The 455,276-nt window shown below is 61.1% G+C and carries 418 protein-coding genes, 1 other RNA gene and 4 pseudogenes (2 of these 423 cut by a window edge); 195 read left to right on the forward strand and 228 right to left on the reverse strand.

Annotation, left to right across the window (positions count from 1 at the left end):
* The 5 genes from ACI512_RS01130 to pilG all read right to left on the reverse strand — a co-directional run.
* Positions 1-1,912, reverse strand: partial view of an Hpt domain-containing protein gene (locus ACI512_RS01130; RefSeq protein ID WP_236379809.1) — the start only. The gene continues 3,908 nt to the left of window position 1, outside the view; only the first 1,912 of its 5,820 coding nucleotides appear in the window; its start codon is at positions 1,910-1,912; its stop codon lies beyond the left edge, outside the window.
* A 106-nt stretch (positions 1,913-2,018) separates the two neighbouring features.
* A complete protein-coding gene (locus ACI512_RS01135; protein ID WP_015886334.1) occupies positions 2,019-4,070 on the reverse strand; it encodes a methyl-accepting chemotaxis protein in 2,052 nt (683 codons plus the stop codon).
* Complete coding sequence (locus tag ACI512_RS01140; protein ID WP_236379807.1) at positions 4,067-4,591, reverse strand: chemotaxis protein CheW; 525 nt, start codon at positions 4,589-4,591, stop codon at positions 4,067-4,069. Before ACI512_RS01140 ends, ACI512_RS01135 begins: the two co-directional genes overlap by 4 nt.
* A 12-nt stretch (positions 4,592-4,603) precedes the next feature.
* The gene (pilH, locus tag ACI512_RS01145) at positions 4,604-4,969 is read right to left on the reverse strand and encodes a twitching motility response regulator PilH (protein WP_014720320.1); all 366 of its coding nucleotides are present in this window, start codon (positions 4,967-4,969) and stop codon (positions 4,604-4,606) included.
* 46 nt (positions 4,970-5,015) lie between these two features.
* The gene (pilG, locus tag ACI512_RS01150) at positions 5,016-5,423 is read right to left on the reverse strand and encodes a twitching motility response regulator PilG (RefSeq protein ID WP_003176671.1); all 408 of its coding nucleotides are present in this window, start codon (positions 5,421-5,423) and stop codon (positions 5,016-5,018) included.
* A gap of 239 nt (positions 5,424-5,662) precedes the next feature.
* Here pilG and gshB point away from each other — a divergent pair, with 239 nt between their 5' ends.
* The 7 genes from gshB to ACI512_RS01185 all read left to right on the forward strand — a co-directional run bounded on the left by gshB (position 5,663) and on the right by ACI512_RS01185 (position 11,717).
* Complete coding sequence (gene gshB / locus ACI512_RS01155) at positions 5,663-6,616, forward strand: glutathione synthase (RefSeq protein ID WP_236379805.1); 954 nt, start codon at positions 5,663-5,665, stop codon at positions 6,614-6,616.
* A 77-nt stretch (positions 6,617-6,693) separates the two neighbouring features.
* Complete coding sequence (locus tag ACI512_RS01160) at positions 6,694-7,599, forward strand: energy transducer TonB (RefSeq protein ID WP_064054317.1); 906 nt, start codon at positions 6,694-6,696, stop codon at positions 7,597-7,599.
* A 234-nt stretch (positions 7,600-7,833) separates the two neighbouring features.
* Positions 7,834-8,403 carry a YqgE/AlgH family protein gene (locus ACI512_RS01165; protein WP_236379803.1) on the forward strand — a complete coding sequence of 190 codons (570 nt, stop codon included), beginning with the start codon at positions 7,834-7,836 and terminating at the stop codon, positions 8,401-8,403.
* Positions 8,403-8,840, forward strand: a complete 438-nt coding sequence (ruvX, locus tag ACI512_RS01170) for a Holliday junction resolvase RuvX (protein WP_003176676.1) — start codon at positions 8,403-8,405, stop codon at positions 8,838-8,840. The genes ACI512_RS01165 and ruvX overlap by 1 nt, the downstream gene beginning before the upstream one ends.
* 73 nt (positions 8,841-8,913) lie before the next feature.
* Positions 8,914-9,420 (forward strand): bifunctional pyr operon transcriptional regulator/uracil phosphoribosyltransferase PyrR, encoded by a 507-nt coding sequence (gene pyrR / locus ACI512_RS01175; RefSeq protein WP_015886338.1) that lies wholly within the window; start codon positions 8,914-8,916, stop codon positions 9,418-9,420.
* 24 nt (positions 9,421-9,444) lie between these two features.
* A complete protein-coding gene (locus tag ACI512_RS01180; RefSeq protein WP_015886339.1) occupies positions 9,445-10,449 on the forward strand; it encodes an aspartate carbamoyltransferase catalytic subunit in 1,005 nt (334 codons plus the stop codon).
* Positions 10,446-11,717: a dihydroorotase gene (locus ACI512_RS01185; RefSeq protein ID WP_236379800.1), complete on the forward strand. Its 1,272-nt coding sequence runs from the start codon at positions 10,446-10,448 to the stop codon at positions 11,715-11,717. The genes ACI512_RS01180 and ACI512_RS01185 overlap by 4 nt, the downstream gene beginning before the upstream one ends.
* A 146-nt stretch (positions 11,718-11,863) precedes the next feature.
* Here ACI512_RS01185 and ACI512_RS01190 read toward each other — a convergent pair whose 3' ends face one another.
* Complete coding sequence (locus ACI512_RS01190) at positions 11,864-12,274, reverse strand: TM2 domain-containing protein (protein ID WP_163825880.1); 411 nt, start codon at positions 12,272-12,274, stop codon at positions 11,864-11,866.
* A 268-nt stretch (positions 12,275-12,542) separates the two neighbouring features.
* Here ACI512_RS01190 and ACI512_RS01195 point away from each other — a divergent pair, with 268 nt between their 5' ends.
* On the forward strand, positions 12,543-13,178 hold the full coding sequence (locus tag ACI512_RS01195; protein WP_236379798.1) for a C40 family peptidase: 636 nt from the start codon (positions 12,543-12,545) through the stop codon (positions 13,176-13,178).
* Between the two features lie 123 nt (positions 13,179-13,301).
* Here the strand turns inward: ACI512_RS01195 and ACI512_RS01200 are convergent, their stop codons facing one another.
* Positions 13,302-14,336, reverse strand: coding sequence for a type IV pilus twitching motility protein PilT (locus tag ACI512_RS01200; RefSeq protein WP_236379796.1), 1,035 nt, complete (start codon positions 14,334-14,336; stop codon positions 13,302-13,304).
* Between the two features lie 57 nt (positions 14,337-14,393).
* Between ACI512_RS01200 and ACI512_RS01205 the strand changes: the two genes are divergently transcribed.
* The 9 genes from ACI512_RS01205 to ACI512_RS01245 all read left to right on the forward strand — a co-directional run bounded on the left by ACI512_RS01205 (position 14,394) and on the right by ACI512_RS01245 (position 21,024).
* Positions 14,394-15,080, forward strand: coding sequence for a YggS family pyridoxal phosphate-dependent enzyme (locus tag ACI512_RS01205; RefSeq protein ID WP_236379794.1), 687 nt, complete (start codon positions 14,394-14,396; stop codon positions 15,078-15,080).
* 33 nt (positions 15,081-15,113) lie between these two features.
* Entirely contained in the window at positions 15,114-15,932 is an 819-nt protein-coding gene (proC, locus tag ACI512_RS01210; RefSeq protein WP_015886345.1) for a pyrroline-5-carboxylate reductase, read from the forward strand.
* Positions 15,933-15,941: 9 nt separating this feature from the next.
* A complete protein-coding gene (locus tag ACI512_RS01215) occupies positions 15,942-16,532 on the forward strand; it encodes a YggT family protein (RefSeq protein WP_015886346.1) in 591 nt (196 codons plus the stop codon).
* A gap of 135 nt (positions 16,533-16,667) precedes the next feature.
* Positions 16,668-17,807, forward strand: a complete 1,140-nt coding sequence (locus ACI512_RS01220) for a homoserine O-acetyltransferase (protein WP_046034941.1) — start codon at positions 16,668-16,670, stop codon at positions 17,805-17,807.
* A 7-nt stretch (positions 17,808-17,814) separates the two neighbouring features.
* Positions 17,815-18,435 carry a methionine biosynthesis protein MetW gene (gene metW, locus ACI512_RS01225; protein ID WP_236379793.1) on the forward strand — a complete coding sequence of 207 codons (621 nt, stop codon included), beginning with the start codon at positions 17,815-17,817 and terminating at the stop codon, positions 18,433-18,435.
* Between the two features lie 21 nt (positions 18,436-18,456).
* The gene (locus ACI512_RS01230) at positions 18,457-18,891 is read left to right on the forward strand and encodes a DUF4426 domain-containing protein (RefSeq protein WP_015886348.1); all 435 of its coding nucleotides are present in this window, start codon (positions 18,457-18,459) and stop codon (positions 18,889-18,891) included.
* Positions 18,888-19,484 carry an RdgB/HAM1 family non-canonical purine NTP pyrophosphatase gene (gene rdgB, locus ACI512_RS01235; RefSeq protein ID WP_043206037.1) on the forward strand — a complete coding sequence of 199 codons (597 nt, stop codon included), beginning with the start codon at positions 18,888-18,890 and terminating at the stop codon, positions 19,482-19,484. The genes ACI512_RS01230 and rdgB overlap by 4 nt, the downstream gene beginning before the upstream one ends.
* On the forward strand, positions 19,481-20,683 hold the full coding sequence (gene hemW, locus ACI512_RS01240; protein WP_043206038.1) for a radical SAM family heme chaperone HemW: 1,203 nt from the start codon (positions 19,481-19,483) through the stop codon (positions 20,681-20,683). The genes rdgB and hemW overlap by 4 nt, the downstream gene beginning before the upstream one ends.
* 17 nt (positions 20,684-20,700) lie before the next feature.
* Complete coding sequence (locus ACI512_RS01245) at positions 20,701-21,024, forward strand: DUF3392 domain-containing protein (protein ID WP_016972961.1); 324 nt, start codon at positions 20,701-20,703, stop codon at positions 21,022-21,024.
* A 142-nt stretch (positions 21,025-21,166) separates the two neighbouring features.
* Here ACI512_RS01245 and trmB read toward each other — a convergent pair whose 3' ends face one another.
* The 4 genes from trmB to ACI512_RS01265 all read right to left on the reverse strand — a co-directional run bounded on the left by trmB (position 21,167) and on the right by ACI512_RS01265 (position 23,398).
* Complete coding sequence (gene trmB / locus ACI512_RS01250; RefSeq protein ID WP_015886352.1) at positions 21,167-21,892, reverse strand: tRNA (guanosine(46)-N7)-methyltransferase TrmB; 726 nt, start codon at positions 21,890-21,892, stop codon at positions 21,167-21,169.
* 9 nt (positions 21,893-21,901) lie between these two features.
* The gene (locus ACI512_RS01255; protein WP_015886353.1) at positions 21,902-22,696 is read right to left on the reverse strand and encodes a thiazole synthase; all 795 of its coding nucleotides are present in this window, start codon (positions 22,694-22,696) and stop codon (positions 21,902-21,904) included.
* Between the two features lie 52 nt (positions 22,697-22,748).
* The gene (thiS, locus tag ACI512_RS01260) at positions 22,749-22,949 is read right to left on the reverse strand and encodes a sulfur carrier protein ThiS (protein WP_015886354.1); all 201 of its coding nucleotides are present in this window, start codon (positions 22,947-22,949) and stop codon (positions 22,749-22,751) included.
* A 71-nt stretch (positions 22,950-23,020) separates the two neighbouring features.
* A complete protein-coding gene (locus ACI512_RS01265) occupies positions 23,021-23,398 on the reverse strand; it encodes a DUF423 domain-containing protein (RefSeq protein WP_015886355.1) in 378 nt (125 codons plus the stop codon).
* 74 nt (positions 23,399-23,472) lie between these two features.
* Between ACI512_RS01265 and mtgA the strand changes: the two genes are divergently transcribed.
* Positions 23,473-24,195, forward strand: a complete 723-nt coding sequence (mtgA, locus tag ACI512_RS01270) for a monofunctional biosynthetic peptidoglycan transglycosylase (protein WP_064054324.1) — start codon at positions 23,473-23,475, stop codon at positions 24,193-24,195.
* A gap of 122 nt (positions 24,196-24,317) precedes the next feature.
* Here the strand turns inward: mtgA and rpoH are convergent, their stop codons facing one another.
* The 4 genes from rpoH to ftsY all read right to left on the reverse strand — a co-directional run bounded on the left by rpoH (position 24,318) and on the right by ftsY (position 28,383).
* Positions 24,318-25,172, reverse strand: coding sequence for an RNA polymerase sigma factor RpoH (gene rpoH, locus ACI512_RS01275; protein ID WP_003176698.1), 855 nt, complete (start codon positions 25,170-25,172; stop codon positions 24,318-24,320).
* A gap of 129 nt (positions 25,173-25,301) precedes the next feature.
* Positions 25,302-26,327: a permease-like cell division protein FtsX gene (gene ftsX, locus ACI512_RS01280; RefSeq protein ID WP_231808090.1), complete on the reverse strand. Its 1,026-nt coding sequence runs from the start codon at positions 26,325-26,327 to the stop codon at positions 25,302-25,304.
* Positions 26,324-26,995 (reverse strand): cell division ATP-binding protein FtsE, encoded by a 672-nt coding sequence (ftsE, locus tag ACI512_RS01285; RefSeq protein ID WP_003234627.1) that lies wholly within the window; start codon positions 26,993-26,995, stop codon positions 26,324-26,326. The genes ftsX and ftsE overlap by 4 nt, the downstream gene beginning before the upstream one ends.
* On the reverse strand, positions 26,992-28,383 hold the full coding sequence (ftsY, locus tag ACI512_RS01290) for a signal recognition particle-docking protein FtsY (protein ID WP_236379791.1): 1,392 nt from the start codon (positions 28,381-28,383) through the stop codon (positions 26,992-26,994). The genes ftsE and ftsY overlap by 4 nt, the downstream gene beginning before the upstream one ends.
* Positions 28,384-28,720: 337 nt before the next feature.
* Here ftsY and ACI512_RS01295 point away from each other — a divergent pair, with 337 nt between their 5' ends.
* The 4 genes from ACI512_RS01295 (at position 28,721) to ACI512_RS01310 (ending at position 33,306) form a co-directional block, all read left to right on the forward strand.
* Entirely contained in the window at positions 28,721-30,076 is a 1,356-nt protein-coding gene (locus ACI512_RS01295) for a pitrilysin family protein (RefSeq protein WP_015886359.1), read from the forward strand.
* Positions 30,069-31,559 carry a pitrilysin family protein gene (locus tag ACI512_RS01300; RefSeq protein WP_064054327.1) on the forward strand — a complete coding sequence of 497 codons (1,491 nt, stop codon included), beginning with the start codon at positions 30,069-30,071 and terminating at the stop codon, positions 31,557-31,559. The genes ACI512_RS01295 and ACI512_RS01300 overlap by 8 nt, the downstream gene beginning before the upstream one ends.
* Positions 31,559-32,167 (forward strand): 16S rRNA (guanine(966)-N(2))-methyltransferase RsmD, encoded by a 609-nt coding sequence (gene rsmD / locus ACI512_RS01305; protein WP_236379788.1) that lies wholly within the window; start codon positions 31,559-31,561, stop codon positions 32,165-32,167. Before ACI512_RS01300 ends, rsmD begins: the two co-directional genes overlap by 1 nt.
* A gap of 146 nt (positions 32,168-32,313) precedes the next feature.
* Positions 32,314-33,306, forward strand: coding sequence for a hydrolase (locus ACI512_RS01310; RefSeq protein ID WP_231809716.1), 993 nt, complete (start codon positions 32,314-32,316; stop codon positions 33,304-33,306).
* Here ACI512_RS01310 and ACI512_RS01315 read toward each other — a convergent pair.
* Positions 33,293-34,147 (reverse strand): sulfurtransferase, encoded by an 855-nt coding sequence (locus tag ACI512_RS01315; protein WP_236378297.1) that lies wholly within the window; start codon positions 34,145-34,147, stop codon positions 33,293-33,295. The genes ACI512_RS01310 and ACI512_RS01315 overlap by 14 nt on opposite strands.
* Positions 34,148-34,180: 33 nt before the next feature.
* Positions 34,181-34,852 carry a TetR/AcrR family transcriptional regulator gene (locus ACI512_RS01320; RefSeq protein WP_015886364.1) on the reverse strand — a complete coding sequence of 224 codons (672 nt, stop codon included), beginning with the start codon at positions 34,850-34,852 and terminating at the stop codon, positions 34,181-34,183.
* Between the two features lie 146 nt (positions 34,853-34,998).
* Here ACI512_RS01320 and ACI512_RS01325 point away from each other — a divergent pair, with 146 nt between their 5' ends.
* The 5 genes from ACI512_RS01325 to ACI512_RS01345 all read left to right on the forward strand — a co-directional run bounded on the left by ACI512_RS01325 (position 34,999) and on the right by ACI512_RS01345 (position 39,785).
* On the forward strand, positions 34,999-36,426 hold the full coding sequence (locus tag ACI512_RS01325) for a coniferyl aldehyde dehydrogenase (protein ID WP_236378295.1): 1,428 nt from the start codon (positions 34,999-35,001) through the stop codon (positions 36,424-36,426).
* A gap of 28 nt (positions 36,427-36,454) precedes the next feature.
* On the forward strand, positions 36,455-37,000 hold the full coding sequence (locus tag ACI512_RS01330) for a hypothetical protein (protein WP_064054332.1): 546 nt from the start codon (positions 36,455-36,457) through the stop codon (positions 36,998-37,000).
* 83 nt (positions 37,001-37,083) lie between these two features.
* Positions 37,084-38,679 carry a GMC family oxidoreductase gene (locus tag ACI512_RS01335; RefSeq protein ID WP_015886367.1) on the forward strand — a complete coding sequence of 532 codons (1,596 nt, stop codon included), beginning with the start codon at positions 37,084-37,086 and terminating at the stop codon, positions 38,677-38,679.
* 103 nt (positions 38,680-38,782) lie between these two features.
* Positions 38,783-39,262, forward strand: coding sequence for a pantetheine-phosphate adenylyltransferase (gene coaD, locus ACI512_RS01340; RefSeq protein ID WP_003176711.1), 480 nt, complete (start codon positions 38,783-38,785; stop codon positions 39,260-39,262).
* A 271-nt stretch (positions 39,263-39,533) separates the two neighbouring features.
* Positions 39,534-39,785, forward strand: a complete 252-nt coding sequence (locus ACI512_RS01345; RefSeq protein ID WP_003195146.1) for a YfhL family 4Fe-4S dicluster ferredoxin — start codon at positions 39,534-39,536, stop codon at positions 39,783-39,785.
* A 120-nt stretch (positions 39,786-39,905) separates the two neighbouring features.
* Here the strand turns inward: ACI512_RS01345 and mutM are convergent, their stop codons facing one another.
* Positions 39,906-40,718: a bifunctional DNA-formamidopyrimidine glycosylase/DNA-(apurinic or apyrimidinic site) lyase gene (mutM, locus tag ACI512_RS01350; protein ID WP_405121584.1), complete on the reverse strand. Its 813-nt coding sequence runs from the start codon at positions 40,716-40,718 to the stop codon at positions 39,906-39,908.
* A 21-nt stretch (positions 40,719-40,739) separates the two neighbouring features.
* The gene (locus ACI512_RS01355; RefSeq protein ID WP_173390415.1) at positions 40,740-41,552 is read right to left on the reverse strand and encodes an HDOD domain-containing protein; all 813 of its coding nucleotides are present in this window, start codon (positions 41,550-41,552) and stop codon (positions 40,740-40,742) included.
* A gap of 294 nt (positions 41,553-41,846) precedes the next feature.
* Between ACI512_RS01355 and ACI512_RS01360 the strand changes: the two genes are divergently transcribed.
* From ACI512_RS01360 to ACI512_RS01375, 4 genes and pseudogenes are all read left to right on the forward strand, one after another.
* Positions 41,847-43,043: a class I SAM-dependent rRNA methyltransferase gene (locus ACI512_RS01360; RefSeq protein WP_015886370.1), complete on the forward strand. Its 1,197-nt coding sequence runs from the start codon at positions 41,847-41,849 to the stop codon at positions 43,041-43,043.
* Positions 43,044-43,421: 378 nt separating this feature from the next.
* Positions 43,422-43,994: a hypothetical protein gene (locus ACI512_RS01365; RefSeq protein WP_329614651.1), complete on the forward strand. Its 573-nt coding sequence runs from the start codon at positions 43,422-43,424 to the stop codon at positions 43,992-43,994.
* A gap of 33 nt (positions 43,995-44,027) precedes the next feature.
* Positions 44,028-44,501: pseudogene (locus ACI512_RS01370) on the forward strand (SagB/ThcOx family dehydrogenase); the annotation flags it as partial.
* 120 nt (positions 44,502-44,621) lie between these two features.
* Positions 44,622-45,836 carry an MFS transporter gene (locus tag ACI512_RS01375; RefSeq protein ID WP_231807801.1) on the forward strand — a complete coding sequence of 405 codons (1,215 nt, stop codon included), beginning with the start codon at positions 44,622-44,624 and terminating at the stop codon, positions 45,834-45,836.
* Here ACI512_RS01375 and ACI512_RS01380 read toward each other — a convergent pair.
* A complete protein-coding gene (locus ACI512_RS01380) occupies positions 45,811-47,544 on the reverse strand; it encodes a DUF4153 domain-containing protein (protein WP_231807802.1) in 1,734 nt (577 codons plus the stop codon). The two genes, ACI512_RS01375 and ACI512_RS01380, sit on opposite strands and share 26 nt — an antisense overlap.
* 292 nt (positions 47,545-47,836) lie before the next feature.
* On the opposite strand from ACI512_RS01380, the gene ilvD reads away from it, so the two are divergent.
* Positions 47,837-49,678 carry a dihydroxy-acid dehydratase gene (gene ilvD / locus ACI512_RS01385; RefSeq protein WP_003195159.1) on the forward strand — a complete coding sequence of 614 codons (1,842 nt, stop codon included), beginning with the start codon at positions 47,837-47,839 and terminating at the stop codon, positions 49,676-49,678.
* Positions 49,679-49,776: 98 nt separating this feature from the next.
* Here ilvD and ACI512_RS01390 read toward each other — a convergent pair whose 3' ends face one another.
* From ACI512_RS01390 to ACI512_RS01405, 4 genes are all read right to left on the reverse strand, one after another.
* Positions 49,777-52,224 carry a TonB-dependent siderophore receptor gene (locus tag ACI512_RS01390; RefSeq protein WP_236378274.1) on the reverse strand — a complete coding sequence of 816 codons (2,448 nt, stop codon included), beginning with the start codon at positions 52,222-52,224 and terminating at the stop codon, positions 49,777-49,779.
* Between the two features lie 131 nt (positions 52,225-52,355).
* Positions 52,356-53,303: a FecR family protein gene (locus ACI512_RS01395; protein WP_236378272.1), complete on the reverse strand. Its 948-nt coding sequence runs from the start codon at positions 53,301-53,303 to the stop codon at positions 52,356-52,358.
* A complete protein-coding gene (locus ACI512_RS01400; protein ID WP_015886374.1) occupies positions 53,300-53,833 on the reverse strand; it encodes an RNA polymerase sigma factor in 534 nt (177 codons plus the stop codon). The genes ACI512_RS01395 and ACI512_RS01400 overlap by 4 nt, the downstream gene beginning before the upstream one ends.
* 211 nt (positions 53,834-54,044) lie before the next feature.
* Positions 54,045-55,103 carry a hypothetical protein gene (locus ACI512_RS01405; protein WP_064054339.1) on the reverse strand — a complete coding sequence of 353 codons (1,059 nt, stop codon included), beginning with the start codon at positions 55,101-55,103 and terminating at the stop codon, positions 54,045-54,047.
* 242 nt (positions 55,104-55,345) lie between these two features.
* On the opposite strand from ACI512_RS01405, the gene ACI512_RS01410 reads away from it, so the two are divergent.
* Entirely contained in the window at positions 55,346-56,737 is a 1,392-nt protein-coding gene (locus ACI512_RS01410; protein WP_015886376.1) for an L-cystine transporter, read from the forward strand.
* 31 nt (positions 56,738-56,768) lie between these two features.
* On the opposite strand, the gene ACI512_RS01415 is transcribed toward ACI512_RS01410, so the two are convergent.
* From ACI512_RS01415 to ACI512_RS01425, 3 genes are all read right to left on the reverse strand, one after another.
* Positions 56,769-57,056, reverse strand: coding sequence for a type II toxin-antitoxin system RelE/ParE family toxin (locus ACI512_RS01415; RefSeq protein WP_046034926.1), 288 nt, complete (start codon positions 57,054-57,056; stop codon positions 56,769-56,771).
* Positions 57,046-57,285 carry a type II toxin-antitoxin system RelB/DinJ family antitoxin gene (locus ACI512_RS01420; protein ID WP_236378270.1) on the reverse strand — a complete coding sequence of 80 codons (240 nt, stop codon included), beginning with the start codon at positions 57,283-57,285 and terminating at the stop codon, positions 57,046-57,048. Before ACI512_RS01420 ends, ACI512_RS01415 begins: the two co-directional genes overlap by 11 nt.
* 83 nt (positions 57,286-57,368) lie before the next feature.
* Complete coding sequence (locus ACI512_RS01425; RefSeq protein ID WP_236378268.1) at positions 57,369-57,881, reverse strand: dihydrofolate reductase; 513 nt, start codon at positions 57,879-57,881, stop codon at positions 57,369-57,371.
* Between the two features lie 69 nt (positions 57,882-57,950).
* Between ACI512_RS01425 and ACI512_RS01430 the strand changes: the two genes are divergently transcribed.
* Together ACI512_RS01430 and ACI512_RS01435 are read left to right on the forward strand one after the other, a co-directional pair.
* Positions 57,951-59,330 carry a DUF2868 domain-containing protein gene (locus tag ACI512_RS01430; protein ID WP_236378266.1) on the forward strand — a complete coding sequence of 460 codons (1,380 nt, stop codon included), beginning with the start codon at positions 57,951-57,953 and terminating at the stop codon, positions 59,328-59,330.
* Positions 59,323-60,681 carry a DUF3482 domain-containing protein gene (locus tag ACI512_RS01435; RefSeq protein ID WP_064054341.1) on the forward strand — a complete coding sequence of 453 codons (1,359 nt, stop codon included), beginning with the start codon at positions 59,323-59,325 and terminating at the stop codon, positions 60,679-60,681. The genes ACI512_RS01430 and ACI512_RS01435 overlap by 8 nt, the downstream gene beginning before the upstream one ends.
* A 36-nt stretch (positions 60,682-60,717) precedes the next feature.
* Here the strand turns inward: ACI512_RS01435 and ACI512_RS01440 are convergent, their stop codons facing one another.
* From ACI512_RS01440 to ACI512_RS01480, 9 genes are all read right to left on the reverse strand, one after another.
* Positions 60,718-60,975 (reverse strand): hypothetical protein, encoded by a 258-nt coding sequence (locus ACI512_RS01440; protein WP_236378264.1) that lies wholly within the window; start codon positions 60,973-60,975, stop codon positions 60,718-60,720.
* A gap of 9 nt (positions 60,976-60,984) precedes the next feature.
* The gene (locus ACI512_RS01445; RefSeq protein WP_236378262.1) at positions 60,985-61,254 is read right to left on the reverse strand and encodes a hypothetical protein; all 270 of its coding nucleotides are present in this window, start codon (positions 61,252-61,254) and stop codon (positions 60,985-60,987) included.
* A gap of 141 nt (positions 61,255-61,395) precedes the next feature.
* Positions 61,396-61,950, reverse strand: coding sequence for a phosphonate degradation HD-domain oxygenase (locus ACI512_RS01450; protein WP_236378261.1), 555 nt, complete (start codon positions 61,948-61,950; stop codon positions 61,396-61,398).
* Complete coding sequence (locus ACI512_RS01455) at positions 61,947-63,080, reverse strand: TIGR03364 family FAD-dependent oxidoreductase (RefSeq protein WP_236378259.1); 1,134 nt, start codon at positions 63,078-63,080, stop codon at positions 61,947-61,949. The genes ACI512_RS01450 and ACI512_RS01455 overlap by 4 nt, the downstream gene beginning before the upstream one ends.
* A gap of 125 nt (positions 63,081-63,205) precedes the next feature.
* A complete protein-coding gene (locus tag ACI512_RS01460; protein ID WP_015886383.1) occupies positions 63,206-64,228 on the reverse strand; it encodes a putative 2-aminoethylphosphonate ABC transporter substrate-binding protein in 1,023 nt (340 codons plus the stop codon).
* An 18-nt stretch (positions 64,229-64,246) separates the two neighbouring features.
* The gene (locus ACI512_RS01465; RefSeq protein ID WP_236378255.1) at positions 64,247-65,953 is read right to left on the reverse strand and encodes a putative 2-aminoethylphosphonate ABC transporter permease subunit; all 1,707 of its coding nucleotides are present in this window, start codon (positions 65,951-65,953) and stop codon (positions 64,247-64,249) included.
* A gap of 1 nt (position 65,954) precedes the next feature.
* Positions 65,955-67,019: a putative 2-aminoethylphosphonate ABC transporter ATP-binding protein gene (locus ACI512_RS01470; RefSeq protein WP_015886385.1), complete on the reverse strand. Its 1,065-nt coding sequence runs from the start codon at positions 67,017-67,019 to the stop codon at positions 65,955-65,957.
* A gap of 222 nt (positions 67,020-67,241) precedes the next feature.
* On the reverse strand, positions 67,242-68,105 hold the full coding sequence (locus tag ACI512_RS01475) for a LysR family transcriptional regulator (RefSeq protein ID WP_046034919.1): 864 nt from the start codon (positions 68,103-68,105) through the stop codon (positions 67,242-67,244).
* A 16-nt stretch (positions 68,106-68,121) separates the two neighbouring features.
* A complete protein-coding gene (locus tag ACI512_RS01480; protein ID WP_231807814.1) occupies positions 68,122-70,374 on the reverse strand; it encodes a heavy metal translocating P-type ATPase in 2,253 nt (750 codons plus the stop codon).
* 85 nt (positions 70,375-70,459) lie between these two features.
* Here ACI512_RS01480 and cadR point away from each other — a divergent pair, with 85 nt between their 5' ends.
* On the forward strand, positions 70,460-70,900 hold the full coding sequence (cadR, locus tag ACI512_RS01485; protein ID WP_015886388.1) for a Cd(II)/Pb(II)-responsive transcriptional regulator: 441 nt from the start codon (positions 70,460-70,462) through the stop codon (positions 70,898-70,900).
* Between the two features lie 127 nt (positions 70,901-71,027).
* Here the strand turns inward: cadR and ACI512_RS01490 are convergent, their stop codons facing one another.
* The 3 genes from ACI512_RS01490 to ACI512_RS01500 form a co-directional block, all read right to left on the reverse strand.
* Entirely contained in the window at positions 71,028-71,861 is an 834-nt protein-coding gene (locus ACI512_RS01490; RefSeq protein ID WP_015886389.1) for a thymidylate synthase, read from the reverse strand.
* Positions 71,862-71,912: 51 nt separating this feature from the next.
* Positions 71,913-72,725 carry a prolipoprotein diacylglyceryl transferase gene (lgt, locus tag ACI512_RS01495; protein WP_064054347.1) on the reverse strand — a complete coding sequence of 271 codons (813 nt, stop codon included), beginning with the start codon at positions 72,723-72,725 and terminating at the stop codon, positions 71,913-71,915.
* 77 nt (positions 72,726-72,802) lie between these two features.
* Complete coding sequence (locus ACI512_RS01500) at positions 72,803-73,585, reverse strand: sulfite exporter TauE/SafE family protein (RefSeq protein ID WP_236378243.1); 783 nt, start codon at positions 73,583-73,585, stop codon at positions 72,803-72,805.
* Between the two features lie 121 nt (positions 73,586-73,706).
* On the opposite strand from ACI512_RS01500, the gene ACI512_RS01505 reads away from it, so the two are divergent.
* Complete coding sequence (locus ACI512_RS01505) at positions 73,707-74,453, forward strand: NRDE family protein (RefSeq protein WP_015886392.1); 747 nt, start codon at positions 73,707-73,709, stop codon at positions 74,451-74,453.
* Positions 74,454-74,698: 245 nt separating this feature from the next.
* Here ACI512_RS01505 and ptsP read toward each other — a convergent pair whose 3' ends face one another.
* Both ptsP and ACI512_RS01515 read right to left on the reverse strand, forming a co-directional pair.
* Positions 74,699-76,978 (reverse strand): phosphoenolpyruvate--protein phosphotransferase, encoded by a 2,280-nt coding sequence (ptsP, locus tag ACI512_RS01510; protein ID WP_015886393.1) that lies wholly within the window; start codon positions 76,976-76,978, stop codon positions 74,699-74,701.
* A gap of 22 nt (positions 76,979-77,000) precedes the next feature.
* Positions 77,001-77,480: an RNA pyrophosphohydrolase gene (locus ACI512_RS01515; RefSeq protein ID WP_003176750.1), complete on the reverse strand. Its 480-nt coding sequence runs from the start codon at positions 77,478-77,480 to the stop codon at positions 77,001-77,003.
* A 143-nt stretch (positions 77,481-77,623) separates the two neighbouring features.
* Here ACI512_RS01515 and ACI512_RS01520 point away from each other — a divergent pair, with 143 nt between their 5' ends.
* Positions 77,624-78,280 carry an HAD family phosphatase gene (locus tag ACI512_RS01520; RefSeq protein WP_064054349.1) on the forward strand — a complete coding sequence of 219 codons (657 nt, stop codon included), beginning with the start codon at positions 77,624-77,626 and terminating at the stop codon, positions 78,278-78,280.
* A gap of 102 nt (positions 78,281-78,382) precedes the next feature.
* Here the strand turns inward: ACI512_RS01520 and ACI512_RS01525 are convergent, their stop codons facing one another.
* Both ACI512_RS01525 and ilvA read right to left on the reverse strand, forming a co-directional pair.
* On the reverse strand, positions 78,383-78,796 hold the full coding sequence (locus ACI512_RS01525; RefSeq protein ID WP_405121585.1) for a DUF2269 family protein: 414 nt from the start codon (positions 78,794-78,796) through the stop codon (positions 78,383-78,385).
* A gap of 40 nt (positions 78,797-78,836) precedes the next feature.
* Positions 78,837-80,351 (reverse strand): threonine ammonia-lyase, biosynthetic, encoded by a 1,515-nt coding sequence (gene ilvA / locus ACI512_RS01530; protein WP_015886396.1) that lies wholly within the window; start codon positions 80,349-80,351, stop codon positions 78,837-78,839.
* Between the two features lie 136 nt (positions 80,352-80,487).
* Here ilvA and rpiA point away from each other — a divergent pair, with 136 nt between their 5' ends.
* Positions 80,488-81,159 (forward strand): ribose-5-phosphate isomerase RpiA, encoded by a 672-nt coding sequence (gene rpiA, locus ACI512_RS01535; RefSeq protein WP_405121586.1) that lies wholly within the window; start codon positions 80,488-80,490, stop codon positions 81,157-81,159.
* 27 nt (positions 81,160-81,186) lie between these two features.
* Here the strand turns inward: rpiA and ACI512_RS01540 are convergent, their stop codons facing one another.
* The 4 genes from ACI512_RS01540 to ACI512_RS01555 form a co-directional block, all read right to left on the reverse strand.
* Positions 81,187-82,101: an SdiA-regulated domain-containing protein gene (locus ACI512_RS01540; protein WP_064054351.1), complete on the reverse strand. Its 915-nt coding sequence runs from the start codon at positions 82,099-82,101 to the stop codon at positions 81,187-81,189.
* Between the two features lie 120 nt (positions 82,102-82,221).
* Positions 82,222-83,148 carry an SdiA-regulated domain-containing protein gene (locus ACI512_RS01545; RefSeq protein ID WP_064054352.1) on the reverse strand — a complete coding sequence of 309 codons (927 nt, stop codon included), beginning with the start codon at positions 83,146-83,148 and terminating at the stop codon, positions 82,222-82,224.
* 179 nt (positions 83,149-83,327) lie between these two features.
* Positions 83,328-83,993, reverse strand: a complete 666-nt coding sequence (locus ACI512_RS01550) for a fumarylacetoacetate hydrolase family protein (RefSeq protein ID WP_064054353.1) — start codon at positions 83,991-83,993, stop codon at positions 83,328-83,330.
* A gap of 21 nt (positions 83,994-84,014) precedes the next feature.
* Positions 84,015-85,409 (reverse strand): FAD-binding oxidoreductase, encoded by a 1,395-nt coding sequence (locus ACI512_RS01555; RefSeq protein ID WP_015886401.1) that lies wholly within the window; start codon positions 85,407-85,409, stop codon positions 84,015-84,017.
* A gap of 204 nt (positions 85,410-85,613) precedes the next feature.
* On the opposite strand from ACI512_RS01555, the gene serA reads away from it, so the two are divergent.
* Entirely contained in the window at positions 85,614-86,843 is a 1,230-nt protein-coding gene (gene serA / locus ACI512_RS01560) for a phosphoglycerate dehydrogenase (protein WP_003176761.1), read from the forward strand.
* 63 nt (positions 86,844-86,906) lie between these two features.
* On the opposite strand, the gene ACI512_RS01565 is transcribed toward serA, so the two are convergent.
* Positions 86,907-87,347, reverse strand: coding sequence for a DUF4399 domain-containing protein (locus ACI512_RS01565; RefSeq protein WP_231810534.1), 441 nt, complete (start codon positions 87,345-87,347; stop codon positions 86,907-86,909).
* A gap of 134 nt (positions 87,348-87,481) precedes the next feature.
* On the opposite strand from ACI512_RS01565, the gene ACI512_RS01570 reads away from it, so the two are divergent.
* The gene (locus ACI512_RS01570) at positions 87,482-87,976 is read left to right on the forward strand and encodes a transporter substrate-binding domain-containing protein (RefSeq protein ID WP_064054355.1); all 495 of its coding nucleotides are present in this window, start codon (positions 87,482-87,484) and stop codon (positions 87,974-87,976) included.
* A 104-nt stretch (positions 87,977-88,080) separates the two neighbouring features.
* Here ACI512_RS01570 and ACI512_RS01575 read toward each other — a convergent pair whose 3' ends face one another.
* Positions 88,081-88,575, reverse strand: a complete 495-nt coding sequence (locus ACI512_RS01575) for a DUF523 domain-containing protein (protein WP_236378234.1) — start codon at positions 88,573-88,575, stop codon at positions 88,081-88,083.
* Between the two features lie 2 nt (positions 88,576-88,577).
* Positions 88,578-89,210, reverse strand: a complete 633-nt coding sequence (locus ACI512_RS01580; RefSeq protein ID WP_043206041.1) for a 2OG-Fe(II) oxygenase — start codon at positions 89,208-89,210, stop codon at positions 88,578-88,580.
* 131 nt (positions 89,211-89,341) lie between these two features.
* Between ACI512_RS01580 and ACI512_RS01585 the strand changes: the two genes are divergently transcribed.
* Positions 89,342-90,094 carry a DUF2059 domain-containing protein gene (locus ACI512_RS01585; protein WP_015886406.1) on the forward strand — a complete coding sequence of 251 codons (753 nt, stop codon included), beginning with the start codon at positions 89,342-89,344 and terminating at the stop codon, positions 90,092-90,094.
* Positions 90,095-90,140: 46 nt separating this feature from the next.
* On the opposite strand, the gene ACI512_RS01590 is transcribed toward ACI512_RS01585, so the two are convergent.
* Positions 90,141-91,082 (reverse strand): alpha/beta hydrolase, encoded by a 942-nt coding sequence (locus ACI512_RS01590; RefSeq protein ID WP_405121588.1) that lies wholly within the window; start codon positions 91,080-91,082, stop codon positions 90,141-90,143.
* A 99-nt stretch (positions 91,083-91,181) separates the two neighbouring features.
* Here ACI512_RS01590 and ACI512_RS01595 point away from each other — a divergent pair, with 99 nt between their 5' ends.
* The gene (locus ACI512_RS01595; protein WP_015886408.1) at positions 91,182-91,757 is read left to right on the forward strand and encodes a DUF6436 domain-containing protein; all 576 of its coding nucleotides are present in this window, start codon (positions 91,182-91,184) and stop codon (positions 91,755-91,757) included.
* A 30-nt stretch (positions 91,758-91,787) separates the two neighbouring features.
* Positions 91,788-94,142, forward strand: a complete 2,355-nt coding sequence (locus ACI512_RS01600; protein WP_405121589.1) for a penicillin acylase family protein — start codon at positions 91,788-91,790, stop codon at positions 94,140-94,142.
* 49 nt (positions 94,143-94,191) lie between these two features.
* On the opposite strand, the gene ACI512_RS01605 is transcribed toward ACI512_RS01600, so the two are convergent.
* A complete protein-coding gene (locus ACI512_RS01605) occupies positions 94,192-95,157 on the reverse strand; it encodes a GlxA family transcriptional regulator (RefSeq protein WP_236378227.1) in 966 nt (321 codons plus the stop codon).
* Positions 95,158-95,365: 208 nt separating this feature from the next.
* Between ACI512_RS01605 and ACI512_RS01610 the strand changes: the two genes are divergently transcribed.
* Positions 95,366-96,007, forward strand: a complete 642-nt coding sequence (locus ACI512_RS01610) for an HD domain-containing protein (protein WP_064054359.1) — start codon at positions 95,366-95,368, stop codon at positions 96,005-96,007.
* A gap of 247 nt (positions 96,008-96,254) precedes the next feature.
* Here ACI512_RS01610 and ACI512_RS01615 read toward each other — a convergent pair whose 3' ends face one another.
* The 8 genes from ACI512_RS01615 to ACI512_RS01650 all read right to left on the reverse strand — a co-directional run bounded on the left by ACI512_RS01615 (position 96,255) and on the right by ACI512_RS01650 (position 104,989).
* Entirely contained in the window at positions 96,255-97,139 is an 885-nt protein-coding gene (locus ACI512_RS01615; protein ID WP_046034911.1) for an ABC transporter permease subunit, read from the reverse strand.
* A complete protein-coding gene (locus ACI512_RS01620) occupies positions 97,136-98,017 on the reverse strand; it encodes an ABC transporter permease subunit (RefSeq protein WP_231810212.1) in 882 nt (293 codons plus the stop codon). The genes ACI512_RS01615 and ACI512_RS01620 overlap by 4 nt, the downstream gene beginning before the upstream one ends.
* A 35-nt stretch (positions 98,018-98,052) precedes the next feature.
* Positions 98,053-99,195, reverse strand: a complete 1,143-nt coding sequence (locus ACI512_RS01625; RefSeq protein ID WP_003195240.1) for an ABC transporter ATP-binding protein — start codon at positions 99,193-99,195, stop codon at positions 98,053-98,055.
* A 66-nt stretch (positions 99,196-99,261) separates the two neighbouring features.
* Complete coding sequence (locus ACI512_RS01630) at positions 99,262-100,356, reverse strand: polyamine ABC transporter substrate-binding protein (protein ID WP_064054361.1); 1,095 nt, start codon at positions 100,354-100,356, stop codon at positions 99,262-99,264.
* 241 nt (positions 100,357-100,597) lie between these two features.
* The gene (locus ACI512_RS01635) at positions 100,598-101,692 is read right to left on the reverse strand and encodes a polyamine ABC transporter substrate-binding protein (RefSeq protein WP_064054398.1); all 1,095 of its coding nucleotides are present in this window, start codon (positions 101,690-101,692) and stop codon (positions 100,598-100,600) included.
* Between the two features lie 195 nt (positions 101,693-101,887).
* Complete coding sequence (locus tag ACI512_RS01640) at positions 101,888-103,252, reverse strand: aspartate aminotransferase family protein (RefSeq protein WP_015886416.1); 1,365 nt, start codon at positions 103,250-103,252, stop codon at positions 101,888-101,890.
* A 59-nt stretch (positions 103,253-103,311) separates the two neighbouring features.
* The gene (locus ACI512_RS01645) at positions 103,312-104,670 is read right to left on the reverse strand and encodes a glutamine synthetase family protein (protein WP_015886417.1); all 1,359 of its coding nucleotides are present in this window, start codon (positions 104,668-104,670) and stop codon (positions 103,312-103,314) included.
* A gap of 79 nt (positions 104,671-104,749) precedes the next feature.
* Positions 104,750-104,989 (reverse strand): hypothetical protein, encoded by a 240-nt coding sequence (locus ACI512_RS01650; protein ID WP_015886418.1) that lies wholly within the window; start codon positions 104,987-104,989, stop codon positions 104,750-104,752.
* A 278-nt stretch (positions 104,990-105,267) separates the two neighbouring features.
* Between ACI512_RS01650 and ACI512_RS01655 the strand changes: the two genes are divergently transcribed.
* Positions 105,268-106,644 carry a glutamine synthetase family protein gene (locus tag ACI512_RS01655; protein ID WP_003213894.1) on the forward strand — a complete coding sequence of 459 codons (1,377 nt, stop codon included), beginning with the start codon at positions 105,268-105,270 and terminating at the stop codon, positions 106,642-106,644.
* Between the two features lie 231 nt (positions 106,645-106,875).
* Positions 106,876-107,505, forward strand: a complete 630-nt coding sequence (locus tag ACI512_RS01660) for a TetR/AcrR family transcriptional regulator (RefSeq protein WP_236378226.1) — start codon at positions 106,876-106,878, stop codon at positions 107,503-107,505.
* A 116-nt stretch (positions 107,506-107,621) separates the two neighbouring features.
* On the opposite strand, the gene ACI512_RS01665 is transcribed toward ACI512_RS01660, so the two are convergent.
* From ACI512_RS01665 to ACI512_RS01700, 8 genes are all read right to left on the reverse strand, one after another.
* Positions 107,622-107,837, reverse strand: coding sequence for a molybdopterin-binding protein (locus ACI512_RS01665; protein WP_003213899.1), 216 nt, complete (start codon positions 107,835-107,837; stop codon positions 107,622-107,624).
* 28 nt (positions 107,838-107,865) lie between these two features.
* Positions 107,866-108,672 (reverse strand): aliphatic sulfonates ABC transporter ATP-binding protein, encoded by an 807-nt coding sequence (ssuB, locus tag ACI512_RS01670; RefSeq protein WP_015886420.1) that lies wholly within the window; start codon positions 108,670-108,672, stop codon positions 107,866-107,868.
* A complete protein-coding gene (gene ssuC / locus ACI512_RS01675) occupies positions 108,669-109,457 on the reverse strand; it encodes an aliphatic sulfonate ABC transporter permease SsuC (protein ID WP_064054362.1) in 789 nt (262 codons plus the stop codon). The genes ssuB and ssuC overlap by 4 nt, the downstream gene beginning before the upstream one ends.
* 9 nt (positions 109,458-109,466) lie before the next feature.
* Positions 109,467-110,615 carry an FMNH2-dependent alkanesulfonate monooxygenase gene (ssuD, locus tag ACI512_RS01680; RefSeq protein ID WP_015886422.1) on the reverse strand — a complete coding sequence of 383 codons (1,149 nt, stop codon included), beginning with the start codon at positions 110,613-110,615 and terminating at the stop codon, positions 109,467-109,469.
* Positions 110,616-110,640: 25 nt separating this feature from the next.
* A complete protein-coding gene (locus tag ACI512_RS01685) occupies positions 110,641-111,609 on the reverse strand; it encodes a sulfonate ABC transporter substrate-binding protein (RefSeq protein ID WP_236378225.1) in 969 nt (322 codons plus the stop codon).
* 94 nt (positions 111,610-111,703) lie between these two features.
* Positions 111,704-112,297, reverse strand: a complete 594-nt coding sequence (ssuE, locus tag ACI512_RS01690) for an NADPH-dependent FMN reductase (RefSeq protein ID WP_015886424.1) — start codon at positions 112,295-112,297, stop codon at positions 111,704-111,706.
* A 314-nt stretch (positions 112,298-112,611) separates the two neighbouring features.
* Positions 112,612-113,250, reverse strand: coding sequence for a peroxiredoxin (locus tag ACI512_RS01695; protein WP_015886425.1), 639 nt, complete (start codon positions 113,248-113,250; stop codon positions 112,612-112,614).
* A gap of 292 nt (positions 113,251-113,542) precedes the next feature.
* Entirely contained in the window at positions 113,543-114,913 is a 1,371-nt protein-coding gene (locus ACI512_RS01700) for an OprD family porin (RefSeq protein WP_102061179.1), read from the reverse strand.
* Between the two features lie 370 nt (positions 114,914-115,283).
* On the opposite strand from ACI512_RS01700, the pseudogene ACI512_RS01705 reads away from it, so the two are divergent.
* Positions 115,284-115,655 (forward strand): annotated as a pseudogene (locus ACI512_RS01705) (ABC transporter substrate-binding protein); the annotation flags it as partial.
* 167 nt (positions 115,656-115,822) lie between these two features.
* On the opposite strand, the gene argA reads toward ACI512_RS01705, so the two are convergent.
* Together argA and argE are read right to left on the reverse strand one after the other, a co-directional pair.
* Entirely contained in the window at positions 115,823-117,124 is a 1,302-nt protein-coding gene (argA, locus tag ACI512_RS01710) for an amino-acid N-acetyltransferase (RefSeq protein ID WP_015886427.1), read from the reverse strand.
* A gap of 135 nt (positions 117,125-117,259) precedes the next feature.
* Positions 117,260-118,408, reverse strand: a complete 1,149-nt coding sequence (gene argE / locus ACI512_RS01715) for an acetylornithine deacetylase (RefSeq protein WP_046034906.1) — start codon at positions 118,406-118,408, stop codon at positions 117,260-117,262.
* Between the two features lie 158 nt (positions 118,409-118,566).
* Between argE and ACI512_RS01720 the strand changes: the two genes are divergently transcribed.
* Entirely contained in the window at positions 118,567-119,934 is a 1,368-nt protein-coding gene (locus ACI512_RS01720) for an inorganic triphosphatase (protein ID WP_236378222.1), read from the forward strand.
* A gap of 85 nt (positions 119,935-120,019) precedes the next feature.
* Here ACI512_RS01720 and ACI512_RS01725 read toward each other — a convergent pair whose 3' ends face one another.
* Positions 120,020-120,490, reverse strand: coding sequence for an Lrp/AsnC family transcriptional regulator (locus tag ACI512_RS01725; protein ID WP_231809229.1), 471 nt, complete (start codon positions 120,488-120,490; stop codon positions 120,020-120,022).
* 127 nt (positions 120,491-120,617) lie between these two features.
* Here ACI512_RS01725 and ACI512_RS01730 point away from each other — a divergent pair, with 127 nt between their 5' ends.
* The 7 genes from ACI512_RS01730 (at position 120,618) to ACI512_RS01760 (ending at position 126,709) form a co-directional block, all read left to right on the forward strand.
* Complete coding sequence (locus tag ACI512_RS01730; protein WP_231809228.1) at positions 120,618-120,956, forward strand: hypothetical protein; 339 nt, start codon at positions 120,618-120,620, stop codon at positions 120,954-120,956.
* Positions 120,957-121,038: 82 nt separating this feature from the next.
* Positions 121,039-122,718 carry a GspE/PulE family protein gene (locus ACI512_RS01735; RefSeq protein ID WP_405121590.1) on the forward strand — a complete coding sequence of 560 codons (1,680 nt, stop codon included), beginning with the start codon at positions 121,039-121,041 and terminating at the stop codon, positions 122,716-122,718.
* A 77-nt stretch (positions 122,719-122,795) separates the two neighbouring features.
* A complete protein-coding gene (locus tag ACI512_RS01740; RefSeq protein ID WP_010207363.1) occupies positions 122,796-123,716 on the forward strand; it encodes an SPFH domain-containing protein in 921 nt (306 codons plus the stop codon).
* Between the two features lie 10 nt (positions 123,717-123,726).
* Entirely contained in the window at positions 123,727-124,173 is a 447-nt protein-coding gene (locus ACI512_RS01745) for an NfeD family protein (protein WP_015886433.1), read from the forward strand.
* 69 nt (positions 124,174-124,242) lie between these two features.
* Positions 124,243-124,557 carry a DUF2388 domain-containing protein gene (locus ACI512_RS01750; protein ID WP_003176799.1) on the forward strand — a complete coding sequence of 105 codons (315 nt, stop codon included), beginning with the start codon at positions 124,243-124,245 and terminating at the stop codon, positions 124,555-124,557.
* 188 nt (positions 124,558-124,745) lie between these two features.
* Complete coding sequence (locus ACI512_RS01755) at positions 124,746-125,411, forward strand: outer membrane protein (RefSeq protein ID WP_236378214.1); 666 nt, start codon at positions 124,746-124,748, stop codon at positions 125,409-125,411.
* Between the two features lie 158 nt (positions 125,412-125,569).
* On the forward strand, positions 125,570-126,709 hold the full coding sequence (locus ACI512_RS01760) for a DegT/DnrJ/EryC1/StrS aminotransferase family protein (protein WP_102061181.1): 1,140 nt from the start codon (positions 125,570-125,572) through the stop codon (positions 126,707-126,709).
* A 41-nt stretch (positions 126,710-126,750) separates the two neighbouring features.
* Here the strand turns inward: ACI512_RS01760 and gcvH are convergent, their stop codons facing one another.
* The 9 genes from gcvH to ACI512_RS01805 all read right to left on the reverse strand — a co-directional run bounded on the left by gcvH (position 126,751) and on the right by ACI512_RS01805 (position 136,201).
* On the reverse strand, positions 126,751-127,134 hold the full coding sequence (gene gcvH / locus ACI512_RS01765) for a glycine cleavage system protein GcvH (RefSeq protein ID WP_015886436.1): 384 nt from the start codon (positions 127,132-127,134) through the stop codon (positions 126,751-126,753).
* A gap of 53 nt (positions 127,135-127,187) precedes the next feature.
* On the reverse strand, positions 127,188-128,270 hold the full coding sequence (gene gcvT / locus ACI512_RS01770; protein ID WP_236378205.1) for a glycine cleavage system aminomethyltransferase GcvT: 1,083 nt from the start codon (positions 128,268-128,270) through the stop codon (positions 127,188-127,190).
* Between the two features lie 156 nt (positions 128,271-128,426).
* The gene (locus ACI512_RS01775; protein WP_064054372.1) at positions 128,427-130,043 is read right to left on the reverse strand and encodes an iron ABC transporter permease; all 1,617 of its coding nucleotides are present in this window, start codon (positions 130,041-130,043) and stop codon (positions 128,427-128,429) included.
* Between the two features lie 201 nt (positions 130,044-130,244).
* Entirely contained in the window at positions 130,245-131,249 is a 1,005-nt protein-coding gene (locus tag ACI512_RS01780) for an extracellular solute-binding protein (RefSeq protein WP_094948806.1), read from the reverse strand.
* A 162-nt stretch (positions 131,250-131,411) separates the two neighbouring features.
* Positions 131,412-132,629, reverse strand: coding sequence for a 2-octaprenyl-3-methyl-6-methoxy-1,4-benzoquinol hydroxylase (locus ACI512_RS01785; protein WP_163825876.1), 1,218 nt, complete (start codon positions 132,627-132,629; stop codon positions 131,412-131,414).
* 9 nt (positions 132,630-132,638) lie between these two features.
* A complete protein-coding gene (locus ACI512_RS01790) occupies positions 132,639-133,124 on the reverse strand; it encodes a DUF4442 domain-containing protein (protein WP_405121591.1) in 486 nt (161 codons plus the stop codon).
* Entirely contained in the window at positions 133,117-134,304 is a 1,188-nt protein-coding gene (gene ubiH, locus ACI512_RS01795; protein WP_015886442.1) for a 2-octaprenyl-6-methoxyphenyl hydroxylase, read from the reverse strand. The genes ACI512_RS01790 and ubiH overlap by 8 nt, the downstream gene beginning before the upstream one ends.
* Positions 134,301-135,623 (reverse strand): Xaa-Pro aminopeptidase, encoded by a 1,323-nt coding sequence (gene pepP / locus ACI512_RS01800; RefSeq protein WP_236378195.1) that lies wholly within the window; start codon positions 135,621-135,623, stop codon positions 134,301-134,303. The genes ubiH and pepP overlap by 4 nt, the downstream gene beginning before the upstream one ends.
* Before the next feature lie 20 nt (positions 135,624-135,643).
* Positions 135,644-136,201 carry a YecA family protein gene (locus ACI512_RS01805; RefSeq protein ID WP_015886444.1) on the reverse strand — a complete coding sequence of 186 codons (558 nt, stop codon included), beginning with the start codon at positions 136,199-136,201 and terminating at the stop codon, positions 135,644-135,646.
* A gap of 138 nt (positions 136,202-136,339) precedes the next feature.
* Here ACI512_RS01805 and ACI512_RS01810 point away from each other — a divergent pair, with 138 nt between their 5' ends.
* From ACI512_RS01810 to ACI512_RS01825, 4 genes are all read left to right on the forward strand, one after another.
* Positions 136,340-136,549, forward strand: coding sequence for a TIGR02449 family protein (locus ACI512_RS01810; RefSeq protein WP_007982902.1), 210 nt, complete (start codon positions 136,340-136,342; stop codon positions 136,547-136,549).
* Positions 136,546-136,863 carry a cell division protein ZapA gene (locus ACI512_RS01815; RefSeq protein WP_010207385.1) on the forward strand — a complete coding sequence of 106 codons (318 nt, stop codon included), beginning with the start codon at positions 136,546-136,548 and terminating at the stop codon, positions 136,861-136,863. Before ACI512_RS01810 ends, ACI512_RS01815 begins: the two co-directional genes overlap by 4 nt.
* Positions 136,864-136,893: 30 nt before the next feature.
* A non-coding RNA gene (gene ssrS / locus ACI512_RS01820) (6S RNA) lies at positions 136,894-137,072 on the forward strand.
* 56 nt (positions 137,073-137,128) lie between these two features.
* The gene (locus tag ACI512_RS01825; protein WP_236378193.1) at positions 137,129-137,758 is read left to right on the forward strand and encodes a 5-formyltetrahydrofolate cyclo-ligase; all 630 of its coding nucleotides are present in this window, start codon (positions 137,129-137,131) and stop codon (positions 137,756-137,758) included.
* A gap of 7 nt (positions 137,759-137,765) precedes the next feature.
* Here ACI512_RS01825 and ACI512_RS01830 read toward each other — a convergent pair whose 3' ends face one another.
* Positions 137,766-137,912: a hypothetical protein gene (locus ACI512_RS01830; RefSeq protein ID WP_015886446.1), complete on the reverse strand. Its 147-nt coding sequence runs from the start codon at positions 137,910-137,912 to the stop codon at positions 137,766-137,768.
* Between the two features lie 194 nt (positions 137,913-138,106).
* Between ACI512_RS01830 and ACI512_RS01835 the strand changes: the two genes are divergently transcribed.
* The 4 genes from ACI512_RS01835 to ACI512_RS01850 all read left to right on the forward strand — a co-directional run bounded on the left by ACI512_RS01835 (position 138,107) and on the right by ACI512_RS01850 (position 143,423).
* Positions 138,107-138,556: an EVE domain-containing protein gene (locus ACI512_RS01835; RefSeq protein ID WP_015886447.1), complete on the forward strand. Its 450-nt coding sequence runs from the start codon at positions 138,107-138,109 to the stop codon at positions 138,554-138,556.
* A gap of 69 nt (positions 138,557-138,625) precedes the next feature.
* Complete coding sequence (locus ACI512_RS01840; protein ID WP_236378191.1) at positions 138,626-139,591, forward strand: HlyD family secretion protein; 966 nt, start codon at positions 138,626-138,628, stop codon at positions 139,589-139,591.
* Complete coding sequence (rbbA, locus tag ACI512_RS01845; RefSeq protein WP_236378189.1) at positions 139,588-142,305, forward strand: ribosome-associated ATPase/putative transporter RbbA; 2,718 nt, start codon at positions 139,588-139,590, stop codon at positions 142,303-142,305. Before ACI512_RS01840 ends, rbbA begins: the two co-directional genes overlap by 4 nt.
* Entirely contained in the window at positions 142,305-143,423 is a 1,119-nt protein-coding gene (locus ACI512_RS01850) for an ABC transporter permease (RefSeq protein WP_236378186.1), read from the forward strand. Before rbbA ends, ACI512_RS01850 begins: the two co-directional genes overlap by 1 nt.
* Positions 143,424-143,520: 97 nt before the next feature.
* On the opposite strand, the gene ACI512_RS01855 is transcribed toward ACI512_RS01850, so the two are convergent.
* Entirely contained in the window at positions 143,521-143,928 is a 408-nt protein-coding gene (locus ACI512_RS01855; RefSeq protein WP_015886451.1) for a flagellar basal body-associated protein FliL, read from the reverse strand.
* Positions 143,929-144,078: 150 nt separating this feature from the next.
* Here ACI512_RS01855 and ACI512_RS01860 point away from each other — a divergent pair, with 150 nt between their 5' ends.
* Both ACI512_RS01860 and glpT read left to right on the forward strand, forming a co-directional pair.
* A complete protein-coding gene (locus tag ACI512_RS01860; protein WP_064054381.1) occupies positions 144,079-145,056 on the forward strand; it encodes an NADPH:quinone oxidoreductase family protein in 978 nt (325 codons plus the stop codon).
* 295 nt (positions 145,057-145,351) lie between these two features.
* Positions 145,352-146,689, forward strand: coding sequence for a glycerol-3-phosphate transporter (gene glpT / locus ACI512_RS01865; protein WP_015886453.1), 1,338 nt, complete (start codon positions 145,352-145,354; stop codon positions 146,687-146,689).
* Here glpT and ACI512_RS01870 read toward each other — a convergent pair.
* Together ACI512_RS01870 and ACI512_RS01875 are read right to left on the reverse strand one after the other, a co-directional pair.
* The gene (locus ACI512_RS01870) at positions 146,686-147,339 is read right to left on the reverse strand and encodes a gamma-glutamylcyclotransferase (protein ID WP_015886454.1); all 654 of its coding nucleotides are present in this window, start codon (positions 147,337-147,339) and stop codon (positions 146,686-146,688) included. The two genes, glpT and ACI512_RS01870, sit on opposite strands and share 4 nt — an antisense overlap.
* 27 nt (positions 147,340-147,366) lie before the next feature.
* A complete protein-coding gene (locus tag ACI512_RS01875; RefSeq protein WP_236378184.1) occupies positions 147,367-149,754 on the reverse strand; it encodes a TonB-dependent siderophore receptor in 2,388 nt (795 codons plus the stop codon).
* 325 nt (positions 149,755-150,079) lie between these two features.
* On the opposite strand from ACI512_RS01875, the gene ACI512_RS01880 reads away from it, so the two are divergent.
* Positions 150,080-150,562: a hypothetical protein gene (locus ACI512_RS01880; RefSeq protein ID WP_064054383.1), complete on the forward strand. Its 483-nt coding sequence runs from the start codon at positions 150,080-150,082 to the stop codon at positions 150,560-150,562.
* Between the two features lie 157 nt (positions 150,563-150,719).
* Here ACI512_RS01880 and ACI512_RS01885 read toward each other — a convergent pair whose 3' ends face one another.
* From ACI512_RS01885 to ACI512_RS01910, 6 genes are all read right to left on the reverse strand, one after another.
* Positions 150,720-151,685, reverse strand: coding sequence for a CDP-6-deoxy-delta-3,4-glucoseen reductase (locus tag ACI512_RS01885; protein ID WP_405121592.1), 966 nt, complete (start codon positions 151,683-151,685; stop codon positions 150,720-150,722).
* Complete coding sequence (gene ubiD, locus ACI512_RS01890; RefSeq protein ID WP_003176824.1) at positions 151,685-153,151, reverse strand: 4-hydroxy-3-polyprenylbenzoate decarboxylase; 1,467 nt, start codon at positions 153,149-153,151, stop codon at positions 151,685-151,687. The genes ACI512_RS01885 and ubiD overlap by 1 nt, the downstream gene beginning before the upstream one ends.
* Before the next feature lie 59 nt (positions 153,152-153,210).
* A complete protein-coding gene (locus ACI512_RS01895) occupies positions 153,211-155,193 on the reverse strand; it encodes an acyltransferase family protein (RefSeq protein WP_043206044.1) in 1,983 nt (660 codons plus the stop codon).
* Positions 155,194-155,349: 156 nt separating this feature from the next.
* Entirely contained in the window at positions 155,350-156,609 is a 1,260-nt protein-coding gene (rho, locus tag ACI512_RS01900) for a transcription termination factor Rho (RefSeq protein ID WP_003176825.1), read from the reverse strand.
* 234 nt (positions 156,610-156,843) lie between these two features.
* Entirely contained in the window at positions 156,844-157,173 is a 330-nt protein-coding gene (gene trxA, locus ACI512_RS01905) for a thioredoxin TrxA (RefSeq protein ID WP_015886460.1), read from the reverse strand.
* A 121-nt stretch (positions 157,174-157,294) separates the two neighbouring features.
* On the reverse strand, positions 157,295-157,990 hold the full coding sequence (locus tag ACI512_RS01910; RefSeq protein WP_015886461.1) for a FadR/GntR family transcriptional regulator: 696 nt from the start codon (positions 157,988-157,990) through the stop codon (positions 157,295-157,297).
* A 255-nt stretch (positions 157,991-158,245) separates the two neighbouring features.
* On the opposite strand from ACI512_RS01910, the gene ACI512_RS01915 reads away from it, so the two are divergent.
* Genes ACI512_RS01915 through ACI512_RS01930 form a run of 4 tightly spaced genes read left to right on the forward strand, consistent with a single transcriptional unit; the run spans position 158,246 to position 161,079 of the window.
* Entirely contained in the window at positions 158,246-159,031 is a 786-nt protein-coding gene (locus ACI512_RS01915; protein ID WP_015886462.1) for a transporter substrate-binding domain-containing protein, read from the forward strand.
* 14 nt (positions 159,032-159,045) lie between these two features.
* The gene (locus ACI512_RS01920; protein WP_010207407.1) at positions 159,046-159,714 is read left to right on the forward strand and encodes an amino acid ABC transporter permease; all 669 of its coding nucleotides are present in this window, start codon (positions 159,046-159,048) and stop codon (positions 159,712-159,714) included.
* Positions 159,711-160,361: an amino acid ABC transporter permease gene (locus ACI512_RS01925; protein WP_046034889.1), complete on the forward strand. Its 651-nt coding sequence runs from the start codon at positions 159,711-159,713 to the stop codon at positions 160,359-160,361. The genes ACI512_RS01920 and ACI512_RS01925 overlap by 4 nt, the downstream gene beginning before the upstream one ends.
* Positions 160,348-161,079, forward strand: a complete 732-nt coding sequence (locus ACI512_RS01930) for an amino acid ABC transporter ATP-binding protein (RefSeq protein WP_015886464.1) — start codon at positions 160,348-160,350, stop codon at positions 161,077-161,079. Before ACI512_RS01925 ends, ACI512_RS01930 begins: the two co-directional genes overlap by 14 nt.
* Here ACI512_RS01930 and ACI512_RS01935 read toward each other — a convergent pair.
* The 4 genes from ACI512_RS01935 to ACI512_RS01950 form a co-directional block, all read right to left on the reverse strand.
* Positions 161,066-161,599 (reverse strand): hypothetical protein, encoded by a 534-nt coding sequence (locus ACI512_RS01935; RefSeq protein ID WP_236380328.1) that lies wholly within the window; start codon positions 161,597-161,599, stop codon positions 161,066-161,068. The two genes, ACI512_RS01930 and ACI512_RS01935, sit on opposite strands and share 14 nt — an antisense overlap.
* 4 nt (positions 161,600-161,603) lie before the next feature.
* On the reverse strand, positions 161,604-164,120 hold the full coding sequence (locus ACI512_RS01940; protein WP_231809216.1) for a fimbria/pilus outer membrane usher protein: 2,517 nt from the start codon (positions 164,118-164,120) through the stop codon (positions 161,604-161,606).
* A 7-nt stretch (positions 164,121-164,127) separates the two neighbouring features.
* Positions 164,128-164,820 (reverse strand): fimbria/pilus chaperone family protein, encoded by a 693-nt coding sequence (locus ACI512_RS01945; RefSeq protein ID WP_405121593.1) that lies wholly within the window; start codon positions 164,818-164,820, stop codon positions 164,128-164,130.
* Between the two features lie 139 nt (positions 164,821-164,959).
* Positions 164,960-165,610 carry a DUF1120 domain-containing protein gene (locus ACI512_RS01950; RefSeq protein ID WP_236380319.1) on the reverse strand — a complete coding sequence of 217 codons (651 nt, stop codon included), beginning with the start codon at positions 165,608-165,610 and terminating at the stop codon, positions 164,960-164,962.
* Between the two features lie 443 nt (positions 165,611-166,053).
* Between ACI512_RS01950 and ppx the strand changes: the two genes are divergently transcribed.
* Positions 166,054-167,556 (forward strand): exopolyphosphatase, encoded by a 1,503-nt coding sequence (gene ppx / locus ACI512_RS01955; protein WP_236380320.1) that lies wholly within the window; start codon positions 166,054-166,056, stop codon positions 167,554-167,556.
* Between the two features lie 221 nt (positions 167,557-167,777).
* Here the strand turns inward: ppx and ppk1 are convergent, their stop codons facing one another.
* On the reverse strand, positions 167,778-170,000 hold the full coding sequence (gene ppk1, locus ACI512_RS01960; RefSeq protein ID WP_231810331.1) for a polyphosphate kinase 1: 2,223 nt from the start codon (positions 169,998-170,000) through the stop codon (positions 167,778-167,780).
* Between the two features lie 18 nt (positions 170,001-170,018).
* Positions 170,019-171,032, reverse strand: coding sequence for a porphobilinogen synthase (gene hemB, locus ACI512_RS01965; protein WP_064054388.1), 1,014 nt, complete (start codon positions 171,030-171,032; stop codon positions 170,019-170,021).
* A 207-nt stretch (positions 171,033-171,239) separates the two neighbouring features.
* On the opposite strand from hemB, the gene ACI512_RS01970 reads away from it, so the two are divergent.
* A complete protein-coding gene (locus ACI512_RS01970) occupies positions 171,240-171,875 on the forward strand; it encodes a DedA family protein (protein WP_015886472.1) in 636 nt (211 codons plus the stop codon).
* Here the strand turns inward: ACI512_RS01970 and ACI512_RS01975 are convergent.
* A complete protein-coding gene (locus tag ACI512_RS01975) occupies positions 171,856-173,091 on the reverse strand; it encodes a sterol desaturase family protein (protein ID WP_236380321.1) in 1,236 nt (411 codons plus the stop codon). The two genes, ACI512_RS01970 and ACI512_RS01975, sit on opposite strands and share 20 nt — an antisense overlap.
* Before the next feature lie 116 nt (positions 173,092-173,207).
* Here ACI512_RS01975 and elbB point away from each other — a divergent pair, with 116 nt between their 5' ends.
* Positions 173,208-173,873, forward strand: a complete 666-nt coding sequence (elbB, locus tag ACI512_RS01980; RefSeq protein ID WP_231810335.1) for an isoprenoid biosynthesis glyoxalase ElbB — start codon at positions 173,208-173,210, stop codon at positions 173,871-173,873.
* Positions 173,874-174,131: 258 nt separating this feature from the next.
* Here the strand turns inward: elbB and ACI512_RS01985 are convergent, their stop codons facing one another.
* The gene (locus tag ACI512_RS01985) at positions 174,132-174,587 is read right to left on the reverse strand and encodes a YaiI/YqxD family protein (RefSeq protein WP_015886475.1); all 456 of its coding nucleotides are present in this window, start codon (positions 174,585-174,587) and stop codon (positions 174,132-174,134) included.
* A gap of 2 nt (positions 174,588-174,589) precedes the next feature.
* A complete protein-coding gene (locus tag ACI512_RS01990; RefSeq protein ID WP_236380322.1) occupies positions 174,590-176,485 on the reverse strand; it encodes an FTR1 family protein in 1,896 nt (631 codons plus the stop codon).
* Positions 176,486-176,753: 268 nt separating this feature from the next.
* On the opposite strand from ACI512_RS01990, the gene ACI512_RS01995 reads away from it, so the two are divergent.
* The 4 genes from ACI512_RS01995 to ACI512_RS02010 are packed head-to-tail and all read left to right on the forward strand — an operon-like array spanning position 176,754 to position 179,897.
* Positions 176,754-178,148, forward strand: a complete 1,395-nt coding sequence (locus tag ACI512_RS01995) for a COG3014 family protein (RefSeq protein WP_236380323.1) — start codon at positions 176,754-176,756, stop codon at positions 178,146-178,148.
* 10 nt (positions 178,149-178,158) lie between these two features.
* Positions 178,159-178,530: a YcfL family protein gene (locus ACI512_RS02000; RefSeq protein WP_015886478.1), complete on the forward strand. Its 372-nt coding sequence runs from the start codon at positions 178,159-178,161 to the stop codon at positions 178,528-178,530.
* A 35-nt stretch (positions 178,531-178,565) separates the two neighbouring features.
* Positions 178,566-179,153: a penicillin-binding protein activator LpoB gene (gene lpoB, locus ACI512_RS02005; protein ID WP_015886479.1), complete on the forward strand. Its 588-nt coding sequence runs from the start codon at positions 178,566-178,568 to the stop codon at positions 179,151-179,153.
* Positions 179,154-179,156: 3 nt separating this feature from the next.
* Positions 179,157-179,897: a hypothetical protein gene (locus ACI512_RS02010; RefSeq protein WP_046034882.1), complete on the forward strand. Its 741-nt coding sequence runs from the start codon at positions 179,157-179,159 to the stop codon at positions 179,895-179,897.
* Between the two features lie 141 nt (positions 179,898-180,038).
* On the opposite strand, the gene ACI512_RS02015 is transcribed toward ACI512_RS02010, so the two are convergent.
* From ACI512_RS02015 to ACI512_RS02025, 3 genes are all read right to left on the reverse strand, one after another.
* Positions 180,039-180,671, reverse strand: coding sequence for a LysE family transporter (locus ACI512_RS02015; protein WP_015886481.1), 633 nt, complete (start codon positions 180,669-180,671; stop codon positions 180,039-180,041).
* Positions 180,672-180,757: 86 nt separating this feature from the next.
* Positions 180,758-181,330: a mechanosensitive ion channel family protein gene (locus ACI512_RS02020; protein ID WP_015886482.1), complete on the reverse strand. Its 573-nt coding sequence runs from the start codon at positions 181,328-181,330 to the stop codon at positions 180,758-180,760.
* Entirely contained in the window at positions 181,330-183,240 is a 1,911-nt protein-coding gene (locus ACI512_RS02025; protein WP_015886483.1) for an ATP-binding cassette domain-containing protein, read from the reverse strand. The genes ACI512_RS02020 and ACI512_RS02025 overlap by 1 nt, the downstream gene beginning before the upstream one ends.
* Positions 183,241-183,290: 50 nt before the next feature.
* Here ACI512_RS02025 and ACI512_RS02030 point away from each other — a divergent pair, with 50 nt between their 5' ends.
* Entirely contained in the window at positions 183,291-183,758 is a 468-nt protein-coding gene (locus tag ACI512_RS02030; RefSeq protein ID WP_236380325.1) for a TIGR02444 family protein, read from the forward strand.
* On the opposite strand, the gene ACI512_RS02035 is transcribed toward ACI512_RS02030, so the two are convergent.
* The gene (locus ACI512_RS02035) at positions 183,755-184,918 is read right to left on the reverse strand and encodes an AlgP family protein (protein WP_405121595.1); all 1,164 of its coding nucleotides are present in this window, start codon (positions 184,916-184,918) and stop codon (positions 183,755-183,757) included. The genes ACI512_RS02030 and ACI512_RS02035 overlap by 4 nt on opposite strands.
* 192 nt (positions 184,919-185,110) lie before the next feature.
* Here ACI512_RS02035 and ACI512_RS02040 point away from each other — a divergent pair, with 192 nt between their 5' ends.
* A complete protein-coding gene (locus tag ACI512_RS02040; RefSeq protein WP_231809531.1) occupies positions 185,111-185,788 on the forward strand; it encodes an FKBP-type peptidyl-prolyl cis-trans isomerase in 678 nt (225 codons plus the stop codon).
* Positions 185,789-185,842: 54 nt separating this feature from the next.
* Here ACI512_RS02040 and ACI512_RS02045 read toward each other — a convergent pair whose 3' ends face one another.
* The 7 genes from ACI512_RS02045 to ACI512_RS02075 form a co-directional block, all read right to left on the reverse strand.
* The gene (locus ACI512_RS02045) at positions 185,843-186,301 is read right to left on the reverse strand and encodes an Rsd/AlgQ family anti-sigma factor (protein WP_064053275.1); all 459 of its coding nucleotides are present in this window, start codon (positions 186,299-186,301) and stop codon (positions 185,843-185,845) included.
* Positions 186,302-186,510: 209 nt separating this feature from the next.
* On the reverse strand, positions 186,511-187,032 hold the full coding sequence (locus ACI512_RS02050; RefSeq protein ID WP_236379996.1) for a disulfide bond formation protein B: 522 nt from the start codon (positions 187,030-187,032) through the stop codon (positions 186,511-186,513).
* A 245-nt stretch (positions 187,033-187,277) separates the two neighbouring features.
* Complete coding sequence (locus ACI512_RS02055) at positions 187,278-188,519, reverse strand: heme biosynthesis protein HemY (RefSeq protein WP_064053273.1); 1,242 nt, start codon at positions 188,517-188,519, stop codon at positions 187,278-187,280.
* A 5-nt stretch (positions 188,520-188,524) separates the two neighbouring features.
* Positions 188,525-189,637, reverse strand: a complete 1,113-nt coding sequence (locus tag ACI512_RS02060; RefSeq protein ID WP_015886490.1) for a uroporphyrinogen-III C-methyltransferase — start codon at positions 189,635-189,637, stop codon at positions 188,525-188,527.
* A gap of 18 nt (positions 189,638-189,655) precedes the next feature.
* A complete protein-coding gene (locus ACI512_RS02065; protein WP_015886491.1) occupies positions 189,656-190,414 on the reverse strand; it encodes a uroporphyrinogen-III synthase in 759 nt (252 codons plus the stop codon).
* On the reverse strand, positions 190,411-191,352 hold the full coding sequence (gene hemC / locus ACI512_RS02070) for a hydroxymethylbilane synthase (protein ID WP_236379994.1): 942 nt from the start codon (positions 191,350-191,352) through the stop codon (positions 190,411-190,413). Before hemC ends, ACI512_RS02065 begins: the two co-directional genes overlap by 4 nt.
* A 136-nt stretch (positions 191,353-191,488) precedes the next feature.
* Complete coding sequence (locus ACI512_RS02075; RefSeq protein ID WP_236379992.1) at positions 191,489-192,235, reverse strand: LytTR family DNA-binding domain-containing protein; 747 nt, start codon at positions 192,233-192,235, stop codon at positions 191,489-191,491.
* A gap of 501 nt (positions 192,236-192,736) precedes the next feature.
* Between ACI512_RS02075 and argH the strand changes: the two genes are divergently transcribed.
* Positions 192,737-194,131: an argininosuccinate lyase gene (gene argH / locus ACI512_RS02080; protein ID WP_064053270.1), complete on the forward strand. Its 1,395-nt coding sequence runs from the start codon at positions 192,737-192,739 to the stop codon at positions 194,129-194,131.
* Positions 194,132-194,168: 37 nt separating this feature from the next.
* Here the strand turns inward: argH and ACI512_RS02085 are convergent, their stop codons facing one another.
* On the reverse strand, positions 194,169-194,828 hold the full coding sequence (locus tag ACI512_RS02085) for a glutathione S-transferase family protein (protein ID WP_236379990.1): 660 nt from the start codon (positions 194,826-194,828) through the stop codon (positions 194,169-194,171).
* A 125-nt stretch (positions 194,829-194,953) separates the two neighbouring features.
* Between ACI512_RS02085 and ACI512_RS02090 the strand changes: the two genes are divergently transcribed.
* From ACI512_RS02090 to ACI512_RS02100, 3 genes are all read left to right on the forward strand, one after another.
* Positions 194,954-195,238, forward strand: coding sequence for a hypothetical protein (locus ACI512_RS02090; protein ID WP_010207441.1), 285 nt, complete (start codon positions 194,954-194,956; stop codon positions 195,236-195,238).
* Between the two features lie 85 nt (positions 195,239-195,323).
* A complete protein-coding gene (locus tag ACI512_RS02095) occupies positions 195,324-195,578 on the forward strand; it encodes a TIGR02647 family protein (protein ID WP_010207442.1) in 255 nt (84 codons plus the stop codon).
* A 167-nt stretch (positions 195,579-195,745) separates the two neighbouring features.
* Positions 195,746-198,586: a class I adenylate cyclase gene (locus ACI512_RS02100; protein ID WP_236379988.1), complete on the forward strand. Its 2,841-nt coding sequence runs from the start codon at positions 195,746-195,748 to the stop codon at positions 198,584-198,586.
* 27 nt (positions 198,587-198,613) lie between these two features.
* Here ACI512_RS02100 and rnk read toward each other — a convergent pair whose 3' ends face one another.
* From rnk to cyaY, 3 genes are all read right to left on the reverse strand, one after another.
* Entirely contained in the window at positions 198,614-199,024 is a 411-nt protein-coding gene (gene rnk, locus ACI512_RS02105) for a nucleoside diphosphate kinase regulator (RefSeq protein ID WP_015886497.1), read from the reverse strand.
* Positions 199,025-199,155: 131 nt separating this feature from the next.
* Positions 199,156-199,374: a DUF1289 domain-containing protein gene (locus tag ACI512_RS02110; RefSeq protein WP_015886498.1), complete on the reverse strand. Its 219-nt coding sequence runs from the start codon at positions 199,372-199,374 to the stop codon at positions 199,156-199,158.
* A 2-nt stretch (positions 199,375-199,376) separates the two neighbouring features.
* Positions 199,377-199,709 (reverse strand): iron donor protein CyaY, encoded by a 333-nt coding sequence (gene cyaY / locus ACI512_RS02115; protein ID WP_015886499.1) that lies wholly within the window; start codon positions 199,707-199,709, stop codon positions 199,377-199,379.
* Between the two features lie 238 nt (positions 199,710-199,947).
* Here cyaY and ACI512_RS02120 point away from each other — a divergent pair, with 238 nt between their 5' ends.
* Genes ACI512_RS02120 through ACI512_RS02145 form a run of 6 tightly spaced genes read left to right on the forward strand, consistent with a single transcriptional unit; the run spans position 199,948 to position 204,533 of the window.
* On the forward strand, positions 199,948-200,118 hold the full coding sequence (locus tag ACI512_RS02120; protein WP_010207449.1) for a lipoprotein: 171 nt from the start codon (positions 199,948-199,950) through the stop codon (positions 200,116-200,118).
* A 9-nt stretch (positions 200,119-200,127) separates the two neighbouring features.
* Positions 200,128-201,375, forward strand: a complete 1,248-nt coding sequence (gene lysA / locus ACI512_RS02125) for a diaminopimelate decarboxylase (protein WP_236379986.1) — start codon at positions 200,128-200,130, stop codon at positions 201,373-201,375.
* Positions 201,376-201,378: 3 nt separating this feature from the next.
* On the forward strand, positions 201,379-202,209 hold the full coding sequence (dapF, locus tag ACI512_RS02130; protein WP_015886501.1) for a diaminopimelate epimerase: 831 nt from the start codon (positions 201,379-201,381) through the stop codon (positions 202,207-202,209).
* A gap of 13 nt (positions 202,210-202,222) precedes the next feature.
* Positions 202,223-202,939, forward strand: coding sequence for a DUF484 family protein (locus ACI512_RS02135; RefSeq protein ID WP_015886502.1), 717 nt, complete (start codon positions 202,223-202,225; stop codon positions 202,937-202,939).
* Between the two features lie 2 nt (positions 202,940-202,941).
* Positions 202,942-203,841: a tyrosine recombinase XerC gene (gene xerC, locus ACI512_RS02140; protein ID WP_010207453.1), complete on the forward strand. Its 900-nt coding sequence runs from the start codon at positions 202,942-202,944 to the stop codon at positions 203,839-203,841.
* Positions 203,838-204,533 carry an HAD family hydrolase gene (locus tag ACI512_RS02145; RefSeq protein ID WP_046034876.1) on the forward strand — a complete coding sequence of 232 codons (696 nt, stop codon included), beginning with the start codon at positions 203,838-203,840 and terminating at the stop codon, positions 204,531-204,533. Before xerC ends, ACI512_RS02145 begins: the two co-directional genes overlap by 4 nt.
* 184 nt (positions 204,534-204,717) lie before the next feature.
* Here ACI512_RS02145 and sutA read toward each other — a convergent pair whose 3' ends face one another.
* The 4 genes from sutA to glnK form a co-directional block, all read right to left on the reverse strand.
* Positions 204,718-205,044, reverse strand: a complete 327-nt coding sequence (gene sutA, locus ACI512_RS02150; RefSeq protein ID WP_015886504.1) for a transcriptional regulator SutA — start codon at positions 205,042-205,044, stop codon at positions 204,718-204,720.
* Between the two features lie 103 nt (positions 205,045-205,147).
* Positions 205,148-205,573: a secondary thiamine-phosphate synthase enzyme YjbQ gene (locus tag ACI512_RS02155; RefSeq protein WP_046034875.1), complete on the reverse strand. Its 426-nt coding sequence runs from the start codon at positions 205,571-205,573 to the stop codon at positions 205,148-205,150.
* 211 nt (positions 205,574-205,784) lie between these two features.
* Entirely contained in the window at positions 205,785-207,125 is a 1,341-nt protein-coding gene (locus ACI512_RS02160) for an ammonium transporter (RefSeq protein ID WP_015886506.1), read from the reverse strand.
* A 34-nt stretch (positions 207,126-207,159) separates the two neighbouring features.
* Positions 207,160-207,498 (reverse strand): P-II family nitrogen regulator, encoded by a 339-nt coding sequence (gene glnK / locus ACI512_RS02165; RefSeq protein ID WP_002555808.1) that lies wholly within the window; start codon positions 207,496-207,498, stop codon positions 207,160-207,162.
* A 421-nt stretch (positions 207,499-207,919) separates the two neighbouring features.
* Between glnK and ACI512_RS02170 the strand changes: the two genes are divergently transcribed.
* From ACI512_RS02170 to ACI512_RS02180, 3 genes are all read left to right on the forward strand, one after another.
* Positions 207,920-208,180: an accessory factor UbiK family protein gene (locus tag ACI512_RS02170; protein ID WP_010207460.1), complete on the forward strand. Its 261-nt coding sequence runs from the start codon at positions 207,920-207,922 to the stop codon at positions 208,178-208,180.
* A 9-nt stretch (positions 208,181-208,189) separates the two neighbouring features.
* Positions 208,190-208,624, forward strand: coding sequence for a hypothetical protein (locus tag ACI512_RS02175; RefSeq protein WP_236379981.1), 435 nt, complete (start codon positions 208,190-208,192; stop codon positions 208,622-208,624).
* A 93-nt stretch (positions 208,625-208,717) separates the two neighbouring features.
* Positions 208,718-210,214 (forward strand): YifB family Mg chelatase-like AAA ATPase, encoded by a 1,497-nt coding sequence (locus ACI512_RS02180; protein ID WP_236379979.1) that lies wholly within the window; start codon positions 208,718-208,720, stop codon positions 210,212-210,214.
* 71 nt (positions 210,215-210,285) lie between these two features.
* On the opposite strand, the gene ACI512_RS02185 is transcribed toward ACI512_RS02180, so the two are convergent.
* Both ACI512_RS02185 and ACI512_RS02190 read right to left on the reverse strand, forming a co-directional pair.
* Complete coding sequence (locus tag ACI512_RS02185; protein WP_015886510.1) at positions 210,286-212,262, reverse strand: methyl-accepting chemotaxis protein; 1,977 nt, start codon at positions 212,260-212,262, stop codon at positions 210,286-210,288.
* Positions 212,263-212,439: 177 nt separating this feature from the next.
* Complete coding sequence (locus tag ACI512_RS02190; protein ID WP_015886511.1) at positions 212,440-213,360, reverse strand: LysR substrate-binding domain-containing protein; 921 nt, start codon at positions 213,358-213,360, stop codon at positions 212,440-212,442.
* A gap of 152 nt (positions 213,361-213,512) precedes the next feature.
* Between ACI512_RS02190 and ACI512_RS02195 the strand changes: the two genes are divergently transcribed.
* Entirely contained in the window at positions 213,513-214,916 is a 1,404-nt protein-coding gene (locus ACI512_RS02195) for a NorM family multidrug efflux MATE transporter (RefSeq protein ID WP_093542646.1), read from the forward strand.
* Between the two features lie 65 nt (positions 214,917-214,981).
* Here the strand turns inward: ACI512_RS02195 and ACI512_RS02200 are convergent, their stop codons facing one another.
* Positions 214,982-216,646, reverse strand: coding sequence for a bifunctional diguanylate cyclase/phosphodiesterase (locus ACI512_RS02200; RefSeq protein WP_015886513.1), 1,665 nt, complete (start codon positions 216,644-216,646; stop codon positions 214,982-214,984).
* A gap of 256 nt (positions 216,647-216,902) precedes the next feature.
* Here ACI512_RS02200 and rep point away from each other — a divergent pair, with 256 nt between their 5' ends.
* Together rep and ACI512_RS02210 are read left to right on the forward strand one after the other, a co-directional pair.
* Positions 216,903-218,912 carry a DNA helicase Rep gene (rep, locus tag ACI512_RS02205; protein ID WP_015886514.1) on the forward strand — a complete coding sequence of 670 codons (2,010 nt, stop codon included), beginning with the start codon at positions 216,903-216,905 and terminating at the stop codon, positions 218,910-218,912.
* Positions 218,913-218,970: 58 nt separating this feature from the next.
* Positions 218,971-219,543, forward strand: coding sequence for a xanthine phosphoribosyltransferase (locus ACI512_RS02210; RefSeq protein ID WP_003195447.1), 573 nt, complete (start codon positions 218,971-218,973; stop codon positions 219,541-219,543).
* A 149-nt stretch (positions 219,544-219,692) separates the two neighbouring features.
* Here the strand turns inward: ACI512_RS02210 and ACI512_RS02215 are convergent, their stop codons facing one another.
* From ACI512_RS02215 to dadA, 6 genes are all read right to left on the reverse strand, one after another.
* Positions 219,693-221,615 (reverse strand): acetyl-CoA hydrolase/transferase C-terminal domain-containing protein, encoded by a 1,923-nt coding sequence (locus ACI512_RS02215; protein ID WP_236379605.1) that lies wholly within the window; start codon positions 221,613-221,615, stop codon positions 219,693-219,695.
* A 133-nt stretch (positions 221,616-221,748) separates the two neighbouring features.
* Entirely contained in the window at positions 221,749-222,162 is a 414-nt protein-coding gene (locus ACI512_RS02220; protein WP_016975909.1) for a cytochrome c5 family protein, read from the reverse strand.
* 182 nt (positions 222,163-222,344) lie between these two features.
* Complete coding sequence (locus tag ACI512_RS02225) at positions 222,345-222,893, reverse strand: cupin domain-containing protein (RefSeq protein ID WP_003176893.1); 549 nt, start codon at positions 222,891-222,893, stop codon at positions 222,345-222,347.
* Between the two features lie 116 nt (positions 222,894-223,009).
* Positions 223,010-224,083: an alanine racemase gene (alr, locus tag ACI512_RS02230; RefSeq protein WP_015886517.1), complete on the reverse strand. Its 1,074-nt coding sequence runs from the start codon at positions 224,081-224,083 to the stop codon at positions 223,010-223,012.
* Positions 224,084-224,163: 80 nt separating this feature from the next.
* Positions 224,164-224,517, reverse strand: coding sequence for a RidA family protein (locus ACI512_RS02235; RefSeq protein ID WP_046034864.1), 354 nt, complete (start codon positions 224,515-224,517; stop codon positions 224,164-224,166).
* Positions 224,489-225,790: a D-amino acid dehydrogenase gene (gene dadA / locus ACI512_RS02240; RefSeq protein ID WP_231808558.1), complete on the reverse strand. Its 1,302-nt coding sequence runs from the start codon at positions 225,788-225,790 to the stop codon at positions 224,489-224,491. Before dadA ends, ACI512_RS02235 begins: the two co-directional genes overlap by 29 nt.
* A 156-nt stretch (positions 225,791-225,946) precedes the next feature.
* Between dadA and ACI512_RS02245 the strand changes: the two genes are divergently transcribed.
* The gene (locus ACI512_RS02245; protein WP_003176896.1) at positions 225,947-226,435 is read left to right on the forward strand and encodes an Lrp/AsnC ligand binding domain-containing protein; all 489 of its coding nucleotides are present in this window, start codon (positions 225,947-225,949) and stop codon (positions 226,433-226,435) included.
* A 14-nt stretch (positions 226,436-226,449) separates the two neighbouring features.
* Here ACI512_RS02245 and ACI512_RS02250 read toward each other — a convergent pair whose 3' ends face one another.
* Positions 226,450-226,803, reverse strand: a complete 354-nt coding sequence (locus ACI512_RS02250) for a YkgJ family cysteine cluster protein (RefSeq protein WP_015886520.1) — start codon at positions 226,801-226,803, stop codon at positions 226,450-226,452.
* Positions 226,804-226,918: 115 nt separating this feature from the next.
* On the opposite strand from ACI512_RS02250, the gene ACI512_RS02255 reads away from it, so the two are divergent.
* Positions 226,919-228,211: an FAD-binding oxidoreductase gene (locus tag ACI512_RS02255; protein WP_236379606.1), complete on the forward strand. Its 1,293-nt coding sequence runs from the start codon at positions 226,919-226,921 to the stop codon at positions 228,209-228,211.
* A gap of 1 nt (position 228,212) precedes the next feature.
* On the opposite strand, the gene ACI512_RS02260 is transcribed toward ACI512_RS02255, so the two are convergent.
* Complete coding sequence (locus tag ACI512_RS02260; protein ID WP_043206058.1) at positions 228,213-228,437, reverse strand: DUF1127 domain-containing protein; 225 nt, start codon at positions 228,435-228,437, stop codon at positions 228,213-228,215.
* Positions 228,438-228,603: 166 nt separating this feature from the next.
* Here ACI512_RS02260 and ACI512_RS02265 point away from each other — a divergent pair, with 166 nt between their 5' ends.
* Together ACI512_RS02265 and ACI512_RS02270 are read left to right on the forward strand one after the other, a co-directional pair.
* Positions 228,604-230,028, forward strand: coding sequence for a PLP-dependent aminotransferase family protein (locus tag ACI512_RS02265; protein ID WP_236379607.1), 1,425 nt, complete (start codon positions 228,604-228,606; stop codon positions 230,026-230,028).
* 62 nt (positions 230,029-230,090) lie between these two features.
* Positions 230,091-231,656, forward strand: coding sequence for a phospholipase D family protein (locus ACI512_RS02270; RefSeq protein WP_231808561.1), 1,566 nt, complete (start codon positions 230,091-230,093; stop codon positions 231,654-231,656).
* A 35-nt stretch (positions 231,657-231,691) separates the two neighbouring features.
* On the opposite strand, the gene ACI512_RS02275 is transcribed toward ACI512_RS02270, so the two are convergent.
* A complete protein-coding gene (locus ACI512_RS02275; RefSeq protein WP_015886525.1) occupies positions 231,692-232,834 on the reverse strand; it encodes an MFS transporter in 1,143 nt (380 codons plus the stop codon).
* 180 nt (positions 232,835-233,014) lie between these two features.
* Positions 233,015-234,508, reverse strand: a complete 1,494-nt coding sequence (locus ACI512_RS02280) for an aldehyde dehydrogenase (protein WP_236379608.1) — start codon at positions 234,506-234,508, stop codon at positions 233,015-233,017.
* Between the two features lie 230 nt (positions 234,509-234,738).
* Between ACI512_RS02280 and ACI512_RS02285 the strand changes: the two genes are divergently transcribed.
* Entirely contained in the window at positions 234,739-235,101 is a 363-nt protein-coding gene (locus ACI512_RS02285; RefSeq protein ID WP_064053251.1) for a cupin domain-containing protein, read from the forward strand.
* Positions 235,102-235,172: 71 nt separating this feature from the next.
* Here ACI512_RS02285 and rpmG read toward each other — a convergent pair whose 3' ends face one another.
* Both rpmG and rpmB read right to left on the reverse strand, forming a co-directional pair.
* Complete coding sequence (rpmG, locus tag ACI512_RS02290; RefSeq protein ID WP_003176906.1) at positions 235,173-235,328, reverse strand: 50S ribosomal protein L33; 156 nt, start codon at positions 235,326-235,328, stop codon at positions 235,173-235,175.
* Positions 235,329-235,339: 11 nt separating this feature from the next.
* Complete coding sequence (gene rpmB / locus ACI512_RS02295; RefSeq protein ID WP_003176907.1) at positions 235,340-235,573, reverse strand: 50S ribosomal protein L28; 234 nt, start codon at positions 235,571-235,573, stop codon at positions 235,340-235,342.
* A gap of 458 nt (positions 235,574-236,031) precedes the next feature.
* Between rpmB and ACI512_RS02300 the strand changes: the two genes are divergently transcribed.
* Entirely contained in the window at positions 236,032-237,624 is a 1,593-nt protein-coding gene (locus ACI512_RS02300; protein ID WP_236379609.1) for an ABC transporter substrate-binding protein, read from the forward strand.
* Between the two features lie 56 nt (positions 237,625-237,680).
* Here the strand turns inward: ACI512_RS02300 and radC are convergent, their stop codons facing one another.
* Positions 237,681-238,355, reverse strand: a complete 675-nt coding sequence (radC, locus tag ACI512_RS02305) for a DNA repair protein RadC (protein ID WP_015886529.1) — start codon at positions 238,353-238,355, stop codon at positions 237,681-237,683.
* Between the two features lie 152 nt (positions 238,356-238,507).
* Between radC and coaBC the strand changes: the two genes are divergently transcribed.
* From coaBC to argB, 4 genes and pseudogenes are all read left to right on the forward strand, one after another.
* Positions 238,508-239,716 carry a bifunctional phosphopantothenoylcysteine decarboxylase/phosphopantothenate--cysteine ligase CoaBC gene (gene coaBC, locus ACI512_RS02310; protein WP_236379610.1) on the forward strand — a complete coding sequence of 403 codons (1,209 nt, stop codon included), beginning with the start codon at positions 238,508-238,510 and terminating at the stop codon, positions 239,714-239,716.
* Positions 239,717-239,721: 5 nt separating this feature from the next.
* The gene (gene dut, locus ACI512_RS02315) at positions 239,722-240,177 is read left to right on the forward strand and encodes a dUTP diphosphatase (protein WP_010207501.1); all 456 of its coding nucleotides are present in this window, start codon (positions 239,722-239,724) and stop codon (positions 240,175-240,177) included.
* Positions 240,178-240,417: 240 nt separating this feature from the next.
* Positions 240,418-241,839 (forward strand): annotated as a pseudogene (locus ACI512_RS02320) (phosphomannomutase/phosphoglucomutase); the annotation flags it as partial.
* A gap of 19 nt (positions 241,840-241,858) precedes the next feature.
* Positions 241,859-242,764 (forward strand): acetylglutamate kinase, encoded by a 906-nt coding sequence (gene argB / locus ACI512_RS02325; protein WP_015886532.1) that lies wholly within the window; start codon positions 241,859-241,861, stop codon positions 242,762-242,764.
* Positions 242,765-242,904: 140 nt separating this feature from the next.
* Here argB and pyrE read toward each other — a convergent pair whose 3' ends face one another.
* Positions 242,905-243,549 (reverse strand): orotate phosphoribosyltransferase, encoded by a 645-nt coding sequence (pyrE, locus tag ACI512_RS02330; protein ID WP_003195489.1) that lies wholly within the window; start codon positions 243,547-243,549, stop codon positions 242,905-242,907.
* Positions 243,550-243,631: 82 nt separating this feature from the next.
* On the opposite strand from pyrE, the gene ACI512_RS02335 reads away from it, so the two are divergent.
* Positions 243,632-244,411, forward strand: coding sequence for an exodeoxyribonuclease III (locus ACI512_RS02335; RefSeq protein ID WP_003195493.1), 780 nt, complete (start codon positions 243,632-243,634; stop codon positions 244,409-244,411).
* A 58-nt stretch (positions 244,412-244,469) separates the two neighbouring features.
* On the opposite strand, the gene ACI512_RS02340 is transcribed toward ACI512_RS02335, so the two are convergent.
* Together ACI512_RS02340 and rph are read right to left on the reverse strand one after the other, a co-directional pair.
* Complete coding sequence (locus ACI512_RS02340; protein ID WP_064053247.1) at positions 244,470-244,838, reverse strand: DUF4870 domain-containing protein; 369 nt, start codon at positions 244,836-244,838, stop codon at positions 244,470-244,472.
* 22 nt (positions 244,839-244,860) lie between these two features.
* Positions 244,861-245,583 carry a ribonuclease PH gene (gene rph, locus ACI512_RS02345; RefSeq protein ID WP_010207511.1) on the reverse strand — a complete coding sequence of 241 codons (723 nt, stop codon included), beginning with the start codon at positions 245,581-245,583 and terminating at the stop codon, positions 244,861-244,863.
* A 185-nt stretch (positions 245,584-245,768) separates the two neighbouring features.
* Here rph and ACI512_RS02350 point away from each other — a divergent pair, with 185 nt between their 5' ends.
* From ACI512_RS02350 to ACI512_RS02375, 6 genes are all read left to right on the forward strand, one after another.
* Positions 245,769-246,632, forward strand: a complete 864-nt coding sequence (locus ACI512_RS02350) for a YicC/YloC family endoribonuclease (protein WP_064053246.1) — start codon at positions 245,769-245,771, stop codon at positions 246,630-246,632.
* 10 nt (positions 246,633-246,642) lie between these two features.
* Positions 246,643-247,263: a guanylate kinase gene (gmk, locus tag ACI512_RS02355; RefSeq protein ID WP_010168203.1), complete on the forward strand. Its 621-nt coding sequence runs from the start codon at positions 246,643-246,645 to the stop codon at positions 247,261-247,263.
* Positions 247,264-247,430: 167 nt separating this feature from the next.
* Entirely contained in the window at positions 247,431-247,694 is a 264-nt protein-coding gene (rpoZ, locus tag ACI512_RS02360) for a DNA-directed RNA polymerase subunit omega (protein ID WP_003176920.1), read from the forward strand.
* A gap of 60 nt (positions 247,695-247,754) precedes the next feature.
* A complete protein-coding gene (gene spoT / locus ACI512_RS02365) occupies positions 247,755-249,860 on the forward strand; it encodes a bifunctional GTP diphosphokinase/guanosine-3',5'-bis pyrophosphate 3'-pyrophosphohydrolase (RefSeq protein WP_015886535.1) in 2,106 nt (701 codons plus the stop codon).
* Between the two features lie 36 nt (positions 249,861-249,896).
* Positions 249,897-250,277 (forward strand): RidA family protein, encoded by a 381-nt coding sequence (locus ACI512_RS02370; protein WP_236379611.1) that lies wholly within the window; start codon positions 249,897-249,899, stop codon positions 250,275-250,277.
* A gap of 56 nt (positions 250,278-250,333) precedes the next feature.
* Positions 250,334-251,077 carry a hypothetical protein gene (locus ACI512_RS02375; RefSeq protein ID WP_236379612.1) on the forward strand — a complete coding sequence of 248 codons (744 nt, stop codon included), beginning with the start codon at positions 250,334-250,336 and terminating at the stop codon, positions 251,075-251,077.
* Between the two features lie 125 nt (positions 251,078-251,202).
* Here the strand turns inward: ACI512_RS02375 and ACI512_RS02380 are convergent, their stop codons facing one another.
* Positions 251,203-252,054 (reverse strand): SDR family oxidoreductase, encoded by an 852-nt coding sequence (locus tag ACI512_RS02380; protein ID WP_236379613.1) that lies wholly within the window; start codon positions 252,052-252,054, stop codon positions 251,203-251,205.
* Positions 252,055-252,240: 186 nt separating this feature from the next.
* On the opposite strand from ACI512_RS02380, the gene exbB reads away from it, so the two are divergent.
* The 6 genes from exbB (at position 252,241) to ACI512_RS02410 (ending at position 259,047) form a co-directional block, all read left to right on the forward strand.
* Positions 252,241-253,218, forward strand: a complete 978-nt coding sequence (exbB, locus tag ACI512_RS02385) for a tonB-system energizer ExbB (protein ID WP_236379614.1) — start codon at positions 252,241-252,243, stop codon at positions 253,216-253,218.
* Positions 253,219-253,224: 6 nt separating this feature from the next.
* The gene (exbD, locus tag ACI512_RS02390; RefSeq protein ID WP_003195519.1) at positions 253,225-253,650 is read left to right on the forward strand and encodes a TonB system transport protein ExbD; all 426 of its coding nucleotides are present in this window, start codon (positions 253,225-253,227) and stop codon (positions 253,648-253,650) included.
* Entirely contained in the window at positions 253,647-254,396 is a 750-nt protein-coding gene (locus ACI512_RS02395) for an energy transducer TonB (RefSeq protein WP_015886539.1), read from the forward strand. Before exbD ends, ACI512_RS02395 begins: the two co-directional genes overlap by 4 nt.
* A 168-nt stretch (positions 254,397-254,564) precedes the next feature.
* Complete coding sequence (locus ACI512_RS02400) at positions 254,565-255,485, forward strand: hydrogen peroxide-inducible genes activator (RefSeq protein WP_015886540.1); 921 nt, start codon at positions 254,565-254,567, stop codon at positions 255,483-255,485.
* An 8-nt stretch (positions 255,486-255,493) separates the two neighbouring features.
* Positions 255,494-257,569, forward strand: a complete 2,076-nt coding sequence (gene recG, locus ACI512_RS02405; protein ID WP_236379615.1) for an ATP-dependent DNA helicase RecG — start codon at positions 255,494-255,496, stop codon at positions 257,567-257,569.
* A 77-nt stretch (positions 257,570-257,646) separates the two neighbouring features.
* Positions 257,647-259,047, forward strand: a complete 1,401-nt coding sequence (locus ACI512_RS02410) for an aminoacyl-tRNA deacylase and HDOD domain-containing protein (RefSeq protein WP_231808549.1) — start codon at positions 257,647-257,649, stop codon at positions 259,045-259,047.
* A gap of 108 nt (positions 259,048-259,155) precedes the next feature.
* Here the strand turns inward: ACI512_RS02410 and ACI512_RS02415 are convergent, their stop codons facing one another.
* The 13 genes from ACI512_RS02415 to tagH all read right to left on the reverse strand — a co-directional run bounded on the left by ACI512_RS02415 (position 259,156) and on the right by tagH (position 276,660).
* Entirely contained in the window at positions 259,156-259,530 is a 375-nt protein-coding gene (locus tag ACI512_RS02415) for a hypothetical protein (RefSeq protein WP_003195530.1), read from the reverse strand.
* 124 nt (positions 259,531-259,654) lie between these two features.
* Positions 259,655-260,581 (reverse strand): type VI secretion system-associated lipoprotein TagQ, encoded by a 927-nt coding sequence (gene tagQ / locus ACI512_RS02420; protein WP_043206064.1) that lies wholly within the window; start codon positions 260,579-260,581, stop codon positions 259,655-259,657.
* Between the two features lie 84 nt (positions 260,582-260,665).
* On the reverse strand, positions 260,666-262,390 hold the full coding sequence (locus ACI512_RS02425; protein WP_015886545.1) for an SUMF1/EgtB/PvdO family nonheme iron enzyme: 1,725 nt from the start codon (positions 262,388-262,390) through the stop codon (positions 260,666-260,668).
* Complete coding sequence (locus ACI512_RS02430) at positions 262,383-263,567, reverse strand: ABC transporter permease (protein ID WP_231809881.1); 1,185 nt, start codon at positions 263,565-263,567, stop codon at positions 262,383-262,385. Before ACI512_RS02430 ends, ACI512_RS02425 begins: the two co-directional genes overlap by 8 nt.
* A complete protein-coding gene (locus tag ACI512_RS02435; RefSeq protein WP_231809883.1) occupies positions 263,567-264,271 on the reverse strand; it encodes an ABC transporter ATP-binding protein in 705 nt (234 codons plus the stop codon). Before ACI512_RS02435 ends, ACI512_RS02430 begins: the two co-directional genes overlap by 1 nt.
* Complete coding sequence (locus ACI512_RS02440; RefSeq protein WP_236383747.1) at positions 264,271-267,246, reverse strand: serine/threonine-protein kinase; 2,976 nt, start codon at positions 267,244-267,246, stop codon at positions 264,271-264,273. Before ACI512_RS02440 ends, ACI512_RS02435 begins: the two co-directional genes overlap by 1 nt.
* On the reverse strand, positions 267,243-267,962 hold the full coding sequence (locus ACI512_RS02445) for a PP2C family serine/threonine-protein phosphatase (protein WP_046034844.1): 720 nt from the start codon (positions 267,960-267,962) through the stop codon (positions 267,243-267,245). Before ACI512_RS02445 ends, ACI512_RS02440 begins: the two co-directional genes overlap by 4 nt.
* The gene (gene tagF, locus ACI512_RS02450; RefSeq protein ID WP_236383748.1) at positions 267,963-268,616 is read right to left on the reverse strand and encodes a type VI secretion system-associated protein TagF; all 654 of its coding nucleotides are present in this window, start codon (positions 268,614-268,616) and stop codon (positions 267,963-267,965) included.
* The gene (gene tssM, locus ACI512_RS02455) at positions 268,613-272,113 is read right to left on the reverse strand and encodes a type VI secretion system membrane subunit TssM (RefSeq protein WP_405121598.1); all 3,501 of its coding nucleotides are present in this window, start codon (positions 272,111-272,113) and stop codon (positions 268,613-268,615) included. Before tssM ends, tagF begins: the two co-directional genes overlap by 4 nt.
* A complete protein-coding gene (locus ACI512_RS02460) occupies positions 272,110-273,399 on the reverse strand; it encodes a DotU family type VI secretion system protein (protein WP_236381742.1) in 1,290 nt (429 codons plus the stop codon). The genes tssM and ACI512_RS02460 overlap by 4 nt, the downstream gene beginning before the upstream one ends.
* 6 nt (positions 273,400-273,405) lie before the next feature.
* Positions 273,406-274,740, reverse strand: coding sequence for a type VI secretion system baseplate subunit TssK (tssK, locus tag ACI512_RS02465; protein ID WP_405121599.1), 1,335 nt, complete (start codon positions 274,738-274,740; stop codon positions 273,406-273,408).
* Positions 274,741-274,758: 18 nt separating this feature from the next.
* Positions 274,759-275,268, reverse strand: a complete 510-nt coding sequence (gene tssJ / locus ACI512_RS02470) for a type VI secretion system lipoprotein TssJ (RefSeq protein WP_015886554.1) — start codon at positions 275,266-275,268, stop codon at positions 274,759-274,761.
* 57 nt (positions 275,269-275,325) lie between these two features.
* Entirely contained in the window at positions 275,326-276,660 is a 1,335-nt protein-coding gene (gene tagH / locus ACI512_RS02475) for a type VI secretion system-associated FHA domain protein TagH (protein ID WP_064053235.1), read from the reverse strand.
* 393 nt (positions 276,661-277,053) lie between these two features.
* Here tagH and tssA point away from each other — a divergent pair, with 393 nt between their 5' ends.
* The 17 genes and pseudogenes from tssA (at position 277,054) to ACI512_RS02560 (ending at position 301,422) form a co-directional block, all read left to right on the forward strand.
* Positions 277,054-278,073 carry a type VI secretion system protein TssA gene (gene tssA, locus ACI512_RS02480; protein ID WP_064053234.1) on the forward strand — a complete coding sequence of 340 codons (1,020 nt, stop codon included), beginning with the start codon at positions 277,054-277,056 and terminating at the stop codon, positions 278,071-278,073.
* A 54-nt stretch (positions 278,074-278,127) separates the two neighbouring features.
* Positions 278,128-278,634, forward strand: a complete 507-nt coding sequence (tssB, locus tag ACI512_RS02485; protein WP_010207547.1) for a type VI secretion system contractile sheath small subunit — start codon at positions 278,128-278,130, stop codon at positions 278,632-278,634.
* Between the two features lie 2 nt (positions 278,635-278,636).
* A complete protein-coding gene (gene tssC / locus ACI512_RS02490; RefSeq protein ID WP_015886557.1) occupies positions 278,637-280,136 on the forward strand; it encodes a type VI secretion system contractile sheath large subunit in 1,500 nt (499 codons plus the stop codon).
* Positions 280,137-280,299: 163 nt separating this feature from the next.
* On the forward strand, positions 280,300-280,788 hold the full coding sequence (locus tag ACI512_RS02495; protein ID WP_015886558.1) for a type VI secretion system tube protein Hcp: 489 nt from the start codon (positions 280,300-280,302) through the stop codon (positions 280,786-280,788).
* A gap of 93 nt (positions 280,789-280,881) precedes the next feature.
* A complete protein-coding gene (gene tssE / locus ACI512_RS02500) occupies positions 280,882-281,397 on the forward strand; it encodes a type VI secretion system baseplate subunit TssE (protein ID WP_005792513.1) in 516 nt (171 codons plus the stop codon).
* Entirely contained in the window at positions 281,394-283,253 is a 1,860-nt protein-coding gene (gene tssF, locus ACI512_RS02505) for a type VI secretion system baseplate subunit TssF (RefSeq protein WP_046034840.1), read from the forward strand. Before tssE ends, tssF begins: the two co-directional genes overlap by 4 nt.
* The gene (tssG, locus tag ACI512_RS02510; protein WP_046034838.1) at positions 283,217-284,260 is read left to right on the forward strand and encodes a type VI secretion system baseplate subunit TssG; all 1,044 of its coding nucleotides are present in this window, start codon (positions 283,217-283,219) and stop codon (positions 284,258-284,260) included. The genes tssF and tssG overlap by 37 nt, the downstream gene beginning before the upstream one ends.
* Positions 284,253-286,916: a type VI secretion system ATPase TssH gene (gene tssH, locus ACI512_RS02515; RefSeq protein ID WP_405121600.1), complete on the forward strand. Its 2,664-nt coding sequence runs from the start codon at positions 284,253-284,255 to the stop codon at positions 286,914-286,916. Before tssG ends, tssH begins: the two co-directional genes overlap by 8 nt.
* 156 nt (positions 286,917-287,072) lie before the next feature.
* Positions 287,073-289,013 (forward strand): type VI secretion system Vgr family protein, encoded by a 1,941-nt coding sequence (locus ACI512_RS02520; RefSeq protein ID WP_236383506.1) that lies wholly within the window; start codon positions 287,073-287,075, stop codon positions 289,011-289,013.
* A 15-nt stretch (positions 289,014-289,028) separates the two neighbouring features.
* A complete protein-coding gene (locus tag ACI512_RS02525) occupies positions 289,029-289,463 on the forward strand; it encodes a DcrB-related protein (protein ID WP_065875501.1) in 435 nt (144 codons plus the stop codon).
* 12 nt (positions 289,464-289,475) lie between these two features.
* Positions 289,476-293,906: an RHS repeat-associated core domain-containing protein gene (locus ACI512_RS02530; RefSeq protein ID WP_236383509.1), complete on the forward strand. Its 4,431-nt coding sequence runs from the start codon at positions 289,476-289,478 to the stop codon at positions 293,904-293,906.
* Between the two features lie 2 nt (positions 293,907-293,908).
* A complete protein-coding gene (locus ACI512_RS02535; protein ID WP_236383510.1) occupies positions 293,909-294,190 on the forward strand; it encodes a hypothetical protein in 282 nt (93 codons plus the stop codon).
* 66 nt (positions 294,191-294,256) lie between these two features.
* Entirely contained in the window at positions 294,257-298,627 is a 4,371-nt protein-coding gene (locus ACI512_RS02540; protein ID WP_405121601.1) for an RHS repeat-associated core domain-containing protein, read from the forward strand.
* A gap of 22 nt (positions 298,628-298,649) precedes the next feature.
* A complete protein-coding gene (locus ACI512_RS02545; RefSeq protein WP_236383768.1) occupies positions 298,650-299,096 on the forward strand; it encodes a hypothetical protein in 447 nt (148 codons plus the stop codon).
* A 24-nt stretch (positions 299,097-299,120) separates the two neighbouring features.
* A pseudogene (locus tag ACI512_RS02550) lies at positions 299,121-300,145 on the forward strand (RHS repeat-associated core domain-containing protein); the annotation flags it as partial.
* 1 nt (position 300,146) lies between these two features.
* Positions 300,147-300,716, forward strand: a complete 570-nt coding sequence (locus tag ACI512_RS02555; protein WP_236383275.1) for an imm11 family protein — start codon at positions 300,147-300,149, stop codon at positions 300,714-300,716.
* 106 nt (positions 300,717-300,822) lie between these two features.
* The gene (locus tag ACI512_RS02560; RefSeq protein ID WP_236383273.1) at positions 300,823-301,422 is read left to right on the forward strand and encodes a hypothetical protein; all 600 of its coding nucleotides are present in this window, start codon (positions 300,823-300,825) and stop codon (positions 301,420-301,422) included.
* 99 nt (positions 301,423-301,521) lie between these two features.
* Here ACI512_RS02560 and ACI512_RS02565 read toward each other — a convergent pair whose 3' ends face one another.
* From ACI512_RS02565 to ACI512_RS02575, 3 genes are all read right to left on the reverse strand, one after another.
* Positions 301,522-301,797 (reverse strand): HU family DNA-binding protein, encoded by a 276-nt coding sequence (locus tag ACI512_RS02565; protein ID WP_003176958.1) that lies wholly within the window; start codon positions 301,795-301,797, stop codon positions 301,522-301,524.
* A gap of 191 nt (positions 301,798-301,988) precedes the next feature.
* Complete coding sequence (locus ACI512_RS02570) at positions 301,989-303,137, reverse strand: NAD(P)/FAD-dependent oxidoreductase (protein ID WP_015886568.1); 1,149 nt, start codon at positions 303,135-303,137, stop codon at positions 301,989-301,991.
* Between the two features lie 36 nt (positions 303,138-303,173).
* Positions 303,174-303,341 carry a rubredoxin gene (locus tag ACI512_RS02575; RefSeq protein WP_015886569.1) on the reverse strand — a complete coding sequence of 56 codons (168 nt, stop codon included), beginning with the start codon at positions 303,339-303,341 and terminating at the stop codon, positions 303,174-303,176.
* A gap of 195 nt (positions 303,342-303,536) precedes the next feature.
* On the opposite strand from ACI512_RS02575, the gene ACI512_RS02580 reads away from it, so the two are divergent.
* Together ACI512_RS02580 and ubiA are read left to right on the forward strand one after the other, a co-directional pair.
* Complete coding sequence (locus ACI512_RS02580; RefSeq protein WP_064053226.1) at positions 303,537-304,100, forward strand: chorismate lyase; 564 nt, start codon at positions 303,537-303,539, stop codon at positions 304,098-304,100.
* A complete protein-coding gene (gene ubiA, locus ACI512_RS02585; RefSeq protein ID WP_015886571.1) occupies positions 304,100-304,990 on the forward strand; it encodes a 4-hydroxybenzoate octaprenyltransferase in 891 nt (296 codons plus the stop codon). The genes ACI512_RS02580 and ubiA overlap by 1 nt, the downstream gene beginning before the upstream one ends.
* A gap of 118 nt (positions 304,991-305,108) precedes the next feature.
* Here ubiA and ACI512_RS02590 read toward each other — a convergent pair whose 3' ends face one another.
* The gene (locus ACI512_RS02590) at positions 305,109-305,486 is read right to left on the reverse strand and encodes a hypothetical protein (RefSeq protein WP_236383270.1); all 378 of its coding nucleotides are present in this window, start codon (positions 305,484-305,486) and stop codon (positions 305,109-305,111) included.
* Between the two features lie 155 nt (positions 305,487-305,641).
* Here ACI512_RS02590 and phoB point away from each other — a divergent pair, with 155 nt between their 5' ends.
* The 3 genes from phoB to ACI512_RS02605 all read left to right on the forward strand — a co-directional run bounded on the left by phoB (position 305,642) and on the right by ACI512_RS02605 (position 309,302).
* Positions 305,642-306,331, forward strand: coding sequence for a phosphate regulon transcriptional regulator PhoB (gene phoB, locus ACI512_RS02595; RefSeq protein WP_003176964.1), 690 nt, complete (start codon positions 305,642-305,644; stop codon positions 306,329-306,331).
* Between the two features lie 73 nt (positions 306,332-306,404).
* On the forward strand, positions 306,405-307,691 hold the full coding sequence (phoR, locus tag ACI512_RS02600; protein WP_236383280.1) for a phosphate regulon sensor histidine kinase PhoR: 1,287 nt from the start codon (positions 306,405-306,407) through the stop codon (positions 307,689-307,691).
* Between the two features lie 270 nt (positions 307,692-307,961).
* A complete protein-coding gene (locus tag ACI512_RS02605) occupies positions 307,962-309,302 on the forward strand; it encodes a hemolysin family protein (protein WP_015886574.1) in 1,341 nt (446 codons plus the stop codon).
* 3 nt (positions 309,303-309,305) lie between these two features.
* Here the strand turns inward: ACI512_RS02605 and ACI512_RS02610 are convergent, their stop codons facing one another.
* From ACI512_RS02610 to ACI512_RS02640, 7 genes are all read right to left on the reverse strand, one after another.
* A complete protein-coding gene (locus tag ACI512_RS02610; protein WP_236383268.1) occupies positions 309,306-309,968 on the reverse strand; it encodes a M23 family metallopeptidase in 663 nt (220 codons plus the stop codon).
* A gap of 191 nt (positions 309,969-310,159) precedes the next feature.
* Positions 310,160-311,071 carry a response regulator gene (locus tag ACI512_RS02615; RefSeq protein ID WP_064053223.1) on the reverse strand — a complete coding sequence of 304 codons (912 nt, stop codon included), beginning with the start codon at positions 311,069-311,071 and terminating at the stop codon, positions 310,160-310,162.
* Between the two features lie 166 nt (positions 311,072-311,237).
* A complete protein-coding gene (gene phoU / locus ACI512_RS02620) occupies positions 311,238-311,999 on the reverse strand; it encodes a phosphate signaling complex protein PhoU (RefSeq protein WP_015886577.1) in 762 nt (253 codons plus the stop codon).
* Between the two features lie 70 nt (positions 312,000-312,069).
* Entirely contained in the window at positions 312,070-312,903 is an 834-nt protein-coding gene (pstB, locus tag ACI512_RS02625; RefSeq protein ID WP_015886578.1) for a phosphate ABC transporter ATP-binding protein PstB, read from the reverse strand.
* 67 nt (positions 312,904-312,970) lie between these two features.
* Positions 312,971-314,641 carry a phosphate ABC transporter permease PstA gene (gene pstA / locus ACI512_RS02630; RefSeq protein ID WP_015886579.1) on the reverse strand — a complete coding sequence of 557 codons (1,671 nt, stop codon included), beginning with the start codon at positions 314,639-314,641 and terminating at the stop codon, positions 312,971-312,973.
* A gap of 15 nt (positions 314,642-314,656) precedes the next feature.
* Entirely contained in the window at positions 314,657-316,690 is a 2,034-nt protein-coding gene (locus tag ACI512_RS02635; RefSeq protein WP_173390418.1) for an ABC transporter permease subunit, read from the reverse strand.
* Between the two features lie 384 nt (positions 316,691-317,074).
* Positions 317,075-318,061: a phosphate ABC transporter substrate-binding protein PstS gene (locus tag ACI512_RS02640; protein ID WP_015886581.1), complete on the reverse strand. Its 987-nt coding sequence runs from the start codon at positions 318,059-318,061 to the stop codon at positions 317,075-317,077.
* Positions 318,062-318,368: 307 nt separating this feature from the next.
* On the opposite strand from ACI512_RS02640, the gene ACI512_RS02645 reads away from it, so the two are divergent.
* On the forward strand, positions 318,369-319,403 hold the full coding sequence (locus tag ACI512_RS02645) for a helix-turn-helix domain-containing protein (protein ID WP_236379671.1): 1,035 nt from the start codon (positions 318,369-318,371) through the stop codon (positions 319,401-319,403).
* Positions 319,400-319,900 (forward strand): type II toxin-antitoxin system VapC family toxin, encoded by a 501-nt coding sequence (locus ACI512_RS02650; protein ID WP_231809734.1) that lies wholly within the window; start codon positions 319,400-319,402, stop codon positions 319,898-319,900. The genes ACI512_RS02645 and ACI512_RS02650 overlap by 4 nt, the downstream gene beginning before the upstream one ends.
* Here the strand turns inward: ACI512_RS02650 and ACI512_RS02655 are convergent.
* The gene (locus tag ACI512_RS02655) at positions 319,897-321,186 is read right to left on the reverse strand and encodes an MFS transporter (protein ID WP_064053217.1); all 1,290 of its coding nucleotides are present in this window, start codon (positions 321,184-321,186) and stop codon (positions 319,897-319,899) included. The genes ACI512_RS02650 and ACI512_RS02655 overlap by 4 nt on opposite strands.
* Positions 321,187-321,592: 406 nt before the next feature.
* Here ACI512_RS02655 and ACI512_RS02660 point away from each other — a divergent pair, with 406 nt between their 5' ends.
* Positions 321,593-321,997, forward strand: coding sequence for an acyl-CoA thioesterase (locus ACI512_RS02660; RefSeq protein WP_003176975.1), 405 nt, complete (start codon positions 321,593-321,595; stop codon positions 321,995-321,997).
* A gap of 57 nt (positions 321,998-322,054) precedes the next feature.
* On the forward strand, positions 322,055-322,954 hold the full coding sequence (locus ACI512_RS02665; RefSeq protein ID WP_236379670.1) for a D-hexose-6-phosphate mutarotase: 900 nt from the start codon (positions 322,055-322,057) through the stop codon (positions 322,952-322,954).
* Between the two features lie 120 nt (positions 322,955-323,074).
* Here ACI512_RS02665 and ACI512_RS02670 read toward each other — a convergent pair whose 3' ends face one another.
* The 5 genes from ACI512_RS02670 to ACI512_RS02690 all read right to left on the reverse strand — a co-directional run bounded on the left by ACI512_RS02670 (position 323,075) and on the right by ACI512_RS02690 (position 326,869).
* Positions 323,075-323,611: a DUF3299 domain-containing protein gene (locus ACI512_RS02670; RefSeq protein WP_050784921.1), complete on the reverse strand. Its 537-nt coding sequence runs from the start codon at positions 323,609-323,611 to the stop codon at positions 323,075-323,077.
* 78 nt (positions 323,612-323,689) lie between these two features.
* Positions 323,690-323,935 carry a GlsB/YeaQ/YmgE family stress response membrane protein gene (locus ACI512_RS02675; protein ID WP_015886585.1) on the reverse strand — a complete coding sequence of 82 codons (246 nt, stop codon included), beginning with the start codon at positions 323,933-323,935 and terminating at the stop codon, positions 323,690-323,692.
* A gap of 105 nt (positions 323,936-324,040) precedes the next feature.
* Positions 324,041-325,126, reverse strand: a complete 1,086-nt coding sequence (locus ACI512_RS02680) for a 5-(carboxyamino)imidazole ribonucleotide synthase (protein WP_015886586.1) — start codon at positions 325,124-325,126, stop codon at positions 324,041-324,043.
* Positions 325,127-325,137: 11 nt separating this feature from the next.
* Positions 325,138-325,629, reverse strand: coding sequence for a 5-(carboxyamino)imidazole ribonucleotide mutase (gene purE / locus ACI512_RS02685; RefSeq protein WP_003176980.1), 492 nt, complete (start codon positions 325,627-325,629; stop codon positions 325,138-325,140).
* A 331-nt stretch (positions 325,630-325,960) separates the two neighbouring features.
* Complete coding sequence (locus tag ACI512_RS02690; protein ID WP_015886587.1) at positions 325,961-326,869, reverse strand: LysR substrate-binding domain-containing protein; 909 nt, start codon at positions 326,867-326,869, stop codon at positions 325,961-325,963.
* Between the two features lie 182 nt (positions 326,870-327,051).
* Between ACI512_RS02690 and aspA the strand changes: the two genes are divergently transcribed.
* From aspA to ACI512_RS02725, 7 genes are all read left to right on the forward strand, one after another.
* Positions 327,052-328,476 (forward strand): aspartate ammonia-lyase, encoded by a 1,425-nt coding sequence (aspA, locus tag ACI512_RS02695; protein ID WP_025854459.1) that lies wholly within the window; start codon positions 327,052-327,054, stop codon positions 328,474-328,476.
* A gap of 392 nt (positions 328,477-328,868) precedes the next feature.
* Positions 328,869-330,314: a sodium:alanine symporter family protein gene (locus tag ACI512_RS02700; RefSeq protein ID WP_015886589.1), complete on the forward strand. Its 1,446-nt coding sequence runs from the start codon at positions 328,869-328,871 to the stop codon at positions 330,312-330,314.
* Between the two features lie 78 nt (positions 330,315-330,392).
* Positions 330,393-331,373 (forward strand): asparaginase, encoded by a 981-nt coding sequence (locus ACI512_RS02705; protein ID WP_236379669.1) that lies wholly within the window; start codon positions 330,393-330,395, stop codon positions 331,371-331,373.
* 51 nt (positions 331,374-331,424) lie between these two features.
* Positions 331,425-332,417: an AraC family transcriptional regulator gene (locus ACI512_RS02710; protein ID WP_093544702.1), complete on the forward strand. Its 993-nt coding sequence runs from the start codon at positions 331,425-331,427 to the stop codon at positions 332,415-332,417.
* A gap of 133 nt (positions 332,418-332,550) precedes the next feature.
* Positions 332,551-333,585 carry a histone deacetylase family protein gene (locus ACI512_RS02715; RefSeq protein ID WP_236379668.1) on the forward strand — a complete coding sequence of 345 codons (1,035 nt, stop codon included), beginning with the start codon at positions 332,551-332,553 and terminating at the stop codon, positions 333,583-333,585.
* Complete coding sequence (locus ACI512_RS02720; protein ID WP_064053211.1) at positions 333,582-334,673, forward strand: polyamine ABC transporter substrate-binding protein; 1,092 nt, start codon at positions 333,582-333,584, stop codon at positions 334,671-334,673. Before ACI512_RS02715 ends, ACI512_RS02720 begins: the two co-directional genes overlap by 4 nt.
* A gap of 134 nt (positions 334,674-334,807) precedes the next feature.
* Positions 334,808-339,478 (forward strand): dermonecrotic toxin domain-containing protein, encoded by a 4,671-nt coding sequence (locus ACI512_RS02725; RefSeq protein ID WP_236379667.1) that lies wholly within the window; start codon positions 334,808-334,810, stop codon positions 339,476-339,478.
* Here the strand turns inward: ACI512_RS02725 and ACI512_RS02730 are convergent.
* The gene (locus ACI512_RS02730) at positions 339,448-340,998 is read right to left on the reverse strand and encodes a PLP-dependent aminotransferase family protein (RefSeq protein WP_236379666.1); all 1,551 of its coding nucleotides are present in this window, start codon (positions 340,996-340,998) and stop codon (positions 339,448-339,450) included. The genes ACI512_RS02725 and ACI512_RS02730 overlap by 31 nt on opposite strands.
* An 87-nt stretch (positions 340,999-341,085) precedes the next feature.
* Here ACI512_RS02730 and ACI512_RS02735 point away from each other — a divergent pair, with 87 nt between their 5' ends.
* The 4 genes from ACI512_RS02735 (at position 341,086) to ACI512_RS02750 (ending at position 344,312) form a co-directional block, all read left to right on the forward strand.
* Positions 341,086-341,724, forward strand: a complete 639-nt coding sequence (locus ACI512_RS02735) for an FMN-binding negative transcriptional regulator (RefSeq protein ID WP_236379665.1) — start codon at positions 341,086-341,088, stop codon at positions 341,722-341,724.
* Positions 341,721-342,167: a GNAT family N-acetyltransferase gene (locus ACI512_RS02740; RefSeq protein WP_236379664.1), complete on the forward strand. Its 447-nt coding sequence runs from the start codon at positions 341,721-341,723 to the stop codon at positions 342,165-342,167. The genes ACI512_RS02735 and ACI512_RS02740 overlap by 4 nt, the downstream gene beginning before the upstream one ends.
* A gap of 10 nt (positions 342,168-342,177) precedes the next feature.
* Positions 342,178-342,858, forward strand: a complete 681-nt coding sequence (locus ACI512_RS02745; RefSeq protein ID WP_236379663.1) for a GNAT family N-acetyltransferase — start codon at positions 342,178-342,180, stop codon at positions 342,856-342,858.
* A gap of 158 nt (positions 342,859-343,016) precedes the next feature.
* Positions 343,017-344,312, forward strand: coding sequence for an autotransporter domain-containing protein (locus ACI512_RS02750; RefSeq protein WP_236379662.1), 1,296 nt, complete (start codon positions 343,017-343,019; stop codon positions 344,310-344,312).
* A gap of 76 nt (positions 344,313-344,388) precedes the next feature.
* On the opposite strand, the gene oadA is transcribed toward ACI512_RS02750, so the two are convergent.
* Together oadA and ACI512_RS02760 are read right to left on the reverse strand one after the other, a co-directional pair.
* Positions 344,389-346,197: a sodium-extruding oxaloacetate decarboxylase subunit alpha gene (gene oadA / locus ACI512_RS02755; protein WP_236379661.1), complete on the reverse strand. Its 1,809-nt coding sequence runs from the start codon at positions 346,195-346,197 to the stop codon at positions 344,389-344,391.
* A gap of 11 nt (positions 346,198-346,208) precedes the next feature.
* Complete coding sequence (locus tag ACI512_RS02760; protein ID WP_003213442.1) at positions 346,209-347,624, reverse strand: acetyl-CoA carboxylase biotin carboxylase subunit; 1,416 nt, start codon at positions 347,622-347,624, stop codon at positions 346,209-346,211.
* Between the two features lie 195 nt (positions 347,625-347,819).
* On the opposite strand from ACI512_RS02760, the gene ACI512_RS02765 reads away from it, so the two are divergent.
* Positions 347,820-348,794 carry a LysR family transcriptional regulator gene (locus ACI512_RS02765; protein ID WP_015886600.1) on the forward strand — a complete coding sequence of 325 codons (975 nt, stop codon included), beginning with the start codon at positions 347,820-347,822 and terminating at the stop codon, positions 348,792-348,794.
* On the opposite strand, the gene ACI512_RS02770 is transcribed toward ACI512_RS02765, so the two are convergent.
* The 3 genes from ACI512_RS02770 to ACI512_RS02780 all read right to left on the reverse strand — a co-directional run bounded on the left by ACI512_RS02770 (position 348,724) and on the right by ACI512_RS02780 (position 353,043).
* A complete protein-coding gene (locus tag ACI512_RS02770) occupies positions 348,724-348,921 on the reverse strand; it encodes a PA3496 family putative envelope integrity protein (RefSeq protein WP_079444958.1) in 198 nt (65 codons plus the stop codon). The two genes, ACI512_RS02765 and ACI512_RS02770, sit on opposite strands and share 71 nt — an antisense overlap.
* Before the next feature lie 220 nt (positions 348,922-349,141).
* On the reverse strand, positions 349,142-350,008 hold the full coding sequence (gene hexR / locus ACI512_RS02775; RefSeq protein WP_003177007.1) for a transcriptional regulator HexR: 867 nt from the start codon (positions 350,006-350,008) through the stop codon (positions 349,142-349,144).
* Positions 350,009-350,166: 158 nt separating this feature from the next.
* Entirely contained in the window at positions 350,167-353,043 is a 2,877-nt protein-coding gene (locus ACI512_RS02780; RefSeq protein WP_250947391.1) for an EAL domain-containing protein, read from the reverse strand.
* Between the two features lie 247 nt (positions 353,044-353,290).
* On the opposite strand from ACI512_RS02780, the gene uvrD reads away from it, so the two are divergent.
* From uvrD to ACI512_RS02795, 3 genes are all read left to right on the forward strand, one after another.
* Positions 353,291-355,474 carry a DNA helicase II gene (gene uvrD / locus ACI512_RS02785; RefSeq protein ID WP_015886602.1) on the forward strand — a complete coding sequence of 728 codons (2,184 nt, stop codon included), beginning with the start codon at positions 353,291-353,293 and terminating at the stop codon, positions 355,472-355,474.
* A gap of 237 nt (positions 355,475-355,711) precedes the next feature.
* A complete protein-coding gene (locus ACI512_RS02790; RefSeq protein ID WP_046035798.1) occupies positions 355,712-356,581 on the forward strand; it encodes a Tim44 domain-containing protein in 870 nt (289 codons plus the stop codon).
* Between the two features lie 135 nt (positions 356,582-356,716).
* Positions 356,717-357,124 carry an SMI1/KNR4 family protein gene (locus ACI512_RS02795; RefSeq protein WP_231808479.1) on the forward strand — a complete coding sequence of 136 codons (408 nt, stop codon included), beginning with the start codon at positions 356,717-356,719 and terminating at the stop codon, positions 357,122-357,124.
* 85 nt (positions 357,125-357,209) lie between these two features.
* On the opposite strand, the gene ACI512_RS02800 is transcribed toward ACI512_RS02795, so the two are convergent.
* Positions 357,210-358,973, reverse strand: coding sequence for a cation:proton antiporter (locus ACI512_RS02800; protein ID WP_046035799.1), 1,764 nt, complete (start codon positions 358,971-358,973; stop codon positions 357,210-357,212).
* A 292-nt stretch (positions 358,974-359,265) separates the two neighbouring features.
* Between ACI512_RS02800 and ACI512_RS02805 the strand changes: the two genes are divergently transcribed.
* Positions 359,266-359,751, forward strand: a complete 486-nt coding sequence (locus ACI512_RS02805; RefSeq protein WP_003177014.1) for an acyl-CoA thioesterase — start codon at positions 359,266-359,268, stop codon at positions 359,749-359,751.
* A gap of 36 nt (positions 359,752-359,787) precedes the next feature.
* Here ACI512_RS02805 and ACI512_RS02810 read toward each other — a convergent pair whose 3' ends face one another.
* The gene (locus ACI512_RS02810) at positions 359,788-360,816 is read right to left on the reverse strand and encodes a hypothetical protein (protein WP_015886606.1); all 1,029 of its coding nucleotides are present in this window, start codon (positions 360,814-360,816) and stop codon (positions 359,788-359,790) included.
* A gap of 81 nt (positions 360,817-360,897) precedes the next feature.
* Positions 360,898-361,770 (reverse strand): pyridoxal kinase PdxY, encoded by an 873-nt coding sequence (gene pdxY / locus ACI512_RS02815; RefSeq protein ID WP_236380261.1) that lies wholly within the window; start codon positions 361,768-361,770, stop codon positions 360,898-360,900.
* 117 nt (positions 361,771-361,887) lie between these two features.
* Here pdxY and ACI512_RS02820 point away from each other — a divergent pair, with 117 nt between their 5' ends.
* Complete coding sequence (locus tag ACI512_RS02820; RefSeq protein WP_236380259.1) at positions 361,888-362,283, forward strand: DUF3301 domain-containing protein; 396 nt, start codon at positions 361,888-361,890, stop codon at positions 362,281-362,283.
* Here the strand turns inward: ACI512_RS02820 and ACI512_RS02825 are convergent.
* Genes ACI512_RS02825 through dksA form a run of 4 tightly spaced genes read right to left on the reverse strand, consistent with a single transcriptional unit; the run spans position 362,277 to position 365,568 of the window.
* The gene (locus ACI512_RS02825; protein WP_236380257.1) at positions 362,277-363,239 is read right to left on the reverse strand and encodes a GTP-binding protein; all 963 of its coding nucleotides are present in this window, start codon (positions 363,237-363,239) and stop codon (positions 362,277-362,279) included. The genes ACI512_RS02820 and ACI512_RS02825 overlap by 7 nt on opposite strands.
* A gap of 44 nt (positions 363,240-363,283) precedes the next feature.
* The gene (locus ACI512_RS02830; protein ID WP_236380255.1) at positions 363,284-363,928 is read right to left on the reverse strand and encodes a DUF1826 domain-containing protein; all 645 of its coding nucleotides are present in this window, start codon (positions 363,926-363,928) and stop codon (positions 363,284-363,286) included.
* Positions 363,928-365,136, reverse strand: coding sequence for a zinc metallochaperone GTPase ZigA (gene zigA / locus ACI512_RS02835; RefSeq protein WP_015886611.1), 1,209 nt, complete (start codon positions 365,134-365,136; stop codon positions 363,928-363,930). Before zigA ends, ACI512_RS02830 begins: the two co-directional genes overlap by 1 nt.
* A 27-nt stretch (positions 365,137-365,163) precedes the next feature.
* A complete protein-coding gene (gene dksA, locus ACI512_RS02840) occupies positions 365,164-365,568 on the reverse strand; it encodes an RNA polymerase-binding protein DksA (RefSeq protein ID WP_064053198.1) in 405 nt (134 codons plus the stop codon).
* A gap of 127 nt (positions 365,569-365,695) precedes the next feature.
* On the opposite strand from dksA, the gene ACI512_RS02845 reads away from it, so the two are divergent.
* The gene (locus ACI512_RS02845; protein ID WP_015886613.1) at positions 365,696-366,064 is read left to right on the forward strand and encodes a hypothetical protein; all 369 of its coding nucleotides are present in this window, start codon (positions 365,696-365,698) and stop codon (positions 366,062-366,064) included.
* Here the strand turns inward: ACI512_RS02845 and ACI512_RS02850 are convergent.
* A complete protein-coding gene (locus ACI512_RS02850; protein ID WP_231808484.1) occupies positions 366,061-367,263 on the reverse strand; it encodes an N-acetylmuramoyl-L-alanine amidase in 1,203 nt (400 codons plus the stop codon). The two genes, ACI512_RS02845 and ACI512_RS02850, sit on opposite strands and share 4 nt — an antisense overlap.
* A 127-nt stretch (positions 367,264-367,390) precedes the next feature.
* On the opposite strand from ACI512_RS02850, the gene folE2 reads away from it, so the two are divergent.
* Genes folE2 through ACI512_RS02885 form a run of 7 tightly spaced genes read left to right on the forward strand, consistent with a single transcriptional unit; the run spans position 367,391 to position 373,016 of the window.
* Positions 367,391-368,287, forward strand: coding sequence for a GTP cyclohydrolase FolE2 (folE2, locus tag ACI512_RS02855; protein WP_093544737.1), 897 nt, complete (start codon positions 367,391-367,393; stop codon positions 368,285-368,287).
* On the forward strand, positions 368,284-368,952 hold the full coding sequence (locus ACI512_RS02860) for a metal ABC transporter ATP-binding protein (protein WP_236380253.1): 669 nt from the start codon (positions 368,284-368,286) through the stop codon (positions 368,950-368,952). The genes folE2 and ACI512_RS02860 overlap by 4 nt, the downstream gene beginning before the upstream one ends.
* Positions 368,952-369,818 carry a metal ABC transporter permease gene (locus ACI512_RS02865; protein ID WP_236380252.1) on the forward strand — a complete coding sequence of 289 codons (867 nt, stop codon included), beginning with the start codon at positions 368,952-368,954 and terminating at the stop codon, positions 369,816-369,818. The genes ACI512_RS02860 and ACI512_RS02865 overlap by 1 nt, the downstream gene beginning before the upstream one ends.
* 11 nt (positions 369,819-369,829) lie before the next feature.
* Positions 369,830-370,708, forward strand: a complete 879-nt coding sequence (locus ACI512_RS02870; protein ID WP_015886618.1) for a metal ABC transporter substrate-binding protein — start codon at positions 369,830-369,832, stop codon at positions 370,706-370,708.
* Positions 370,705-371,118: a phosphoribosyl-AMP cyclohydrolase gene (gene hisI / locus ACI512_RS02875; protein ID WP_015886619.1), complete on the forward strand. Its 414-nt coding sequence runs from the start codon at positions 370,705-370,707 to the stop codon at positions 371,116-371,118. Before ACI512_RS02870 ends, hisI begins: the two co-directional genes overlap by 4 nt.
* Positions 371,115-371,675, forward strand: a complete 561-nt coding sequence (locus ACI512_RS02880; protein ID WP_034110438.1) for a DapH/DapD/GlmU-related protein — start codon at positions 371,115-371,117, stop codon at positions 371,673-371,675. Before hisI ends, ACI512_RS02880 begins: the two co-directional genes overlap by 4 nt.
* A gap of 3 nt (positions 371,676-371,678) precedes the next feature.
* Positions 371,679-373,016 (forward strand): dihydroorotase, encoded by a 1,338-nt coding sequence (locus ACI512_RS02885; protein ID WP_236380250.1) that lies wholly within the window; start codon positions 371,679-371,681, stop codon positions 373,014-373,016.
* Between the two features lie 10 nt (positions 373,017-373,026).
* Here the strand turns inward: ACI512_RS02885 and ACI512_RS02890 are convergent, their stop codons facing one another.
* On the reverse strand, positions 373,027-373,548 hold the full coding sequence (locus ACI512_RS02890; RefSeq protein WP_015886622.1) for a DUF3617 domain-containing protein: 522 nt from the start codon (positions 373,546-373,548) through the stop codon (positions 373,027-373,029).
* 130 nt (positions 373,549-373,678) lie between these two features.
* Between ACI512_RS02890 and cls the strand changes: the two genes are divergently transcribed.
* Positions 373,679-375,118, forward strand: a complete 1,440-nt coding sequence (gene cls / locus ACI512_RS02895) for a cardiolipin synthase (protein WP_064053192.1) — start codon at positions 373,679-373,681, stop codon at positions 375,116-375,118.
* Between the two features lie 133 nt (positions 375,119-375,251).
* Here cls and cfaB read toward each other — a convergent pair whose 3' ends face one another.
* The 8 genes from cfaB to hflK (ACI512_RS02935) all read right to left on the reverse strand — a co-directional run bounded on the left by cfaB (position 375,252) and on the right by hflK (ACI512_RS02935) (position 384,397).
* Complete coding sequence (cfaB, locus tag ACI512_RS02900) at positions 375,252-376,436, reverse strand: C17 cyclopropane fatty acid synthase CfaB (protein WP_064053191.1); 1,185 nt, start codon at positions 376,434-376,436, stop codon at positions 375,252-375,254.
* An 87-nt stretch (positions 376,437-376,523) separates the two neighbouring features.
* A complete protein-coding gene (locus ACI512_RS02905; protein WP_046035809.1) occupies positions 376,524-377,312 on the reverse strand; it encodes a DNA-binding domain-containing protein in 789 nt (262 codons plus the stop codon).
* Positions 377,303-378,148 carry a DUF692 domain-containing protein gene (locus ACI512_RS02910; protein WP_236380249.1) on the reverse strand — a complete coding sequence of 282 codons (846 nt, stop codon included), beginning with the start codon at positions 378,146-378,148 and terminating at the stop codon, positions 377,303-377,305. Before ACI512_RS02910 ends, ACI512_RS02905 begins: the two co-directional genes overlap by 10 nt.
* A gap of 65 nt (positions 378,149-378,213) precedes the next feature.
* Positions 378,214-378,465, reverse strand: coding sequence for a membrane protein (locus ACI512_RS02915; protein WP_015886627.1), 252 nt, complete (start codon positions 378,463-378,465; stop codon positions 378,214-378,216).
* Positions 378,466-378,582: 117 nt separating this feature from the next.
* Positions 378,583-380,469 (reverse strand): cation-translocating P-type ATPase, encoded by a 1,887-nt coding sequence (locus tag ACI512_RS02920; protein ID WP_236380248.1) that lies wholly within the window; start codon positions 380,467-380,469, stop codon positions 378,583-378,585.
* The gene (gene hflK / locus ACI512_RS02925; protein ID WP_015886629.1) at positions 380,466-381,500 is read right to left on the reverse strand and encodes a protease modulator HflK; all 1,035 of its coding nucleotides are present in this window, start codon (positions 381,498-381,500) and stop codon (positions 380,466-380,468) included. Before hflK (ACI512_RS02925) ends, ACI512_RS02920 begins: the two co-directional genes overlap by 4 nt.
* A complete protein-coding gene (gene hflC / locus ACI512_RS02930; protein WP_046035812.1) occupies positions 381,497-382,480 on the reverse strand; it encodes a protease modulator HflC in 984 nt (327 codons plus the stop codon). Before hflC ends, hflK (ACI512_RS02925) begins: the two co-directional genes overlap by 4 nt.
* A gap of 12 nt (positions 382,481-382,492) precedes the next feature.
* Positions 382,493-384,397, reverse strand: coding sequence for a protease modulator HflK (gene hflK, locus ACI512_RS02935; protein ID WP_405121603.1), 1,905 nt, complete (start codon positions 384,395-384,397; stop codon positions 382,493-382,495).
* A 320-nt stretch (positions 384,398-384,717) separates the two neighbouring features.
* On the opposite strand from hflK (ACI512_RS02935), the gene ACI512_RS02940 reads away from it, so the two are divergent.
* The 8 genes from ACI512_RS02940 (at position 384,718) to pbpC (ending at position 398,681) form a co-directional block, all read left to right on the forward strand.
* Complete coding sequence (locus ACI512_RS02940) at positions 384,718-385,341, forward strand: CDP-alcohol phosphatidyltransferase family protein (RefSeq protein WP_231809982.1); 624 nt, start codon at positions 384,718-384,720, stop codon at positions 385,339-385,341.
* Between the two features lie 10 nt (positions 385,342-385,351).
* Positions 385,352-387,106, forward strand: a complete 1,755-nt coding sequence (locus tag ACI512_RS02945; protein ID WP_102061235.1) for a bifunctional alpha/beta hydrolase/class I SAM-dependent methyltransferase — start codon at positions 385,352-385,354, stop codon at positions 387,104-387,106.
* Between the two features lie 2 nt (positions 387,107-387,108).
* The gene (locus ACI512_RS02950; protein ID WP_236380242.1) at positions 387,109-388,407 is read left to right on the forward strand and encodes a phosphatase PAP2/dual specificity phosphatase family protein; all 1,299 of its coding nucleotides are present in this window, start codon (positions 387,109-387,111) and stop codon (positions 388,405-388,407) included.
* A complete protein-coding gene (locus ACI512_RS02955; protein ID WP_064053183.1) occupies positions 388,397-388,840 on the forward strand; it encodes a hypothetical protein in 444 nt (147 codons plus the stop codon). The genes ACI512_RS02950 and ACI512_RS02955 overlap by 11 nt, the downstream gene beginning before the upstream one ends.
* A 9-nt stretch (positions 388,841-388,849) precedes the next feature.
* Entirely contained in the window at positions 388,850-389,470 is a 621-nt protein-coding gene (locus ACI512_RS02960; protein WP_046035818.1) for a 1-acyl-sn-glycerol-3-phosphate acyltransferase, read from the forward strand.
* A gap of 1 nt (position 389,471) precedes the next feature.
* On the forward strand, positions 389,472-390,404 hold the full coding sequence (locus tag ACI512_RS02965; RefSeq protein WP_015886637.1) for a phosphatidate cytidylyltransferase: 933 nt from the start codon (positions 389,472-389,474) through the stop codon (positions 390,402-390,404).
* Positions 390,405-390,595: 191 nt separating this feature from the next.
* On the forward strand, positions 390,596-396,400 hold the full coding sequence (locus ACI512_RS02970) for an MG2 domain-containing protein (protein ID WP_236380244.1): 5,805 nt from the start codon (positions 390,596-390,598) through the stop codon (positions 396,398-396,400).
* Complete coding sequence (pbpC, locus tag ACI512_RS02975; RefSeq protein ID WP_236380245.1) at positions 396,381-398,681, forward strand: penicillin-binding protein 1C; 2,301 nt, start codon at positions 396,381-396,383, stop codon at positions 398,679-398,681. The genes ACI512_RS02970 and pbpC overlap by 20 nt, the downstream gene beginning before the upstream one ends.
* Here the strand turns inward: pbpC and ACI512_RS02980 are convergent.
* The 18 genes from ACI512_RS02980 to mnmG form a co-directional block, all read right to left on the reverse strand.
* Positions 398,623-398,982, reverse strand: a complete 360-nt coding sequence (locus tag ACI512_RS02980; RefSeq protein WP_236380246.1) for a hypothetical protein — start codon at positions 398,980-398,982, stop codon at positions 398,623-398,625. The two genes, pbpC and ACI512_RS02980, sit on opposite strands and share 59 nt — an antisense overlap.
* A gap of 134 nt (positions 398,983-399,116) precedes the next feature.
* Positions 399,117-399,479 (reverse strand): hypothetical protein, encoded by a 363-nt coding sequence (locus tag ACI512_RS02985; protein ID WP_236380247.1) that lies wholly within the window; start codon positions 399,477-399,479, stop codon positions 399,117-399,119.
* A gap of 60 nt (positions 399,480-399,539) precedes the next feature.
* Entirely contained in the window at positions 399,540-401,372 is a 1,833-nt protein-coding gene (gene glmS, locus ACI512_RS02990; RefSeq protein ID WP_015886641.1) for a glutamine--fructose-6-phosphate transaminase (isomerizing), read from the reverse strand.
* 10 nt (positions 401,373-401,382) lie between these two features.
* The gene (locus ACI512_RS02995; protein ID WP_015886642.1) at positions 401,383-402,150 is read right to left on the reverse strand and encodes a DeoR/GlpR family DNA-binding transcription regulator; all 768 of its coding nucleotides are present in this window, start codon (positions 402,148-402,150) and stop codon (positions 401,383-401,385) included.
* A gap of 228 nt (positions 402,151-402,378) precedes the next feature.
* Positions 402,379-403,746, reverse strand: coding sequence for a bifunctional UDP-N-acetylglucosamine diphosphorylase/glucosamine-1-phosphate N-acetyltransferase GlmU (glmU, locus tag ACI512_RS03000; protein WP_064053178.1), 1,368 nt, complete (start codon positions 403,744-403,746; stop codon positions 402,379-402,381).
* A gap of 123 nt (positions 403,747-403,869) precedes the next feature.
* On the reverse strand, positions 403,870-404,286 hold the full coding sequence (locus ACI512_RS03005; RefSeq protein ID WP_015886644.1) for a F0F1 ATP synthase subunit epsilon: 417 nt from the start codon (positions 404,284-404,286) through the stop codon (positions 403,870-403,872).
* Positions 404,287-404,330: 44 nt separating this feature from the next.
* Positions 404,331-405,707 carry a F0F1 ATP synthase subunit beta gene (gene atpD, locus ACI512_RS03010; protein ID WP_015886645.1) on the reverse strand — a complete coding sequence of 459 codons (1,377 nt, stop codon included), beginning with the start codon at positions 405,705-405,707 and terminating at the stop codon, positions 404,331-404,333.
* A 27-nt stretch (positions 405,708-405,734) separates the two neighbouring features.
* Positions 405,735-406,595, reverse strand: a complete 861-nt coding sequence (gene atpG, locus ACI512_RS03015; RefSeq protein ID WP_003195829.1) for a F0F1 ATP synthase subunit gamma — start codon at positions 406,593-406,595, stop codon at positions 405,735-405,737.
* A gap of 50 nt (positions 406,596-406,645) precedes the next feature.
* The gene (gene atpA / locus ACI512_RS03020) at positions 406,646-408,190 is read right to left on the reverse strand and encodes a F0F1 ATP synthase subunit alpha (RefSeq protein ID WP_003177064.1); all 1,545 of its coding nucleotides are present in this window, start codon (positions 408,188-408,190) and stop codon (positions 406,646-406,648) included.
* A gap of 21 nt (positions 408,191-408,211) precedes the next feature.
* Positions 408,212-408,748 (reverse strand): F0F1 ATP synthase subunit delta, encoded by a 537-nt coding sequence (locus tag ACI512_RS03025; protein WP_015886646.1) that lies wholly within the window; start codon positions 408,746-408,748, stop codon positions 408,212-408,214.
* A 12-nt stretch (positions 408,749-408,760) separates the two neighbouring features.
* Positions 408,761-409,231: a F0F1 ATP synthase subunit B gene (locus tag ACI512_RS03030; protein WP_015886647.1), complete on the reverse strand. Its 471-nt coding sequence runs from the start codon at positions 409,229-409,231 to the stop codon at positions 408,761-408,763.
* A gap of 57 nt (positions 409,232-409,288) precedes the next feature.
* Complete coding sequence (gene atpE, locus ACI512_RS03035) at positions 409,289-409,546, reverse strand: F0F1 ATP synthase subunit C (protein ID WP_002555987.1); 258 nt, start codon at positions 409,544-409,546, stop codon at positions 409,289-409,291.
* 133 nt (positions 409,547-409,679) lie between these two features.
* The gene (gene atpB, locus ACI512_RS03040) at positions 409,680-410,549 is read right to left on the reverse strand and encodes a F0F1 ATP synthase subunit A (protein WP_015886648.1); all 870 of its coding nucleotides are present in this window, start codon (positions 410,547-410,549) and stop codon (positions 409,680-409,682) included.
* A gap of 16 nt (positions 410,550-410,565) precedes the next feature.
* A complete protein-coding gene (locus ACI512_RS03045; protein ID WP_015886649.1) occupies positions 410,566-410,973 on the reverse strand; it encodes a F0F1 ATP synthase subunit I in 408 nt (135 codons plus the stop codon).
* Between the two features lie 148 nt (positions 410,974-411,121).
* Positions 411,122-411,994 carry a ParB/RepB/Spo0J family partition protein gene (locus ACI512_RS03050; RefSeq protein WP_015886650.1) on the reverse strand — a complete coding sequence of 291 codons (873 nt, stop codon included), beginning with the start codon at positions 411,992-411,994 and terminating at the stop codon, positions 411,122-411,124.
* 9 nt (positions 411,995-412,003) lie between these two features.
* The gene (locus tag ACI512_RS03055; protein WP_015886651.1) at positions 412,004-412,801 is read right to left on the reverse strand and encodes a ParA family protein; all 798 of its coding nucleotides are present in this window, start codon (positions 412,799-412,801) and stop codon (positions 412,004-412,006) included.
* 18 nt (positions 412,802-412,819) lie between these two features.
* A complete protein-coding gene (rsmG, locus tag ACI512_RS03060) occupies positions 412,820-413,464 on the reverse strand; it encodes a 16S rRNA (guanine(527)-N(7))-methyltransferase RsmG (RefSeq protein WP_236379079.1) in 645 nt (214 codons plus the stop codon).
* On the reverse strand, positions 413,461-415,353 hold the full coding sequence (mnmG, locus tag ACI512_RS03065) for a tRNA uridine-5-carboxymethylaminomethyl(34) synthesis enzyme MnmG (RefSeq protein ID WP_405121604.1): 1,893 nt from the start codon (positions 415,351-415,353) through the stop codon (positions 413,461-413,463). Before mnmG ends, rsmG begins: the two co-directional genes overlap by 4 nt.
* A 565-nt stretch (positions 415,354-415,918) precedes the next feature.
* Between mnmG and ACI512_RS03070 the strand changes: the two genes are divergently transcribed.
* The 3 genes from ACI512_RS03070 (at position 415,919) to ACI512_RS03080 (ending at position 419,900) form a co-directional block, all read left to right on the forward strand.
* Positions 415,919-416,425: a sigma-70 family RNA polymerase sigma factor gene (locus ACI512_RS03070; RefSeq protein WP_236379071.1), complete on the forward strand. Its 507-nt coding sequence runs from the start codon at positions 415,919-415,921 to the stop codon at positions 416,423-416,425.
* Positions 416,425-417,369 (forward strand): FecR domain-containing protein, encoded by a 945-nt coding sequence (locus tag ACI512_RS03075; RefSeq protein ID WP_236379069.1) that lies wholly within the window; start codon positions 416,425-416,427, stop codon positions 417,367-417,369. Before ACI512_RS03070 ends, ACI512_RS03075 begins: the two co-directional genes overlap by 1 nt.
* 92 nt (positions 417,370-417,461) lie before the next feature.
* Positions 417,462-419,900, forward strand: coding sequence for a TonB-dependent siderophore receptor (locus ACI512_RS03080; RefSeq protein ID WP_236379067.1), 2,439 nt, complete (start codon positions 417,462-417,464; stop codon positions 419,898-419,900).
* An 84-nt stretch (positions 419,901-419,984) separates the two neighbouring features.
* Here the strand turns inward: ACI512_RS03080 and mnmE are convergent, their stop codons facing one another.
* The 5 genes from mnmE to rpmH all read right to left on the reverse strand — a co-directional run bounded on the left by mnmE (position 419,985) and on the right by rpmH (position 423,913).
* Positions 419,985-421,355 carry a tRNA uridine-5-carboxymethylaminomethyl(34) synthesis GTPase MnmE gene (gene mnmE / locus ACI512_RS03085; protein ID WP_236379065.1) on the reverse strand — a complete coding sequence of 457 codons (1,371 nt, stop codon included), beginning with the start codon at positions 421,353-421,355 and terminating at the stop codon, positions 419,985-419,987.
* Between the two features lie 79 nt (positions 421,356-421,434).
* The gene (yidC, locus tag ACI512_RS03090) at positions 421,435-423,117 is read right to left on the reverse strand and encodes a membrane protein insertase YidC (RefSeq protein WP_015886658.1); all 1,683 of its coding nucleotides are present in this window, start codon (positions 423,115-423,117) and stop codon (positions 421,435-421,437) included.
* A gap of 2 nt (positions 423,118-423,119) precedes the next feature.
* Positions 423,120-423,365, reverse strand: a complete 246-nt coding sequence (yidD, locus tag ACI512_RS03095; RefSeq protein ID WP_003213574.1) for a membrane protein insertion efficiency factor YidD — start codon at positions 423,363-423,365, stop codon at positions 423,120-423,122.
* Positions 423,358-423,762: a ribonuclease P protein component gene (gene rnpA / locus ACI512_RS03100; protein ID WP_010565857.1), complete on the reverse strand. Its 405-nt coding sequence runs from the start codon at positions 423,760-423,762 to the stop codon at positions 423,358-423,360. The genes yidD and rnpA overlap by 8 nt, the downstream gene beginning before the upstream one ends.
* 16 nt (positions 423,763-423,778) lie before the next feature.
* Entirely contained in the window at positions 423,779-423,913 is a 135-nt protein-coding gene (rpmH, locus tag ACI512_RS03105) for a 50S ribosomal protein L34 (RefSeq protein WP_003213577.1), read from the reverse strand.
* Positions 423,914-424,498: 585 nt separating this feature from the next.
* Between rpmH and dnaA the strand changes: the two genes are divergently transcribed.
* From dnaA to gyrB, 4 genes are read left to right on the forward strand one after another with little or no spacing between them, the layout of a single operon-like run.
* Entirely contained in the window at positions 424,499-426,004 is a 1,506-nt protein-coding gene (gene dnaA, locus ACI512_RS03110; protein WP_012721451.1) for a chromosomal replication initiator protein DnaA, read from the forward strand.
* Positions 426,005-426,042: 38 nt separating this feature from the next.
* Positions 426,043-427,146: a DNA polymerase III subunit beta gene (gene dnaN, locus ACI512_RS03115; RefSeq protein WP_010207719.1), complete on the forward strand. Its 1,104-nt coding sequence runs from the start codon at positions 426,043-426,045 to the stop codon at positions 427,144-427,146.
* A gap of 20 nt (positions 427,147-427,166) precedes the next feature.
* Positions 427,167-428,270, forward strand: a complete 1,104-nt coding sequence (recF, locus tag ACI512_RS03120) for a DNA replication/repair protein RecF (protein ID WP_012721452.1) — start codon at positions 427,167-427,169, stop codon at positions 428,268-428,270.
* Positions 428,271-428,274: 4 nt separating this feature from the next.
* Positions 428,275-430,692, forward strand: coding sequence for a DNA topoisomerase (ATP-hydrolyzing) subunit B (gyrB, locus tag ACI512_RS03125; RefSeq protein WP_405121607.1), 2,418 nt, complete (start codon positions 428,275-428,277; stop codon positions 430,690-430,692).
* Between the two features lie 103 nt (positions 430,693-430,795).
* Here the strand turns inward: gyrB and ACI512_RS03130 are convergent, their stop codons facing one another.
* The gene (locus ACI512_RS03130) at positions 430,796-431,518 is read right to left on the reverse strand and encodes a response regulator transcription factor (protein ID WP_236379064.1); all 723 of its coding nucleotides are present in this window, start codon (positions 431,516-431,518) and stop codon (positions 430,796-430,798) included.
* A 295-nt stretch (positions 431,519-431,813) separates the two neighbouring features.
* On the opposite strand from ACI512_RS03130, the gene ACI512_RS03135 reads away from it, so the two are divergent.
* Entirely contained in the window at positions 431,814-432,737 is a 924-nt protein-coding gene (locus ACI512_RS03135; RefSeq protein ID WP_046035912.1) for a FecR domain-containing protein, read from the forward strand.
* A gap of 3 nt (positions 432,738-432,740) precedes the next feature.
* Complete coding sequence (locus ACI512_RS03140) at positions 432,741-435,020, forward strand: CHASE2 and HATPase_c domain-containing protein (protein WP_236379062.1); 2,280 nt, start codon at positions 432,741-432,743, stop codon at positions 435,018-435,020.
* Between the two features lie 182 nt (positions 435,021-435,202).
* Here ACI512_RS03140 and ACI512_RS03145 read toward each other — a convergent pair whose 3' ends face one another.
* The 4 genes from ACI512_RS03145 to glyQ all read right to left on the reverse strand — a co-directional run bounded on the left by ACI512_RS03145 (position 435,203) and on the right by glyQ (position 439,599).
* Complete coding sequence (locus tag ACI512_RS03145) at positions 435,203-435,973, reverse strand: 1-acyl-sn-glycerol-3-phosphate acyltransferase (protein WP_231808403.1); 771 nt, start codon at positions 435,971-435,973, stop codon at positions 435,203-435,205.
* 82 nt (positions 435,974-436,055) lie between these two features.
* The gene (gmhB, locus tag ACI512_RS03150) at positions 436,056-436,592 is read right to left on the reverse strand and encodes a D-glycero-beta-D-manno-heptose 1,7-bisphosphate 7-phosphatase (protein ID WP_012721458.1); all 537 of its coding nucleotides are present in this window, start codon (positions 436,590-436,592) and stop codon (positions 436,056-436,058) included.
* Between the two features lie 2 nt (positions 436,593-436,594).
* Positions 436,595-438,649 (reverse strand): glycine--tRNA ligase subunit beta, encoded by a 2,055-nt coding sequence (gene glyS / locus ACI512_RS03155; RefSeq protein ID WP_064053171.1) that lies wholly within the window; start codon positions 438,647-438,649, stop codon positions 436,595-436,597.
* Positions 438,646-439,599, reverse strand: a complete 954-nt coding sequence (gene glyQ, locus ACI512_RS03160) for a glycine--tRNA ligase subunit alpha (protein ID WP_003187265.1) — start codon at positions 439,597-439,599, stop codon at positions 438,646-438,648. The genes glyS and glyQ overlap by 4 nt, the downstream gene beginning before the upstream one ends.
* Positions 439,600-439,680: 81 nt before the next feature.
* Here glyQ and ACI512_RS03165 point away from each other — a divergent pair, with 81 nt between their 5' ends.
* Together ACI512_RS03165 and ACI512_RS03170 are read left to right on the forward strand one after the other, a co-directional pair.
* On the forward strand, positions 439,681-440,238 hold the full coding sequence (locus tag ACI512_RS03165) for a DNA-3-methyladenine glycosylase I (RefSeq protein ID WP_236379060.1): 558 nt from the start codon (positions 439,681-439,683) through the stop codon (positions 440,236-440,238).
* 42 nt (positions 440,239-440,280) lie between these two features.
* Entirely contained in the window at positions 440,281-441,168 is an 888-nt protein-coding gene (locus ACI512_RS03170) for a lysophospholipid acyltransferase (protein ID WP_012721461.1), read from the forward strand.
* 134 nt (positions 441,169-441,302) lie between these two features.
* Here ACI512_RS03170 and ACI512_RS03175 read toward each other — a convergent pair whose 3' ends face one another.
* From ACI512_RS03175 to def, 5 genes are all read right to left on the reverse strand, one after another.
* Complete coding sequence (locus ACI512_RS03175; protein WP_236379058.1) at positions 441,303-441,614, reverse strand: tetratricopeptide repeat protein; 312 nt, start codon at positions 441,612-441,614, stop codon at positions 441,303-441,305.
* Positions 441,615-441,754: 140 nt separating this feature from the next.
* Complete coding sequence (gene trkA / locus ACI512_RS03180) at positions 441,755-443,128, reverse strand: Trk system potassium transporter TrkA (RefSeq protein ID WP_012721463.1); 1,374 nt, start codon at positions 443,126-443,128, stop codon at positions 441,755-441,757.
* Positions 443,129-443,150: 22 nt separating this feature from the next.
* Entirely contained in the window at positions 443,151-444,461 is a 1,311-nt protein-coding gene (rsmB, locus tag ACI512_RS03185; RefSeq protein ID WP_236379056.1) for a 16S rRNA (cytosine(967)-C(5))-methyltransferase RsmB, read from the reverse strand.
* Positions 444,458-445,411: a methionyl-tRNA formyltransferase gene (gene fmt, locus ACI512_RS03190; protein WP_236379054.1), complete on the reverse strand. Its 954-nt coding sequence runs from the start codon at positions 445,409-445,411 to the stop codon at positions 444,458-444,460. Before fmt ends, rsmB begins: the two co-directional genes overlap by 4 nt.
* 68 nt (positions 445,412-445,479) lie before the next feature.
* Positions 445,480-445,986 (reverse strand): peptide deformylase, encoded by a 507-nt coding sequence (gene def, locus ACI512_RS03195; protein ID WP_005783383.1) that lies wholly within the window; start codon positions 445,984-445,986, stop codon positions 445,480-445,482.
* Between the two features lie 135 nt (positions 445,987-446,121).
* Here def and ACI512_RS03200 point away from each other — a divergent pair, with 135 nt between their 5' ends.
* From ACI512_RS03200 to ACI512_RS03210, 3 genes are all read left to right on the forward strand, one after another.
* On the forward strand, positions 446,122-446,913 hold the full coding sequence (locus tag ACI512_RS03200) for a peptidoglycan-binding protein (RefSeq protein ID WP_236379052.1): 792 nt from the start codon (positions 446,122-446,124) through the stop codon (positions 446,911-446,913).
* Positions 446,914-446,976: 63 nt separating this feature from the next.
* Positions 446,977-448,071 (forward strand): DNA-processing protein DprA, encoded by a 1,095-nt coding sequence (dprA, locus tag ACI512_RS03205; protein WP_236379050.1) that lies wholly within the window; start codon positions 446,977-446,979, stop codon positions 448,069-448,071.
* Between the two features lie 54 nt (positions 448,072-448,125).
* Positions 448,126-448,683 carry an L-threonylcarbamoyladenylate synthase gene (locus tag ACI512_RS03210; RefSeq protein ID WP_012721468.1) on the forward strand — a complete coding sequence of 186 codons (558 nt, stop codon included), beginning with the start codon at positions 448,126-448,128 and terminating at the stop codon, positions 448,681-448,683.
* A gap of 147 nt (positions 448,684-448,830) precedes the next feature.
* Here the strand turns inward: ACI512_RS03210 and ACI512_RS03215 are convergent, their stop codons facing one another.
* The gene (locus ACI512_RS03215; RefSeq protein WP_236379043.1) at positions 448,831-449,808 is read right to left on the reverse strand and encodes a quinone oxidoreductase; all 978 of its coding nucleotides are present in this window, start codon (positions 449,806-449,808) and stop codon (positions 448,831-448,833) included.
* Between the two features lie 159 nt (positions 449,809-449,967).
* Between ACI512_RS03215 and hemF the strand changes: the two genes are divergently transcribed.
* Positions 449,968-450,900, forward strand: a complete 933-nt coding sequence (gene hemF, locus ACI512_RS03220) for an oxygen-dependent coproporphyrinogen oxidase (protein WP_236379041.1) — start codon at positions 449,968-449,970, stop codon at positions 450,898-450,900.
* Positions 450,900-451,718 carry a shikimate dehydrogenase gene (gene aroE, locus ACI512_RS03225; RefSeq protein ID WP_236379039.1) on the forward strand — a complete coding sequence of 273 codons (819 nt, stop codon included), beginning with the start codon at positions 450,900-450,902 and terminating at the stop codon, positions 451,716-451,718. Before hemF ends, aroE begins: the two co-directional genes overlap by 1 nt.
* Before the next feature lie 51 nt (positions 451,719-451,769).
* Here aroE and ACI512_RS03230 read toward each other — a convergent pair whose 3' ends face one another.
* From ACI512_RS03230 to betC, 3 genes are all read right to left on the reverse strand, one after another.
* On the reverse strand, positions 451,770-453,338 hold the full coding sequence (locus ACI512_RS03230; RefSeq protein ID WP_405121608.1) for a SulP family inorganic anion transporter: 1,569 nt from the start codon (positions 453,336-453,338) through the stop codon (positions 451,770-451,772).
* A gap of 96 nt (positions 453,339-453,434) precedes the next feature.
* Complete coding sequence (gene choX / locus ACI512_RS03235; RefSeq protein ID WP_236379037.1) at positions 453,435-454,349, reverse strand: choline ABC transporter substrate-binding protein; 915 nt, start codon at positions 454,347-454,349, stop codon at positions 453,435-453,437.
* Between the two features lie 18 nt (positions 454,350-454,367).
* Positions 454,368-455,276: the 3' portion of a choline-sulfatase gene (betC, locus tag ACI512_RS03240; RefSeq protein WP_236379034.1), read on the reverse strand. Its footprint extends 606 nt past the window's final position; the window shows 909 of its 1,515 coding nt (coding positions 607-1,515); the start codon falls outside the window, past its right edge — the gene reads right to left on this strand; it ends in the stop codon at positions 454,368-454,370.

Consider the following 455,276-nt stretch of genomic DNA (forward strand, 5'->3'; position numbering starts at 1 on the left):
AACGGTGCAGAACGTCGAGGACTTCGTCGGTTTCCTCGAGGAAGACCTCGCGCAGTTCATCGTCGATGAGCTCTTCGTCGGCCGGTGGCGGCAGCAGGCTACCGGGGCGTTGCAGGGCCGGCGGGTTCAGGCGCGACGTGGGGCTGGCCAGCGCGTCGAACTGCGACTGGCTCGGCGCGGCCTCCACCGCCAGTGCTCCATCCGGTGCAACCAGGGCTTGGCGCCAGGGTTTCTCGGCAGGCAGGTAACCCAGCGCCGCCAGGCCTTGGGTGGCCAGCTCCAGCACCCGTTCGCCTGCGGCATCGGGGTCTTGGAGCATCCGTTCGAGGTAGTACTCCAGGCTGCTGATCACGTCGGCAAAATGCGCCAGTTGCCGCTCGGTCGGCGGCGCGTCGTTGCCCATCAACTGTTCATCGACGTAGTCCGTGCAACCGCGCATCAGGCTCGCCGCGCGGGGTAAAGGGATCATGGCCAGGGCGCCGCGCACCTGGCTCAGCAGTTCCGGCAGGGACTCAAGGCGCTGGCGGTCCCAGTCGGCTTCGATGCAATCGATCACCAGCTCCTTGGCTTGCTTGAGGCACTGGCAAGATTCACGGATCACCAGTTGGTGAATCTGGGTCAGGTCGGTGGTGGGCAGGCGGCTTTCTTCGCGGCTTTCCGGCTCCACGGTGCCGGCCATGCCGGCCAGTGTGGCTTCGACATAGAGCAAGGCGCCGGCGACGTCCATCAGCACAGCATCGTTGGGCTCGCGTTGGCCCTGGGCCAGGCTCAGCACCACGGCAAGCTGGTCGATGATGACTTTACGCGGCTGGCCGAAGCCCAGCACCGCCAAGGTGTCGGCGATCTGCCGCAGTGGCGCGAGCAGCGCGTCGAGGTCGCTGGTGTGCTGACGGTCGCTGCGTACGAACAGGTCGAGGCGTTCTTTTACCCGCACCAACTCTTCACACAATGCACCCAGCACCGAGCCCATGGCGTTGCGATCCGGCCCGGCCAGGCGTGCGCGTTCGGCATCGACCACCGTGCTGTCCGGCAAGGCTTCATCCAGGCCGTAGCGTTCCTTGAGGCTTTGCATGCGCGGTGTCGGCCGGGTGACCTTGGCCACATAAAACAGCAAGCTCTTGAGCAACTCATCCGGCGCCGGCTGGTTGATGCCGCCGATGCCTTGGGCGAGCAGGCGCTTGAGCTGTTTGTCACTGGCCTTGAGCAAGCTGCGCAGCGCTGGGCTGTTGGCGATCACGCCGATGAGCATGCCTTCGACCAGCGCCGAGGTGACTTGCCACAGCGGCAACAACGGCGCGCCCTGGCACAAGGCTTCGAGACGCGCGAACACCCGCGCCATGTCCTCCAGGTTGCTGGGGCCGTGGTCTTCGCGCAGCAGCCCGGCCAGGGCCTGTTGCAGCAGCTGATGCCACTGGCGCAGTTGCTCTTTCAGGTCGGGCACCGCGCGTTGCGCCAGGGCTTCATCGGGCAACGGCGCGATGGTCAGCAGTTGCGGGCTGAACAGGCTGGTCTCCGACAGCAGGCTTTCGCCGCGGGCGCTGCGCAGGTCGTTGAGCAGCGGCAATACCACCAGCGGCAGGTCGCGACGGGCGCTGTGCACGCGGTCCAGGTAGAGCGGCAATTGGTTGAGGGCCTGTTGCAGCAGGCGGATGCTTTCGTCGCGCTGGCTCACATGGCCGGCTTGCAGAGCCAGGGCCAGTGCTTCGATTTCCTCGGCCAGCAGGGCCGCACCGTAGAACTCGACCATTTGCAGCGCGCCATGCACCTGATGGATGCCGGCCAGGCATTCGCTGATCGCGTCGCCGTCAGTGGTTTCGACGTACGCATCCAGCGCCGAACGGGCCTGTTGCAGGGTTTCGGCAATGTCGCCCTTGACCCATTCGAGGGCCACGTAGTCGTGCCGATCAACCATAACTGCTCCGCTTAGAATTCGTGGGTTGCTGGTGGTGCGAGATCTCAAGACAGATAGAGATCAAATGTGGGAGGGGACAAGCTCCCTCCCACATTGGTACTGCATTTCAATCGTCGACCTGCTTTGGCGGCGGCAAGGTAAACCCCGACACCGACCGGCGCAGCTGGCTGGCCATTTTCGCCAGGTTGCCGATGCTTTCGGCGGTGGCCGTGGAGCCCGACGAGGTCTGGGTAGTGATCTGCTGAATCACGTTCATGGTCAGGGAGATCTGCCCCGCCGACGAGGTCTGTTGCTGCGCCGCGTTGGAAATACTCTGGATCAGCGCCGCCAGGGTTTTCGACACGCCTTCGATCTCTTCCAACGCCACCCCGGCGTCCTGGGCCAGCCGCGCGCCGCGCACCACTTCGGTGGTGGTCTGCTCCATGGAGATCACCGCTTCGTTGGTGTCAGCCTGGATCGCCCGTACCAGGGTTTCGATTTGCCGGGTGGCCGCCGACGAGCGCTCGGCCAGCCGTTGCACTTCATCGGCCACCACCGCAAAGCCGCGCCCGGCGTCACCGGCCATGCTCGCCTGGATCGCGGCGTTGAGGGCGAGGATGTTGGTCTGGTCAGCAATGTCGTCGATCAGGCTGACGATGTCGCCAATCTCCTGGGACGACTCACCCAGGCGCTTGATGCGCTTGGCGGTGTCCTGGATCTGTTCGCGAATGTTGTCCATGCCGTGGATGGTGTTGTGCACCACCTCGTTACCCTTGTTGGCGATCTCCACCGAGCGCTCCGCCACCGCCGAGGACTCGGCGGCGTTGGCCGACACCTGGTCGATGGACTGGGCCATCTGGTTGATCGCCGTGGACGCTTCGGCGATCTGCTGGGCCTGGTGCTCCGACGCCTGGGCCAAGTGCATCGCGGTGGCCTGGGTGTCCTGCACCGCACCGGCGACTTGCCCGGCGGTGAGGTTGATGGTGGCGACCAGGTCGCGCAGTTGATCGACGGAGTAGTTGATGGAGTCGGCGATGGTGCCGGTGAAGTCTTCGGTCACCGAGGCCGTCACGGTGAGGTCGCCGTCGGCCAGGTCTTCGATTTCATCCAGCAGGCGCATGATCGCGTTCTGGTTGCGTTCGTTCTTCTCGGCGGTTTCATGCAACTGGCGGTTGGTCTCGCGCACCATCACCAGGCCGATCAGGATGATCGAGGTCAGCGCCAACAGCCCCAGCACATAACCGCCGATGGTGTCGAAACTGCGCCCGCTGGCCAGGTTTTCAAAACCGGTGGCCAGGTGCGAGGCTTCATCGAGCAGGGTTTGCGACAGGTTGAAAATATTGCTCGCCGAGGCGCGGACCTGGAACAGTTGCGGCGAGGTCTCGAGGATTTCATCCACGGAGCCGGAGACAAATTCGAACAGCTCGGCGATTTCCGCCAGCCGCGCACGGGCGTCGCGGTCTTCGACCTGGGTGATGCGCAGGCCGGGGTTGCCCTGGAGCATGCCGTTGAGCACCTGGCCGAAGCGGTTGGCGTCACGGCCAAAGGCGTCGGCGGCCTGCACGGCGGTTTCGTCGCCGGCCAGTACGGTGTTCACCGCGCCAAGGATCCGTTCGGCCAACAGTGACTGGCGCTGGGCCAAGGCTACCTGGCTGGCCGGGGCGCCACGCTGCAGGAGGATATCGACGACCTTTTCCGACTCCATCTGCAACTGCGGCACGGTTTCGGCCAACGTCGCGGCGACCTGATGCAAGGACAACACGGTCTGTTCGCTGGCAAGGATGGCGTCGGTGTTTTTCAGCAGCGCTTCCCAGTCGGTCTGCACCGCGCGCATTTCGGCGCGCACGGCGTTGGGCGCGGCAGGCAGGCCGGTTTCCGGGTCACCTTTTTTCAGGTAGCCCCAGCGCTGGGCGAAGTCGTTGCGCGCATCGCCCAGCAGCTTGAACGCGGCGGCCTTGCCGGCGGCGGCTTCGGTGGCGTTCTTGGCGATGCGCTGGGACAGCACGCGCAGCTCACCGGCGTGGCCGATGTACTGTTTGTCATAGGTGGACTGGGTGTTGAGGTACGCAAAGTTGGCGAACAGCAACATGATGAACACGATCAGTGCGATGAACAGCACGATGATCTGCGAGCGGCTGCGCGAGCCGGCCTGGGGTTTTGGCGTGGTGGCGGTGGTCATGCGGCAACATCCATGAAGCCTGGAGCCTGGGCCAGGGCGAATGGGCTGAAGACCTGCCACTGCTGGTCGCCCTCGAACTGGCCCTGGATAAACGGAACACCGGGCGCGGCGCTCGCCAGCAGTGCGTCTTGTGCGAAATGCTGCATCCCCACCACCTCGTCCACCAGCAGCCCGACAAACAAGTCGTTGAATTCCACCACCAATACGCGCCGCTGTTTGCGCGCCTTGGACAGTTCAAGCCCGAGAAACCCACCCAGGTCCATCACCGGCAACAGGCGCCCACGCAGGTTAGCCACGCCCTTGACCCAGGCCTTGACCCCGGGCATCAGCGTGCAGCGCGGTTCATGCAGGACTTCGGCAACTTCGCCCATGGGTGCCACATACCAGTGCAGCCCCAAGCGAAAACCGATCCCGCTCCAACGTTGCAGGCGGGCTTCCTGGGACGGCAGGTCGGCGGCCAGCAGGCGGCAACGCCGGTCGATGTCCAACAGCAGCTCGAAGGCGGTTTGCGACTCGGTCATGATGGCGAACCGTCAGCCGGCCAACACCTTGTTCAGGGTGGCGATCAGGGTTTCTTCATCCACCGGCTTGGTCAGGTAATCCTTGGCGCCCTGGCGCGCCCCCCAGATCTTGTCGGTTTCCTGGTCTTTGGTGGTGATGATGATGATCGGGATGCCGTTGGTTTCCGGCTCCTTGGACAGTTGGCGGGTGGCCTGGAAGCCATTGAGGCCCGGCATCACGATGTCCATCAGCACGGCGTCGGGTTTTTCCTGGCGGGCCAGGGCCACGCCGTCCGCACCGTTTTCGGCCTTGAGAACCTGATGGCCATGCTTTTCCAGCATGCCGGTCAGTTTGTACATTTCGGTCGGCGAATCGTCGACGATCAGAACACGTGCCATGGTTTTCCCCGCTACATAAGTTCGCGCCGACCCTCGTGAGGCGACGTCAGTGTGCTTGTTCTACTGCGGCGAAGCCGGGCACGTAGGCCTTGATCGCACTCAGCAGTTCTTCCTTGCTGAAAGGCTTGGTCAAAAACTGATCGACGCCGACGATACGCCCTTTGGCCTTGTCGAACAGGCCGTCCTTGGAGGACAGCATGATCACCGGGATCGACTTGAACGCCGGGTTGTTCTTCACCAGGGCGCAGGTCTGATAGCCATCCAGGCGCGGCATCATGATGTCGACAAAGATGATGTGCGGGTGATGATCGACAATCCGGGCCAGGGCATCGAAACCGTCGATGGCCGTGATGACATCGCACCCCACGTTCTTCAACAAGGTTTCAGCGGTACGGCGGATCGTCTTTGAGTCGTCGATCACCATCACTCTCAAGGCGTTGGAATGCTGTTCCATATCTGCTCTGCCATCGCCACAGCGAATCGGTTTTCGGTGTGTACTGCCTGATGTTGCACAGGATGAGCGCCGCAAGCCTTGGAATTCAAGGGCTGCTGCGCCGTGGCAGTCTTTTTAGCACAGTCTCCGGGCGCAATCTATCGAGCAACCGGCCAGGTGGTTTTTCCTTGACCCACAACAGCCACAGCGCCACTCTGACGCCACTTTTATGCGCCCTAATTTGCTAGAGGAAATCCCCCATGAGCGTTCGCGTCGGCATTGTCATGGACCCTATCGCCAGCATCTCCTATAAAAAGGACAGCTCGCTGGCCATGCTCCTGGCCGCCCAGGCCCGCGGCTGGACGTTGTTCTATATGGAGCAGCGCGATCTTTACCAGGGTGACGGCGAGGCCCGCGCACGCATGCGTCCGCTGCAGGTGTTTGCCAACCCTGAGAAGTGGTTCGAGCTGTCGGACGAAATCGATAGCCCGCTGAGCGATCTGGATGTGATCCTGATGCGCAAGGACCCGCCGTTCGACATGGAATTCGTCTATTCCACCTACCTGCTGGAGCAGGCCGAGCGCGCCGGCGTGCTGATCGTGAACAAGCCGCAGAGCCTGCGCGACTGCAATGAAAAGCTGTTCGCCACCCTCTTCCCGCAGTGCACCCCGCCCACCGTGGTCAGCCGCCGCGCCGACGTGCTGCGTGAATTCGCTGCCAAGCACAGCGATGTGATCCTCAAGCCGCTGGACGGCATGGGTGGTACCTCGATCTTCCGTCACCGCGCGGGCGACCCGAACCTGTCGGTGATCCTGGAGACCCTGACCGCCCTGGGCACCCAGCAAATCATGGGCCAGGCCTACCTGCCGGCGATCAAGGACGGCGACAAGCGCATCCTGATGATCGACGGCGAGCCGGTGGATTACTGCCTGGCGCGCATCCCGGCGGCTGGCGAGACCCGCGGTAACCTGGCGGCCGGCGGTCGTGGTGAAGCACGCCCTCTGTCGGACAAGGACCGTTGGATTGCAGCCCAGGTTGGCCCGACCCTGCGTGAAAAGGGCTTGCTGTTTGTCGGCCTGGACGTGATCGGCGAGAACCTGACTGAAATCAACGTCACCAGCCCCACGTGCATTCGCGAGATCGACAACGCATTTGGCACGAACATCGGCGAAATGTTGATGGCTGCCATTGAGCGCAAGCTACAAGCCAAGTGACATAGAACAGCCGGACACACACCAACATTGCGTTATCATGCGCCACCTGTGAAACGCGCGATGTTGGTTTTTTTGTCATGACGCTCCCGTCCGAACTGCCCCCCGAACTCTCCCATAGCGGCGTGCGCCCGGCTGATCGGCTCGGATTTACCCTGTTCCTCGCTGCGCTTATTCACCTGGCCTTGATCCTCGGCGTTGGGTTCACAATGGTCGAACCCAAGCAGATCAGCAAAACCCTGGAAATCACCCTCGCCACGTTCAAGAGCGAAAAGAAGCCCGAGAAGGCTGACTTTCTCGCCCAGGACAACCAGCAGGGCAGCGGTACCCTCGACAAGAAGGCCGTGCCCAAGACCACTGAAGTGGCGCCGTTCCAGGACAACAAGGTGAATAAAGTCACCCCGCCGCCGGCGCCCAAGCCCGAGGTGAAGCAGGCCGCGCCCAAGGCTGCGGTGACCACCGTCGCGCCCAAACCGCAAAAAGCCCCGACCCAGCGCGAAAAAACCAAGACCGAACCGACGCCCGAGCCCGTGAAGCCCGCGCCGACGTTCGACAGTTCGACACTCTCCGACGAGATTTCCAGCCTGGAAGCCGAGCTGGCCAACGAACAGCAGCTGTACGCCAAGCGCCCGCGCATCTACCGGCTGAACGCCGCCTCGACCATGCGCGACAAAGGCGCCTGGTATAAGGACGAGTGGCGCAAGAAGGTCGAGCGTATCGGTAACCTCAACTACCCGGATGAAGCGCGGCGCCAGCAGATTTATGGCAATTTGCGCTTACTGGTGTCGATCAACCGCGACGGCACGTTATATGAAGTCCAGGTGCTGGAATCGTCAGGCCAGCCGCTGCTGGACCAGGCCGCCCAGCGCATCGTGCGCCTGGCCGCGCCCTTTGCCCCGTTCAGCGGCGACTTGAACGACGTCGACCGCCTTGAAATCATCCGCACCTGGAAGTTCGCCAAGGGCGACCGCCTGTCCAGCAACTGAATACGCCCTTTGTGGTAAGCAGGATTGTTGTGGTGAGCGGGCTTGCCCCGCGCTGGGGGGCGAAGCCCCCCCAATCCAGGCACTGAAGTTCTCCAGCTAAAATGAAACATCCGGTTTTGGGGCGGCTTCGCAGTCCAGCGCGGGGCAAGCCCGCTCACCCCAACAACCCTGTTTGCCACAATTATGGTCCACCCCAGCTTGTCAGTTCGCCCCTCCACCGCCACACTAGCGGACATGAAAAATGTCAGCCCGACCTACCTCAAGCACCAATTCCTGATCGCCATGCCCCATATGGCCGACCCGAACTTTGCGCAGACCTTGACCTACATCGTCGAGCACACCGCCAAAGGTGCCATGGGGTTGGTCATCAACCGCCCGCAAGAGCTGAACCTGGCGGATATCCTTGAGCAACTGCGCCCCGAGGTCGACCCTCCAGCCCGCTGCCAGGGCGTGCCGATCTACATCGGCGGACCGGTGCAGACCGATCGCGGCTTTGTGCTACACCCCACCGGGCCGAAGTTCCAGGCCACGGTCGACTTGGAAGGCGTGTCGCTGTCCACTTCACAGGACGTGCTATTCGCCATCGCGGACGGCGTGGGCCCTGAGCAAAGCGTGATCACCCTCGGCTACGCGGGTTGGGAAGCCGGCCAACTGGAAGCCGAGCTGGTCAGCAACGCGTGGCTGACCTGCCCCTTCGACGCCGAAATCCTGTTCAACACCCCCAGCGAACTGCGCCTGGAGGCAGCCGCGGCCAAACTGCGCGTCAACCTCAACCTGCTGACCAGCCAGGCGGGGCACGCCTGATGGCTTTGCGCTTAATCCTCGGTTTTGACTACGGCACCAAGCAGATCGGCGTAGCCGTCGGCCAGGTCATCACCGGCCAGGCTCGCGAACTGTGCACCTTGAAAGCCCAGAACGGCATACCGGACTGGAACCAGGTCGAGGCCCTCATTAAAGAGTGGAAGCCCGACGCCGTGGTGGTTGGCCTGCCCTTGAACATGGATGGCACGCCCAGCGACATGTGCCTGCGCGCGGAAAAATTCGCCCGACGCCTCAATGGCCGCTACAACATCCCCTTCTATACCCACGACGAACGCCTGACCACCTTCGAAGCCAAGGGTGAGCGCCGTGACCGTGGCGGCCAGAAGGGCAGCTACCGCGACAACCCCGTGGACGCCATCGCCGCCGCGCTGCTGTTGCAGGGTTGGCTGGACGAAAACACCGCTTTATTTGAATCCTGACTGACGCGGCTTGCCGCGTCTTTTTACGTTTGAGCCCGGACCTTGCCTGCGCCAAGGTCCTGAAGGAGCCTGCATGAGCTTGCCGAACCCCGCCGAACTGATCAGCCAAATGGCCAAAAACCTCACGGCCCATCTGCAACACCGTGCCATCAGCGAGCCACGTTTCATTGGCATTCGCACCGGTGGTGTGTGGGTGGCCCAGGCGTTGCTGGAAGCGCTGGGCAGTGACTCGCCCCTCGGCACCCTGGATGTGTCCTTCTACCGCGACGACTTCAGCCAGAACGGCCTGCACCCGCAAGTGCGTCCGTCGGCGCTGCCTTTCGAAATCGAAGGCCAGCACTTGGTGCTGATCGACGACGTGCTGATGAGCGGTCGCACCATCCGCGCCGCCATGAACGAATTGTTCGACTATGGTCGCCCGGCGAGCGTGACGCTGGTGTGCCTGCTGGACCTGGACGCCGGTGAGTTGCCGATCAGCCCGGATGTGGTCGGCGCCACCCTGTCGCTGCAAGCCCACCAACGGGTAAAATTGTCCGGTCCCACGCCGCTCGAACTCGAACTGCAAGACCTCGCCCTTTAAACCGCCTTGTAAAGAGTCCCCGCGATGACGCCTCTAGATGCCAAGCGCCCGCTGCAGCTCAATGCTCAGGGTCAGTTGCAACACTTCTTGTCCCTCGACGGTTTGCCCCGCGAACTGCTGACTGAAATCCTCGACACCGCCGACTCATTCCTCGAAGTCGGTGGCCGCGCGGTGAAGAAGGTCCCGCTGTTGCGCGGCAAGACCATCTGCAACGTGTTCTTCGAGAACTCCACCCGCACCCGCACCACCTTTGAGCTGGCGGCCCAGCGACTGTCGGCCGACGTGATCACGCTGAACGTGTCCACCTCGTCGGCGAGCAAGGGCGAAACCCTGCTCGACACCCTGCGCAACCTGGAAGCCATGGCCGCCGACATGTTCGTGGTACGCCACGGTGACTCCGGCGCCGCGCACTTCATCGCCGAGCACGTGTGCCCGCAGGTAGCGATCATCAACGGCGGCGACGGCCGTCACGCCCACCCGACCCAGGGCATGCTCGACATGCTCACTATCCGTCGGCACAAGGGCAGCTTTGAAAACCTCTCGGTAGCCATCGTCGGCGACATCCTGCACTCGCGGGTGGCGCGCTCGAACATGCTGGCCCTGAAAACCCTGGGTTGCCCGGACATCCGCGTGATCGCGCCGAAAACCCTGCTGCCGATCGGTATCGAGCAGTACGGCGTGAAGGTCTACACCGACATGGCCGAAGGCCTCAAGGATGTGGATGTGGTGATCATGCTGCGCCTGCAACGCGAACGGATGTCCGGAGGCCTGCTGCCGAGCGAAGGCGAGTTCTACCGCCTGTTCGGCCTGACTACTGCACGCCTGGCCGGCGCCAAGCCGGATGCCATCGTGATGCACCCTGGCCCGATCAACCGTGGCGTGGAGATTGAGTCGGCGGTGGCCGACGGTAACCAGTCGGTGATCCTCAACCAGGTGACCTACGGCATCGCCGTGCGCATGGCGGTGTTGTCCATGGCCATGAGCGGGCAAACCGCGCAACGTCAATTCGAGCAGGAGAACGCCCAGTGAAGCTCAGCATCCTCGGCGCCCGCGTCATCGATCCGGCCAGTGGCCTGGATCACGTCACCGACCTTCATCTGGAAGCCGGCAAGATCATCGCCATCGGCGCCGCGCCCGCAGGCTTCAGCGCCAGCGAGACCCTCGACGCCAAAGGCCTGGTGGCCGCGCCTGGCCTGGTCGACCTGAACGTCGCCCTGCGCGAGCCAGGCTACAGCCGCAAGGGCAACATCATCAGCGAAACCCGCGCCGCTGCAGCCGGTGGCGTGACCAGCCTGTGCTGCCCGCCGCACACCAAGCCGGTGCTGGACACCTCGGCGGTTACCGAACTGATCCTCGACCGCGCCCGTGAGGCCGGCAATTGCAAAGTGTTCCCTATCGGCGCCCTGAGCAAAGGCCTGGAAGGCGAACAACTCGCCGAGCTGATCGCCCTGCGTGACGCCGGTTGCGTGGCCTTCGGCAACGGCCTGGAAAGCTTTCGCAGCACCCGGACGCTGTTACGCGCCCTGGAATACGCAGCCACCTTCGACCTGACGGTGATCTTCCACTCCCAGGACCGCGACTTGGCTGAAGGCGGCCTGGCCCATGAAGGCGCCGTGGCCAGCTTCCTCGGCCTGCCGGGCATTCCGGAAACCGCCGAAACCGTGGCCCTGGCCCGTGACCTGCTGCTGGTGGAACAAAGCGGTGTGCGTGCGCACTTCAGCCAGTTGACCAGCGCCCGAGGCGTCGCCCTTATCGCCCAGGCACAGGCTCGTGGACTGCCGGTCACGGCGGATGTGGCGCTGTATCAGTTGATCCTGACGGATGAGGCGCTGATCGACTTCTCCAGCCTTTACCACGTGCAACCGCCGCTGCGCACCCTGGCCGACCGCGAAGGTTTGCGTGCGGCGGTCAAGTCCGGTGTGGTCTCGGCGATTTCCAGCCATCACCAGCCCCATGAGCGGGATGCCAAGCTGGCACCGTTTGGCGCGACAGAGCCGGGCATCAGCAGTGTCGAACTGTTGCTGCCGCTGGCGATGACACTGGTGGAGGACGGATTGCTGGACTTGCCGACACTGCTGGCACGCCTCAGCGCCGGCCCGGCTGAGGCATTGCGCCTGCCGGCGGGCAAGTTGGCGGTGGGTTCGGCGGCGGACCTGGTGCTGTTTGACCCGGCCCGCTCCACGGTTGCCGGGGAGCGCTGGCTGTCCAAAGGTGAAAACTGCCCGTTCATCGGCCATAGCCTGCCGGCGACGGTGCGCTACACCCTGGTTGACGGACGTATCACCTACCAAGCCTGAAAAATCGCAGATCTAATGTGGGCATGATCAATGTGGGAGGGGGCTTGCCCCCGATTGCAGTGGGTCAGCTACAGATAAGCTGACTGATCCACCGCTATCGGGGGCAAGCCCCCTCCCACAGGTTGATCTCCACCAGAAGTAAAAGATCAGCGGCCGCTGTTGCGCTCGGCATTGCGGATCGATATCTGTGTATTCAACGTCCAGAAGTCATACAACACCCCTACCAGGAACAAACCGCCGGTCAGCAGGTAGATCAGGCCGGTGATCCATTTGCCTTGGTACATGCGGTGCACGCCAAACACCCCGAGAAACGCCAACAGCACCCAGGCCACGTTGTATTCGATCGGCCCGGCGGTAAAACGCAGGTCCGCTTCACGGTCCATGGCCGGGATCAGGAACAGGTCGATCAGCCAGCCGATACCCAGCAAGCCAAAGGTGAAAAACCAGATCGTGCCGGTCACCGGCTTGCCGTAATAGAAGCGGTGCGCCCCAGTAAAACCAAAAATCCACAGCAGGTAACCGATCACCTTGCTGTGGGTGTCTTGCTGCGAACCAATCTGCTGATAGGTGTTCATCGCGTACCTCTTTTGCCTCGATAGATAAATTTTTTCACTTTCTTTGTGACTTTTTTACAGGCGCCCGACGTACGGCAAATGGTATCTTCCCTGCCCTGAAAGCCTTATGCCACCTGACTTGTGTAGGACAATTGCGGCGAATCGTCGCGTTTTTCCTGATTTTGACGTCAAGGCTCAGTCGACAAACGGCCTGAGAACGACACAAAAAGCTGTTATAAAGTTGCGCGCAAACCCATAAGAGCCACGCCTAATGCGACCATTTTTCAAGACATGGCTAACCATTTGCCTATTAATGCCACTGGCCGCCCACGCCACCAATCGTGAGCAACGACTTCCTAACGTTAACGGTTTCACCCCTAAAGTTCACAGCACACCAAGCACGGCCAAATCGGTAAAGCCGACCGTCAACCGCCCGACTCAACTGAGCAAGGCCCACGGTAAAGCAAACCCGGCCCTGATGGCAGTCAACACCAAACAGAGCAGCACCGTCCTCAGCCGCGCCGTGAACGTGCTCGGTACTCCTTATCGTTGGGGCGGCAGCAGCCCAAGTAAAGGGTTCGACTGCAGTGGTTTGGTGAAATATGCGTTTAACGACGTAGCGGCGGTGGATTTGCCGCGCACCTCCAACGCCATGGCCGCCGGCCACGGGCAGAAGGTTGACCGCAAGGACCTGAAACCGGGTGACCTGCTGTTCTTCAAACTGAAGAGCCGCCAGGTGAACCACGTTGCCATCTATCTGGGCAACGACCGTTTCATCCACGCACCGCGCCGTGGCAAGGCGGTCAGCATCGACACGCTGAAGAAGCCGTTCTGGGACAAGAACTACGTGATTGCCAAGCGGGTGCTGCCGAAAGAGCAGAACAATCTGCGGGTGGTCCAGCGGTGATTCCAGGCTGAAATGCGGTAAACAATGTGGGAGGGGGCTTGCCCCCGATAGCGGTGGATCAGTCAGCTTATTTGTAGCTGACCCACTGTAATCGGGAGCAAGCCCCCTCCCACATTTGGATCTTCATATCTCCCCAGGCACCCTCGCCTTCTCCCGTGCGTCTTCACGACTGATCACCCCCTCCCCGACCAGCGCCTTCAAGCTCATATCCAACGTCTTCATCCCCAACGCCCCACCGGTCTGGATCGCTGAGACCATCTGCGCCACCTTGTCCTCGCGGATCAGATTGCGAATGGCCGGCGTGCCCAGCATGATTTCATGGGCCGCCACGCGCCCGCCGCCGACCTTCTTCACCAGGACCTGGGACACCACCGCCTGCAACGACTCCGACAGCATCGAGCGGACCATGGCCTTTTCCCCCGCCGGGAACACATCCACCAGCCGGTCTACGGTCTTTGCCGCAGACGTGGTGTGCAGGGTGCCAAATACCAGGTGCCCGGTCTCAGCCGCTGTCAGCGCCAGGCGAATGGTTTCCAAGTCGCGCAATTCGCCTACCAGGATCACGTCCGGGTCTTCACGCAGCGCCGAGCGCAGGGCGGTGGAAAAACTATGAGTGTCACGGTGCACCTGACGCTGGTTGATCAGGGCGGTCTTGGGCGTGTGGATAAACTCGATAGGGTCTTCGAGAGTGAGGATGTGCTGGCGCCGATGCTGATTGAGAAAATCGATCATCGCCGCCAGGGTGGTGGACTTGCCCGAGCCGGTCGGGCCGGTCACCAGCACCAAGCCGCGTGGCAACTGGGCGATACGCCGGAACACTTCGCCAAGGCCAAGGCTTTCCAGGCTTTGCACCTCGCTGGGAATCGTGCGAAACACCGCCCCCATGCCACGGTCCTGCGTGAACACATTGGCCCTGAAGCGCGCCACGCCAGGCAGTTCGAACGCAAAATCCGTTTCAAGAGATGTTTCGAAATCCTTTTGCTGGTGCTGATTGAGCAACGGGCTCAATAAGTCCGCCACTTGCCGGGGTGAGAGCACCGGCCAATCCAACGGCCACACCTCGCCATCCACCCGCAACATCGGCGCCAGGCCGGCCGACAGATGCAGGTCGGAGGCGCCACGGCTTACGCTGGCCGCCAGCAATTCAGTGATATCCATAGGGCTTTCCATTTCCAGTAGAATGCCGCGGACTCCATATCCACGGGCGCATCTTGAATGTCGACGATAGCAGACAACATCGGCCAGGTTAGCCAGCGCATCCGCGCCGCAGCCGACGCCGTGCAACGTGACGCAAGCAGCATCCACCTGCTGGCCGTGAGCAAGACCAAACCCGCGCCAGCCGTGCGCGAAGCCTATGCCGCCGGAATGCGCGACTTTGGCGAAAACTATCTGCAGGAAGCCTTGGGCAAACAGGCCGAATTAACCGACCTGCCCTTGAGTTGGCACTTCATCGGCCCCATTCAATCGAACAAGACGCGCGCTATCGCCGAGAACTTCGCTTGGGTGCATTCCGTGGACCGCCTCAAAATTGCACAACGCCTGTCCGAACAACGCCCGGCCGACCTGCCACCGCTGAACATCTGCATCCAGGTCAACGTCAGTGGCGAAGCCAGCAAGTCCGGCTGTACGCCCGCCGACCTACCGGCCCTGGCCAATGCGATCAGCGCCCTGCCGCGCCTGAAGTTGCGTGGCCTGATGGCGATTCCTGAGCCGACTGAAGATCGCGCCGCGCAAGATGCAGCGTTTGCCGCTGTACGCGACCTGCAAAACAGCCTGAACCTGCCGCTCGACACACTTTCCATGGGCATGAGCCACGACCTTGAGTCGGCCATCGCCCAAGGCGCCACCTGGGTGCGGATCGGTACCGCCCTGTTTGGCGCCCGCGACTACGGCCAGCCATGAAATGGCTGACTTCCATCTGAGTAAGGACCTGTCATGAGCAACACGCGTATTGCCTTTATCGGCGCCGGTAACATGGCGGCCAGCCTGATCGGTGGCCTGCGGGCCAAGGGCCTGGGCGCCGCGCAGATCCGCGCCAGCGACCCCGGCGCCGACACCCGTGCCCGCGTCAGCGCCGAGCACGGTATTGAAACCTTTGCCGACAACGCCGAGGCCATCCGTGGCGTCGATGTGATCGTGCTGGCGGTGAAGCCGCAGGCCATGAAGGCCGTGTGCGAAAGCCTGCGCCCGAGCCTGCAACCGCAGCAACTGGTGGTGTCCATCGCCGCCGGCATTACCTGCGCCAGCATGAATAACTGGCTGGGCGCCCAGCCGATCGTACGCTGCATGCCCAACACCCCAGCGCTGGTCAGCCAAGGCGTGAGCGGCTTGTACGCCACCGCCGAAGTGAGCGCCGAACAACGCAACCAGGCGCAAGCGCTGCTGTCCGCCGTGGGCACCGCCCTGTGGTTGGAACACGAGCAGCAGCTGGACGCGGTCACCGCCGTGTCCGGCAGCGGCCCGGCGTATTTTTTCCTGTTGATCGAAGCCATGACCGCCGCCGGGGTGAAGCTGGGACTGTCCAAGGACGTTGCCGAGCAACTGGCCGAGCAGACCGCCTTGGGTGCCGCGCATATGGCGGTTGCCAGCGATGTGGACGCGGCCGAGTTGCGCCGTCGCGTGACCTCCCCCGGCGGCACCACACAGGCGGCCATCGAGTCGTTCCAGGCCGGGGGCTTTGAAGCCCTGGTGGAAAAAGCATTGAGTGCCGCTGCGCACCGCTCGGCGGAACTCGCCGAACAACTGGGCAAATAAGGAGCCAACATGATTGGTTTGAACACCGCAGCCGTCTACGTGCTGCAAACCCTCGGCAGCTTGTACCTGCTGATTGTACTGATGCGCTTCGTGCTGCAACTGGTACGCGCGAACTTCTACAACCCGCTCTGCCAGTTCATCGTCAAGGCCACCCAGCCGCTGCTCAAGCCGTTGCGTCGGATCATCCCGAGCCTGTTCGGCCTGGACATGTCGTCGCTGGTGCTGGCGATCCTGGTGCAGTTGGCCTTGATGGCGCTGACCCTGCTGCTGACCTACGGCACCACCGGCAATTTCGTACAGTTGCTGATCTGGGCGATCATCGGCGTGACCGCGCTGTTCCTGAAGATCTTTTTCTTCGCCTTGATCATCAGCGTGATCCTGTCCTGGGTCGCGCCGGGTAGCCACAACCCTGGCGCCGAACTGGTGAACCAGATCTGCGAACCGGCCCTGGCGCCGTTCCGCAAGCTGCTGCCGAACCTGGGCGGCCTGGATATCTCGCCGATCCTGGCATTCATGGTGCTCAAGTTGCTGGATATGCTGGTGATCAACAACCTGGCAGCGATGACCATGATGCCGGACATTCTGCGTTTGCTGATCTAACGCGGATCAAATGTGGGAGCAAGCCTGCTCCCACATTTTCGAACTGCACACTGAATTCAATCCGCGCAGGCCTTTGCTTGCCGCTGGGGTTCGCGCTCTTTAGACTTACGCCTCATTTAAACGAGAGCAGGGTCGATGCCAACTGCCTTTCCCCCCGATTCTGTTGGACTGGTCGTGCCCCAAATGGCGCACTTCAGCGAACCGCTGGCCCTGGCCTGCGGCCGTTCGCTGCCTGCCTACGACCTGATCTATGAAACCTACGGCCAACTGAATGCCACGGCGAGCAACGCCGTGCTGATCTGCCACGCCTTGTCCGGCCATCACCACGCTGCCGGCTTCCACTCGGTCGACGAGCGCAAACCCGGCTGGTGGGACAGTTGCATCGGCCCCGGCAAACCCATCGACACGAACAAGTTCTTTGTGGTCAGCCTGAACAACCTCGGCGGCTGCAACGGTTCCACCGGCCCGAGCAGCGTCAACCCTGAGAACGGCAAGCCGTTCGGCGCGGACTTCCCGGTGCTCACCGTGGAAGACTGGGTGCACAGCCAGGCGCGCCTGGCCGACCTGCTGGGCATCGACCAATGGGCCGCCGTGATCGGCGGCAGCCTGGGCGGCATGCAAGCGCTGCAATGGACCATCACTTACCCGGATCGCGTGCGCCATTGCCTGGCCATCGCCTCGGCCCCTAAATTGTCGGCGCAGAACATCGCCTTCAACGAAGTGGCGCGCCAGGCGATCCTGACCGACCCTGAGTTCCACGGTGGTTCGTTCCAGGAAGCCGGTGTGATCCCCAAGCGCGGCCTGATGCTGGCGCGGATGGTCGGGCACATCACTTACCTGTCCGATGACTCCATGGGCGAGAAATTCGGCCGTGGCCTCAAGAGCGAGAAGCTCAACTACGACTTCCACAGCGTCGAGTTCCAGGTGGAAAGCTACCTGCGTTATCAGGGGGAGGAGTTCTCGGGGCGTTTCGACGCCAACACCTATTTGCTGATGACCAAGGCGTTGGACTACTTCGACCCAGCCGCCAACTTTGATGACGACCTGGCGAAAACCTTCGAAGGCGCCACGGCCAAGTTCTGCGTGATGTCATTCACCACCGACTGGCGCTTCTCGCCGGCGCGCTCCCGCGAGCTGGTGGATGCTCTGATGGCTGCGCGCAAGGACGTCTGCTACCTGGAGATCGATGCACCACAAGGCCACGACGCCTTCCTGATCCCGATCCCACGCTACTTGCAGGCCTTCAGCAATTACATGAACCGCATAACTTTGTGAGAACGCCATGAGAGCCGACCTGGACATCATCCAAGACTGGATCCCCGCCGGCAGTCGCGTGCTCGACCTTGGGTGCGGCGATGGCGAACTGCTGAGCTGGCTGCGCGACCACAAGCAAGTCACCGGCTACGGCCTGGAAAACGACCCGGACAACATCGCCCAGTGCGTGGCCAAGGGCATCAACGTGATCGAGCAGGACCTGGACAAGGGCCTGGGCAACTTTGCCAGCAACAGCTTCGATATCGTGGTGATGACCCAGGCCCTGCAGGCGGTGCACTACCCGGACCGCATCCTCGACGAGATGCTGCGCGTAGGTCGCCAGTGCATCATCACCTTCCCCAACTTCGGGCATTGGCGCTGCCGCTGGTACCTGGCCACCAAGGGCCGCATGCCGGTGTCGGACTTCCTGCCGTACACCTGGTACAACACGCCGAACATCCACTTTTGCACCTTCGAAGATTTCGAAGCCCTGTGTGGCGAGCGTGAAGCCAAGGTGATCAACCGCCTTGCCGTCGATCAACAGCATCGCCACGGCTGGGCGAGTAAGCGATGGCCCAATCTGTTGGGCGAAATCGGTATTTATCGGGTCAGCAGTCCTGGCCTGACGGACCACAAGATTGCCGTCTAATCATTTTCAAGAGGGACGATCATGAGTCGTTTGGCTGTTTTTCTATTGACCGCATGCCTGGGTGCCAGCGCCATGGCCGCGGACGCTATCGACGCTAATCGCAAGAAAGACTTCGGCGATATCACCGTTCACTACAACACGTTCACCTCCAGCTTCCTGCAACCGGAAACCGCCCAGAAAGTCGGCGTGGTGCGCAGCAAGGAGAAGGGCTTGATCAACGTGACCGTGATCAAGGGCGTGACCCCGGTGGCCGCGCAAGTGACGGGCACCATCAAGGATTTGGGTGGCAAAAGCGAGATCCTCACCTTCAAGCAAATCAACGAAAAAGGTGGCATCAATTATCTCGCGCCCTACGCCGTGACCCAGCGCGAATACAAGACCTTTACCATCAACGTTGAAACCGGCGGCAAAGCCCATAGCTTCCAATTCAACCAGGAACTGTTTCCGGCGGAATGATGAACCTTACCCAACTCGTACTGGCCAGCCATAACGCCGGCAAGCTTAAAGAACTGCAAGCCATGCTCGGCGACTCCGTGCAGTTGCGCTCGATCGGCGAGTTCAGCCAGGTGGAGCCGGAAGAGACCGGCCTGTCGTTCGTCGAGAACGCCATCCTCAAGGCGCGTAATGCTGCGCGTATCTCCGGCCTGCCTGCGCTGGCGGACGACTCGGGCCTGGCGGTGGACTTCCTCGGCGGTGCGCCGGGCATCTACTCGGCACGCTACGCCGATGGCAAGGGCGACGCCGCCAACAACGCCAAGCTGCTGGATGCGCTCAAGGGCGTGCCCGACGCCGAGCGCGGCGCACAGTTCGTCTGCGTGCTGGCCTTGGTGCGGCATGCCGATGACCCGCTGCCGATCTTGTGCGAAGGCCTGTGGCACGGGCGCATCCTGCACGCGGCCAGTGGTGAGCACGGTTTTGGCTATGACCCGCTGTTCTGGGTGCCGGAACGTAACGTTTCCAGCGCCGAACTGAGCCCGGCCGATAAGAATCAGATCAGCCACCGTGCTCGCGCAATGGATTTGCTGCGCCAACGCCTGAGCCTGAAATGACCCAGAACACCTCTGCGCAGCCACTGATCCACGGTGGCGCGCAAACACTTCGGGCGGCCTTGCCTGTGCTGCCGCCTCTGGCGCTGTATATCCATATCCCGTGGTGCGTGCGCAAATGCCCCTATTGCGACTTCAACTCCCACACCGCCAGTAAAGTGCTGCCGGAAGAAGAGTACGTGGACGCCCTGTTGGCCGACCTCGATCAGGACCTGCACGCGGTTTACGGTCGCGAACTGAGCTCGATCTTTTTTGGTGGCGGTACGCCGAGCCTGTTCAGCGCCGCAGCGCTGGGCCGTTTGCTCAAGGGTGTGGAAGCGCGCATCCCGTTCGCCAGTGATATCGAGATCACCCTGGAAGCCAACCCCGGGACGTTCGAGCAGGAAAAGTTCGTGGCGTACCGCAAGCTGGGGATCAATCGCCTGTCCATCGGTATCCAGAGCTTCCAGCAGCAAAAGCTTGAGGCTCTGGGCCGTATTCACAACGGCGATGAAGCCGTGCGCGCTGCCGGTATGGCGCGCCAGGCCGGGTTCGATAACTTCAACCTGGACTTGATGCACGGTTTGCCCGATCAGTCCCTGGAAGACGCTTTGAGCGACCTGCGCCAGGCCATCGCGCTGAAGCCGACGCACTTGTCCTGGTACCAGCTGACCCTGGAACCCAACACCGTGTTCTGGAACCAGCCGCCCGCGCTGCCGGAGGACGACACCTTGTGGGATATCCAGGAAGCCGGCCAGGCACTGCTCGCCGAACACGGTTATGCGCAATATGAAGTGTCGGCTTATGCCCAACCGGGCCGCCCGGCGCGGCATAACCTCAACTACTGGAGCTTCGGTGACTTCATTGGCATCGGCGCCGGTGCCCACGGCAAACTCAGCCACCCCGACGGACGCATTGTACGTACCTGGAAGACCCGAGCACCGAAGGACTACCTCAACCCGGCCAAAAGCTTCCAGGCCGGCGCGAAAGAACTGACTAACGAAGAACTGCCGTTCGAATTTTTGATGAACGCCTTGCGCCTGACCGAAGGCGTCGAAGCGAAGCTCTACGCTGAGCGCACCGGGCTGGCGTTGTCGAGCCTGGATGAAGGCCGCCGCGAGGCAGAACAAAGTGGCTTAATGCAGGTCGAACCGTCACGCCTGGCGGCGACCGACCGCGGGCAACTCTTTCTCAATGACCTGTTGCAGAAGTTTTTGAGCTGACGCTCTAAGGAAATCGAATGGATTTGGTACTCGACCTGCTCGCCACCGTATCCCGTTGGAGCCGTAGCAACCTGTCGGAAATCTCCCTGGCCCTCGTCGGCTGCCTGCTGGTGCTGTTTGGCGCCGATATCAAAGGCTGGGTGGAAGCGCGCTTGGGCAGCATCGCAGGCGCATTGCGCGTCCCGTTGATGGCGTTGGTGTGCATGATCGGCAGCGGCGCGGCGTTGATCTATGCCACGCCGTGGATTGTACGGGGGTTGAGCCAGTTCAATAACTACAGCCTGGCGCCGGTGTTGGTGGTGGTGCTGGTACTGATCGGTGTAGTCGCCGACCGCCGCTGATCCTGAGCAAAACGTCGATACAAATGTGGGAGGGGGCTTGCCCCCGATGGCGGTGGACCAGTCACTGTTTGTGGTGACTGACACTCCGCTATCGGGGGCAAGCCCCCTCCCACAGTTGATTGCATTTCAAGCTAATGGTGAGTTACGCCAACTTCTCGAACTTCAGATCCCACACCCCATGCCCCAACCGCTCGCCACGGCGTTCGAACTTGGTGATCGGGCGTTCAGCCGGGCGTGGCACGCATTTGCCGTCTTCCGCCAGGTTGCGATAACCGGGGGCGACGTTCATCACTTCCAGCATGTATTCCGCGTAGGGTTCCCAGTCGGTGGCCATGTGCAGGATGCCGCCAACCTTGAGCTTGCTGCGTACCAGCTCCGCGAAGGAGGCCTGGACGATGCGGCGCTTGTGGTGACGGGCTTTGTGCCATGGGTCAGGGAAGAACAGCATCAGGCGGTCGAGGCTATTGTCGGCGATGCAGCGGTTGAGCACTTCGATCGCGTCGCAGTCGTAGACCCGCAGGTTGGTCAACCCTTGGGTCAACACACCATTGAGCAGCGCGCCGACACCGGGGCGGTGGACCTCCACGCCGATGAAGTCCTGGTCCGGCGCGGCGGCCGCCATTTCCAGCAGGGAGTGGCCCATGCCGAAGCCGATTTCCAGGGAACGCGGGGCCGAACGGCCGAACACCTGGTCGTAGTCCACCGGCGCGTCGGCCAAGGGCAACACGAACAGGGGCGTACCTTGCTCCAGGCCCTTTTGCTGGCCTTCAGTCATGCGACCGGCGCGCATCACAAAACTCTTGATGCGGCGGTGCTTGGACTCGTCGCCTGCTTCCGGGGTGTTCGGCGTTTCGTTTGATTCAGTCATCAATGGCTCTTACTTGATCAGACCATCCAGCGGCGAAGAGGCGCTGGCGTAGAGTTTTTTCGGCATGCGACCGGCGAGGTAGGCCAGGCGGCCCGCGACGATGGCGTGGTTCATGGCTTCGGCCATCATGATCGGTTGCTGGGCATGGGCGATGGCCGAGTTCATCAGCACTGCGTCGCAGCCCAGCTCCATGGCGATGGTCGCGTCGGAGGCCGTGCCCACGCCCGCATCCACCAGCACCGGGATCTTGGCTTCTTCAAGGATGATCTGCAGGTTGTACGGATTGCAGATACCCAGGCCGGAACCGATCAGGCCGGCCAGCGGCATCACGGCAATACAGCCGATTTCCGCCAGTTGCCGCGCGATGATCGGGTCATCGCTGGTGTAGACCATCACGTCGAAGCCTTCCTTGACCAGGGTTTCAGCGGCCTTGAGGGTTTCGATCACGTTGGGAAACAGGGTTTTCTGGTCGGCCAGCACTTCCAGCTTCACCAGGTTGTGGCCGTCGAGCAGTTCACGGGCCAGGCGGCAGGTGCGCACGGCTTCGATGGCGTCGTAGCAACCGGCGGTGTTCGGCAGGAAGGTGTAGCGATCCGGCGACAGCACTTCGAGCAGGTTCGGCTCGCCTTCGATCTGGCCGAGGTTGGTGCGGCGCACGGCGAAGGTGACGATCTCGGCGCCCGAGGCTTCGATGGCCAGGCGGGTTTCTTCCATGTCGCGGTACTTGCCGGTGCCGACCAGCAGACGGGACTGGTAGGTACGACCGGCCAGGACGAAGGGCTTGTCGCTACGAACGATGCTCATGGGAAATCCTCGAAATGGGGTGAGGTTCTGCAGAATTCAGGAAGCTGCGCGATCAGCCGCCGCCGATGGCGTGGACCACTTCGACCTGGTCACCTTCGGTGAGCGCGGTCTCGGCGTGCAGGCTACGCGGGACGATATCCAGGTTGAGTTCCACTGCGACGCGACGCCCGGTGAGGTCCAGGCGGGTCAGCAGGGCCGCAACGGTTTCACCGTCGGGCAGTTCAAAGGATTCGCCGTTCAACTGAATGCGCATGCCACGGGCCGCCATCGTTTTTAGGGGCCCGCATTCTAGCCCGATCAAGGTTGATGACCCAAGTCCCTCGGTCAGATCGCCTGCAAGCGCCAGGCAGCCAGCCCCAGGAAAAACCAGCCCAGCAAGAACGCCAACCCGCCAAATGGCGTGATGATGCCCAGCTTGCTGATGCCCGTCATCGTCAGCACATACAAGCTGCCGGAGAACAACAGGATGCCGACAGTAAAGGAGATGCCCGCCCAGCTGACCAACCGACCAGGAATATGCGCGGCCAGCAACGCTACGCCGAACAGCGCCAAGGTATGTACCAGTTGGTAGGTCACCCCGGTATGGAAGATCGCCAGGTACTCTGCGCTCAAGCGGTTTTTCAGGCCATGGGCGGCGAACGCGCCAAGGGCCACACCGGTGAAGCCAAAAAAGGCAGCCAGCATCAGAAAGCTACGCAGCATCAGGAACTCCAGTCAGACTCATCGGGCAGGGTCTGTATAATGGCCCGCTCAACGGGTTCGGCCAAGCCATCTCTATGCTGCGTCTCCTCTTCAAACGCTTTCTCAATGTCGTTAAATGGTTTGCCATCGCCAGTGTGCTGTTGGTGCTGCTGTTTCGCGTCGTCCCGCCGCCCTTCACCGCGCTGATGGTGGAGCGCAAGGTCGAATCCTGGTTCGACGGCGAACCCATTGACCTGCAGCGCAGTTGGGTGCCGTGGGACGAGATCTCCGATGACCTCAAAGTGGCGGTGATGGCCGGTGAAGACCAGCGTTTCCCGCAGCACTGGGGCTTTGATTTCGGCGCGATCCAGGCGGCTATCCAGCACAACGAGCGCGGTGGTTCGATACGCGGCGCCAGCACGTTGAGCCAGCAGGTGTCGAAAAACCTGTTCCTGTGGGCCGGCCGCAGTTATTTGCGCAAAGGCCTGGAGGCTTGGTTTACCGGGCTGATCGAGGTGTTGTGGCCCAAGCAGCGGATTCTTGAGGTGTACCTCAACAGCGTGGAGTGGGATGAAGGCGTCTTCGGCGCGGAAGCAGCCGCGCGGCATCACTTTGGGGTGAGTGCCAAGGGGTTATCGCGGCAGCAGGCCAGCTATTTGGCCGCGGTGTTGCCGAACCCTCGGGTGTGGAGTGCCAGTCATCCGACGGCGTATGTGGCAAGGCGCGCTGCTTGGATTCGGCAGCAGATGGGTCAGTTGGGTGGCGATGGTTACTTGGTTGAGCTGAACAACTCCCGCAAGGCCCCCTGGTCCGACTGACACAACACAAACAACTGTGGGAGGGGGCTTGCCCCCGATAGCGGTGGACCAGTCACTTTGATGTTAACTGACACTCTGCTATCGGGGGCAAGCCCCCTCCCACATTTTTACCGCGTAGCGTTTTAGGCGGCGATCGACAACTTCAGCTTATTCATCGCGCTTTTCTCAAGCTGACGAATCCGCTCGGCCGACACGTTGTACTTCTGTGCCAGGTCGTGCAGCGTGGCTTTTTCTTCCGCCAACCAGCGCTGGTAGAGGATGTCACGGCTGCGGTCGTCCAGCACTTCCAGCGCTTCGTGCAGGTTGTGATTGGAGTTGTCACTCCAGTCCGCATCCTCCAGTTGACGCGCCGGGTCGTACCGGTGGTCTTCCAGGTAGTTGGCCGGCGATTGGAAGGCGCTGTCGTCGTCCGCTTCGGCGGCCGGGTCGAAGGCCATGTCATGGCCGGTCAGGCGGCTTTCCATCTCGCGCACTTCACGCGGTTCCACGCCCAGGCTTTCGGCCACGCGGTGGACTTCCTCGTTGTTCAGCCACGCCAAGCGTTTTTTCTGGCTGCGCAGGTTGAAGAACAGCTTGCGCTGGGCCTTGGTGGTCGCGACTTTCACAATGCGCCAGTTGCGCAGGATGAACTCGTGGATTTCCGCCTTGATCCAGTGCACAGCGAACGACACCAGGCGCACACCCATCTCAGGGTTGAAGCGCTTTACCGCCTTCATCAGGCCAACGTTGCCTTCCTGGATCAGGTCAGCCTGGGCCAAGCCGTAGCCGCTATAGCTACGGGCGATATGTACAACAAAACGCAGGTGGGCGAGCACCATCTGCCGAGCCGCCCCCAAATCCTGCTCATAGTAGAGACTCTCGGCCAGTTCACGCTCCTGCTCGGGCGTCAGCAATGGAATGCTGTTGACCGTGTGCACATATGCTTCCAGGTTCGCACCCGGGACCAAGGCATAAGCAGGTTGCAAAGAAGTGGTCATACGAAAAAACCTCCGACTCACATAACTCGTGCAGTTCAGCACTGCGAAAATTGACCGGGAACCGTAGGACAAGTTCCCTAAACCACTGATACGGTCAATACAAACGAAACCACATTAATCTGACATTAACTACTTCGGTGCCAGCTCACGTAAATGCCGAGCGACCGCAATCCAAGCACCGATATACCCCAACAATACCGCGCCAAGCAAGAGACTCAGACCATCGGCTACCGGCACACCGGCCAGCGCGAAATCGCTGCCGTAGAGTCCGGCCAGCCCGACCACCGCGTCGTTCAGCCAGTCCAGGCCAAATGCCAGCACCCCCCAGGACAAAATCCCCGCACCGAGGCCATAAAGCGCGCCCATGTACAGAAATGGACGACGCACATAGCTGTCCGTGCCGCCGACCAGTTTAATCACTTCTATCTCTGTGCGACGGTTTTCAATATGAAGACGAATGGTATTACCTATCACCAAAAGTAATGCAGACACCAACAGCACCGTCAGGCCGAACACAAACCGGTCGCCGAGCTTGAGGATCGCCGCCAGGCGCTCTACCCAGACTAGATCAAGTTGTGCCTGCTGCACCTTCGGCATCTCTGCGAGCTTTTGTCGCAGGGCCTCCAGCGCCGGCTTGTCGACTTCATTCGGCGTCACCAGCACCACGCCCGGCAGCGGGTTCTGCGGCAACTCCTTGAGCGCCTCGCCCAGGCCGGATTGTTGCTGGAACTCTTCCAGCGCCTGATCGCGGCTGATGTACTCGGCATCCGCCACGCCGGGCAGGTTCTTGATGTCATCGCGCAAGGACTCGCCGTCTTTAGCGCTGGCGTCGATGTTCAAGTACAGCGAGATCTGCGCCGCGCGCTGCCAGGAGCCGCCCAGGCGCTCCACATTATTAAGCAGCAGCGACAGGCCCATCGGCAGGCTCAGGGCCACCGCCATCACCAGGCAGGTGAAAAAGCTGCCGATCGGCTGTTTGCCCAGGCGGCGCAGGCTGTCGAGCAGGCTGGCGCGATGGCTTTCGATCCAGGCGCGCAGCAAGGTGCCGAAGTCCGGACCGTCGTCATCGTGATCGTGTTTTTTCTTCTGCGGTTGCGGGTCGGCCGGTTTCGGCGCCACGCGCTCGGAGACTTTTGGGCTGCGTGTTGCACTCATACGCCGGCCTCCCCATCACCGATCAGGCGGCCGCGTTGCAGGGTCAGCATGCGATGGCGCATGCGTGCGATCAGCGCCAGGTCGTGGCTGGCGATCAGCACGCTGGTGCCCAAGCGGTTGATGTCTTCGAACACCCCCATGATCTCGGCCGCCAGGCGCGGGTCGAGGTTACCGGTGGGTTCGTCCGCCAGCAGCAGGGCCGGGCGATGGACGATGGCGCGGGCGATGCCGACGCGCTGTTGCTGACCGGTGGAGAGGTCGCCAGGGTAGAGATCGGTCTTGTCCGACAGCGCCACGCGCTCCAGGGCCGAATCCACGCGCTTGACGATCTCGGCCTTGGACAGCCCGAGGATCTGCAACGGCAGCGCCACGTTGTTGAACACGGTGCGATCGAACAGCAACTGGTGATTCTGGAACACCACGCCGATCTGGCGGCGCAGGAACGGGATTTGCGCATTGCTGATGGTTGCCAGGTCCTGGCCGGCCAGCAGCAGTTTGCCGGTGGTCGGGCGCTCCATGGCCAGCAGCAGGCGCAGCAACGTACTTTTACCGGCGCCGGAGTGGCCGGTGACAAACAGAAATTCGCCGCGACGCACTCGAAAGCTCAGCTCATGCAAGCCGACATGCCCGTTGGCATAGCGTTTACCGACCTGTTCGAATCGAATCATGAACGCTCCCGCTCGGCAAAGAGTGCCTGTACAAAGGGTTCGGCTTCAAAGGTGCGCAGGTCATCAATGCCTTCACCGACACCGATATAACGAATCGGCAACCCGAACTGTTTGGCCAGGGCGAAGATCACGCCGCCCTTGGCCGTGCCGTCGAGCTTAGTCAATGCCAGGCCGGTCAGTTGGACCGTCTGGTTGAATTGTTTGGCCTGGCTGATGGCGTTCTGGCCGGTACCGGCATCCAGCACCAACAGAACCTCGTGCGGCGCGTCTGCGTCGAGCTTGCCGATCACGCGACGGACTTTTTTCAGCTCTTCCATCAAATTGTCTTTGGTGTGCAGGCGACCAGCGGTATCGGCGATCAGCACATCGATGTTCCGCGCTTTGGCGGCCTGCACCGCATCGAAGATCACCGAGGCGGAATCGGCGCCGGTGTGCTGGGCGATGACCGGGATCTTGTTGCGCTCGCCCCAGACCTGCAGCTGTTCAACCGCTGCGGCACGGAACGTATCGCCCGCCGCCAGCATCACCTTCTTGCCTTCGGACTGCAGCTTTTTGGCCAGCTTGCCGATGGTGGTGGTCTTGCCGGCGCCGTTGACGCCCACCACCAGGATCACAAACGGCTTTTTCGGGGTGATCACCAGCGGCGCTTCCACCGGCTTGAGCATGGCGGCCAGCTCGGCCTGCAGGGATTTGTACAGCGCGTCGGCGTCGGTCAGTTGCTTGCGCGCGACCTTCTGGGTGAGGCTCTGGATGATCACGGCGGTGGCTTCGACACCCACGTCGGCGGTGAGCAGGCGGGTTTCGATGTCTTCCAGCAATTCGTCATCGATGACCTTTTTACCCAGGAACAGGCTGGCCATGCCTTCGCCGATACTGGCGCTGGTCTTGCTCAGGCCTTGCTTGAGGCGGGAGAAAAAGCCGGCTTTGCTGGTTTCAACAGGGGCAACGGGTTGCTCGATGACCGCAGGAGCGGCAACCAATGGCTCGACCGCCACGGGTGCTGGTGCTGGTGCTTCAACGATAACCGGCTGCGGCTCAACGATCACCGGAATCGGTGGAACCACATGCTCGGCCTGCACATCTTCAACCAGTGCCACGGGCTCTTCAGCCACCGGCAGTTCCAGCCATGGCTTGTGCTCGGGTTCCGGCTCAGGTTCCGGCTCGGCCTCGGCGACCGGCTGCAATACCGGCTCAGCCATCGGCAATACCACCGGCGCCGGGGTTTCGGCGACCGGCTCGGTTTCTACTATAGGCTCGGGGATCGGTTCGGCTTGAACCTGCGGCTGTTCGTCAACGGTTTCCTGCGGCTTTTTGCGCAGCCATCCGAACAGGCCTTTTTTCTCGCCAGCCGGGGCTGGGGTCTTCTTGTCGTCGTTGGAACCAAACATGGAGACGGCTATCTCAAGGTAGCGATGCGCCAGGGCGCCTCGGTAAATAAATTCGATGCAGAACAGACTGCTTTAACGCCCGCTTGTTCATGCGCAACATTTTGTAAGGCGTAAATAAAGGCCTCAACAAATCGACTCAATATAGGACTGAAGCGACAAAATCGGCGAAAAGTGGAAGATCATCGGGGAAACCCTCCATCTATTCCAACATTCCTACGACCGGATTCGGGACAAGATGACTACCGCAGTGGCCGTCCCTAAATCGGATCAGTATCCTAGCACCTCCTCGCCCGCCGACGCTAAGACCAAGCGGGCAGCCCAACAGGTTTAAAAACGAATGAATGCTCTAGCCCGCCGCGCCGCAGGCCTGCTGTTCAGCACAGTTTGTCTGCCTCTTTCAGCCTTGGCTGCCGACCCACAACCCACCCACGAATTCACCCTGGACAACGGCCTCAAGGTCGTCGTGCGCGAAGATCATCGCGCCCCGGTGGTGGTTTCCCAGGTCTGGTACAAGGTCGGTTCGAGCTATGAAACCCCGGGCCAGACCGGTTTGTCCCACGCCCTGGAACACATGATGTTCAAGGGCAGCGCCAAGGTCGGCCCCGGCGAAGCCTCGCTGATCCTGCGCGACCTGGGCGCCGAAGAGAACGCCTTTACCAGCGATGACTACACCGCTTACTACCAGGTGCTGGCCCGCGACCGCCTGGGCGTTGCCTTCGAGCTGGAAGCCGACCGCATGGCCAGCCTGCGCCTGCCGGCCGACGAGTTCAGCCGCGAGATCGAGGTCATCAAAGAAGAGCGTCGCCTGCGCACCGACGACAACCCGATGTCCAAGGCCTACGAGCGTTTCAAGGCCATGGCATTCCCCGCCAGCGGCTACCACACGCCGACCATCGGCTGGATGGCTGACCTGGACCGCATGAAAGTCGAAGAGCTGCGGCACTGGTATCAATCCTGGTACGTACCGAACAACGCCACCCTGGTCGTGGTCGGCGACGTCACCCCGGACGAGGTGAAGAACCTCGCCCAGCGCTACTTTGGCCCGATTCCCAAGCGCGACGTACCACCGGCCAAGATCCCGATGGAACTGGCCGAACCCGGCGAGCGCCAGCTGACCCTGCATGTGCAGACCCAACTGCCGAGTGTGATGCTGGGCTTCAACGTACCCGGCCTGGCCACCGCCGACGACAAACGCTCGGTACAGGCTCTGCGCCTGATCTCCGCCTTGCTGGACGGCGGCTACAGCGCACGTATCTCCGAGCAGTTGGAACGCGGTGAAGAGCTGGTCTCTGCTGCGTCCACCAACTACGACGCCTATACCCGCGGTGACACCCTGTTCATGTTGAGCGCCACACCCAACCAGCAGAAAAAGAAAACCGTCGCCCAAGCGGAAGCCGGCCTGTGGCGCCTGCTGGACGAGCTGAAGGCCAAGCCGCCGACCGCCGAAGAACTGGAACGCATCCGCGCCCAGGTCATTGCCGGCCTGGTCTACCAGCGTGACTCCATCACCAGCCAGGCCACGGCCATTGGCTCCCTGGAGACCGTCGGCCTGTCGTGGAAATTGATGGACACCGAACTTGCCGACCTGCAAAGCGTGACGCCGGAAGATATCCAGAAAGCCGCACGCACCTATTTCACCCGCGAACGTCTCAGCGTCGCCCATGTCCTGCCTCAGGAGACCGCTCATGAGTGATCGCAAAAGCAGCCGCCTGATCCTGCCTGGCCTGATCGTCGTTACCCTGATCGCCGCCGGTGCCGTGTACTTCCTGCGCCCGAGCGAATCCGTCGCCAGCCAGGCCTTGGAAAAAGCCCAATCGAGCAACCAGCTGCAATCCCTGGCGGAACTGGACGGCAAAGCCCCGACCAACCGCAAGCTCGATGTGCAAACCTGGACCACCGCCGAAGGCGCCAAGGTGTTGTTCGTCGAAGCCCATGAACTGCCGATGTTCGACGTGCGCATCCTGTTCGCCGCCGGCAGCAGCCAGGACGGCAACGTACCGGGCCTGGCGCTGATGACCAACGCCATGCTCAACGAAGGCGTGCCGGGCAAGGATGTGAGCCAGATCGCCCGCGACTTCGAAGGCCTGGGCGCGGACTTTGGCAATGGCGCGTACCGCGACATGGCGCTGGTGTCCCTGCGCAGCCTCAGCGACAGCGACAAACGCGACGCGGCGCTCGCGCTGTTTGACGACGTGATCGGCAAACCGACCTTCCCGGCCGACTCCCTCGCGCGAATCAAAAACCAGATCCTGGCTGGCTTTGAATACCAGAAGCAAAACCCCGCCAAGTTGGCCAGCCTTGAACTGTTCAAGCGCCTGTACGGCGATCACCCTTATGCACACCCCACCGAAGGCACGCCAGAGAGCGTCCCGAAGATTACCCTGGCACAGTTGCAGGCCTTCCACGCCAAGGCATACGCAGCGGGCAACGCGGTGATTGCGGTGGTCGGCGACCTGACCCGCGCCGAAGCCGAAGCCATGACGGCCAAGGTTTCCGCATCGCTGCCCAAGGGCCCGGCCCTGGCAAAAATCGCCCAGCCGACCGAACCCAAACCGGGTTTGAGCCGTATCGAGTTCCCGTCCAAGCAAACGCACCTGCTGTTCGCGCAACTGGGCATCGACCGCGCCGACCCGGACTACGCCGCCTTGTCGCTGGGTAACCAGATCCTCGGCGGTGGTGGTTTCGGCACCCGTTTGATGAGCGAAGTGCGCGAGAAACGTGGCCTGACCTACGGCGTGTACTCCGGCTTCTCGCCGATGCAGGTGCGCGGACCGTTCATGATCAATCTGCAAACCCGCGCAGAAATGAGCGGCGGCACCTTGCGCCTGGTCGAGGACGTGGTGGCCGACTACCTCAAGACCGGCCCGACGCAAAAGGAGCTGGATGACGCCAAGCGCGAGCTGGCCGGCAGCTTCCCGTTGTCTACCGCGAGCAACGCCGATATCGTCGGGCAGTTGGGCGCCATGGGTTTCTATAACCTGCCGCTGAGCTATCTGGAAGATTTCATGAAACAATCCCAGGCCCTGACCGTCGATCAGGTCAAGGCTGCAATGAACAAACACTTGAGTGCCGACAAGATGGTCATCGTGACCGCCGGCCCGACCATTGCGCAAAAGCCACTACCGCCCCCCACTGATAAACCCGCCGAGCAGCCGCTCGGGGTTCCGGAGCATTAATGGCCAGTTCATCTCGCCCGAAAAAACCTGTCCACAACGTGCATAACGGTGTGGGCCAACTGCGCATCATTGGCGGTGAATGGGGCAGCCGCAAGCTGAGCTTCCCTGACGTCGTAGGCCTGCGCCCGACGCCGGACCGCGTGCGTGAAACCCTGTTCAACTGGCTTGCGCCGTACATCGCCGGCGCCAAGGTGCTGGACCCGTTCGCCGGCAGCGGCGCACTGTTCCTGGAGGCGCTGTCCCGCGGTGCCGCACAGGCTCAGGCGCTGGATGCGAGCAATGTCGCAGTCTCCAGCCTCAAGGAACACCTGGGCACCCTGCGCTGCACCAACGGTCAGGTGCAAACCGCCGACGCGCTGCGCTACCTCGAAACCCAGGCCGCCAGCGAATACGACGTGGTGTTCCTCGACCCGCCGTTCAACCAGAACCTGCTGCCGACCGTGTGCGCACTGCTGGAAGAACGTCAATGGCTGGCACCGGACGCGTGGATCTACACTGAAAGCGAGACCGCGCCTTCCACCCTGGGCTTACCGGGCGCATGGCGCCTGCACCGGGAGCAGAAGTCCGGGCGAGTGCATTACGCGCTGTGGCACCGCAGCGCCGCCTGACCCGTAGTGAGCGGGCTTGCCCCGCGCTGGGTGGCGAAGCCGCCCTAAAACCAGGCACCTGCAGTCTGCCTGGAAGAATGCATTGGCCGGATTAGGGCGGCTTCGCCACCCAGCGCGGGGCAAGCCCGCTCACCACAGAGATTTGCATGAACCCTTGCGCTGAAAAATTCACCCCCGCCTTCGGCCTTGGCAACCCCCACCTGCAAACGCTGTGGGGCCCGCTGTGGCGACCCACCACCCACATCGAACGCCAACGCGAACGTCTGTGGCTGGAAGACGGCGACTTCCTCGACCTCGACTGGCACGGCCCCCACGACGCGCAAGCGCCGTTGGTGCTGGTGTTGCACGGGCTGACGGGCTCCTCCAACTCGCCCTACGTGGCCGGCCTGCAAAAAGTCCTTGCCGCGCAAGGCTGGGCCAGCGCGGCGCTGAACTGGCGCGGGTGCTCGGGCGAACCAAATCTGTTGGCGCGCAGCTATCACTCGGGCGCGAGCGAAGACCTGGCAGCGACGATTGCCCATCTGCGGGCCAAGCGGCCGTTGGCACCGTTGTACGCCGTGGGTTATTCACTGGGTGGCAATGTGCTGCTCAAACATTTGGGCGAAACCGGCGAGGCGTCAGGGCTGCAAGGCGCGGCGGCGGTGTCGGTGCCGTTTCGCCTGGACCAGTGTGCGGACCGTATCGGCCTGGGCTTTTCGCGGGTTTACCAGAAGCATTTCATGCGTGAAATGCTGGCGTATATCCGCGTCAAACAAAGCCGCTTTCTACAGGATGGGCGGGCGGATGGGCTGAAAACCCTGGAAGCCCTGGGCTCATTGGAGAAGATGCGCACGTTCTGGGATTTCGATGGCCGGGTTACCGCGCCACTGCACGGCTTCTTGAGTGCAGAGGACTATTACCGCCGTGCATCGAGCCGCTATTACCTGGGCGATATCCGCACACCCACCCTGATCATCCAGGCAGCGGATGACCCGTTTGTGTTCGCCCACAGCCTGCCCGAGGCACATGAACTGTCGGCGTGCACGGAGTTTGAACTGCTGGCCAAAGGGGGGCATGTCGGCTTTGTCGATGGAACCCTGAAGCGCCCCGGTTATTACCTGGAGCGCCGCATTCCTGACTGGCTGCTCAGTCGCCGGTAGCGATTCCCCGCGCCGGATCGTTAATCCACTCACTCCACGACCCCGCATACAACTTGCCCAACGGATACCCCGCCAGGCTCAAGGCGAACAGGTTGTGGCACGCCGTCACCCCCGAACCGCAATACGCCACCAGCTCATCTGGCGAGCGCCCCTGCAATTGGGTGGCGAAGCGCTGCTTGAGCTGCTCAGCCGGCAGGAAGCGGCCGTCGCTGCCGAGGTTTTCGTTGAACGCCGCGCACTGCGCGCCAGGGATGTGCCCGGCAATCGGGTCGATGGGCTCCACTTCACCGCGAAAGCGCGGTTGGGCGCGGGCATCGATCAGGGTCAGGCCGGGTTGGCCCAGGCGTTCTTGCAGGTGTTCGGCGTCCAGCACCATTCGATTATCCGGCGTACCGACGAAAGTGCCCGGCTCAACCACCGGTGCGTCGAGGCTCAACGGGAACCCCGCCGCATGCCAGGCCTTGAGGCCGCCATCCAGAATAAACACGCCATCACGCTTGCCCAGCCAGGCCAGCAACCACCAGGCCCGTGCGGCATAGGCGCCAGGGCCGTCGTCGTAGAGCACCACGTCGGTGTCGGCATTGACGCCCCAGGCCCGCAATTGCTCGGCGAAGACATTCGCTGCCGGCAATGGATGACGGCCGGTCACGCCCTTGGTCACCGGCCCGCTGAGGTGGCGCTCCAGATCGGCATACTGCGCGCCTTCGATATGCCCTTCGGCATAGCTGCAGCGCCCGTAATCCGGGTCTTCCAAGGCAAAGCGGCAATCGAGGATCACCAAACCGCCGGCCTTCTGGCGTTCGGCCAATTGCTGGGGGCTGATCAGTTGGGCAAGCGGCATGACGGACTCCTATGAACAGATTCGGGAAAGGTCCTACTTCACTTCTTCCAATGCCTGATTCAACGGCACATAAAATTCTTTGAACAATGCATCCACTGCCTCTTTGGCCTGGGGCGTGACAAACCCAGCCTCCAGCACCAACACCTGATACACGCCACGCTTGATCGCCTCGGCGCTCAAGTGGGCGGAGTTTTCGTTGGTGGTGCACAAAAAACGCACCCAGGAGGTGAGGATAATCCAGGCATTGAGGGTCAGGGCTTCGGTTTGCACCGGGTCCATATTGAGAATACCGGCGTCGACAAACCCCTGGTAAATGGCGCCGCCCTGGACCAGGCAGCGTTGGGAAAAGCGCCGATAGCCAGTGGCCAATTCCGGGTCGCTTTCCAGCAGGTGTTCGAGGTCGCGGTGCAGGAAACGGTAGCGCCACATGCCGGCCAATACGGCTTGCAGGTAGAAACGTTTGTCTTCGACAGTGACGGCGCGGCCTTGGGGCGGGCGCAGGAAACTGTCCACCAGGGCTTCGTATTCGCGAAACAGCAAGGCGATGATCGCCTGCTTGTTGGGGAAGTGGTAGTACAGGTTGCCCGGCGAAATTTCCATATGGGCGGCAATGTGGTTGGTGCTCACACTGCGCTCACCCTGCTGGTTAAAAAGCTCAAGGCTGGTTTGCACAATGCGCTCGCTGGTCTTTACTCGTGGTGCCATAGGGGATCAGCTTCTGTACACGTGATGGGGCATCTTACGACCTATTCTCGTAGGGATAAATCCGCATGTAGGCGTAATGACATTTGACAATTTAGAGTAATGACTCTAAAAATCCAGGCAGACCTATAACAATCGGGAACGCCGCCATGTCCGCCAACGTTGCCTACCTGCAAGATACCCAGGCGCTGGATCAACTCCAGCACCTGTTCGACACCCAGCGCCGTGCCTACGCAGCCAACCCGATGCCGCCAGCGGCCCAGCGCCAGCAATGGCTCAAGGCCCTGCGCGATCTGCTCAGCGACGAGCGCCAGGCGCTGATCAACGCGATCAGCCAGGACTTCAGCCACCGCAGCGCCGACGAAACCCTGTTCGCTGAACTGATGCCCAGCCTGCATGGCATTCACTACGCCAGCAAACACCTCAAGGGCTGGATGAAACCTTCCCGCCGCGCTGTAGGCATTGCCTTCCAACCCGCGTCAGCCAAAGTCATCTACCAACCGCTGGGCGTGGTCGGGGTGATCGTGCCCTGGAACTACCCGCTGTACCTGGCCATCGGCCCCTTGGTTGGCGCGTTGGCGGCGGGTAACCGGGTGATGCTCAAGCTCAGCGAATCCACTCCCGCCACCGGCGAACTGCTCAAGGCGCTGCTGGCAAGAATCTTCCCCGAGGACCTGGTGTGCGTGGTGTTGGGTGAAGCGGAAGTCGGCATGGCCTTCTCCAAACTGCCCTTCGATCACCTGCTGTTCACCGGCGCCACCAGCATCGGCAAGCATGTGATGCGTGCAGCGGCCGAACACCTCACGCCGGTCACTCTGGAATTGGGTGGCAAGTCGCCCGCCATCGTGTCTGCCGACGTACCACTCAAGGACGCCGCCGAACGTATTGCCTTCGGTAAAGCGTTGAACGCCGGCCAGACCTGTGTCGCGCCAGACTACGTGCTGGTACCGGAAGACCGGGTCGACGCGTTCGTCGCGGCCTACACCCAGGCCGTTCGCGGATTTTATCCGACCCTGGTCGACAACCCGGACTACACGGCCATCATCAATGAGCGGCAACTGGCCCGGCTGAATGCCTACGTCAAGGACGCCACCGACAAAGGCGCCACCTTGATCCCGCTGTACGACCAGGGCCAGGCACGGCGCATGGCCCACAGCCTGTTGCTGAATGTCAGCGATGACATGACGGTGATGCAGGACGAAATCTTCGGCCCGGTGCTGCCGATCGTGCCGTATCGCGGCCTTGACCAGGCCTTTGCCTACATCAACCAGCGCCCTCGCCCACTGGCCCTGTACTACTTCGGCTACAACAAGGCCGAGCAGAACCGCGTACTCCACGAAACCCATTCCGGCGGCGTGTGCCTGAACGACACCCTGCTGCACGTGGCCCAGGACGATATGCCGTTTGGCGGCATCGGCCCGTCGGGCATGGGCCACTACCACGGTCATGAAGGTTTTCTCACCTTCAGCAAGGCCAAGGGCGTGCTGGTGAAACAGCGCCTGAACGCGGCGAAGTTGATCTACCCGCCCTACGGCAAATCCATTCAGAAGTTAATCCAGAAGCTGTTCGTTCGCTGAAACCGCCACCCACGGGACAACAATAACAATGAACCCTAGCCTGACTGATTCACCTGCGCTGTCGCGGCGCGGCGTCTTGAAAATCGGCCTGTGCGCCAGCGCGTTCCTGGCCACCGCCGGGTTGGGCGCCAGCCTCAGCGGTTGCTCCAGCAGCACCCCGGCCAGCGGCTTTGCCCTGTTGCGCAGCAGTGACTTGCCGTTCTTGCGCGCGGTCATCCCGGTACTGCTCGAGGGCGTGGCCAGCGCCCAGGAAGTCGCCAGCGGGGTGGAAGACACGCTTAAAAAGCTCGACTTCAGCCTGCAGCGCCTGTCGCCGGAAATGTTCAAGCTCACCCAGCAATTGTTCGACGTATTGAGCATGGGTATCACCCGCGGGCCGTTGACCGGGATTTGGGGCAGTTGGGAAAACGCCAGCGGCGAGCAGATCCGCAATTTCCTGCACCGCTGGGAGAACAGCTACCTGAACCTGCTGCGCATGGGCCAGGGCTCGCTGCTCAAGCTGGTGATCATGGCCTGGTACTTCCAACCGGCGTCCTGGGCCCACTGCGGCTACCCCGGCCCGCCGAAGATCTAGCCTTGATAACCGCCCCCCCTGTGGGAGGGGATGTGCAGTGTTTTCCCGAACTCAACTTCGTACAAAAATAAGAGTGCATTCCTATGCCCGTACCTGATCTGTTCCGCGACGGCATGGCCCGTGGCTGGAAAACCCACAATGGCGCCGCCCTCGACAACGACCTGACCCTGGAAGCCGACGTGGTGATCATCGGCAGCGGTGCGGGGGGCGGCACCACCGCTGAAACCCTCAGCGCAGCGGGCTACAAAGTGCTGCTGATCGAAGAAGGCCCGCTCAAGACCAGCAGCGATTTCAAGCTGCTCGAAGACGAGGCCTACACCAGCCTGTACCAGGAAGGCATCGGCCGCATGAGCAAGGACGGCGCGATCACCATCCTGCAGGGCCGGGCCGTGGGCGGCACCACGCTGATCAATTGGACGTCGAGCTTTCGTACCCCGGACGCCACCCTCGCCCACTGGGCCAGCGAGTACGCCGTGAAAGGCCACAGCAGTGCCGAAATGGCGCCCTGGTTTGAAAAAATGGAACAGCGCCTGGGCATCGCGCCCTGGGCTCTGCCGCCCAACCCCAACAACGATGTGATCCGCAAAGGCTGCGAAAAGCTCGGTTACAGCTGGCATGTGATCCCACGCAACGTGCGCGGCTGCTTCAACCTGGGGTATTGCGGTATGGGCTGCCCGGTCAACGCCAAGCAGTCGATGCTGGTGACCACGATTCCGTCGACCCTGGAGAAGGGTGGAGAACTGCTCTACCTGGCCCGTGCCGAACGCCTCATCTACAGCGGCGACACCATCAGCAGCCTGGAATGCGTGGCCATGGACGCCCTGTGCGTGGCGCCGACCGGACGCAGGATCACGGTGAAAGCCAAGCATTACGTGCTATCGGGCGGCGGCATCAACAGCCCTGCGCTGCTGATGCGCTCGGACGCGCCCGACCCGCACTCACGGCTGGGCAAACGCACCTTCCTGCACTTGGTGAATTTCTCCGCCGGGCTGTTCGATGAGGTGATCAACCCGTTCTACGGGGCGCCGCAGTCGATCTATTCCGACCATTTCCAGTGGCAGGACGGCACCACCGGCAAAATGTCCTACAAGCTGGAAGCACCGCCTTTACATCCAGCGTTGGCCAGCACCTTGCTCGGCGGCTACGGCACCCAGAACGCCCTGGACATGAGCCAATTGCCTAACACTCACGCGATGCTGGCGCTGCTGCGCGACGGCTTCCACCCTGACAGCCCGGGCGGCAGCGTGGAGCTGCGCGGCGATGGCACGCCGGTGCTTGACTATCAGGTGTCGGACTACGCCTGGGATGGCTTGCGCCGTGCGTTCCACAGCATGGCCGAGATCCAGTTCGCCGCAGGCGCCACGTCGGTCAAGCCGCTGCATCACGATGCGCGCTACGTGAAAACCTTGGGAGAAGCGCGCGCAATGATTGAAGGCCTCAACCTGGAATTGCACCGCACCTGCCTGGGCAGCGCCCATGTGATGGGCGGATGTGCCATGGGTGAGGACCCCAAAAATGCGGTGGCCGACAGCCTCGGGCGCCATCACCAGTTGCGCAACCTGTCGATCCACGATGGGTCGCTATTCCCCACCAGCATTGGGGCCAATCCACAATTATCGGTGTACGGCTTGACCGCGCAACTGGCGACGGCATTGGCCGAACGTCTGAAAACGGCATGAAAAAACCGTCGATTAACGGCATGTATCTCCATAAGTCGACTTGGCCGACCGGGATGGCTGCGATACCATCCGATTCCCCAACGGACTCCGCCAGGACGACGCGATGAACCGAGTGTTGTACCCAGGTACCTTCGACCCGATTACCAAAGGCCATGGCGATCTGGTCGAACGTGCCTCACGCTTGTTCGACCATGTGATCATCGCGGTCGCGGCCAGCCCCAAGAAAAACCCGCTGTTTCCCCTGGAGCAGCGCGTGGAGCTGGCGCGTGAGGTCACCAAACACCTGCCCAACGTGGAAGTGGTGGGTTTTTCCACGCTGCTGGCGCATTTCGCCAAAGAGCAGAACGCCAACGTATTCCTGCGCGGCCTGCGCGCGGTGTCGGACTTCGAATACGAATTCCAGCTGGCCAACATGAACCGCCAACTGGCGCCGGACGTTGAAAGCCTGTTCCTCACCCCGTCGGAGCGTTACTCGTTCATTTCCTCGACGTTAGTCCGTGAAATCGCCGCTTTGGGCGGAGATATCACCAAGTTCGTACATCCGGCCGTGGCCGATGCGCTGACGCTGCGCTTCAAGAAATAATTCTGATGAGCGGTCCAGTTGTAGCCATCGGGCTTGCTGTGGTGAGCAGGCTTGCTGTGGTGAGCGGGCTTGCCCCGCGCCGGGCTGCGCAGCAGCCCCTCTGAACACACCTTGCCGTCAGGGTTTAGGGCCGCTTCGCGCCCCAGCGCGGGGCAAGCCCGCTCACTACAGACAAGCACCTACCTCAGGCTCGCACTGCGGGCGCCAATGCGGCACAATTGCGCGCATTAGTTTTCAGATGCCTTGGCTGACAGCCCTGGCAGGAGTTTCCATGTCCTTGATCATCACCGACGATTGCATCAACTGCGACGTCTGCGAACCCGAGTGCCCGAACGCCGCGATTTCCCAAGGCGAAGAGATCTACGTGATCGACCCCAACCTGTGCACCCAGTGTGTCGGTCACTATGACGAGCCGCAGTGCCAGCAGGTTTGCCCGGTGGATTGCATTCCGCTGGATGAAGCTCATCCGGAAACGGAAGAGCAGCTGATGGAGAAGTACCGGAAGATTACCGGTAAGGCCTGACGCTGTTTAGCGCCTGTCATGGCCTCGTCGGGGGCAAGCCCCCTCCCACAGTGAAAGTGTTCGCAATTCAAATGTGGGAGGGGGCTTGCTCCCGATGGCAATATCAGCCATCACATAGAATCAGCGCTGGCACCTAGGGCAAAACACACTCGCCCGCTGCCCCAGCAACACGTTGCGCAACTCGGTGCCGCAGACCTTGCACGCCTCCCCTCCCCGGCCGTAGACGAACAGTTCCTGCTGGAAATACCCCGGTTGCCCGTCGCCGCCGATAAAGTCTCGCAACGTGGTGCCACCGCGCTCGATGGCAGCCGCCAGCACACGCTTGATCTCGATCGCCAGCTTCAAATAGCGCCCACGTGAAATACCGCCTGCGGCCCGACGCGGGTCAATCCCCGCCGCGAACAGCGCTTCAGTCGCATAGATATTACCCACGCCCACCACCACCGCGTTGTCCATGATGAACGGCTTCACCGCCATCGACTTGCCACGCGACAGCTGGAACAAACGCTCACCGTCAAACAGCTCGGTCAGCGGCTCCGGCCCCAGGCGAAGCAGCAGTTCGTGATTGTGCGGGTCCTGGCTCCAGAGCATCGCGCCAAAGCGACGCGGGTCGGTATAGCGCAGGGCCATGCCCGATTCGAGTTCGATATCCACATGTTCATGCTTGGCCGCCGGCAGGCCGACTTCCACCAGGCGCAGATTGCCCGACATGCCCAAATGGCTGATCAAGGTGCCCACTTCGGCATTGATCAGCAGGTACTTGGCGCGCCGCTCCACCAACACGATGCGCTGGCCGGACAGGCGCACATCGAGGTCTTCCGGGATCGGCCAACGCAAGCGCCGCTCACGCACCACCACGCGGCTGACCCGCTGGCCTTCCAAGTGCGGGGCAATCCCGCGCCGGGTGGTTTCGACTTCTGGTAACTCGGGCATGTGTACCTCTTGCAAGAAGGATCAGTGGGCGCCGAGCTCGCGAATCGACAATTTCAAGCTCTCGAAGTCGTAGTCCGACAGGCCCACGTAGTCCAGCACCAGGTGGCTAATGGCATTCCACTCATGGTCGACCGCCTGGTTGCCTAGTACGCGGTAGGACGAGCAAATGTGCTCGGCCATTTTCAGGATCGCCAGCAGGTTTTTAAGCTGCGGATTGCGCGAAGACTCGTCGCTGAAAATCGCCAGGGCGTTGTGGTGGTTGGCGATCGCGTCGGTCACATGCTCCGGCAGGCGCCAGGACTTGGCGGTGTAGTAACCCACCACGGCATGGTTGGTGTTGAACGCGTTGTTCTCGGTGTCGACCACGCGGCAGTCGGGGCCGGCATTCGCATACGCCTGTTCCAGCACCGACATATAGCTGGGAAAGCGCTTGAGCATCAGCGGCACGCCACAGTCGTGGAACAACCCCAGCGCGTAGGCCTCATCCACCGCCTGGGCGCCGGTGCGCTTGGCCAAGGTGAGGCAAGTCATGGCCACATCCTGGGCGGTGTCCCAGAAACGGTTGAGCGTGACGATGGTGTCGTCGCTCATCTCGCCTTTGATCGACAGGGCGTTGATCAGGTTGATGATCGACCGGCTGCCCAGCAAATTCACCGCTCGCTGGATCGAGGCAATCTTGTTGCTCAGTCCGTAGTACGACGAGTTGACGATCTTCAGCAGCGCGCCGGACAGGCCGGGGTCCTGGGAGATCAACCGCGCGATCACTTCCAGGTCCGGATCGGGCATGTATTGCTCCATTTGCAAATCCACCATGATTTGCGGCTGGGGCGGCACGCTGATGCCTTGCAGGGCCTGTTGGATCTGTTCGGCGGAAAGCTCTTGGGACATAAGTACACACTCTGGGCTAGGCAGGGATTCTAACCCCTAAGCAAAGCTGACTGACACCTCAAAACCCGAATTGAAACCGGATCAAATGTGGGAGCTGGCTTGCCTGCGATGCAGGCGCCTCGGTGTAACAGTCAAACCGAGGTGAGGCTATCGCAGGCAAGCCAGCTCCCACATGTCCGGCGGCGCCACCGAGCCCTATACAAAAAGGTATACTCCCGCTCTTTTTTCCGGAGCGACGTCATGTCCCTGCCAAGCCTGCGTCTCAAAGCCAACGCCGATCGTCGTTTGCGCAACGGCCACCTGTGGGTCTACAGCAACGAAATCGACGTGGCCGCCACCCCACTTCACGGCTTCCAGGCGGGCGACCAGGCCATCCTCGAAGCGGCCGGCGGCAAGACGCTGGGCATCGTGGCCATGAGCCCGAACAACCTGATCTGCGCCCGCCTGCTGTCGCGCGACATCAAGTTGCCGCTGGACAAGTCGCTGCTCGTGCACCGCCTCAACGTTGCGCTGTCCCTGCGTGACCGCCTGTTCGACAAGCCGTTCTACCGCCTGGTCTACGGCGATTCCGACCTGCTGCCAGGCCTGGTAGTCGACCGTTTCGGCGACATCCTCGTGGTACAGATCGCCTCGGCGACCATGGAAGCCCATAAAGAAGACGTGATCGCCGCCCTGACCCAAGTGCTCAAGCCGAGCGGCATCCTGTTCAAGAACGACTCCGCCGCGCGCGACGCCGAAGGCCTCAACCGCTACGTCGAAACCGTGTTCGGCCTGGTGCCGGAGTGGGTGGCGCTGGAAGAAAACGGCGTGAAATTCGAAGCCCCGGTGATCCAGGGCCAGAAAACCGGCTGGTTCTACGACCACCGCATGAACCGCGCCCGCCTGGCCCCGTATGCCAAAGGCAAGCGCGTGCTGGACCTCTACAGCTACATCGGCGGCTGGGGCGTGCAAGCTGCGGCCTTCGGCGCCAGTGAAGTGTTCTGCGTCGACGCGTCGGCCTTCGCCCTAGACGGCGTGGAGCGCAATGCCGCACTGAACGGCGTTGCCGAGAAAATGACCTGCATCGAAGGCGACGTGTTTGAAGCCCTCAAGGAACTGAAAGCCAGCGAAGAGCGCTTCGACGTAATCGTCGCCGACCCGCCGGCCTTCATCAAACGCAAGAAAGACATGAAGAATGGCGAAGGCGCCTACCGCCGCCTGAACGAGCAAGCCATGCGCCTGCTCAGCAAAGACGGCATCCTGGTCAGCGCCTCGTGCTCCATGCACCTGCCGGAAGACGACCTGCAGAACATCCTGCTGACCAGCGCCCGACACCTGGACCGCAATATCCAGATGCTGGAACGCGGCGGCCAGGGCCCGGACCATCCGGTGCACCCGGCGATTGTCGAGACGCGGTATATCAAGAGCATTACGTGCCGGTTGTTGCCTAATAGCTAAGTCTTTTCTCGCATGGCACTGCCCAACCAAATTCGGGCAGTGTCAGGTCCTACTTCAAACGACAATGACCAGTTACTTTTTTGTACAAAGCCATAAACCATATATAGCTTCATCGTTACAGCAAAAACATACTACAGCATCACCGGAATACTCCCACACCCTCTGACTAGATAAATCAAAAATCAACGCCTAACCTAGTTTTGGTCACGCACCCTGCGTGACAGCAACTTAACGTAATGGAATGGAGAGTTGATATGAACCCAATTACACTTGAGTCAAAAACACTGCACGCATTCGCATTAATCGGAATACCTAAATAAGTCGTTGATTACAAGCTGGGTTGCATGCCAACCCAGCCCCAAGCAGAGGGTGTAAACAATGCAAATAAACCCCGATGTATTTTTTCTAGCCCAACCGCCGTCCTTAATAATCTGGAATTACAAGACCCATGAGCAATTTGAATTGGACAGCGCGCACTCGCAGCGTTTGATGGAGCTCATTCACGACATTTCACTTTATGATCCCGATTGTGGAATCGATTCAACTTTTACTAAGAACTCGATTCTTCTAGATGTGCCGACGTTAGGTAGCCAGTGGGGATGGGATATCCTGTCGAGGATATTCCACATAGGCACAAAAGATTTGTCGGACGCCGATCAGCCCGGCGACAGCAGCAGTTGGGCCGCCCAATACTTGGCCCATTGCCAGAGCGTGATGAGCACAAACCTTCCTGATTCAAATAGGTTTGCCCATCTTCAACCAGAAGACTATATAAACCTACCGCAACCCTTACCGAACGAATCGCTCAAAGAATATCACTCACTACACTACGCGCTAATCAAGCGAAAAACCTGCCGGTCCTATTTAAACAAAAGCGTTTCCCTAGAAGATTTAAGTACGCTGCTCTATCTGTCACTAGGACACTTAAAAGAGCGAACCCATGAAACTTAAAAGTTAACACCCGCCTCGTTTCGTGCTAGACGAAGCAGCCCATCCGGTGGCGGATTAAGTTCCAGCGAAGGCTATTTATATGCCTATAACGTAAGAGGCATAAACCCTGGACTCTACTATTACCATCCAACGCTGCACGCGCTTAGATTGATTCGCCGAGCCCAAGAACCTCTTGGGAGCTTCCTGAACGGTCAACACTTCATCGACAATCTACCGTTCGGCATTTTCATCACATCACGTTTCGACAAACTGTGGTGGAAATATCCACACTCCAGAGCCTATCGAGTTGCCCTGATAGAAGCTGGCCACATCGCACAAACGGCCCAACTCATTTCAACCGCCATGGGGCTTAACACATGGCTGTCCTCCGCAATCAACGACACGAAAGTCGAGAAAGCCCTCGGCATACAGGACCTTAGAGAGCAGTTAGTTCTTTTTGTAGGAGGAGGCTACAGTGATGGACGGGCTTTCAGCGATGAACTCGAACAGCTTTTGAGGACTGATTGAGATAAAGACAATGCAGCCGCTTACTGCATACCTTGGGAAAAAATCACTCATTTTTCTGATTGAGTTCTTGCCACCCAAGGCTGGCATCGGCTTCTGATTCTACTCCGGAAAACAAAAAAAATGCCTGAGCCCTCCTGCTACCCGCCCCAAAGTGGCGATATAACGCGCCAACAACTTTCCCGTTTTACCCTCATTACCTGCATCTCCCTGATCAGCTTCTTCCCGATCAACATTCTGCTGCCATCGTTTCCCGCACTGTCTGCGAAGTTCAATACACCCACAGCGCAAGTCGCGCTCTCGATCAGCCTGTTCACCCTGGTCTTTTCGATCGCCCAACTGGTCACCGGCCCGCTATCGGATAAATGGGGACGCAAGGAAGTCCTGCTCGGCTGCATTGCGCTGTCGATCCTGGGTGCGATCGGTTGCGTACTGGCGACGGACTACCTGACCTTTCTGCTGTTTCGAAGCGTCCAGGCCATGGGGTGCGGTTTCTTCGTATTGGGCCACGCGCTGGTGGAAGACCTGTTCGCAGAACAGGACCGCCCCCGTGTGCGCCTGTATTACATGACCCTCAGCGGTTCCTTTGTCGCGCTGTCACCGTTGATCGGCTCCTGGCTGCAAACAACCTTCGACTGGCAAGGCAGCTTCTATGGCTTTGCGCTGATGGCAGCGGGCATGTCGATCCATGCGTTCTGTACCCTGCCGTCTAAGTCCGCGAGCCCGCACCGCGAGCCAGTCTCGGTCATCCGCACACTCAAGGCCGTGGCACGCAATCGAGACTTTCTGCGTTACTGGTGGGTCGCCGCGCTGGTGTTCGCCTGTTACTTCGCCTTGATCAGCGTGACGCCTCTGATCTTCATGGATGCGCTGAAGCTCTCCGAATACCAATATGCGATGGTGCTGATGGTGTACGGTGTGGCCTACCTGCTTGGCGGCGTTGCAGCCTCGTACTTGCAAAAACGCATCACGCCGTCCCGACAGATCAACATCGGCCTCGGGTTGCTGACCGTCGCCGGGGGACTGCTGACCGTGATTGTCAGCGTTGACGCCATCACTACCGTGACCCTGCTGATCCCGATGCTTATCAGCGCCCTCGCCGTCACCTTGGTGCGGCCCGCCGCGATTTCTGCGGCGATGCTGTTGTTTTCAAGCAGCGCCGGCACGGCGGCGTCGGCGGGCAACAGCATCATGTTTCTCACCGCCGCCTTCAGCAGTGCTGCGCTGGCTCAGGCGGGCGATCAACTACTGATGACCATCGCCCTCAGTTTCATCGGGCTCAGCCTGTGGGGGCTTGTGACCAATCGCCAGACTAAGGCTCACGAATCACCGGCGTGAGCAGCATGTCACTGGACTGCAACTGCCGATAACGCGGTTTGACCAGCGAGATCTTGCCCTCGCGAATATCGTGAATCAGCGTCTCAGTGTCCACATAACCGTCGGGCAGTTGGGTCCATAACAGAGGGCCCCGGTCGTCCCACTCGCCCTTCTCGTTCAGGACAAAAATGCGCGGTGGCTTGGCGTCGGCGCGGTAGTCGGTACGCGGTATCGCGAGCACTTCGGGCTGGCCGTCCTGATCGAAATCCACCGCCCACAACACACAGCCGGGCTCGCAGGGCGAGTCAGTGTTCAGGCTCAGTTCGGCAAACTGCTCGCTGCCCTTGGGCTTGGGCCCGATCCACTCCAATTCCGGTTTGGGCCGGCGGGCACGCTCCTTTTCATACTGTTCGCTGAAACTCAGCGAGGTGTCGTCCATCCGCTCGCGCAAGGCACGGCGTGAATCCGGGTCCAGAATGCGCGCCTGGTCCAGGTCGACCTGCAATTGGGCGTAAGCCTCTTCGCCCGCCTTTTCCAGACCAAAACGCAGGTAGTGCGCATCAAACGCCTCTGCCTTGGTGCGCCCGTCCAGCAGGCGTCGCACCTGATCATTCACGCTGAGTCGCATCGGATTAAGCAACGGCGTGTTGATCAACACCACCCACCCGCAAAACAGCAGCGCCAGCGCCGGGTTGGTCACGCGCAAGTTGCCCAGCCAGGTCGGCGAACGCAACGCCACCGCCCACACGGCCGCCAGACCGTACAACACGCACAGCAGCGCCAGCGCCAGCGCGAGAAAGCGCTGCGGCGACAAGGCATATTGCTCAACCCGCAGCCAGCTCGAATAGAACGCCAGGGCGGCCAGTATCGGCAGGCACAGCAGGCTCAACTCGATAAAGTGCGTCAACCACTTGGGGTACGGGCGAGATTGCGCGCCATCTTGGAATACCCCATTGAGCAAGAACAACTGGGCGCCCGCCAGCACCAGCAGAATCGGCGTGGAGTAGCCCGTGGCCCAGATCCGTTCAAGCCCGGTAAAAGGCAAGACCAGGGTAAACAACACACTGATCAGCGCGACCAACGGCAGCAACATCACGCAGGCACTCAACAGCATGCCGCGCATCTGGCCAATGACTTTTTCGCTGTGCACGGCCAGGTACATGCCCAACGCGAACACCAGCGGCAAGCTGATGCACAGGAAGGCCTGGCTCCAGAAATGGTGCTCGAAAAACTCGATGCCAAGCATCAGGAACAGTCGGCCCCAGAGCTTGAGCAACAACATGAACAAACCCACCAGAATCAGCGCGTACAGCACAATGAACACGCTGTTCCAGGCTTGCTGGAACAGGTCTTCATAACGCCAGCGCTGCCCTTTGACTGAGGGCCAGGCGCACAGGAAACTCGCGCAAACGTAGCTCAGCACCGCCACGCTGATAAACCAGGAGTTGATCTCCCAACGGCTATTGCCGATATGTTCCGGTCCGTAGCAGACCCACAGCGTCATACCGCCCATCAGTAAAGTGAACGTCAGCGTAGGCAGCAATGAGCGCCACTGCCGGGCCTTTTCTCCCAGCAGTTGCAACGTGGTACCACCCACCAGGACCAGCGTGTAGGCGACAAAGAACAGCGCTTCGTTCGCGCGGTGGAGTTGGTCGGAGTAATAGAACACGACGCCCTGGATCAGGCCGATCAGCAGGTAGAACCCAAGAAAACGATTGATACCGGGCATTCCAGTTCCTTTGGAGTAGGGGCGAGTGCAAGAAGGCCGCCAGTCTAAACAACGCCGTCGCCCCTGTATTGCCCCGTTCCCTCCAGCCTCCAGCGGTGTAGAATCGGCCTATTCATCGCCAGTCATCCCCCGGCGGGTTTATGAGCTCGAGGCCCAAGCAAGCGGCGATCCCGCGACGCGAGTGGCAACTTCCGGACACACGGCTATTTTCGGGTGTTCCAGTCGTCAATTAGAAGCTCACTCCCCAGTAGTACCTGATAGTAGTTACTTGATTAGCCGCCCGGAGTGCTCCATGCCAGATTACCGCTCGAAAACATCCACCCATGGCCGCAACATGGCCGGCGCGCGCGCACTGTGGCGTGCCACGGGGATGAAAGATGACGACTTCAAGAAGCCGATCATCGCGATTGCCAACTCGTTCACCCAATTCGTACCGGGCCACGTCCACCTCAAGGACCTGGGCCAACTGGTCGCCCGTGAGATCGAACGTGCTGGCGGCGTAGCAAAAGAATTCAACACCATTGCCGTGGACGACGGCATCGCCATGGGCCATGACGGCATGCTGTATTCCCTGCCGAGCCGCGAGATCATCGCCGACTCCGTGGAGTACATGGTCAACGCCCACTGCGCCGACGCCATCGTATGCATCTCCAACTGCGACAAAATCACCCCTGGCATGTTGATGGCCGCCCTGCGCCTGAACATCCCGGTGATCTTCGTCTCCGGCGGCCCGATGGAAGCCGGCAAGACCAAGCTCGCCTCCCACGGCCTCGACCTGGTCGACGCCATGGTCATCGCCGCCGATTCCAGCGCTTCTGACGAGAAGGTCGCGGAATACGAGCGCAGCGCCTGCCCGACCTGCGGCTCGTGCTCCGGCATGTTCACCGCCAACTCGATGAACTGCCTGGTGGAAGCCCTGGGCCTGGCGTTGCCGGGCAACGGTTCCACCCTGGCCACCCACAGTGACCGCGAGCAGCTGTTCCTGCAGGCCGGCCGTACCATCGTCGAGCTGTGCAAGCGTTACTACGGCGAGAACGATGAGTCGGTGTTGCCGCGCAATATCGCCAACTTCAAGGCGTTCGAAAACGCCATGACCCTGGACATCGCCATGGGCGGTTCCACCAACACCATCCTGCACTTGCTGGCCGCCGCCCAGGAAGCCGAGATCGATTTCGACCTGCGCGACATCGACCGTCTGTCCCGTCACGTGCCACAACTGTGCAAAGTCGCGCCGAACATTCAGAAGTACCACATGGAAGACGTGCACCGCGCCGGCGGGATCTTCTCGATCCTCGGCTCGCTGGCCCGTGGCGGCCTGCTGCACACCGACCTGCCGACCGTGCACAGCAAGTCCATCGCCGAAGGCATCGCCAAGTGGGACATCACCCAGACTGACGATGAAGCCGTGCACACCTTCTTCAAGGCTGGCCCGGCGGGCATCCCGACGCAAACCGCGTTCAGCCAGTCGACCCGTTGGGACACCCTGGACGACGACCGTGAAAACGGCTGCATCCGCAGTGTCGAGCACGCCTACTCGCAAGAAGGCGGCCTGGCCGTGCTGTACGGCAACATCGCCCTGGATGGCTGCGTGGTGAAAACCGCCGGCGTGGATGAATCCATCCACGTCTTCGAAGGCCGCGCCAAGATCTATGAAAGCCAGGACAGCTCGGTACGCGGCATCCTCGCTGACGAAGTGAAAGAAGGCGACATCGTGATCATCCGCTACGAAGGCCCGAAAGGCGGCCCGGGTATGCAGGAGATGCTCTATCCGACGTCGTACCTGAAGTCCAAGGGCCTGGGCAAAGCCTGCGCCTTGCTGACCGACGGCCGTTTCTCCGGCGGCACCTCGGGCCTGTCCATCGGCCACGCTTCGCCGGAAGCCGCTGCCGGTGGCGCGATTGGCCTGGTGCAGGATGGCGACAAGGTGCTGATCGACATTCCGAACCGCTCGATCAACTTGTTGATCAGCGACGAAGAACTGGCTGCACGCCGGGTCGAGCAGGACAAGAAAGGCTGGAAACCGGTGGAGAAGCGTCCACGTAAAGTGACCACCGCGCTGAAGGCCTATGCCTTGCTGGCTACCAGTGCCGACAAGGGTGCGGTGCGTAACAAAGCGATGCTCGACGGTCTGTAAGCTTCGCCCATAAAAATGCCCCGCCAAGTGCGGGGCATTTTTTTGCCTGAAACAACGCTCCAAAACAATGGAGATCAAATGTGTGGAGCGGGCGCTCTTTAAAACTGTGGGGTGTAGGTCATGGTAAACATCACATTGCGCGGGTCGCCATAGTAGTTACTGCCCCAATTCGCGTTGTACGCCGGGATGTAATACTTCTTGTCGAACATATTGTTCAGGTTCGCCGCGACAGTGAACTCCTGGTTGATCTTGTAGGCCACCCGCGAATCCCACAGCGCATTGCCGGGCACGCTGAACGTGCGGTCATAGGCGACGGTGCTGCTTTGTGCGGTCACGCCGGCGCCGACGCTGACGTTGCTCCAGTCGCCCGGCAACTGGTAATCCCCCCAGACCTTGAGCAGGTGCTTGGGTGTCCAGGTGCTGAAGATCTTGCCTTCGTAGGTGTCGTCCTTGAGGAATTTGGTGGTGTTGTAGGTGTAGCTGGAGACCAGTTGCAGGCCCGGCAGCACTTCACCGCTCAAGGTGGCCTCGAAGCCTTGGCTACGGACCTTGCCGGAGGCGAGCGAGCAGTACCAGCCGCCGCAGACTTTACCGCCTTGCAGGTCTTGAGCCGCGCGGTTTTCCTGGTCATAGCGGAAGAGAGCGAACGAGGTATTGAGCCGACCGTCCGCCAGTTCGCCCTTCAGGCCCAGCTCGTAATTCTGGCCTTCAATGGGCTTGAGCACGGTCAATGAGGTGGTCAGGTTGGTTTGTGGCTCAAAGGCATCGGTATAGCTGGCGTAGGCCGACCATTGCTCGTTGAGTGCATAGACCAGGCCGGCGTAGGGCGTGACGTGGCCATTGCTGTGCGTGGTGCTCCGGGTTGGGTCGCCGTACACACCCTGGAACCCGCTCTCGTCCCTGTAGGAATAGTCATACCAACTGGTGCGCGCACCGAGGATCAACGTCAGCGGGTCCGCGACCTTGACACGCCAGGTGCCATAAATGCCCTTCTGGCGAATGTCATACCAGCTCTTCGTCGCATTCCCCGCCTGGAACAACTGATTCCTGTCGCGCTGCGGCCGGTTGTGGTCGATGTTGAAAATATCTGCACCCGGCGTCGCCGCGCGCGCCCAGAAATCATCCGTGGTGAGTTTGGAATAGTTGGCGCCCAGAATCATTTCCTGCTGGAAACCCAGGCCTTCGAACTTGCCGTCGACATACACATCGACACCACGGCTCTTGGTGTTGAAGTCAGTGACCCAATCGACATAACGCACGGTGCCGGTGTCGCCGGGGTTGGGGATGGTGTCCCACGTCGCCTGGTAGGTCGCGTCATTGTGTTCGTCCATCGCCACCAGGGCGGCCTTCACTTTCCAGTCATCGTTGAAGCGATGCTCGATATCGGCAAACACCTGGGTCTGGTTATTGACGTTGCGGTTCCAACTGGCGCCGACGAAGGTCGATCGCGACAAGCCGATGTCACTGCCGTTGGCGTGACGCGGCAGCGACATGAAGTTGGGGCGCGAATGCCCCTTCTGGTTGCTGATGCCCACGCCGACGGTGGTGTCTGGCGTGAAGTCGTAGTCCACCGCTGCATAGACCGTCTGATTCCAGCCGCCCGCGTAATCCACGAAAGAATCGGTGGTGTCGTAATCCGCCACAAACCGTCCGCGCAACGTGCCTTCGGTATTGAGCGGGCCGCCGGCATCGACTTGGGTGCCGTAATGGTCCCACGAGCCGGCCTTGGCGGTGATGGTCACGGTCGGTGCCTGTTGCCCGCGCTTGCGCACCAGGTTCATGGTGCCGCCGGGGCTGTTCGCGCCTTGCAGCAAGGCGGCTGGGCCGCGCAGGGTTTCCACACGGTCGTAGATCGCCATGTTTTCGGTGAGGTAGCTGCCCAACGCGTAGGTGTTACGCGGAATGCCGACGCCGTCGTATTGCAGGGTGCCGACTTCGAAACCCCGGGAGAAGATGAACATCCCAGGGCCGGGGGATTTGGTCGCCGTCAGGCCGGGCGTGCGCTTGACCACCTCGGAAAGCTTGGTGGTGTTCTGGTCATCCATCTGCTTGCGGGTCATGACGCTGACCGATTGCGGGATGTCCTTGAGCTTCTGCTCACCCTTGCCCAAGGTCACGGCGCCCGTGGTGTAGGAGCCGGTGCCTTCGGTGGTGGCCCCCAGGCGTTCGGCGCTGATGGTGGTGGCGCCGACTTCGAGGGCGCCGCCTGTGTCGACACGTTTTTCCAGGGTAACGGTATCGGCATTGATAAAAGTGGCGCTCAACCCTGTGCCGCCCAACAGCTGGCCCAACGCCTCGCGCTGACCCAGAGTGCCACTCACACCGGGCGACACCACACCCTGTGTCAACTCACCGGACACCAACACCTGAACCCGCGTGACCGCCGAAAACGCCGCCAGCGCACCGTCCAGGCTCTGCCCTGGAATATCGAAGCGGTAGGCCTGGGCCTGGGTGCTTTCAGCAGCTTGCAAATACAGCGGCGCAGTGCCGCAGGCCAAGGAAATGGCCAGTGCCAGCAAGGGCCGTGCGGCGAATCGGTGTGCCATGGATGGTGCTCCCCGGTGCAAAAAGTCTGTGATCGGCGCCGCACTACTTGAGAGTGCTTACTATTTACGCCTCAGTGATCAAGGACGATGGCTTGCGGGGAAACCCTGAAAATATTTTGAAAAAATTGCTGTCAGGACGCTTTGCCTTCGCGCAACACCAGTAAATACGGGGTGTAGTGCTCGGCGCGCAGGTTGAGGGTGTATTCCAGCGCCTTGATCACGGCCTCGGGCTTGTCGATCTCGAACACGCCGGACACCACGCGATTACGCAGCGCCTCGCCCAGCACCAGGGTCTTGCCCGGCCAATAGCGGTTCAACTCGCTGACCACTTCGGACAGCGGTTGTTGACGGAACACCAACTGCCGCTGACGCCAGGCAAAGCCGCTGGCTGGATCGAAACCGTGGACGTCGGCGAGGCGCTGGCCCTGATACTCCACCGCCCGTCCCGGTTCCAAATAAACCGCCGTATCACCGCCGGAACTGACCTGCACCTTGCCCTGCGCCACCTGCACTCGCGTCTGCGCATCGCGCCGTGCCACGCTGAACTGAGTGCCGACCACCTTCACCCAGCCATCGCCGGACTGCACTACGAAGGGCCGCGCCGGGTCTTTGGTGACGTCGAAAAAGCCTTCGCCACGCAGCAAACGAATCTGCCGCTCACCGGCACTCATGCGGACCTGAACGGCGCTGTCGGTGTTGAGCTGCAAGTGGGAACCGTCAGCCAGTTCGACCGTGCGCGATTCGCCGGTGCCAGTGGCGTAGTCCGCGCGCAGGCGGTCGAGCCAGGGCGTGTTCTGCACGGTCAGCCCCACCGCCAGCAACACGGCGGCGGCGCAGGCCCAACGCCGGGCGGGTTTGCGCCAGGCAGCCTGTTCGGCGCGGCGGATCAGGCGTGCCGGTTCACGCAAGCCGCCGAGCATCGCCTGCACTTCCTGCCAGGCGTTATCCTGGGCCTGGCCCTGCCCGAGCCACGCGGCAAAGGCGTCCATTTCGGCCGGGGTTACATCCTCAGCCTGCAGGCGGAAATACCAGCCGGATGCTTCTTCGAATAGGTCGTCGGCAGTGTGTGTGGCAGTCATGACCGACGTCCTTGTGTCTCGCAGGCAAGCCGCGTCTTGATGTAAGCGCGGCATTCAATCAAGGCGCGACGCAATTGGTATTCCACACTGCGCGGGGTGATCGACAGGCGCTCACCAATTTCGCGGTAGGACAGTTCGTCGACATGATAGAGCAGGAAGATCTGCCGAGTCGCTTCGGGCAACGCCAGGATCGCGTCCTGCATGAGTTGCTCCTGTTGGTAGGCGGCCAATTGTTCGTCGGCACCTGGGTTGCCGCACGGCAACTCTTCGCTGGGCTCACCGGCATCCAGGCGTTCACGGCGGATGGCCTGGCGCTGGTGATCGCGCACCAGGTTACTGGCAATGGTGAAGAGGAAGGCCGGGAGGTTGTCGATCTTCTCGCCGGAGTCCAGGCGCGCCAGGCGCAGGAACGACTCCTGAGTCAGGTCGGCGGCCACCTGGGCGCTGCCGGTGCGGCGGGTGACGAAGGCTTCGAGGGCTTTCTTCTGCTCCGCGAACAGGCGCGCGATCTGCGAATTCCAGGAGGGCACAGCACTACCTTGAGAAGAACGGAGGGTTCAGGAAGTGCGCACGCTAGCAGAGGATGAGATTGGTTCGCAATTGATATCTATTTTAGACGAGGCTTTGCGGTGTCAATCAAATAGCTATCGGAGGCAAGCCTCTCCCACACTGACTGCATCCTCATGTTGGAACTCGGTCAAATGTGGGAGGGGCTTGCCCCCGATTAAAGCCACCTCAGGCTTACTGAATTTCGTCAGGTTTGACGATCACCCAGTTTTTGTCCGCCGTCACCGGCAACCCTTCCTTGGCCTGCGCCGCCGCGTGCTTGGCGATCATGCCGTTCAGTTGGGTCATGTATTTGTCTTTACGGTTGATCCACAGGTGGATGCCGCCCTTGGCCACGTCCACATCGTGGAACAGCATGTAGCCGTCGCTGGTCGGTGTGTCACCGCCAACGATCACCGGCTTCTTCCATTCGTCGATGTAGGTGAGGATCGCCGCGTGCTTGCCTGCCATCCAAGTGGCCGGAGTCCACAGGTACGGGGTCAGTTCCAGGCCGAGGTTGGCCTTCTCGTCATATTTGCCGGCGGTGATCTGTTTGCGCGCGGTGGTCAGCTCACCGGTCTTGCGGTCCTTGAGCAAGGTGCTCACGCCGATGACGTTCTCGGGTTTGACGTTGTAGCCATACTTCGGATCGGCGGCGACCATGCGCACCAGCTCCTCGGAAGCGGCGGTCATCACATACACCTCGATGCCGTTTTCCATCAGCTTGTTGTACAGCTCGGCCTGGCCGGTGAAGACTTTCGGCGGTTGCACTTCGGACTGCTTCACCACGTCGCCGTCAAAATAACTGACCGGCACGGGCTTGCCGGAGGCCATCAGCTCATCGACCTGCACTTTGAGCTCCTTGAGGGTGAAGCCCGAGAACACCTGGGCGACCCACGGGTAGCAAACCATGTCGTCCACTTCGCAGAGGCGATAGTAGTAACTGAACAGACTTTCCTTATGGTCGGCGGTGTCTTTGAACGGCATAAGCTTGAGCGACGGATCAAGGCTGTCGCGGGTGATCAGGCCCTTGTTTTCCATGTAGGGCAGCAGGGACTCTTCGAGGTCGTAGCGGTAGCTGGTGTTGTCCATGTCGAACACCGCGAAGTTACCCTTGTTGGCATTGGCGGCGATCATTTCATTGAGCTGCTTGGCGGCAGGCGCCGGCCAGTGTTTCAACTCGGTGGCGGCGAACGCCTGGCTGACGAGTCCGAGGCAGAATGCGGCGGCTAGTAATTTCGGCGCGAACTTCATAGGCGGTGTCTCCCTGAGTGAAAGATACCGACGCTAACAAATCCCTGTGACAGTTCCCACGTTGAGCACGACCGTACGCGTCCTGATCCCGTCACCCTCATGCGCCTGAGCGTCAGGTGCTTATTCCAAAAACGACAGCCACCATTCCATATCGATATTAAATCAATATATTTCAAGCTGTTAGGCTTGCCGGTTCGCAGTCGCAGGCTCGCGCGATTGGCTGCCCTCTCAACGGAGTTTCAATGAATCTTCCCCTGATTCTCAATTTACTGGTGTTCGCGGCCCTCTTGCTGGGCCTGGCACAAACCCGCCGCACAAACTGGAGCCTCGCCAAGAAGGTCCTGTTTGCGCTGGTTCTCGGCGTGGTGTTCGGTGCCGTTCTGCACACGATCTACGGCGACGGCAATCCTGTGCTCAAAGCCTCCATCGGCTGGTTCGACCTCGTCGGTAACGGCTACGTACAACTGTTGCAAATGATCGTGATCCCGCTGGTATTCGCCTCGATCCTCAGCGCCGTGGCACGTCTGCACAACGCCTCATCACTCGGCAAGATCAGCTTTTTGACCATCGGCACGCTGCTGTTCACCACCGCGATTGCGGCGCTGATCGGTATCGCGCTGACCAACCTGTTCGGCCTCACCGCCGAAGGCCTGGTGGCCGGCACCCAGGAAATGGCGCGCCTGCAAGTGATCCAGAGTGACTACGCCGGTAAGGTCGCCGACCTGAATATCCCGCAATTGCTGCTGTCGTTCGTGCCCGCCAACCCGTTCGCCGACCTGGCGCGGGCCAAGCCGACGTCGATCATCAGCGTGGTGATCTTCGCCGCCTTCCTGGGGGTTGCCGCACTGCAACTGCTCAAGGATGACGTGGAAAAAGGCCAGAAAGTGCTCAACGCCATCGACACCCTGCAAGCCTGGGTGATGCGCTTGGTGCGCCTGGTCATGAAGCTCACGCCCTATGGCGTGCTGGCACTCATGACCAAAGTCGTCGCTGGCTCCAACCTGCAAGACATCATCAAGCTCGGCAGTTTTGTGGTCGTGTCATACCTGGCCCTGGGCCTGATGTTTGTGGTGCATGGCCTGCTGCTGTCGCTGGCGGGGATCAACCCGCTGCGCTTCTTCCGCAAGGTGTGGCCGGTGCTGACCTTTGCCTTCACCAGCCGCTCCAGCGCGGCGGCGATCCCGCTGAGCATTGAAGCGCAGACCCGTCGCCTGGGCATCCCGCAATCCATCGCCGGTTTCGCCGCGTCGTTTGGCGCGACCATCGGCCAGAACGGCTGCGCGGGTCTCTACCCTGCGATGTTGGCGGTGATGGTTGCACCGACTGTCGGCATCAACCCGCTGGATCCGCTGTGGATCGCGACCTTGGTGGCGATTGTGACCCTGAGTTCGGCCGGTGTGGCGGGCGTGGGCGGCGGGGCGACCTTCGCCGCATTGATCGTACTGCCGGCGATGGGCCTACCGGTGTCGCTGGTGGCGCTGCTGATTTCCGTGGAGCCGCTGATCGACATGGGCCGTACGGCGCTGAACGTGAATGGTTCGATGACGGCGGGCGCGATTACCAGCCAGATCATGGGGCAGACGGATAAAGAACGGTTGAATGCGGATGAGCATGCTGAGTTAGCGCAGGCTTAACGAAATCAGCTAGCAGGGATCTTGCTCCCTGCTAGCTCAATCGATCGGCAGCCTTTCGGTAAACCTCTTCACGCTCACGCTTGTCGACGGCAACGACAAATACCGTGATCTCCTGCTCAATCACTTGATACACCAACCGATAGCCACTGCTGCGAAGCTTGATCTTGTAGCAATCGGGCAAACCATGCAGGCGGCTGGCTTCTATACGTGGATTGATCAAGATCTCGGCAAGCTTCTTTTTAAACTGTTGGCGAATGGTATCGCCGAGTTTGTGCCATTCCTTTAAAGCTCGCGCATCGAAATCGAGTTCATAGGTCATCCAATGAGACCTTCACTCGCTGAGGCGCAGCCAACCGCTCCCGAACGGTTGCCAACAAAGCTTCGTCATCTTCAGTCAAGAGAACAGGCTTGAAGGGTAGCTGGCCGCGCTCTGCCACGTATTGCAAAGCTTGGCGCATTAATTCCGATGGGGTGACGCCGAGTTTTTCCAGCTCGTGATAAGCACGCGCCTTAAGATCGTCATCGATACGTACGTTAATAGAGGCCATGGGAGAGCCCTCACTGTAAAGACATTGGTCATTACAGTGGCGCATAACGGTTTCTTTTGCAAGTCAGGCTTATCCCGTGCCGATCAGACCTTTTCCCAAACCTCAAAGCTGTACGCTGGCTTATCACCCTCAGCCGCATTCTCGACATTCGACACCAGCGTCCACTGGCCCGCATCAAACTGCGGAAACCACGCATCCCCTTCCGGGCTCAGCGCCACCCGCGTCAAATACAGGCGATCCGCCTGCTCTAACCCCTGCGCATACAACTGCGCACCGCCGATCAGCATCAGCTCATCCACGCCCTGCTCCAACGCCCACGCCTCGGCGCGTTCAACCGCAGCATCCAGTGACGGAAAAACTTCCGCACCTTCGAGCGCCAGATCGGTCTGACGGCTAACCACCAGGTTCAGGCGCCCCGGCAGCGGTCGGCCCAGGGAGTCCCAGGTCTTGCGCCCCATGATGATCGGCTTGCCGAGCGTGGTGGCCTTGAAATATTTGAAATCCCCCGGCAAATGCCAGGGCATGCTGTTGTCGACGCCGATCACACGGTTTTCACCGAGGGCTGCGATCAGGCTTAAAGGGAGAGTTTTTTTCATGCCGACGAGAATACCAGAGCCGCAGGTCTGCGGTTATGCTCCAACCTCACTTGCTCAACAGGACGGCGCGTGACTGCACTGAACCCCCTGCAAAAACTCTGGCTGACAGAAACCGTACGCCTGCGCGAAGAACACGCCGGCAACCTGGAAGACCTGGAAGCCAACCGCCTGGCCCGCTCGGCCGGCGGTGACCTGCCGACGCGCATCCAGCAGCGCGCCCTGCACCTGGCCGAGCGCGATGGACTCACCGCCGCCCTCACCCGCTGGCTGCAAGGCGCGCGTTTGGCGCTGGTGCTGCTGGCCATCGTCGCCGTGATCAGCGGCGCCGGACTGGCCTTTGCTGCGCTGGGTAACGGCCTGACCCCGGTGAATGTGTTCTGGGCCCTGGGCAGCCTGCTCGGTTTGAACCTGATCCTGCTGATCAGTTGGGCGCTGGGCCTGCTGTTTGCCGGCGAACACAGTGCCAGCCTGGGGCGACTGTGGTTGTGGCTCAGCGAAAAACTCGCCCGTGACGCTAAAGCGGCCCAACTGGCACCCGCGCTGTTACTGCTGCTGCAACGGCAGAAACTCAATCGCTGGGCGGTGGGTGTGCTGGTCAACAGCCTGTGGTTGTTGGCGTTGCTCAGTGCGCTGGTGATTCTTCTTACGCTGCTCGCCACCCGCCGCTACGGCTTTGTGTGGGAAACCACCATTCTTGGTGCCGACACTTTTGTCGCCGTCACCCAGGCCCTTGGCACCCTGCCCGCGTTGCTCGGCTTCAACGTGCCGAGCGTCGAGATGATCCGCGCCAGCGGCGACTCCGCGCTGAATATCGAAAGCGCCCGCCAAGCCTGGGCCGCCTGGCTGGTGGGCGTGCTGCTGGTCTACGGCCTGCTGCCCCGCCTGGTCCTCGCGCTGCTGTGCCTGTGGCGCTGGAAACGCGGGCGCGCGGCATTGCGCCTGGACCTGAACCTGCCGGGCTACAGCCAACTGCGTGAGCGTTTGATGCCGAGCAGCGAGCGCCTCGGCGTCAACGACGCCGCACCCGAACAGCTGCATCACGTCAGCGGCGGCGTCAGTGAACTGGAAAGCGACGGCGCGCTGGTGGTCGCCATCGAATTGGACGATCAACACGCTTGGCCACCCAAACTGCCGGCCAGCGTGAAGAACGCAGGCATCCTCGACAGCCGCGAATCGCGTCACAAACTGCTCGAACAACTGACGCGCTTTCCGCCCGCACGCCTGGCCATTGCCTGCGACCCGCGCCGTTCGCCCGACCGTGGCAGCCTGGCGCTGATCGCCGAGCTGGCGCGCAGCGCCACCGCCACCCGCGTGTGGTTGCTGCAAGCCCCGTCCGGCCAGGCCTTGGACGCCGAACGCTTGGGCGACTGGCACGCCGCACTGCAACAGCTTGAACTGTCGTTCGCCGATTGTGCGCCATTGAACTGGCTGGAGAGCGGTCATGACTAAGCCCCTGAAACTCGCCGTGGTCGGCCACACCAATGTCGGCAAGACCTCGCTGCTGCGCACCCTCACGCGTGACGTGGGCTTTGGCGAAGTTTCCCACCGCCCCAGCACCACGCGGCATGTCGAAGGCGCGCGTTTGTCGGTGGACGGCGAAGCCTTGCTGGAGCTGTACGACACGCCCGGACTGGAAGACGCCATCGCCCTGCTCGATTACCTGGAGCGCCTGGATCGCCCCGGCGAACGCCTCGACGGCCCGGCACGCTTGGCGCGCTTTTTGGAGGGCAGCGAAGCCCGCCAGCGCTTCGAGCAGGAAGCCAAAGTGCTGCGCCAACTGCAGGCCTCCGACGCCGGGTTGTACGTGATCGACGCCCGCGAGCCGGTACTGGCCAAGTACCGCGATGAGCTGCAAGTGCTGGCCAGCTGCGGTAAGCCGTTGCTGCCGGTGCTCAACTTTGTCAGCAGCAGCGACCACCGCGAGCCGGACTGGCGCGAAGCCCTCGCCCGCCTTGGCCTGCATGCGCTGGTGCGCTTCGACAGCGTGGCGCCGCCGGAAGACGGCGAGCGACGCTTGTATGAAAGCCTTGCCTTGCTGCTGGAGAACGCGCGGCCACAGCTGGAGCGGTTGATTCTCGACCAGCAAGCCCAACGCCAGGCCCGTCAGCAAAGCGCCGTGCGCTTGATCGCCGAGCTGCTGATCGACTGCGCCGCCTGCCGCCGCAGCGTGCTCACCGAAGATGAACAGCAAGCCATCGGTGACCTGCGCAAAGCCGTACGCCAACGTGAACAAAAATGCGTGGAAGCCTTGCTCAAATTATTCGGCTTCCGCCCGCAGGACGCCGCCGCCAGCGACCTTCCCTTGCTGGACGGGCGCTGGGGCGATGACCTGTTCAACCCGGAAACCCTCAAGCAACTGGGCGTGCGCGTCGGCGGGGGGATCGCGGCAGGCGCGGCCGCAGGGGCCGGTGTGGATTTATTGGTCGGTGGCTTGACGCTTGGCGCCGCCGCCCTGGCTGGCGCGATTGCCGGTGGCGCACTGCAAACCGCACGCAGTTATGGCAGCCGCCTGTTGGGCAAAATCAAAGGCCAGCGCGAGCTGACCGTCGACGACAGCGTGTTGCGCCTGCTCGCCCTGCGCCAACGCCAGTTGCTCAAGGCCCTCAACCTGCGCGGCCATGCGGCGATGCACAGCATCAAGGTCGACACGCCCCAGGACAAAAGCTGGCGCGAAGGCAAGTTGCCGGACGCGTTGCACAAAGCCCGCGCGCATCCGCAGTGGTCATCGCTGAACCCGAATGCCAAGCTGAGCCAGGCAGAGCGCAACGAACAGATCGAAAGCCTGGCCAACGCACTCTGAGACCAGCGCTCAACGCCCGTTACAACGTGGCGCCCCCTAGGGCTCATGCCATTTGAATCTCAAGTAGGTCTCGGCAAGCTGTTGAACCAGCGTCCTGTCGATGTCGTCAATAACGCCATCATGGTTAACATCAAAGTGAATGTTCCATTCGAGCGCCCCGTCGTTATCGAAGTCATACGCCGCGTTCCACATGACCCGTGTTTTTTTAGTGATAGGGCCGAAGCCCTTATACAGATGTAAACGGACAGTATCTGGGGTGCCGTCCTTATAAAAATCCTCGGTAAAAATATGCATATACCGCATTTAAGCAAGCCCGCTGCTGAACCAGTTAAATTTCAGATAGGCGCCGGCAAACTTGCTCAGCAACTGGTGATCACGGGTACTTTCCAGCTTATTATTTGTGACATCCCCCAAGCAGACATCAATGTCTCCGTCTTCATTGATGTCAAGCGCGTAGGCGTTATTAATCACCGCTTCTTTGCTGCCCGCCACCGTTGCGCAAAACTGCAGCACGACGGTATCTGGCCTGCCACTGTAAGAGCGGTCTTGAGCAATCACCTTTAAATAACGCATGGACCTTCTCCCTTTAGAACACGCTCACACGCTAGCGCAAGGGAGGTTTATCAACTAGGTCAGCGCGGCCATGCCGAAGGCAGGAAAGTACAACTTAACAACACCCTGCCTGTACCTTTCCCTGTCGGCAAAAGTCCCCTGTCAGCGCAACATCCCACGGGCCTTGACCTTCAACACCTCAACGTCCAACACGGGTACGTTCACGCCTTTGGCCTGTTCGTCCCAGTGACGCATGCGCAAACTCACAGCGCACAGCGGGTCCTGCTCAAAGGCTCGGGCTTCTTCGGCGCTCATCACCCCGCCCTGGTAAACCAGGGTGCGACGGCTGGCTTCACTCAAGCGCGCGTAGTAATCCGGTTGAACAAAGGTCAGGTAGCGTTTGGCCTGTACGTGATACTCGACCAACTTGGCCATGCGCTCGCTGAACCCTGCGCGGCGTAGATAATCCGCACCCAGCCGCTCATGGCTGACGACGCCATAACCGTCCATGTTCTCACCACCCTGGCCGCAGAGGTGGCCGATATCGTGGAAAAACGCCGCCAGCACCACTTCATCATCAACGCCCTCGGCCATGGCCAACTGCGCAGCCTGGGACATGTGCTCGAGCTGCGACACCGGCTCGCCGATGTAGTCCGCCGTGCCGTATTGCTCATACAAGCCGAAGACGTCGGCGATTGCCTGTTCCGGGTTCGTCACGCCGGTCCCCACAGTGTGGTGATATTGCGCTCTGCCATCGCCGGCCCCACGCTCATGCCCACGCCGGTGTGCATCAACGCCGCACTGATGCCTGGAGCAGCCCGCAGGAAGGAAAACGGCGCCGGCCCGCGCGAGCCGTACACGCCCTGCCAGCGTTCCACCACCTGGATCTTGCAGCCCAGCGTCTGCTCGGCCAGTTCGATCATCCAGTCGTCGATCTGCTCGGCATTGAAGGGCGACGCATCGCTGCCGTAGTCATGGGAGTCGCCGATGATCAGCTCGCCATGGGGTGTCGGGCTGATCAGCAGATGGATGCCGTGTTCGTGCAGGTGCGGCGCTTCACGCAGGATCTGCGCCTGCACCGGCGCGGCTTCCGGCAGATCGGCGAAAGCGCCGTAGTGCACGCAACTCAAGCCGGTGAGCAACGCGTGTTGCAGGTTCAGGTTCACCGCAGGCCGCGCACGCAGCATTTGCAGGCGGCAGATGCTCGGGTTGAGTTCGGCGATCACCTCGGCCAGTAGGGTCTGGTAGTCGTGGCCGGAGCACACGATGATCTGCTCGCCGCGAAAGCTGCCCGCCGTGCTGTGCAACTGGCCCGGTTCCACATCGCGCACCAGCGTTGAGAAGTAGAACTCCACGTTCAGCGCTTGCGCCAGGTAGTTGATCAGCGCCGGGATCGCTTCGCGCGAATACAGCTGCTGATCGTCCTTGCCATGCAGCGCGGCGCGATGATGACGGAACTGGCCGCCGTATAGATCTTTCATCGCTGCGCCTTGCAGCAGGTCAACGTTGTAGCCGTGCTCCTGTGCACGGCCGGCACAGAAGGCTTCCAGCAGATGCTCTTCCGCTTCGGTGCGGGCGAACAGGTAGGCGCCGTTGCGCTTGAGCTGCAGACCCGCCCGCTCAGCCCATTGCCCCCAGATAGCGCGACTTTCCCGTGCCAGGTCGAGCATCGGCCCCGGCGGTTGGCCGGTGACCAGCGCCTGGCCAAAGTTGCGCACCGAGGCGCCCAGCGGGGTGGCACTGCGCTCGAACACCTTGACCTTGAGGCCGCGCTTGGCGGCGGCGTAGGCATGGGACAGGCCGAGGATGCCGGCGCCGATGATCAGCAGGTCGCTGTGGTGTGTCATATCGTGATGTCCTGTTTTCCAGACCGCCATCGGGGGCAAGCCCCCTCCCACAGTTCGATTTGTGAATGCCATCCGTGTGGGAGGGGGCTTGCCCCCGATGAGGCCAGTAGCCCTAACGAAAAACCTTACTGCCCTGCCACTTTCTCCGACTTGCCGTCATAGCGCTTACGCCACTCGGTCAAAATGCTGTCGCGGTTCTTCGAGGCCCAGGCAAAGTCGTTCTTGATCAGGCGCTGTTCATAATCGGCCGGCAATTCGGTCTGCGGCTTGGCAATGCCGGGCTGGGCGAGGACGGCGAAGTTGTCCTTGTACAGGTCCATGGCAGCTGGGCTTGCGGAGAAGTCGGCGAGTTTTTTCGCGGCGTCGGCGTGGGCCGTGCCTTTGATCACCGCCGTGGCTTCGATGTCCCAGCCCAGGCCTTCCTTCGGCAGGATGATGTCCAGCGGCGCGCCCTGGCGCTTCAACTGCACGGCCGGGTATTCGAACGAAATCCCGATCGGGAATTCACCCGACGCTGCCAGCTTGCACGGCTTGGAGCCGGAGTGAACGTACTGCCCGATGTTCTGGTGCAGGTCGTCCATGTACTGCCAGCCTTGCTTCTCGCCAAAGGTCTGCAGCCAGGCGCTCACATCCAGGAAGCCAGTGCCGGAAGACGCCGGGTTGGGCATGACGATCTTGCCCTTGTACTCAGGCTTGGTCAGGTCCTGCCAACTCACCGGCTTGGTCAGGCCCTGTTTCTCGGCCTCCACAGTGTTGAAGCAGATCGTCGCGGCCCACACATCCATGCCGACCCAGGCCGGTGGGTTGGCGGCGTCGCGGTAGTTCTTGCCGATCTTGTCCAGGTCCTTGGGTGCGTAGTTGTCCAGCATGCCCTGCTGGTCGAGGATCGCCAGGCTGGAGGCGGCCAGGCCCCACACCACATCGGCCTGCGGGCGGGCTTTCTCGGCCAGCAGCTTGGCGGTGATGATGCCAGTGGAGTCGCGTACCCATTTGATTTCGATATCGGGGTTGGCCTTTTCGAAGGCCTGCTTATAGGTCTTCAACTGCTCGGCTTCGAGGGCCGTGTACACGGTCAACTCGGTCTTGGCGAAGGCATTCAGGCTGAATGCAGTGAGTACGGCAGCGACCAGCGCCAGGGGCTTGAACATGAAACACCTCCTTCAGGATTATTGGCCCGGCGCGGTCTGGCGCCAGGCTTGGGAGCGGCGCAGCGCGCCATGTGAAGCCCACGCCAGCAGCAGCGAGACGCCGGCCGAGGTGAACAGAATCAAAGTGGACATGGCCGCCGCACCGCCGACGTTGCCGGCGTCGTCCATATTCAGCACGGCGACGGCGGCGAGGATGGTGTCCGGGCTGTAGAGAAAGATCGCGGCGGACACGGTGGTCATCGCCGACACAAACAGGTAGCGCACGATGTCCAGCAGCGCCGGCAGGCAGATCGGCACCGTCACTTTCAAGTAATGGCGGTACAGCGGCGCTTTGAGTGACAGCGCGGCGGCTTCGAACTCCGCGTCGAGCTGACGCAGTGCAGTGGTGGCGGTCATCTGTGCGGTGGTCAGGTAGTGCGCGATGGTGCACACCACCAGCAGGGTCATGGTCCCGTAGAACACATGCAGGGGGTTGCCGTTGAGGTTGAAAAAGAACACGTAGCCCAGGCCCAGTACCAACCCAGGCACCGCCATCGGCACAAAACTGAGCATGCGCAGCGCCAGGTTCAAGCCCTTTTGGCCCTTGGTCTTTTCCATCAGATAGGCCCCGGTGAAGATCAGCACGCTGCCGATCAACGCCGTGCACAGCGCCATGGTCAGGCTGTTGCGGTAGGCCAGCCAGCCGCCGCCGGCGGTGTCTTCGAACTGATAGTGGTTAAGGGACAGCGACAGGTTGTACGGCCAGAATTTCACCAGCGACGAATACACCGCCATGCCGAACACCAGCAGCAACACGGCACAGATCAACAGCACGATACTCAGATAGCAGCCGTCCCTCAGGCGCGAGGGTGCCGGCTGGAACACTTGGGCGCGGCCACTCATGGAATCGCCGTGGCGACGACGCAGCCAGGCATCCACGCCAAAGCTGAACAGCGCCGGCAGCAGCAGCACCATGCCGATCAATGCGCCACGCCCGAACTGCTGCTGGCCAACCACGGCTTTGTAGGCCTCAAGCGCCAGCACCTGATAATCGCCGCCCACCACCACGGGCACACCGAAGTCGGTGATGGTCAGGGTAAACACCAGGCAAAACGCGGCGAACACCGCCTGGCGTGTGGCCGGCCAGGTGATACTGCGAAACGCCCGAGCCGGGCTCGCGCCCATGCTGGAAGCCGCATCAAACAGCCGCGCATCCGCCAGGGATAACGCCGACAGCAGAATCATCAAGGCATGTGGAAAGGTGTAGATCACCTCACCCAGCACAATGCCCCAGAAGCCGTAGATATTGTCCGAGAGCAGCCCGCGCAGCATGCCTTGGTTGCCGAACAGGTACACCAGCGCAATGCCCGGCAACATCGACGGCGCCATCAACGGCAGCAGCGACAGGCCGCGCCAGATCGCCTTGCCGGGAATCAGCGTACGTTGCAGCGCGTAGGCAAACAGGTAGGCCAGCGGTACGACGATGGCCGCCACGCTGAGGGAGACTTTGAGGCTATTGCCCAGCAGCCAGTGGAAGTTGTCGCTCGTGACCAGTTCCCGCGCGGCGACCAGACCACCGCCCTGCCCGGCTTCGCTGCTGAAACCGCGCCAGAAGATCGCCAGCAATGGCAGCAGCACGGCGATGCCCAGCAGCAACAGCCACAACAGCTTGCCGCCGAGCACGAAAATACGGTCGCCCGTTTCGGCGCGGGAAGCCTGGCGCGGCAGCGTCATCACCGTAGCCATCTCAGGCAAACACCTGCAGGCTGCGCGGCGGCAAGGCCACCCAGATATCCTGGGCGCCCAGGCGCGGCATGGCTTCCGGCGCCAATTCGGCCAGTAACGGGTGGCCGGGCAATTGCTCCAGTTCAAAGCTCATGCGGCAGCGGTTGCCGAGGAAGGTGATCTCACGGACCTTGGCCGGGAACAGGTTCTCTTCGTGCACCGGCGGGTTGATGCTGATCGCCTCCGGGCGGCAGAACAGGCGCCCGGACTTGGCCGCACCGGCATCGTCGGCCAAGCGCATGTTCATGCCGCCGACCTGGGCGTGGCTGGCACTGTTGCGGCTGAACGGCAGCCAATTGCCCTGGCCGACGAACTCCGCCACGAACGGCGTGGCCGGGCGGTCGTAGATCTCCTGGGGCGTGGCGTATTGCTCGACCTTGCCGTTGTTCATCACGGCAATGCGGTCGGCCATCAGCATGGCTTCGTCCTGGTTGTGGGTGACCATCAACGTGGTGATACCCAGGCGTCGTTGCAGTTGGCGCAACTCGGTGCACAGATGCTCGCGCACGCGGGCGTCGAGGGCTGACATCGGTTCATCCAGCAGCAATAACGACGGCGCCGGGGCCAAGGCACGCGCCAGGGCGACCCGCTGCTGTTGGCCACCCGAGAGTTGCCCGGGGTATTTCTTTTCGCTGCCCAGCAGGCCAACCAATTCCAGCATCTGGCCAACGCGCTGGCGTACTTCATCACGACCGCTGCCGGTGAGGCCGTAGCCGATGTTCGCTTCGACGGTGAGGTTGGGAAACAGCGCGTAGGACTGGAACAGAATGCCGTAGTCCCGTGCCTGGGGCGGCAGCAGGGAAACATCGCGGTTGCCCAGGTAAAGTTCGCCGCTGTCCTGGCGCTCCAGCCCGGCGATGCAGCGCAGCAAGGTGGTCTTGCCGCAGCCGGACGGGCCCAGCAGGCACACCAGCTCGCCGGCGGCGACGTCCAGGGAGACGTTATCCAGCGCGGTAAAGGCGCCGAAGCGTTTCTGGATACCGCGCACCTTCATCGGCGCGCCGGGTTGGGTCAGGGCTGTGTTCATGGTGGCACCTCATCAAACTGATGAAGGCCATGCTAGGCAGGCAATGCGTCCCTGATGTGGCAGAAAGGCAAAACGCGGTGATAGTGGTATTGGTGGATTTGGGTAGGGCTCTCAGCGGTGATTTGCCTGGTCTATCGCTATCGGGGCAAGCCCCCTCCCACACTTGACCGAGTTCCAAGATGAGGCTTGCCCCCGATTGGCCCTCAAGGCAGCCACACACCTCTAAATTGGCGACATTTCCTGCGCCAACCCCAGAAACGCCGCCGGCAACCGCGCGCCCTTTCGTTCCTTCAGGCAGTACAGGTATTCCGGAATCTGCGGCGCATTCTCGATCGTCAGCACCCGCAGCTGCGGGTCATGAGGCACTTCCTGACGGGCAATGATACTGATGCCGATATTGCGCAGCACCGCTTCACGAATGGATTCGCGGCTGCCGATTTCCAGCAGCGGGCCGTAACTCACGCCGGCGCCCTGCAGCATGTCTTCGGTCAACCTGCGGGTGGTGGAGCCGGCCTCACGCATCAACAGCGTGTGCCCTGCCAACGCGTTCAACGACACATGATCAAGCTGGGCCAGTGGATGATTGCGATGCACCGCCAACACCAGCGGATCAGTGCCCAATACGCGGCGAATCAGGCGTGGGTCTTCCAGCAATTGCGAGGAGGCGGCGACGTCGACGCGATAATCGTCCAGCGCTTCCAGCACTTGCTGGGAGTTGCCGATTTCTACCGACACCTCCACCTGCGGCAGGCGTTCGCGGAAGGCTTTGACCAAATCGAGGATGTAATACGGCGCGGTCGCGGCAATTCTCAATGCACCCTGGACCTGGCCATTGTTGCGCAGGAAGAACTCGATATCCGCTTCCTGCTGCAACAGCGCCTTGACCATCGGCAGCAGGCGCGCGCCGTCATCGCTGACGGTGAGGCGGCGGCCGCCTCGGTAGAACAGCTCGACGCCGTATTGGCTTTCCAGGTTACGGACCTGGGTGGTGACCGTGGGTTGGCTCAGGCCGAGCTTTTTCGCCGCCTGGGTGATGCTGCCCAGGCGGGCGACCATGTAAAACGCCTTCAACTCGGCACTCAGCACACCACCCTCTCATCGACTATTTGCGCAACAGGCGCAGGCCATTGAACACCACCAACAGGCTCACGCCCATGTCGGCGAACACCGCCATCCACATGGTGGCCATGCCCAGGAAGGTCACGGCGAGAAAAATCGCCTTGATCACCAGCGCCAGGGCGATGTTCTGTTTGAGGATACTCGACGTTTGCCGCGACAGACGAATGAATGCCGGAATCTTGCGCAGGTCATCATCCATCAGCGCTACGTCAGCGGTCTCGATGGCGGTGTCGGTACCGGCGGCGGCCATGGCAAAACCGATCTCGGCACGGGCCAGCGCCGGTGCGTCGTTGATGCCGTCGCCGACCATGCCCACGCGATGGCCTTGGCCGTAGAGGGTTTCGATGGCTTGCAGTTTATCGGTAGGCAACAGGTCGCCCTGGGCCTGGTCGATGCCGACCTGGGCAGCAATCGCCTGGGCGGTGTGGGTGTTGTCGCCGGTGAGCATCAGGGTCTTGATGCCCAGTTCGTGCAGTTGCTGGATGGCCTCACGGCTGCTGTCCTTGACCGTGTCGGCCACGGCGAACAGTGCCAGCGGGCCGGATGTGTCGAGCAGCAGCACCACGGACTTGCCCTGTTTCTCGAGGGCGAAGAGTTTCTCTTCCAGCGCCGGCGAGCAGAGGCCCAGGTCTTCCACCAGGCGGTGGTTGCCCAAGTGGTAGGTTTCGCCATTGATATCCCCGCGCACGCCGCGACCGGCCAGGGCCTCGAAGTTATCCACAACGTGGGTGGGCAGGTTTTTATCCACAGCCGCGTTGGCAATCGCCAGCGACACCGGGTGGTCGGAACGCCCGGCCAGACTGGCGGCCAGGGCCGGCGCGCTGTCTTCGACGTTAGGGAACAGCGCCAGGTAATCGGTTTGCACCGGCTTGCCGTGGGTGATGGTGCCGGTCTTGTCGAGGGCCAGGTAGTCGAGCTTGTAACCGCCCTCCAGGTACACGCCGCCCTTGATCAGGATGCCTTTGCGCGCCGCCGCAGCGAGACCGCTGACGATGGTCACTGGGGTGGAAATCACCAGCGCACACGGGCATGCCACCACCAGCAGCACCAGGGCACGGTAGATCCAGTCGAACCAGACGCCAGCCATGAACAGCGGCGGAATAATGGCCACGCCCAGGGCAAACAGGAACACGGCCGGGGTGTAGATTTTCGAAAACCTGTCGACGAACCGCTGGGTCGGCGCCCGTGCGCCTTGGGCCTGTTCCACCGCGTGAATGATGCGCGCCAGGGTGGAGTTGTTGGCCGCCGCGGTCACTTTATATTCCAGGGAACCGGCCTGGTTGATGGTGCCGGCGAAGACTTTATCGCCCACGGTCTTTTCAATCGGCAGGCTTTCACCGGTGATCGGCGCCTGGTCGATGGTGGATTGGCCGGCAGTGACTTCACCGTCCAGGCCGATGCGTTCGCCGGGTTTAACCCGCACGATGGCACCCATTTCTATGCTTTTGACCTCTTTTTCAACCCACGTGCCGTCAGCCTGCTGCACGGTGGCCTGCTCGGGTGTCATCTGCATCAAGCCGCTGATGGCATTACGCGCGCGATCCAGGGATTTGGCTTCGATCAACTCGGCGACAGTAAACAGAAACATCACCATCGCGGCTTCCGGCCACTGGCCAATCAGGATCGCGCCGGTCACCGCGATACTCATCAAGGCATTGATGTTCAGGTTGAGGTTTTTCAGGGCAATCCAGCCCTTTTTGTACGTGGTGAGGCCGCCGCTGAGGATTGACACCAACGCCACCACCGCGATCACCCAGGTGGGCGCGGCGTCAGTGAAGTGCAGCACTTCGGCAGCCAACGCGCCGACGCCGGACAACGCCAGCGGCCACCAGTGTTTCTTGGCGGGCGGCTCAGCGGCAGGCGTACCTTCTTCGATGGGATCGGCCTGCATGCCGAGGGATTTGATCGCGTCGATGATCGGCGCGGTGCTCGGCAGGTCATGGGTGACGCCGAGGATGCGGTTGATCAGGTTGAATTCCAGCTGCTGCACGCCCGCAAGCTTGCCCAGTTTGTTCTGGATCAGCGTCTGCTCGGTGGGGCAGTCCATGGCTTCGATGCGAAAGGTGCTCAGCCGCGAACCGGCGGTGGGCGCTTCGCTCAGTTGCACCAACGCAGGGGCCGGCGTGCCGGAACAGCAGGAGCCGCCATGGCCGTGGTCATGCACGGGGGTCAATTTCTTCGGGCCATGATCGTGATCATGGTCATGCTTGTGCGGGGTGTGGATGGAATCGCTCATTCTGTCGCGTCCGTAGAGGTGCCTGTTGCCAAGTAAAGACCCTGTAGCCACTATAGGGTCAAGCACCCATTTGGAGATTGCTGCGATGAAGATCGGCGAATTGGCCAAACTGACCGACTGCCCGGTGGAAACCATCCGTTATTACGAGAAGGAAGGCCTGCTGCCGCCCCCGGCGCGCACTGACGCCAACTACCGCGTGTACACCCAGGCGCACACCGAGCGGCTGGTCTTTATCCGCAACTGCCGCAGCCTGGACATGACCCTGGAAGAAATCCGCAGCCTGCTCGGGCTACGGGACAGCCCGCAGGACCAATGCGAAAACGTAAATGCGTTGATCGATGAGCATATCCACCATGTGAAAGCGCGGATCGACGGGCTGCTGGCGCTGCAGGAGCAATTGCTGGACCTGCGCCAGCGCTGTGGCGGCGGGGATCATTGCGGGATTTTGCAGCAACTGGAGGTGAGCGGAGGTGTTGCCGCCAGCGAGGCAGAGCCCTCGCATGTGGGCAGAAGCCACGGCCATTAATTCAAGCGACACGGTTCAAATGTGGGAGGGGGCTTGCCCCCGATGGCGGCGTGTCAGTCACCGATGACTTAACTGACCCACCGCTATCGGGAGCAAGCCCCCTCCCACATTTAGACCGAGACCGTCTTTAAATAGCGACGTCGGCCTTGATGCTTGGGTCAGCGTCGTAGCCTACGATTTCAAAATCTTCGAATTTATAATCGTAGATCGACGCAGGCTTACGCTTGATCACCAGTTCCGGCAACTTTTTCGGTGTGCGCGCCAACTGGGTGCGAATCTGCTCCATATGATTGCTGTAGGCGTGGGTGTCGCCGGTGGTGACGATGATCTCGTGAGGAATCAGATCACATTGCTGGGCCAGCATATGGGTGAGCAACGCCAGCGCGGCGGTGTTGTACGGCAGGCCGAGAAACACGTCGGAGCTGCGGATATACAACTGCATCGACAAGTGACCGTCGTGTACGAACGCCTGGTACAACAGGTGGCACGGCGGCAGGGCTTGTTTACCGTTGCGCGCGTTTTCCTGCGGGCTCTTGGTTTCGTCGGGCAGGTACTCGACGTTCCAGCCGTGGAACAGGATGCGACGGCTGTTAGGGTTGGTCTTGAGCGTATGGACCATGTAGTCGATCTGGTTGATCGTGCCGCCGTCCTTGGTCGGCCAGGCGGTCCACTGCTCGCCGTATACCGGACCGAGGTCACCGTCTTCGGTGGCCCACTCGTCCCAGATTTTCACGCCGTTTTCGTTGAGCCACTTGATGTTGGTGTTGCCGCTCAACATCCAGATCAGCTCGTTGGCGATACTTTTGAAGTGAAGCTTCTTGGTGGTCAGCAACGGGAAGCCGTCGGCCAAGTTATGCCGATACTGACGGGCGAACACCGCTTTGGTGCCGGTGCCGGTGCGATCGCCCTTGGTCAATCCATTGGTCACGACGTCGTTCAGTAGTTCGAGATATTGCTTCATTTGGGTACCCGTATCGTTGAAGCCGAGGCCTGGAAGCCTCGGCATTCGAATTTATAGCGCGGTGTTCTTCAAAGGCTGCGGGCGGTTGTAGGCCCACCACAGCAGGCCCAGGCCGCCCAGGATCATCGGCAGGCTGAGGATCTGGCCCATGGTCACCCAACCGAACGCCAGGTAGCCCAGTTGCGCATCCGGCACGCGCACGAACTCGACGACAAAGCGGAAGATCCCGTAGAACAACGCGAACATGCCCGACACCGCCATGGTGGGGCGCGGCTTGCGCGAGAAGATGTACAGGATAAGGAACAGTGCCACACCTTCCAACGCGAACTGGTAGAGCTGCGACGGGTGGCGCGGCAATTGCGCCGGGTCGCTGAACGGCGGGAAGATCATCGCCCACGGCACGTCGGTCGGCTTGCCCCACAACTCGGCGTTGATGAAGTTACCGATACGCCCGGCGCCCAGGCCGATCGGCACCATCGGCGCAACGAAGTCCATCAGTTGGAAAAACGACTTGCCATTGCGGCGACCGAACCACCAGGCCGCGATCATCACGCCGATAAAGCCGCCGTGGAACGCCATGCCGCCTTTCCACACTTCGAAGATCAGCGTCGGGTTGGCGATGTACGCGGAGAGGTCGTAAAACAGCACATACCCCAGGCGCCCACCGACGATCACCCCCATCGACAGCCAGAAAATCAGGTCGGAGAGCTTCTCCTTGGTCCAGGTCGGATCGAAACGGTTCAGGCGTCGGGAAGCCAGAAACCAGGCACCGCCGATGCCAATCAGGTACATCAACCCGTACCAGTGGATTTTCAGCGGACCGATGGCCAGGGCCACCGGGTCGATCTGCGGGTAAGGCAGCATTGCGACTCCTCGTTAAATCATTCGTGATGGCGCCGGACCATGCCGGGGCGCGATTAAGCCTGCATTACTCAAGTTGTTTAAAGCAAAAAGTTTATGCCGACGCAGAACAGCAACCCGGCGAACAACCGCTTGAGCAAACGCGGCGACAACCGATGTGCCAGGCGTGCGCCGAAGCGGGCAAACACCATGCTGGTCAGGGCAATGCCCAACAGTGCCGGCAAATACACGAACCCTAGACTATGAGCGGGCAACAGTGGGTCATGCCAGCCCAGAATCATGAAACTTAAAGCGCTGGCCAGCGCAATCGGCAGGCCACAGGCCGATGAGGTGGCCACCGCTTGCTGCATCGGCACGCTGCGCCAGGTCAGGAACGGCACGGTCAGCGAGCCGCCGCCAATCCCGAAAATCGCCGAGGCCCAGCCAATCACCGTGCCCGCCAGGGTCAGGCCGACCTTGCCCGGCACCGTCCGGCTGGCTTTGGGCTTGACCTCCAGGGCCAACTGCACGGCCACCAGCAGGGCGAACACGCCAATGATCTTCTGCAGGTGCGGGCCGGAAATCGCTTCGGCAGTCAGCGCACCGAAGCCGGCGCCGATCAGGATGCCCACGGTCATCCACACGAAGATCGGCCAACGCACCGCGCCACGCCGGTGGTGCTCACGCACCGCGTTCACCGAGGTAAAGATGATTGTTGCCAAGGACGTGCCCACGGCCAGGTGGGTCAGCACCTGCGGGTCGAAGCCCTGCAAGGTGAAGCTGAACACCAGCACCGGCACGATGATAATCCCGCCGCCCACGCCGAATAGCCCGGCGAGCACGCCCGCACAGGCGCCAAGCAGCAAATACAGCAGAAATTCCATGGGAGCCCCCCAACCAAGTCCGGCATGTTAACGGATGGAAGGCATGCGACCCAACTGGATACGATGGAACGCTGCAGCCGGTGTGGGTAGAGTGGCAAAAAAACACAAAAGGGATCGCCTGATGTGCCTGATTGTTTTCGCCTGGCGGCCGGACCATGCCCAGCCGCTGATCGTTGCGGCCAACCGCGATGAGTTCTACGCCCGCCCCAGCCTGCCGCTGGCCCAGTGGCCGGATGCGCCCGATGTCTATGCCGGTCGCGACCAGGAAGCGGGGGGCACTTGGCTGGGTGTGAATGCCGATGGGCGTTTTGCCGCCCTGACCAATATCCGCGATCCCCACCAGCCGCCGGCACGCAAGTCCCGAGGGGAACTGGTGGCGCGTTTTCTCAACGGTTCACTGCCGATTGAGGACTATTTGGCCGACGTTAACGGCCGTTCGATTGAATATGCCGGGTTTAACCTGCTGGTGGGCACGCGGGATGAGTTATGGCATTACAACGCCAACCATACCGAGCCAACGCGGTTGAAGGCTGGGGTGTACGGGTTATCCAATGCGGGGTTGGATACGCCGTGGCCTAAGTTGCTCAAGGCCAAGGCGGCGTTGAGCGAACTACTTGGGGACCCGCAGCCGGAGGCGTTACTGGGGATTTTGAGTGATCCACAGACGGCGCCGTTTGCGGACCTGCCAGATACAGGGGTGGGATTGGCGACGGAAAGCCTTTTATCCAGCGTGTTTATTGCCAGCCCGAGTTACGGGACGCGGGCGAGTACGGCGCTGATTGTGAATGCCGACGGGACGCGGCGGATGGTGGAGCGTAGTTTTGGACCGCATGGCGGCAGACTGGGCGAGGTAGAACTCCTCCTGTAGTGAGCGGGCTTGCCACGCGCTGGGTGGCGAAGCCGCCCCACACCCCGCTAAGCGGTTCTATCTGAAAGCATGCGGCGCTTGTATTGGGGCGGCTTCGCAGCCCAGCGCGGGGCAAGCCCGCTCACTACAAAAGCCGACCGCCTGAAATCAGAGGGTTTTTACGGAGCATGCGGCGCTTGTATTAGGGCCGCTTCGCAGCCCAGCGCGGGGCAAGCCCGCTCACTACAAAAGCCGACCGGCTGAAATTAGAGGGTTTTTGCGGAGGCGGGGTTGATCATCCGCGTCAGCCCCAAATTCTTCAGCGCCAACTGCAGCGAGCTGTGGATAACTTGCGGGTTGTCGATAGTCATCAGTTCCGCCAGCAGATCCTTGGCCATGCTCAGTTCAACCTGGCGCAGCATCCACTTCACCTTCGGCAAGTTGGTGGCGTTCATCGACAGGCTGTCAAAGCCCATCGCCATCAACAGCACCGCCGCCGCCGGGTCGCCGGCCATTTCACCGCAGATGCTCACCGGCTTGCCTTCGGCATGGGCGTCGCGCACCACGTGTTGCAGGGCTTGCAGCACCGCCGGGTGCAGGTAGTCGTAGAGGTCGGCCACCCGTGGGTTGTTACGGTCCACGGCCAGCAGGTATTGGGTCAGGTCGTTGGAGCCCACCGACAGGAAGTCCACCTGCCGCGCCAGCTCCTTGGCCTGGTACACCGCCGCCGGGATTTCGATCATCACGCCAATCGGCGGCATCGGCACGTCGGCGCCTTCGTCGCGTACTTCGCCCCAGGCACGGTGGATCAGGTGCAGCGCCTCTTCCAGTTCATGGGTACCGGAGATCATCGGCAGCAAAATGCGCAGGTTGTTCAGGCCTTCGCTGGCCTTGAGCATGGCGCGGGTCTGTACGAGGAAAATTTCAGGGTGGTCGAGGGTGACGCGGATACCGCGCCAGCCGAGGAACGGGTTGTCCTCTTTAATCGGGAAATACGACAGTGACTTGTCGCCGCCGATGTCCAGGCTGCGCATGGTCACCGGCAACGGGTGGAAGGCTTGCAGTTGCTCGCGATAAATCGCCAGCTGCTCCTTCTCACTCGGAAAACGCTGGTTGATCATGAACGGCACTTCGGTGCGGTACAGCCCCACCCCTTCGGCGCCGCGCTGTTGCGCACGGGCCACGTCGGCCAGCAGGCCGGTATTCACCAGCAGTGGCACACGGTGGCCATCGGTGGTCACGCACGGCAGCTCGCGCAATGAATCGAGGCCCAGCGCCAGTTGCTTCTCTTCTTCAACCACTTCGGCGTACTGCTTGCGCATCACTTCGCTGGGGTTGGTAAACACTTCGCCGCGGTGGCCATCGACGATCATGTCGATGCCGTCGACTTTGGAATACGGCAGGTCCACCAGGCCCATCACCGTCGGGATACCCATGGCACGGGCCAGGATCGCGACGTGGGAGTTACCCGAACCCAATACCGACACCAGGCCGACCAGCTTGCCTTCCGGCACTTCGCCAAGCATGGTGGCGGTCAGTTCTTCACTGATCAGGATGGTGTTGTCGGGGTAGACCAGGTTGGTGGTGCGGTCTTCCTGCAGGTACGCCAGCAGACGGCGACCGAGGTCACGCACGTCCGAGGCGCGTTCGCGCAGGTAGGCGTCGTCCATCAATTCGAAACGGTTGACGTGATCGGTGACCACCTGGCGCAACGCGCCCTGGGCCCACTGGCCGGTCTTGATCACGGTCTTGACTTCATTACCCAGCGACGCGTCGTCGAGCATCATCTGGTACACGTCGAACAGCGCACGCTCTTCGGGGCGCAGCTGGGTGGCCAGCTTGGTCGACAGGTTGCGCATGTCGGCGCGCACGCCTTCCAGGGCGGTCTTGAACAGTTTGATTTCAGCGTCGATGTCATGGACGGTCTTGTCCGGCACCACATCGAGGTCGGCCGGCGGCAGCATGACCACGGCGGTACCGACCGCCGCACCTGGCGAACCCGGTACGCCGACGAACTTGGCTTCCTGGATGCCCTTGCCCTGGCGCCCCAGGCCGCGAATCGAGCCGGTGGCTTCGGCGTGGGCAATCACGCCAGCGAGCTGCGCACTCATGGTCACGAGGAAGGCTTCTTCACCTTCGTCGAACTGGCGGCGCTCTTTTTGCTGGATGACCAACACGCCGACGACGCGGCGGTGGTGAATGATCGGTGCGCCGAGGAACGAGGCGTAACGCTCTTCACCGGTTTCGGCAAAGTAGCGGTAACGCGGGTGATCGGCGGCGTGTTCAAGGTTCAGGGGTTCTTCACGCGTCCCCACCAGGCCCACCAGACCTTCATTGGGCGCCATGCTGACCTTACCGATAGAGCGCTTGTTCAAGCCCTCGGTGGCCATCAGCACAAAACGGTTGGTCTCGGGGTCCAGCAGGTAAACCGAGCAGACTTGGCTGCCCATGGCTTCCTTGACGCGCAACACAATAATCCCCAACGCCGCCTTGAGATCCTTGGCGGAGTTAACTTCCTGGACGATCTTGCGCAGCGTATTGAGCATGGCTCGGGGTCGAACTCCGTCGTCAGTCGCGCGCTAAAAGGCGCGGGGCAAGCTCTTTGAGAGCGCGACGATAAACTTCGCGCTTGAATGTCACCACCTGGCCCAACGGGTACCAATAGCTGACCCAACGCCAGCCATCGAACTCCGGTTTACCGGTCAAATCCATCCGCACCCGCTGCTCGTTGGAGATCAGGCGCAGGAGAAACCATTTCTGCTTCTGGCCGATGCACAGCGGTTGGCTGTGGGTACGCACCAGGCGTTGCGGCAAACGATAGCGCAACCAGCCACGGGTACAGGCCAGAATTTGTACATCTTCACGCTCAAGGCCGACTTCTTCATTCAACTCACGGTACAAGGCGTCTTCAGGGGTTTCGTCGGGGTTGATTCCGCCTTGAGGAAACTGCCAGGCATCTTGGTTGATTCGGCGAGCCCATAGCACCTGTCCGGCATCATTCGTAAGAATAATCCCGACATTAGGACGGAAACCATCGGGGTCGATCACGGCAACAACCTCGCAAACGCATGTCGCCGCATTGTTCCACAAAGGTTGATGAAGCGGCAACGAGGCTTCTTACCTTATGTGCACTCTTGTGAAAAGACCGTATTCTGGACGCCTTTTTACAGACTTTTCAGCGAGTAACTGCAATGCGCCTGGCTTTATTCGACTTGGACAACACCCTCCTCGGCGGTGACAGCGACCACGCCTGGGGCGATTACCTCTGTGAACGAGGGATTCTCGACCCTGTGGCCTACAAGGCCCGCAACGACGAGTTCTATCAGGACTACCTGGCCGGTAAGCTGGACAACGCCGCCTACCTGAACTTCTGCCTGGAAATCCTTGGCCGCACCGAAATGGCCCAGCTGGACGAGTGGCACAACGACTATATGCGCGACTGCATCGAGCCGATCGTGCTGCCCCTGGCCCTGGAACTGCTGGCCAAACACCGCGCCGCCGGTGACACCCTGGTCATCATCACCGCCACCAACCGTTTCGTCACCGCGCCAATTGCCGCACGCCTGGGCGTCGAAACCCTGATCGCCACCGAGTGCGAGATGGAAAACGGTCGCTACACCGGGCGCAGCACCGATGTACCGTGCTTTCGCGAGGGCAAGGTGACGCGCTTGAACCGCTGGCTGGAAGAAACCGGGTACAGCCTGGAAGACAGCTACTTTTACAGCGATTCGATGAATGATTTGCCGTTGCTGGAGCAGGTGACCCACCCGGTGGCGGTGGATCCGGACCCGAATCTGCGGGCTGAAGCCGAAAAGCGTGGTTGGCCGGTGATTACCCTGCGCGGCTGATAAATCTATCGGGGGCAAGCCCCCTCCCACACTTGATCGGGTTCACACGGCCAAAATGTGGGAGGGGGCTTGCCCGCGATGCAGGCGACTCGGTCTAAAGCCTCAAACCGGCTTTGCACCCATGAGCCCCGCAATCGCCACAAACCCCACCAGACTGACCACTGCCAGCACCAAGGTGAAGTTCACGCTACCGCCCTCGCCTTTGCGCAAGCGATTAAGCCGTGCCACCAGCCAGAACCACGCCAGCGCCGCCACGGTATAGAGGAGGCTGGACCCCAGGATCCACGTCTGCCCCAGCGGCCAGCCGATCAGATGCGCCAGCCACCAGCCGGTAAACGGCATGCTCACCACGCAAATCCCCATCAACAACCAGACGAATGCCCACGGGCGCTGCACGGTCACCGCCGGGCCGGCGCTGCGTTTGCGCCAGGCCAGCAACGCCAGCCCCAGGCCGCTGAGCAGCAGCAACACGGTGGCTGCAACGTGGATAACTTTCAAGGTAGTCAGGGTTTCCATGTGTCGTTTTCCTTAAAGGCCGCCCCGTCAGCGTAGTCGCTCAACCGAGGAACAGTGTGTAGGCCGGGTTATCGCTTTCATCCCAGTATGGGTAGCCAATGGCTTCCAGGGCTGCCGGTACCAGGTGACGCTCGTCCGCCGGCACTTGCAGGCCGGCGACCACACGGCCATCGGCTGCGCCGTGGTTGCGATAGTGGAACATCGAGATGTTCCAGCGCCCGCCCAATTTGTTAAGAAAGTTGAACAAGGCGCCCGGACGCTCCGGGAATTCGAAGCGCAACACCACTTCGTCACTGACTTTGGCCGCGTGCCCGCCGACCATATGACGGATGTGCAACTTGGCCAGTTCGTTCTCGGTCAGGTCCAGCACCGGGAAGCCCTGGCTCGTGAGGCTGGCGATCAGTGCACTGCGCGGGTCGGTTTCCGGGTGAGTCTGCACGCCGACGAAAATGTGCGCCTCGCTGCCGGAGTGGTAGCGGTAGTTGAATTCGGTAATCTGGCGCTTGCCCACGGCTTCGCAGAACGCCTTGAAGCTGCCGGGCTTCTCGGGAATGGTCACGGCGATGATGGCTTCGCGGCCTTCACCCAACTCGGCGCGCTCGGCCACATGGCGCAGGCGGTCGAAGTTGACGTTGGCGCCGGAGTCGATGGCCACCAGGGTCTGGCCGGTCACACCACGGGTTTCCACGTATTTCTTGATCCCGGCCACACCCAATGCCCCCGCCGGCTCGGTGATGGAACGGGTGTCGTCGTAGATGTCCTTGATCGCCGCACAGATTTCATCGGTGCTCACGGTGATCACTTCATCCACATAGTGCTTGCAGATGTCGAAGGTGTGCTGGCCGATCTGCGCCACCGCCACGCCATCGGCAAACAGGCCCACGGTCGGCAGCACCACGCGCTCGCCCGCGGCCATGGCGGCTTGCAGGCAGTTGGAGTCGTCCGGCTCGACGCCGATGACCTTGATCTCCGGGCGCAGGTACTTCACGTAGGCCGCGATACCGGCAATCAGCCCGCCGCCGCCCACCGGTACGAAAATCGCGTCCAGTGGCCCTGGGTGCTGGCGCAGGATTTCCATCGCCACGGTGCCCTGCCCGGCAATGGTGTGCGGATCGTCGTAGGGGTGGATGTAGACGTAGCCTTTTTCGTCGACCAGTTTCAGCGAGTAGGCCAGGGCTTCCGGGAAGGAGTCGCCATGCAGCACCACTTTGCCGCCACGGGAGCGCACGCCTTCGACCTTGATCTCGGGGGTGGTCTTGGGCATCACGATGGTGGCTTTCACCCCCAGCACCTTCGCCGCCAGGGCCAGGCCCTGCGCATGGTTGCCCGCCGATGCGGTGACCACGCCACGCGCACGCTCTTCAGCGGTCAGCTGCGTCAGCTTGTTATAGGCGCCGCGAATCTTGAACGAGAACACCGGCTGCAAGTCTTCGCGCTTGAGCCAGACCTTGTTGCCCAGCCGCTCGGAGAGCTGGCGAGCGGTCTGCAACGGGGTTTCTACGGCAACGTCGTAAACGCGCGAGGTGAGGATCTTTTTGACGTACTGTTCAAGCATCGGCGGAAATCACTGGGCGAGTTGGGCAGGGCCAAGGAGTCTAACCCAGCGTTTGGGCGGGCGACCACACGAATCCAGAGGTTTTGTTGGGTTATACTCGCGCCCCTCTTTACTCCCCGCCCGTTCCGGAGCCCGCATGACCCAGGATCAACTCAAACAGGCAGTGGCCCAGGCCGCCGTCGATTTAATCCTTCCTAAACTCGACGACAAAAGCATCGTCGGTGTCGGCACCGGCTCCACCGCCAACTGCTTTATCGATGCGCTGGCCCAGCACAAGGGCGCGTTCGACGGCGCCGTGGCCAGCTCCGAAGCCACCGCCGCTCGCCTCAAGGGCCACGGCATTCCGGTGTATGAGCTCAACACCGTGAGCGACCTGGAGTTCTACGTCGACGGCGCCGATGAAAGCGACGAACACCTGAACCTGATCAAAGGCGGCGGCGCAGCCCTGACCCGCGAGAAGATCGTCGCGGCCGTGGCCAAGACCTTTATCTGCATCGCCGACGCCAGCAAGCTGGTGCCGGTCCTCGGCGCGTTCCCGCTGCCGGTGGAAGTGATCCCGATGGCCCGCAGCCACGTGGCCCGCGAGCTGGTGAAACTGGGCGGCGACCCGGTGTACCGCGAAGGCGTGTTGACCGACAACGGCAACATCATCATCGACGTGTTCAACCTGCAGATCACCAAGCCGGTAGAGCTGGAGACGCAGATCAACGCGATCGTCGGCGTGGTCACCAACGGCCTGTTCGCGGCGCGCCCGGCGGATGTGCTGTTGCTCGGCACCTCTGAAGGCGTGAAAACCCTCAAGGCCTGAGAACACCCCATTAGTCATGCAGTGTTTTCAGGAACTGGGTTTCTTGAAGACGTAGAACAGGTTCGGCTCGCTGACGAGGTACAACGTGCCCTCGTCATCCATGGCGATCCCTTCGGCCTGCGGCACCCGCTTCGTCAGGCCATGGCGCCCGTTCAGCAGTGACAGACTGCTTAGCGGGCGACCGTCGATATCCAGTTCCAGCACCAGGAACGACTCATCCGACAACGCCAGCAAATGGCCGCTGCGCTCATCGTATTGCAGGCTCGACAGGTCACGCACAAACAGCCCGGCATCGCGCTTGGGGTTGTTGATCACGTGCACCGAGTAGGTTTTTTCCGGTTTGAAATGCGGGAAGCCGTGGACCTCGTAGATCAGCATCGGGTCGCGCTCCTTGGCCACGAACAGGCGCTTGCCCACCGAGTCATAGGCCAGGCCTTCAAAGCCCTTGTTGCCCCCCACGTGCAGGCCCAGCGTCATCTGTTCCGCATCGGCGGCATCGAGGAATTGGGTGTCGTCGTCCACATGCACCTTGATCAGCCGCTGTTGGCGCTCATCGCTGATGACATAAATGTTGTCGCTGATAAATTCCACCGCCTCGGCATCGCCGAAGCCCACCAAGGGAATACGCCGCAGGATCTTGCCCTCAAGGGACAACTCGATCAGCTCGGCGTTTTTATTGGTGACGGTAAACAGGCTTTTGCGCACCGGGTCGTAGGTCAGGGCCGACACATCGTCATCGAGTCCTTCGATCACTTGGGCCTCCAGCGCCACACGGTAATCCGCCAAGCCGATGGAGCGCTCATTCGTCGGCTGACGCCACGCCTGCCAGTTGAACCAGGCACGCTCGAACAGGCGAAAGTGCTGCGCAACGGCCCCGGCACTGATCAGCGCGATCAACACAAGAATAGAGAAAACGGGTTTGGGGCGGGCTAGTCGACGCATCGGGGCGGGCTCAAAGTCAAAAGTGGCGAATGAATATCACGCCTGTCTGAATTTAAACTTAAACGCGCCCTGATGTCTGGCGAATGCCGCACACAGCGACATATCCGACGTAATCAGTTGTTATTTCTGCTTTTCGAAGCGATAGAACAGGTTGGGCTCACTGACCATGTAGAGCGTGCCGTCGTCGTCCATGGTCACGCCCTCAGCACGCGGAATGGTGTCTTTCAGGCCATTAAAACCGCCCAGCAAGGTCATGAAGCTGACTTGCTCACCCTTCTCGTCCAGCTCCAGCAGCAGATGGGAGTCGGCCGACAACACCAGTAGATGCCCGGTGCGCGGGTCGACCGCCAGTGCCGAGAGGTTGCGCATGTCCAGCTCGGTGTTGGTCAGCTTCACCTTGTTACCCGCCAGGGTCTGGCTGCCATCGCTTTTCCAGGTAAACAGTGCCGGCGGGCGCTCTTCGCCCAGGACCAATTGCTGGTTACGCTTATCCCAGGTGATCGCTTCAAAGGCCTTGTTCTGGTCCTTGGACGGGCCCAGGTCATAACTTGGGAAGTCGGCCTTGTTCAGCGCCGTGGTGGCAGCGTCGACCTTGACGATGCTCAGGCTATGCTGGCGCTCGTCGACCACGGCCATCAGGCCGTTTTCCATCATTGTCAGCCCTTCGGGGTTGTTCCATCCGTTGAGCGGCATCTTGCGCAGCACATCACCTTGCAAGGTCAGCTCGACGAGAAACGGGTTTTTGCCCATGACCGAGAACAGCGTCTTGGTCTGGGGGTTATAGGCCAGGTCAGAGGCCTCGTCCTTCTCCATACCCGGTAGCAACTTGGCGTCGATGACTGCGTGGTAGTCCGGCAACCACACGCTTTCCTGGCGCTCAGCGGTGGTTTCGAAACGTTCCAGCACCCACAGCACACCGCGATCATCCCAGTGCATGGCCCAGGCAATGCCGTACACAATCGCCCCGGCGAGAAACACCCAGGAATACCAGCGCAGGGCAAAACGGGAACGCAGCTTAGGGGTGGCGGTAGGCAGGGGCACGGCCATTGGGCACTTTTCCGGAAAGTCAGCGTTAGGTGATAGCACAGGAACAACGGACCCGCGCGCTTGAGGCAGAGGATTATCCGGATGGGGTGTGAAAAAAATGCAAAAACTTGGATTTTGCGGCGACACACAAATAAAGGTGGGAGGGGCTTGCCCCCTCCCACAGTTTTAACCGCGTTTCGTCAGCGCACGCTGCTTTCGAAGCGGTTCACACCCGACAGTTCCAGCACCAGCTCATCACCCACATTCAGCGGGCCCACGCCGGCCGGGGTGCCGGTGAGGATCACATCGCCCGCCTGCAGCGAGAAGCAGCCGGCCATGTGCTGGATCATCGGGATGATCGGGTTGAGCATCTGCGCGCTGTTACCGTCCTGGCGCACTTCGCCGTTGATGCTCAGGCGGATACCGATATCGGTCACGTCCTGGAAAGTGCTGCCCACTACGAACGGCGCAATCACCGCCGCACCGTCGAACGACTTGGCGATTTCCCACGGCAGGCCCTTGGCTTTCAGCTCGGCCTGCTTGTCGCGCAGGGTCAGGTCCAGGGCCGGGGCGAAGCCGGAGATGGCGTCCAGTACTTCTTCACGGCTGGGCTTGTTCGACAACGGCTTGCCGATCAATACCGCGATTTCCGCTTCGTAGTGCACCGAACCGCGCTCGGTAGGGATGCTGAAACCACCTTCCAGCGGCACCACACAGCTGCCCGGTTTAATGAACAGCAACGGTTCGGTCGGCACCGGGTTGTCCAGTTCCTTGGCGTGCTCGGCGTAGTTACGCCCGATACACACCACTTTACCGACCGGAAAGTGGATGTTGGTGCCGTCGACATACTTGTGCTGGTAGCTCATGGAACGACTCCTTAAGGGCGGTTAAACAGCGAAGATCTTGCCGGGGTTCATGATCCCGTTAGGGTCGAACACCGCTTTGACGGCCTTCATGTATTCGATTTCAACGGGCGAGCGGCTGTAGGTCAGGTAATCACGCTTGGTCATGCCCACACCGTGCTCGGCCGAGATGGAACCGTTGTACTTCTGGACGGTTTCAAATACCCACTTGTTCACGGTGGCGCACTTGGCGAAGAACTCATCCTTGCTCAGGTTTTCCGGCTTGAGGATGTTCAGGTGCAGGTTGCCGTCGCCGATGTGGCCGAACCACACGATTTCGAAATCCGGGTAGTGTTCGCCGACGATCGCGTCGATTTCTTTCAAAAACCCTGGGACTTTGGAGACCGTCACCGAGATATCGTTCTTGTAAGGGGTCCAGTGGGAAATGGTCTCGGAGATGTACTCGCGCAGTTTCCACAGGTTGTGCAGCTGGGTTTCGCTCTGGCTCATCACGCCGTCCAGCACCCAGCCCTGCTCCACACAGTGCTCGAAGGTTTCCAGCGCGTGGTTGGCAACTTCTTCGGTGGTGGCTTCGAACTCCAGCAGCGCGTAGAACGGGCACTCGGTGTCGAACGGCGCTGGCACGTCGCCACGGCCCATGACCTTGGCCAGGGCCTTGTCAGAGAAGAATTCAAAGGCGGTCAGGTCCAGTTTGCTCTGGAACGCGTGCAGCACCGGCATGATCGAGTCGAAATCGGTGGTGCCGAGCACCATCGCAGTAAGGTTTTTCGGCGCACGGTCCAGGCGCATGGTGGCTTCAACCACAAAGCCCAGGGTGCCTTCGGCACCGATGAACAGCTGGCGCATGTCATAGCCGGTGGCGTTCTTGATCAGGTCGCGGTTCAGCTCCAGTACGTCGCCCTTGCCGGTGACGACCTTCATGCCGGCCACCCAGTTGCGGGTCATGCCGTAGCGAATGACCTTGATCCCGCCGGCATTGGTGCCGATATTGCCGCCAATCTGGCTGGAGCCCGACGACGCGAAGTCCACCGGGTAGTACAGGCCTTTTTCTTCAGCGACGTTCTGCAATTGCTTGGTAACCACGCCCGGCTGGCACACGGCGGTGCGGTCGGTGAGGTTCACGTCGAGGATCTGGTTCATATAGTCGAACGAGACGACCACTTCACCATTGGCCGCCACTGCCGCCGCCGACAGGCCGGTACGACCACCCGACGGCACCAGCGCCACCTTGTGTGCATTGGCCCAACGAACAATGGCTTGCACCTGCTCGGTCGTCTTGGGGAAGACGATGGCGGTCGGCGCGGGTGCGAAATGCTTGGTCCAATCCTTGCCGTAAGCCTCCAGGGAGTCGGCATCGGTCAGCACTTTGCCGGGCTCAACCAGGGTCTTTAGCTCATCAATCAGGGCAGGATGGGTCATCGACAGAACTCTCGAACAATTCATGGTCATCCTGAGAACGCTTCACGTCGCAGGAATGAGTGTTAGCGGGGCGCGTATGCTAGCATACCGCCCCCGCAGGACAGAGCCCAAGGGCGTTTCTGCGGTGACGGCTTTCCTGCCGTCCGGGTCAGCTTGCGCTGCTCGATTCCCTGCCATTTTTCTCCGGGATACAGGTTTACGCAGATGAGCAAGACTTCTCTCGATAAGAGCAAGATCAAGTTCCTTCTTCTGGAAGGCGTCCACCCATCGGCTGTCGACGTTCTGAAAGCCGCCGGGTACACCAGCATTGAGTACATCACCAGTTCTCTGCCGGAAGCCCAGCTCAAGGAAAAGATCGCCGACGCGCACTTTATCGGCATTCGCTCCCGCACTCAGCTGACCGAAGAGATCTTCGATCACGCCAAGAAACTCGTGGCGGTCGGCTGTTTCTGCATCGGCACCAACCAGGTCGACCTCAACGCAGCGCGCGAGCGCGGCATCGCGGTGTTCAACGCACCGTACTCCAACACCCGCTCCGTTGCGGAACTGGTGCTGGCCGAGGCTATCCTGCTGCTGCGCGGCATTCCTGAGAAGAACGCTTCCTGCCACCGTGGCGGCTGGATCAAAAGCGCGGCCAACTCCTTCGAAATCCGCGGCAAGAAGCTGGGTATCGTCGGTTACGGTTCGATCGGTACGCAACTGTCGGTCCTGGCGGAAGGCCTGGGCATGCAGGTGTTCTTCTACGACACCCTGACCAAGCTGCCGCTGGGCAACGCCACGCAAGTGTCGAGCCTGACCGAGCTGCTGGGGATGTCCGACATCGTGACCCTGCACGTTCCGGAAACCGCTGAGACCCAGTGGATGATCGGCGAGAAGGAAATCCGCGCCATCAAGAAAGGCGGCATCCTGATCAACGCTGCACGCGGCACTGTGGTCGAGCTGGACGCCCTGGCCGACGCGATCAAGGACAAGCACCTGATCGGCGCCGCCATCGACGTGTTCCCGGTAGAGCCACGCTCCAACGACGACATCTTCGAAAGCCCGCTGCGTGGCCTGGACAACGTGATCCTGACCCCGCACATCGGTGGTTCCACCGCTGAAGCCCAGGCCAACATTGGCCTGGAAGTGTCGGAGAAGCTGGTCAAGTACAGCGACAACGGTACGTCGGTCTCGTCCGTCAACTTCCCGGAAGTGGCCCTGCCGGCTCACCCTGGCAAGCACCGTCTGCTGCACATCCACCAGAACATCCCTGGCGTGATGATGGAGATCAACAAGGTCTTCGCGGAAAACGGCATCAACATCTCCGGTCAGTTCCTGCAGACCAACGAGAAAGTCGGCTACGTGGTGATCGACGTCGACGCCGAGTACTCGGACCTGGCGCAAGAGAAGCTGCAGCACATCAACGGCACGATTCGTAGCCGCGTGTTGTTCTAAGGTTTCAACGCAGCACGAAAAAGGGAGCCCCTCGGGGCTCCCTTTTTTTCATCTGAACACATCTTACTTGACGTTAACCGTGATCACTTTCGAGGCTACAGTCGGGTTGAACTGCATGTGCAGTTTGTCGCCGGCAACCAGTTGCAGCGTGTGTTTGCCTGGGGTGAGGGTCAGCTCGGTTTCGGTCTGGGCCTTGCCGTAGTGGATCACGGTGTCGGTGGCGGGGATCGGCACGCCGGCGTCAGGCAGTTCTTTCTGATCGATCAGCAGATGGTGGTGACCGGTGCCTGGATCCTGGCTGGTGGCCGGGGCCAGCTTCAGGCCTTCCATGCCGAATTTGACGGTGAAGGTCTTGTCGACGGTGGCGCCGTCTTTTGGCGACACGATGAATACTTTGGCGCCTTCAGGTGGAGCACTGCGCGGGATGCCGTCGGCGGCGGTGGCCAACATCGAGGCACCCAGCAGCAGGCTGGCAATCGTTGCACGGGACAAAAGGGCTTTCATTCGCTTCTCCAGTTTTTCTATGAAATCTGTAGGGTTATGACAACTTCGCGACAAATTGCGGTCCAAGGCACTCAACACCATAGCAAAGCGAGGCTGAACGACGCCTCGCACATTCGAATTCTTTAGGAGTGACCATGCGCTTTTCGCCTGGCCTGTTACTGCTGCTTCCTCTTCTGAGCCCTTTGGCGCATGCCGAACTGGTCGATGATGTGTTCGACCGTGGCGAACTGCGCATCGCCGTTGAAGCCAACACCCCGCCGTTCAACTTCAAGCAAGGCGACAAACTGACTGGCTTCGAAGTAGAACTGGGTGAGCAACTGGCCCAGGAGATGGACGTGCGCCCCTCGTTTATCACCACCGATGACACCGACCTGCTGCCGGGGGTGGAAACCGGCAAGTACGACGTGGCCATCAACCATATCGCTATGACTGCCGAGCTGCAGGATCGGTTCGATTTCAGTGAGCCTTACAACGAGAAGCCTGAGCTGGCGATCCCGTTCCAGAAGGGTAATCCGGCGTTCAAGGCGAGCCTGGACAAGGCGTTGCAACGCTTGAAGGCGGATGGCCGATTAAAGGCATTGGCGCAGAAGTGGCTTGAAGGCGACACACCGGTAGCCAAGGCACAGTAGATCAACGGTGGGAGGGGGCTTGCTCCCGATTGCGGAGTGTCAGTGACTGCATGATTGACTGACTCACCGCTATCGGGAGCAAGCCCCCTCCCACAATTTTTGATCTAGGCAGGGCTTGAGAGTTGGGTCAGGGCGGCGGCGGCCTCGGGGAGTTCCAGCTCGCTGAACACCTGTACCCCATGCTGCCTGAGCAGCGCCGTGGTGACGCCCTCGCCTGCCACCTTCACGCCCCTGAAGGTGCCGTCGTAAGTCAGCAAATTCCCACACGACGGGCTATTGGCTTTGAGCACAGCGATGCGGATGTTGTGGCGCTGCACCAGCGCCAATGCCTGGCGGGCGCCATCGAGGAATGCGGCGCTGAAATCTTCGCCCTCAGCGGTCAGCACCTGGGCACGGCCCTCCCACACATCCACGCCCTGCCCGCCCGGAATCTCCGCCGCCGGGCGCGGCGTCGGCAAGCCACCCGACACTTCCGGGCAGATCGCAACCACGCGCCCCTCGGCCTGCCACACCGCCAACAGGTCGAATGGCCCACTGGCCCCGCCGTCGTAGCGCACCTTGTGGCCAAGCAGACAGCGGCTGATCAGAATCTTTTGCATGCTTAAAACGGCTCGTTACCCCGCCGGCGAAACCAGCCGGTGAGGGACAGGCGTTCGCGCGTAGCGGGCATGACTTCGTGGGGCACTTCGCCCGACAGGAACACCACCAGGCAACCGCCCGTTGGCACCACATCGTATTCGACGCCGTCCTTGAGGTACATGCGCAACTGGCCGCCATGCTCGGGCAGCCAAGCGTCGTTCAAGTAGATCACCGCCGAGACCATGCGCCGGTCATCGTCGCGGAAGCGGTCCAGGTGCTTGAGGTAAAACGCCCCCGGCGGGTACAGCGCGAAGTGGCTTTCGAAATCCTCAAGGCCGAGGAACAAACTGCGGTTCATGGCCAGGCGCAGGCTGTCCATCAACGCCATATAGGTGTCGCAGACCGCCGCATCGCCCTCTTCCAGCCACTGGATGTGGTCGCCGCGAATACCTTCGCGAATCTCCTGGGTCGGACCGCGTCCCACCGCTGCCGGAGCCAACTCACCCTCGGCTGCACGTTTATGGCACTCAGCCGCCAGTTCCAGGGTCAGAGCCTGGGGTAGGAAGCCGTCCTGCCGGGACCAGCCCTTTTCGGCCAGGTCGTCGACAATACGTTGCAGCAAAGGGTGATCGAGGGGTATTTGCATGGCGCGCATAGTATCCATACGCCTGTGAATCCGACAGAGCCGCCGAGCGTCTGAATACACTTTAGTCAGGTGACTGATAGGACTTCTCGACAAATCCTACGCCCGACACGGACAATAGTGGCCGACTGACAGGAGTCCATATGCGTCGTTTGTTTTTTTCATTGCTGATGTTCTGCGTTTTGCCCGCCTGGGCAGACGGCCATGACCAGTTGTACAAGGTCGCCGGCTGGGCCGAACAACGTGCACATTTCAATGACGCCCTCAGTGCCGCCCAGCAACGCTACCGCAATAGCCTGCCGCCAGCGGTGTACCAGGCGCTGGTGGACAACAGTAATAAACGCTTTGCCGCCCAGTCCATGGACCAGCGCGCCGAGGCGCAATTGCGCAAGAACCTGGCGGACCCGAAGCCCGCCCTGGCCTTTTTCCAATCGCCCCTGGGCCGCAAGATCGTCGCCGCTGAGTTGCTCGCCACGCGCCGCGACCAGTTGGCAAAAAACGCCCAGGGCTTGCCGAAAATCCAAGCCGACGCCACCCGCAGCCTGATCATCGGCCACCTGGCCCAGGCCCTGCCCGCCCGTGAAGCCGGCGCGGAAGTCAGCCTGGCGATTGCCGGTGTGGCGGCCGACAGCCTGAGCCAGATGATCCCCGGTTTGTTGGGCGGTGGTCAGGCCCAAGGCATGTTGAATGGCCAACGCGAGCGGCTGATGCAGCAGATCGACAAAGATCTGAACAACACGCTGTTGTACGTCTATCGAGATTTGTCTGACCCGGAGCTGGAAGAATTCGCTACGTTTGCGGAGTCGCCGGAGGGTAAGGCGTATTACCAGGCGGCGCTGGCAGCCATTCGCGCCGGTCTTGCGGTCGGCCAAAGCACCTCTAGCCTGACGCAGTAACAAATGAGGGAGAGGGCAAGCCCCCTCCCTCATTTGTTAGATTGAGTTACTTCAGGTGATCGGCGAGGTACGTGAAATACGCTTCGCGAATCTCCGGTATCTCATTCGCCAAATGGTGCCTGCCACGCGGCAGCATCAACACCTCGGGCTGGTCGAACTTGCTCCTTAGCACCTGCAAGTTGTGCTGCCAGTCCACCGTCATATCTTCCTCCCCCTGCACAATCACCGGCCGCCGAGGGCTGCGCGGTGCGGCTTCGATACGTTTGATCCAGCGCGCCAAGGCGCCCACCCAGGCGGTAGGCAGTTGACGCGGCTGCAGCGGGTCGGCCTCAAGGAAGGGCTTGAACGCGGGATCGTGGGTGTTCTCGCTGAACCGCCGCGCGATGCCTTTGACGAATGGCCGCAACAGGTAATAGCTGACCTGCGACCAGCCCCAGGCACGCGGCCGCACCAGTGGCGAGAGCAGGAACGTCTTGCCTTGGGCCGGGCTGTCAACGCCATGGTTGAGCACGTGATCCACCACCACCGCGCCGCCGGTGCTTTGCCCGAACAGGTGCCAAGGTTGCGGCAGTTGCAGTGCTTCGGCTTGGCCAAACAGCGCCTGCACCACTTGTTGATACACCGCAAAATCATCGATGCTGGCGCGCGCGCCGCTGGACAGGCCGTGCCCCGGCAAATCGCAGGCGATCACCACGAAGCCCTGGTCCAACGCCCAGTCCACCACATGGCTATACAAGCCCATATGGTCGTAGAAGCCGTGGAACATGAACATCGTCGCCACCGGCACGGGCGGCCACCACACTTGCGCGACCACCTCGAACCCGTCCACCTCGAAGCGTCCCAGACGGCTGACCACCGGAACGTTGCGCGCCGCCAGGTCCAGCCCGTAGAAACGTTGATAGACCCGTGCCTCGGCTGAAAGCGGCTGCGCATCCACCAGGGGCCGCAAGCTTTCGCGCAGATGATCGGGGTCAAAGGTGACGGGCATAAAGGGTTCCAGACTGACGGCGAAGATGAATATCGAGCTGCGATATTCATCTGTCAGGACAAGCATGGCAAGCTACGCGACCTTCGAGGATACATCTGAATGCGACAGCCCTACCGTACCGCCCTGTTCGCCAGCCTGATCCTGGTTATCTGCACCGGCGTGCTGTGGGCCGCGTATGACTGGTTCCAGGGCCGCTACCTGCGCGCCTTCAGCGAACACACGGCGGTGTTTTCCGGTGACCCGCTGAAACTGCCTGCCGACCTCGCCGGCCCCGGTCCGATCCGCCTGGTGCACTTCTGGGACCCCGCCTGCCCCTGCAACGTCGGCAACCAGCAGCACCTGGGCGAGCTGATCGAGCACTACGCGCCCCAAGGCGTCGAGTTCTACGCCCTGCAAAAGCCCGGCAGCCACGGCCAACTGCCCGACAACCTGCGCCGCATGAAAACCCTCACCGCCCTGCCCGGTGCCGACCAAGTACCGGCCAGCCCAGCCGTGGGCATCTGGGACCGCAGCGGCAAGCTCGCGTATTTCGGCCCCTACAGCGAAGGCCTCACGTGCAATTCCAGCAACAGTTTTATTGAGCCGATCTTGAAGGCCCTTGAAGCGGGACGCGAGGTGAATGCCACGCACACTCTGGCGGTGGGCTGCTATTGTTCGTGGCCAACAGGCTCGTAACTCGCCACCCACTCTTGGTAAGGAATGTTCATGAAGCGCGTCTTGCGGGTTCTCGCGGTTCTTGTAGTGATGATCGCCCTCGGCGCAGGCGCGTACGTCTACAGCAAACAACCCACCCGCCAGGGCACGGTGACACTGGCCAACCTGCAAGGCTCGGTCACGGTGCGCTACGACGACCGTGGCGTGCCGCACATTCGGGCCGAGAATGAAACCGACCTGTATCGCGCCTTGGGCTATGTGCATGCCCAGGACCGCCTGTTCCAGATGGAGATCATGCGGCGCCTGGCCCGTGGCGAGCTGGCCGAGGTGCTCGGGCCCAAGGTGCTGGAGACCGACAAGTTGTTCCGCAGCCTGCGCATTCGCGACCGCGCGGCCACCTATGTAGCGCAGCTGGACCATGAGTCGGCGCACTGGAAGGCGCTGCAAGCCTATCTGGACGGGATTAACCAATATCAGGACAGCCACGCCCGCCCGATGGAGTTCGACGTGCTGGGCATCCCCAAGCGGCCGTTTACCGCCGAGGACACCATCAGCGTCGCCGGGTATATGGCCTACAGCTTTGCCGCTGCCTTTCGTACCGAGCCTTTGCTGACTTACGTACGTGACCAATTGGGCAGCGACTACCTGAAAGTCTTCGATCTCGACTGGCAACCCAAGGGCGCCCTCAACCTGGCTGCCGGCGATTGGCAGACCCTCGGCGCCATTGCCGCCCTGAGTGAGCAAGCCCTGGCCGACAACGGCCTGCCACAGTTCGAAGGCAGCAACGCCTGGGCCATCAGCGGCAACCGCACCCAGAGCGGCAAACCGTTGCTGGCCGGCGACCCGCATATCCGTTTCTCGGTGCCGTCGGTGTGGTATGAAGCGCAGCTGTCAGCGCCAGGGTTCGAGTTGTATGGCTATCACAACGCCCTCGTGCCGGTGGCGTTCCTGGGGCACAACCTGGACTTCGGCTGGAGCCTGACCATGTTCCAGAACGATGACCTCGACCTCATCGCCGAAAAGACCAACCCGGACAACCCCAACCAGGTCTGGTACCACGGCCAGTGGGTCGACATGACAAGCACCGAGCAACAGATTGCGGTGAAGGGCCAGGCGCCGGTGACCTTGACCCTGCGCCAATCGCCCCACGGCCCGATCATCAATGACGTGCTGGGCGAAAACGCCGGCAACACACCGATTGCCATGTGGTGGGCGTTCCTCGACACCCAGAACCCGATCCTCGAAGGGTTCTACCAGCTCAACCGCGCCGACACCCTGGTCAAGGCGCGTGCGGCGGCAGCCAAGGTGTCCGCGCCGGGGCTGAACATTGTGTGGGCGAATGCCAAGGGCGATATCGGCTGGTGGGCGGCGGCGCAGTTGCCGATTCGTCCGGCCGGGGTCAACGCCGGGTTTATCCTCGACGGCAGCAGCCCCCAAGCCGACAAACTGGGCTTCTACCCCTTCAGCGCCAACCCCCAGGAAGAGAATCCGGCACGGGGTTATGTGGTGTCGGCCAACGCCCAGCCGGTTTCGCCCACCGGCATGGAGATCCCCGGCTATTACAACCTGGCCGACCGTGGCCAGCAGTTGAACGCGCAGTTGAGCGACAAGAGCGTGAAGTGGGACGTGAACAACAGCCAGGCCCTGCAGCTGGGCACCACCACCGCCTTCGGCCCGCGCCTGCTGGCGCCGCTGTTGCCGGTGCTGCGCGAGGCGGTCAAGGACCCGGCGCAGTTGAAACTGGTGGAGCAGCTTGCACGCTGGAAGGGTGACTACCCGCTGGACTCCACCAGCGCCACGCTGTTCAACCAGTTCCTGTTCAACCTGGCCGACGCCGCCTTCCACCCGAAGCTCGGCGACGCCATGTTCAAGACCCTGCTCAGCACCCGCGTGATCGATGCTGCCCTGCCACGCCTGGCCGCCGCGCCGGATTCGCCGTGGTGGAATGGCAAGCGCGCGGAGACCGTCAAGCTCGCCTGGGACAACAGCCTGGCGCACCTCAAGGCCACCTTAGGGGATGATCCGACCCAGTGGCAGTGGGGCAAGGCGCACACCCTGACCCACGGCCACCCGCTGGGCTCGCAGAAGCCGTTGGACCTGATCGTCAATGTCGGCCCGTTCCCGGCGCCGGGCACCCACGAAGTGCCGAACAACCAGTCCGCCAATATCGGCCCGGCGCCGTGGCCCGTCACCTACGGGCCTTCTACGCGCCGCCTGATCGACTTCGCCGACGTGGCGCACGCCCTGACCATCAACCCGGTCGGGCAAAGCGGTGTGCCGTTTGACCGGCATTACGGCGACCAGGCGGAAACCTACATCGAAGGCGGTTACGAACAGGCGCATTTCACCGATGAGGAAGTGACGGCCAATACGCGCGGAACACTGAAACTGCTGCCCGCCAGATAACCGCTTGCAACGCGGTCAAACGGTGGGAGCGGGCTTGCTCGCTCCCACATTAGATCGGCGCCGCAAAGTTAAGCCGGAACTGTTGCGGCGTCACGCCCAGCCGGCGGTTGAACACACTGCGCATGTGCTGGGCATCGCGAAAGCCGCATTGATAGGCCACAGTCTTGAGCGGCGCCGGGCTGCTTTCCAGCATCACCCGCGCGGCGTCCACCCGCGCCCGCTCGACAAACTCCGCCGGGGTGATGCGTGCTTCACGGGCAAACACCCGCGAGAAGTTGCGCGCGCTCATATTGGCTGCCTTGGCCAAGTCGGCAATGGTCAGGTCCCCCGTCAGGTTCGCCAGCACGTGCAGCTGCACCAGCGCCACCGCTGACGTGGTTTCGGCGTGGGGCGTGAGAAACGGGCTGAACTGCGACTGCCCACCCGAGCGCTGGGTGAACACCACCAGGCGCTTGGCCACACTTAACGCGACTTCCGGGCCATGATCCTGGGCCAGCAGATACAGCGACAGATCGATGCCCGCCGTGACCCCGGCCGAGGTGTAGAGGTTGCCGTCCTGCACGTAGAGGCGGTCGGCCTCAACCTGGGCGGTGGGGCACAGGCGCGCCAGATCAGCCGCGTCGTTCCAATGGGTGGTGACGGTTTTCCCATCCAGCAGCCCGGCTCGGGCCAGCATGAACGCGCCGTTGCAGATCGAACCGAAGCGTTGCGCACGCGCCGTGGCGCCCCGCAACCAATCATCGAACTGCGTGCCGAAGTCTTCGAAGGGTAACTGCGGGCCGCCAGCGACCAGCAGCAGGTCATAAGCGTGCAGGGCTTCGCTGTAGTGCCGGTGGGCCTGCAATGACAGGCCGTTGGAGGCGGCCATGGTGCCGCGGCCAAGGCCAATCACTTCAAGCTGGTAATGGTCCTCAGGCGCTAGAAACCGGTTGGCCTCGCAAAACACATCCATGGGGCCGGTCACGTCCAGTGACTGGACGCCGGGGAAAATCAGGATGGCAACGGTTTTGCCCATGAACAACACACCTTCTCTAACTGAATAAACGCAATTGCCCTCCCACATTTTGATTTTTGCAAGGTTCGAGGGACCAATCGCCTGCTACACCCTAGCTGATTTTGCCTTGGCACGATGTGGCTGCACATTGGCCGACATCGCTTCCTCGCCGCGCTAGCCCCTCCACAGGCACGCGACCAGACTGGATGCTTTCCAGAGGAGAACGCCCATGACCACCACCATCGCCGGCATCCAGATCCCTGACAGCGCCCTGGCCAAGGCCACCACCGAATACATCCGCGACGTCGAATCCGACCTGCTTTACCACCATTCCCGCCGGGTATTCCTGTTCGGCGCGTTGAGTGGCGAACGCAAGCAACTCGCCTACAACCCGGAGCTGCTCTACGTCGGCGCGATGTTCCATGACCTCGGCCTGGTGGAAGGCCATCGCAGTAACGACGAACGCTTCGAAGTGGACGGCGCCAACGCCGCCGCTTCCTTCCTCAAGCCTTACGGGCTGAGCGATGACGACATCGAACAGGTGTGGTTGTCCATCGCCCTGCACACCACGCCGGGGGTGCCGCAGCATTTGCGTCCAACCGTTGCACTGGTGACTGCGGGTGTCGAAATGGACGTGCTGGGCATGGACTACGCCGCGTTCAGCAACGTGCAGCGCGACGCCGTGGTGCATGCGCATCCACGCGGTGAAGGGTTCAAGGAGTGCATCATCTGCGCGTTCGCCGACGGCTTGCGCCATCGCCCACACACCACGTTTGGCAACGTGAAGACGGATGTGCTGGTGGATCAGGAGCCGGGGTTCCGGCCGATGAATTTTGTCGAAGTCATCCGCAAATCCCCCTGGACTGCTTAACCAACAAGCCAAACCCGATCCATGTAGTGAGCGGGCTTGCCCCGCGCTGGGCTGCGAAGCGGCCCCTTTTGCAGGCACCACATTCCTTCAGAAAGAACGCGGTGCCTGGTTTTGGGGCCGCTCCGCAGCCCAGCGCGGGGCAAGCCCGCTCACCACAACAAGCTTGCTCACCACAGCAGGCCTACTCACCACAGCGAGCCTGCTCACTACAGCAAGCCCCTCCCACATTGGGTCCCCGTTCCGGGTTTTAAACCGGTGCAGGCGCCCGACGCTTGTCCGGCTGCTGCCAGCCATCTGCCGCGGCTTCTTCGATGGCTTGCTGGATCGCCTTCTTGCGCATCTCTTCCGCACGGCGGCTGAAGAACCACACCAGGAAGGTCACCAGCGACACCGCCAACAGGATCAGGCTGGCCACGGCGTTGATCTCGGGTTTAACCCCAAGACGCACCGCCGAGAACACTTCCATCGGCAAGGTCGTCGACCCCGGCCCCGACACGAAGCTCGCCAGCACCAGGTCATCCAGGGACAGCGCGAACGACATCATGCCGCCCGCCGCCAACGACGGCGCGATCATCGGGATGGTGATCAGGAAGAACACCTTCCACGGCCGCGCGCCCAGGTCCATCGCCGCTTCTTCGATCGACAGGTCCAGCTCACGCAGGCGCGCCGACACCACCACGGCCACATACGCCGCGCAGAACGTGGTGTGGGCGATCCAGATGGTGACGATGCCACGTTCCTGGGGCCAGCCAATCATCTGCGCCATGGCCACGAACAGCAGCAACAGCGACAGGCCAGTGATCACTTCCGGCATCACCAATGGCGCGGTCACCAGGCCGCCGAACAGCGTGCGGCCCTTGAACTGGCTGATGCGCGTCAGCACGAACGCCGCCAGCGTACCCAGCGCCACTGCCGCCACCGCCGTGTAGCAGGCGATTTCCAGGGAGCGGGCCACCGAGCCCATCAACTGGGTGTTGTCCAGCAGGCCCACGTACCACTTGATCGACCAACCGCCCCACACTGTGACCAGCTTGGATTCGTTGAACGAGTAGATCACCAGGATCAGCATCGGCAGGTAGATGAACAACAACCCCGCCACCAGCATGAAGCTTGAGAAACTGAAGCGCTTCATATCTTGCCCTCCAACTCTTTGGCTTGGCTGCGGTTGAACAGGATGATCGGCACGATCAGGATCGCCAGCATCACCACCGCCAGGGCAGACGCCACCGGCCAGTCACGGTTGTTGAAGAATTCTTGCCACAACACTTTACCGATCATCAGGGTTTCCGGGCCGCCCAGCAGTTCCGGAATCACGAACTCGCCCACCACCGGGATAAACACCAGCATGCAGCCGGCGATGATGCCGTTCTTGGACAGCGGCACGGTGATTTTCCAGAAGCTGTTGAAGGTGCTCGAGCCCAGGTCGGATGCGGCTTCCAGCAGGCTCTGGTCATGCTTCACCAGGTTGGCGTACAGCGGCAGGATCATGAACGGCAGGTACGAATAGACCACGCCGATATACACCGCGATGTTGGTGTTGAGGATCTGCAGCGGCTCGTTGATCAACCCCATGGACATCAGGAAGCCATTGAGCAAGCCGTTGTTGCTGAGGATGCCCATCCACGCATACACGCGGATCAGGATCGCGGTCCAGGTCGGCATCATGATCAGCAGCACCAGCACGGTCTGCATCTCTTTGCGCGCAGTGGCAATGGCGTAGGCCATCGGGTAGCCGATCAGCAGGCACAGCAGCGTGCTGAAGAACGCCATTTTCAGCGAGCCCAGGTACGCGGCGATGTACAACTCGTCGCCCGCCAGCAGGCTGTAGTTCGCCAGGTTCAGCACCACCTGCAGCTTCTGCTCAACGTAGGTGTAGATCTCGGTGTAGGGCGGGATCGCAACGTCGGCTTCGGCGAAGCTGATTTTGAGGACGATGAAAAACGGCAACGCGAAGAACAGGAACAGCCACAGGAACGGAATCCCGATCACGACCTGCTTCCCGGTGGGGATTATGCGGTTCAAGCGGCGCTTGAGCTTCTTGGTGTTCATGAGCGAAGTACCACGCCGCTGTCGTCTTCCCACCACACGTAGACCTGGTCACCCCAGGTCGGCCGCTGGCCACGGCGCTCGGCGTTGGCCACGAAGGACTGCACCAGCTTGCCACTCGGCAGCTCCACGTAGAACACCGAGTGGCCGCCCAGGTAGGCGATGTCGTGCACCTTGCCGCTCGACCAGTTGTGCTCGCAGGTCGGCATTTCGGTGGTAACCAGCAGCTTTTCCGGGCGGATGGCGTAGGTCACCGACTTGTCTTCCACCGAGGTGGCGATGCCGTAGCCCACGTAGATATCGCGGTCCAGGTCCGGGCACTTGAGCACCGCGTGGCCTTCGGCGTCGTCCACCACTTGGGTGTCGAAGATGTTGACGTTGCCGATGAACTCGCACACCAGGCGACTGGTAGGCGTTTCGTAGATGTCGATCGGGCTGCCGATCTGGGCGATCCAGCCCAGGTGCATGATCGCGATGCGCTCGGCCATGGTCATGGCCTCTTCCTGGTCGTGGGTCACCATCACGCAGGTCACACCCACGCGCTCGATGATTTCCACCAACTCCAGCTGCATCTGCGAGCGCAGTTTCTTGTCGAGGGCGCCCATCGGCTCATCGAGCAGCAGCAGTTTCGGGCGCTTGGCCAGGGAGCGCGCCAACGCCACACGCTGACGCTGGCCGCCGGACAACTGGTGCGGCTTGCGCTTGGCGTACTGGCTCATCTGCACCAGCTTGAGCATCTCCGCCACACGGGCGTCGACCTCGGCCTTGGGAATCTTGTCCTGCTGCAGGCCGAACGCGATGTTCTGCGCCACGGTCATGTGCGGGAACAGCGCATAGGACTGGAACATCATGTTGATCGGCCGCTCATAGGGCGGCATGTCGGTGATGTCCACACCGTCGAGGTAGATGCGCCCCTCAGTCGGGCGCTCGAAACCTGCGAGCATGCGCAGCAAGGTGGACTTGCCCGAACCCGAACCGCCGAGCAAGGCGAATATCTCACCTTTCTTGATTTCCAGGGACACATCGTCCACGGCAATCGTCTCGTCGAACTTCTTCGTGACCCGGTCGATTTTGACCAACACCTTCTTCGGTGTCTGGTCGCCCTCGAGGGCTTTCTTATAGGCGCCGGAGGCAACTGCCATTTACGAAACTCCCAAAAAAAACAGTGCAGTTCGCCCGAGGCGGGCGAACCCAGGATAGTTTGAGCCTTACTTGCCCGTCTTGACCTTGGTCCAGCTACGGGTCATCAAACGTTGCACTTTCGGGGGTAGCTCGAAGTTGACGAATGTCCGGTCGAGTACCGCCTGCGGTGGGTAAACCGCTTCGTCGGTGCGTATCGATTGCTCCATCAGTTTGTCCGACCCAGGGTTAGGGTTGGCGTAACCGACGTAATCACTGACCTGGGCGATCACCTCAGGTTGCAGCAAATAGTTGATGAAGGCGTGGGCCTCTTTGACGTTGGTCGCATCCTTGGGGATGGCCAGCACGTCGAACCACAGGTTGCCGCCTTCTTTCGGAATGGCGTAGGCGATGTTCACGCCTTTGCCCGCCTCGGCCGCGCGGGCCTTGGCCTGGAACACATCGCCGGAGAAACCGGCCGCCACGCAGATGTTGCCGTTGGCCAAGTCGGAGATGTATTTGGACGAATGGAAGTAGGTCACGTAAGGACGCACTTTCAGCAGCTTGGCTTCAGCCTTCTTGTAGTCATCAGGGTTGGTGCTGTTGGGATCAAGGCCCATGTAGTTGAGCACTGCCGGCAGCATTTCATCCGCCGAGTCCATGAACGACACGCCGCACGTCGCAAGCTTCTTCATGTTTTCCGGCTCGAACAGCACGGCCCAGGAGTCGATATGGTCGACGCCCAGCACTTCTTTCACCTTGTCGACGTTGTAGCCGATGCCATTGGTGCCCCACAGGTACGGCACTGCGTACTGGTTGCCCGGATCGTTCTTTTCCAGGCGCTTGAGCAACGCCGGATCGAGGTTGGCGTAATGTGTCAGCAGCGACTTGTCGAGCTTCTGGAACGCCCCGGCCTTGATCTGCTTGCCGAGGAAGTGGTTGGACGGCACCACCACGTCGTAGCCGGTACGCCCGGCCAGCAGCTTGCCTTCCAGGGTTTCGTTGGAGTCAAACACGTCATACACGGGCTTGATGCCGCTGGCTTTTTCGAAGTTGGCCAGGGTGTCGGTGCCGATGTAGTCCGACCAGTTATAAATATGCACAGTCGGTGCGGCCTGCACGCTGACAGCCAGCGTGATACCTGCACCCACCAGCAAGGCTTTGCGAAATAAAGAAATTGGCACGTGGAGGTCCTCTTAAATAGTTGGGCCTTAAAGTTGTTGCCCGGCAACAAAACCGGCGCGCAACTTACCCTCGATAAACCGATCCGGCAAAACTTTCTGGCATTTAATGTGTGGGAGGGAGCTTGCTGTGGTGAGGCGGCTTGTCCACCGCCGGGTTCACCGCAGATCGATGGGGCTGCTTCGCAGCCCAGCGCGGGGCAAGCCCGCTCACCACATTTCCCCCTCCCACAAGGTTCAGGGCTTATTTACCGGACTTGATCTTGGTCCAGCTGCGCGTCATTTCACGCTGGGTTGCGGCTGGCAGGTCAGCAATGGCATAGAGCTTGGCTTGCACGTCTGCTGGCGGGTAGATGCCCGGGTCGCTGGTGATGTCTTTGTCGACCAGTGCGGTGGCTTTCGCGTTACCGTTCGGGAAACGTACGCTGTTGGTGATCGAAGCCATTACTTCCGGCTTCAACAGGTAGTTCATGAATTTGTAGGCGGCGTCGACGTTTTCGGCATCTTTAGGGATGGCGACCATGTCGAAGAAGCTACCGGCGCCTTCTTTCGGAATGTCGTAGGCCACTTTCACTTTGCCACCGGCTTCAGCCGCGCGGGACTTGGCCTGCTGGATGTCACCCGAATAACCCACGGCGACGCAGATGTTGCCGTTGGCCAGGTCGGAAATGTACTTGGACGAGTGGAAGTAGCCGATCGAAGGACGGATCTTCAGGAACAGCGCTTCGGCTTGCTTGAGGTCGTCTTTCTTCTGGCTGTCGGTCGGCAGGCCCAGGTAATGCAGCGCGATCGGCAGCATTTCGGTTGGCGAGTCGAGGAAGCTCACACCGCAGCTTTTCAGCTTGGCGATGTTCTCAGGCTTGAGCAGCACGTCCCAGGAATCGATCTTGTCCACGCCCAGCGCAGCCTTGACCTTCTCCGGGTTGTAGCCGATGCCGATCGAGCCCCACATGTAAGGGAAAGCGTGCTTGTTGTCCGGGTCGCTGACCGACACGGCTTTCAGCAAGGATGTGTTCAGGTTGTCGTAGTTGGACAGTTTGGTCTTGTCCAGCTCCTGGTAGACGCCCGCCTTGATCTGCTTGGCGAGGAAGTTGTTCGACGGTACGACGATGTCGTAACCGGACTTGCCTGCCAGCAACTTGGCTTCCAGGGTCTCGTTGCTGTCGAACACGTCGTACACCACTTTGATGCCGGACTCTTTTTCAAAGTTGGCGATGGTATCCGGCGCGATGTAGTCGGACCAGTTGTAGACGTGCAGCACTTTATCGTCTGCCTGGGCCGCGCCCGCCATTGCGCCCATCAGGGACAAGGCGAGGAGGGTCTTGCCAGCGTTCTTCAAACCTAATGCCTTCATTTGGTGATGCTCCAATTTTTCTTTTTTGGGCCACGTTCTTACAAGGTTTTGCGGCCCGTCTAAAGGGCAACAAAACAGGGCGACAGTCTGGCAAGTTCTGAGGCCGGCTTTCAACCAAAGCCTCATCTATAACTGCTCGGCACACAGCGCCCGAAAGCCGCTGCGCACTGAGCCTAGCACTTAGCCCTGCAATGCCGCCAAAGTCAGGTCCAGGCAATGCCGAGCCTTGGTCACCAGCTCGTCAATTTCGGCCTGGCTGATCACCAGCGGCGGCGAAATGATCATGGTGTCGCCCACGGCGCGCATGATCAGGCCATTCTCGAAGCAGAAGGTTCGGCAGATCATGCCTGCGCCCTTGCCTTCGTAACGCTTGCGCGTTGCCTTGTCCTGCACCAGCTCAATCGCACCGAGCATGCCCACACCGCGCACTTCACCCACCAACGGGTGATCCGCCAGCTCCCGTAGACGTTTCTGCAAATACGGTGCCGTTTCGTCGTGAACGCGGTTAACGATTTTTTCATCGCGCATGATGCGGATGTTTTCCAGGGCCACTGCCGCCGCCACCGGGTGGCCGGAGTAGGTGAAGCCGTGGTTGAAATCGCCACCTTCGTTGAGCACGGCCACCACGTCGTCGCGCACGATCAAGCCGCCCATGGGGATGTAACCCGAGGTCAGGCCCTTGGCGATGGTCATCATGTGGGGCTTGAGGTCGTAGAAATCGCTACCGAACCACTCACCGGTCCGGCCGAAACCGCAGATCACCTCATCGGCGACAAACAGGATGTCGTACTTGGCGAGGATTTCCTTGATGCGCGGCCAGTAGGTGGCGGGCGGCACGATCACACCACCGGCGCCCTGGATCGGCTCGGCAATAAAGGCACCGACGTTGTCCACGCCCAGTTCCAGGATTTTCTCTTCCAACTGGTTGGCAGCCCACACGCCGAATTCTTCGGGGCTCATGTCGCCGCCTTCGCCAAACCAGTACGGCTGCGCGATGTGGGTAATGCCCGGGATCGGCAAGTCGCCCTGCTCATGCATATAGGTCATGCCGCCCAGGCTGGCGCCGGCCACGGTGGAGCCGTGGTAGCCATTCTTGCGGCTGATGATGGTTTTCTTGTTCGGCTGGCCCTTGATCGCCCAATAGTGGCGGACCATGCGCAACATGGTGTCGTTGCCTTCGGAGCCGGAACCGGTGAAGAACACGTGGTTCATGCCGGCCGGTGCGATATCGGAAATGGCCTTGGCCAACTCCAGTACCGGTGGGTGAGCGGTCTGGAAGAACAGGTTGTAGTACGGCAGTTCTTTCATCTGCTTGGCGGCGGCGTCAGCCAGTTCATCGCGACCGTAACCGATCGCCACGCACCACAGGCCGGCCATGCCGTCGAGGATCTTGTTGCCTTCGCTGTCCCACAGGTAAACGCCGTGGGCTTTGGTGATGATCCGTGGGCCTTTCTCTTTCAATTGCTTGAAGTCGCTGAACGGCGCCAGGTGGTGATCACTGCTCAAGGCTTGCCATTCACGGGTTTGCGGATTGTTGCTGGACATACCGATCTCCTAGACTTTTCAGTAAAGGGCGCGCCGCTTTCAAGGGCGCGCCCGGCGCATCAGACGGCGAAGAGCAGGAATTCCCGCTCCCACGAACTGATGACGCGCTTGAAGTTTTCATGCTCGGCCCGCTTGACCGCGACGTAGCCTGTGATGAATTTCTGACCCAGGTATTTTTCGATGGTCTTGCTGTTTTCCATGCGTTCCAGGGCGTCTTCGATGGTCAACGGCAGGCGCAGGTTGCGTCGCTCGTAACCACGGCCTACCACTGGCGCGCTGGGGTTATGGCCTTCGACCATGCCGATGTAGCCACACAGCAGGCTGGCGGCAATCGCCAGGTACGGGTTGGCGTCGGCGCCCGGCAGGCGGTTTTCCACCCGCCGGTTCTGCGGGCCGGCATCCGGTACGCGCAGGCCCACGGTGCGGTTCTCTTCGCCCCACTCCACGTTCACCGGCGCCGAGGTATCCGGCAGGAAGCGGCGGAACGAGTTCACGTTAGGCGCAAACAGCGGCAGCAATTCAGGGATGAATTTCTGCAGGCCGCCAATGTGGTTGAGGAACAGCTCGCTCATGGACCCGTCTTCATTGGAGAAGACGTTCTTGCCGGTAGCGATGTCGATGATGCTCTGGTGCAGGTGCATCGCGCTGCCGGGCTCGCCGGTCATCGGCTTGGCCATAAAGGTCGCGGCTACATTGTGCTTGAGCGCGGCTTCACGCATGGTGCGCTTGAACACCAGGATCTGGTCGGCCAGCGACAGGGCATCGCCATGACGGAAGTTGATTTCCATCTGCGCCGTGCCGTCTTCGTGGATCAGCGTGTCGAGGTCCAGTTCCTGCAGTTCGCACCAGTCGTAGACGTCTTCGAACAGCGGGTCGAATTCGTTGGCGGCTTCTATAGAGAAGGATTGGCGACCGGTCTCGGGGCGCCCGGAACGGCCAATCGGCGGTTGCAACGGGAAGTCCGGGTCTTCGCAGCGTTTGGTCAGGTAGAACTCCATCTCCGGCGCCACGATGGGCTGCCAGCCTTTGTCGGCATAGAGCTTGAGGACTTTCTTGAGTACGTTGCGCGGCGACAGCTCGATCGGGTTGCCTTGCTTGTCGTAGGTATCGTGGATCACCTGGGCAGTCGGCTCGATGGCCCAAGGCACCAGGAACACCGCGTTCTGGTCGGGGCGGCAGATCATGTCGATGTCGGCCGGGTCGAGCAATTCGTAATAAATGTCGTCTTCGACATAGTCGCCGGTCACGGTCTGCAACAGAACGCTCTCGGGCAGGCGCATGCCTTTTTCGGCGATGAACTTGTTGGTCGGCGAGATCTTGCCCCGGGTGATGCCGGTGAGGTCGCCAATCATGCATTCGACTTCTGTGATCTTGTGGTCTTTCAACCAATCGGTGAGCTGGTCGAGGTTGTTACTCATAAATGCCTCTGGGCTGGGTTTCCTGGCATCCATTAAAGGCCAGGCGTTGGTTGACGCAGCATCCGCGTCGTTTTTTCATTCAGGGTAGGAGCTTACCTGCCATTTGCTGCAGCGTTGCATTCCTCACGCCAAAGTTGTGTGCAATTTTGAGCAGCACAGCGGAAGCGAGCCGTTCGGTGGCAAACGAGGAGGCAAAAAAGAGGTCGGACCGGGCGTCAAGAATATTGGCCGGGGCGCGAGCAATCACGCGGGAGGAATGGACGGATGACACAGCCTGGCTGAAGCAGGCCAAGACGCCGAGTGGCGGCAGGCGAGACATGAAGCACCCCGGTATTATTGCTGTTATGGGTTTGAATCGAGCTTAGCCTTGTTCATTTTTTTACACAACACCCCCGTAAAAAATACAACACGGCCCGCTCAAGCCTGCGAGTCCCAAGCCCGTCAAACCCAAAAAACCGCCCCAAAAAGCCCCAAAAAAGCCTTCGCAGCGCTTTTTTAGGGCAAAAAAGGCCTCGCTTGACTTCGGCATGCCGTTCGGGTTGACTGAAACCAGAAAAGATCAATGATTGATATTTTTAACAACAAAGGTGTTGCATCATGTCGGTACCCCCGCGTGCCGTTCAGCTTAACGAAGCGAACGCGTTCCTTAAGGATCATCCTGAGGTTCTGTACGTAGACCTTCTAATTGCGGATATGAATGGTGTGGTGCGCGGCAAGCGCATCGAACGCACCAGCCTCCACAAGGTTTACGAGAAGGGCATTAACCTGCCTGCCTCTTTATTTGCCCTGGATATCAACGGCTCTACGGTGGAAAGCACCGGCCTGGGCCTGGACATCGGTGATGCTGACCGAATCTGTTATCCAATCCCCGACACCCTGTGCAATGAACCCTGGCAAAAGCGCCCTACCGCGCAACTGCTGATGACCATGCACGAACTTGAAGGTGAACCTTTCTTCGCCGATCCGCGCGAAGTGCTCCGCCAAGTTGTAAGCAAATTTGACGACCTTGGCCTGACCATCTGCGCCGCTTTCGAACTCGAGTTCTACCTGATCGACCAGGAGAACGTGAACGGCCGCCCACAACCGCCCCGCTCGCCGATCTCCGGCAAACGCCCGCACTCGACACAGGTCTACCTGATCGACGACCTCGACGAATACGTCGACTGCCTCCAGGACATCCTGGAAGGTGCCAAAGAGCAAGGCATCCCGGCCGACGCCATCGTCAAGGAAAGTGCCCCGGCGCAGTTCGAAGTGAACCTGCACCACGTGGCCGACCCGATCAAGGCGTGCGACTACGCGGTCCTGCTCAAGCGTCTGATCAAGAACATCGCCTACGACCATGAGATGGACACCACCTTCATGGCCAAGCCTTACCCAGGCCAGGCAGGCAACGGTTTGCACGTACACATTTCGATCCTGGACAAAGACGGCAAGAACATCTTTGCCAGCGAGGATCCCGAGCAGAACGCCGCATTGCGTCACGCGATCGGCGGTGTGCTCGAGACCCTACCCGCTCAAATGGCGTTCCTGTGCCCCAACGTAAACTCCTATCGCCGTTTCGGCGCACAGTTCTACGTGCCGAACTCGCCGTGCTGGGGCCTGGATAACCGCACCGTGGCGATTCGCGTACCGACCGGCTCGTCCGATGCCGTGCGTATCGAACACCGCGTGGCGGGCGCCGACGCCAACCCTTACCTGCTGATGGCTTCGGTTTTGGCAGGCGTGCACCACGGCCTGACCAACAAGATCGAGCCTGGCGCACCGGTGGAAGGCAACAGCTACGAGCAGAACGAACAAAGCCTGCCGAACAACCTGCGCGATGCATTGCGTGAGTTGGACGACAGCGAGGTGATGGCCAAGTACATCGATCCTAAATACATCGATATCTTCGTTGCCTGTAAGGAAAGTGAGCTGGAAGAGTTCGAACATTCCATCTCCGACCTTGAGTACAACTGGTACCTGCATACCGTGTAAGCGGTTGCGACATTGAAAAAACGCCGCGGGCCTTGGGCCTGTGGCGTTTTTTTATGGGTCTCTTACTGAAGACCGAGTTGGCCTCATCGGGAGCAAGCCCCCTCCCACAGTTGACTGCATTCTAATGTTGGAACTCGGTCGAATGTGGGAGGGGGCTTGCTCCCGATGGCGGTTTGGCAGACAACAAACCTTCCTGCTCATACAATGCCCGCTGCCTTGTAGGAGACTTCCATGACCACCCGCCCCGCCACCCCTCGCAAACCCCGCGCCCGTAGCCAGGCCCGGATCGACGCGATTCTCGACGCCGCCCGCACGTTGCTGGCCGCCGAAGGCGTGGCCGGTTTGTCGATCTACAGCGTGGCCGAACGGGCGCAGATCCCGCCGTCGTCGGTGTATCACTTTTTCGCCAGCGTGCCCGCGTTGCTGGAAGCGCTGACAGCAGATGTGCACGCAGCATTCCGGGCGGCTATTCTGGCGCCCATCGAGCACGACTCACTCAAGCACTGGCGTGATCTGTCCTACATCGTCGAGCAACGCATGCTCGCGATCTACGACGAGGACGCCGCTGCACGCCAGTTGATCCTGGCCCAGCACGGGCTGACCGAGGTGACCCAGGCGGATCGCCAGCATGATCTGGAATTGGGGAACTTGATGCTGGACGTGTTCAATCGCCACTTCGAAGTGCCGACACTGCCCAGCGATGTCGACGTGTTTGCCCTGGCGCTGGAACTGAGCGATCGCGTGTATGCGCGCTCGGTGCATCAGCATGGGCTGATCACGCCACGCATGGCGGAGGAAGGGATGCGGGTGTTTGATGCTTACGTCGGGCTCTATTTACCGGCGTATTTGCCCAAGCGTTGAGCTTTTGGGTGGGCTGGGAGGGCCTCATCGGGGGCAAGCCCCCTCCCACCTTTTGAATGTATTCACAGGTCAAAATGTGGGAGGGGGCTTGCCCCCGATGGCGGCCTCAGGCGCGATCACAACTTGGCAATCGACACCTCGGTGGACTTCACGAAGGCGATCACTTCGCTGCCAATCACCAACTCCAGCTCTTTGACCGAGCGGGTGGTGATCACGGAAGTGACGATGCCGGACGCGGTCTGTACGTCGATTTCCGACAGCACGTCGCCTTCGACGATTTCCTTGATGGTGCCTTTGAACTGGTTACGCACGTTGATGGCTTTAATAGTCATGTTGTTCTTCCTTCATGGGACAAGTGAGTTATTGAGCCCAACGCAATTGCGTAGGCAGCGGTGAAACAGGTTCGGGTTCCGGCGGCGTGCCGGGTAACGACAACACACGGTTGAGCACTTCGGCTTCCAGCGCGGCCAGGCGATGTGAGCCCCGGGCACGTGGGCGCGGCAGGTCGACGATCAGGTCGAGGCCGATTTCGCCGTCTTCGATCAGGATCACCCGGTCGGCAATGGCCACGGCCTCGCTGACGTCGTGGGTCACCAGCAACACGGTGAAACCGTGCTTCTGCCAGAGGTTTTCGATCAGTTGCTGCATCTCGATGCGGGTCAGGGCATCCAGCGCGCCCAGCGGTTCATCGAGCAGCAGCAAGCGCGGTTGGTGGATCAGCGCACGGGCCAGGGCCACGCGTTGCTTCTGCCCGCCGGACAGCGCCGCCGGCCATTCATTGGCACGTTCGGCCAGGCCGACCGCTTCAAGGGCTTCCAACGCTTTGGGGCGCCAGTTGCCTTTAAGGCCCAGGCCGACGTTGTCGATGATCTTTTTCCACGGCAGCAGGCGCGCTTCCTGGAACATCAGCCGCGTGTCTTCAATGGCTTCGCTTAGCGGTGCAGAACCGGCCAGCAGCTCGCCGCCGCTGGCTTTGTCCAGGCCGGCCAGCAGGCGCAGCAAGGTACTTTTGCCGCAGCCACTGCGACCGACCACCGCCACGAATTGGCCGGCAGGAATGTGCAGGTCGATGTCCTTGAGCACTTCGCGCGCGCCAAAGGCCTTGCGCAACTTGCGTACCGCCAGGGGGATGCCCTTGAGCAGGCGCGGGGGTTGTTGAGCTGTCATGCCGCACCTCCTTTATTCACTTGATACGCCGGGTGCCAGCGCAGCCACACCCGCTCCAGACCGCGAGCGGCCAGATCGGCGAGCTTGCCGAGGATGGCGTACATGACGATGGCCAACACCACCACGTCGGTTTGCAGGAATTCACGCGCATTCATCGCCAGGTAACCGATGCCGGAGCTGGCGGAAATGGTTTCCGCCACAATCAGCGTCAACCACATAAAGCCCAGGGCAAACCGCACGCCCACCAGGATCGACGGCAGCGCGCCCGGCAGGATCACCTGGCGGAACAGGCTGAACCCGGACAAGCCGTAGCTGCGCGACATTTCCACCAGTGCCGGGTCGACGTTGCGAATGCCGTGGTACGTGTTGAGGTAGATCGGGAACAGCGTGCCGAGCGCGACCAGGAAAATCTTCGCCGTCTCGTCGATGCCAAACCACAGGATCACCAGCGGAATCAACGCCAGGTGTGGCACGTTGCGGATCATCTGCACCGAGCTGTCCAGCAGGCGTTCGCCCCACGTCGACAGGCCGGTGATAAAACCCAGGGCCAGGCCGATGCTGCCGCCGATCACAAAACCCAGGCCCGCGCGCCAGCCGCTGATGGCCAGGTGGGTCCAGATTTCGCCGCTGGCCACCAGGTGGACGCCGGCTGCAATCACGGCGCTGGGCGCCGGCAGAATACGCGTCGACAACCAACCCGCCGACACCGACAACTGCCACACCGCCAGCAACAACACCGGCAGCACCCAGGGTGCGACGCGGTGGCTTAACTTTTCAAAATTCATGGCGCCACCTCAGCTCTGTGACGCAGCTTTAGGAAGGATGTCGTTGGCGACCATTTCGCCGAACGGGCTCACGTACCCGGCGCTTTTCGGCAGCTCGGGACGTTCGATATCCAGGTGGGGGAACAACAGCTCAGCCACCCGATACGACTCTTCCAGGTGTGGATAACCGGAGAAGATAAAGGTGTCGATGCCCAGTGCTGCGTATTCCTTCACGCGTGCCGCGACGGTTGGGCCATCGCCTACCAGCGCGGTGCCCGCACCGCCGCGCACCAGGCCGACGCCGGCCCACAGGTTAGGGCTGACCTCGAGGTTGTCGCGATTGCCGCCATGCAAGGCCGCCATGCGCTGCTGGCCAACGGAATCGAAGCGCGCCAGGGAGGCCTGGGCACGGGCGATGGTGTCGTCGTCCAGGTGGGAGATCAGTTTGTCGGCGGCTTTCCACGCTTCATCGTTGGTTTCGCGCACGATCACATGCAGGCGAATACCAAAGCGCACCGTGCGCCCCAGCTTCGCGGCCTTGGCCCGCACCTGTGCGATTTTTTCCGCGACAGCGGCCGGTGGCTCACCCCAGGTCAGGACCATTTCCACCTGTTCGGCTGCCAGGTCCTGGGCCGCTTCGGAGGAACCGCCGAAGTACAGCGGCGGACGCGGTTGCTGGATCGGCGGGTAAAGCAACTTAGCGCCTTTGACGCTGATGTGTTCGCCGTCGTAATCCACGGTTTCACCTTCCAGCACACGGCGCCAGATACGGGTGAATTCCACCGAGGCCTGGTAACGCTCTTCGTGGCTGAGGAACAGACCGTCGCCGGCCAATTCTTCCGGATCACCACCGGTGACCAGGTTGAACAACGCACGGCCGCCGGACAGGCGGTCGAGGGTCGCGGCCTGACGCGCCGCCACCGTCGGGGAAATGATCCCAGGGCGCAGCGCGACGAGGAATTTCAAACGCTGGGTCACCGGGATCAGCGAAGCGGCCACCAGCCACGAGTCTTCGCACGAACGCCCGGTCGGGATCAGCACCCCGCCGAAACCCAGGCGATCAGCGGCCTGGGCCACTTGCTGCAGGTAACCGTGGTCAACGGCGCGAGCGCCTTCGGCGGTGCCAAGGTAATGGCCGTCGCCGTGGGTAGGCAGGAACCAGAAAATATTGAGGCTCATGGAGTTGTCTCCTGAAGAAGTCGGATTACGGCGCTTTAGCCACGGCGGCGGGTGGCGCCCAGATCACGTCCTTGATGCTCAAGGGCTTGGGGATCAATTTGAGTTGGTAGAAGCTGTCGGCGATTTTCTGCTGGGCCGCCACCACTTCCGGGGTCAGGAACAGTGCGCCGTAGCCTTGGCGCTTCACCGAGGTCAGGGTGATGTCTGCTGGCAGGCCGAGCAGCGGCGCCACTTGTTCAGTCACTTCCTGTGGGTTGGCCTTGGACCACTCGCCCACGGCGCGCACTTCTTCGATCAGAGCCTTGAGCACCTCAGGGTGTTTTTCAGCGTATGGCTTGGTGGCCAGATAGAACTGATGGTTGTCGGCGATGCCGGTACCGTCACGCAGGGTGCGGGCCTGCAGTTGTTTCTCGGCGGCCGCCTGGTACGGGTCCCAGATCACCCAGGCGTCCACGCTGCCACGCTCGAAGGCGGCACGGGCATCGGCGGGCGGCAGGAACACGGTCTGCACGTCGGTGTATTTCAGGCCGGCATCTTCCAGGGCACGTACCAACAGGTAGTGCACGTTGGAGCCTTTGTTGAGCACGACTTTCTTGCCCTTGAGTTCGGCCACGGATTTGATCGGCGAATCTTTCGGCACCAGGATCGCTTCGCTGGTCGGCGCTGGCGGCTCGTAGGCCACGTAGAGCAAGTCGGCACCGGCGGCCTGGGCGAATACCGGTGGGGTTTCGCCGGTCACGCCGAAGTCGATGGAGCCGACGTTCAGGCCTTCAAGCAGTTGCGGGCCGCCCGGAAACTCGGTCCATTGAACATTGACGCCCTGGGCCGCGAGGCGTTTCTCCAGGGAACCCTTGGCTTTGAGCAGCACCAGCGTGCCGTACTTCTGATAACCGATACGCAGGGTCTCGGCGGCTTGAGCTTGAACAATGGCGCCGAAGGACACAGCCGCAGCAAACAGTGCGACCAGACCGCGACGCAAGATGACAGTGCGCATGGCGCTCTCTCCAAATAATGCGATGAGGGGGTTGGCTGCACCTGCTTGGCCGTTAGCGGCTGAGTAAGGTGAGTACTACAAAATCCGGTAAGGCTCAGATGCTCCAGCGAGCACTCAACAAACGTTCATTCAACACATGGGGGTCCAGCGGTTTCGGGCGACGGGCCATCGCGCCGTAGAGCGTTTCCAGGGCCTCGTGCAAACGGTGTTCAAGCACCGGCACCAGCTGCGCCTGGGCGCTGCCTTCGCCATAGGCGATCTGGCTGTCTTCGGCAAAAATACCGTGAAGCAATTCCTGGGCTTTCAGCGCCGACAACACCGGCTTCAGCGCGTAATCCACCGCCAACATGTGCGCGATGCTGCCGCCAGTCGCCATCGGCAACACGATCTTGTGGGCCAGGGCGCGCTCGGGCAGCAGGTCCAGCACCGTCTTCAGCGCGCCGGAGAACGAGGCCTTGTACACCGGCGTGGCGATCACCAGACCGTCCGCGTTAGCCACTTGTTGCAGCAGGTCGATGACCTTTGGGCTGTCGAAGCGCGCATGCAGCAAGTCCTCAGCCGGGAAGTCCCGTATCTGGTAACTCACGACTTCTACGCCTTTGTCTTGCAACCACTGACGGGTTTTATCCAGCAACACCCCGGAGCGGGAACGCTGGCTGGGACTGCCTCCAAGTGTTACGACCAACATGCAGGAATTCCTTGAGCAAGTGCCGGCGGTTCGCTGTGTGGCGATGGCGCCAAGATGGAACAGACCTTATCAGCAGATTTATATATCTTTAAATCTTATTTTTTCATTTGTTTATTCTTTAAATGCATATATGGACGGTTAAACGCCAGGCGAAAAAAAAGGCCGTCGAAACGGCCTGAAAACCCCTGCTATGTGTTTCGGTACAACTCAAATTCTGCGGTGCATGTACTGACGCCATCGGGGGCAAGCCCCCTCCCACAGGGAAATGCGGTCAACGGTGGGAGGGGGGCTTTTCCCCGATGCCTATATCCGCGTTAACGATTGGGTTGCGGGGTGAGTCGCAGGTACGGCTTCACTGCGCGATAACCCTTCGGAAAGCGCTTCTTGATTTCCTCTTCATCCTTGAGCGACGGCACGATCACCACCTCATCACCGTCCTGCCAATTGGCGGGCGTGGCGACCTTGTGGTTGTCGGTGAGTTGCAACGAGTCAATCACCCGCAGGATTTCGTGGAAGTTGCGCCCGGTGCTGGCCGGGTAGGTGATGGTCAGGCGGATCTTCTTGTTCGGGTCGATCACGAACAAGGAACGCACGGTGAGCGTGTCACTGGCGTTGGGGTGGATCAGGTCATACAGGTCGGACACTTTGCGATCGGCGTCGGCCAGGATCGGGAAGTTGACGACAGTGTTCTGGGTTTCGTTGATGTCTTCGATCCACTTGTGGTGCGAGTCCACCGGGTCCACCGACAGGGCGATGGCCTTGACGCCACGCTGGGCGAATTCATCCTTGAGTTTGGCGGTGAAACCCAGTTCGGTGGTGCACACCGGCGTGAAGTCCGCTGGGTGGGAAAACAACACACCCCAGCTATCGCCCAGCCATTCGTGGAAACGAATCTTGCCGGCGCTGGAATCCTGTTCGAAGTCGGGGGCGATATCGCCCAGTCTTAGGCTCATGGTGTGGCTCCTAGTGAGTGCTTATGGAGCCCACTGTGCATGGATTGTGGATTATTTAAAAAGAATAAATATCGATTTATCTAGACGATAAAGGAATATTAAAAATCTGTTCATTGGACGGGCGTACGCGCGAGGAGCAACATCCATTTCAAGGTTTGAGAAGGCCTTGAGACGCTGTACACAGAGGGGTTCAGGAAGGGCTTGCGGGGGTTGAGCCCGACTTGAAAAGTAAGACACCTTGCCCGGCGTTGCGCCGGGCAAGGTTTTACAGGCTTACAACAGCTTCACGCTACTAGAACAGTGGCAGCGAGTAGCTGACGATCAGGCGGTTTTCGTCCTGGGAACGGGTGTTCGCCAGGTCGGTGCGCCACATTGCGTTTTTCCAGGCGACACCGAGGTTTTTCAGTGGGCCTTCTGGGATTACGTAAGCAACGGTGATGTCGCGTTCCCACTCGGATTGACCGGTGGTTTCAGCACGACCCGCATTGTTGGCGATTGTGTCAATGTCGCTACCCTTGAGGTAGACAACACCGGCCGTCAGGCCAGGTACGCCAACCTTGGCGAAATCGTAAGCGTAACGTGCTTGCCAGGTGCGCTCGCCAGCGCGGGCGAACTTCTGGATCTGCATGTCGGTAGTGATGTAAGCCGACGAACCGTCACCCTGGTTCAACCAAGGGAAATCGCTGCTGCCATTGCTGACTTGATAACCACCACCGAAGGTGTGCCCCGCAACGGTGTACAGGAACAGGCCGCTGTACAGGTTGTTGTCGACCTTGCCCTTACCTGCGTTGAAGTTGTTGTAGTTACCGCTGGTGAAGTAGGCAGCAGTGTCGCCGTTCTTCCCATCGTCAGAGCTGTTGAAATAACGCAGGTCAGACTTCAATACGCCCGGACCGATTGCCCAGTTATGGGTCAGACCCAGGAAGTGCTGCTTGTAGAAGTCTTCCAGATTGCCGTAGTAGTACTGGGCAGTCAGGTCTTTGGTGAGCTTGTAATCGCCACCGGCGTAGTAGAACTTGTTGGTGAACTTGCCTGCGTTGTAGTTGGAGCTACCGTTGGCGCCAGCAATCGACAAGTTTTCGTTGTTGCTGGAGTTACGGCCCTTGGCCTTCTCCACCTGGCCGGCAACCAGGGTCAAATCCTTGATGTCGTTGGTGGTGATCTGGCCACCTTGGAAGGTTTGAGGCAGCAGACGACCATCGTTAGTCACGATAACTGGCAGTTTAGGCTGCAGAGTGCCCAGCTTCAGTTCGGTTTGGGAGATCTTGACCTTACCGGTCACGCCCAGGCTGGCGTAATCATTAACAGCCTTGTTGCCGTCGCTTGGGAACACGGTGCCGCCGGAAGCGGTGCCGGTGAAGTTACCGTGATCAGACTTGCTCGAATCCAGACGCACACCGTACAGGCCGATCGCATCAACACCGAACTGAACGGTACCTTGGGTGTAACCCGAGATAAAACGCAGGTCGAAGCCTTGGCCCCACTCAGCGTTTTTGCTGCGGGTGTTGGACGTCGCGTTCGGGTGCCCATCACGGTTGTCCGTGTTGATGTAAAAGTTACGCAGCCCCAGTGTTGCCTTACTGTCTTCGATGAAACCGGCAGCGCCTGCTTGCTGGGCGATTGCGCCCAAAGCTACAGCCAAAGCCAAGGTGGACTTCTTCATGTACCGCTCCTCTCATTTCTAATTTTTGTATTTCTTAGGTCTCGGGTCTAACGCCCTCGATCCACAGATGCGCGATTAGCACCGCATAGTGACTGACAAGTCAATCGTAACCTTGTGTGTCTACTACCTTCGTCTAACCGCAGTTGATTTGGTCCCTGCAGGGTAATGAGTTTTTCATACACCCAAAAAGAATTGTTTCATTCTTTTTCATACGATTTGGGAATAAGCCATTTCGTGACGCGGACAGGTCAGGGTAGACCAACCGCTCCATTAGCTAATGCCTAAAAGGTATTTCTTAACGCCTTTTTAGATCGAATAGCGTGGCCATACGGTTGCATACGTCACCTACGATCAAAAACGCGACGCCATCATGGCCAAACGCATATCCTCCCGTCAATTTGTTACAGTTTTTGTGTCACTAATTCTTTCTTTTGATGTCAAAGCCGCCCATTTGCGATCGCTTACCTCAGCGGCTTCACGAAATCTACCCCTCGTTGCATCGTTAGTATCGGCCCAGATCAATACTTCTGAAGCATGGGCGGTGCATAACGGCAGCCACAATGTCGCAGCCCAGGACCTGATCGGAAGAACCATCGCCACACCGATCCTCTCAACCTCTCATAAAAGCCAGCCCGGCACGCTGAAGCCTTGGGGCCTGCACGCTCGGAAAGTGAATGTGTTGAACCTGAACGCGGCAGAAATTGCCGCTGAGTGGAAACGTAGCGAAATCGACGCTGTATTCGGGTGACAGCGCAATAAATCTCGAAACTGACAGACTAAAACACTACGGACATTTCCGAACTGCTGGCCAGCGTCCGATTGCCGGACGCCCAGACACCTCAGATCCAATGTGGGAGCGAGCAAGGCCGTTCCCACATTTTTACACCTGTGTCGTTCCCGAAATCGGGTTTAGAGCGCCTTCTCGAAAATCTTCGAGTTACGCTGATAGTTGTACAGCGACGCCCGCGCCGACGGCAGACGGTCCACACTGCTCGGCACAAAGCCGCGCTCACGGAACCAGTGCGCGGTACGCGTGGTAAGCACGAACAAGGTCTTCAACCCCTGCGCCCGCGCACGGGTCTGGATACGCTCCAGCAACACATCACCCCGTGCGCCGTGGCGGTATTCCGGGTTCACCGCCAGGCAGGCCAGCTCACCCGCGTCCGAATCGGCGATCTGATACAACGCCGCACAGGCGATGATCATGCCTTCGCGCTCCACCACGCTGAACTGCTCGATCTCACGCTCAAGCACTTCGCGCGAACGGCGCACCAGAATGCCCTGCTCTTCCAGCGGGCTGATCAGGTCGAGCAAGCCGCCGACATCTTCAATCGCCGCTTCACGCACCAGTTCGAACTGCTCCTGGGCCACCAGCGTACCGCCGCCGTCCCGTGTGAACAGTTCGGTGAGCAAGGCCCCGTCTTCGGCGTAGCTGACGATATGGCTGCGTCCTACGCCGCCCCGACAGGCCTCGGCGGCCGCATCCAGCAACTCGGCCTGGTAGTTGCTGCTGCCCAGGCGTTGCAGGTGAGCCGGCACTTGTTGCGGGCGCAACTCGCGCACCAGGCGACCGTTTTCATCGATCAAGCCCAGGTCGGCACCAAACAGCAGCAGCTTGTCGGCGCCCAGGTCGATGGCGGCGCGGGTAGCGACGTCTTCGCAGGCCAGGTTGAAGATCTCACCGGTCGGTGAATACCCCAGCGGCGACAGCAGCACGATGGAGCGTTCGTCCAGCAGGCGGTTGATGCCCTTGCGGTCGACACGACGCACTTCGCCGGTGTGGTGGTAGTCCACGCCTTCCAGTACGCCGATAGGACGTGCGGTTACGAAATTGCCGCTGGTCACGCGCAGGCGCGAGCCCTGCATCGGCGACGAGGCCATGTCCATCGACAGGCGTGCTTCGATGGCGATACGCAAGTGGCCGACGGCGTCGATCACACACTCCAGTGTCGCGGCATCGGTGATGCGCATGCCTTCGTGGTAAGTCGGAGTCAGGCCACGCGCTTCAAGGCGCACCTCAATCTGTGGGCGCGAACCGTGCACCAGCACCAGTCGCACGCCGAGGCTGTGGAGCAGCACCAGGTCGTGGACGATATTGCCGAAGTTGGGATGTTCCACACCATCGCCGGGCAGCATGACCACAAAGGTGCAGTCCCGGTGAGCGTTGATGTAGGGCGAAGCGTGACGAAGCCAATTGACGTATTCGGGCATGGAACCTGGGCCTGTAATAAATAGCAGCCGAAAAAGGATGAGTCGTGAAAACGCACAGCGGGCTGATGGTTATCGTCGGAACAGGCTTGGCGACACGCTCACTCTCCTTCTATGTACGAATAGGCAGGGGTTAATTTATGCAGGTTTCAGGCAGTAATGTTCGATCAGTTCCCGCAATAGACGCACTGTAGGCGTCAAGCGTGACATTTCGAGGTACTCGCCCGGCTGGTGGGCGCAGGCGATGTCGCCGGGGCCGAGCACCAGGGTTTCACAACCAAGGCGCTGAAGATAAGGCGCTTCGGTGCCGAACGCTACTGCTTCGGCACGATGACCGGTCAATCGTTCCGCGACCCGCACCAGCTCGGCGTCTTCGACTTGCTCAAAAGGCGGCACTTCGGGGAACAGCGGCGCATAGTCGATCTTGACCTGATGGCGCTCGGCCAAGGGTTCAAGCTTCTGCCGGATGGCCGCGCGCAGCACTTCGGGATCCATGCCCGGCAAAGGTCGCAGGTCGAATTCCAGGGAGCATTGGCCGCAGATGCGGTTGGGGTTGTCACCGCCGTGGATGCAACCGAAGTTCATGGTCGGCTGGGGCACACTGAATTGCGGGTTGCGGTACTCACGCTGCCAGGCCAGGCGCAAACCACGCAGTTCGCCAATGGCGTCGTGCATGGCTTCCAGGGCACTGTGACCCAGGCGCGGGTCCGACGAGTGGCCGCTTTGCCCAAGAATGTCGATGCGCTCCATCATCACGCCTTTGTGCAGGCGGATCGGCTTGAGGCCGGTGGGCTCGCCGATCACGGCCGCACGGCCCAGGGGGCGACCCGCCTCGGCCAGTGCGCGCGCGCCGGACATCGAGCTTTCTTCATCGCAGGTCGCGAGGATCAGCAGTGGCTGCTTGAACGGTTGGTCCAGCAGCGGCAATACCGCTTCGATGGCCAGCGCGAAAAAGCCCTTCATGTCGCAACTGCCCAATCCTACCCAGCGACCGTCGACTTCCGTCAGTTTGAGCGGATCAGTTTTCCACAACGCGGCGTCATAAGGGACGGTGTCGCTATGCCCCGCCAGCACCAAGCCGCCGGGGCCGCTGCCAAAACTGGCGAGCAGGTTGAACTTGCCGGGGCTGACGTGTTGGATGTCGATGGCGAAGCCCAGGTCTCCCAGCCAGCTGGCAAGCAAATCGATCACCGGGCGGTTGGTCTGGTCGAGAGACGCTTGGGTGCAACTGACCGAAGGCGCGGCAACCAGTGCGGCGAACTGCTCTTTCATGGACGGTAACGGCATGCGCGGTCTCTCAACTTCCCGGATGAACCTCACTATAGAGGCATCTGCACAACACAATAAACCGTTGCGGCACGTTGCCGGGCTCAGTCCTGTACACTGCACGACCTTGGCAGCCACACTTTTCCCCGGCTGCGCTCCCGATCCTGGATTTTCCGGCCATGCAGAAAGAAACCGAAATCAAGCTCCGCGTCAGCCGCGAAACACTCGCCGCGCTGCGTGAGCACCCGCTACTGAAAAAACGCAACAAAAGTGGCTGGGAACGCCGTGAGTTGATGAACCAATACTTCGACACCCCCGAGCGCGACCTGGCCCAGGCCAAAGTCGCCCTGCGCCTGCGCAAGGACGGTGACGACATCATCCAGACCCTCAAGACCCGTGGCCAGAGCGTCGCCGGCCTGTCGGAACGTAACGAATACAACTGGGAACTGCCCAAAGCCAAGCTCGACATGAAGAAGCTCGACGGCGAATGCTGGCCAGAGCAGTTGGCCGAGCTGGACAAAAAGACCCTCAAGCCGATCTTCACCACCGACTTCGTGCGTGAACGCGCCGAAATCGCCTGGGGCCGTGGCAAGGCCAAGGTGGTCATCGAAGCCGCCCTGGACCTGGGCCATGTGGTGGTCGGCAAGCAGAAAGAAGAAATCTGTGAGCTGGAACTGGAACTGCGCGAAGGCGAACCGGCTGCCCTGCTGGAACTCGCCGCCGAACTGGCCGCCACCCTTGCCTTGATGCCATGCGACATCAGCAAAGCCGAGCGTGGCTATCGCCTGTACGACGCCAGCAGCTACTCCTTGAGCCTGCCGGCGCCGCAACTGCAGGCCGAAATGCCGCTGGACGACGCCTTCGCCGCGATCATGTGGCACTTGCTTGGCAGCAGCCAGCGCCTGGCCGAGCAATACCGTTTTAATGGCCACTGGCGCCTGCTGCAGGACTGGGTCGACAACCTCGGCGAACTGCGCGCCCTGATCGGTAGCCTCGGTCAGGCGGCACCGCGCCAATCCACCAGCGAACTGCGCGCCGCACTCGACGCCCTGCTGGAAGACTGGCGCCCGCTGGTGCAAGCCGGTGATGACGACGAAGACATTCGCAAAGCCGCACCGGAACAGTTCATCGAAGAATTGGACGACGTGCGTTGGGGCCTGTTCTCACTGAACGCTTCGCGCTGGCTGCTGGCCCGCACCTGGACCGCCGACCGCAACGTACGCGGCAACCGCCAAGGCGCTGCGCAAATCACCAACTGGCTGCCACGCCTGCTGGCCGAAGATGCCGTCGCCCTGCAACTGCCGCGCTACCAGCAACAGCCGGAAGACCTGGCTGAGCAGCTGCCGCGCATCGAACGCATCCAGGCCTGGCTGCACCATGCGCGCCAGGTGGTGGATATTCCGGAACTGGACCGCCTGTACGGCGAGCTGAACAAGTTGGTGCAACTGGCCAACCAGCCGATCACCGACGAGTCGCTGGATGCGCGGATGCATCAGGCGATTGCGGTGTACCAGAACCGTGCGTGGAAGATGTTGCTGCGTCTGTAAGATCGCCATCGGGAGCAAGCCCGTCCCACATTTGAAATGCATTCCAAATGTGGGAGGGAGCTTGCTCCCGATGAGGCCGGTCCGGTCAGCGCAAGACCGGCAGGCTGGTCGTGGATTTGATCTCCGACAACGCCACAATCGAATTAACCTCCTGAATCCCCGGCACCATCGACAGCTTTTCAAAGAAAAACCGCTCATAGGCCTCGATGTCCGAGGTGACGATACGCAGCAGAAAATCCACCGCCCCCATCAGCACATAACACTCCAGCACTTCCGGAAACCCGCGAATCGCGTCGGTGAACTCGGTGAAGTTGGAGCGACCGTGGGCGTTGAGTTTCACCTCGGCGAAAATCTGCGTGTTGAGGCCGATCTTCTTGCGGTCCAGCAAGGTCACTTGACCGCGAATCACACCCTCTTCCTTGAGCCGTTGGATCCGTCGCCAGCACGGCGATTGAGACAGGCCGACCTGTTCGGCGATCTGCGCGCTGGAGAGCGAGGCGTCTTCTTGCAACAGGGCCAGGATACGGCGGTCGTAGGCGTCTAAATGGCTGTGCATATAAATACCTTTTATTGTGCCTATCTTGAATTGTACGATTCGATTAATCGCACAAAATGCTTATCTTAGATAAGAAATCTCCGCTAGCGAATGTAAAAATTTCTCCAGTCGAATCTGGAGAGCCAGTATGCACGCCATCGAAACCACCCACCCTGTAACCCGCGTCGATGCGTGGGCCGTCAACAGTGCCCACTGCCAAGCGCATTACCGCATCGTCGCCGAGGCGGAACCGGATGTGTTGTGCCGGGTACTCAACTATTTCGCCCTGCAATGCCTCACGCCGCGACAGGTCACGGTGAACAGGGAAGATGACCTGCTGACCATCGATATCCTGATGGATGGCTTGAGCTGGCACCGCGCCCAGGTGATCGGTGAAAAGATTCGAAACCTGATCAGCGTGTGCTCGCTGGACGTGTGGTCGGCTGATTCGGCGGGGCCTCAGGCGGTGATGGCCGTTGCGCAGTAAAAACCTGCAATACACGCTGGGAGGTGGATATTCAGAGGCTGACTAGCCTGGGGGTTACACCCATTGCCCCAGGAAAACCTTCATGCTTGTTGATCAACGATTGGAACTGCATCAGCTGTTGCCGGCTTTGGTCGACGGGCGCCTGATCACACCCGAAGTGGCGCAGCGCTTGTCGGCGCTGCCGGCCAGCAACAGCCAGCATCCCCTGGAGAGCATCGCAGCCCAAGGCCCCAACCTGGAAACCCTGACCGAATGGCTTGCCCAGCATGCCGGGCAACCCTATCTGCTTATCGACCCGTTGAAGATCGATGTGGCAGCCGTAGTGCCGCTGATGTCTCACGCGTTCGCCCAACGTCATGCCATTCTCGCGGTGGCGGTGGACGCGCAGACCGTCACTGTCGCCAGCGCCCAACCCCACATCACCAGCTGGGAAGCCGGGCTGGCGCAGGTGCTCAAGCGTTCGATCAAACGCGTGGTGGCCAACCCGCAGGACATCGCGCGCTGCATCGGCGAGTTTTACCGGTTGGCCAAATCCGTCAGCGGTGCCGACCAAAAGGTCGCGGCGCCTGGCCATGTCGAATTGCTCAACCTCGGCGCCAGCGAGCAAGAGCCGGATGCCAATGACGCGCATATCGTCAACATCGTCGACTGGTTGTTGCAGTACGCCTTCGCACAGCGTGCCAGTGATATCCACATCGAGCCGTGCCGCGAACAGGGCCGGGTACGCTTTCGTATCGACGGGCTGCTGCATGACGTCTATCAGTTTCCGCCCCAGGTCACGATGGCGGTGGTCAGCCGCCTGAAAAGCCTGGGCCGTATGAACGTGGCGGAAAAGCGTCGGCCCCAGGACGGCCGGGTCAAGACCAAAAGCCCGACAGGCGCGGAAGTGGAGCTGCGCCTTTCCACCTTGCCCACGGCGTTTGGCGAGAAGCTGGTGATGCGGATCTTCGACCCGCAGGTGTTGCTCAAAGGCTTTGACCAGTTGGGCTTGTCTGCTGATGACCAACAGCGCTGGCACGCCATGACCAGCCAGACCAATGGCATCATCCTGGTCACCGGCCCTACCGGTTCGGGCAAGACCAGCACCCTCTACACGACGCTCAGGCAACTGGCGACCCGGGAGGTCAACCTGTGCACCGTGGAAGACCCGGTCGAGATGGTCGAGCCGGCATTCAACCAGATGCAGGTGCAGCACAACATCGACCTGACCTTTGCCAGCGGCATCCGCGCCCTGCTGCGCCAGGACCCGGACATCATCATGATCGGCGAGATTCGCGACCAGGAAACCGCTGAAATGGCGATCCAAGCCGCGTTGACCGGACACTTGGTGCTGTCGACCCTGCATACCAACGATGCACCCAGTGCCATCAGCCGCTTGCAGGAACTGGGAGTTGCTCATTATTTGATCAAAGCAACGCTACTGGGCGTGATGGCGCAGCGCTTGGTGCGGGTTTTATGCCCCCACTGCAAGCGTGCGCGGGGTGACGTGCATGAGGCCGTGGGATGCGCTGAATGTCGAAACAGCGGTTATCGGGGACGCGCCGGCGTATACGAAATCATGGTGTTGAACGAAGCACTGAAGACGCTGATCACGCCCGGCGCCGACGTGCAGGCGCTGCGTCAGGCGGCGGTGGCACAAGGTATGTGCAGCCTGCGCATGGCTGGCGTGCAAAAGGTCCAGGCAGGGCTGACCACCCTGACGGAGGTATTGCGGGTGACCCCTGGGGATTCGGTAACAAATCCTTTGTTTGTTACGCGGTGAAACCGTTCTTATCGGTGACAACACCGTTACAATCGGCCGAACGTCGTTTCACTGACACCATCAGATAGGGAATCGCTATGCAGATCGGAACCGTACTGCTTCTTTTCGTGGGCTTGGCCATCGCCATCCTGTTCATGGGCTTCAAGGTCGTCCCCCAAGGTTACCAATGGACGGTCGAGCGTTTCGGCCGCTACACCAACACCCTCAAGCCTGGCCTGAACATCATCATCCCGGTCATGGACCGCATCGGCCGCAAGATCAACGTGATGGAAAGCGTGCTGGACATCCCGCCCCAGGAAGTCATCACCGCCGACAACGCCACCGTGCAGATCGACGCCGTGTGCTTCTTCCAGGTGGTCAACACGGCCCAGGCCGCCTACGAGGTCAACAACCTCGAACATGCCATCCGCAACCTGCTGCAAACCAACATCCGTACCGTGCTCGGCTCCATGGAGCTGGATGCCATGCTCAGCCAGCGTGACGGCATCAACGAAAAACTGCTGAAAACCGTGGACGAAGCCACGGCACCTTGGGGCATCAAGATCACCCGTATCGAGATCAAGGACATCAGCCCGCCGGCCGACCTGATGGCCGCCATGTCGGGCCAGATGAAAGCCGAGCGGATCAAGCGTGCGCAAATCCTCGAAGCCGAAGGCCTGCGCGCCTCGGCGATCCTGACTGCCGAAGGCAAGAAGCAGGCGCAGATCCTTGAGGCTGAAGGTAGCCGCCAAGCGGCGTTCCTTGAGTCCGAGGCCCGAGAACGTCAGGCCGAAGCGGAAGCCCGTGCCACCCAGGTCGTGTCCGAGGCGATCGCATCGGGCAACGTGCAGGCGGTCAATTACTTCGTCGCGCAGAAATACATCGATGCCCTGGGCAAGCTGGCTTCGGCCAACAACAGCAAGGTCATCCTGATGCCGCTGGAAGCCAGCCAAGTCATCGGCGCGGTCGGCGGTATCGGCGAGATCGTCAAGGCGACGTTCGACAACAAGAAAGGCTGAGGCCATCGCCATGTGGGATTTCCTGCAGCATCTGTCGTTCTGGGATTGGCTGGCACTGGGTACCGTGCTGTTGATTCTTGAAGTATTTGGGGCCGGTGGTTACCTGTTGTGGATGGGTATCGCAGCGGCTGCCGTGGGCGTGATCAAGTTCCTGGTGCCGCCTCTTGGGCTGGAATGGCAACTCCTGCTGTTTGCCGTTTTGTCGATTTTGACGGCGGTGTATTGGTGGAAGCGCCAACGCAGCAGCGCCAAGGCCAGTGACCAGCCAGGCTTGAACGAGCGTGGCTCGGAGCTGATCGGCCGCACCTTCGTGGTGCATCAGGCGATTGTAGATGGCCGGGGCAAGGTAAAGGTCGGCGATGGCGTGTGGATGGTGACCGGCCCGGACAGCCCCGTAGGCGCTCAAGTACGGGTGGTTGGCCAGGAAGGCGTGGTGTTAAAGGTTGAAACTGTTTAGTCAGTGATGGAACTCGATTGGCCTAACTACAATCATAAACTACAGATAACCCACCCGGAGTCACCCATCATGCGTCTCAAATATGCTGTCGCAACCCTCGCTGTGCTTTCCCTCCCTGTCGGTTCAGCCATGGCCGACAGTTTCTGGCGCAATGTCATCTCGTCGGGCGCCACTACCGGCTCGACGTACCTGACCTTCAAAGACCACAAGCTGGTGGTTGCCGCGCAAGATGACGCAGGCAGCTTTGTTGCCAGCGACGGCGGCATCCGTGGCCCGTACCTGGAAGCCGCGATGCAGAAAGTCCGCGCCGATAACCCTGGCCTGCAGGCCACGGACATGGAGCTGGCCAACGCCATCCTCGCGAAAAACGCCGTCACCGAATAACTCGGGCTCGATAAAAAATGCCGCTTTTGACAGCGGCATTTTTTTGTCTTCAATTCCTACGGTCATCGCCGCTGATTACTACATAAGCATCCCTGCTTTCCCAAGTGAACACGGAGAAGTCCTGTCGAGCCTCACCCTGCCGGGCAACAAGCTAAGCGTTCCTTTTTAAATAAAGCGAACCACTGCCCATGCACACGCTTGCCTACGCACTGCTGCTCTCTGCATTTGCCACCCCTTACGCACAAGCGGAAAGCTGGTACGGATCAGCCAAATTCAACAGCGCTCGCCAGAACCTCTCCAGCTCGCTGCTGACCAGCCCACGCGTCACTGACAGGGTGGACGCCCCGGATAGTAGCAAGTCATTTGTGGCCTCTTTCGCCGCGGGCTATGCCTTTGACAATGGCTGGCGCCTCGAAGGGGAATACACCATGCCGAACAACTCGACATTCAAATCCTACTGGGCCCCCTTCAATGCCAACGTCAACAGCCTGCATGTCCAGAGCCAACGCTTGATGCTCAATGGCTATAAAGATATCCCGATCAACCCATGGTTGTCGTTCTACGGCATGGCCGGGGTGGGCGTCGCACGCATTGAAGCCGAGGGCTATCAAACCAATGAGACCCGTCGTTTCGCCAGCAATCGCCAGCATAACTTCGCCTACGGCGCAGGCATGGGGCTGGAGGCCAAGGTCAGTGAGCAAATCACGCTGGGTGCCGGCTATCGTTACATCGCAATGGGCGATGTTGAAACCGGCTACAACACCTTCGCAAACCGTGTGAACGCTCGGGATGAGCAACTCAAAGGTAAGCTCAAGGAACAGAATGTGTTTCTGGAGGCGCGCTATTCCTTCTGAAACCCAGTAGGAAATGCCGCTTTCGAAGCGGCATTTTTTAACCGGACGGTGACGATTCATTCACAGGCGACAGGCTATATTCAGTCAAGCCGTGCAACCATGCCGGTACTGATACCTCGCTTACTCATCGCCAATCTGAAACGGATGCCTTCGTCGTCATGAGCCAACAGCCCTTCCTGCCGTTTTCCAAACCCACCATTGATGAAGCCACCATCTCCGCGGTCGGCGATGTACTGCGTTCGGGCTGGATTACCAGCGGGCCGAAAGTGCAGGCCTTCGAAGCGCAGTTGTCGGAATACTTTGGCGGACGGCCGGTGCGCACGTTCAACTCGGGCACCTGCACCATGGAGATTGCCTTGCGCATTGCCGGTATCGGGCCAGGCGATGAAGTCATCACCACGCCGATCTCCTGGGTGGCCACGGCCAACGTGATCCTGGAAGTGGGTGCCACACCGGTGTTTGCCGATATTGACCCGGTGACCCGCAATCTCGACCTGGTCCAGGTGGAGGCTGCCATCACCCCGCGCACCAAGGCGATCATCCCGGTGTACCTGGCCGGCCTGCCCTTGGACATGCCGATGCTGTATGCACTGGCCAACAAGTACAACCTGCGCATCGTCGAGGACGCAGCGCAGGCGCTGGGTTCCAGCTGGGATGGCGAACGCATCGGCGCCACTGGGGATTTCGTGTCGTTCAGCTTCCAGGCCAACAAGAACATCACCTCTTCCGAAGGCGGTTGCCTGGTGTTGAACAACGCAGAGGAAGCGCGGCTGGCAGAGAAGTACCGCCTGCAAGGCGTTACCCGCAGCGGCTTCGATGGTCTGGACGTGGACGTGCTGGGCGGCAAGTTCAATATGACCGACATCGCCGCCGCCATTGGCCTGGGGCAATTTGCCCATATCGAGAAGATCACCGCACACCGCCAGAACCTGGCGCGCCACTATTTCAAATGCTTTGGCAGTGATTTCGAAGAGCAATACGGCGCACAGCTGCCGCCGGCTGATTTCGAAAACAGCAACTGGCACCTGTTCCAGTTGGTACTGCCGGAGCGCCACGACGGCCTACCGGCCCGCGCCACCTTCATGGAGCAGATGCAGGCCCACGGGGTCGGCATTGGCTATCACTATCCGCCGATCCACCTGCTGAGCCTTTATCGGGCGCAGGGGTTCAAGGAAGGTATGTTTCCGGTGGCGGAGAAGGTGGGGCGTTTGATTGTGTCACTGCCGATGTTTACGGCGATGACTGAGGCGGATGTGGAGCGCTCGGTGGCAGCGGTGAAGGCGGTTCTACAGCGCTGAAGCACATTGCTGGAGCCGGATAACCGGCTCCCGCAACAGGGTCACTCGCCGATGGCGGCTTTGTAGCCGGCAGCGTCCAGCAGTTTTTCCAGGTCAGCCGGGTTGCCAGGCTTGAGCTTGAAGATCCACGCGCCGTACGGGTCGGAGTTGAGCAGCTCGGGGCTACCGCTCAGTTCTTCGTTGACGGCAATCACTTCGCCCGCAATCGGAGCGTAGATATCCGAGGCGGCCTTCACCGACTCAACCACGCCCGCTTGGCCCGCAGCGTCAAACTGAGCGCCAACTTCGGCCAATTCAACAAACACCACATCACCCAACGCTTCCTGAGCATGGTCGGAAATACCGACGGTCACAGTGCCGTCAGCTTCCAGGCGCGCCCATTCGTGGCTTTCGGCGAAACGCAGGTCGGCAGGGATATCGCTCATAGTCTGTGTCCTCAAGAAGTAATGTCAGCGGCCTTCGGCCTGCCGGAAATAGGTTAGATCAAGGTTTTGCCATGGCGCACGAAGGTCGGTTTGACCACTCGAACCGGGTACCACTTGCCGCGGATTTCCACTTCGGCCCGATCAGCGGTTGCCGTCGGTACACGCGCCAGGGCAATGGATTTGCTCAGCGTAGGAGAGAAACTACCACTGGTGATCTCCCCTTCGCCAATATTGGCGATACGAACCACCTGGTGAGCGCGTAAAACCCCGCGTTCTTCCAGTACCAGCCCGACCAGTTTGAACTGCACGCCGGCTGCTTTTTCCGCTTCCAGCGCAGCGCGGCCAATGAAATGACGCTCGGCAGGCTCCCAGGCGATACTCCAGGCCATGTTCGAAGCCAAGGGCGAAACGCTCTGGTGGATGTCCTGGCCGTACAGGTTCATACCGGCTTCGAGACGCAGCGTATCGCGGGCGCCGAGACCAATGGGTGAAATACCAGCGCCCACCAGGTCGTTGAAAAAACCCGGCGCCTGATCAGCCGGCAAGACAATCTCCAGGCCATCTTCCCCGGTATAACCCGTGCGCGCGATAAACCAATCGCCATCAACCTGGCCCTCGAAGGGCTTGAGCTGGTGAATCAGCGTGCCACGAGACTGGGTGACCAACTCGGAGATCTTCTGACGGGCGTGGGGACCTTGAATGGCCAGCATCGCCAACTCAGGCCGCTCATGCAGTTGCACTTGGTAATTACCCAGTTGCGCATGCATCCAGGCCATGTCCTGGTCGCGGGTGGCGGCATTGACCACCAGCCGATAGGCGGCCTCGGTACGGTAGACAATCATGTCGTCCACCACGCCGCCCTTTTCGTTGAGCATGGCGCTGTACAACGCACGGCCACAGCCATGCAGACGTTCGACATCATTGGCCAGCAGGCGCTGGAGCCATTCCTTGGCCTGGGGGCCGGTGACATCGATCACGGTCATATGAGATACATCGAACACCCCGCAGTCGCGTCGCACCTGGTGGTGTTCTTCAACTTGCGAGCCGTAGTGCAGAGGCATATCCCAACCGCCAAAATCGACCATTTTCGCGCCGAGGGCGAGATGCAGGTCATACAGAGGCGTACGCTGTCCCATGGGTTTCTCCTTCCGGGCTTGGCGAAGGTGCGCAGCATCGCTGTTCGTGCCGGACACCTTGAATTACAAGGCCTGCAGCCACGTCCAGCGACTCGATCCGAAAGACGGACCGCACCGAATGCCGCGCATTGTAGCCGCAAGCCGTAGGACTGGCACCTAACCGATTTGCCGGGCGGAGCGTCGGATCAGCCCGATCACCGGCAACAGGCCCACCAGCACCAGGGTCAGCGCAGGTAAAGACGCCCGGGCCCACTCGCCTTCACTGGTCATTTCAAAGATCCGCACCGCCAGCGTATCCCAGCCGAACGGGCGCATCAGCAGGGTAGCGGGCATTTCCTTGAGCACGTCGACGAACACCAGCAACGCTGCGCTCAAGGTGCCCGGCAACAACAACGGCAGATACACTTTGCAAAACAGTCGTGGACCGCTGACGCCAAGACTGCGTGCCGCTTCCGGCAACGAGGGCCGGATACGCGCCAGGCTGTTTTCCAACGGCCCGTAGGCCACCGCCAGGAATCGCACCAGATACGCCAGCACCAACGCCGACAGGCTGCCCAACAGCAACGGTTTGCCCGCACCACCGAGCCAGCCGGACAGCGGCACCACCAGTTCACGGTCCAGGTAGCTGAACGCCAACATGATCGACACTGCCAGCACCGAGCCCGGCAAGGCATAGCCGACATTGGCCAGGCTGATGCCGGAGCGGATCGCCCGTGTCGGCGCCAGGCGGTTGGCGAAAGCCAGCACCAGCGCCACGCTGACGGTGATCAGGGCAGCGATACCACCCAAGTACAGGGTGTGGAGGATCAATCCGGAATAGCGCTCATCCAAGTCGAAGCGGCCGCGCTGCCAGAACCAGGCGAACAATTGCAGCATCGGGATGACAAACGCACAGGCGAACACGAGCCCACACCCGCTACTGGCCGCCGCCGCCTTGAACCCGCGCAGCTGATACAGCGCCTGGCCCCGTGGCCGCTCATTGCTCGGTCGGCTCGCGCCCCTGGCACGCCGTTCGCCGTACAGCACCAGCATCACCACCAGCAGCAACAGGCTGGCCAATTGGGCGGCGCTGGAAAGGCTGAAAAAGCCGTACCAGGTCTTGTAGATGGCCGTGGTGAAGGTGTCGAAGTTGAACACCGAGACCGCACCGAAATCCGCCAGGGTTTCCATCAATGCCAACGCCACCCCGGCACCAATCGCCGGCCGCGCCATGGGCAGTGCCACGTGCCAGAACGCTCGCCACGGCGATTGGCCGAGCACCCGCGCTGCTTCCATCAGGCCTTTGCCCTGGGCCAGGAACGCGGAGCGCGCCAGCAAGTAGACGTAGGGGTAGAACACCAGCACGAGGACGATGATCACACCACTGGTGGAGCGCACCCGTGGCAGACGCAGGCCGGTGCCGAACCATTCGCGCAGCAGGGTTTGCACAGGCCCTGAGAAGTCCAGCAAGCCGACGAATACAAACGCCAGCACATAAGCCGGTATGGCGAAGGGCAGCATCAGCGCCCAGTCGAGCCAGCGTCGGCCGGGGAATTCGCAAAGGCTAGTGAGCCAGGCCAGGCTCACGCCTAATAGGGTTACGCCAACACCGACACCCAGCACCAGCGTCAGCGTGTTGCCCAGCAGGCGGGGCATCTGGGTTTCCCAGAGGTGAGACCAGATTTGCGCGTCGATACTCTGCCAGGACAGCAACAGCACGCTCAGCGGCAGCAGCACCAGGGCGGCGACGGTAAAGACCGGCAGGTACCAGCGGCGTTGAGCGGGGTGGGCCAAAGTCAATTCTCAGTGAATGAATAGCTTGAAATCGCCGCAACCCAATGAGGGAGGGGGCTTGCTGTGGTGAGGGGGCTTGCCCCCCCCGACGGGTTCACCGTAGAACCATTGGGGCTGCTCCGCAGCCCAGCGCGGGGCAAGCCCGCTCACCACAGGAAGCTCGCTCCCACATTTGGATCTACGGTGCCCGGCAGAGTGTACTTAGTTCCAGCCAGCGCGATCCATCAGGCGAATGGCTTCAGCCTGGCGCTTGCCCGCCACTTCCACCGGCAAGGTATCAGCCACGAACTTGCCCCAGGTCGCCACTTCGGCCGACGGCGGTACCGCCGGGTTGGCCGGGAACTCTTGGTTCACGTCGGCAAAGATCTTCTGCGCCTCAGGCGTGGTCATCCATTCCACCAGCGCCTTGGCGGCTTCCGGGTGCGGCGCGTGTTTGGTCAGGCCGATGCCCGACAAATTCACGTGCACACCACGGTCGCCCTGGTTCGGCCAGAACAGCTTCACCGCCAAGTCCGGCTTCTGCTTGTGCAGGCGGCCGTAGTAGTAGGTGTTGACGATGCCCACATCGCACTGGCCGGCATTGATGGCTTCGAGCACGGCGATGTCGTCGGAGAATACGTCGGTGGACAGGTTGTTGACCCAACCCTTGACGATTTCCTCGGTCTTGGCCGCGCCGTGGGTTTCGATCAGGGTGGCGGTCAGCGACTGGTTGTAGACTTTTTTCGCCGTACGCAGGCACAGGCGGCCTTCCCACTGTTTGTCGGCCAGGGCTTCGTAGGTGGTGAGGTCACCCGGTTTTACCCGGTCGGTGGAGTAGGCAATGGTCCGCGCGCGCAGGCTCAAGCCCGTCCAGGCGTGCTTTGAAGAGCGGTACTGCAGGGGGATGTTCTTGTCGATGACCGCAGAGGTGAAGGGTTGCAGAATGCCCATTTGCTCGGCCTGCCAGAGGTTGCCGGCATCCACGGTGAGCAGCAGGTCGGCAGTGGCGTTCTCGCCCTCGGCCTTGATGCGCTGCATCAGCGGGGCTTCCTTGTCAGTGATGAACTTCACCTGCACGCCAGTCTTCTGAGTGTAGGCATCGAACACCGGCTTGATCAGCTCGTCGATGCGCGAGGAGTAGACCACCACTTCGTCGGCGGCCTGCACGGTCGTGCTGCCGATCAAGGTGAGTGCCAGGGCAGTCAGGAGGCGCTTGGGTGCCAACATGGGGGCGGTCTCTCATTTGCAAAAAGAGGGCAAATGATAAGGACTGGCATTTAGTGGCGCTTGGTGGAGGCGTTACCAGATGTTGCATAATCAGCTTTTTGCGGTGGAGCTGATGGCCTCTTCGCGGGCAAGCCCGCTCCCACAGGGGACCGGGCGTCAATGTCAGGGTTTTGCCAGGTCAGGTAGATCGCCGGTCAGGCCCAGCGCCTGGCGTACAAACACGGCCTTGGCTTCAGGCATCTGGTCGACCATCTTCAAGCCAGCATTGCGCAACCAGCGCAACGGCAGTTGATCGGCCTGGAACAGACGCTCGAAACCCTCCATCGCCGCCATCAACGCCAGGTTATGCGGCATGCGCCGACGCTCATAACGGCTCAGCACCTTCACATCCGCCAGCCGCTCACCACGCTCGGTTGCCGCCAACAACACCTCGGCCAACACCGCCGCATCGAGGAAACCCAGGTTCACACCCTGCCCCGCCAACGGGTGTATCACGTGCGCCGCGTCTCCGATCAACGCCAGGCCCTCAGCCACGTAACGCTTGGCGTGACGCTGGCGCAAAGGCACGCACACACGCGGGTCGGCGCTCACCACGGTCCCCAACCGCCCTTCAAAGGCGCGCTCCAGTTCACCGCAGAAGCTTTCATCGTCCAACGCCATCAGGCGCTCGGACTCGGCCGGCGTGGTCGACCACACGATCGAGCACCAATCCTCCTGCCCATCCCGCACCAGCGGCAAAAACGCCAGCGGCCCGGTGTCGGTAAACCGTTGCCACGCCGTGCGCTGGTGCGGCTGGCTGCTGCGCACGCTGGTGACGATGGCGTTATGCAGGTAATCCCATTCGCGGGTCGCGGTGCCGGTCAGGCGGCGCACGGCGGAGTGGGCGCCGTCGGCGGCTACCACCAGCGGCGCACGCAACTTACGGCCATCGGCCAACGTCAGCAGCCAGTCATCGCCGGAGCGGCGCATCTGTTCCAGGCGGGCATTGGCCAGCAGGCCCAGGTCGCAGTCATGCAGGCGGTCGAGCAAGGCATCCTGAACCACGCGGTTCTCGACGATGTGCCCGAGCACCTCGGCATGCACGCTGGCCGCCGAAAAGTGGATCTGCCCGGTGCCGCTGCCGTCCCACACCTGCATCTCGCCGTAGGGGCTGGCGCGCCGCGAGACGATACCGTCCCACACGCCCAGGCGCTCGAGGATGCGCTGGCTGGCGGCCGACAAGGCGCTCACCCGGGGCTCGAAGGCCGCATCACGGTCGAACGGCTTGACGCTCAACGGGCTGCCGTCGAGCAACAGCACCTGCAGGCCACTGCCCTGCAACGCAAGCGCCAAGGCGCTTCCGACCATTCCGGCCCCGACAATCAGCACATCTGCGCGCATGTCCATGCTTTAAGCCTGTCTCACTGGCGGCTTGCGCCGCACATAAAGGGTTTTGTCGACCCGCGCCACCAGGGTGCCGGAGCCGTCATGAATCTGCACCTTGAGGTGGGGCAGGTACTTCTCGCCCCCTTCGGTGTGTCGACGGACCTCGTCCAGCAAGGCCTCGTCGATGGAAAATTCGGCATACACCGGGCCTTTGCCCGGCGACACGAAGTCAATGCTCGCGGCCTTGTCCCACACAATGTAGTCGCGGCCCAGGTTCTCCATCAGCATCAGCATGTAGAACGGGTCAACCATCGAATACAGGCTGCCGCCGAATTGCGTGCCGACATAGTTGCGGTTGTACCAGCCCAGACCCATGCGCACTTTGACGTGACGGAAATCGGCGCTCATGTGCCGGACGCTGACCCCCGCCCCCAGGTACGGCGGATACAGGGTCATGATCCAGCGCAATAACCGCGCCTTGCCCAAGCGCTCGATCAACCACTTAAGCATCGGGTCGCGTGCCCAGGCCCATGGCCTGACGGGCGAACCAGCGTTTGGCCGGTGGCAACAGGTCCAGGCCCAGCAGGCCCATGTTGCGGCCCAGCGCCACCAGCGGCTGGGCGCTACCGAACAGGCGCGTGACCTGGTCGGAGAAGCCCACGGTGAGTTTCTGGTCCAAGCGCTGGCGTTCGCGATAGCCCTGCAAGGTCGCCAGGTCACCCGGCACTTGCGGCCCGGCCAGCAAGGCCTCGGCCAAGGCATTCGCATCGCGCAGGGACAGGTTGAAGCCTTGCCCGGCAATCGGGTGCAGGCTGTGGGCGGCGTTGCCGAGGATCGCCAGGTGGGAACGCACCTGCTCTTCGGCTTCGACCAAGGTCAGAGGGTACAGATGGCGGGCGCCGACTTGCTTGAGGGTGCCCAGGCGGTAGCCGAACACGCCCTGCAATTCACTCAAGAAGCTGCGTTCGTCGAGGTTGGCAAGGCGCTGTGCGTCCATGCCGATGCGGGTCCAGACCAGGGCGCAACGGTTGTCCGGCAGCGGCAACAGGGCCATCGGGCCCTCATCGGTAAAGCGTTCGAAGGCTTCGCCGTTATGAGACTCGCTCGGGGTAATGTTGGCGATCAGCGCGCTCTGGTTGTACGGGCGGGTTTTCACGCCGATGCCCAGCTGTTCGCGCAGTCCGGAGCGGCCACCATCGGCCAGTACGGCGAGGTCGCATTCCAGTACGGTTTCATCGTTGAGGGTCAGGCGGTAGCCATCGGCCAGCGGCTCCATGCGTGTAACTTCCGCCGGGCAACGCCAGCTGACCACGTCTTTGTCCAGGCCTTGCCACAGGCATTGGCCCAGCCAGGCGTTTTCCACCACGTAACCGAGGGCCGGCACGCCCTCCTCCATGGCAGACAACCGTGCGGTGGAGAAACGCCCACGATCCGACACGTGGATTTGCTTGATCGGCTCGGCACGGCGGGAAATGTCCTGCCACAGGCCCAGGCGCTGATAGATCTGCCGGGCGCCATAGGACAGCGCCGAAGACCGCGCATCGTAGCTCGGCTGGTAGCTGTCGCCCGGCGCGAAGGGTTCGATCAGCACGATCTTCCAGCCACGGGCCTTGGCCCCGGCCTGCAACGCCAGCGCCAGGCTGGCGCCTACCAAGCCACCGCCGATAATGGCCAGGTTGACCCGGCTCATCGGGCAGCCGCCATCAGCGCTTCGATGTCGGCGACAGTCTTGGGCACGCCGCCGGTCAGGATTTCACAGCCTTGCTTGGTCACTACCACGTCGTCCTCGATGCGTACGCCAATGCCACGCCATTTCTTTGCCACGTTTTGGTTGTCCGGCGAAATGTAGATCCCCGGTTCCACGGTCAACGCCATGCCGACTTCCAGCACACGCCATTCACCGCCCACTTTGTACTCGCCCACATCATGCACATCCATGCCCAGCCAATGGCCGGCGCGGTGCATATAGAAGGCCTTATAGGCTTCGCTGGCGATCAACTCGTCGACGTCGCCCTGCAACAAGCCCAGCTTTACCAGCCCGGCGGTGATGACCTGCACCGTGGCCTCATGGGCCTGGTTCCAATGTTTGTCCGGGGCGATTTCGGCGAAGGCGGCTTCCTGGGAGGCCAGCACAATCTCGTAGATCGCCCTCTGTTCCGGCGAGAACTTGCCGTTGACCGGCCAGGTACGGGTGATGTCGCTGGCGTAGCAGTCGATCTCACAACCGGCGTCGATCAGCACCAGATCGCCGTCCTTGAGCAGCGCGTCGTTTTGCTGGTAATGCAGGATGCAGCTGTTGCGCCCGGCGGCGACGATGGAACCGTAGGCCGGCATCTTTGCGCCGCCCTTGCGGAACTCATAGTCCAATTCTGCTTCCAGGCTGAACTCATGCAAACCGGCACGGCTGGCCTGCATCGCCTTCACGTGGGCGGCGCAGGAGATTCGGGCCGCCTCGCGCATCACCTTCAGCTCTGCCGCCGATTTATACAGGCGCATGTCGTGGAGCAGATGATCCAGGGCAACGAATTCGTTCGGCGGCTGGGCGCCCAGGTGCGCTTTAGAGCGGATCACGTTGATCCACTCCATCAGGTGCCGGTCGAATTCGGCGTTGCTGCCCATCGCCGAATACACCCGGTCGCGGCCTTCGATCAGGCCGGGCAGGATGTCGTCGATATCGGTGATAGGGAAGGCATCGTCGGCACCGAAGTCACGGATCGCGCCTTCGGTGCCGGCGCGCAGGCCATCCCACAGCTCGCGTTCGACATTGCGCTCGCGGCAGAACAGCACGTACTCGCCGTGCTGGCGACCGGGCATCAACACGATCACGGCTTCCGGCTCGGGGAAACCACTCAGGTACTGGAAGTCACTGTCCTGGCGGTACACGTGCTCGACATCGCGATTGCGGATCGCCACGGCGGCGGCCGGCAGGATCGCGATGCTGTTGGGTTCCATCTGCGCCATGAGCGCCTTGCGGCGTCGGGTGTATTCCGCTTTGGGGATATGGATCATGGGCAGATGGGCTTCCTTTCTTAGTGCAGCGACGGCTTGGGTGCAGCAGGCTCAGCGGACTTCTTGGTCTCGGTGAACAGCAGCAGCGGCGCAACGCGCAGGTACTCCATCACCTCCATGTAGTCGCCTTCGCCGTCTTCGGACTCTTCCAGGGCGTCCTGCACCTGGGAGATGGCTGCCAAGTCCTGCAGCACTTCCTTGGCGTCGGTGCTCAGTTCCAGGCCACCGGCGTTCACGCCGAAACCGTGGAGGAAGCCCTGGCACCATTGGCCCAGTGCAGCGGCGCGCTCGGTGAGCGGCGCGTCGTCGGTCGGCAGCAGCAGGACCACGGTGACGTCGTCACCGGTCAGCTCGCCCTTGACCATCTCTTGCAGGCCGATCAGCGCGTTGCGCACGTTGTCGGTCGGTTCGGTTTCCAGCAGCTCGGCCACGTCAGCCAGCCAGTTGTCGGCATCAAAGCCAACGCCGGTGCAGCTGCGGCCCAGCAACACACCGTGCAGTTCGGCAGGCGAGCATGGGTGGCCGCTGGTGCTCAGCAGTTTGGAAAAAGCGTCGTACGGGGAGTTCTGAATAGGCATGGTGAGCTAGGCGCCAGACGGCGCAATGTCTAGAATGGAGCGCTGTATCCTAGCACCGGCAGACGTACCAAGACTATCAAGGGCGTCAGATCGTTTATCCTGCAGTTGCCATTCATCAGACAAATCCAGTGGAACCCAATGGAAGACACCGACCTGCAAGCGCTGATGGCCAGACTCGAATTGCTAATTACTCGGGTCGAGCAACTTAAGAGTCAAAACGGACTCCTATTAGCTCAGGAAAAGACCTGGCGCGAGGAACGCGCTCACCTCATTGAAAAAAACGAAATCGCCCGGCGTAAGGTCGAATCGATGATTTCGCGCCTGAAGGCCCTGGAGCAAGACTCATGAGTTCAAGCAATAGCGTCACCGTGCAGATCCTCGATAAAGAATATTCGATCATCTGCCCCCAGGAAGAGCGCAGCAACCTGGTGAGCGCCGCCCGCTACCTGGATGGCAAGATGCGTGAAATCCGCAGCAGCGGCAAAGTCATCGGCGCCGACCGCATCGCCGTGATGGCCGCACTGAACATCACCCACGATTTGCTGCATAAGCAGGAACGCCCTGACGTGCAGGCCAGCGGCTCCACCCGTGAGCAGGTGCGTGACCTGCTGGAACGCGTGGATCTGGTGCTTTCCAGCGACTCAGACGCACCCAAGGGCTGATTGCCGCGACTGTTTGGGGTATACTCGCCCCACTCCCTGGCGTGTTTGCCAGTCGGCGATGTCCCTGAGCCGATTCGCACTACCCTGGAAGTTGCACGTTGGGCTGGTGTGCATGTCCGCTAGACGGAAAGCCTTAAAGCCTACTGCATCTTCCACCTTGAACTTTCGGGTTCAAGGGCTAAGTCGACAGCGGCTCTGTCGGGGAGCCTGAATTCCCAAACTCAATGCCAGTCCTCGGACTGGCATTGTTTTATGAGCCGAAACCATGACCGAACCTGCGCCGCTTTCCCGTCCGCAACTTCGACGCATGTTGCGCAATGCCCGCCGCGCCCTCACGCCGAGCGAGCAGCGCAAGGCCGCCCACGGCCTGTATCGGCAACTGGCACAGCACCCGCTGTTTCGCCGCGCCAAACATATCTCTTTGTATTTACCGACGGACGGTGAAATCGATCCGCGCCTGCTGCTGCGCGCCGCCCAGCGTCGTGGCAAGGCCACCTACCTGCCGGTGCTCAGCGCCTGGCCACGGACCAAGATGGTGTTCCAACGGGTAAGGCCTGGGGAAAAGCTGCTGCCCAATCGCTTTCGCATCCTGGAGCCACGGGTGAATATCAGCCGCCAACGCAAGGTCTGGGCGCTGGACTTGGTGCTGCTGCCGTTGGTGGGGTTTGATGATGCGGGGGGACGCCTGGGCATGGGCGGCGGGTTTTACGATCGCAGCCTGGCATACCTGGCGCGCCGCCAAAGCTGGCGCAAACCGACGCTGCTGGGCCTGGCCCATGAATGTCAGAAGGTCGAGCGTTTGGTGCAGGCGAGTTGGGATGTGCCGCTGGCTGGCACCGTCACGGATAAGCAGTGGTATATCGCAGAGACGCCACTGGAATCAGCGGCGCCTTGAAGCCGTGTTAACGCTTGAATTGCTGCTGCACGGGTGACAGTTCAACCGGCGCATCGGTCTTGTTCGACCACAAGCTTTGCGCATACCCGGTGGTCACGACGCCCAGACCAAACAAAATCACCAAAATCCATAGTAAATCCGGTTTACGTTGCATCGATTGCCCCCCTTCAGGCACCTCGTACACGATGACAACAACGTTCCAAAGTAGTCCGTTGCAGCTGCGTCAAGCTTAAAGGCCGGCATTTTGCGGTAACGTGAACCAACACGCAAACCTTGACGCCAACCGACTGTCGGTTTGTCATCAAATTGCCTGACAACTTGCCCAATGCCTTTTTCAGGAGCCCAAAAATGGCCTATTGGCTGATGAAATCCGAGCCCGACGAACTCTCCATCAACGGTCTGGAAAAGCTCGGTGAAGCACGCTGGGACGGGGTGCGTAACTACCAGGCCCGCAACTTCCTGCGCGCCATGGCGGTGGGTGACGAATTTTTCTTTTATCACTCCAGTTGCCCGGAACCGGGTATTGCCGGTATCGGCAAGATCGTCGAGGCGGCCTATCCGGACCCTACTGCATTGGAGCCGCAAAGCCACTACTTCGACGCGAAGGCCACCCCGGAGAAAAACCCGTGGAGTGCGATCAACGTGGCCCACGTCCAGACGTTTCCCAAAGTGCTCGGCCTCGGTTACCTGAAGCAGCAAACCGCCCTTGCCGAACTGCCCCTGGTGCAAAAAGGCAGCCGGCTGTCGGTGATGGCCGTCACGCCCGAGCAATGGGCCGCCGTAATCAACTTGCTTTAACTGACGGGTATCAACGCCCCGCCGGGGCAAACCGCTCAAACTAGGACGCTAATGCCGCAGGAAGCAGCCATGTCGACGAATCACCATACCTCCCGTCTTTTCGCCGTCGCACTCATCGCTTTGTTGTTGGGTGCCGGTGGCTTTGGTTACTGGCGCTCCACCCAGGACCGCCTGCCGGAAGGCATCGGCATGGGCAATGGCCGCCTGGAATCCACCGAAGTGCAGATCGCCGCCAAGATCCCCGGACGCCTGGCCGAAGTGCGGGTTGACGAGGGCGACAAGGTGCTCAAGGGCCAATTGCTTGCACGCATGGACACGCGCACCCTCGAAGCCCAGCGCGCCCAAGCCGAAGCCGAAGTACTGCGCGCCAAGGAAAACGTCGCCGCCGCCGAAGCCAATGTGCAACTGCGCCAGAGCGAGCAACTGCTGGCCAACCAGGAACTCAAGCGCACCCAAGAGCTGTACAAGCGCGGCTTCGCCAGCAGCCAGCTGATCGACCAGCAGCAAGCGCGGCAAAACACCGACAATGCGGCAGTGATTGCCGCCCAAGCGCAGGTCAACTCGGGAAAGGCCGCCATCGGAGCCGCCCAGGCCCAGGTGGCTCAACTTACCAGCGAAATCGACGACAGCAGCCTGCGCGCGCCCATCGACGGCATTATCCAATTGCGCCTGGCCGAGCCAGGTGAGGTGCTGGGCGCGGGTGGGCGCGTACTGCTGTTGATTGATCCCAATGATCAATACATGAACCTCTACCTGCCCGCGTCCGTCACCGGTCGCCTGACCGTCGGCAGCGACGCGCGTATCCTGCTCGACGCCCTGCCCGGCCAGCCACTACCGGCCAAGATCAGTTTTGTCGCCGCCAAATCCCAGTTCACCCCCAAGGAAGTGGAAACCCGCGACGAGCGCCAAAAACTGGTCTTCCGCGTCAAACTGCGCCTCACCCAGCCCAGCGCCGTGCCCCAAGCCAAACCGGGCATGCCCGGCGCAGGTTATGTGCGCACGGCTGACACTGACTGGCCGGCCAACCTGCAATGACCACCCTGGCGCTGCAGGCCACGGGGATCAACCATCGCTACGGCAAGCAGCAGGCACTGGTCGACATCACGTTCAGCTTGCCGGCCGGTACGCGCTGCGGGTTGATCGGTCCGGATGGCGCGGGCAAGTCGAGCCTGCTGGGTTTGATCGCCGGGGTTAAAAAGCTTCAGGATGGCCAGTTGAACGTGCTGGGCGGCGCCATCGAAGACCGCCGTCACCGCAACAGCCTGTACCCACGCATTGCCTTTATGCCCCAGGGTTTGGGCGGCAACCTGTACCCCGAGCTGTCCATCCGCGAAAACATCCGATTCTTCGCCACGTTGTTCGGCCTGTCGAAAGCCGATTGCGACCAGCGCATGCACAACCTGCTGCTGGCCACCGACCTCGCACGCTTCGCCGACCGTCCGGCCGGCAAGCTGTCTGGCGGTATGAAGCAGAAGCTTGGCCTGTGTTGCGCGCTGATCCACGACCCCGACCTGTTGATCCTCGACGAGCCCACCACTGGCGTCGATCCGTTGTCACGTCGACGCTTCTGGGAATTGGTCGACAGTGTACGCAGCGAGCGGCCACAACTGACGCTGCTGGTGGCCACGGCATACATGGAGGAAGCCGAGCAGTTCGAGCATTGCCTGATGCTTGATCGCGGCAAGTTGATCGCCGACGGCCTGAGCAGTGAATTGGCTGGCGCAACATCCAGCGGCAAATTGGACGAGGCGTTCACCCACTTCCAGGGTGACAGCGCCCACGACAACCAACCGCTGGTAATTCCGCCGCGCGAAAGCGACAACACCGACATCGCCATCGAAGCCCACGACCTGACCCTGCGCTTCGGCGATTTCACTGCGGTCAACAACGTCAGCTTCGCCATCGGCCGAGGTGAAATATTCGGGTTCCTCGGCTCCAACGGCTGCGGCAAGACCACCACCATGAAAGTCCTCACCGGGCTGATGCCAGCCACTGAGGGCAGTGCGACGCTGCTGGGCAACCCGGTCAATGCCAAGGACCTGGCCACCCGCAAGCGCGTGGGGTTCATGTCGCAAAGCTTCTCGCTGTATGGCGAGCTCAGCGTGAGCCAGAACCTGGTGCTGCATGCGCAATTGTTCGACTTACCCACGGCTGATAGCGGTCCGCGCATTGACGAGCTGATCCAACGCTTCGATCTCATTGACGTCGCCGAGCAACCGTCCGGTGAACTGCCTCTCGGCCTGCGTCAGCGACTGTCATTGGCGGTGGCCGTATTGCATCGCCCGGAAGTGCTGATCCTCGATGAGCCCACCTCGGGCGTCGACCCGGCTGCGCGGGATGATTTCTGGCGGCTGCTGATCGAGCTATCCCGCGAACAAGGCGTGACCATCTTCCTGTCCACCCACTTCATGAACGAAGCCCAGCGCTGCGATCGCATCTCCCTGATGCATGCGGGCAAGGTGCTGGCCTGCGATACACCGGATGCGCTGCGACGGCAATTTCACGGTGACACGCTGGAAGCCGCGTTCGTCACCTGCCTGGAACAGGCCCAGGGCGAAGCCGAGCCCGCTGCAGCCACCGCAACCGTCAGCGCGACCAGCACACCGCCCGTGAGCAAGCGTGGATTCAGCCTGGCTCGCCTGTTGGCCGTGGCCAGCCGCGAAGGCAAGGAACTGCTGCGCGACAAAGTGCGCATGGCCTTCGCGCTGCTGGGAGCGATGTTCATGATGGTGATCTTCGGCTATGGCATTTCCCTGGACGTGGAAAACCTCGCGTTCGCCGTCTACGACCAGGACCAGACGCCGCAAAGCCGCGCCTACCTGGAAGCCTTTCGTAGCTCACGCTATTTCGCCGAGCAGTCGCCGATTCAGGATTCGACTGAACTGCACCGACGCCTGCAACGTTCGGAAATCAAACTCGCCCTGGAGATTCCGCCCGGTTTTGGCCGCGACCTGTACGCCGGTCGCCAGCCCACAGTGGCCGCGTGGCTCGATGGCGGCATGCCGTTTCGCGCGGAAACCAGCCGCAACTACGTCGAGGCCGTACACCAGGGCAACCTTGCGCAACTGGCCGAACTGAGCAGCCTGCCCCGCAACGACCTGACCGCCGCCAAGCTGGAGACGCGCTTTCGCTATAACCAGGACGTGGTCAGCGTGAACGCCATCGGCCCCGGAGTGATGGCGCTGATCCTGGCGTTTATCCCGGCGATGCTCACCGCCCTCGGCATCGTGCGCGAGAAGGAGCTGGGCTCGATCACCAACTTCTACGCCACGCCGCTGACCCGCCTGGAGTTCCTGCTTGGCAAACAGGCGCCCTACCTGGCCGTCAGCCTGGTCAACCTGGCGGTATTGGTGGCGATGAACCGCTGGTTGTTCGGCGTACCGTTCAAGGGTAGCGGCCTGACACTGGCGTTTGGCGGGTTGCTGTACGTGCTGGCGACCACCAGCATGGGCCTGCTGATTTCGGCGTTCACCCGTACGCAGATCGCGGCGATCCTGGGCACGATGATCATCACCAGCCTGCCGACGATCCAGTTCTCCGGGCTGATCGTGCCACGCTCGTCACTGGAAGGAGCGGCGGCATTGATGGGCATGCTGTTTCCGGCCGGGCACTTTCTGGATATCGCCGTGGGCACGTTCACCAAGGCCCTGGACCTGCGCCAGTTGTGGCCGCAATGCCTGGCGCTGTTCGGGTTTTTCGTCGGGTTTACCGGGCTGAGCCTGATCATGCTCAAGAAGCAGGAGGCCTGATGCACACGTTCGCACACATCCTGCGGCTGGGGATCAAGGAGCTGACCAGCCTGCGACACGACAGCGTGTTGTTGCTGTTTCTGTTCTACGCCTTCACCGTCGCCATCTATATGCCCGCCGCCGGCTCGGTGATCGGCGTGCACAACGCCAGCGTGGCGTTTGTGGACGAAGACCACAGCTCACTCTCACGCCAAATGGCCGAGGCGTTGCAGCCGCCCGAGTTCCAAGCGCCTGTGCCGTTACCCTATGACCAGTTGGACAAGGTCATGGACAGCGGCGAATACACCTTCGTGATCAATGTGCCAGCGAACTTCCAGGCCGACCTGTTGGCAGGGCGCCAGCCGGGCGTGCAGGTGAATGTGGATGCCACGGCGATGAGCCAGGCGTTCATGGGCGCGGGCTACATTGGGCGGATATTTCAACGCGAACTGCTGAGCAACAGCGGACAAGCCGATGCCGCCGGCCAGGCGCCCGCCTTGCTGACCACCCGCGCCCTGTTCAACACCAACTTGGAAGGTGGCTGGTTCCTGGCGGTGATCCAGATCGTCAACAACATCACCATCCTGGCTATCGTGCTGACCGGCACGGCGCTGCTGCGCGAACGCGAGCACGGCACCCTCGACCACCTGCTGGTACTGCCACTGACGGCGCTGGAAATCATGCTGGCGAAAATCTGGAGCAACATGCTCGTGGTGGTGCTGTGCACCTGGCTGTCGCTGGAAGTGGTGGTCAAAGGCCTGCTCGGCTTACCGCTGGCCGGGTCGCTGAGCTTGTTTCTGTTCGTGACGGCGCTGTACCTGTTTGCCAGCACCGCGCTGGGCATCTTCCTCGCCACCCTCGCCCGCTCGACGCCGCAGTTCGGCTTGCTGGCAATCCCGGTGATCATCCCAATGCTGCTGCTCTCAGGCGGCAGCACGCCGCTGGACAGCATGCCCGAGTGGCTGCAGTGGATAATGCAGGGCTCGCCGTCTACGCATTTTGTGAGTCTGAGCGCGGCGATTCTGTTTCGGGATGCGGGAGTGAGCGTGGTGTGGCCGGACTTGCTGGCGCTGGCGGGGATTGGGTTGGTGTTTTTTGCGGTGGCGTTGGCGCGGTTCAGGAAGAGCCTGGCGTCCTGAGGCGTCTGTACCGCCGTCATCGGGGGCAAGCCCCCTCCCACATTTGATCGCATTCCAACTGTGGGAGGGGGCTTGCCCCCGATAGTCGCGTAGCGACTTATTGGATGATCAAGTTGTTGAACAACAGGTCTTCCACCACCGGCTTGCCCGTCTCGTCGTTCATCACTTGCTGGGTTTGCTTCAACGCTTCCTGGCGCAGCTTTTCCTTGCCTTCAACGGTGCTCATGGCCTCGTTGGTCTGCTGGGTGAACAGTGCCACCAGCTGGTTGCGGATCAATGGATCGTTGGCTTTGACCAGTGCTGCCGCCTCGGTGCCGGTCACGCGCAGGGCGATGTCGGCCTTGAACACCTTGAGCTTCGCCGTGCCATCCAGGCCATAGTTACCCACGAACGGCGGGCTCAGGCTGATATAGCTGACTTTCGGCGCCTCGCCTTCTTTGGCCTCTTCGGCCTGGGCTGCCATCGGCAAGGTCAGGGCCAGCATCAATAGGATCCACGCTTTCACAGTTCATTCCTCACATTCGGTTGCCGGGTAGCATAACGCTAGCAAGGCAGAGCACAAGCTTATGGCGACTTATCAGGCCCGGGCATGCTCGTTGACCCAGGGGCATACCCTCCTACACTTATCGGCCACGACGCCAAAAGGAATAGTCCGATGAAAGCTGTGCTGTGCAAAGCCTTCGGCCCCGCCGAAACCCTGGTGCTGGAAGAGATCGCCAGCCCGGCGATCAAGAAGAACGAAATCCTGCTGGACGTGCATGCCGCCGGGGTCAACTTCCCGGACACCCTGATTATCGAGGGCAAGTACCAGTTCAAGCCGCCCTTCCCGTTCTCGCCGGGTGGCGAAGCGGCGGGCGTGGTCAGTGAAGTGGGCGAAAAAGTCAGCCACCTCAAAGTCGGTGACCGGGTCATGGCGCTGACCGGCTGGGGCAGCTTTGCCGAACAGGTCGCGGTGCCGGGCTATAACGTGCTGCCGATCCCGCCGAGCATGGACTTCAACACGGCCGCCGCGTTCAGCATGACCTACGGCACGTCCATGCACGCGCTGAAACAACGGGCCAACCTGCAACCCGGCGAAACCCTGTTGGTCCTGGGCGCCTCCGGAGGCGTGGGCCTGGCCGCCGTGGAAATCGGCAAGGCCATGGGCGCACGGGTGATCGCTGCCGCCAGCAGCGCCGACAAACTGGCGGTGGCGAAGGCCGCCGGCGCCGATGAGCTGGTCAACTACAGCGAAACCAGCCTGAAAGACGAGATCAAGCGCCTGACCGACGGCAACGGTGCCGATGTGATCTACGACCCGGTGGGAGGCGACCTGTTTGACCAAGCCATCCGCGCCATCGCCTGGAACGGCCGCTTGCTGGTGGTGGGTTTCGCCAGCGGGCGCATCCCGGAGCTGCCGGTGAACCTGGCGCTGCTCAAGGGGGCGGCGGTGGTGGGGGTGTTCTGGGGTTCATTTGCCCAGCGGCAGCCGCAGGACAATGCGGCGAATTTCCAGCAATTGTTCGGCTGGTACGCCGAGGGCAAGTTGAAGCCGTTGGTGTCGCAGGTGTATCCGCTGGAACAAGCCGCCCAGGCGATCAATGACCTGGGGCAGCGCAAGGCGGTGGGCAAGGTCGTGGTCCAAACGCGCTGAGCGATGTGAAATGCGCTCACAGGTGGAAGGGGGCTTGCTCCCGATTGCAGGGTGTCAGTCACTGAATCTGTCGACTGAGCCACCGCTATCGGGCGCAAGCCCCCTCCCACATTTGGGTCTCCATCATCCTGAAGAACTCAACCACGACCCACACTTATCTATTAGCGACATGTTCATAAGAGAACATGCAATTGCGCTCATTTCCTGTGTTTGCCACCAAGAGGCGATGCTATTTTCGGTAACGAAACTGTAACATTCGCATCCGCAGTCAAAACAAGAAATCTGGAGCCCTTGAATGTTTGCTTTCTTTCGTCCTGCCGCACATCAGGCGCCCCTGCCTGAAGAAAAAATAGACAGTACCTACCGACGCCTGCGCTGGCAGATCTTCGCCGGTATTTTCTTCGGTTACGCCGGGTACTACCTGCTGCGCAAAAACTTCTCCCTCGCCATGCCGTACCTGATCGACGAGGGTTACACCCGTGGCGAACTGGGCCTGGCGATGTCCGCCATCGCGATTGCCTACGGCCTGTCCAAATTCCTCATGGGCCTGGTGTCCGACCGCTCCAACCCGCGCTATTTCCTGCCCTTCGGCCTGCTGGTTTCAGCAGGGGTGATGTTCATTTTCGGTTTCGCACCTTGGGCGACGTCCAGCGTGACCATGATGTTCATTTTGCTGTTCATCAATGGCTGGGCCCAGGGCATGGGCTGGCCGCCGAGCGGACGCACCATGGTGCACTGGTGGTCGCAGAAAGAACGCGGTGGCGTGGTGTCGGTGTGGAACGTGGCGCATAACGTCGGCGGCGGCCTGATCGGCCCGCTGTTCCTGCTGGGCATGGCCTGGTTCAACGACTGGCATGCAGCGTTCTATGTACCGGCGACGGTGGCCTTGGCAGTGGCGGCGTTTGCCTTCATCACCATGCGCGACACGCCACAGTCGGTCGGCCTGCCGCCGATTGAGAAATACAAGAACGATTACCCGGAAGGCTACGACGCCAGCCACGAAGACGAATTCAGCGCCAAGGAAATTTTCGTCAAGTACGTGCTGCGCAATAAAATGCTGTGGTACATCGCCTTCGCCAACGTCTTCGTCTACCTGCTGCGCTACGGCGTACTGGATTGGGCACCGACCTACCTCAAGGAAGCCAAGCACTTCACGGTCGATAAATCATCCTGGGCGTACTTCTTCTACGAATGGGCGGGTATCCCAGGCACGCTGCTGTGCGGCTGGATGTCGGACAAGATCTTCCGTGGCAACCGTGGCCTGACCGGTATCGTGTTCATGGCGCTGGTGACCGTGGCGACCCTGGTGTACTGGCTCAACCCGCCGGGCAACCCGATGGTCGACATGATCGCGCTGGTGTCCATCGGCTTCCTGATCTACGGCCCGGTGATGTTGATCGGCCTGCAGGCGCTGGAACTGGCACCGAAGAAAGCCGCCGGCACCGCGGCAGGTTTCACCGGTCTGTTCGGTTACCTGGGCGGTTCGGTGGCGGCGAGCGCGGCCATGGGCTACACCGTGGACCATTTCGGCTGGGACGGTGGTTTTGTGCTGCTGATTGGCGCGTGCGTATTGGCGATCGCCTTCCTGATCCCCACGCTGTGGCACACCAACAGCGTCAGCTCGGCGCGTTAATCGCCTGAGCAATCCTTTGCACAACGCTTGAGCCGCGCCTCCAGGTTTTTATCTGGCATGGCGTGGCTACGCAGGGCGTTGACGGTCTGCTCGACATAATCGCGAGTGGTGCCGTAACGCCCGCAAGCGCTTTGCAACACATGGTTCAGCACGATGTCGGGCAGGTTGCCGGCGTAGCTGGGCAGGTGTCGCTCCAATACAAACCCGAGCGCCTGCACGGTACTGCCATCCTCAAGACGGCAACTGAGCCAGTGCGGCCGATAGGAGGGGTAAGGCATCTCGCGCTGCCACAGGGCGTAAAGCGAGGCCTCCAGCTGATCTTCCGGCAAGCGGTAAGCGAACCCACTGCAAGAGCCTCCACGGTCCAGACCAAACACCAGCCCCGGCAACTCCGGCGTGCCCCGATGCTCGTGAGACCACAGGTACAGGCCCCGGTGATAACCGTGAACCCGCGCCCGCACGCGCTCGGTCGACGAGCATTCAGGCCGCCAGATCAGCGAACCATACGCAAACAGCCAGACCGGCCCACCCTTATGCCGAGCCATGGTGGCTTGCATCGAGCTCATCAATTGTTCGTGAGTGAGTTGCGGCCCAAGATCGAGTCGCGGAGGGTAAGCCAATTGCAAAAGATCGGTTTCAATGGCGGTCATGGCAAATCGCTTAGGTCTCCTGTGCTCTTACCAGTTGTAGGCAACTTTACCGTAATAGAACGCGCCGCTGTAACCGTACGGCGAAAAAGTGCTATAGGCCAAATTGCCACCACTGCTGGCGAAGGCGTTGACCTTCTCCGGGTATTTATCAGTGACGTTGTCGCCGCCCAGGGTGAAGGTCCAGTTCTTCAGCGTGTAGTCTGCCGACAGGTCCAGCACCCAGGCCGCCTTGAAGGTCTGGTCATTGACCTTGTCTGCCTGGTAGCTGGTGAATTCACCATAGCGCACCAGGTTGCTGTGCAGCGCCCAACGGCCGAAGGTGAAGTCGTTACCCAGGCTCAGCTTGTGTTGTGGCGTGGTATCGCCGAGCAAACCGATACGCTCGCGACGGTCCACGCGCAACAGGTTCACACCCAGGCTGTCGAGAATCGCCGGGTTGGCTTTTACGTCGGTGACTTTGGTGTGGTTGTAGTTATAGCCCACGGTGCTGTTCCAGCGGATACCGTTATCGAACTGGTAGCGATAGTTGGCCACGAGGTCGACACCGTCGGTGCTGGTGTCGGTCGCGTTGGTGAAGTAGCGGGCGCTGGTGTAGTTGATGTTGCCCACGCCATTGGCTTGCAGGTAGGCAATCGCCGCCGGGTTGAGGTTCAAGTTTGACGACAGGCTGATGCGGTCGCGGATGTCGATACGGTACACATCGAGCGTCACGGTCAGGTCATCGGCAGGCTCCAGCACCAGGCCGAGGCTGTAGTTGCGCGACTTTTCAGCCTTGAGGTCTTCGGCGCCGAGCAAGCGAGCCACCTGGCTGTTGGCCGGGAAGGTGCCCGCTTCCTGGACGGTACTGCCGATCAGTTGCGATGAGGTGTAGGCAAAGTTCTGCTGGGCCAGGGACGGCGCGCGGAAACCATTGGAAATACTACCGCGCAAGGCCACCTGCGGGGTGAAGTCGTAGCGGGCCGACAGCGAGCCACTGACGTTGGAACCGAAGTCGCTGTAGTCCTCATGGCGCACGGCGGCGGAGGCGCTGAGTTTTTCGGTGAAATTGGTTTCCAGGTCCAGGTACTGCGCCCAGTTATGCCGCGTGCTCGTACCGGCGTCGGCATTACGGAAACCGCCCAGGCCGGAGCTGCCGGTCTGGAAGTAGGACGCCGGCTCACCCGCTTCGATCTCGTAACCCTGGTGCAGGTATTCGCCACCAAAGGCCACGGAGACCGGGTAAGGCAGGAAGCCCACGTCGAACTCACGCGACAGGTCCAGGCTGATCTGCTTCTGATCGTTGCTCAGGGTGCCGTTGTTGAACTTGCGCGGCGTGGCCAGGCCCAGGGACGTGTTGATGGTTTCGGTGCCCAGCTCGTACTGGTTCTTGCCGTAGTTGGCCGACAGGTCGTAATGCCAGTCGTAGGCCAATAGCCCACGCAGGCCCACCACCAGCGAGGTGTCTTCCAGGTTGCCCTTGATCAGCGGCAGGTAGCCGTTGGGGTTGAGTGCCGCGATGTTGTTGGAGGCGTTGCTCGCCCGGTAAAACGCTGCCGTCTCGCCGCGCCGTTTGCTGTAGCCACCGAAGCTGTAGAACTCGGCGGCATCGTTGAAGGCATATTCCGAGTTGAACTGGAATTTGCCTTCATCGGTGGCCGGCTCGCCCTGGCGGAACACGCGCTGGCCGTAGGTGGTGGAACCGATGCTGGCTGGGCGGTAATCATTGCCGGCGCGGTTGGTGTAATCGTTATCGGCGCCTTCGGCCGACAGGTTGATAAAGCCGTTGTCGCCCAGCGCCAGGCCGGTATTGCCGCTGACATTACGCTGGATACCGTCGCCCTTCTTGTACTCGCCGAACTTGGTGGAGATCGAGCCGCCCTGGTCGGCGTGCTTGAGGATCACGTTGATCACCCCGGCAATCGCATCGGAGCCATAGCGGGCGGACGCGCCGTCGCGCAGCACTTCGATATGGTCCACCGCCGACAGCGGGATCGCGTTCAAGTCCGCCGGTGCAGAGCCACGGCCCACCGCCCCACCCAGGTTAACGAAGGCGCTGGTGTGGCGACGTTTGCCATTGACCAGCACCAGCACCTGATCCGGCGACAGGCCGCGCAATTGCGCAGGGCGCACCAGTTCGGCGCCGTCCACCAGGCTTGGGCGTGGGAAATTGATCGACGGAATCAGCCGCGCCAACACCGCGCCCAACTCATCGGAACCCGTGCTGCGCAAGGTATCGCCGGAAATCACATCGATCGGTGACAGCGAAGCACTGGCCGTACGCTCCTGGGCGCGGGTACCGGTGACGATCACAGTGTCGAGCTTGGGTGTATCGGTGGCGGACGTTTCGGCCGCAAAGACGGGATTGAAACCCACAGCGGTCAGCAAATTGGCCGACAAAATCGCCGTGTACAGCGCGTGTTGCTTGTAGCTCCCCATACCGCTCCCCTTGAATCAAAAACCAGAACGTCGTGCTCTGAGTTCGTACGATCGATCCGGCTGGCGGGCGGTGGCGGTCAGTGATTGGTTGTTGTGAGTGTTCGGTAGTCCGTTGATATATAGCCTAATGATATTTATGAAACAAATTAAATACCTTTAAAGAATAAGCGAATGCATAAGCAAACCCGCCCATTCATCAGGATTGAGCGCGCCAATCTCGCTACTTTCAGCCCCGGTTCAGCCTGGGAACGTGCCAAACCCTCAAAATAACGCACACATCACGACCCACCTAGCCGCCCAATAATCGACTACCGAGGTCGCACCCATGAAGAAATTCCGACTGCCTGGCCTGTTGCTGCTGGCCCAGGCCACCACCGCACTGGCGGGCGAAACATCCGCTACCGAGGACGACAAAGGCTTCTGGTATGCACAGACCAGCGTCTACACGCGGCACTTCGCGCCCGACCCAGACCACAACAACAACCAGGATCTGATCGGCCTGGAGCGCAACGAAGCATCCGGTTTTGTGTACGGCGGGGCGACGTTCCGCAACTCGTTCCGCCAACGCTCGTACTACGCCTATGCGGGCAAGCGCTATGACATGGCCGACTATCCGGTGTATTTGAAACTGACAGGCGGGGCGATCCAAGGTTATCGCGGCAAGTACCGCGACAAGATCCCGTTGAATCGTTTTGGCGTGGCGCCGGTGATCATTCCGTCCGTGGGCACGCATTACGGGCCGGTGGCGGCGGAGTTGGTGTTACTGGGGTTCAATGCGGCGATGGTGACGACCGGCGTACGATTTTGACTCTGTGGTGAGCAGGCTTGCCCTGCGTTGGGCTGCGAAGCAGCCCCACACCAGACGACTCGCTTTAACTGAAACTGCGCGGTGTCTTTACTGGGGCTGCTTCGCAGCCCAACGCAGGGCAAGCCTGCTCACTACAAAAGCATTCCCAGTAGGTCTCTCAGCGTGGCGCGTAGGCAAACACATCGGCACGCATCTGGTGCGCATCCATACCGGCCTCGACCAGGGCATCCAGGGTGCCGTAGATCATCGCCGGTGAACCGCTGGCGTAGACGTGCACCGACTTGAGGTCGGTGATGTCTTCGCACACCGCTTCGTGCAGCAACCCGCAGCGCCCTTCCCAGCCGCACAAGTCACTGACGACTTTGTGCAGGAACAGGTTGGGCAGTTGCAGCCACTGGTCCCAGTGTTCTATCTGGTAGAAATCTTCCGGGCGACGCACGCCCCAGTACAGGTGCACCGGGTGCTTGAAGCCGGACGCGCGACAATGTTCGATCAGGCTGTGCATCTGCGCCATGCCGGTGCCGGCGGCGATCAACACCAGCGGCCCATCCGGCAACTCGGCCAAATGGGTGTCGCCGAACGGCAGCTCCACACGGGCCATCTGATTGCGCTGCAGTTGCTCCAGCAAGCTACGCGCGCTGTCCTCACGGGCCAGCACATGCAGCTCCAGCTCGCGCCCGGCATGGGGCGCCGACGCCAGGGAAAACGCCGACTTCTCGCCATTCTCCCGCTCGATTATCAAGTATTGCCCGGCGTGGTAACGCACCGCCTTGCCGGCTGGCGCCCGCAGGCGCACACGCCACACGTCGCCACCGACCTCTACACATTCACTCAATTGGCACGACAACTTGCGCAACGGCAACTCTCCCGGCGCCAGCACGCCATCCCACAACACAATGCAGTCTTCCAGCGGCTCAGCGATGCAGGTGTAGAACTCGCCGTGGTCACGCACCTCACCGGCTTGCTGCACGCGGCCTTCCACCAACAGCGCCGCGCACACATGGCACACGCCGTTGCGGCAGGCCTGGGGGCATTCGTAGCCCAGGCGGCGCGCACCTTCGAGGATTCGCTCGCCGGGGACCAGCTCCAGCACGGCGCCGGAAGGTTGCAGGGTTACACGCATCAATCTATTCCCAATTCTTTCCAGATCGCATCAACACGCGCGGTGACAGCTTCATCCTTGACGATCACCCTGCCCCACTCGCGGGTGGTTTCACCCGGCCATTTGTGGGTAGCGTCCAGGCCCATCTTCGACCCCAGGCCAGACACGGGCGACGCGAAGTCGAGGTAGTCGATCGGCGTGTTGTCGATCATCACCGTGTCGCGCTTGGGGTCCATGCGCGTGGTGATGGCCCAGATCACGTCGTTCCAGTCGCGGGCATTGATGTCGTCGTCGGTGACAATAACGAACTTGGTGTACATGAACTGTCGCAAAAACGACCACACACCGAGCATTACCCGCTTGGCATGACCGGGATACGACTTCTTCATGGTCACGATGGCCATGCGGTACGAGCAGCCTTCCGGCGGCAGGTAGAAGTCGGTGATCTCCGGGAATTGCTTCTGCAGGATCGGCACGAACACTTCGTTGAGCGCCACGCCGAGAATGGCCGGCTCATCCGGCGGACGGCCGGTGTAGGTGCTGTGGTAGATCGGTTTGATCCGATGGGTGATGCGCTCGACGGTGAACACCGGGAAGCTGTCGACTTCGTTGTAGTAGCCGGTGTGGTCGCCGTAAGGGCCTTCATCCGCCATTTCGCCGGGATGAATCACGCCTTCGAGGATGATTTCGGCAGTCGCCGGCACTTGCAGGTCGTTGCCGCGGCACTTCACCAGCTCGGTACGGTTGCCGCGCAACAGGCCAGCGAAGGCGTATTCGGACAGGCTGTCAGGCACCGGGGTCACGGCCCCGAGGATGGTGGCCGGGTCGGCACCCAGGGCCACGGAGACCGGGAACGGTTTGCCAGGGTGTTTTTCGCACCACTCGCGGAAGTCCAAGGCACCGCCACGGTGGCTCAGCCAGCGCATGATCACCTTGTTGCGGCCGATCACTTGCTGGCGGTAGATACCGAGGTTCTGGCGATCCTTGTTCGGGCCTTTGGTGACGGTCAGGCCCCAGGTGATCAGCGGGCCGACGTCGCCGGGCCAGCAGGTCTGTACCGGCAGCATGGCGAGATCGACATCATCGCCTTCGATGACCACTTCCTGGCACACCGCGTCCTTGACCACCTTGGGGGCCATGGCAATGATCTTGCGGAAGATCGGCAGCTTCGACCAGGCATCCTTCAGCCCCTTGGGCGGCTCGGGCTCCTTGAGGAAGGCCAGCAACTTGCCGATCTCGCGAAGCTCGCTGACCGACTCGGCGCCCATGCCAAAAGCCACGCGCTCGGGGGTACCGAAGAGGTTGCCCAGCACCGGAATATCAAAGCCGGTCGGGTTCTCGAACAGCAGCGCCGGGCCCTTGTTGCGCAGGGTACGGTCGCAAATCTCAGTCATTTCCAGCACCGGGGAAATCGGCATCTGGATACGTTTCAACTCTCCGCGCTGCTCAAGTTGCTGCACGAAATCCCGAAGATCCTTGAATTTCATTAACCATGCCACCCGTAAAATAGGCGTACATCCTACCTGCTCTGAAGGCAGCTGGCAGCTTAATTGGCCGTCAGCCGCCGTGATTGCAAGGAACTGAACAGCGGTTCCAGGAAGGCCTCGATGTGCCGCGCGCCCACGTCAGAGAGGTGGTTGTCGTCGGTGTACAACGCGCGACCATTGAGCTCGACCCGGCACAGGCCATCGGCGCCACACAGCAGGGGCGCGGGGTCCAACACGGTCACGCCGCTGTCGGCCGCCGCCAGTTCGTCAAACAACTGAGTGATAAAGGCCTGGCGTTTCATATGTTCCTCCACGGGCAGCCCTTCCTTGTCCACCGGACGGTGCATCATGGCCAGGCGACTGAGGCGGTACGGCACAATGATTTCCTGCAACGGCACCTCCTTGACCAGCCACACCCGATGCCCGGCGGCGCGCAGCCCTTTAATGCGCTCGCGCAGGCCCTGGGCGAAGCGCTCTTCAGCCACGGCGCGTACGTAGTTGCCGGTGGCAGGGTCTTTGAGCGCATGCTCTTTGTCCCCTGACATTTGCCCATAGAGGTACAGGCTCCAGCGCGCCACCAGCACTACATCGCTGAACGGCTGTTCGGCCATGGCTTTCTCGACCCGCTGGTTGAAATGCGCGCAACGGGCAATATTCTCCAGGCCATCCAACGGCATGCAGCCGGCGAAGCTCGCCTGCACCAGGCTGATATCGTGACGTTTGGCGCCGTCCTCGAGTGCCGGAATCAATGCGGTGGCATGGCTGTCACCCCAGACCAGCGCCGACACCGAGCTGTTTTTGGGGCCGAAGTGGCAAAACAGGCGTTCATCCGGCGTGTTTTTGTCCGCCATGCACGCCATCAACGCCGGGCTCCATGTTTTCGCCTGGGCATAACGCAGCGCCTGTTCGGACAAGCGCCAGGGCACCCCTTTGGCTTCACGCAACGCCAAACCGGTAAAACCAAGGCACAGGATCCCGGCGAGACCCGCCGCCAGGATCGCCTTGCGGCCCGCCAGCAAGCGCTTTTCGCGAAACGGTGCCTCCACGAATCGCCAGGACAGATAGCCCAGCACCAGGCTCACCAGCATCAGGCCCGCCAACTCAAACGGGCTCAAACCGTCCACCGCCGCATAGTTGGCGTACACGAACACCGGCCAGTGCCACAGGTACCAGGAATATGAAATGAGCCCCACGCCCACCATCACCCGAGAGCTCAACAAGCGCCCGACCCAGGTGTGTTGCTGCCCGTTGGCCCAGATCAACCCGACCACGCCCAGCACCGGCAGCAACGCGGCAGCACCAGGAAACGGCGTGTGTCGATCGAAACCGAACACGGCAATCAGGATCAACGCCAGGGAGACCAGGCTGACCCCTTGGGCCAGGGCGGGTGGGGCGCGCCAGTCACGCAGGGGCATCACCGCCAGCATCGCCCCGGCGAGTAACTCCCAGGCACGCAGGTGCAGCAGATAGAACGCTTTTTGCGGCTGATGCGTGACCGCCCAGACGCTCATGCCGAAAGACACCAGCAACACACCCAGCAACGCCAGCCGCCAGTGTTTCAAACGGCTTGAAAGCAGGGTCAGCAACAGCGGAAAGACAATGTAGAACTGCTCTTCCACTGCCAACGACCAAGTATGCAGTAACGGCTTGATGTCGGAGGCCGCATCAAAATAACCGTGCTGGCGTGCAAACAGCAGGTTGGAGCTGAAGGTCGCCTGATAGTGCGCCGAGCGCCCCAACGCTTCGTAGTCCTTGGGCGCCAGCAGGAACCACCCCACCACCAGCGTCGCCGCCATCATCACAAACAACGCCGGCAGAATACGCCGGGCACGGCGCGCCCAGAACTCCACGAAACTGAAACGCCCGGCCTGACGTTCGCGCCAGATGATCGAGGTAATCAGAAAACCGGAAATCACAAAAAACACATCGACGCCGACAAAACCGCCAGTGACGCCTGGAACGCCAAAATGGAACAGCACGACAGCCAGGACAGCAATGGCACGCAGGCCGTCGATGTCTCTTCGATAAGCAAGAACGGTCATAAACAATGGTCAGCCAGATACGAATGGGGATGAGCGTAGCCGCACTCACCTATTTTTGTTTCTTAACTGACACTTGAGGCGCTCAAACCTCCCCTTTTCGACACAAAAAAAATGGCGCCCCTGAGGGCGCCATTTTTTCGGACCTGAAACGTGGTTTTACTTACGCTTCATCGACAAGAAGAACTCATCGTTGGTCTTGGTGGTTTTCAGCTTGTCGATCAAGAACTCGATGGCAGCGACTTCGTCCATCGGGTGCAGCAGCTTGCGCAGGATCCACATACGCTGCAGTTCGTCATCGGCGGTCAGCAACTCTTCGCGGCGGGTACCGGAACGGTTGATGTTGATCGCCGGGAACACGCGTTTTTCCGCGATGCGACGGTCCAGGGGCAGTTCCATGTTGCCGGTACCCTTGAACTCTTCGTAGATCACTTCGTCCATCTTCGAACCGGTTTCAACCAGTGCGGTGGCGATAATGGTCAGCGAGCCGCCTTCCTCAATGTTCCGCGCGGCGCCGAAGAAACGCTTCGGTTTCTCCAGGGCGTGGGCATCGACACCACCGGTCAATACCTTGCCGGAGCTCGGGATCACGGTGTTATAGGCGCGGGCCAGACGGGTGATGGAGTCGAGCAGGATCACCACGTCCTTCTTGTGTTCGACCAGGCGCTTGGCCTTCTCGATCACCATTTCGGCAACCTGCACGTGGCGGGTTGGCGGTTCATCGAACGTGGAGGCAACCACTTCGCCGCGCACGGTGCGCTGCATTTCGGTCACCTCTTCCGGACGCTCATCGATCAACAGCACGATCAGGTGAACTTCAGGATTGTTACGTGCGATGTTCGCTGCAATGTTCTGCAGCATGATGGTCTTACCGGCCTTCGGCGGTGCGACGATCAGGCCACGTTGGCCTTTGCCGATCGGGGCACACAGGTCGATGACACGGCCGGTCAAGTCTTCGGTGGAACCGTTACCGGCTTCCATCTTCATGCGCACGGTCGGGAACAGCGGCGTCAGGTTCTCGAAGAGAATCTTGTTTTTCGCGTTCTCGGGACGATCGAAGTTGATCGTGTCGACCTTGAGCAGGGCGAAATAACGCTCGCCTTCCTTCGGAGGGCGGATCTTGCCAACAATGGTGTCGCCGGTGCGCAAGTTGAAGCGACGGATCTGGCTCGGCGAGACGTAGATATCGTCTGGGCCGGCGAGATAGGAGGCGTCTGCAGAGCGGAGGAAGCCGAAGCCGTCCTGGAGAATCTCCAGCACGCCATCACCGGAGATTTCCTCGCCGCTTTTCGCGTGCTTTTTCAGCAGGGAGAAAATCACGTCCTGCTTGCGCGAACGGGCCATATTTTCTATGCCCATTTCTTCGGCCAGTTGGAGCAGGTCGGTAATCGGCTTTTGCTTGAGTTCAGTCAGATTCATATAGGAATGACGTAATCATTTATGGAGGGGGGAAATTAAGCTTTTGGCTTAATGAGGCCGCGCCGCAGAGAAGGCGACAGGATCGCGTACTAATCGAAAAGGAATGCGTCGGCGACGGCTTGCAGGGGGCAGTGGAGAAACCAGTGCGGGGCCGAATGTACCACCTGAGTTTGGGAGCGTCTAGCCCTGTTTCACGAAAAAGCCCCGCTATTTGCGGGGCTTTTTTGACGACGCTTAGATGTTCGCGTCGAGGAAAGCTTGCAGCTGAGACTTCGACAGCGCGCCTACTTTAGTGGCTTCGACGTTGCCGTTCTTGAACAGCATCAGCGTAGGAATACCACGCACGCCATGCTTGGCCGGGGTTTCCTGGTTGTCGTCGATGTTCAGCTTGGCAATGGTCAGCTTGCCTTCGTAGGTGGTCGCAATGTCGTCCAGGACTGGAGCGATCATTTTGCAAGGGCCGCACCATTCAGCCCAGTAGTCAACCAGCACCGGGCCAGCAGCCTTGAGTACTTCGGCCTCAAAGGTCGCGTCGGTGACGTGCTTGATAAGATCGTTGCTCATGGATGTCTCCGGATTGTAAGCAAAAAAAACGTGGCCCATCATAGCCGCCCTTCCCCCGTTCAGGAAGCCGCCTCTGATTGAGTCTTGCTATGGTGGCGCATGAGTTTGCGTATAGCCCAACTCACGGTGTTACGGGAGTCACGAAGGCGATGCCCGTGCGCAACGCCGCATTGCGCACGTGTTCCTGCATGGTTTTCTGCGCCGCCGCACTGGCGCGCCGGGCCAGGGCACGCAGGATCTTGCGGTGCTCCTGCCAGGTTTCCATGGCCCGCTCCGGCCGGATGAACGGTAGTTTCTGGCTTTCCAGGAACACCTCGGCGCTGGCGCTCAGGATACTCACCATGGCTTGGTTACCGCTGGCCAGCAGGATGCGTTGGTGAAATTCAAAGTCCAGCCGCGCGGCGGCTTCAAAGTCGCCGACCTTGAGCACCTTGCGCATCGCTTCGACGTTGTCTTCCAGGCGGTCCAGTTCATCCGTCGTCAACGTGACCGCCGCCAGCCCCGCCGCAAACCCCTCAAGGGCGTAGCGCAACTGGAAGATATCCAGCGGCGTGGCCTGCGCCGCGAATGGCCAGGCAAACCCTGGCGATTCCTCGGGCGCTTGCACGAACACCCCCTTGCCAGGCTGCACACTCACCACTCCCAAGGCACTCAGTGACGACAACGCCTCGCGCAACGACGCCCGGCTCACGCCCAATTGCACGGCCAGGTCACGCTGGGACGGCAACGCATCGCCCGGCCCGAAGCCTTGCTCCTTGATCAGTTTGCGGATGGCCTGCAGGGCCGCTTCCGGTACGGCTTGGGCGATGGAATTCATAAAAAACTCAAGGTTCCAGTCAACTGAGCGGCTAGTTGTAAAGCTATTCGCGGCAGGCGGCAAGCCACGCCCCAAAGGCGCTCGCCCGATTCTGCCAGCGCTCGAAAAGGGTGCGAAAAGGTCGGCAACTGTTCAGACCAGTAAGACCACCTCCGCTCAATAAACACCAGCCTTACAGACGATCTGAGCGGTACTGGCATGGGCTGTGCACTGGGCAAATCCAGAAAATCCCTTCGCCCTTCTCGGAGAGTTGCCATGACCAAGCGCTACAGCGCCCTGCTTACTGCCCTGTTCGCCAGCCTGATGCTGAGCCAGGCACCCGCCCAGGCCAATGGTCTGGACGACATCGTTGCCCGTGGCACCCTAAAGGTCGCCGTCCCCCAGGACTTCCCGCCGTTCGGCTCGGTCGGCCCTGACATGAAGCCTCGCGGCCTCGACATCGACACCGCCAAGCTGTTGGCCGACCAGCTCAAGGTCAAGCTGGAGCTGACCCCGGTGAACAGCACCAACCGTATTCCGTTCCTCACCACCGGCAAGGTCGACCTGGTGATTTCCAGCCTGGGCAAGAACCCTGAGCGCGAAAAGGTCATCGACTTCTCCAAGGCCTACGCGCCGTTCTACCTGGCCGTGTTCGGTCCGCCTGATGCCGCCATCAGCAGCGTCGACGACCTCAAGGGCAAGACCATCAGCGTGACCCGTGGCGCCATTGAAGACATCGAGCTGACCGCCGTCGCGCCCAAGGAAGCCACGATCAAACGCTTCGAAGACAACAACTCGACCATCGCCGCCTACCTGGCCGGCCAGGTCGACCTGATTGCCAGCGGTAACGTGGTGATGGTGGCGATCAGCGAGCGCAACCCGAAACGCGTGCCGGCGCTGAAGGTGAAGCTCAAGGATTCCCCCGTGTACGTGGGCGTGAACAAGAACGAGCCCGCGCTGCTGGAGAAGGTCAATCAGATCCTGGTTGCGGCCAAGGCCGACGGCAGCCTGGAAAAGAACGCGATGCAGTGGCTCAAAGAACCATTGCCTGCTGATCTCTAAGGCGGAGCTTACCCATGGCCTATCAATTCGACTTTGTGCCGGTGCTGGCCAATACCGACCTGCTGCTGCGCGGCGCACTGTTCACCCTTGAGCTGACAGCGATCGGTGCGATCCTGGGGGTAGCCCTGGGCACCGTCGGAGCGGTGGTGAGGGCGTGGAAGATCCAGCCCTTCGCCTGGTGCTTCGGTGTGTATGTCGAGTTGATTCGCAACACACCGTTCTTGGTGCAGCTGTTCTTCATCTTCTTCGGCCTGCCGTCATTGGGGCTGAAAATTACCGAGTGGCAAGCCGCCGTGCTGGCGATGGTGATCAACTTGGGGGCCTACTCCACCGAGATCATCCGCGCCGGCATCCAAGCCATTCCCCGCGGGCAACTGGAAGCCGCCGCCGCGCTGGCCATGACGCGTTTCGAAGCCTTCCGTCATGTGGTGCTGCTGCCGGCGCTGGGCAAGGTGTGGCCAGCGCTGAGCAGCCAGATCATCATCGTGATGCTCGGTTCGGCGGTGTGTTCCCAGATCGCCACCGAAGAGCTGAGCTTTGCCGCCAACTTTATCCAGTCGCGTAACTTCCGTGCGTTCGAAACCTATGCCCTGACCACCTTGGTGTACCTGTGCATGGCGCTGATGATTCGCCAGTTGCTCAATTGGATCGGTCGACGCTTCGTGATGAGGAACAGCCGATGAGTGATTTTTCCTTTTGGGACATCGTGCGTAACCTGGCCACCGGCCTGCAATGGACACTCCTGCTGTCGCTGGTGGCGTTTGTTGGTGGCGGCGTGATCGGTTTGCTGGTGATGACGATGCGCATCAGCCGCAAAGCCTTCCCGCGCAACGTGGCGCGCACCTATATCGAACTGTTCCAGGGCACACCGCTGTTGATGCAGCTGTTCCTGGTGTTTTTCGGCATTGCCCTGCTCGGCGTGGATATCTCGCCCTGGCTGGCGGCGGCCATTGCCCTGACCCTGTTTACCAGCGCCTACCTGGCCGAAATCTGGCGCGGCTGCGTCGACTCCATCGCCCATGGGCAATGGGAAGCGTCGGCCAGCCTGGCGCTTAACCCACTGGAGCAACTGCGCTACGTGATCCTGCCCCAGGCGCTGCGAATTGCCGTGGCGCCAACGGTGGGCTTCTCGGTGCAAGTCGTCAAAGGCACCGCCGTGACTTCGATCATCGGCTTCACCGAACTGACCAAGACCGGCGGCATGCTCGCCAATGCCACCTTCGAGCCCTTCATGGTCTACGGCCTGGTGGCCCTTGGTTACTTTTTGCTCTGCTACCCCTTGTCCCTCAGTGCGCGCTACCTGGAAAGGAGACTGCATGCCTCTGCTTAGAATTTCCGCCCTGCATAAGTATTACGGCGATCACCACGTACTCAAGGGCATCGACCTGACCGTTGAAGAAGGCCAGGTGGTGGCGATCATCGGCCGCAGCGGCTCGGGCAAGTCCACTTTGCTGCGAACCCTCAACGGCCTGGAATCCATCAACGACGGCGTGATCGAAGTCGATGGCGAATACCTGGACGCCGCCCGCGCCGACCTGCGCAGCCTGCGGCAGAAAGTCGGCATGGTGTTCCAGCAGTTCAACCTGTTCCCGCACCTGACTGTCGGCGAAAACGTCATGCTTGCGCCACAAGTGGTGCAGAAGGTGCCCAAGGCCAAGGCCGCCCAATTGGCCAGGCAAATGCTCGAACGCGTGGGGCTGGGCGAGAAATTCGACGCCTTCCCCGATCGCCTGTCCGGCGGCCAGCAACAACGCGTGGCGATTGCCCGCGCGCTGGCGATGTCGCCCAAGGTGTTGCTGTGCGACGAAATCACCTCGGCCCTCGACCCGGAACTGGTCAACGAAGTGCTCAGCGTGGTGCGCCAACTGGCCAAGGACGGCATGACCCTGATCATGGTGACCCACGAAATGCGCTTCGCGCGGGAAGTCGGCGATAAGCTGGTGTTCATGCACCAAGGAAAGGTGCATGAAGTGGGTGACCCCAAGCAGCTGTTCGCCAACCCGCAAACGGTCGAACTGGCCAACTTCATCGGCTCTACGGAACAGTAGGACTGACCAGTTCGAATTGACCATGCCCCTCCAGCAGCACCTCCCGGCGCACCGAGAGGGCATCGGCGGGCAAGTGAACCTCAATCTCTACCTGGGCCGTCAACCGGCGGCCCGTCACTGGCACACCGGCTGCGCTCGCCACCAATGTGCGGCCAGGTAACAGCCGCCCATCAGCCGTTTCATCGGGTTGCCACGCCACCGGCCTGCCGTCGACCTGAGCCCGCCTCAGGCTCAACATGAAGCTTCCTTGCCGGCCAAACTGAAAACCCTGGGCATCGGCAGGCGCACCACTGAAGCGCAATGCCATTGCCGCCGGGTTGGCGCAGAGCACGCTCAGGTGCAGCGTACGCTGCGTATCCAGTCTCAGTGTCGAGCGACCAGACGACGTTTGCGAGGGACGAATCACCCCGTAATCGACCCGGGGCTCGCTCAATGTCATCCGGCAGTCTTCAGCCCGCGCCTGGTTCACCAGCAGGGCGACGACCACCAGACACACGCCAGCGGCACGCGGGCCGTTCATCCGTTCAGCGAACATGGCATACCACGGGTGCGGTTTCGTAGAGTTGGTCATCGTCAGGCTCTTGCTCCGGGTTGACTTGCAGCAGGCAGGATTGCGAATCCGGCAATGAAACCTTCAGGGTTTGCGGCCCATCGATGTTGCTGAGGAAAATCATGCCCTCACCCACCACGCTGGTTACAAAGTTGTTGTCCTGGCCAAACACAGCAGCCCCTTGAGGCAAGGGCCGACCTTGTTCATCCTGAGCTTCAAGCAACAGGCGACGGACTTTCACCACATCAAAGTTGAGAATATTGACTGAACCCCGACCAGCGGCGAGCACCTTGGTCCCGTTCTTCAAGTCGACGCGCTTGGGCAGCGACTGGGTCTGCACCTGCAGATGGTTGTTGCTGTAGGCCTGCAGCCCGGGGATCACGGCCTGACCGCTGAAATCGGTCCATACCGGTCCTTGGGGCGTCGAGACCTTTGCCGCACCGATATCGCCCACCGAGACAATGCCAAAGGTGTCCTGCACCGCATACGGCGAGAAGGTCACGCCGTGCTCATGGGCCACGATGCCGCCTTGCAGTTGGCCGGAATAGTTGGTGTTCGACGGGTCACGGTCGACGCCCAGGCTCACGCGGGTATAGAGCGGCAAGATGTCCACACGGCCACGCACGCTTTGCTCTCGTTCTTTCAGGTCCCGATCAACACCGACCTCGTAGTTCACATAGTCGTTGACCCGCTCGCTGAGGGCGGTGCCGGCATCCAGCCGGTCACCTCGACGACTGACGTAAGCGCTCACACGCCGATCATCGCCGAGCGGCACCGTGACCTGCAGCCGGACAGACGTGCCCTCGTCCAGCCGCTCGTCACGGCGACCGCCCCGAACCGGGTCCAGGCGCCGAGGCTCGGTCGCACCTACCTGAGCGTCGGCGATCAGGGCTACCCCCACGCCGTTGAAGGTGTTATTCCACGAGGCAAAGAGGTGATCGTTGGAGTGCCCGTCAAATTGCGAGTTACGTGTGAAGCCGAGGGAGAAACCACCCAGGGACGGGTCCGCCCAGCTCAAACCTGCCGTGTACTGGCGCTTGAAACGCGCATCCAGATCGTACCCTCGCGACGCCTGGCCGGCGTCCAGTACTTCCCGGTAGCCGCGGCTCTGTGCCGAGGCACTCAGGTTGATATCAAGGTTGGCAAATAACGGAGTCCCCAAAGACAGCGTGCTACGTGCGCCTCCCACCTCATCTTGAGCATCACGGGATAGGTTATGCCGCACACCCACGGTCACCTGGTGGAAAAATACACTGCTCAGGGAGCCGCCTGCCGACTGGTACTCATCGGTACTCAGCAGACCGAAGCCCAACGATGAACGCTGGCCCAATCCCCAGGTGCCGCTGCCCATGGCGACCACAGGGGACTCCCGGTTGTCGAGGGACGTCTCACGCACCTTGCCGAGGGAAAAATAGTACCCCGGCTCCACCGGCGCTCCACCACGAAAGGAAGCAGCGGGCACCACGAAACTGCGCTTGGCCCCACGCACGTCAATCACGCTCACGTCGAGGTCGCTGGTGCTGTTCAGCAATGGCAAACCGGTGAGCCTGAACGGACCTTCCGGCACCAGGGTGGAGTGGATCAATGCGCCCGATTGACGGACTTCGACCCGAGACTGGCTTTGAGCCAGCCCTTCCACCACGACGTTGCTGTCGCCCGCGCCGGTGCGCTGCTGGCCATCCGGGGAGAACTGCAAGCCCGTCAGTTGCACACCGCCAAATATCGGGTTGTTGCTGGAAATCTGCCCCACTTGGAAGGTCGACTGCAACGCCGCGATATCACGCTGGGCATAAGCATTCACCTGCTCGGTGCGCGTCTTGCCATTGTCGGACACATAAAACTGGCGACTGCGGACAATCCAATTACCCAGGTTGAAACCCGCCTCCGTATAGGCCGATACGAAGCGACTTGGCCCACCGCGCGAGTGGGTATCGAAACCCAATATGTCGTAGTTAAAGAGGGCTGCCGCGCCCCCCTGGGAAAAATTCCCGGTCTCCCACTCGGGCTCGCGCAGGGACTGCGTGGGCACCACCAGGGTGATCTCATCGCTGCTGGGGCGTAGCCGCACCATGGTCGCCGGGTATTCCCCGACGAAGTCATGGCAGGCCTGGTCAGGTGTGATGCCCTCGCGCAGAACCCTGGACGGGGTGACCAGACCGGCCTTTGCCAGTAACGCAGGGGTGAAGCACAGTTGGCCCTGGTAATCGAAACGTGCGTCAACCAACCCCAGCGGGGTGCCATTGACTCGCAGCCCGACCACATGGACACCTTCGCGAAAGCGCGCGGCGCTACGAAAGTATTCCGACACCTGTGGATCAATGCCAAGGGAGGTCAACGCAGCCAGATCAAAACCTTCCCCCAGCCCGACCGCTGCGCTGGTACCGGGCAGACTCCACAGCGTCGCAAGCCCCAGCAGAATCCTGGAACGCGCCTGGGAAACATTGCTCGGCACACTATTGGCAGAGCGACGGGTATGCCTGATCTTCTTCATAGGCCCGTCAATCCGCATCAGCCGTAACGGGTGCGCGGTAGGTATCCACCGTAAACCCGTAGACCGTGGCCGGTTGAATCCCCACGGCCACCACGCCCGCCACCGAGCCTGCCGAAGCAAGCGTCAGCACTTCACCCGGCAGGATGTAGGTTCGCGGCAACGTTGCAACACTTGCCTGCGGATGCAGTTGTACTTCCATCCCCAGGCGTACGACGTAAGCGCTGTTGTTGTGGACCCTCAACTGATCCCCTTCACGCGTCCATGTCAGCAACTGCCAGGGCGCGTCATGCTTCGGCAAGCCTTTAGGGTGCAGGATCAAGGGCAGGCTCTGGCGCAGGGTGATACCAATGGTCGCACCGCCGGGTGCACGGGCCTCGGGGATACCTTCAAAGGAAACCCGTTTCAGGCGCTGGGTCTTGAGCGGTTTCTTCGTGGTACTGATGAAGCGAACAAGTTGAGTGTCGCCCGCTTCGACCCGAGTAATCGGGGGCGTTACGATCAACAAGGGTTCCAGGTCTTCGGGTATGTTTTGTATGACCGAATGGAGCAACGCAGGGCCAGGGTCGGTATTTTTAACATTAAGCGTCGCCTCACCCTCTTCTTCATTCAGAATGACAACGGTTGTTTCGGGCTGCATTCCGTCTGCGACGGCCAAACCACACCAAAAGAGGCACAAGCCTATATAGCGCAGCAACGACATAACCATTATTGATAGAGCATTCACCGATTTTCCCCACAGCCATAAAGTCAAACACCGACAAACGCACACGTTAAAACAGCCGACATTTAACAAAGATAGGTCAGTACCTTTGCGTTAATGCCGGCCGTTAATGACGTACTTAGATGTAATCCACTGACAGACTGGTGCGACCATCCAACGTTACATCGCGGGTCAGGTCCAGATCCTGCGTGCGGTTGATAACGGCTTTCACTTCAAGCGTGCCCGTAAGACTGGTGACGGATGCAGGTACCACACTGGTACCGCTACGCCACGAATACTGGGCGGGTGATTGGGCGACTTTACCGTCACTGTTCTGCCAGGCAGCGCCCGAGCTGCTGCGCATGATAGGGCTCAGGGTCCCGCTGGACGATTGCAGATTTTTGAGGGTCACGGAGTACCCACCGGTACGCTTGCTATTGGCGATGCCCAGGCCGTAGTTCTGCGCCTCGGTGAACCCGGTACCGAGGATGCCTGTCACCTTGCTGGCGGATTGCAGGTCACTCAGCGCCACTCGGAACTGCGCTGGGGTTTGGCCGCAACTGATGCTCAAGCCGACCGTTTTCGCTGCAAGAGAAGTGAACTCCGTCGGCGACAAGCTTGCGGCGGGAATTGTCTGGTAATCAACGATGCCGCCACCGGCGAGGCTAAGGTTGCAAGCCACCGGTTTGATAGTCCCGCGTACAATCAGTTCAGCAACATTCGTTGCATGAGCCCCGATACTCGCGACCAGGCAAAGAGTACCCACTGTCACACCAAGCGTTTTTTTCATAGTCAACCTGTCATCTGTAATGAGTCGGTGCATTCACGAAGGCCGAACATTCCGACCCTAAATAAATAACACCACGGCGTAATTGCCGGATGACAGTCTGTCGTTTTGGCACCTGATTAAAGAATCAGATTAGACGCCAGTCATTGTGGGAACCGTAAAAACAAATAGTGAGCCAAGCCAAAACACCAAGTAGGCGTAAATACAAAACCAATAAGTTATTAATCGCTCCCTTGTAGGCAAAATCATAAACAGCAAAATGACCACAAAAGGTTAATAACTCCTACAAAAGTGAAGCTCTATTCATGGGTGGTTTAGAAACCGCCCTACATTACCTACAAGAATTCCTCACAGACACCTACATGAAAATTACCGAAGCCGTACGCGTTGGCACCAAAGGTCGATCGTGGCACGATGGCTGGGTTATCGACCGAGACCCCCTAACCATGCCGCAATCCCAAGCCAAGAATCTGTCCCTGATCGCCGCCATCGACCTGGGCTCGAACAGCTTTCACATGGTCGTGGCCAAGGCCCAGAACGGCGAAATCCGCATCCTTGAGCGGCTCGGCGAAAAAGTGCAACTGGCTGCCGGAATCGACGATGAGCGCCAACTCAATGAAGAATCCATGCAACGCGGGCTTGATTGTCTCAAGCGCTTTGCCCAACTGATCAACGGCATGCCCCTGGGCGCCGTGCGAATCGTCGGCACCAACGCCCTGCGTGAAGCCCGTAACCGCGGCGAATTCATCCGGCGCGCCGAGGAGATCCTCGGGCATCCGGTAGAAGTCATCTCCGGCCGTGAAGAAGCGCGCCTGATCTACCTCGGCGTGTCCCACACCCTGGCTGACACCCCTGGCAAACGCCTGGTCGCCGACATCGGCGGCGGCAGCACCGAATTCATCATTGGCCAGCGCTTCGAGCCGCTGCTGCGCGAAAGCCTGCAGATGGGCTGCGTCAGCTACACCCAACGCTATTTCAAGGATGGCAAGATCACCCCGGCGCGCTATGCCCAGGCCTACACGGCGGCGCGACTGGAGATCATGAGCATCGAGCACGCCCTGCACCGCCTGACCTGGGATGAAGCCATCGGTTCGTCCGGCACCATCCGCGCCATCGGCCTGGCCCTGAAGGCCGGCGGCCATGGCACCGGCGAGGTCAACGCCGAAGGCCTGGCGTGGCTCAAGCGCAAACTGTTCAAGCTGGGGGATGCAGAAAAAATCGACTTCGACGGCATCAAGCCCGACCGTCGTACTATCTTCCCGGCCGGCCTGGCGATTCTCGAAGCGATCTTCGACGCCCTCGAACTTCAGCGCATGGACCACTGCGACGGCGCCCTGCGCGAAGGCGTGCTCTACGACCTGCTGGGGCGTCACCATCACGAAGACGTGCGTGAGCGCACGCTCACCTCGTTGATGGAGCGCTACCACGTCGATCTGGAACAAGCCGCCCGCGTGGAACGCAAAGCGCTGCACGCCTTCAACCAGGTGGCCGAGGATTGGGACTTGGAAGACGGTGTATGGCGCGAGCTGCTGGGCTGGGCCGCCAAGGTGCATGAAGTGGGCCTGGATATCGCCCACTACCATTACCACAAGCACGGCGCCTACCTGATCGAGCATTCGGACCTGGCGGGTTTCTCCCGGGAAGACCAGCAGATGCTCGCCCTGTTGGTGCGCGGCCATCGCCGCAACATCCCCAGGGACAAGTTCGCTGAATTCGGTGACGAAGGCATCAAGCTGATTCGCCTGTGCGTGCTGCTGCGCTTTGCGATCCTGTTCCACCACATTCGTGGCACCCAGGAAATGCCTCAGGTAACCCTGCGCGCCGACGGCGACAGCCTGGACGTGGTGTTCCCGAAAGGCTGGCTGGATGAGAACCAGCTGACCCAGGCGGATTTTGGCCAGGAAGCGGAGTGGCTGACGCGGGTGGGTTTCAGCCTTAATTTGCGCTGATGAACACCGCAAACAACTGTGTGAGCGGGCTTGTTGTAGTGAGCGGGCTTGCGTGGTGAGCGGGCTTGCCCCGCGCTGGGCTGCGAAGCGGCCCTAAAACCAAACGCCGCATTCTGTCTGACAGAATGCGGCGTTTTTATTGGGGCTGCTTCGCAGCCCAGCGCGGGGCAAGCCCGCTCACTACACAAGCCTGCTCCCACATGGGGTCGCGTTAGCCTGGATTAATTCACCGACAGGATCGGGCTACCCAACTTCTCCAACAGCGTCGCCTGCGCACTGCGCGGGTTCTGGTTGCCGGTCGGTGTGTTGCGCACGTAGCGGCCGTCCGACTGCAGGCTCCAGCTGTGGGTGTTGTCGGTCAGGTAGCTTTCCAGCTCCTTCTTGACCCGCATGATCAGCTTCTTGCCTTCCACCGGGAAGCAGGTCTCCACACGCTTATCGAGGTTGCGCTCCATCCAGTCGGCGCTGGAGAGGAACATCTGCTCCTCGCCCCCGTTGAGGAAGTAGAACACCCGTGTGTGTTCCAGGAAGCGGCCGATGATCGAGCGCACATGAATGTTGTGCGACACCCCGACAATGCCCGGACGCAGGCAGCACATGCCACGCACCACCAGGTCGATACGCACGCCGGACTGGCTGGCCTTGTACAGCGCGCGGATGATCTTCGGATCGGTCAGCGAGTTGAACTTGGCAATAATGTGCGCAGGTTTGCCCTCCAAGGCGAACTGGGTTTCGCGGGCAATCATGTCGAGCATGCCCTTCTTGAGGGTGAACGGCGCGTGCAGCAGCTTCTTCATGCGCAAGGTCTTGCCCATGCCGATCAACTGGCTGAACAACTTGCCGACGTCTTCACACAAGGCATCGTCGGACGTCAGCAGGCTGTAGTCGGTGTAGAGCTTGGCGTTGCCGGCGTGATAGTTGCCGGTGCCCAAGTGGGCGTAACGCACGATCTCACCGGCTTCACGGCGCAGGATCAGCATCATCTTGGCGTGAGTCTTGAAGCCCACGACGCCGTAGATCACCACCGCACCCGCCGCCTGCAGACGGCTGGCCAGCTGCAGGTTGGATTCTTCGTCGAACCGCGCACGCAACTCGATCACCGCAGTGACTTCCTTGCCATTACGCGCGGCGTCGACCAAGGCGTCGACAATTTCCGAGTTGGCGCCGGAACGGTACAGGGTCTGGCGTACGGCCAAGACGTGCGGGTCCTTGGCAGCCTGGCGCAGCAGGTCGACCACCGGGGTGAAGGACTCGAACGGGTGCAGCAACAGGATGTCCTGCTTGCTCACCACACTGAAAATGTTCTCGCTGTTTTGCAGCAGCTTCGGGATCTGCGGGGTGAACGGCGTGTATTGCAGCTCCGGGTGGCTGTCCAGGCCGGTGATGCTGAACAGGCGCGTCAGGTTCACCGGGCCATTGACCTGGTAAAGCTCGGACTCGGACAGGTTGAACTGCTTGAGCAGGTAGTCCGACAGGTGTTTGGGGCAGGTGTCGGCCACTTCCAGGCGCACCGCGTCGCCGTAGCGCCGCGAGAACAGCTCACCGCGCAGGGCACGGGCCAAGTCTTCGACGTCTTCGGAATCCAGCGCCAGGTCGGCGTTACGGGTCAGGCGGAATTGGTAGCAGCCCTTCACCTTCATGCCCTGGAACAGGTCATCGGCGTGCGCATGGATCATCGACGACAGGAATACATAGTTATCGCCAGCGCCCCCCACCTCTTCGGGTACCTTGATGATCCGTGGCAACAGGCGCGGCGCCGGGATGATCGCCAGGCCGGAGTCACGACCGAAGGCGTCGATACCTTCCAGCTCCACGATGAAGTTGAGGCTCTTGTTCACCAGCAACGGGAACGGGTGAGTCGGGTCGAGGCCGATCGGGGTGATGATCGGGGAAATCTCGTCACGGAAGTAACGGCGCACCCAGGTCTTGATCTTGGTGGTCCAGTGGCGGCGGCGGATGAAGCGGACCTGATGCTTTTCCAGTTCCGGCAACAGGATGTCATTGAGGATCGCGTACTGGCGGTCCACATGGCCGTGTACCAGCTCGCTGATGCGTGCCAGGGCCTGGTGCGGCTGAAGGCCATCGGCGCCGGCTTGCTCGCGGGCAAAGGTGATCTGCTTCTTGAGGCCGGCGACGCGGATCTCGAAGAACTCGTCCAGGTTGCTGGAGAAGATCAGCAGGAACTTCAGCCGTTCCAGCAACGGATAGGACTCATCCAGCGCCTGCTCCAGCACGCGGATGTTGAATTGCAGTTGTGACAGCTCGCGGTGGATGTACAGGCTGCTGTCATCCAGGTTGGTCACGGCGACCACCGGGGTCGGTACGGGCGGCTCGGCGACCACGACCGGCGCGGCAGGCTCGTGCTCCGGCGGGGTCTCGCTGACCTGTTCAACCACCGGGTGAGCGTCTTTTACGGCAACTTCTGTGAGTCCTTCGGTATTCATCGAGTGTTCCTGTGAGGGCTATTGTTGCTCTCTAAGCAATTGGGCGGCGCGGGCGGCGAAGTAAGTCAGGATGCCATCAGCCCCGGCGCGTTTAAAGGCTGTCAGGGATTCAAGAATCACCCCTTCACTCAGCCATCCATTCTGTATTGCAGCCATGTGCATCGCGTATTCGCCGCTGACCTGATAGACGAAAGTCGGCACTTTGAATTCTTCTTTGACCCGGTAAAGGATGTCCAGGTAAGGCATCCCCGGCTTGACCATCACCATGTCAGCGCCTTCGGCCAGGTCGGCCGCCACTTCGTGCAGGGCTTCATGGCTGTTGGCCGGGTCCATCTGGTACGAAGCCTTGTTGGCCTTGCCCAGGTTCAGCGCCGAGCCCACCGCATCGCGGAACGGGCCGTAATAGGCGCTGGCGTACTTGGCCGAGTAGGCCATGATCCGCACGTTGACGTGACCGGCCAGCTCCAGGGCTTCGCGGATCGCCTGGATGCGGCCGTCCATCATGTCCGACGGTGCAACCACCTGGGCGCCTGCCGCTGCGTGGGACAACGCCTGCTTTACCAGCGCGTCGACAGTAATGTCGTTCTGAACATAGCCGTCTTCGTCAAGAATGCCATCCTGCCCGTGGGTGGTGAACGGGTCCAACGCCACGTCGGTGATCACCCCAAGCTCCGGGAACCGCTCGCGCAAGGCACGGGTGGCGCGCTGGGCGATCCCGTCCGGGTTCCAGGCTTCGGCAGCATCCAAAGACTTGAGTTCAAGCGGCGTGACCGGGAACAGCGCCAATGCCGGAATCCCCAGCTCGACCCAAGCGGCGGCTTCTTCAAGCAGCAGGTCAATGGTCAAGCGCTCCACACCGGGCATCGAAGCCACTGCTTCGCGACGATTTTCACCGTCCAGCACAAACACCGGCAGGATCAGATCGTTGGTCGTCAGCACGTTTTCACGTACCAGGCGACGAGAGAAATCATCTCGACGATTGCGACGCAGACGGGTGGCGGGAAACAGGCGATTGGCAGGGGTAAAGCTCACGACAGACTCCTGAGCCCGGGTTCACGGGCGAGCGTTGCAGTTATAAGCGGCCATTATGACGAAGGTATGACAGTTGTGCTTAACGATGCGACCTGTAGTCGCATTCGTCATTTCCGTAGGAATTGTTCACTTCGTGACACATCTCGATACTTTCATGAATCTTCGTGAAGGCGTAGGCTGCGCGTTCATTTCGCCAGCACCCAGACCATGCTTCAACAATTTCTGCATGACTTCGGTTACTTTGCCCTCTTCCTAGGCACCTTCTTCGAAGGCGAGACCATCTTGGTGCTCGCAGGCTTCCTGGCGTTCCGTGGGTACATGGATATCAACCTGGTGGTCGTGGTTGCCTTTTTCGGCAGCTACGCCGGCGATCAGCTCTGGTATTACATGGGCCGTAAACACGGGCGCAAGCTGTTAGCGCGCAAGCCACGCTGGCAGTTGATGGGCGACAAGGCCCTGGAGCATATCCGCAAACACCCGGATATCTGGGTGCTGAGCTTTCGCTTTGTCTACGGATTGCGCACGGTCATGCCGGTGGCGATCGGCCTTTCCGGCTACCCACCCCTGCGCTACCTAATCCTCAACGGTATTGGAGCCGCGATCTGGGCTGCCGCCCTGGGTGCTGCGGCGTATCACTTCGGTGCCGTACTGGAAGGCATGCTCGGTAGCGTCAAGAAATATGAGCTGTGGGTATTGGGTGCGTTGCTGGTACTGGGCTTCGGCCTGTGGCTGCGCCGCCGCTTCAAGAATGCGCGTATTGCCCGTGAGGCCTGCGCCGAAGCCAAGGCCCGACTGGCCGCCGAACCCGCCCCTGTCGAAGCCCCTAAGACGCCAGTCGAGTAAACCGGCCTCTACAGCAATAGAGGCCGATCACGCTGAGCAGGCTGTAGCTCAGCAGGCCCAGCCAGCCCAAGTTGCTGGCCGGCCATAGCCCGGTCAACGGCGCCAGCCATACCAGCGGCACATTCAGTGCCAGCCTTAAAAGCTCGGCCTTCCACGCCCACGGCCGGTTCTCCAGGGCCACGCCCAACGTAAACAGCCCCAGCGCCATCGCACTCCAGCCCAGGATCAACGCCGCCGTGGGCAAGCCTTCGCCAACATTCATCAAATAGCTGCCAAAACCCACATACGCCGCAAACTGCAGGGCGATATAGACCTGCTGGCGCACATCCAGCGGGACTTCGAATTTGCGGAACTGGCTCAAGTCATGTTTGGCCAACGGGTACTTGGCCTTCACGTCCGCCGGACGCCAGCCGGTGCGCATGAACCAGATGCGCAGCTTGTCCCAGCGGCTCTCGGTGCGCCGTGCATCACGCCATAACTGTGCATAAAACTGCAGGTTGGCCCACAGCGGATTCCAGCTGGCCAGCGGCGTGGTCACGCCGAAAATCACCGGTTCGTTGTCGTCTTCCTCCTGGAAGGTGCCGAACAGTCGGTCCCAAATAATGAACACCCCGCCGTAGTTACGATCCATGTAGAGAGCGTTCTGTGCATGGTGGGCCCGATGATTGGACGGCGTGACAAAAAACCACTCATACCAGCCGAGCTTCGGCACATGCCGGGTGTGCACCCAAAATTGATACAGCAAATTGAGCGATGCCACGCTGATAAACACCACCAATGGCACGCCAAGTACAGCCAGGGGCAGGTAGAAGATCCAGCTGAGCAGGAAGCCGGTGCTGGTCTGGCGCAGTGCGGTGCTGAGGTTGTAGTCCTCGCTCTGGTGATGCACCGAGTGCGCGGCCCACAGGATGTTGCGCTCGTGGCCCATGCGGTGCAGCCAGTAATAGCAGAAGTCGTAGAACACAAACGCGAACACCCAGGTCCAGACACTTTGGGCAGGCAGTTCGATGACAGCGAGATGCTTGAGGGCGAACGCGTAGGTCAACAGCCCCACACCCTTGGTCAACAACCCCGTGGTCGTCGACAACACCCCGGTGCTGAGGCTGTTGATAGCATCCGCCACCCGGTAGTTGCGCTCGCCGCGCCAACGGTCGGCAAGCAGCTCCACGATGATCAAGACGACGAAAAACGGTACCGCGTAAGGCACAAAGTCCATGGTCTGGTCCGGTCTATTTTTGTTACATCAAGATTAGGTGCAGCGGCGCGAGATCCCATTGGCAACAGATGACAAATTAGTAGACATTTAACGCCAAGAACCCAGGAGAAATGCCCATGAGCAAAAAGATTGCAGTGATCCTTTCCGGCTGCGGCGTGTACGACGGCGCAGAGATTCACGAAAGCGTGATCACCTTGCTGCGCCTGGACCAGCGTGGCGCTCAGGTCCAATGTTTTGCCCCGGATATCGCGCAATTGCACGTGATCAACCACCTCACCGGCGAAGAGATGCCCGAGTCGCGCAATGTACTGGTGGAGTCGGCCCGGATCGCACGGGGTGACGTGAAGGACCTTCGCGACGCCAACGCCGAAGACTTCGATGCGCTGATCGTGCCCGGCGGGTTCGGCGCGGCAAAAAACCTCTCGAACTTTGCCGTTGAAGGCGCCGGCTGCAGCGTAAACCCGCAGGTGCTGGAACTGGCCGAGGCGTTTGCCGAAGCAGGCAAGCCTGTGGGGCTGATCTGCATTTCACCGGCCCTGGCGGCCAAAATTTACGGCCCAGGCGTGACCTGCACCATCGGCAACTGTGCCGACACCGCTGCCACGCTGGACAAGATGGGCGCTACACACCAGGAATGTGCGGTGGAAGATATCGTCGAAGACACGGCACGCAAACTGGTGAGCACGCCGGCCTATATGCTCGGCAAGAACATCAGCGAGGTCGCGTCGGGGATCAACAAGCTGGTGGACCGGGTGCTGGAACTGACCCACGAGAACGACTGATAGCCCCCTACTGTGGTGAGCGGGCTTGTTCTGGTGACTGGGCCTGTTGTGTGAGCAGGCTTGTCGTTGTGAGCAGGCTTGTGGGTGGGCAGGTTTGTGTGGTGAGCGGGCTTGTGTGGTGAGCGGGCTTGCCCCGCGCTGGGTGGCGAAGCCGCCCCAATTCAGCCGACGCGGTGAGTCAGTTAGAACATGATTGCAGGTTTGGGGGCTGCTGCGCAGCCCAGCGCGGGGCAAGCCCGCTCACTACAACCAATCCCCTTAGGCCTGGCGCATTAACCGTGTCAGGATCCGGTCCAACGCATTGGCAAACGCCTGCTTCTCCTTCTCCCCGTGCGGCGGTGGCCCTCCGCCCATCTGGCCTTGCTCACGCAGATCAGTGAACAGGTTGCGCACCGCCAGGCGTTCGCTCATGTTCGCCGGGCTGAACTCCTTGCCGCGTGGGTCGAGGGCCGTGACGCCGTTTTTCACCAAGCGGTCGGCCAGGGGCACATCGCTGCAGATCACCAATTCGCCGGGCACCGCGTGCTCCACCAGGTAGTCATCCGCCGCATCCGGGCCACTGGGCACCACGATCAACTTCACGCAAGAAAAGCTCGGCTTGATCTGGCTCTGACCGGCCACCAGTACCACTTCGAACTGGCGCTTGAGGGCAAACTTCACCACTTGGTCCTTGGCTGCCCGAGGACAGGCGTCGGCATCGATCCACACCCGCATACTTAAGCCATCACCCGGCGCTTCTCGGCCAAACGGCTGCGGCCATACAGCACCACAATCGCCAGGATCGCCACGGCCTGCGCACTCAGCGAGTACGCATCGGCGTGGATGCCCAGCCAGTCGAAGTCAAAGAAGGCGACCGGCCGCGTGCCAAAAATGCCGGCCTCCTGCAACGCCTTCACGCCATGCCCGGCAAACACCACCGACAGTGCACACAACAATGCCGCGTTGATCCCGAAGAACAACGCCAGCGGCAGCTTCGCCGAACCGCGCAGGATCACCCACGCCAGGCCCACCAGCAGCACCAGCGCCGTGGCGCCACCGGCCAACACCGCGTTGTGCCCGGCCGGGCCAGCTTGCAGCCACAGGGTTTCGTAGAACAGGATCACTTCGAACAACTCGCGGTACACCGAGAAGAACGCCAGCATCGCAAAGCCGAACCGCCCGCCGCCGCCCACCAGGCTGCTCTTGATGTAGTCCTGCCAAGCGGCGGCGTGGCGGCGATCGTGCATCCACACGCCGAGCCACAGCACCATCACACTGGCGAACAGGGCTGTGCAGCCTTCAAGCAATTCGCGCTGGGCGCCGCTCACGTCAATCACATACGCCGCCAACGCCCAGGTCGCCAGACCCGCCAACAGCGCCAGGCCCCAACCGACGTTGACGCTGCGCACCGCCGACTGCTGGCCGGTGTTGCGCAGGAACGCGAGGATCGCGGCCAGCACCAGGATCGCTTCCAGGCCTTCGCGCAACAGGATCAGCAAACCGGAGATGTAGCTCAACGACCAACTCAGGCCATCACTGCCCAGCAAGCCGGCAGACTCGGTGAGCTTGCCCTTGGCCACGTCCAGGCGTTGTTGCACCTGCTCGACCGGCAAACCGTCCTGCAACGACTGTCGGTAGGCCATCAGCGCCTTCTCGGTGTCCTTGCGCACGTTGGCGTCAACGTTATCCAGCGAGCTTTCTACCAGCTCGAAACCTTCCAGATACGCGGCCACCGACAGGTCGTAAGCCTGTTCGTGGTCACCCTTTTGGAACGCCGCCAGGCTCTTGTCCAGCGTGCTGGCGGTGTAGTCCAGCAACTGCGCCGGGCCACGCTTGACCTGCGGCGGTTGCGCACGCTGGGCGCGGAACGTCGCGGCAGCCGCCGGACCGCTGGCGGCCAGCACTTCATTGGGGGTCTGGCGGGCCAGGTCAGCAAGGTTGAACGGTTGCTCGCTTTTCGCGGCGGCCGGGTCGGCGGTGAAGCCGGCGATGTAGGTGGCCAGGTCCCAGCGCTGGCGGTCGTCCAGTTGGTCGGCGAAGGACGGCATATCAGTGCCTTCGACGCCCAGGCCAAGGGTGTTGTAGATCGCGTAAAGGCTCAGGCGGTCCAGGCGTACGGCGTCCCGCAGGTTGGCGGGTGGCGGCGTCATGCCCACGCTGGCTGGGCCGTCACCGGCGCCAGCAGTGCCGTGGCATACCGAACAATGCTGGGCGTAGAGCGGCGCACCGCGCGTGGGATCAGGGGTGATCGCCGGGGCCTGGCTGACTTCATAGGCCACGGCCAACTGGGCGCCCAATTGACGGGCTTGGCGAGCGACTGCCGCGCCGTCTTGATGGGCAGTTACAGCCGCTAACAGTTCGTCGACGCCCTTGACCAACGCCGCGCGCTCCGGGCGTTTTGGCAGTTCGGCCACCAGGCCATGCAACACGCCGAGAAACTCCAGTTGTTCGCGGTATTCGGATTCATCGATAACCTTGCCCGCCTCCACCGTCGGAGGATAGTCAGCGCCAATGTAGTCCAGCAAATGTAGGGCTTGTGGGGCGCCCTCGGCAGTTGCGGCCAACAGGTTGAAGCTGCATGACATCAACGCCGGCAATATCAGCCAGGCGAGAAAACGGAAGGGGGCAGTCATGAACGAATCTCAAAGGGAAATACGAAGTAACACATTGTTGAGCCTTAATGGGTTTGACTCAAGGCGTAAGTGATTGGGTGTTGGTGGGGGCGGGGCATTTTTAGAAGCGGACTAGTGGCGTTTTGGCGACTTCGTCGGGGCAAAAAGCCATTGTTTTGCCAGTAATGGTGCTTATAATGCCGCGCCCTGTTAGTGCGAAAGGGAATTTCGTTCCTTGTTTTTATGAGGAATGACCACATCGGTTGATACTTTCAGGGAAGAAGTCTGCATGGCATTTCGCGCCTTACCCTCGCTCGCGCTCGCGACGGTGACCTTGTTGTCCGGCTGCTCGATGTTCCGCAGCTACGATACAGAGCTGCAAGCCACCAATCAGCAATTGGCCACCGGCAATGTCGACGCCGCCCTGACCCTGCTGGAAAAGAACAACACCGGCGACGACAAGGACCTGCTCTATTTCTTCGAAAAGGGCGAGCTGCTGCGTGCCAAGGGTGACTTGACCGGCAGCCAGACCGCCTGGCGCAGCGCCGACCTGCAAGTCTACAAGTGGGAAGAGTCGGTCAAGTTCGACAGCGCCAGGTACCTCGCCCAATTTGGCAGCTTCCTGGCCAATGACAAGGTGCGTCGCTACGAAGGCTATGACTACGAAAAGGTCATGCTGACCACGCAGATGGCCCTGAACCTGCTGGCCCTGAACGACTTCGACGGCGCACGCACCGAAATCAAGAAGACCCATGAACGTGAAGCCGTGATCGCCGACCTGCGGGACAAGGAATACCTCAAGCGCGAGGACGAAGCCCAGCGCGAAGGCGTGACCACCCAGATGAAAGACCTGCGCGGCTACCCGGTGGAAACCCTGGACGCGCCGGAAGTGGTCGGCCTGAAAAACAGCTACCAGAGTGCGTTCAGCCATTACCTGGCTGGCTTTGTCTACGAAGCCCTCGGCGAAAAAGACCTGGCGGCACCCGGCTATCGCAAGGCCGTTGAACTGCGCCCCAACACGCCATTATTGGAAAAGGCCCTGCTGGACCTGGACAAATCCAAGGTCGGCGCCGATGAAACCGACGTGCTGATCGTGGTACAGAGCGGCCTGGCACCGGCCCGCGACTCTATTCGCCTGCCGCTGCCGATCCCGATCAATGGCAACCTGGTGATCACCCCGCTGTCGTTCCCGGTGATCAAGGCTGATACGTCCACCGCAACCTTCGCGCAGATTGGCGTCGACGGCCAGCAACAGAACCTCACTGCACTCAACAGCACCACGGCCATGTCCCGCCGCGCCCTGCGCGATGACATGCCGGGGATCATCCTGCGCACCACCGTGCGTGCGGTCACCCGTGGCGTGGCGCAAAACAACCTGAACAAGACCAACCCCATGGCGGGCCTGGTGCTGGGTATCGCCTCGGCCGTCACCGAAGGCGCCGACACCCGCACGTGGCGTACCCTGCCGGACCTGACCCAGGTGACCCGCCTGCGCCTCAAGCATGGCGAGCATCAGGTCAGCCTGCCCAACGCCCTGGGCGGCACGCGGGTGACGGTCAAGGCCGATCAGCGTTATCAGGTCATCACCCTGCGCGTGGTCGGCAACCAGGTATTCGCCGGCGGCCTGGCCGCCCACGTGGAGCCGAACACCGCCAACCAGGCCATCGCCCTCAAACAACCTTAAGGAGCACGTTATGCGTCATTTCATCCTCGGCGCCCTGGCGCTGGTCCTGCTGGCCGGCTGTGCCACTCCGCCGCCGCCTGAGCCTGGCAGCGCCGCGAGCAAAATCGTGGTGATGGGCAAGTTCAAGGGCATCGCGGTCGGTGCCATCCGCGTAGCCCGCGAGAACGGCTTCCTCACCGCCAAGGTGCAGTTGAGCAACATCACCAGCAGCAACCAGATGATGTATTACCGCTTTGCCTGGCTGGGTGCCGACGGCTTCCCGGTGGGCGATGAAGAAACCTGGAAAGTGCTGAACTTGTACGCCAACCAGGCGACCTTCCTGCCTGCGATTGCCAATGTGCCGCAGGCGGCGGACTTCCGCCTTGAAGTGAAAACCCCTTGAGCCGTCCATCCTTTTTGCTGCTGAGAGAATTCCCAATGTTTGCACGCTTCTCGATCCTTGCCGTCGTCGCCGTCCTGGCCAGCGGCTGCGCCAACACCTCCCCGGTACTGGGCGGTAAAAACATCAGCTACGGCGATACCAAGGCAGTGGAACTGGTGACCAATGAGTTCGGTTCCACCGACCTGCAGATGATCGCCGAAAGCATGACCCGCTCCCTGGCTCAGTCCGGCATCCTGCAAGGCCGTCCGGTGGTGCAGGTATACGACGTGAAGAACAAGACCAGTGAGTACATCGACACCCGTGAAATCACCACGTCGATCAAGACCCAACTGATGAAGACCGGCACCGCACGCTTTGCCAGCGACAACACCGACATGCAGAGCCAGGTCGACCAGCTCAAGCTGCAGAACCAGAGCGGCCTGTACAAGAAGTCCACCGTCAGCAAGACCGGCAATATGGTCGCCGCCAAGTACCGCCTGGAAGGCTCCATCAGCTCCATCGTCAAGCGCAGCTCGGACTACAAGGACGTGTTCTACAAATTCAGCCTGCAGCTGATCGACGTCGAGAGCGGCCTGGCCGAATGGATGGACGAAAAAGAAATCCGCAAAACCACGGAGCGCTAAGCAATGCGTGCATGGATCGGCATGATCGGCCTGCTGTGTGCCTTCGGCGCCTCGGCCGCCCCGAAGATCGCGGTGACCGACCTGGCCTACGAGGCGCGGGTCGAGGAATACATCCACCAGGTTTCGGCGAGCAACAACTTCCAGGCCAGCGCTTACCACGCCAGTGGGGCGTCGAACTACAGCGAGTACGAAAGCCGTACCAGCTACATCGAACAGACCGAGCTGCGTAAATTCAGCGGTGATATCAAGGGCGAGATCCTCAAGTCCCGGCAGTTCCAACTGGTGCAGGGCACGCCCTACACCGCCGATGCCAAGGGTGACGTCTACGACGTGATCAAACGCATCAAGGCCGGTAATTTCAAGGGCGCCGACTATGTGCTGTTCGGCACACTGTCAGACATCGACTTCACCCAGGACATCAACGCCCTGGACCACACCAACAGCTACTCGGCGGTGCTGGGCCTGACGCTGGTGGCGGATTTCAGCCTGATCAATACGCGCACCTACGAGATCACCTCGGCGTTTACCGCCATGGGTGAAGGCCAGGACACCAAGCTGGTGAACAGCCGTGACATACGCGTGAGCCTGAACCGGCCGCGCGTGGTGAAGGAAGTATCGAAAGCCTTGGGTGAAGATGTGGCCCGGCAGTTGGCGGAACAGTTGGGTGGCGGGTATCAAGACCCCGGCCAGCCGCCGCTACGCAACAACCTGCCAAGGGATGAAGCACCGAAGATTTTGCGCTGAGCCTAAGCCTCACAGACAACACAAAACCAAATGTGGGAGGGGGCTTGCCCCCGATAGCGGTGGGTCAGCTACAAGTTAGCTGACTGACACACCGCCATCGGGCGCAAGCCCCCTCCCACATTTTTGATTCAGTTTTTTCAGTTACGCGGTAGCACGATGCAAGCTGGCCAGGAAACCCGCAGCGCCCACAAACAACCCGGCAAACGTGCGGTTCATACGCTTCTGCTGCTTAGGCGTACGCAACAAGCGCAACACCTTCGACGCCAGCCCCGTATAGCCTGCCATCACGACCATGTCGACGCAGATCATCGTCGCGCCCAGGATCAGGTACTGGATCAGCAGCGGCGCCTGCGGGTTCACGAACTGCGGCAGCACCGCCAACATGAATACCAAGGCTTTGGGGTTGCTGGCATTGACCAGAAAGCCCCGGAACATCATCGCCATCGGCTTGCCGATCGGGCGCACGGCCGCGTCATCGGTCATGTCCATGGGCAAGGCGCGCCACTGCTTGATGGCCAGGTACACCAAGTACGCCACGCCAAACCATTTGATCACATAGAAGGCCGTGGACGACGTCGCCAGAATGGCACCCAGGCCGCAAGCGACGACGGCAATCTGCATCGCCAGGCCCAGTTGCAGGCCAATGGCGTTCCAGTAACCGCGCAGGAAACCGTATTGCAGGCCGCTGGACATCGAGGCGATGGCGCCAGCGCCAGGGGAAAGGGAGATGATCCAACTGGCCAGGAAAAAGGCCAGCCACGTATCGAGTGCCATTACACACCTCAGGAGGGAGTTTGCTGTTGTGCCTTAAACTAACTCCGCCGACCAAAGAATGGCTATAGATTTTTACAGGATGACTGCTAGCGGTCGCCCGGAAACACATGGGTACCTGGCCAACGTCGCACCGAGCGCTGGAAGAACAAGCTGTTGGGCACTTGCACCATCGCGCTGTCGGTTCCGGCTTCCGCTACTTCGACCAGCGTGGTGTAGAGCAGGTTGATCGCCACGACGCGGCCTTTCACACCCGGTTTGTCGACGGTGTCCACCAACTCGACGATGTCACCCAGGCGAAACGGCCCGACGGTGAAGATCAGAATGGCGCACAGCAGGTTGGAGAGCACCGACCACATGGCGAAGAACGCCACCGCCGCCACCGCGACAAACCCCGACAGCGCCGTCCACAACACCGTTGCAGACACACCCAGGCGACCCAGCACAAAGATCAGCGCACTGCCCATGATCAGCCAGCGCAAGCCACCGCGCAGCGGCATCAACAATTGCGGTGGGAACGGGTAACGCTCACCGAGGCGCGTCAGGCCTTTGGCAACAAAACGCTGGGCGAGGTAGCCGGCCAGCAGAATCAGCAGGATTTGCACGCCGATCCACACGGGTTCGATCCATTGCGCCGGCAGTGGCAGTTGCAACGCTTCCATCAGGACAGCGCCTCCAGCTCCGCTTGCAGGGTTTCCAGCACTTCGAGGGCTTCCATCCAAGTCTCTTCCAATTGCCCTTCGCGGACCTTGAGCTTGGCCTGTTCAGCCAGCAGGTCGCGCAACTCGTCCTTACGGGCGGCTTCGTAGACGGCGCTGTCGCCCAAGCTGGTTTCGATTTTGGCCAGGCGCTCGTGCACCTTGCCCAACTCGGCCTCCAGCTTGTCGGCTTCACGCTTGTGCGGCGCCAATTGTTGGCGCAACGCAGCGGCAGCCTGACGCTGGGCTTTCTTGTCAGTCTTGTCGGGGTTGACCGGGGTATTGCTGACCGGCGCATTGCGCAGGCGGTAATCCGTCAGCCAGCGTGCGTAGTCATCCAGGTCGCCGTCGAATTCTTCGACTTTACCGTCCGCCACCAGCAGGAAATTATCCGTGGTGCTCTTGAGCAAGTGGCGATCGTGAGACACCACCAGTACCGCACCACTGAACTCTTGCAGGGCCATCGTCAGCGCCAGGCGCATTTCCAGGTCCAGGTGGTTGGTCGGTTCGTCGAGCAGCAGCAGGTTCGGGCGGTCCCAGGCGATCAACGCCAGGGCCAGGCGGGCTTTTTCGCCGCCGGAGAAATTCAGCACCGGCTCATCGATGCGCGCGCCACGGAAGTCGAAACCACCGAGGAAGTCGCGCAGGGTTTGCTCGCGCTCGGTCGGCGCCAGGCGCTGCAAGTGCAGCAACGGGCTGGCCTTGGCGTCGAGGGAGTCCAACTGGTGCTGGGCGAAGTAGCCCACCACCGTGTTCTCGCCACGGGTCAAGCGCCCGGCCAGGGGCGAAAGCTCGCCCGACAGGTTCTTGATCAGCGTCGACTTGCCCGCACCGTTAGGGCCGAGCAAACCGATGCGCGCACCTGGCGTGAGCTGCAGCTTCACTTTTTCCAGGATGGTTTTGTCGCCGTACCCCAAGCGGGCATCTGACAAGTCCAGCAGGGGGCTGGAGATCTTCGCCGACTCGCGGAACACAAAGTCGAACGGCGAATCGACGTGGGCCGCCGACAGCTCTTCCATGCGTTCCAGGGCCTTGATCCGGCTCTGGGCCTGGCGGGCCTTGGTGGCCTGGGCCTTGAAGCGGGCGATATAGCTTTCCATGTGCGCACGCTGCGCCTGCTGCTTTTCAAAGGCCTGTTGCTGCTGGGCCAGGCGTTCGGCGCGGGCGCGTTCGAATGCGGTGTAGCCGCCCCGGTAGAGCGTGATTTTCTTCTGTTCGACGTGGGCGATGTTGTCGACCACGGCGTCGAGGAAGTCCCGGTCGTGGGAAATCAGCAGCAAGGTGCCCTGATAGTTCTTGAGGAAGTCTTCCAGCCACAGGATCGCATCGAGGTCCAAGTGGTTGGTCGGTTCGTCGAGCAGCAACAGGTCCGAGGGGCACATCAGCGCCTGCGCCAGGTTCAGGCGCATGCGCCAGCCGCCGGAGAAGTCGGCGACCGGGCGGTCCATCTGTTCGTTGGTAAAGCCAAGGCCGGCGAGCATCTTGCGGGCGCGGGCGTCGGCGGTGTAACCGTCGGCGCTGTCGAGTTCCGAGTGCAGGCGGGCCTGAGCGGCGCCATCCTGGGCTTTCTCGGCCTCGGCCAGGTCGTGTTGCACCTGGCGCAGGCGCAGGTCGCCATCGAGCACGTAGTCGATCGCGATGCGGTCCAGGGTGTCGATCTCCTGGCGCATATGGGCGATACGCCAGTCGGCCGGCAGCAAGCAGTCCCCGGAGTCCGGGGTCAGCTCACCCAGCAACAGGGCGAACAACGTGGATTTGCCGGCACCGTTGGCACCGATCAGGCCGGCTTTGTGACCGGCGTGCAGGGTCAGCTCGGCGTCTTCGAGAAGACGTTGCGGGCCACGCTGTAATGTTAGGCTTTGAAGTCGGATCATAATGGCGGCGGAGTCTACCAGCTTCGTTGGCCGCTGGCTTGGGTGTGAATATGTACGCTGACCTGTGGAGCTTTGCCCTCTCGACTTACGCCCGCCCGGACGTCGAAGCCGCTTGCCTGCGCTTGCAGGAGCAAGGGGCGGATGTGTGCCTGTTGCTGTGTTGCGCCTGGCTGGAGCAGCGCGCTGTGACAGTGACCGCCGAGCGCATACAGGCGCTGAAACAAATCGCCAGGCCCTGGCAGGCACAGGTGATCGAGCCGCTACGACGCGTACGCATGCAATGGCGCGCCATGGCGCAGCAGGATGAGGATTTAGCGCGGTTACGCGAGCGGGTCAAGGCTCTGGAGCTGGACGCCGAACGGCAGCTGTTGATGCGACTGGAAGCGTTGGCACAAACGTGGCCGACTGGCGAAGCGATGAATAAGCAACTGTGGCTGGAAGGACTGGCGGCTGAGGATGCCGCCAACCTTGACCACGACGCGCTGCAGCGGCTGCGCGTCGTGGCCACCAGCGCTTAGGAAGCGCTGGTTGGGGTGGTGCTTGGCGCTACCGGTGCAGACGTGTTGCTGGCCGGTGCAGTTGGAGCGGTGGACGCTGTCGGGGCGGCAGCAGGTGTTGCTGGCTTGGCCGGTGCGGGTTTTGCGGCAGCGGGTTTGGTAACGGCTGGCTTGGCGGCTGGCTTTGCAGCAGCAGGTTTGGCAGCTGGCTTAGCGGCTGGTTTTGCAGCAGCCGGTTTAGCCACTGGCTTGGCAGCTGGTTTCGCAGCAGCGGTTTTAGCGGCTGGCTTGGCGGCTGGTTTTGCAGCAGCCGGTTTAGCGGCTGGCTTGGCGGCTGGTTTCGCAACAGCCGTTTTAGCGGCTGGCTTGGCAGCTGGTTTCGCAGCAGCGGTTTTAGCGGCTGGCTTGGCAGCTGGTTTCGCAGCAGCGGTTTTAGCGGCTGGCTTGGCGGCTGGTTTTGCAGCAGCCGTTTTAGCGGCTGGCTTGGCAGCTGGTTTCGCAGCAGCGGTTTTAGCAACTGGCTTGGCGGCTGGTTTTGCAGCGGCCGTTTTAGCGGCTGGCTTGGCAGCTGGTTTCGCAGCAGCGGTTTTAGCAACTGGCTTGGCGGCTGGTTTTGCAGCAGCGGTTTTGGCAACTGACTTGGCGGCTGGTTTTGCAGCAGCCGTTTTAGCAGCTGGTTTCGCAGCAGCGGGTTTTGCTGCGGCTTTAGCAGGTGCCTTAGCAGCAACAGCTTTGCTCGCTGGCTTTTTCGCCGCGCTTGCTGCAACAGCTTTTGCAGGGGTACGAGCACCCAGCACCTTAGCCACAGCTTCCTTCACACGACCAACGCCCTGGGCCAGTTTCAGGCTTTCCTGAGCATCTTTTTTGAGTTGGGAAATGTAGGCGCGGGTTTCAGCTTGGCGATCCTTGAGGGCGTCCAGCAGGTCCTCAAGTTCTTTGACTGCGTCCTTGGCTTTGGCTTGGGCCTTGGCCTTGCCGGCAGTAGCGGCATCTTGCAATTTGGTGCGGGATTTGTGCAGCTTTTCTTGCGCTTTACCGCGCTGTTTTTCCAGCTTGGCGAGCAGTTTTTCTGCATCGGCCAACGCTTGGGAACAGGCGCTTTCCAGATGTTCGAGCAAGCTGCCCGAAAGTTGTTGGAGTAAATGCAACGGGGTATTAACAGGCTTCTGTTTGGCCGACATGGTTTACCTCCTGGCTGACGTGGGTGCGGCTCATACTAGCCCTCTGCTCTTACCGCCGCTAGGGCATGTTGACAGTATCGTTTGCCTTGCGTTGCACCGTACGAAAATTCTTATCGTTATAACGAAAGTACGCGGCACTTTTTACCGGCTCACACTGGCATAATCCGTCGCACTTTCGGCGGGAGACCACCCATGTCGCGTTACCTTTTTCTTGTGCTTGGCCTGGCGATTTCGGTGGCCAATGCGAGCGAGCAATCACCGTCCAAAACCACTGAACAAAATCAGCATGACCTCGCCTACAGCCTGGGCGCAAGCCTCGGTGAACGCTTGCGCCAGGAGGTCCCTGACCTGCAGATCCAGGCGTTGATCGACGGCCTAAAGCAAGCCTATCAAGGCAAGCCGCTGGCGCTGGATAACGCGCGCATCGAACAGATTCTGGCCCAGCACGAAGCACAGAATGAAGCAGATACGCAGGCACCTCAAAGCGAAAAAGCCCTGGCTGCCGAACAACAATTCCTGAGCAAAGAGAAAGCCGCAAAAGGCGTGCGCGAATTGGCGAATGGAATCCTGCTCACCGAACTCACTCCCGGCACTGGCGACAAGCCAACGGCCAGCGATCAAGTTCAAGTGAAATACGTGGGGCGGTTACCCGATGGAACGGTGTTCGACCAGAGCACCCAACCTCAGTGGTTTCGTCTTGATAGTGTGATCAGCGGCTGGAGCAGTGCGTTGCAGCAGATGCCAGTGGGGGCAAAATGGCGCCTGGTGATCCCATCAGCCCAGGCGTATGGCGCCGACGGTGCAGGTGAATTGATCCCGCCTTATACACCCCTGGTGTTCGAGATCGAATTGCTCGGTACCCGACACTGAGCCAATAAAAAACGGTGCGCCATGCGCACCGTTTTTTTGTATGGCTATCGAGGGTCAGGCCTGAGTGGCAGGCTCTTCCTTATGGGCGTTGTGCAGCACTTCGATCAGGCAGTCTTCCAGTTCGAATCGCTCATGCAGCAGTGCACCCAACTCTTTGAATTTTGCTGCAACACAGTTTCCGGCATCACACAGGTCGGTGAAGGCCAGCAGCTTCTCGGTGATGACATCGATACGCGGGTAAAGGGTCTCAGCCAATTCCAGACCACGCTGATCGTCGAAGGCTTCCGCCTCCTTGGTCAGCTGTTCGTAGACGCCGAAATGGCCGGCTGACACGTAGTCCACCAACACACCGCAGAAATCCTGCAACGGTTCACGATTCTCCGCCAGTGCCTCGGGCTTGGCACCGAGAGCATCAAAGGCCCGAACCAGTTCGTGACGTGCCTTCAGCCAGCTGTCGATCAGCTTGTGCACCCCACCCCAGCGTTCCTGAGCATTCTGACAACTTTCCAGCATGATGATCTCTCTTCCCTATAGGGGCGCTGCCGCCTGGTGCCCGCGCAACACTTCAAGGATAAAGCGGCAGCCGGACAAGGCCACATCTGACAAACGGTTTCAATAAGACATGCGGGCCAGATTATGCCCGCATGACTATGGCTTCAAGGTACGCAGGAGAGAAAGTTCATACAAGTGTTTAATCCCGCCCTACAAACTGCGACTGCCTTTCAGCGCCCCACCGGGCGCAAATGCTGGCTCAAAAACAGCCGTGAAAACTGCATGAAGCCCAAGATCAACATCCCCAGGAAGAACAACAGACTCCACTCCGGCAGGCTCAAGTCAAACAGCGTCCAATTGATGTCCATGCAGTCGACGCTGCCTTTGACGGTCAATTGCAGCGCCTGCCAAAACGACAGGTTTTCGATCATGTGGTGCAGGCTGGGCCAGCAGTCGGCCGTCTGGTCCGGCGCGGCATTTTGTAGCAGTACCTGGCGCACGGCGGTAATGGCACCGAGCAGCGCGAAGCTCATGCTCGCCAGCCCGTACCGGCAAATAACGCTACGTTTGGGGTTATGGAGGGTGGCGACCAGATTGTTCAATGTGAAAGCCGCCAGGAACCCCCGCTGCATCTGGCATAGGAAGCAAGGACGCAACGAAGCACCGAACTCGAGGTAAAAGGACGCGCCCAATGTCAGCGTACCCGCCAGGAACGCAAAGAAAAACAAGGAGCGTGAAGGGGCCAAAGACATGCTTTATCCGCATCGCGAAAGATAGGTCGCTACGGTAGAGGAAAGGCCTTACCCCTTTCAATACGTACTAGAGCAGACGATTCCGCGAGCGGTTAAGGACTTGCCGCCAGAAGATGAAAGACGTTGCGCAATCGAGCGTCGGACCTTGCCCACAAACGCTCTAAACCCGTCTTTTGCAGTGTTTTCGAAGCAACGAAGGGTGACCCGCTGGATATAGCTGAGCCAACCCTCGTCGCTTTCCTACGTCAGACCCGCGCCGGAACCGGCAGCGGTGACGCCAGCAATCGGTTATCCAGCAGCCCCAGCCCCTCTTGGAACAGCTGGTTACTGCGCTCGGTGTCACCCAGTTGAGCCAACAAGCGCGCCAACTCGGCACAGGCCTCAGGATTGCGCTGCACTTGGAGGCTGCTTTCCAGATAATCCCGCGCCTTGCCCCATAGACTGTTTTGCAGGCACAGGCGACCCAGCGTCAGCAGCAGGCTGGCATCACCGGGGTGGTCCTTGAGCCAACCTTCGGCAAACTTCAACTGCCGGGCCGGATCACTGCCGCGCAACAGGCCGTACAGTCGGATCAGGTGGCTGTCGTAGCCGCGCTTGATCGCGCCACGCAACGCTTCTTCGGCCTGGGTGTCAGCACCCAACTGGCGCAGTTGCTCGGCGTAGGCCAAGACCAGTTGCGGTTCTTGGCGCTGAGCGGACGTCAGTTGTTGCCAGGCCCGCTCAAGCGACTGCAAGCCTGCTTCGCCCTGTTCTTCGCGCTGGGCTGCGAGACTCAGGTTCTCCCCCCAAGCGCGACGCTCAAGCTCGGCCAGCTCGCTGGCGGGCAGCACCTTGTCCTTGCGCAGTTCGGGCAGCAAGCGGATCACCGACGACCAATCACCGCGCTGCTGATGCAGGCGCTGCAATTGACGCAGGACCTGGGCGTTATGAGGATGGCGCTCGTGCATCGCCTGCAAGGTGATCAGTGCGCCGTCCGTATCACCGCGGTCCAGTTGCAATTGCGCATGGCTCAAGGCAACCGCCAGCTCGGCCTGAGGCTGACGCTCCAACGCTCTCTCCAGCAAGCCGTCGGACTCTTCGTAGCGCCCCTGTTCATTTGCGGCACGCGCCGCGCCGAGGTAGTACAGCAGCGGCTGGCGCTCGGCCTCGGCGGCACGGTGCAGGTGGCGCTCGGCACTGGCCCAACGGCCTTCGGCAAGGTCCATCTGGCCTTGCTCGATGGCGACCTGTACACGACGGCTGCGGTTACGCCGCGACCACGGGTTGACCACGCCGCCGGAGGTGGTAATCAGGCTCAACAGCACCCGGATCAGGTAGATCGCCAAACCGACGGCAAATACCGCCACCAGCGTCGCCCACAGGCTCGACTCGTAATGCAGCACATGCGGGTAGGTAATCAGCACGTAGCCGGTGTGTTTCGAAATGCCTACAGCCAGTGCCAGCGCGATTGCAATCGCCAGCACGAGGATCACATAGAAACGCTTCATCGGCTCTACTCCTGCTTCGCCGACGTCGCCGCCGCCTTGGCTTCGTCGGCAGACAGATGACGACGCTCAAGGTAAGCCTGCACGGCAGCCAGGCTCGCGGCCAGGTCCGGCGTCACCACCGATACCGCCTTCGGCTCAAGTTCGGCGATACGCGCCAGCATCGCCTTGCTCTGCGGGTTGTCCTGATTGAAGTTGTCCTGCAACACACTGCGCGCCTCGCCCAGCGAGCGGCTGTAGACGGCCGACTCGCCATTGAGCGCCGCCCATTGGGCTTGCTCCAGGGCCAGGCTCAGGGCCAGGCGCACTTGGTTCAGGCCTTGGCCGGCCAGCAGTGGGCGAATGTTATCGTCGGGGTTGAAGTCGATACGGAAGTAACGGGAAATCTGCTCCCACCATTGGCTCCAACGGCTTTGCGTATCGGTAGTCGGTCGCCCCTCGGAAGCAGGATCGGTCAGTTGATACTCGGGGGCAATGGCCGCCAGTTGCACGACTTGGTCACGCAAGGCCGCCAATTGCAGGTACAGCCCGGTGCGGTCCGGCTGCTCGGTGCTGCGCAGCGCGGCAAGGCTCTTGGCCAATTGCTCACGGGCGGCGTAGGAACCCGGATCGCTTTGCTCGCGAAGAATCTCGTCGGCCCCCTGGACCAGCGCCTGGGCACTGTTGATGTCCTGCAGGGCAGACAGGCGCAGACTCGCCAGACGAATCAAGTGCTCGGCCTCGGCCAAGCGCCAGTCTTTGCGGCTGGACCCGAGCACCGTCTCCAGGCGCTGGCTCAGACGCTGCTGATCACCCTGCAACTGGGCGACCAGGCGACGGCGCTCTTCCAGCTCATCCGCACCCGGCAACTGCGCCAGCCGCGCAGCCAGTTGTTGCTGGCTTTGCTTGAGGGACTGGGATTGGTCATCGAGGGTCTGCACCTGGCCCAACTGCTGCTGGCTGCTGGCCTGCAGGGCGCGGACCTGCCAGATCCCCCAACCACCGGCGGCAACACCCGCGGCGCCGAGCAACAGGGCGACGATTGCCAGGCCATTACCACGGCGCGGCGCGGTGACCGGTGACGCAACCGGCGCATCAAGTGCGGGTTGGGTTTCATCTTTAGGCAAGGCTGTTTCGCTCACGTATCCGTCCTTTGCGTTTCAGAGAGTGGGAACGGTATAGCTCCGTATCGCCACTAACAAAGCCGCGGCACTCGCACCGCGACAATCCACAACTTTTTCTGCGCCGGCGGCCCGCGCCATCTCCTGGACCCGCGGGCTAGGCACGAACAACGGCAGCTGCGCCACCTGTGGCCAATCGGGGCCAGCCAGGGCTTGCAGGTGTAAAAAACCCTGTCCACTGCTGACCACCAGCCCGTTCAAGCGTTCCAACTGGATGCGTTGCATCAGTACACCGGCGTCGTAGGCCGGAAGTAAACGGCGATACAACTCCAGATAGTCGACACTAGCACCTTGCTCGCGCAAACGCTCCGCCAGCAGCTCCCGACCACCCTCACCCCGCAAAATCAAGACTCGGGCGTGTGGGGGTGCGATAGCCTCGCGCAAAGCAGGCAATTGAAGCAGGGCCTCGCTGTCATCGCCTGTAGGGGGATACTGAACGTTAAGGCCATGTTCGGCCAGTACCTGCGCGGTGGCGGCACCGACACTGAACCATCGCAGATGCGGCCAGGCTTGACCCAACTGCTGCACGGCAAGGCGCGCGGCCGGCTTGCTGACAACGATTACTGCACAGTAGCGACCCAGGTCACGGAAGACGGCTTGTTGTTCAGGTGTGACGGGGAGCGGCTCGATGTCCAGCAACGGCAAGCTGCTGCTGAAAATACCGGCTTCGGACAACGAGGCCGCCAGGGCCATCGATTCCTCGGCAGGCCGCGTCAGCAGCACACGCCATTCGGTCACTGCGGGCCGGCCTCGCCGTAGACTTTCTGCAGAATCGCACCAGCGCCCTTCTCCAGCAGCGCTTGCGCCACCTGGATACCCAACGCCGTAGCGTCACACTGCGGACCACGGACCTCGGCGGTCAGCAGGTTGCCGCCTTCCGGGTCTCCGACCAAGCCACGCAACCACAGGTTTTCACCTTCGAGCACGGCGTAGCAGGCGATCGGCACTTGGCAGCCACCGTTGAGGTGCTTGTTCAGGGCACGCTCAGCCGTGACGCGCACTTCAGTGTCGTGGTGATCCAGGGGCTTGAGCAGGGCGTGGATCTCAGTGTCGGCGGTACGGCATTCAATGCCGACGGCGCCCTGCCCACCGGCAGGCAGGCTGTCCTCGACGCTGATGGCCGAAGTGATACGGTCTTCGAAACCCAGACGGATCAGCCCAGCCGCTGCGAGGATGATCGCGTCATATTCACCCGCATCCAGCTTCGCCAGGCGGGTGTTGACGTTGCCGCGCAGGAAGCGGATCTGCAGGTCCGGGCGGCGGGTCAGCAACTGTGCCTGGCGGCGCAGGCTCGACGTACCGACGATGCTGCCCAAAGGCAGCGCATCCAGGGACGCGTAAGTATTGGAAACGAACGCATCACGCGGGTCTTCACGCTCGCAGATGCAAAACAGGCCCAAGCCTTCGGGGAAGTCCATGGGCACGTCTTTCATCGAGTGCACGGCAATGTCCGCTTCGTTTTCCAGCAGCGCGGTTTCCAGCTCTTTGACAAACAGGCCCTTGCCGCCGATTTTCGACAGTGGCGAGTCGAGCAGTTTGTCACCGCGACTGACCATGGGCACCAGGGACACCTTGAGGCCGGGGTGAGCCTGCTCCAGGCGTGCTTTGACGTATTCGGCCTGCCACAAGGCCAGGGCGCTTTTACGGGTGGCGATGCGGATTTCGCGAGAGGACATGGATCAATCCGTACTGAATAGATACGGCAGATAATAACAGCTCAGGCAGATATGCCTTGATTTGTATCAGCAAGTGCGCGGCCTCCCTGGCCACGTCGCACCGGGATAACGAATGCAGACCTCGCCACGCCTCGGGCTAAAGCTGCTGCATCATTTTGCGCACGCCGGCGACATGGCGTCGGCTGACGATCAACGCATCGCCGTTAAGCCCTTTGAGGAACAACTGAAAATGCCCCAGAGGCGTACGTTGCAGGCGCTCGATTCGCTCGCGGGCCACCAGCGCATTGCGGTGGATACGCACGAAGCGGTCGCCGAATTCATCCTCAAGGGCCTTGAGCGGTTCATCGAGCAAGACTTCACCGCCTTGGTGGCGCAAGGTCACGTACTTGTGATCCGCAATAAAATAAACCACCTCGCCCAAAGGGATCAGCTCGATACCTTTGCGTGTGCGTGCGCTGATATGGCTGCGCGGCCCGTTACCACTTTGGGCGGCAGGCTGAGTCAGGGCAGCAAGCTGGACGCGGGTTGGTCGCTCGGCCTTTTTAAGGGCTTTGAGCAAGGTTTCGCCCGCCACCGGTTTGGTGAGGAAGCTGACACCACTGGCTTCAAGCATCTCCGCAGAGAACTCTTCACCGGCTGCGCAGAACACCACGGCGGGTGGTGACTCTCGCTCGCTCAATCGGGCGGCAACTTGCAGGCCATCAAGGCCTGGCATACGGATATCGAGCAACACCACATCCGGCTTGAGGCTGTCGATCAGCGTCAACGCCTCTTCGCCCGTGGTGGCGCTCGGCTCTAGTACTGCATAACCCTCGAGTTCACTGACCAAACGGCTCAGTCGCTCGCGGGCTTGGGGTTCGTCATCAACGATCAGGACATTCATATTGCGCTGGATTCCTGCGTGAGTCTCGCACAAGGATAGCGTAGACAGGTGCGGTGACTTGCGTCACAGCGATCCACGCTAAGACTAGCGCGAGCGGCAAAAAGTGCCCTGAGAGTGGCACCCATATTTACCCGGACCTGTTCAATAGCGCCCAAGACCTGCTGCCTTCGGGCATTGTCGTAGGGTTTGCTGATACACAATCCGAATCCCCCCTTTCAAATGGATAGTCCGGGTTCTGACCGCATCACCGGACTTTGGTGCATTCACACACTATCAGTCCAACTGTAGACGCTCGCTGCGACGACATTGCTCAATCGTCAAATATCGTTTCAATAAGCCTCTGCACCAGTCTCGTCCTCGACGCGGTCGGCGGCAAGGCACTTAGCCATCCATTGCGCAAATAAAAATGCCGACCACCCGCAGCACCGCCTCTGCGGACAACCCTGTTATTATCGCCGGCATACTTCCCAGTCTCCTTATAAGCAGATCACGAGCGAACTCATGAGCACCGACAAGACCAACCAGTCCTGGGGCGGCCGCTTCAGTGAACCCGTCGACGCCTTCGTCGCCCGCTTCACCGCCTCCGTCACCTTCGACCAGCGCCTGTACCGCCATGACATCATGGGCTCCATCGCCCACGCGACGATGCTGGCCAAGGTCGGCGTGCTGACCGACGCCGAGCGCGACAGCATCATCGACGGCCTCAACACCATCCGTGGCGAGATCGAAGCCGGCACGTTTGACTGGCGCGTCGACCTGGAAGACGTGCACATGAACATCGAAGCCCGCCTCACCGACCGCATCGGTGTGACCGGCAAAAAACTGCACACCGGCCGTAGCCGTAACGACCAGGTCGCCACCGATATCCGTCTGTGGCTGCGTGATGAAATCGACCTGATCCTGGGCGAAATCACCCGCCTGCAGAAAGGCCTGCTGGAACAGGCCGAGCGTGAGTCGGACACCATCATGCCCGGCTTCACTCACCTGCAGACCGCTCAACCCGTGACCTTCGGCCACCACTTGCTGGCCTGGTTCGAAATGCTCAGTCGCGACTATGAACGCCTGGTGGACTGCCGCAAGCGCGCCAACCGCATGCCATTGGGCAGCGCCGCGCTGGCCGGCACCACGTACCCGATCGACCGCGAGTACACCGCGCAATTGCTGGGCTTCGACGCCGTCGGCGGTAACTCGCTGGATGGTGTGTCGGACCGTGACTTCGCCATCGAATTCTGCGCCGCCGCCAGCATCGCGATGATGCACCTGTCGCGCTTCTCCGAAGAGCTGGTGCTGTGGACCAGCGCGCAATTCCAGTTCATCGACCTGCCGGACCGCTTCTGCACCGGCAGCTCGATCATGCCGCAAAAGAAAAACCCCGACGTGCCCGAGCTGGTGCGTGGCAAGAGTGGCCGCGTATTCGGCGCCTTGATGGGCCTGCTGACCCTGATGAAAGGCCAACCACTGGCCTACAACAAAGACAACCAGGAAGACAAGGAGCCGTTGTTCGACGCCGCCGACACCCTGCGCGACTCGCTGCGCGCGTTTGCCGACATGATCCCGGCGATCAAGCCCAAGCACGCGATCATGCGTGAAGCGGCGCTGCGCGGGTTCTCCACCGCGACCGACCTGGCGGACTACCTGGTACGCCGTGGCCTGCCGTTCCGCGACTGCCACGAAATCGTTGGTCACGCGGTGAAGTACGGCGTGGACACCGGCAAGGACTTGGCGGAAATGAGCCTGGAAGAACTGCGTCAGTTCAGCGACCAGATCGAGCAGGACGTGTTTGCCGTGCTGACCCTGGAAGGCTCGGTAAATGCCCGTAATCATGTGGGCGGGACTGCGCCGGCACAGGTGAAGGCAGCCGTCGTGCGCGGCCAGGCCTTACTGGCTAGCCGCTGAAAAATGTGGGAGGGGGCTTGCCCCCTCCCACACTTGATCACTTTTTGGCCGCGATCATCGCCATAAACGCCGGCATCGCCGCCTCCCTGTCTGCCGCCACTTTCTGGGCGTTGGGCATGGCATGCAACCTTTCCAGCAACGCCTTGGCCGCCGGCATTCCATCCAGCATATCCAGTCCAAACAGCTTCTCGCCCACCGCACAGGCGAGGTTCACGCTGTACATGAAATACAAATCCGCAATCGTGAAGCTCTCCCCCGCCACATACGGCGCGAACTTGCCGTGCCGACCCAACGAACCAAAACCCAACAACAACTCGGCCTTGGACTTCTCCTTGATCGCCTCCGCCACCGGCATTCCAAAAAACGCCTCGGCGAAACATGCACGGGCAGGCAGTTCGATATACAGCTCAATCTCGCGACATAACGCCAGCACCTGAGCACGCTGAAACGGCTCGGCCGGAAGCAGCGCACGGCCCTCCTGGGTGTGCTCGATGTATTCGAGGATCACGCTGGTCTCGTTGATAAACCCCTGCTTCACGCCCAGCACCGGCACCTTGCCGCGCGGGCTGACAGCCAAGGCCTCTGGGGTTTTCCCGGCATAAAAGGGCACCTCTTCGAACGGCAACCCTTTCTCCAGCAGCGCCAGCTTGACCATGTTGTAGTAGTTGCTGACCGAAAATCCGTAAAGCTTGAGCATCGCAAAGCCTCCAGGCCGTGTGCGGGGTTGGCTGCAAGCGTTATAGCGCCCCCCGCCTGGCCGTGCCAGCAGCATCACCCGCCTGAATGGGGGTAGACTGGCGCCCTTTCCTTGAGGAGCCTGCCATGAGCGAGCCGACCGATATCGACAACGACGAAGAAGAATTCGCCGAAACCACCCTGATCGAAGCGATCGAGAACCAGATCGAAAGCGAAAACCCACCAGCGGCCAAGGCCACGTTCAACAAGCTGACCCTGGTGGGCTACGAGCGTGAAGAGATCCTGCAACTGATGGCTCACGTGCTGGCTGTCGAGATCGACGCATTGCTGGAAGAAGACCGTGCCTTCAATACCGAATGGTATGAAACTGCACTGCGCGCCTTGCCGGAATTGCCGCCTGAAAAGCAATAATTGCTCCTACTGGACAGTTCGGCAAAGTGCGTTCACCTTATGGCCTGCTAGCCTCTAATAAATTCTTAGAAAGTCTGGAGTCCTTATGTCGTATACCCCTGAGTTGGTTGCCGAACTGGAAATCCTTGTACTCTTCCCATTGGACAGCACCAAAGAAGGTCTGAAAGTCCACCAGACCGCCGCGCCTACTGCCATCGCCGCTGCCAAACGCCTCCACGCGAAAGGACTTATCGACCAACCGGACGGGGGCTACCTGACCAGCCTTGGCCGGGACGCCGCAGAGCAGGCCCAGACCCTGCTGACTATCTTGACCACTGCCACTACCAAAGAAGCCGCCTGATACCTATACCGCCCATGGAGTCCGCCTCTTGCGGATTCCGGGGGCGTTGCTGTGGAAGTGCGAAAATTCTGACGTCAAAATCTATTTCCCTCTAAACCTCCTACGCTACTGGCTGTAAACTCCTACACGGCCGCCCACGTCGGGCCCTGCGAGCCACCGAGTTCGACATGACCCGCACCCATGAAATCCGCCCCGACCTGGACGAAGGCATCGACCGCAAGGTGCTGGCTCAATTGCGCGCGCGTTTCATGGCCCTCAACGAAGGGCGTATGGCCCGGGCCGTCGAGGGGCTGACACCCCGCCAGCAAAGCGTGCTGACCCTGTTGCCGTTGTTCTTCCACGTCAACCACCCGCTGCTGCCCGGTTATGTGTCGGGCAGCACGCCGGCAGGCCTGTCGAATTTCGAACCCGACATCCAAGCCCTGGCGGAAGCCCAGCGCCTGACCCGCTCGTTCTCCTACAAGCCACGCCACGGCAACCCGCCGCGACCGATCCACGGCCTGTTCCTGATGGGCAGCCTTGGCACCCTGGCCCAAGCCGACCAGAGCGACATGGATGTGTGGGTCTGCCACGCCGCCGACCTGAGTGAGAGTGAACTGGCCGAACTGCGCAAAAAATGCCAGTTGCTGGAAGCCTGGGCCCTGACCATGGGCGCCGAGGCGCACTTCTTCCTGATCGAGCCGACACGCTTTGTACTCGGCGAGCGCGACACGCAACTGAGCTCCGATGACTGCGGCACCACCCAGCATTACCTGCTGCTGGACGAGTTCTACCGCACCGCCATCTGGCTCGCCGGGCGTACGCCGATCTGGTGGCTGGTGCCGGTGTACGAAGAGACCCACTATGCCGAGTTCACCCACACGCTGATTTCCAAGCGTTTTATCCGTGCCGATGAAACCCTGGACCTCGGCCATCTGGCACGCATTCCCCCGGGCGAATTCATCGGCGCCGGGCTGTGGCAATTGTTCAAGGGCATCGAGTCGCCCTACAAATCCGTGCTCAAGCTGCTGCTGACCGAGGTCTACGCCAGCGAACACCCGAACGTGCACTGCCTGAGCCTGCGCTTCAAGCGTGCGGTATTCGCCAACCAGATGGACCTGGATGAGCTAGACCCGTACATCGTGGTGTACCGCCGTATCGAGGAATACCTCAAGGCCCGCCATGAACCCGAGCGCCTGGAGCTGGTGCGACGCGCGCTGTACCTGAAGGTCAACCGCAAGCTCAGCGCCGGCCAGCGCACCACCAGTTGGCAACGGCTGCTGCTGGAGCGTCTGGCCCACGAATGGGGCTGGGACCAGCGCCAATTGACGCTGCTCGACAGCCGCAGCCAATGGAAAGTGCGCCAGGTAGCCTCGGAGCGTCGGGCGCTGGTCAGCGAGCTCAATTACAGCTATCGCTTCCTGACCCAGTTCGCCCGCACCGAACAGACTGTCAGCCTGATCAACAAACGCGACCTCAATGTGCTGGGGCGGCGCCTGTACGCCGCGTTCGAGCGCAAGGCCGGCAAAGTCGAGTTCATCAACCCCGGCATCGCCCCGGACCTGGCCGAAGACACGCTGACCCTGGTGCAATCGCCCAACCGCAAGGAGCCGGGCCAGCACCACTGGGGCCTGTACAACGGTAACCTGACAGCCCTGGAATGGGAGCATTTCGCGCCGATCAAACGCAGCCGCGATCTGCTGGAAATGCTCACCTGGTGCCATCGCAACGGCGTGATCGACAGCAGCACGCGCCTGGCCTTGCACCCCGGCACCAGCGACATGACTGAATTCGAGCTGTTCAACCTGCTGGGCAGCCTGCAACAAACCGTCGCCTTGCCCCTGGCCAGCGTGGATGAAGACCGCTTGCTGCGCTCGGCAGTCCCCGAAGAAGTGTTGCTGCTGATCAACGTCGGCGTCGACCCACTCAAGCATCACCGTGACCTGAATATCCTGATGACCACCGAGCGCACCGATTCCCTGAGCTATGCCGGTGTGCGCGATAACTTGGTGCTGACCCTGGACCAGGTCACGCTCAATAGCTGGAACGAGGTGATGGTCAGCCGCTATGACGGCCCCCACGCCTTGCTCGACTGCCTGCGCGATTACCTCAACCAGTTACCGCCGGACCACCTGCCACGCCTGCGAGTGCGCTGCTTCTGCCACAACCGTGCGCAATTCATTGCGCAGCGGGTGGGAGAGATCTTCGACACCGCGCAGAACCTGCTGCTGGGCCAGGGCAACCACCGCTATCTGCTCCAGGTGCAGCAGCACTATCACGTGATGGAACTGATGCCGGGCCAAGCCACCCACGTGTCGTTGCCGACCCAGGATGCGCTGATCGCCTACCTCAGCGAAGAACTGGCCAGCTACAGCCCGCTGCACCTGGACGCCATGGCCCTGGAAGACCACGACCTGGCGCTGCTGTTGCCCATGGGCCAGGCCGATAGCGTGCAGGTGTTCTACCGGGTCAACGAAGGCTTCGCCGAGCTGTATGTGTTGGATGAATTCAACGCGCTCTGGCAGCAGCGCTTGCCGTTCCATGATGAACAGAGCCTGTTGGCGCCTTTGCAGCGTTTTTTGCAGTCGATCATTTATCGCCGCGACGCGTTGTCGCCGCTGGACCCGCAAGAGCCGCTGGGCGCGGCGCACATCTTGTATTACCAACTATTACCTGCGGGCAGCGGTCGCGCGCGCGGCATCGAGCCTCGACCGGCGCCGCTGAACCCGGCAAACAAACCGTTTTATGACGTGCAGGCGATTATCGGCAAAGCGGCGCCGGGTCAGGTGGGTATTACCCTGTACTGCAATCAGCGGGAGTTTTCCGAGCTGGAATTTGGCGACCAGCTGTTTGCAGTGGTCGCCCAGGAAATCGTCGGGCAACGCCGGGAGACCGAGCGTTACCGCTGCTACATCACTGACCTGGACCTGTCCGGCCTGCTCGGCGATGTGCAAAGCCCGAGCAACCTGTACCTGCGTTACAAGGCCGAGCTGGAGCTGTCGCTCAACGAGGCGCTGAGCCAGATTTAGCACGCTGCCTTTTAAAGCGAGAGGCACCTAAAGCGAGAAGGCACCGCCGTCTTTTGGCTGGCCTTCGACACTCAGCAGTTCGAGCTTGAGGGTCTTGCCGCCCGGTGCAGGCCAATCGATATGCTGGCCGACCTTTAGGCCGAGCAACGCACTGCCCACCGGGGCCAGGATCGAGATCTTGCCTTCGTCGGCGTTGGCGTCCTTGGGGTAAACCAACGTCAGGTGGTAGTCCTTGCCACTGCCTTGCTCGCGGCAATGCACACTGGAATTCATGGTCACGACCGTTGCAGGCACTTCATCGTGGCCAACCACTTCTTCGGCGCGGTCGAGTTCGTGCTGAAGGGCTTCGACACCCGGCGAGTCCTCGCCTACACGGTCGATCAGTTGCTCAAGACGCTGCACGTCGAGACGGGTAAGAATGATGGAAGGTGCGGTCATGATTGAGGCAGACTCCTTTTTTCTGCACAAAAAAGCAAAACCCCGCCAGGAAAAGGCGGGGTTCTCACGGGCCTCGATGAGTTGAGGCGTACCCGGACACTACCACAGCGTCACAAATAAACAAGACGGCCTCAGGCGTGGGCCCGGCGCTGCTCGGCCTCGGCACAGATCACCCGGCGCCGGGCATCATCGGCAGAGCGCCATTCACGGATATCTTCCACGTGGCGGAAGCAGCCGAGGCAGACTTTCTGCTCGTCCAGGCGACACAAACTGATACAAGGTGACGGCACCGCCGGGCTGACATTGCTGAACAGCGGCTTGGGCGGGCGGACAGGTGCAGGCTGGGTCACGGTCAGATCTCGTCGAAATCCAGGTCGGCGCCGGTGTACTCGCTGACCAGGCGCGCGAGCATTTCACTCAGCAGCTCTTCACTCTTGTCGCACTGCCATTTGCCGCTTTCTTCGTCGTAGTCGAAGTGAACGCCGCCGGAACGCGCAGCCAGCCACAGCTGACGCAACGGCTCCTGGCGGCTGAAGATCAACTGCTGGCCGCTCTCGAACTTGACGGTCAGCACGCCGGCCGAGTTTTCCAGGTCCACGTCCAGGCCGCTGTCGTCGAAAATATCTTCCAGCGCCTGCTGGGTCGAATCCACCAGGTCGTGAAAACGGGCTTCGGTCAAACTCATTGTGGCAACCTCAAAAGTGTCTGGTTTTGCTCAAGCGCCGCACGATACGGGCGAGCCCCGCCGATTGCAAAGGATACCGATTTCAACGCGATTGACGGCGTGAAATATCCTCAACCAGCGTAGTCCGCTTCCCGACTGTCTCGGCAAAGCCCCGCCGGACGGGTATTCCGGCGCATAGGCAAGCTGGCGGGTGGTCGGTATACTCGGGCGCAATTAATGCATATTCAAGGATTTCGCCATGAAGCGCCTGATCTCTTCCCTTGCTGCGCTCGTCGCGGTCGCTTGCCTCGTTAGTGCCTGTGGTCAAAAAGGCCCGCTGTACCTGCCCGATGACAGCAAAGACCCGAATGAACAGGCGCAATCGTCGCAAAAACCTTCCAAAGCGCATAAGCACGACACCTACGAATAAGGGTACTCCATGGACGCTTTTAACTACCGGGACGGCGAGCTGTTCGCGGAAGGCGTGGCGTTGTCCGCGATTGCCGAGCGCTTTGGTACCCCGACCTATGTGTACTCGCGTGCGCATATCGAAGCCCAGTACCGCTCCTTCACCGACGCGCTCGATGGCGTGCCGCACCTGGTGTGCTATGCGGTCAAGGCCAACTCCAACCTGGGCGTACTGAATGTCCTGGCGCGCCTGGGCGCTGGTTTCGACATCGTCTCCCGTGGAGAGCTGGAACGTGTACTGGCTGCCGACGGCAAGGCTGACAAGATCGTCTTCTCCGGTGTCGGCAAGACCCGCGAAGACATGCGTCGCGCCCTGGAAGTCGGCGTGCACTGCTTCAACATCGAATCCACCGACGAGCTGGAGCGCCTGCAAGTGGTGGCCGCCGAGATGGGCGTTCGTGCGCCGATCTCCCTGCGCGTCAACCCGGATGTCGACGCCGGTACCCACCCGTACATTTCCACCGGTCTCAAAGAGAACAAGTTCGGCATCGCCATTGCCGACGCCGAAGACGTGTACATCCGCGCCGCGCAACTGCCGAACCTGGAAGTGTTGGGCGTCGACTGCCATATCGGCTCGCAACTGACCAGCCTGCCTCCGTTCCTGGATGCGCTCGACCGCCTGTTGGCGCTGATCGACCGCCTGGGCGAATGCGGCATCTACCTGCACCACATCGACCTGGGTGGCGGTGTGGGCGTGCGTTACCGTGATGAAGAGCCGCCGCTGATTGCCGACTATATCCAAGCCGTGCGCGAGCGCATCGAAGGCCGCGACCTGACGCTGATGTTCGAGCCGGGCCGTTATATCGTCGCCAACGCGGGCGTGCTGCTGACCCAGGTCGAGTACCTCAAGCACACCGAACACAAGGATTTCGCCATCGTCGATGCGGCGATGAACGACCTGATCCGCCCGGCGCTGTACCAGGCCTGGATGAATGTCACCGCCGTGACGCCTCGCAACAGCGAAGTCCGCGCCTATGACATCGTCGGTCCGATCTGCGAGACCGGCGACTTCCTGGCCAAGGATCGTCAGCTGGCCCTGGAAGAAGGCGATCTGCTGGCCGTGCATTCGGCCGGTGCCTACGGGTTTGTCATGAGTTCCAACTACAACACCCGCGGGCGTACCGCCGAGGTGCTGGTGGACGGTGATCAAGCGTTCGAAGTGCGTCGCCGCGAGACGGTAGCCGAGTTGTATGCTGGCGAAAGCCTGCTGCCGGAGTAAGCCATGCTGCTGCGTTTTACCAAGATGCACGGGCTGGGCAATGATTTCATGGTCCTCGACCTAGTCAGCCAGCACGCGCATATCCTGCCCAAACACGCTAAACAGTGGGGCGACCGTCACACCGGCATCGGTTTCGATCAATTGCTGATCGTCGAAGCGCCAAGCAACCCGGAGGTGGATTTCCGTTACCGGATCTTCAACTCCGACGGTTCCGAAGTGGAGCAGTGCGGCAACGGCGCGCGCTGCTTCGCGCGCTTTGTGCTGGACAAGCGCCTGACCGCCAAACGGCAGATCCGCGTCGAGACCAAGAGCGGCGTGATCGAGCTGGATATCCGCAGCGACGGCCAGATCAGCGTCAACATGGGCGCGCCACGCCTGGTGCCGGCGGACATTCCGTTCGAGGCCACCGAGCAGGCTGTCAGCTATGCGCTGGACGTCGACGGCAAGACCGTCGACATCGCCGCCGTGTCCATGGGCAATCCCCACGCGGTGCTGCGCGTCAACGACATCAACAACGCGCCCGTGCATGAATGGGGGCCGAAGATCGAACACCACCCGCGCTTTCCGGCACGGGTCAACGTGGGCTTCCTGCAGGTGATCGACCGTACCCGCGCGCAATTGCGTGTGTGGGAACGCGGCGCCGGCGAAACCCAGGCCTGCGGTACCGGTGCTTGCGCCGCTGCCGTGGCCGCGATCAGCCAGGGGTGGATGGATTCGCCGTTGCTGATCGACCTGCCCGGTGGACGCTTGTCCATCGAGTGGGCAGGCCCTGGCCACCCGGTGATGATGACCGGGCCGGCCTCGCGCGTATACGAAGGACAGGTCCGTCTATGAGTGAGTCAAGCCAATGACCGATAAGCCTCAAGTACCCGCACAAGCAATCCCGAGCGACAGCCTGGAGGCCGCTACCGTCGCGGCGTATCTTGAGGCTAATCCGGACTTCTTCGTCGAGCACGAAGAGTTGCTGCCGGCACTGCGCATCCCCCATCAACGCGGCGATACCGTGTCGCTGGTGGAGCGGCAGATGAAGATCCTGCGTGAGCGCAATATCGAAATGCGCCACAAGCTCTCGCACTTGATGGACGTCGCCCGCGACAACGACCGCCTGTTCGAGAAAACCCGTCGCCTGATTCTGACCCTGATGGACGCCACCAGCCTGGAAGAAACGGTGATCGCCGTGGAAGACAGCCTGCGTCAGGACTTCCAGGTGCCATTCGTGAGCCTGATCCTGTTCAGCGACAACCCGATGCCGGTGGGTCGCTGGGTCAGCGGCAGCGATGCACAAACCGCCATCGGCGGGCTGCTGTCCGAAGGCAAGACCATCAGCGGCACCTTGCGTGAGCATGAGCTGGACTTCCTGTTTGGCGCTGAACAGCGCAAGCAGATCGGCTCCACCGCCGTGGTCGCCCTCAGCCATCAGGGCCTGCACGGCGTGTTGGCCATCGCCAGCCGTGATCCTCAGCACTATAAAAGCTCAGTCGGCACGCTGTTCCTGACCTACATCGCCGAAGTGCTGGGCCGCGTCCTGCCGCGCTTCACCACCGCCCTGCGCGCGGTGCGCTAGCGATGGAACGGCAACTGGACGCTTACTGCGCTCACCTGCGCAACGAGCGCCAGGTGTCGCCCCATACCCTGGAAGCCTACCGACGGGACTTGAACAAGGTCCTGGCGTACTGCGAGAAACAACAGATCAGCAGCTGGAAGGCCCTGGATATCCAGAGCCTGCGCAGCCTGATCGCGCGCCTGCACCAGGCCGGCCAGTCCTCGCGCAGCCTGTCGCGCCTGCTCTCGGCGGTGCGCGGGCTCTATCACTACCTTAACCGTGAAGGCCTCTGCGACCACGACCCGGCCAACGGCCTGTCGCCGCCCAAGGGTGAGCGACGCCTGCCCAAGACCCTGGACACTGACCGCGCCCTGCAATTGCTGGATGGCGCCGTCGAGGACGACTTCCTCGCTCATCGCGACCAGGCGATCCTGGAGCTGTTCTATTCCTCGGGTTTGCGTTTGTCAGAGCTGACCGGCTTGAACCTGGATCAATTGGACCTCGCCGACGGCCTGGTGCAGGTGCTCGGCAAGGGCAGCAAGACCCGCGTCCTGCCGGTGGGCCGCAAAGCGCGGGAAGCCTTGCAGCTGTGGCTGCCGCTGCGCCTGCTGACCAACCCGGCGGATGACGCGGTGTTTGTCAGCCAACAAGGCCGCCGCCTGGGGCCACGCGCGATTCAGGTGCGGGTCAAGGCAGCCGGCGAGCGCGAGTTGGGGCAGAACCTGCACCCACACATGCTGCGACACTCTTTTGCCAGCCATATGCTGGAATCGTCCCAGGACCTGCGCGCGGTTCAAGAGCTGCTCGGCCACTCCGACATCAAGACCACACAGATCTACACCCACCTGGACTTCCAACACCTGGCAACGGTGTATGACAGCGCCCATCCACGGGCCAAACGCATCAAGGGCGGCGACTCATGAGTATCAAGCTGATCACCTTCGACCTGGACGACACGCTCTGGGACAACGTACCTGTCATCATCAGCGCCGAGGCGTCGATGCGCGAATGGCTGGCGGCAAACGCGTCCAAGGTCGGCGACCTGCCCCTGGAGCATTTCGCCAGCCTGCGCCAGCAGGTGCTGCAACGTCATCCAGAACTCAAACACCGCATCAGCATCCTGCGCCACCGGGTGTTGATGCATGCGTTTGAAGAAGCCGGTTATCCACAGCCTGAAGCCACGCAAATGGCGGATGTGTGCTTTGAGGCGTTCATTCACGCGCGACACCAGCTCACGGTGTTCCCGGAAGCCGAGCCGATGTTGCAAGCCCTGCGCCAGCACTTTTTGCTCGGGGTGATCACCAACGGCAATGCTGATGTGCAGCGCGTGGGTCTGGCGGATTACTTTCACTTTGCCCTGCGCGCCGAAGATATCGGCATCGCCAAGCCGGATGCCCGCTTGTTTCAGGAGGCGTTGCAGCGCGGTGGCGTGGAGGCCGGGGCGGCGGTGCATGTGGGCGATCATCCAGGCGATGACATTGCCGGGGCGCAACAGGCCGGGCTGCGGGCGGTGTGGTTTAACCCGACGGGTAAAGCCTGGGAGGCGCAAAAGCGCCCGGATGCAGAAATTCGTAGCCTGACGGAACTGCCGGAACTGCTGCGCAGCTGGAAGTAATACCGCAGGTCAAAATGTGGGAGGGGGCTTGCCCCCGATTACAGTGGGTCAGCCAATATATTCGTTGGCTGATACACCGCTATCGGGGGCAAGCCCCCTCCCACATTTTTTATCGCCAGTGACCTCCAGGCATGAAAAAACCCGCAGCGACGGCGGGCTTTTTCTTACAAGCAGGTGACTGACCTCAGATAGGTCGGCTGCCGTACTTGTTATCCGGCTTCTTCGGTGGGTCTGCCACCACGTTAGCCTCGACTTCCTGCACTTTGCCGCCTTTAGCGAGGAATTCTTCCATCGCACGGGCCAGGGCATCACGCTCTTTGTTCTTGGCTTCAACGCTCGGCAATTCATCTACCGACACCGCTGCCTTGGCTTTGCCTTTGGCAGCCGGAACAGGTGCATCATCGCCACCGTCGTCGTCAGCAACGTCTTCCGCCGCCGCTTCAAGACCTTCTTCGGTGTCGTCTTCGTCACCTACTTCGAGTTCGTCGTTTTCCAGATCATCGTCGCTCATGTTCTACCTCATGACTTGCGAAAAGCAGATTAGTTATAGCCCAGCTTCACCCTCTGTCGACGGCGGCGGGAAAAAAATCAACATCCACCGGATAACCAGTGGCTTATGCCCCATCACCGTGCAAGGTGGCGAGGACTTTACGAGCACCGCCATGATCACGGTGCTCGCCCAGATAAACACCTTGCCAGGTCCCCATCGCCAAGCGGCCGGCCTTCACCGGCAAACTCAGCTGGCAGCCCAGGAGACTGGCCTTGAAGTGCGCCGGCAGATCATCCGGACCTTCGTCGTTGTGTTCGAACCCTGCAAGGCCTTGCGGCACCAGCGAGTTGAAAAAACGTTCGAAGTCACGGCGAACCGCCGGATCGGCATTCTCGTTGACGGTCAACGAAGCCGAGGTGTGCTGCAGCCACAGATGCAACAAGCCCACGCGACAGGCCTTTAATTCAGGCAAGCCGGCCAGCAACTCATCGGTCACCAGGTGAAAGCCCCGGGGCTTGGCCCGCAGAGTAATCAGGGTCTGTTGCCACATACAGTTCTCCGCCCATCGGCGCGCATTCTAGCGCGCTCTGGGAAAAAACAAAGTGCCGAATACGCCTACATGGCTGTAAGACATTCGCACGCAGAAAAGTGCCGTGTGCGCCCCATCACAAACTTGAGGCGAAAACCGGTACAGCTTGTTATGACTGACAAACGCCAGGCAAAAAAATGCCCGGCGAGCCGGGCATCTTTTTTTCGCGTACTTACAAGTTGTAGCCGCGCTCGTTGTGTTGTGCCAGGTCGAGGCCGACAGCCTCTTCTTCTTCGGTGACCCGCAGGCCCATGACCATGTCCAGCACCTTGAGGATGATGTAGGTCACGATGGCCGTGTAGATCACGGTGAAGCCGACGCCTTTGCACTGAATCCAGACCTGGGCCGCGATATCAGTGGTCGCAGCGTTGAAGCCACCCATCGATGGTGCAGCAAAAACACCGGTCAGGATCGCACCGAGGATACCGCCGATACCGTGTACACCAAAGGCGTCCAGGGAATCGTCGTAGCCCAGTTTACGTTTCAGCGTCGTTGCGCAGAAGAAGCACACGACACCCGCCGCCAGGCCGATGATCAGCGCGCCCATCGGGCCCACGGTGCCAGCAGCCGGAGTGATGGCAACCAGACCCGCCACCACACCCGAGGCGATGCCCAGTGCGCTTGGCTTACCGTGGGTGATCCATTCGGCGAACATCCAACCCAACGCCGCCGCAGCGGTAGCGATCTGGGTGACCAGCATCGCCATGCCGGCGGTGCCGTTAGCGGCAGCGGCAGAACCGGCGTTGAAGCCGAACCAGCCGATCCACAGCATGGCGGCACCGATCAGGGTGTAACCAAGGTTGTGCGGGGCCATTGGCGTGGTCGGGAAGCCTTTGCGCTTGCCGAGCACGAGGCACGCCACCAGGCCAGCCACACCGGCGTTGATGTGAACCACGGTGCCGCCGGCGAAGTCCAGCACGCCCCAGTCCCACATCAGGCCACCGTTACCGCTCCAGACCATGTGCGCGATCGGCGCATAGACCAGGGTGAACCAGATAGCCATGAAGATCAGCATCGCCGAGAACTTCATGCGTTCGGCGAAAGCACCGACGATCAGCGCCGGGGTAATGATGGCGAAGGTCATCTGGAAGGTGATGAACACGGCTTCCGGGAACAGCGCCGCAGGCCCGGTGATGCTGGCCGGGGTAACGCCCGCCAGGAACGCCTTGCCCATGCCGCCGAAGAAGGAATTGAAGTTGACGACGCCCTGCTCCATCCCGGTCGTATCGAACGCGATGCTGTAACCGTAGACGACCCACAGGATGCTGATCAGGCCAGTGATGGCGAAGCACTGCATCATCACCGACAGAATATTTTTGGAACGAACCATGCCGCCGTAGAACAGCGCCAGGCCCGGGATAGTCATGAACAGTACCAAGGCGGTGGCGGTCAGCATCCAGGCGGTGTCGCCGGAATTGAGGACTGGAGCAGCCACTTCGTCTGCCGCCATGGCCAGGCTTGGCATTACGATGGACAACAGGGCTCCGAGCCCTGCGAATTTACGCAGAGTCATATTGTTTTCTCCTGGGGCGTTGGGGTTTGGCGGCTTAGATTGCGTCGGTATCGGTTTCGCCGGTACGGATGCGAATAGCCTGTTCCAGATTGACCACGAAGATCTTGCCGTCACCAATCTTGCCGGTGTTGGCGGCCTTGGTTATCGCCTCGATAACCCGGTCAAGATCCTTGTCGTCAATGGCGACATCAATCTTCACCTTCGGCAGGAAATCGACCACATATTCCGCGCCGCGGTACAGCTCGGTGTGACCCTTCTGCCGACCGAAGCCTTTGACCTCAGTAACGGTAATGCCCTGCACGCCGATCTCGGACAACGACTCGCGTACATCGTCCAACTTGAACGGCTTGATGATGGCAGTGACTAGCTTCATGAAAACTCTCTCCCGAATTGGTGGACTTGCCCCAGGAAAACAAACCCGTCTCAAGTCTAAGCGCAGTGCCTGGCTTTGTAACGCATCGTCGCCTCGGCATTTGCCTTTGCGACGCCAGCGAACCACTGGTGACGAAACCTGTACCCCTGATCCGTCGGCGCACTGCATTCGTCACAGCGACTGCATCAGTGCATGGGTCATGATCGTCTAAGCAGAAACCTTGCCAGCTCCGTAAAAATCACTGAAATCAGTCCTTTGCCCACTTATGCCGACCCAGCGCCGGTGCTGGCGACCACAATGCGCACAAAAACAGTGCGCCGCCGCCCAGCCCCCTGCGCGAAAAGCGTGCGCCCGGGTCACGAAAAAGACTATAGACGCTGCGTGATACACTGCCGGCCAACAGTTTTCCGGAATATTTCCCATGCTCGCGCCCAAAGACCTCCTCGACGCCCTGAGCGGCCACGCCTCTCGCCTGTTCAGCGGTGACACCCCACTGCCCCGCAATGAAATCGAAAGCCAGTTCAAGGCGTTGCTGCAGAGCGGCTTCAGCAAGCTCGACCTGGTCAGCCGGGAAGAATTCGACAGCCAGATGGTGGTGCTCGCCCGTACGCGCGCACGCCTGGAGAGCCTGGAGGCGAAGGTAGCGGAGCTTGAAGCGCGGTTGACGCCAGCAGGCGAATAACCGGCCTCCATGGCCAGCCTGCTGACCGCGCTGTTGATGGTTGCTCTATCCGCTAGCGTCGGGGCCGTGATGCTGCTCAGCAGCGCCGTCGCCGGCGTACGCGACCCGTTGCAACCGTCGATCATTCCGCTGTTTGCAGACGACGATCAGGTCTCCCTGGCACTGCGCACCAAAAGCATGCTGTCGTCCATTCCCATTCTGCTCGGGCCGATCCTGGGCTGGCTCGCCAACCGAGTGCCTCGCAACCTCTGCGTCGCGGCGGGCTTTGCACTGTTGGGGAGCAGTTTCGCCATGAGCGGCCAGATCGCTCAGTTAGGCATCGCGCTGAGCATCACGTCGTTGCGGGTGTTCCTGACCCCTGATTTGCGCACGTTCATGCGCGCCCCCGACACACGACCCAACGATGCCTACCTGGCCAACTACCCCAGCGCCTTTGCACGTTGATACGTCCTGTAAAAGTCTGCTCCCTTGCACCTGCACTCCCTCGACTACCTTTGAAAAGCCGCAGCAAGCGGCCCTCCCTTTCAAGGAACGAGCATGTCCCTCGCCATTGTCCACAGCCGCGCCCAGATCGGCGTCGAAGCCCCTGCCGTCACCGTCGAAGTGCACATGGCCAATGGTCTGCCGTCGCTGACGCTGGTGGGCTTGCCGGAAACGGCGGTCAAGGAAAGCAAGGACCGCGTGCGCAGCGCGATCCTCAACTCCGCGCTTCAATACCCGTCCCGCCGCATCACCCTCAACCTCGCGCCCGCCGACTTGCCCAAAGACGGCGGGCGTTTTGACTTGGCGATTGCCCTGGGGATCCTGGCCGCCAGCGTGCAGGTGCCGGCGCTGATGCTCGATGACGTGGAGTGCCTTGGGGAGTTGGCGCTGTCCGGTGAAGTCCGGGCGGTGAAAGGTGTGTTGCCGGCCGCATTGGCGGCACGCAAGGCCGGGCGTACCCTGATAGTGCCGCGGGCGAATGCCGAGGAGGCGTGCCTGGCTTCAGGGTTGAAGGTGATCGCGGTGGATCACTTGCTGCAGGTGGTGGCGCACTTGAATGGGCATGTGCCGATTGAACCGTATAAGTCCGACGGCTTGCTGTACTTGAATAAGCCGTATCCAGACCTGAGTGAAGTCCAGGGCCAACTGGCGGCCAAGCGCGCGCTGCTGATCGCAGCGGCGGGCGCGCATAACCTGCTGTTCAGTGGGCCGCCGGGCACGGGAAAGACGTTGCTCGCCAGCCGACTGCCGGGGTTGTTGCCACCCCTGAGTGAACAGGAGGCGTTGGAAGTGGCTGCGATTCAGTCGGTCGTCAGCCTGGCGCCGCTGAGCCATTGGCCGCACCGGCCGTTTCGCCAGCCACACCATTCCGCCTCAGGGCCAGCGCTGGTGGGAGGCGGCTCCAAACCGCAGCCGGGGGAGATCACCCTGGCCCATCACGGGGTGCTGTTCCTGGATGAGCTGCCGGAATTTGATCGCAAAGTGCTGGAGGTACTGCGTGAACCCTTGGAGTCGGGGCATATCGTGATCTCCCGCGCCCGTGACCGAGTGAGTTTCCCGGCGCGCTTTCAACTGGTGGCGGCCATGAACCCCTGCCCCTGCGGCTACCTGGGTGAACCCAGTGGGCGCTGTCGCTGTACGCCGGAGCAAATTCAGCGCTATCGCAACAAGCTGTCCGGGCCGTTGATGGATCGCATCGACCTGCACCTGACCGTTGCTCGGGAAACCACTGCGCTGAATCCAATCCAGCAGGCCGGCGATAACACAGCGAAGGCCTCGGCAGAGGTAGCCGAGGCACGGGAGCGCCAGTTGCGGCGTCAGGGCTGCGCGAATGCCTTCCTTGACCTGCCTGGGCTACGCCGTCACTGCACGCTGGCAAAGGTCGATGAAGGCTGGCTGGAGACCGCCTGCGAGCGATTGACTCTGTCGCTGCGTGCGGCGCATCGGCTGCTCAAGGTGGCGCGGACCCTGGCGGACCTGGAGCAGGTAGATGCCATCACGCGCGACCATCTGAAGGAAGCCTTGCAATACCGACCGGCGGCGATCACTTGAGCCTGGCGCAGAACCTGATGCGGGAGAGGGCTTGCTCCCACACTTGATCAACTGCGCCTGAAGGGCCGGTTTCAGCGGAACCGATCCACCTCATGCCGCAAGCCCGCCGCCAGGGTTTCGAGTTCCTTGGCGGTGATCGCCAGGTTCGACACCACTTCGCGCTGCTCGCTGTTGGCCAGCGCAATGCTCTGCAAATTGCTGCTGAGCAAGGTCGCGGTGCTGCTCTGCTCCTGGGTGGCGGTGGTGATCGCCGCGAACTGTTGACCGGCCGAGCGGCTTTGCTCGTCGATACGTGCCAACGCTGACGCCACGTCGGCGTTGCGTGACAGGCCTTCCTGCATCAGCGCATTGCCGTGTTCCATGGTGCTGATGGCGTTGCCGGTTTCGTGCTGGATGCTCTGGATCATCCCAGAGATCTCGTCGGTGGCCTGACGGGTGCGCGAAGCCAGGTTGCGTACTTCGTCCGCGACCACGGCGAAACCCCGGCCTTGCTCACCGGCCCGGGCGGCTTCGATGGCAGCGTTGAGCGCCAGCAGGTTGGTCTGTTCGGCGATCGAGGTGATCACACCGACGATCCCACCGATTTCCTGGGAGCGTTGGCCCAGGGTGTTGATCACCGTGGCCGTGCTGTTCAACGAGGTCGCGATATGTTCGAGGGACGACGAGGCTTCTTGCATCGAGTTACGGCCGATACGGGTTTGCTGGGCGTTTTCCTGGGCCAGGCGTTCCGTGGCGCCCATGTTGTCGGCGATGTTCAACGACGTGGCGCTGAACTCTTCTACCGCGCCGGCCATGCTGGTGATCTCGCCGGACTGCTGCTCCATGCCTTCGTAGGCACCGCCGGACAGACCGGACAATGCCTGGGCGCGGCTGTTGACCTCTTCAGCCGCCTTGCGGATATGCGAGACCATGGTCGACAGCGCTTCCCCCATCTGATTGAAGCTGCGTGCCAACTGGCCGATTTCGTCATGGCTGGACACGTTCAGACGCGCGCTCAAATCACCCGCGCCCAAGGCTTCGGCCTGGCGTACAAGGTCACTCAACGGCGCGAGTTTGCTGCGCAGCAGCCAGACCGTTGCGCCGACGGCCAGCAGCATGGCCAGCACGCTGCCGATCACCAGGCGAATGCCGACATCCCACGTCACCGAGCGAATCTCCGCTTTGGGCATGCTTGCGACCACAGCCCACGGCCCGCCTTCGAAGGGCACCGACACGCTGTAGAAGTCCTCGGTTTTATCCGCCCAGAAGCGCCCCGTACCGGGGGTCTTGGCCAGGTCCGACATTACCGGCACCGCTTGGTCCGGCGCCTGCACGCCGGCCGGTGGTACCAGCCAGCGCTTTTGCTCGTCCAGCAACGCCAGGGAACCCGTTTGGCCGATACGGAAGCGTTTCAGGTTTTCGAACTGGGCATTCTGCGCGTCGGTGTAGTCAAAACCGATGAACAGCACCGCAATGACTTTGCCGCTGGCGTCGCGCACCGGGCTGTATTGAGTCATGTAGGAGCGATCGAACAACACTGCGCGGCCGATGTAAGTCTGCCCACTGAACACACGCGAATAGGCCGGCCCATTGCGGTCAAGCACAGTGCCGATGGCGCGATTGCCGTCCTGTTTGGTCAGCGAGGTGCTGACGCGGATGAAGTCATCGCCGCTGCGCACGAACACCGTCGCCACACCGCCGGACATCTGCTTGAACTCGTCGACTTTATCGAAGTTGTTGTTCAGCAGATCGCTGCCCAGGTACAAGCTCGGGGTCTGTACACCCGCGACGGCAACAGGTTGGTCCGCCTGCACGCGCAAGCCGGCACTGAAGCGCTTCTCGAAAAGCCCCGTCAGGCGCTGTGTACTCTCACGCAAGGTGCTGTGAAACGTATTGAGCTGGTCGGCGAGCAAGCGCGCCTCGCTGGCCAAGTGTTCCTCACGGGTCGCGAGGTTGGCGGTGTCGAGCGAACGCAGGGCAAAAACAGTGCTGCCACCAATGGCAACAGCAAGGATCACAGCTAACGCGATACCAAGCTGGGAGGCGATCCGGGCGCGAGGTTGAGACATGATGGCTCCTGGCCGAGGCCAGGATCATCCTGATCTCATAGCGCTACTCGGCAAATTATCTAGTGGGTAACGTTGGTGCACGATGGTTCCAACACACCTACTTCGGAGGGCAGAGCCAATACTTGAGCGAATCACCGGGACATCGCGCAAACGATTGCAAGAGCGGCCTGCCGGCACTCAATCGAGACGTTCGACCTCGGGCAACGCCATGGCCTTGACTTCTGCCTGGAGAAACTCCGCCAAGCGCCGCAAACGCTCGCCGCCGGGGCGGGTTTTCGGCCATACCAGGTAGTAATTTTCGCCACTGGCCACGGCGGTTGGCCACGGCAGGCTCAACCGCCCTTGGGCCACGTCTTCGGCCACCATCAACAGGTCGCCCATGGACACGCCATAGCCCCGCGCGGCGGCGATCATGCCCAGTTCGAGCGTATCGAATACCTGCCCACCCTTGAGCGACACTTGGGATGACAACCCCATGCGTTCCAACCAATTGCGCCAGTCGCGACGGTCAGGGGTGGGGTGCAGCAATTCGGCGGTGGCCAGGCGTGCTGCATCCCAGGGCCCATCTTCCAGCAGGTTCGGCGCGCCTACCGGGATCAGCAATTCCGGGAATAGATAACTGGCCTCCCAGTCGGCCGGGAAATGCCCGTAACTCAGGAGCACCGCGCAGTCGAACGGCTCTTGGTTGAAGTCCACCTCGTCCACACTCATCCAGGCGCTGGTCAGTTGCACCTCATTGCCCGGCTGCAGCGCCCGGAAGCGACTGAGCCGCGCCAGCAGCCAACGCATGGTCAGGGTCGACGGCGCCTTCATACGCAGGATGTCATCTTCAGCGTTCAAGGTATGACAGGCCCGTTCCAGCGCGGCAAAGCCTTCCCGCACGCCGGGCAGCAGCAGGCGCGCGGCCTCGGTGAGCTGCAAGGTGCGGCCGCTGCGCTGGAACAGGCGGCAGGCGAAATGCTCTTCCAGCGTGCGGATATGCCGGCTCACCGCACTTTGAGTAATGGACAGTTCCTCCGCCGCGCGGGTGAAGGAGTTGTGTCGAGAGGCGGCTTCAAATGCACGCAAGGCATAAAGCGGAGGAAGACGGCGGGACATAGGAAAAGCTCCGACAGCGCAATGCGCAAACCCTACCAGAATCAAGCCAGCATGAGTTTTAATCATGCGAGCGATCGCATTTATCCCTTTGTGCAATGCACTGAGAGCGCCGAGAATCCACCCTTCCCCACCCCTGCGAATTTTCGAGTGTGATGATCATGCAGCATCCGGCACGTACCGAACTCTGGGCCATTCTGCGGCTGTCAGGGCCGTTGATTGCCTCACAGTTGGCGCACATGCTGATGGTGCTGACCGACACCCTGATGATGGCCCGTCTGAGCCCCGAAGCCCTGGCCGGCGGTGGGCTGGGCGCGGCGAGCTATTCGTTCGTGTCGATTTTCTGCATCGGTGTGATTGCCGCCGTCGGTACCCTGGTGGCCATCCGTCAAGGCGCGGGCGATATCGAGGGCGCCACCCGCCTGACCCAGGCCGGGCTGTGGCTGGCCTGGCTGATGGCCTTGGCGGCCGGTTTGCTGTTGTGGAACCTCAAGCCGTTGCTGCTGATGTTTGGCCAGACCGAAACCAATGTTCACTCGGCCGGGCAATTCCTGACGATCCTGCCATTCGCCCTGCCCGGTTTCCTGAGCTTCATGGCCTTGCGCGGCTTCACCAGCGCAATTGGCAAAGCCAAGCCGGTGATGGTCATCAGCCTCGGCGGCGCGGTGGCCAACTACCTGCTCAACCACGCGTTGATCGAAGGCATGTTCGGCCTGCCGAAATTGGGCCTGATGGGCATCGGCCTGGTCACCGCCGTCGTAGCCAACGGCATGGCGTTGGCGCTGATGGGGTACATCCACAGGAACCGTGCCTATGCAGCCTACCCGCTCAGCACCGGCCTGCTGCGCCTCAATACCCAGTACCTGCGTGAGCTGTGGCGCCTGGGCCTGCCGATTGGCGGCACCTATGCCGTTGAAGTCGGGTTGTTTGCCTTTGCGGCGTTGTGCATGGGCACCATGGGCAGCACACAGTTGGCCGCGCATCAGGTTGCGCTGCAGATCGTCTCGGTGGCGTTCATGGTGCCGGCGGGGATGTCCTACGCGGTGACCATGCGCATCGGCCAGCATTACGGCGCCGGGCAGTTACTGCAGGCACGCCTGGCCGGGCGTGTCGGCATAGGATTTGGTGCGGCGGTGATGTTGGGATTTGCCGTGGTGTTATGGCTGTTTTCCGATCCGCTGATCGGACTGCTCATCGACCACCACGACCCGGCGTTCCATGACGTCATCGTCCTGGCCGTCAGCCTGCTCGCGGTGGCGGCATGGTTCGAGCTGTTCGACGGCGTGCAAACCATCGCCATGGGCTGCATTCGTGGGCTGAAAGACGCCAAGACCACCTTTCTGATCGGCGCGGGCTGCTATTGGTTGATTGGTGCGCCATCGGCCTGGCTGATGGCCTTCACCCTGGGCTGGGGGCCGACCGGCGTGTGGTGGGGTCTGGCACTGGGCCTGGCGTGCGCGGCAGTGAGCCTGACCTGGGCATTTGAGGCGAAGATGAAGCGCATGATTCGGCAAGAGCCTGACCCTCTAGGCTCATTTCAAGCCGCACAGGCAGACTAGAAGCCCTGCTCGGTTAATGTGGAAGGGGGCAAGCCCTCCTCCCACATTTTGATTGGGTTCGCACCTCAGCCCAGCAGCGCTTGCTGGCTTTTGCCGAAGGTCAGGTAGTCCACAAGCTCCGGCAACGGTAACGGCTTGCTGATCAGGTAACCCTGGGCCTGATCACAGCCGAACAACCGCAACAGCGCCAACTGCTCCGGCGTTTCCACACCTTCGGCGACCACTTCCAGGTTGAGGTTGTGGGCCAGGTTGATCATGGCATGCACCAGCTTGCGGTTTTCCTCGCGCTCTTCCATGCCGCCGACGAAGCTCTTGTCGATCTTCAACAAGGCAATCGGCAGGCTGTTGAGGTGCACGAACGAAGAGAAACCCGTGCCGAAATCATCCAGGGAAAACCGCACACCGAGGCGGCCGAGGGCGTCCATGGTCTGCTTGACCAGATCACTGCGGCGCATCACGGCGGTTTCGGTGAGTTCGAACTCCAGCCACTGCGCCTCCACGCCACGCTCGGCAATCAGCCGGCTGAGGGTCGAGAGCAACTGGCTGTCCTGGAACTGGCGGAACGACAGGTTGACCGCCATGTGCAGCGGCGGCAGGCCGCGTTCGCGCAGGTCTTGCATGTCGCGCAGGGCCCGGGAGATGACCCAGTAGCCCAACGGCACGATCAAGCCGCTTTGCTCGGCCAGGGGCACGAACTCGCTGGGCGGCAACAGGCCACGCTCGCCATGGCGCCAGCGCACCAAGGCCTCGAGACCGACGATATGCCCATCGTCGAGGTCCAGGCGCGGCTGGTAATGCAGCTCCAATTCATCACGGCGCAAGGCACGGCGCAGTTCACTTTCCAGGTCGGCCAGGCTGCGCGCGTTGCGGTTGATGCGCTCGTTGAAGATATGAAAGGTACAGCCCTGGGTGCTCTTGGCCTGTTGCATGGCGATATGGGCGTGCCACATCAATGGGTCGGCACCGGCGCGGGCGCGGGCATGCGCCACACCCAGGCTGCAACCGATCAGCAGGCTTTCACCATCCACCCAGTAAGGTTCGGCCATGACCTCGGTGATGCGCTCGGCCATCCACTCGGCGCGCTGGGGGGCACGGCGGGTGTCGATCAACAGGGCGAATTCATCGCTGCCCAGGCGCGCCAGTTGATCCCCGGCCTCCAGCTGGCTCTTGAGCCGCGAGACCACTTGCAGGATCAGCCGGTCGCCGGCCTGGTGGCCGAGGGCGTCGTTGGCATGGCGGAAGTTATCGAGGTCCAGGTGGCCCAGCGCCAGGCCGCGCCCGTCATTCTCGGCGAGCCGCGCAGCCAGCAGGGTCTGAAAGCCCTGGCGGTTGGCGATACCGGTGAGCGGGTCCTGTTCGGCCAGGCGTTGCAGCGTGTTTTCCAGCAAACCACGCTCACGGACGTGGCGCAGGCAGCGGCGCAACGTATCGGCGTCCAATACATCGCGGACCAGCCAATCGCTGACACCCAGGGGCGACACCAGCGGTTCCTGCTCCAGCAGCAACACACACGGCAGGCTGCAACGGCCGGGGCCGGGTTGCAGGCTGGGCGTGGTTAACAACACGGCGCTGTGGTCGTCATCGAATAGACGGCTCACGGACTCCCAGTTTGGCGCGCTGATCAGCACAGCCCCATCGCCCATCGGCGCCAGGCACTCGCGCAATAACGCTGCCCACGCGGGCTCATCGGCCAGCAGCAGCAAACGCAAGGGTTCGACAGGCGTAGACAAGCTAGCTCCCTAGACTCTGCAAGATTTCGTTGGCGACGGGCATTATGACGTGCGGCCCGACAATCACCAATGATAGGGGTCATCAAACACGCGAACTGTAAACATTAGTCTCTAACAACCCGCACATCCTGCGGCAAAGTAACAAAACCGGCAAATTTAGATCGAGTGGTACGTCACACTGTCGTTCTGACAGGGCAGAATCCTGCCAGCCTGTTAAAATGCCCGCCCTTTTGAATAACGACTCCCTGAATTCCGTATGTCCCGACTCAATCCCCGGCAGCAAGAAGCCGTGAACTACGTCGGCGGCCCTCTATTGGTGCTCGCCGGTGCAGGCTCCGGCAAAACCAGTGTGATCACCCGCAAGATCGCGCACCTGATCCAGCAGTGCGGCATCCGCGCCCAGTACATCGTCGCCATGACCTTTACCAACAAGGCAGCGCGGGAAATGAAAGAGCGCGTCGGAACCCTGCTCAAGGGTGGCGAAGGCCGTGGCCTCACCGTGTGCACGTTCCACAACCTGGGCCTGAACATCATCCGCAAGGAGCATGCGCGGCTGGGCTACAAGCCGGGCTTCTCGATCTTCGACGAGACCGACGTGAAGTCGCTGATGACCGACATCATGCAAAAGGAATACGCAGGCGACGACGGCGTGGATGAGATCAAGAACATGATCGGCGCCTGGAAAAACGACCTGATCCTGCCTGCCCAGGCCCTGGAAAACGCACGCAACCCCAAGGAGCAGACCGCCGCCATCGTCTACACCCACTACCAGCGCACGCTCAAGGCGTTCAACGCGGTGGACTTCGACGACCTGATCCTGCTGCCGGTGAAGCTGTTCGAGGAACACGCCGACATCCTCGAAAAGTGGCAGAACAAGGTGCGCTACCTGCTGGTGGACGAATACCAGGACACCAACGCCAGCCAATACCTGCTGGTGAAAATGCTGATCGGCAAGCGCAACCAGTTCACCGTGGTAGGCGACGATGACCAGTCGATCTACGCCTGGCGCGGCGCCCGCCCGGAAAACCTGATGCTGCTCAAGGACGACTACCCGTCCTTGAAAGTGGTGATGCTGGAGCAGAACTACCGCTCCACCAGCCGCATCCTGCGCTGCGCCAACGTGCTGATCTCCAACAATCCACACGAATTTGAGAAACAGCTGTGGAGCGAGATGGGCCATGGCGACGAGATTCGCGTGATCCGCTGCCGCAACGAAGACGCCGAAGCCGAGCGCGTGGCCGTGGAAATCCTCAGCCTGCACTTGCGCACTGACCGGCCCTACAGCGATTTCGCGATCCTGTACCGCGGCAACTACCAGGCCAAGCTGATCGAGCTGAAATTGCAGCACCACCAGGTGCCGTATCGCCTGTCAGGCGGCAATAGCTTTTTCGGACGCCAGGAAGTCAAGGACCTGATGGCCTACTTCCGCCTGATCGTGAACCCGGACGACGACAACGCCTTCCTGCGCGTGATCAACGTGCCGCGCCGCGAAATCGGCTCCACCACCCTGGAAAAGCTCGGTAACTACGCCACTGAACGCAAGATCTCGATGTATGCCGCCACCGACGAAATCGGCCTGGGCGAACACCTGGACACGCGCTTCACCGATCGCCTATCGCGCTTCAAGCGCTTCATGGACAAGGTGCGTGAGCAGTGCGCCGGCGAAGACCCGATCAGCGCCCTTCGCAGCATGGTCATGGACATCGACTACGAAAACTGGCTGCGCACCAACAGCTCCAGCGACAAGGCCGCGGACTACCGCATGGGCAACGTCTGGTTCCTGATCGAAGCCTTGAAGAACACCCTGGAAAAAGACGAAGACGGCGAGATGACCGTCGAAGACGCCATCGGCAAACTGGTGCTGCGCGACATGCTCGAGCGCCAGCAGGAAGAAGAAGACGGCGCCGAAGGTGTGCAGATGATGACCTTGCATGCGTCCAAGGGCCTCGAATTTCCCTACGTGTTCATCATGGGCATGGAAGAGGAAATCCTCCCGCACCGCTCCAGCATCGAAGCCGACACCATCGAAGAAGAACGTCGCCTGGCCTACGTGGGCATCACCCGCGCGCGCCAGACACTGGCCTTCACCTTTGCCGCCAAGCGCAAGCAATACGGCGAAATCATCGATTGTGCCCCCAGCCGGTTCCTGGACGAGCTACCACCGGACGATCTGGCCTGGGAAGGCAATGACGACACCCCCACCGAGGTGAAGGCCGTTCGCGGCAACACCGCCTTGGCGGACATACGCGCGATGTTAAAGCGCTAGAATCGACTACTTTTTAATCTACTTTCGGCGCGCACCGCGCCATTAGAGGAAGCTTTCCGTGGAAGCACTGCATAAGAAAATTCGCGAAGAAGGCATCGTGCTTTCCGATCAGGTACTCAAGGTCGACGCCTTTTTGAACCACCAGATCGACCCGGCACTGATGAAGCTGATCGGCGACGAATTCGCCGCGCTGTTCAAGGACTCGGGCATCACCAAGATCGTCACCATCGAAGCCTCGGGCATCGCCCCGGCGATCATGACCGGCTTGAACCTGGGCGTACCGGTGATCTTCGCGCGCAAGCAGCAATCCCTGACCCTGACCGAAAACCTGCTGTCGGCCACGGTGTATTCCTTCACCAAAAAAACCGAGAGCACCGTGGCGATCTCCCCGCGCCACCTGACCAGCAGCGACCGCGTGCTGGTGATCGATGATTTCCTGGCGAACGGCAAGGCGTCCCAGGCGCTGATTTCGATCATCAAGCAGGCCGGCGCGACCGTGGCCGGCTTGGGGATTGTGATCGAGAAGTCGTTCCAGGGCGGCCGTGCGGAGCTGGATGCGCAGGGATACCGAGTGGAATCCCTGGCACGGGTCAAATCCCTCGCCGGTGGTGTGGTCACCTTCATCGAGTAATCGCAGCCCCACGCCTATCTTGTGTGGGCACGGTTAAAAGTGTGGGAGGGGGCTTGAACCCGATAGCAGTGGGTCAGTCACCCAATGGGTTGGCTGACCCACTGCTATCGGGTTCAAGCCCCCTCCCACATTTGGTTTTGTGTTGGTTTTTAGTGTGCGGTGGCCTGGAGGCCGGCGAGCAGCAGCCGCTGATATAAATCTTCTTTCAAACCTTCCGGGTTATCCAACCGCATCCGCTTCAAATGCTCAGGAAACACCTCCGGCTCCGGCGCATCCAACGCCGCCTTGCCCAATTCCAGAATCTCCGTGAGCTTGAACTTGCTCTTGAGCCAGTTCAGCGCCCGCAGCAAATCGCGCTCCTCATCCGTAAAGTCGCTGCCCAGCGGATACTCCGGAAACAGCCGACGATGGCGCGCTTGAATGGCCTGAAGCCGCTCCGGCGTGTTATCGGCGAAGCGCGGATCCAGCTGGAAACCCTTGGGCAGCTTGCCGGCCTTTTGCGCCTGCTCGATCAAATCGTCCTGGAACCGTGAGTCGGTGATATTGAGCAACGCCTCGATCACCTTGGCATCCGTCTGACCCCGCAGATCGGCAATGCCGTACTCGGTGATGACAATGTCCCGCAGGTGTCGAGGAATCGTGCAGTGCCCGTAGTCCCACACGATGTTGGAACTGACCTCCCCCGCCGACTCGCGCCAACTGCGCAAAATCAGGATCGACCGCGCGCCTTCCAGCGCATGGCCTTGGGCGACAAAGTTGTACTGCCCGCCCACGCCGCTGAGTACGCGACCGTCCTCCAGTTGATCGGCGACGCCGGCACCGAGCAACGTGACGATGATCGCGCTGTTGATAAACCGTGCGTCCAGGCGTTGCAGGCGCTTGAGTGCTTCCTGGCCGTACAGCTCGTTGATGTAGCTGATGCGTGTCATGTTGAATTCAAGACGCTTGGCGTGGGTCATTTCCTGCAGGCGCTGGTAAAAACTTCTCGGGCCCAGGAAGAATCCGCCGTGGATGGAGATGCCGTCGGGCTGTGCGGCGTCGTCGAGCGTGCCGGCGTTAGCCTGTTCCTGCGTTGCCACATCCGGGTAGACCTTGCGGCGGATAATCCCCGCGTCCGCCAGCACCAACAGGCCGTTGACGAACATTTCGCTGCAACCGTAGAGGCCACGGGCGAAGGGGTCGACGCCGCCTTCTCGGCTGATCAACGGTGCCCATTGGTACACATCGAGGTCGGTCAGCAGCAATCGATAGGCTTCGTTGTCGGCCTGGCGCGCCAACAGCGCGGCCGTCAGCGCATCCCCCATGGAGCCGATGCCGATCTGCAAGGTGCCGCCATCGCGCACCAGGGTGCTGGCATGCAGGCCGATAAAGTGGTCTTGGAAACCCACCGGCATATTCGGCGTCGAGAACAGCGTGGTGCTGTCTTTTTCATCGAGCAGGTAGTCGAAGGCGTCCATGCCCAACTCGGCATCCCCTGGCATGTAGGGCAAATCGCTGTGGACCTGGCCGACGATCAGCACGGTTTCACCGGCCTCACGGCGCTTGGCGATCATGGGCAGCAGGTCGAGGGTGATATCCGGGTTGCAGCTCAGGCTCAGGCGATCAGGATGCTCGGCGCTGCTGGCAACCAATTGCGCCACCAGGTTCAAGCCGGCTGCGTTGATGTCGCGGGCGGCGTGGCTGTAGTTGCTGCTGACGTAGTCCTGCTGCGCCGACTCGCTGTGGAGCAGGCTGCCGGGTTGCATGAAGAACTGCTGTACGTGGATATTTTTTGGAAGCGTGTCTTTGTGCAGGTCGGCGAGGAAATCCAGCTCGGGGTAATCGCCAAACACCCGCTCGATAAAGGGTTCGAGAAAGCGTTTCTGCAAGCCATCGCCCAGCGTTGGCCGGCCCAGGCTCAAGGCGGTGTAGATCGTCAGCGACCGCTCCGGCAATTTGGCGATGCGCCGGTACAGCGCGTTGGCGAACAGGTTCGGCTTGCCCAGGCCAAGCGGCATGCCCATGTGGATATGCGCCGGCAACCGTTCCAGTACGTCGTCAACTGCTTGCTCGATTGAACACAACTGCACCATCCGACCCTCCTGAACATTCCATGATTAGGGGTTGGACCGAGCTTGCAGGGTCTTTGCTGCAAAGAACAGTGTTGAAACACAAATCGCGGCCACAAAAAAGCCGCCCGTAAGCGGCTTTTTGGCGAAGATTGGTTTATTTCAAACCCGACATCTTCTCGATCGCACCTTTCAGGTCATCATCCGAGCAATCAGAGCACGTGCCTTTTGGCGGCATGGCATTGATGCCCGTGATCGCCTTGGCCAGGATCCCATCCAGGCCGCCTTGATGGTCGGCGCGCTCTTTCCAGGCGGCGGTATCGCCGATTTTCGGCGCGCCCAACAGGCCCGTACCGTGGCAAGCGTTGCAGTGCTTGGCGATGATCTCATCCGGCGTCTTCGCCGCGCCGCCGCCGGCGGCTACCGCCACTTCCATGCCCTTGCATTCCTGGCCCTGGACGCAAACCTGACCCACAGGCTCCAGGCGCTTGGCAATGTCGTCGTTGGTCGCAGCTTGAGCGCTGACAGCCCATAGGGCCAGTACGGTTGCTGGTGCAGCCAGCATTTTCATAATTAGGTTCACGCGTTCACCCTCAATGGTGGCTATTCACGCCTGCGGCCACGGTTTCGCAGGCGGCGAAAGTATAACGGTTAGCCCGCCTGGCCGAAACAACCCTATTAAATAAAGGGAGATTCAGCCTCGCGGATTACAGCTGCGGGAACCTCTGCAACGCTGGCAGGGCGCCTCTATTCTTAAAAGTTCGCGGGCGTGGCTGCGCTGATTAGTCGCGCCGGCACATCGAACGGGTTACGAAAACGATGCGGCTTGGTGCTTTCAAAGTAGTAGCTATCGCCAGCTTCGAGCACAAAAGTTTCAAGACCGACCACCAACTCCAAGCGACCTTCCACCAAAATCCCGGTTTCTTCGCCTTCGTGGGTGAGCATTTCTTCGCCCGTGTCGGCGCCCGGTGGGTAGATCTCGTTGAGAAATGCAATCGCCCGGCTGGGGTGCGCGCGGCCTACCAGTTTCATGGTGACGGCGCCGTCAGAGATATCGATGAGCTCATTGGCTTTATAGACGATCTGCGTCGGTATTTCCTGGAGGATCTCCTCGGAAAAGAACTCGACCATCGACATGGGGATGCCGCCCAGCACCTTGCGCAAGGAGCTGATCGAGGGGCTGACGCTGTTTTTTTCGATCATCGAAATGGTGCTGTTGGTGACACCCGCGCGCTTGGCGAGCTCGCGCTGGGAAAGACCCTTCAGTTTACGGATGGATTGCAGTCGTTCGCCGACGTCCAATGCAGGAGCCTCCTAGGATTCAGGCTTTGTTGTAATTGAGCGTTATCATGGCGACAGCGTTCAGTATTTACAACACTTGGGCCTAAATCCCAGGCGGTTGGGTTCGTACCTGGCGATCAAGCGCCGGAATAGAGCCTTGGCACGCGGCGCAGGTTGCAGAAAATCTGGTAGGGAATGGTCTCGGCGGCGGTGGCGATATCACTGGCGAGGATGTTTTTGCCCCACAACTCCACCGTGGCACCGAGGCCGGCCTGAGGCACGTCCGTCAGGTCGACGCACAGCATGTCCATGGAGACACGGCCCAATAGTTGGCTGCGCTGCCCGGCGACCAGTACCGGCGTGCCGGTGGGGGCGTGACGCGGGTAGCCATCGGCATAGCCCATGGCGACCACGCCGATGCGCATCGGTTTTGGCGTGATGAACTTGGCGCCATAACCCACCGGCTCACCGGCCGGCAGTTCGCGCACGCAGATAACCTTGGATTCCAGGGTCATCACCGGCTGCAAACGCGCGGCGAGGGCCTGGTCTTCGCCAAACGGCGTGGCGCCGTAAAGCATGATGCCCGGGCGCACCCAGTCGCTGGACACACTCGGCCAGCCCAGCACCGACGGCGAATTGCGCAAGCTGACCTCGGCCGAAAGGCCCTGGCGCGCCGCCTCAAACACCGCGACTTGTTCATCGCTGCTGACGCAATCGAGCTCATCGGCGCGGGCGAAGTGGCTCATCAACACGATCTTGGCCACTTTTCCGCTGGCCAACAGGCGCTGGTACGCCTCGTGGAAATCCTTGGGGTGCAGGCCGACACGGTGCATGCCCGAATCCAGCTTGAGCCAGACGGTCAGCGGCGTACGCAACTGCGCCTGCTCAATCGCTTCCAGTTGCCACAGCGAATGCACCACGCACCACAAATCGTGCTCGAGGATCAGCGGCAGCTCGTCGGCCTCGAAAAAACCTTCCAGCAGCAGCACCGGCGCACGAATCCCGGCGGCGCGCAGCTCCAAAGCCTCTTCGATGCACGCCACGGCAAACCCATCGGCGTCGGCTTCCAACGCCTGGGCCACGCGCACGGCACCGTGGCCATAGGCGTCGGCCTTGACCACGGCAAGGGCCTTGGCCCCCGTGACTTCACGGGCCAGTTGGTAGTTGTGACGCAGGGCTTGGAGGTCGATCAGGGCACGGGCAGGACGCATGGCGGCACGCTTCTAGGCAGCAAAGTGAAGAAAAAACCGGCACCCACCGACGGCTTCGGCACCGGAAGAAGGATCGTTGTTTAAGGCAAAGCCGCCACGACAGACAGCTCTACCAGGATTTCCGGTTCGCACAGCTTGGCTTCCACCGTGGCGCGGGCCGGGGCGACGCCTTTGGGCAGCCACTTGTCCCATACCGCGTTCATGCCGGCGAAATCGGCGTCGATGTCTTTCAGGTAGATCGTCACCGACAGCAATTTGGATTTGTCGGTACCGGCCAGGTCCAGCAAACGCTCGATATTGACCAGGGTTTCACGGGTCTGCTGCTCAATCCCGGCACTCATGTCGTCGCCGACTTGGCCTGCCAGATACACGGTACCGCTGTGGACAACGATCTGGCTCATGCGCTCATTGGTGAGCTGGCGCTGGATTGACATGTTTTGCGGACTCCTGGTGGTTGCCATAACGGGAAATATCGAGGCCTTCGGCGCTGATCTGCGGGGTTTTCTTCGCCATCAGGTCGGCCAGCAAACGACCGGAACCACACGCCATGGTCCAACCGAGGGTGCCATGGCCGGTATTCAGGAACAGGTTCTTGAATGGGGTGGCACCGACAATCGGCGTGCCGTCGGGTGTGGTCGGGCGCAGGCCGGTCCAGAAGGTGGCTGCGGACAGATCGCCGCCCTGAGGATAAAGGTCGTTGACGATCATCTCCAGGGTTTCGCGCCGACGCGGGTTAAGCGACAGGTCAAAACCGGCTATTTCAGCCATGCCACCAACACGAATGCGGTTGTCGAAGCGGGTGATCGCGACCTTGTAGGTCTCGTCGAGGATGGTCGACGTCGGCGCCATTGCCGAATGGATAATCGGCACGGTCAGCGAGTAACCCTTGAGCGGGTATACCGGTGCCTTGATTCCCAGCGGCTTGAGCAGCTTCGGCGAGTAGCTGCCGAGGGCCAGCACGTAGCGGTCGGCGGTTTCCAGCTTGCCGTCGATCCACACGCCGTTGATGCGGTCGCCCGCGTAGTCGAGGCGCTGGATGTCTTGTTCAAAGCGGAATTCAACGCCCAATTGCTTGCACATGTCGGCCAGGCGGGTGGTGAACATCTGGCAGTCACCCGTCTGATCGTTGGGCAATCGCAGGGCACCGGCGAGGATATCGGTCACGCTGGCCAGGGCCGGCTCAACGCGGGCAATGCCGGCGCGGTCGAGCAGCTCGAACGGCACACCGGATTCCTTCAACACGGCGATGTCTTTAGCGGCCCCGTCGAGCTGAGCCTGGGTGCGGAAGAGTTGGGTAGTCCCGAGGCTGCGGCCTTCGTAGGCAATGCCGGTCTCGGTGCGCAATTCGTCGAGGCAGTCACGGCTGTATTCGGACAGGCGCACCATCCGCTCCTTGTTCACCGCGTAACGGCTGGCGGTGCAGTTGCGCAGCATCTGCGCCATCCACAGGTATTGGTCGATATCGGCGGTGGCCTTGATCGCCAGCGGCGCGTGACGCTGCAGCAGCCATTTGATGGCCTTGAGCGGCACGCCCGGTGCGGCCCATGGCGAGGCGTAGCCCGGGGACACCTGGCCGGCGTTGGCGAAACTGGTTTCCATGGCAGCGGCGGGTTGACGGTCGACGACGACCACTTCAAAGCCGGCCCGCGCCAAATAGTAGGCACTGGTCACCCCGATGACGCCGCTACCCAAGACCAGAACGCGCATTTTTATATCCTCATCGCGGGCATGGCCGCTGACGTGTGTTATTCGAGCAATGATGAGCGCAGTGTAAAAAACAATTGCCAGTGCATTTCACTATATAACTGCCTATATTTGGCGACAATTCTCGGCAAAAACCCTTTTCACAGAGGCGTATCCCCTATGCGTACCAACACCCAGACCAAGCGCGAGCTGGACAAGATTGATCGCAACATCCTGCGCATCCTGCAAACCGATGGACGTATTTCGTTCACGGAGTTGGGGGAAAAGGTCGGGCTGTCGACCACGCCGTGTACCGAGCGCGTGCGTCGGCTGGAGCGTGAAGGGATCATCATGGGCTACAACGCGCGGCTCAACCCCCAGCATTTAAAGGGCAGTTTGCTGGTATTTGTCGAGATCAGCCTCGATTACAAATCCGGCGACACCTTTGAAGAGTTCCGTCGTGCGGTGCTGAAACTGCCGCACGTGCTGGAGTGCCACCTGGTGTCCGGGGACTTCGACTACCTGGTGAAGGCGCGGATTTCCGAGATGGCCTCGTACCGCAAATTGCTTGGCGATATTCTGCTCAAACTGCCTCATGTGCGGGAATCGAAGAGCTATATCGTGATGGAAGAGGTGAAGGAGAGCCTGAACCTGCCGATCCCTGATTGAATCGAGCACAACCGTTAGACGAGTACCTGCCGGGTGCTGGCCATGTATTCATGGATCTGTTTTTCCACCCGCGGGTGAATCAGCTCAACAGGCCCGCGCCCATTGGGGCACGGCAGGGTCTTTGTCGTGCCGAACAGCCTGCAGATCAGCGGGCGCTCGTCATACACGGTGCAGCCCTTAGGCCCCAGGTGCACGCAATTCAACTCGTCCATGGCCGCGTCCTGCTCGGCCGCCGTCTTACGCGGCAGGCGCGACATTTCCTCGGGCGAAGTCGTCACTGGCCCACAGCAATCGTGGCAACCGGGAACGCACTCGAACGAAGGAATCTGCCTGCGCAGCGCGCTGATTTTCTGGCTGTTGCAACTCATCGAAACACGTACCGAACGGCGAATAGACGTGGATTCTGACGCAAAACGCCCTGCGCAGACAGCTTCGTCCGACCGCTGTATCCTGCGTCAAATTTTCCAAACAGGGATGCTCCCCATGACCGCCAGCGCCCGGCACACCACTTCCTACTACTCGGCCAGCAGCGTGCCGCACCCCGATTACCCGGTACTGACCGGCGATAACACGGCGGATGTGTGCGTGGTAGGCGGTGGTTTTTCCGGGCTCAACACGGCTTTGGAGCTGGCCGAACGCGGTTTCAGCGTGGTGTTGCTGGAAGCGCGCAAAATCGGCTGGGGCGCCAGCGGGCGTAACGGCGGCCAGTTGATTCGCGGCGTGGGCCACGGCCTGGACCAGTTCGCCAAGGTGATCGGGACCGAGGGCGTGCGCGAGATGAAGCTGATGGGCCTGGAAGCCGTGGAGATCGTGCGCGAGCGCGTCGAGCGCTTTCAGATCCCTTGCGACCTGACCTGGGGTTACTGCGACCTCGCCAACAAACCTCGCGACCTGCAAGGCCTGGCCGAAGACGCCGCAGAACTGCGCAGCCTCGGCTATCGCCATGAAGTGCGCCTGCTGCAGGCCAGCGAGATGAGCAGCGTAATCGGCTCCGACCGCTACGTGGGCGGTATGATCGACATGGGCTCCGGCCACTTGCACCCGCTCAACCTGGCCCTCGGCGAAGCCGCTGCAGCGCAGCAATTAGGCGTGAAGTTGTTCGAACAGTCCGAAGTCACGCGCATCGACTACGGCCCCGAGGTCAACGTGCATACCGCTCAGGGCAATGTACGCGCCAAGACCCTGGTACTCGCCTGCAATGCCTACCTCAATGACCTCAACCCACACCTGAGCGGCAAAGTGCTGCCCGCCGGCAGCTACATCATCGCCACTGAGCCGTTGAGCGAAGCCCAGGCCGCCAACCTGCTGCCACAGAACATGGCGGTGTGCGACCAGCGCGTCACGGTGGACTACTTCCGACTGTCTGCCGACCGCCGATTGCTGTTCGGCGGCGCGTGCCACTACTCCGGTCGCGACCCCAAGGACATCGGCGCGTACATGCGTCCGAAGATGCTGCAGGTGTTCCCGCAACTGGCCGATGTAAAAATCGATTACCAATGGGGCGGCATGATCGGCATCGGCGCCAATCGCCTACCGCAGATTGGTCGACTGGCCGACCAACCCAACGTGTATTACGCCCAGGCCTACGCCGGCCATGGCCTCAACGCCACGCACCTGGCGGGCAAGCTGCTGGCCGAAGCCATCAGTGGCCAACAACAGGCGCGCTTTGATCTGTTCGCCCAGGTGCCGCACCTCACCTTCCCCGGCGGCAAGCACCTGCGCTCGCCACTGTTGGCATTGGGGATGCTCTGGCACAGGCTCAAAGAGCGGGTGTGAATCAACTGCGCCAGAACGGTTTCACTCCTTCCTGGCGCGCCTGCTCCTCGGTCAGCCCGACGTCACGCAACTGCTCGCGGGTCAGGTGCAGCAACGCCCTGCGCGTGTGACGGCGCTGCCAGAACAGGCTCCAGCGGCTGATATCCCGCGGCGCCGTTGCGCGCGCTTGCCCTGCCTCCAACTCCTGACTGTGTAACGCCAGCCGCACATCGCTCATACCGCTCATGGTGTTGCCCCTCGATTGCTTGTTGCTACGAGTGACAAGCATGAGCGCCGGGGCAAAAGCATTACAGATTCAACTTAACCTTATTAAATCCATACAGACACTGCCTGCGGACGCCTGAATCCTGTATTTTCCCCCTATCTGTACTGGTCTCTCGGGAGCGACCGCCATGACCCTCTACGTCAACCTTGCCGAACTGCTGGGTACACGTATCGAACAAGGCTTCTACCGCCCCGGCGATCGATTGCCTTCCGTACGGGCCCTGAGCGTGGAGCACGGGGTCAGCCTGAGCACCGTGCAGCAGGCTTATCGATTGCTGGAAGACAATGGCCTGGCGATGCCCAAACCCAAATCTGGCTATTTTGTGCCGGTCGGCCGAGCGCTGCCGGCACTGCCCGAAATCGGTCGACCCGCCCAGCGCCCGGTGGAAATATCGCAATGGGACCAGGTGCTGGAGCTGATTCGCGCCGTCCCCCGCAAAGACGTCATACAGATGGGCCGTGGCATGCCGGACGTATTGTCACCTACGATCAAGCCCCTGCTGCGCAGTCTGGCCCGTGTGAGCCGGCGCCAGGACTTGCCGGGGCTGTACTACGACAACATCATGGGCTGTATGGAATTGCGCGAACAAATTGCGCGACTGTCATTGGATTCCGGCTGCCAACTGACCGCCGACGATATCGTCATCACCACCGGCTGCCATGAGGCACTGTCCGCCAGCATCCATGCCATTTGCGAGCCGGGTGATATCGTCGCGGTGGATTCACCGAGCTTCCACGGCGCCATGCAGACCCTCAAAGGGCTGGGCATGAAAGCCCTGGAAATCCCCACCGACCCCATCACCGGCATCAGCCTCGAAGCCCTGGAGCTGGCACTGGAACAGTGGCCGATCAAGGTCATCCAGCTCACGCCCAACTGCAACAACCCCTTGGGCTACATCATGCCGGAAGCGCGCAAACGTGCGCTGCTGACCTTGGCCCAGCGCTTTGACGTGGCGATCATCGAAGATGACGTATACGGCGAACTGGCCTACAGCTACCCACGCCCGCGCACCATCAAGTCCTTCGACGAAGACGGCCGAGTATTGTTGTGCAGTTCGTTCTCGAAAACCCTGGCGCCCGGATTGCGCATCGGCTGGGTTGCTCCCGGCCGCTACCTGGAGCGGGTGCTGCACATGAAGTACATCAGCACCGGATCAACCGCCACGCAGCCGCAGATCGCAATAGCCGAATTTCTCAAAGGCGGCCACTTCGAGCCCCATTTGCGGCGGATGCGCACGCAATACCAACGTAATCGCGACTTGATGCTCGACTGGGTCAGCCGTTATTTCCCGGTAGGTACGCGGGCGAGTCGCCCCCAGGGCAGTTTCATGCTGTGGATCGAACTGCCGGAAGGCTTTGATACGTTGAAGCTCAACCGTGTGCTGATGGAACAAGGCGTGCAGGTGGCCGTAGGCAGCATCTTTTCCGCATCGGGCAAGTACCGCAACTGCCTGCGCATGAACTACGCTGCCAAGCCAACCGCACAGATTGAAGAAGCCGTGCGCAAGGTCGGTGCCGCCGCCAGCAAAATGCTCGCTGAGGTGGCCGACTGACCTTTCGCGGGAAATTGCCGTCATATGCCGACAACCGCCCTGATCTGGAAGCAACTCCCTTGATGATTCAACGGCTATTACCGTTTTTCCTGTTGGGAGCCCTGGCCCTGGGTGGCTGCGCCACGGTGAGCGTACCGCGCATCCCCAGCGACGCCCTGCCCGCCGCGCAATCGTCGTTCGGCCGGTCGATCCAGGCCCAGGCCGCGCCCTATCAAGGACGCTCTGGTTTTCGCCTGCTGCCCAACAGCAGCGAGGCGTTCATGGCACGTGCCGAGCTGATCCGTAACGCCCAGACCAGCCTCGACCTGCAGTACTACATCGTGCACGACGGCATCAGCACCCGCATGCTGGTGGACGAACTGCTCAAGGCCGCTGACCGCGGCGTGCGCGTGCGTATCCTGCTGGACGACACCACCAGTGATGGCCTGGACCAGATCATCGCCACCCTCGCCGCCCACCCCAAGATCGAGATTCGCCTGTTCAACCCGCTGCACCTCGGGCGCAGCACCGGCGCGACACGGGCCATGGGCCGCTTGTTCAACCTGTCGCTGCAGCATCGGCGCATGCACAACAAGCTGTGGTTGGCGGACAACAGCGTGGCCATCGTCGGCGGGCGCAACCTGGGGGATGAATATTTCGACGCCGAGCCCAACCTGAACTTCACCGACATCGACATGCTCAGCGTGGGGCCGGTGGCTGAGCAGCTCGGCCACAGTTTCGACCAGTACTGGAACAGTGCCCTGAGCAAACCCATTGATGACTTCGTGTCCATTGCGCCGACCCGAGGCGACCTGGCCGCCGCACGCGTGCGACTGGAAGCCTCGCTGGCCGAGTCGCGCCAGCAGAATCACGCGCTGTACAACCGCTTGCGCACCTACCAGACCCAACCGCGCATGGACATCTGGCGCCGCGAGCTGATCTGGGCCTGGAACCAGGCGCTCTGGGATGCGCCGAGCAAGGTGCTGTCCAAGGCCGACCCAGACCCTCGGCTGCTACTCACGACGCAACTGGCGCCGGAACTCGAAGGGGTCAACCACGAGCTGATCATGATCTCGGCCTACTTCGTGCCGGGGCAACCGGGGCTGGTGTACCTGACCGGGCGCGCCGACGCCGGCGTGTCGGTCAGCCTGCTGACCAACGCGCTCGAAGCCACCGACGTGCCGGCCGTGCACGGCGGTTACGCGCCCTACCGCAAGGCCCTGCTGGAACATGGCGTGAAGCTCTATGAGCTGCGCCGCCAACCCGGGGACGGCGGCGGCAGCGGCCCACACCTGTTTCGACGCGGTACCTTCCGTGGTTCGGACTCCAGCTTGCACAGCAAGGCGATGATTTTTGATCGGACGAAATCGTTTATCGGCTCCTTCAACTTCGACCCGCGCTCGGTGCTGTGGAACACCGAAGTGGGTGTGCTGGTCGACAGCCCGGAGCTGGCGGAACACGTGCGTAACCTGGCGCTGCAAGGCATGGCCCCGGCCTTGAGCTATGAGGCGAAATTGCAGGATGGCCAGATCGTGTGGGTCACCGAGGACAACGGCCAATTGCACACCCTGACCCGCGAGCCGGGCAGCTGGTGGCGGCGCTTCAATGCGTGGTTCGCCACCAGCGTTGGCCTCGAGCGGATGCTCTAAGAAAGACGAAGCCCCACACGCGATTGCAGGTCAGGTCAGGCTGGCTGTGCTGCGCCGAAGGCGCCTTGGCGCAGCAACAGCACCACCAGCCCCAGCGCGCCCGCCGCCATCAGCCACGGCAGCGCATGCCCGCTGACCCACTGGCTGCCGGCACCGGCAACCAACGGGCCGATCAGGCAGCCGATACCCCACAACTGCGCCACGTGGGCATTGGCGCGCACCAGCGCATCGTCACGGTAACGCTCGCCGATCAGGATCAGCGACAGGGTGAACAAACCGCCGGCACTGGCGCCGAACAGCACCCACACCGGCCAGATCAGCGGCGTGTGCATCAACGGCGCAATGGCCAGGCTCGATGCCAGCAACAGCAGCGCACAGCCCAGGAACAACGTGCGTCGCGGCAGGTAGTCGGCCAGCGCACCGATGGGCAGTTGCAGCAGCGCATCGCCGACCACCACCGTGCTGACCATGGCCAGGGCAACTTCGGCGGTGAAGCCTTGCTGCAGGCAATACACCGGCAGCAACGTGAGGATCATCGCCTCGAATGCGGCGAACAGCGCCACCGCCCAGGCAATCGCGGGCAGACTCAGGCAGAAGCGCCACAGTTGCGCGAAGGTCACGCTGAAGGACTCGGCGCTCGGTGCGCCGGAGCGCCCCAACAGCAACAGCGGCGCCACCATCAGCAGGGCTACGCCCACCCAGAAACCATAATCATGGTCGGTACCGATCAGGCCCAGCAGCAACGGGCCCGACAGTTGGCTCAAGGCATAACTGCAGCCATACAGAGCCACCAGCCGGCCGCGCCACTGCTCCACTACCAATTGGTTGATCCAGCTTTCGCCGAGGATAAATACGATGGTGAGGATCACGCCGATCATCAGCCGTAACACCAGCCAGACCGGATAGCTGGGCAGGATCGCCAACAAGCCGATGGACACCGCGCCCGCCCACAGGCACAGACGCATGAGGTTGGCCGTGCCGAGCCAGGAGGCCATGCGACTGGAGACCTTGGCGCCCAGCAGCACACCAAACGCGGGCATAGCCGCCATCACGCCAATGGCAAAGCTGCCGTAGCCCCAGCTTTCAAGGCGCAGGGACACCAGCGGCATGCTGACACCCAGCGCCAGGCCGACGCTGAGTACCGAGGCCAGGACGGCGAAATAAGTCGCCCAACGCATTGCCACGCTCCTGTGGATAATTCTTGAGAACACACAAAACAGTGTGGGAGGTGGCTTGCTGTGGTGAGGGGGCTTGTCCCCCGCCGGGTTCACTGAGAATCCGGCGGGCCCGCTTCGCAGCCCAGCGCAGGGCAAGCCTGCTCACCACAGCAAGCCCCCACCTTTGGCGAGCGGTGTGGCTTAGAGCTTGATCCAGGTCGACTTCAGCTCGGTGTACTTGTCGAACGCATGCAGCGACTTGTCGCGACCGTTACCCGATTGCTTGAAGCCACCAAACGGCGCAGTCATGTCGCCGCCGTCATATTGGTTGACCCACACGCTACCGGCGCGCAGGGCCTTGGCGGTCAGGTGCGCCTTGGAGATATCGGCTGTCCACACGGCGGCGGCCAGGCCATAGACGGTGTCGTTGGCGATCTTGACCGCTTCCTCGGCGCTGTCGAAGGTGATCACCGACAGGACGGGACCAAAGATCTCTTCCTGGGCGATCTTCATCGCGTTGGTCACGCCGTCGAAAATCGTCGGCTCGACATAAGTACCGCCGGTTTCTTCCAAGATGCGCTTGCCACCGGCGACCAACTTGGCGCCATCGGCATGCCCGGCTTCGATGTACGAGAGCACGGTGTTCATCTGCTGTGTGTCCACCAACGCGCCGACGTTAGTGGCCGGGTCCAGCGGATTGCCTGGCTTCCAGCCCTTGAGGGCCTCGATCACCAGTGGCAGGAATTTATCCTTGATGGAACGCTCCACCAGCAGGCGCGAACCGGCGGTGCAGACTTCGCCCTGGTTGAAGGCGATAGCGCCGGCGGCGGACTCGGCGGCAGCTTGCAGGTCCGGTGCATCGGCAAACACGATGTTGGGGCTCTTGCCGCCCGCTTCCAGCCATACACGCTTCATGTTCGACTCGCCGGAGCGGATCAACAGTTGCTTGGCGATCTTGGTCGAACCGGTGAACACCAGGGTGTCGACGTCCATGTGCAGCGCCAGCGCGTTGCCCACGGTGTGGCCGTAGCCCGGCAGCACGTTGAACACACCTTTTGGAATACCGGCCTCAACGGCCAGGGCTGCGATACGGATGGCGGTCAGTGGGGATTTTTCGGACGGTTTGAGGATCACCGAGTTACCGGTGGACAGCGCCGGGCCGAGTTTCCAGCAGGCCATCATCAGTGGGAAGTTCCACGGCACGATGGCGCCGACGACGCCGACCGGCTCACGGGTCACCAGGCCCAGTTGGTCGTGCGGAGTGGCGGCGACTTCGTCGTAGATTTTGTCGATGGCTTCGCCGCTCCAGCTCAGGGCATTCGCCGCGCCGGGTACGTCGATGTTCAGGGAGTCGCTGATCGGCTTGCCCATGTCCAGGGTTTCAAGCAGCGCCAGCTCTTCGGCATTGGCCTTGAGCAACGCAGCGAAACGGATCATGGTGGCTTTGCGTTTGGCCGGCGCCAGGCGCGACCACACACCGGAGTTGAACGTGGCACGCGCGTTTTCTACGGCGCGCTGGGCGTCGGCGGCGTCACAGCTGGCAACAGTGGCCAGCAGGCGACCATCGACCGGGCTGATGCACTCGAAGGTGTCACCGGAAACAGCGGCGGTGTACTCGCCATTAATGTAAGCGCGGCCTTCGATCTTCAGATCCTTGGCGCGTTGTTCCCAGTCGGCACGGGTCAGGGTGGTCATGCGAGTGTCCTCCTCTTATGGAATACAAGGGCCAGGCGATGTCCCCCGGCAGCCTCAAAGAATGCGTGCCCCGCCAGCCAGCTGTTCGGCTCAAGGCAGCTGCCACCCTAAACCAGCGGCTGGGGATGTTTCAATATATTTGACATAACGTAGGAAAACGCCCTTGCGATGTTCATTTTAATAAACATAGACTTTGGGCTCTCCAACCGCAGGCCAGACGGGACACGCACATGAGCATCCAGGACATCGTCGACTTCAGCCAAGCCAACACCGCCCCAGACCGCTACCGCCCCGCCGCCGAAAAAATCCTCAAGGGTGATCCCGAGCAAACGATCTACAACCACTACAACAGCCCGTGCGGCCAGATGAGCGCCGGGGTGTGGGAAGGTGAGGTCGGGCAATGGAAGGTCAACTACACCGAGCATGAGTACTGCGAGATTGTGCAAGGTGTGTCCGTGCTACGTGATGTCGACGGCAATGCCAAGACCTTGCGCGCGGGTGATCGCTTCGTGATCCCCGCCGGCTTCAGCGGCACCTGGGAAGTGCTGGAGCCTTGCCGCAAGATCTACGTGGTGTTCGAACAGAAAGCCTGACCGGCAAATCACAGGCAAAAAAAAGCCCGGATCGTGAGATACGGGCTTTTTTTCACAAGGAGGAAAATCAATTACTTGATTTTGCCTTCTTTGTAGATCACGTGCTTGCGAACGCGCGGGTCGAACATTTTCTTTTCGAGCTTGTCCGGGGTAGTACGCTTGTTCTTGTCGGTAGTGTAGAAGTGACCAGTACCGGCGCTAGAGATCATTCGAATCAATTCACGCATGATAGAGCTCCTTAGATCTTGCCAGCGGCACGGATTTCGGCCAGCACGACAGTGATGCCACGCTTGTCGATAATGCGCATGCCTTTAGCGGATACGCGCAGACGGACGAAACGTTTCTCTTCTTCAACCCAGAAGCGGTGATGCTGCAGGTTCGGCAGGAAACGACGACGGGTTTTGTTATTTGCGTGGGAAATGTTATTCCCAGTCACCGGACCCTTACCGGTAACTTGACAGACTCTCGACATGCCTCAGCCCTCTAAAACCACATGCCCAACCCGGCATGGGTTGGCCGCTTAATCTCTCAGTCATTTGGCGCCAGGCGCCGCGTTTCTTTAGGGTCTTACCGGCTACACCTACAAGCGAAGGAACCGGGCCCCTAGAAAAGAGCGCTGCTTTATACCAGAAAGACCCCAGTGCAACAACAGCCCGCGTGTTTTTACTGGCGTAAATCTTGGCGACAGACGCCTGAACCGCTGCCAGGAGGGGCCGCTGTCATAGCCGACCGCTCGTCGCACAGAATGATTTACAGCGCGCGCGAACACCGTGAAGTGCTCGACGAAACGCGATGAGGCGCCATCAAAACAGCATTTGGGGCAAAAGCACAGCCAAAAATGGGCTAGTCATTTACCTATCAGACCACTACGGTAGGACTTTTCCAGACTGCACTCGCAGATGGGCCTTCGATCTGCAAAGGAAACCGAACATGCGCCTCGCTGCCCTACCGCTATTGCTAGCCCCTCTATTCATCGCCCCGCTGGCCTCTGCGGCCAGCAATTTGAGCGTCTGCACCGAGGCCAGCCCCGAAGGGTTCGATGTGGTGCAATACAACTCGCTGACCACCACCAACGCCTCGGCCGATGTGCTGATGAACCGCTTGGTGGACTATGACGCGACCAGCGGCAAACTGGTGCCCAGCCTGGCAGACAGTTGGGACGTCTCGCCGGATGGCCTGACCTATACCTTCAAGCTGCACCCGGATGTGAAATTCCATCGCACTGACTACTTCACCCCAAGCCGCACCCTGACCGCCGAAGACGTGCGCTTCAGCTTCGAGCGCATGCTCGACCCGGCCAACCCATGGCACAAGATCGCCCAGAGCGGCTTCCCCCACGCGCAGTCGCTGCAACTGCCGACGCTGGTGAAGAAAATCGACGCCCTCGACCCGCTCACCGTGCGCTTTACCCTGGACCATGCCGACTCCACCTTCCTCGCCGCCCTGAGCATGGGTTTTGCCTCGATCTACCCGGCGGAATACGCCGATAAACTGCTCAAGGCCGGCACGCCGGAAAAGCTCAACAGCCAACCGATCGGCACCGGCCCGTTCATCTTCAGCCGTTTCCAGAAAGACGCGGTGGTGCGTTACAAAGCCAACCCGGACTACTTCGCCGGCAAACCGGCTGTGGATAACTTGATCTTCGCCATCACCCCGGACGCCAACGTGCGCCTGCAGAAGCTGCACCGTGATGAATGCCAGATTGCCCTGTCGCCCAAGCCGCTGGACGTGGGCGAGGCCGAAAAAGACCCGGCGCTCAAGGTCGAGAAAACCGCTGCCTTCATGACCGCCTTCGTGGCCATCAACAGCCAGCACCCGCCCCTGGACAAACCTGAAGTGCGCCAGGCGATCAACCTCGCCTTCGACAAGGGCAGCTACCTCAAAGCCGTGTTTGAAGGGACCGCCGAAGCCGCCAACGGCCCTTACCCGCCCAACACCTGGAGCTACGCCAAGGACCTGCCCGGTTACCCGCAGGACCTCGCCAAGGCCAAGGCACTGCTGGACCGCGCCGGTCTGAAGGACGGTTTCAAGACCACCCTCTGGACCCGCCCCACCGGCAGCCTGCTGAACCCGAACCCGAACCTCGGTGCCCAACTGCTGCAGGCTGACCTGGCCAAAGTCGGCATCCAGGCCGAGATCCGTGTGATCGAATGGGGCGAGCTGATCCGCCGCGCCAAAGCCGGCGAACACGACCTGCTGTTCATGGGCTGGGCCGGCGACAACGGCGACCCGGATAACTTCCTGACCCCGCAGTTCTCATGCGCGGCAGTGAAATCCGGCACCAACTTCGCCCGCTACTGCGACCCAACGCTGGACAAGCTGATCAGCGCCGGCAAGACCACCAGCGAGCAAGGGGTGCGCAGCAAGCTCTACCAGCAGGCCCAGGCGCAGATCCAGCAGCAGGCACTGTGGCTGCCGCTCGCGCACCCTACGGCGTTTGCCCTGGCCCGCAAGAATGTCGAGGGCTACCAGGTGAGCCCATTCGGGCGCCAGGATTTCTCGAAGGTCAGCGTCAAGCCCTAAGCTGCACGCTGCAAGCCCACTTGAGGCTTGCAGCTTCACCCGTTCATTTGCTGCTTCTACAGCCACCCATATTCCGCCATCGACAACGGGTCGCCGTCTCCTACGATGATGTGATCGAGGACTCGCACATCCACCACTTCCAAGGCCTTTTGCAGCAACTTGGTCAATTTTCGATCAGCTGCGCTCGGCTCAAGGCTGCCGGAAGGATGGTTATGGCAAAGGATCAGCGCCGCCGCGTTATAGGCCAGGGCGCGCTTGACCACCTGCCGGGGGTAAACCATCGCCGCGTCGATGGTGCCTTGGGACAAGGCCTCGAAACCCAGCACCCTGTGCCTTGAATCAAGGAACAGACAGCCAAAGATCTCGTGGGGCTCATGCCGCAGCATCGCCTTGAGGTAATCGCGCACAGCCTTAGGGCTCTCCAGCACCGAGTCATGTCGCAGGCGTTCGGCCATGTGCCGCTTGGCCATTTCCAGCACCGCCTGCAACTGGGCAAACTTCGCCGGCCCCAAGCCCAATTGTTGGTTGAACAGTGCCTGACTGGCCTCCAACAACGGGCGCAAGCCGCCGAATTGCGCCAACAGATGGCGCGCCAGGTCCACTGCACTCCTGCCGGAAACCCCTGTACGCAAGAAGATCGCCAGCAGCTCGGCATCCGACAGACTCGCCGCGCCCCATTCCAACAGCTTTTCTCGCGGCCGCTCCGCCGCCGGCCAATCGCGAATACTCATCCCTGCTCCCTCTCCCTATACGCCATGTGCACCGCTGTTGACTCGCGGACGCTGTGTTATCGTAGGCCCTCTTTTTTGCATGTGATTTCCCCTGGGGAGGGGGCATCGCAGGCGTCACTGAACTGGCATCACTGAACTGGAAAGGCAAACCAATGCAGCGTCTGTATCGGAAACGCATCGTTCTCGGCGTTGGCGGCGGCATTGCCGCCTACAAGAGCGCAGAGCTGGTCCGCAGGCTCCTGGACCAGGGCGCCGAAGTGCGCGTGGTCATGACGCGCGGCGGCAGTGAGTTCATTACTCCACTGACCATGCAGGCGTTGTCCGGGCACCCGGTTCACCTGGACCTGCTGGACCCCGCGGCCGAAGCCGCCATGGGCCATATCGAGCTGGCCAAATGGGCCGACCTGGTGCTGATCGCCCCGGCCACCGCCGACCTGATCGCGCGACTGGCCCAAGGCATTGCCGATGACCTGCTGACCACCCTGGTACTGGCCACCGACGCCACCGTCGCCATCGCCCCGGCCATGAACCAGGCCATGTGGCGCGACCCGGCCACCCAGGCCAACACTCAACTCCTGCAAAGCCGTGGCCTCAAGGTGTTCGGCCCGGCGTCCGGCAGCCAAGCCTGCGGCGACGTTGGCATGGGCCGGATGCTCGAAGCCACCGACCTCGCACTGTGCGCCGCCGAGTGCTTCCAACACCTGGCCCTGACCGGCAAGCACGTGCTGATTACGGCTGGCCCGACCCAGGAAAACATCGACCCGGTGCGCTACATCACCAACCATAGCTCAGGAAAAATGGGCTTCGCCTTGGCCGAAGCGGCGGTCGAGGCAGGCGCACGTGTCACCTTGATCACCGGCCCGGTGTATTTGCCGACCCCTGATCGGGTCACGCGAATCGACGTAGTCAGCGCCCGCGACATGCTGGCGGCCTGTGAGGCCGCTATTCCGTGCGACCTGTTTATCGCCTCGGCAGCGGTTGCGGACTACCGCCCGGAAGTCGTCGCCCCGCAAAAGCTCAAGAAAGATCCTACAAGCGGTGATGGCCTGCTCCTGCAAATGGTGCGCAACCCAGACATCCTGGCCACCATCGCCACGCGTCCGGACCGTCCGTTCAGTGTCGGCTTCGCCGCCGAGACTGAGCATTTGCTGGATTACGCCGCACGCAAATTGAAAGACAAAAACCTCGACCTGATCGTGGCCAATGATGTCGCCAACCCGAGCATCGGCTTCAACAGCGAGGAAAACGCCTGCAGCGTGATCGACCGCGAGCTGCACGCCACCCTTTTCGCCCAGACCAGCAAGGGCAAGATTGCCCGCCAACTGATCTCTTTTATCGCCCAACGGCTGAACCAGGTTTAATTTCCATGCACGCTTTGCAAGCCAAGATCCTCGATCCACGCATCGGCAACGAATTCCCACTGCCGGCCTACGCCACACCGGGCTCCGCCGGCCTCGACCTGCGCGCCATGCTCAAGGAAGACACCGTGCTTGAGCCGGGCCAGACCCTGCTGATTCCGACCGGCCTGTCGATCTACGTTGGCGACCCTGGCCTGGCGGCGCTGATCCTGCCGCGCTCCGGCCTGGGCCACAAACACGGCATCGTGCTGGGCAACCTGGTGGGCCTGATCGACTCGGACTACCAAGGCGAGCTGATGGTGTCGTGCTGGAACCGTGGCCAGACCGCGTTCAACATCGCCGTCGGCGAGCGAATCGCCCAGCTGGTACTGGTACCGGTGGTGCAGGCACACTTTGAACTGGTAGAAGAGTTTGATGAGACCCAGCGTGGCGCAGGCGGCTTTGGGCATTCCGGCAGTCACTGACTAAGCTGAATCTGGCCGGGCGCCGTTGCCCGGCCCGACGCCACCGCAAGGCTTTTCAGGACGAAGAATGCGCGGACTTTATCAGCGAGATTTCCCTATATAAATCAATGCATTACGTAAACAGCAGGACAAAGCCAGCACGCTGCTGGCACTTTTGCACCACGAACTCTCTGCCGAAAACACCGTCATACCCTTCAGTTTGAGCCTGCCGGTCAGCCACATTAAGGCCAGCCTTGCCCCCTTCAGATGGAGTTTCCCCCCGCGATGAGTACCGCAGCCCGAGTAGCCCCGACATTCCCCGACAGCATCTTTCGCGCCTACGACATCCGTGGCGTGGTGCCTAAGACGCTGACTGCCGAAACCGCCTACTGGATTGGCCGCGCCATCGGCTCACAGAGCTTGGCCCAGGATGAGCCCAACGTGTCGGTCGGCCGTGACGGTCGCCTGTCCGGCCCGGAGTTGGTGGAACAACTGATCCAGGGCCTGGCCGACAGCGGTTGCCATGTGAGTGATGTCGGCCTGGTGCCGACCCCAGCGCTGTACTACGCAGCCAACGTACTGGCCGGCAAGTCCGGGGTGATGCTCACCGGCAGCCATAACCCGTCGGACTACAACGGTTTCAAGATCGTCATCGCTGGCGACACCCTGGCCAACGAACAGATCCAGGCCCTGCACAACCGCCTGAAAACCAACGACCTGACCAGCGGTAAGGGCACCATCACCAAAGTCGACATCTTGCAGCGCTACTCTGACGAAATCACCCGTGACGTCAAACTTGAGCGCCGCCTGAAAGTGGTGGTGGACTGCGGCAACGGCGCGGCCGGCGTGATCGCCCCGCAGCTGCTCGAAGCCCTGAACTGCGAAGTGATCCCCTTGTTCTGCGAGGTCGACGGCAACTTCCCCAACCACCACCCGGACCCGGGCAAGCCTGAAAACCTGGTTGACCTGATCGCCAAGGTCAAGGAAACCGGGGCTGACGTCGGCCTGGCCTTTGACGGCGACGGCGACCGCGTGGGGGTGGTGACTGAAACCGGCGAAATCGTATTCCCGGACCGCCTGCTGATGCTGTTCGCCCGCGACGTGGTGGCACGTAACCCAGGCGCCGAGATCATTTTCGACGTGAAGTGCACCCGCCGCCTCACGCCGCTGATCAAGGAATACGGCGGTCGCCCGCTAATGTGGAAGACCGGTCACTCGTTGATCAAAAAGAAAATGAAAGAAACCGGCGCGCTGTTGGCCGGCGAAATGAGTGGTCACGTGTTCTTCAAGGAGCGCTGGTTCGGCTTTGACGACGGCATTTACAGTGCCGCACGCCTGCTGGAGATCCTCAGCAAGGAAAAATCCACCGCCGAAGAGCTGTTCCAGACCTTCCCGAACGATATTTCTACGCCAGAGATCAATATCCATGTGACCGAGGAGAGCAAATTCAGCATCATTGACGCACTGCACGATGCGCAATGGGGCGAAGGCGCCAACCTGACCACCATTGATGGTGTGCGAGTCGATTACGCCAAAGGCTGGGGCCTGGTTCGCGCGTCCAACACCACACCGGTGCTGGTCCTGCGTTTCGAGGCGGATACCGAGGCTGAGTTGCAGCGCATCAAGGACGTGTTCCACGCCCAGTTGAAACGTGTTGCCCCTGATCTCCAATTACCGTTCTGATTTTTTACCGGAGCCCTGAATGACCCTCGAACGCGAAGCCGCTGCCAATACCGCCAAGGTCCTTTCCGAAGCGTTGCCTTACATTCGACGCTACGTCGGCAAGACGCTGGTGATCAAGTACGGCGGCAATGCCATGGAAAGCGACGAGCTGAAAACCGGCTTTGCCCGCGACATCGTGTTGATGAAAGCCGTGGGGATCAACCCGGTAGTGGTCCACGGTGGCGGCCCGCAAATCGGCGACCTGCTCAAGCGTTTGTCGATCGAGAGTCACTTCATCGATGGCATGCGCGTCACTGACGCGCAGACCATGGACGTGGTGGAGATGGTCCTTGGCGGCCAGGTCAACAAGGACATCGTCAACCTGATCAACCGCCACGGCGGCAGCGCCATCGGCCTGACCGGCAAGGATGCGGAGCTGATCCGTGCGAAAAAACTGACCGTGACCCGTCAGACGCCGGAAATGACCCAGCCGGAAATCATCGACATCGGCCAAGTAGGCGAAGTGATCGGTATCAATACCGACCTGCTGAACCTGCTGGTCAAGGGCGACTTCATTCCCGTGATCGCACCGATCGGCGTAGGCGCCAATGGCGAGTCCTACAACATTAACGCCGACTTGGTGGCCGGCAAGGTGGCTGAAGCGCTGAAGGCTGAAAAGCTGATGCTGCTGACCAACATCGCCGGCTTGATGGACAAGGAAGGCAAGGTATTAACCGGCCTGACGACCCAACAGGTCGACGAGCTGATCGCCGACGGCACCATCTACGGTGGCATGCTGCCGAAGATCCGTTGCGCGCTGGAAGCGGTGCAAGGCGGCGTGGGCAGCTCGCTGATCCTCGACGGCCGGGTGCCGAATGCGATCCTGCTGGAAATCTTCACCGATACCGGTGTGGGCACCCTGATCAGTAACCGCAAGCGTCCTTAAACGCCAAAAACAAAAAGGCCCCGCTCAATCTGATTGAGCGGGGCCTTTTTGTTTGCAGGATTTGAACACACTGGAGATCCAAATGTGGGAGGGGGCTTGCTCCCTCCCACACTAGCCCTCACACACAAGAGGGCTCTGTGTCAGACGCCGAATTGCTCACGGTACGCACGAACAGCAGGCAAATGCTGCTTGAGCTGCGGATCATCTTCAAGGAACTGCAGCACCTGGTTCAGCGACACGATGCTCACCACCGGAATACCGAAATCACGCTCCACTTCCTGGATCGCCGACAACTCACCGTTGCCACGCTCCTGGCGGTTCAGCGCGATCAACACGCCGGCAGCCTTGGCGCCATCCTGGGAGGCGATGATCTGCATCACCTCACGGATGGCGGTGCCAGCGGTGATCACGTCGTCGATGATCAGCACGTCGCCGGTCAGCGGTGCGCCCACCAGGCTCCCGCCTTCGCCATGGGCCTTGGCCTCCTTGCGGTTGAAGCACCACGGCAGGTCCTGCCCGTGATGTTCAGCCAGGGCCACGGCTGTCGCGGCGGCCAGGGGAATGCCCTTGTAGGCTGGGCCAAACAACACATCAAAGGAAATACCGCTTTCAACGATGGCTGCCGCATAGAAACGACCCAGCTGAGCCAGGGCCGAACCGGAGTTGAACAAGCCCGCATTGAAGAAGTACGGGCTGGTGCGCCCGGACTTGAGGGTGAACTCACCGAAGCGCAAAACGCCGCGATCGATGGCAAAACGAATGAAATCGCGTTGATACGCCTGCATGAAAAAAGCCTCAGATACCACGGATTTAGCTAATTAGGTAGACGGCGTGTATCATACACGCACGCGATTTTTGGGGCCATTTATGCGGATCATCAGTGTGAACGTTAATGGTATTCAGGCTGCAGTCGAGCGTGGTTTGCTCAGTTGGCTGCAAGCCCAGAATGCCGACGTCATCTGCCTGCAGGATACCCGCGCCTCCGCCTTTGAACTGGACGACCCAGCCTTCCAACTGGATGGCTACTTCCTTTATGCCTGCGATGCCGAAGTGCCCACCCAAGGTGGCGTGGCTTTGTATTCGCGGTTGCAACCCAAGGCGGTCATCAGCGGCCTCGGCTTCGAGACAGCCGACCGCTACGGGCGCTACCTGCAAGCCGATTTCGATAAGGTCAGCATCGCGACCTTGCTGCTTCCTTCGGGGCAGAACGGCGATGAAGACTTGAACCAGAAGTTCAAGCTAATGGACGATTTCGCCCGTTACCTGGACAAACAGCGGCGCAAACGTCGCGAGTACATTTATTGTGGCTCGCTGTACGTGGCGCAACAGAAGCTGGATATCAAGAACTGGCGCGACAGTCAGCAATCTCCAGGCTTCCTGGCGCCGGAACGCGCCTGGATGGACGAGATTGTCGGCAACATGGGCTATGTCGACGCACTGCGCGAAGTCAGCCGCGAAGGCGACCAGTACAGCTGGTGGCCGGATAACGAACAGGCTGAGATGCTCAACCTGGGCTGGCGTTTCGACTACCAGTTGCTGACCCCCGGCCTGCGCCGGTTCGTTCGCAGCGCACGCCTGCCGCGCCAGCCACGCTTCTCGCAGCACGCGCCGCTGATCGTGGACTACGACTGGACATTGACCATCTGAGGTCTTTTTCCAGGCACAAAAAAACCGACATCGCTGTCGGTTTTTTTGTGCCTGTTCATTATTTGATCACGCGCCAGGTCAGCGGATAGCGATAGGCGATCCCCTTGTTGGCCTTGATGCTACCAATGATGGTCAGCACCACCGTGGCGATCGCCAGGGCGAACATCAGGAAAAAGCCAATCACCGCGAAGGCCAGCACGATGCAAGTTATCCAGGCGATGGCCACGGTGATCTGGAAGTTCAGGGCTTCCTTGCCCTGATCATCAATGAACGGGTCCACTTCTTTCTTCATCTGCCACAGGATCAGCGGCCCCACGACACTGCCGAAGGGGAACACAAACCCCAGAAACGCCGCGAGATGGCACAACATTGCCCCCTGGCGCACTTCGTAGGAAGGCGTGGGCACTGGCATCTGGTTGTCATTCATGGCGTTTCTCCTTGAGGCCGACTCAGTCAGCCAGGGCGGCGTTCTGCAGTTCGAAAATCTCGGTCATGCCTTTCTGGGCCAGGGCCAGCATGGCGTTCAGGTCGGCCGGCTGGAATGGCGCACCTTCGGCAGTGCCCTGCACTTCGATGAAACCACCGGTGCTGGTCATGACCACGTTCAGGTCGGTCTCGGCGGCCGAGTCTTCCAGGTAGTCCAGGTCCAGCACTGGCTCGCCCTGGTACATGCCTACCGATACGGCAGCGATCATCTGCTTGAGCGGGTCGCCCGCTTTCAGGCCGCCGCGCTTCTTGATCACTTTCAGTGCGTCGACCAAGGCCACCATGGCGCCGGTGATGGACGCGGTACGGGTGCCGCCGTCGGCCTGGATCACATCACAGTCGACGTAGAGGGTCACGTCGCCCAGCTTGGACATGTCCAGGGCTGCGCGCAGGGAACGGCCGATCAAACGCTGGATTTCCAGGGTGCGACCGCCTTGCTTGCCACGGCTGGCTTCACGCTGGTTACGCTCGCCGGTGGCGCGCGGCAGCATGCCGTACTCGGCGGTCAACCAACCCTGGCCCTGGCCTTTAAGGAACCGCGGCACGCCGTTTTCAACGCTGACGGTGCAGATAACCTTGGTATCGCCAAACTCGACCAGTACAGACCCCTCGGCGTGTTTGGTGTAGTTGCGGGTGATGCGGATCGAGCGGAGCTGATCGGCAGCGCGACCACTTGGACGTTTCATAGGGAGACACCTGTACTGAGGACGAAAAACTGCCGAGCATTATAGAGCCGTGAACCGGTTCGGGGCACTGCTAAAAAATCCGGTTACGAATGCTCGGTTTGGGCGCGCTCCTCCCACTGCGCTACAATCCTGCGCCTTCTTAACCATCAGCCCGTGTTTGCGGGACTGCAACGCGAGGTACCTCCATGGTGCACAGCATGACCGCCTTCGCCCGCGTCGAAAAAGCCGGCGTACAAGGCACCCTGAGCTGGGAACTGCGCTCGGTCAACAGCCGCTACCTGGAGCCGCACCTGCGCCTACCGGAGTCATTCCGCGACCTCGAAGGCGCCGTGCGTGAAGCGCTGCGCCAGGGCATTTCCCGCGGCAAGCTGGAATGCACCCTGCGCTTTACCGAAGAAACCACCGGCAAGCCGCTGCAGGTCGACCGCGACCGCGCCGCGCAACTGGTGGCCGCCGCCGAAACCATCGCCGGCCTGATCAAGCAGCCGGCCGCGCTCAACCCCCTGGAAGTGCTGGCCTGGCCCGGTGTACTGGTGGCCGACGCCACCGACCCGCAGGCCCTCAATGCCGAAGCCCTGGCGCTGTTCAACCAGGGCCTCAAGGAGCTCAAGGCCGGCCGCGAGCGCGAAGGCGCCGAGCTGGCACGCCTGATCAACGAGCGCCTGACCTCCATCGAAGAAGACGTGGTCACCCTGCGTGAGCTGGTCCCGCAGATGCTTGCCACCCAGCGCCAGAAGGTGCTCGACCGCTTCGCCGACATGAAGGCCGACCTTGACCCGACACGCCTGGAGCAGGAAATGGTCCTGCTGGCGCAGAAGAGCGACGTCGCCGAAGAACTCGACCGCCTGAGCACCCACATCCTTGAAGTGCGCCGCGTGCTCAAGTCCGGCGGTGCCGCCGGTCGGCGCCTGGACTTCCTGATGCAGGAACTCAACCGCGAAGCCAATACACTGGGCTCCAAGGCTTTCGATCCGCGCAGCACCACGGCGGCGGTCAACCTCAAAGTGTTGATCGAGCAGATGCGCGAACAAGTACAGAATATTGAGTAAGGCAACCTCCATGACCCACAGCACCGGCACCCTTTACATCATTTCCGCCCCTTCGGGCGCGGGCAAGAGCAGCCTGGTCAAGGCCCTGACCGACGCTGACGAGCAGATCCGCATCTCGGTCTCCCACACCACTCGCGCCATGCGCCCGGGTGAGGTGAACGGCGTGCACTATCACTTCGTCGAGCGCACCGAGTTCGTCAAGATGATTGAACATGGCGACTTCCTCGAGCGCGCTGAAGTGTTCGGCAACCTCTACGGCACGTCGCAGAGCCACTTGCAGCAGACCCTCGACGAAGGCCACGACCTGATCCTGGAAATCGACTGGCAGGGCGCCGAGCAAGTGCGCCAGTTGATGCCCAAGGCGCGTTCGATCTTCATCCTGCCGCCGTCCCTGGAGGCGTTGCACCAGCGCTTGACCAACCGTGGCCAGGACAGTGACGAGATCATCGAAGGCCGCATGCGTGAAGCCGTCAGCGAAATGAGCCACTACGTCGACTACGACTACCTGATCATCAACGACGATTTTGCCCATGCACTGGATGATTTGAAGGCGATTTTCCGCACCAATCAGCTCCAGCAAAAACGCCAACAGCAGCGTTTCGGCAAATTACTCGCCGAATTGCTCGGCTGATTGGCTCTTCCCAAAACCGCTGCAAGGGCTTTACATTGGCGCTTGTAGCGGTTTTGCGAGGGCCTGCGAAAAATCAGCGCTTCCCTAAACGCTGGTGATTTTTTAAACTGTTTAGTCCGCTCGCCCAACCGGGCAGCGCGCATCTTGCATTCGCTCCGAGGAATACCATGGCCCGCGTAACCGTTGAAGACTGCCTAGAACACGTGGATAACCGCTTTGAGCTGGTCATGCTCTCTACCAAGCGTGCCCGTCAACTGGCCACTGGCGGCAAAGAGCCGTTGGTCCAGTGGGAAAACGACAAGCCTACCGTTGTAGCCCTGCGTGAAATCGCTGAAGGCCTGATGAGCTACGAGTTCATCGCCAACGCTGAAATCGTTGAAGACGAACCGCTGTTTGCAGCGTTCGAGGACGAGTCCAACGAGGCCGTCTAAGCCTATGCCTGGTCGACGTAGCACGGCGCGGGGTCACAGCCAACGGCAGGAGTTCATCCTTTGCCGAGCATAGACGCCCTCGCCGATCGCTTATCGACCTACCTCGGCCCAGACCAGGTCAACCTGGTCCGCCGAGCGTATTTCTACGCCGAACAAGCCCACGACGGCCAACGCCGCCGCAGTGGCGAGGCGTACGTCACCCATCCTCTTGCGGTGGCAAATATTCTGGCCGACATGCACATGGACCATCAGAGCCTGATGGCCGCGATGCTGCATGACGTGATCGAAGACACCGGCATCGCCAAGGAAGCGCTCAGCGCGCAATTTGGCGAAACCGTGGCCGAACTGGTCGATGGGGTCAGCAAACTGACCCAGATGAACTTCGAGACCAAGGCCGAAGCCCAGGCGGAAAACTTCCAGAAGATGGCCATGGCCATGGCACGCGACATCCGCGTGATCCTGGTCAAGCTGGCCGACCGGCTGCACAACATGCGCACGCTGGAAGTGCTGTCCGGCGAAAAACGTCGGCGCATCGCCAAGGAAACCCTGGAAATCTACGCGCCCATCGCCAACCGGCTGGGCATGCACGCCATTCGTATCGAATTCGAAGACCTCGGTTTCAAGGCCATGCACCCGATGCGTTCGGCGCGCATCTACCAGGCGGTCAAGCGTGCACGGGGCAACCGCAAGGAAATCGTCAACAAGATCGAAGAGTCGCTGAGCCATTGCCTGGCGATCGACGAGATCGAGGGCGAAGTCAGCGGCCGACAAAAACACATCTACGGCATCTACAAAAAGATGCGCGGCAAGCGCCGGGCCTTCAACGAGATCATGGACGTGTACGCGTTCCGGATCATCGTCGACAAGGTCGACACCTGCTACCGCGTGCTGGGCGCCGTGCATAATTTGTACAAACCCCTGCCGGGCCGCTTTAAGGACTACATCGCGATTCCCAAGGCCAACGGCTACCAGTCGCTGCATACCACGCTGTTCGGTATGCACGGGGTGCCGATCGAGATCCAGATCCGTACCCGCGAAATGGAAGAGATGGCCAACAACGGCATCGCCGCCCATTGGCTGTACAAATCCAGCGGCGACGAGCAGCCCAAGGGCACTCATGCTCGCGCCCGCCAGTGGGTCAAGGGCGTGCTGGAAATGCAGCAACGTGCCGGCAACTCCCTGGAATTCATCGAAAGCGTGAAGATCGACCTGTTCCCGGACGAGGTCTACGTGTTCACGCCCAAAGGTCGGATCATGGAGCTGCCCAAAGGCTCCACCGCTGTCGACTTTGCCTACGCCGTGCACACCGACGTGGGCAACAGCTGCATCGCCTGTCGGATCAATCGCCGTCTCGCACCGCTGTCCGAACCGCTGCAAAGCGGCTCCACGGTCGAGATCGTCAGCGCTCCAGGCGCTCGCCCGAACCCGGCGTGGCTCAACTTTGTGGTTACCGGCAAGGCGCGCACGCACATCCGTCACGCCTTGAAACTGCAGCGCCGTTCCGAGTCCATCAGCCTGGGCGAACGCCTGCTGAACAAGGTGCTCAACGGTTTCGACAGTGCCTTGGACAAGATCCCGCAGGAGCGCGTGCAAGCGATGCTCCACGAGTACCGCCAGGAAACCATCGAGGACCTGCTGGAAGATATCGGCCTGGGCAACCGCATGGCTTATGTCGTCGCACGCCGCCTGCTCGGCGAAGGCGAACAGCTGCCAAGCCCGGAAGGCCCGCTGGCGATTCGCGGCACCGAGGGCCTGGTGCTCAGCTACGCCAAGTGCTGCACGCCGATCCCAGGCGACCCGATTGTCGGCCACTTGTCGGCGGGCAAAGGCATGGTGGTGCACCTGGACAACTGCCGCAACATCACCGAAATCCGTCACAACCCGGAAAAATGCATCCAGCTGTCCTGGGCCAAGGACGTCACCGGCGAATTCAACGTCGAGCTGCGGGTGGAACTCGAACACCAGCGCGGCCTGATCGCCCTGCTCGCCAGCAGCGTCAATGCGGCCGACGGCAATATCGAGAAAATCAGCATGGACGAGCGCGATGGCCGCATCAGCGTGGTCCAGCTTGTGGTCAGCGTCCACGACCGCGTGCACTTGGCCCGAGTGATCAAGAAACTGCGTGCCTTGACCGGGGTCATCCGCATCACCCGCATGCGCGCATAGCGCTTCAGCGAGCCCACTTATTACAAGGAGTCTTTCATGACCAAGACTGTTATCACCAGCGACAAAGCCCCTGCTGCCATCGGCACTTACTCCCAGGCGATCAAGGCGGGCAACACCGTCTACATGTCCGGCCAGATCCCATTGGACCCAAAGACCATGGAACTGGTGGAAGGCTTCGAAGCACAGACCGTACAGGTCTTCGAAAACCTCAAGTCGGTTGCTGAAGCCGCTGGCGGTTCGTTCAAACACATCGTCAAGCTGAACATCTTCCTCACCGACCTGAGCCACTTCGCCAAGGTCAACGAGATCATGGGCAAGTACTTCGAACAGCCCTACCCAGCCCGCGCCGCCATCGGTGTGGCCGCCCTGCCCAAGGGTGCACAGGTTGAGATGGACGCCATTCTGGTCATCGAGTAAAACACCCGGCGCAGCCCGCACAGGCTGCGCCGACTTCGTTTCGAAAGGATTTCATGATGCGCAAAGCGCTTGTAGCCTCATCAATGCTCGCCCTGTTGCTTAGCGGCTGCGCCAGCAACCCTGCGGACCTGGATGTGAGCGGCACCTGGATCAACCAGGTCGCCATCGATGCGGCAGCCAAGGGCGGCCCTTTGCGTGAAGCCTTGCAGAGCTTTGGCCCGAACCTCGAGTGGGAGGTCAATTCCAAGGCCTCGCAAGCGCGCTATTACAACGGTTTTGAAGTGGCCGAAGGCAAGTTGCTGGGTGAAAAATCCGGCGCCTGGAGCGTGGACTTCTACGGCAGTTCCGCCACCGAACTCAAGCGCAAAGGCAAGCAACTGCTGCAAGTGGCAAACGACAACGAGCCTGAACAGCTGTTCGCCCGCGCCAAAGACCCAGCTCCCGAAGGCGCGCCGCTGGGTGCCAACTTCGAGCGGGCACTGTACGCGGCCTACCTGGGCGGCGACTGGAAGATCAGCGACGGCTTCGGCAGCGGCGCCATCGTGCAGTTCCAGGCTGACGGCAAGGTCGCCGGCCTGCCTAATGTTGATCGGTACTCGCTGTGCCTGGCCGGTGATTGCGCCTCAATGAGCGGTGGCTACGACAGCATCTGGCTGCAACTCAATGGCCAGGGCAACCCGTGGATCTTTGTGCGCAAGGGCAAGCAACTGGAGATTTTCCAGGCGGTGAATACCGCGCAGGCCGACGAAGTACCTCAGTTCACCCCCGGCCCCCGTCAATGGCTGCTGGTAAAACAATAGCCGCCATGCCGCAAATCCAAATGTGGGAGGGGGCTTGCCCCCGATTGCAGTACATCAGCTAATACAACTGTGGCTGACACGCCGCTATCGGGGGCAAGCCCCCTCCCACATTTTTTGACTGCGTTTCAGCCCTTGAGGATCGCAGCATAGCCTTCGCGATAAGTCGGGTAGGTCGGCGTCCAACCCAACGCTTTCGCCCGGGCATTGCTGCACTGCTTGCTGCCCGCCCGCCGCACACTAGCGTCCTCAGCCCACTCGGTCACCCCAAGGAATTCGCGCAACCAGCCCACCACTTCGGCCAGTGGCGCGGGCGCATCGTCAACGCCGATGTAGACCTTGTCCAACGCACCGCCGCTTTCCACGTGCCGCAACAAAAACGCCAGCAAACCCGCTGCGTCCTCCGCGTGAATGCGGTTGCCATATAAAGGTGGGTCGACTGCTACACGGTAGCCTTGGCGGACCTGGGTCAGCAGCCATTCGCGGCCCGGACCGTAGATACCGGTCAGGCGGACAATGCTGGCCGGGATACCGCTGTTAAGCGCCACTTGCTCGGCCTCCAACATCACTTGCCCGGAATACCCCTTCGCCTGAGTCTCCGACGTTTCGTCGACCCACTCGCCATTCTGCTGCCCGTAAACGCTGCTGCTGGAGACAAACAGCAGGTGCCTGGGCTCCTGGCCGTAGTCGCCCAGCCACTCCAGTACATGTTTCAGCCCTTGTACGTAAGCGGCGCGATAACCGGCTTCGTCGTGATCCGTCGCGGCGGCGCAGTACACCAGGTAATCCACCCCGCCGATCGGCCAGGTGTCAGGGCAATCTTTCTTGAACAGGTCGCCGGCGATGCCGATCACGCCGTCGGGAAGCCGCGAAACATCGCGGCGCAGGCCATGCACCTCCCAGCCGGAGGCGAGCAACTGGCTGGCCAGCCGACTCCCCACATCGCCACAACCCGCAATCACAACCGAAGGCGCTGACATCACAAAACTCCCTACTGAAAGGTCTAGGTTAGCCTTCGCAGATGACCGTCGGCCAGAAAAAGGGCAAATAAAGTTACTGTATTACTTCTGTTAACAAGAATTACTTGCAATAATAACCGCCCATTTGTCCTCGACCCCTGGGTCTGGAAGGACGATCACTCATTTTTTTACTCAGGTCCGGCCAGCATGACACGTAATACAACCCCCGCTTCGCCAACCAAGCTTCACAGCCCATCCCGCGCCTGGCGCGCGATTGCTGCGCTGCTGTTCAGCGTACTGCTGGCACCGACCGCCGCCTTCGCTGATGCCACCGCACCCACTACCCCGCCTGCAGCCTTAGCACCGGCAGCACCCGCAGCGCCTGCTACAGCGCCCGCTGCCACCGACCCGGCCCAGGCTGCTGATCCAGCCTCCGCCGACGACACCGGTGTGGTGCTGGAAGAAGACAACACCCTGGGCATGGCCCACGACCTGTCGCCATGGGGCATGTACCAGAACGCTGACGTGGTGGTGAAAGCCGTCATGATCGGCCTGGCCATCGCCTCGATCATCACCTGGACCATCTGGATCGCCAAAGGCTTCGAGCTGCTGGGCGCCAAACGCCGTCTGCGTAACGAAATCGTCCACCTGAAAAAGGCCACCACCCTCAAGGAAGCCAGCGAAAGCGCGACCAAGAAAGGCACCCTGGCCAACACGCTGGTGCACGACGCGCTGGAAGAGATGCGCCTGTCGGCCAACGCCCGCGAAAAAGAAGGCATCAAGGAACGTGTGGCCTTCCGCCTGGAGCGCCTGGTGGCGGCCTGCGGTCGTAACATGAGCAGCGGCACCGGCGTGCTGGCGACCATTGGTTCCACTGCGCCCTTCGTCGGCCTGTTCGGTACCGTGTGGGGCATCATGAACAGCTTTATCGGTATCGCCAAAACCCAGACCACCAACCTCGCCGTCGTTGCCCCCGGCATCGCCGAAGCCCTGCTGGCTACCGCCCTGGGCCTGGTTGCCGCGATTCCTGCGGTGGTGATCTACAACGTCTTTGCCCGTTCGATTGCCGGCTACAAGGCCCAGGTATCGGACGCGTCGGCGGAAGTCCTGCTGCTGGTCAGCCGCGACCTCGATCACCTGCCTACCGAGCGCAGCTCGCAACCGCACATGGTGAAAGTGGGGTAATCGGCCATGGGCCTGCATTTGAATCAAGGCGACGACGAACTCGTCGAGAACCACGAAATCAACGTCACGCCGTTTATCGACGTGATGCTGGTGCTGTTGATCATCTTCATGGTGGCGGCACCGTTGGCCACCGTGGACATCAAGGTTGACCTGCCCGCGTCCAGCGCCAAGCCGGCACCGCGACCAGAGAAACCGATCTTCCTCAGCGTCAAGGCGGACCAACGCCTGTTCCTGGGCGAAGAGGAAGTCAAGGCTGAAACCCTGGGTCCGGTGCTCGACGCCAAGACCCAAGGCAAAAAAGACACGACGATCTTCTTCCAGGCCGACAAGGGCGTGGACTACGGCGACCTGATGAGCGTGATGGATGCCCTGCGGGCAGCCGGCTACCTCAAGGTAGGCCTGGTCGGACTTGAGACGGCAGCCAAGAAATGATCACGACGCGCCACAAACTGACGCGTTATGGCACCAGCCTCGCCGTCGTACTGGGCGTGCATGCCATCGCGATTGCTATCGCGCTTCATTGGTCGGCGCCGCGCACGGTGCAGTTGCCACCGGCTGCCATGGTCATCGACCTGGCCCCGATGCCAGCGCCACCACCGCCGGCACCGCCCAAAGTGGTAACGCCGCCGCAACCGCCTGCACCGGTAGAAGAGCTGCCCCTGCCGAAACTGGCCGAGGCCCCCAAGCCGACAATCCAGGTGCCCAAGCCGGTCAAGCCCAAGCCTAAACCGCAGCCGCCCAAGCCGGTGGAGAAGAAGATCGAGCCGCCCAAGGAGAAACCCTCCGAGGACCCGCCGAGCGACGCTCCGCCGACCCAAGCGCCGGCTGAAAAATCGGCCCAACCGGTACCTGGCCCGTCGCCACAACAGATCGCCGCCAAAGCGTCCTGGGAAGGCACCCTGCTGGCACACTTGCAGAAGTACAAGAAATACCCGCCAGGTGCCCAGGCCCGTGGCAAGGAAGGCTTGAACCGCCTGAAGTTCGTGGTGGATGCCGACGGTAACGTGCTGTCCTACGAGTTGGTCGGCCGCTCCGGCAACGCCGACCTGGACCGTGCCACGCTGGACATGATCCGTCGTGCCCAGCCGCTGCCCAAGCCGCCGGCGGACATGCTCAAAGGTGGCAGCATCGAGATCGTTGCACCGTTCGTGTACAACATCGAGAAACGCCGCCGCTAAAGGCACACAGGAAGCAATGTGGGAAGGGGCTTGCCCCTCCCACATTTTGGTTTCATCGCACAAGAAAATTCCCGACTACTCTCCGCTCAATCCCTACCAAACTTCTGATAACGTGCGTCTATCGATTGCAGCCGGTATGCTTGGCCCGCAACCTCATGGACGCCCGCTATGACTCTTACAGAATTACGCTACATCGTTACCCTCGCCCAAGAGCAGCATTTCGGCCACGCGGCTGAGCGTTGCCACGTCAGCCAGCCGACGCTGTCGGTGGGCGTGAAAAAGCTTGAAGACGAACTCGGTGTGCTGATTTTCGAGCGCAGCAAGAGCGCCGTGCGCCTCACCCCCGTGGGTGAAGGTATTGTGGCCCAGGCACAGAAGGTGCTGGAGCAAGCACAGAGCATTCGCGAGCTGGCCCAGGCCGGCAAGAACCAGCTGACCGCACCGCTGAAAGTCGGCGCCATCTACACCGTCGGCCCGTACCTGTTCCCGCACCTGATTCCGCAACTGCACCGCGTCGCGCCGCAGATGCCGCTGTATATCGAAGAAAACTTCACCCACGTGCTGCGCGACAAACTGCGCAACGGCGAGCTGGACGCGATCATCATCGCCCTGCCGTTCAATGAAGCCGACGTGCTGACCCTGCCGCTCTACGACGAGCCGTTCTACGTGCTGATGCCGGCCTCCCACCCGTGGACGCAGAAAGACACCATCGACGCCGGCCTGCTCAACGACAAGAGCCTGCTGCTGCTCGGCGAAGGTCACTGCTTCCGCGACCAGGTCCTCGAAGCCTGCCCGACCCTGACCAAAGGCAACGACGGCGCCAAGCACACCACCGTGGAATCCAGCTCCCTGGAAACCATTCGGCACATGGTCGCGTCGGGCCTGGGCATCTCGATCCTGCCGCTGTCGGCGGTGGACAGCCATCACTACGCCCCCGGCGTGATTGAAGTGCGCCCACTCACGCCGCCAGTGCCGTTCCGCACCGTGGCGATCGCCTGGCGCGCCAGCTTCCCACGGCCAAAAGCCATTGAGATCCTCGCCGACTCGATCCGCCTGTGTTCGGTGGCCAAGCCGCCTGCTGCGAGTTAAGCAAGGGTATGACTGAGCTGTCGCAGGTGTCGGTGACGGCACTCAAGGGTGTCGGTGAAGCCATGGCCGAGAAGCTGGCCAAGGTCGGCCTGGAGAACCTCCAGGACGTGCTGTTCCACCTGCCCTTGCGCTATCAGGACCGCACCCGCGTAGTGCCCATCGGCCAGTTACGCCCTGGGCAGGATGCGGTGGTCGAAGGCACCGTCAGCGGTGCCGACGTGGTCATGGGCAAACGCCGCAGCTTGGTCGTGCGGCTTCAGGACGGTACCGGCGGCCTCAGCCTGCGTTTCTACCATTTCAGCAACGCGCAGAAGGAAGGCCTTAAGCGCGGCACCCGCGTGCGCTGCTACGGCGAAGCGCGGCCCGGTGCGTCAGGCCTGGAGATCTATCACCCGGAATACCGCGCCATCACCGGGGATGAACCGCCGCCGGTCGACACCACGCTCACCCCGATCTACCCGCTCACCGAAGGCCTGACCCAGCAACGCCTGCGCCAGCTGTGCATGCAGACGCTGACGATGCTCGGCCCGAAAAGCCTGCCCGACTGGCTGCCTGAGGAACTGGCTCGCGACTATCAATTGGCGCCGCTGGACGATGCGATTCGCTACCTGCATCACCCGCCCGCCGACGCCGATGTCGACGAACTGGCCCTCGGTCATCACTGGGCCCAGCACCGCCTGGCCTTCGAAGAGCTGCTGACCCATCAACTGTCCCAGCAACGCCTGCGCGAAAGCATGCGTTCCCTGCGCGCGCCAGCGATGCCCAAGGCCACGCGTCTGCCCGCGCTGTACCTGGCCAACCTCGGTTTTGCCCCGACCGGCGCCCAGCAGCGCGTGGGTAATGAGATCGCTTATGACCTCAGCCAGAAAGAACCGATGCTGCGCCTGATCCAGGGCGACGTCGGCGCGGGCAAAACCGTGGTCGCCGCCCTCGCCGCGCTGCAAGCGCTGGAAGCCGGTTACCAGGTGGCGCTGATGGCGCCGACCGAGATCCTGGCCGAGCAACACTTCATCACCTTCAAGCGCTGGCTCGAACCGCTGGGCCTGGAAGTCGCCTGGTTGGCCGGCAAGCTCAAAGGCAAGAACCGCGCAGCCGCACTCGAACAGATCGCCGGCGGCGCACCGATGGTGGTGGGCACCCACGCGCTGTTCCAGGACGAGGTGCAGTTCAAGAACCTGGCCCTGGTGATCATCGACGAACAGCACCGTTTCGGCGTGCAGCAGCGCCTGGCCCTGCGCCAGAAAGGCGTGGGCGGGCGCATGAACCCGCACCAGTTGATCATGACCGCCACACCGATCCCGCGCACGCTGGCCATGAGCGCCTACGCCGACCTCGACACCTCGATCCTCGACGAACTGCCGCCTGGCCGTACGCCCGTCAACACCGTACTGGTCACCGACACCCGGCGTGTCGAAGTGATCGAGCGCGTGCGCGGCGCCTGTGCCGAAGGTCGCCAGGCCTACTGGGTCTGTACGCTGATCGAAGAGTCCGAAGAGCTGACCTGCCAGGCCGCCGAAACCACCTACGAAGACCTGACCAGCGCCCTCGGCGAGCTTAAGGTCGGGCTGATCCACGGGCGCATGAAGCCTGCGGAAAAGGCCGCGGTAATGGCCGAGTTCAAGGCCGGCAATCTGCAACTGCTGGTGGCCACCACGGTGATCGAAGTAGGCGTGGACGTGCCCAACGCCAGCCTGATGATCATCGAAAACCCCGAGCGCCTCGGCCTGGCGCAGTTGCACCAGTTGCGCGGACGTGTCGGCCGGGGCAGCGCGGCCAGCCATTGTGTGCTGCTCTACCACCCGCCACTGTCGCAGATCGGTCGTCAGCGCCTGGGCATCATGCGCGAAACCAACGACGGTTTTGTCATCGCCGAAAAGGACCTCGAACTGCGTGGGCCCGGCGAAATGCTCGGCACCCGCCAGACCGGCCTGCTGCAATTCAAGGTCGCCGACCTGATGCGCGACGCCGATTTGCTGCCCGCCGTACGCGATGCCGCGCAAGCCTTGCTTGAACGTTGGCCGGAGCATGTCAGCCCGTTGCTGAATCGCTGGTTGCGCCATGGGCAGCAATACGGCCAAGTGTGACGCCTGACTCACTTAACCGACCAACAGAGGTAGCAAGCTGGTTATACTCCAATGATTGTAAGAAATTGGATCAGGCCATGTCAGAAGTTGCCCTCGCCACAGCCCCACTGACCGCCCCGCCGGTCATTCAGGCTCTGCTCGCAAAACTCGCCATCCCCTATACGGAAGTCGCGGATCTACCGGGCCTGAATCCTGCGCGAAAGGTCCAGGCCGTATTGCTGGAAGATGCGGTGGGCGCACTGATGGTGCTGTTCCCGCAGAACCAGTTGCTCGACCTCAACCGCCTCACCGAACTGACCGGTCGCCGCCTCATTGCCGTGTCGCCGGAGCGCGTCGCGCGCATGCTGGGCAAGCATGACCTGAGCCTGCTGCCAGGCCTGCCGCCCCTCACCAGCTCACCGTGCCTGTACGAAGGCAGCCTGCTCAATGAGCCGAACCTGCTGGTGCATTCGGGCGAAGCCGGGCTGCTGCTGGAAATCGCCAGCGACGACTTCAAGACCATGCTGACCAAGGCCAGCGCTGCTCAATTCGGCGAGCCGCTGAGCAACATTCGCCCGAACCTCGACCGCCCAAACGACGACCGCGAGGAAATCACCCAGGCGATGCAAGCGTTCACCGCGCGCCGCATCCAGCAACGCCTGGAAGCGACCATCGAGATTCCACCGCTGGCCGACACCGCGCAGAAGATCATCAAGCTGCGCGTCGACCCCAATGCCACCATCGATGACATCACCGGCGTGGTCGAGACCGACCCGTCCCTGGCCGCGCAAGTGGTGAGCTGGGCCGCGTCGCCCTACTACGCGTCGCCGGGCAAGATCCGCTCGGTGGAAGATGCCATCGTGCGCGTGCTGGGCTTCGACCTGGTGATCAACCTGGCGCTGGGCCTGGCCTTGGGCAAAACCCTGAGCCTGCCCAAGGACCACCCACACCAGGCCACGCCATACTGGCACCAGTCCATCTACACCGCCGCCGTGATCGAAGGCCTGACCCGCGCCATGCCCCGCGCCCAGCGCCCGGAAGCCGGCCTGACCTACCTGGCCGGCCTGCTGCACAACTTCGGTTACCTGCTGCTGGCCCACGTGTTCCCGCCGCACTTCTCGCTGATCTGCCGCCACCTGGAGGTCAACCCGCACCTGTGCCACAGCTATGTCGAGCAACACTTGCTGGGCATCAGCCGCGAGCAGATCGGTGCCTGGTTGATGCGCTACTGGGACATGCCGGACGAATTGTCCACCGCCCTGCGCTTCCAGCACGACCCGACCTACGACGGGCAATATGCTGAGTATCCGAACCTGGTGTGCTTGGCGGTGCGCTTGTTGCGCAGCCGGGGGATTGGCTCCGGGCCGGACGAGGCGATTCCGGACGCGCTGCTTGAGCGTCTGGGCTTGAGCCGTGACAAGGCTGAGGAAGTGGTGGGCAAAGTGCTGGATGCTGAAGTGCTGTTGCGCGAGTTGGCGTCCCAGTTCAGCCAGGGCTGAATCGGTAGCGTGTTAGACCACTGTCGGGGGCAAGCCCCCTCCCACAGGTTGATCTGCGAGCACAGCCAAGTGTGGGAGGGGGCTTGCCCCCGATGAATCCACCTCGGTCTACTTCTTTTTCTTCGGCTTCAAATACTTGGTCAACCCCTGGAACCAGATCACCAGCGCCGGGTTGCCCTTGATCTGGATCGACTTGTCCTGAATCCCCGTCATGAACGCCAGTTGCTTGTTCTTCGCCTGCATCGTGGCGAAGCCGTAGGCGGCGTCCTTGAACGCGATAGCAAACGCCGGCGCCGGGTGAACACCCGAGCGACTGGTGATGCGTTGGTCTTTGACGATGAAGTGACGGGCAACCTTGCCGTCGAGCGTCTGCAGCTGGAAGGCCAGGTCTTTGTCACCCAGTTGCTGCTGGAAGGCAGGATTGGTGCGGCTGGCTTTGCCCATCATCAGGCCCAGCACCCACAGGAGAAGACGAAATTTCATGCACACGGCCTCGGTGTAATTATTGAGTGGCCGCAGCAGTTTAACGATTTGCAAAAAGAACGCCACCGATCTAGCGCATTAGCGGAAGATCGGCTGGCGTTTGACGCTTATAGCAGCATTTTACTTAAACGTTTGGGCAAGGTACCGGTGCCCAGTCGGCCAGGTTCGGATCGCGGCAGCTGCCTTCGAGCTGAGCTTTACCGGCGCTGGCGACCTTCTTGCTTTCATCTTGCTTGGTCTGGGCGGTCTGGAAGGTCTTCTCGGTGCTCACCGCTTCTGTTGGTACGGTTGGAAGAACCGGCTTTTTGGGCGGTTTGGTGCCTGTGCCTTTCTTCTTGCCCGATGTCACAGCGGGGGTTACATCGGCCTTGGCCACGGTGACCACGTCGGTACGCTGTACGCCAACCTGTTGCAGGTCTTTCTCGTAGGCCTGGGTGTAGTTGTTCAGGTCTTCGGCGGCTTTACCGTTGACCGCAACGATCAGGTCATTGGATTCCTTCAGGCCCGAGACGATTTCCGCCAGGCGCTTGCGGCCTTCGGTGTCGTTGACGGTCTTGGCTTTGCGATCAGCCACCAACTTGGTGAACGCGCTCTGGTAGCACTGTTGGGACGCCTTGGCGTACGCAGTGCTGCGGTCGATGTCGGAGGCGCTTTTGTTCACGTCAGCCGCATACGAGGCAATACGCTGGTTGTCATCGGCGATCTGCTTCTGACGTTCGGTGTAGTAACCCGCCGCGCCGCCGGCCAACGCGCCGCCTGCAGCACCGATGGCGGCGTTACGGCCACGTTTTTCCTTGTCGCCGGTGAGGGCGCCCAGCAGTGCACCGCCGGCAGCGCCGATGGCCGCACCGGTCACGACCGACTTGGTCATGTCCGAATCGGTCGCACGCAGATGCTGCACCGGCTCGTAGCAGTTAGGGTAATACTCGACCTTGGTGCTCGACGTGACCTTGGAGGCCGGCGACGTGGCGCAACCGGTCAGCACAGTGCTGAAACCGGCTGCGATCAGCAGCAAGTGACGCTTGGAAACCGCCTTACGGGAAAAAAGCATAAGTGTGTTCTCGTTTAAGTTTGACTTGCCCAGCACGGCTCACCGCCGCCTGAGTCCCTTCCAAGCTCGCCATACAGCCAGCGATCATCGCTGACCGCTCGCTGCGAGCAATTCCTTCAAGATCGTCGCCGGGTCGGCCCGCTGTTGCTTGCGGTAGTTGCCGACATGGCGAACGAACAGTGTTGCGCGCGTCACCAGGCTCTTGCCGAGCACAGGCTTGCGATCCAACTCTTCCTTGATCCGTTGAAACTGCGCCTGGATCACCGCATCGGTGTAACGCGTGCCGGTGGCCAGGTTGTCGATATAAATCGCCACCGCGCCATCAAGCGCACTGCGACCATTGGCGATGGCCATGTCGAACAGCTGCGCGCTGGCCTCGTCCTTGTTGTCCAGGGCCTGCTGGCGACTCTTCTGCAGATTGGCCAGGCGAATGTTGTAGTTGGCGATGGTCTCGGCCACCAACGCGGCCGACTGAATCAGGTTGCCCGCCGCCTCTTCACGTTGCTGGGCGATCAGCGAGACATTGCGCTTGAGCTCTTCGTTGACCAGCCCCAGCTCGGCTTGCAGCTTGGGATCGACACTGGCGGCGATGATGCTGTCCAGGCGCTTGGTCGGGTCCTGGGCGTCGTCGATGGCGTCGGTCAGCGAGGCCAGGCGGCCCTCTTTCTGCCACTGCGCGAACAGCTCCTTGTAGCGCGAACGTGGTGCCGACAACGCACCAATCGCCACGCGGAAACCCGTGGTCTCGTTGCTTTGCTCGGTGCCGTCGGCGGCAAACAGCGGGTACTCACGGCGCATGCCGGTGAACAGCGTGCCCTCGCCTTCCAGGTAGTTGCCGCCCTTGACCACAAAGCCGCCGTAGGTACCCTGACGGCGCCCCGCGTGGACCAATTGGAAAGACTCCTGGACCATTTCGGCCGCGTTGCCGATCACATCGAAGAGGCCGATCGGGTTGGGCAATTTGGTGCCGATGGGCATCAGGCGCGCAGCCTGGCCAGTGCCGCCGGCCACTTGGTTGAACACGGCGTAATCGCCGAGCGGGCCGTCACTGTCACTGCCTTCGACGCGGCGCGGGAACAGGCGCCCTTCCAGGTCCTGGCGGCTGACCGCATGGCCACCGCGCGCGGCGAATTCCCACTCCACTTCGGTGGGCAGGCGCACAAAGCCCAAGCCGCCGTCATCCGCCGACGAGCCGCGACCGCTGACCGGCAGCAACTCACGGTGGTATTTCATCAACCAGGCGCTGTACACCGCCGAGAAGCGCTCGGCTTCAAAGCGCGACAGCTTGACCTTGGGCAAGCGCCCGGCCATGCCGGTCGGCGCATCGCATGCCGGTGCCGGTTCGCCGCTGGCCAGCGACTGTGCCTGCGACATCACTTGGGCGTACTGGCGGGCGGTCACTTCGTACTTGCCGATGAAGTACAGCATCGGTTTGAGCGGGGTCTTGGCGTCGGTCTTCGGCATCAGCGGCGCGATGACTTTGTTCCAGTCTTTGGGCAAGTCCTTGAGGGTGAACTGGCCGTTGATGAAGTCACGGCGGTAGCCGGAAATAAACGACTGCTGATAGCCCGCCTCGCCTTCGGCAAAGGGGTAGCCGAGGCTGATCTCGCGGTCATCCAGGGTGCCCTGGGCCAACACGTAGGCGTAGCGGAACACCATGTTGCCTTCGCACGGCAGCGGCAGGCTGACGTCGCCTTCCAACGGTTTGGGGTTGTCGAGCTTGTCATGCTTCTCTAATAAAGAGTCCTCATCGGCCCAGGCCATCGAGGCCAGGGTCAGCGCCACGCAGGCGCCCAGTAACTTATACATCTCTGATTCCTTCAGAAGCCTGGATCCGCGCCACTCGCCAACCACCACATGCCGCCGCCACGGCGCTGACGCCCATGACTGCAACCAGGGCCAGGCCGTAATGACGCGCCAACAGATGGCTGGCGTATTCGCCCGGCACCTGCACAAATAACTGATTCAACGCCGCCTCGGCCGCGCCATACAGGCCGGCACTGAGCACGGCAGCGAAACCTGCGCTGTACAGCGCCTGCACCACCACAAACAGCAACAGCCCACCCGTCGAGAACCCCAACAGGCGCAACACCGACAATTCCCGACGCTTGCGCGCCACAGCCGCGAGGGCCCCGGCAAAGATCGCCGCAAACGCACCCGCCACCGCCAAACCGCCAATCATCCAAAACACGATCGACAGGTTGCGGCTCAACGACTGCACCTGGGCGATGGTCTGGGCCTGGGTCGACACCAACAGGTTCTGACCGGCGAAAAACACCCGCAGCGGTTCCACATCGACGAGGCGACGGGCGTACAGGCGGAACGCCGGGTACACACGCTGCTCGGTCACACCAACCGCCTCCCCGACCCAACCCAGCGCCGGTACTGCTCGACCATCACGGTAATCTTCTGCTGCTTCCAGCAATTTCAAATCGGCAAACAACCCGTCACGGGCGAAGGCCTCAAGCGGCAGTACCGCCAGCACCTGCAAGCGCGTGCGCTGGGCTTCCACGCGCCCCGCCACTTGCCGGGCAAAACTGGTTTCCAGCCAATCCCCGGGCCGCGCCGCCAGCTTCTCGGCGGCGGTATGACTCAGCACGATCTGGTCCAGGCCCCGAGGCAACGGCAAGCCGTTCAACAACGGATCGCCCGACGCCGTCGGCAGCATCTCCAAGCTCAACGAGCCCACCTGCGCTGTCGCCGCAATCTGCCGCGTGCGCGGTACCGCAAACGCTACATCGCTGCGCTGGCCGAGCTGCTCAATAAAGGCGCTGCTGAATCGACCACCGCCCAGCGGAATAATTTCACGGGTGGCGGGGTCAGTCTCCAAACGTTCGGTCAAACTGCTAACCAGTCCAAATTTCAGGCCGAATAACACCAGCAACGGGGCGATCACAGCGACCAATGCCAGCACCGAACAGGCCGACAGCCACGCGTCGTTGCGGTAATCCTGCCAGGCGAGCGACGCGACCAAGCCGATGCGCATCAGCACGCCTCCCCGAGGGTCGCGGTGACGCCCCCGTCGGTGTCGCGACGGCAACTGATGCGCCGCACCTGCAAGCCACTGGCGCGGGCCAATGGTTCGTCATGGGTGGCGATCACACACGCGGCGCGGTGCTCACGAGCCTGGGCCAGCAGCGCCTGCATCACGCGCTCGGCGTTCAGCGGGTCAAGGGACGCGGTGGGCTCATCCGCCAGCACCAGCTGCGGCGCATGGGCCAGGGCGCGGGCGCAGCTGACGCGCTGGCGCTGGCCCACCGATAACGCTGCCGGTTTCTTGGCCAACTGGTCACTGATTTCCAGTTGCTCGGCCAGGCGTAACACGCTGCCGTCGTCCTTCAAGCCCAGCAGTTGCCGGGACAAGGCGATGTTGTCGCGCACATCGAGAAACCCCAGCAGGCCACCGGTCTGCAGCACATACCCCAGATGCTGGCTACGCAGCGCGGCCAACGTGGACTGCTGCTCGCCACGCCACAACCCGGCGATGTCGTGCTGATGGAAATCGAACTGCCCGACCTGGTCCGGCGCCAAGACCAGCGCCAGCAGGTCCAGCAACGTGCTTTTGCCGCAACCGCTGGGCCCGACAATCGCCAATTGCTCACCCGCGCGCAGCGTCAACGCCGGGATCACCAAGCGATAGCGCTGGCTACCGACGCCCCGGCTCTTGTGCACCGCGCTCAGGTTCAGCATCACGGCAACGTCGACAACGGCACGCGGTACAACGCGTCGCCCGGCTCGGCATCGCCGAAACGGACCCAGTTGGCCACGTCATTGTGGAAGGTTTCATAGAGGCGGATCTTCGAATCCAGCTCGTCGATAAAGTCTTCCTGCTCGGCCACGCTCAACGACAACCACAGGTCCTGAGTCATGTTCAGCGACTTGCTGCGGTACGGCAGGCCTTCCAGGTATTCACCAAGAATGCCGCCGTCGGCCAGGTTGCCGCCCTTGCGCAGGGCCTGCGGGTCGCGGCTCATGTAGGCCGAGGCGCTGGCGATTTCCTGGAAGAAGTCCTTGGGCGAAGTCTGGGTCTTGCGCGCCGCGTCGACGATCAGTTTCAACGACTGTTGCAGGTCGTTGAGCTGCAATTTGGTCAGCATCACGCACACCTGGAACGCCGGCAGTGCCGGGTTGGTCAGGTCGCGGTCGGCGGTCCAGGCGCTGACCAGTTGCGGCGCCTGGCTCGCGGCTTTGCGACCGAGGAAATCCATGTGCATGGCGTAGCCGACGGCTGCGGATTTATCCGCCAAGGTTGGCGCGGAACTCAACAACGGCACTGGCTGCGGCGTATTGCTGCGTACCTGATGAACAAGGTTGGCGAACACCGTGCCGATTTCGTCCACACGCTCGCCCAATTTACGCACGTCGCCACCCGGCACCGGCGTGTAGAGGTCGCCGATCTGCGGGTTGGCGTCGGCGGTGAGGATGCGGTACTGGCTCTCGGCACCGGCATGGGTTTTCTTGCCGGCGTCGGTGCGCAGGTGCAGGGCGTAGATCTTGATCTGCTTGCCCAGCGCCGCCTGGCGCACTTCGGCTTCGTTCATCTGGGTGGCGGCAAACGGGTCGTTCTTGCGCAGCGCGCCAGCGTCGGTGACCAGCAGGATAATGCGCCCGCCGTAGCCGGACCAATCCATGCCATCCACCGCCTGCATCACCCCGGCGAACGCGTCTTCGTTGAACGAATGGCTGGACACCGTGGACGCCTTGACCTGGCGCGCCATGTCGAGGAAGCGTTGCGGGTCGCGGCCCTGGTCGAGGCTGATCAGGGTCTTGGCCACGTACTCCAGGCCTGGGGTTTTCTTGATACTGCTGCGAAAGCCCACCATGCCGAAACTGACACTGTCCAACTCGCCACGCTCGGCAATGCGCGTTTGCAGTTCGTGCACCACGTCGCGAATCTGGTCGATGTAGGGCTGCATCGACACGGTGGTGTCGACCACCAACACCACGGCGGTCCGGAAGGCATCGGCGTTGGCCTTGATCACCGGCGTCGAGGGCTTGGCGGCCGCGCTGCTGCCGGGGTCGATGGAGGCCACATTGAGCAGCTGCACCGGCTGGCCGTTTTCGTCAAAGCTCTCTTTGGAATCGAAGATCGGCAACAGGTAGAACTGGTTCTGCGGCACCGCGCTGGCCGTCGGTTCCAGGGCCAGTATCTGGCTGTTGTCTTCGCTGTTTTTCTGCGCCTTGGCCAGCACGCCTTTGGCGGCGGCCGGGTCGGCCAACAACTTCTCTACTTCGCCGGATTGGCGCAGGAACATCACGGGCGCCCGGCCCGAACGTTCGGTGAACTTGAGCACCAGGCTCTGTTTCCAGTCGCTGACGTGTGACGCCGGCAACCAACCGTCGCTGCGCCCATCGGTGGCAGCACCGACGCGTACCCACGGGCTGCCGTCAACGTCCTTGCGTTGGTAGACATAGAGCACGGAAAACGCCGGCAGGGCTTTGCCCGGCGCGCTGCCGGCGTCAGAGGAAAGCTTGGCGCCTGGCTTACTCAGGACGCGCTGGAACAGTGTCTTCTTACCTGCCATCAGTAACGGACGCTGGCCGCCGTCGACGTCGGGAACAGCCGGCGCCACCGTGGGCACCACCGCAGCCGGCGGCTTGGCGACGGGCTTATCGCTACCGCTCAACCACCAGTAACTGGCACCACCGATGGCCAAGGCCACCGCCACCGCAACCGCCGCCAGCGCCATCACCGGCCCACGGCGCTGCTCGGACACGGCGTTGTGTTGCGTCGGTGTCACCACCGGCTGGCGCGCGACAGGTTGCGGCTGTGGTTTATCGGTCGGAATATCGATAGTGACCGGGGTCATGCCCGCCAGGTCGAAGCTCAGCGGGATGGGCAGCGGCCGCACCAAGGTGGCGTCCGGCGACTCCGCCGGCAGGTTATCCAGGGCCTGCAACAACGCCGCTGCATCCGGGAACCGTTCCGCCGGGTCCTTGGCCAACAGCTTGCGCAGCACCTCCTGGTAGCGACCGTGGTGCACCGGCAGTTCCGGCAACGGCTCGGTCAGGTGCGCCAATGCCGTGGACAGCGCGTCGGTGCCGCTATACGGCAGCTTGCCGACGAGGATTTCATACAGCACCACACCCAACGCGTACAGATCGGCACGGCCATCGATCTCCTGGCCCCGCGCCTGTTCCGGGCTCATGTAGCTCGGCGTGCCCACGGCAAACCCGGCCTGGGTGAACTGGGTGCGGTCGTCCAGCGACTTGGCGATACCAAAGTCGGACAGCACCGCCGTGCCATCAGCGCGAAACAGAATGTTCGCCGGTTTCACATCGCGGTGCACCAGCCCTTGGGCATGCGCATAGCCCAGCGCCGAGGCGATCTGGCGAATCAGCGTCACGCCCTGCTCCGGCGTCAACCCAGCGGCGATGCGCTCCTTGAGCGTACCGTTGGGCAGGTATTCCATGGCCATGTAATACAGCTCACCGACGTTGCCGATGTCATGGATGGTCACCGTGTGCGGGTGCGACAAGCGCGCCAGGGTCTTACCCTCGCGCAGGAAGCGTTCGCAGAAGCTCGGGTCAGCCGCCAGCGCCGCCGCCATCACCTTCAACGCCACCTTGCGCTCCAGCGAGCGCTGGGTCGCCAGGTACACGCTGGCCATGGCGCCTTCGCCGATCTCGCCTTCGATGTCGTAGCCGGGGATGACGATGTTCATGGCGATACCTTCACGACGATGGCGGTGATGTTGTCCGGCGCGCCCCGGTTGAGCCCCAGGTGCACCAGGCTGCGCACGATTTCATCCGGTGCGTCGTGGCTGAGCACTTCGCGGATCTCATGGTCTTCGACGGTCTTGTTCAAGCCGTCGCTGCACAGCAGGTAGCTGTCACCGGGGGCGATCAGCAGGTCGACCACCGCCAGGTCCAAGTGAGCCTCCACGCCAATGGCGCGGGTGACGATATTGGCGCGTGGGTGGACGCGGGCGTCGGCTTCGCTGAGCAGGCCGCTGTCTTGCAGGTCCTGGACGTAGCTGTGGTCGCGTGAGATGCCTTCGAGCACACCGTCGCGCAAGCGGTACAAGCGACTGTCGCCCGCCCACAGGCACACGCCGCGCAGGCCTCGGGCGGCCAACAGCACCACGGTACTGCCCATCATGGTCACCCCACGGTGGGCGGTTTCTTCGCGCACGGCTGCGTTGATGCGGATCAGGTCGTTGCGCAGCGCCGCCGTGTATTCATCCAGCGAGCGTCCCACCGGCACGCTGCGCAGGCTGTCGACGATCAGGCTGCTCACATAGTCCCCCGCCGCATGCCCACCCATGCCGTCGGCCACCACCCACAGACGATTTTCCGGCAGGTCCAGGCAGGCGTCTTCGTTGACCTGGCGGACCATGCCCACATGGCTTTTGCTCGCGGATTTGTACGTCGACCCCATCTACACCACACCTTCTTGTCCGAGCAAAAACTGCGCAAAATCGCTGGCGGCGGGCAGGCCCTGACACCGCAACAAACCTGGGGAAATCGCCTGCGAGCCCCGGCCCCACCACAGGCTCGCGCCGTCGCAGGCCAGTTCGGCGAGCGCGGTCATGCGCTGGTGCGGTTCAGTGGCGGCCACCCGTTGCAGACCGGCGAAACGGCTGTCCTGCGCGCGTAGCTCGCTCGCCGGGAAACCCAGGCTATCGAGACCGTCATTGAAGCGTTCGAAGGTGGCACCGGTATCCAGGGTGCTGAGCAACAGCGCTTCGGCCTGCTCGAACCAGCTGTCCGACCCGCCCACCAGCGAGGCAGGGTTGGTGGCGTGATCGAGCAACGCCACCACCGCCAGCGGAAAGTAGCGGCCGACCCGATCGATGCTCGGCATCACCACGCCCGCCGCCGCGTCCGGCCCACACACGCCGGGCGCCAGCACAAAGCGCCACAGCGGGCTGACCAGGTACGTGTTGAGCCAATCAGCGCCGAGGCTGTTTTGGCTGGCAAGCAAACCCGCCGCCAGCCAGCTGTCCCACGGGCCGATAAAACTCTGGGGCAAGGCGCGGCTGACAAAATCGCCGCGGCTGGCCAACTTGCCGTAGAAACCCAGCGCCGTCATAGCCGCTCCGGCAGGCTGAAGCCGCTGAGCACACGGCTCTTGAACGGGTTGAAGGCACTGTTGGCGCGCAGCTCGTAGGCGATGCTCGCACCGTCGACGCGCAGGCGCAGGTTGAAACGGTCCGGCGAATTACCAGCGGTGAGGTCCGATTGCTCGAGCAAGCGGAACCAGGCCCACGGCCCGTCCAGGGTCACGCCCGAACGGCCACTGGCCGATGGCGGCATGATCGAAATGCGCACCACGCCAATGCTGCCAGGGTTCGGCCATTGCATCGCCACCGGGCGGCTGGGGCCGTGGTCGTAGCTCAATTGCTGGCCGTCGAGGTCAAGCAAAAACTGCGTGATAGTCGGGTCCATCGACACCGGCTTGAGTTCGAACCGCACAATCGGCTGGGTCCCCCCGGCGCGGAAGAACGCATCGCGGATCGTCGCCGCACGCTGGAAGGTTTGCAGCACACCCGGTGCAATCCCGAGTTTCTGTGCGGCGCCCGGCTGCCAGCGCCAAGTCTGCGCGGAGGTGTCCACGTAGGGCTGCAGGTACTTGCGGAAGTAGTTGTCCATCACCCCGCCCACCCCGAAGAACTGGCCGAAGTCATCCAGGGTGGCATCCCGCGCACTGCCCGGCGACATCGGGTAACGCCCGGCCAGCGACTGGCGATACACGTTGACCACTTCACTGACCCAGGCCGCGTTCAACTGGTTACGCACGCCGCCCATCATGCTGTTGGTGGTGGAGTTGACCACCGACTTGACCATGCCCTGCACCAACGGCGGCTGGCGCTCGGCGTTCAGGCTGACCCGCGTGGCCGCAGCCGCCGCCTGGTTCTTTGCCTCGCCGAGCAACGCATCGCCGCTGGCACCTACCATGGCGCTGACCTGCACATACAGCGCATTCATGTCGGTGAGCAGGCCATCGATGGCCGCCGGCTCGCCTTCGTTCTTGCTGACGATGCTGTTGAGTTCGGAGAAGTGCGCGGTCACCGGATCATCCGCCGCGACGGGCGTATTGGCGGTCGGTTGCTCCTGCCCGAGCAGGCTGCCCAGGCGTTCCTTGAGCTTGTCGACGCCCCCTTCCACCGGCACACCTTTGGCGGCCAGCTGGCGTTCTTCGGCTTGCAGATCGGTTTCCTTGGCCACGGCCACCAGCAGTTTTTTCAGCGGCGAGGTCGGGCCGGAAATCACCCGCAGCACGTCGGCCGCCTGGGCCACGCTGGTGATCGGCACGAAGTCGATGTCCGCGAGCAAGGCATCCCACTGGCGCTGGTAATCCTGGAAATACAGGCGGCGCACGTCGGCGGCCAGGCTCACCACGTTCTGCTGGTCGGCCTGTTCGTGGCCCAACACCCACTGCTCTTCGGCGAGGGTGCCGGTCTGGTTCAGGCTGCTCAGCAGGAACGCCTGGCGATAGCCTTTGGCGGTGAAGAAACCACTCAACGGCTCGCCCAGCGGCTTGCCGCTTTTGCGGCTGAACACCAGCGCTGCGTCACGACCAGCGGCTTCGTTGATGCGAAAGTCCGGGATGCCTTCGGGCAGTTTCTGGCGCTTGACCCGGTCGTAGACGCGCTGGGCCACCGGCAGTTGTTGCAACTGGCGACGCAGGTCATCGATCAAACGTGGGTCGAGGCGTGCGCTCGGCGGATGGCGCTCGAACAGCGCCTGCAAATGCCCGGCCAGGGCCTGCCGTTGGTCCGCCGGCAGATCGCGGGGCAGGTTGCGGTCCCAGTCGAGGGCGATCCAGGCCTTGATGAAGTCCGGGTCGTAATGCTCGGTGTCAGCGAGCATCAGGTAGGCCTTGAGGCCTTCGTAGAGGAAGTCGGAATTGCCGCCACCGTGCAGTTGTTCTTCGATGCGCGTCACCAGGCGTGGCGCGAACACCGCGATCAACAGCTTGCGGTAAACACTGGCGGACTCGGCTTCAAGCATGTCGCCCTGGTACAGCCCGAGGCCTTCGGACCAGTTGGGCGAGTCGCCCGCCAGGTTCTTAACGGCGTTGAGCAACGGCAGCACGGCGAGGACGTCGCGCTGCGCCGGGCTCAGGTTCTGCACGGTCTGGCCCAGTGGCGCGACCTTTTGGTCGACCTGGGCGATATACGCCTGGTTGGCGCGGTAACTCACCCACCACAGGCCGCTGACCACCACGACCAACGCCACGGTGGCGGCCAGCACACCGCGTGCAATCCATTTGCGCCGACGCTCGACCTTCGGGTTCACCCCCACCAGGCCACGCTCGGCAAACGCTACCGCAGTGAAGAGTTTTTCGATGAAATAACTGCGCCCGGTGCCACTCTGGCGCGCCAGGTGCTGGCGGTCCAGGTTCATGCTCTGGGCCATCGCACCGATCAGACGGTCAATCGGGCTGCCTTCCTGGGTACCGCTGGTGAAGTACACGCCGCGCAGCAACACGCGCTCTTCAAAGGCATTGGGTTTGAACACGCCTTCGAGGAAGCTTTGCAGGCAATCCTTCAACGCACCGAACTGCTGCGGGAAGCCGTAGATCAGGTCGCGCCGCGCGGGGTCGCGTTCCTGTTGCAGGCGCTCCACCAGGCGTTCGTTGAGGCGCTGCTCCAGGCCGGCGAACTCGCTTTGCAGATGCGCCAGCGGGCTGTCGGTGTTTTTGCCGTCGTCCAGGGCAAAGGTCATGCCCCACACCTGGGCGCGCTCTTCCTTGCTGAGGTTGTCGAAGAACTCCATGAAGCCCGGCACCAGGTCGAGCTTGGTCAGCATCAGGTAGATTGGGAAGCGCACGCCCAGTTGGGTGTACAGCTCCTGAATACGCAAGCGGATGGCGGCGGCATGGGCGGCGCGTTCGGCGTCGGTGCCCAGCAACAGGTCCGACAGGCTGATGGCGATAAAGGCGCCATCGATCGGGCGGCGCGAGCGCTGCTTTTTCAGCAGGTCGAGGAAGCCCAGCCACGCGGCTTTATCCACCGTGGAGTTGCTGTCCTGAGTGGTGTAGCGGCCGGCAGTGTCGAGCAATACGGCTTGATCGGTGAACCACCAGTCGCAGTTGCGCGTACCGCCGACGCCGCGCACGGCACCGGCGCCCAGCTGCGCAGCCAGCGGAAAATGCAGCCCGGAGTTGACCAGCGCCGTAGTCTTGCCCGAACCCGGCGGGCCGATGATCACGTACCACGGCAGCTCGTAGAGGTTGCGGCGTTCATCGCCACCCAGCTTGGCCTTTTTCAGCAGCGCCAGGGCCTCGTCCATGCGCTGGCGCAGGGTGGTGAGTTCTTCGGCGGTGGCGGTGCTGTTGGGGTCGGCCGGGGTTTGCGCGGCCAGGCTGCGCATCACTTCGGCGGCCTGGCGGCGGGCCTGGATGATGCGGAACACGCGATAGGCAATCCATACCGCAAACACCAGGATGATCAGCGCCCAACGGCGCCCTTCCGGCACCAGCACATCGAGCAACGGCCCGACAAACCAGATGATCAGGCTCAGGGCGATCAGGCCCAGCACGGGGATCACCCAGCGAATCATGAAACTGAAAAACGCCTTCACTCGACGCCCTCCGCCAATACGGTGATTTCAACCCGACGATTGCGGGCACGGCCTTCGGCGGTGGCGTTGGTCGCCACCGGCTCGGTGTCGCTGCGGCCCTCGGCGCTGAAGCGGTCTGCCTGGCCGGTCTTGGCCGCGAGGAGGTCCAGCACCGACTTGGCCCGGGCTTCGGACAGCGCCCAGTTGGACGGGAAACGCAGCGTGGCAATCGGGCGGTTGTCACTGTGCCCGGTCACCCGCACCTGGCCCTTGACCTTGCGGATGGCGTCGGCGATGCGCAGCATCAGCGGCTGGTAGTCATCGACGATGCTGGAGCTGGCGGACGCAAACAGCTCATCGCCACGGATGGTGACCACCGAACGGTCGACCGCATCTTCCACGGCAACGCGCCCCGCCTTGATGTCTTCCACCAGGAAGCCGGCCAGACGTGGGCGCTCGATGACTTTAGGCTGCGCCACCGGACGGTCGATGGCCTGCACCGGGATCTCGCCCAGGGCATGGATATTCTTGAACACCGGCTCGGCATCCGACGCCAGCTTCAAACGCAAACCAAACAGCAACGCCAGCAGGAGCGCGACGCCGATGGCCACGGCGATCCACGGCGGCATGAATTGCGCCAGGCGATCACGGGCCACAGTCACGCCGCGCCAGTGCGGCGACAGCTCACGCTCGTGTTCACCACGCGCACTGCGAATGGCCGCGGCGGTGCGCTCGCGCAGGGCTTCCAAGTGGCTGCGACCGTCGTTCATCACGCGGTAGCGGCCTTCGAAACCCAGGCACATGCACAGGTACAACAGCTCCAGCAGGTACAGGCGTTCCCGTGGGCTTTGCAGGCAGTGGTCGAGCAACTGGAAGACTTTTTCGCCACCCCAGGCTTCGTTGTGCACGGTGATCAGCAGGCTCTGCTTGCCCCAATCACTGGTGCTGCCCCAAGGCGTGCTCAACACTGCTTCATCCAGCGCGGTGCACAGCGCGTAACGGGCCAGCAGCACTTCGTTGCGGGCGATGCCGGCCGCTTCGGCGCGCTCTTCGAACTGGCGCAGGTAAGCCAACAACTGCGCGCGCAGGCTGGCCGGTGCCGGGTGGGCGATGGTGTTGCGCAGGCGCGTCAGCAGCGCCAGCAAGGGGCCGGCGGCGCTTTCCAGCGGGTTGAGGCCCTGGCTCTTGCCGGTGAGCATCGGCGCGGCCGGCATGGCCAGCGGCAAAGGTTCGGCACGCACCGGTTCCGGCGCCCGGCCACCCGGACGCGGCATGAACTGGGTGCGGTCATCATCATTGGGATGCATCGCGGATTATCCTCGGATCGCCCAGAAGGCCAGGTTCAAGCCCGGGAACTGCCCGGCGATATGGAAGGCAAAACCGCCGGAGTTGCCCAACTGTTGCCAGGCCTCGCTGCCGCGATCCAGCTCGTAATAGGTCGAGCCGGCGTGGTACGGCAGTTGGCGTGGCGCCACCGGCAGAGGCAACAGGCTGATGCCCGGCAGTTGCAGGTTGACCAGGTCGCGGATGTGCTCCACCGAGCCGACTTTGCTCTGCTGGCCGAAGCGCGCACGCAGGGTTTCACCGGGCACGTCGGCCCGCACCACGAGGATGAAGCTGGCGTTGTCGAGCAGGGTCTTGTCGGCCAGCATCGCCACGTGCACGCCGTAGGCTTTCTCGACAATCGGGATCGGCGTGGCCTTACTGTCGATCAGCATCGACAGCGCTTCACGCAGCGCCGCCGTCACCGGGGCATAGCTCAGGGCCAAGTCGTCGTGCTGGTACTGCGGGTATTCCTGCGGGCGACGGCCCGAGGTGGAGAAGGTCGAGAACTCGCCGGCCAGGCTGACCAACTCACTGAAGAAGCGCTCCGGGTGCAGCGGGCTCAACTGGCTCAAATGCTGGATCAACGGTTGGGCACGGTTGACCAGTTGCAGCAGCATGAAGTCGGCAATCTCCGACGCGCCACCGGCGCCCGAGGCAACTACGCGGCCAGCCAAGGCCTCGCCGCGCTGGTGCAGCAGGCCGAGCAGTTCACTGCGAAACGCCGTCAGCGGCTTGCTCGCGGCGACGTCCAGCACCGGCGGAATGTAAGTGTCGTCGAGCACCAGCGCACGGTCGGCGCGCTTTTCCTTGATGCGCACCAAGCCCACGGCGGCGTAATCGCTGATGCCATCCTGGGCAGTCAGCAGACGTAGGGCGCGGGAACCCACGGCCACCGGGGCGCGATTTTCGAACGGGGCGTTGTCGTCGCGCACTTCGCGGACCTGGCTCACGTAACGCGCCGCTTCCAGGGCTTCTCCTTCATCCACTGTATCGCGGGCGCCGGCACGCTTGAGCGGCAGCGCCAGGTACACCAGGCCGTCGCGCAGGTTGTCGTCAATATTCAACGGGCTCGGTGCCAGGTCGTCCTGGGGGATGTTGAACGGCGTACCGTCCGGCAGCAGGCCGCGCGCCGACACGATCGCCAGCTTGCCCTGGGCCAGCAGGCCCTGGTCGATCAGCAGCTCGGAAAACCCCCAGCCGCCGGCGGACAACGGGCGGCTGCGGGCGTCGATCAGGTTTTCCAGGTAACGGTCATGCTGCTGGAAGTGCTGCGTTCCGATGAACATGCCTTCCGACCAGACCACGCGATTGTTCCAGGACATGGGGGCTCCGATTGCTTCTTATTGGGCAGGGCTGGATGGGGTGACCACGACGTCGGCGCGCACGGCGCGTACATCGAGGCTGATCTGGTATTCGGTGTATTGCCGCGCAGGCACGTTGATCACCGTGCGCCATTGCGCACGGTCCAACTCGCGATAGCCCACCAAGAGCCCGATCTGGCGCGTGGACGGGTCGAGGTCGCGCTGGATGCTCAGTTGCTCGCCGGGTTGCACCATCACTTCGTCCTGGTCCAGCAGGTCCAAGCCCAGGGTCGATTGCGCCCGGTCAGCCAGGGCGAAGTAATCGGAGCGGGCGAAGGTGGCGGCGTTTTTCAGTTCGAAGATGCGCACCCGCACCGGTGCGGCCTGGCCGTTGGCGCCGGGGTTAAGCCCGCTGATCGCGTGGAAGTGCAGCTCGACGGCGGCCGTATCCGCTTCGGCCTCGGCGGCGGTTTCGGGTTTGGCGGCGTCTTTGGCACACGCCGTCAGCAAAAGCAGTGTGGCAATTGCGAGTAAAAACCTGGGAATCATCCTGCGTCCTCAATGACGTACTTAGCTATCCGTTGATCCATGTGTCGCGGCGCGGTGTTACCGACGCTGTCGTGCGCTGTGCTCTTCGTAGGCTCGGCTGAATTCGCGGCCGAACAGGTCCTGGAAGTCTTCCTGGGCCTCGCGGGAAATATTGCTGTAGAGCTCGGTGAACTGCTGCCAGTACTGGGCCTGGCGCGAGCCATTGAAAATGCTCGACAGCCCGCCGGGCTTGCCCATGCGCTCCTCCAGCTGGGCCGGTTCAAAGCGACTGAGCAAGTGCTTGATCGCCGCTTCCACACCGGCCATCACCGCCAACTGGTGGGCACGCAGGTCGTTGAAACTGTCGCGCACGGCGAGATCGGGCGCCATAAACGCCTGGTTGCCGTGACGAAGCAAGAGCAGTAACGCTTCGTCGGCGTTCGGGGCGAATTTCAACGGATTGTTTTCCGCCGGCTGGATCATCGTCTGCTGCATGCGGAACTCGCCCTTGAGGCTGGCGCGGGCACGCAACACGTCGATCAGGCCTTCGACCATCAGGCGGTAGCTGCGGCCGATGCTTTCCATCTGTGCCTCGGCCTGGGCTTTGTCCAGGCGCAGTTGGTCCAGGCCCGCGCCACGCAGGAAGGCTTGCAGCAGGTCGGGTTGTTGGTTGTCTGCCACGGGGAGCACGGGCTCGACCACGGGAGGCGGCTGGATGATCGGCGGTGGAGGTGGCGGCGGCGCAGCGCTGGCAACAGGCGCAGGCGTATCGCCAAACAGGTCCCAGTCTTCGGGAATCACCGAGCCCGACACCGCGGGCGGCTCGGCCACGGGCGCCACAACCGGCGCCGGTGGGCGAAAGTCGTGCTGTTCGGAGGGCACGTGGTCCGGCACGGTCGGTGGCGGTACGGCGGTGGGGCTGAGGAAATCAAACAGGTCCGGCAGCGTGTCCATCGACGAAGCGCCCTGGAACTGCGGTGCAATCGCTGGCGTGGGGACTGGCGTGGGCTTGTTCACCACGGCGCCCATCAGCGCTTCAAAGCTGTTCGGTGATTCGCCGGCAAAGGCCTGGCTATCAACGGCCTGCACGTTGAAGTCGATACGCGCCTGGATCTCGTAATCGCCGATACGGATCAGCTCGCCGTCTTGCAGTGGCTCGCTATTACCCCGGCGCATACGAATACCGGCGTTCACCAACTCCACACCGTTAGTGCTGTTATCGGTTAAATAATAACGGCCATCTTTGTATTGAATAACGCAGTGTTGCGAAGACACCAACCGCTCAGGATCAGGTAATACCCAGTCATTATCCGAGCTGCGGCCGATAGCCATCGCGCCCTGATTCATGGACTTTTCCGAGCACTGCCCAGGGGTAATCTTGTGATAACTAGTGATAGTCAAACACAGCGACATCTTGCCTCCTTGCTGATACTTCGCGCGCGGTCGACTCCCAGGACAACGGTTCCCGGGAAATCCCCATCAGGTCGTGCAATCGACCCTCTACAACCTGCTTTTCCAGCATGATCGCTGATCTTAACTGGGCTCTATGACAAAAATCCTGTCCCGGTGCGTCGTTCGACCCGCCAGTCGCGCAGGTTGTTAAGCACCGCACATCTGTCACAGAGGGCGAATAGCTTACCTTGACAAGGCCTAACTACTACACCAAAAATGCACAACTTCTTGAATACCAGTGATGGCACATTAGTGGCATCTTGCATATATGACCAAGAAAACATGCAAAGTTCCTCGCGCAACTAATGCATGAATTGCCCGCCATCTAACGGGCCGATAGGGAGATCGATTTCAGTGGATGTGCCGTTGCTGCTCACCGCCGTTTCCGCGACTTCGCCATGTGGCGAAGACATGGAATATGACGCGCAATTTTTGCAATTGGAGCGTGATGCCAAGGGCCAACCCGAGCGCAGCATGGGCGACGCCATCCTGCCCGCCGAGCCGCCGGAATGGCGCAGCATCCAGCAGCAAAGCCTCGATCTGCTGGCGCGCAGCAAAGACCTGCGCATCACCCATTTCCTGCTGCAAAGCGCCCTCGCCCTCCAAGGCGTGACCGGCCTGGCCGAAGCGCTGACGCTGATCGACGCCCTGCTGCGCGATTACTGGGCCGACCTGCATCCGCGCCTGGATGCCGACGACGATAACGACCCCACCGTACGCATCAACGCCCTCACCGGCTTGACCTGCGACACCAACATTCGCTTGTTGCGCGAAAGCATCCTCACCCGCTCACGCACCTTCGGCCCCGTGACCCTGCGCGCGGCGCTCAACGCCAGCGGCCTGTTGAGCTTCCCCGATGAACAACTCGGCGCCCAGCAACTCACCGCCGCGTTCCTCGACAGCGACCCCGAGCAACTGCAAGCCACCCGTGACGCCCTGATTGCGGCGCGTGCGGCGTGCGAAGCCATCGAACAACACGTCAACGACCAGGTCGGTTCCGCCCAGGGCGTGGACCTGAGTGCCTTGAAGCAACCGCTCAAGCAGGCGTTGCAGATACTCAATCAAGCGGTGCCAGGCACCGCCGGCAGCAGCGAACCCGAGGCCGTCAGTGACGACAATGCCCCCTCGGTCGACTTCGCCACCGCCCCCGCAGCGCCGCGCCCCGTTGGCGATATCGCCAACCGCGACGATGTGCTGCGCAGCCTCGACAAGATCCTTGCGTACTACACCCGGCACGAGCCTTCGAGCCCGCTGCCGGTGCTGTTGAACCGGGCGAAAAATCTGGTGCACGCCGACTTTGCGGCCATCGTGCGCAATCTGATTCCCGACGGCATGTCCCAATTTGAAAACCTGCGTGGCCCGGACGGCGAGTAAGTCGCCCGACTGTGCAGTAACAACACCGTCGCTCAAGCGACCAGGAGCAGCAACGTGGCGAAGCAAAGTTCTCAGAAATTCATCGCGCGCAACCGCGCGCCTCGAGTGCAGATCGAGTACGACGTCGAGCTCTACGGCGCCGAGAAAAAGGTCCAGCTGCCCTTCGTGATGGGTGTGATGGCCGACCTCGCCGGCAAGCCTGCCGAGCCGTTGGCGCCGGTGGCCGACCGCAAGTTCCTTGAAGTGGACGTCGATAACTTCGACTCGCGCCTCAAGGCCATGCAGCCGCGCGTGGCGTTCCACGTACCGAACGAACTGACCGGCGAAGGCAACCTGAGCCTGGACATCACCTTCGAAAGCATGGACGACTTCAGCCCGGCCGCCGTGGCCCGCAAGGTCGATTCGCTGAACCAACTGCTCGAAGCCCGCACCCAGCTGGCCAACCTGCTGACCTACATGGACGGCAAGACGGGCGCTGAAGAAATCATCATGAAGGCGATCAAGGACCCGGCACTGCTCCAGGCACTTGCCAGCGCGCCCAAGCCTGCAGGGGACCAGTAATCATGACTGACAATACCGCCCGCGAAGGCACCCAGATCCTGGGTACCCAGACCGAAGAAGCCAGCGAGTTCGCGAACCTGCTGCTGCAAGAATTCAAGCCCAAGACCGAGCGTGCCCGCGAAGCCGTGGAAACCGCCGTGCGCACCTTGGCCGAACAGGCCCTGGCGCAAACCGACCTGGTGTCCAATGACGCGATCAAGTCGATCGAATCGATCATTGCCGCCATCGACGCCAAGCTGACCGCCCAGGTCAACCAGATCATCCACCACCCGGATTTCCAGCAGCTGGAAAGCGCCTGGCGTGGCCTGCACTACTTGGTCAACAACACCGAAAGCGATGAGCAGCTGAAGATCCGCGTGCTCAACATCTCCAAGCCGGACCTGCACAAGACCCTGAAGAAATTCAAGGGCACCGCGTGGGACCAGAGCCCGATCTTCAAGAAGATGTACGAAGAAGAATACGGCCAGTTCGGCGGCGAGCCGTACGGCTGCCTGGTGGGCGACTACTACTTCGACCAGTCGCCACCCGACGTGGAGCTGCTGGGCGAGCTGTCGAAAGTCTGCGCCGCCATGCACTCCCCGTTCATCGCTGCGGCCTCGCCGACCGTGATGGGCATGGGCTCGTGGCAGGAGCTGTCGAACCCGCGCGACCTGACCAAGATCTTCACCACCCCGGAATACGCAGGCTGGCGCTCGCTGCGTGAATCGGAAGACTCGCGCTACATCGGCCTGACCATGCCGCGCTTCCTGGCGCGCCTCCCGTACGGCGCCAAGACTGACCCGGTGGAAGCCTTCGCCTTCGAAGAAAACACCGACGGCGCCGACAGCTCCAAGTACACCTGGGCCAACGCCGCGTACGCGATGGCCGTGAACATCAACCGTTCGTTCAAGCACTACGGCTGGTGCTCGCGCATCCGTGGTATCGAGTCCGGCGGCGAAGTGGAAAACCTGCCGGCGCACACGTTCCCTACCGATGACGGTGGCGTGGACATGAAGTGCCCAACCGAGATCGCCATCAGCGACCGCCGTGAAGCGGAACTGGCGAAGAACGGTTTCATGCCTCTGCTGCACAAGAAAAACACCGACTTCGCCGCGTTCATTGGCGCGCAGTCGCTGCAGAAACCGGCCGAATACGACGACCCGGACGCCACCGCCAACGCCAACCTAGCCGCGCGCCTGCCGTACCTGTTCGCCACCTGCCGTTTCGCCCACTACTTGAAGTGCATCGTGCGCGACAAGATCGGTTCCTTCAAAGAGAAGGACGAGATGCAGCGCTGGTTGCAGGACTGGATCCTCAACTACGTGGACGGTGACCCGGCGCACTCCACCGAAACCACCAAGGCCCAGCACCCATTGGCGGCTGCCGAAGTGATCGTGGAAGAAGTCGAAGGCAACCCGGGGTACTACAACTCCAAGTTCTACCTGCGCCCGCATTACCAGCTCGAAGGGCTGACCGTGTCGCTGCGTTTGGTATCGAAGCTGCCTTCGGCCAAGAGTGCATAACCAACTGGCTCTTCTGTGGGAGGGGGCTTGCCCCCGATGGCATCTACTCGGTCTGACTGAAAGTCCGCGTCGCCTGCATCGGGGGCAAGCCCCCTCCCACACAAAAGCAATGCTCCATTGGGCATAACCAAATATCGTGGCCCACGCCACACAGGGAGAAAACATGGCTGTTGATATTTTCATCAAGATCGGCGACATCAAGGGCGAGTCCATGGACAAGGCCCACAAGGACGAGATCGACGTGCTGAACTGGAGCTGGGGCATGGCCCAGTCCGGCAACATGCACGTGGGCGGTGGCGGCGGCGCGGGCAAGGTGAATATCCAGGACCTGTCGCTGACCAAGTACGTCGACAAGGCTTCGCCGAACCTGATGATGCACTGCGCCAGCGGCAAGCACATCGACAAGGTCAAGCTGACCGTGCGCAAGGCCGGCGGTGAAAGCCAGGTCGAGTACATGGTGATCAACCTGGAAGAAGTGCTGGTCACCTCGCTGAGCACCGGCGGTTCGGGTGGCGATGACCGCCTGACCGAAAACGTCACCCTGAACTTTGCCCAAGTGATGGTCGACTACCAGCCGCAGAAAGCCGACGGCACCAAAGACGGCGGCGCGATCAAGTTTGGCTGGAACATCCGTTCCAACACCAAGCGCTGATAGCTCTGGTGGCCGTGGTTCCCCACCACGGCCCCAGAAACCTGCCCCGCTCAACAACTGTCCCTCTCACAACCCGTCCGTGGAGCTGCTTTGGTGGTAACTGAAATCGCTTCCCGCGACCGTCTGCAACCGTCCCTGCTGGACCGGCTGACCGACGACGACCCAACCAATCCCAAGGAAAGCGCCGACAAACGCGTGCTGTCCCTGACCCAATTGAAAGCCTCGGTGCTGCGTGACCTGGCGTGGCTGCTCAACACCACGTCGTTGCTCGATGCCGATGCCACGCTGCACACCCCGGCCGGTACGTCGGTGGTCAATTACGGCCTGCCGGCGCTGGCGGGCAACAGTGTTTCCAGTGTCGACATCAAGGCCCTGGAAGCCCTGATCTACCAGGCCATCGCCACCTTTGAACCGCGCATCCTGCGCCATACCCTGCGGGTCAAAGCCCGTGTCGGCCATGGCGAGATGAATCACAACGCCCTGAGCTTCGAGATCGAAGGCGACCTGTGGGCGCAGCCGGTGCCGTTGCGCCTATTGCTGCAAACCGACCTCGACCTGGAATCCGGCCATGTGCGTGTGGTGAATGCCGACCAGCGGAGGCGCCCATGAACCCGCGCCTGCTGGAGCTGTACAACCAGGAACTGCACCACGTGCGCGAAAGCGCCGCCGAGTTCGCCAAGGAATACCCGAAGATCGCCAGTCGGCTGACCCTGTCCGGTATGGACTGCGCCGACCCGTACGTCGAACGCCTGCTTGAAGGGTTTGCCTACCTCACGGCCCGTGTGCAGCTCAAGCTCGATGCCGAGTACCCGACCTTCACCCATAACCTGCTGGAAATCGCCTACCCGCACTACCTGGCGCCGACGCCGTCGATGACCGTGGTGCAATTGCAGACCGACCCGGACGAAGGCTCCCTGGCCAGCGGTTTCCCGCTGCCCCGCGACACGGTATTGCGTGCCGCCCTCGGCCGTGAAACCCAGACCTGCTGCGAGTACCGCACCGCGCACCCGGTGACGTTGTGGCCGTTGCAGGTCAGCAGCGCCGAGTATTTCGGCAACCCCGCCGCCGTGCTGGGCCGCCTGGCCGCCAGTGAGCCGAAAGCCAAGGCCGGCCTGCGCCTGACCCTGCGCACCGGCGCCGAATTGCCTTTCAACAGCCTCGACCTGGATAACCTGCCGCTGTACCTCAGCGGTGCCGACGAGCAACCGTTCCGCCTTTACGAGCAGTTGTTGGGCAACGCCTGCGCGGTGTTTGCACGCAAGCCCGGCGGTGACTGGGTAGAACGCCTGCCGCAGGACGCATTGCGCTCCCGTGGTTTTGACGATGCCGACGCCGCCATGCCGGTTGTCGCGCGGGCTTTCCAGGGCTATCGCCTGCTGCAGGAATACTTCGCCCTGCCCCACCGCTACCTGTTCGTCGAGTTCGCCGAGCTGAGCCGTGCGGTCAAGCGTTGCGACGGTCAGGAGTTGGAACTGATCGTGTTGTTCGACCGCCACGAACCGAGCTTGGAAGGCAGCGTCGGCGCCGCGCAGTTCCTGCCGTTCTGCACGCCGGCGATCAACCTGTTTCCCAAGCGCGTAGACCGTATTCACCTGTCCGACCGGGTCAGCGAGCACCATGTGATCGCCGACCGCACGCGGCCGATGGATTTCGAAATTCATTCGTTGAGCGGCATCACGGGCCATGGCACCGGGCCGGAACAACCCTTTTTACCGTTTTATGCGGTGCGCGACCCGTCGCGCTATGGCCGCGACCAGGCCTATTACACCGTGCGCCGCGAGCCGCGCGTGCTGTCCAGCGACCAGCGCCGCAACGGCCCGCGCTCCACGTACGTGGGCAGTGAAACCTTTGTCAGCCTGGTGGACAGCGGGCAAGCGCCCTACCGCCACGACCTGCGCCAACTCGGCGTGACCGCGCTGTGCACCAACCGCGACCTGCCCTTGTTCATGAGCGTGGGCAACGGCAAGACCGACTTCACCCTGGCCGACAGCGCGCCGGTATTGGCCGTGCGCTGCGTCGCCGGCCCGAGTCGCCCGCGCCCCAGCCATGCCCATGACGCCAAGGCGTGGCGCTTGATCAGCCAACTGTCGCTCAACTACCTGTCGTTGAGCGAACAGGGCCAGGGCGCCGGCGCCTTGCGTGAATTGCTGCGCCTGTACGGCGACAGCAACGACGCGGCGCTGCAATTGCAGATCGAAGGCTTGCGCGAGGTCAGCAGCAAAGCGGTGACCCGTCGCCTGCCGATGCCCGGCCCGATCGTGTTTGGGCGCGGCCTGGAGATCACACTGGAATTCGATGAAAACGCGTTTCGCGGCACCGGCGTATTCCTGCTCGGTGCGGTGCTGGAACGCTTCCTGGCACGCTACGTGTCGATCAACAGTTTTACCGAGACGGTGATCCGTACCACCGAACGCGGCGAGATCATGCGATGGAAAGCCAAGCCCGGACGTCGTCCGACCCTGTGAGTACCCTGGATGCGATGCATCAGGCGCCCTGGGAATACGATTTCTTCCAGGCGTTGCGGCGTATCGAGTGCGAATCGCCGGAACTGCCGCGCCTGGGCCATTCCCTGCGCCTGGCGGATGACCCGCTGCGCCTGGGTCAGCAGGCGGATTGCACCTTTGCCCCGGCCACGTTGGCGTCGGTCGACCCCGGTGGCGACGGCAAGCCGGCGCGGCTGGAGCAGTTCTTCTTCGGCCTTGGCGGCCCCAACGGCCCGCTGCCGCTGCATATCACCGAATATGTACGCGAGCGCCAGCGCAACAATGCCGACAGCACCAGCAAACACTTCCTGGATGTGTTCCACCATCGCCTGCTGAGCCTGTTTTACCGAGCCTGGGCCGAGGCGCGGCCGACGGTCAGCCATGACCGCCCGGACGATGACTATTGGTCTGCGCGCCTCGCCGCACTGAGTGGTCGCGGCATGCCGAGCCTGCTGAATCAGGGGCTCATCCCGGATACCGCGAAGCTGCATTACAGCGGCCACCTCTCGGCGCAAACCCGCTACCCGGACGGCTTGAAAGCCATTCTCGGCGAGTACTTCGGCCTGCCGGTGGCGATCGAAGAGTACGTCGGCCAATGGCTCGAGCTGCCCGAACGCAGCCGCGTGGGCGTGAGTGCCAACCGCCTCGGCGTGGACTTTTGCCTGGGCAGCTTCGTTTGGGATCGCCAGCACAAATTCCGTATCCGCCTGGGCCCCCTCACGCTGGATGACTACATGGGCATGCTGCCCGGCCACCAACCGTTCAACGAGCTGGTGGCGTGGGTGGCCGAGTACCTTGGCCATGAACTGGACTGGGACTTGAACCTGGTTCTGCAACAAGCCGAAGTGCCAGCGCTGCAACTCAACGGCCAGTTCCGCCTGGGCTTCAACACCTGGCTCGGTAAGCCCGAGCATGACGCCAACGACCTAATCCTGGCCCGGCACTACGCCGACCACGCCACCACCTCAAGGAATCCAGAGCATGGGTGAAATCAGTCGCGCCGCACTGTTCGGCAAACTCAACAGCGTGGCCTACAAGGCCATCGAAGCCGCCACGGTGTTCTGCAAACTGCGGGGCAACCCGTATGTGGAGCTTGCCCACTGGTTTCACCAGTTGCTGCAACTGCAGGACTCGGACCTGCACCGCATCATCCGCCAGTTCAACGTCGAGCCGGCGCGCCTGGCCCGCGACCTGACCGAAGCCCTGGACCGCCTGCCACGCGGCTCGACCTCGATCACCGACCTGTCCTCCCATGTGGAAGAAGCGGTGGAGCGCGGCTGGGTCTACGGCAGCCTGATGTTCGGCGAAAGCCAGGTACGCACCGGTTATCTGGTGCTCGGCATTCTCAAGACCCCGAGCCTGCGCCATGCGCTGCTGGGCTTGTCTTCCGAGTTCGACAAGATCAAGGCCGAAGCCCTGAGCGAGCGCTTTGATGAATACGTGGGCGACTCGCCGGAAAACGCGCTGAGCGCCAGCGACGGTTTCAACGCCGGCGCCGTGCCGGGCGAAGCCAGCGGTGCCATGGCGCCCAGTGCGATGGGCAAACAGGAAGCGCTCAAGCGCTTTACCGTTGACCTGACCGAACAGGCCCGCAGCGGCAAGCTCGACCCGATCGTGGGTCGTGATGAGGAGATCCGCCAACTGGTCGACATCCTCATGCGCCGCCGCCAGAACAACCCGATCCTCACCGGTGAAGCCGGGGTGGGCAAGACCGCCGTGGTCGAAGGTTTCGCCCTGCGTATCGTCGCCGGTGACGTGCCACCCGCGCTCAAAGATGTGGAACTGCGCAGCCTCGACGTGGGCCTGCTGCAAGCCGGCGCCAGCATGAAAGGCGAATTCGAACAGCGCCTGCGCCAGGTCATCGAAGACGTCCAGGCCTCGCCCAAGCCGATCATCCTGTTTATCGACGAAGCCCACACCCTGGTGGGTGCCGGTGGCGCCGCCGGCACCGGTGACGCAGCCAACCTGCTCAAGCCTGCATTGGCGCGTGGCACCCTGCGTACTGTGGCCGCCACCACCTGGGCCGAGTACAAGAAGCACATCGAGAAAGACCCGGCCCTGACGCGCCGTTTCCAAGTGGTGCAAGTCGCCGAACCGTCGGAAGACAAAGCGCTGCTGATGATGCGCGGCGTGGCGTCGACCATGGAAAAACACCACCAGGTGCAGATCCTCGACGAAGCCCTGGAAGCCTCGGTGAAGCTGTCCCACCGCTACATCCCGGCGCGCCAGTTGCCGGACAAATCCGTGAGCCTGCTGGACACCGCCTGCGCCCGCGTCGCCATCAGCCTGCACGCGGTGCCGGCCGAAGTGGACGACAGCCGCCGCCGCATTGAAGCCCTGGAAACCGAGATGCAGATCATCGCTCGCGAGCATGCCATTGGTATCGCGATTGGCGCGCGTCAAACCCATAGCGAAGCACTGTTGAGCGCTGAACGTGAGCGCCTGGCGACGCTGGAAAGCCGCTGGGCCGAAGAGAAAGCGCTGGTGGACGAACTGCTCGCTACCCGCGCGACCTTGCGCGAAAAAGCCGGCGCCGTAGACAGTGGCGACGACGCTTTGCGCGAGCAACTGGTCGACCTGCAACAACGCCTCAGCGCGCTGCAAGGTGAAACCCCGCTGATCCTGCCGACCGTGGATTACCAGGCCGTGGCCTCGGTGGTCGCCGACTGGACCGGCATCCCGGTGGGCCGCATGGCGCGCAATGAGCTGGAGACGGTGCTCAACCTCGACCAGCACCTGAAGAAACGCATCATCGGCCAGGACCACGCCCTGCAGATGATCGCCAAGCGCATCCAGACGTCCCGCGCCGGTCTCGACAACCCGAGCAAGCCGATTGGCGTGTTCATGCTGGCCGGCACCTCGGGCGTGGGCAAGACCGAAACCGCCCTGGCCCTGGCCGAAGCCATGTACGGAGGCGAGCAGAACGTCATCACCATCAACATGAGCGAATTCCAGGAAGCCCACACGGTGTCGACCCTCAAGGGCGCGCCTCCGGGCTATATCGGCTACGGCGAAGGCGGCGTGCTGACCGAAGCCGTGCGGCGCAAACCCTACAGCGTGGTACTGCTGGACGAGGTGGAGAAAGCCCACCCGGACGTGCATGAAATCTTCTTCCAGGTGTTCGACAAGGGCGTGATGGAAGACGGCGAAGGCCGGGTGATCGACTTCAAGAACACCCTGATCCTGCTGACCACCAACGCCGGTACCGAGCTGATTTCCCAGGTGTGCAAAGACCCGGCGAACATCCCTGAGCCGGAAGAAATCGCCAAGGCCCTGCGCCAGCCGCTGCTGGAGATCTTTCCGCCGGCACTGCTTGGCCGCCTGGTGACCATTCCGTACTACCCGCTGAGCGATGAGATGCTCAAAGCGATCACCCGCCTGCAACTGGGCCGCATCAAGAAGCGCGTGGAGACAACCCACAAGGTTGCCTTCGACTACGACGACGCGGTGGTCGACCTGATCGTCTCGCGCTGCACCGAAACCGAAAGCGGCGGGCGCATGATCGACACCATTCTTACCAACAGCCTGCTGCCGGACATGAGCCGTGAGTTCCTCACGCGCATGCTCGAAGGCAAGGCGATGGCGGGTGTGCGCATCAGCAGCCTGGATAATGAATTGCACTACGACTTCAGCGACGCAGATTGACCTGACGGAACACAATCAAAATGTGGGAGGGGGCTTGCCCCCGATAGCAGTGTGTCAGTTGATGCATTCGGTGACTGATTCACCGCCATCGGGGGCAAGCCCCCTCCCACACTTGAACCGGTTCCTTCAGTTACTTAGTCATTTACGGGACAACCGATGCTTTTTAACCAAGCCTCACGCCTGGCCAAGATCACCAGCCCCCTGGGGCCGGATGTGCTGCTGCTCAATGAAATGGGCGGCGGCGAAGAGCTGGGGCGGCTGTTTAACTATGAGCTGCAACTGACGTCCCTGGACGCCAACATCGACCTCAACCAGTTGCTCGGCAAACCCATGAGCGTGGGCCTGCAACTGGCGGACGGCGGTGAGCGGCACTTCCACGGTATCGTCGCGCGCTGCAGCCAGAACATCGACCAGGGCCAGTTCGCCAGTTACCAGGTGACGTTGCGCCCGTGGCTGTGGCTGCTCAGCCGTACCTCGGACTGCCGGATTTTCCAGAACCTGAGCATCCCGCAGATCATCAAGCAGGTGTTCCGCGACCTGGGGTTTTCCGACTTCGAAGACGCCCTGAGCCGGCCGTACCGCGAGTGGGAATACTGCGTGCAGTACCGCGAGACCAGTTTCGACTTCGTCAGCCGCTTGATGGAACAGGAAGGTATCTACTACTTCTTCCGCCATGAACAGGACCGCCATGTGCTGGTGCTGGCTGACGCCTACGGTGCCCACACCACCGTGCCGGGCTACGCATCCATCCCGTATTACCCCAAGGACGAGCAGCAGCGCGAACGCGACCACATGCACAACTGGCACCTGGCGCAAGAGGTGCAGCCCGGCTCGCTGGAGCTCAACGACTACGACTTCCAGCGCCCCAGCGCGAGCATCGACGTGCGCTCGGCCATGCCGCGCCCGCACACTGCCGGCGACTACCCGCTGTACGACTACCCCGGCACCTACGTGCAAAGCGCCGACGGCGAACACTACGCCCGCACCCGCATCGAAGCCCTGCAAACCCTGCATGAGCAAATCGAGTTCAGCGGCAACGCGCGTGGCCTGGGTTCGGGACATTTGTTCAGCCTCACCGGCTTCAGCCGCCAGGACCAGAACCGCGAATACCTGATCGTCGGCATTCGCTATTACATCGTCCAGGAAAGCCTGGAAAGCGGCGGCGGTTCGGGCGGCGCGCAGTTCGAAAGCAGCCTGACCTGCATCGACGCCCAGCAGAGCTTCCGCCCGTTGGCCAGCACCCACCGCCCTATCGTCAAAGGCCCGCAGACCGCGCTGGTAGTCGGGCCCAAGGGCGAGGAAATCTGGACCGACCAGTACGGCCGCGTGAAGGTGCACTTCTACTGGGACCGCCACGACCAATCCAACGAGAACAGCTCCTGCTGGATTCGAGTGTCGCAATCCTGGGCCGGTAAGAACTGGGGATCGATGCAGATTCCCCGGATCGGGCAGGAAGTGATTGTGAGCTTTCTGGAAGGTGATCCCGACCGGCCGATCATCACCGGGCGGGTGTACAACGCCGAGCAGACCGTGCCGTACGATTTGCCGGAGAACGCTACCCAGAGCGGCATGAAGAGTCGATCCAGCAAAGGCGGCACGCCGGCCAACTTCAATGAAATCCGCATGGAGGACAAGAAGGGGTTGGAGCAGTTGTATATCCATGCTGAGCGGAATCAGGACATCGTGGTGGAGGTGGATGAGAGCCATTCGGTGGGGCATGACCGCAACAAGAGCATTGGGCATAACGAGACGGTGACCATCGGCAATAACCGTACGCGCATCGTCAAACAGGAGGATGTGCTCGTAGTAGGCCAGCGCAAGACCGACAGCATCAGCCAGAGCTATGTGATCGAAGTGGGTGAAAACCTGCGACTGGTGTGCGGCGAAAGCATCCTGGAGTTGAACGCCAGCGGGCAGATCAACCTCACCGGGGTGAATATCAGTTTTTATGCCAGCGGTGATGCCGAGTTCAACACCAAGGGCGTACTGCATCTGAACAACGGCAACGGCCCGGGTGCCAGCCCCGAAGGCCAAGGCATCAAAAAAAGCATCGACGCGAATGTCAAAGCCTCCTTCCCCCCGCCTAAAAGCTCCTGACGAGACCTGTTTGCCATGACGTACCGGATCAACGAATTCCAGTTTCAACTGCCGGCCGGCGAGTTGCAGGACGCAACGATCAATATCCTCAAGTTCCCTGAATTGGGCACGTCCCTGATCGTCAGCCGCAGCCTGCTCGCCGAGGGTGAAACCCTGCACAGCAACTTCAATGACCAACTCCAGCGCCTGGAAAAACAGGTGCAGGATTTGCGCTATCAACCGGGTGTGGACGTGCGCCTGGGCGCGGCTCAAGAAGTGGAAGGCATTGAGCTGCGCAGTCAGTTCAACAAGGGCAATGACAAGGTGTTCCAGTACCAACTGGCGCTGGTGTTGCCGGGTACGCGCAAGATGCTTGCGTTGAGTTATGTGAAGGCTGACAAGCTTGGGGACGCCGAGGCGGCGCACTGGTCGACGATCAAGAGTTCGCTCGTGTTCGACGTCCCCCAGTGAAGCGGCCTTTGCATGTCTGACGCACTGCTCTGGGCTGCGCGCCTGGGCGATGGGCTGTCCCACACCTCTGTCATGGCGGACATCCTCGGCGGCGTGCTGGAAGTGGCGGCCAATGTGGCGATTACCGCACTGGCGACCGCTGCGGTGGTGGCGGCTACCGGCATTACCGTCGCGACCGGTGGACTGGGGGCCTGCGTGCTGGGGGCGGTAGTCGGCGTCATCGTCGGCATCGCCATGAGCAAGACCGGGGCCGACAAGGGGTTGAGCGCCATGTGCGAGGGAATCGGCAACGCGCTGTTCCCTCCCTCGGTCATGGCCACAATCCTTAGCGGGTCCACCGACACACTGATCAACGCCTTGCCCGCTGCGCGCGCGGCCGGCGTCGTGCCCTCCCACGTTGCACCTGCGGGCACCGAAACCGAAACAACGCCGCCAGCACCGGAACACAGCGAAGAGCCCGGCTACCTGGACATGGCCAAAGGGTTCTTTGCGCAAATGTGGCGCCCCACCGTCGCCACGCCAGCGCCCGGTGCAGTCCCTAAACCGCTGGACGTGGTGACCTGCACAAAACACCCGCCGATGCCGCCGCAGTTTCTGGCAGAAGGCTCGGAAAAGGTCACGGTCAACGGTCAACCGGCGGTACGCAGTGGTGACCGGAGCACCTGCGACGCCACCGTGGTGTCGTCGGGGCTGATTTCGCCCAATGTGACTATCGGCGGGGGCTCAGTGGTGGTGCGCGAGATCCGTAGCGGCAAGACGCCGGGCGTTGGCCTGGCCGTCACCGCGCTGATGATGCTCAAGGGGGGTAAAGGCAAGTTCCTCAGCAACCTTCCCTGCATGCTGCTGGCAGGCGTCAATTCGTTTGTGGTCAGTCAGGCCATGGGCGCGCTGGCCAACGCCGCCATGGGCTCTTCCAACCCGGTGCACGCGAGCACGGGGGCCAAAGTGCTGGGCGGCCCCGAGGAGCTGGATTTCGCCTTGCCCGGGATCATGCCCATCGACTGGCAGCGCTTCTACAACAGCCGGGACGAACGCCGCGATGGCTTGTTTGGTGCCGGCTGGAGTGTGCCCTATGAAGTCAGCGTGCAACTGCTGCCTCACCTTGAAGGGGGCGACTACGCGTTGTACATCGACGAGCAGGGTCGACGTATCGACATGGGCTCGATCCCTTTGGGGGGTGCCGTGTTCAGCGCTGGCGAAGGCCTCAGCGTCAAGCGTCACTTGAGCGGCCAGTGGCTGATCGAAAGCGCAGACGGCTTGTACCGGCTATTCGATCCGGCGCCACAGGACGCATCGTTGCTACGCCTGAGCCAACTGGGAGATCGCAACGACAACCGAATCCACCTCGACTATGACGACGATGGTCGCCTGCTGGGCCTGCGTGACACCTTTGGCCTGGTCAGGGTCGAGCTGACGTACGACAGCACTTGGCCCCAGCGTGTCAGCCGGATCGAACGGCTATATCCCGACCAACACCGTGAAGTCCTGATGCATTACGCCTACGACGCCCGTGGCGACCTGGCCTCTGTACGCCAGTCCGACGGGCACGTGAAGCGCCGTTTTGCCTATGATGCCGGGCAGCGCATGGTCGAGCATCAATTGCCCACCGGCCTACGTTGCTTCTATCAGTGGGCCAAGGTTGACGACCGTGAATGGCGTGTTGTCCGGCATTGGACGGAGGCCGGGGACACCTACACATTCGACTATGCGCTGGACACCGGCATCACCCGTATCACCGACGGGCTGTCGCGCGTCAGCATTCGACACTGGGATGAGCGACACCAGATCATCGCGTCCACCGATGCACTGGGGCGAACCTGGGCCTTCCGGTGGAATGATGATAGCCAACTGCTGGGCGCAACCGACCCTCTCGGTGGGCATTATCAGTTCAGCTACGACGATGCCGGCAACCTGACTGAGACCCTCAACCCCCTGGGGCGCAGTGAATCGACCTTGTGGCTGGAGCACTGGGCGCTGCCACTGGCGGAGACAGATGCCGCTGGCAATACCTGGCAGTACCATTACGACTCGCGGGGCAACTGCATTCGCGAAACCGACCCACTGGGCAACCGCACGGTCTATCACTATGACGGACACGGCCAAGTCAGGGAGATCATCGACGCCAGCGGCAAGCGCAAGACCTTGCGCTGGTCCCCACTGGGTCAATTGAGCGAGCACACCGACTGTACGGGCCTGACCACCCGTTTGAGCTACTGCAAGCGAGGCTTGCTGCTGGCCAGTACCGACGCGCTCGGGGAACGCACCACCTTCAAGTATGACGACCAGGGCCGACTGATCAGCAAGCAGTTGCCCGATGGGCGCAGCGAGCACTATCAGCGTGACGCCAGCGGCCAGTTGATCGGCTACAGCGACCCTGCCGGCCACACCACGCGCTTCGAGCATTCGTCGAACGGCCAGTTGCGCCAGCGCATCGACGCCCATGGCCGCCGTGTGGAGTTGAGCCATGACGTCTATGGCCGCCTGCACAGCCTGACCAACGAAAATGGTGAGCACTACCGATTCGACTGGGACGACGGTGATCGCCTGACCCTCGAACAGCGCCTGGACGGCTGTCGAAAACGGTACACGTACGACCCGCTGGACAATGTCACACAGGTAGAAACCCTCGCATCGTCCGACGCCGAGCCCGCCATCATTCATGATCTGGAGCGGGATGCAGCAGGCCGGCTGATCGCCAAGCGCACCGTAGATGGTTGCACGACGTACCGCTACGATGAACTCGACCAAGTCACAGCCATCACCTTTACAGGGCACGATGGCGAGCAGCAAACCCTGGGCTTCGGTTATGACGCACTCGGTCAGCTGACCCTCGAACAAAGCGCCGCCGGTTGCCTGGAGCATCTCTACGACGAATTGGGCAACCTGACCCAGACCCGACTTCCCGACGGCCGCTGGCTCAATCGCCTGCGCTACGGTAGCGGGCACTTGCATCAGGTCAACCTGGATGGGCAGGTCATCAGTGACTTCGAGCGGGACCGTCTGCACCGCGAAGTGCTGCGCACCCAGGGCCGTATCAGTACGCGTAGCGAATATGACCGCAGTGGACGTCTGCGTGCCCGCCAGCGCCGCCAACCGGACCACTCGCTGTTACATCCGCCGGCGCAGACACGCTTGGGCTATGACGACAGCGACCAACTGGTCGAACGCTACGACAGCCAGCCCGGCGCGGCACACCGCCAATTGCTGCATTACGACGCTACCGGCCGCATTCTGGCTAGCCAGGACAACCTCCTGGGCCAGCGGGAAGCCTTTCGCTACGACCCGGCGGCTAACCTGCTGGACGGCTCAGGACAGGTCGCCAACAACCGATTGCTGACCTACCAGGACAAACATTACCGCTATGACGGTTTTGGCCGGATGGTTGAAAAGCGCAGCCTTCGGCGCGGCACCCAACGCTTCAGCTACGACGCGGAGCAACGGCTGGCACAGGTGCACAACGATGACGGTTCCTGGGTCATCATGACCTATGACCCGCTGGGCCGGCGCACCGCCAAGACCACCTACGACCGCAACGGTGTGCAGCGGAGCCAGACACGTTTCACTTGGGACGCGCTGCAACTCGTGCAGGAGCACTGCAATCAGCAGACCAGCCTCTATATCTATGCCGACGAGGGCTACGAACCACTGGCCCGTATCGATGGCACAGGAGACCTGCAAAAAATCCGCTACTACCACAACGACCTCAACGGTTTGCCCGAACGCCTCACCGAGAGCGACGGCCATACGGTGTGGCAAGCGCGCTATGAAGTCTGGGGCAATACCGTCGAGGAAAGCCGAGAACCCTATTTCATCGAAGAACAGAACCTGCGCTTCCAGGGCCAGTATCTGGACCGGGAAACGGGGCTGCACTACAACACTCTGCGCTTTTATGACCCGGATATCGGGCGCTTCACCACACCCGACCCCATCGGTCTGGCCGGCGGTCTGAATCTCTATCAATATGCGCCCAACCCGCTGAGCTGGATTGACCCGCTGGGCCTGATGAAATGCTCCAGCCCTCCCAAGGGGCGCAAGGTCAGTCGCACCGTGTATCGGTTCGAGGAACCGGGGCGCATCGGGACCACTTGGCAGGCGCACAAGTGGAATGTGGAGTCCACACACCGCTACACCACCAAAGGCGTCGGCGGGGTGTATGGCGCGAACTCACGGAAAACCGCGCTGGGCGAGGTCACGCACTGGAAGGTCGACCTGTCCAAACGGGTGTTGGTCAGCAAGAAAGTGCAGCTCAATAATGTCTTGGACCTGACCCGCGCCGATGTGCGCAAACAGCTAGGGGTCAGCCTTAAAAGCATCACCGGCTCGAAGTACACCGAGACCCATCAGATCGGCAACTGGGCCAAGGCCAACGGCTATGATGGAATCCTGGCGCCATCGGCACGCAACCCGACCGGCAGCAACTTGATCTCCTTTGCAGGTTTTTGAACATGGAACGACTGGAAAACGAATACCCGGGTGACGCGGACTGGCAGAGCACGGTGGCCTTGTATGAAGAAGACTACCTTGACGACGATGCGCGTGAACTGGCCAAGGCCTTGGGCGGCCATCTCGACATGGCAGTGATACTGCGCGGGAAACGGGGCCTTGAGGAAGGGGTGTGGTGGATCGGGCAAAAGGTTCCGGCACTGGACAACATCACCCCGCTGGAATGCCTGGAAAGTCCCACGTTGATAAAACGGTTGAAGACAGCACTGATGCGTATGCCATAACACTCAAGGACACGGCGACTATGGAAAGTTGTGCGTTCAATTCAATCAGGCACGGGAGCGCAGTCCTTGTCTGATGCACTCTGGGCTGCCCGGATGGGCGATGCGCTCTCCCACACCTCGATGATGGCGGACATCCTTGGCGGGGTGCTGGAGGTGGCGGCCAATATCGCGATTACCGCCGTGGCAACCGCTGCGGTGGTCGCAGCCACTGGCATTACCGTTGCGACCGGCGGGCTTGGCTGTTTCCTGCTGGGTGCCGTGGTGGGCACGATTGTCGGCCTGGCCATGAGCAAGACCGGGGCCGACAAAGGCCTGACGAATTTATGCGACACGTTCGCCAACGCGCTGTTTCCGCCCACGGTGCAGGCCAATATTCTTACCGGCTCCACCAACACCCTGACCAACAACATCCCCGCCGCCCGCGCCGCCGGGGCGATCAGTTCCCATGTCGCACCGGCTGGGACCGAGTTGGAGGAACCTGCGCCCGAGCCAGAAGCCAGTTACCTGGACATGGCCGAGAGCTTCTTCTCGCAGATGTGGCGCCCTACGGTTGCAACGCCCGCCCCCGGCGCCGTGCCCAAGCCGCTCGACCTGGTGGTGTGCATGAAGCACCCGCCGATGCCGCCGCAGTTTCTAGCCGAAGGGTCGGAAAAGGTCACAGTCAACGGCCAGCCGGCGGTGCGCAGTGGAGATCGCAGTACCTGCGATGCAACCGTGGTGTCGTCGGGCCTGATTTCTTCCAACGTGACCATTGGCGGTGGTTCGGTGGTGGTGCGGGAAATTCGCAGCGGCAAGACCCCGGGTGTGGGGTTGGCGGTCACGGCGTTGTTGATGCTCAAGGGTGGCAAGGGCAAGTTCTTCAGCAAGTTGCCGTGCATGCTGATCGGCGGAGCCACTTCGATGGCGGTCAGCAGTGCGATGGGGGCCGTGGCGAACGCAGCGATGGGCTCTTCGAATCCGGTGCATGCGGCCACCGGCGCGAAGGTGCTGGGCGGCGATGATGAGCTGGATTTCGTCCTGCCCGGCATCCTGCCGATTGATTGGCAGCGCTTCTACAACAGCCGCGACGAACGCTCGGGCAGCCTGTTTGGCGCTGGCTGGAGCGTGCAGTATGAAGTGTGCGTCGACATCCAGCCTCACCCCGATGGCGGCGAAACGCTGGTCTACACCGATGAACAAGGCCGCCCCATCGACATGGGCTCGATCCCCTTGGGCGGCGCCGTGTTCAGCGCGGGTGAAGGGCTGGCCGTGCGGCGACATCTCAATGGGCAGTTGCTGATCGAAAGCGATGACGGGTTGTATCGCTTGTTTGAACCCTCTGCCAACCCGTCGTTGCTGCGCCTTAGCCAGCTCGGCGACCGCAATGACAACCGCATCCATGTCGACTACGACGCCGCCGGGCAACTGGTGCGACTGCGCGATACCTTCGATCTGGTGCAGGTTGAGTTGATCCGTGATCAGGGCCAGTTGGCGCGCATCGAACGCCTGTACCCCGATCAGCGCCGCGAAGTGCTCGTCAGCTATGGCTTCGACGCGCAGGGCAACCTGTCTGAAGTGCGCGATACCACTGGCCAGGTCCAGCGGCGTTTCGCCTACGACAGTGGCCAGCGGATGGTGGAGCATCAACTGCCCACCGGATTGCGCTGCTTCTATGAGTGGGCCTTGGTTGAAGACCTGGAATGGCGCGTGGTGCGGCACTGGACCGACGAAGGCGACGCCTACCAGTTCGACTATGACTTGCAGGCCGGTATAACGCGAATTACCGATGGCCTGCAACGCGTCAGTACCCGGCATTGGAACACCCAACACCAGATCATTCGATACAGCGACAATCTCGGCCACACCTGGCTGTTCGAATGGAACGACGAGCGCCAGTTGCTCAGCGCCACCGATCCGCTGGGCGGGCGCTTTGAATACAGTTACGACGAGGCCGGCAACCTGATCGGCGAAGCCGACCCGCTGGGTCGCAGCGACTCGACCTTGTGGCTTGAGCACTGGGCACTGCCACTGGTGGAGACCGACGCCGCCGACAATAGCTGGGCGTATCGCTACGATCAGCGCGGCAACTGCATCGCCGAAACCGATCCGCTGGGCTATGTCACCCGGTATCGCTATGACGACCAAGGCCAGGTCGTGGAAGTCATCGATGCCACCGGTAAAAGCAAGAAACTACGCTGGAATCCGTTCGGGCAACTGGTCGAGCATATCGACTGCTCGGGTTACCCGACGCGTTTCAGCTATGACGAGCGCGGCTATCTGCAGGTCATCACCGATGCTCTCGGCGAACGCACTCAATTCAGCTATGACGCCCAGGGGCGCTTGCTCAGTAGCCAACTGCCAGACGGTCGTACCGAGCGGTATCAGCGTGATACGAGCGGGCTACTGGTGGGTTACACCGACACGGCCGGACATACCACGCTGTACCAGCACAACCGTCGCGGGCAGGTACGCCAGCGCACCGACGCCCATGGCCGGCAGGTGCAGTTCGGCTATGACAGCTATGGACGGCTACAAGCGCTGATTAACGAAAACGGCGAGCGGTATCGGTTTGCGTGGGATGCCGCAGACCGTCTGGCTGAACAGCAAGACCTCGATGGCAGCGCCAAGCGCTACGATTACGACGCGTTGGATAATGTCACGACGGTGACGGCCGTTCCCGCACCTTACGGCAATGGCCTGCCGCTGGTGCCCGACAGACCACCCGCGCCTATCGTGCATCGTCTCGAACGTGATGCGGTCGGCCGGTTGGTGACCAAAACCACGGACGATGGCCGAACCGAGTACCGCTACGACGAGCTCGACCAACTCACCGCTGTCACCTTCACCGACCTGCAAGGCAACGCCCAGGTCCTGGGCTTCGCCTACGACGCCCTCGGCCAGTTGATGGCCGAACAAAGCTCAGCAGGCGGCCTGCTACACCACTACGACGAACTCGGCAACCTGATCCAAACCCAACTGCCGGACGGCCGATGGCTCAACCGCCTGTACTACGGCAGCGGCCACCTGCACCAGATCAACCTCGACGGCCAGGTCATCAGCGACTTCGAACGCGACCGCCTGCACCGCGAAGTGCTGCGTACCCAGGGCCAGCTCAGCACCCGCAGCGAATACGACCGCAGTGGCCGCCTGCGTTCACGCCAGCGCCGCTTGGCAAGCCAGCCATCGTTGATGCCGGCGGCCGCGCAAAAGCAATTCGAATACGACCCCGCCGACAACCTCATCGGCAAGCTCGACCAACAACCCGCCACGCAACACCGCCAGCTGCTGCACTACGACGCCACCGGCCGCATCATCGCCAGCCAGGACAGCCTGCACGGCCAGCGTGAAACCTTCGCTTACGACGCCGCCGCCAACCTGCTGGATGGCCCGCAGGCTGGCGCTGGGCTGGTGGTGCATAACAAGCTGCTGACCTATCAGGACAAGCGTTATCGCTATGACGCGTTTGGCCGCACGATTGAAAAACGCAGCGCCAAACGGGGTGTGCAGCGGTTTGCCTACGATGCTGAAAGCCGCTTGGTTGAAGTGCGTAACGATGACGGCAGCGTCGTGCGAATGACCTACGACCCGCTAGGCCGACGCATCGAAAAAACCGAGCATGGCAGTGACGGGTATCCGCTGGGAGAAACGCAGTTTGTGTGGGATGGACTGCGGTTGTTGCAGGAGCATAAACACAGCCAGACCAGCCTCTATGTTTACGACGATGGCGGCTATGAACCGCTGACCCGCGTCGACGGCCTTGGCCCGTTGCAGAAGATTCGCTACTACCACAACGATCTGAATGGCTTGCCGGAACAACTGACCGAGGCCGATGGGCACAGCGTCTGGCAGGCGACTTATCGGGTGTGGGGCAACACACTGGAAGAGGTGCGCGAGCCTTATTACATCGAGGAGCAGAACCTGCGGTTCCAGGGGCAGTACCTGGATCGGGAGACGGGGCTGCATTTCAATACGTTCAGGTTTTATGATCCGGATGTGGGGCGGTTTACGACGCCAGATCCGATTGGGTTGGCGGGGGGCATCAACCTCTATCAATATGCACCGAATCCGTTGGGCTGGACCGACCCCTGGGGCTGGAAATGTTGGGGCACCGCAAGGAAAGGTATCTGGAAAGACGCTGCGGCCAAGGCACCACCTGGCAAATATTCTCCTAGAAACCTGGCGCGGATGTCGGAAGGTAAAGCACCTAGAATGAGGGTTGAAGTTCGTTATCGTGACAGTGCTAGGAACAGACGACTCGGCCGTGTCGGCAAGACCAAAGTGATCGATGTTCCGATGGAGCTGAATCATCAGTACATTCCTCAACGAGCTCGATCAAACGTTGCTCACGAGGAGTGGAACCTGACCAAAGCGACACCTTGGGGGCATGAGTCTATGGATAAGTATCGCCATACCGGTTGGGACTTGGTGAGAGTAGTGAAAACCACAGGGCAATGGTAAGGCACGCTTTAAAGGAGCAGACATGAGTGAGTTGACTGATTTTCACGTTTTCTGGGGCGCGGCTATGGCTGTTGCTGAAAAGAAGTCCGCTTCGATGGAGTCTGAAGGGGCCGAGGATTTCGCCCGATGCCTTTACGATGAATACGTTGAGCAAGGCGCGCCAAAAAACAAAAAGAAATGGCTAACTGAACGATTGGAAAATGAATTTCTCTGTTTAAAGGAGAGCCCCGTATGGGTGGGGGAGCCGGCTTGGTTGTACCATCAGGGTCAACCTATGGTTTTTTTACGTCAGTTTTCAGTTTCACCTTCAGCACAGCACATCAAAGAAAAAATCTCTCTTGGCGACACCATTTACGTATTTGGCGCAAAACACCTTATCAAAAGGCCGGCTGGAGATATTTGGACTGATATATATCGCACTGCAGTTCAAACGTTTGAAGGCGAAACCGCAGTGGAAATTCTGGCGTAGGTTGTATTTAAAAGCGCCATCCTTGACAACCTGTACGGTCAAACCTTCGCCTACGACGCCGCTGCCAACCTGCTGGACGGCCCGCAGGCTGGCGCTGGGTTGGTGGTGCATAACAAGCTGCTGACCTATTAGGACAAGCGTTATCGCCATGGCGAGTTTGGCAGCTGGGCCGACGCATCGAAAAAACCGAGCATGGCAGTGACGGGTATCCGCTGGGAGAAACGCAGTTTGTGTGGGATGGACTGCGGTTGTTGCAGGAGCATAAACACAGCCAGACCAGCCTCTATGTTTACGACGATGACGGCTATGAACCGCTGGCCCGCGTCGACGGCCTTGGCCCGTTGCAGAAGATTCGTTACTACCACAACGATCTGAACGGGTTGCCGGAACAACTGACCGAGGCCGATGGGCACAGCGTCTGGCAGGCGACTTATCGGGTGTGGGGCAACACACTGGAAGAGGTGCGCGAGCCTTATTACATCGAGGAGCAGAACCTGCGGTTCCAGGGGCAGTACCTGGATCGGGAGACGGGGCTACACTCCAACACTCTCAGGTTCTACGACCCCGAAATAGGGAGATTCACGACTCCAGATCCGATCAGTTTACTGGGCGGCATAAACCTGTACCAATATGCGCCAAATCCAATTACATGGATTGATCCATGGGGCCTGTTTAACTGGAACTATAAAAATATGCCTGGAATCGATGGATTCCAGAAACACCATATTATTCCTCAATCGCTGGCTGATCACCCCGCTCTGAAGAAGGCTGGATTCGACATACACAAAACTTCCAACATCATTTACTTGCCTAGTGAAGAGGGCAAGCACAAATATCGCACTATTCACAAAGGCTCACATCCGGGTTACAACAAAGCTGTTCGAGCACAACTCAATGAAATATCCCTCGCGGGCAAGGCTGGAAAATGGAAAAAAGCCCAGTACGCGCAGGCAGTGAGGGAGGTTGTCAGCTCTGAAAGGTCGGGATCACGCAATGGGCGTACTCGGTTGAATAAAAACTCAACTCAAGCAGGTCGCTGCGGGAAATAATATGTACCTATTAGAAATCAGTGAAAATTATTCAGAAATTTACTGGTTCAAATACGACCAGAAAAAATCTCCCGACCACCTATTGTTTATTAGTGGAGAAAAGCAATCATCAATCGCTAATACTCCAACCTTTAGAAATAAAAATAAGGTCAGCGCATCTCGATTAATGTCCTTCGATCTTCTTCAAAGTGACACGCTTGAATTTGTAAGCGAGGCAATGGCCAACGTACTGCGCAAATTCCCGAAAGACGTTCAGCTATTCCCTGCCAACGTTTATCTAAAAGAAGAAAAGCTGGAAGGTTACTATGTATTCAATGTGATCCAGATACTTCCTTGTATTGATTTGAATAACTCTCAATATGGTCCCATGTTCAGCTTTATGCCGGATGGCCCTCTGAGATTCACCACTCTTCAAAGTCTGCCACCTGCTACCTTAGGCAATCACCATATCGTGAGAGCTAAGGAAAGTTCACAACGCATCTTTGTTTCCCAGCAGTTCAAGCAGCAATGCGAAGTGTCCCAGCTTAAAGGTCTTCGATTCGTAGACTGCTCCAAAGGTATCCAAGTCTGAGCAATAAAGGGGACGGGTCTATTTAATCCGGATAGGCACTATAAATAAATCTGACCCCTTTATCCAAAACCCGGCTGCGGTAAATAGGTTTCCATTGGAGAAGAACATGAGCGCCCTTGATAACGCATTTAAAGAACTGCGCCGCGTCCACAAGAAATTTGACATCGAAGGTAGCTTCGAAAAAAACGGCCAGGCAAACGCTAAATGGCCACAAACCCTGCCTCGCTCCGCTGAAATGGACTCCTTCTACGACCTTTGCGAGCCGCTCGATGTGGAAGTCGAAACAGGCTTGACCCCCATCCGCTTCTTCAACTTGGACGCACTGGAGAATGGTCAGGTCGGCTATAAGTGGGCAGGCGAATCCAACAAGACTGAGTTGAATGAGAACTGGCCTGCGCAACACCTGGTTTTCATGGATGACATCGGCGGCGGCAAACCGGTTATCGCTGTGACCGATATGCCCGGCACACCGGTATTGGCGAGCTACGATGCCGCAGCGCCGTTCAAGATTGCCGACTCTCTCGCGGATTTCCTGCTGGCCTTCGCCAAGACTGTGGAGATCGTCCATGGAAAATTCGACATTTTTGATATCTACAACGACGACGATGAGCTTTCCAGCAAGTTCGTGAAGCTACTCAACAAGGAGGTCAGCCCGTTGTTGGGCGCGGAAAATTACGAACGCTTTTTTGACTATTTCTACGGCTGAGACCCAAGCCCGTGGTCAGCTCCAACAAAAATGGGCACCCGATCTAATCGGCGTGCCCATTTTTCCTATCACCCCGCCCCCTTCGAGACGGTAACGCCATTACGCGTTAACAGTGTCTTTCAGCGATTTGCCTGGCTTGAACGCAACAGTGTTGCTGGCCTTGATTTTCACCGGCTCGCCGGTTTGCGGGTTTTTGCCGGTGCGGGCGCCGCGGTGGCGTTGCAGGAAGGTGCCGAAGCCGACCAGGGTGACGCTGTCCTTGCGGTGCAGGGCGCCGGTGATTTCTTCGAGAACGGCGTTGAGGACGCGGTTGGCCTGTTCTTTGGTGAGATCCGCTTTTTCAGCGATGGCGGCTGCGAGTTCTGGTTTACGCATAAGTGAAGCCTCTTTGACGGTTTTTTGTTGTTATGTCCGTGCTGCTCTCTTCTGGAGCAGCGCCCAAAGCGCCGCAGGCTCTACTCTGCGGCAGACGGGAGTGAGGATGGCATGCCCTCGCACGCTCCGCCAGTCTCGCGGCGACCTTTCTAAGGGGAAAAACGTGCTTATTCCGACAGAACGACCGGTATTTACGCCAGCAATGGCGGAAGTTCTTTATTGAGGGCCAGTTTTTCCATCACCGCAGTGCCGGTCAGTGCATACCCCAGCAGGCGGCCACTGGCGTCGCGGCACAGGGCCTTGATGTCGGCGCCCTCGCCTTCCACGCTCCACACGCCTTCGGTGCCGCGTGGCGGGGGCGAGACCACCAACGGGCAGACCGGCGTCTTGACGGTCACCGGCATCGGCCCGTAGCTGACCGCCGTGGCGTTGCCGGCCAGGGTCTGGGCCAGGGCGCGGGCGCAGCTCATCAGTGGCATCACGTACAGCAGGTTCAAGCCGTCGACCTCGGCGCAGTCGCCCAGGGCGTAGATGTTGGCGTGGGAGGTCTTGAGGTGGCGGTCCACCATGATCCCCCGGTTGGTCTGCAGGCCTGCAGCAGCGGCCAGGTCGACACGCGGGCGCAGGCCGATGGCGGAGACCACCAGGTCGCAGGCGATCACTTCACCGTCCGACAGATGCGCTTCCAGGCCATCATCGGTGCGCTGTAGCCGATTGAGCACCGGGCCCAGGTGGAAGCGCGCGCCGAGGCCTTCCAGACCGGCCTGTACTGCGGCGGCGGCCGCCGGGTGCAGCAGGGTCGGCATGACCTGCTCGCACGGCGCCACCAGGTCGATTTCATAACCGCCAAGGATCAGGTCGTTGGCGAACTCGCAGCCGATCAGGCCGGCACCGAGCAGCAGCACGCGGCGCTTACCGGCAGCGGCGGCACGAAAGCGGGCGTAGTCTTCGAGGTCGTTGATCGGGAAAATCAGTTCAGCCGCATCGCCTTCAACCGGTACCCGCACGGTTTCTGCGCCCCAGGCCAGGATCAGGTCACGGTAAACCACCGCTTCCTCGCCGATCCACAGGCGCTTATGGCCGGGGTCGATGCCGCTGACGCGGGTGTGGGTACGCACTTCGGCCTTGAGTTGCTCAGCCATGGCGCCGGGTTCAGCCATGCTCAGGCCATCGGCTTCCTTGTTCTTGCCAAAGCCGGTGGAGAGCATGGGCTTGGAGTAGGAGCGCCCGTCATCCGCGGTGATCAGCAGCAATGGGGTCTCGCTGTCGAGCTTGCGAAACTCCCGGGCCACGTTGTAACCGGCCAATCCTGTGCCGATGATCACGACAGGTGCGTTCATTCCTTTCTCCTTGTAGTAGTTATCTGAAAACCAAAATTAGCCGATTTCGATCATTTCGAAATCCATTTTGCCCACGCCGCAGTCCGGGCACAGCCAGTCTTCCGGGACGTCCTCCCAACGAGTACCAGGCAGAATTCCGTCATCCGGCCAGCCGTCTTTTTCGTCATAGATCAGGCCACAGACTACACATTGCCACTTCTTCATTACTTGCTTCCTCAGGGTCCAGGCATCTTGGCCGACGGTCGATAGACCCGCGTTGCCGTACGGCTCAGGGCGTTTTGTACTGATCGGGGCCGGCAGATGCAAGCACGATCGACGCAAGCAGCCGGTTCAGTCCGGCAAACACCCAGGACGCCATGGTAAGCTCGCCGCCTCTTTTGCTGCCAATACTGACTCACCGTGCCGCACTCAATCGTCCCTACCGATGCTTGCCAATGGCTGATCCAGAGCCTTCTGACCCCTGCGCCCGCGCCTTTGACCCTCAATTGGCTGTTCAACGAAGACTCGCTGACGCGGCGACTGACGTGGCTGTCCAATGACGGTTTCAGCGTGACGCCACTGTTCGAAGGCTGGCAGCCGCTGCGCGATGACGAATGTGCTGCCCTGGCGCTGGCGCCGTCCAGCATCGGTTGGGTGCGCGAGGTGTATTTGCGCGGCAATGGCCAACCGTGGGTGTTCGCGCGCAGTGTCGCGGCGCGCAGCGCCTTGCAGGGCGACGGCTTGCATATGGATGAACTGGGCAGCCGCTCGCTGGGCGAGTTGCTGTTCTGCGACCAGGCCTTCACGCGCCAGGCCATCGAGGTGTGCCATTACCCACGGCACTGGTTGCCCACGGCCGATCAGGTCGACGGGCTGTGGGGGCGCCGCTCACGCTTCGATCGCGGGCCGCTGAGCGTGCTGGTCGCGGAGATCTTTTTGCCCAGCTTCTGGCACGCACTGCACGCTCATCCGGAGAACTGCTGATGTACCAACGTCTGCTCAAATCCCTTAACCACCTGAACCCCAGGGCCTGGGATTTCGTTCAGTTGACCCGCATGGACAAGCCCATCGGCATCTACCTGCTGCTGTGGCCGACGCTGTGGGCGCTGTGGATCGCGGGCAAGGGGTCGCCCTCTTTAATCAATATCGTGATTTTTGTGCTGGGCGTGGTGCTGACCCGGGCCGGCGGCTGCGTTATCAATGACTGGGCCGACCGTAAGGTCGACGGCCACGTAAAACGCACCGAACAGCGCCCGCTGGTGAGCGGCAAGATCAGTTCGAAAGAGGCGCTGGTGTTTTTCGCAGTGCTGATGGGCATCAGCTTCCTGCTGGTGCTGTTGACCAACGCCACCACCATCCTGTTGTCCCTGGGTGGTTTGGCGTTGGCGGCGAGTTACCCGTTCATGAAGCGCTACACCTATTACCCGCAGGTGGTGTTGGGGGCGGCATTCTCGTGGGGCATGCCGATGGCGTTCACCGCCGAGACCGGTGATTTGCCCGCGACCGCATGGCTGCTATACATCGCCAACCTGCTGTGGACGGTGGGCTACGACACCTATTACGCCATGACCGACCGCGATGACGACTTGAAGATCGGCGTGAAGTCCACGGCCATTCTGTTTGGCGATGCCGATCGCGTGATCATTCTTACTCTGCAAGGCCTGTCGCTGGTGTGCCTGCTATTGGCGGGGGCGCGATTTGAGCTGGGCGGGTGGTTCCACCTGGGGTTGCTGGCGGCGGCGGGCTGTTTTGCCTGGGAATTCTGGTACACCCGGGACAAGGATCGGATGAAGTGCTTCAAGGCGTTTTTGCACAACCACTGGGCCGGGTTGGCGATATTTGTCGGGATTGTGGCGGATTACGCATTTCGCTAGGTGCCGTTATTTCGGGTGACTGGGCTGACGCCATCGGGGGCAAGCCCCCTCCCACATTTGGAATGCATTCAAATGTGGGAGGGGGCTGGTTCGCGAAGGTCTCAGCGGCGCCGCAGGCTCAAGGCTTGATCACATGCCAAGCGCCACCCTTGCCATCACCGGTCTTGTCACCGGCCTTTTTATCATCCTTGTAGGTGTAGACCGGCTTGCCGCCATAGGCCCACTGGCTGGTCTGGTCGTCGCGGGTGATAACCGTCCATTTGCCCATCGACTTGTCGGTGGACTCCGCCTTCAACGGCGGCCAGTTGGTCGCGCACTGGTCCTTGCACACTGACTTGCCGTCGGCATCCTTATCGAAGGTATAAAGGGTCATGCCCTTGTGGTCGACCAGCATCCCGTCTTGAGTCATCGCCGGCTCTGCCGCGAACGCCAGGGTCGGCAGCGTCAACGCCGCCGTTACCAGCAGGGCTTTCCAGGAAATTGTGCTGTACGTCATCGGAACCTTCCTTTTGTGGTTGTCAGGATTCGGACCCAAAGCGTAGCCCAGAGAGGCGCAAATTGCCCGAGCGACTAAATTACTGTCACACGACTGCAATAATTCCGTTATCTAATGCGGCGCAAGACAGTTAAATGACAAGAGGATTTTTGAGCATGGTTGGCAGGAGCATTCTGATTGTTGACGACGAAGCGCCCATCCGCGAGATGATCGCCGTTGCGTTGGAAATGGCCGGCTATGACTGCCTGGAGGCGGAGAACTCCCAGCAGGCCCATGCCATTATCGTCGACCGCAAGCCGGACCTGATCCTGCTGGACTGGATGCTGCCCGGCACCTCCGGCATCGAGCTGGCCCGCCGTCTCAAGCGGGACGAGCTGACCGGGGACATCCCGATCATCATGCTCACCGCCAAGGGCGAAGAGGACAACAAGATCCAGGGCCTGGAAGTCGGCGCGGATGACTACATCACCAAGCCGTTTTCCCCACGGGAGCTGGTTGCGCGTCTGAAGGCCGTACTGCGCCGTGCCGGGCCGACCGATGGCGAAGCCCCCATCGAAGTCGGCGGCCTGCTGCTGGACCCGATCAGCCACCGCGTGACCATCGACGGCAAGCCGGCCGAGATGGGCCCGACCGAATACCGCCTGCTGCAGTTCTTCATGACCCACCAGGAGCGCGCCTATACCCGCGGCCAATTGCTGGACCAGGTGTGGGGCGGCAACGTGTATGTGGAAGAACGCACCGTCGACGTGCATATCCGTCGTCTGCGCAAAGCCTTGGGCGATGCCTACGAGAATCTGGTACAAACCGTGCGCGGCACTGGCTACCGCTTCTCCACCAAAGGCTGAGAGCCTGACTTAACCGCTGACAAGGACGCATGTTCAAGTGAATCAAAACTGGCATGGCACCCTGATCCGCCACATGCTTTTGCTGATCACCGGCTGCTTGTTGGTCGGCTTGGTCAGTGGTTACTACGGCTGGAGCCTGGCCGTCGGTATCGCCGTGTACCTGGGCTGGACCCTCAAGCAATTGCTGCGCCTGCATGAATGGCTGCGCCAGCACAAACCCGACGAAGCACCTCCCGACGGCTACGGCCTGTGGGGCGAGGTGTTCGACAGCATCTACCACCTGCAACGCCGCGACCAACGGGTGCGCGGGCGCCTGCAAGCGGTGATCGACCGGGTGCAGGAGTCGACCGCCGCGCTCAAGGACGCGGTGATCATGCTCGACAGCGACGGCAACCTGGAATGGTGGAACCGCGCCGCCGAGACCCTGCTGGGCCTCAAGACGCCCCAGGACAGCGGCCAGCCGGTGACCAACCTGGTGCGCCACCCACGCTTCAAGGAGTACTTCGAACAGGAGAACTACGAAGAGGCCCTGGAAATCCCCTCGCCCACCAATGACCGCGTACGCATCCAGCTGTACCTGACGCGCTACGGCAACAATGAGCACCTGATGCTGGTACGCGACGTCACCCGCATTCACCAGCTGGAACAGATGCGCAAGGACTTCGTCGCCAACGTTTCCCACGAACTGCGTACGCCCTTGACGGTGATCTGCGGTTACCTGGAGACGCTGCTGGACAACGTCGACGAGATCAACCCGCGCTGGAGCCGCGCCCTGCAGCAAATGCAGCAGCAAGGCTCACGCATGCAGACACTGCTCAACGACCTGCTGTTGCTGGCCAAGCTGGAGGCCACCGACTACCCGTCGGATAACCACCCGGTGGCGGTGCAGAGCCTGTTGCAGACCATCAAGAACGACGCCCAGGCCCTCTCCGGCCAACGTGGGCAGCAGATCACCCTGGAAGCCGACGCGGCCGTCCTGCTCAAAGGCAGCGAAGGCGAATTGCGCAGCGCGTTTTCCAACCTGGTGTTCAACGCGGTCAAGTACACCCAGGACAAAGGCAATATCCGCATCCGCTGGTGGGCCGATGAACAGGGCGCACACTTGAGCGTGCAAGACTCCGGCATCGGCATCGACGCCAAGCACCTGCCGCGCCTGACCGAGCGGTTCTACCGCGTCGACTCCAGCCGCAACTCCAACACCGGCGGCACCGGGCTGGGCCTGGCGATCGTCAAGCATGTGCTGCTGCGCCACCGTGCACGCCTGGAAATCAGCAGTGTGCTGGGGCATGGCAGTACGTTCACCTGCCATTTTCCTCCGACTCAGGTGAGCCGTTCGCGGGCAATCGGCATAGACGAATAACCCATAAACAACTCAGCATTAAATGTGGGAGGGGGCTTGCTCCCGATAGCGGTGTATCTGTTGATTGATCTATTACTGACCCACCGCTATCGGGAGCAAGCCCCCTCCCACAGTTGGATCTGCATGGTTTTGGAAAGCGCATTCCAGGCCCCACCCGGCAGCGGGCACTAGGCAAGCGCCCCGTCAGCCGCTACATTGGCCGACTTGCGCCTGTCTTTCAGGCCCTTTCGTCACCTCTTATTGAACACACGGAACCTGCAAAACCCCATCATGGACCCTTCCCCTGGCATCACCCTCGCTACACTCTTCGCCGACTTCGGCATGATTCTTTTTGCACTGGTCCTGGTACTGCTCAACGGTTTCTTCGTTGCGGCGGAATTTGCCATGGTCAAACTGCGCTCCACGCGGGTAGAGGCCATCGCCCATACCAACGGCTGGCGCGGGCAGATCCTGCGCACCGTGCACAGCCAGCTCGACGCTTACCTTTCGGCCTGCCAGCTGGGTATCACCCTCGCCTCCCTGGGCCTGGGCTGGGTCGGTGAGCCGGCGTTTGCGCACATCCTCGAGCCGCTGCTGGGCGCCGCGGGTGTCGAGTCGCCGGAAGTGATCAAGGGCGTGTCGTTCTTCGCCGCGTTCTTCGTGATTTCCTACCTGCACATCGTGGTCGGTGAACTGGCGCCCAAGTCCTGGGCCATTCGCAAACCCGAACTGCTGTCGCTGTGGACGGCGGTGCCGCTGTACCTGTTCTACTGGGCCATGTACCCGGCGATCTACCTGCTCAACGCCAGCGCCAACGCCATCCTGCGCATCGCCGGCCAAGGCGAGCCTGGCCCGCACCACGAACACCATTACAGCCGCGAAGAACTCAAGCTGATCCTGCACTCCAGCCGGGGCCAGGACCCGAGCGACCAAGGCATGCGGGTACTCGCCTCCGCCGTGGAAATGGGCGAGCTGGAAGTGGTGGACTGGGCCAACTCCCGGGAAGACCTGGTCACCCTGGATTTCAACGCCCCGCTCAAGGAAATCCTCGCGCTGTTCCGTCGCCACAAATTCAGCCGTTACCCGGTGTATGACGCAGTACGCAACGAGTTCGTGGGCCTTTTGCACATCAAGGACCTGCTGCTGGAACTGGCGGCCCTGGACCATATTCCTGAGTCGTTCAACTTGGCCGAGCTGACTCGCCCGCTTGAGCGTGTGTCGCGGCACATGCCGTTGTCGCAATTGCTGGAGCAGTTCCGCAAAGGCGGCGCGCATTTCGCCCTGGTGGAAGAAGCCGACGGCAAGATCATCGGCTACCTCACCATGGAAGACGTGTTGGAAGTCCTGGTGGGCGATATCCAGGACGAACACCGCAAGGCCGAGCGCGGCATCCTGGCCTACCAGCCGGGCAAGCTGCTGGTGCGGGGCGACACCCCGCTGTTCAAGGTCGAACGCCTGCTGGGAGTGGACCTGGACCACATCGAGGCCGAAACCCTGGCCGGCCTGATCTACGACACCCTCAAGCGCGTGCCGGAAGAGGAAGAGGTGCTGGAAGTTGAAGGTTTGCGGATCATCATCAAAAAGATGAAAGGGCCGAAGATCGTATTGGCCAAGGTCCTGCTGCTGGATTGACCGTCAATTGCCCAATGCAAAATTGGGCAATGCACCGACGGGTTGGTTGAACTCGTACGGGATCGACACCAATCCCGCCTCAGTGGCGCGCTGCACCACAAAATGCAGATGCGGCCCGCTGCTGTTGCCGGTATTGCCCGACAACGCCAGCGGGCTTCCCACCGCGACACGCTGCCCAACCCTGACACTGACCGAGCCTTGCTTGAGGTGCAGGTACACGCCCTCGGTACCGTCATCGTGACGCACCCGCACAAAATTCCCTGACGCATCGTTGCCCCGCCCGGCTTGCTCGTTTTCGGTTTTCACCACCATGCCGCTGCGTGCGGCGATGATCGGCGTGCCTTCGGGCATGGCGATGTCCATGGCGTAGCGGCTTTTGGCGTCGGTATGGCTGAAGAGGCCGTTGGGGCCCTGTGTCATGCGGAACGGGCCGCCGCGCCAGGGCAAGGGGTAGCGGTAGGCCTGAGGTACGTAACGGGATTTCGGCCTATCGAGTATGGGCCGTTCGACCTTGCGCTCCTGGATCACGAACGCCTGGGCGCCAGGGGTTTGCCGGTCGCTGAAAAACACCACGCCATTGGCATCGGTGGATTTGTAGAGGGTCATGGCCTGGGTCGAAGTGGCGACCGTTGCCAGCCCGCAACACAGCAATAAGCGCATGAGCATGGCGTAAACCTGCCGATATGACCGGACGGAAGATTAGCAAGCAATCGTTACAGTCTGTAGTGAGCGGGCTTGCCCCGCGCTGGGTGACGAAGCCGCCCTAATGGCAGCCACCGCATTTTCTCAGATGATACGCGTCGGCTGGTTTTGGGGCGGCTTCGCCACCCAGCGCGGGGCAAGCCCGCTCACTACAATCAGGCACCCGGCACAAAATGCTTCTGCGCCGTACCCCGCGCGATCAGGCGGGAGATGTAATCGAGCTTCTGCGCATCCTGGTCGATAAACCGGAAGGTCAGTTGCAGCCAATCGCTGTCAGGCTTGGGTTCGAAGGCAACGATGGCGTGCAGGTAGCCGTTGAGACGGGCCACTTCGGCGTTGTCGCCTTGTTCCAGGTCGAGCACGGCGCTTTCCAGTACCTGAGGCAGGACTTCGCCGCGACGCACCACCAGCAGCGCTTCCTTGATGCTCAGCGCCTTGATCACGCATTGCTGGGTACCGCTGGACAGGCGCAATTGGCCCTGGCCACGCCCTCCTGCCGGCGCAGCCGTCGTCGCCGCTTGCACCGGCGGGCTGTTGAGCAAGCCTTTGTTGAGCGCAGGCGCGGCTGCCGCAACCGGCGCTGCTCGTGCCACTTCGGGCTTGCCGCCGGTCAGGGCGCTGAGGGAATCGTTGCCAAAGGCCGAATTCATTTTGGTCGGTGCACTGGCGACCAGGGCGTCGAGGCGGCCGATCTTGTGCAGGGCCTGCTTGACCTTGTTCAGCAACTGCTCGTTGGTGAACGGTTTGCTGACGTAGCCGGAAACCCCGGCCTGGATGGCCTGGACCACGTTTTCCTTGTCGCCACGGCTGGTCACCATCACGAACGGCATGGCTTTGAGGTGAGGTTGCTCGCGGCACCAGGTCAACAGCTCAAGCCCGGACATCTCCGGCATTTCCCAGTCGCACAGCACCAGGTCGAAGGTCTCGCGCATCAGGATGGCCTGGGCCTTTTTGCCGTTCACCGCGTCTTCAAGCTTGATCCCAGGGAAGTAGTTGCGCAGGCACTTCTTCACCAGGTCGCGGATAAACGAGGCGTCATCCACCACCAATACACTGACTTTACTCATCGACCCTTCATCCTATAAAAACTTCGGCACGCAAAACGCCTGACTGATGGCATTTTGCCAAAAACTCTGCAGTCACGTTCGGACTTTCTTTTACCCGACCTGAAAAAGTCAGGCGCCACAAACGAAAACGCCCGGCCAGAGGCCGGGCGTTAATTTCTCGGGCAACTTACTTATCGTCAGATTCGCCCGGAACATTAGGGATTTGATCAACCGAACCTTCAACTTCAGCCTTCATGCGCTTGAGGCCCATGTGCCGTACGTCGGTGCCGCGCACCAGGTAGATCACCAGTTCCGAGATATTACGCGCGTGGTCGCCGATCCGCTCCAGGGAGCGCAGCACCCAGATGATGCTCAAGACCCGCGAGATAGAGCGCGGGTCTTCCATCATGTAGGTCGCCAGCTCACGCAGGGCGGTCTTGTATTCGCGGTCGATGACCTTGTCGTACTGGGCCACCGACAACGCCAGTTCGGCGTCAAAACGCGCGAATGCATCGAGGGCATCGCGCACCATGTTGCGCACCTGATCGCCGATATGGCGCACTTCCACGTAACCGCGCGGCGCTTCGCCTTCTTCGCACAGCTGAATGGCACGGCGGGCGATCTTGGTGGCTTCGTCGCCGATGCGCTCCAGGTCAATCACCGACTTGGAGATGCTGATGATCAACCGCAGGTCGGACGCCGCTGGCTGGCGACGCGCAAGAATGCGCAGGCATTCTTCGTCGATGTTGCGTTCCATCTGGTTGATCTGGTCGTCGATCTCGCGCACTTGCTGGGCCAGGCCCGAGTCGGCCTCGATCAGCGCAGTCACAGCGTCGTTGACTTGCTTCTCCACCAACCCGCCCATCGCCAGGAGGTGGCTGCGCACTTCCTCGAGCTCGGCGTTGAACTGCGCGGAGATGTGGTGGGTAAGGCCTTCTTTGCTAATCATGTTGGCGTCCTTGGAGCGTCCGGTAAGGTGCGGAGAACCGCAGCGTCAGTGCAATCAGAACCACAGCTTCCTAGCCGTAGCGACCGGTGATGTAGTCTTCGGTCTGCTTCTTCGCCGGATTGGTGAACAGGGTATCGGTGTCGCCGAATTCCACCAGCTTGCCCATGTACATGAACGCGGTGTAGTCGGAAACCCGCGCCGCCTGTTGCATGTTGTGGGTCACGATGACGATGGTGAACTTGGACTTGAGCTCGTAGATCAGCTCTTCGACTTTCAGCGTCGAGATCGGGTCGAGGGCCGAGCAGGGCTCGTCGAGCAACAGCACTTCCGGTTCCACCGCGATGGTACGGGCGATCACCAGACGCTGCTGCTGGCCGCCGGACAGGCCGAGCGCCGATTCGTGCAGGCGGTCCTTGACCTCGTCCCACAGGGCCGCGCCCTTGAGGGCCCACTCCACCGCTTCGTCGAGGATGCGTTTTTTGTTGATGCCCTGGATACGCAGGCCATAGACCACGTTTTCGTAGATGGTCTTGGGGAACGGGTTGGGCTTCTGGAACACCATGCCCACCCGGCGACGCAGCTCAGCCACGTCTTCGCCCTTGCGGTAGATGTTGGTGCCGTAGAGGTTGATGGCACCGTCGACGCGGCAACCGTCCACCAGGTCGTTCATGCGGTTAAAGGTGCGCAGCAGCGTGGACTTGCCGCAGCCCGACGGGCCGATAAAGGCGGTCACGCGCTGCTTGGGGATGTTCATGCTGACGTCGAACAGCGCCTGCTTTTCACCGTAGTACAGGCTCAGGCCCGGCACTTCGATGGCCACGGTTTCCTGGGCCAGGCTCAGGCTCTGCTTGTCGCGACCCAGGGCAGACATGTTGATGCCGTGGGAATGGGTGTCATGTTGCATGGGAGGCTCCCTGTGCTACCAATTTTGTGTGTGGGAGGGGGCAAACCCCCTCCCACATTGAAAAGCTTTAGCTGTCTAGCGCTTTGTATTTTTCGCGCAGGTGGTTACGGATCCACACCGCCGACAAGTTGAGCGTGGCGATCACCAGCACCAGCAGCAAGGCAGTGGCGTACACCAGCGGCCGTGCGGCTTCGACGTTGGGGCTCTGGAAGCCGACGTCGTAAATATGGAAGCCCAGGTGCATGATCTTCTGGTCCAGGTGCAGGTACGGGTAGTTACCGTCCAGCGGCAGCGACGGCGCCAGTTTCACCACGCCCACCAACATCAGCGGCGCCACTTCACCGGCGGCGCGGGCCACGGCGAGGATCATGCCGGTCATCATCGCCGGGCTGGCCATCGGCAGCACGATTTTCCACAGCGTTTCCGCCTTGGTCGCGCCGAGTGCCAGGGAACCTTCGCGCACGGTGCGGGGAATCCGCGCCAGGCCTTCTTCGGTGGCCACGATCACCACCGGCACCGCCAGCAGCGCCAGGGTCAGCGAGGCCCACAGCAGGCCCGGGGTACCGAAGGTCGGGGCCGGCAGGGCCTCGGCGAAGAACAGGCGGTCAACCGAGCCACCCAATACATACACGAAGAAACCCAGGCCGAACACGCCGTAGACGATGGCCGGTACGCCGGCCAGGTTGTTCACGGCGATACGGATGATGCGTGTCAGGGTGTTCTGCTTGGCGTATTCACGCAGGTAAACCGCTGCCAGCACGCCGAACGGGGTCACGATCATCGCCATGATCAGGGTCATCATCACGGTGCCAAAGATGGCCGGGAAGATCCCGCCTTCGGTGTTGGCTTCGCGTGGGTCGTCGCTGAGGAATTCCCAGACCTTGCTGACGTAGAAACCGATCTTGGTCATCGTGCCCATGGCGTTAGGCTGGTAGGCGTGCACCACTTTGCCGATGCCGATTTCAATTTCCTTGCCGTTGCCATCGCGAGCGGTCAAAGCATCACGGTTGAACTGGGCGTGCAGGTCGGCCAGGCGCGCTTCGATGTCCTGGTAACGGGCATTCAATTCGGCGCGGTCAGCGTCCATGTCGGCCTGGGCGGCGGCGTCGAGCTTGCCTTCCAGTTCCAGTTTGCGGCCATGCAGGCGGATACGCTCCAGGCCGGCGTTGATCGCGCCGATGTCGGATTTTTCCAGGGTCTTGAGCTGGGCAGCCAGCTTGTTCACACGGTCGACACGGGCCTGCAGTTCCGGCCACGCGGCCTCGCCTTCGGCGATCACCTTGCCGTCCTGCTTCACGTTGACCAGGGTGCCGTAGAAATTGCCCCACTCACGCCGCTCGATGGTCATCAGGTTCGCAGGCGTGGTCTGGTCCTTGAGCCACTCGCCGACGATCCAGGTAAAGTCGTTGCCGTTCAGGTCGCGGTTACCGACCTTGATCAGCTCGCGCGTCATGAACTCCGGGCCTTGGTCCGGCACCGGCAGGCCAGCGCTTTTCAGGCGCTCGCGCGGCACCTCTTCTTTCTGCACCACTTCGCCGATGACGATATGGTTTTCCTGGCCCGGTACGTTGTAGTTGGCCTGGATCAGGTCGGCCGGCCAGAAGTGGCCCAGGCCACGTACCGCAATCACGGCCAGCAAACCAATGGTCATGATGACCGCGATGGACACCGCGCCACCGCTGATCCAGACGCCGGGGGCGCCGCTCTTGAACCATCCATTCAGGGAGTTCTGTTTCACAGACTTCTACCTTTCTTAAAGCGACGAGTATTTCTTGCGCAGACGCTGACGGATCAGCTCGGCGAGGGTGTTCATGATGAAGGTGAACAGCAGCAGCACCAGCGCCGAAAGGAACAGCACGCGGTAGTGGCTGCCACCGACTTCCGATTCCGGCATTTCCACCGCGACGTTCGCCGCCAGCGTGCGCAGGCCCTCGAACAGGTTCATCTCCATCACCGGGGTGTTACCGGTGGCCATCAACACGATCATGGTCTCGCCGACGGCGCGGCCCATGCCGATCATCAGCGCCGAGAAAATCCCCGGGCTGGCGGTGAGGATGACCACGCGGGTCATGGTCTGCCACGGCGTGGCGCCGAGGGCCAGGGAGCCCAGGGTCAGGCCACGCGGCACACTGAACACGGCGTCTTCGGCGATCGAGTAGATGTTCGGGATCACCGCAAAACCCATGGCCAAACCGACCACCAGAGCATTGCGCTGGTCGTAGGTGATGCCGAGGTCGTGGGAGATCCACATGCGCATGTCGCCGCCGAAGAACCAGGTTTCAAGGTACGGGCTCATGTACAGCGAGAGCCAACCCACGAACAGGATCACCGGGATCAGGATCGCGCTTTCCCAGCCATCCGGCACCCGCAAGCGGATCGACTCAGGCAAACGGCTGAACACAAAGCCGGCCACCAGGATGCCAATCGGCAACAGCATCAGCAGGCTGAAAATGCCCGGTAGATGCCCCTCGACATACGGCGCCAGGAACAGCCCGGCGAAGAAGCCGAGGATGACCGTCGGCATCGCTTCCATCAATTCGATCACCGGCTTGACCTTGCGGCGCAGGCTCGGGGCCATGAAGTAGGCGGTGTAGATCGCGGCGGCAACGGCCAGCGGCGCAGCCAGCAGCATGGCGTAGAACGCGGCCTTCAGGGTGCCGAAGGTCAGCGGGGCCAGGCTCATCTTGGGTTCGAAGTCGGTGTTGGCGGCGGTCGATTGCCAGACGTACTTGGGCTCGTCGTAGTTTTCGTACCAAACCTTGCTCCACAGCGCGCTCCAGGACACTTCCGGGTGCGGGTTGTCGAGCAGCAACGGTTGCAGCTTGCCGCCGGCTTCCACAATCACACGGTTGGCCCGTGGCGACATGCCGTACACGCCCTGGCCGTCGACCACCGGGTCCACCAGCAGGGTGCGGTGGGCGGTGCTGTGGAATACGCCGAACTTGCCGGAAGCGTCGAGGGCGGTGAAGCCTTTGCGGCGCTCTTCGGCGGAGATTTCAATGATGGGCGTAGTGCCCATCTGGAAAGTACGGATCTGTTTGAAGCGCTGCTCGCCATCCGGATCACGGGCCATGAACCACTGGGCCAGGCCGCCTTTGGAGTTACCAATGATCAACGAGATACCGCCCACCAATTGCGTACTGGCGGTGACTTCGGCGTTACCGTCTTCCAGCAGTTTGTAGCGACCGTTAAGGCTCTTGTCGCGCAGGCTGAACACATCGGCGAGGGCGCGGCCGTTGATCACATACAGCCATTGCTGGCGCGGGTCGATAAAGATCGCCTTCACCGGCTCGGTCATTTGCGGCAGTTCGACACGCTTCTGCTCGCTGGTGACTTCACCGGTCATCATGTTTTCTTCGCGGCTCAAGGTCAGCACGTTCAGGTACGAACCGGCCGAGCCTGCAATCACCAGCGAGGTGTCAGTGGCGTTGAGGGCGACGTGCTCCAGCGGGCGGCCAGCGTCATCCAGCACGATCGGTGTTTCACCGTAGGGGTATTCGATCGCCGGAGAGATGGTTTTCTTGCCGTCCGGGTAGGACACCTTATAGGTATGGCGGAACACCAGGGACTGGCCGTTGGACAAGCCGAGGATCACCAGCGGGCTGCCCGGCTGGTCTTCACCTATAGAGACGACAGTCACGCCAGCCGGGAGCGGCAGGTCGACACGCTTGAGTTCGGCACCGGTCGTCACATCAAAGAACAACGCCTGGCCCTTGTCGGAAACCCGCATGGCGACTTGGTTCTGTTCTTCGAGCGAGATCAATAGCGGCTTGCCGGCGTCCTGCATCCAGGCGGGCGTCAGCGCATCTTCCTTGGTCAGCGAGGCGCCTTGGAACAACGGCGCGACGACATAGGCCAGGAAGAAGAAAATCAGAGTGATGGCGCCGAGGACGGCGAGGCCGCCGACCAGCACATACCAACGGGTGAGGCGATCCTTGAGCGCGCGAATGCGGCGCTTGCGTTGCAGCTCAGGCGTATTGAAGTCAATGCGCTTGGGGGGAGAAGTCGTCGTCATGGTGGAATTGGCCAGATCATTCATGCGCACACCCTAGCGATCCTGTATGACAGAAAGATGACAGTGCAGTGACGCAACAAATCCGCCGCGAAGCAGGGCTGGCAGCGGACTAGAAAATTCGGGTGCGGAGCCGGCAGGCCGGCTCCGCAAAGGCAATCAGTTGCCTTCTTTCAGGCCCAGGTCAGCCAGCGCCTTGGCGGCGACTTTGGCTGGCAGTGGGATGTAGCCGTCTTTCACCACAACTTCTTGGCCCTGCTTCGACAGCACAAGCTTCACGAACTCAGCTTCCAGCGGAGCCAGCGGCTTGTTCGGGGCTTTGTTGACGTACACGTAGAGGAAACGCGACAGCGGGTATTTGCCGTTCAGGGCGTTTTCTTCGGTGTCTTCGATGAAGTCAGTGCTGCCTTTCTTGGCAAGGGCCACGGTCTTCACGCTGGCGGTCTTGTAGCCGATGCCCGAGTAACCGATGCCGTTCAGCGAGGAGCTGATCGACTGCACGACCGAAGCCGAGCCTGGTTGTTCGTTCACGTTTGGCTTGTAGTCGCCTTTGCACAGGGCTTCTTCTTTGAAGTAGCCGTAGGTGCCGGATACCGAGTTACGACCGAACAACTGCACCGGCTTGTTGGCCAGGTCGCCGGTCACACCCAGGTCGCCCCAGGTTTTCACGTCGGCTTTAGCGCCGCACAGACGAGTCGAAGAGAAGATCGCGTCGACTTGTTCCATGGTCAGGTGCTGGATCGGGTTGTCCTTGTGCACGAATACCGCCAGGGCATCCACGGCGACCGGGATAGCGGTTGGCTTGTAGCCGTACTTCTGCTCGAAGGCCGCCAGTTCGGTGTCCTTCATCTTGCGGCTCATCGGGCCCAGGTTGGAGGTGCCTTCGGTCAGCGCAGGTGGCGCGGTAGCGGAGCCGGCAGCTTGAATCTGAATGTTGACGTTCGGGTATTCCTTTTTGTAACCCTCGGCCCACAGGGTCATCAGGTTAGCCAGGGTATCGGAACCGACGCTGGACAAGTTGCCCGACACACCAGTGGTCTTAACGTAAGCCGGGATTGCCGGATCAACACCAGCGGCCACCGCGTTGGCGGTCGCAACGCCAGCAGCGACAAAAGTCATTGCCGCCATCAAACGTTTCAGTTTCATGCCTTGCTCCTAGCAGATAGGGATAGTTGGATCGGGGCCAAGTATCGGGAGGCCGTGTGAACACTCTATGTCTGGAATGTGACAGTTAGATGAAAGGCCACTATTGGACGGGAATCTGCCCTTAAGTGGGGAGCATTCAGAATTGTGGTTCAAGAGCCAGCTCGGACTTTTCCGACAGCCCTTTAAGGTTGCCGCTCGGAAGTGCGACCCCTAACCTGCCATCGCATCCAGGCTTGAGCCGCAACACCTCACCTAAGGTTGACAAAAATGTAGTTATGCATAGTCTTGTCAACCCAAGGAGGCTTTTATGATCAATGACCGAATTCGCCGCGCAAGGCTGCTAAGAGGCCTGTCACTCGAGGCTCTGGCGCTCCAGCTAGGTGATATCACCAAACAAGGCTTGAGCAAATATGAGAAAGGATTGAGCACTCCCAACTCCAGGCGCCTCCTGCAATTGGCCAAGGCACTGGAAGTGAGCCCGGAGTATTTTTTTCGTCCTGAAGCCTTGCCACTGGCTCCACTGGAGTTTCGCAAACTGGCCAAAATGCCTCAGTACCGCCAAGTGCAAGTCGAAGAGCAGGTCCGCGAGCACCTGGAACGCTACATCGCCCTTGAAGGATGCTTCGAGCCGTTGGATATCCAGACCGCTAGAACCCCAGCGTACTTATTGCCCGTGTCCTCCATAGAAGAAGCTGAGATAGCGGCTGACGAACTACGAAAATATTGGGGGATAGGCGGCGATCCGATCGCCCACTTGACCGAACAACTGGAAGAACATGGCATCAAGGTAGTGATGCTGGAGGATCCGGATGATTTTGATGGCGCCTGCGTCTCCACCCGTGACGGCGAACATGTCCTGATTGCCTTGAATGCCCAACGTCCGGGTGAACGCATTCGTTTTACTGCAGCCCATGAGTTGGGACATTGGGTCATGCAATTGCCCGAAGAAATGCCAGAACGCGAAAAAGAGAACTGCTGTCATCGTTTCGCCGGCGCCTTTCTTTATCCAGCTGATGCCGTTACCCGTGATTTTGGTAGCCGCCCTCGCTCGAGAATTCATACCCAGGAACTACTGATCGCCAAGCGTCAGTACGGAATTTCAATGCATGCCGCATTGCGCCGCCTCAAAGATCTCGGCCTGGTAGGTGATACCGGCTACAAACTGCTCACCATCCAATTCAGCACTCATGGTTGGCGCAAGGCTGAACCCGAGCCACTCCCCTGCAAACCACCGCAGCGCTTCGAATCCTTGGTGTTCTGGGCGTTGGCGGAAGAGTTGATAACTAGGTCCCGGGCCGCGGAATTACTGCGAAGACCTCTGACGGCACTGGAGAGTGCATGAGCCTGATCTATATCAGCGATACGAATATCTGGATCGACTTCAGAAATGCCGGACTGCTGGAACAGATGTTCAAACTGCCCTTTACCCTCTGTTGTACCGACTTCGTTCTATATGAGTTGGAAGACATCTTCCACGACGAGTTGCTCGCCCAGGGCCTTTTGGTTGAGTCGTTTGATGAAAGAGATGTACAAAAATTACTCAATTTGAAAATTGAGCATGGCAACAGCTCAATGGCCGATGTGTCCTGCTATTTGTTGGCTCTTACCACTGGCAGGCCATTGCTGACAGGTGATGGGAAACTACGTCGCCAGGCTCAGAAAGACGGCATCCAAGTACGTGGTGCCCTCTGGCTACTGGACCTCATGATCGAGCACTACACAATCACCTCGTCAGTCGCTGCGCAAGCCCTGGAAAATATGCTTTGGCACGGCGCGAGATTGCCAGGAGCGGAATGCGAAAGCAGGCTCTCACGTTGGCGAGAGCCTGATCAGGATTAGCGGGAACGCTTCCACAGATACCCGCCCACTGCCATCCCCATCACACACAGGGCAGCTACGTAGTAGGCCGGGCCCATCGGGCTTTCCTTCATCAGCAGCGACACCGCCAACGGCGTCAGACCGCCGAACACGGCGTAGGCCACGTTGTAGGAGAACGACAAGCCACTGAAGCGCACTACCGGCGGGAAGGCCTTGACCATTACATACGGCACCACGCCGATGGTGCCCACGAACAAGCCGGTCAAGGTGTACAGCGGGAACAACCAGTCAGGATGTGCAAAGAGGCTGTGGTAAAGCGTCCAGGAAGTCGCGAGCAACAGCGCGCAACCGGCCACCAGTACGCGGCCAGCACCAAAGCGGTCGGCCAATGCGCCGGAGGCGATGCAGCCCAGGCTCAAGGTGACGATGGCCAGGCTGTTGGCTTGCAGCGCAACGGTCGGGCTGAAGTGATAAACCGTCTGCAGCACGGTCGGGGTCATCAGGATGACCACGACGACGCCGGCCGACAGCAGCCAGGTCAGCAGCATCGACAACACGATGGCGCCGCGGTGATCACGTAGCACGGCGCGCAATGGCAGCTCGGCGGCCAGGGTCTTGCGCTGCTGCATCTCGGCGAAGATCGGGGTTTCATGCAGCCAGCGGCGCAGGTACACCGACAGCAGGCCGAACACACCACCCAGCAGGAACGGGATACGCCAGGCGTAATCCGAGACCTGCTCCGGGCTATAGAGCGTGTTGATCGCAGTGGCCACCAGCGATCCCAGCAGGATCCCGGCAGTCAGGCCGCTGGTCAGCGTGCCGCAGGCGTAGCCGATGTGGCGTGGCGGTACGTGCTCTGAAACAAACACCCAGGCGCCCGGGACTTCACCCCCGATGGCCGCGCCCTGGATGATGCGCATCAGCAGCAACAGGACTGGCGCCCACAGGCCGATCTGCGCGTAGGTTGGCAGCAGGCCCATGATCAGGGTCGGCACGGCCATCATGAAGATGCTCAGGGTGAACATCTTCTTGCGGCCCAGCAGGTCACCGAAGTGCGCCATGATGATGCCGCCCAGCGGGCGTGCCAGGTAACCGGCGGCGAAGATGCCAAAGGTCTGCATCATGCGCAGCCATTCGGGCATGTCGACGGGGAAGAAGAGTTTTCCGACCACGGTGGCGAAAAACACGAAGATGATGAAATCATAAAACTCCAGCGCCCCGCCCAAGGCAGACAGCGACAGGGTTTTGTAGTCGTTGCGGGTCAGCGGGCGCGACGGTTGCGCACTGCTTGCGGGCACGGAGGACATGGCAAGGCTTCTCTTATAGTAGTCAGCTTGATAAGGACGGCACGCCCGTGACTTGCGGCGGTCTGGCAAGATAGCAAATCGCTTGTAAAAGCACAGCGCCAGGAGAACAGTTGCGCGCAAAAGCCGCGATACAGCGCCTATTTAACGACCAAATGAGCGCCGGGAGGTCGTCGTGGCGCCAGGGTCTCGATATACTCGGCCCTTGCAAGCGCAAGACCCGCAGTCTTGAGGGGCTGCTGTGCCAAAACGTCGTTGGGTGCCGTCCAGCCGATTTGGCAGAGTTTCCCTTTAGTACGCCTTACGAGAAACGCATCACGCGGTGTATGTTGGTGCTGAAACGTTTTTTTCGAAGACGGCTATCCACTTGAAATACCCATGAAGCGTCACGGGTCAGAGGCCCCTCGGCATGATCGAACTCGAACAAGAAGATCCTATCCCGCAAGGCGACCTCGCCCTGCAAATCACCGCACTGCCGCGTGAAACCAACGGTTTCGGCGATATCTTCGGCGGCTGGCTGGTCGCCCAGATGGACTTGGCCGGCACCGCCATGGCCAGCAAGGTGGCAGGTGGTCGCGTGGCCACCGTGGCTATTGATCGCATGGCGTTCCTGGTGCCGGTGGCAGTGGGCGCGCAATTGTCCTTCTATACCCAGGCCCTGGAAATCGGCCGCAGCTCGATCCAGATGATGGTCGAAGTGTGGAGCGACGACCCGCTGTCCAGCGAATGGCGCAAGGTGACAGAGGCGGTGTTTGTATTCGTCGCTATCGATGGCAGCGGCCGCACGCGTTCCGTGCCTTCACGCGCGCGTTAAACCTCGCGGGTTTTTGACGGTCAATTGCCCCATTGCCTGCCATTAAGAGTGTCTGTTATGCCTACGCCCCACGTTGAGACCGTAAAGATCGACGAACTGGACTGCTGGCGCATCCGCCACAACGGCGCCGAGCTGATGATTGCCCAGCAGGGCGCACATATATTCAGTTACGGGCGCGAGGGCGAGCAGCCGCTGATTTGGCCGAACCCTGAGGCGATGTTCAAGAAAGGCAAAGGCATTCGTACCGGCGTACCGGTGTGCTGGCCGTGGTTTGGCGTGTTTGACCGTAACCCGCAGAGCGTTAAGGCAATGCGCCAGAGCGAGCAGCCGGCCGGTGCTCACGGCTTTGTGCGTACAGCATTGTGGGAATTAGCTGACACCACACTCGAAGGCGAAGCGCTGCGGGTGGACCTGCAACTACCGGTTCCCGCAGGCGGCTTCCCCGACTGGCCCCATCAGGTCGACCTGAACCTGAGCCTGCTGCTGGACGACCAACTGCATATCCGCCTGACCAGCCATAACCGTGGTACCGAGACAGTGACACTCAGCCAGGCGCTGCACACTTACTTCGCCGTCAGCGATGTACGTAACGTGCAGGTCGAAGGGCTGGACGGTGGGGCCTATATCGACACCGCCGACGGTTGGACCGAGAAAACGCAATCCGGTCTGCTGCACTTCACCGCCGAAACCGACCGCATCTACCTCGACACGCCGTCCCAGCTGGCTATTGTCGATAAAGACTGGCAGCGCCGCATTCAGCTCACTGCCGAGGGCTCGAAATCGACCGTGATCTGGAACCCCTGGACCGAACGCGCCAAGGCGTTCGACGACATGGCCGACGATGGCTGGCAGGGCATGCTGTGCATCGAGACGGCGAATGTGCTGGATGATGTGGTGAGCCTGGCCCCAGGTGAAAGCCACACCTTGGGCGTGAGCATCACCGCTGTCGCCCTGTAGGAACGCCGATCAAAATGTGGGAGGGGGCTTGCCCCCGATCGCTGTCTATCAGTAGCAAATGTGCTGACTGATCCACTGCTATCGGGGGCAAGCCCCCCCACATTGGTTATATGTTGCCCTTTAAAGATCGGATTCCTTTACCACCCGCACTTTCCCCGCATCCAGCGCATACGCCGCATCGGCCAGATCGTTATTGACCTTCTCCACCTTCAACGTGCCCGTGACCCACAGTGGCGTGTAGATGTCGTCCAGCTTCAACCCCTTGGGATAGCGCACCAGCACCAACTGGTTAGGTGGCGGAGGCGGCACGTGGATGCAGGCGCCTGGGTACGGCACCAGGAAAAACAGGGTGCTGCGACCCTTGGCGTCGGTCTCCAACGGTACTGGATAGCCGCCAATTCGGATGTTCTTGCCATTCATGGCGGCCACGGTCTTGGTGGAGTACATCACCGCCGGCAAGCCTTTGCTCTGCTTCAGGCCACCTTTGTCGGTGAACGTGCCTTGGGCTTCGGGGGAGTTGTGGTCGATCTCGGGCATGGCTTCGAGGGCTTTTTGATCCGACAACGGCATCAGGTCAAGCCAATCGGTTTCCGGCAGTTCGCCGGCGTGGGCCAGGCCAGAGCCTAGTAATAGGAGCGTAAGCAGAAGACGACGCATGGAGAGGCTCGACAAGGTTAACAGTGTCGGCATTCTAGCCCCCTGCGCCTGCGCAGCGCAGAGGGCCGTAACGCTAAATCATTTTTTTCGCAGCAGGCCGTAGATCACCAGCAGCACGATGGCGCCGATCAGCGCACCGAGGAAGCCTGCGCCTTGACCTGCCTGGTAGATGCCCAGGGCCTGCCCACCGTAGGTGGCGACCAGGGAACCTGCGATACCCAGCAGGATGGTCATGATCCAGCCCATGCTGTCGTCGCCTGGCTTCAGGAAACGCGCCAGCAGGCCGACGATCAAGCCGATAAAGATGGTTCCGATGATACCCATGGCATTTCCCTCTGATTGAATTGAGCTATGCCAAAGCCTAGTCAGGCTTTGGCATCCTGCAATCAGAGGATGGCGGTCACCGAATGGTTCCCGCCGAGTCCAGGCTTATTGCTCGGCGATCAGCGCCTCGACCTTGAGGATCTGCGCTTGCAGGGTCGCGCGGTCCTTGCAACGCAGGTTGGCGTGGCCGACCTTGCGCCCGGCCTTGAAGGCCTTGCCGTAGTGATGCAGATGGCAGTCGTCGATGGCGATGACTTTTTCCACTGGCGGTACCACACCGATGAAATTGAGCATGGCGCTCTCGCCGACCTTGGCCGTGGAGCCCAATGGCAAGCCCGCCACCGCCCGCAGGTGGTTTTCGAACTGGCTGCACTCGGCGCCTTCGGTGGTCCAGTGCCCGGAGTTGTGCACGCGCGGGGCGATTTCGTTGGCCTTGAGGCCACCGTCGACTTCAAAGAATTCGAACGCCATCACGCCGACGTAATCCAGTTGCTTGAGCACACGGCTGGAATAGTCTTCGGCCAGGGCCTGCAGCGGGTGGTCGGTGCTGGCCACGGACAGCTTGAGGATGCCGCTGTCGTGGGTGTTGTGCACCAACGGGTAGAAGCGGGTTTCGCCATCACGGGCACGCACGGCGATCAGCGAGACTTCGCCGGTGAACGGCACGAAGCCTTCCAACAGGCAGGCGACGCTGCCCAGCTCGGCGAAGGTGCCGACCACATCGGCAGCCGTGCGCAGGACTTTCTGGCCCTTGCCGTCATAACCCAAGGTGCGGGTTTTCAGCACGGCCGGCAGGCCGATGCTGGCGACTGCAGCGTCCAGGTCTGCCTGGGACTGGATATCGGCGAAGGCCGGGGTCGGGATGCCCAGGTCCTTGAACATGCTCTTTTCGAACCAGCGGTCGCGGGCGATGCGCAAGGCTTCGGCGCTTGGGTACACCGGTACGAACTGCGACAGAAACGCAACGGTTTCGGCCGGGACGCTTTCGAACTCGAAGGTGACCAGGTCGACTTCGTCGGCCAGTTGGCGCAGGTGGTCCGGGTCACTGTAGTCAGCGCGCAGATGCTCACCCAGCGCGGCCGCGCAGGCGTCCGGCGCCGGGTCCAGGAAAGCGAAGTTCATTCCCAGCGGGGTTCCGGCCAGGGCCAGCATGCGACCCAGTTGGCCGCCACCGATTACACCGATTTTCATCGTCAACAACCTCAGGCGATACGTGGGTCTGGATTGTCCAGCACGCTGTCTGTCTGTTCAGCACGGAATTTTTTCAGCACCGCGTGGAACTGCGGGTGCTTGGCGCCCAGGATGCTGGCGGACAGCAAAGCTGCGTTAATCGCACCGGCCTTGCCGATCGCCAGGGTCGCCACCGGAATGCCCGCCGGCATCTGCACGATGGACAACAGCGAGTCCACGCCCGAGAGCATCGCCGACTGCACCGGCACGCCGAGCACCGGCAGGTGGGTCTTGGCCGCACACATGCCTGGCAGGTGCGCTGCACCACCGGCACCGGCGATGATCACCTCGATGCCACGGGATTCTGCTTCATCGGCATACTGGAACAGCAAATCCGGAGTGCGGTGGGCGGAGACCACTTTCACTTCGTAGGGAATGCCGAGTTTTTCCAGCATATCGGCGGTGTGGCTAAGGGTGGACCAATCGGACTTGGAGCCCATGATCACGCCAACCAATGCACTCATCGTCGTGCCTCTTCTCTCTGGGCGCCCACAGGCGCGTCAAAAAACAACAAGCCACGCGGGAAATCCGGCGTGGCTTGGTGTACGAATTAAGGCCGGTTGGACCGGCCGAAGGCCGCGCAGTATACCGTAATAATGCAGATAAACAGCCCCTGGAATGACCATCTGTCCAGTGGCGCAAAGCGGCGGTTTTATTGACTTAAGAGTCAGCCCAATCACCACAAAACCCTGTGGGAGGGGGCTTGCTTCCGATGACCGTGTGTCAGGCACTTATCTGTCACTGATACACCGCTATCGGGGGCAAGCCCCCTCCCACATTTGCCCGGTGTTCGGCTCAGGTGGTTTGCGCCGCGCCACCTTCCAGTTTTCGCCACAACAACCGCACATTCGCCTTGCGCACCAACGCGCAGCGATACAAGCGGATCTCCAATGGCACATGCCATTGCGGACCGCCGCAGACAACCAGTTCTCCGCGAGCGAGTTCGGCGCGCACGCTCAACTGCGGTACCCAGGCGATGCCCAGGCCTTCAAGGGCCATGCTCTTGAGGCTATCGGCCATGGCGGTTTCATAAACCGTCGTAAAACGCAGGGCGCGTTGGCGCAGCAGTAAATGCACCGAGCGGCCGAGGAACGCGCCAGCGCTGTACGCCAGCAGCGGCACACTGCCCTCGCCTTCCAGGTCAAACAACGGTTTACCGTCGGCATCAGCGGCGCACACCGGGAGCATTTCGGTGTTGCCCAGGTGCAGGGACGGGAAGATTTCGGCGTCCATCTGCATGGCGGCGTCCGGGTCGTAGAACGCCAGCATCAGGTCACAACCCCCTTCGCGCAGGGCGTGCACGGCGTCACCGACGTTGGTGGCGACTAAGCGGGTGGCAATGTTCAGGCCTTCGTTGCGCAGTTGTGCGATCCAGCGGGGGAAGAAGCCCAGCGCCAACGAGTGAGCCGCCGCCACTTGCATGACTTCGCCCTGCCCGCCTTCCAAGTGGTGCAAATGGCGCAGCACTTCACCGAGCTGTTCCACCACGGTGCGCGCCGTGACTAAAAACAACTGCCCCGCCGCCGTCAGCTCTACCGGCGTACGCGAGCGGTTGACCAGGGTCAGGCCCAACGCGGCTTCCAGGCTGCGGATACGTCGACTGAACGCCGGCTGGGTGACGAAGCGTCGCTCGGCGGCCTGGGAAAAGCTGCGGGTCGCTGCCAGGGCACTGAAGTCTTCCAGCCATTTGCTCTCAAGGTTCATCACGTCCTCCCACGGGTACGCACCATTTTGGCACACACGCCCGCCATCATAGCTGGGTCACACTCACATTATGCCGTTTGTGCATAGGCCAGTGTTTAACAGCATTGGCCCAAAAACTTGCACAAGCCTAGCATTCGCAGCGTTCCGGCCAGTTCCGGGTCCATATCGAGATGATTTCCGTCATGTCCTCCGCTGCATCATTCCGCACAGAAAAAGACCTGCTTGGCGTACTCGAAGTACCTGCCCAAGCGTATTACGGCATCCAGACCCTGCGAGCGGTGAATAACTTCCGCCTCTCGGGCGTTCCGATTTCGCATTACCCGAAATTGGTGGTCGGCCTGGCAATGGTCAAGCAAGCGGCGGCAGATGCCAACCGCGAGCTCGGTCAGCTCAGCGAAGCCAAGCACGCTGCCATCAGCGAAGCCTGTGCCCGCTTGATCCGCGGCGACTTCCACGAAGAGTTCGTGGTGGACATGATTCAAGGCGGCGCCGGCACTTCAACCAACATGAATGCCAACGAAGTCATCGCCAACATCGCGTTGGAGGCCATGGGCCACAACAAGGGCGAGTACCAGTACCTGCACCCCAACAACGACGTGAACATGGCGCAGTCGACCAACGACGCCTACCCGACCGCGATCCGCTTGGGTCTGCTGCTGGGCCATGACGCGCTGCTGGCCAGCCTCGACAGCCTGATCCAGGCATTCGCCGCCAAGGGCGTCGAGTTCAGCCACGTACTGAAAATGGGCCGCACCCAATTGCAAGACGCCGTGCCGATGACCCTCGGCCAGGAATTCCGCGCCTTCGCCACCACCCTCGGTGAAGACCTGGCGCGCTTGAAAACCCTGGCGCCAGAGCTGCTGACCGAAGTGAACCTGGGCGGCACCGCCATCGGTACCGGCATCAACGCCGACCCGCGTTACCAAGCCCTGGCGGTACAACGCCTGGCGGTGATCAGCGGCCAGCCGGTTGTGCCTGCCGCCGACCTGATCGAAGCCACCTCCGACATGGGCGCCTTCGTGCTGTTCTCCGGCATGCTCAAGCGCACTGCGGTGAAGCTGTCGAAGATCTGCAACGACCTGCGCCTGCTGTCCAGCGGCCCACGCACCGGCATCAACGAGATCAACCTGCCGGCGCGCCAGCCAGGCAGCTCGATCATGCCCGGCAAGGTCAACCCGGTAATCCCGGAAGCGGTTAACCAAGTCGCGTTCCAAGTGATCGGTAACGACCTGGCCCTGACCATGGCAGCCGAAGGCGGCCAACTGCAGCTGAACGTAATGGAGCCGCTGATCGCCTTCAAGATCTTCGACTCGATCCGCTTGCTGCAACGCGCCATGGACATGCTGCGCGAACACTGCATCGTCGGCATCACCGCCAACGAAGCGCGCTGCCGCGAACTGGTGGAGCATTCCATCGGCCTGGTCACCGCGCTGAACCCGTACATCGGCTATGAAAACGCCACCCGCATCGCCCGCATCGCCCTCGAAAGCGGCCGCGGCGTGCTGGAACTGGTGCGCGAAGAAGGCTTGCTCGACGACGCCATGCTCGACGACATCCTGCGCCCCGAAAACATGATCGCTCCACGCTTGGTCCCGTTGAAGGCCTAAGCGTCTGTTGCACTGCTCACCAGGCTGAGGGACTAGACACCTCTCACCTTTTGAGGGCCTGAAGGCTCGTTCTTCAGGCCCTTTTTTTTGCCCCAAGGTTGTGAAATGACGCCCATAAAAACTCCAATATCGCCCTGCCAATCCACCGCCCCCTCAGTCGCATGGCTGAAACCTTTAATCAGCCCGAGCAGACGGATCTCGTTCGCCTAGGTATAGTGCCGCCCCTCTTCGCGTGTGCGGCCGTCGGTAACGAGGCCCAGGTACAACGCGAAACCGCATGAATAACAACCCGCAAAAGGATTGGGGTCGAACTGTCGCGCACTGCCTGGTGCGATGCGATGGCGTCGAACCGTCCTGCGTTTGCCATTAGAAAAATCAGCGAGGAACACTCCATGCTCGAAGTCATCAACGACTTCCTCTCAGGGAAAGTACTGATCGTGCTCATTGTCGGGCTCGGCGGTTATTTCACGATTCGCTCGCGTTTCGTACAGTTGCGCCACTTTTTCCACATGTTCTCAGTGTTCAAAGACAGCCTGAAGAGCAGCTCCGGCCAGCTCAGTTCGTTCCAGGCGCTGATGCTCAGCCTGGCCGGCCGCGTCGGTGCAGGTAACATCGCCGGTGTCGGCATTGCCGTGACATTGGGTGGCCCAGGTGCCGTGTTCTGGATGTGGGTCACCGCGCTGGTGGGCATGTCTTCGAGCTTTATCGAGTGCTCCCTCGGCCAGCTGTACAAACGCACTGACGCCGAAGGCACTTACCGTGGCGGCCCCGCGTATTACATCCAGCACGGCCTGCACAAGCGCTGGCTGGGTATGGTCATGGCGTTCCTGCTGCTGGTGACCTTCGGCTTTGCCTTCAACGGCCTGCAAGCCCATGCCGTGACGCACTCGCTGAACAACGCTTTCGGCCTGGACACCACCTACACCGGCCTGGCCCTCGCAGTATTGCTGGGCTTGGTGTTCATCGGCGGGATCAAGCGCATCGCTTCGATCGCCGACCTGCTGGTGCCGGTCAAGACCCTGGTCTACATCGCCGTGACCCTGTACGTGATCGTGCTGCAGTTCGACCACGTACCCGCCATGCTCGCAACCATCGTCAAGAGCGCGTTCGGCCTCGACCAGGCCTTCGGCGGCCTGGTGGGCAGCGCGATCATCATGGGTGTTAAGCGCGGCGTGTTCGCCAACGAAGCCGGTTTGGGCAGTGCGCCTAACGTGGCGGCGGTGGCGTCGGTAGAACACCCGATCGCCCAAGGCGTGGTGCAAGCGTTCAGCGTGTTCCTCGACACGTTCGTGATCTGTACCTGCACCGCCTTGCTGATCCTGCTTTCCGGTTTCTACACCCCAGGCTTCGAAGGCGACGGCATTGCCCTGACCCAGAACTCCCTGGCGGCCGTGGTCGGTGATTGGGGCCGCATGTTCATCTCGGTGGCCCTGGCGTTATTCGTGTTCACCTCGATCATGTACAACTACTACCTCGGTGAGAGCAACCTGCGCTTCCTGGTGGGTAACAACCGCAAAGTGCTGATGGGCTATCGCGCACTGGTGCTGGTGCTGATTTTCTGGGGTTCCATCGAGAACCTGGGCACCGTGTTCGCCTTCGCCGACATCACTATGACGATGCTGGCGTTCGTTAACCTGTTCGCCCTGGCGTTCCTGTTCAAGATCGCCATGCGCATCCTGAACGACTACGACAACCAGCGCGCCGCAGGCATCAAGACCCCGGTATTCGACTCCAGCCAGTTCCCAGACCTGGACCTGGACCGCAAGGCCTGGCCGGCCAATCCGGCAAAACCGGACGTTGCCGTCTCGGCTGAACTGAACGCTCAAGCGCAACGCTGAGCGTAGATAGATGACACGCCGCCTGGCCTTGGGCATGCTCTGGGCCCGGCGGCGTTTTTCGTTCAGGAGAGTGTTCAGATGACCCAACCAGCCCAAAACGTCATGGTGCTCTACACCGGCGGCACCATCGGCATGCAGGCCAGCGCCAACGGCCTGGCACCCGCATCCGGGTTCGAAGCGCGCATGCGCGAGCAACTGGCCCATCAGCCAGTGCCTGCGTGGCGCTTCCGCGAAATGGCCCCGCTGATCGACAGCGCCAACATGACCCCGGCCTACTGGCAACAATTGCGCATCGCGGTCGTCGAGGCCGTGGAAGGCGGCTGCGACGCAGTACTGATCCTGCACGGCACCGACACCTTGGCCTACAGTGCGGCAGCCATGAGTTTTCAATTGCTGGGCTTGCCGACGCCAGTGGTGTTCACCGGTTCCATGCTGCCCGCCGGCGTGCCCGACAGCGACGCCTGGGAAAACGTCAGCGGTGCCCTGGCAGCATTGGGCCAAGGCCTGGCGCCCGGTGTGCAGTTGTACTTCCATGGCGCACTGATGGCGCCGACCCGTTGCGCGAAGATCCGCAGCTTTGGTCGCCATCCGTTTGCAGCCTTGCAGCGCAACGGCGGCGTGGCCAAGGCCGAGGCCATTCCTGCAGCGCTGGATTATCGCCAAGCCAAAGCCCTGGCCAACGTCGGCGTGCTGCCGTTGGTGCCGGGCATCGGCGCCGGGCAACTGGATGCGCTGATCGACAGCGGCCTCCAGGCGCTGGTCCTCGAATGCTTCGGCAGCGGCACCGGGCCAAGCGATAACCCGGCGTTCCTGGCCAGCCTCCAGCGTGCCCACGATCAAGGTGTGGTGGTGGTCGCGATCACCCAATGCCATGAAGGCGGCGTGGAGCTGGACGTGTACGAAGCTGGCAGCCGGTTACGCGGCGTCGGCGTACTGTCCGGTGGCGGCATGACCCGCGAAGCGGTGTTCGGCAAGCTGCAGGCCCTGCTCGGTGCGAGTCTTGCGACGCCTGAGGTCCGCCGCCTGGTGGAACTGGACCTGTGCGGCGAACTGAGCTGACCGGCATATAACTTGCTCCCCTTCCAGCCATCTCCTGGCTGGAAGCCCCCCATGCTGCACTCCCACCTCACGACCCTCAACGCGGTCTCGCTGGTACTCAGTACCTTCAAGGCCGAAGGCTGGCCCGCCGAGACGCTGCTGGCCGGCAGCGGTATCTGCGCGGCGGACTTGAGCCGCGCCGACACGCGCATCGCCACGCATCAGGAGATGCAGGTGTGCGCCAATGCCGTGGCCCTGCAGCGCGATATCGGCCTGATCGTGGGGCGCCGCATGCATGTATCGTCCTACGGCATGCTCGGCTATGCCCTGCTCACGAGTGCCACTTTCGGTGACGCTTTGCGCTTGGCCCTGCGTTATCCGGCGCTGTTGGGAACACTGTTCGAGCTGAGCCTGGAGGAGGACGGCGGACGTATCTGGTTCACCGCGGGCGATTATCGCGATAACCCAGCCCTGACCGCCTTCAATGTCGAGCTGTGCCTCGGGTCGCTGAAGGTCATTTGCGACGACCTGCTCGGCCATCCACTGCCCTTGCTGGGCGCGCGCTTCGAGCACGATGCACCGGATTATCAAGCGCGCTACGCCGAGAGTTTCGACTGCCCGTTGCAGTTCCAGGCCACCGCCAATGCGTTCGCCTTTGACAAACGCTGGCTCGCCCAGCCTTTGCCGCTGGCCGACAGCGTGACCCACCAGGCCATGGCTGAGCGCTGCCGTAAACAGAACACCGAATTCACCGGGCGCGAAGCCTGGCTGGGGCGAATCCGCCAATTGCTCGCGGCGCAACTGCACGCCGCCCCCGGGCTGGATGGCCTGGCCCAACAGATGAACTGTTCGCCGCGCACCCTGCGCCGACACCTGCATGACCTGGGCTGCAGCTATCAGGAACTGCTGGATGAGCTGCGTTTCGAACGCGCCAAGCAATTGCTGGCGCAAGACCAATGCCCCATCTACCGGATTGCCGAGCAGCTGGGCTTCAGCGAGACCGCCAGCTTCCGGCATGCCTTCGTGCGCTGGAGCGGCGTGGCACCGAGCCAATTTCGCGCATGACGCGCTATTGAGGGGCGAATTACGGACAGAAAATCTGGCCATATTTATCCCCTTTTGGCCGCTCTTGCCGTTCTCATAACCTCCGCCGCCAGCAAGACTGCAGGCACCAATACCGCCTGCGGAGAACAACAATATGCTGACGATCTACTCAGACGATCACCACCTGCACCACGGCCGTTGTGAACTGATGGACGGGCAACTGATGCCCTGCTTTGAAATGCCCTCGCGCGCCGACCATGTGCTGCAGCGGGTCAAGGACCGTGAACTGGGCGCCGTCCAAGCCCCGCAGGACTTTGGCCTGGCGCCGCTGCAACGCATCCACAGCCGTGACTACCTCGACTTCTTCAAAAGTGCATGGCAACGCTGGACCGAGTTCGGCCAGGACGGCGACCTGCTGCCCTACACCTGGCCGGCCCGCACCTTGCGCCGTGTATTGCCCACCAGCCTGCACGGCCAACTCGGTTATTACAGCTTCGACGGCGGGGCCCCAATTACCGCCGGCACCTGGCAAGCCGCCTATAGCGCGGCCCAAGTGGCGCTGACGGCGCAACAAGCAATCCAGCAAGGCGCCCGCAGTGCCTTCGCCCTTTGCCGGCCACCGGGGCACCACGCCGCCAGTGACTTGATGGGCGGCTATTGCTACCTCAACAACGCCGCCATTGCAGCCCAGGCGTTTCTCGACCAGGGCCACCGAAAGGTCGCGATCCTGGACGTGGACTACCACCACGGCAACGGCACCCAATCGATCTTTTATGCGCGCAACGACGTGCTGTTCACCTCGATCCACGGTGACCCGGCGGCGGAGTTTCCGTTTTTTCTCGGCTATGCCGACGAACTGGGCGAGGGCGCGGGGGCAGGCTTCAATGTCAACTACCCGTTGCCCGCCGGTTCCGGCTGGGAGCGCTGGAGCGCAGCGCTGGAACAGGCCTGCAACGAGATTGAACGTTATGGGGCCGACATCATTGTGGTGTCCCTGGGGGTGGACACCTTCAAGGACGACCCTATCTCGCAATTCAAACTCGACAGCCCGGATTACCTGGCAATGGGCGCACGCATCGCCCACTTGGGCAAACCCACGCTGTTTGTGATGGAAGGCGGCTACGCGGTGGAAGAAATCGGCATCAATGCCGTCAATGTTCTCGAAGGTTTTGAAGGGGCTGCCCAATGAACATGCTCAAGTCACTTATCCTCTGCGCCACCGTTATCAGCGGCGTGGCCCACGCCGAAGAAAAAACCCTGCGCGTCTATAACTGGTTCGACTACATCACGCCCAAGGCGCTGGAGGACTTCAAGGCGCAGAACCCCGCCATCAAATTGGTGTACGACATTTTCGACACCAACGAGGCGCTGGAAGCCAAGCTGCTCACCGGCAACTCCGGGTATGACGTGGTGGTGCCGTCCAACGTGTTCCTGGCCAAGCAGATCGAGGCCGGCGTATTCCAGCCGTTGGACCGCAGCCAGTTACCGAACTGGAACCACCTCGACCCCAAGCTGATGAAGCTGATCGAAGCCAACGACCCCGGTAACAAATTCGCCGTGCCCTACATGTACGGCACCATCCTGATCGGCTTTAACCCGGACAAGGTCAAGGCCGCGCTGGGCGCCGATGCGCCGGTGGACAGCTGGGACCTGATCTTCAAGGAAGAAAACATCAGCAAGCTCAAGCAATGTGGCGTCGCGCTGCTGGACTCCCCCTCGGAAATCCTGCCCCTGGCCTTGCAGCACTTGGGGCTGGACCCCAACAGCAGCAACCCCAAGGATTATGAAAAAGCCGAAGCATTGCTGCTGAAGATCCGCCCCTCTGTCACCTACTTCCATTCCTCCAAGTACATGGCCGACATCGCCAACGGCGACATCTGCGTAGCCGTCGGTTACTCAGGCAGCTTCTCCCAGGCCGCCAACCGCGCCAAAGAGGCCAAGAACGGTGTCACCGTGGACATGCGCCTGCCCAAGGAAGGGGCACCGATCTGGTTCGACATGCTCGCCATTCCCAAAGGCGCAAAAAACCCGCAGGACGCCTACACCTTCATCAACTACTTACTGCAACCGGCCGTGATCGCGCCCATCAGCGACTTCGTCGGTTACCCCAACCCGAACAAGGACGCCACCGAGCAGGTCGACCCGTCGATTCGCAACAACCCGAACCTGTACCCGACAGAGGCGGCCATGGCCACGCTGTACACCTTGAAACCGCTGACCCGGGATGCCGAGCGCGCCAGGACCAGGGCCTGGACCAAAATCAAGTCGGGTACCTGATCGCCGATTCCACCGCAGGGCCTGAGGGGTTGACCTTGACTTAACTACCGCTCGCCGAGTGGGCAACATCCTTACTGTGAGAAAAACGCCGCTACGCACCCTAGCGGCCCCTTTCTTGCGGCCAGGATGCCCTTATGAATGACACTGCACTGTCCCCCAGCGCCAACGATCTGCTGACTCAACTGGCCACCGGCCCCTCCCTGCGGGAGGTCGCGGCGGCGACTTTACGATCGGCGCTGGCCGAGCTGTACCCGGACCTCGATATCGACCCCAACCTGGCCATCCTGGTCACCCCTCGCTGGCAAAGCGTCAGCGGTGAGGTGGTGCCCGACCTTCCGCACCTTCAATCGCTGGCCGGCGCACTGGCGCGCAGCGCGTTGACCAACGTCGCGCTGACCTGGATCGACGGTGAGCACTATCTGATCAATCAAACCCAGGAGCAGGCAAACACCCACGTTTCCGTCCAGGTTGACCGTATCGCGCAGTTGATCAACGAGTTGGCCCCCCTGCTGTTTGTCTCCTATCAGGAACAACAGCTCGATTTCTGGAACCAAAGCGGCGGCCAGAACGGGCCACGCTGGAAGACGTTGGCCCGCTCACTGCGCAACCTCTGGAATGTACACACCGTCGATGACTGGGACGACGATGAGTGCGCCATGGCCAGGAATGTTTTTCACTACCCCGAATACGCACAGCGCCAGCCCCATGACAACTATGACGCCCACGCCTACCTGATTGATATCGATGAGCAAGCGGGTAGCGTCAGCAAACACCTCAATGTGACCTCTATGGCGCTGGTGATCGGGAAGTTGGGCACACGGGAGCTCATCCTCTGTTACTCGATTGCCACCGGCTATAAAAAATTCAGCTCGATGAAGGCGTTTGGTGAATACCTGGCGCCCCATCCACATTTATTCGCGGGGCGCGAAATCCATTGGCGACTGTTCGAGCCATCGGGCAATTTCTTTGAGTATCAGGCCAGCAGCCTGATCAGCCTGCAAATCGAAGCGCTGCGGCACATCGCCTTTGACGATGAGGACATCAAGCCACTTTCCCCGGCGGACAGTGCAAAGGAGGAACTCCACGCGTTCACGCAACAGGATCAATCCCGGCTTGGCTGGGTTCGCGACTCACTGCCCGGATGGTTGCAGCAGGCCTCGTCACCCGACCAGTCGGCCTATGGTCGTTACATGATGGACTTGGCGGCCCTGAATCTGCGGGAGAACGGCAAGACCTATATGGATGACATTCCCGCCGTGGGTGATTTTGCCCGCAACGCCTTGCGCGCACAGATGATCAAGGACCACCCGGAGGCTGCCAACGTCAACTTGGAAAACGTGCAAATCGCCGTGACCAGCGCAGTGGTCTGGGGCACGCTGGCCGTACCCGGCCAAACCCAGACGCAAACCTTCACGCTGACCGAGCTGGCCCTGGAAAACCTGATTGCCCTGCCGTTGGGTAACAAGGTCGTGATTTACCGTAACGGGACGGTGACGCCGACCTGGATGACGGCGCAATACTTGGAAAAACTGATTACCCAGGTCGATATCGGCAAACATTATCCCGCCCTGATCAAAAGCAAATTGCTGGAGGACGCCGCGCAGTCCTTGCGCCGGCAAAAACTCTACACCGAACAATTGCGCCTGCAACTGCCCTTGCTGGCCTTGCAGTACAAGATTCGCGGTCTTCACGGCCTGACCGAACAGGGTTATCGCTACGTGTGTGCCGTGATGAACACGGAGACTGAAAAGCAGCGGGTAGACGGTTACCCGGTGGTGATCCGCCCCCTGGCCCTGTACCCCAAGCGGCGCCTGACGACAGCCGTGGATACGGTCGACAACATGTTCATCATTGGCCCCCAAGCCCCGAAAAACGGCCCTTGCCTGCTCTATCGACCACTGAGCAATGAGCCGTTGATGGAGTTCGCCTCTGAAGCCAACCTGCTCTATGAAATCAAGCAATCAGCGACCTTGCGCCAGTCGATCCTCGCCTGGTTGCCCGACAAGGAGCGCACCGCTTACGGCCAGTTCGTATTCACCGGCACCCTGCCGTCCCCCTGGGTGTTTACCAGCCTGCTCAATGACCCTCTCGATGCGCTGGTGATGACAGGGCCGATCCGTTTCGGCAATGAGGTGTTGCGCAATGACTATTTCGCGACGCTGTTCAAAACTCACGCGACGGCATTGGCAAACCTGGCCGACCGCCAGTCTGTCTCCAATGCCGAGGGCCGTTGGGAAAGCTTGAAGCAAATGGGCTGGCAGATTTTTACCGCGGCACTGCCATTCATGGGGAAAACCGTCGGCGCAGCGTCCTGGATCTGGCAATTGATGGATGATTTGCAACATGTCGTGGATGCCAGAGAAATAAACGAGCGACCTGCCGAACTCTCCGCCTGGGTGGATATATTGCTGACGCTGGGCATGGTGTTGACGATGCACATCAGTACACAACGACGCCCCAGCGCAGCGATCGAAAAAGAAACCCGCGCCTCTTCCGAGCCGGGCGAGTCGTCCGCGCCCTTCAAGCGGCCCAAGCCGTCAGAACCCGCCGAACCGTCCAAGCCCCCACCCGCCATGGTCCTGATACAAAAACCGACGATCACGGCAGGTGAGCTGCCGGCGGACCATCAAGGTACGCTGCATGCCAGCGGCGCGCTGACTCAGTCCCGGCGCAATCTCGGAGAGATCCTGGATGCCCTCATGGTCGAGAAGCCATCATCCCTGAGCGAACAGTACAAGGAGGACACCGCCTACAAGCACCTCTACAGCGCAGGGGAACACTGGTATGCGCCGGTTGGAACTCGATGGTTTGAGGTTGATATGGACGAAAACGATTCAGTCCTGATTGTTGATCCAAAACAGTCACAGCGAACAGGCTTTCCGCTGACCAGCAACCGTGCTGGCCAGTGGTTTATCGACATCCGGTTCCGATTGAAAGCCAGCGGGCTGCGCCGCCTGCGGCAAAAGGGTCAGCGCCTCAAGCCGCCGAAAATAAAAGACCTGCGCGAGCAGTTAAATAGCTTTGACAAGCAATTGATGCAACGGCACAGCGAGCTTGAGGCACTGCGCGAGGCCATCGCCGCAACGCCGGAGAACGCCCAGGAAGCGGCTCGAACCACCTACCTTGCCCAGGCGGACAATCACATCAAGGAACTTGACGTGACGATCGCCCAACTCAAATCGCTGAAGATCATCGACACCGTTCCCAATTACCTGGACGGGATGTACGAATACCTGACCAACCAGATTTTCGTGGCCCGTTCAGCCATCAACGAACAGCTGGCCGGGTTCCAACAACAGCTACGTTCTGTTGAAGGGCACATGGACCCCGATGACGATACGCTGGCGACACTCCCCCTCAGTACCTACCAAAAAGTCTATGAGGTCACCCAGGATATGATTGAACGCCTGACGTTCATCGAGACCCCTTTAAAGGAGATGCGGGAGCTCGGTGAAAGGGGTGTCAGGTTCGCCACTACTCATGGGCCCGGCCTGGCGAATGTGAGCCTCACTGACCTCAAAGCGTTCAAGATCAGCCTGAGTACCTTCCTATGCCTCAATGAGACCAAAACCGAGAGCTTGCCGGCGGCCAGGGAAGCGGTTGCGCGCATTATCGAAACCGCCGAGCTGGCAGTGCAAAGCCTGCGAGTCGCCCTGGACCCGGAGAATGAAGCCACTCAAGACCAGTTGATCGAAACCCTCGACAGCCTGGTGGACCAATTCGCGAGCGTGGATCAGAACCTGGTGGAGTTGCCGGCCGACTTCCCCGACGACCTGCAAAAAACCCCATTGGCCAATCTGCGCAAACAAATCGATGAGTTCGCCCAAAACGCCACGCGAGAACTGACCGGCCTGCTGCGCGAACGCAAAGCCCAAACCCTGGAGCCCATGCCTGGACCTTCACGCCCCTCGTCCAGGGTCACGAAGAGAGTCATCAAGACGCATCTCAAGGGGATTGTCATCGGCGAAGAACGCCTGCCGGACGCCGAAGGCAGCACAGCGCTGGTGGAGGTAAAGGAGCCGCTGACCGGCAAGGTAATCGCCACGTTCCATGAAAAAGAGCCGGGCGTGTGGGTTGAACAACTACCCGCGGCGCGATCAACCAGCCGCGCCCAGGCCCGCAACCTTAAACAGAGCACGACCCACGGCCAGGCCCTGCTGGACACGCTTGAGGCCTTTATCAGGCGCACGGAAGTACTGTCCAACGAGGCGGGATGGCTGCCAGTAACCATTGAAGAGCGTATCAGCAACCGGATCGAACAGCTGATGCACGCCAGCCAGGAGATCGAAGAAGCACTGACCCTGAGCAATCTGACAGAAAGCACCACACACCCCTCAGCAATGCTCAACAAACGACTGTCCGCCGCGATCAGCAAGCTCCAGGGCGAACGCAAGCGCCTCCGCATCCATATGCTCAAGACACGGCCACCCACCGCGGCTCATGTCGAGCTGTTGCTCAAGGAAGGGGTGGTTACCATCAACCCACCCACCGGTGCGCGCATCAAGCTCACCGGAAGTCACTCAGGTTTTCTGCAGGAGTATCCCGTGGTGGATATCCAAACCAAGAAAACGTTGTGGTATGCCCACTTTCACTACACCGCGCTGACAGGATCAGAGGAGAACTTCACCGCTGCCCATCTGAAAACCCCAGACCAACGCGGCCTGGGCGGAAAATACGAGCGCAGGAACGACGCCAGCCGCAACAATATCAGTATCTACCGCAGTGAGATCAGCCCCCAACTGGCGCGCACGCTGTTCTTTAAAAGCAAGCCACCTCAGCCGGCGGTGGAAGAGCCCCAGGCCTGACGCAAGCGCGACAGGGCCTGGCCGATGGCAACCTCTGGCACCGCGGCAAACCCCAGCACGAGGCCCGCACGCTGGTCCGGCGGTGTGCTGGAGCCTGCCAGCCAGTAACTGCTCAGGCCGTTGATTTCGACACCAGCAGCCTTGGCCTGCTCGAGCAATTGTTGCTCACGGGCCAGACTGGCCACGCGTACCGTAAGGTGCAGCCCTGCGGCAACGCTGGGCAGGCTGGCGACCCCGTCGAGGTCACCCGGCCACCCGGCCAGGAGTGCATTGCGTCGGCTCAACGCCGCGCGGCGCATGCGCCGGATATGTCGCTGGAAGTGCCCGGCGGCCATGAATTCGGCCATCACGGCCTGGGTGCTGACTTCGGAATGGCGCATATCCACCGCTCGCCGCCGGGAAAAGGCGTCGACCAGGCCCGGCGGTAATACCAGGTAACCCAGGCGCAAGGCCGGAAAGGCCACCTTGCCGAACGTGCCGACGTACAGCACGCGCCCGCTGCGGTCCAGTGCCGCCAATGGCGACAGCGGCGCGCCGCTGTAGCGGTATTCGCCGTCGTAATCGTCCTCGATGATCCAACCGCCCGTGCGCTCGGCCCAGGCCAGCAGTTCGAGGCGCCGTGCCAGGCTCATCACCACACCCAACGGGTACTGATGAGAGGGCGTGACATACGCCACTCGGCAATCGCCCAGGCTGTTGAGTACTTGGCAATCGATGCCTTCACTGTCCACCGGTACACCGTGCAACCGTCCGCCTGCCAAAGCGAACGCATGCCCCGCCGCACGGTAGCCAGGGTTTTCCACCGCCACCCCATCTTCCGGCTCTACCAGCAACTGTGCACAAAGGCTGATTGCCTGCTGCGCCCCACTGGTGATCACTATTTGTTCAGCGGTGCACTGCATGCCCCGTGAGCTGCGCAAGTAAGCGGCGATCAGACCGCGCAGGCGACCGTCACCCGCCGGGTCGCCATAGCACAGCAGTTCCAGATCCGGCTTGCGCCAGAATGCCCCATTCAGCTTGGCCCATACCTCAAAGGGGAACAGATCAAAGGCCGGCACGCCCACGCGGAATGCCCGAGGCGGACCCGAGGGAGGTAAGGCCAGGTGGTTGTTTTTTACCCGGGCCAAGCCCGCGCTGTGGATAACTTCATCGTCCAGATCTTCCGGCAAATCAGCCCATTTTGTGGATAAGGTTGGGGATAAGCCTGTTGAAAACCCTGTGGATACTTTTGTGGATAGTTTTTTTGCCGTAGGCAATTGAGCGACATAAGTGCCATCGCCGACTCGGCTTTCAATAAACCCCTCCGCATACAGCTGATCGTAGGCGCGTACCACACTGTTGCGGGAAATCGACAACGCCGCCGCCAGGTCACGGGTGGCGGGCAGGCGCGTGCCACTGACCAGTCGTCCATCCAGCACCCGCTGGCGCAAGGCGTCATACAGTTGGCGAGTCAGACCCTGACGGCGATCCAGCTCAATACCGGCGGGGTTGAATGACAGCGGCGCAGAGATGGGCGACATATTGGACCTATGAAATTGGTGCCAGATGGCTCTTACAACGAGCCATTAGCCTGCCTAGGATGCAGGCATTCGCCAAGGAATATTTCCATGTACACACCTCGCGCCTTCGCCCTCGACGATTTGCCCGAACTGCACCAATTGATCCAGCACACCCGCCTGGCGCAGTTAGTGACCGTGGGTGAACAAGGCCTGCAAGCCAGCCACTTGCCCCTGCTGCTCAACCCCGATGAAGGTGCCAATGGCACGCTCTACGGACACCTGGCCAAGGCCAATCCTCAGTGGCGGGACCTGCAGAACGGCAGCGAAGCGCTGGTGATCTTTGCAGGCGCCGAGGCCTACATCAGCCCGGCCTTTTACCCGGCCAAGGCCGAGCACGGCAAAGTGGTGCCCACTTGGAATTACCTGGCGGTGCACGCCTATGGCAAGGCCGAGGTGTTTACCGACGCCGAGCGTTTGCTCAACGTGGTCAGCGCTCTCACTGATCGCCATGAGGGCAACCGCTCCCAGCCCTGGAAGGTCAGCGACGCCCCGGCCGATTACATTGAAAGCATGCTCAACGCCATCGTCGGCTTTGCCCTGCCGATCGAACGCCTGATCGGCAAACGCAAACTCAGCCAGAACCGCAGCCCGGCCGATATCGCCGGCGTGCGCGGAGGCTTGGCCGCCAGTAGCGACGTGCGTGACCAGACCCTCGCCCGCTTTATGCCCCAAGGAGCCTCAGAATGAGCCAGATCGACATCCGCCCAGTCACCGCCGCCGACCACGCCGCCTGGCTGCCGCTGTGGCAAGCGTATCTGACGTTCTACAACACCGAGTTGCCCGACGCCGTCACCCAAAGCACCTGGCAGCGCCTGATCGACACCACCGAGCCCACCCATTCGGCCCTGGCCTGGCAGGACGACAAGGCGGTGGGCATGGTCAACTTCATCTACCACCGCTCCAACTGGAGCATCGAGAACTCGTGCTACTTGCAGGACTTGCTGGTCGTCCCGACCCAACGTGGCACCGGCGTGGGCCGCAAGTTGATCGAATTCGTCTACACCACCGCCAAGGCTGACGGTTGCTGCAAGGTCCATTGGCTGACCCACGAGACCAACGCCACGGCGATCCAACTCTACGAACGCATTGCCGAACGTCCAGGCTTTATCCAATTTCGCAAAGGTCTTTAAGGAGCGCAGCATGACGACTTCTCTCGCTGACTGGAAAGGCGTCCCGGCGCCCACCGTTCAACGGCTGGAAGGACGGTTTATCCGTCTGGAAAAACTCGACCCCGCCCGCCATGGCGATGAGCTGTTCAACGCCCTGCAAGGCCCCGGTGCCGACCCCAAGCTGTGGGACTACCTGCCTTACGGCCCATTCCCCGAACGCAGCGTCTTCAATGACTGGCTGAACAATCACGCCGCGCACAGCGACCCGTATTTTTTCAGCGTCATCGACCGCGCAACCGGCCAGGTACAGGGCCTCCTCAGCCTGATGTCGATCGTCCCGGACCACGGTCGCATCGAAATCGGCCATGTCACCTTCGGCGCCGCCATGCAGCGCTCGCCAAAAAGCACCGAAGCGGTCTACCTGCTGGCCAAGCACGCGTTCGACCAGGGTTACCGTCGCCTGGAATGGAAGTGCAACAACGCCAACGGCCGCTCCAAATACGCGGCCGAGCGGTTGGGTTTCAGTTTTGAAGGCGTGTTCCGCCAGCACACCGTGGTCAAGGGCAAGAACCGGGATACCGCGTGGTACTCGATCATCGACGCCGAATGGCCACAGGTTGCAGCGGGCTTTGAGGCGTGGTTGTCGGAAGCGAACCAGCAGGGTGATGGGCAGGTGAAGTCACTGGCGCAGTGCCGGTCCCAACACCTCTGATCAATGAGGAAGCCACGCGTTGATCGCCCGCTGGCCGATGAGTTTTTAATCGCGCCGCACTAGAGAAAACTCCCGCAAACCGGGGGTCGATGACCTGACAGTTATCGCCCCGTCATCTCGCTAAATTCCCGGCCTCATTCATCAGAGGTTGGGATTTCATGCCTTTTACACCCCACAGATTCGCACTCGTCATTGCCCTTGCTCTCAGCACTGCCAGCCTTCAACCCGCGCATGCGCGTGGCGATATTGAATACAAGCCGTACCCGCATCCGTACTACGATGCGCAGCCCGATCCGTGGCCTCCTGTAGAACCCGAGATCGAATCAACGCCCCTCGACGGTTATCTCACCCAGAAAGCGACCTCGCGCAATGGCTTGCAAGTGGCCAAGGTGCTGGAGCCGGGATTGATTCGGTTACTGGAGTCCGGGGAACTGACGTCCGAGCAAATCAAAGCCCTAGAAAAGCTCGGTGATGGCCTCGAGAAACAACCCGGCGGCATCGGTGCCAGCCTTGAGCAACTGGCCGGCAGCCAGAACGCCAACCTCGCCGGCGCAACGCAAAACACCACACAGCACCTCAGCAACCAATTGCTCTCGACCCTGCGCACACTGCCCGCTGACGACGAAGGCCACTTCTGGATTCAAGGTGTGGGCAACGACGGCAGCCTCGACAAGCAAGGCGGCAGCGCCGGTTTGAAATATGGCGTCGACGGCCTGTTGCTGGGCGCCGACTGGGCACTGGATCACGCCTGGCGCGTTGGCGTCATGGGTGCAAAATCCACCAGCCATTTGAATACCCAACGCTTCTCTGGCGACCTCGACAGCTGGCACCTGGGGGGTTACGCCGTACGCCAGGACGGCCCGATAGGCCTGCGCCTGGGGGCGATCTACAGCGACCACGCGGGGCAGAACAAACGCGACGTCAACCTGCTGGACTACAAGGAGCAACTCAAGGGCAAATACAACGCCCAAAGCCAAACCCTGTTTTCCGAACTGGGCTATCAACTGGGCAGCGCGGACCTCAGCGTCGAACCCTTCGCCGGCCTGGGTTTCCAGCGCTACCACCGCGACAGTTTCAAGGAAACGGGTGGCTTGACCGCGCTGAACGTCGGCGCACAAACCCAACAAAACCTCAGCACGACCTTGGGCCTGCGCCTGGCAACGGTGTATCGGTTCGATAACCAGATCAGCCTCACACCCCACCTCAGCACCGGCTGGAAACACCTCTACGGCGGAGTCGACAGCCAGGTCCGCCAATCCTACCGTGCCCTGCCGGGGCTGGTTGACGGTTTCACCGTCACCGGCACCTCGCTGGACCGCAATAGCCTCGACCTGCAAGCCGGGCTCGACCTCGCCTTGTCGGCACAACACACCGTCGGCCTGACCTACAGCGCGCAGGCCGGCACAAACAGTCGCAACCAGGGCTTGATGGGGCAGTGGAAGATCAGCTTCTAACCCCACCAAATTGCGCACGAAAAAAAAGGGGGGCACCTGCCCCCCCGAGGATTAAACGGTCGTGTCGAAGGCTGGATCAGCCTTCGATTTCAATCAGGATTTCGCCAGGGTTGACCCGGTCGCCCTTGGCCACATGAACGGCAGTCACCTTACCGGCAATCGCTGCCTGCACTTCGGTTTCCATTTTCATGGCTTCGGTAATCAGCACGGCCTGGCCGGCCTTGACCACGTCACCTTCCTTGACCAGCACGTCGACGATATTGCCCGGCATCGCGGTGCTGACATGGCCAGGCTCGGTGGCGTGCTTGCGCTTGCTGCCGCCACTGCTGACGAATTCGTTGAGCGGCTCGAACACCACTTCTTCCGGCATGCCGTCGATGGACAAGTAGAAGTGGCGCTTGCCTTCTGCCTTCACGCCGACACCGGTGATGTCCACGCGGTAGCTTTCGCCGTGTACGTCGATGACGAACTCGGTCGGTACGCCTTCGCCACCGGCACGCGCCACGCCGCCGGCTTCTGGGATCGGCAACAGCACTTCAGGGGCCAGGGTGCCGGCGTCGCGCTCTTCAAGGAACTTGCGCCCGATGTCCGGGAACATGGCGTAGGTCAGCACGTCTTCTTCGGACTTGGCCAACGCGCCGATTTCACCGCGCAGTTTGGTCATTTCCGGCTTGAGCAGGTCGGCCGGGCGTACGTCGATCACTTCTTCGCTGCCGATGGCCTGGCGACGCAATTTCTCGTTCACGGTGCCCGGCGCCTTGCCGTAGCCGCCTTGCAGGTACAGTTTCACTTCGTTGGTGATGGTCTTGTAGCGCTCGCCGGCCAACACGTTGAAAAACGCCTGGGTGCCGACGATCTGCGAGGTCGGGGTGACCAGCGGCGGGAAGCCGAGGTCTTCGCGTACTCGCGGGATTTCGGCCAGCACTTCGCCCATGCGGTTGAGCGCGCCTTGCTCTTTCAATTGGTTGGCCAAGTTGGAAATCATCCCGCCCGGTACCTGGTTGACTTGCACGCGGGTGTCGACGGCGGTGAATTCGCTTTCGAACTGGTGGTACTTCTTACGCACGGCGTAGAAGTACAGACCGATCTCTTGCAGCAGTTCCAGGCTCAGGCCGGTATCGAACTCGCTGCCTTTAAGGGCGGCGACCATCGACTCGGTACCGGGGTGGCTGGTGCCCCAGGCGAAGCTGGAGATAGCCGTGTCGATGTGGTCGGCACCGTTCTCGATGGCCTTGAGTTGGCACATCGCGGCCAAGCCCGCCGTGTCATGCGAGTGGATAAAGATCGGCAGGTTTTGCTCGGCTTTGAGTGCCTTGACCAGCTCGCCGGTAGCGTACGGGGTCAGCAGGCCGGCCATGTCCTTGATCGCAATCGAGTCGCAACCCATGGATTCCAACTGCTTGGCCTGGGCCACGAACGCCTCGACGGTGTGCTCCGGGCTGGTGGTGTAGGCGATGGTGCCTTGGGCATGTTTGCCGGCAGCCTTCACCGCTTCGATGGCCACGCGCAGGTTACGCACGTCGTTCATGGCGTCGAAAATGCGGAATACGTCGATACCGTTGACGGCAGCCTTGGCTACGAACGCCTTGACCACGTCATCGCTGTAATGGCGATAGCCCAGCAGGTTCTGGCCACGCAGCAGCATCTGCAAGCGGGTGTTGGGCAACGCGGCGCGCAGTTTGCGCAGACGCTCCCACGGGTCCTCCTTGAGGAAGCGCACGCAGGCGTCGAAGGTGGCGCCGCCCCAGACTTCCAAGGACCAGTAGCCGACTTTGTCGAGCTTGTCGCAGATCGGCAGCATGTCGTCGGTGCGCATGCGGGTCGCCAGCAACGATTGGTGGGCGTCGCGCAGGATGGTGTCGGTTACGAAGATTTTTTTAGACATTGGAATGTTCCTCACAGGCCTGCGTGGGCGGCGATGGCGGCGGCGATGGCCAGGGCCAGCTCTTCGGGTTTGCGCTTGATCGAGTAGTTGGTCAGCTCAGGGTGGCTTTCCACGAAACTGGTGTTGAACTGGCCGCTGCGGAATTCCGGATTGCGCAGGATTTCCTGGTAGTAGGCAGCGGTGGTCTTCACGCCTTGCAGGCGCATGTCGTCCAGGGCACGCAGGCCGCGGTCCATGGCTTCTTCCCAGGTCAACGCCCACACCACCAGTTTCAGGCACATGGAGTCGTAGAACGGCGGGATGGTGTAGCCGGTATAGATCGCCGTGTCGGTACGCACGCCGGGGCCGCCGGGTGCGTAATAACGGGTGATCTTGCCGAAGCTGGGCAGGAAGTTGTTCTTCGGGTCTTCGGCGTTGATACGGAACTGCAACGCGAAGCCACGGTGCTGGATATCTTCCTGTTTCACCGACAGCGGCAGGCCGGAGGCGATGCGGATCTGTTCGCGGACGATGTCGATCCCGGTGATTTCTTCGGTGATGGTGTGTTCCACCTGCACCCGGGTATTCATCTCCATGAAGTACACCTCGCCCTCGGCGAGCAGGAACTCCACGGTACCGGCGTTCTCGTAGCCCACGGCCTTGGCGGCTCGCACCGACAGGTCGCCGATGTAGGCGCGCTGTTCCGGGGTCAGTTGCGGGCTTGGGGCGATTTCGATGAGCTTCTGGTTACGGCGCTGAATCGAGCAATCGCGCTCGAACAGGTGCACCACGTTGCCGAAGCTGTCACCGAGGATCTGCGCCTCGATGTGCTTGGGATTGACGATGCATTTTTCCAGGAACACTTCCGCCGAACCGAACGCCTTGGTGGCCTCGGAAATTACGCGGGGGAAGGCTTGTTCAAGTTCTTCACGGCTGTTGCAACGACGAATGCCGCGACCGCCACCACCGGAGGTGGCCTTGAGCATCACCGGGTAACCAATGCGGTCGCCTTCGGTGAGGGCCTCAGCGATGTCGGCGACGTTGCCTTCGGTGCCCGGCGTGACCGGCACACCGGCCTTGATCATGCTGCGGCGCGCTTCGGTCTTGTCGCCCATGCGGCGGATGACTTCGGCCGAGGGACCGATGAATTTGATCCCGCGTTCGGCGCAGATGTCCGCCAGTTCGGCGTTTTCCGACAGGAAACCGTAGCCGGGGTGCAGTGCATCACAGCCGGTTTCCACGGCGAGGTTCACCAGCTTGCGCGGGTTCAGGTAACCGGCCAGGGGCTCGGCACCGATGCTGTGGGCTTCGTCGGCACGCTTGACGTGCAACGCGTGGCGGTCGGCGTCGGAGTAGACCGCGACCGAGCGAATGCCCATCTCGGCGCAGGCACGCACGATTCGTACGGCAATTTCACCACGGTTGGCGATCAGGATCTTTTTTATCACTTGGAAATTCCCTTGAGCCGATTGCTGCGTTCTTCGACCCTACGAATCCGGGTCGGCGCGTGACCAAATGTTTCATGACAGTCGCGAGACACACACTAAGCCCGCCAAGGGATTAACAAAAATCAATAATTATTGGGTCGTGCATAAGTAAAGACTTATAGTTGGCCGCACAGCCTGGGGCGAGAGGATTAAAAAATGCGTAAGTCATTGATGCGACTGACATTGCGTCAGTTGCAGATCTTCCACGAGGTGTGCGACTTGCGCTCCTACAGCCGCGCGGCCGAGGAAATGTCTCTCACACAACCGGCCGTTAGCCTACAAATTCGCCAGCTGGAAGAGCTGATCGGCCAGCCGTTGTTCGATTACGTCGGCAAAAAGCTCTACATGACCGAGGCCGCCGAAGCCCTGCAAAGGGCCAGCCGGGATATTTTCGGGCGCCTGGAAAACCTCGATATGCAGCTCTCGGACATGCAGGGCTCGTTGCAAGGCCAACTGAAACTGGCGATTGAGTCCAGCGCCAAGTATTTCGTGCCGCACCTGTTTGCCGCCTTCAAGCGCCAGCATCCGGAAGTGCAATTGCACCTCACGGTGGTTAACCGTGCCCAGGTGATCCGCCGGCTTTCGGATAATCGCGACGACCTGGTGATCATGTCGATGGTGCCCCAGGACATGGGCTTGGAGTTCCTGCCGTTCCTTAACAACCCAATCGTTGCCGTGGCACCGCCCGACCACCCGCTCAGCCTTCAGGGACCGCTGCGCCTGCAGGACCTGGAACCTTACACACTGCTGCTGCGCGAACCGGGTTCCGGCACGCGGCTGGCTTGTGAGGAATATTTCAAGGAAAAACGCGTGCACTTCACCCAGACGGTGGAAGTCGCCTCAGCCGAGGCGCAGCGTGAATGCGTATGCGCCGGGCTGGGCGTGGCCTTGTTGACGCGTCACGCGGTCAACATGGAATTGGCCACCGGCGGGCTCAAGGAGCTGCCGGTGGAAGAGCTGCCGCTGTACCGCAGCTGGTGCCTGGTGCAGGCCAAGGCCAAGCGCCTGTCACCAGTGGCCCATGCGTTCCTGGGCTTTATCCGCAGCGAGCGGGTGCAGATCAGCGCGCTGGCTGAGCGCTTCGCTGGGCAGCCGCGGGTGCCTGCCAGTGGAGTTCCGGGTAGTCCGTGATGCTCTGGAGCAGTTGGCGCTGATCACAGCGGTCTTCGATTGCGCGACGGAACGCCATGCGGCGCTGGTCTTCCTGTTGACGACGGGTCTTGACGGAGCTGTTGCTGTCTTCGTAGGGCCGGGCCATTTGGAGTCTCCCAATGCGAGTACGGGGAGTACAGGATGGCCTTGGGCGATGACGGTTTAGCGGCGCGCGCATTACAAGACGATGAACATTGCTGATCTGTAGGAAATCCAAATGTGGGAGGGGGCTTGCCCCCGATTGCGGTGTATCAGTCACCAGATCTACTGACTGACTCACTGCATCGGGGGCAAGCCCCCTCCCACATTTTGCTCTGCATACAGCGCTAGTCGTCGAGGGCTTTGACGGATTTGGGCGACAGACGCAGGCTGCGCAAGCTGCGCTTGACGCTCTTGAGGTGGTTGACCAGGCTCGGCCCGCGCGCCATGGCCACGCCCATGGCCAGCACGTCGATCACCACCAGGTGGGCGATGCGCGAGGTCAGTGGCGTGTAGATCTCGGTGTCTTCATGCACATCGATGGCCAGGTTGACCGTGGACAGTTCCGCCAACGGCGTCTGGCTGGGGCACAGGGTGATCAACGAAGCGCCGCTCTCACGCACCAGGTTGGCGGTGATCAGCAGGTCTTTGGAGCGGCCGGACTGGGAGATGCAGATGGCGACATCGGTGGGCTTCAAGGTCACCGCCGACATGGCCTGCATGTGCGGGTCACTGTAGGCCGCTGCGGTCAGCAGCAGGCGGAAGAATTTGTGCTGGGCGTCGGCCGCCACTGCGCCGGATGCACCGAAGCCATAGAACTCAACGCGCTGGGCCTGGGACATGGCCGTCACGGCCTTCTGCAGCTCCACCGGGTCGAGCTTCTCGCGCACTTCCATCAGGGTGTGCAGGGTGGTGTCGAAGATTTTCAGGCTGTAATCGGCAACGGAATCGTCTTCATGGATCGCAAATTGCCCGAAGCTCGCACCGGCGGCCAGGCTTTGGGCCAGCTTGAGTTTCAAGTCCTGGAACCCGGAGCAACCGATGGCGCGGCAGAAACGCACGATGGTCGGCTCGCTGATGCCCACGCTGTGGGCCAAATCGGCCATGGAACTGTGCATCACAGCCGCAGGGTCAAGCAGCACGTGATCGGCAACCTTGAGTTCCGATTTGCGTAACAGGTGGCGCGACTGGGCGATATGTTGCAACAGGTTCAAAGGACAGGACTCTTGTTATGGGCAGGGCCAAGGATGTAGCAAGCTTGTAGTTATACTACAAGAATTGCCGTTTTGCCCGTCCGACGCGTCACTAAATCGCCCTGCCCGCCTTTGAATTTAAGGGCGGCCAAGTTGTAGCCACAGGGGCGACCTTGGCATCACTCAGGAAAATCTGCATTTTTCCGTAACAAATCTGCCAACCCTTCGGCCTGCATCGGCCGGCTGATCAAATAGCCCTGCACTTCGTCACACCGCTCAGCGCGCAGGAAATCCAGCTGCTGCTGGTCTTCCACACCTTCTGCCACCACCTTGAGGGCCAGCCCATGGGCCATGGCGATAATTGCGCGGGTGATGGCCGCGTCTTCACGCCCCTGCCCGAGTCCACGAATAAAGGTCTGGTCGATCTTCACGTAGTCCACGGGGATACGCTTGAGGTAGCTGAGGGACGAATAACCGGTGCCGAAATCGTCGATGGCCAGCTTCACGCCCAGGTCGCGCAGTTGCTGGAAGGTGGCGATGATGTGTTCGACGCTGTCGAGTAACTGGCTTTCGGTCAGCTCCAGCTCGAGGTATTGCGGGTCCAGGCCGGTTTCTTCAAGCACTTGGCGCACCAGGCTGACCAACTTGCCTTGGCGCAGTTGGTGCACCGAGAGGTTCACCGACACGCGAATCGGCGCCAGCCCCTGACGCTGCCATTCACACGCCTGCCAGCACGCCTCGCGCAGCACGAATTCGCCCAGCGGCACGATGAGGCCAGTCTCTTCGGCCAGGCCGATAAAATCCCCCGGCGGCACCATGCCCCATTGCGGATGCTCCCAGCGAATCAACGCCTCGGCCGCATTCAGCTTGCCGGTGGCCAGGCATAACTTCGGTTGGTAGAACACTGAGAGCTGACGTTCTTCGATGGCCTTGCGCAGGTGGTTTTCCAGCTGCAAGCGCTCCAGGGTGCTGGCTTGCAAGCTGTCGGTGTAGAACTGAAAGTTATTGCCGCCCAAGTGCTTGGCGTGCTGCATGGCCATGTTCGATTGACTGACCAGCGCGGAAATCTCCCGCGCATTGTCCGGTAACAGGCTGACACCCATTGAGGCACTGACCACCAACTCATGCCCTTCCACCGTCACCGGCACCCGCAGTTTGGCCAGCAGCCGCGTGGCCACGCGCGCCAGGCTCGACAGGTTGCCATAGGCGTCGAACAGCACGGCGAATTCATCCCCGGACAAACGCGCAATGGTGTCGGCCTCGGGCAAGGCGTTAATCAGGCGACGCGCCATTTTTTGCAGCAATTGGTCGGCAACTTCATGGCCGAGGCTGTCATTGAGTAACTTGAAGCGGTCGAGATTGATGTGCAGCAGCGCCAGGCTGCGCCCACCTTGGCGTACACGCTGATGAGCCTCGCGCAGCCGTTCTCGGAACAGCGAGCGGTTGGCCAACCCGGTCAACTCGTCGTAATGAGTGAGGTGACGCATGCGTTCTTCGGACTCACGCCGCGCCGAGAGATCGGCGAAGAACCCGACGATATGACTGACTTTTCCTCGAACATCGCGCACCACATTCAATTGCAGCCACTGCGGGTACAGCTCGCCGTTCTTGCGCGTCTCCACCAACTCGCCCTGCCACGTACCGTGGCTTAGCAACGCCTGGCGGATCACCGGAAAGTGGCGGCGGGCATCGCGGCTGCTGGGCAGCTCCACCACATTGCGGCCAATCATGTCGTCGGTTTCAAAGCCCGTGACACGGCTGAAGGCCTGGTTGACGGCAATCAGCACGTAGTCCGGGTCGAGGATCACAATGCCCTCGCTGGCGGCTTCAAAGACGGTCGACGCCAAACGCTGCTGTTCCTCCAGAGCCTTGCTGGCGCTGATATCACGGCGTGTACCGAGCATGCGCGTGACGCGGCCGCTGGGCGCACGCTCCACGGCACGGCCACGGTCTTCGATCCACACCCAATGCCCATCGCCATGACGCACGCGGTATTCCACTTGGTAGTCCTCGCTGCGGCCCTTGAGGTGCTCCACCAGGGCACGCTTGAGCAGCGGCAGGTCTTCGGGGTGCAGGCGTGGCTTGAGGTGACCGAGCATCGCCGTGACGTACTCAGGCTCCAGGCCGAACAGCTCCTTGAGCTGGGTGTGGTGGACTTCGTCGGTTTGCAGGTTCCAGTCCCACAGGCCCAGCTCGCTGGCTTGCAGGGCCATGGCCAGGCGCGCCTCGCTTTTATTCAGCGCCAGGCTGGCAGCGTCCAGCTCCTGGCTGCGCTGTGCCACGCGGTCCTGCAGGCCGACCTGGGCTTCGCGCAGTTCCTGCTCGACCTGGCGGCGTTGTTCGACTTCGCGCACCAACTCCTGATTGAGTTGCTCGCTGCGCTGCTGTGCCTGTTGCAGATGCTCGATCAACGCCTGGTTCTGGAAGCGTCGCAGCAGCCCGCGCTGGATCAGGCGGTTGACCTGCCATGCCACCAGGCTCAAGGACGCCAGCAGGATCAGACCGAGTACGCCCCAGCCACGCTGCTGCGGGTCACCGCTCCAGAACAGGTAAATGATGGACGGCACCAGGCACGGCAAGGCGAACGACAAAAAGGCCGGCACGCTCACGGCGTAGGCCACGCTGGCCGACAGTGTCGCGGCGCCGATCAGGCCGAACACCCAGGCCTGCTGCATAAAGCTGTCCGCCGGCACCAGGGCGATGGCGGCGGTGGCCAGGGTCAGGCCGCTGACCGCCGAACCGAGCATGAACATGCGCCGCCACACCGGCTGGGCCTGGCGACTGGGCATGGCCGAATCAAACGCCGCCACTTGGATCACGCGCATCGCCACCAGGGCCAGCAGCCAGACTAACCAGATGCTGTCCAACAGGTATTGCTTGGGATTCCAGAGCAGCCAGGCGCAGACCAGGCCATTGACCAACATCAACAGGGTCGGCAGCAGCGAGCCCTGATACAGCAGGCGTGTGCGCTCGACCGCCATCTCGGTGGCGTAGTGTTTGCGAAGAACCTGCGCGGGCGCCGCCGAGGGGCCAAACAGGTCGGTGCTGAGGGTCATAGGCAGTGTTCTTATAATGGTGAGCCCGAAACGTCGACGGAGCATACACAAGCAAACGCTTGGGCCAAACTGCTCTACGTCATAAAAACGGCACGCTCATGCGCCGCAAACTTCGGGGCCAGACGGCTTGAGCGAGACGCTGCGCGGGCTGTGGCCATTGACCAACCGGTCATCACCCTGATTGTTTTCCGTCGACCACCCGGCATTGGTATTTGCCCCACTCCCCCGTGGGCCATAGAATGCGCCGATGCGCGATGATCTCTCTCTTTTGCTGAACTCCCTCAACGATGCCCAACGCCAGGCCGTAGCCGCCCCCGTTGGCCGTCAGTTGGTCCTGGCCGGTGCTGGCTCCGGTAAAACCCGAGTGCTGGTGCACCGTATCGCCTGGTTGATCCAGGTCGAGAACGCGTCCCCGCATTCCATCCTGTCGGTGACCTTCACCAACAAGGCCGCTGCCGAGATGCGCCACCGCATCGAGCAGTTGATGGGCATCAGCCCGGCCGGCATGTGGGTAGGCACGTTCCACGGCCTGGCGCACCGCCTGTTGCGGGCGCACTGGCAGGAAGCGGGCCTGAGCCAGACCTTCCAGATTCTCGACAGCGATGACCAGCAACGCTTGGTCAAGCGGGTGATCCGCGAGCTGGGGCTCGACGAACAGCGCTGGCCGGCGCGCCAGGCCCAATGGTTTATCAACGGCCAGAAAGACGAAGGCCTGCGCCCGCAGCACATCCAGGCCAGCGGCGATTTGTTCCTGGCCACCATGCGCAGCATTTATGAAGCCTACGAGGCCGCGTGCGTACGCGCCGGGGTGATCGACTTCTCCGAGCTGCTGCTGCGCGCCCTCGACCTGTGGCGCGACAACCCGGGTTTGCTGGCCCATTACCAGAAACGCTTCCGCCACATCCTGGTGGACGAGTTCCAGGACACCAACGCCGTGCAGTACGCTTGGTTGCGCCTGCTGGCCAAAGGTGGCGACAGCCTGATGGTGGTGGGCGACGACGATCAGTCGATCTACGGCTGGCGTGGCGCGAAAATCGAGAACATCTACCAGTATTCCGAAGACTTCCCGGACGCCGTCACCATCCGCCTGGAGCAGAACTACCGCTCCACCGCCGGGATCCTCAAGGCGGCCAACGCCTTGATCGCCAACAACACCGGGCGCCTGGGCAAAGAGCTGTGGACCGACGGCGGCGAAGGCGAAGCCATTAACCTGTACGCCGCGTTCAACGAGCACGATGAAGCGCGCTACGTGGTGGAAACCATCGAAAGTGCACTGAAAACCGGCCTGGCGCGCAGCGATATCGCCATCCTGTACCGCTCCAACGCCCAATCGCGGGTCTTGGAAGAAGCCTTGCTGCGCGAACGCATCCCGTACCGCATCTACGGTGGCCAGCGCTTCTTCGAGCGTGCCGAGATCAAGAACGCCATGGCCTACCTGCGCTTGCTGGAAGGCCGCGGCAACGATGCGGCGCTGGAGCGCGTCATCAATATCCCGGCGCGTGGCATTGGCGAAAAGACTGTCGAAGCCATTCGCGACCACGCGCGCCATGCCGATGTGTCGATGTGGGAAGCCATGCGCTTGCTGATCGCCAATAAAGGCCTGACCGGCCGCGCCGCCGGGGCGCTGGGTGTGTTTGTCGAACTGATCGAGAACCTCGCCGCCAAGTGCGCGGAAATGCCTTTGCACTTGATGACCCAGACCGTGATCGAGCAGTCCGGGCTGATTGCCTACCACGAAGCGGAAAAAGGCGAGAAAGGCCAGGCCCGGGTAGAAAACCTTGAGGAACTGGTCAGCGCCGCCCGTGCGTTCGAAAACACCGAGGAAGACGAAGAGCTGACACCGCTCGCCGCTTTCCTCGGCCATGCGTCGCTGGAAGCCGGTGATACCCAGGCCGATGAGCATGAAGACAGCATCCAGCTGATGACCTTGCACAGCGCCAAGGGCCTGGAGTTCCCGTACGTGTTCCTGGTGGGCATGGAAGAAGGCCTGTTCCCGCACAAGATGAGCCTGGAAGAGCCGGGCCGTCTTGAGGAGGAGCGCCGCCTGGCCTACGTGGGCATCACCCGTGCGATGCAGAACCTGGTGATGACCTACGCCGAGACCCGACGCCTGTACGGCAGCGAGACCTACAACAAGGTTTCGCGTTTCGTACGTGAAGTGCCGAAGGGGCTGATCCAGGAAGTGCGCTTGTCCAACAGCGTCAGCCGCCCGTTCGGCGGAGGTCAGCAGCAGAACTCCAGCAGTATGTTTGCCGGTTCCGAGATTCCGGAAACCCAGTTCAGCCTTGGCCAGCAGGTCAGGCATTCGGTGTTCGGCGAAGGCGTGATCCTCAACTTCGAAGGCGCCGGTGCCCAGGCGCGGGTGCAGGTGAATTTCGCCGAAGGCAGCAAGTGGCTGATGATGGGTTACGCGAAGCTCGAAGCCATCTGACTGTGGCGAGGGCGCTTGCTCCCTCACCCCAACCAGCCTCTCTCATGAAACACTGCGTTACATGAAGATGATGGGCCCGCCCTTGTTTTAGACGAGCGCGGGCCAATAGCTGTAATAAGTCCTACAGACCATTCTGAATCGGTCCTACGCAAAAGCCCGAAACATTATGTCGCTAGCCACTGTCACTACACCTGTGCAACATGGCGCGCGTGCAATCCACAAATGGGAATTCCCTTTATGAAACGTTTTCTTAGCATCGCCATGGCGTTGTGCATCGGCCTGACGATGAGCATCGACGCCAACGCCAAGCGCTTTGGTGGCGGCAAAAGCATGGGCTCGGCACCGACTCACCAGACCAGCCAAATGGCCCCATCCGCCGGTGCCGGCGGTGCTGCGGCTACCGCAGGCGCAGCCGGTGCTGCAGGCGCCGCTGCCAAGGCTGGCGGTGCTTCGCGCTGGTTGGGCCCTCTGGCCGGTATCGCCGCCGGTGGCCTGCTCGCTTCCATGTTCATGGGCGGCGGCTTCCAGGGCATGCAGATCTTCGACATCCTGATCATGGCGGTCATCGCCTTCCTGATCTTCCGCTTCATCGCTGCCCGTCGCCGCAAGCAGCAGGAGCATCTGGCTCCCGCTGGCGCGCCAATGCAGCGTGAAGTGTTCGAGCAAAAACCAGCCATGGGTTCGATCTTCGGTGGTTCGGCAGCGCCTGCTGCGGCCCGTCCGGTGATCAACGCACCGGCTTGGTTCAACGAAGAGCGTTTCGTCGAAGCGGCCCGCAGCCACTTCCAGTCCCTGCAGCAGCATTGGGACGCCAACGAAATGGACAAGATCTCCGAGTTCGTGACCCCGCAACTGCTGGAGTTCCTCAAGCGCGAACGTGCCGACCTGGGCGACGCGTTCCAGTCGACCTACATCGACGACCTGCGCGTACAGCTGGAAGGTGTGGATGATCGCGCCGACAAGACCATCGCCACCCTGACTTTCAGCGGTGTATCGAAGACTTCGCGCTTCGACCAGGGCGAAGTGTTCAGCGAAAGCTGGAACATGGAACGTGCCCAGGGCGACAACCAGCCTTGGCTGGTCGCCGGTATCCGCCAGAACGGCTGATCCCTGCGCGCTTAGCAAGCAGATACAAAAAACCCCGGACCTGTCCGGGGTTTTCTATTTCACGGTTGCACTTATAGCGAGCTACTGTATAAAACGCCCCTATAAACCGCGCCATCTAGCAAGAGGATCCCGGCCGTGGAAGAAATCATCGAACAATTGCGTGAAGTCAACGAACCGGTCCCGGTTCCGCTGGAACTGCCTGACGAAGACCAACTGGTGGAAATCGAGGAACAACTGTTCATCGACATCCCGTTTGTCTTCCGTGAATTTTTGCTGACCGTCAGCGATGTGGTGTACGGCAGCTTGGAGCCGGTGACCGTCACCGACCCGCAATCCCATACCTACCTGCCGGACGTGGCCGCCAACGCCTGGGATGCCGGTGTTGATCGCAGCCTGATCCCTATCTGCCAGGACGGCGACGACTACTATTGCGTCGAAGAAGACGGCACCGTGGTGCTGTGGTCCGGCGAAGAAGAAATCGTCACCGAAGAAACCTGGGAATCCGTGTGGCACTGGGCGCGGGACGTCTGGCTGGAAAGCTGACAGAGCTGTTGGCTGACCGGGCTTACTGTGGTGAGCCCGCTCACCACAAAAAAGCTCGCTCACCACAGTAAAGTGGCCCGCCCACTTAGTGCTCCGGCGTATCCTTGTGGTTATCCAGGGTCTCCAGCAAGGCGACCTGCATCCGCGTATGCACGCGGATGAACCACCGCCAGAGCACGGCCGCCACCGCTGCCGTGACGACGGCGATCAGCACCAGCAACTTGTTGGTCGGCAGGATACTGGCCGACAAGGCGGCCAATAGCAGGAAGATCACCAGCAGCGAGAGGATCGGGATCAGCTCCGCGATCACCCTTCGTACACGCTGGGTGTGTCGCCCAGCCATTTCCGGCTTCACGCTCATCTCCGCCAGCAGCATCGACAGCGCCTTGAGCTTGCGGTACGCCGCGATCAGGAACGGCAGCGACAACAGCAACGCCCCACCCCAGATCAGCGCCTTCTGCCAGCTTGGATCGCTAATCCAGCCCTCCAGATACCCACCGATGCGCGCCGCAAAAAAGCTGCCGGCAAAGAAGATCGCGATCACCAGCGCCAGGTTTACCCCCACTTGCAGGATGATCTTGCGGATCATCGACGCCAACATGGCGCCCTCGCCCTGAGGCTGGATGCTGCGCAACCATTCGCCGTACATGCCGAACACCCGGCTCATGCGCTTGGGCATGATTGCCGCAATCTTCAGCGACAGCGGGTCAGCGCCGCGAATCAAGTACGGCGTGAGCAGCGTGGTAATCGCTGAAACCGCCACGGCGACGGGATAAAGGAAATCACTGGTCACCTGCAGCGTCATCCCCAGCGCCGCGATGATGAAGGAAAACTCACCAATTTGTGACAGCCCCATCCCCACGCGCAGTGAGGTACGGCCATCATTGCCGGCAATAAATGCCCCCAAGCCGCAGGACAGCATCTTGCCGAGCACCACCGCCACGGTGATCACCGCAATCGGCCAGGCGTATTGCAGCAGGATCTGGGGGTCGATCATCAAGCCAATGGCCACGAAGAAGATGGCGCTGAACATATCGCGAACCGGCTCGATCAGGCGCTCGATCTTAATCAACTGTCGGGATTCGGCCATGATTGCGCCGATCAGGAACGCGCCCAGCACCATGCTGTATTCCAGCTTGACCACCAGCAGACAGAAACCGAAACACAAGCCCAGTACGGTGATCAGCAACATCTCGTTGCTTTCGAACTTGGCCACGTAAGCCAATAGCCTCGGCACCAGCAAAATACCGATGACCAGCGCAACGATCATGAACAGCGAGAGCTTACCGACCGTGGAAAACACCTCGCCGGAGCTGACCGTACCGCTGACGGCGATGCTCGACAGCAAGGCGATGATGCCGATGCCGAGGATGTCTTCCACAATCAGTACGCCAAAAATCAGCTGGGCGAAGCGCTGGTTTTTCATCTTCAGGTCGTTAAGCGCCTTGACGATGATGGTGGTGGAGGAAATCGCCAGGATTGCGCCGAGGAACAGCGAGTCCATGGTGTTCCAGTCAAACCAGCGGCCAATCTCGTAGCCGATCCAGATCATCAGGATGATTTCCAGGAAGGCTGCGATAAACGCCGTGGCGCCGACCTTGAACAGCTTGCGCAGGCTGAACTCCAGGCCCAGGCAGAACATCAGGAAGATCACCCCCAGCTCGGCGAGGGTCTTGATGGTGTCTTCGTCGTGAATCAGGCCGAAAGGTGGGGTGTGGGGGCCAATGATGAACCCGGCGACGATGTAGCCCAGCACCACTGGCTGCTTGAGGCGGTGAAACAGGATGGTGACAACCCCTGCCACCAGCATGATCACGGCCAAGTCCTGGATAAAGCTGATGGCGTGCATGGCGAGGGGCTCCTTGAGGGTACTGGCGCTTTTCCCACTTCCGCCCGCGCCTTTGAAATATCGCAAAGTGCGGAAGGAAAAGTCTGCCTTGATCGTAAGAAATGCCCTGAGACGGGCTTTTGAAGGTTAACACCGCGACTTCCGCCGGAAAGCCGGTGCAATATATGGAAACAGATCGGTGAGCGCGTGACGGCAAGCCGCCTACCGGCGTCCCGTTATGGATGGCGCTGTAAAGATTCCAGCACCCGCAGAGGTGCGCCCCCAACCAATGCCTACAACCCGTGAGTGTGCTATGGAACCCGGAAACGCCCAGCTGTCGATGACGGTATTGATGACCCCCGATATGGCCAACTTCTCAGGCAATGTCCACGGCGGCACACTGCTCAAGTACCTCGACGAAGTGGCCTACGCCTGCGCGAGCCGTTATGCCGGCCGCTATGTCGTCACCTTGTCGGTAGACCAGGTGATCTTTCGCGAGCCGATCCATGTCGGTGAGCTGGTGACGTTCCTCGCATCGGTCAACTACACCGGCAACACGTCGATGGAAGTGGGCATCAAGGTGGTGACCGAGAACATCCGCGAACGCTCGGTGCGCCATACCAACAGTTGCTTCTTCACCATGGTGGCCGTGGACGACCAGCGCAAACCGGCCGCCGTGCCACCGCTGCAACCTCACAACAGCGAAGACAAGCGCCGGTTCGTGCAGGCCCAGCAGCGCCGACAGATCCGTCAGGAGCTGGAAAAGCGCTATCAGGAAATCAAGGCAGACGCGCTGTAGGCCATGCCCCCCGTGTAGGAGCGAGCAAGCCCGCTCCTACAACCGCCAGCACCCATCGTAGTGGGCACACACATCAAAGCGCTGATCCAACTGGCTCATGCGCTCCATGTGATGGTTCACGATGTCCACCATCACGGCTTTGCTGGTGTTCGTGTAGTACTGCGCCATCAACTTGTCGTTAGCCTTGACGCGCTCGACAACGGCGGCGTCCGTCGGGTTCTGCCATTGCTCCAGAATCGCATCTTCGGTGCCGCTCAGGCGCATGCGGTAAACCCGCTCATAAAGCTCCAGCGTACGCGCCTTGCGGCCAGCCATTTCCTGATTCACCCGTGCATAGTTCTGACGGAACTGAACCCAATAGGCCTCAGGTGGCGTGAATGTGCCTAATTTCGCCTTGCGCTCGGCGATCGCCTCTTCGGTGGCTTGCGGGCGCTGCGCGGTGTCAGGCTCCATCAACGTGATGAGCTGCATATGGGTTTCAACGATTGCGTTGATCAACGCGGTACGGTGTGGCGTAGCCGGGATCACCTTACCGAATATCGGGCTCTTGCCCGCGCACGACGGCATACCGTTCTCGAATATCGGCTGGGGGATGCGCACATCCTTGCCATCCGAGCGCGTCAGGCGCTGAAACGAGGTCGTGCACATGCCCCGTTCCATATCGAAGGTCACTTCATACTCTTCCCCGGCCTTTGGCGTGATGCTCATTGATTTGCCGCAGACATAGCTGCCGCCATTGGTGTTGATCATCAGCATGGTTTCTTTGCCGGGTGCCAGCTTGAACTCCAGCAAGCCTCTGGCCTTGACCGGTGGGGGCACAGACATGCCGACACGCCGCCGGGTATCGACCAAGAAAATATTGTTGAGCATGCCAGTGGTCTGGCCCATGCAGTGCTCAGCGTCGTAGACGTCGATGGTGGTATTGGACGTATTAGAGATGAAACGCAGCTTGGCGGCATCAGCCTCGGTGGCATCAGGGTAAGTGCCGTTCACACTGCAACCGGCCAGCAACGACGTCAGCACCAGGGCGGTCAGCGCCCGCGGCGAAGGGAATACGAGGGACATGGATCTTCCTTGAAAGCACAGTGGACTAGAAGGCGCCCGATAGTACCGGACGCCCTTCGCCTGGCTCAATCAGGAATATTCCTACAACTCGATGGGTGTCGCTTCGAAACGTACGCGAGGGTGGGCGATGCGATCCTGGGCCCGCACCAACTCCAGCTCGTAACTGGCGCAAGCCTGGGTTTCCAGCAGCACTTCGTGTACGGCGGCAGCGGTGAATTCGAAGGCGACCAACAGGCTGTCGCCCAACAGAACCCGCGCCAGGAACAGGCCCGAGGTCAAATCGCCGACGCCCACCGGCTGACGCGGAAACGCCAACAGCGGCCGGCGCAAGTGCCAGCTGCCTTCGGCGGTCACCAGCAGCATCTCGAAACCATCCGGCAACTTGCCGGGGTAATCCAAATGCTTGACCAATACAGCCTTCGGCCCGCGCGCCAGCAACGCCTTGGCCATGGCCAGGCAATCGAACAGCGATTGCGGCTTGCGCCCGGCAAAACTGTCCAGCTCCAACTGGTTGGGGCACAGGAAGTCGGCCATGGCCGCGGCTTCGTCCAGCAGGAAATCGCTGACTTCCTGCGGCACGATGCAGCCCTTTTCCGGATGGCCCATCACCGGGTCGCACAGATACAAAGCCTTGGGGTTGATGGCCTTGATGCGCGCCACGCCGGTCAGGATCGCCCGGCCCTGATCCGCACTGCCCAGGTAGCCGGACAAAATCGCGTCGCAGTTGCCCAACTCGCCGATAGCGGCGATGCCTTCCACCAACGCCGGAATCTGCTGCGGCGCCAACACTTCACCCGCCCACTGGCCATACTGGGTGTGGTTGGAGAACTGCACGGTGTTCAGCGGCCACACGTTCACCCCGACGCGCTGCATGGGGAACACGGCGGCGCTGTTTCCGGCATGGCCGAAGACCACATGAGACTGGATCGCAAGCAAATGAGGTGTGCGTTTCATGCGGGGGATTTCCGTAAAGCCGTTGAAATTCTGGCCGCGCAGTATGCGACTAAAAGCAGCCTATACGACAGACCGGCGACACAGTTAAGCTGCTCTCACTTTGTTGGAGTCTTTCGCATGCTGACCCTGGGAAACATCTTCGTGTTGATGCTGCTGGCGACCGGTGCCGCCTGGGTGTGGCACAACCACGGCCTGCGCGAGCGTGCGCTGGAGCGGGTCAAGCAGCATTGCGCCAAGCTCGACATCGAACTGCTCGACGGTGCGGTGGCGCTCAAGCGCATCGGGTTTGTGAAGGATGCCAATGGCCGGCGGCGCCTGGCACGTATCTACAACTTTGAATTCATCGTGACCGGCGAAACCCGCCACCCAGGGACCATCACCCAATTCGGCGCCCACAGTGCGCAGATCGAACTGGCGCCCTACCCGTTCGAGATCAAGACACCACTGCCCAGCGCCGAAGTGATCGAGCTGAGCCAGTGGCGACAGGACCACGGCACCAAGAACCGTCAGTAACGACAGGCCGCCAGTGCGGTCTGCAATGCCGCCACGTCCTGTGGGTCGCTGAAAATCAATTCGATACGCGAATCGCGCCGCCATTCGCTGGTTTGCCAGGCGAGCGGGCTGTTATCCACAGCGTTGGCCGACAACCAGCCTTCGGCGCTGTGGATAACCAGCTTGGCGCGGCGCCACTCAAGGCTTGCCAGCCAATGATGCAGGCGCTGGGCATCGAATTGCTGGCTCGGGTGCCAGCGCCAACCGATGCTCCAGCCGCCCTCTTGGGCCTGGCTCAGGCAGATCGGTTGCGCGGGATCGCTCCAAATGGCCGGCATCTGCGCCAACCCCTTGGGCACTTCGAAGTTATCCACAGCCGCAGCCGCCTGTGCGTTCAGTCCTGGTAACTGGGTCAGCGGCAAATGCGCCTGCCGGGTCCAGTAAAACGGGCAATCCGGTAACTGCTGTTCAATGGCGTGGCGCTGCGCAGCGTCCAGCGCTTCCTCCTTGTTCAATACCAGCAGCCCGGCACTCGCCAAGGCTTCCTGCTGCGCCGACGGCAAGGGTTTACCCGCCGCCAGCGCCTGGGCATCCAACACCAGCACACAGGGCTGCACTGCCAACACGTTCTGCCACGGCGCCTCTCGCAACTGCTTGAGCAATTGCGCCGGATGGCCCAGGCCTGACGGCTCGATAAACAGCCGATCGGGTTTGGCCTTACGCAACAAACGCCCAAGTCCTACCTGGAACGGCGCGCCATTCACACAGCACAGGCAGCCGCCAGCGACTTCGCCCAAGGCAATGCCGTCGTCATCCTGAGTGAGCAAGGCGGCGTCTAGGCCGATCTGCCCGAACTCGTTGATCAGCACGGCCCAGCGCTCGTTGGCTGGGCGCTGGGCAAGCAGGTGCTTGATGAGGCTGGTCTTGCCAGCGCCCAACGGCCCGGCAATCACATGAGTGGGAATGTTCTGCAGCATGAGGAGCATCGTTCAGACCGTGTAGAGCGTTTGATCCTACGCGGTTATGCGAGCCAATCCAGTGTCAGGATCAAGCGGCGTTCGTCAGCCTTGAGTGCGGGCGAACGGTGAATCAGGCCATGGCCTTCATTGCCATGCCACTTGGTGCCCTTGAGCAGGGCGACTTCCCCGCACTGGAGCTGCTCGATTCGGTCGCAGGGTTCAGCGTCCGGCTGGCTCAACTGGCGACGGTCCATCACGCCTTCACGCAACCACTGGCTGCCGATCCCGGCATAGGTGGTGATCAGCCGCACCGGCACATGGTCGACGTGAAAACGCGGGCACATGGCTTTATCCAACAGGCGCAAGCGCACGCCGATACGCTTGGCACCCAGCAAACAGGCAAAAGCGCTGACCAGCCAAGACACATCGGCGATAAAGCCTTCGTAGCCTTCCAGGTCGCGGCAACTGGACGCCAGCCCCTGCAAGTCGGGCGCGGCGTCTTCGTTATTGAGCTCAATCACCCTGGAATCGGCCAACGGCTCATTGAGCGCCACCAGCAAGGCGCCGAACTCGGCGATGTGCAGGGGCAACTGGCGCTGCCACACCGCCAGGTTGACGCCGTCTTCAAGGATGTCGGACAGCGCCAGCGGAGTTTCTCCACGGGTCTGGCGAATCACGGGACGCAGGGGAATAACCGGGGCCAGCATCAGGCGGCTGCCTCCTCATACCAAGGGCCAAAGGGATCGGCCAGCAAGCGCCAACCTTCGACGCCCAGGGCCATTTCTTCATCGTCGAGCAAGCAGGCGTCCAGCTCGGCGCGCAGCTGGGTGAAGTCGATGTTCTGCCCGATAAACACCAGTTCCTGGCGACAGTCACCGGTGCTCAGTTGCCAGTTGCCCATGATCGCCGCGACGCTTTCCTCATCCTGGGGCCACTGGCTTTTTGGCACAAAGCGCCACCAGCGACCGGCAAATCCATGGCGCATCAAGCCGCCCGCCTGAGACCAACTGCCTGCATCCTGATGCTTGCTGGCCAGCCAGAAAAAGCCCTTGGAGCGCAGCAGTTTGCCGTTGACCCACGGACGGTCGATAAAGTCGAAAAAGCGCTGCGGATGAAAAGGGCGGCGCGCACGGTAAGCGGTGGAGGCGATGCCGTACTCTTCGGTTTCCGGCACATGTTCACCCCGCAACGCCTGCAACCAGCCCGGGGCCTGCGCGGCGCGTTCAAAGTCGAATCGGCCAGTGTTGAGGATCTTGTTCAGCGGTACTTCGCCCATCACCATCGGGATGATTTCCGCCTGGGCGTTGAGGCGCTCAAGGATTGCCATCAACTCTTCACGCTCGCGGCTGCTGATAAGGTCGATCTTGCTGATAAGGATCACGTCGGCGAATTCGATCTGCTCGATCAGCAGGTCGGTGATGGAGCGTTCGTCTTCTTCACCCAGGGTTTCACCCCGGGAGGCGAGGCTTTCGGCGGCCTGGTAGTCGAGCAGGAAGTTCATGCCGTCGACCACCGTGACCATGGTATCCAGGCGTGCAATATCGGCCAGGCTTTGCTCGTTTTCGTCGCGGAAGGTGAAGGTTTCAGCCACCGGCAAGGGTTCGGAGATGCCGGTGGACTCGATCAGCAGGTAATCGAACCGACCTTCCTTGGCGAGTTTTCCGACTTCCTCCAGCAAGTCTTCCCGCAAGGTGCAGCAGATGCAGCCGTTGCTCATCTCTACCAGTTTTTCTTCAGCGCGGTTGAGGGTGACATCGCGCTGGACTTCGCTGCCATCAATGTTGATTTCGCTCATATCGTTGACGATCACCGCCACCCGCAGGTTTTCGCGGTTGCGCAGGACGTAATTGAGCAGCGTGCTTTTACCGGCGCCGAGAAAGCCGGACAACACAGTAACGGGGAGACGGTTGGGCATCAGGTATTCCTCATCAAGGGTGGCCGGTCAAACTGCCCGTTTATGGCGTTCGCGCAGCTCTTCACGTTCTTTGGCTTCGATACAGAGTGTCGCGGTGGGACGGAGCAGCAGGCGTTGCAGGCCGATGGGCTCACCCGTTTCGCGACACCAGCCGTATTCGCCGCGAGCCAGTAATTCGAGGGCATCGTCGATCTTGTCCAACAGCTTCTTTTCCCGTTCCAGCAGACGCAGCTGCCACTGGCGCTGCTCTTCGGCGCTGCCGACATCGGCCGGGTCGCTGTTGGTTTCCTGCTCGCGCAGTGCCAGGAACTCGGCGTCGATACGCACTTGCAGCTCATGGCGCTGGGTCAGCAGCAACTCACGGAAGAACCCTTGTTGGGCTTCGTTCATGTAGTCGGCGGGCGGCTGGGCCAGCAGGTCTTGTTTGGTCATGGGGAGCGGGTCACGGGTCAGGCTGTGTTTTTATGTTATAGTATAACAGTGCAAATAAGCCAATCCCCTCTTGCTCACCACGACGAAGGGCGCAATGCTTGAATACTTCCCTGCCTCGAGAAGCCCGATGAAATATTTGCTGTGCGCCCTGTTATTGGCTGCGGCAGGACCTGCCTGTGCTCAAGCGCCGAGCCTGCTGGCCAACTGCACGCGCAGCGCCAACCTGCTCGCGTGCGTCGACCCACTGGGCAATGCCTACAGCGTGGCGACGGTCGGCAGCACCACGTATTTGCGTGGGTATGAGGTAATCGGCAAACGCTACTGGGCACAGACCAACAGCCGCTACGGGCAACTGACGTTCTTTACCGGGTTGGCGTCGGACGGTGAGGCGTGGGTCGGCTATACACGGCGCGTGGGCTGGACCACCCTTAACCGGTTTTCCAGTTCGGGTGGCGCCAGCGCCAAATTCACCTGCAGCCGCATCACCGGCTGTTAGACCTGGGCGCTCTTCTGTTCCTGCACCCACGCCATGTAGCTGTTCATCGGCGGGTTCTTCTGGAAGTATTTTTTCAGGCCTTCGAACAGGCCATCGGCAACCGCCTGTTGATGCCGCGCGGTGACCAGGCGCGCGCTGTCACGCGCATTGGAGATAAACCCGGTTTCCACCAGGATCGACGGTACGTCCGGTGACTTCAGCACCGCGAAACCCGCTTGCTCCACGCGCTTCTGATGCAAGCTGGTGATGCCCTCCAGGCTGCCCAGGATCGAGCTGCCGAGTTGCAGGCTGGAGGCGATGGTGGCGTTCATCGACATATCCAGAATCACCCCGGCCAACATCGGGTCCTTATCCTTCAGATTGAGCAGACGGGTGGCGCCGAGCAGATCGGCACCGTTTTCTCGTTGCGCCATGAAGCGTGCGGTGGCTGACGTCGCACCGCCTTCGGACAACGCATACACCGAAGCACCCGACGCGGTGATGCGCGGCGCCGCATCCGCATGCACCGAGATAAACATGTCGGCATTGTGCTTGTGGGCGATCTCCACCCGTTTGCGCAGCGGCACGAAGAAGTCGTCGTTGCGCACCAACTTCACGTCAAAACCCTTCTCGCGCTTCAGGCGTTTGGCCAACAGCTGAGCGATGGACAACACCACGTCTTTTTCGCGCTGGCCCTTGGAGCCGACTGCGCCGGGGTCCTTGCCGCCGTGGCCGGGATCGACCACCACGATGATGTCGCGCTTGGGGTGCGCCTTATCCACCAGGGGCGTGGGCTCTGACGCTATTTGACGAGGCGCCTGGGTGGCGCTGGTCAGATCCAGCACCAGACGATGACCCTGCCCATCCTGGGGCGGCAACACAAAGCTGTTGAGCTGCATCGGCGCAGCCAGGTCGAGCACGATGCGCGTGTCGCCCTTGCCAAAATGCCCCGAGCGGATCGAGGTGATCCCGCTGTTCGTCAACGCCAGCTGAGAGAAATCACCACTGAGCCCGGCGCCGCTCAGGTCGATGATCAAACGCTCCGGCGCGCTCAGGGTGAAGGTCTTGTACTGCACCGGGCCGCTGAGGTCGAACACCAGCCGCAGCTTGTCGTCAGAGCGCCACAGGCGGGCGTTGCGTATCTGTGTGGCGTGGGCCGCAAACGGCAAGGTGAAAAGAGGGCTGGCCAGAAGCAGGTTAAGGAGCTGACGTCTGTGCATACAAATACCGCAAATAAAGGAGCGTCCCTACTCGACATGACTGAAAAAAGGCAGGAGCAGAATATTCATCGTCGACTCTATTGTTATACTATAACATGTCAAATCATTTCCAACGATGGACCTGCTCATGAATGCGCTGACTCTGCCGGATATCGCCGCGCAGGCTTCACGCCAAGCCTTGCCACTCGACTGGGTGGGGATGTGCGGCATCGCCCTGCCGATCCTTATCGACGGCCAACGCCTGACCGCCACCGCCGATGCCGGCGTGAGCCTGGACGACGGCGCCGCCCGTGGCATTCATATGTCACGCCTGTACCTGGCGCTGGAGATGCTCGACCAGCAGCCGCTTACGCCTGCACTTCTGCGTAATGTACTGCAGCGTTTTCTCGACAGTCATGAAGGTTTATCTAATAACGCCTACCTGCGTATCCACACCGATCTGCTCCTCAAACGCCCGGCGCTGGTCAGCCCACTGGCCGGTTGGAAACGCTATCCGGTGAGCATCGAAGCGCGTCTGGAAAACCAGATGTTCCACGTGGAACTAAAAATTGACGTTACTTATTCCTCAACCTGCCCTTGCTCTGCTGCACTCGCCAGGCAGTTGATTCAGCAGCAATTTCTTGATGACTTCGGCGACACACCGTTGCGGCATGAGGACGTGTTGACCTGGCTCGGCAGCGCCAACGGCATCGTCGCCACGCCCCACAGTCAGCGCAGCAGCGCGCAACTGCTGATCACGTTGGACGGTGACCAAGCCGGCCTGCCCATCAATGACCTGATCGATAACGTCGAAGCCGCCCTCGGCACCGCCGTACAAACCGCCGTAAAACGTGCGGACGAACAAGCCTTCGCCCTGGCCAATGGGCAGAACTTGATGTTCTGCGAAGACGCCGCCCGCCGCCTGAACCTCGCCTTGAAACGCTCGGATGCCGTCAAAGCCTTCCACCTGAAAGTGATCCATGCCGAAAGCCTGCACGCGCACGATGCCGTGGCTGAAAGCCGCTGGACGAGAAACCCTGCATGATCACCTGCACCGCTTTGCGCTGGGGCGCCCCCGGCCAACCGCTGACCCCCGCGACAGACTTCACCCTGGAACAAGGCAGCCTCACTGGCATCATCGGCGCCAACGGCACCGGTAAAAGCAGCCTGCTCAAAGTCATCGCCGGCCTGCAGAAGCCCTTGGCAGGTAAAGTCTCGGTGGATGTTCCACGCCGTGGCGGCCTGTCGTTTCTGCCTCAGCAACAGCACCTGGACCGTCAGTTCCCCATCAGCCTGCAAGAACTGGTCGCCGCCGGATTCTGGGGTACCCAACTCACCCCGCAACAACGCAGCCAGCGCCTTGAAGCGGTGCTTGAAGACTGGTGCCTCAGCGGCCTGGAGCACCGCCCGTTGATGGCCTTGTCCGGTGGCGAATTGCAACGCGCCCTGCTCGCCCGCATGAGCCTGGCCGAAGCGCCGGTGTTGTTGCTCGACGAACCCCACGCCGCGCTGGATGAAGAAGGCCAAGCGCTGTGCTGGAAACACATCCATGCCTGGCACGACCAAGGCCGCACGCTGATTGTCGTCTGCCATGACCTCGCATCCGTTCGCCATCACACCCAGCAAGTGGTGCAGATCAAAAACACCGGCTGCATCTTCGGGCCCAGTAAAGAACTGATCCGCCCGCAACCCCACATGCAGGTGGCCTGATGCACTTTGCCGCCCGCCTGTGGATGCCCTTCGTCGACTTCGTCTTTATGCGCCGCGCGCTGATCGGCGGCCTGGTGCTCGTCTGCAGCACTGCGCCGCTGGGGGTGTTTCTGATCCTGCGGCGCATGAGCCTGATCGGTGACGCCGTGGCCCACGGCATCCTGCCCGGCGCTGCCCTTGGCTTCTGGTTCGCCGGCCTGAGCCTGCCGGCCCTGACCATCGGCGGCCTCGGCGCCGGTCTGAGCATGGCCGGCCTGTCCGCCTGGATCACCCGCCGCACCGGTCTGCGTGAAGACGCCAGCCTCGCCGCCATCTACCCCATCTCCCTCGCCGCCGGTGTACTGATCCTCGGCATCGCCGGCAAGCGCCTGGACCTGTTGCACCTGCTGTTCGGCTCCGCCCTGGCCGTCGACGAAACCACCCTCACCGGCATGCTCTGGGTCTCCGGTTTCAGCCTGATCGCGATGGCCGCGATCTATAAACCGTTGCTGCTGGACACCCTCGATCCGTTGTTCCTGCAAACCGTCAGCCGCCTCGGCCCGCTCGCCCATGGGTTGTTCCTGACCTTAGTGGTGCTGAACCTGGTGATCGGTTTCCAGGCGATCGGCGCCTTGATGGTGGTGGGCTTGATGATGTTGCCCGCCATCGCTTCACGCTTCTGGAGCCGGCGCCTGCCGGTATTGATCGCGGTATCGGCAGTGCTGGGATGCCTGTCGGTATGGCTGGGTTTGTTGCTGTCGTTCTACTACTCGTTGCCCAGCGGCCCGGCCATCGTGCTGGTGGCGGGCGCCGGGTATCTGCTGTCCGTGGTCTTCGGTCCGGTGCACGGCTTGCTGAGCCGCCCGCCCTTGCTGTCATCCCAATGAGGTGTTTCCCGATGCGCGCTCTACTCGTGCTGTTCAGTCTAATCCTGTCGTTATCGACGGCTCAGGCCGCAGACAAGCTCCAGGTGGTTACCAGCTTCAGCATCCTGGATGACATCACCCACCAGATCGGTGGCGATCACATCCAGATCAGCAACATGGTCGGCCCCGACGCCGATGCCCATACCTACGAACCGACACCCGACGACGCCAAGGCGCTGCTCAAGGCCAAGGTCATCATCAAGAACGGCCTGGGCTTCGAACCCTGGCTGGACCGCCTGGTGACCAGCACCGAAACCAAGGCCACGGTCGTCACCGCCAGCAAAGGCGTGATCTCCCACACCATGGAAGAGGACGGCGAAACCATCCCCGACCCACACGCCTGGCACAACCTGGCCAACGCCGAAATCTACGTGAACAACATCACCAAGGCGCTGGTGGCCGCCGACCCGGCCAACAAGGCTGACTACCTGCGCAACAGCCAGGCCTACCTCAAGGAAATCTACCGCCTGCTCGCCGAGGCCAAGACCAAGTTCGGCGCGTTGCCACCAGGCAACCGCCGCATCGTCACCTCCCATGACGCCTTCGGCTACCTGGGCCAGGCATATGGCATCGAGTTCCTCGCGCCTCAAGGCCTGTCCACCGAACGTGAGCCGTCCGCTGCCGAAGTCGCCGCGCTGATCACTCAGATTCGCAAAGATAAAGTCAAAGCCGTGTTCATGGAAAACATCAAGGATTCGCGCCTGCTCAAGCAGATCGCCGACGAAAGCGGCGCACAGATCGGCGGCACGCTGTATTCCGACGCCCTCGCCGCAGAAGGCCCGGCCAGCACCTTTACCGGGCTGTTCGAATACAACCTCAACACGCTGTGCGCGGCGTTGAGCAAGCCATGAACTTGAGCATGCTCGACCTGGAAGGGGCTGCCGTCGGCAGTCGCTTTCCACTCGAACAGGTGCTGGATGCCCTGCCGTGGAACAGCGATGGCTTGGTGGCCGCCATCGCTCAGCAACATGGCAGCGGCGAAGTCTTGATGCTGGCCTGGATGAACCGCCGGGCCCTCAACGAAACCCTGCTCACCGGGCAAGTCTGCTACTGGTCGCGCTCGCGCCAGCAGTTATGGCGCAAGGGCGAGAGCTCGGGCAACTGGCAGCAGTTGGTGGAAGCGCGCCTGGATTGCGACGGCGATGCGGTACTGCTGATCGTCAACCAACTGGGTCCGGCGTGTCACACCGGCCGCCCCACCTGTTTCTATAACGCCATCGACGGCGACCACGTCTACATCATTACGGAGCCCGCTGCATGATCCGCAAAAACCCTTCCGGCGATCTGCCGGTCATTGCCGAATCGGCCTACGTCGACAAAACCGCGATCATCTGCGGCAAGGTCATCATCGGCGAGAACGTCTTCGTCGGCCCCTACGCCGTCATCCGTGCCGATGAAGTCGATGCCAGCGGCGCCATGGACCCGATCACCATCGGCGCCAACTCCAATATCCAAGACGGCGTGGTCATCCACTCCAAGTCCGGCGCGGCGGTCACCATCGGCGAATTCACCTCCATTGCCCATCGTTCCATCGTGCACGGCCCCTGCACCGTCGGCGACCGTGTGTTCATCGGTTTCAACAGCGTGCTGTTCAACTGCGCCGTGGGCGACGGCTGTGTGGTGCGCCACAACTCGGTGGTCGACGGGCGCGATTTGCCCGCCGCCTTCTACGTGCCCTCCACCACCCGCATCGGCCCCAACACCGACTTGTCGCAATACCCGCCGGTGAGTGTGAGCGCCTCGGAGTTTTCCGAAGACGTGGCACGCACCAATGTCGATCTGGTGCGCGGCTACAAAGCCCTGCAAAACGAGTTCTGAACCATGAGCCGCCTGCTGATTCGCAATGCCCGCCTGGTGAACGAAGGCCAGGCATTCGACGCCGATGTGCTGGTCGCCAACGGCCGTATCGAGAAGATCGCCAGCAGCATCGAAGGCTGCGACGCGCCCTTGGCCATCGACGCCCAGGGCCAATGGCTGCTGCCGGGCATGATCGATGACCAGGTGCACTTTCGCGACCCCGGCGCGCCAGACAAAGGCAGCTTTTACAGCGAATCCCGGGCGGCCGTGGCCGGCGGTATCACCAGCGTCATGGATATGCCCAACACCCAACCCGCTACGCTGACCTTGCAAGCCCTGGCCGATAAAAAGCGTCGCGCGGGCCTGCATTCGGTGGCCAACTATGGCTTTCACTTTGGCGTGAGCAACGACAACCTCGACCTCGTCGCAGCGCTGGACCCGCGGGAAGTGGCCGGCGTCAAAGTGTTCATGGGGGCCTCGACCGGCAATATGCTGGTGGATGATCCACGGGTTCTGGAGCGGTTATTCGCTGAAGTGCCGACCATCCTGCTGGCCCACTGCGAACATACGCCGAGTATCCAGGCCAATGAACAACGCCTGCGTGAGCGCTTTGGCGACACTATTCCTGCCGTGGCCCATCCGCTGATTCGCGATGCCGAAGCGTGCTATCGCTCGTCCTCTCTGGCCGTGGAGTTGGCCCAGCGCCACGGCACACGCCTGCATGTGCTGCACCTGACCAGCGCCCGCGAGCTGGTGTTGTTCGAAGACAAGCCTCTGGCGCAAAAGCGCATCACGGCCGAGGTCTGCGTGCACCATTTGCTGTTCGATGACCGCGATTATCATCGGCTCGGTCATCAGATCAAATGCAACCCGGCAATCAAGACACGCGCCGACCGCGACGCGCTGCGCCAAGCCTTGTTGAGTGATCGTCTGGATGTGATTGGCACTGACCACGCGCCGCATACCTGGGCGCAAAAACAGTTGGGCTATCGCGAAGCGCCGTCGGGTTTACCCCTGGTGCAGCACGCGCTGCCGGCGTTGTTGGAGCTGGTCGCCGATGGGCTGCTACCGCTGACGACCCTGGTGGCGAAAACCAGTCACCGCGTGGCCGACCTGTTCGCCATCCCGGATCGGGGTTATCTACGCGAAGGGTATTGGGCCGACCTGGTGTTGATCAAACCGGAGCCCGAAGGCAAGCCCGTCAGCAGCGAGCCGATCCTGGCCCGCTGCGGCTGGACGCCTTTTGCCGAGCGCAGCTTTCGCCACAGCGTCAGCACCACGCTGGTCTCCGGCCACCTGGCTTGGCACAACGGCCAGGTGGTCGACAGTTGCCAGGGCTTGCCCCTGCATTTCCTGCGTTAGGCGGCCTGCGTTAAGCGCGAGGCTTGACCGTCCCGCAATCGTTACCCAGCCACTGGGCATGGCTGTCCAGGCTGCCCTTCTGCTGAATACCGGTGGCATTGAAGGTGCCGTTGACGGTGGTGGTGAATTCTTTCTGGCTCTGGAAAGTAGCGACGCCGGTGCCCTGGGCTTTCGGGCAACTGAAGCGGAATTTCCACTGGTTACCGGTCTTGTCGGTGACTTCCTGTTTGCAGCCCGATTGCGGGTCGGTCAGGGGGATCGAATCGGACGCGACCTGCGCCGGTGTCAGGCACACCTGCACGCCTTTGCCGGCCATGGTGATGCCTTGTTTTTCCAGCATGGCGCGCTGTTCAGGGGTCATCTGTTGCTTGAGTTGACCGAGGATCAGCGACAGGTCCGGCAGGTCCTGGTTATCGACCTTCATATTGCTGGTGGTCAATTCCCACAAGCCCGGCGCCAGCATCTGCGCCTGTGCTGCCACGGGCAGCGACAAACCAATAACCATGGCTAAACCAAGCAGACGAGCATTCATCGGGTAACTCCTGGGCAATTGTTGGCGTTAGACGCCGCGAAGGCGCCAGTGTTGCACGGCAAATAAAATAGCGACATTCGTCAGCGAACATGGTCTGTTAGGCACTCGATTGCCTGGAGTACCGTCGTCCATGGATTTTTTTGGCCCGCACCTGCTCGCCTACTTCATCGCCACGCTGCACTTTCTCGGGACACTCGCCGCGATCCACGCGGTGCTGACCGTCAGAACCGCCCAAGGCTCGATCGCCTGGGCCTTGTCGCTGATGTTCATGCCGTACCTCACGTTGATCCCCTACCTGATTTTCGGCCGCAGCACGTTCGACGCCTACATCCAGGCCCGTCGCCAGGCCAATCAGGAAATGCACACCGCCATCACCGCGCTGAACTGGCGGCCTTGGGTCGAGGAAGCGCTGGCCGCACGTAACTCCAGCGCCTACGCCTCCCTGCGCGCCATGCCCAAGCTGGGTCGCATGCCGTGCCTGGCCAACAATGAAGTGCATTTATTGATCAATGGCGATGCCACGTTCAGCGCGATCTTCGAGGCGATTCGTAACGCCAGGACAGCCGTGCTTTTCCAGTTCTTCATCATTCATGACGACGAGCTTGGCAGACAGTTACATGCCTTGTTGAAGGAAAAGTCCGCCGAAGGCGTAGCCATTTACGTGTTGTATGACCGCATCGGCAGCCATGCCCTGCCCCATCGCTACGTGCAATCCCTGCGCGACGCCGGTGTACAGGTCAAGGCGTTCGCTACACGCAGCGGCTGGCTCAATCGCTTCCAGGTCAACTTTCGTAACCACCGCAAAATCGTGGTGGTGGACGGCATTACCGGGTTTGTCGGCGGGCATAACGTCGGCGATGAATACCTGGGCAAGAAGCCCCCGCTGGCGCCGTGGCGCGATACCCATGTGCAGGTCACCGGCCCGGTAGTGGCGTGCTTGCAGGAGTCGTTTGCCGAAGACTGGTTCTGGGCCGCGCGCGAGTTGCCACCGTTGATCCTGCCGGACGCCTACCCCGAGGATGGCGTGCTCTGCCAATTACTCGCCAGCGGCCCGGCCGACCCGTATGAAACCTGCTCATTGTTTTTCGTCGAAGCCATCCACGCGGCGACCGAGCGCGTGTGGATCACCAGCCCGTATTTCATCCCCGACGAAGCCGTGTTTGCCGCGCTGCGCCTGGCGGTGTTACGTGGAGTGGACGTGCGCCTGCTGCTGCCCTCGCGGCCCGACCACCGCATCGTCTACGCCGCCTCCAGCCTTTACGCGATCGAAGCGGTGCGCGCCGGCGTGCGGGTGTTCCGCTATACGCCGGGCTTTCTGCATCAAAAGGTGGTGTTGGTGGACAGTGAAATCAGCGCCATCGGCAGTGCGAACATGGACAACCGTTCATTCCGGCTGAATTTCGAAGTGATGTTGCTGACGGTCGACCAAGCCTTCGCCAAAGAAGTTGAGCACATGCTGCTCGACGACTTTGCCCTGGCCCATGAGGTCAGCCAGGCAGAAAGCCGCGAAACCCGCCGCCTGCAGCAATTGGGCATGCGAGTTGCGCGGCTTATTTCACCGATTCTCTAACAAACAACGCGGTGAACTATGTGGGAGGGGGCTTGCCCCCGATAGCGGAGGATCAGTGCCTGATGAGCTAGCTGATACACCGTCATCGGGGGCAAGCCCCCTCCCACATTTGGATCTCCAACAGTGTTGAAATTCAGCGGTAGATATCTTCCCGCGTCCACGGCAGTTCATGGCTGCCATCGGCATGGGGTTTCACCGCCAGTATCTGGTGCAGGTTGATCCAGCCCCGTGCAAACGCGTACGCGCAACCGGCCAGGTACAGCCGCCAAATACGCAACGCTTGCTCCGGCACCCTCATCGCCGCCGCTTCCAGGTTGTCTTCCAGGCGCTCGCTCCAGTGGTCCAGCGTGCGCGCGTAGTGGAGGCGCAGGCTTTCGACGTCGACCACTTCCAGCCCGACTTCACTGATCTCGGCGGTCATCATCGCCAGGTGCGGCAGCTCGCCGTTAGGGAACACATAACGCTCGATAAACTCCCCGGCGCCACGGCCTACCGGACGGCCATCGGTGTGCTTGGCGGTAATGCCATGGTTCATCACCAGGCCGCCTTCGCGCACGGCGCCGTACAACGTCTTGCAGTACTCCGCCAGGTTGGCGTGGCCGACGTGTTCGAACATGCCCACGCTCACGACTTTGTCGAAACGACCGTCTTGCGGCAGGTCACGGTAGTCGAGCAGTTGCAGGTCCACCTGGTCTTCCAGGCCTTCGGCTTTCACCCGTTCCCGGGCCAGCGCCAACTGCTCCTTGCTCAGGGTGATGCCAAACACTCTGACCCCAAACTCCCGTGCCGCAAACCGTGCCAGCCCGCCCCAGCCGCAGCCGACGTCGAGCAGATACTCGCCCGGCTGCAGCCGCAGTTTGCGGCACAGGTGGCGAAATTTGTCTTGTTGGGCCTGGTCGATGGATTCGCTGCCGGTTTCGAAGTAACCGCAGGAGTACGCCATGTCCTGATCCAGCCATAGCTGGTAGAACTCATTGGACAGGTCGTAATGGTAGGAAATGGCTGCTGCGTCAGTGGCCTTGTCGTGGATCGAGCGCACCGGACGACTCCCCTCGTCGTCCTCGATCAGGGCGTGACTCAATTCGTCACAGACCCGGATGACCTCGGAAATGGAGCCTTCCAGCTCCAATTTTCCCTCCACGAAGGCTTCGCCCAGTGAATCGAGCGTTGGATGGGTCAGCTGGGACACGACCGTGGGGTCCTTTACCACGATGGTCACACTGGGCTCGGGGCCCAAGTTAAATTCATGGCCGTCCCAGAGTCGAAGACGCAGCGGTAGCTGAAGATTCTGTAAGGCCGGTGGAAGTTGCGCGAGCATGAGTAATCCCCCCTTGTTTCAGACGTCTGCTGTGAGGGTAGACCATCCCAAGACAAAGTAGGAGGCTATCGATTTGATAGCGCTCTCCTATGGGGCTCGGCGCTCGAGCAAACCGTCCTGGACCCACTGTTTCAGCCACGTAACGGCCTGCAGTGGCGCACCCTCTGCGTAACTGACTGCCAACGCTGCGCACAGTTCGGCAAAGTTCCAGCCGGTCGTCACCATCCCCGCCAGGGCGCAGGCCTCTTCAGGCTCCAGGCTACGGTAATGGCACACATTCTGATGACGCCATACCAGGCAGACTTCGGTCGGAGCCAATGCCTGGCTGGCGGGAAAGGCTGACGCGTCCTTACTCGCACGCCAGATCGCTACGGTATTGAAATGGCACAGCAGCAGCTGCACCGACGGCGCCAGGGTCACCTGCAACAGCGGCCACGCTTCGGGCGGCAACACCGCCATCTCATTCAGCGTCAGCGGTTCGCCCTGAGGCGCATCAAACGCCAGGGTAAACGCCCATTCCAAACGCGCCAGTTCCGCCAGCGGCGCACTTTGCTCCGCCACCAGATGCTCAAGGATAAACGCCGGGAAACGCTCCCCTAGCCAACGCAGACTGTAGTGGGCCGAGGGATAACGGCGCACAAAGGCCTCGGTCAGCGTTGCAAACTCATCATCACCCAACCAATAGCGGATGGCATTGAAGTCATGCCGCAAAACCTCCTGCAACCGCGAGATATAGGCGTTGTGGTAAATCGCCAGGCCCGCGTCCACATCCAGCGTCGGCCCGCCCAGCAGGGTGGCCGCGAAGTCACTGTTGGCCACTGGCGTTTCGGACAACAGGTGCTGCTCGAAGGCCAACTGCCAATCGGTCAGGCGCATAACGTTCTCCTGGCCAACGCCATGGCCCCCAGTTCACGGGCCTTGCTCAGTTCGGTGAGCAGATCTTCAAAGGGTGGAAAATGGTCGTCGCGCTCCAGTAGCGTCGATACGGGCCCCAGGTGCTCAACCGTCTGCTGATAGAGCGCCCACACCGGATCGCATACCGGGTGGTCATGGGTGTCGACCACGTAGTCGCCATAGTCCATATGCCCCGCCAGGTGCAGTTGGCGGATGCTCTGCGGTGGCAGGTTGCGGATAAACGTCCAGGCATCGAAGCCATGGTTGCGCGAGCTGACATACACGTTGTTGACGTCGAGTAACAACTGACACCCTGTCAGATGCGCCAGGGCGTTGAGGAATTCCCACTCAGTGAATTCGTCCGCCTTGGAGCGCACATAACTGGAGACGTTTTCCAGTACCAGCGGGCGCTGCAACGCGTCCTGCACTTGGCGCACGCGGGCGACCACGTGGTAGAGACTTTCTTCGGTGTAAGGCAGCGGCAGCAGGTCGTGCAATTGGTGCGCGCTGCCGCGACTCCAGCACAGGTGATCAGACACCCACGCCGGGCGGATTCGCTCGGCGAGCTGTTTGATTTGCTTCAGGTAATCGGTATCGAGGGCATGGGGCCCGCCGATGGACAGGGACACGCCGTGCATCACCAGGGGATAACGCTCGGCGATCGCGTCCAGGTAGTACAAGGCTTTACCGCCCTGGACCAGGTAATTCTCGGAGATCACCTCGAACCAATCCACAGCCGGCGATTGTTCAAGGATCTGTTCGTAGTATTCGTTGCGTAAACCCAGGCCGTAACCCAGGAAGGGAAGAGACGTGGCCATCATGGACTCCTGCAAACGTGTCCGCAGCGGCGGGGAGTGCCGCTGCGGTTGCACTCGGCTTGTGCTTACTCGCCGACTTTACCGCCGGCGGCGTCGCAGGCAGCCTGGGTCATGGCCTTGAAACCGTGGCCCTTGCAGACAGCCTGGCCTTTGCAGGCGTTTTCAGCGGTCTTGCAGTCGTTCATGCCTTTGCAGGAAGTCACGCCGTAGCAATGAACGGTAGCGCCGGCGGCCTGTGCCTGGGTAGCGACACCGGCGAACAGAGTGGCGGCAGCGATAGCCAGGGCAGCACCGGACATAGCATTCTTGATGTTCATTGTGTAGTCCTCATCGATCAGTAGGTGGGTCGGTCTGAACGGATTGCTCAGTCTCGACACACCACTAGAGTGAGGTCCCCCAACGGCGTTACAGCCTTCCCCAAAAATTTCTGAACATTAATCTTCTAGCTTTAACAGTGGCTCCTGAAAGCGCAGCAAACGCCCGGCATTCCCCAGTACCAGCAAGGTGCTGAGGTTGTGCAGCACCGCCGCGATCATGGCGCCGGCCGCACCCAACCAGCCAAACGCGGCAAACACGACAATTGCCAAGGTCCAGCCCAGGCCGATGATCACGTTGACCTGCAACGTCTGCCGACACTGGCGGCTCAAGCGCACACAGGTACCCAGACGCCGCAGGTCGCTGCCGATCAACACCACATCCGCCGACGCCAAGGCAATATCCGCCCCGCCGGCGCCCATGGCCACACCGACCACGCCAGCCTTGAGCGCGAGCGAATCGTTGATGCCGTCCCCTACCACCATCGGCCGGAAGCCGCTGCCGATCTCGCCCAGCACGCGGTTGAGCTTGTCTTCCGGCAAGGCCTGGGCTTCGACATCGCTGATGCCCACCTCCAGCGCCAGGCTGTCAGCCACGCTCTGGCGGTCGCCGGTGAGCAACAGTTGGCGGCCGAGGCCAAGGTCACGCAGCTCTTGCAGCGCTTGGCGCGCTTCCGGCTTGACGCTATCGGCCAGCAACAGCCAAGCGAGAAACACCCCGTTCAGCGCCAACCCGGCGATGGGGCCATCGTGATTCGGGACGGTGGTGGTGAGGATACCCAGTTGCTCGAACAACTCCGGCCGACCCAAGGCCGCTTCACCCTGCTCGGTCTGCGCCACGACGCCCAGGCCCTGGCGCTCGCGAATATCCGTCAACGCCAGCATCTGTTCCTGCGTCGCCAGCCCCGCCAATGCCCGGCTGACCGGGTGGCTGCTGGCCGAGCCCAAGCTGGCCGCCAGGTTCAGCAACACCTGCCGGTCCGGCGCCGTGGTGTCGATGGCGTGCAGGCGCAAGGTGCCGAAGGTCAGGGTGCCCGTCTTGTCGACCACCAACGAGGTCAGGTCCGCCAGCTCTTCAAGGAACGCCGAGCTGCGAATCAGGATGCCATGCCGCGCCGCCACGGCGATCCCGGCAATCGCCGTGGCCGGCGCCGACAGCACCAACGCACACGGACACGCCGCCACCAGCACCGCGAGCATCGCCTGGGCGTCGTTGGTCACAAACCAGGTGACCGCCGCCAGCAGCAACACCAGCACCATATAGCTGCCGGCATACCGCTCCAGCAGCCGCGTGATCGGCGGCTTGGAGCGCTCGGCGTTCTGCATCAGCGCGATGACTTTGCCCAGGGTCGACTCATTGCCGGTGCGGGTCACCTCAAGACGCAGCAGGCCGTCGAGGTTGATCGCCCCGCCAAACACCTGCACGCCCACACTCGCTTCCAGCGGCACCGACTCGCCGGTGATCGGCGCGGTGTCCAGGCTCGCCTGCCCCGATAGCACCACACCGTCGGCGGGCACGCGGTCACCGGCGCGCACTTCGACGATATCGCCAGTATTCAGCGTGCTGTTATCCACTTCGATAATGCTGCCGTCAGCCTGCACCCGCCGCGCATGGCTGCGGGTCAGTTTGCCCAGGGCATGGATCGCCTCCTGGGAACCGATCACGCTGCGCTCTTCCAGCACATGGCCAAAGATCATGATGATCGGCAGCAGCGCGGCGGTCAGCAGATCACCCGTGGCCCAGGCGCCGAGCATGGCCAGGGCGATCAGTTGGTCGGTGATCCCGTGCAGGCTGGGGAACCGCAGGCTGTACCAGGCCGAACGCATCACCGGCACGGCCACCAAGAGCGACGCGACGCCCAGCAGCAATTGGCTCACGCCGGTCTGGTCAGGCGCCAGCCAGCGCCATATCAGGCCCAACACCAGCAAGCCCAAGGCGAGCATGGCCAGGGTCAATTGCCGGGCAGCGCTGCGCTGCTCGGCGGAGGTCAGCATAGGTGCGCTCATTGTTCGGCTCCCTGGATGATCAAGCGGGAGTCGTCTTTAGGATCGACCGTGGTCACGGAGCCGGCCTGGCCGAGAATCTTCGGCAGGCGCTCGCGGTAAAGGCGCAACATCAGGCCCGGGTCTTTTACCTGGGCCAGGCTGGCGACGGTGGCAGTTTGCGCCTGGGCATTGGCCAGGCGTTCGCTGGCCTGGGCGTGGGCGACTTGCACCAGGCGATCGGCCTGCTGAGTGGCGGTCTGGGTGAGTTTTTCCGCGTCGTTACGGGCATTGGCCACGGCTTTATCGGCCTGCTGACTGGCGGTCAACACCGCATTGAACGCGTTCACCGCCGGGCCTGGCAGGCTCGATTGCACATCCACGCGGGTGACCTGGATACCCAATCCCAACCCGGTGGACGTCAACTCCGCCAAGCGTTTATTGATGCCTTGCACCAAGTCGCCGCGCAGCCGTTCGCGGCGTTCGGCAGCGCCGTTATCAGTGCCGATCAATTCCGGCCTTGCCACCAAAATCGTGTCCAGGTCCCGCGCCGCCGTGAGGGCCACGGCGCTGCGGGTCACGAGTCGATCCAAGGCAGGCAACACATGCTCGCCCTGCAGCACAAACGCATAAGGTTCGGTGACTTTGTAAAACACCCGCACATCCAGTTGCACCACGCCGGCATCGCCGGTCAGCAGGTAACCGGAACCGGCCAGTGCATCACTCAACGGCGTGGCAAACGTGGCCACGCGGTCGGCCTGGACCGCCGCGTCAGAACGCAGCAGGTTCTGCACCCTGCGCTCGATCACGCGGTCAGCGGCCGGCAACAGCACCACCTGCTCGAACGGCTGCGGCCAGGCCAGCAACAGCCCGGCATTCTGGATACGGTCGAGGGCGCCGAAATGCAGGACCACCGCACGGTTCTGCGGGTCGATCTGGCGCACATTGGAAAATGCCCAGGCCAACGCGGCCAGCACGGTCACCGCGTACAACGCCAGGAATGTCAGGCGTCCGGCCTGGATCCATGGGCTGTCCGGGCTGTCACGCTCGGTCATGGCTGGACATCCTTCGGCCCGTCCACCAAGGCGCGGAACGGCGCAGCGTCGGTGCGCAGGATGATCTTGGTGCCCGGCGTGACCACGGTGCCCAAGGTATCCAGGGAGCGCAGCAGGTTATACAGCTGCGGGTTGCCGGCGTAGGCACGGCCATAGATCTGCGCGGCCTCGACCCGCGATTGCGCTTCGATATCGGCGGCTTTCACCGTGGCATCCGCCTGCACGATGCGTGCATCGCGCTCGGCAGCGGAGCGGATCTGCGCCGCCTCACGCTTGCCCACGGCGGTGCGCTCGGTGGCGATGGTTTCCCGCTCCGCGCGCATGCGGTCGACGGTGGCAGTAAGGGTCACCGACGGCAAGGTCAGCCGTTCGATACCGATTTGGGCCACGCGCACGCCGTAGGTCGTGAGCAATTGTTGATCAATCTGCTGGCGCAACTGCGCTTCGAAATCAGCGATGCGCACCTGGCTGGCATCGGTGTTGATCAGGCTCGACAGGTCGAAGCTGGCCGCCGTGGTTTCCAGCGCCGAACCCACGAAGGTACGAATCTGCCGCGCCGCTTCGTCCGGCTGGTTCTGCACGGCGCGCATGAAGCGCTGCACATTGTCCGCATCGCCCTGTACCTGCCACGCCACGTACGCCTGCACGATGATGCGCAGGCCATCACGGGTGCCCACATCCTGCAAACCGCTGGAAGTGGTGCGCAGGCGCAGATCCACCGGGATCGCCGCTTCGAACGGCGCCGGCCAGCGCCAGCCCAGGCCCGGTTCCAGCAGCACCCGCGAGGGGTTGCCGAAGCGGGTAATCACCGTGGCCTCGCCGGACCGCACTTGCACCAGGCTGGCGGCGGCGACCGCAAACAGCACCAGCAACAGCGCCCAGGCCATGCGGCGCCACGGGAATGGGCCGGCGGCTTGTTCGTCACCGTGATGATGGTGGTGGCCATGGTGATGACCGTGATCATGAGAATGAGCGCTCAACAGACCGACTCCTTATTGAACGGCTTTACGCGGCACCGAGGGATCGGCCGGCAAGGTAAAAGAACGCAGATCGATCGTCGGCGCGCTATCGGCGCCCAGGCGATGATCCAGAATGAGCAGCTTGGCGTGGGCCAGGCCTTGGCTGAGTTGGCCGAGGTATTGCTCCAGCACGAACGCTTGGCCGGCCGTGGCGTAGGCCTTTTGTTCGGCGGCGAAACGCAGGTCGGCGGCTTGGGCACCGGCATTCACTTCCCGCGCGGTGGCCTGGGCCTGATCCCGCGCGGTGCTGGCTTGCAGCAGCGCCTGGTTGGTTTGCTCGCTGGCCGCACCGCGCTCGCGGGAGATCAGGGCCTGGGCGCCGATCTGCGCGGCTTGCACGCCGTGATAAGCATTGGCGGCACCGGCCGGTGGGTGGATCGCCTCGACCACGGTCGCGAGGATTTCCACGCCGCTGTCGAGTGTTTGCAGGTCCGCCTGCACGGCGCGGCCGATCTCGTCGGCCAGGCGGGTGCGTTGTTCGCCGAGCAACTCATCGAGGGTGCGCGAGGCAAAGTCGTGCACCAGGATGCGACTGGCGGTGCTGCGGATCAGGGTCGGCACATCCGCGCTGTTGTAGGTGGCGGCCAGCGCGGCCTGATCGGTGAGGCCGATGCGGTAGACGAAGCGCACATCCATATTGACGATCTGGAAGCTCTGCTTGTCGCCGCTGCTGCTGGCGATCACTTGGGATTTGTCATTCACATGGCTGGCGTCCCACAACCGGTTGGCAATCAACGGCGGCGGGCCTTCGGCGGGGGCGAGCTCCGGGGCGGCGGCTTCACTGACACTGGTGGCCAACTCATGCACCACGCCGTTTTCCACGCTGATGACACGCCCCAACGGCCACGGTAAGCCCGCATGCAGACCGGGGCCGAACACCTCGACGGGTTTACCGAAGCGCTCATAAATCCCACGGCCTTGCAGGGGCACTTCGTGCACACCGGTGAGCGCCCAGCCTACCGCGAGAACCACCAGCAACACCGGCAGAAACGCCCGGCGCATGTAGGTAAACGCCCAGATCTGGCGCAGGTCGATGCCGAAGCGGTTGTGCAATTCATGCTGCAACGCGAGCAAAGGTTGGGGCGGCCAACGCAGCAGTCCGGCGATAAAACTTTGCGCCATCAGGCGGGGCTCGAGCCGTGGCTGGCGCGGGCTGAACAGCGACAGCACGGCCCTTAATAGAAACTCCAGCGCGACCAATGCCGGCAGCAGGCCGATCAGTGCCGCCAGGCGCAACGGCCACACCGACGCCGCACCCGCAAACAGCAGGCACACCGCACTGACCACCAGGCAGATGATCGCCACCCGGCTCAACTGCGCCAGTTGCGAGGCTTCCGGCCATTGCGCGGCGGTTTCCTGAGCGAGGCGACGCTCGAACACCAACAGGCCAAACGCCAAGGCCAGCGCCAGCGCGGCACCGATGCTTGCCGATTGACCGATCGGTGCGGCGGGTAACGCCAGGTTCCAGAATTCGATAATGCTGACCAGCGCCAACAACGACCAACCGCCAAGCCACAACACCGGCGCGCCGATCTGTTGGCCAAAACGCTCAACCAGGCGTGCGTAGCGGCCCGTGTCTTCAACCTGCACTTCAACCGCCGGCACCTCCAACGCCTGGGCGCGCCAATCGGCCACCCACCACGCCGATTGCAACCCGGCCACCAGCAGCAGCAACGCCGACGCACCGTTGATCAGCACCACCGGCCAGATCGACAGCGGCGCAAACAGCGCGACAAAGAGTGCCCACACCCAACCGGCAACGCCCAGCACCGTCAGGCTGATACCGGCCTGGCGCAATCGACGGGCATGGAACAGCCCCTGTTGAAAACGCGGAAGGCCTTCCACCGAAGCGCCGTCAGCTTCCAGATCCACTTGCATCCACTCAACGCCTGCTTGTACATAATTCGTTACGATATAACACGATGCGTGAAATTTTTGTTCGAAAAACAGCAGTTTCAGATACACCCCAAATCCCCTGTGGGAGGGGGCTTGCTCCCGATGGCGGTGTATCCGCCAATACATTTTTCAGCTGACCCACCGCCATCGGGAGCAAGCCCCCTCCCACATTTGTTCCCCAGCGCTTTCCAGATCGTGACTAACCCCCCATAAACACACGCCATCACTGGTGCAAGCCACATTTAATCGGCACACTCCAAAACAGTTTTTCGCGGGCCCACGGACAAGGAAGCGTCACCCCCATGATTTCGATCTATCAGCTCAAGCCGCGCTTTCAAAACCTGCTGCGTCCTCTTGTGCAGCGCCTCTACGACAACGGCACCACCGCCAACCAGATCACCGTGCTGGCCGGCGTGGTTTCCCTGCTGGTCGGCCTGTTGATCGCCAGCTTCGCCCAACACCTCTGGCTGTTTGCGCTGATTCCGCTGTGGATGATCCTGCGCATGGCCCTCAACGCCATCGACGGCATGCTCGCCCGAGAATTCGGCCAGCAGTCACGCCTGGGCGCCTACCTCAATGAACTCTGCGATGTGATCGCCGACAGCGCGCTGATCCTACCGTTTGCGCTGATCCCCGGTGTGAGCCTGGCGCCCGTGCTGCTGGTGGCGTTGCTGGCAGTGTTCAGTGAATACGCCGGGGTGCTGGGACCGATGGTGGGTGCATCGCGCCGCTACGACGGGCCGATGGGCAAAAGTGATCGCGCCTTCGTACTCGGCGTACTGGCCACCGGCGTGGCGCTGGGCTGGCTGGGCGCCGGTTGGGTCGACGGGGTGATGTGGCTGGTCGCCGCCCTGCTCGCCTACACCCTGTTCAATCGGGTGCGCCAAGGCCTCAACGAACAACACGATACTTCCCCTTCTGCATAAGGATTTTGCGATGCGCGAACAGCAAGAGCACACCTTCAGTACCCATGATGGCGTCGAGCTTTTCTACCGGCACTGGCCGGCTGCCGCTCCAGCAGACGGCGAGCCACGCAAGGCGATTGTGTTGTTCCATCGCGGCCATGAGCATTCGGGGCGTATCGCCCATCTGGTCGATGAACTGAACCTGCCGCAGTTCGACTTCTTCGCCTGGGACGCCCGTGGTCACGGCCAGTCCCCCGGCGAGCGTGGTGACAGCCCCAGCTTCGCCACCAGCGCCCGTGATGTGCAGACCTTTTGCGACCACATCGGCACCACCTATGGCATCGAGGAAGAGCACTTAGCTGTCATCGCCCAAAGCGTCGGTGCGGTGATTGCTGCGACCTGGGTGCACGATTACGCGCCGAAAATCCGCGCGTTGGTGCTTGCCTCCCCCGCCTTCAAGGTCAAGCTGTACGTGCCGTTCGCGCGGCCGGGCCTGGCGCTGATGCGCAAGTTTCGCGGCAACTTTTTCGTCAACAGCTACGTCAAGGCCAAGTTCCTCAGCCATGACCCGGAACGCGTAGCCTCCTACGACAGTGACCCGCTGATCACCAAGGCGATCTCGGTGAATGTGCTGCTTGGCCTGTATGAAGCGGCTGACCGGGTAGTAGCCGATGCCCAGGCGATCCAAGTGCCGACCCAGCTGCTGGTTTCGGGCTCGGACTTTGTGGTGCATCGCAAACCCCAGCAGCAATTTTTCGACCGCCTTGGCAGCCTGAAAAAAGAGCTGCATATCCTCCCCGGTTTCTTCCACGACACCCTCGGCGAACGCGACCGCGCCACCGCCGTGAACAGCGCCCGGCGCTTTATCCTGCAGAATTTCGAACACCCGCTGGACCGCGCCTCGCTGTTGGATGCGGACAAACTGGGCGCCACCTGCGCCGAATCCGAAGCCCTCGCCGCGCCACTGCCGCGCAATTCCCTGCGCGACCTGTACTGGCGCCTGACCCGCGCCAGCATGGGCCTGGGCAAGAACCTGTCGGACGGGGTGAAGCTGGGCTTCGACACCGGTTTCGACTCCGGCAGCACCCTGGACTACGTGTACCGCAACACGCCCACCGGCAAGGGCGGGCTGGGTCGGATGATCGACACCAACTACCTCAATTCCATCGGCTGGCGCGGCATCCGCCAACGCAAGCTGAACGTCGAGGAACTGCTGCGCCTGGCCATGGCCACGTTGCGGGATGAACAGCGTGAAGTGCGCATCGTCGACATCGCTGCCGGCCACGGTCGCTACATTCTTGAAGCCTTGCAGGGCGTGTCACCGCTGCCGGAATCGATCCTGCTACGCGACTACAGCGACATCAACGTGCGCGACGGTGGTGCACTGATCCGTGAGAAAGGCCTTGGGGATATCGCGCAGTTCGTCAAAGGTGATGCGTTCGACCGCCTGGACCTGGCGGCGCTGGACCCAAAACCGACGCTGGCGGTGGTGTCCGGGTTGTATGAATTGTTCGCCGATAACGCCATGGTCGGCGGCTCATTGGCCGGACTGGCCGAAGCCGTGGAGCCGGGTGGCTACCTCGTCTACACCGGCCAACCGTGGCACCCGCAGTTGGAACTGATCGCCCGGGCGCTGACCAGCCATCGCCAGGGCCAGGCCTGGGTGATGCGCCGTCGCAGCCAGGCGGAAATGGACCAACTGGTGGAAGCCGCCGGTTTCCGCAAGATCACCCAGCGTGTGGATGAGTGGGGCATTTTCACCGTGTCCCTGGCACAGAAGATCTGAACATGCGCGAACCCGGCTTGTTGAAACCAGCGGTCCTCTGGCTGCTGCTGTTGGCGCCGCTGTTTTTCAGCACCTACGGCTTTGCCACGTGGGTGACCAGCCAGCGCAGCGACGTCGGCACGCTGGTGTTCGGCTGGGAAACCCATATGCCGTTCTGGGCATGGACCATCGTGCCCTACTGGTCCATCGACCTGCTCTACGGGTTTTCCCTGCTACTGCCCAATAGTCGGCATGAGTTGAAACAGCATGCGCTGCGGCTGCTGTCAGCCCAGGTCATTGCGGTCAGCTGCTTCCTGATCTGGCCGTTGCGCTTCACCTTCGAACGGCCGGAACTGGACGGCGTATTCGGCTGGCTGTTCGCCGTGCTGGCGGGCTTCGATAAACCGTTCAACCAGGCGCCATCGCTGCATATCGCGCTGCTGGTGATCCTGTGGGTCATGTACCAGCGCCATACCCAAGGCGTGTGGCGTTGGCTGGTGCATGGCTGGTTCGCCTTGATCGGTATTTCGGTGCTGACCACTTATCAACATCACTTTATCGACTTACCCACAGGCGCCCTCGCCGGGTGGATATGTGTATGGCTGTGGCCGATGGAGCCCCCAAACCCACTTTTGAACGCGCGGCTAACGCGGGACCCCAAGCGCAGGGGGTTGGGCATACGCTACGGGCTGGGTGCTCTGGTACTGGGCATTCTTGCCTTGGTGCTGGGCGGTGGTTGGCTGTGGATACTGTGGCCGGCGGTGTCTCTGGCGTTGATCAAGGCCAATTACGGGGCGCTGGGCGCTGCGGGTTTCCAGAAGCGCGCCGATGGCCAACTGACGCCCGCCGCGCGCTGGCTGTATGCGCCGTATCTGGCGGCCGCATGGATCAACTCGCGCCTGTGGACGCGCAAACATCCACAACCCGACCTGATTGTGGATAACGTCTGGCTTGGTCGAATTCCTACAACAAGCGAGCAGGCGCCCTTCAAGGCCATCGTCGATCTCTGTGCTGAATTGCCGATTAATCCACAGGGCCGCGCCTATCAATGCATCCCCGTGCTGGACCTGATCGCCCCCACGCCCGACGAATGCCTGCAAGCTGCGCACGCTATCGAGCGGCTGCGCGCCAACGGGCCCTTGCTGGTGTGCTGCGCCCTCGGCTACTCACGCAGCGCAACGGCCGTCGCCGCCTGGTTACTGCACTCCGGGCGCGCCGCGACGGTAGAGCATGCGCTGTCTATCATTCGTACAGCGCGGGCCGATGTGGTCCTGCACCCCGCACACCGTCAAGCGTTGGAGGGTTTGCCCCATGCCGGCTGATATGGAACTCCAGGTGGTCGCCAGCCTATTGCGACGTGGCCGCTCGCTGGATCAGTTATCCACAGGCCTGACCTTGGTCGGCGTGTTGTTCGGCCTGGCGCAGCTGCTGATGGCGAGTATCGCGCCGATCTGCCTGCTGCTGAGCCTGTGGATGATTATCCTCGGGCTGCTGCAAAAGTACTGGGCGCTGCGCGTGGCCTTCGATGCTGACCTGTTCGCCCTGCTGGCCCGTGACATCGAGCGCACCGCAGACCTCGATCAGGCCCTGCAAACCCTTGGCCTGCAGTCGCTCAAGCGTGCCGGCCGGCCTTGGACCGAGCGTCGTCGCGGCGCGCTCAAACTGTTGCGCAAACAAGCCTGGCTACTCGGCGCGCAAGCGCTGCTGACCCTGGGCGTGATCCTCGCCAGCCCTTGGCTGCCTTTCGCCGGATAAGGAACCCCCATGTTCGAACCCGTGGTCGCCACGCTGATTACCTCTATGGCCCGCACCGTCACAGGAGCGCGCAGCCTGTGGCTGGGGTGCGCGCCGGTGCCGGTGCAACGCATCTATTTTGCCAACCACAGCAGCCACGGCGACTTTGTCTTGCTGTGGGCGTCACTGCCGCAGAACCTGCGCAAATTCACGCGCCCGGTGGCCGGCAGCGATTACTGGAATAAAAGCGCCTTGCGCCGCTACATCATCAACCGCGTGTTCAACGGCGTGCTGATCGACCGCGAACGCAAGGACCCTGGGGATAACCCGTTGCAGCCGATGCTTAACGCCCTGGAAAGCGGCGACTCGCTGATCATCTTCCCCGAAGGCACGCGCAATCTCGAAGACGGCCTGCTGCCGTTCAAAAGCGGCTTGTATCACCTGGCCAACAGTTACCCACAGGCCGAATTGATCCCGGTGTGGATCGCCAACCTCAACCGGGTCATGCCCAAGGGCCGCGTGTTGCCGTTGCCTCTGCTGTGCACCACCAGCTTCGGCGCGCCGCTGCAATTGGAAGACGGCGAAGACAAAGCCGCCTTCCTCGCCCGCACCCGCGATGCCCTGCTCGCCCTTGCCCCGGAGCATGTCTGACATGGATAGCCAAACCCTGATGTTGTTCGGCGGCATCGGCGCGATCCTGGTGCTCGCCTCGTTGATCGGCCTGATCCTCAAGCTGCGCACCCGTGGCACGCCCAACGCGGTGGTCGAAAACCTCAATGCCCGCATCAACGCCTGGTGGGTGATGGTGGTGGTGATCGGCATCGCCTTCTGGCTCGGCACCGCCGCAGTGATCCTGCTGTTCTACGCGGTGTCGTTCTACGCCCTGCGCGAATTCCTCACCCTCACGCCCACCCGCCGCAGCGACTATCCGGCACTGGTGGCCGCGTTCTACCTGGCCTTGCCGCTGCAATACCTGCTCATTTACGCCGACTGGTACGGGCTGTTCTCGATCTTCATCCCGGTGTACGTGTTCCTGCTGCTGCCAATCCTTGCCTCCCTCGGCGGCGACAGCACCCACTTCCTGGAGCGCGCCTCGAAGGTGCAGTGGGGCCTGATGATCGCGGTGTTCTGCGTGTCCTTCGTGCCCGCCCTGCTGACCCTCGACATCCCCGGCTACGAGGGCCGCAACCTGCTGCTGATCGCCTACTTGGTAATCGTGGTGCAACTGTCCGACGTGCTGCAGTACGTGTGCGGCAAGCTGTTCGGCAAACACAAAATCGCACCCAACCTGTCACCCTCGAAGACGGTGGAAGGGTTCGTCGGCGGGATTCTGCTCTCGTCCCTGATCGGCGCGGCACTGTGGTGGACCACACCGTTCAACCCGTGGCAGTCGTTCTTGATTGCGCTGCTGATCAACCTGCTCGGGTTTGCCGGCGGCATCGTGATGTCGGCGATCAAGCGCGATCGCGGCGTCAAAGACTGGGGGCATATGATCGAAGGCCACGGCGGGATGCTGGATCGGCTGGATTCGGTGTGCTTCGCCGCGCCCATCTTTTTCCACCTCGTGCGCTACTGGTGGACCTGAGGTCACCGCTCTAAAGCCAAATAACGATCAACATGTGGGAGGGGGCTTGCCCCCGATGACGGTGTGTCAGACAACATAGTGGTAGCTGACTCGCTCTTACATGCAACACGCCTAGCGGGGCGGCGAATCGCGTCATCTTTTGTATCAAAGACGCGTGTAAGATACGCCGCACTTAGCCAGGGATGCTCACCATGTTCGATTCGTTCAAAGCGATCAGCCGCCGCATTGTCGGTGCGTTATTGACTGTGGTGGGGGCCGTCTTTGGCCAATGGCATCCGCCGGTCTGGCTGCGTGCCATCGGCCGTGGGCTGGCGAACCTGGGCAGCAAAGCCCGCGCTTATCCACGTCAAACCGGTGCCGGTTTATTAGGGCTGGTCTTGCTGGCCGCCGCCGGCTTCTATGGCTGGCACTGGTATTCCAACCTGCCGCAGCCGCATACCGCGAGCTATTCGCTGCACAAACCGAACCTCACCGATTACACCCAGCAAACACCGGTTGTGGATAACTTGCAGGTGCGTTTCGGCGAGTCCGTGGCCCCGCTGGCGGCCATCGGCAAGCCGGTCACCGAGGGCATCACCCTCAAACCCGCGGTCGCGGGCACCTGGCGCTGGGCGGATGACCGCAGCCTGTTGTTCGTACCGGAAAAAGACTGGCCCATCGACGCTCATTACACCGTCGACCTGGCAAAGAAAAACCTGCTGGCCGACGGCGTGTTGCTGGACCAATACAGCACGCAGTTTTCCACCCAACCGTTCCGCGCCACCCTGGCGCAAAACGAGCTGTACCAGGACCCGTCCAATCCAACGCTGAAACAGCTGGTGGCGACCTTCCATTTTTCCCACCCGGTGGATGAAGACAGCCTACGCAAGCGCGTCACAGTAACCCTCGGCAAAGGCCTGGCCTACCGCGACGCCCAGTTGCCCAACCGCCCGGAAATCACCTTCGACGAGAAAAAACTCAACGCCTACGTACGCTCCGCCGCCCTGGCTACCCCACTGGAAAGCACGCCGGTCAGCGCCAAACTCGACGACGGCATCAAGGCCCGCGACGGCGGCAACGCCAGCGCCGCCCCACTGGTGGCGGAAGTCACCGTGCCCGGTCGCTATCGCCTGACCTTCACCGGGGCCGAAGTCAGCTTTGTCGACAACGCACGTGGCGAGCCGGAGCCGGTGCTGATGTTCAGCAGCTCCAGCGCCGTAGCCGACGAAACCATCGCTGGTAAGGTCCAGGCCTGGTTGCTGCCGGAAAAAGCCCAGGACGACACGCGTCCCTACAACAGCAACGACATTGATGACGCCCTGCTCGCCCGCAGCACCAAGGTCAACCTGACCCACGTGCCCAGCGTCGAACCGCTGAATACCTTGCACGCCTTCAAGTTCAAGGCCCCGGCAGGCCGTGCGGTGTATGTACGCGTGCCCGCCAACCTGGAAGCCATCGGCGGCTATCTGGCGAAGAATCCTACGGCGTCGCTGATCAGCATGCCGGCGTACCCGCGCACCCTGCAGTTCCTGTCTGACGGCGCCTTGCTCAGCCTCAACGGTGAAAAACGCCTGGGCTTTATGGCCCGTGGTGTACCCGGCGCCCATGTAGAAATCGCCCGCTTGCTGCCCAATCAGCTGCAACACCTGGTGGACCAGAGCAGCGGCAGCTTTGCCCGGCCGAATTTCGGCAATGAGTATTTCGATCGCATGGTCGAGCGTCAGTCGTTGGATATCCCGCTGTCATCCAATGACCCGGCGAAAACCGTCTACGACAATGTCGACCTCAGCCGCTACCTCACCGCCAATGGCGGCCGGCGCGGCATTTTCGTGCTCAAGCTCAGCCCGCAGGATGACCCGGCCCCGCGCACGTTCGAGTACGACCGCAGCAGCACCAGCGACCTGCGTTTTATCGTGGTGACGGACTTGGGCATCATCGCCAAGCGTTCCAGCGATGGCAGCCACGATGTGTATGTGCAGTCCATCGGCAATGGTTCGCCAGTCGCCGACGCGCAAGTCGACATCATCGGCCGCAACGGTTTGCCGGTGAGCAGCGGCCACACTGACGGCGAAGGCCACGCGCATTTCGCCAAGCTCGATGAACTGCGACGTGAGAAAACGCCGCTGATGTATGTGGTCACTCGCGGCAATGACCAGTCGTTCCTGCCGATCGCCCGCCAGTCCCAGCAGTTGGATTTGTCGCGTTTCGACGTAGGCGGTTTGGAAGAGGACGGCGCGATTGATCGCCTCAGCGCCTACCTGTTTACCGACCGTGGCCTGTACCGGCCGGGCGAAACCGCGCACCTGGGCATGATTGTGCGCAGCGGTAACTGGAAAGGCGCATTGCAAGGCCTGCCGGTAGAGCTGCAGATCACCGACCCGCGTGGCCTGGAAGTGATTCGCCAGCCTTTGAAGCTGTCCGCCAGCGGTTTTGAGACCTTTGATTTCCCCAGCAGCGAAGTCGCCCCCGCCGGGGAGTACACCGCGACCCTGCAGTTGATTGGCGAAAAGCAAACCCGCACCGACCTGGGCAGCGTCAACTTCAAGGTCCGCGACTTCGAGCCGGACCGCATGAAGGTCAGCCTGAGCCTGCATGACACGCCTGTTCAGGGTTGGATTCCACCGGACCAGGTGGTGGCCAAGGTCACCGCCATGCACCTGTTCGGCGCTCCGGCATCAGGGCGTCGTGTCACCGCGAAGATGTCCCTGAGCCCGACGCTCGCGGCGTTTGACCGTTACCCGGATTACCGTTTCCGCCTCAACGATGCCCTGGAAGAGGCCAGCACCGAAGACCTGGCCGAAACCACCGTCGACGACAACGGCCAGGCCTTGCTCGACCTTAACCTGCAACGCTTCGCCAACAGCACCTACCGCCTTCAGGTGATGACCCAGGTGTTCGAGGCCGAAGGCGGCCGTAATGTCGCGGCGCAAAGTGCCTTGCTGGTGTCGTCCGCACCTTATCTGGTCGGTGTGAAAAGTCAGGATTCGCTGTCGTACGTCGCCAAGGATGCCCCGCGCCAGGTGCAATGGCTGGCCGTCGCGCCGGACCTTACGCCGGTGGCGGTGGACGGCCTGACCAGCGAAGTGGTCGAACACCGTTATGTGTCGGTGCTGGTGAAACAGTCCAACGGCACCTACAAGTACGAGTCGCGCATCAAGAACATCAGCCAGCCAGCCTCGCCGCTGGCGATGACGAAAGAAGGCGCCAAGCAGACGTTGAACACGTCAGCGCCGGGCGATTTCACCCTGCAACTGAAAGACGCCAACGGCAACCTGCTCAACCAGATCGACTACAGCGTGGCCGGACGCGGCAACACGTCGCGCTCGCTGGAACGCAATGCCGAACTGCAATTGCGCCTGGATAAACGCAGTTACGCCACCGGTGATGAGATCGCCATCAGCATTCGTGCCCCGTATACCGGTGCCGGCTTGATCACTATCGAACGCGACAAGGTCTACACCCAGCAGTGGTTCAAGGCCGACAGCACCAACAGCGTGCAGCACATCCGCGTACCTGCGGGGCTTGAGGGCAATGCCTACGTCAACGTGCAGTTTGTGCGCGATATGGGTTCGGCCGAGGTGTACATGAGCCCGCTGTCCTACGGCGTGGTGCCGTTCAGCATCAACCTGGATGCCCGGCGCATGGCATTGAAGGTTGAAGGCCCGGCGAAGATCGAGCCGGGGCAGACGCTGGATATCAAGGTCAACGCTGACCGTCCGGGCCGCGCGGTGGTGTACGCGGTAGACGAAGGCATCCTGCAAGTGGCGCGCTACCAGACGCCGGACCCGCTGGGCTTCTTCTTCCAGAAGCGTGCGCTGGAAGTCGGCACCAGTCAGATCCTTGACCTGATCCTGCCGGAGTTCAGCCGCCTGCTCAGTGGGGCAGCGCCCGGTGGCGATACGGAAGGCGCCCTGGCTAATCATCTCAACCCGTTCAAGCGTAAACATCAGCCGCCGGTGGCTTGGTGGTCCGGGCTGGTGGACTTACCGGCCGGTGAAACCGTGCTGCATTACCAGGTGCCGGACAGTTTCAACGGCAAGCTGCACCTGTTCGCGGTGGCAGTGGACAGCGACAGTGTCGGCGTCAGCGAAGCCAATACCGAGGTGCGCGGGCCGATCGTGATCACGCCAAACGTGCCGGCCTTTGTAGCGCCGGGGGATGTGTTCAACGTCAGCGCCGGGGTGTTCAGTAACCTCGACGCGGCGGCGGACGTGAAGTTTGAAGTGCAGACCAGCGCTGGCCTGGTTGTGCAGGGCGATAAGGGCAATACCTTGTCGCTGCAACCGCGCAAGGAAGGCACAGCCGAGTTCAAGATCAAGGTCGGCGACACCCTCGGCTCGGCAGACCTGCGTTTTGTCGCGGTGCTGCCGGACGGCAAACGTATCCAGGTGGCGGAAACCACCTCGATCCGCCCTCTGAGCGAACATCGCGTTGCCCTGAGCCTGGGCCGCTTCGACAGCGCCAGCAAGGAGCTCAAACCCACTCGCGAGCTGTTCAGCCAACTGCGCGACGTGCAACTGGGCGTGGCCGCCTCGCCGCTGGTATGGGCCAACGGCCTCAAGCATTACCTGGATGACTACGGCTACGCCTGCACCGAGCAACTGGTGTCCAAGGCCATGCCGGCATTGATCTGGGGCGGCAATGCACCCGAGGCCGAACAAGCCTTCGGCAGCGCGGTACGCATGCTGCGCCAACGCCAGAACCAGGCCGGCGGCTTTGGTTTGTGGGCGGCCAACCCGGACGTGGCACCGTACGCCAGCCTCTACGCCACCGACTTCCTCATCGAAGCCAAGGAACGCGGGTTGCCAGTGCCGGAGGACCTGCTGGTGCGCTCGAATGCGTATCTGACAGACCTGGCCAATGGTCCTAGCGAAGGCCTGTCGGAATTGCGCAACCGTGCCTACGCCAGTTACCTGCTGAGCCGTCAGGGGATTCTGGTAAGTGGTGCGTTGAGCGATATCCGCGAACGCTACGAAAGCTACTTCAAGGACAGCTGGCAGAACGACTTGGGCGCCGCTTACCTGGCGGCCAGTTACAAGCTGCTCAAGCAGGATCGCCAGGCCGATACGCTGTTCCGCAAAATCCCATGGCGTTCGCTTGTGGATAAGTGGGACAGCGATGGCCTGTATTACGACCCGCTGGTGCACGACGCCGAACACCTGCACCTGCTGGCGCGCCACTTCCCTGAGCTGATGGACGATGTGCCCACGGCGTTGCTGGATAAACTCGGCAAGCGCCTCAACGAACAGCGTTACAACTCGCTGTCGGCGGCTCTGTTGCTGCGCGCGCTGGACAACTACGGCCAGCGTGCGCAAAGCGACATGACCCTCAAGGCCACCGCTTGGCTGGGTGACAAGCAACAGCAATTGCTGGAGATGGCCGGTCAGCCGCCGCGCGCCGCCGTGCCGGGCAACACGCAAAAGCTGGTGATGGAAAAATCCGACGGCCCGGCTGCGTTCTACATGCTCAGCGAAGCCGGTTTCGACAAGGGCGCCAAGCTCAAGCCGATCAACAATGGGCTGGAAATCATCCACGAATACCTCGACCTCAAGGGCGAGCCGGTGAGCAAGGTCGCCGTGGGTGATGAGTTCCTGGTACGCCTGCGCCTGCGGGCTACCGACCGCGATCAGGTGCAGCAAGTGGCCGTGGTCGACCTGCTGCCCGGTGGCGTCGAGCCTGTGTATAACTTGCCGCCGGAGCCGGAAGCCGCCAGCAGCGAGGAAAGTGAGGGTGAAGAGTCCGAGTACGTCGAAGAAGACAGCCAGGAAGAACAAAGCTGGCAAGCGCCCATCGGTGAAACCGAACTGAGCAACTGGCAGCCGGAGTATGTGGACGTGCGTGATGATCGGGTGGTGTTGTACGGCACTGCGCTGCGTGATGTAGGCACTTTCGTCTACCGCGTGCGTGCGACCAACGCCGGTACCTTCAATACGCCACCGGCCTACGCCGAAGGCATGTACGAAACCACCCTGCAAGGGCGCGGCAAAGTAGGCCAGCTTGAAATTACCAAGCCTTAAACGCCTGACGCCGCCGCTGCTCGCAGCGGTGGTGGTGCTGGCGGGGTTGCGGCTGTGGCCCCATGCCCCGCTCGAGCAGACCGTGACCTCATCGCGGGTGGTACTGGCCGACGACGGTTCGCTGCTGCGCATGACGTTGGCGGATGACGGGCAATACCGCTTATGGCTACCGCTGGAGCGGATCTCTCCTTCACTGGTCGAAGCCTTGTTGCTCAAGGAAGACCGCAATTTCTACTGGCACCCGGGGATCAATCCCCCGGCATTGCTGCGCGCCGCCATGGCCACCTACAGCGGTGGCCAGCGCCAGGGCGGCTCGACCTTGAGCATGCAATTGGCACGGCGCTTGTGGGACCTGAACACACGCCAGGTGCCAGGCAAATTGCAGCAGATGGCGTTGGCGCTGTGGCTGGAAGCACGCTACAGCAAGCACGACATCCTGGAGGCCTACCTGAACCTGGCGCCCATGGGCGGCAATATCGAAGGGGCCGAGGCGGCGAGTCGTATCTATTTCGGCAAGTCGGCGGCGCAGCTGTCGTTGTCCGAGGCGCTGGCGCTGGCGGTGATACCCCAGCAGCCAGGCCGGCGCGCACGCTTCGGGCCATCGCTGCAAAACGCCCGCCTGCGCTTGATGAACGACTGGCGCGAGACTTATCCACAAGACCCGCGTAACGACAGTCTGCTGCAATTGCCCCTCGAAGCGCGCAACCGCCAGCAGATCCCGTTCCTGGCACCGCACCTGAGTGAACAACTGCTGGCCTCCCAGGTCGGCAATGAACTTAACAGCACCCTCAACCTGCCGTTGCAGCAATTGCTCGAACGCCTGATCACCGGCTTTATCGCCGAGCGACGCAGTACGGGTGTGGAAAACGCCACGGCGATCCTGATCGATAGCCGCGACCAGAGCGTCAAAGCGCTGGTGGGTTCGGCGGATTACTTATCCACAGGCATCCACGGGCAGGTCAACGGCGTGCTGTCGCGACGCTCGCCCGGTTCCACGCTCAAACCGTTTCTGTATGGGCTTGCGCTCGATCAAGGGGTGATCCACCCCATGAGCATCCTCAAAGACCTGCCGAGTAACTTCGGCTACTTCCAGCCAGAAAACTTCGACGGCAGTTTTGTCGGCCCGCTGACAGCGCGAGATGCCCTGATCCGTAGTCGCAACATCCCGGCGGTGTGGCTGGCCAGCCAAGTCAAGTCGCCGTCCTTGTACGGGCTGCTGCAACGCGCCGGAATCAAAGGCCTGCGCGACGAAAGCCATTACGGCCTGGCCTTGCCCCTGGGTGGCGGTGAGATGACCCCGGAAGAACTGGCGCAGCTGTATGTGATGCTGGCTGGCGATGGGCACCTGCGCCCGTTGCGCTATGTGCAGGAACAGCCCCAGACCACGGGCGCCCAACTGCTCACGCCCCAGGCGGCCTTTATGGTGCGCGACATGCTGCGGCGCAACCCACGCCCGGATGGCCTGCCCGGCCGCCACTGGCGCACCGCGTGGAAAACCGGCACCTCCTGGGGCTTTCACGATGCGTGGAGCGCCGGCCTGGTCGGCCCCTATGTGTTGGTGGTGTGGGTAGGTAACTTCGACGGCCGACCGAACCCCGCGTTTATCGGCGCCAAAACCGCTGCGCCGTTGTTCTTCCGCATCGCCGACGCCCTGCCCCTGGCCTTACCCACGGTGGTGATCAAGCCTGACAAGCCTCCCGCTGGACTGGTGCGCATCGACGTCTGCGCCGCCTCCGGTGAACTGCCCAACCGCTGGTGCCCGCAAACCCGCAAGACCTGGTACATCCCCGGCGTGTCGCCGATTCGCGTGTCCAACCTGCACCGCCCGGTGCTGATCGACACCCGCACCGGCAAGGCCGCATGCCCGCCGTTCGAGGCGCAATACACCCGCGAAGAAGTCTTCGAATTCTGGCCCAGCGACGTGCAACGCCTGTACCGCGCCGCCGGCCTGCCAAGGCGCACACCGCCCAACGTGATGAAAAACTGCCAGCCCAACCGCGTCAGTGATTCAAGCGAAGCACCGCAGATCCGTTCGCCGTTGACCCAGGTGAGCTATCAGTTGCGCCTGTCCCAGCCGCAGGAAAGCATCCCGCTGAATGCCAACGCCGCCAGCGATGCGGCGATGCTGTATTGGTTTGCTGATCAAACCTTGATCGGCCAAGGCCCGCCGCAAACCACGCTGAACTGGCGGCCGGGCAAGTCGGGGGAGTATCGGTTGCGGGTTACGGATGACCAGGGGCGCAGTGCGGGTCGGGGGTTGCGGGTGGAGTTTGTGCCGTGATCGGGCTCTCTGTCTCCAGGCTCAGTAAAAACGCCGATGAAGATCCGGGAATATCATCTGCGCGAACCAGCGCAGACAAGGTCGCAGGCTCAGTGTATTGACCCTCGATCAGGTTGCTGTAATAGCTATTGGTGATTCGCATCAGGCCGCCGATGCGGGCAGAAGTAATATCGGGGAGTAAACCGGTCAATTTTCCTGCACGAAACGAAAGAGTTTCTGCCGTACGCAAAATCGACGCAGGGAAGCCGGGAGACGGCCAGATAGGCTCTAACCAGTGATTGCCGGCTATAAATTTCTGCATGATTTTCTTTGCCTTTTTCCGATTTATTTTCGGATCTTTTTTTCCTTGAGGACCAATAGTAGCGGGATGAATAGACGATTTTATACAACTATTTGCTAAACCTTTTTCCGATTTATTTTCGGATCCTTTTTGACTTACTCAACAAGCTCGACATACTCGGATTGCCCTCCTCCAATCGCCCCCGACAACCAGCCCCATACAAAACTCAGGGTAGGCCGCCCGGCTTGATCCAGGCCGACCCTGCCACGTGACCAACCGGACAGCAGCTCACCTTCCAGCGTCAGGCACTGATACAGCAGTTCAATGGTATCCACACCGGTCACTCGCCCCACTTGCGTGCCCAGCCGAATCCGCCCGCCCTGGTAAGTGCCGGAAATGGCATCACCTTCAACAAGGTAATGAAACACCGTACCCGCGCCAGATAGTCCTTGGGCGTTGTTGGCGACGGTGAATCGGCGGTTGTTCAGACGTTGGTGGATCAGGGAAGGGGTTTGCATCGAGGTCGCGTCCTTTCGCGGTAGCCTGGAGACCCGGGCGGGTCTCCAGGGCGTAGCGGGTTACTCCACCGTCACCGACTTCGCCAGGTTGCGCGGCTGGTCCACGTCGGTGCCCTTGAGCACGGCAACGTAGTACGACAGCAGTTGCAGCGGGATGGTGTAGAGGATCGGCGACAGGGTGTCATTGATGTGCGGCATGTTGATGACGTGGGTGCCTTCCCCATTGGTCATGCCGGCTTTCTCATCGGCGAACACCACCAGCTGGCCGCCACGGGCGCGGACTTCCTGCAGGTTGGATTTGAGTTTTTCCAACAGTTCGTTGTTCGGCGCCACGGTGACCACCGGCATGTCGTCATCCACCAGGGCCAATGGGCCGTGTTTGAGCTCACCGGCCGGGTAGGCTTCGGCATGGATGTACGAAATTTCCTTGAGCTTGAGTGAGCCTTCCATCGCCACTGGGTATTGCGCGCCACGGCCAAGGAACAGGGTGTGGTTCTTGTCGGCGAACAGTTCGGCGACTTTTTCCACGGTGCTGTCCATTGCCAGGGCTTCACCCAGGCGGGTTGGCAGGCGGCGCAGTTCTTCGACCAGGGTCGCTTCGACGCCTTCGGCCAGGGTGCCGCGAACCTGACCCAGGGACAGGGTGAGCAACAACAGGCCAACCAGTTGGGTGGTGAAGGCTTTGGTGGAGGCCACGCCGATTTCGCGACCGGCCTGGGTCAGCAGGGTCAGGTCGGATTCGCGCACCAGGGAGCTGATGCTGACGTTGCAGATGGCCAGGCTGGCCAGGAAGCCCAGCTCCTTGGCATTGCGCAAGGCCGCCAGGGTGTCGGCGGTTTCGCCGGACTGGGAGATGGTCACGAACAGGGTGTCGGGTTGCACCACCACCTTGCGGTAGCGGAACTCACTGGCGACTTCCACCTGGCACGGGATGCCGGCCAGTTCTTCCAGCCAGTAACGGGCAACCATGCCGGCGTGGTAGCTGGTACCGCAGGCCACTATCTGCACGTTGCGCACTTTGGCGAACAGTTCGGCAGCTTGCGGACCGAAGGCGTTGACCAGTACCTGGTTCTGGCTCAGGCGACCTTCCAGGGTGCGTTGCACCACGGCTGGCTGCTCGTGGATTTCCTTGAGCATGAAGTGGCGGTATTCACCTTTGTCGGCGGCTTCGGCACCGTCGCGGTATTGCACGGCTTCTCGCTCGACGGATTGACCGTTAACGTCCCAGATCTGCACGCTTTCACGGCGGATGTCGGCGATATCGCCTTCTTCCAGGTACATGAAGCGGTCGGTGACCTGGCGCAGGGCCAGTTGGTCGGAGGCGAGGAAGTTTTCACCCAGGCCCAGGCCGATCACCAACGGGCTGCCACTGCGGGCGGCAACCACGCGGTCGGGCTGGCTGGCGCTGACCACGGCCAGGCCATAGGCGCCGTGCAGTTCCTTGACCGTGGCCTTCAGGGCGACGGTCAGGTCGCCAAGGTCCTTGAGTTTGTGGTTGAGCAGGTGAGCGATGACTTCGGTGTCGGTGTCCGAGGTGAACACATAACCCAAGCCTTTGAGTTGCTCACGCAGCACTTCGTGGTTTTCGATGATGCCGTTATGGACCACCGCCAGGTCACCGGAGAAGTGCGGGTGGGCATTGCGTTCGCACGGCGCACCGTGGGTCGCCCAACGGGTGTGGGCAATCCCAAGGCGACCTACCAGCGGCTCGCCAAGCAGGGCTTGCTCCAACTCGCTGACCTTGCCCGGGCGGCGCATGCGCTCGAGCTTGCCGGCATTGGTGAAGACGGCCACACCGGCGCTGTCATAGCCACGGTATTCCAGGCGCTTGAGGCCTTCGAGCAGGATGGCGGTTACGTTACGTTCAGCGACTGCGCCTACGATGCCACACATGGTGTTTCTCCTAGATGATTGCCGCGCATATCAGCGTAATGCCGCGGGCTTGGATCTGGTCGCGGGCCTCAAGCGGCAGGCGATCATCGGTGATAAGGGTATGGACGCTGCTCCAGGGCAGTTCCAGGTTGGGAATCTTGCGGCCGATCTTGTCCGATTCGACCATCACCACCACTTCACGGGCGACCTCAGCCATGACACGGCTCAGGCCCAGCAACTCGTTGAAGGTGGTGGTACCGCGCTGCAAATCGATGCCGTCGGCGCCGATGAACAGTTGATCAAAGTCGTAGGATCGCAGTACTTGCTCGGCGACCTGGCCCTGGAACGAATCCGAATGCGGGTCCCAGGTGCCGCCGGTCATCAACAACACCGGCTCGTGTTCCAGTTCGCTCAAGGCGCTGGCCACGTGCAGGGAGTTGGTCATCACCACCAGGCCGGGCTGGTGGCCCAGCTCGGGGATCATCGCGGCGGTGGTGCTGCCGCTGTCGATAATGATGCGTGCGTGTTCGCGCAGGCGCATGACCGCAGCACGCGCAATCGCACGCTTGTAGACCGACACCGGTTGAGTGGCATCGCCCACCAGCTCCTGGGGCATGGTGATTGCGCCACCGTAGCGGCGCAGCAACAGGCCGTTGCTTTCCAGCGCGGCCAGGTCCTTGCGGATGGTGACTTCCGAGGTTTCGAAACGCTTGGCCAATTCGTCCACGCTGACTTCGCCCTGTTCATTGAGCAAGGTCAGGATGTTGTGGCGCCGTTGGGGTGTATTTCGTTTCGACATGGCAATGATAAGTTTCGTTTCGAAAGATAACGAAGGCAATCAAAACCTATCGGCGAAAGATCGTCAAGCAGCAAACCTCATTTTTTTCAAGCTATACAAAACAAATGTGGGAGGGGGCTTGCTCCCGATGGCGACAGATCAGTCAACTTTGCATCGACTGAACCATCGCCATCGGGAGCAAGCCCCCTCCCACATTTGGATAGCGTTGCTGATGAGGCCGTGGATAACTCAGGTCTTTTTGATTTTGACCGGGCGTTTCCAGCCGTCGATATTGCGTTGGCGGGCGCGGGCTACGGCCAGTTGGGACTTATCCACATCCTGGTTGATGGTTGAGCCCGCAGCAGTGTTCGAACCATCACCGATAGTCACTGGCGCAATCAGCGAGTTATTCGAGCCGATAAATACGTCCTCACCAATAGTGGTCTGGTACTTGTTGGCGCCGTCGTAGTTGCAGGTGATTGCGCCGGCGCCGATGTTGCTGCGAGCACCGATCACAGCATCACCGAGGTAGGCCAAGTGGCCGGCCTTCGCATCGTCACCCATTTTCGCGTTTTTCAGCTCGACGAAATTGCCAACGTGCGCCCTGGCGCCCATCACTGTCCCCGGACGCAGCCGCGCAAACGGGCCGGCATCGCTGCCCTCGCCCATCACGGCGCCGTCGATATGGCTGTTGGCCTTGATCACCGCCCCCTTGCGCAGGGTACTGTCCTTGATCACACAGTTAGGGCCGATCACCACGTCGTCTTCGATGATCACACGGCCTTCGAGGATCACGTTGATATCGATCAGCACATCGCGGCCCACGCTGACTTCACCGCGCACATCGAAGCGTGCCGGGTCGCGCAGGGTCACACCCTGAGCCATCAGGCGACGACCTTCGCGCAACTGGTAGTGGCGTTCAAGCTCTGCAAGCTGCTTACGGTCGTTGGCGCCCTGCACTTCCATCGGGTCGTGGGGTTGTTCGGTGGCGACCAGCAGGCCATCGCTCACGGCCATTTCGATGACGTCGGTGAGGTAGTACTCGCCTTGAGCATTGTTGTTGGACAGACGGCTCATCCAGTCAGCGAGCTTATTGGCCGGTACTGCGAGAATTCCGGTGTTACCTTCGGTGATCGCGCGTTGGGCCTCGCTTGCGTCCTTGTGCTCCACGATAGCCGCGACCTTGCCGTCGGCATTACGCACGATGCGCCCATAGCCGGTAGGGTCGTCCAGTTCGACGGTCAGCAGGCCCATCTGGCCAGGCACGACGTGCTTGAGGAGGCGTTGCAGGGTTTCCACTTCGATCAACGGTACGTCGCCGTAGAGGATCAACACCGTATCGGCGGTGATGAACGGCACCGCCTGCGCGGTGGCGTGGCCGGTACCCAGTTGCTTGTCTTGGAGAACAAAATTCAAGTCGTCTGCGGCGAGGCGTTCACGCACCACATCCGCACCGTGACCGATCACCACGTGAATGCGCTGTGGGTGGAGTTGTCGAGCGCTGTGGATAACATGGCCAAGCATGGAGTTGCCGGCAACCGGGTGCAGCACCTTGGGCAGGGCCGAACGCATACGGGTGCCCTGGCCCGCGGCGAGAATGACGATTTCAAGAGACATGAATGGCTACCAATCCTGGGCGGTCCGGCGTCAGACCAACGAAGTGTTTTGCTGAAAAAGAAAAAGGGTAGCCGAGGCTACCCTTTTTAATCAATCGCGCATGAAGCATGACGGCGTGGCCGCTTACTTCTTACGGATCTGCTGGAGCGTGCGCAGCTGAGCTGCAGCCTCAGCCAGACGTACAGCAGCAGCGCTGTAGTCGAAGTCCGCACCCTTTTCGTTCAGGGCTTTCTCGGCAGCCTTGACGGCTTCCTGAGCGGAGGCTTCATCCAGGTCGCCAGCACGTTGCACAGTGTCGGCAAGTACCTTGACCATGTTCGGCTGAACCTCGAGGAAACCACCAGAGATGTAAAACACCTCTTTTTCCCCGCCTTGCTTGGTCAGCGTGATCGGACCTGGCTTCAAGCTGGTGATCAACGGCGCGTGGCCCATGGCAATACCCAGGTCACCCAGGTCGCCGTGTGCAATCACCATTTCTACCAGACCGGAGAAGATTTCCCCTTCCGCGCTGACGATATCGCAATGGACTGTCATAGCCATCTGATTGCCTCAACCTGATGAGCGCCCGTTACCGGGCGCTTGGATTACAGTTTCTTGGCTTTCTCGATCGCTTCTTCGATGCCGCCGACCATGTAGAACGCTTGTTCTGGCAGGTGGTCGTAGTCACCGTTGAGGATGCCTTTGAAGCCAGCAATGGTGTCTTTCAGGGAAACGTATTTACCCGAGGCACCGGTGAAGACTTCAGCCACGAAGAACGGCTGCGACAAGAAGCGCTGGATCTTACGAGCGCGGGATACCAACTGCTTGTCGGTTTCCGACAGCTCGTCCATACCCAGGATCGCAATGATGTCCTTCAGTTCTTTGTAACGCTGCAGCACGTACTGAACGCCGCGAGCGGTGTCGTAGTGCTCCTGGCCGATCACGTTCGGGTCCAGCTGGCGCGAAGTCGAGTCGAGTGGATCGACCGCTGGGTAGATACCCAGGGAAGCGATGTCACGGGACAGTACGACGGTGGCGTCCAAGTGGGCGAAGGTGGTCGCAGGCGACGGGTCGGTCAAGTCATCCGCAGGTACGTATACCGCTTGGATCGAAGTGATCGAACCTTCCTTGGTCGAAGTGATACGTTCTTGCAGAACGCCCATCTCTTCAGCCAGGGTCGGCTGGTAACCTACTGCCGAAGGCATACGGCCCAGCAGTGCGGATACTTCAGTACCGGCCAGGGTGTAACGGTAGATGTTGTCGACGAACAGCAGAACGTCGTTACCTTCGTCACGGAACTTCTCGGCCATGGTCAGGCCAGTCAGTGCTACGCGCAGACGGTTTCCCGGCGGCTCGTTCATCTGACCGTAAACCAGTGCCACTTTGTCCAGAACGTTGGAGTCCTTCATCTCGTGGTAGAAGTCGTTACCCTCACGAGTACGCTCACCCACACCGGCGAACACGGAATAACCGCTGTGCTCGATGGCGATGTTACGGATCAGTTCCATCATGTTTACGGTCTTGCCTACACCGGCACCACCGAACAGACCGACTTTACCGCCCTTGGCGAACGGGCAAACCAGGTCGATAACCTTGATGCCGGTTTCCAGCAGGTCGTTGCCGCCAGCTTGTTCGGCGAACGAAGGTGCTGGACGGTGAATGCCCCAGCGCTCTTCGGTGTCGATCGGGCCAGCTTCGTCAATCGGGTTACCCAGTACGTCCATGATCCGGCCCAGGGTCGCTTTACCGACCGGTACGGAGATGGCAGCGCCAGTGTCGACAACGTCCAGACCGCGCTTCAAGCCTTCGGTGGAACCCATCGCAATGGTACGAACTACGCCGTCGCCCAGCTGCTGCTGAACTTCCAGAGTAGTTTCCGCGCCTTGTACTTTCAGCGCGTTGTAGATGCTCGGTACGCTGTCGCGTGGAAATTCCACGTCGATAACGGCGCCGATGATTTGAACGATACGTCCGCTACTCATAGCTGGATCCTCTGAATATTTGAACCGTTAAACCGCGGCAGCGCCGCCGACGATTTCCGAGATCTCTTGGGTGATCGCAGCCTGACGCGCCTTGTTGTAGATCAGCTGCAAATCGCTGATCAGATCACCGGCGTTATCGGTAGCGTTTTTCATCGCGATCATCCGCGCCGCTTGTTCAGCTGCGTTGTTCTCGACCACCGCCTGGTACACCTGCGACTCCACGTAGCGCACCATCAAGCCGTCAAGCAGCTCTTTGGCGTCTGGTTCGTAGAGGTAGTCCCAGTGGTGCTTGAGTTCCTGATCCGGAGTCGCCACCAGTGGAATCAATTGCTCCACGGTTGGCTGCTGGGTCATGGTGTTGATGAACTTGTTGGATACCACGGACAGGCGGTCAATCCGGCCTTCCAGGTACGCATCCAGCATCACCTTCACACTGCCGATCAAATCATTGATCGACGGCTCTTCACCCAGGTGGCTGATAGCTGCAACGACGTTACCGCCGAAGTTACGGAAAAAGGCCGCACCCTTGCTACCAACAACACACAGATCGATCTCGACGCCGTTTTCGCGGTTTACCGCCATGTCCTTGACCAGGGCCTTGAACAGGTTGGTATTCAAACCACCGCACAAACCACGGTCACTGCTCACTACCACATAACCCACACGCTTGACGGCGCGTTCGATCATGAACGGGTGGCGGTATTCCGGGTTGGCGTTGGCCAGATGCCCAATTACCTGGCGGATACGTTCCGCATAAGGACGGCTAGCAGCCATGCGCATTTGTGCCTTGCGCATTTTGCTGACCGCCACTTTTTCCATGGCGCTGGTAATTTTTTGCGTGCTTTTGATGCTCGCAATCTTACTGCGAATCTCTTTTGCGCCTGCCATGTAACACCTATCAGGTTAGCAAGCGGGAGCCTTGCGGCTCCCGCTGCGGCTTACCAGGTTTGGGTGGCCTTGAACTTCTCGATACCGGCTTTCATGCCAGCGTCGATATCGTCATTGAAGTCACCCTTCACGTTGATCTTCGCCATCAATTCGGCGTGATCGCGGTTGAAGTAAGCAATCAGCGCTTGTTCAAAGCTGCCGACCTTGGCGATTTCAACGTCGGTCAGGAACCCACGCTCAGCGGCATACAGCGACAACGCCATGTCAGCGATCGACATTGGGGCGTATTGCTTCTGCTTCATCAGCTCGGTAACGCGCTGACCATGCTCAAGTTGCTTACGGGTCGCTTCGTCCAGGTCAGAAGCGAACTGGGCGAATGCCGCCAGTTCACGGTACTGAGCCAGAGCGGTACGGATACCACCGGAGAGCTTCTTGATGATCTTGGTCTGAGCGGCACCACCCACACGGGATACCGAAACACCGGCGTTCACTGCAGGGCGGATGCCCGAGTTGAACATGGCCGATTCCAGGAAGATCTGACCGTCGGTGATGGAAATCACGTTGGTCGGAACGAACGCGGAAACGTCGCCAGCCTGGGTTTCGATGATCGGCAATGCGGTCAGGGAACCGGTTTTGCCGGTCACTGCGCCGTTAGTGAACTTCTCTACGTATTCTTCAGAAACGCGGGATGCGCGCTCCAGCAGACGGGAGTGGAGATAGAACACGTCGCCTGGGTAGGCTTCACGGCCTGGTGGACGGCGCAGCAGCAGGGAAATCTGGCGGTAAGCCACTGCTTGCTTGGACAGATCGTCATAAACGATCAGCGCGTCTTCACCGCGGTCGCGGAAGAATTCACCCATGGTGCAACCGGAGTACGGTGCCAGGAATTGCAGCGCAGGAGATTCCGAAGCACTGGCAGCCACGATGATCGTGTTGGCCAGGGCGCCGTTTTCTTCCAGCTTGCGAACCACGTTGGCGATGGTCGATTGCTTCTGACCGATGGCTACGTAGACGCAGAAAATGCCGCTGTTCTTCTGGTTGATGATCGCGTCGATCGCCAGAGCGGTTTTACCGATCTGACGGTCACCGATGATCAGCTCACGCTGGCCACGGCCGACAGGGATCATGGCATCGACAGCCTTGTAGCCAGTCTGTACAGGCTGGTCTACCGACTTACGCCAGATCACGCCTGGAGCAACTTTCTCGACCGCGTCGGTCTCGGTGTTGCCCAGTGGACCTTTACCGTCAACAGGGTTACCCAGTGCGTCGACTACGCGACCCAGCAGTTCCTTACCAACCGGAACCTCCAGGATGCGGCCGGTGCACTTGGCGCTCATGCCTTCAGCCAGACTGGTGTACGCGCCCAATACAACGGCACCTACGGAGTCTTGCTCCAGGTTGAGGGCCATACCGTAGACGCCGCCCGGAAACTCGATCATCTCGCCGTACATAACGTCGGCCAGACCGTGAATCCGCACGATGCCGTCAGATACGCTGACGACAGTGCCTTCGTTACGGGCTTGGGAGGTCACATCGAGCTTGTCGATGCGGCCCTTGATAATTTCACTTATTTCGGAAGGATTGAGTTGCTGCATTGCTCTGCTGCCCCTTCAAACTCAAGATTTCAATGCTTCGGCAAGTTTCGCGATTTTGCCGCGAATCGAGCCATCGATAACCAGGTCGCCGGCACGGATAACAACACCACCAATCAGGGATGCGTCCTCCGAAGCTTGCAGGCGCACTTCCCGATTGAGTCGTGCACTGAGAACCTTGGCGAGTTTGTCTTGCTGTTCTTGGTTCAATGCAAAAGCACTGGTCACTTCAACGTCTACCGATTTCTCTGCTTCGGCCTTGTACAGGTCGAACAGAGCGGCAATCTCCGGCAAAAGCGGGAGACGGTCGTTTTCGGCAACGACGTGGATGAAGTTCTGCACTTTCACATCAAACTTGTCGCCGCACACTTCAATAAAAGTGGCGGCCTTGTCTGCGCTCGTCAGGCGCGGGGCCTTGAGCACGCGCTGCATGGTGTCGTCTTGCGACACTGCTGCAGCCAGGCCGAGCATGGCTGACCAAGAGGCCAGCTGCTGGTGGGCCTGGGCGTGCTCGAAGGCTGCCTTAGCGTAAGGTCGGGCCAACGTGGTCAGTTCTGCCATGATCGCCCTCGCTTAAATTTCAGCAGCCAGTTTGTTAACCAGCTCCGCGTGCGCGTTTTGATCGATTGTGGCACCGAGGATCTTCTCAGCACCGCCGACCGCCAGAGCACCCAGTTGGGCACGCAGCGCGTCTTTGACGCCGTTCAGTTCCTGTTCGATCTCGGCATGAGCCGAAGCCTTCACACGGTCAGCTTCGACGCGGGCTTTTTCAACAGCCTCTTCGACGATCTGGTTACCGCGCTTCTTGGCTTGCTCAATGATTTCAGCTGCCTGTGCTTTAGCATCGCGCAGTTGATGACCCACTTTCTCTTGGGCCAACTCCAGGTCGCGAGCTGCACGGCTGGCAGCGTCCAAGCCATCAGCGATCTTCTTCTGACGTTCGTGCAAAGCCGCGATGACCGGAGGCCACACGAACTTCATGCAAAACACTACAAAAATGAAGAACGCAACGGATTGGCCAATCAGGGTTGCATTAATGTTCACGCCAACACCTCGCTCATTCGTTGTCCATCACTCCAATCAACTCGAAAATTCGAGTGATTAGCCAGCGAGTTGACCAACGAAGGGGTTCGCGAAGGTGAAGAACAGAGCGATACCAACGCCGATCATGGTCACGGCGTCGAGCAGGCCGGCGACGATGAACATTTTAACTTGCAGCATTGGAACCATTTCTGGTTGACGCGCTGCGCCTTCCAGGAATTTGCCGCCCAGCAGGCCGAAACCAATGGCAGTACCCAGGGCGCCCAGGCCGATCAACAGTGCAACAGCGATAGCGGTTAGACCAACTACAGTTTCCATCTTTCCTCCCGACTTTTACGTCGTATGGTTTAGGTTTTTTAGATTTTAAAGCGGTAAAACAAATCGTTTCATAGCCCTGGTGGGCCACCTTCCCGTTTCACCGGGAAGGACATCAGACTAGTCGAGACTGGTCTTAATGGTTCTCTTCGTGTGCCATCGACAGGTAGACGATGGTCAGCATCATGAAGATGAAGGCCTGCAGGGTAATGATCAGGATGTGGAACACAGCCCACGCCCACTGCAGAACCACGCCCAGGCCGCTAAGCCAGAGCAGACCACTGCCGAACATCACAGCGATCAGAATGAACACCAGCTCGCCGGCATACATGTTGCCGAACAGTCGCAGCGCCAGGGAAATCGGCTTGGCGATCAGGGTCACGAATTCCAGCAGGAAGTTCACCGGAATCAGCAGGGCTTGAACGAAGATGTTCTTGCTGCCGAACGGGTGCAGGGTCAGTTCGCCGATAAAGCCGCCGATGCCCTTGACCTTGATGCTGTAGAAAATGATCAACGCAAACACCGACAGGGCCATGCCCAGGGTGGCGTTAGGGTCAGTCGTCGATACGGCACGGAATGGAATGTGCGCATCGCCCGTAATCAGGATGGCCAGCTGAGGAATCCAGTCGACCGGGATCAGGTCGACGGCGTTCATCAGGAACACCCAGACGAAGATGGTCAGTGCCAACGGTGCAATCACCGGGCTACGGCCATGGAAGCTGTCCTTCACGCTGCCATCGACGAATTCGACCAGTACTTCAACGAAGTTCTGCAAAGCACCTGGCTGACCGGACGTTGCCTTCTTTGCCGCCATGCGGAAAATCAGGACGAAGATCAGACCCAATGCGACCGACCAGCCCAGAGTGTCCAGGTGGAAAGCCCAGAAGCCCATTTCTTTGGCCTCTGCTGCGGAGTGGGCAAAGCCCCAGCCGCCATTAGGAAGCTGACCGAAGGTCAGGTTCTGCAAGTGGTGCTGGATATAGCCCGAAGCGGTTGTTTCTGCCATGGTTGCCTCAAACGCCCTAAGGTTTCGAAAGTCTTGTTTTCATTAGCAGGGGAGCGAACCAGCTGACCAGTTGGGTCAACACGAAGACGCCGAATACAGCCAGCGGCGCCAATGGCTTCACACCTGCAAAGGTCAGTGCAAACAGCACTGCCGTCAAAATCAGTTTCCCCGCCTCGCCGGCATAAAAAGACCGGACGATAGCCTGGGCTGCTCGGGCGCCGGAAAACCGAAAGGCCCTGTGAGCAAAATACATATTGGGCAGCAAAGCTATCAGGCCTCCGCAAAGTCCTGAATATCCGGCTACGACTCCATGCCAATACCAAAGCGCCAACGCGGCGATCAGCAAAACGACAAATTGAGCCAATAAAACCGGAAAAACGGCCAAGCGATGGAACGGCAACGTGTTTGGCGTGCGGGTTTCCATCACTCTTGCTCCTCAACGGTCGGCTGCCGGAAATCAATAACTTGGCATAATTTGTGCCGACAAAATGCGCGCAGAGTATAGGGGCGGTTCTGCCCCTATTCAACTGCCGGGTAGTGATTTCCGATCACGCGCTACATAAGCAAATGTTTCAGCGGATGTGAGCAAGGACGCCCTGAAGCTCATCAAGGGAGTTATATCCGATGACCAATTGTCCTTTGCCTTTCTTACCGTGGCGAATTTGCACCGCAGAGCCTAGGCGCTCGGCCAGGCGCTGCTCGAGACGTGCGATATCCGGATCAGGTTTGGCCGTTTCGACCGGTGCAGGTTTGCCGCTGAGCCATTGGCGAACCAGGGCCTCGGTCTGACGAACGGTGAGACCTCGTGCGACAACGTGTCGCGCCCCTTCAACCTGTTGATTTTCCGGCAAACCGAGCAAAGCACGGGCGTGACCCATCTCCAGATCGCCGTGGGAAAGCATGGTCTTGATGACTTCCGGCAGTGCGATCAGGCGCAGCAAGTTCGAAACGGTAACGCGGGATTTCCCCACCGCCTCGGCCACTTGTTGTTGGGTCAGCTGGAATTCCTGCTGCAAACGTTGCAGCGCGATGGCTTCTTCAATCGGGTTGAGGTCTTCGCGCTGGATGTTCTCGATCAACGCCATGGCGATGGCGGTTTCATCCGGCACATCGCGCACCATCGCCGGGATGGTGTCCTTGCCGGCCTGCTGGCTCGCGCGCCAGCGGCGTTCACCGGCGATGATTTCAAAGCGGCCACCCCCAATCGGACGCACCACGATCGGCTGCATCACGCCCTGAGCCTTGATCGAATTGGCCAGCTCTTCCAGCGCCTGCGGGTCCATGTCCCGGCGAGGCTGGTATTTGCCGCGCTGGATAAGGTCCAGGGGCAGGTGTTGCAGCTCGCGTTCGTCGGCCTGCACCGCCTGTTCTTCAAGCGATGTGACGGTCGGACCACTCAACAGTGCATCCAGTCCACGTCCGAGACCTCGTTTCTTGACGGCCATGGGGATTCCTTAAGTTGGCTGGGCTGCAGCGGTGCGTGAGTTGCGGCGTTGGCGACGAACCATCTCGCCGGCCAGCGCCAGGTAGGCAATGGCACCACGCGAAGTCTTGTCGTATGCCAGCGCAGGCATGCCATAGCTGGGTGCTTCGGCCAGGCGGATGTTGCGTGGAATCACGGTGTCGTACAGCTGCTCGCCGAAGTGTTCCTTGAGCTGGGCCGACACATCATTCATCAGGCTCAGGCGCGGATCGAACATGGTGCGCAGCAAGCCTTCGATCTGCAGGTTCGGGTTGAGCAGCTCGGCAATACGCTTGATGTTATCCACAAGGTCGCTCAAGCCTTCCAGTGCGTAGTACTCGCACTGCATGGGGATAATCACGCCGTCGGCGGCCACCAGCGCGTTCAATGTCAGCATCGACAATGACGGTGGGCAGTCGATCAAAATGTAGTCGTAGTTCTCGCGGATCGGCGCCAATGCGCTGCGCAGACGGCTTTCTTTCATCTGCATTTCCAGCAGCACCACTTCCGCCGCGGTCAAATCGCGGTTGGCCGGCAGCAGTTGGTAACCGCCGTGTTCGGAGTAGTGCATGGCTTGGGCCAGGTCGCACTCACCAATCAGCAGGTCGTAGACCGAGTTTTCCAGGCCGTGTTTATCCACACCGCTACCCATGGTGGCGTTGCCCTGTGGATCGAGATCGATCAGCAGCACCCGACGCTTGGTGGCGACCAGGGATGCTGCGAGGTTGATGCAGGTGGTGGTTTTGCCCACGCCACCTTTCTGGTTCGCTATCGCGAATACCTTAGCCATTCTTGCTTGTGTTCCCAATCATGCCGTGCGGCGCAGTATCAGCAGATGGCGTTGGCCTTGGCAACCGGGTACGGCCAAGGCGTGTTCGCTATCGAGGTGGAAGTCTGCCGGCAATGCTAACAGCTCGTCGCTTGGATGAACGCCCTTCATTGCCAGCCAACGGGTGTCACGATCGCCCAGATGGCGGGTCCAGTTGCTGAAGTTCTCCATGCTGCTGAATGCCCGGGAAACGATTCCGTTGAAAGGCAGTTCAGGCGTGAAGCCTTCGACCCGGCTGTGGATAACTTGCAGGTTATCCAGTTTGAGTTCGAGTTTGACCTGAGTCAGGAAGCGGGTCTTCTTGCCATTGCTATCAAGGCAGGTCACTTGCGACTCGGGAAACAGGATCGCCAGCGGGATGCCGGGCATGCCGCCGCCACTGCCCACGTCGAGCCAACGACCGTTTTCGATAAACGGCATCACGCTCAAGCTGTCGAGCAGATGGCGGGAGACCATTTCGTCGGGATCACGCACTGCGGTCAGGTTGTAAGCCTTGTTCCATTTGATCAACAGGGCCAGGTAGCCCAACAGCAATTCATGCTGGGCCGGGGTCAGGTCGACGCCCAACTGGCGCGCACCTGTGGATAACTCTTCGGCGTGTTGCGAGGTGACCAACGAACTCAAGCGCTTTGCTCCAACTGACGGCCCGCGCCGCGTTTTTTCAAATGGATCATCAACAGCGAAATCGCTGCCGGGGTGACGCCGGGGATACGTGAAGCCTGACCCAAAGTCTGCGGCCGAGTTATCCCCAGCTTGCTTTGGATTTCTTTCGACAGCCCGGAAATTCCGGTGTAGTCGATATCCGTAGGCAGCTTGGTGTCTTCACTGGCGCGCAGGCGAGCGATCTCATCCTGCTGGCGGTCTATGTAACCGGCGTATTTGGTCTTGATTTCGACCTGCTCGGCAACCTGTGGGTCTTCTGCGCCCTGGCCAGTCAATTCGACCAGACCGGCGTAGTCGATTTCCGGACGCGACAGCAGGTTCAACAAGTTGTACTCGTGGGTCAGCGGCGTGCCGAATTTTTCCGCAATCGCGTCGCCTTGTTCAGTGCCCGGGCGAACCCAGGTGCTTTTCAGGCGCTGCTCTTCGAGCGTGATGCTTTCGCGTTTTTTGCAGAAGGCTTCCCAGCGTGCGTCATCGACCAGGCCCAGCTCGCGACCTTTCTCGGTCAGGCGCAGGTCGGCGTTGTCTTCCCGCAGGATCAGGCGATATTCCGCCCGGGAAGTGAACATCCGGTACGGTTCCTGGGTACCCAGGGTAATCAGGTCGTCCACCAACACACCGATGTACGCTTCATCGCGACGCGGGCACCAGCTGTCTTTGCCTTGAGCACGCAGTGCGGCATTGGTCCCGGCCAGCAAACCCTGGGCGCCGGCTTCTTCGTAACCGGTGGTGCCGTTGATTTGCCCAGCGAAGAACAGACCGCCGATCACTTTGGTTTCCAGGCTGTACTTCAGGTCACGCGGGTCGAAGTAGTCGTACTCGATGGCGTAGCCCGGACGCACGATGTGTGCGTTTTCCATACCACGAATCGATTGCACGATCTGGATTTGCACGTCGAACGGCAGGGAAGTGGAAATCCCGTTCGGGTACAGCTCGTGGGTGGTCAAGCCCTCGGGTTCGATGAAGACCTGATGGCTTTCCTTGTCGGCAAAGCGATGGATCTTGTCTTCGATCGACGGGCAATAACGCGGGCCAATGCCTTCGATCACCCCGGAATACATCGGCGAACGGTCGAGGTTCGCGGCGATGATCTCGTGGGTACGTGCATTGGTGTGGGTAATCCAGCAACTGACCTGTTTGGGGTGCTGCTCTTTGGAACCCATGAACGACATGACTGGGATCGGCGTATCGCCGGCTTGTTCGGTCATCACCGAGAAGTCCACAGAACGCCCGTCAATACGCGGCGGGGTCCCGGTTTTCAAGCGACCGACGCGCAGCGGCAGTTCCCGCAGGCGTTTTGCCAGGGCAATCGACGGCGGATCGCCGGCGCGGCCACCGGAGTAATTCTGCATACCAATGTGGATAAGTCCGCCGAGGAACGTGCCGGTGGTCAACACCACGGATTCTGCCAGGAAGCGCAGGCCCATTTGCGTGACGACACCGCGTACCTGGTCTTGCTCGACGATCAGGTCATCCGCTGCTTGTTGAAATATCCACAGGTTCGGCTGGTTTTCCAGGGTTTCGCGAACGGCAGCCTTGTACAGGATGCGGTCAGCCTGTGCCCGAGTGGCACGTACGGCCGGACCTTTGCGGCTGTTGAGCACGCGAAATTGGATGCCACCTTTGTCGGTCGCCATGGCCATCACACCGCCAAGGGCGTCGATTTCCTTGACCAGGTGGCTTTTGCCGATCCCACCGATGGCGGGGTTGCAACTCATGGCACCGAGGGTTTCCACGTTATGCGTCAACAACAGGGTTTTTACGCCCATGCGTGCTGACGCCAGTGCTGCCTCGGTACCGGCATGACCGCCGCCGATGACGATCACTTCAAAACGGGAAGGGAAATCCACCACGCACCTCGTGCCTGCTTATGTAGGTAATTAGGAATTGATTGGTTGAGCTGGTTTTAGAGCTTTGGCGGCAAGTATAGGGACTTAGCCCTTCCTAAAGAACCCTTTGCACAAAATTTAACCAGCTGTGGATGAATCACAGACAATAGAAATTAAAAGAGAGAAATATATTAAAGCTTTGTTTTTATGTTTATTTCTACTGAACAACATTTCTGTGGATAGATCTCTACAGGCCTTAATTTACGTTGTGTACAGCGATTCAAAAGTCTGTGGTCATGTGTCAATGAGGCCGTTGGATAAGTGCTTTAAGCCTGTGGATTAAACAGGTGGTTATCCACAGAGGGGTTTTTGCTCAGGTTTCAGGCCCTGTTATCAACTGGGCACAGGAGCGGTTATTCACAGGGCTTAATCCACAGAAATCAGTGAATCTGGCTGTATTCTGTCCACGACAACGCCAGCCGAAACCTTCCACTCGGTGGTGAGCACGGCAAAAAGAGATCTATTGTGAGAAAACCGCAGGGCAGTTAATAATAGCGATTATCATTAACCTGCCTTGTCATGCCCTATGTCCCCTTCCTCACACACGGCTGCGGTCCAGAACATCTATGAGCAGCACCATTCCTGGCTGCATGGGTGGCTCAAAGGTAAGTTGCATAACGCCTGCGATGCGGCCGATGTGGCGCACGATACGTTCGTGCGCATCCTGGGCGGGCGGCATGCGGCGCAGATCGTTGAACCGCGTGACTATTTGGCGACCGTCGCCAGAGGCCTGGTGATTGATCGTTACCGTCGGCACGCCATCGAACAGGCCTACAAGCAGACCTTGGCCGAACGGCCTGAAGCGATAGCCATCAGCGAAGAAGATAAAGCCATCATCCTCGAGACCTTAGTGGCTGTGGATAAAGCCTTGTCTGCACTCGGCGAGCGGGCCCGGCGGATTTTCATGCTGTCTCAGATCGAGGGGCTGACTTATCAACAGATCGCCGATCAGCTCCAAGTGTCACTGACCACGGTGAAGAAGCACATGATCCGTGCATTGACTGAATGCTCGCTGATCATGGCCAGCTTGTAATGGCGGCGCCTGATCGCAAGACCTTCGAGGCCGCTGCCAGTTGGTATGTACAGTTTCAATCCCAGACACCGACCGCCGCCGAGCGCCATGCCTGGCAACAATGGCTCAACGGCGATCCGTCCCATCAGGCCGCGTGGAACCAGATGGAGCAGTTGCAGCGCAGCCTCGGCGCCCTGCCCCAGGATTTCACCCGCCGCGCATTGTCGACCAGCCAGCAACGTCGCCAGGTGTTGAAGTGGATGCTGGTGATGGGCGGTACCGGATACCTCGGCTGGAATGTTCAGCAACACACGCCCCTTGGCAACGTATGGGCCGACTACCGGACCTCCGTGGGTGAGCGCCGACGTGTCGAGTTGGCTGACGGCACGCGAATTGATCTGAACACCCGTACGGCAATTGACGTGGTATTCGATGGGCGTCAGCGTTTGATCCGCCTGCGTGAAGGTGAAGTACTTATCCACACAGGCAAGCGGGGTGGCCAAACGCCCTTTTATGTCGAGACGCGCCAAGGCCGAATCCAGGCCTTGGGCACCACATTCAACGTGCGCCAGTTGCCAGATTCCACACGTGTCGGCGTCCTGGAGGATCGGGTGAGCGTAGCGCCTGGTGACCAACCCAGCCATGCGCGGCTACTCAGTGCCGGTGAAAGCGCTGACTTTGATCGCCAACACGTGGGGGTTAACCACGCGTACCGCAGCTCACAGGCGGCCTGGGTCGAGGGTCAGTTGATCGTATTGAATGCTCGCCTCGCAGAGGTGATCGAAGACCTCGCCCGCTACCGCCCTGGCGTCCTGCAATGCGACTTGGCGTCGGCACGCCTGCGTGTCTCCGGGACCTTCCGCCTGGATTCCACCGATGCGGTACTGGCCAATCTGCAGGCAACACTGCCGATCCAGGTGAAGTACTTCACCCGTTATTGGGTTTCGGTCAAGCGAATCGGTTGATCGCAAAAAATATCCGCACCAGGGGTTATCTTTTTTTTACCTGACACGGCCCTACAGGTAATCACGACGTCACCTTCAGGGCTTATCCACCTATGCGCCTCCCTTCCAAGCTCCGCCAACGACTTTCCTACCACGGTATGACGTGCAGCCTGCTGCTCGGCACGGCAGCCACCGCCAGTGTTTTGTTATCCACTGATGCCCTGGCCGCCAGCGCGGTGCAGCACTACGTCATTGCAGCCGGTCCCCTGGACAATGCCTTGAGCCAATTTGCGGCCAAAGCGAACGTGATTCTGTCTTTCTCACCCCAGCAAACCGCGCGTTTGAGCACGACCGGGCTTGAGGGCGAGTATTCGGTGGAGCAAGGCTTTGCGCTGTTGCTGCAGAACTCGGGGTTACAAGCGGTATCCCAGGCGCCCGGCAGCTATGTCCTGCAAGTCATTCCCGCAGGGCAACTCACGCTTGCACCCACCACGGTCAGCACTTATCAACAGAGCGGTTTCAACCAGGAGATCGCCGGGGATGTGGGCTACAAGGCACAAAACAGCCGCATCGGTACCAAGACCAGCACGCCCCTGTCAGAAACACCGCGTTCGGTATCGGTGGTCACCAGCCAGCGTATCAAGGACCAAAAGTCGCAAACCCTGACGGAAGTGTTGGGCTACGTGCCAGGTATCTTCGCGCCACCCTTTGCTGCCGGCGACGGTCTGGCCGGTGACCTGTTCTTCATTCGTGGTTTCAATGCCACGGATTACGGCTACGGTTTGCTACGAGATGGCCTACGCGTACAAGGCAACCGGTATGACACCACCAGTGAGCCGTATGGCCTGGAGCGCGTCGAAATCTTCCGTGGCCCCTCTTCCCTGCTCTACGGCGAAAACGCACCTGGCGGCTTGGTGAACCTGGTGAGCAAACACCCGACTGCCACGCCGCAAGGTGAAGTCCAGCTGGGGTATGGCTCGAATAATAGGCGTCAGTTGGGTGTGGATATCTCGGGACCGCTCAATGACAGCGGCAATATCCTTGGCCGGGTTGTGATGCTAGGTCGAAAATCCGACACGCAGACTGACCATGTGCCAAATGATCGCCTGTACATCGCCCCCTCACTGACCCTGAATTTCGACGACTACAACACCCTCACCCTGTTAGCCAATTACCAAAAGGACCACACCAATCTCGAACTTGGCCTACCGGCCGCGGGCACCTTGCTGAAAAATCCCAATGGCAAGCTGTCCAAGCACACCCTGCTCGGCGACCCGGACTGGAACACATTTGAACGTGAAGCCTGGAGCACCGGTTACGAATTCAGCCACAGCTTCAACGATGATTGGCAGTTCCGTCAGAACTCGCGGTATATGCAGTCCCGCATCAACCGTCATGAAACCTGGCCCAGCGCGCTGAATAACCGCGGATTCGGTACACAACTGAACATGACCGCCTACGACCGCTACAACAAGTCGATGGTGTATTCCCTGGATAACCAGTTGGAAGGCAAATTCCAGGTGGGTGGCCTGGAAAACACCGTGCTGTTGGGTGCCAGCTATGACCGCACCTCTTTCAATCAGGATTGGGATGCCGGTTTCGCCGGCACCATCAATGTGTATAACCCCGTGTATGTGCGTGATCCACTTACGCCCGTGGCGGTGCAAAACACCTTGCTCGAGCAGCAGATGAAAGGCGTTTATGCACAGATCCAGAGCAAGTATGACCACTGGCTGTTCCTGCTGGGTGGTCGTCAGGACTGGGTCGACAGCGATTTCCGCGACAAGGTCAACAAGGCCAGCAACACCGGCTCGGAAGACCGCAAGTTCACCTACCAGGGCGGGGTGATGTACCAGTTCGACAACGGCCTGACGCCGTACGTCAGCTACTCCACCGCATTTGTGCCGGTGCAGCAGATCTCCAATGCCGGTTCGCCGCTGAAGCCGATTACCAGCAGCCAGTACGAAGTGGGTGTGAAGTACGAGCCGATCGGCTGGGATACGGCGATGACCCTGTCGGTGTATGACCTGCGCAAGGAAGACGACACCTACCTCGACGCCACCACCAACAGCTATCGCCAGGTGGGCGAAAGCCGGGCTAAAGGTGCGGAAGTCGAGGTGAACAGCAATATCACGCCCAACCTGAATGTGACGGCCGCCTACACCTACACTGACGCTCGGATTACCAAGGATTCGGCTACATCGCTGGTCGAAGGGCACCAGATGACGGGGGTTCCACGCAACCAGGCTTCGGTGTGGGGCAAGTACCGATTCCTTGACGGCCAACTCAAAGGCTTGTCCCTGGGCGGCGGTGTGCGTTATTTCGACAGCACCTTTTCCTACACCGCGCCAACGCTGTACGGGAAGTTGGATGCAGGAAGCGTCACCTTGGTGGACGCAGCCGTTGGCTATCAGATCGACAAACATTGGTCTGTGGACGTGAACGCCAAGAACCTGTTCGACAAGGAATATGTATCTGGTTGCAACGACGCAGGCCGCTGCTATTGGGGTGAAAGCCGTACGCTGCTTGGGACGGTTTCGTACAACTGGTGATGGATGAGGGCCTGAAGAATTCTGCCGTTCTTCAGGCCGCTATCGCTGGCAAGCCCGCGCCTACAGGGGGTGTGGATAACTTGGTTATTTGCCGATGCAGAAGCTGGAAAATATCCGCCCCAACAAATCATCGGAGCTGAATGCGCCGGTGATTTCTCCCAGCAGTTGCTGCGCCTGGCGTAAATCCTCAGCCAGCAGCTCCCCTGCCCCCGCCAAGGTCAATTGCGCCCGACCATGCTCCAACGCTGCGCTCGCATGACGCAACGCCTCCAGATGCCTGCGGCGCGCACTGAAGCTGCTTTCCGAGGTCTGCTCGTAACCCATGCACGCCTTGAGGTGGTCGCGCAGCAATTCCAGACCTTCACCTGCCGATTTCGCGCTCAAGCTTAGAGTGACATGGCCATCCGGGCTGGTTTCCATGGCAATGGCTTCACCCGTCAAGTCGGCTTTGTTGCGAATCAAGGTGACTTTGGCCGGGTCCGGCCGTTGCTCGAGGAATTCCGGCCACAATGCAAAAGGATCCACAGCCTCGGGCGCCGTGGCATCCACCACCAGCAACACCCGATCCGCTTCGCCGATGGCTTTGAGTGCGCGTTCCACGCCGATCTTTTCCACCTGATCGTCGGTATCACGCAAACCTGCGGTGTCGACTACATGCAGTGGCATGCCGTCGATGTGGATATGTTCGCGCAGGATATCCCGGGTGGTACCGGCAATCTCGGTGACGATGGCGGCTTCACGCCCCGCCAGCGCATTGAGCAGGCTGGATTTACCCGCATTCGGCCGCCCAGCGATCACCACCGTCATGCCGTCACGCAGCAGCGCGCCTTGCCCCGCTTCGCGCAGGACTGTGGATAACTCATCACGAACTTTATCCAGCATCGCCAATACGTGGCCATCGGCGAGAAAGTCGATTTCTTCCTCGGGAAAATCAATCGCGGCCTCGACGTAAATACGCAGGCTGATCAGTTGCTCGGTCAAGTTATGCACACGCAGGGAGAACGCGCCCTGCAGCGAGCGCAGTGCATTACGTGCAGCCTGTGCAGAACTGGCTTCGATCAAATCAGCAATGGCCTCAGCCTGAGCCAGGTCGAGCTTTTCATTGAGAAAGGCCCGTTCGCTGAATTCACCTGGCCTGGCCAAGCGACAGCCCAGTTGCAGGCAACGTTGCAGCAACATATCCAGGACAACCGGGCCACCGTGACCCTGTAATTCCAGGACATCTTCCCCGGTAAACGAATTCGGGCCTGGAAAATAGAGGGCCAAACCCTCGTCCAGCACACTTTGGTCAGCATCCAGGAACGGTCCGTAATGGGCATAACGTGGCTTCAATTCACGGCCGCTGATAGCGTTGGCTGCAACGCTTGCGAGCGGCCCGGAAATTCTAACGATGCCGACACCGCCGCGACCTTGAGCGGTAGCGACAGCAGCGATGGTTTCACGAGGTGCGCTCATCAGCAGATTCCAAAACAAAAGTGACGGAAAGCAAAACGCCCCACTAGGGGGCGTCTTGAGTGGTTATCCACAGAGTAAATTACGCCGCGGCTTTTGCAGTAGCCGCTTCGATTTTACGTGTGATGTACCACTGTTGAGAGATAGACAACACGTTGTTGACCACCCAGTACAGCACCAGACCGGCTGGGAACCACAGGAAGAAGAAGGTGAAGATGATTGGCATCATTTTCATTACCTTGGCCTGCATCGGATCCGGCGGAGTCGGGTTCAAGCGCTGCTGGATGAACATGGTTGCGCCCATGATGATCGGCAGGATAAAGAACGGGTCTTTGATCGACAGGTCAGTTATCCACAGCATGAACGGCGCCTGGCGCATTTCCACGCTTTCCAGGAGTACCCAGTACAGCGACAGGAACACCGGCATCTGCACCAGAATCGGCAAGCATCCACCCAGCGGGTTGATCTTCTCTTTCTTGTACAGCTCCATCATGGCCTGCGACATCTTCTGCCGGTCATCGCCATGTTGTTCTTTCAGTGCCGCCAGTTTCGGGGCCACGGCACGCATACGCGCCATCGACTTGTAGCTGGCTGCCGACAGAGGGAAGAAGATCCCCTTGATCAGCATGGTCAGGAAGATGATCGACCAGCCCCAGTTACCGACGATGCTGTGGATATGTTGCAGCAGCCAGAAAATAGGCTGGGCAATGAACCACAGGAAGCCGTAATCCACAGTCAGTTCCAGACCTGGGGACAACTCTTTGAGCACGGCCTGGCTTTTCGGACCGGCGTACAGGGTAGCGCTGGTTTCAGCCTTGGCACCGGGTGCGACGGTCAACGCCGGGCCAGTAAAGCCGATGATGTAGTTACCCTGGCTGTCCTTGCGGGTTTGAACCAGGTTCGCATCACCTTTGTTCGGGATCCAGGCGGTCACGAAGTAGTGTTGCAGCCAAGCAACCCAGCCACCTTGAACGGTTTCTTTCAGCGAGCCCTTGTCGATATCTTTCATCGACACTTTTTTGTACGGCTCGTTACTTGTCCACAGGGCAGCGCCCAGGTAAGTCGCGGTGCCGGTGGCGGTGCTGGAAGAAGGATCGGAGCTGGCGTCACGCTTGAGCTGGGCAAACAGGTTGCCGCTCCACGGTTTGCCGCTTTCGTTGTCGATCAGGTAAGTGACCTTCAAGTCGTACAAACCACGGGTGAAGCTGAAGCGCTTGATGTAGTTGACGCCGTCGAGGCTGAATTTCAGGTCGACGTTCAACTGGTTCTGGCCATCAGCCAGTTGATAAGTCTTCTGCTCGGTCGAATAAACCGGACGACCGGTAGCACGTGCATCCGGACCGTTGGTGCCGGTCAGGCCGCTTTGCGCCAGATAAGTACGCTCACCACCGTTATCGAACAGTTGGAACGGAACATCCGGATGGTCTTGGCGACGTGGATACAGCGGCAGTTTCAACTGCGCAATATCACCACCTTGTGGGTCGATAGCCAGGTCGAGCACATCCGTTTTGACGTGGATGAGGTCTTTATTGGTGACCACTGGCGTTTCTAAAGGGGCGCTTGTCTCGCCATTCGCGCTGGGAACATCGGCACTCGCGGACGCATTGTTACCCAGCGGGGTGTCCGGAATAGCCGGCGCAGCCTGGTTGGTAGCAACATTCTGAGTCGGCAGGGCAGCTTGGCCATAGTCCTGGTTCCACTTAAGAACCATGACGTAGGACACGATTGCCAGGGCGACGATCAGGATCGTGCGTTTAATATCCATGATTACTCGGCCATCGAAGAAGAACGGGAGGTAGGGATAGGTGGAACCGGGTCATAACCACCGGGATTCCACGGATGACAGCGACCTAAACGACGAAAGGTCAGCCAGCCACCGCGCAGAAGACCATGGTTTTCTATGGCCTCTAACGCGTAGCAGGAACAACTGGGGTAGAAACGACAGTGGTTGGCCATCAGAGGACTAATGGCATAGCGATAAAACTGGATCGGAACGAGGGCCAGTTTACGCATCAAGGCTGTCTACCCCTACAGTTTCGGTGCTGACTGCTGGTGCTGGCTTGTTGGTACGCGCCAAACGTTTCCAGAGCTTGCCGAAATGCTGAATCAATTCGGGGTTTTCTACGTCCCCCAAGCCTTTGCGCGCGACGATAACAATATCCCAACCAACCAGAGTGTCCTGGTGGAGGCGAAACGATTCGCGCATCAGACGCTTGAGGCGATTGCGCTCAACGGAGAGCTTTACGCTCTTCTTGCCGATCACCAAACCGAGACGGGGGTGATCCAGATCGTTGTTACGCGCAAGGAGCAGGAGATTTTTCCCCGGAACCTTGCCGGTGGGGGAGTCAAAGACTGCCTTGAAATGCCGGGGGGTTAGCAGACGCTTTTCCCGACTGAAGTCCTGACTCACCACCAGTACCGGATTATCAAACTGCCAGACGCGCACGACCTTTGGCGCGACGACGCGACAGGACAGCACGGCCGTTCTTGGTAGCCATGCGAGCACGGAAACCGTGGGTGCGGGCGCGTTTGATGGTGCTTGGTTGGAAAGTACGTTTCATGGCGTTGTTACCTGGTTCGTCCACAACGGGCCGGAATGGCCCCCGTTTTAAGAGACCGGCGATTCTAGTGAAAGCAAGCCTCTAGGTCAATTTCCAACCAGCTTTTCCTTTAATTAGATCTCTGCAGCCGATTTGCCCTTTTGCGTCCGCGCCGCTTCCACGGGCAATGCCATAGATATAAAAATAAAGAAGGAAGTTATTTAAAGCTTTTCTGTAAAGCTTATAAAAGCTAGGCAGGCGATCATCTGTGGATAACTGCCTTGAGGCCATGTTCTACGTGATGTACAGAGAATGACAACACGGGGGAGAAACGGTGCTCTGCCTGTGCTGCGCTGTCGGATAAGCTGTGTGTGGAATGGGTTGTTATCCACAGGCCAGTTACCCACAGACTTTCTCCCCCAGTTGTGCAACGACCTTAGGTGGGCTTATCCACAGAGCTTATGCACAGACCATTGGTCGCCTTTATTACCCTTAAGACGTTGATTTTGGCCGGTCCGTGATCAACCTACATGTGGATAAGTGGGCGGCTCGCCGCTACAATGGCGGCTGTTTTTGCCTCACCGGCTTTCAACTTAGGGGATATCCGTGTCAGTGGAACTTTGGCAGCAGTGCGTGGAGCTTTTGCGCGATGAGCTGCCTGCCCAGCAATTCAACACCTGGATCCGTCCACTACAGGTCGAAGCCGAAGGCGACGAGTTGCGTGTTTACGCGCCCAATCGTTTTGTTCTCGACTGGGTCAACGAGAAGTACCTGAGCCGCGTGCTTGAATTGCTCGATGAACACGGCAACGGCCTCGCACCCGTGCTCTCCTTATTAATAGGCAGCAAACGTAGCTCGGCACCTCGTGCTGCGCCGAACGCGCCATTGGCCGCTGCTGCGTCGCAAGCCCAGGCGGCACCGGTTGCCAGTACACCTGCGCCGGCTCCTTCCAAATCGTCTGCGAAGAAAAATGCAGCCGAGAATGAAGAACCGTCGCGCGATAGCTTCGACCCGATGGCCGGTGCCAGCTCCCAGCAAGCCCCGATCCGTGCCGAACAGCGCACCGTTCAGGTTGAAGGCGCGCTCAAGCACACCAGCTACCTGAACCGCACGTTCACGTTCGAGAATTTCGTCGAAGGTAAATCCAACCAGCTGGCTCGTGCAGCCGCCTGGCAGGTCGCCGACAACCCCAAGCACGGTTACAACCCACTCTTCCTTTATGGTGGCGTCGGCTTGGGTAAGACTCACTTGATGCACGCTGTGGGTAACCACCTATTAAAGAAGAATCCGAATGCCAAGGTCGTGTACCTGCACTCGGAGCGCTTCGTGGCTGATATGGTCAAGGCCCTGCAGCTCAATGCCATCAATGAATTCAAGCGTTTCTACCGCTCGGTTGATGCGTTGCTGATCGATGACATTCAATTCTTTGCCCGTAAAGAGCGTTCCCAGGAAGAGTTTTTCCATACCTTCAACGCCCTGCTCGAAGGTGGCCAGCAGGTCATCTTGACCAGTGACCGTTATCCGAAAGAGATCGAAGGTCTGGAAGAACGCCTGAAATCGCGTTTCGGCTGGGGCCTGACTGTTGCAGTAGAGCCGCCGGAACTCGAAACCCGCGTCGCGATCCTGATGAAAAAGGCCGACCAGGCGAAAGTCGACCTGCCTCACGATGCTGCGTTTTTCATCGCTCAACGCATCCGCTCCAACGTGCGTGAGCTGGAAGGCGCACTCAAGCGGGTCATCGCGCACTCGCACTTCATGGGACGCGACATCACCATTGAGCTGATCCGCGAGTCCCTGAAGGACTTGTTGGCACTTCAAGACAAGCTGGTGAGTGTGGATAACATCCAACGCACCGTGGCCGAGTATTACAAAATCAAGATTTCCGACCTGCTGTCCAAGCGCCGTTCGCGCTCGGTAGCACGTCCCCGTCAGGTGGCCATGGCACTCTCCAAGGAGTTGACCAACCACAGCCTGCCGGAAATCGGCGATGTGTTTGGCGGGCGTGACCACACCACGGTCTTGCACGCGTGCCGCAAGATCAATGAACTTAAGGAATCCGACGCGGATATTCGCGAGGACTACAAGAACCTGCTGCGTACACTGACAACGTGATGACACCAGCGCAGCTTATTAAGGCAAGGGACTAGACCATGCATTTCACCATTCAACGCGAAGCCCTGTTGAAACCCCTGCAACTGGTCGCAGGCGTCGTCGAGCGCCGACAGACCTTGCCGGTGCTCTCCAACGTATTGCTGGTGGTCGAAGGCCAGCAATTGTCCCTGACCGGTACCGACCTGGAAGTCGAGCTGGTTGGTCGTGTGCAGCTGGAAGAGCCCGCCGAACCTGGCGAGATCACCGTGCCGGCGCGCAAGCTGATGGACATCTGCAAAAGCCTGCCGAACGACGCGCTGATCGACATCAAGGTTGATGAAGCGAAGTTGGTCGTCAAAGCCGGTCGCAGCCGCTTCACCCTGTCCACCTTGCCGGCCAATGATTTCCCAACGGTGGAAGAAGGTCCTGGTTCGCTGACCTGCAGCCTGGAGCAAAGCAAACTGCGTCGTTTGATTGAGCGCACCAGTTTCGCCATGGCCCAGCAGGACGTGCGTTATTACCTCAACGGCATGCTTTTGGAAGTGTCGGAAGGCATTATCCGTGCCGTGGCTACCGACGGTCACCGTCTGGCGATGTGCTCGATGCGTGCTGATATCGGCCAGCCGGACCGTCACCAGGTGATCGTGCCACGCAAGGGTATCCTTGAGCTGGCGCGTCTGCTCACTGAGCCGGAAGGCAATGTCAGCATCGTGTTGGGCCAGCACCACATTCGCGCTACCACTGGTGAGTTCACCTTCACTTCCAAACTGGTCGACGGCAAGTTCCCGGATTACGAGCGCGTTCTGCCTAAAGGCGGTGACAAGCTGGTACTCGGTGATCGCCAGGCCTTGCGCGAGGCGTTCAGCCGTACCGCGATTCTGTCCAACGAAAAGTACCGTGGTATCCGTCTGCAACTGGCCAACGGTCAGTTGAAGATCCAGGCGAACAACCCGGAGCAGGAAGAAGCGGAAGAAGAAGTGGGCGTCGACTACAACGGCGGTTCACTCGAGATTGGCTTCAACGTGAGCTACCTGCTGGACGTACTGGGTGTGATGACCACCGAACAGGTTCGCCTGATTCTGTCGGACTCCAACAGCAGCGCCTTGGTACAGGAATCCGACAACGACGACTCGGCTTACGTTGTCATGCCGATGCGCCTGTAACCATGCTCAGCAGAAGCTAGATGTCCCTCAGTCGCGTCTCGGTCACCGCGGTGCGCAATCTGCACCCGGTGACCTTCTCCCCCTCCCCCCGCATCAATATCCTCCACGGCGCCAACGGCAGTGGCAAAACCAGCGTGCTGGAAGCCATTCATCTGTTGGGACTCGCCCGTTCCTTTCGCAGCGCTCGCCTGTTGCCGGTCATCCAGTACGAGCAATTGGCGTGCACGGTATTTGGCCAAGTTGAGCTGGCTGAGGGTGGGCACAGTAGCCTGGGGATATCCCGTGATCGCGGCGGAGAGTTTCAAATTCGCATTGATGGGCAAAATGCTCGCAGTGCTGCGCAGTTGGCGGAAATCCTGCCGCTGCAATTGATCAACCCCGACAGTTTCCGTCTGTTGGAAGGTGCGCCAAAAATCCGCAGGCAATTCCTCGATTGGGGAGTGTTCCACGTGGAACCACGCTTTATGGCCACCTGGCAGCGCTTGCAGAAGGCCCTGCGGCAGCGGAACTCATGGCTGCGGCATGGTACACTTGACGCCGCTTCGCAAGCGGCCTGGGACCGGGAACTGTGCCTGGCCAGCGACGAAATAGATGAATACCGCCGTGCCTATATCAAAGCCTTGAAACCAGTCTTTGAGCAGACCTTGAGTGAGTTGCTGGATCTCGAGGGGCTGACACTGAGTTACTACCGTGGTTGGGACAAAGAGCGCGAGCTGAGTGCAGTGCTCGCCACGTCCTTGCAGCGGGATCAGCAAATTGGCCATACCCAGGCCGGACCCCAGCGGGCTGATTTGCGTCTTAGATTAGGCGCACACAATGCTGCGGACATCTTGTCCCGTGGCCAGCAGAAGTTGGTGGTGTGTGCACTGCGTATCGCACAGGGTCATCTGGTTAGCCAGGCCCGACGCGGACAGTGTATTTATCTGGTGGATGACTTGCCGTCTGAACTGGACGAGCAGCACCGCCGCGCGTTATGCCGCTTGTTGGAAGAATTACGCTGCCAGGTGTTTATCACCTGTGTAGACCACGAATTATTGAGGGAAGGCTGGCAGACGGAAACGCCAGTCGCTTTGTTCCACGTGGAACAAGGCCGTATCACCCAGACCCACGACCATCGGGAGTGAAGGCATGAGCGAAGAAAACACGTACGACTCGACCAGCATTAAAGTGCTGAAAGGTTTGGATGCCGTACGCAAACGTCCCGGTATGTACATTGGCGACACTGATGACGGTAGCGGTCTGCACCACATGGTGTTCGAGGTGGTCGACAACTCCATCGACGAAGCTCTGGCCGGTCACTGCGACGACATCAGCATTATCATCCACCCGGATGAGTCGATTACTGTGCGCGACAACGGTCGCGGCATTCCGGTAGACGTGCACAAAGAAGAAGGCGTTTCGGCGGCAGAGGTCATCATGACCGTGCTTCACGCCGGCGGTAAGTTCGACGACAACTCCTATAAAGTCTCCGGTGGTTTGCACGGCGTTGGCGTGTCGGTTGTGAACGCGCTGTCCGAAGAACTGATTCTGACGGTTCGCCGTAGCGGCAAGATCTGGGAACAGACTTACGTCCACGGCGTTCCACAAGAACCGATGAAAATCGTCGGCGACAGCGAGTCGACCGGTACGCAGATCCACTTCAAGCCATCGGCTGAAACCTTCAAGAATATCCACTTCAGCTGGGACATCCTGGCCAAGCGTATTCGTGAATTGTCCTTCCTCAACTCCGGTGTGGGTATCGTCCTCAAGGACGAGCGCAGCGGCAAGGAAGAGCTGTTCAAGTACGAAGGCGGTCTGCATGCATTCGTTGAATACCTGAACACCAACAAGACTGCGGTCAACCAGGTGTTCCACTTCAACATCCAGCGTGAAGACGGCATCGGCGTGGAAATCGCCCTGCAGTGGAACGACAGTTTCAACGAGAACCTGTTGTGCTTCACCAACAACATTCCTCAGCGCGATGGCGGTACTCACTTAGTGGGTTTCCGTTCCGCACTGACGCGTAACTTGAACACCTACATCGAAGCCGAAGGCTTGGCCAAGAAGCACAAAGTCGCCACCACCGGTGACGATGCCCGCGAAGGCCTGACCGCAATTATCTCGGTGAAAGTGCCGGACCCTAAGTTCAGCTCCCAGACCAAAGATAAGCTGGTGTCTTCCGAGGTGAAGACCGCAGTGGAACAGGAGATGGGCAAGTACTTCTCCGACTTCCTGCTGGAGAACCCGAACGAAGCCAAGCTGGTCGTCGGCAAGATGATCGACGCTGCACGTGCCCGTGAAGCTGCGCGTAAAGCCCGTGAGATGACCCGCCGTAAAGGCGCGCTGGATATCGCTGGCCTGCCAGGCAAACTGGCTGACTGCCAGGAGAAGGACCCTGCTCTCTCCGAACTGTACCTGGTGGAAGGTGACTCTGCTGGCGGTTCCGCCAAGCAGGGTCGTAACCGTCGCACCCAAGCCATCCTGCCGTTGAAGGGTAAGATCCTCAACGTCGAGAAAGCCCGCTTCGACAAGATGATTTCTTCCCAGGAAGTTGGCACCTTGATCACGGCGTTGGGCTGCGGTATCGGCCGCGACGAGTACAACATCGACAAGCTGCGCTACCACAACATCATCATCATGACCGATGCTGACGTCGATGGTTCTCACATCCGTACCCTGTTGTTGACCTTCTTCTTCCGTCAGTTGCCGGAATTGATCGAGCGCGGCTACATCTATATCGCCCAGCCGCCGTTGTACAAAGTGAAAAAGGGCAAGCAAGAGCAATACATCAAAGACGACGACGCCATGGAAGAGTACATGACGCAGTCGGCCCTGGAAGATGCCAGCCTTCACTTGAACGACGAAGCCCCAGGCATTTCCGGCGAGGCCTTGGAGCGCTTGGTTAACGACTTCCGTATGGTCATGAAAACGCTGAAGCGCTTGTCACGCCTGTACCCTCAAGAGCTGACCGAGCACTTCATCTACCTGCCGTCCGTGAGCCTCGAGCAATTGGGTGACCACGCACACATGCAGGAATGGCTGGCCCAATACGAAGTGCGCCTGCGCACCTCGGAGAAGTCCGGCCTGGTATACAAAGCCAGTCTGCGTGAAGACCGTGAACGTAACGTGTGGCTGCCAGAGGTCGAACTGATCTCCCACGGCCTGTCGAACTACGTCACCTTCAACCGCGACTTCTTCGGCAGCAATGACTACAAGACCGTAGTAACCCTGGGCGCGCAACTCAGCACGCTGCTGGACGACGGCGCTTATATTCAGCGTGGCGAACGCAAGAAGCAGGTCAAGGAATTCAAAGAAGCCCTCGACTGGCTGATGGCCGAAAGCACCAAGCGTCACACCATCCAGCGCTACAAAGGTCTGGGCGAAATGAACCCGGATCAGCTGTGGGAAACCACAATGGACCCGGCTCAGCGTCGTATGCTGCGCGTGACCATCGAAGACGCCATTGGCGCGGACCAGATCTTCAACACCCTGATGGGTGATGCGGTCGAGCCTCGTCGTGACTTCATCGAGAGCAATGCTTTGGCGGTGTCTAACCTGGACTTCTGATCAGGTAACAGCTGAACCCAAAAGGCCAACGCTTAGCGTTGGCCTTTTTTATTGGGCAGTTTTGGGTGATCTACAAAATGCTCCACGTGGAACATCAGCATTTTCAGCCTTCAGAAGCGGCTGCCACGCTCTCCAATCGGTACCCATATCCGTAGATCGTTAACAGCTGCCAGCCCCGGTCTGCGGTCAACCCAAGCTTATTGCGCAACCGATAGATATGCGTATCGAGCGGCCGCGACGACACCATTTCTTCATGGGTCCAAAACCGCTCGTAGAGGTACTCGCGAGACAATGGCCGCGCCAGGTTGGCAAACAGGCAGCTCGCCAGCCGGTATTCACGTTCGGTAAGGTTGATAGGTTTACCCGCCCGCGTTACGGTCAATTCAGCATCATCAAACGTCAGGTCATTGAAGCTTTGTACTTCATGGGTCGCTGACTTCTGCAGCCCGTTTCGACGCAGAACAGCCGTCACTCGCGCTTTCAGTTCATTGGGGCGAAAGGGTTTGCTGACGTAGTCGTCCGCACCGCTGTTCAGCGCAGTCACGATATCGCTCTCGGCGTCACGGCTGGTGAGCATTATGACGGCGGGTGGCGACTCCATGTGCTCACGCGTCCAGCGCAGCAGTGCGATACCGGTAATATCCGGCAGTTGCCAGTCGAGGATCAGCAGGTCAAACGTCTCCCGACGTAGCTGGCGCAGCAGGTCTTCCCCACGTTCGAAGCAATGCAGAGTCCAGGGCTGTTCGACGGTGCTGGGGATTTGTCGCAGTGTCTGTTCCACCCGGCGCAGTTCCGCGGGTTCGTCATCCAATATTGCGACACGCATGGGTGGGTCCTTTCGTCTTGAAGTACGGCAGCCGTCGGCCGGTTTCGTTTATGGGCACGGACTGCGCAGATGCCGGCCATGGAATCTGAATAATTGTGCTCAGATTCGTTGGCCCTTGGATCTCTCGATACGCTGAGACCAATGAGGGTTTAATCCATTGAACGTCCTCGCCACCGATGTAGGAAAGATACCGGCTCCCGACCATAAGGAAAAGGATCAGCCGACGCATGCGCTGCCGTAAACTCTTGCGTGCTGATGTCAGTTGCCCTCTGGAACCCCAACCTTGATGAGCGCCATGATCCTTTCTCCGAACCGCTTGCGCCGCGCCCTCCCCCCATTGTTGATCATGGTGGTCAGCTCTGTGGGGGCGGCAGCCAAGGTTCGTTCGCCTTACATCGATGACAACGTTCTGTGCCGAGCCCAGCCTTTACCGGCGATTGTCCAGCATCTCACGGGTGAGGCGTGGAAACTCGATGCCAGGGGCACGGCGAGCCCCTTGCTGGAAGGTATGACCATCGATGAGCAGGAAGGTGTGAAGACATCGGCTTCGGCGTTCGTCAGCCTGTTGCTCGGTGACGGATCCAGGGTGGTATTGCCCTCCAGTTCCCAAGTGCGATTGCGTCTGGAAAAGAAGCAGTCCATTCCCCAGGTGGTGCTTGAGCAAGGCCAGGCAGAGGCGTATGTGATCAAGCGCATCAGCGACCATGACCGTTTCCAGATCGTGACGCCAGTGGGTGTGCTGGGTGTGCGTGGCACGCACTTCCGGGTGCGCAATGACGCTGAGCAGTCGGTACTGGAAGTGTTGGACGGACAGGTCGCCGTCAACCGCGAGGTTAAGACCAAGTCGGTGGAGCAAGAGGTAAAAGTAGGCGCCCGGCAAGGTCTGCTCTTCAAGAAACAGGGCGATTTGAAACCCGTTGAATTACTCGCCGCGCCCACGCTTGTGGGACAAGATGGCCAGAAAGGTGATGCACCGGTCTGGAGTCTGTACCTTCGGCCATTGCCCGGCGCACAGAGGTACCGGGCCCAGGTCGCCACCGACAAGGCCTTTATGAATATCAAGCAGGAAAACTTTTCCGCTGCGCCGAAAATGAGCTTCACTGGGCTCAAAGCCTCGTTCTATCACGTGCGCTTGTCGGCGTATGACGAAAACGGCCTGGAGGGAGAAACCGGGGTCTATGACATCTTCTACTACCCACCTACCGCTCAGGCACGTTGACCTATGATGCTTTGGGGCAAGGCCGAGAAACGTCAACCCACCCATGCCCAGCGCTTGTTCCACGGCTTGGTGCGTGAGTGGCTGTGGATTGGTTTGCTACTGCTGCCCGTCACCGCCTACTTGTCGGTGAGCCCAGGCCTGGCCTTGAATAATCCGTTGTACGACAGCCTGCGCCGCCTCACGCCTCTGCCTGTAGACCCGCGCATCCTGCTGGTAACCATCGACGATTCCAGCCTGAAAAAACTCGGCCAATGGCCCTGGCCGCGCAGCCTGCACGCTGACCTGATCGACCGTCTGAGTGCGGCGCAACCGGCGGGTATCCTGTTCGATGTGATCTTCAGTGAGCCCGGCGATCCGGCTAATGACAAACGCCTGGCCGACGCGGTCTGCAATGCCGGCAATGTCTTGCTGCCATTGGTGCGTGAAGGCACGGCGAGCTACAGCCAACCCAGTGCACAGATGCTGCCACTGCTTAAATGCGCCAAGGGCGTAGGTCATATCAATGTCGAGGCAGACAGCGACGGCGTTGTCCGTAGTTTGTTTATGCGTGAAGGTCCACCCGATGCCCCCGCGCCGCAGCTCACCTGGCTGGCCTACGAGATGAGTGGCGAGTTATCAGAGATGCCGGGTGAGCCTCAGCCGTTGGTAGCCCAACCCTGGCATCGTGAACATTCAATCCGCATCCCCTTTATCGCGCCGCATAGTCATTTTCCCAGCGTGTCCTACGTCAGCGTATTGCGTGGAGAAGTACCTCCAGAGCAACTGCGCAACCGGCTGATCCTGGTGGGGTCGACGGCATCCGGGATGGGTGATCGATTTGTCACGCCCCTCTCCTCCACGGTGGGCACCACGGCCGGTGTGGAGATCCAGGCCAATGTGCTCAATGGCTTGCTGCAAGGTCGCATTATCGTGGATCTTCCGGGCTGGCTGGCGGCATTGATGGCGACCGCCCTCGTGGCGTTGCTGCTGGGTCTGCTGCTCTACCGTCCACGCTACGCGCTGTGGATGACCCTCGGCTGCATGGCCGGCGCGTTGCTCGGTTCCTGGGCCCTGTTGCGTCTTGGCCACTGGTGGTCGCCTGCGGCCTGCCTGATTGGGTTGTTGCTCAGCTACCTGATCTGGAACTGGCGTCGCCTCAGTGTGATCATCGCTTACTTCGGCTGGGAACTGACACGCCTGGATAACGAACCCAAAGTCCTGCCTGAACGCCGCCGAGCGCCCGCCAGCAAAGGCGATGTATTGCAGGCGCGTATCTTCGCCCTGGAGCAGGCCGTAAGCCGCACACGCGACACCCGGCGCTTCATGGCTGACGGCCTGGAGTGCCTGCCGGTGGCGACACTGATCACCGACCCCAAAGGCAATATCCTGCTGGCCAACCGCATTGCCCGCGAGGTGTTCGGCAATGACCTTGTCACCGAAAACTTGCTGGAGCAGTTGGCGGACCTGGGCTACCCGCCGCTGCACAACGGTGTGCGCCCTGCTCTCTCAGCGATGGAGCTGGTGGAGTTCCGCGATATCCACCAACGCAGCCTGCGCATGGAATTGGCGCCCATGCTCCCCGCCGAAGGTGATGTCGCACTTGGCTGGCTGCTGAGCCTCACCGATTTGAGCAAGGAGCGCGAAGCCCAGCAACACCGCGAGACGATGTTGCGGTTTCTCTCCCACGACCTGCGTGCGCCGCACTCGGCGATCCTCGCGCTGTTGGATGTGCATGACGGTGAGTCGCCGGTGTTCGCCAAGATCGAACAACAAGTTCGTCGCGCCTTGAGCCTCACGGAATCCTTCGTCCAGTTGGCCAAGGCTGAGGCTGACGGTTACCAGTTCCAGCCAACATTGTTCGCCATGTTGGTGATGGACGCCTTTGATCAAGTCGCGTTGATTGCCCAGCTCAAGGGTATTCATTTGGTTCACGACTTGGATGAAGCCGACGAGGGCATGGTGTCTGCGGACCAGTCACTGCTCACTCGTGCGTTGTTCAACGTGCTGGAGAACGCGATCAAATACTCGTCCTCCGGTACCACCGTGAGGTTGCGACACAGCAGTGCGCAAGGCTGGTTGGAATGCCGTATCAGTGACCAGGGACCGGGGATTGCCGCGCAGGACCTGCCTGAGCTATTCAGCCAATACCGTCGTTTTGATTCCGCCCAGGGCAGTGAGGGCTTGGGGTTGGGGCTGACCATGGTCAAGGCGGTGGTTGAGCGCCACGGTGGGCGCATCAGCTGTGAAAGCGTGGTTGGCAAAGGCACTACGTTCAGCCTGCAATTGCCCCTGTTGGACGACTGAAAAAACGTACTTTCCTGCTGTGCATAAAAAACCGGTCACAAGGACCGGTTTTTTTATGCGGAAAAAACTTATGCACCTTTTCCGTGATTTTATGAGCTTAGGAAATATGTAAGTAAATCAGCTTCTTAAGAGTCAAAAAGCACAATTCGCCAACAAACCGTGCACAGGTTATCCACAGATGGTCAGATCACCGGAGTGTCGACTACAACCGGCACTGGCGGCAGTGAGCCCATGGCCCGTTGCTGCGCTTCATTCCATGCCGCAGCACGGTCATTCAGTGCGGCAATGGCGCGTGGTCCTTCACCTTCGGCATACATGGGTTCACCGATCACCACCGTGATGGTGCCCGGGCGTTTGGCCCAGCCAGTCTTTGGCCAAAACTTGCCGGCGTTATGAGCAATCGGCAACACGGGCAGGTTAGCGTTGACCGCCAACGCGGTACCGCCGCGTGAGAACTTGCCTACGGTGCCGTAGGGCACGCGAGTACCTTCGGGGAAGATCAGCACCCATACGCCATCCTTGAGCAACTCGTCGCCCTTCTTGGCCACGTGTTTCAGTGCAGCCTTGGGGTTGTCACGGTCGATGGCGATCGGACGCAGCATGGCCATGGCCCAGCCGAAGAACGGCACGTACAGCAATTCACGCTTGAGCACTTGGCTCAGCGGAGAAAAGTACGCCGAGAGAAAGAACGTCTCCCAGGTGCTCTGGTGGTTCGACAGAATCACGCAGGGTTGGTCCGGGACGTTTTCCGCGCCTTTGATCTCGAAGCGAATGTTCAGGAACACCTTGGTCAGCCACAACGCACAGCGGCACCAATAGACGTTGATAAAACGATAGCGCGCCTTGAACGGCAGGAACGGCGCGATAAAAAAGCTCAGGGTGCACCAGAGAAACGAACTGGTGCCCAACAGCAGGTAAAAGAAAAAGGTTCTGATGGCCTGCAAAATCGACATGGCGGCATTTACCGTTGCGGGACGCGGCCCGCCTGTTAAAAGCGCACTCCCGAACAGTCCTTGGTCAGGAAGTCGAGGGCGGCTAGTTGTTGATAAGTTCTGCGGCAACGGCCGCCAGATCGTCAAAAATCAAGGTGCCTACCGGCAGGTTTTTCGCCTGGGTCTTTTCGCCTTTCCCGGTCTTAACCAAAACTGGCTGAGAGTCGACGGCTTTGGCCGCCTCCAGGTCACCGAGGCTGTCCCCGACGAACCATATCCCAGCCAAAGGCACCTTGTAATGTTCTGCAATGGTTTTCAACATGCCAGGCTTGGGTTTGCGGCAATCGCAGCCCTCATCCGGCCCGTGGGGGCAGTACACCACCAGCCCCACCTCACCGCCCTGCTCGGCCACCAACGTGCGCAAGCGCGCGTGCATGGCGTCCAGGGTGGCGATGTCGTAATAACCGCGGGCGATACCGGACTGGTTGGTGGCAATGGCCACCGTCCAGCCGGCTTTACTCAACTGCGCGATGGCCTCGATCGAACCGGGCAGTGGAATCCACTCCGCCACCGACTTGATGTAAGCGTCGGAGTCGTAGTTGATCACCCCGTCCCGATCGAGAATCAGCAGTTTCAGCATGGTCAGCTCAGCGTCGAAATGTCAGCGATATTGACGAACAAGCCACGCAGGCGCGCCAGCATCGCGTAACGGTTTTTTCGCACGCCGGCATCTTCGGCATTGATCATTACCGCTTCAAAGAACGCATCCACCGGCTCGCGCAAGGTCGCCAGGCGTGCCAACGCTTCGGCATAGTTGCGTTCGGCGATCAGCGGCTTCACAGCGTTTTCAGCCTTGGCGATGGCCGAGTTGAGCGAGAACTCCTTGGCATCGGCGAACAAGCCAGGGTCGACGTCGGCGTTGCCCAGGCCTTCGGCCTTGCTCAGCAGGTTCGACACACGCTTGTTCACGGCGGCCAGGGCATCGGCTTCCGGCAGTTTGCGGAAGGCCTGCACGGCTTGTACGCGTTGGTCGAAGTCCAACGCCGAACCCGGCTGCAGGGCACGTACCGACAGGTACACCGACACATCCACGCCTTCGTCTTCGTAACGCGCACGCAGGCGGTCGAACACGAACTCCAGCACTTGCTCGGCCAGGCCGGCCTGCTTGACCTTGGCACCGAACTGGCCGACGGCGAACACCACTGCCTGGGTCAGGTCGAGGTCGAGCTTCTTGTCGATCAGGATGCGCAGTACACCCAGCGCCGCACGGCGTAAGGCATACGGGTCTTTGCTGCCGGTTGGCAGCATGCCGATACCGAAGATACCCACGAGGGTGTCCAGCTTATCGGCGATTGCCACGGCTGCACCGGTCAGGGTGGTCGGCAGTTCAGCACCGGCACCGCGCGGCATGTACTGCTCGTTCAACGCCAGGGCGACATCGTTCGGCTCGCCGTCATTGAGGGCGTAGTAGTAGCCGGCAACGCCTTGCATTTCCGGGAACTCGCCGACCATCTCGGTGGCCAGGTCGCACTTGGACAGCAGGCCTGCACGCGCAGCCCAGGCCGCATCGCCACCAATACGTTGTGCAATATAGGCGGCCAGCTTGGAAACCCGCACAGCCTTGTCGTAGACGCTGCCCAGTTTTTCCTGGAACACCACGTTCTGCAGGCGCAGGTTGAAGTCTTCCAGCTTCTGCTTCTTGTCTTGCTTGAAGAAGAACTCGGCGTCGGTCAGGCGCGGGCGAACGACTTTCTCGTTACCGGCGATGATCTGCTGCGGGTCCTTGCTCTCGATGTTGGCCACGGTGATAAAGCGCGGCAGCAATTTGCCGTCCACGTCCAGCAGGCAGAAGTACTTCTGGTTGTCCTGCATCGTGGTGATCAGGGCTTCCTGCGGCACGTCGAGGAAACGTTCCTCGAACGAGCACACCAGCGGCACCGGCCATTCAACCAGCGCGGTCACTTCGTCGAGCAGGCTTGGCGGCACGATGGCGGTGCCTTCCTGCAGGCGGGCCAGCTCTTCGGTGCGTTTGCTGATCAGCTCGCGACGCTCGTTGGCATCGGCCAGCACGTAAGCGGCGCGCAGGTCGGCGGCGTAGTTGGCTGGCGAGGTGATGCGCACGGCTTGCGGGTGATGGAAGCGGTGACCACGGGAGTCACGGCCGGCCTTCTGGGCAAGGAGGGTGCAGTCGATGACTTGGTCACCGAGCAGCATCACCAGCCATTGGGTTGGACGCACGAACTCTTCCTTGCGTGCACCCCAGCGCATGCGCTTGGGGATCGGCAGGTCGTTCAGGGAGTCTTCAACGATGGTCGGCAGCAGGCTGGCGGTCGGCTTGCCGGTGATGACCTGGCTGAAACGCAGTTTCGGGCCGCTCTGGTCGATCTCGCTCAGCTCCACGCCACACTTCTTGGCAAAACCAAGGGCGGCCTGGGTCGGGTTGCCTTCGGCGTCGAACGCCGCCTGGCGCGGCGGGCCGTCGAGGTTGATGCTGCGGTCCGGTTGCTGGGTTTCCAGCGCGGTCAGCAACACGGCCAGGCGACGTGGCGCGGCATAGACTTTCTTCGCTTCGAACTTCAGGCCAGCGCTGTGCAGGCCTTTTTCGATACCGGCCAGGAAAGCGTCGGCCAGGGTATTGAGTGCCTTGGGTGGCAGCTCTTCGGTGCCCAGTTCAACCAGGAAATCTTGAGCACTCATTGTGCAGCCTCCAGCTTAGCCAACACTTCATCACGCAGGTCCGGGGTTGCCATCGGGAAGCCCAGCTTGGCGCGAGCCAGCAGGTAGGCTTGGGCGACGGAACGCGCCAGGGTGCGCACACGCAGGATGTATTGCTGGCGTGCGGTTACCGAGATGGCACGGCGCGCGTCCAGCAGGTTGAAGGTATGCGATGCCTTCAACACCATTTCGTAGCTCGGCAACGGCAACGGCTGGTCCAGTTCGATCAGGCGCTTGGCTTCGCTTTCATAGAAGTCGAACAGTTCGAACAGCTTGTCGACGTTGGCGTGTTCGAAGTTGTAGGTGGACTGCTCCACTTCGTTCTGGTGGAACACGTCGCCGTAGGTGACTTTGCCGAACGGGCCGTCAGCCCACACCAGGTCGTAGACCGAATCCACGCCTTGCAGGTACATGGCCAGGCGCTCGAGACCGTAGGTGATCTCGCCGGTCACCGGGTAGCACTCGATACCGCCCGCTTGCTGGAAGTAAGTGAACTGCGTCACTTCCATGCCATTGAGCCAGACTTCCCAGCCCAGGCCCCAGGCGCCCAGGGTCGGCGATTCCCAGTTGTCTTCGACAAAACGGATGTCGTGGACCAGTGGGTCCAGGCCCACATGCTTGAGCGAGCCCAGGTACAGTTCCTGGAAGTTGTCCGGGTTCGGCTTCAGTACCACCTGGAACTGGTAGTAATGCTGCAGACGGTTCGGGTTTTCGCCGTAGCGGCCGTCAGTCGGGCGACGACTGGGCTGCACATAAGCGGCGTTCCAGGTTTCCGGGCCGATGGCCCGCAGGAATGTAGCGGTGTGGAAAGTGCCGGCGCCTACTTCCATATCGTAGGGCTGAAGTACCACACAACCTTGCTCGGCCCAGTATTGCTGAAGGGCGAGGATCAAGTCTTGGAAGGTACGCACGGCTGGCGTAGGCTGGCTCACGAAATTCACCTGTTACTTGGGCTGCGATTTAAAGAGCGGGAGTATACCCGATTCGGCCGCGCCACCATCCCCTGGAGCCTTATGCCACGCTGCTTTTGGTGTTCTGAAGATCCGCTGTACATGGCTTATCACGATCAGGAGTGGGGAACGCCGCTGCGCGATGCGCAGGGTCTGTTCGAGTTGCTTTTACTCGAAGGGTTCCAGGCGGGCCTGTCCTGGATCACCGTTTTACGCAAACGCGAGCATTATCGAAAGGTCTTGTTCGGTTTTGATGCGCAGCGGTTGGCAAAGCTGACCGATGCCGAAATTGAAGCGTTGATGCTGGATCCGGGCATCGTACGCAATCGCCTGAAGCTGAACGCCACCCGCCGCAACGCCGCCGCCTGGCTGGCGCTGGAGGACCCGGTCGGGTTGCTCTGGTCCTTCGTCGGCGGCGTGCCCAAGGTCAATCATTTCAAGGACCGCAGCGAGGTCCCGGCGATCACGCCGGAGGCTGAAACCATGAGCAAAGCCTTGAAAAAAGCCGGCTTTACCTTTGTCGGCCCCACCATCTGTTACGCGTTCATGCAGGCCTCGGGCATGGTCATGGACCACACCCAGGACTGCGACCGTTACGCGGACCTGGCCAACGCCGGTTAGAATGCCGGCTTTGCGCACCACACACACGATCAGGAGTGACCTGTGGAAAAGTTTAAAGGCGCCTTGCTGGTAGGCGCTCTTCGATTGTTTGCCTTGCTGCCCTGGCGCGCTGTACAAGCGGTCGGTACGGCGATTGGCTGGATCATGTGGAAAACCCCCAACCGTTCCCGCGACACGGTGCGGATCAACCTGTCCAAATGCTTCCCCGATATGGACCCGGCTGCACGCGAGCGCCTGGTTGGCCAGAGCCTGAAGGACATCGGCAAGTCCCTCACCGAAAGCGCCTGCGCCTGGATCTGGCCGGCCCAGCGCTCCATCGACCTGGTGCGCGAAGTCGAAGGCCTGGAAGTGCTGCACGAAGCCCTCGCCTCGGGCAAAGGCGTGGTCGGCATCACCAGCCACTTGGGCAATTGGGAAGTGCTGAACCACTTCTATTGCAGCCAGTGCAAACCGATCATTTTCTACCGGCCGCCGAAGCTCAAGGCAGTGGATGAGTTACTGCGCAAGCAGCGCGTGCAGTTGGGCAACCGCGTAGCGGCGTCGACCAAGGAAGGCATCCTCAGTGTGATCAAGGAAGTGCGCAAGGGCGGCCAGGTGGGAATCCCGGCCGATCCTGAGCCTGCTGAATCCGCCGGGATCTTCGTGCCGTTCTTCGCCACCCAGGCACTCACCAGCAAGTTTGTGCCGAACATGCTCGCCGGCCACAAGGCGGTGGGCGTGTTCCTGCATGCGCTGCGGCTGCCGGATGGCTCGGGCTACAAAGTGATCCTGGAAGCGGCGCCGGAAGACATGTACAGCACCGACACCGCCACGTCCTGCGCAGCGATGAGCAAGGTGGTGGAGCGATATGTCGGCGCTTATCCGAGCCAGTACATGTGGAGCATGAAGCGCTTCAAGAAACGCCCACCGGGTGAAGAGCGGTGGTACTGACTGCCACTGGTTCAGGACCAGAATAGGGCTAAATGTGGGAGGGGGCTTGCCCCCGATTGCGGCCTATCAGCTACAGATACATTGGCTGACACACTGCCATCGGGAGCAAGCCCCCTCCCACATTTGAATCCCACTCAGGCTTGGCGGTCGAGTTTTCTCAGGAACACCGTCATCTCTTTCTCGGCCTGTTTGTCGCCATGGGCCTGGGCCGCTTCGATACCCTTCTCCCACGCCTGTCGCGCGGCGTCACTGTCACTCTGCGCTTGGTGGGCCTTGCCCAACAACTTCCACGCCGCCGAATACTTCGGATCGAACTCGACGCACTTCTGCAAATGCTCCGCCGCCTTGGCGTTGTCCTTCAGGTCCAGATAACCCTTGCCCAAACCAAACCGCAGCAGCGCGTTATCCACACCCTTGGCGAGCATTTTTTCCAGGGAGTCGAGCATTTATTGTCACCTTGAGCGAAAGACGGCTGTTGTGGCGAGGGAGCTTGCTCCCGCTCGAGTGCGAAGCGCTCGCAAAATCTATGGGACCGCTACGCAGTCCAACGGGAGCAAGCTCCCTCGCCACAGTGGAATACTCCGATTTAGAAGAAGCTCAACCCCACGTGGAACAGTTTCTCCACATCGCGGATATGTTTTTTATCCACCAGGAACAAGATCACATGGTCACCGGTGGCGATCACCGTGTCGTCGTGGGCAATGATCACTTCTTCATCACGAATGATCGCGCCAATGGTGGTGCCCGGTGGTAGGCCGATATCGCGGATTGCCTTGCCGATCACCTTGCTCGATTTCGAGTCACCGTGGGCAATCGCCTCGATGGCTTCCGCCGCGCCCCGACGCAGGGAGTGCACGCTGACGATATCGCCACGGCGTACGTGGGCCAGCAGGGTGCCGATGGTGGCCAGCTGCGGGCTGATGGCGATGTCGATATCACCGCCCTGGATCAAGTCCACATAGGCCGGGTTGTTGATGATGGTCATCACCTTCTTCGCCCCCAACCGCTTGGCCAGCAGCGACGACATGATGTTGGCTTCGTCATCGTTGGTCAGGGCCAGGAAGATATCGGCGTCGGCGATGTTTTCTTCCATCAGCAGGTCGCGGTCCGAGGCGCTGCCTTGCAGTACGACGCTGCTGTCCAGGGTGTCGGATAGATGCCGGCAGCGTGCCGGGCTCATCTCGATGATCTTCACCTGGTAGCGGCTTTCGATGGCTTCGGCCAAGCGCTCGCCGATCTGCCCGCCACCCGCGATGACGATGCGTTTGTAGGTCTCGTCGAGGCGGCGCATTTCGCTCATGACGGCGCGAATATTCGCCTTGGCGGCGATGAAAAACACCTCGTCGTCAGCCTCGATCACCGTATCGCCCTGGGGCAGGATCGGGCGGTCACGGCGGAAAATCGCCGCGACGCGGGTTTCCACATTCGGCATGTGCTCACGCAACTGCCGTAGTTGCTGGCCCACCAGCGGGCCGCCGTAATAGGCCTTCACCGCGACCAGTTGCGCCTTGCCACCGGCAAAGTCGATCACCTGCAGGGCGCCGGGGATTTCGATCAGGCGCTTGATGTAGTGGGTGACCACTTGCTCCGGGCTGATCAACACGTCCACCGGAATCGCGTCGTTGTCGAACAGCCCGGCGCGGGTCAGGTAGGCCGCTTCGCGCACACGGGCGATCTTGGTCGGCGTGTGGAACAGCGTGTGGGCGACTTGGCAGGCGACCATGTTGGTTTCATCGCTGTTGGTCACGGCGACAAGCATGTCGGCATCATCCGCACCCGCCTGGCGCAGCACCGTCGGGAAAGACGCGCGGCCCTGCACCGTACGGATGTCCAGGCGGTCGCCGAGGTTGCGCAGGCGCTCGGCATCGGTGTCGACCACGGTGATGTCGTTGGCTTCGCTGGCCAAATGTTCAGCCAGCGTACCGCCGACCTGCCCTGCCCCAAGGATGATGATTTTCATCCGGTCACTCCCTTAAAACCATTCAGCCGCGCGCGGCGGCGATCTTGATCAGTTTGGCGTAGTAAAAGCCATCGTGTCCGCCTTCTTGCGCGAGCAATTGGCGGCCGTGGGGCTGCTTGATGCCGGCTGTGGTGGCAAGGTCCAGTTCCCGTGCGCCGCTGGTGCGGGCGAGAAAGGCTTCGATCACCTCGGTGTTTTCGGTCGGCAAGGTGGAGCAGGTGGCGTAAAGCAGGATGCCGCCGACGTCCAGGGTCGGCCACAGTGCGTCGAGCAGCTCGCCTTGCAGTGCGGCCAGGGCGGCGATGTCGTCGGGTTGGCGGGTGAGCTTGATGTCCGGGTGGCGACGGATCACACCGGTGGCTGAGCACGGCGCATCAAGCAGGATGCGCTGGAACGGTTTGCCGTCCCACCAGGTGGCAGTGTCGCGGCCGTCGGCAGCGATCAGCTCGGCACTGAGGCCCAGACGGGCGAGGTTTTCCCGTACGCGTATCAGGCGCTTGGCTTCCAGGTCGACAGCGACCACCCCGGGCAGGTCTTTTTCGACTTCCAGGATGTGGCAGGTCTTGCCGCCCGGTGCGCAGCAGGCGTCGAGCACGCGTTGGCCGGGCGCCAGGTCGAGCAGGTCGGCGGCCAGTTGCGCCGCTTCGTCCTGCACGCTGATCCAGCCTTCGGCAAAGCCCGGCAGGCTGCGGACGTCGGCGGCGGCTTCCAATACGATGCCGTCGACGCTGTACACGCACGGCGTGGCGTTGATACCGGCAGTGGTGAGCAGTTGCAGGTAGGCGTCACGGCTGTGGTGACGACGGTTGACCCGCAAAATCATCGGCGGGTGCGCATTGTTCGCCGCGCAGATGGCCTCCCATTGCTCAGGCCAGAACGCCTTCAGGGACTTTTGCAGCCAGCGCGGGTGGGCGGTGCGCACCACGGGGTCATGTTCCAGCTCGGCCAGCAGCGCTTCGCTTTCGCGCTGAGCGCGGCGCAGTACGGCGTTGAGCAAGGCTTTGGCCCAAGGCTTTTTCAGCTTGTCGGCGCAACCGACCGTCTCGCCAATCGCGGCGTGAGCGGGTACGCGGGTGTAGAGCAATTGGTAGAGGCCGACCAGCAGCAGCGCCTCGACATCCGCATCGGCCGCCTTGAAGGGTTTCTGCAACAACTTGGCCGACAGCGCCGACAAGCGTGGCTGCCAGCGCGCCGTGCCAAAGGCCAGGTCCTGGGTGAAGCCGCGATCGCGGTCTTCGACCTTGTCCAACTGCGTGGGCAACGAACTGTTCAGCGACGCCTTCCCGTTGAGGACGGCGGCGAGAGCCTTGGCGGCGGCCAGACGTGGGTTCATTGGGCGACCACTCCAAGGACAGTGCCCAGGGCGAATTTCTCACGACGGCTGTTGAACAAATCGCTGAAATTAAGCGCCTTGCCGCCAGGCAATTGCAGACGGGTCAGGCACAGCGCCTGTTCACCGCAAGCGACCAACAGGCCGTCCTTGCTGACGCCGATGATTTCACCGGGAGCGCCTGAGCCCTCGGCGAGGGTCGCGGCCAGCACTTTCAAGGCTTCGCCGTTGAGCGTGCTGTGGCAGATCGGCCACGGGTTGAAGGCGCGTACCAGGCGCTCCAGTTCCACCGCCGGGCGGCTCCAGTCGATGCGTGCTTCGTCTTTGTTCAGCTTGTGGGCGTAGGTGGCCAGGCTATCGTCCTGGACCTCGCCTTCCAAGGTGCCGGCAGCCAGGCCGGCGATGGCCTGGATCACGGCAGGCGGGCCCAGCTCGGCGAGGCGGTCGTGCAGGCTGCCACCGGTGTCTGCGGCGGTGATCGGGGTGGTGACTTTCAGCAGCATCGGGCCGGTGTCCAGGCCCGCCTCCATGCGCATTACGGTCACGCCGCTCTCGCTGTCACCGGCCTCGACGGCACGTTGGATCGGCGCCGCACCGCGCCAACGTGGCAGCAATGACGCATGGCTGTTGATGCAACCCAGGCGCGGGATATCCAGTACCGCTTGCGGCAGGATCAAACCGTACGCCACGACCACCAGCAAGTCCGGGTTCAGCGCCGCCAGCTCGGCCTGGGCCTCGGCGTTGCGCAAGGTCGGTGGTTGCAGCACGGGAATGTTGTGCTCCAGCGCCAACTGCTTCACCGGGCTCGGCATCAGTTTTTGCCCGCGCCCGGCCGGGCGATCCGGCTGGGTGTACACCGCGACAACGTCATAAGGGCTGGCGAGCAGCGCCTTGAGGTGTTCGGCGGCAAATTCGGGGGTACCGGCAAAAACAATGCGCAGTGGCTCGGTCATGGGAGGTCTCGGTTAAAAGCAGTCACAAAAGAAAAAGGCTTGCCGCAGCAAGCCTTTGGAAGGGGGCATCAAGCTTGCTGGCGATGCTTTTTTTCCAGCTTCTTCTTGATCCGGTCGCGCTTGAGCGTGGACAGGTAGTCGACAAACAGCTTGCCATTGAGGTGGTCGCATTCGTGCTGGATGCACACTGCCAGCAGCCCTTCGGCGATCAGTTCGAACGGCTTGCCGTCGCGGTCCAGAGCCTTGATTTTCACGCGCAGCGGGCGTTCGACGTTCTCGTAGAACTCCGGCACCGACAGGCAGCCTTCCTGGTATTCGCCCATCTCGTCGGTCAGCGGTTCGAACTCTGGGTTGATGTACACCCTTGGTTCGCTGCGATCTTCCGACAGGTCCATGACCACGACGCGAAGATGCACGTTGACCTGGGTCGCGGCGAGGCCGATGCCCGGCGCTTCATACATTGTTTCAAACATGTCATCGACCAACTGTCGAACCTTGTCGTCCACTACGGCCACCGGTTTGGCGATCGTGCGCAGGCGCGAGTCGGGGAATTCGAGGATGTTCAAAATAGCCATAAGCGTAATTGCTGCACATGTGAGGTAGAGGCAAATCGGCGTTGGGATGGACCCAAACAGCCGGTGTGAAACGTCCCGAGGCCGCGAAGGCTCTGGCATTTCACGCGAACGCACATAATAAAGGAGATTCACCCCATGAGGAAATCGCTACTCGTCTTGCTGCTGTGGGCCCCGCTTGCTATGGCCCCGCTTGCCATGGCCTTGGTGCCGCAGCCCGCCCAGCGCCTGGATCAACCGACGCAACAGGCCATCCAGCGCTTTTTACTGCATAACCGCATTCTTGATTCGCCCCACGACCTGGACAGCGCACCCTACATCGTCGCCGCGGATGCTGGCCGAGTGCTGGGCGCGAATGGTGAGCAGGTGTATGCCCGGGGCGTCCTGGACGCTTCCCAGCCAAGTTATGGAATATTCCGGCGAGGCAAGACCTACACAGACCCGCAAACCCGAGAGCTGTTGGGCATCAATGCCGACGACATCGGCACTGCCCGGTTCGTAACGGCGGGCGACCTCACCACCTTGGCCGTGCAGCGGGTCACCCAGGAAGTGCGCCCCGGTGATCGCCTGCTACGCGCGCAATCTTTCGTCGACCCGGCAACCCTTGCGGTCACGCCTACAGCACCATTCATCGAAGGGCAAATCATCGATATCCCCAAGGGTGTCACCCAGATCGGCGTACTCGACGCGATAACCCTGAATAAAGGCCGCCGCGACGGCCTGGTTGAGGGCCAACTGCTCAACGTGATCAAGACCGGCGCCAGCGTACGCGACAGCCTGACGGGCGCGCCAACCCAACTTCCTGATGAACGCGCCGGCACCCTGCTGGTATTTCGCACCTACGAAAAGCTCAGTTACGCCCTGGTGCTCAGTGCCACACGGCCGCTGGCCGTGACGGACCGTTTCGAGACTGCCCATCAAACACAATAAATAGCCTGCTAAATAAGTTACCAACAGAGTTATCCACAGCTTGTTCCGGTCAAGGATGATCAAATGAATCCGATAAACTGCCATGAAATATCCCCGTCAGAACTGGAAGCCCGACTACGCTTGCACAGGCTGCCTGAGCTGGGTCCGAAGCGTTTTCGCTTACTGATCGAAGCCTTCGGGTCTGCGTCAAAGGCCATCAGCGCGCCTGCCAGTGCCTGGCGTTCGTTGGGGGTGCCAGCCATCAGTGCCGATGCCCGGCGCAGCCATGAAATCCGCGACGGTGCCAGTGCGGCATTAGCCTGGCTGACGTGTCAGGGCCAGCATTTGCTGATGTGGGACCAGCCGGACTACCCCGCGCTGCTCGCCCAGATTGATGACGCGCCACCGCTGTTATTTGTCGCTGGCAACCCTCTGATCCTGGAAAAACCGCAACTGGCGATGGTCGGCAGTCGCCGTGCTTCTCGCCCCGGCATGGACACGGCGGCTGCGTTTTCCCGCAGTTTGGCGAGCGCCGGTTTTGTCATCACCAGCGGTCTTGCATTAGGCATCGACGGCGCAGCCCATCAAGCGGCATTGGATGTGGGCGGCCAGACAATCGGCGTGCTCGGCACCGGGCTCGAAAATTTTTATCCACAGCGCCACAAACGGCTGGCGGCGGCGATGATTGATCAGGGCAGCGCCGTGGTTTCCGAGTTTCCCTTGGACGCCCCGCCCCAAGCCGGCAACTTTCCCAGGCGGAATCGGATCATCAGTGGCCTGTCCCTGGGCGTGCTGGTGGTGGAAGCCAGCATGGCCAGTGGTTCGCTGATCACTGCGAAACTGGCGGCAGAACAGGGGCGCGAGGTGTATGCGATCCCCGGCTCCATCCATCATCCCGGTGCCAAGGGCTGTCACCAGTTGATCCGCGATGGCGCCGTGTTGGTGGAAACCATCGAGCACATCCTGGAGGGCTTGCGCGGTTGGCAGGCGCTGTCGCGCCCTACGCCGATGCCGGTCGTGCATCCACTGGTGGCGCTGCTGCACGCGGCGCCCCATACCAGTGAAGGCCTGGCGATTGCCAGCGGTAGGTCGTTGTCCCACGTGTTGGCGACCCTTACCGAGCTCGAGCTGGAAGGCCAAGTCATCTGCGAAAGCGGGCGCTGGCTTGCGCGCTGCTAGGTTTTGTAACGAAGATCGGTAAACTGCGCAGAGCTTTAGTCTGGAGAGTCAACAATGGTCAACCGGTGGCGTGTGCTGGAAACCGCACGAGAAATTCGCGCAGGCGCGGTGATTGCCTATCCAACCGAAGCGGTTTGGGGCCTGGGCTGCGATCCGTGGAACGAAGAAGCAGTGGACCGTTTGCTCGCCATCAAGAACCGTTCGGTGGACAAGGGCCTGATCCTGGTGGCGGACAACATCCGTCAGTTCGACTTCCTGTTCGAAGACTTCCCGCAGGATTGGATCGACCGCATGGCCAGCACTTGGCCTGGACCGAACACCTGGCTGGTGCCTCATCAGGGCCTGCTGCCGGAATGGGTGACTGGTGTGCACGACACCGTGGCGGTGCGGGTCACGGACCATCCGCTGGTGCGGGATCTGTGCTCGCTGGTGGGGCCGTTGATTTCCACCTCGGCCAACCCTCAAGGCCGCCCGGCTGCCCGCACGCGGATTCGCGTGGAGCAGTATTTCCGTGGGCAGGTGGATCTGGTGTTGGGTGGCGCCCTGGGTGGGCGCAAGAACCCAAGCCTGATTCGCGATCTGGTGACGGGTGAGGTGGTGCGGCCTTCGTAGCGCTTCTGTGGCGAGGGCGCTTGCTCCCGTTGGCCTGCGAAGCAGGCCCAAAGCCAGCGAATGCGGTTTATCTGAAAAAACATCATCGCCTGTTTTGGGGCCGCTTCGCGGCCCAACGGGAGCAAGCTCCCTCGCCACAAGGGGCCGTCAAGGCAGCAAAATTGTTGAGCCTGTGGTCCGGCGCCCCGACAACTCCGTCTGCGCCTTCGCCGCATCCGCCAGCGCATACCGCTGGTTGATATCAATGCGCACCTTGCCGCTCTTGATCATCGAGAACAGGTCATCCGCCATCGCTTGCAGGTTCTGCGGGTTGTTGGCATAGGTCGCCAGGGTAGGCCGGGTGACATACAGCGAGCCCTTGGCCGACAGAATCCCCAGATTCACCCCATCCACCGCGCCTGACGCGTTGCCGAAGCTCACCACCAGCCCGCGCGGCGCCACGCTGTCCAGCGAGGTCAGCCAAGTGTCCTTGCCGACGCCGTCGTACACCACCGGCACTTTTTTGCCGTCGGTCAATTCCAGCACGCGCTGTGCGACGTTTTCCTTGCTGTAGTCGATGGTTTCCCAGGCACCGAGGGCTTTGGCCACTGCGGCTTTTTCCGGCGAACTCACGGTACCGATCAACTTCACGCCCAGGGCCTTCGCCCATTGGCAAGCGAGCGAACCCACGCCACCAGCAGCGGCATGGAACAGAATGGTTTCACCGGCCTTCACTTCGTAGGTCTGGCGCAGCAGATACTGCACGGTCAGGCCCTTGAGCATGGCGCCGGCGGCTTGTTCGAAGCTGATGTCGTCCGGCAGGTGCACCAGATTGGCGGCGGGCAACACATGCAGTTGGCTGTAGGCACCCAGCGGGCCGCTGCCATAGGCCACGCGGTCGCCGACCTTGAATTGGGTGACTTCGCTGCCAACCGCGTCGACCACACCGGCGCCCTCTGCGCCCAACCCCGATGGCAATGCGGGCGGGGCGTACAGACCGCTGCGGAAATAGGTGTCGATGAAGTTCAGACCGATCGCCTCATTACGCACGCGCACCTGCTGCGGGCCCGGCTCCGTCGGGGTGTAGTCCACATACTCAAGCACTTCGGGGCCGCCATGGGCGCTGAACTGGATACGTTTTGCCATCTGCCTTCTCCTTGGGTCGAATTCGCGTAGCCCACTATCCCACTCCTAAGCTTGATCTTCGTCAACTGCGGCGCAATGGGGTGCAGTGGTATCCTGTGCGCCCATTTGCCGCCGATGCCCAATGGCCTCGCGTAGCTTTGCCCGATTCAAGGTGATGCCATGACTACCCGCACCGAGGCTGTAAAGGCCTACCTGCTTGACCTGCAAGACCGCATTTGCAGCGCCCTGGAAACCTTCGAGACGGACACTCGCTTTATCGAAGACGCCTGGACCCGGCCAGCTGGCGGCGGTGGTCGCACCCGTGTGATCGAAAAAGGTTCGGTGATCGAAAAAGGCGGCGTTAACTTTTCCCACGTGTTTGGCAGCGGTCTCCCACCCTCGGCCAGCGCGCACCGGCCTGAGCTGGCCGGCCGTGGCTTTGAGGCCCTGGGCGTGTCGCTGGTGATCCACCCGCACAACCCTCACGTCCCCACGTCCCACGCCAACGTACGGTTCTTCATCGCCGAAAAAGAAGGCGAAGAGCCGGTGTGGTGGTTTGGGGGCGGCTTCGACCTCACGCCTTACTACGGCAACGAAGAAGACTGCATCCACTGGCACCGCGTGGCCGAGCAGGCCTGTGCGCCGTTCGGTCCCGACGTGTACTCACGCTACAAGGCATGGTGCGACACCTACTTCCATATCAAGCACCGCAACGAACCTCGCGGCATCGGCGGCCTGTTCTTCGATGACTTGAACGAGTGGGACTTCGACACCTGCTTCGCCTTCATCCGCGCCATTGGCGACGCGTACATCGATGCTTACCTGCCGATCGTGCAACGCCGTAAGGCTATGGCCTATACCGAGCAACAGCGTCAGTTCCAAGAGTTTCGCCGCGGCCGCTACGTTGAATTCAACCTGGTCTACGACCGTGGCACCCTGTTCGGCCTGCAGTCGGGCGGGCGCACCGAGTCGATCCTGATGTCGCTGCCGCCGCAAGTGCGCTGGAGCTACGACTGGAAGGCCGAGGTCGGCAGCGAAGAAGCGCGCCTTACCGACTATTTCCTGCAAGACCGCGACTGGCTGGGCCTTACTGCGCCTAAGGCGGCGGTCTGATGGACCGTTATGTGGTGTTCGGCAACCCCATCGGCCACAGCAAGTCGCCGCTGATCCACCGTATGTTCGCCGAGCAGACCGGCGAGCAACTGGACTACAGCACCTTGCTGGCGCCTTTGGAGGATTTCACCGGCTGTGCCCGTAAGTTTTTTCAAGAGGGTCGTGGCGCCAACGTCACCGTGCCGTTCAAGGAAGACGCCTACCGCCTGGCCAACAGCCTCACCCAACGCGCTCAACGCGCGGGAGCGGTGAACACCCTGAGCAAGCTGGCCGATGGCAGCTTGCTGGGCGACAACACCGACGGCGCCGGCCTGGTGCGCGACCTCAAGGTCAACGCCGGGCTGAGCCTGCGAGGCAAGCGCATCCTGCTGCTGGGCGCCGGTGGCGCGGTACGTGGCGCGCTGGAGCCGTTACTGGCCGAGCAGCCTGCCTCGCTGATCATCGCCAACCGCACTGTGGAAAAGGCCGAGTTGCTCGCCGAGTTGTTCGACGATCTGGGCCCGGTGTCTGCCAGCGGTTTCGATTGGCTGCGTGAGCCGGTGGACGTGATCATCAACGCCACGTCCGCCAGCCTGTCAGGCGATGTACCGCCGATTGCCGGCAGCTTGATCGAACCGCGTAAGACGTTTTGCTACGACATGATGTATGCCAAGGAACCGACAGCGTTCTGCCGCTGGGCGACTGAACAAGGCGCGACGGTGGCGATGGATGGTTTAGGGATGTTGGTGGAACAGGCAGCGGAAGCGTTCTTCCTGTGGCGCGGTGTGCGTCCGAAGTCGGCGCCGGTGTTGGCCGAATTGCGCCGCCAATTGGCCTAACCCCAATTCAATGTGGGAGGGAGCAAGCCCCCTCCCACAGTTGAACTGCATTCAGTCTTGAAAGTGAATGGGGCATTGGTCGGCCCCTTCCAGTTTCCTCAACTCTTCCACCACTTGCGGCCTGGCCCGGCGCAACGTCAGGCTACGCCCCAAGCCCTTCAAGCGCCGCGCCTCCTGGTGCAGCATCTCCACCCCGGAATAGTCGATAAAGTTGATCTGCTGCGCCTCGATCACCACCCGCTCGCCTTGTAAACGTTGGAGGCGCACTTGCAGGTAGTGGCTGGCGCCGAAAAAGATCGAGCCGCCCACCCGCAACACATCCTCATCGCCATCGCGCCATTGCTGAACACGTGGTTGCGAGGTGCGCTTGAGGTAGAAGAACAGCGACGCCAGCACCCCGGCATAAATCGCGGTTTGCAGCTCCAAGAGCAAGGTGGCGACGCACGTCAGGCCCATCACCACAAACTCGGCGCGACTGACGCGGAACAACGCACGAATGCCGCGATGGTCCACCAACCCCCAGCAAATCAGCAGGATGCTCGCGGCCATGCTCGGGATCGGAATGTGTGCGATCAGCGCCGCACCAAACAATGCGAACAACGCCACCCACAGTGCGGAAAACATCCCGGCCAACGGCGAGCACGCGCCCGCCTCATAACTGAGGCCCGAGCGCGTAAACGAACCGGCTGACAAGTAGCCGGAGAAAAAGCCGCCAACGATATTGGATAAACCCTGCGCGCGAACCTCTTGGTTGGCATCGAGCAATTGTTGCGAACGCGCCGACAGCGAGCGGGCAATCGACAGGCTGGTCACCAGCCCGAGCATGCCCACCGCCACGGCGCTGGGCAGCAGGCGCAGGATCATGTCCAGGTCCATGGGCAACGGGCTGAACGGCGGCAGCTTGCCAATAAACGAACTGACCAGCGCCACATGCCCGAACATCGCCGGCCACAACCACGCCACCAGGCTGCCCAACGCCAGCGCGATCAACAGCGTCGGCCAGCGGGGCACCAGGTACTTGAGCAGTGCGCCCACCAGCAGAGTTCCCAGCCCCAGGGCAAGGGATGCATGGTCCCATTCGCCGCTGTGGTGGATCAGTGCCAGCAGGCTATTGATCGCCGTGGCCTGGCTCGGCAGATCCAGCCCCAACAGGTTGGGCAACTGCCCCAGGGCAATCACCACGGCGGCGCCCAGGGTGAAACCGAGCACCACCGAATGGGAGACGAAATTCACCAGCGCGCCGAAGCGCAGCATGCCCAGCAGCCACTGGAAAACCCCGGCGAGGAAGGTGAGCAGCAAAATCAGGGTGATGTAGTCCTGGGAGCCCGGCACGGCCAAGGGACTGACGCTGGCATACAGCACAATGGAAATAGCCGCCGTAGGCCCGCAGATCAGGTGCCAGGATGAACCCCAGAGGCACGCGATCAGCACCGGGATGATCGCAGCGTACAGGCCATATTCGGGGGGCAGGCCGGCGATCAGTGCGTAGGCAATCGACTGCGGCAACGCGAGAACCGCGCCACTGAGGCCGACGATTGCATCCCGGCCGACGCTGGCGCGGGTTTGGCGCGGGAGCCAGCTGAGGAAGGGGAACAGTGTATGGCGGTTGGGCCGGGGCATCGCAGACTCGGTTTAAAGGTTTGGCGCAGAATATCAGTCCAGATCAGTTCCCGTGGGAGAGGGCTTGCCCCTCCCACATCTGGATTGCATCAAGCGTTAGAGTTTGGCTTTAACTGCAGAGAGTGCGTCTTTGCCGTCCAGTGTTTTTACACCCTCCAGCCACTTGTCCAATACCGCCGGGTTGGCTTTGATCCACGCCTTCGCCGCCTCGGCGTTGCTGACCTTGTTAGTGGCCACCTGCGCCATGATTGCGTTCTCCATCTCCTGGGTAAAGCTCAGGTTGGTCAGCAGTTTCCCTACATTCGGGCAGGCCTGTGCATAGCCCTTGCGGGTCAAGGTATACACACTGCCGGTGTCACCAAAATATTTCTCGCCACCCTTGAGGTAGTGCATTTTCAATTGCACGTTCATCGGGTGCGGGGTCCAGCCGAGGAAGGTCACGAATTTCTGCTTCTTAACAGCCCGTGATACTTCGGCGAGCATCGCCTGTTCGCTGGATTCCACCAGCTTCCACTGGCCGAGATCAAAGTCGTTTTTCTTGATGATTTCCTGCAACGAGATATTTGCAGGTGCACCGGAGCCGATGCCGTAGATCTTCTTGTCGAACTTGTCGGCAAATGTGTTCAAGTCGGCGAAGTCATGCACCCCGGCGTCCCACACATAGTCCGGCACGGCGAGGGTGAACTCGGTGCCGTCGAGGTTTTTCGCCAGTTGCACCACATCGCCATTAGCCACGAACTTGTCGTAGAAGCCTTGCTGCGCCGGCATCCAGTTACCCAGGAACACATCCACCTGGCCGTCCTTGAGCCCCCCGAAGGTGATCGGGACCGCGAGGGTGTCGACCTTGGCCTTGTAGCCCATGCCGGTCAGCAAAAAACCGGTAATGGCATTGGTGGCCGCAATATCGCTCCAGCCTGGATCGGCCATCTTTACCGTTTCGCAGCTGGCGTCCGCGTACACGTTGGCGCTACTCAGTACCAACATACCCAACACCACAGTTAACTTTTGCATGGCCTTCCCTCTGACTATTTATTGGTTTTGGCAGGGTTGTGGATAACGTGCCTTGCGCTCCAGGTCGTCGAGGTCGATATGGTTGCGCATGTATTGCTGACTGGCGTCCACCCGTGGCTGGTGATCCCAGCTCTTCAGCTTGCCTTGGGTCAGTGCTTCAAACACCAGACGGCGGCGGCGTTGGCTGGCGAGCACCTGTTGGTGGATCGCCGGGATGTCCCATTTGGCCCGCGCCTCGTCCAGGAAGGCTGCAAACAGCGCCTGATGCGGCGGCGACTGGCTGAGTTCTTCCTGTTCCCGAGGGTCGTTGTGTACATCGAACAGTAGACAAGGGTCGTCTTCGCTGTAGATGAATTTGTAGGCGCCACGGCGAATCATCATCAGCGGGCTGATGGTGCCTTCGGCCATGTATTCGCCGAACACCTCGTCGTGCCCGCCCTGCCCTTGCAGGTGCGGGACCAGCGAACGGCCGTCCAGCGGCAGGCGCGGGTCCAGCTCGCCGCCGGCCAGTTCCACCAGGGTCGGCAACAGGTCGGCGGTGGACACGGCTTTGGACACGCGGCCTGCCGCGAATTGCCTCGGCGCACTCACCAGCAGCGGCACGCGGGCGGCCATTTCAAACCAGTGCATTTTGTACCAGAGGCCGCGCTCGCCGAGCATGTCGCCGTGGTCGCCGGAGAAGATGATGATCGTGTCGTCGGCCAGGCCGGTGTCTTCCAGGGTTTGCAGGAGCTTGCCGACATTGCTGTCGATGTAGCTGCACGCGCCGAAGTAGGCACGGCGGGCATCACGGATCTTATCCACAGGCAGCGGCTTGTCCCATAGGTCGTAGACCTTGAGCAGGCGCTGGGAGTGTGGATCGAGATCGCCCTGCGCGGGCGTTGTAGGCAAAGGGATGTCGGCGTCGTCGTACAGGTCCCAGAACGG

Origin of the sequence: Pseudomonas petroselini (assembly GCF_045037875.1) — a bacterium.
GTDB lineage: Bacteria > Pseudomonadota > Gammaproteobacteria > Pseudomonadales > Pseudomonadaceae > Aquipseudomonas > Aquipseudomonas petroselini.

Excerpts from the sequence above, each read along its gene's own strand:
- ACI512_RS02680 (WP_015886586.1), bottom strand. The coding sequence starts at position 325,126 with ATGAAAATCGGTGTAATCGGTGGCGGCCAACTGGGTCGCATGCTGGCC.
- ACI512_RS02660 (WP_003176975.1), top strand. The coding sequence starts at position 321,593 with ATGATCGAACTCGAACAAGAAGATCCTATCCCGCAAGGCGACCTCGCC.
- cls (WP_064053192.1), top strand. The coding sequence starts at position 373,679 with ATGGATTTTTTTGGCCCGCACCTGCTCGCCTACTTCATCGCCACGCTG.
- ACI512_RS01995 (WP_236380323.1), top strand. The coding sequence starts at position 176,754 with ATGGCATTTCGCGCCTTACCCTCGCTCGCGCTCGCGACGGTGACCTTG.
- ACI512_RS01325 (WP_236378295.1), top strand. The coding sequence starts at position 34,999 with ATGTCCGCCAACGTTGCCTACCTGCAAGATACCCAGGCGCTGGATCAA.
- rpmH (WP_003213577.1), bottom strand. The coding sequence starts at position 423,913 with ATGAAACGTACTTTCCAACCAAGCACCATCAAACGCGCCCGCACCCAC.
- ACI512_RS02375 (WP_236379612.1), top strand. The coding sequence starts at position 250,334 with ATGCGCAAAGCGCTTGTAGCCTCATCAATGCTCGCCCTGTTGCTTAGC.
- ACI512_RS02670 (WP_050784921.1), bottom strand. The coding sequence starts at position 323,611 with ATGCGTCGTCTTCTGCTTACGCTCCTATTACTAGGCTCTGGCCTGGCC.
- ACI512_RS02435 (WP_231809883.1), bottom strand. The coding sequence starts at position 264,271 with ATGCTGAACCTGAGCGCGGTGCACAAGAGCCGGGGCGTCGGTAGCCAG.
- ACI512_RS03005 (WP_015886644.1), bottom strand. The coding sequence starts at position 404,286 with ATGGCTATGACAGTCCATTGCGATATCGTCAGCGCGGAAGGGGAAATC.
- ACI512_RS01945 (WP_405121593.1), bottom strand. The coding sequence starts at position 164,820 with ATGTCGTTGCTGCGCTATATAGGCTTGTGCCTCTTTTGGTGTGGTTTG.
- glyS (WP_064053171.1), bottom strand. The coding sequence starts at position 438,649 with ATGAGTGCTCAAGATTTCCTGGTTGAACTGGGCACCGAAGAGCTGCCA.
- ACI512_RS01555 (WP_015886401.1), bottom strand. The coding sequence starts at position 85,409 with ATGACCCATCCTGCCCTGATTGATGAGCTAAAGACCCTGGTTGAGCCC.
- sutA (WP_015886504.1), bottom strand. The coding sequence starts at position 205,044 with ATGAGCGACGATGATCTGGAAAACGACGAACTCGAAGTAGGTGACGAA.
- lgt (WP_064054347.1), bottom strand. The coding sequence starts at position 72,725 with ATGCTGCCTTACCCGCAGATCGACCCGGTGGCCCTGGCCATCGGTCCG.
- ilvD (WP_003195159.1), top strand. The coding sequence starts at position 47,837 with ATGCCAGATTACCGCTCGAAAACATCCACCCATGGCCGCAACATGGCC.
- ACI512_RS01695 (WP_015886425.1), bottom strand. The coding sequence starts at position 113,250 with ATGAGCCTAAGACTGGGCGATATCGCCCCCGACTTCGAACAGGATTCC.
- pilH (WP_014720320.1), bottom strand. The coding sequence starts at position 4,969 with ATGGCACGTGTTCTGATCGTCGACGATTCGCCGACCGAAATGTACAAA.
- hisI (WP_015886619.1), top strand. The coding sequence starts at position 370,705 with ATGAACTTGAGCATGCTCGACCTGGAAGGGGCTGCCGTCGGCAGTCGC.
- ACI512_RS01140 (WP_236379807.1), bottom strand. The coding sequence starts at position 4,591 with ATGACCGAGTCGCAAACCGCCTTCGAGCTGCTGTTGGACATCGACCGG.
- ptsP (WP_015886393.1), bottom strand. The coding sequence starts at position 76,978 with ATGCTCAATACGCTGCGCAAGATCGTCCAGGAAGTTAACTCCGCCAAG.
- ACI512_RS02380 (WP_236379613.1), bottom strand. The coding sequence starts at position 252,054 with ATGTCAGCGCCTTCGGTTGTGATTGCGGGTTGTGGCGATGTGGGGAGT.
- ACI512_RS02255 (WP_236379606.1), top strand. The coding sequence starts at position 226,919 with ATGACCGCCAGCGCCCGGCACACCACTTCCTACTACTCGGCCAGCAGC.
- trxA (WP_015886460.1), bottom strand. The coding sequence starts at position 157,173 with ATGAGCAACGATCTTATCAAGCACGTCACCGACGCGACCTTTGAGGCC.
- rho (WP_003176825.1), bottom strand. The coding sequence starts at position 156,609 with ATGAATCTGACTGAACTCAAGCAAAAGCCGATTACCGACCTGCTCCAA.
- ACI512_RS02645 (WP_236379671.1), top strand. The coding sequence starts at position 318,369 with ATGATCAATGACCGAATTCGCCGCGCAAGGCTGCTAAGAGGCCTGTCA.
- ACI512_RS02730 (WP_236379666.1), bottom strand. The coding sequence starts at position 340,998 with ATGTCGCCCATCTCTGCGCCGCTGTCATTCAACCCCGCCGGTATTGAG.
- tssG (WP_046034838.1), top strand. The coding sequence starts at position 283,217 with ATGGAAAGCCAAGCCCGGACGTCGTCCGACCCTGTGAGTACCCTGGAT.
- ACI512_RS03025 (WP_015886646.1), bottom strand. The coding sequence starts at position 408,748 with ATGGCAGAACTGACCACGTTGGCCCGACCTTACGCTAAGGCAGCCTTC.
- ACI512_RS01405 (WP_064054339.1), bottom strand. The coding sequence starts at position 55,103 with ATGAAGTTCGCGCCGAAATTACTAGCCGCCGCATTCTGCCTCGGACTC.
- ubiA (WP_015886571.1), top strand. The coding sequence starts at position 304,100 with ATGTACCAACGTCTGCTCAAATCCCTTAACCACCTGAACCCCAGGGCC.
- ACI512_RS01655 (WP_003213894.1), top strand. The coding sequence starts at position 105,268 with ATGTCGGTACCCCCGCGTGCCGTTCAGCTTAACGAAGCGAACGCGTTC.
- ACI512_RS01565 (WP_231810534.1), bottom strand. The coding sequence starts at position 87,347 with ATGAAAGCCCTTTTGTCCCGTGCAACGATTGCCAGCCTGCTGCTGGGT.
- ACI512_RS01720 (WP_236378222.1), top strand. The coding sequence starts at position 118,567 with ATGCAGAAAGAAACCGAAATCAAGCTCCGCGTCAGCCGCGAAACACTC.
- ACI512_RS01745 (WP_015886433.1), top strand. The coding sequence starts at position 123,727 with ATGTGGGATTTCCTGCAGCATCTGTCGTTCTGGGATTGGCTGGCACTG.
- ACI512_RS03175 (WP_236379058.1), bottom strand. The coding sequence starts at position 441,614 with ATGCTCGACTCCCTGGAAAAAATGCTCGCCAAGGGTGTGGATAACGCG.
- ACI512_RS01835 (WP_015886447.1), top strand. The coding sequence starts at position 138,107 with ATGGCCTATTGGCTGATGAAATCCGAGCCCGACGAACTCTCCATCAAC.
- ACI512_RS03050 (WP_015886650.1), bottom strand. The coding sequence starts at position 411,994 with ATGGCCGTCAAGAAACGAGGTCTCGGACGTGGACTGGATGCACTGTTG.
- dapF (WP_015886501.1), top strand. The coding sequence starts at position 201,379 with ATGCTGCTGCGTTTTACCAAGATGCACGGGCTGGGCAATGATTTCATG.
- ACI512_RS02825 (WP_236380257.1), bottom strand. The coding sequence starts at position 363,239 with ATGCTGCAGAACATTCCCACTCATGTGATTGCCGGGCCGTTGGGCGCT.
- tssJ (WP_015886554.1), bottom strand. The coding sequence starts at position 275,268 with ATGATTCCCAGGTTTTTACTCGCAATTGCCACACTGCTTTTGCTGACG.
- ACI512_RS02800 (WP_046035799.1), bottom strand. The coding sequence starts at position 358,973 with ATGCACGCCATCAGCTTTATCCAGGACTTGGCCGTGATCATGCTGGTG.
- rep (WP_015886514.1), top strand. The coding sequence starts at position 216,903 with ATGTCCCGACTCAATCCCCGGCAGCAAGAAGCCGTGAACTACGTCGGC.
- ACI512_RS02530 (WP_236383509.1), top strand. The coding sequence starts at position 289,476 with ATGTCTGACGCACTGCTCTGGGCTGCGCGCCTGGGCGATGGGCTGTCC.
- radC (WP_015886529.1), bottom strand. The coding sequence starts at position 238,355 with ATGAGTATTCGCGATTGGCCGGCGGCGGAGCGGCCGCGAGAAAAGCTG.
- ACI512_RS01500 (WP_236378243.1), bottom strand. The coding sequence starts at position 73,585 with ATGGAATTTCTGCTGTATTTGCTGCTTGGCGCCTGTGCGGGCGTGCTC.
- atpB (WP_015886648.1), bottom strand. The coding sequence starts at position 410,549 with ATGGCAGAAACAACCGCTTCGGGCTATATCCAGCACCACTTGCAGAAC.
- ACI512_RS01415 (WP_046034926.1), bottom strand. The coding sequence starts at position 57,056 with ATGACCTATGAACTCGATTTCGATGCGCGAGCTTTAAAGGAATGGCAC.
- metW (WP_236379793.1), top strand. The coding sequence starts at position 17,815 with ATGAGAGCCGACCTGGACATCATCCAAGACTGGATCCCCGCCGGCAGT.
- zigA (WP_015886611.1), bottom strand. The coding sequence starts at position 365,136 with ATGCCCAACCGTCTCCCCGTTACTGTGTTGTCCGGCTTTCTCGGCGCC.
- rpoH (WP_003176698.1), bottom strand. The coding sequence starts at position 25,172 with ATGACCACTTCTTTGCAACCTGCTTATGCCTTGGTCCCGGGTGCGAAC.
- argB (WP_015886532.1), top strand. The coding sequence starts at position 241,859 with ATGACCCTCGAACGCGAAGCCGCTGCCAATACCGCCAAGGTCCTTTCC.
- ACI512_RS01375 (WP_231807801.1), top strand. The coding sequence starts at position 44,622 with ATGCCTGAGCCCTCCTGCTACCCGCCCCAAAGTGGCGATATAACGCGC.
- ACI512_RS02445 (WP_046034844.1), bottom strand. The coding sequence starts at position 267,962 with ATGGGGTCGACGTACAAATCCGCGAGCAAAAGCCATGTGGGCATGGTC.
- tssH (WP_405121600.1), top strand. The coding sequence starts at position 284,253 with ATGGGTGAAATCAGTCGCGCCGCACTGTTCGGCAAACTCAACAGCGTG.
- ACI512_RS02655 (WP_064053217.1), bottom strand. The coding sequence starts at position 321,186 with ATGTCCTCCGTGCCCGCAAGCAGTGCGCAACCGTCGCGCCCGCTGACC.
- ACI512_RS02675 (WP_015886585.1), bottom strand. The coding sequence starts at position 323,935 with ATGGGTATCATCGGAACCATCTTTATCGGCTTGATCGTCGGCCTGCTG.
- ACI512_RS01930 (WP_015886464.1), top strand. The coding sequence starts at position 160,348 with ATGCCTCTGCTTAGAATTTCCGCCCTGCATAAGTATTACGGCGATCAC.
- ACI512_RS01605 (WP_236378227.1), bottom strand. The coding sequence starts at position 95,157 with ATGGGCAAAACCGTTGCCATCCTGATTTTCCCCGGCGTCCAGTCACTG.
- ACI512_RS01660 (WP_236378226.1), top strand. The coding sequence starts at position 106,876 with ATGACCACCCGCCCCGCCACCCCTCGCAAACCCCGCGCCCGTAGCCAG.
- trkA (WP_012721463.1), bottom strand. The coding sequence starts at position 443,128 with ATGAAAATCATCATCCTTGGGGCAGGGCAGGTCGGCGGTACGCTGGCT.
- ACI512_RS02880 (WP_034110438.1), top strand. The coding sequence starts at position 371,115 with ATGATCCGCAAAAACCCTTCCGGCGATCTGCCGGTCATTGCCGAATCG.
- ACI512_RS01665 (WP_003213899.1), bottom strand. The coding sequence starts at position 107,837 with ATGACTATTAAAGCCATCAACGTGCGTAACCAGTTCAAAGGCACCATC.
- dadA (WP_231808558.1), bottom strand. The coding sequence starts at position 225,790 with ATGCGCGTTCTGGTCTTGGGTAGCGGCGTCATCGGGGTGACCAGTGCC.
- atpD (WP_015886645.1), bottom strand. The coding sequence starts at position 405,707 with ATGAGTAGCGGACGTATCGTTCAAATCATCGGCGCCGTTATCGACGTG.
- ACI512_RS02920 (WP_236380248.1), bottom strand. The coding sequence starts at position 380,469 with ATGAGCGCACCTATGCTGACCTCCGCCGAGCAGCGCAGCGCTGCCCGG.
- ACI512_RS01880 (WP_064054383.1), top strand. The coding sequence starts at position 150,080 with ATGAAGAAATTCCGACTGCCTGGCCTGTTGCTGCTGGCCCAGGCCACC.
- ACI512_RS02015 (WP_015886481.1), bottom strand. The coding sequence starts at position 180,671 with ATGGCACTCGATACGTGGCTGGCCTTTTTCCTGGCCAGTTGGATCATC.
- rbbA (WP_236378189.1), top strand. The coding sequence starts at position 139,588 with ATGACCACCCTGGCGCTGCAGGCCACGGGGATCAACCATCGCTACGGC.
- ACI512_RS02995 (WP_015886642.1), bottom strand. The coding sequence starts at position 402,150 with ATGTCGAAACGAAATACACCCCAACGGCGCCACAACATCCTGACCTTG.
- lysA (WP_236379986.1), top strand. The coding sequence starts at position 200,128 with ATGGACGCTTTTAACTACCGGGACGGCGAGCTGTTCGCGGAAGGCGTG.
- ACI512_RS02950 (WP_236380242.1), top strand. The coding sequence starts at position 387,109 with ATGCGCGAACCCGGCTTGTTGAAACCAGCGGTCCTCTGGCTGCTGCTG.
- ACI512_RS01220 (WP_046034941.1), top strand. The coding sequence starts at position 16,668 with ATGCCAACTGCCTTTCCCCCCGATTCTGTTGGACTGGTCGTGCCCCAA.
- tagF (WP_236383748.1), bottom strand. The coding sequence starts at position 268,616 with ATGACGGCGCTGGGTTTCTACGGCAAGTTGGCCAGCCGCGGCGATTTT.
- ACI512_RS01615 (WP_046034911.1), bottom strand. The coding sequence starts at position 97,139 with ATGAAGCGCTTCAGTTTCTCAAGCTTCATGCTGGTGGCGGGGTTGTTG.
- dksA (WP_064053198.1), bottom strand. The coding sequence starts at position 365,568 with ATGACCAAACAAGACCTGCTGGCCCAGCCGCCCGCCGACTACATGAAC.
- ACI512_RS01365 (WP_329614651.1), top strand. The coding sequence starts at position 43,422 with ATGCAAATAAACCCCGATGTATTTTTTCTAGCCCAACCGCCGTCCTTA.
- ACI512_RS01730 (WP_231809228.1), top strand. The coding sequence starts at position 120,618 with ATGCACGCCATCGAAACCACCCACCCTGTAACCCGCGTCGATGCGTGG.
- coaD (WP_003176711.1), top strand. The coding sequence starts at position 38,783 with ATGAACCGAGTGTTGTACCCAGGTACCTTCGACCCGATTACCAAAGGC.
- ACI512_RS02235 (WP_046034864.1), bottom strand. The coding sequence starts at position 224,517 with ATGTCAATCCAGCGCCAGCTCACCAATGAGCGCATGAGCCAGATCGTT.
- ACI512_RS01850 (WP_236378186.1), top strand. The coding sequence starts at position 142,305 with ATGCACACGTTCGCACACATCCTGCGGCTGGGGATCAAGGAGCTGACC.
- rph (WP_010207511.1), bottom strand. The coding sequence starts at position 245,583 with ATGAAACGTCCAAGTGGTCGCGCTGCCGATCAGCTCCGCTCGATCCGC.
- phoB (WP_003176964.1), top strand. The coding sequence starts at position 305,642 with ATGGTTGGCAGGAGCATTCTGATTGTTGACGACGAAGCGCCCATCCGC.
- ACI512_RS02260 (WP_043206058.1), bottom strand. The coding sequence starts at position 228,437 with ATGAGCGGTATGAGCGATGTGCGGCTGGCGTTACACAGTCAGGAGTTG.
- ACI512_RS02250 (WP_015886520.1), bottom strand. The coding sequence starts at position 226,803 with ATGAGTTGCAACAGCCAGAAAATCAGCGCGCTGCGCAGGCAGATTCCT.
- ACI512_RS02245 (WP_003176896.1), top strand. The coding sequence starts at position 225,947 with ATGCGTACCAACACCCAGACCAAGCGCGAGCTGGACAAGATTGATCGC.
- ACI512_RS02790 (WP_046035798.1), top strand. The coding sequence starts at position 355,712 with ATGAAACGTTTTCTTAGCATCGCCATGGCGTTGTGCATCGGCCTGACG.
- atpA (WP_003177064.1), bottom strand. The coding sequence starts at position 408,190 with ATGCAGCAACTCAATCCTTCCGAAATAAGTGAAATTATCAAGGGCCGC.
- folE2 (WP_093544737.1), top strand. The coding sequence starts at position 367,391 with ATGAATGCGCTGACTCTGCCGGATATCGCCGCGCAGGCTTCACGCCAA.
- ACI512_RS02350 (WP_064053246.1), top strand. The coding sequence starts at position 245,769 with ATGGTGCACAGCATGACCGCCTTCGCCCGCGTCGAAAAAGCCGGCGTA.
- ACI512_RS02085 (WP_236379990.1), bottom strand. The coding sequence starts at position 194,828 with ATGCTCAAGCTTTACGGATTTTCGGTCAGCAACTACTACAACATGGTC.
- ACI512_RS02735 (WP_236379665.1), top strand. The coding sequence starts at position 341,086 with ATGTACACACCTCGCGCCTTCGCCCTCGACGATTTGCCCGAACTGCAC.
- ACI512_RS01760 (WP_102061181.1), top strand. The coding sequence starts at position 125,570 with ATGAGCCAACAGCCCTTCCTGCCGTTTTCCAAACCCACCATTGATGAA.
- ACI512_RS01915 (WP_015886462.1), top strand. The coding sequence starts at position 158,246 with ATGACCAAGCGCTACAGCGCCCTGCTTACTGCCCTGTTCGCCAGCCTG.
- ACI512_RS02520 (WP_236383506.1), top strand. The coding sequence starts at position 287,073 with ATGCTTTTTAACCAAGCCTCACGCCTGGCCAAGATCACCAGCCCCCTG.
- ubiD (WP_003176824.1), bottom strand. The coding sequence starts at position 153,151 with ATGAAATTCAAGGATCTTCGGGATTTCGTGCAGCAACTTGAGCAGCGC.
- ACI512_RS02285 (WP_064053251.1), top strand. The coding sequence starts at position 234,739 with ATGAGCATCCAGGACATCGTCGACTTCAGCCAAGCCAACACCGCCCCA.
- ACI512_RS01295 (WP_015886359.1), top strand. The coding sequence starts at position 28,721 with ATGAATGCTCTAGCCCGCCGCGCCGCAGGCCTGCTGTTCAGCACAGTT.
- ACI512_RS02700 (WP_015886589.1), top strand. The coding sequence starts at position 328,869 with ATGCTCGAAGTCATCAACGACTTCCTCTCAGGGAAAGTACTGATCGTG.
- ACI512_RS02395 (WP_015886539.1), top strand. The coding sequence starts at position 253,647 with ATGATCACGACGCGCCACAAACTGACGCGTTATGGCACCAGCCTCGCC.
- ubiH (WP_015886442.1), bottom strand. The coding sequence starts at position 134,304 with ATGAGCCGGGTCAACCTGGCCATTATCGGCGGTGGCTTGGTAGGCGCC.
- ACI512_RS02000 (WP_015886478.1), top strand. The coding sequence starts at position 178,159 with ATGCGTCATTTCATCCTCGGCGCCCTGGCGCTGGTCCTGCTGGCCGGC.
- mnmE (WP_236379065.1), bottom strand. The coding sequence starts at position 421,355 with ATGAGCGCACCTCGTGAAACCATCGCTGCTGTCGCTACCGCTCAAGGT.
- ACI512_RS02120 (WP_010207449.1), top strand. The coding sequence starts at position 199,948 with ATGAAGCGCCTGATCTCTTCCCTTGCTGCGCTCGTCGCGGTCGCTTGC.
- ACI512_RS02555 (WP_236383275.1), top strand. The coding sequence starts at position 300,147 with ATGTACCTATTAGAAATCAGTGAAAATTATTCAGAAATTTACTGGTTC.
- ACI512_RS01165 (WP_236379803.1), top strand. The coding sequence starts at position 7,834 with ATGAAAAATGTCAGCCCGACCTACCTCAAGCACCAATTCCTGATCGCC.
- rdgB (WP_043206037.1), top strand. The coding sequence starts at position 18,888 with ATGATGAACCTTACCCAACTCGTACTGGCCAGCCATAACGCCGGCAAG.
- ACI512_RS02460 (WP_236381742.1), bottom strand. The coding sequence starts at position 273,399 with ATGCATCCCAATGATGATGACCGCACCCAGTTCATGCCGCGTCCGGGT.
- ACI512_RS01390 (WP_236378274.1), bottom strand. The coding sequence starts at position 52,224 with ATGGCACACCGATTCGCCGCACGGCCCTTGCTGGCACTGGCCATTTCC.
- ACI512_RS02525 (WP_065875501.1), top strand. The coding sequence starts at position 289,029 with ATGACGTACCGGATCAACGAATTCCAGTTTCAACTGCCGGCCGGCGAG.
- ACI512_RS02220 (WP_016975909.1), bottom strand. The coding sequence starts at position 222,162 with ATGAAAATGCTGGCTGCACCAGCAACCGTACTGGCCCTATGGGCTGTC.
- ACI512_RS01215 (WP_015886346.1), top strand. The coding sequence starts at position 15,942 with ATGATTGGTTTGAACACCGCAGCCGTCTACGTGCTGCAAACCCTCGGC.
- ACI512_RS02705 (WP_236379669.1), top strand. The coding sequence starts at position 330,393 with ATGACCCAACCAGCCCAAAACGTCATGGTGCTCTACACCGGCGGCACC.
- serA (WP_003176761.1), top strand. The coding sequence starts at position 85,614 with ATGAGCAAGACTTCTCTCGATAAGAGCAAGATCAAGTTCCTTCTTCTG.
- ACI512_RS02495 (WP_015886558.1), top strand. The coding sequence starts at position 280,300 with ATGGCTGTTGATATTTTCATCAAGATCGGCGACATCAAGGGCGAGTCC.
- ACI512_RS01925 (WP_046034889.1), top strand. The coding sequence starts at position 159,711 with ATGAGTGATTTTTCCTTTTGGGACATCGTGCGTAACCTGGCCACCGGC.
- ACI512_RS01910 (WP_015886461.1), bottom strand. The coding sequence starts at position 157,990 with ATGAATTCCATCGCCCAAGCCGTACCGGAAGCGGCCCTGCAGGCCATC.
- ACI512_RS02545 (WP_236383768.1), top strand. The coding sequence starts at position 298,650 with ATGAGTGAGTTGACTGATTTTCACGTTTTCTGGGGCGCGGCTATGGCT.
- ACI512_RS02275 (WP_015886525.1), bottom strand. The coding sequence starts at position 232,834 with ATGCGTTGGGCGACTTATTTCGCCGTCCTGGCCTCGGTACTCAGCGTC.
- ACI512_RS02745 (WP_236379663.1), top strand. The coding sequence starts at position 342,178 with ATGACGACTTCTCTCGCTGACTGGAAAGGCGTCCCGGCGCCCACCGTT.
- gshB (WP_236379805.1), top strand. The coding sequence starts at position 5,663 with ATGAGCGTTCGCGTCGGCATTGTCATGGACCCTATCGCCAGCATCTCC.
- ACI512_RS01245 (WP_016972961.1), top strand. The coding sequence starts at position 20,701 with ATGGATTTGGTACTCGACCTGCTCGCCACCGTATCCCGTTGGAGCCGT.
- ACI512_RS02820 (WP_236380259.1), top strand. The coding sequence starts at position 361,888 with ATGCTGACCCTGGGAAACATCTTCGTGTTGATGCTGCTGGCGACCGGT.
- ACI512_RS02940 (WP_231809982.1), top strand. The coding sequence starts at position 384,718 with ATGATTTCGATCTATCAGCTCAAGCCGCGCTTTCAAAACCTGCTGCGT.
- pstB (WP_015886578.1), bottom strand. The coding sequence starts at position 312,903 with ATGCAACATGACACCCATTCCCACGGCATCAACATGTCTGCCCTGGGT.
- ACI512_RS03070 (WP_236379071.1), top strand. The coding sequence starts at position 415,919 with ATGTCCCCTTCCTCACACACGGCTGCGGTCCAGAACATCTATGAGCAG.
- ACI512_RS01540 (WP_064054351.1), bottom strand. The coding sequence starts at position 82,101 with ATGCGTCGACTAGCCCGCCCCAAACCCGTTTTCTCTATTCTTGTGTTG.
- ssuE (WP_015886424.1), bottom strand. The coding sequence starts at position 112,297 with ATGTTGGTCGTAACACTTGGAGGCAGTCCCAGCCAGCGTTCCCGCTCC.
- ACI512_RS02195 (WP_093542646.1), top strand. The coding sequence starts at position 213,513 with ATGATCATGCAGCATCCGGCACGTACCGAACTCTGGGCCATTCTGCGG.
- ACI512_RS03130 (WP_236379064.1), bottom strand. The coding sequence starts at position 431,518 with ATGCGTGTCGCAATATTGGATGACGAACCCGCGGAACTGCGCCGGGTG.
- hflK (WP_015886629.1), bottom strand. The coding sequence starts at position 381,500 with ATGACCGAGCGTGACAGCCCGGACAGCCCATGGATCCAGGCCGGACGC.
- ACI512_RS01255 (WP_015886353.1), bottom strand. The coding sequence starts at position 22,696 with ATGAGCATCGTTCGTAGCGACAAGCCCTTCGTCCTGGCCGGTCGTACC.
- pepP (WP_236378195.1), bottom strand. The coding sequence starts at position 135,623 with ATGATCCATATCCCCAAAGCGGAATACACCCGACGCCGCAAGGCGCTC.
- uvrD (WP_015886602.1), top strand. The coding sequence starts at position 353,291 with ATGCGCGATGATCTCTCTCTTTTGCTGAACTCCCTCAACGATGCCCAA.
- ACI512_RS01395 (WP_236378272.1), bottom strand. The coding sequence starts at position 53,303 with ATGACTGCCACACACACTGCCGACGACCTATTCGAAGAAGCATCCGGC.
- ACI512_RS01265 (WP_015886355.1), bottom strand. The coding sequence starts at position 23,398 with ATGCTGCGTAGCTTTCTGATGCTGGCTGCCTTTTTTGGCTTCACCGGT.
- ACI512_RS03135 (WP_046035912.1), top strand. The coding sequence starts at position 431,814 with ATGATCCTTTCTCCGAACCGCTTGCGCCGCGCCCTCCCCCCATTGTTG.
- ACI512_RS02710 (WP_093544702.1), top strand. The coding sequence starts at position 331,425 with ATGCTGCACTCCCACCTCACGACCCTCAACGCGGTCTCGCTGGTACTC.
- ACI512_RS01685 (WP_236378225.1), bottom strand. The coding sequence starts at position 111,609 with ATGCGCACTGTCATCTTGCGTCGCGGTCTGGTCGCACTGTTTGCTGCG.
- ACI512_RS01785 (WP_163825876.1), bottom strand. The coding sequence starts at position 132,629 with ATGCGCGCAGATGTGCTGATTGTCGGGGCCGGAATGGTCGGAAGCGCC.
- hemF (WP_236379041.1), top strand. The coding sequence starts at position 449,968 with ATGACTACCCGCACCGAGGCTGTAAAGGCCTACCTGCTTGACCTGCAA.
- mutM (WP_405121584.1), bottom strand. The coding sequence starts at position 40,718 with ATGCCCGAGTTACCAGAAGTCGAAACCACCCGGCGCGGGATTGCCCCG.
- ACI512_RS02690 (WP_015886587.1), bottom strand. The coding sequence starts at position 326,869 with ATGAACCTTGAGAGCAAATGGCTGGAAGACTTCAGTGCCCTGGCAGCG.
- yidC (WP_015886658.1), bottom strand. The coding sequence starts at position 423,117 with ATGGATATTAAACGCACGATCCTGATCGTCGCCCTGGCAATCGTGTCC.
- ACI512_RS01195 (WP_236379798.1), top strand. The coding sequence starts at position 12,543 with ATGCGACCATTTTTCAAGACATGGCTAACCATTTGCCTATTAATGCCA.
- ACI512_RS02860 (WP_236380253.1), top strand. The coding sequence starts at position 368,284 with ATGATCACCTGCACCGCTTTGCGCTGGGGCGCCCCCGGCCAACCGCTG.
- ACI512_RS02750 (WP_236379662.1), top strand. The coding sequence starts at position 343,017 with ATGCCTTTTACACCCCACAGATTCGCACTCGTCATTGCCCTTGCTCTC.
- tssF (WP_046034840.1), top strand. The coding sequence starts at position 281,394 with ATGAACCCGCGCCTGCTGGAGCTGTACAACCAGGAACTGCACCACGTG.
- gcvT (WP_236378205.1), bottom strand. The coding sequence starts at position 128,270 with ATGGGACAGCGTACGCCTCTGTATGACCTGCATCTCGCCCTCGGCGCG.
- exbD (WP_003195519.1), top strand. The coding sequence starts at position 253,225 with ATGGGCCTGCATTTGAATCAAGGCGACGACGAACTCGTCGAGAACCAC.
- argE (WP_046034906.1), bottom strand. The coding sequence starts at position 118,408 with ATGCCGTTACCGTCCATGAAAGAGCAGTTCGCCGCACTGGTTGCCGCG.
- tssC (WP_015886557.1), top strand. The coding sequence starts at position 278,637 with ATGACTGACAATACCGCCCGCGAAGGCACCCAGATCCTGGGTACCCAG.
- glpT (WP_015886453.1), top strand. The coding sequence starts at position 145,352 with ATGTTTGCTTTCTTTCGTCCTGCCGCACATCAGGCGCCCCTGCCTGAA.
- ACI512_RS02145 (WP_046034876.1), top strand. The coding sequence starts at position 203,838 with ATGAGTATCAAGCTGATCACCTTCGACCTGGACGACACGCTCTGGGAC.
- ACI512_RS02960 (WP_046035818.1), top strand. The coding sequence starts at position 388,850 with ATGTTCGAACCCGTGGTCGCCACGCTGATTACCTCTATGGCCCGCACC.
- ACI512_RS02090 (WP_010207441.1), top strand. The coding sequence starts at position 194,954 with ATGAGCGAGCCGACCGATATCGACAACGACGAAGAAGAATTCGCCGAA.
- ACI512_RS03210 (WP_012721468.1), top strand. The coding sequence starts at position 448,126 with ATGGTCAACCGGTGGCGTGTGCTGGAAACCGCACGAGAAATTCGCGCA.
- rpmB (WP_003176907.1), bottom strand. The coding sequence starts at position 235,573 with ATGTCGAGAGTCTGTCAAGTTACCGGTAAGGGTCCGGTGACTGGGAAT.
- ACI512_RS01870 (WP_015886454.1), bottom strand. The coding sequence starts at position 147,339 with ATGACCGCCATTGAAACCGATCTTTTGCAATTGGCTTACCCTCCGCGA.
- gmhB (WP_012721458.1), bottom strand. The coding sequence starts at position 436,592 with ATGCTGAAACTGCTGATTCTCGATCGGGACGGGGTGATCAACTACGAC.
- dut (WP_010207501.1), top strand. The coding sequence starts at position 239,722 with ATGCACGCTTTGCAAGCCAAGATCCTCGATCCACGCATCGGCAACGAA.
- ACI512_RS01315 (WP_236378297.1), bottom strand. The coding sequence starts at position 34,147 with ATGCCGCTTGCCCAACTGATCAGCCCCCAGCAATTGGCCGAACGCCAG.
- rnk (WP_015886497.1), bottom strand. The coding sequence starts at position 199,024 with ATGACCGCACCTTCCATCATTCTTACCCGTCTCGACGTGCAGCGTCTT.
- tagH (WP_064053235.1), bottom strand. The coding sequence starts at position 276,660 with ATGTCGCTGTGTTTGACTATCACTAGTTATCACAAGATTACCCCTGGG.
- pilG (WP_003176671.1), bottom strand. The coding sequence starts at position 5,423 with ATGGAACAGCATTCCAACGCCTTGAGAGTGATGGTGATCGACGACTCA.
- ACI512_RS01310 (WP_231809716.1), top strand. The coding sequence starts at position 32,314 with ATGAACCCTTGCGCTGAAAAATTCACCCCCGCCTTCGGCCTTGGCAAC.
- ACI512_RS01825 (WP_236378193.1), top strand. The coding sequence starts at position 137,129 with ATGACCGAACCTGCGCCGCTTTCCCGTCCGCAACTTCGACGCATGTTG.
- ftsX (WP_231808090.1), bottom strand. The coding sequence starts at position 26,327 with ATGAGTGCAACACGCAGCCCAAAAGTCTCCGAGCGCGTGGCGCCGAAA.
- ACI512_RS02770 (WP_079444958.1), bottom strand. The coding sequence starts at position 348,921 with ATGGCCCGGCCCTACGAAGACAGCAACAGCTCCGTCAAGACCCGTCGT.
- cadR (WP_015886388.1), top strand. The coding sequence starts at position 70,460 with ATGAAGATCGGCGAATTGGCCAAACTGACCGACTGCCCGGTGGAAACC.
- ACI512_RS02535 (WP_236383510.1), top strand. The coding sequence starts at position 293,909 with ATGGAACGACTGGAAAACGAATACCCGGGTGACGCGGACTGGCAGAGC.
- ACI512_RS01600 (WP_405121589.1), top strand. The coding sequence starts at position 91,788 with ATGAAGCGCGTCTTGCGGGTTCTCGCGGTTCTTGTAGTGATGATCGCC.
- ssuD (WP_015886422.1), bottom strand. The coding sequence starts at position 110,615 with ATGAGCCTCAATATTTTCTGGTTCCTGCCTACCCACGGCGACGGCCAT.
- ACI512_RS02665 (WP_236379670.1), top strand. The coding sequence starts at position 322,055 with ATGCCTACGCCCCACGTTGAGACCGTAAAGATCGACGAACTGGACTGC.
- ACI512_RS01740 (WP_010207363.1), top strand. The coding sequence starts at position 122,796 with ATGCAGATCGGAACCGTACTGCTTCTTTTCGTGGGCTTGGCCATCGCC.
- ACI512_RS01625 (WP_003195240.1), bottom strand. The coding sequence starts at position 99,195 with ATGGCAGTTGCCTCCGGCGCCTATAAGAAAGCCCTCGAGGGCGACCAG.
- ACI512_RS02035 (WP_405121595.1), bottom strand. The coding sequence starts at position 184,918 with ATGTCGGCCAAACAGAAGCCTGTTAATACCCCGTTGCATTTACTCCAA.
- ACI512_RS01570 (WP_064054355.1), top strand. The coding sequence starts at position 87,482 with ATGCGCTTTTCGCCTGGCCTGTTACTGCTGCTTCCTCTTCTGAGCCCT.
- ACI512_RS02970 (WP_236380244.1), top strand. The coding sequence starts at position 390,596 with ATGTTCGATTCGTTCAAAGCGATCAGCCGCCGCATTGTCGGTGCGTTA.
- atpE (WP_002555987.1), bottom strand. The coding sequence starts at position 409,546 with ATGGAAACTGTAGTTGGTCTAACCGCTATCGCTGTTGCACTGTTGATC.
- ACI512_RS02720 (WP_064053211.1), top strand. The coding sequence starts at position 333,582 with ATGAACATGCTCAAGTCACTTATCCTCTGCGCCACCGTTATCAGCGGC.
- hemW (WP_043206038.1), top strand. The coding sequence starts at position 19,481 with ATGACCCAGAACACCTCTGCGCAGCCACTGATCCACGGTGGCGCGCAA.
- ACI512_RS02635 (WP_173390418.1), bottom strand. The coding sequence starts at position 316,690 with ATGCAGGACGCCGGCAAGCCGCTATTGATCTCGCTCGAAGAACAGAAC.
- ACI512_RS01815 (WP_010207385.1), top strand. The coding sequence starts at position 136,546 with ATGAGTTCAAGCAATAGCGTCACCGTGCAGATCCTCGATAAAGAATAT.
- ACI512_RS02180 (WP_236379979.1), top strand. The coding sequence starts at position 208,718 with ATGTCCCTCGCCATTGTCCACAGCCGCGCCCAGATCGGCGTCGAAGCC.
- ACI512_RS01160 (WP_064054317.1), top strand. The coding sequence starts at position 6,694 with ATGACGCTCCCGTCCGAACTGCCCCCCGAACTCTCCCATAGCGGCGTG.
- ACI512_RS02570 (WP_015886568.1), bottom strand. The coding sequence starts at position 303,137 with ATGAACGCACCTGTCGTGATCATCGGCACAGGATTGGCCGGTTACAAC.
- ACI512_RS02725 (WP_236379667.1), top strand. The coding sequence starts at position 334,808 with ATGAATGACACTGCACTGTCCCCCAGCGCCAACGATCTGCTGACTCAA.
- ACI512_RS01330 (WP_064054332.1), top strand. The coding sequence starts at position 36,455 with ATGAACCCTAGCCTGACTGATTCACCTGCGCTGTCGCGGCGCGGCGTC.
- ACI512_RS01300 (WP_064054327.1), top strand. The coding sequence starts at position 30,069 with ATGAGTGATCGCAAAAGCAGCCGCCTGATCCTGCCTGGCCTGATCGTC.
- hflK (WP_405121603.1), bottom strand. The coding sequence starts at position 384,397 with ATGCAAGTGGATCTGGAAGCTGACGGCGCTTCGGTGGAAGGCCTTCCG.
- recF (WP_012721452.1), top strand. The coding sequence starts at position 427,167 with ATGTCCCTCAGTCGCGTCTCGGTCACCGCGGTGCGCAATCTGCACCCG.
- ACI512_RS02425 (WP_015886545.1), bottom strand. The coding sequence starts at position 262,390 with ATGTATAAGTTACTGGGCGCCTGCGTGGCGCTGACCCTGGCCTCGATG.
- ACI512_RS02335 (WP_003195493.1), top strand. The coding sequence starts at position 243,632 with ATGCGGATCATCAGTGTGAACGTTAATGGTATTCAGGCTGCAGTCGAG.
- ACI512_RS02215 (WP_236379605.1), bottom strand. The coding sequence starts at position 221,615 with ATGGTGCAGTTGTGTTCAATCGAGCAAGCAGTTGACGACGTACTGGAA.
- ACI512_RS03140 (WP_236379062.1), top strand. The coding sequence starts at position 432,741 with ATGATGCTTTGGGGCAAGGCCGAGAAACGTCAACCCACCCATGCCCAG.
- ACI512_RS02805 (WP_003177014.1), top strand. The coding sequence starts at position 359,266 with ATGGAACCCGGAAACGCCCAGCTGTCGATGACGGTATTGATGACCCCC.
- hemC (WP_236379994.1), bottom strand. The coding sequence starts at position 191,352 with ATGTCCTCTCGCGAAATCCGCATCGCCACCCGTAAAAGCGCCCTGGCC.
- ACI512_RS02910 (WP_236380249.1), bottom strand. The coding sequence starts at position 378,148 with ATGGCCACGTCTCTTCCCTTCCTGGGTTACGGCCTGGGTTTACGCAAC.
- ACI512_RS01590 (WP_405121588.1), bottom strand. The coding sequence starts at position 91,082 with ATGCCCGTCACCTTTGACCCCGATCATCTGCGCGAAAGCTTGCGGCCC.
- ACI512_RS01950 (WP_236380319.1), bottom strand. The coding sequence starts at position 165,610 with ATGAAAAAAACGCTTGGTGTGACAGTGGGTACTCTTTGCCTGGTCGCG.
- ACI512_RS01985 (WP_015886475.1), bottom strand. The coding sequence starts at position 174,587 with ATGCGGGTGTGGATCGATGCCGACGCCTGTCCTCGGGCAGCCAAGGAC.
- phoU (WP_015886577.1), bottom strand. The coding sequence starts at position 311,999 with ATGATTAGCAAAGAAGGCCTTACCCACCACATCTCCGCGCAGTTCAAC.
- ACI512_RS02030 (WP_236380325.1), top strand. The coding sequence starts at position 183,291 with ATGTACGCTGACCTGTGGAGCTTTGCCCTCTCGACTTACGCCCGCCCG.
- ACI512_RS01585 (WP_015886406.1), top strand. The coding sequence starts at position 89,342 with ATGCGTCGTTTGTTTTTTTCATTGCTGATGTTCTGCGTTTTGCCCGCC.
- mtgA (WP_064054324.1), top strand. The coding sequence starts at position 23,473 with ATGCTGCGTCTCCTCTTCAAACGCTTTCTCAATGTCGTTAAATGGTTT.
- ACI512_RS01920 (WP_010207407.1), top strand. The coding sequence starts at position 159,046 with ATGGCCTATCAATTCGACTTTGTGCCGGTGCTGGCCAATACCGACCTG.
- rsmD (WP_236379788.1), top strand. The coding sequence starts at position 31,559 with ATGGCCAGTTCATCTCGCCCGAAAAAACCTGTCCACAACGTGCATAAC.
- ssuB (WP_015886420.1), bottom strand. The coding sequence starts at position 108,672 with ATGACAGCTCAACAACCCCCGCGCCTGCTCAAGGGCATCCCCCTGGCG.
- ACI512_RS01545 (WP_064054352.1), bottom strand. The coding sequence starts at position 83,148 with ATGGCCGTGCCCCTGCCTACCGCCACCCCTAAGCTGCGTTCCCGTTTT.
- ACI512_RS02050 (WP_236379996.1), bottom strand. The coding sequence starts at position 187,032 with ATGTCTTTGGCCCCTTCACGCTCCTTGTTTTTCTTTGCGTTCCTGGCG.
- ACI512_RS02410 (WP_231808549.1), top strand. The coding sequence starts at position 257,647 with ATGTCAGAAGTTGCCCTCGCCACAGCCCCACTGACCGCCCCGCCGGTC.
- ftsY (WP_236379791.1), bottom strand. The coding sequence starts at position 28,383 with ATGTTTGGTTCCAACGACGACAAGAAGACCCCAGCCCCGGCTGGCGAG.
- ACI512_RS03215 (WP_236379043.1), bottom strand. The coding sequence starts at position 449,808 with ATGGCAAAACGTATCCAGTTCAGCGCCCATGGCGGCCCCGAAGTGCTT.
- ACI512_RS02565 (WP_003176958.1), bottom strand. The coding sequence starts at position 301,797 with ATGCGTAAACCAGAACTCGCAGCCGCCATCGCTGAAAAAGCGGATCTC.
- ACI512_RS01345 (WP_003195146.1), top strand. The coding sequence starts at position 39,534 with ATGTCCTTGATCATCACCGACGATTGCATCAACTGCGACGTCTGCGAA.
- ACI512_RS02605 (WP_015886574.1), top strand. The coding sequence starts at position 307,962 with ATGGACCCTTCCCCTGGCATCACCCTCGCTACACTCTTCGCCGACTTC.
- ACI512_RS02715 (WP_236379668.1), top strand. The coding sequence starts at position 332,551 with ATGCTGACGATCTACTCAGACGATCACCACCTGCACCACGGCCGTTGT.
- proC (WP_015886345.1), top strand. The coding sequence starts at position 15,114 with ATGAGCAACACGCGTATTGCCTTTATCGGCGCCGGTAACATGGCGGCC.
- gcvH (WP_015886436.1), bottom strand. The coding sequence starts at position 127,134 with ATGAGCGATATCCCTGCCGACCTGCGTTTCGCCGAAAGCCACGAATGG.
- ACI512_RS02190 (WP_015886511.1), bottom strand. The coding sequence starts at position 213,360 with ATGTCCCGCCGTCTTCCTCCGCTTTATGCCTTGCGTGCATTTGAAGCC.
- xerC (WP_010207453.1), top strand. The coding sequence starts at position 202,942 with ATGGAACGGCAACTGGACGCTTACTGCGCTCACCTGCGCAACGAGCGC.
- ACI512_RS03230 (WP_405121608.1), bottom strand. The coding sequence starts at position 453,338 with ATGCCCCGGCCCAACCGCCATACACTGTTCCCCTTCCTCAGCTGGCTC.
- ACI512_RS01780 (WP_094948806.1), bottom strand. The coding sequence starts at position 131,249 with ATGTTGGCACCCAAGCGCCTCCTGACTGCCCTGGCACTCACCTTGATC.
- ACI512_RS02780 (WP_250947391.1), bottom strand. The coding sequence starts at position 353,043 with ATGACCCTCAGCACCGACCTGTTTGGCCCCTCGGCGGCGCCCGCGCAG.
- recG (WP_236379615.1), top strand. The coding sequence starts at position 255,494 with ATGACTGAGCTGTCGCAGGTGTCGGTGACGGCACTCAAGGGTGTCGGT.
- ACI512_RS02055 (WP_064053273.1), bottom strand. The coding sequence starts at position 188,519 with ATGAAGCGTTTCTATGTGATCCTCGTGCTGGCGATTGCAATCGCGCTG.
- ACI512_RS02640 (WP_015886581.1), bottom strand. The coding sequence starts at position 318,061 with ATGAAACTGAAACGTTTGATGGCGGCAATGACTTTTGTCGCTGCTGGC.
- ACI512_RS02850 (WP_231808484.1), bottom strand. The coding sequence starts at position 367,263 with ATGCACAGACGTCAGCTCCTTAACCTGCTTCTGGCCAGCCCTCTTTTC.
- ACI512_RS01520 (WP_064054349.1), top strand. The coding sequence starts at position 77,624 with ATGCGCCTGGCTTTATTCGACTTGGACAACACCCTCCTCGGCGGTGAC.
- ACI512_RS01135 (WP_015886334.1), bottom strand. The coding sequence starts at position 4,070 with ATGACCACCGCCACCACGCCAAAACCCCAGGCCGGCTCGCGCAGCCGC.
- ACI512_RS01790 (WP_405121591.1), bottom strand. The coding sequence starts at position 133,124 with ATGCTTAAGTGGTTGATCGAGCGCTTGGGCAAGGCGCGGTTATTGCGC.
- ACI512_RS02845 (WP_015886613.1), top strand. The coding sequence starts at position 365,696 with ATGAAATATTTGCTGTGCGCCCTGTTATTGGCTGCGGCAGGACCTGCC.
- ilvA (WP_015886396.1), bottom strand. The coding sequence starts at position 80,351 with ATGCTTGAACAGTACGTCAAAAAGATCCTCACCTCGCGCGTTTACGAC.
- ACI512_RS01550 (WP_064054353.1), bottom strand. The coding sequence starts at position 83,993 with ATGAGCTACCAGCACAAGTATGTCGACGGCACCAACATCCACTTTCCG.
- ACI512_RS02865 (WP_236380252.1), top strand. The coding sequence starts at position 368,952 with ATGCACTTTGCCGCCCGCCTGTGGATGCCCTTCGTCGACTTCGTCTTT.
- elbB (WP_231810335.1), top strand. The coding sequence starts at position 173,208 with ATGAGCAAAAAGATTGCAGTGATCCTTTCCGGCTGCGGCGTGTACGAC.
- ACI512_RS02870 (WP_015886618.1), top strand. The coding sequence starts at position 369,830 with ATGCGCGCTCTACTCGTGCTGTTCAGTCTAATCCTGTCGTTATCGACG.
- ACI512_RS02915 (WP_015886627.1), bottom strand. The coding sequence starts at position 378,465 with ATGAACATCAAGAATGCTATGTCCGGTGCTGCCCTGGCTATCGCTGCC.
- def (WP_005783383.1), bottom strand. The coding sequence starts at position 445,986 with ATGGCTATTTTGAACATCCTCGAATTCCCCGACTCGCGCCTGCGCACG.
- fmt (WP_236379054.1), bottom strand. The coding sequence starts at position 445,411 with ATGACCGAGCCACTGCGCATTGTTTTTGCCGGTACCCCCGAATTTGCC.
- tssK (WP_405121599.1), bottom strand. The coding sequence starts at position 274,740 with ATGTCCTGGAACAATCGCGTGGTCTGGTCGGAAGGCATGTTCATCGGA.
- ACI512_RS01860 (WP_064054381.1), top strand. The coding sequence starts at position 144,079 with ATGAAAGCTGTGCTGTGCAAAGCCTTCGGCCCCGCCGAAACCCTGGTG.
- ACI512_RS03055 (WP_015886651.1), bottom strand. The coding sequence starts at position 412,801 with ATGGCTAAGGTATTCGCGATAGCGAACCAGAAAGGTGGCGTGGGCAAA.
- coaBC (WP_236379610.1), top strand. The coding sequence starts at position 238,508 with ATGCAGCGTCTGTATCGGAAACGCATCGTTCTCGGCGTTGGCGGCGGC.
- rpoZ (WP_003176920.1), top strand. The coding sequence starts at position 247,431 with ATGGCCCGCGTAACCGTTGAAGACTGCCTAGAACACGTGGATAACCGC.
- ACI512_RS01435 (WP_064054341.1), top strand. The coding sequence starts at position 59,323 with ATGACTAAGCCCCTGAAACTCGCCGTGGTCGGCCACACCAATGTCGGC.
- ACI512_RS01200 (WP_236379796.1), bottom strand. The coding sequence starts at position 14,336 with ATGGATATCACTGAATTGCTGGCGGCCAGCGTAAGCCGTGGCGCCTCC.
- ACI512_RS01525 (WP_405121585.1), bottom strand. The coding sequence starts at position 78,796 with ATGGAAACCCTGACTACCTTGAAAGTTATCCACGTTGCAGCCACCGTG.
- ACI512_RS02985 (WP_236380247.1), bottom strand. The coding sequence starts at position 399,479 with ATGCAAACCCCTTCCCTGATCCACCAACGTCTGAACAACCGCCGATTC.
- glmU (WP_064053178.1), bottom strand. The coding sequence starts at position 403,746 with ATGTCTCTTGAAATCGTCATTCTCGCCGCGGGCCAGGGCACCCGTATG.
- ACI512_RS01465 (WP_236378255.1), bottom strand. The coding sequence starts at position 65,953 with ATGGCTACGGTGATGACGCTGCCGCGCCAGGCTTCCCGCGCCGAAACG.
- rsmB (WP_236379056.1), bottom strand. The coding sequence starts at position 444,461 with ATGAACCCACGTCTGGCCGCCGCCAAGGCTCTCGCCGCCGTCCTCAAC.
- ACI512_RS02370 (WP_236379611.1), top strand. The coding sequence starts at position 249,897 with ATGACCAAGACTGTTATCACCAGCGACAAAGCCCCTGCTGCCATCGGC.
- ACI512_RS01480 (WP_231807814.1), bottom strand. The coding sequence starts at position 70,374 with ATGAGCGATTCCATCCACACCCCGCACAAGCATGACCATGATCACGAT.
- ACI512_RS02100 (WP_236379988.1), top strand. The coding sequence starts at position 195,746 with ATGACCCGCACCCATGAAATCCGCCCCGACCTGGACGAAGGCATCGAC.
- exbB (WP_236379614.1), top strand. The coding sequence starts at position 252,241 with ATGACACGTAATACAACCCCCGCTTCGCCAACCAAGCTTCACAGCCCA.
- pyrE (WP_003195489.1), bottom strand. The coding sequence starts at position 243,549 with ATGCAGGCGTATCAACGCGATTTCATTCGTTTTGCCATCGATCGCGGC.
- ruvX (WP_003176676.1), top strand. The coding sequence starts at position 8,403 with ATGGCTTTGCGCTTAATCCTCGGTTTTGACTACGGCACCAAGCAGATC.
- pyrR (WP_015886338.1), top strand. The coding sequence starts at position 8,914 with ATGAGCTTGCCGAACCCCGCCGAACTGATCAGCCAAATGGCCAAAAAC.
- ACI512_RS02045 (WP_064053275.1), bottom strand. The coding sequence starts at position 186,301 with ATGCTGGAAAGTTGTCAGAATGCTCAGGAACGCTGGGGTGGGGTGCAC.
- ACI512_RS02955 (WP_064053183.1), top strand. The coding sequence starts at position 388,397 with ATGCCGGCTGATATGGAACTCCAGGTGGTCGCCAGCCTATTGCGACGT.
- rpiA (WP_405121586.1), top strand. The coding sequence starts at position 80,488 with ATGACCCAGGATCAACTCAAACAGGCAGTGGCCCAGGCCGCCGTCGAT.
- tagQ (WP_043206064.1), bottom strand. The coding sequence starts at position 260,581 with ATGCTTTTTTCCCGTAAGGCGGTTTCCAAGCGTCACTTGCTGCTGATC.
- atpG (WP_003195829.1), bottom strand. The coding sequence starts at position 406,595 with ATGGCAGGCGCAAAAGAGATTCGCAGTAAGATTGCGAGCATCAAAAGC.
- ACI512_RS01700 (WP_102061179.1), bottom strand. The coding sequence starts at position 114,913 with ATGAAGAAGTCCACCTTGGCTTTGGCTGTAGCTTTGGGCGCAATCGCC.
- ACI512_RS01420 (WP_236378270.1), bottom strand. The coding sequence starts at position 57,285 with ATGGCCTCTATTAACGTACGTATCGATGACGATCTTAAGGCGCGTGCT.
- ACI512_RS01885 (WP_405121592.1), bottom strand. The coding sequence starts at position 151,685 with ATGCGTGTAACCCTGCAACCTTCCGGCGCCGTGCTGGAGCTGGTCCCC.
- ACI512_RS01320 (WP_015886364.1), bottom strand. The coding sequence starts at position 34,852 with ATGGCACCACGAGTAAAGACCAGCGAGCGCATTGTGCAAACCAGCCTT.
- ACI512_RS02155 (WP_046034875.1), bottom strand. The coding sequence starts at position 205,573 with ATGTGGCAACAGACCCTGATTACTCTGCGGGCCAAGCCCCGGGGCTTT.
- ACI512_RS01205 (WP_236379794.1), top strand. The coding sequence starts at position 14,394 with ATGTCGACGATAGCAGACAACATCGGCCAGGTTAGCCAGCGCATCCGC.
- gmk (WP_010168203.1), top strand. The coding sequence starts at position 246,643 with ATGACCCACAGCACCGGCACCCTTTACATCATTTCCGCCCCTTCGGGC.
- ACI512_RS01180 (WP_015886339.1), top strand. The coding sequence starts at position 9,445 with ATGACGCCTCTAGATGCCAAGCGCCCGCTGCAGCTCAATGCTCAGGGT.
- ACI512_RS02095 (WP_010207442.1), top strand. The coding sequence starts at position 195,324 with ATGTCGTATACCCCTGAGTTGGTTGCCGAACTGGAAATCCTTGTACTC.
- ACI512_RS01610 (WP_064054359.1), top strand. The coding sequence starts at position 95,366 with ATGACCACCACCATCGCCGGCATCCAGATCCCTGACAGCGCCCTGGCC.
- ACI512_RS01230 (WP_015886348.1), top strand. The coding sequence starts at position 18,457 with ATGAGTCGTTTGGCTGTTTTTCTATTGACCGCATGCCTGGGTGCCAGC.
- aspA (WP_025854459.1), top strand. The coding sequence starts at position 327,052 with ATGTCCTCCGCTGCATCATTCCGCACAGAAAAAGACCTGCTTGGCGTA.
- ACI512_RS02965 (WP_015886637.1), top strand. The coding sequence starts at position 389,472 with ATGGATAGCCAAACCCTGATGTTGTTCGGCGGCATCGGCGCGATCCTG.
- ACI512_RS02575 (WP_015886569.1), bottom strand. The coding sequence starts at position 303,341 with ATGAAGAAGTGGCAATGTGTAGTCTGTGGCCTGATCTATGACGAAAAA.
- ACI512_RS01650 (WP_015886418.1), bottom strand. The coding sequence starts at position 104,989 with ATGTCTCGCCTGCCGCCACTCGGCGTCTTGGCCTGCTTCAGCCAGGCT.
- ACI512_RS02415 (WP_003195530.1), bottom strand. The coding sequence starts at position 259,530 with ATGAAATTTCGTCTTCTCCTGTGGGTGCTGGGCCTGATGATGGGCAAA.
- rpmG (WP_003176906.1), bottom strand. The coding sequence starts at position 235,328 with ATGCGTGAATTGATTCGAATGATCTCTAGCGCCGGTACTGGTCACTTC.
- dprA (WP_236379050.1), top strand. The coding sequence starts at position 446,977 with ATGAATCCGATAAACTGCCATGAAATATCCCCGTCAGAACTGGAAGCC.
- ACI512_RS02300 (WP_236379609.1), top strand. The coding sequence starts at position 236,032 with ATGCGCCTCGCTGCCCTACCGCTATTGCTAGCCCCTCTATTCATCGCC.
- ACI512_RS01830 (WP_015886446.1), bottom strand. The coding sequence starts at position 137,912 with ATGCAACGTAAACCGGATTTACTATGGATTTTGGTGATTTTGTTTGGT.
- ACI512_RS02400 (WP_015886540.1), top strand. The coding sequence starts at position 254,565 with ATGACTCTTACAGAATTACGCTACATCGTTACCCTCGCCCAAGAGCAG.
- ACI512_RS02830 (WP_236380255.1), bottom strand. The coding sequence starts at position 363,928 with ATGCTGGCCCCGGTTATTCCCCTGCGTCCCGTGATTCGCCAGACCCGT.
- ACI512_RS01380 (WP_231807802.1), bottom strand. The coding sequence starts at position 47,544 with ATGCCCGGTATCAATCGTTTTCTTGGGTTCTACCTGCTGATCGGCCTG.
- ACI512_RS02560 (WP_236383273.1), top strand. The coding sequence starts at position 300,823 with ATGAGCGCCCTTGATAACGCATTTAAAGAACTGCGCCGCGTCCACAAG.
- ACI512_RS03165 (WP_236379060.1), top strand. The coding sequence starts at position 439,681 with ATGCCACGCTGCTTTTGGTGTTCTGAAGATCCGCTGTACATGGCTTAT.
- ACI512_RS01470 (WP_015886385.1), bottom strand. The coding sequence starts at position 67,019 with ATGAACACAGCCCTGACCCAACCCGGCGCGCCGATGAAGGTGCGCGGT.
- alr (WP_015886517.1), bottom strand. The coding sequence starts at position 224,083 with ATGCGTCCTGCCCGTGCCCTGATCGACCTCCAAGCCCTGCGTCACAAC.
- ACI512_RS01595 (WP_015886408.1), top strand. The coding sequence starts at position 91,182 with ATGCGACAGCCCTACCGTACCGCCCTGTTCGCCAGCCTGATCCTGGTT.
- ACI512_RS03075 (WP_236379069.1), top strand. The coding sequence starts at position 416,425 with ATGGCGGCGCCTGATCGCAAGACCTTCGAGGCCGCTGCCAGTTGGTAT.
- ACI512_RS02270 (WP_231808561.1), top strand. The coding sequence starts at position 230,091 with ATGATTCAACGGCTATTACCGTTTTTCCTGTTGGGAGCCCTGGCCCTG.
- ssuC (WP_064054362.1), bottom strand. The coding sequence starts at position 109,457 with ATGAATTTTGAAAAGTTAAGCCACCGCGTCGCACCCTGGGTGCTGCCG.
- choX (WP_236379037.1), bottom strand. The coding sequence starts at position 454,349 with ATGCAAAAGTTAACTGTGGTGTTGGGTATGTTGGTACTGAGTAGCGCC.
- ACI512_RS01940 (WP_231809216.1), bottom strand. The coding sequence starts at position 164,120 with ATGAAGAAGATCAGGCATACCCGTCGCTCTGCCAATAGTGTGCCGAGC.
- ACI512_RS02810 (WP_015886606.1), bottom strand. The coding sequence starts at position 360,816 with ATGTCCCTCGTATTCCCTTCGCCGCGGGCGCTGACCGCCCTGGTGCTG.
- aroE (WP_236379039.1), top strand. The coding sequence starts at position 450,900 with ATGGACCGTTATGTGGTGTTCGGCAACCCCATCGGCCACAGCAAGTCG.
- ACI512_RS01975 (WP_236380321.1), bottom strand. The coding sequence starts at position 173,091 with ATGGACTTTGTGCCTTACGCGGTACCGTTTTTCGTCGTCTTGATCATC.
- ACI512_RS01440 (WP_236378264.1), bottom strand. The coding sequence starts at position 60,975 with ATGCATATTTTTACCGAGGATTTTTATAAGGACGGCACCCCAGATACT.
- ACI512_RS02885 (WP_236380250.1), top strand. The coding sequence starts at position 371,679 with ATGAGCCGCCTGCTGATTCGCAATGCCCGCCTGGTGAACGAAGGCCAG.
- ACI512_RS02615 (WP_064053223.1), bottom strand. The coding sequence starts at position 311,071 with ATGAGTAAAGTCAGTGTATTGGTGGTGGATGACGCCTCGTTTATCCGC.
- ACI512_RS02280 (WP_236379608.1), bottom strand. The coding sequence starts at position 234,508 with ATGACCACCCTGACCCGTGCCGACTGGGAACAACGCGCCAAGGATCTG.
- ACI512_RS01335 (WP_015886367.1), top strand. The coding sequence starts at position 37,084 with ATGCCCGTACCTGATCTGTTCCGCGACGGCATGGCCCGTGGCTGGAAA.
- ppk1 (WP_231810331.1), bottom strand. The coding sequence starts at position 170,000 with ATGAATACCGAAGGACTCACAGAAGTTGCCGTAAAAGACGCTCACCCG.
- ACI512_RS01735 (WP_405121590.1), top strand. The coding sequence starts at position 121,039 with ATGCTTGTTGATCAACGATTGGAACTGCATCAGCTGTTGCCGGCTTTG.
- ACI512_RS01810 (WP_007982902.1), top strand. The coding sequence starts at position 136,340 with ATGGAAGACACCGACCTGCAAGCGCTGATGGCCAGACTCGAATTGCTA.
- ACI512_RS01970 (WP_015886472.1), top strand. The coding sequence starts at position 171,240 with ATGCTTCAACAATTTCTGCATGACTTCGGTTACTTTGCCCTCTTCCTA.
- gyrB (WP_405121607.1), top strand. The coding sequence starts at position 428,275 with ATGAGCGAAGAAAACACGTACGACTCGACCAGCATTAAAGTGCTGAAA.
- ACI512_RS02890 (WP_015886622.1), bottom strand. The coding sequence starts at position 373,548 with ATGAATGCTCGTCTGCTTGGTTTAGCCATGGTTATTGGTTTGTCGCTG.
- ACI512_RS02440 (WP_236383747.1), bottom strand. The coding sequence starts at position 267,246 with ATGAACATCGTCATCCCCGGCTACGACATCGAAGGCGAGATCGGCGAA.
- ACI512_RS03145 (WP_231808403.1), bottom strand. The coding sequence starts at position 435,973 with ATGTCGATTTTGCAGGCCATCAGAACCTTTTTCTTTTACCTGCTGTTG.
- ACI512_RS02010 (WP_046034882.1), top strand. The coding sequence starts at position 179,157 with ATGCGTGCATGGATCGGCATGATCGGCCTGCTGTGTGCCTTCGGCGCC.
- ACI512_RS01580 (WP_043206041.1), bottom strand. The coding sequence starts at position 89,210 with ATGCGCGCCATGCAAATACCCCTCGATCACCCTTTGCTGCAACGTATT.
- pdxY (WP_236380261.1), bottom strand. The coding sequence starts at position 361,770 with ATGAAACGCACACCTCATTTGCTTGCGATCCAGTCTCATGTGGTCTTC.
- ACI512_RS01755 (WP_236378214.1), top strand. The coding sequence starts at position 124,746 with ATGCACACGCTTGCCTACGCACTGCTGCTCTCTGCATTTGCCACCCCT.
- yidD (WP_003213574.1), bottom strand. The coding sequence starts at position 423,365 with ATGCGTAAACTGGCCCTCGTTCCGATCCAGTTTTATCGCTATGCCATT.
- ACI512_RS02160 (WP_015886506.1), bottom strand. The coding sequence starts at position 207,125 with ATGACTCTGCGTAAATTCGCAGGGCTCGGAGCCCTGTTGTCCATCGTA.
- ACI512_RS02075 (WP_236379992.1), bottom strand. The coding sequence starts at position 192,235 with ATGAATGTCCTGATCGTTGATGACGAACCCCAAGCCCGCGAGCGACTG.
- ACI512_RS01490 (WP_015886389.1), bottom strand. The coding sequence starts at position 71,861 with ATGAAGCAATATCTCGAACTACTGAACGACGTCGTGACCAATGGATTG.
- argA (WP_015886427.1), bottom strand. The coding sequence starts at position 117,124 with ATGCCCGAATACGTCAATTGGCTTCGTCACGCTTCGCCCTACATCAAC.
- ACI512_RS02765 (WP_015886600.1), top strand. The coding sequence starts at position 347,820 with ATGCGTAAGTCATTGATGCGACTGACATTGCGTCAGTTGCAGATCTTC.
- oadA (WP_236379661.1), bottom strand. The coding sequence starts at position 346,197 with ATGTCTAAAAAAATCTTCGTAACCGACACCATCCTGCGCGACGCCCAC.
- ACI512_RS01645 (WP_015886417.1), bottom strand. The coding sequence starts at position 104,670 with ATGAGTAACAACCTCGACCAGCTCACCGATTGGTTGAAAGACCACAAG.
- ACI512_RS01750 (WP_003176799.1), top strand. The coding sequence starts at position 124,243 with ATGCGTCTCAAATATGCTGTCGCAACCCTCGCTGTGCTTTCCCTCCCT.
- ACI512_RS02590 (WP_236383270.1), bottom strand. The coding sequence starts at position 305,486 with ATGACGTACAGCACAATTTCCTGGAAAGCCCTGCTGGTAACGGCGGCG.
- cyaY (WP_015886499.1), bottom strand. The coding sequence starts at position 199,709 with ATGAGTTTGACCGAAGCCCGTTTTCACGACCTGGTGGATTCGACCCAG.
- purE (WP_003176980.1), bottom strand. The coding sequence starts at position 325,629 with ATGAGTGCATTGGTTGGCGTGATCATGGGCTCCAAGTCCGATTGGTCC.
- ACI512_RS01805 (WP_015886444.1), bottom strand. The coding sequence starts at position 136,201 with ATGCCTATTCAGAACTCCCCGTACGACGCTTTTTCCAAACTGCTGAGC.
- glnK (WP_002555808.1), bottom strand. The coding sequence starts at position 207,498 with ATGAAGCTAGTCACTGCCATCATCAAGCCGTTCAAGTTGGACGATGTA.
- ACI512_RS01840 (WP_236378191.1), top strand. The coding sequence starts at position 138,626 with ATGTCGACGAATCACCATACCTCCCGTCTTTTCGCCGTCGCACTCATC.
- ACI512_RS02020 (WP_015886482.1), bottom strand. The coding sequence starts at position 181,330 with ATGGAAGCGTTGCAACTGCCACTGCCGGCGCAATGGATCGAACCCGTG.
- ACI512_RS03200 (WP_236379052.1), top strand. The coding sequence starts at position 446,122 with ATGAGGAAATCGCTACTCGTCTTGCTGCTGTGGGCCCCGCTTGCTATG.
- argH (WP_064053270.1), top strand. The coding sequence starts at position 192,737 with ATGAGCACCGACAAGACCAACCAGTCCTGGGGCGGCCGCTTCAGTGAA.
- ACI512_RS02170 (WP_010207460.1), top strand. The coding sequence starts at position 207,920 with ATGCTCGCGCCCAAAGACCTCCTCGACGCCCTGAGCGGCCACGCCTCT.
- ACI512_RS02430 (WP_231809881.1), bottom strand. The coding sequence starts at position 263,567 with ATGCGCATCGGCTTGGTCGCGTCGCTCGCCTGGCAGGATTACCGCAAC.
- ACI512_RS02175 (WP_236379981.1), top strand. The coding sequence starts at position 208,190 with ATGGCCAGCCTGCTGACCGCGCTGTTGATGGTTGCTCTATCCGCTAGC.
- ACI512_RS01575 (WP_236378234.1), bottom strand. The coding sequence starts at position 88,575 with ATGCAAAAGATTCTGATCAGCCGCTGTCTGCTTGGCCACAAGGTGCGC.
- ACI512_RS02040 (WP_231809531.1), top strand. The coding sequence starts at position 185,111 with ATGTCGCGTTACCTTTTTCTTGTGCTTGGCCTGGCGATTTCGGTGGCC.
- ACI512_RS02650 (WP_231809734.1), top strand. The coding sequence starts at position 319,400 with ATGAGCCTGATCTATATCAGCGATACGAATATCTGGATCGACTTCAGA.
- trmB (WP_015886352.1), bottom strand. The coding sequence starts at position 21,892 with ATGACTGAATCAAACGAAACGCCGAACACCCCGGAAGCAGGCGACGAG.
- ACI512_RS01895 (WP_043206044.1), bottom strand. The coding sequence starts at position 155,193 with ATGACCGTTCTTGCTTATCGAAGAGACATCGACGGCCTGCGTGCCATT.
- ACI512_RS02185 (WP_015886510.1), bottom strand. The coding sequence starts at position 212,262 with ATGTCTCAACCTCGCGCCCGGATCGCCTCCCAGCTTGGTATCGCGTTA.
- ftsE (WP_003234627.1), bottom strand. The coding sequence starts at position 26,995 with ATGATTCGATTCGAACAGGTCGGTAAACGCTATGCCAACGGGCATGTC.
- ACI512_RS02610 (WP_236383268.1), bottom strand. The coding sequence starts at position 309,968 with ATGCTCATGCGCTTATTGCTGTGTTGCGGGCTGGCAACGGTCGCCACT.
- ACI512_RS01360 (WP_015886370.1), top strand. The coding sequence starts at position 41,847 with ATGTCCCTGCCAAGCCTGCGTCTCAAAGCCAACGCCGATCGTCGTTTG.
- ACI512_RS01425 (WP_236378268.1), bottom strand. The coding sequence starts at position 57,881 with ATGAAAAAAACTCTCCCTTTAAGCCTGATCGCAGCCCTCGGTGAAAAC.
- ACI512_RS01445 (WP_236378262.1), bottom strand. The coding sequence starts at position 61,254 with ATGCGTTATTTAAAGGTGATTGCTCAAGACCGCTCTTACAGTGGCAGG.
- ACI512_RS01505 (WP_015886392.1), top strand. The coding sequence starts at position 73,707 with ATGTGCCTGATTGTTTTCGCCTGGCGGCCGGACCATGCCCAGCCGCTG.
- ACI512_RS02740 (WP_236379664.1), top strand. The coding sequence starts at position 341,721 with ATGAGCCAGATCGACATCCGCCCAGTCACCGCCGCCGACCACGCCGCC.
- ACI512_RS01725 (WP_231809229.1), bottom strand. The coding sequence starts at position 120,490 with ATGCACAGCCATTTAGACGCCTACGACCGCCGTATCCTGGCCCTGTTG.
- dnaN (WP_010207719.1), top strand. The coding sequence starts at position 426,043 with ATGCATTTCACCATTCAACGCGAAGCCCTGTTGAAACCCCTGCAACTG.
- ACI512_RS01935 (WP_236380328.1), bottom strand. The coding sequence starts at position 161,599 with ATGAACGGCCCGCGTGCCGCTGGCGTGTGTCTGGTGGTCGTCGCCCTG.
- thiS (WP_015886354.1), bottom strand. The coding sequence starts at position 22,949 with ATGCGCATTCAGTTGAACGGCGAATCCTTTGAACTGCCCGACGGTGAA.
- lpoB (WP_015886479.1), top strand. The coding sequence starts at position 178,566 with ATGTTTGCACGCTTCTCGATCCTTGCCGTCGTCGCCGTCCTGGCCAGC.
- phoR (WP_236383280.1), top strand. The coding sequence starts at position 306,405 with ATGCTTTTGCTGATCACCGGCTGCTTGTTGGTCGGCTTGGTCAGTGGT.
- ACI512_RS03080 (WP_236379067.1), top strand. The coding sequence starts at position 417,462 with ATGCGCCTCCCTTCCAAGCTCCGCCAACGACTTTCCTACCACGGTATG.
- ACI512_RS01875 (WP_236378184.1), bottom strand. The coding sequence starts at position 149,754 with ATGGGGAGCTACAAGCAACACGCGCTGTACACGGCGATTTTGTCGGCC.
- ACI512_RS02265 (WP_236379607.1), top strand. The coding sequence starts at position 228,604 with ATGACCCTCTACGTCAACCTTGCCGAACTGCTGGGTACACGTATCGAA.
- ACI512_RS01410 (WP_015886376.1), top strand. The coding sequence starts at position 55,346 with ATGAATCTTCCCCTGATTCTCAATTTACTGGTGTTCGCGGCCCTCTTG.
- ppx (WP_236380320.1), top strand. The coding sequence starts at position 166,054 with ATGCCGCAATCCCAAGCCAAGAATCTGTCCCTGATCGCCGCCATCGAC.
- ACI512_RS03045 (WP_015886649.1), bottom strand. The coding sequence starts at position 410,973 with ATGGAAACCCGCACGCCAAACACGTTGCCGTTCCATCGCTTGGCCGTT.
- ACI512_RS02945 (WP_102061235.1), top strand. The coding sequence starts at position 385,352 with ATGCGCGAACAGCAAGAGCACACCTTCAGTACCCATGATGGCGTCGAG.
- glmS (WP_015886641.1), bottom strand. The coding sequence starts at position 401,372 with ATGTGTGGCATCGTAGGCGCAGTCGCTGAACGTAACGTAACCGCCATC.
- ACI512_RS02905 (WP_046035809.1), bottom strand. The coding sequence starts at position 377,312 with ATGCGCCTGACCGATTGGCAGTTGGCCTTCGAGCAGCACCTGTTGTCC.
- ACI512_RS01640 (WP_015886416.1), bottom strand. The coding sequence starts at position 103,252 with ATGTCCAGCAACAATCCGCAAACCCGTGAATGGCAAGCCTTGAGCAGT.
- cfaB (WP_064053191.1), bottom strand. The coding sequence starts at position 376,436 with ATGCTCGCGCAACTTCCACCGGCCTTACAGAATCTTCAGCTACCGCTG.
- ACI512_RS01460 (WP_015886383.1), bottom strand. The coding sequence starts at position 64,228 with ATGTTCAAGCCCCTGGCGCTGGTCGCTGCCGTACTCACTGCATTCAGC.
- ACI512_RS01455 (WP_236378259.1), bottom strand. The coding sequence starts at position 63,080 with ATGACACACCACAGCGACCTGCTGATCATCGGCGCCGGCATCCTCGGC.
- ACI512_RS02980 (WP_236380246.1), bottom strand. The coding sequence starts at position 398,982 with ATGCAGAAATTTATAGCCGGCAATCACTGGTTAGAGCCTATCTGGCCG.
- ACI512_RS02340 (WP_064053247.1), bottom strand. The coding sequence starts at position 244,838 with ATGAATGACAACCAGATGCCAGTGCCCACGCCTTCCTACGAAGTGCGC.
- ACI512_RS02135 (WP_015886502.1), top strand. The coding sequence starts at position 202,223 with ATGACCGATAAGCCTCAAGTACCCGCACAAGCAATCCCGAGCGACAGC.
- ACI512_RS01990 (WP_236380322.1), bottom strand. The coding sequence starts at position 176,485 with ATGACTGCCCCCTTCCGTTTTCTCGCCTGGCTGATATTGCCGGCGTTG.
- ACI512_RS02025 (WP_015886483.1), bottom strand. The coding sequence starts at position 183,240 with ATGATCCGACTTCAAAGCCTAACATTACAGCGTGGCCCGCAACGTCTT.